Source organism: Nocardia goodfellowii, from assembly GCF_017875645.1.
GTDB classification, from domain to species: domain Bacteria; phylum Actinomycetota; class Actinomycetes; order Mycobacteriales; family Mycobacteriaceae; genus Nocardia; species Nocardia goodfellowii.
Genome location: NZ_JAGGMR010000001.1, coordinates 7,008,701 through 7,470,073 on the forward strand (window position 1 = coordinate 7,008,701; position 461,373 = coordinate 7,470,073).

The following is a 461,373-nucleotide window of genomic DNA, read 5'->3' on the forward strand; positions in this document are numbered from 1 at the left end:
CAGCCGCCCGCGTCGGTGGCGGATCCGGTGGTCGTATAGGTCCACTCGTTCTTGCCGTCTTTGCCGAATTTCCACTTGGCGGCGAGGGTGAAGGTGTTCTCCTCGGCCGACGCGACGTCGAAGGTGACCTCTTTGCCGAGACCCTCGTACAGCTGGGTCAGGGCGGCGGTGGCCTTGGCGGGATCGTCGGTGAGGGCGGCCGCCGCGGCGACGTCGTCCCGGTTCAGGGCGGCGGCGAACTCCCCGGCCACCGTGTCGGGTTGATCCGGCCCGGAGCTACACCCGGCGAGCGCGAGCGCAGCAGCGGCGAACAAGACGCTTGACTTGTAGTGAGTGCGCACCCCCGCGACTGTATCGGCCGAGATCGACATCGCTGGTCAACCGGGACGCGAGAGTTCAGTCCCGCCAAGGAGCCTCGGTGAGTTTCGCCGCGTCGGCCGCCGGGAGATCGATGTCGAACACCTCGGACAACAGCTTCGGCAGCTCGGCGGGTTCGACCTGCCGCACCTCGCCGCCGCCGTCCGGGCGTTCGGTGATGAAGGTGAGGTCGTCCAGGACGAAATGCACCTCGGGATGGAAGCGCTGGACGAACGGACGCGTGGTGAACGGCGAGTTCGGGGAGGTGGAGACGAAGTGGTTGCCCACCCGGAAGTCGATCCGGTACTGCGGGTTCAGGGTAAAGGTGTATCGGTCGACCCAACCGTCGCGGCCGAACTGGTGCAGTATCCACAGCTCGCTGCCGAGTTCTCCGCTGGTGCGCTCGAGCCGGAACCGCCACTCACCCGCGGTGAATTCGCCGGGTGTGGGGGTCAATTCGATCGCCCGCAGCGGTCCGGCCCCGAACCCGACATCGACCAGCCAGACGCGGTCGTCGTCGGAGGTGGTGACGCGGAGCAGGGCATGGGTGGCCGGGCGCAGTCCTTCGGCGCCCATCGTGACCCGCCCGCTGAGACCGGTCACGCCGAAACCCAGCCGCTCCAGCACCGCCGCGAACAAAACGACGTTCTCGTAGCAGTAGCCGCCGCGCCGGCGGCGAATCAGTTTGTCCTGCAAGGTTTCCAGATCCAGCCCGATACCGCGGCCCAGGATGATCTCCAGGTTCTCGAACGGAATCGAGGTGGTGTGCAGGTAGACCAGCGTGTGCAGCGTCTCCGCGGTGGGTTTGCAGGCACCGTCGAAACCGATGCGCGTCAAATAGGCGTCCAGATCCAGGTCCGCGCCGCTCCAGTAGTAGGACGGGTCAGTGGGCTCGGTCATATCTGCGTACCTCGCTTCGTCGGTCCGGGTGTTCGTCGATGACAACTACCGCACGCCCGCGACTTGTTCCTGACGCACCGCGGGCCCTCGGATACCGCTACTCTTTCGCCTATGCGTTCGATCGATACCGCGCAGCGGCGGGCCCGCATCGGCGTGCGGCACCGCCTCGCCTACGAGCACCGGGCGGGCGACGCCGCCGAGATCGCCCGTTCCATGGTCGTCCTGCACGCCACCGACCCGGCGACGGTATACCTCTCCGTCGGCGCGCGCGGATCGGACCTGGTGCCCGCGGATGTCGAGAAAGCGCTCTACGACGACCGCACCCTGCTGCGCATGCTCGCCATGCGGCGCACCATGTTCGTTGTCCCGACGGAACTGGTTCCGGCCCTTCAGGTTTCCTGCGCCGACGCGCTCGCCGAGAAGCAGCGACGGGCCTACAGCAGATACCTCGAACAGTCCGGTCTCATCGAGGGCGACGTCCGGACCTGGCTCGAAGAGGTCGAAGCGGAAACCCACCAGGCGCTGCTGCGTCTGGGCACCGCCACCGGAGCACAGCTCGGCAAAGCCGTGCCGCGGTTGCGCACGCAGGTGAATCCGAGCCCGGAGAAGTCGTATTCGAAGCCCACCAACATCACCACGTGGGTGCTGGTCACCTTGGGCGCGGAGGGTCGCATCGTCCGTGGCCGGCCCAACGGCGGCTGGACCAGCAGCCAATACCTGTGGGCCCCGATCGAAGCCTGGCTGCCCGCCGGTGTGCCCGAGGTCCCGCTCGAAGTGGCTCGCGCCGAATTGGTCCGTAAGTGGTTGTCGGCGTTCGGGCCCGCTCCGGTCGCCGACATCAAGTGGTGGACCGGCTGGGGTCTCGGCGAGGTCCGCAAGACCTTGGCCCGGCTGGATATCGTCGAGGTCGATCTCGACGGTGTCACCGGTGTGGCGCTGGCCGACGACCTCGACCCGGTGCCGACCCCCGCGCCCTGGGCCGCTTTTCTTCCCGCCCTGGACCCGACCCCCATGGGCTGGCAGTCCCGCGAGTGGTACCTCGGCTCGCACGCGCCCGCACTGTTCGACCGTAACGGCAATATCGGGCCCACGGTCTGGCTCGACGGCCGCATCGTCGGCGGCTGGGCGCAGCGTAAAGACGGCGAAATCGTCTGGCGCCTACTGGAAGACGTCGGCGCCGACGCCCTCGCCATGATCGAAGTCGAGGCGGCTCGCACGGCGACCTGGTTCGGCGACGTCCGAGCCATCCCCCGCTTCCGCACCCCGCTGGAGCGTGAGCTCACTGCCTGAGCATCGACTCGAGCGCATCGGCGACTGTACGATTTGCTGTATGACGACTCGCCTCAACATCACGCTTACCGATGTGGTGGCCGAGAAGCTGCGCGCCGCATCCGGCAACAAACCCAGCGAATACATCGAGCGGGCGGTGACCCGGCAGATGCTCGCCGACGATCTCCGGAAGTTGGCGGAGTGGGAGAAATCCAATCCGTCCGACCGGGCGTGGCAGCAGGCCAACGATGCGACCGCCGAGGAGATTCTCTTCGGACGGGCGGGCGAGTGAGCCACGGTCAGGGCCAGATCTGGAAGACCGAAAGCCGGCTGACCGGCATGGTCGGACAGGTCGTCATCGTCGACAGCGACCTCATCGCCGAAGCGCGGTCGCGGGTGGCTGTCGCGCCGGTACGCCCGGCACGTGAGGTGCCCCGGGCGCTGCAGCTCCTCACCGCGGAATTGCCGGACGGTGCCGCGGTGGCGGTCTACGACCTCGCGGTCGTCCCGAAGAACACCCTCACCGAGAACATCGGTGCGATCCCCTCGGCCGCGCTGGATCAGCTGAAGATCGCCCTGCGCGCCCGCTTCGACATCTAGCGGCTACATGTCGAGGCCGAGGTCGAGAACTCGGACGGAGTGGGTGAGCGCGCCGACGGCCAGGTAGTCGACTCCGGTGCGGGCGTAGTCGGCCGCCACGTCGAGGGTGAGGCCGCCGGAGGATTCGAGTGCGGTGGTCGGCGATGTGGCATTGCGACGCTGGACGGCGGTCTGGGTCTGCCAGAGCGGGAAGTTGTCCAGCAGCACCAGATCGACATTTTCCGCCAGCACGGCGTCGAGTTGTTCGAGGCTGTCCACTTCGACTTCGCAGGCGATATCGGGGGCCAGTTCGCGCACGGCACGCAACGCGGCGGTGACCGAGCCCGCCGCGACCACATGGTTGTCCTTGATGAGGGCTTCGTCACCGAGACCCATGCGGTGGTTGACGCCACCGCCGACGCGAACCGCGTACTTCTGCAAGGCGCGCAGGCCGGGCAAGGTTTTGCGGCTGTCCCGGATTTTGCACTCGGTGCCCTCGACCGCGTCGACCCAGGCCGAGGTGGCGGTGGCGATGCCCGAGAGGTGGCAGACCAGATTCAGCATGGTGCGCTCGGCGGTGAGCAGCCCGCGGGTGGGTGCGACCAGGCCCAGAACGGACTGGCCGAGTTGGATGCGGGTGCCGTCGGGAACACGGTCGGTGACCTCGTAGTTGCCGGCGCCGATCACCTCGTCGAGGACGAGCAGGCCGACGTCGAGGCCGGCGACGGTGCCGGGCTGGCGGGTCACGACCGAGGCTTTGACGACTGCGTCGGCGGGGACGGTGGCCATGGTGGTCACGTCGGGGCCGTAGCGCAGGTCCTCGTCGAGGGCGGTGCGGATCAGCGCGAGCACCTCGTCGCGGTCCAGGGTGGGATCGAGAGCCATCAGCTCACTCCTTCTACCGTCCGGCACACCCGAATCGGTGGGCACCGGTACGGATTTCGGGTCATGGGCGGGTCAGGGCCAGGCCGGTGGGGATCATCGGGGCCTGGAGGTCGGGGTGACCGTCGGGGTCCAGGCTGATCGGGATGCTGTGCCGCAGCGCCTCGACCGGCTCGGGATAGTCGGATCTGGTGTGGCAACCGCGGCTTTCGGCGCGGGCCGCGGCGGCCAGCAGCAGCACCCGCGCGGTGAGTGTGAGGGCTCCGTCTTCGAGTTCGGAAATACGCTGTGCGGCGACAGCTTTCGATGTCATCGCGGTGACCGGTTCGACCGGAGGCTTGTCCCCGTTGGCCATTCGGCTCGACATATTGCGCAGAACAGCGCGTTCCAGGCGGGCCGCCGCCTCGGTGAGGCCGGTCTGATCCCGTACCACGGCGGCATGTGTCGTCATCACCTGCTGTAACGCCGATCGGTCCACGCGCGGCATGGTGTACGAATGGATGTCCGCGACACCGCGTTTCGCCTCCAGTCGTTCGACGGCCGCCGATCCGGCGCGTTCACCGACGACCAGGCCTTCCAGCAGACTGTTCGACGCCAAGCGGTTCGCGCCGTGCAGGCCCGTACGCGCCGCCTCGCCCGCGGCGTACAAGCCCGGCACTCCGGTGCGGCCGTGGGTGTCGGTGACGATGCCGCCGCATTGGTAGTGCGCGGCGGGGGCGACCGGGATCAGCTGAGCGCTCGGGTCGATGCCCGCCGCGAGACAGGAGTCGGTGATCGTCGGAAAGCGTTGCGCGAAGCCGTCGATGGCGCGGCCGTCGAGGAAGACGTGGTCGGTGCCGAGTGCCCGCATTCGCGCGGAAATGGCTCGGGACACGACATCACGAGGGGCGAGATCGCCACGTGGGTGCATCCCGGCGGTCACCGAATTACCTTCGGAATCGACCAGAATCGCGCCCTCACCACGCACGGCCTCACTGATCAGCGGACGCCGCCCCAGCCCGCCGGGCGTGTACAGCACGGTCGGATGGAACTGGACGAACTCCAGGTCCGCCACCGAAGCGCCGGCTCGCAACGCGAGCGCGATGCCGTCGGCGGTGGCGCCCGGCGGGTTGGTGCTCAGCGCGTACAGCTGGCCGAGACCACCCGTGGCCAGTAACACCGCCGGGGTGTGCACCACCCCGAATCCGTTGTCCGACACCGCTAATACGCCACGCACCCCGGTCGGTCCGGTGACGATCTCACAGGCCGCCGTGCCGAAGAGGACCGGCAGTCCCGCCGCGTTCAGTGCCCGCTGCACCTCCGCCCCGGTGGCGTCACCGCCGGCGTGGATGATCCGCCGGGTGCTGTGGCCGCCCTCGCGGGTGCGGGAAATCTGGCCGTCGCGGCCCAGATCGAAAACCGCACCGAGATCGGTCAGAGCCGCGACCGCCTCCTGACCGCCTTCGACAATGGATCGGGTCGCGTTCACGTCTACGAGACCGGCTCCGGCTTCGACCGTGTCCAGGACGTGTGATTCCACCGAGTCCTCCAGCGGCGCCACGACGGCGATACCGCCCTGCGCGTATTGCGTGGCGGTATCGGTGGGGCCGCCCTTGCTGAGGATGAGTACCCGCAGTCCGCGCAGCGAAGCTGTGCGCGCCGCGGTCAGACCGGCGACGCCGCCGCCGATCACCACCAGGTCGGCTTCGGCTTCCCAGCCGATGGATACCGAGGTCATAATTTCCGCACCTTCTCGTGCTCGCGCCGACGAAACGGGGTCAGCGAATCCCCTTGGCGCACCGGCACACAGCGCGCCCTACCCGGCACGATCGATGCGGCCGGCCGGACCGGTGATCGGTGCCGCGCCGGTGCGCGTACGCACCGGCGCGATCATCACTCGCCGCCGCCGGGGTTACCGATCTCGATCATCCGCTGCACCGAATTGCGGCCCAGCGCCGCCATTTCCGGATCGACGTGCACCTCGTCGGCGCCCTCGACCAGACAGCGCAGCAGCGCCGCCGGAGTGATCATCTTCATGTAGGGGCAGGAGGCGCGGTCGTTCACGGCCTGGAAGTCGATGTCCGGCGCGGCTTTACGCAGCTGGTGCAGCATGCCGATCTCGGTCGCGACCAGCACCTGGGTCGACTTGGCTCGCTTGGCCGCGTCGATCATGCCGCCGGTGGACAGGATGTGCACCCGGTCGGCCGGGAAGGAGCCCTCCCCCGCCAGATACAACGCCGAAGTGGCGCAACCGCATTCGGGGTGCACGAACAGTTCGGCGTCGGGGTGGGTGCGCGCCTGCTCGGTGAGCTCCTCGCCGTTGATGCCCGCGTGCACGTGGCATTCGCCGGCCCAGATCTGCATGTTCTCGCGGCCGGTCACCCGCTTGACGTGCGCGCCCAGGAACTGGTCCGGCAGGAACAGCACTTCACGGTCGGGATCGATGGAGGCGACGACGTCGACCGCGTTGGACGAGGTGCAGCAGATGTCGGTGAGCGCCTTCACCTCGGCCGTGGTGTTCACGTAGGACACCACCACCGCGTCCGGGAACTCCGCTTTCCAGGCGCGCAGATCCGCGGCGGTGATGGAGTCGGCCAGGGAACAGCCGGCGCGCTGGTCCGGAATCAGCACGGTCTTGGTGGGACTGAGGATCTTCGCCGTCTCGGCCATGAAGTGCACCCCGCAGAACACGATGGTGTCCTCGGGCGCTTCGGCCGCGATGCGCGACAGCGCCAGCGAGTCGCCCACATGGTCGGCGACGTCCTGAATCTCGGGCAGCTGGTAGTTGTGCGCCAGGATCGTGGCGTTGCGCTCGCGGGCGAGGCGCTTCACCTCCTGCACCCACTCCGGCGTCGCCTCGACACCGGTGTATCCCGACGGACCGTCGAACACCTGCCCCATCAGCGGAGGCGCCGTAAACGCACCCATGCTCGCCATGATGGCTCCCTTCCTGCGGCAACCGCGTCACCATCGACGGGCTCACCCTTGTGTCGCGCGTTCGGCCTCCTCGCCGATTCGCACCAAACCAGGTTTTCGACTTACAATCGAAAACGTGGCCCATAGTAGCACCATTCACGAAACGCTGACCGCGGTGTTCCAGGTTCGCCCCGTCGATCCGGCCATCGCCCCAGGTCGAGGCGATAACACCGGCGTACGACGGTGTGCACCCGACCAAAAGCACGAACTTTCGGTCCTACTGTGGGAACGCGCCCTCGACCCCCAGAAGGGCACCTGGTCACTGCCCGGCGGACGGCTGCGCGACGACGAGGATCTCGACGCCTCCGCCGCCCGGCAACTCGCCGAGAAGGTCGACGTGCGCGAACTCGCCCACCTGGAACAGGTGTGGGTGTTCAGCGACCCGCACCGCGTCCCCGGAGCCCGTCGGATCGCCTCCGCCTACCTCGGCCTGGTGCCCCTGACGGCCGACCCCCGGCTGCCGCCGGACACCGCATGGCACCCGGTCTCCGCGCTGCCCGCGATGTCCTTCGACCACGGCACCGTCGTCTCGCATGCCCGCACCCGCCTGGCCGCCAAACTCTCCTACACGAACATCGCCTTCGCCCTGGCCCCGGAGCGCTTCACCATGTCGACACTGCGCGAAATCTATTGCGCCGCCCTAGGTTACGACGTCGACACCACCAACCTGCAACGAGTCCTGACCCGCCGCAAGGTGATCACCCCCACCGGCGCCACCGCCCCACCCGGCCGCGCCGGTGGCCGCCCCGCCGCCCTCTACCGCTACACCGACTCCGAGATCCGGGTGACGGACGAGTTCGCGGCGCTGCGGCCGCCGACGTGACAGTCGACGTCGCGGTTCCATCGGAGACATGCTGGAGATCCAGCCTCCACGGGTTCCCCAGTTCTTGAATTAGATCGGTTATGTGCAGGTCAGCGGCGCACACAGGAGTTCCGGACCGGACGGCGAGGACGACTCAGCCGTCGTTGCGATGGCGGTGCTTGCGAGTACGGCGATATTGCCGGTTACTCGGAATCGGCTGGGCGGCATTGGAACGCCGCACCTCGTGCCGCATCTTCCACGCGGTCAGGTCCGGGCGTTCCGCCTGCTGTGCTGTGCCTGCAGCACTCGCACTGTTCGTTCGCTTCATGTCCGGACCTCCTCTCACACGCTGAAGCCACGGTAGCCGGGCAGGTTCCCATGCTCCACCGAATTTCCGGCGGGCAGCGCTCAAGCCGTCTTCATCTGCGGCTGCGGTGGAGGGGCCGCGGTGCGACGGCTCAACCGCGCGACGGCCCAGAACACCAACTCCACCAACCAGAAGATCCACAGGAACACGCTCACCACGAGCACGGGAACAGCGAGGAACACCACCGAGGGTGTCGCCACCAAGACGAACCGGCCGAGGTCGCCGGGTGTCGCGCCCGCCAGCCGGTTCGCCGAACGCACTGCGGCCCACATCATCCAGCGTCGTGGCACGGAGACTCCCAGTTCCCGCAGCGCGCGCCGGAAGATCCCGTCGGCGTCGGCGGTGCTGACCACGTGGGAGTGCAGCAGGTAGTCGTGCAGGATGGCGGCGCGGGTGTAGGCCCCGTAGCGCGGAATCAGCCACACCAATGCGCGTGGCACGGAAGCGAAGTCGGTGCGGAATCCCGCGGGCACGGTGAAGTCCTGGCTCTCGCCCTGGTAGACCACCGGTTCGGCGAGCTTCCAGAATTTGGCGTCGAGTTCCTCAACAACCGGGCCGCTACCGATGAACGCCACGACTCGTTCCTCCTTGAACGCACAGCGTGTAACCCAATTTTAGGGCGTTCTGGTACGACTGTGCCCACAGCGGAGCAACGGTTCGGCCAACAGTCAGCGGGTAGGCCGTGACTCGCGCACCGAATCGGTGCCGCCACGGTAGGAGGTGCTGCCGTCGGGGTATTCCACGGTGCCGTCGGCGTAGGTCACCGAGCCGTCGGCGCCGTGCGCGACCGGCTCGTCGTAGCGGGTCGGGGGCCAATCCCCGCCGGCCGGGAAATCGAGTTCCGGGCCCTGCGTGCCGAACGGTCCGGCGAAACCGGTGCCCAGATCTTCCGAGGAACTGAACGCGGCGAGAAACATCAGCAGCAGCGACGCGACCAAGGGCTGCACGATCAGCGCGAGCGAACTGCCGACCCCGGGCGCCAGCGCGATGATCTGACCGACCGCCGGGTCCGCGGGCCGCGGAAAACGCCATTCCGCAACGGTTTCGCCGAACCACTTCATGGCGTAGGCGCCGATCAGCGACCCGAGCAGCAGCCCGAGTTGCATGAGCGGGCCGCGCACCGCCCGCCATCGCCACGCGGCCACCGCGGACAGCACGCCGGCGACGAAACCGAGGCAGACGAAGATCGCGAGCGCGTCGAATTGGTGCGTGCTCTCGCCCGTCAGCGGAGCGCCGCGGCCCGGTTGGGTGACGAGCAGATGCTCGGCGGGGGCGAGGAAACTCCATCCGACGCCACCGACAATACCGAGCGTCACCACCGCGGCGCCGATCAGCAGCGCCGCACGCACTTCACGCCGGACGCCGAAAGCGACCGGCCCGTACACCACTCCGCTGCCGGCGGCCGGCACTAGCGGCGTTCCAGACTCGTCGAGTCGAGCACTCCGTGCCGGGAGCATTTGGCCCACCAGCCATCCGGGCTCACCTGCACGATCATGCGACGCCCACAGTGCTCGCAGAAACGCGGCGGCTCGAGCCCGAGCGCGGCGGCGGCCGGAACCGCGTCTTCGAGTCCGGGCACGATCCGCTTCCCGGTGAACGGGTTGTAGCGCTCGTCCGTGTTGTGCGGAAGCTTCATGTTTTGAGGAAGCACAGCCATGACATTACCCACCCTGTTCTACCGGAGGCCGCTGGCTCACAGAGTTTCGTTGAGCGCCTTGATCGGCATCTTCAGCTCGCCGAGCAGATCCAGGTCCGCTTCGGCCGGACGGCCGAGAGTGGTCAGGTAGTTGCCCACGATGACGGCGTTGATGCCGCCGAGGATGCCCTGCTTGGCGCCGAGGTCACCGAGGGTGATCTCGCGGCCGCCGGCGAAGCGCAGCATGGTGCGCGGCAGCGCGAGCCGGAACGCGGCGACGGCGCGCAGCGCGTCGGAGGCGGGCAGCACCTCGAGGTCGCCGAAGGGGGTGCCGGGCCGGGGGTTGAGGAAGTTCAGCGGCACCTCGTCGGGTTCGAGTTCGGCCAGCTGCGCGGCGAATTCGGCGCGCTGCTCCAGACTTTCGCCCATACCCAGGATGCCGCCCGAGCACACCTCCATGCCAGCTTCGCGCACCATCCGCAGGGTGTCCCAGCGCTCCTCGTAGGAGTGCGTGGTGACCACCTTGGGGAAGTGCGATTTGGCGGTCTCGAGGTTGTGGTTGTAGCGATGCACGCCCATGGCGGCGAGCTGATCCACCTGGTCCTGGGTGAGCATGCCCAGCGAGCAGGCGACCTGGATGTCGACCTCGTTGCGAATGGCTTCGACACCGGCGGCGACCTGCGCCATCAGCCGCTCGTCGGGCCCGCGCACGGCGGCGACGATGCAGAACTCGGTGGCGCCGGACTTGGCGGTCTGCTTGGCGGCTTCCACCAGGCTCGGGATGTCGAGCCAGGCGGCGCGCACCGGCGACTGGAACAGGCCCGACTGCGAGCAGAAGTGGCAGTCCTCGGGGCAGCCGCCGGTCTTGAGCGAGATGATGCCCTCGACCTCGACCTCGGGACCGCACCACTTCATGCGGACCTCGTGCGCCAGGGCCAGCAGATCCTCCAGCTGGTCGTCGCCGAGTCGAAGGACCTCGAGCGTCTGCTCCTGGGTCAGGCCGACGCCACGCTCGAGCACCTGCTCGCGGGCGATCGACAGAATCGAGGTATCTACGGGTGCCTGGGTCACTGCGGGAAGTCCCTTCGTCCGGCCGTGCACGAGGTCTCCGTGCAACTTGAACGGTGTTCAGGCTAGGGTAGGTTCGAGAGTGAGTCAAAACACGTGCGGGAGGAATAGGCGTTGCAACTGCATCGGGCGGACGTGGTCGACGGGGCGATCGCCATCCTGGACCAGTACGGCCTCGCCGACCTGACCATGCGGCGGCTGGCGGGCTCGCTGCAGGTGCAGCCTGGTGCCCTGTACTGGCATTTCCTGAACAAGCAGGCGCTGCTCGGCGCGGTCGCCGACAAAATCCTCGCGCCCATGGAGGATCCGATCACCGCCACTGAATGGTCCGGCCAGATCAGCGAATTGGCGCACCGCCTGCGGAACTCGCTGCTCGCCTACCGAGACGGCGCGGAACTGGTATCGGCCACCTACGCTTCCCGGCTGACCACCAGCAAGGGCCGGGAACGCTTCGTCAGCGCCGCGATCCGCGCGGGCATGCCCCGCGACGAAGCCGAACTCACGGCGTTCACGCTGCTGTATTACGTGCTCGGGCACACCGTCGACGAACAGTCGCGCATGCAGATGGACTCGGTCGGCGCACTGCCCGACGGTGCCTCTCCGCTGGACGAGAATGCCGACCCGACAGCGCGTTTCGACTTCGGCCTGCAACTGTTCGTGGCCGGCGTGCGGCATCTGCTCGGCACCGGCGTCCGCTGAGCGGTTGACACCTGCCCGCCGGCTGACTGGAATGACGGCGATTGTGGCCGAGAGTCAGGAGAGCGCGTGCTGGACCGACGCCGGTTCCTCGCCGGGACGACGGCCCTGCTGTTCGCCGCGGGATGCCAAGGGCGCGGCGATGTTCCGGTCGTCCGGCTGGGTTCGGGACGGGTGGGCGGGTTCTTCCACGAGTTCGCCGGACTGCTGGCGAAAGCCGCCGCCGAGACCGGCACCGTGCGGATCGAGCCGATCGCCACGGCGGGATCGCGGCAGAACCTCGAGCTGCTGGCCGCGGGTGCTCTCGATGCCGCACTGGCACTTGCCGATTCGCTGGAATCCGCCCACACCACCCTGCCGGCGATCGGGCGGCTCTACGAGACATACATCCAACTCGCCGTGCGCGCGGACAGCCCGATCCGCGGGCTCCGAGATCTGCGCGGACAGCGCGTCGATCTGGGAGTGCAGGGGTCCGGCGCGGCCATGACCGCCGCACGCCTGCTGCGGGTGGCCGGAATGGATCCGGCGACCGACATCGTGGCCCACTCCCGCCAGCTGTCCGACGGCATCACGGGACTGCGCACCCAGCAGATCGACGCCGTCTTCTGGGGCGGCGGCATTCCCACGCCCGACGTGGGCGTTCCCGACCGGGCCCGGCTCGTCGATATCGGCGACTGGGCGCTGCCGCTGCACGAACGGTTCGGTTACCACTACGACCGCGTGGTGATTCCGGCCGACACCTATCCCGGCGCTCCCGAGGTCTGGACCGTCGGGGTCCCGAATGTGCTGCTGGCAGCACCCGGGCTGGCGGACGCGTCGGTAACCGCCATCACGGCGCTACTGCTGGAAAAGGCGGATTCGCTGATCTCGGAACAGACGCTGGGATTCCACTTCCTGGATCGGCGCTGGCTGGTCGGCACCGGCGGCGTCCCCCTGCATCCGGCCGCCGCGGCCTATTACCGCGACAATCACGGCTGAACCAGCGGCAGCCGGACCGTCACGTGCAGCCCGTTCGGATACGCCGCCGAGACGATGAACTCGCCCTGATGCCGCTGCGTCAGGGCGGCCGCGATCGGCAACCCCAGTCCGGTTCCACCCGCCGCCGCTGTGGCACCCCGGAAGAAACGGGTCGTCAGCTTGCCGAGTTCGTCCGGCGCGACGCCGACGCCGTCGTCGTACACCGAGATGGTCACCCACCGCTGATCGACCGCCAGCCGCACCTCGGTGTGCGCGCCGTTACCCGCGTAGCGCGACGAGTTGCTCAGCAGGACATCGAGAATCTGCACCAGCACCCCCTCCTCGACCGCCACCCGATCGGGCAGGTCCACGGAAACGTCCGCTGCCACAGTCATTCCCGCGTCCGCGAAGGCCGGCCGCCAAGTATCGACCCGATCCTGCACGACGCGCGCGGCCGCACACGAAGTCGGCCATTCCGAATCCAGCTGTCCGGCACCGAAACCGACCGGAGTCTCCGCGACGGCCAGCTTCAGCAGCCCGTCCAGAATCGCCTTCAGTCGTTCGACCTGGGCGCTGGCCCGAGTGAAGGACTGCTGCCCCTGCTCGGGTATCACCCGGCCCAGCGATTCCAGCCGGACAGCCAAGGCGGTCAACGGATTACGGATAGCGTGCGCGGTATCGGCGACCAGCTGACGCTGCGCGTCCGCCGCGTCACCGACCGCCCGGACCATCACCTCGATCGAACGCGCCAGATCCCGCACCTCGGGCGGGCCGCCGTACCGGGGTGGACTGTCGTCCGGTGTGGCGGGCTCGGGCAGGGTGGCGGTGAGTTCGGCCACCGAATCCGACAGTCGCGCCAGCGGATTGAGCACCCAGCGGCTCAGCAGCAGGGCCAGACCGGCGAAAAGCGCCAGCGCGGTCCAGGATCCGACCGTGATGAGCGCGATCCGATCGGTGATATCGCGTTTGGCGCGCACCGTCGACACCTCGAGCAATACCGCGCCCGCGATACGCATTCCGGTCCCCACCGGCCGCGCGATCAGCATCGTGTCCGGATCCCACGGGCGCAGCCGATGCGGCGGCCGCACCGCATGCCGGTTGCTACGGGCGGCCGTCAGCAACGCCGATACTTCCGAATTCCGCGCGTCCACACCGGTATTGGCGATCTCCTCGCCGCCGGGGCCGACCACCAGCACCTTGTCGGTATACAGCTCCCGGTAGCGATCCGCCTCGGTGCGCAAGGCAGCGGAGTTACCGGTCGCGATCGCCTCGTGCGCCAGATCGCCGAACCATTCGGCATCCACATACCGGTCGAACCACAACTGCTGCGTGCGCGCGGTCAACGTCGACGCGCCCAGCGGCCAGGAAAACCCCATACTGGCCACCGCGGCGAACAGTAGGAGAATCGACAACAATCGCCGTCGCACAGCGCACCCTCATCTCACAGGCCCCAGCGGTACCCGAACCCACGGATCGTCGTAATCAGACCCGGCCTGCCGATCTTGGCGCGCAATGTGGAGATGTGCACGTCCAGGGACCGCGATACCGCCGCGAAGGCATCGCCCCACACCCGGTCCATCAGATATTCGCGGCTCATCGCCGCACCCGGTCGTTCCACCAGGGCCTCGACCAGGTCGAACTCCTTCTGTGTCAGCACCACGACCGTCCCACCCGCCTCGACCTGCCGCGCCACCAGATCGACCCGCACATCGCCGGTGACCACTTCGGTCAACTCGGGGCCGGTGGTCGCGACGGCCCGCCTGGTCGCCAGTTCCAGCCGCGCGACCAATTCGCCGATGCGGGGCGGCTTCACGAGATAATCGTCCGCGCCGCCGCGCAGACCGCGCACGATGGTGCGCTCGTCGTCGCGGGCGGTCAGGATGAGCACCGGAATCGCGCTCACCTCACGCAACTGCCGCAGAATTTGCAGTCCATCGGCGTCGGGCAACCCCAGATCGAGAATCACGGCGTCGTAATTGCGATGCGCGAGCAGCAGATCCGCGCCCCGGGATTTGCGTTCCACCTCGAATCCTTGCTCGGTCAACACTTCGACCAGGGCCTCGCCCACATCGTCGTCGTCCTCGACTACCACCACCCGCACGTGCCGATCCTGTCCTGATTGCTGATCGGTCGCAATACTTCCGGCAGCACCGGCGCAGCCACTGTCGTTGCCCACCCGCTATGCATATTCGTGGACAGACGCGTTCACAAGACCCGGCGAAACGTCTTACGATGCTTTGATATTCGGGGCGGTCCCGGATTCCGGGGACCGCGACGTCGCATCACCGCCCACGCTGACCGGCAACTTCGGCCCGCTCGTTCATCCCGGCGAGGTCAACCGACTGTAAAAACCGTTGCCGCGCAGTAACTGTTTTGGGCTGGGCATGGTTGAATCGCGGAGGCCCCGGGGGGCCGTTGTCTGTTGTCAGCACGGATAGGATTCGCAGGACTCGCATGAGCGCACCTCAACCACCCAATCCCTACAATCAGCCCGGCGGGTGGCAGCCCCAGCAGCCCTATGGCGCACAACAGCCTTACGGGGCCCCGCAGCCTTACGGCGGACAGCAGCCCTACGGTGCGCCGCAACCGTACGGACCTGCGGGACAACAGCCTCCGCAGTACGGCCCGCCCGGCCAGCAGCCCTATGGCCAGCAGTTCCCGCCCCCGCCTCGCAACGGCGGCAACAAGACCCTGCCGATCGTTCTCGGTGGCGGCGCCCTTTTGATCGTCATCGTGCTCGTGGGCGCTTTCTTCCTGTTCTCCGGCGAGGACGGCGGCATCGGCGGTTCCTCCAAGAGCCCGCGTGAAGTGGCCGAGGCCTGGGTCAACGGCACCGGCGACAAGAAGAATCTGGTCTGCAAGTCCGATCTGGCGAAGCTCGACAGCGTCAAGACCACCGGCACCGTCCCCACCAACGTGCCGAAGATCGACTCGACGAGCACCTTGAAGAGCGTCGACGTGGCCAGCGGCGCCAGCAGCGGCACCTTCACCACCGAGATCAGCGTGAAGGTCGCCGGCAAGACGAACAAGCAGAGCTTCACCTACAAGCTGGTGCAGGAAAGCGGTGACTGGAAGGTCTGCGGACTGACCGAGGCCCTGCTCAAGTAGCGACTGCTCCAGTACCCCAAAAATTTCCGGCCGCCCGGCATCGACGATGCCGGGCGGTCGTGTTCCCGGTTATTGCCCGATCAGCGTTCCGCGACCGACATCGGTGACATGCAGCGGCAACTGGTTCCCCAGAAACGCCAGCACGGCGGCCCCGTTACCGCCGCGCGCAGCTTCGTACTCCGCCAGAGTCAACCCCACCACCTGCAGGAATTCCACACTGCCGTGCGGTGTTTCGATCGCACCGAGCTCCGGATCCAGCGTGAAAGCCATCGCGCGCAGGGCACTGTCCTCCCCGCCGATCGGACCGGCCGCCTTCATCGTATGCCCGGCTTCGAACCACTTCCCGCTGTCGCACACATACCGCGCCAAGCTCTGCAACAGCACGGCCGCCCACATCGGCGGCTGCGCGTCACCCGCCCGCATCGCGACCCGAACCGTGAATTCGAACCCCCATCCCGAAATCTCCGGGTTCGACGATTCCTTCTCATACAGCTCGGACATCCCGTAACCGATGTAGTGCCAATGCGGAACGGGCTCGGTACGCGTGAAAATGCTGATGCCGTCCAGCGGATCGGGTCCGCCGAGCGCCCACGGCTGCTTCGTACCCAGATGAAACGGTCGCGAATTCCCGTACAACCGCTGCAGGGCGTCGTCGATGGCGGCCCATCCTGATGCGTCACTCACTCGGATCACCGTAATGAGACGGTTTCCGTTGCGCACGGTGTGCGGGGCTCAAATCTCTGTAAAACCGAGAATGCATCGACACCGGCTCCTCAAATGATTGTAAAAACCGTTGCGCAGGCACGAAATCCGGTTCTCCAGCAAGCTCGGAGCTGCTTCACTCGAAGGGTCCAGACGCCGGGCGATTTGTCGCCGGCCCGGCACTGCGGGGTAGATCGAGTGCTGTAGGAGATCAAAAATGGCAGATGGGGACGGCGAGCAGACTGCTGTCGATCTGACCGAGTTACTCACAAGCGGGACGGCGCTCGGGTGGGGTGATTTGTCGACGATCGCCCAAGAGCAGGGGCAGCTACTGGTCGACAACGGCGCCGCGTACTCGGCGGCCACGGCATTCAACGAGGCCATCGGGCAACTGATGGGCATCGATAACGGCGCTCAATGGATGGGGGTGGGGGTCGATCGGGTAGCGGGCCTCAACAGCTGGTTGACCGCGATGGGGAAAGTGAACTTGCGAACGATCGCGCTCACCGACGCCTTGGACGGCATGCGCGGCGTCATGTCGGACATCTACGACACGTTGGTCGCCGCCGGCAAGGCATACGAGGCAGCCGAGGAGGTCTCCGCCGCCGGATTCGACTCCCTCACCGCGCCGACCATGACCATGGATCTGCCCTTCATCAGCAGTAATGAATCGCCTTTCAGCTGGACCGGAGGCGAGAAGCCGGAGGGGCTCTCGGACGGCCTCCGGACCCAAGTACCCGAAAGTGTCCTGCCCGCCAGCCTCGGCCCGCTCTCCGATGACGCGGACAATATGAGCTGGGACCAGCTTTTCGACGTCGGCCAGTCGATCCGAGACAACAACATCGTGTCGAAGTTCGAATCCACAGCCGAGCGCTGGTGGCAGATGGCCAATTTGGTGGAGCAGGCTTTGCTGCGCCCCAGGGAACGACTGGCGGCGATCACCGCCGAGTCGTGGCAAGGAGCTGGAGCTACGGCGGCCGTCGCGGCCGTCGACACCTTCATGGCCGAGTCCGGAAAAACCGTCGACGCGGTGCGGTTGACCGGCGATCTCATCCATTTCATCGCGGAGTGGGCCGGCAAAACCGAGAATGCGATGCCGGCGTTCCAGGACTACTCACGAATCCACACCCTCAGTGACAACGTCACCCAGATCGAAGGTGAATGGATGCGCCCCTACGCGGTCGATGACTTCCTGGTCGAGCTGGATAATTACCGCGAGGCCTTCCGCGCCAATTACGTGGAGAACATCCTGCTGACCGACAAGTCCATACCGGAGATTCCTATTCCGCCCAACCCGACGGTGGGAGACCTCACTATTCCCGACCTCACCCCCAACGAGAATCCGGGAGGCACCGACTACGCCGACCCGGGCGGTGGTGGTGGACTAGACGCGGGCGGCGGTGGGCTCGATCCAGACGCCTTCGAACCGGACGCATGGCCGGGAAATGCTTCTCCGTCCGAACTACCTGCGGACCAGGCACCGACCACGCACCCGGCAGGCTCGGACACAGCGCCGGCGGACCGGACCCCCGATCAAGACTCGACCGGATGGCAGCAGTCGGCCCAGCAAGCCGCGCAGCAGGGTATGAGCGCCCTCGAACAACTCGCACAGCAGGGTTCTCAAACTCTCCAGGAAGCGCTCCAGAACTCAGGCGGGATGCCGCTCGCAACGAATCCCCTTGCGAGCGTGCCGACTTCGCTGGGGCAGAGTACGGCTCCACTGGCAGGTTGGCGGCCCTCGGGTATGAGTAGCGGCGCTGGTGCGGCTTCCGATCCGGGCAATACCCGGTCACTGGCCGATGCGGCGAAGCTGTTTCCGCGCGCGAGCGTGAGCGGGACCGACTTCCAGACCGCCGGCCGGACCGCAGCCGGCGGTGCGCAATACCCCACCGCGGGTTCGCCCGGAGCGACGGGCTCCCCGGGCGCCGCGGCCCGCGGCAAGGACGATGAACGGCACAAGCGCCCCATGTATCTGGAGTCGGCCGAGCACATCGAGGAAGCGATCGGTCAGGCGCTGGAAACCACGCGGCCGGTCGCGGGCGCGACGAATGCCCCGGCAGTGTCCTCGCCCGCACACGCGATCCCGGTCGTGGTGCCGGACCGCACACCCGCTCCCGAGGCCACCGCCCAGCAGGCGCCCACACCGCAGCGGCCCGCGCCGCAGACGGTGCCGGTTCAATGAGTCGCAGGTGGCGCTTCACGGATCTGGAATTCGTTGTCCTCTGGGCGGAATTGCGCGAACATCGGTTACCGGCGCCGTTCGTCTACACCAGCCGCACCAAGTTCCTGCACGAGGCCGAGCGGGCGAAATCACAGACCCGAGAGAACCTTCGGGCGCGTTGGGATCGATCGGTCGAGGACGTTTTGACCGCGGTGGCCCGGCCCGATCTCAGAATTACGGTGAGCGGATGCGCGGCAGCCGATCCGGAGGATCCGCGCGGCCGGATCCGCCTGCACGCCGCCCGCAGCGGCCCGCGATGCTTCGTCCTCACGCAACTTCCCGGCGAAACGATCTGGCACAGCGGCGGATTCACCGTCGCCGAATACAACGCATTGGACATGGCCGACGCGGTCGTGGCCCATCTGCCGAAATGTCCGGGCGGGCGGCGGGCACAGCTGACCTTCCCCACCACACTTCAGAACAGCGATAGCGACTACGGGCAGTCGTGGGTGCGCGAAACCGAGGTCAGCCCGGAAACCGATGCTCTCGGCGAGTTCTCGAACGCGCCTGTGCAGCGCCTCGGCATCATTCGAATCGAACAGGGAAATTCACGTTTCGGTCCGCGCGGCATCGCCCGGCGAGCACTGGCGTGGCGGGATGTGGCCGACGACGGGCGCTACATCATCACCAACGATGACCCGCCCGTCGCCATGGGAGTCGATACCAGGCAGTTGATCTCCCGGCTCAACGGCGAGATCGCCTGGGTCATCCGGGCAATCAAGGACGAGCGCGCAGCGCAGCCACAGCGCACATGACGCAGGAGAAGGTGAACCGATGAGCAGTGAAATCGAAGTCGACCTCGAGGCTATGCGGCTGGCCGGCCGCGACACCGAGCGGGTACGCGACGGATTCCAGCGGGCGGCCGACGCCGGTCAAGCATGTCTGGACCAGTTCAATGCCACCTACAGCGGTGACAGTTTCGATTCTGATTTCGCCAACGGAGGTGACGGTGACCCCGGGTTCCGGGAGTACATGAGCCTGCTGATCGAAGCGGCTGCCAGTTGCGCCACTTCCGGCGCCGATGTCACCGAGGCACAGGACATGACCGTGACAATGCTGAGCGCCACCGACGAATCGTCGGCGTCGAACTTCGGTCGCCGGTAGGAGGGGCCTTGCGAGACAGGCGCGCCGCCAAGGGCGAACTGGCCGGGATGTTGGATGATTTCCAGCGCCGGATGCGGGCGGTCGGTGCTGTCGCGCAGCAGCGCGCGCAGATCACCGCGACCGCCACCACCACCGACGAAACGATCACGGTCACGGTGAACGCCGACGGCCAGGTGATCGACACCCGATTCTCCGGTGACTTCCGCGCGATGACACCGGAACAACTCGGCGCTGCGGTGACCGCGGTCGCGCAGGCTGCCGCCGCCGACGCCGCCCGGCAACTCCAGAACTTGCTGGCGCCGATCGCGGACGAGCGGGCCCGGCAACCGAAACTGTCCGATCTGGTCGCCGGGATGCCCGATCTGCAAGCCGCGACACCACCCATACCGCCGGCCCGAATGACATTGGCGGACAACGAAACCGATGGTTCCGAGCCGGTTGCCGGTGCGCGCTCGGAGGTGGCCGCCGTCCCCGACGAGGCGCCGCCCCAATGGCATTTCGACGCTGCGGAGGAAGCCGCTGACGGCGCGGAATCCGAAGTGTCGGATAGAGGATGGGGATAAGTACCAGTGGGTTTGCCGTTTCCGGAATGGGCGATCGACCACGCGTGGATCGCCGGTGCGGATTGGCCGCACGCCGACGAGGACATGCTCGAGGCACTGGGCGACAGGCTGGCCGAGGTCGCGGAGGTCCTGCTCGGGGAGGAAGTGTCCGACGCCATCTACACCGCCCTCCGATCCAATGCCGCCGCGTACGCGGGCGGAGACGGCGGCTCGGCCATCGAGGATGCGCTGCGCGGGCTGTTGGACGGCGGAATCGCCCTGACGGAAGGCTTTTCCGAGGCCGCCACGGCAACGTATGAGTACAGCGACGATATTTTCAGCGCGAAGGTGCAGGGATACATCGCCCTGGGCTGGCTGGTCGCGGAGATCGCGTGGGCCGTGCTCGCCGGACCGGCCGGGCCCCTCATCCATATCACGGCGCTCACCGTCGCCCGGGAGTTCTTCGAGCGACTGGGCCAGGCGCTGGTGCGAAAGATCGCGAACCAGCTGCTGAGATTGGGTGCCCACAAGGTGCCCACCGTGGTGATCGCGCACGGTGCGGCCGAACTGATCGAAGAAGGAATCACCGAGGCAGCGCAGGGCACGGTCGAGGAACTCGGCGCGCAGACCGTGCTGATCAACTCCGGACGCCAGGACGGCATCGATTGGGCTCGAGTGGCAGTCAACGCCGGGGTTTCGGCGCTCGCCGGCGCGGGCGGCGGACTCGGTGGACACATCGCGCACCGGCAGTTCGCGAAAATTCCAGGACTGTCCGTGAACCGGCTGGGCGGCTTGACGCAGGGGCTCGCGGTCGGCGGGATCGCCGGACTGACCGGCGGCGTCACCGCCGCGCTGGTCACCGGCCAGTGGGATCCGAAAGCCCTTCTGGGCGGGGTCATTTCCGGTGCCGCGCCCAGTGCCGTCTACGGCTGGAAGGGCACCTCCGATCACGCCGGTGTGTCCATCGCGCAGGCCGCCCAGCAGATGCAGACGCAGAAGCCGTGGATGAGTGCGATGGAAGCGCAGGCCCGCGCCGACACGATGGTGGAAAACCAGCACAAGCAGGTAGACAGCCAGCCACTGTCATCGTCGGAACGTGCCGCTGCCCACTCGGCGATCGACCGAACCGATCAGGCTGTGACCGCGTCGGCGACCACCTCGGGCGACGATGCCAATCCGCAGGTGAACCAGCATGCGCGCCTGGCGATGTTGGAACAGGTCGACGGGACGATCCAGGCTCGCCCGGAGGAGTTGTCGCCGTTCCGACTTGCCTCGGACGGGACCGAGCCGGCGGTCCAAGCGTCGGCGCATCCGGTTGGGGACACGTCGAATGCCGCGGGTTCCGGCATGGTGCCGATATCCGGTACGCAGGCCGGGGTACCAGCCACCGCCGCACCGAACGCTGCCGCCGCTTCCGGCACCGCATCGTCCACGCCCGCGAACGCAACCGCGTCGCCGTCCTCCGCGCACCCGTCGGCCAACTCCAGCGCGGACGTCGAAACCGTCAGTGCCGCAGCGGAACCCGCCACAACGATCGTGCATCCCGATTCGATCACCCGTGACCTGGCGACCACCCTCGAGTCTTTCGAGGCCCTGATACCCGGCCTCACCACTCAGCAACTGGATCAGGTTGCGGCCCAGCTGATACCGCCGGTCGTGGCGGCCACACAGCAGTCGACCGGGCCGCTGCGGGTGCGATTCACACCGCAGCCGACAAACACCTCTTCGGCGCCTCGCGTTCGAGTAATGGTCACCGAATCCGGCAAAGTCGGTGTCGGTGGACATTCCACTATGTTCGACCTCACGGTGCCGCAAGCAGCGAAACGTACTGCCGTCCAAGCGAACTACCATCCAACATTCGCCGGAAACGTGTTGGCCGGCGCCGTGCCCCTGAGCGGAATTCCAGTCGGCGTGCAGGCGGCGCACGCATCCGAGCCCGCCGCCCCGTCCGGCAGGCAACCGGTGCCCACCTTCACAGCCTCGGCTACACCCGTTTCCGGCTCCGGCTCCGAAAGTCCGCGTCTACCAGAGCCTTTACCCACCAGCCATCCGCTCGGCCTGAACAGCCCGAAACAGCTTGGACGGCATCCGGATCAACACCCGCAGCGCTTCGATTCCCCGCCGGATCCACCCGCCGGGCCGCGGAGCGGTGGACCCGATCTCCCCGGCAGCGATCCGACGCCCGAGGTGGATCCTCGGACAGCTACTGAATTCCAAGCGGCGATAGCAGATCTCGTCCATCAGAACGAATGGCTGCAAGGCGGCACCGTCCGTACCGGCCTGTTCGAAACCGACGTGTTCGGCTCTGTGCGGACCGAGTTCGGGCCGAACGGTCTCGTGCTGACTATCGTGGTGAACGAACGTCTCCTCACCGACCGGCATTCGCTATCGGAACTAGTTGCAGTGCACGGCTATTCGATAGATCAACCGGGTCGTTTCGCAGCGGCGTATCTGGTCGGACAGGCGATTGCCGATATCGTGGGACCGCGGGTGAACGCGAAGGCCAGGCTGGAACTTTACGAACTGTGCCGCGCCATCCATGGTGACGGGGTCGATCGGTTCGTCTTCGAGGCATGGCTGGACGAGCAGTTCAGCGAGCGCTGCCGGATCGACCCGCGAGCGGGAGCACGACGGTGGATCAAAATGTCTGTGGCGCTCCCGGAGTCGTTCGCGGCCCGAGCCGCCGGTGCCGCGACCCCGGGCGCTGACGTACTAGCCGCCGGGCTGGTTCGGGAAGTCGAAGCCAGGCTTGCCGGTGCCTCCCCGGCGGCACCCGAACTATCGGTCGAGGAGCACACCGCAAAGGCCGGGATGGCCCGGTTGGTGGCGGAACGTTACGGCATCCGGCTGACCGATGAACTGGTGAACTCACCGTTCGTCGGCGTCCCTGTGATGCGCGAGATCGTGCATACCGTCGCGGCGGCACACGCATTCCACCCGGACGTGAAACCGTCGGAGATCAGCCTCGGCGATCTCGACCGGCTTGCCGAAACGCGCCGGTACACCGATGGCGCGTTCGATATCCGCCTGGACGAAGCAACCTTGGGCGATATCGAGCAGGCGCGCCGCCAAGCCGTCATGGAGGCGGCGATGGGCGAAATGCACGGCACCGGTGCAGATCTGCCGAACCGGGCTCTCGCCCACGAATTCGGCCATGTGGCCCTGGAATACCTGCCGGAGTTGAAGGACTACGTCGCCTCCCACGCCGCCGACCGGCTCCGGACGGAATATCAGCGCGCCGAGGCAGCGGACTCCGTCACCTTCGAGACTTGGTTGCACGGACAGTTCATTCCGTACTGTTTCCACCCAGACGGAACGCTGAACCTCGAAGAAGCCTTCGCCGAGGCCTACAGCGCGGTGATGTGGGGTGACCCGAATTCCGGGCAGCAGAGTCTGTACGACCTGTGGCGCGAGCAGCGAGAGACGTTGCGCGGAAACGGTGGTACCGAATCACATACGGACGACACGGCCTTCGATATTCAGCAGCGACTGCGCGATTCGGGCGTCGAGGCGATGCTGATCGGCGGTGCTGCCGCGAATATGTATCGCAGCGAACCGCGCGTGACCGGTGATACGGACTTCGTCGTCACCGGTGATCCGAGCGAGCTCGTCGCCCGGATCACCACGGGTTTCCCGGAGTACGAGGTGCTACCGCAGTCCGAGGGAAGCAACCAGGTGTACGCGATCTATTTGCGCGGGCCGCGGCCCGGGATCGACCTGCTGGTCGCCGAGGACATGGCCGAACAGATCGCGGTGGATCGCGCGGTCGGCGGTGTGATCACCGTCGAGGACATGATTCTCTTCAAGCTCATGGCCCTCGGTCGCGGTGCTCCCCAGGATCTGGACGATCTCGTGTCGATTCTGCGGGCCGGCCACCATCTGGATCTCGACTACCTGACCGCCCGTGTCGCCGACGAAGTGCTCGACGACGAGTGGTCCACGGCGTACGAGGAAGCGGGTCTGCCCGCTCCGGACCTACCGGAGTTGATCGGTCCCGATGTATCCGGCGTGGGCGAAATCGACGATATACCTGCGGGTTTGACGGACTCGATTGTGACCGCGATCAACGCCGGGGGTCATCCGCGAGCAGATTGGTCGGAATTGACCGAGCGGGCGTCAGCACCTCAGGGTGAGATACTCGACGGCTCCACACCGCCGTGGAATGACCTGACGGAAACGCGACTCGACAGCGGCCGGACCGCCGCCGCGACAGCCAACTCCTGTGTGCCCGATTCGCTGAGCCAGGTCGCCGCAGACCAAGGTGACGTGGTGGATGTGCCGGACCGGCAACCGGGCAACCTCTCCGGGGTGACCTGGCGGGACGCTCGGCCGCTGCTGCGCGGCGCTGAGCTCGAAGGGTTCACCGCGGCGAACGGCACCGGTCACGCCGCGCTCGTCCAGGGTCTGATGACCGAAGGTGGTCCGGGCGCGATGGCATGGGTGCTGGACCAGCGAGCGACAGTCGACCAGCACGGTGTGGGCGCACACGCGTTCACGCTGAAGTACTTGGGCGAGAAGCGATTCGAGGTCGATGGGTGCCCCGTGATCTACGAGGAAACCGATGAGTACGGGCGGGAATGGTTCCGGACCGAACAGGGCGACTGGGTATCACTGGCGGATCTGACCGGCGGAAGCCGCGACGAGACGGCGGCAACCTGGGCGACCGTATGGCAGGGCGGCAAGGTGGTCACGGGTGTCGGCGATCCCGGAGCGCGTCTGCCCGATGCGGAGCTGCGTATCGGCCGGACGCCGGATGATGATGCGGCCGAGAGTGGTTCAGGGCCGCCGAGTCCAGCCGCACTCGCTCGCGAGCGGGACCAACTGGCCGCGCGACGCGAACAGGTTCAGCGGGAACGCGATCGAGTCCGCTCGCGGCGAGACCACTTGCCCGCCACTCAACATCTGGCTGCCGAACACGGCCTCGATCGCGCGGCTGTCGAGCGGGCGTTGAGCCCGGACGAGCTGACTTCCACGCTCGAGGCGATGATGGCGCGGGAAGTCGATGATGCCGCGGACCCCGTCTACAGCGATCCCGACAATCCGTTCGGCGTGACGGCGGAATCATCCCGGCCTGGGCCGTGGCATCCGGTGCCCGGTCGCGCGTTGGCCGATTTGCAGTCCGCCGCAGAGCGATTCAATGACCTGGAGGCCGAGGTCCAGAAGCTGAATCGGCGGATCTCCGATCTCGACCGCCGGATCGCCGCCTTCGGACCACCAGACCGGGTTGCCGCCCAAGACCTCCCGGCTACTGCCGGTTCGGCGGCGGAACTGGCCCGGAAGCGCGCGATGGAGGCTCGGCTGGCCGAGGCCGGCGGACGCCAGGTGACCGACTCCGTGCTGTACATATCCGGTGCCGATCCCCGTATCGTCGTGATCGGCTTGCCGGCGGACTCCCCCGCCGACTTCGATCGGGCATTCGCGGCGGCCTTGGAGCTGGATTCCGGTGTCTCACAAGCGATAAAGCAGGACAACCCGAACGGCGAGGCCGCGACCACGGTTGAATATCGGCGGCTTGTCACCGACCTGGACGGCCGGTATCAGCTCGAACGGTTGCCTGGGCCGGCAATCATTGTGCCCCGCAATCTGGCTGTGCTGCGCGGCGAAGCCACCGATATCACCCTGTGGCGTGACAGCGGCGGGGATTGGCGTGCTGTTCCGATCGCGACCGGAAACCTCGAACTGACCGGCGTAGTGCCCCTTGTCGGAGTACCCAGGCCGAACCTGCCGCCGCCCGATCCAGATGCTGAGGAGCCCGCGGATGAGGAGCCTGCGAACGCTGGCGAAGAACCTCCCAGGGAGTATCCGAAGCGGTGGGACGAGTGGGCTCCGCTGCCCACCACCGCCGCCGAGCAGTGGCGACCGTTCAGACCTTCTCCGCTCGAGCGCCGCGAGATCCCCGGCCTCAACAAATATGCCAGCGTGCCCGTCGGAGACGCCATCGAAGCGGGCTTGCTGCAAGGGCTTTCAGCTGACGATCCGCGGCCGGAGATGCTGTTTCCCAAGGGGTTGCCGTTCGCGCCGGGTGGTGACTTCCTCGATCCAGCAGATGCTGAAGTCACGCATCAGGATCTCGGCGAGAACGTGTTCCACGCCTCCATTCTCAGTACGATCTTCGGGCAGAATCAGGCCTTTCGCCATCCCTGGACGCTGGACTTCGTCCAGCACCGCCCATGGCTCGGGCGCTTCGCGGTCTGGGCGACAAGCCGGGTACCGAGCGTCGACCCCGACCTCAATGCGGAAAGCCGGCAGCTGTGGAAGCAGGTGGCTGCTCGCACGATCAGCCAGAACGAACTGCGCGAGCGCATGCGGACGCTGGAAACCCGGCATCAGCGTTATTCAGCCGCCCGCTGGCTACCGTTTTTCCGCTCCGCCGGACAATATCCCTGGTTCCGGCAGGGACAAACGAACCCCCAACCCTTGCACGACGATCCGTTGCTGTTCCAGACACCGGACGGTAGTTTCGTCGACTACCACTACCCGCTGCATCACCAGGGACAGGATCCGATCAGCGACCAGGATTCCGTCGATGTGTTGGCCGGGCGACACGAGTCGCGCGATCGCCGATCCTGGAACCACCGGCATCAGCGCTCGAACATTTCACCGGAAAGCGATATCGATTCACTGCGGGAACAGCAGAAGCTGCTCCAGCAGCGCTGGAATCGTCTGCAAGAGTGGACCGTCGAGCAATACAACTGGATCGATCAGCATCGCGACGCGGTCCTCGACCGCATTGTGGAACACGCGGTGGACGACCCGGATCGGTACTCCGGCGGCGACAAGCGCACCTGGATCTTCTCGACAACCACCGACCGATGGGTGCGCGACCACGACGGTTCGCACATGCCGCGGCGTCCGGACGGCTCCACCTGGTTGCGCGACACAGCGGGCGCTATCCGACCGAAAGCCGAACTGCGGGCAGCCCTCGAACAAGTTCTCGATCATGCGATCAGCAATGAATACCGATTTGCCGCCGATCGGCACCGGCGCGCGCGGCTGGATCCCGTACCGGATTTCGTCGCCGCACTCAACCGCCTGGAGAACGGCGTGCCGCTACGCGCGGACATCCTGATGCTCGAAGATCTCCTGCACGAAGCCGGCTATCTCGCCGCCAAACCCGATAACACCTGGGAGGACGCCAACCGGAACGGGAAGACTCTCGGTTTCGACTGGGACAAGAACCGTCCCGAACTGAACGGAGGCGACAGCTGGGACGTGAGCCGCGAGCCGATGCCTTGGATACTCGATGAATCGACGCGCTGGCGGCCGTGGCAGCACGATGGCCGAGTATGGCGCCACAACGTCGGATTCCGTTCGGCTTGGTCGCTGTTCGGGATGTTCACCGGGCGCCGGCGAGAAGGAATCCAATACCCCGGGCTCACACCGCCGTCAACAGCACCGGTGAACACGTGTGTATCCGATTCACTGGGGCGGATCGAGGCGGATCAGCGGGACGCCGACATTTATGTCCCACCCATCCAGCCACAGAATCCCGCGGGATTCCCATGGCGCGTCGTGCGACAGTTCCTGCGGGGTGCGCGACCGGAAGGGTTCGGCGGGCCAGGCGATCGCGGCCACGCGAAGTTGGTCGACGGCCTGATGCGGAAGGGCAGAGCCGGGGCGATCGCCTGGGTGCTCGACCAGCGCACGACGGTGGACCAGCACGGCGTAGGCGCACATGCCTACACGGTGAAATATCTGGGCGGCAACAGTTTCGAAGTCGACGGCCGGACAGCGTCCTACGACGGGACCGACGAAACCGGCCGGGAGTGGTTCCGCACCGAGAACGGTGACCGGAAGTCGCTGGCCGAGTTGGTCGGCGGCACCCGCGCGGAAACCGTCGCCACCTGGGCGGCAATGTGGAACGACAGTCGAGTCGTCACCGGTGTGGGTGATCTGTCGACGCCCGAGCCCGACGATCGGCTACGCATCGGCCAGGCCGCAGACGAGAACCCGGAGCACCGAGACCACGCGGAACAGGCACGCAGTTCGCCGAGGCCACCCGCCTACGAGGTGGCGAGGCCGGACAGTGCGGCAATACCACCGGCACCCGACCCCGACATCCCGTTCACCCTGGGCGGCGAATCACGCTGATCAGCGGAAGGCGGCCGCGCCATCGGCTTCTCGCGCCTGCTCTTGATAGCGCCGCACAAACGGCAGCACCTGGTCGGTGATCACCTGGTTGTATTCACGCGGCCGCTGAATCGGGTTGGCGTGACCGGTGTTTCGCGGGTTCACCACCAGCAGTGTGCCGTCTACACCGCCGGCCCGCTCGATCAGCACCTGGTGGGAATATTCGACGTCGACGACTCGGTCGCGTTCGGCGTCGCGGGGGCGCAGGTACACGATTGCCGGTCGGGGCTTGCCCTCGAAAGGGCGGGACAGGGCGTCGAGGTCTCTGAGGGCGCCGCCGGCGACGATCGTCAGGAACTGCGATTCGATGAGTCCGTTGCTGGCGGCGTCCTCGGAGAAGATTTTGTCGTGCAGGACGCGTTCGATCACCTCGCGTAGTTCGGGCATCCGGATGCCCGGTGCGCCGTTCAGGCCGCGGTCGACGAATTCGCCGCGGCGAGCGTACATTTCGACGATCAGGCGCAGCGTGCGGCTTTCCCGCGCGCCGGGTAGCCAGCCCATCCAGCGCACCATGTCCTCGCCGCGGCCCCGGCTCTCCTCGCGGACCGCGTTCAAATCCATGGGGGTGCAGTCCAGCAGCACGCCGACCAGGCGGCGGTCGCTGCCGGTGTGGATGTGCCGGGCGACCTCCAGTGCGATGACCCCGCCCATGCTGTGTCCGACCAGCACCACGTTCTTCAGGCCGGACATGAGCGCGGCGCGGACGATCAGATCCGCGATGACTTTGGTGTCGATGCCCCGGTTGTCGTATTTGATCGCCCACACCACGCCGAGTCTGCTCAGCGACGGCAGGGCGGCGGCGGTGTTGCTCGCGTTCAGGTTGCCGAGTCCGACCAGGTCTACGACGACGGAGTCCCAGTTGCGCTGGTCGGCGGGGGTGGCGACGGGCAGGATCGCCGGTTCGGTTCGGGCCAGCCGGGCGCGTTCCGGTGCGATGTCGAAAGTCCAGTACTGGGCGAACACGACCAGCACGGCAACGAGCACGACGCAGAGCCGGACCAGCGTCAGCCGGGTGCGGCGCAGCGTCGTCCAGTCGTGGCCGAGACGGGTGTCCCGCCAGCGGGCCCGGCGTCGCGCGTCGTCGTAGTCGGTGACGGTGGACGGGTGTCGATCGTCCAACAGCGACATCACTCCACTGTGTCTCGGAAACGGGTGGTCCGCCAACGGACTTACCGGTGTCAACGGGGATAAACCCGACGCCGACCGGGAACCAGACCAGCGGTAAGGTTTCACCGTCATTCCCGGCGGGTGCGGGAATCCGGTGCAAATCCGGAACGGTCGCGCCACTGTGATCGTCCTCATCGGGCGAAAGTCAGACCTCCCTCGCCGGGACGAACTCTGGAAAGGCCGCGACTTGCCTAATGAGAAACGCCTCGCGCAGCGATCCGGCGGCAGACGCCGAGCCCGGCTCCAGCCCCGGACATACCGCTGATGGTCCGTATTCGAACCGCGGTGGCCCTGCCGGCCCTCGCGGCAATGCTGCTGTGCGCGATGGTGATCGCCACCGGCTTCGGCGCCGAGACGCTTCCGGTCTCGGCAGTGGTAGACGTGCTGCGGCACCGCATGGTCGGCGGCACCGCGGTCGACCTCAGCCTGGACACCATCGTGTGGCAGCTCCGGGTGCCGCGCACCGTGCTCGCCGCGATCGTCGGCGCGGGCTTGGCGCTGGCCGGGGCGGCCATGCAAACCCTGGTCCGCAACCCACTGGCCGACCCGTACCTGCTGGGGGTGTCCTCCGGGGCGGGTGTCGGCGCGGCTGCGGTCATCACGTCCGGGTTGTTCGCGGGCGCCGGAATCTGGGCGCTGTCGGCCGGTGCCCTGGTCGGCGCGTTCGCCGCGGCGGCGATGGTCTTCGTCATCGCGGTCGCGCAGGGCGGATTGACGCCGCTGCGGCTGGTCCTCACCGGCACTGTTCTCGGCTCGGCGTTCGCCGCGTTCAGCAGCTATCTGATCTTTCGTAGCAAGGATCCGGCCGCTGCGCAGTCGGTGCTGTTCTGGCTGCTCGGCAGCCTCGCCGGCGCGGACTGGACCAAGCTCGCCCTGCCGCTGATCGTCGTCACGCTCAGCGGCCTGACGCTCTATATCGCCAGCGGCTGGCTGGACGCCCTGACCTTCGGCGCCGACACCGCGGCCTCCATCGGCGTCCCGGTCAAGCAGTTGCGGATCGCCCTGTTCGTTCTGCTCGCCATCCTGGTGGGCGTACTCGTCGCGGTCTCCGGCGGTATCGGCTTCGTCGGCCTCGTCATTCCGCACGCCGCCCGTCTCGTCGTCGGTCCTCGCCACCGCGATCTGCTGCCCGCCAGCGCACTCTGCGGCGCGTTGTTCTTGGTGATCGCCGACGCCGCTACCCGCGCACTCGGCCGCCCCACCGAAATCCCGGTCGGCGTCCTGACCGGACTGATCGGCGCACCGGCCTTCCTGCTCCTACTGGGCCGCCGGCGCTACAGCTTCGGGGAATCATGAAGCGCGTCTTCGGTTTCCGCGAACGCCCCGCGACCGCGGGACCGCGGGCGATCCGCGACGGTGCCGGTGTGACCGCGAAAGCATTGGCGTGTGCCGCGGGGAAACGGCCCGTCGTCACCGATGTCGCGTTCGACATCGCACCCGGGGAAGTGGTCGGCATCGTCGGCCCGAACGGCAGCGGCAAGTCGACGCTGCTGCGCGTACTCGCGGGGGTGCAGCGGCCGCTGCACGGCCGGGTCCTCGTGGGCGGTACCGCGCTGCATGACCTTTCACCACGACAGCGAGCGAAGACCGTCGCCATGGTCGCCCAGGACGAGCGCCCGCCCGCGGATCTGCGCGCGGGTGAAGTCGTGGCGCTGGGCCGCACGCCGTATCTTCCACCGTGGGGGGCAGGGTCTCCCCGAGAGCAGCAGGCTATCGACGAAGCCTTGGCCGCAGTCGATTTGGCCGGTTTCGCCGACCGTCCGGTGCATCGCCTCTCCGGCGGCGAACGACAACGGGTGCTGCTGGCTCGCGCACTGGTGCAGGACACCCCGGTGCTCCTGCTCGACGAGCCGACCAATCATCTCGACATCACCCATCAGCTCGAATTGCTCGCGCTGACACGGACTTTGAACCGTACCGTGATCATGGCCCTGCACGAGCTGTCGCTGGCCGATCGTTACTGCGATCGGATCCTGGTGCTGCACAACGGCATCGCCCACCCACTCGCGGCGCCGGAGACCGCGCTGCGTCCCGAGGTCCTCGAGACCGTGTTCGGCGTACGCGCCATTCGCGTCCCGCACCCGGAGACCGGCGAGTCGCACCTCCTGATCACCCCGACCGCGTCCGTGTGACGTACTCGCGAAAGGCAATACCGATGCGGAACTCCCTCCGAGTGCTTGCCGCCACCGCGCTGACCGCCACCCTGGCAGCCTGCGGGAACCCGGCACCCGCCGCCGGAACTCTGACCGTCCGCAACTGCGACGCCGACGTCCAGTTCCCGGCGAAAGCGCAGCGGATGTTCGTCAACGACGGCAATCTGATCTCCATGGCTCTCGCGCTGGGCGCGCAGGAGCAAGTGGTAGCGGTGTCGAGCATCCAGCGGGATGCCGAAACGCTGCGCAAGCACTACGGCGACGTCGTGGACAGCTTGAAATCGGTTGCCCCGCAGTATCCCTCGCGCGAGACCGTGCTCGCGCAGCGGCCCGACGTCATGCTGGCGGGCTGGAACTACGGCTACGACGAGACCAAGAACCTCACGCCCGCGGCGCTGCGGAACGACGGCGTGGCCGCCTACGTCCTCACCGAAAGCTGCCGCCAGCCGGGTGCGGGCGCCCGCGGCATCGTGGAGCCGTGGTCGGCGCTGCGCACCGACCTCGACAATCTCGGCGCGATCACCGGCCGCACCGGCCGTGCCGCCGAACTCATCGCCGATCTGGACCGGCGGCTCGCCGCCCTGCAAGCCGCGCCGCGGCCCGAGCGCGAACCCGCCGTCTTCCTGTTCGACAGCGCCAGCGACACCATCTTCTCCAGCGGCAGATACGGTGCGCCGCAAGCCATCCTGACCGCGGCGGGCGCCCGCAACATTCTCGACGACGTCGACGACACCTGGACCAAGGTCTCCTGGGAGCGGCTCGCGGCTTCGGACCCCGACGCGATCATGTTCGTCGACTACCCCGAGCAGACCTTCGCCCAGAAAGTGGACCTGCTGCGCGGCAAACCCGGCATCAATCAACTCCGCGCCGTCACCGAGGGTCGCTTCCTGAACCTGCCCTACGCCCTGTGGACCAGCGGCCCGCTCAATATCGATGCCGCCGAACAAATCCGCAAACAGCTGGAACGCTGGAACCTGGTCCCGGCCTCCACAGTCACCGCGCGGACCGACGACGCCGTTCGCTGATCATTACTCCGTAGAGTCGGTGCATGGAATTGCAGTTCGACATCCAGCCCGCTCCGCCGTTGCCATTGACGCCGAGCTGCACGATCTATACCGGCACAGTGCGGCTCGCGATCAAGGGCCGGTTCTTCGAGTCCCTGAAAGCACCGGCCGACGAGTTCGGTGTGTTCGTGCCGGACGTCCCACCGCTGCCCGACGGCGCGCCGGAGCCTCGCGTGTGGGCGGAGGCGTATGTCGCGAGTTGCGTGTCCACACCTGGCAGCGGCTTTCCTTCCGGTGTGCAGCGCACGCGGGCTACCTATCTGGCTGATCCACGCGGCGGCGACTCCCGCTGGCTGCATCTCGGCGGTGCCGCCTACATCCGCAAGGGGATCACTCTCGGCTACCGAGTCACCGTCCAGAACCCCTAGCTGACCGGGTGCTCGCCGGAGCTGTCGGTGGCTGACCGTACCGTGCAGGTACCGCACCAACCGATGATGAGGGGGCCGCACATGGGCAAGAAGCCGAATCGTGCGCATCGGGCGGCCAAGCAACAGGCGCGCCGGGCCGGTTCCGATTTCTGGCTGGTACACGGCGGGGCAAGCCCGCGGACGCCGGAGCAAGTCGCCCACGCGCTCACAGCCGCTGCCCGGGAAGCCGCGCGGGGTGACACCGCCGTCGCCACACAGTTCGCCGCCGAACTCGCAGGCCGCGATCCGCTGACACCACAGCTCGAACACGGCGCGCACCTGGCTGGGCAGCACGTCATCACCCAAGTCTTCGCGAACGGCTGGCTCCCCACCGACGTCCTCGAGGCCGCCCGCCGCCGGGTCGACGAATTCGCGACGAGCTATCTCACCGACGTGCTGGCTACCTACGTCGAGCCCTACCCTGCCGCCACGATCGACCAGACCTGGCAGGCTCAACTCGAATCGGCGGGAGCCCACGTCTGGTGGTCCGCGGCGCGACCGCACCTGAGCCAGTGGGCCGGCCAACAGCTCCTCACGCCGGTCGAGGCCTTGACCGCGGTCATCCAGGCACTGGCCTTGCTGCTGCGATTGCCGAAGTTGGAACTCATCCGGCCGCTTCCCGGCACAGCACCTCGCGAATCCCCGGACCACCTCGAGCGTGTCGACGACAAGGCACTGGCGCGCGTCCGCGGGCTGCTCGCCAAAGCCGAATCCACCTCCTTCCCCGAGGAGGCGGAGGCGTTGTCCGCCAAGGCCCAGGAGCTGATGACCAAATACGCCATCGATCGCGTACTGGTGGAAGCGCGCGGCCTCGTCCCCGACCTGCCCGGGGCTCGCCGCATCTGGCTCGACACGCCCTACCTCGACGCCAAAGCCCTCCTGGTCGAAGTGGTCACGCGGGCGAACCGCTGCCGAGCTATTTTCTCGGACTGGGGCTTCACCACGGTTGTCGGCGATGAATCCGACCTGGACGCGGTCGAACTCCTGGTCACCTCCCTGCTCGTCCAGGCCACCCGAGCCATGATCGCCGACGGCGACCCGGATGTCCGCGACGCGCACTCCCGCAGCCGCTCGTTCCGCAAGTCGTTCCTGCTCGCCTACGCCACCCGTATCGGCGAGCGCTTGGCCGAGGCCAACGACGCCACGATCGCGCAGACCACCGAACCGGAACGACTGCTGCCGGTGCTGGCCTCCCATCGCGCCCGCGTCGACAAGGCTTTCGACACGCTGTTCCCCATGGTCGCGCCCAAACGCACGACGATCGGAAGCGCTGCCGGGTGGGAAGCCGGCCGCGCCGCCGCCGAGCGGGCTCACCTCCAGCCCCGCTGAGCAGCGCGGGAACATTCGCGCAGGTCATCCTGTTTCCGTCAGTGGTGCCCGACGCACTCGCGGCGGAGATTCCGCCCGCGCCGAGGTGGAAATCGAGGTGTCATGGCCGTACAGGTCGAGATCTGGACCGATATCAACTGTCCCTTCTGCTATCTGGGTAAGCGGCGGTTCGAGGAAGCCCTGGCGGGTTTCGCGCACCGTGACGCCGTCGAGGTGGTGCACCGGTCCTTCGAATTGGACCCCACCCTCGCCCCGGGACACAGCGACGCCGTGATCCCGCATATCGCCGAGAAATACGGCATCAGCGAGGCGCAGGCCGCCGCCAACGAGCGCGGTATCGGCACGCAAGCCGAGGCCATGGGGCTGGATTACCGAATCGAAGGGCGCGATTTCGGCAGCAGCTTCGATATGCATCGGCTGCTGCATTTCGCCCTCGCCCAGGGGCGGCAGGAAGCGCTGCTCGACGCGCTGTACCAGGCCAACTTCGCCGACGCGCGTCCGTTGTTCGGCGACACCGAGCGTTTGGTCCAGGTCGCGGTCGACGCCGGATTCGAGGACTCCGACGTTCGTGCCGTGCTGGCCGATCCCGATGCTTACGCCGACGCGGTGCGAGCCGATGAAGCCGAGGCCGCCCGGCTCGGTGCGCGCGGTGTGCCGTTCTTCGTCATCGACCGCAAGTACGGTGTCTCCGGCGCCCAGCCACCCGAGGTCTTCACCCAGGCACTCGAACGGGCCTGGAGCGACCACACACCGGAGATCGAAGTGCTCGGCGGCGGCGACGACGCCTGCGGGCCGGAAGGGTGCGCAGTTCCGCAACCCTGATGCGCTTCCCCGTCCATGAACCAGCAAGCCGTGCCACGCGGGGTGACATAGTCTGCGATGGTAGTGATCTCGCTGGAAGGGTATGGATATGTCGGTGGCGGCTGCGGTAAGTGAACAGATTCAGCGTGCCGGAGGAAGCTTCATGTTCTCCCGGGAGGCCAAGGATTTCGCGGCGAGCACCGGTGTGGAGGGTTTCCTCGGCGGGTACGTGCGTGGGCGCGGCGGTGTGCTCGGTGAGGTAGACGCCGATGTGGTGTACTCGGCATTCGGCTTCCTCCCGCTGTCGACCATCCGTTCAGGCTGGGATTCGACCGCGGCCATTCCGGCCGCGAAGGCCGCCGAAGGCTATCTGGGTGCCTGCCAAGATTTCGGGCGGCGCAAGCTGGCGTCCTTCGAGGCCGCGCCCCGGCTGGCGGAGCTACTGGAAGCCGTTGTGCTGGCAGCCGATTCGGCGGGCGCCGCGCTGTTCGCCGGCTGGCGCGCGATGCCGCTGGCCGCGGACGCACCCGCCCGGGTACTCCACCTGGCCCATACCTTGCGCGAACTGCGCGGTGGACTGCATCTGATGGCGATCCGCGCGAGCGGTTTGACACCACTGGAGGCAGTGGTGATCAAGGGGTCGCCCTTCAACGACGGCCCGGGCCAGGCGGCCTGGTTCGGCTGGCAGCCGCCCTTCCCCGAGATCACGCCGGACGTACGGGCACGTTGGGATCGAGCCGAGGCTCTCACCGACGAGATGATCAGCCCGGCATTCGCGGTACTCGACGCGGAGGCGGGTGCGGAACTCGTCGCTCTCGTATCCGCTTGCCACGACACGATATTCGCCCCGCGCTAGGGGACGCGGCCGGTTTCGGCGAGGGCGGCGAGTTTGGCGAGCGAGAGGCGCCAGCCGAGTTCGTTCTGCTCGGGATCGACACCGGCGGGCAGGTTCTCGTGGATGGCGATGATGTCGGTGCCGCCGTCGTCGGCGTCGGCCAGAGAGAGGGCGATTATCATCTCGCCACCCATCGTGGGATCGTCCGTTTCGAACTCGACGATCTGCACCACCTGTTCGTCGGGGACCAAGGTGATGAAGCGGCCGTGATGGGTGTCGGTCTGCGCGGTGGTCTTGCCCGTGCCGGTGGCGTCATCGTAGGTGAGGGAGATACGGAAGCGGCCGCCCTCGCGGGGGTCGAACTCGTGTACCTCACTCGACATTCCGGTCGGAACCTGCCATGTCCGGACTGCTTCCGCGTCGACCAGCAGACGGTAGACAGCCGACCTGGGCGCATTCACATGCTTGCCGATCGTGGTGGTCGCCATACCCGGTCACGCTACATCTTCGCGAACCGCGCCATGACGAAGCTGTACAAGCCGTAGACGATAATCCCGAGGGCGGCCACGACCAGCAGAATCACACCGTAGGGCTGTGCGCCGAGCGTCTTCAGCGCGCCGTCGAGACCGGACACCTCGTCCGGCTTGGAGTGGAAGGTCGCGACGATCAGCAGCACGCCGATCGCGGCGATGGCGAGACCCTTCACGATGTAGGCGGTCATGCCCATCCGGCGCACCAGCTGGCTCACGCCGCCCTGCAAATCCTTCAAGAACTTCTTGCTGGCGCCCTTGTAGAGGTGGTAGCCGCCGACGCCGATGATGACCAGCGCGATCAGCACCAGCAGGACCTTGCCTCCGGTGCTCTCCATCAAACGCGCACTCCAACTACGGCTTTCGCTGCTGCTGGACTTGCCGGCGCCACGCGCGAAGCTCAACGCGGTGAACGCGAAGGCGAGGTACACGATGGTCAGCGCGAAGGCTTTCCCGCGCCGGAACGCCTCGTGCTTCTTGTCGGCGTGGTCGGGTTTGGAGGCACTCCCGAAGAACGCCTCGGCAAGACGCCACAGTGCCAGCAGCACGAAAGCGATTACGGCGACCCACAATACGAAGACACCGCCCGGTTGGGCGGCCACCTCCGCCATCGCACCGGATTGGTCCGCGGTGCCGCCGCCCTCGCCGAAGGCGAGGCGCAGCGCGATGTAGCCGATGATCAGATGAACAACGCCGGTCATCACGTAACCGGCTCGCGCGAAGCGCTCGAAAGTCGGGTGCTGGGCGATCCGCTCCGCCTGGGAGTTCTTGCCTGCCATGGTGCTCATCGAGATCCTCACTCCTGTCGAACTGGTTCGGGCGATACCCGGACAGGAGCTCTCGAAACGAGTTGCGCGGCAACACAGTTGCGCGGCAAACGCAAAAAGGCCCCCAACCGTTTGGTTGGGGGCCTTTCGCAATGATGTTCCGGCGGTGTCCTACTCTCCCACACCCTGTCGAGTGCAGTACCATCGGCGCAGGTGGCCTTAGCTTCCGGGTTCGGAATGGGACCGGGCGTTTCCCCACCGCTATAGCCGCCGTAACTCTATGAAACTATCCACTCCGGAAACCGAACCGGCCCCCGCGCGGGGGTGGTTGGTTTCTGAAACGGTGTGTGTTGTTTCAGATACCGCACAGTGGACGCGTAGCTTCTTTGTTGGTAAGTCCTCGGCCGATTAGTACCAGTCACCTGCACCCGTTACCGGGCTTCCAGTTCTGGCCTATCAACCCCATGGTCTGTGGGGGGCCTTAACCCCTCGAAGGGGGTGAGAAACCTCATCTTGGAACAGGCTTCCCGCTTAGATGCTTTCAGCGGTTATCCCTTCCGAACGTAGCTAACCAGCAGTGCTCCTGGCGGAACAACTGGCACACCAGAGGTTCGTCCGTCCCGGTCCTCTCGTACTAGGGACAGCCTTCCTCAAGTTTCTTAACGCGCGCGGCGGATAGAGACCGAACTGTCTCACGACGTTCTAAACCCAGCTCGCGTGCCGCTTTAATGGGCGAACAGCCCAACCCTTGGGACCTACTCCAGCCCCAGGATGCGACGAGCCGACATCGAGGTGCCAAACCATCCCGTCGATATGGACTCTTGGGGAAGATCAGCCTGTTATCCCCGGGGTACCTTTTATCCGTTGAGCGACACCGCTTCCACTTGCCGGTGCCGGATCACTAGTCCCGACTTTCGTCCCTGCTCGAGCTGTCGCTCTCACAGTCAAGCTCCCTTGTGCACTTGCACTCGACACCTGATTGCCAACCAGGCTGAGGGAACCTTTGGGCGCCTCCGTTACATTTTAGGAGGCAACCGCCCCAGTTAAACTACCCACCAGGCACTGTCCCTGAACCAGATCATGGTCCGAGGTTAGAAGTCCAATACGATCAGAGTGGTATTTCAACGACGACTCCACAAACACTGGCGTGTCCGCTTCACAGTCTCCCACCTATCCTACACAAACCGTACCGAACACCAATACCAAGCTATAGTGAAGGTCCCGGGGTCTTTTCGTCCTGCCGCGCGTAACGAGCATCTTTACTCGTAATGCAATTTCGCCGAGTCTGTGGTTGAGACAGCTGAGAAGTCGTTACGCCATTCGTGCAGGTCGGAACTTACCCGACAAGGAATTTCGCTACCTTAGGATGGTTATAGTTACCACCGCCGTTTACCGGGGCTTAAATTCTCAGCTTCGCCCTTACGGGCTAACCGGTCCTCTTAACCTTCCGGCACCGGGCAGGCGTCAGTCCGTATACATCGTCTTACGACTTCGCACGGACCTGTGTTTTTAGTAAACAGTCGCTTCTCACTGGTCTCTGCGACCCAGCTCAGCTCAGGAAGCAAGTTCCGTCACCAAACCAGGTCCCCCTTCTCCCGAAGTTACGGGGGCATTTTGCCGAGTTCCTTAACCACAGTTCTCTCGATCGCCTTAGTATTCTCTACCTGATCACCTGTGTCGGTTTGGGGTACGGGCCGTGTACCAACTCACTAGAGGCTTTTCTCGGCAGCATAGGATCACTGAATTCGCCTCAATCGGCTACGCATCACCTCTCAGGATATATGTCTGACGGATTTGCCTATCAGACTCCCTACAGGCTTACACCAGTACAACCACTGACTGGCCCAGCTACCTTCCTGCGTCACCCCATCGCTTACCTACTACAGCGAAGGTCCCGTGCAGCAATCCTCCCTCTCACCCGAAGGTGAGATAAGAGAACATTTGGACGGTTAGTACCACTGATTCGGCATTGGGCGCGGATACACGGGTACGGGAATATCAACCCGTTGTCCATCGACTACGCCTGTCGGCCTCGCCTTAGGTCCCGACTCACCCTGGGCGGATTAACCTGGCCCAGGAACCCTTGATCATTCGGCGGACGAGTTTCTCACTCGTCTTTCGCTACTCATGCCTGCATTCTCACTCGCGTAGCCTCCACGGCTGGATCACTCCGCCGCTTCCATGGCTACACGACGCTCCCCTACCCACCCACACCACTGCATAAGTTTCCGCAGAAACAGATGAATGTCTTGTGTGAGTGCCGCGGCTTCGGCGGTGTACTTGAGCCCCGCTACATTGTCGGCGCAAAATCACTTGACCAGTGAGCTATTACGCACTCTTTCAAGGGTGGCTGCTTCTAAGCCAACCTCCTGGTTGTCTTCGCGACTTCACATCCTTTTCCACTTAGTACACGCTTAGGGGCCTTAGCCGGCGATCTGGGCTGTTTCCCTCTCGACTACGAAGCTTATCCCCCGCAGTCTCACTGCCGCGCTCTCACTCACCGGCATTCGGAGTTTGGCTGATTTCGGTAAGCTTGTAGGCCCCCTAGACCATCCAGTAGCTCTACCTCCGGTGAGAAACACGCGACGCTGCACCTAAATGCATTTCGGGGAGAACCAGCTATCACGGAGTTTGATTGGCCTTTCACCCCTACCCACAGCTCATCCCCTCAGTTTTCAACCTAAGTGGGTTCGGGCCTCCACGACGTCTTACCGTCGCTTCACCCTGGCCATGGGTAGATCACTCCGCTTCGGGTCTAGAACATGCGACTGTATCGCCCTATTCGGACTCGCTTTCGCTACGGCTACCCCACACGGGTTAACCTCGCCACATGCCACTAACTCGCAGGCTCATTCTTCAAAAGGCACGCCATCACCCCCAGCCGACCAAACGACTCAAAGGCTTTGACGGATTGTAAGCGCACGGTTTCAGGTACTATTTCACTCCCCTCCCGGGGTACTTTTCACCTTTCCCTCACGGTACTAGTCCGCTATCGGTCACCAGGGAGTATTCAGGCTTACCGGGTGGTCCCGGCAGATTCACAGCAGATTTCACGGGCCCGCTGCTACTCGGGAGACATCCACGAGAGCCTAGGAGTTTTCGTTTACCGGGCTATCACCGTCTACGGCCGGCCGTTCCAGACCACTTCAACTAACACCTAGGTTTCTGACTCTCGCTCCATCCGGCAGAATGAAGAAGAATGTTCCCACTACCCCAACCAGACAACCCCTGCCGGGTATCACATCTGGATGGTTTAGCCTCATCCGCTTTCGCTCGCCACTACTCACGGAATCACTATTGTTTTCTCTTCCTGTGGGTACTGAGATGTTTCACTTCCCCACGTTCCCTCCACACACCCTATATATTCAGGCGCGGGTAACACGACATCACTCGTGCTGGGTTTCCCCATTCGGAAATCCTCGGATCACAGCTCGGTTGACAGCTCCCCGAGGCTTATCGCAGCCTCCTACGTCCTTCATCGGCTCCTGGTGCCAAGGCATCCACCGTACGCTCTTAAACACTTACTAACAAAGATGCTCGCGTCCACTGTGCAGTTCTCAAACAACACACAAGAATGATCCAAAACTCAGCACCAGCCGGAGAAACATCTCCGCGGTATGAACTGAAGAACCAGTCTCGTCGTTTGTTTCGCCTTGAAAGAACGCGTGTTCTTTCAGGACCCAATAGTGTGCCGGTATATTCACCGCCAACCAGTCGTGTGACCGATTGATAGTGCGATGAATGCTGTCAGTGTTCCACCCATGAGCTCCGCCGGACTACATGTGAGTCCGAAACGGCTCTGCCAGTTGCTCATTCACCTACGTGAAGAACTCACTGGAGATGCTCCTTAGAAAGGAGGTGATCCAGCCGCACCTTCCGGTACGGCTACCTTGTTACGACTTCGTCCCAATCGCCGATCCCACCTTCGACGGCTCCCTCCCACAAGGGGTTGGGCCACCGGCTTCGGGTGTTACCGACTTTCATGACGTGACGGGCGGTGTGTACAAGGCCCGGGAACGTATTCACCGCAGCGTTGCTGATCTGCGATTACTAGCGACTCCAACTTCACGGGGTCGAGTTGCAGACCCCGATCCGAACTGAGACCGGCTTTAAGGGATTCGCTCCACCTCACGGTATCGCAGCCCTCTGTACCGGCCATTGTAGCATGTGTGAAGCCCTGGACATAAGGGGCATGATGACTTGACGTCGTCCCCACCTTCCTCCGAGTTGACCCCGGCAGTCTCTCACGAGTCCCCGCCATAACGCGCTGGCAACATAAGATAAGGGTTGCGCTCGTTGCGGGACTTAACCCAACATCTCACGACACGAGCTGACGACAGCCATGCACCACCTGTACACCAACCACAAGGGGGCACCTATCTCTAGGTGTTTCTGGTGTATGTCAAACCCAGGTAAGGTTCTTCGCGTTGCATCGAATTAATCCACATGCTCCGCCGCTTGTGCGGGCCCCCGTCAATTCCTTTGAGTTTTAGCCTTGCGGCCGTACTCCCCAGGCGGGGTACTTAATGCGTTAGCTACGGCACGGATCCCGTGGAAGGAAACCCACACCTAGTACCCACCGTTTACGGCGTGGACTACCAGGGTATCTAATCCTGTTCGCTACCCACGCTTTCGCTTCTCAGCGTCAGTTACTTCCCAGAGACCCGCCTTCGCCACCGGTGTTCCTCCTGATATCTGCGCATTTCACCGCTACACCAGGAATTCCAGTCTCCCCTGAAGTACTCTAGTCTGCCCGTATCGCCTGCAAGCTTGGGGTTGAGCCCCAAGTTTTCACAAACGACGCGACAAACCGCCTACAAGCTCTTTACGCCCAGTAATTCCGGACAACGCTCGCACCCTACGTATTACCGCGGCTGCTGGCACGTAGTTGGCCGGTGCTTCTTCTACAGGTACCGTCACTTGCGCTTCGTCCCTGTCGAAAGAGGTTTACAACCCGAAGGCCGTCATCCCTCACGCGGCGTCGCTGCATCAGGCTTTCGCCCATTGTGCAATATTCCCCACTGCTGCCTCCCGTAGGAGTCTGGGCCGTGTCTCAGTCCCAGTGTGGCCGGTCACCCTCTCAGGTCGGCTACCCGTCGTCGCCTTGGTAGGCCATTACCCCACCAACAAGCTGATAGGCCGCGGGCCCATCCTGTACCGATAAATCTTTCCACCCCAAAGCATGCACTCTGAGGTCATATCCGGTATTAGACCCAGTTTCCCAGGCTTATCCCGAAGTACAGGGCAGATCACCCACGTGTTACTCACCCGTTCGCCGCTCGTGTACCCCGAAGGGCCTTACCGCTCGACTTGCATGTGTTAAGCACGCCGCCAGCGTTCGTCCTGAGCCAGGATCAAACTCTCCGTTGAAGACTCTCGAAAAGCCTCGAAAGGCTAATCAAAAATATCTGAACTAGAGTCCGAAAACCTAGCAAAGCCAAACACCAGCAAAAAGATTTGCTGTTGTTAAATGTCCAACCATCCCAACCGGGGGGTATGAGATGGCTAGAACCAATAAAATATTGGCACTGACATTCATCGACACACTATTGAGTTCTCAAAGAACACACGCACACACATCCACCACTCGATCTCTCGGGGGTTTCAGCGAGGCAACTTCAAACAGCTTAGCCCAGCCGAGGACCCAGAACCAAATCCGGGATCTCAGTCGAGCTAGTGTGATCTGCCAGGCGCTCCTCGTACTACCTCGTTTCCCAGGCCGTTAGGCTCCGGGTCGGTGTCCGTGTCGCTCTGACTCGATAAAAGTTACGTGGCGGTGGACGCGAAGTCAAATCCGCTGGTCAGAGCGCCTGTTCCCGGCGAAGTCCCGACCATGCGCTCCGCGAAGCCGGGCTGGAACCAGCCCGGAGCCGCCGACCGGAACCGTTCGCGGTCCCACTTGCCGGCTCCCGCCGGAATCGCCCCGACCAGATCGATCCCCGTCAAGCGCGGCAGATCGGTCCGGTTGCATTCGGCGGCGAGGTCCGGCTCGTCCGGCCAAGCTCCGATGACCAGTCCGGCGCAGGGAACTCCGGCCGCCGCCAGCATCCGGGTGGTCAGCTCACTGTGATTGAGCGTGCCCAGGCCGGCGGCCGCGATCAGGAGTACCGGTGCGCCGAGCGCGCGGGCCAGGTCGAGCAGCGTGAAGTCGCCGATCCGGACGAGCAGTCCCCCGGCGCCCTCGACCAGGGTGAGATCGGCGTCGTGCAGTGCTTCGACGGCGGCGACCGTCTCCGCCAGCGTCAGCAGCGGCCGGCCGCAGCGACGAGCGGCGGTGTCGGGTGCGAGCGGCTCGGGGTATCGGGCCAATTCGACCGCGCGAGTCGCCCCGCTGAGCCGTTCGACCTCCGCGAGATCGCCGGGTTCGCCTGGCAGGACACCGGTTTGGGCGGGTTTGCAGACGGCGACCGACCGGCCCATGGCCGCAGCGGCGGCGGCGAGAGCAGCGGTGACGACCGTCTTGCCGACATCGGTCGAGGTTCCGGTGATGAGGAGAATCGTCATGCGGGCACCGCTGCCAGGCCGCGAGCCTCGGCCAGCACCGCCCCGAGTACGGAAGCGATGGTGTCGAGTTCGACGGGGGTGAGGTTGGCGCGGGCGGTGAGACGCAGCCGCGAAGTGCCCTCGGGAACCGAAGGCGGGCGGAAGCAGCCGACCTCGAGGCCGCGCGCGCGGCAGGCCTGAGCGGCATCGAAAGCGACCTGCGCCTTACCGAGCACCACCGACACCACCGCCGACGGCGGCGCTGGAACTCCCGCGATTCGTGCGATGTCCGCCGCGCGTTCCAGAACGCGGGACGCCATCTCCGGTTCCCGGCGCAGCAGAGCCAGCGCCGCACGCGCCGCGCCGACGGAGGCCGGTGCGAGACCGGTGTCGAAGATGAAAGTGCGCGCCGCGTCGATCAGGTGCGCGCGGACCCGCTCGCTGGACAGGACCACGCCACCCTGGGCGGCGAACGCTTTGGACAGCGTGGCGGTGACGATCAGGTCGGGTTCGCCGGCGAGACCTACCTCTTGCACGAGTCCGCGGCCGCCGTCACCGCGCACACCGATACCGTGCGCTTCGTCGACGATCAGGACCGCGCCGTTCGCGCGAGTTACGCGGTGCAGGTCGGCGAGTGGGGCCAGGTCGCCATCGGCGCTGAACACCGAGTCGGTGAGGACGAGCGCGCGTTCCTCGGACCGAGCTGCCAGCAGCCGATCGACTGCCTCGACATCACAGTGCGGAGCGATCTCCACGCGGGCGCGGGAGAGACGGCATGCGTCGACAAGAGAGGCGTGGCTCCCGGCGTCGGAAACAACCAGCGCGCCACGCCCGGCCAACGCAGTCACCACACCGAGGTTCGCGGTGTAGCCCGAGGAGAAGGCAAGTCCGGATTCCGCACCGACGAACTCGGCCAATTCGGCCTCGAGCTGTTCATGCTCGACGGTGGTGCCGGTCACCAGCCGGGAGCCGGTGGACCCGGTCCCCCACCGCCGCACGGATTCGACCGAACCCTCGATCACGGCGGGGTGGTGAACAAGTCCCAGATAGTCGTTGGAGGCCAGGTCGATGGACGGCGACTGCGGCTGCCGCGGCCGCAGCGCACGCCGCAACCCCGCGCTCACCCGCGCGTCGGCCCGTTCGTCCAACCAGCTCAGCGGATCGGTAGTCACAGCTAGGCACCTTACTTGAACGGCGTTCAGGTTGGTATCCCCTAAAACAGCGTCGGTGGGTGATGACTCGATCGTCCCGCCCACAGCCGCCTTCGAGGTCTCCGGAGCTGGCAGCGGCTACTCGGCGCGACAACATCACGCCCTGTCGACGGCGGCGTCGAGGCCTCGCCCGGAACGCGGCCCGTGCGTCGGGGGCATGCCATCGGAGGTGCGGAGCGCTTTGGCAAACCGGATGAGGGTTTCCGCAAACTCGGACACGAGGGCGTTTCCGGCGGAGCAGCCCGACGGCGCCGAACGTTTGTCCATGAGCGGCGCGAGTCGTGGGCCGACCTGGTCACCGAGACTTCGACCGGCGCCCCGATCGGCGTCGCACCTCCCCGATAGCGGCATCGGCCTCGCGGTAGTGGCGTCAGATGCTCGCGCTCGCGACATCGGCCTGCCGAGCGCACCGTTGCAGGCCACGACGGCACAGTCATGACCCGCGCGAGGTGGTGATAGCGGCTTGAACATGCCGCCGTCATCGCCTGGCGATGCAGCGGCACGGCACCGCGACGCAGCACCCGAGCCCGCGACGCAGCCCGAGCCCGCGACACAGCACCCGAGCCCGCGACGCAAGCACCAAACCGCTGGAATGCCGCATCAGCAGCCCTGCGGCGCAGCACCAGAGCCTTGCGACGGCACGGGTCAGGCCCTACCGACAGCGGGCGCGGGGCGTCGTTGGGCGGCGGCCGCGGCGAGCATGCCCGTGGTGATGGTGGCAATGTCGGCGGTGGTGCTGATGAATGGGGGCATCGCGTAGATGTTGTTGCGGAACGGGCGCAGCCAGACACCGGCGGAGACGGCCGCGTCGGTGGCGGTGCGCATGTCGACGGGTTGCTCGAGTTCGATGACGCCGATGGCGCCGAGGACGCGGACTTCGCGGACGCCGGGCAAGGCGGCGGCGGGGGCGAGGCCGGTGCGGAGTTCGGATTCGATGCGACGGACTTCGGCGCGCCAATCTCGTTGCAGCAGAAGCTCGATCGAGGCGGTCGCGACCGCGCAGGCCAGCGGGTTGCCCATGAAGGTGGGGCCGTGCATGAGGCCGCCGTGACCGGCGCTGATGGTTTCGGCGATCCGCGCGGTGCACAGGGCGGCGGCCAGGGTGAGGTAGCCGCCGGTGATGGCCTTGCCGACGCACATCACGTCGGGGCTGACGCCGACGTGGTCGGCGGCGAAAAACTCGCCGGTGCGGCCGAAACCGGTGGCGATCTCGTCGAAGATCAGCAGGATGCCGTGGGTATCGCAGAGTCGGCGCAGATCGGTGAGGTAGCGGGGGTCGTGCCAGCGCATCCCGCCCGCGCCCTGCACCACCGGCTCGATGATGACGGCGGCGAGTTCATCGGCGTGCGCGGCGAAGGCGCGTTCGAGTTCGGCGACGTACCCGGGTTGATAGTCGGCGGGCGGCATGGGTACGAAAACCTGCTCGGCCAGTACGTCCGTCCACAGCGAATGCATGCCGCCGTCCGGATCGCAGACGCTCATCGGGCTGAAGGTGTCGCCGTGGTAGCCGCCGCGCCAAGTGAGCAGTCGGCGTTTGCCGGGCTTGCCGAGGGCGCGCCAGTACTGCAGGCACATCTTCACGGCGACCTCGACTGACACCGAACCCGAATCGCAAAGAAACACCTTCTCCAAGCCTGCAGGCGAGAGCTCGACAAGCAGTTCGGCTAAGCGCGCGGCGGGTTCGTGGGTGAGGCCGCCGAACATCACGTGACTCATCCGCTGGGACTGCGCGAGGAGAGCCGCGTCGAGGACGGGGTGCCGGTAGCCGTGGACGGCGGCCCACCATGAGCTCATACCGTCGACGAGTTCGCGGCCGTCGGCCAAGGTGAGACGCGTGCCCGACGCGCCGGCGACTACCAGCGGTTCGGTTGTCGCGGGAAAGCCGCCGTAGGGGTGCCAGACATGTTCGGCGTCGATGGCGGTGATCTCGTCAGGGGTCAGAGCCACAGGAATCCTCGCGGTGCAGTGACCCGCCCCGGCCGGGCCGAGACGGCTTGAACACCGTTCAAGTTACCACTGGAACTTCGCGGACATGAGCTGGCTGAAGGGTGCGCCCGGGCGGCCTCGGCCGGGATTCGGTGATTCCTACCGTTCGCCGGAACGACCGCCTATTCTTTGACTCAGTCAAACATCTGGGCCGAGCATTGGAGTCACCATGACCGCTGTCGTCACCGGAGCGTCCGCCGCCGAAATCGCCGCGGTCCGCGCCTTCAACCGGCGCTACACCGAAGTCATCGGGGTGCTGCGAGAAGGACTGGTGGACACCCAGTACTCGCTGACCGAAGCGCGAATCCTGTTCGAGCTGGCCACATCCGGGTCGACCGAGGCGATCCGGTTGCGCAAGACGCTGGGCCTCGACCCGGGCTATTTGAGCCGCATTCTGACCCGGTTCAAGAATCGGGGACTGATCGAGAGCAGCCGCTCCAGCAGCGACGGCCGACGGCAGGAGGTGCGGCTCACCGATCGCGGCCGGGCCGAGTTCGCGGTGCTGAATCAACGTTCGGGGATCGATGTCCGCAGACTGCTCGAACCACACCCGCCGGCGCAGCGCGCGACATTGCTGCGGGCCATGACCACCATCCAGCAGATCCTGGATCGTGCCGACGAGACCGTCGACGCGCCCCCGGTCACGATCAGGGCGCCGAAGCCGGGCGATTACGGCTGGGTCATCCAGCGCAATGCCGCGCTCTACGCGGCCGAGTACGGCTGGGACGCGAGCTACGAAACCCTGGTCACCAAGATCGTCGCGGAATTCCTCGACTCCCATGACGGCAGCCGGGAACGCGCCTGGATCGCCGAGGCCGGGGGCACCCCGGTGGGCGCGGTGTTCTGTGTCGCGGAGAACGAGACCACCGCGCGGCTGCGCCTGCTGCTGGTCGAACCGTCGGCCCGCGGCTTGGGTGTGGGCTCGGCGTTGGTCGACGAATGCCTGCGGTTCGCCACCGACGCCGGGTACACCGACATGGTGTTGTGGACCAACGATGTCTTGTCCGCCGCCCGCCGCATCTACCAGCGCGCCGGATTCGAACTGGTGGAATCGGCGCCGCATCACAGCTTCGGACACGACCTGATCGGGCAGACGTGGCATCGCGCCCTCGGTCCGCAGTGACGGCAACCACCCCGCACAACGCGGGTTACCGGTGCCGCTAGGGTCGAGATATGCCCCCGTCCGACGCAGCGCCCGGCCCGACTCCACTCGCTGTCTGGCCGGGCACCGCGTACCCGCTCGGCGCGACCTACGACGGTGCGGGCACCAATTTCTCGGTGTTCTCCGAAGTCGCCGACGCTGTGGACCTGTGCCTGATCGCCAAGGACGGTACCGAGACCAGGGTGGCGTTGGACGAGGTCGATACTTATGTCTGGCACGCCTACCTGCCGACCATCGGTCCTGGTCAGCGGTACGGCTTCCGGGTACACGGGCCCTACGATCCGGACCACGGATTCCGCTGTGATCCCAGTAAGTTGCTGCTCGATCCGTACGGCAAGGCATTCGACGGCGAATTCGGCAACGACCCGTCGCTGTACACCTTCGGCCTGGATTCGCTCGGGCACACCATGACCGGCGTGGTGATCAACCCGTTCTTCGACTGGGGCGCCGACCGTCCGCCGAATCGGCCGTATCACGAGACGGTGATCTACGAGGCGCACGTCAAAGGCATGACGATGACGCATCCGGAGATTCCCGAGGAGTTGCGCGGCACCTACGCGGGCATCGCGCATCCGGCGATCGTGGCGCACCTGAAAGCGCTGGGCGTCACCGCGATCGAGCTGATGCCGGTGCACCAATTCCTGCACGATCGGGTTCTGCTCGATCAGGGGTTGCGAAACTACTGGGGCTACAACAGCTTCGGCTATCTGGCACCGCACAACGAGTATGCCGCCAGCCCGCGCGGCGGCGCGGCGGTCACCGAGTTCAAGGCGATGGTGCGCGCGTTGCACGCAGAAGACATCGAGGTGATCCTCGACGTGGTCTACAACCACACCGCCGAGGGCAACCACTTCGGGCCGACCATCGGATTCCGCGGCATCGACAATGCCGCGTACTACCGTCTGGACGAGCAGAACCCCACGCACTACGTGGATTACACCGGCACCGGCAACAGCCTCAACGTGCGGCATCCGCACACGTTGCAGTTGATCATGGATTCGCTGCGCTACTGGGTGCTGGACATGCACGTCGACGGATTCCGCTTCGATCTGGCCGCGACCCTGGCCCGCGAGCTACACGACGTGGACAGGTTGTCCACGTTCTTCGATCTGGTGCAACAGGATCCGGTGGTCAGTCAGGTGAAGCTCATCGCCGAGCCGTGGGATGTCGGGGAGGGCGGTTACCAGGTCGGCAACTTCCCGGGCCTGTGGACCGAATGGAACGGCAAGTACCGCGATACCGTGCGCGACTATTGGCGGGGCGAACCGGCGACGTTGGGCGAGTTCGCTTCCCGGCTCACCGGCTCCTCGGATCTGTACGAGGCGACCGGTCGCCGGCCCAGCGCCAGCATCAACTTCATCACCGCGCACGACGGTTTCACGCTCCGAGACCTGGTGTCCTACAACGAGAAACACAACGCCGCCAACGGTGAGGACAATCGCGACGGCGAAAGCTACAACCGATCCTGGAACTGCGGGGTCGAGGGCCCGACCGACGATCCGGAGATTCTCGCGTTGCGGGCCAGGCAGTCTCGAAACCTACTTGCCACGCTGGTGCTCAGCCAGGGCACGCCGATGCTGGCACACGGCGACGAGATGGGCCGCACCCAGTACGGCAACAACAACGTCTATTGCCAGGACTCCGAGTTGTCCTGGATGGATTGGTCACTGGCGGAGACGAACTCGGAACTCTTGGAGTTCACTCGCCGCGTGATCGCCCTGCGCACCGAGCATCCGGTATTCCGGCGTCGCCGCTTCCTGGCCGGTCGGCCGGTCCGTCCGGCGGGCGACGTCCGCGATATCGCCTGGCTCAGCCCGGCCGGAGCCGAGATGACCGATGCCGACTGGGACAGCGAGTTCGGTAAGGCGCTGGCGGTGTATCTCGACGGCCACGGCATCCCGGAGCCGGGGCCCCGCGGGGAGCGCATTACCGACGACTCGTTCCTGCTGTGCTTCAATGCCCACGACCACGCGGTCGATTTCGTTCTCCCCGGCGCCGACTACGGTGCCGAATGGTCTGTCGTACTGGATTGTTCGGCGCCCGGCGGAAACGCCGAGGCCGGTTATCCGGCGGCCGCCACGCTCGCTGTTCCTGCCCGCTGTCTGCTCGTCCTCCGCTGTTCCGAGTAACCGCCTATGACTCACGACACCGATCCGCTGAAGCGGCCCCGCATCCGGGCCCGCCCGACCCCGGTTCGCAGCACCTACCGGCTACAACTGCGACCGGACGCGCTGACCTTCGCCGACGCCCGCGCCATCGCGGAATACCTGCAGCAACTGGGCATTTCGCACCTATACCTATCGCCGATCCTGACCGCGGCCCCCGGTTCGACACACGGCTACGACGTCACCGACCCGACCACCGTGTCGGCGGCGCTGGGCGGACCGCTCGGATTCAAAGCCCTAGCCGACGAGGTGCGCAGCCGCGGTATGGGTTTGATCGTGGACCTGGTGCCCAACCACGTCGGCGTCGCGGATCCGCGGCAGAATCCGTGGTGGTGGAACGTCCTGCGCAACGGCCGCGAGTCGAAGTTCGCGCACTTCTTCGATATCGACTGGAGCCCCGGCAACGGCGCGGGCGGGCGGCTGGCATTGCCGGTGCTGCAGAGTGAGAACGATCCGGCCAAACTGACGGTGGACCGCTCCGGCCCGGAACCCATGCTGGCCCTGCACGACCTGCGATTCCCGATCGCCCCGGACACCGACGGCGACAACGCGCTGCGCATCCACGACCAGCAGCACTACCGCCTGGTGAGCTGGAAATCGGGACTGTGCACCTACCGCCGGTTCTTCGCGATCAGCAGCCTGGCCGCCCTTCGCCAGGAGGATCCCGAGGTCTTCGAAATCACGCATCGGGAGCTGGCCGCCTGGTGCGACCACGACCTCATCGACGGCGTCCGGGTCGATCATCCGGACGGATTGTCTTATCCCAGCGCCTATCTGGCCAAACTACGACAGCTGATCGGGCCGCACCGGTTGTTGCTGGTGGAGAAGATCCTGGCCAACCGGGAACCGCTGGACCCCACGCTGCCGGTGGACGGCACCACCGGTTACGACGCGCTCGCCGGTCTCGGCGGCGTGCTGATCGACCCCGCGGGCGAGCAGGCGCTGACCGAATTGTCGCGCCGCGTCGCGGGTCACGGCAGCGACCGCGCCTGGTTCGGCGAAACCGAGCACCGCATCAAACGCGCGGTGGCCGAGACGATTCTGGCGCCGGAGATCCGCCGGCTGGTCGAGGCGATCAAACGGGATGCGGGCGTACCGGATTCCGACACCCTGTCGCTGACCAACGCCACCATCGAGGTGCTGGCCTTCATGCCGGTGTACCGGGTGGAGTACGCGCCGCTGGCCGGGATGACGGGCGCGATCATCGCCGAGGTGGAGCGGCGCAACGCCGAACTGACCACCCCGCTTTCGGTGCTGGTGGCGGCGCTGGGTGCGGACGGCGAAGCGGCGGTGCGGTTCGGACAGGTATGCGGTGCGATGACGGCCAAGGCGGTCGAGGACACCATGTTCTACCGGGCGGCCCGTCTGGTGTCGCTGCAGGAGGTGGGCGGCAACCCGGCCCGATTCGGCCACTCGCTCAACGAATTCCATCTCGCCAATATCGATCGTGCTCAACGCTGGCCGGCCACAATGACGACATTGTCCACGCACGACACCAAGCGTGGCGAGGACGTGCGGGCCCGGATCGGGCTGCTCTCGCAGGTGGCGGGTACCTGGTCCCGCGCGGTGGACTCCTGGCTGGGGATGACGCCCGCGCCCGATGGATCGACGGCACTGTTCCTGCTGCAGAACATGTTCGGCGTCTGGCCCGCCGACGGTCGCCCGGCCTCGTCGGTTCCCGGCCTGCGCGAACGACTGCATCTCTTCGCGGAGAAGGCGGTTCGTGAGGCGGGCACCGGATCCTGCTGGGAGGACCCGGATACCGAGTTCGAGACGGCGGTGCACGCCTGGATCGACGCGGTCATCGACGGACCGGTCGGGGCCGAACTGAGCGATCTGACCCACGATCTGGCGCCGCACGCGTGGTCGGATTCGCTGGCGCAGAAGCTGCTTCAGCTGTGCGGCCCCGGCATCCCCGATCTCTACCAGGGCTGCGAATTGTGGGAGGACTCGCTCGTAGACCCGGACAACCGGCGGCCGGTGGACTTCTCGGCGCGCACCGGCATGCTGCAATCGCTCACCGGCACACCGGCATTGGATCCCAGCGGGGCCGCGAAGATGTGGATCGTCGCCTACGCGCTGTGGTTGCGCCGGGAACGGCCCGACTGCTTCGTCGGAGGCACCTATCAGCCGTTGTTCGCCAACGGGGAGCAGGCGCGCCGGCTGGTCGCCTACACCCGCGGGCGAGTGGGCGAGGCCGCGGAGGTGCTGGTGGCGGCCACCAGGCATTCGGTCGGGCTCGCCGACCTCGGCTGGGGCGATACGACGCTGGAGCTACCGCAGGGCACCTGGACCGACCGGCTCACCGGTCACACGTTCGCCGGCCGCACCCGGCTGGAGAAGATGTTCGCCCGGCTGCCGGTAGCTCTGCTCGTACGGTCCTGACAGATCGCAGGTATCCGGCGTGACCGTGCTCGCGTCGGGCGCCGGGATCTTCTCGATCAGTTCCGCCGGGACCGCGCCGCCGAGCTCGGTCTGCCACTGCCGCAGGTTGTACGGCCCGTAGTTGGTGGTTTCGTCCACCGTGGAGGCCAGCAGGACACCGTGATCGTTCTCCACGCGCATGCGCCGCCAGGAGTTCCAGTAGAACCGTGGCGGGATCGTTCCGCGCGGGCCGAGGCGACTGACAGCGCCGCGCAGGGTGCGCAGTGCGTTCAGCACGACGTAGGCCGCGCCGAGCGAGTTGTGCCGCAAGAGATGCTTCTCCTTGCCCGCGCACCGCTCGGACAGCTCGTCCAGGCGTTGCCGGTCGAAAGCCAGACCTTCGGCCTCCGCCTCGCCGACCATCCAGCGCAGGGTGATATCGGACAGACCGCACTCGGCGTACCCGCCGCCGATATCGCTGTGCACTCCCTCGAACCACACCTGCTTGACCCGGTCGTTACCCCGGCGCTTGATGCGGCGGTACTTCCGCCCCAATTCGACCGGCACCTGCCACAGACACGGCTCGAAGTTGCGCCGCCGCTCGTCGATGGCCAGGGCCTGGCGCGCGCACAGCACCCGCTCGGACAGATCCGTGTTGTGGAAGCGGTGCCGCCACGCGGTCAGCCCGGGCACACCGAGCGCGCCCACGGTGTCGAAGACACCGATGAAATCGATGTCGAAACGAGGATGACTGTGTTCGGCGCGGAATTTCTCCCAGTCGGTCTCGACGGGCGGTTTCCGCCACGGCAGCAGCCGGTTCTTGCCGCGCCGCCGGTACATCCGGAAGGCCTGCGGATAGAAGCCGCCGATCATCGATTCGGGGGTCATGATCCCGATCCGATCGATCAGCCCGATCAAACTGCGGGCGGTGTAAGCGCCACGGCTGAACCCGAAGACGAAGATCTCGTCACCAGGCTCCCAATTCACCGCGACCTGCCAGTAGGCCGCCGAGAGATTGGCTTCCAGCCCGAGTCCGAACGCGCCACCGATCAGCCGGTCCGCCGTGAATCCCCTTGCGCCGGGACCGGATACGTAGATGACATGCTGGCGGACCGGCTCCCCGTCCGGACCTGGCGCTTGCGGCTGGACCGTCTGCGCGATCTTGACGATATTCGAGACCGTGTCGCTGTTCTCGGCTTTCCAGGTGCCATCGCAACACACAACCAGACGTTTCATAGGTAAATCGTCCCCTTGGATCCCCGTCGAAACCTGCGTACCCGACTACCCGAATCATCGGAAGCGGCGCACCGTTCGTTAATGAAATACCGAAAAGCTTCGCTGGGGCCACCCAATTTCCGATTTCGGCCGAGTACGGGAGTGCGCTGATTCCCGGTTACGGTGTGGACATGCTCCATGGACGAGAAGCCGAACAAGCGGAAATCGATCGGCTGCTCACCGGGGCGCGCGCGGGGCGCAGCGGCGCGCTGGTCCTGCGCGGCGAACCGGGGATCGGCAAGACCGCGCTGTTGGACTACGCCGCTGCCCAAGGCATTCCCACCGTGCGCAGCGCCGGTATCGAGTCCGAAGCGGAACTGCCATTCGCGGCACTGCATCTGCTGCTGCGGCCGGGGCTCGCCCTGCTGGACACCCTGCCCGTGCGGCAGCGCGCCGCCCTGCAGGCCGCCTTCGGGCTGGGCGACGGCGAACCCGCCGACCGCATGCTGGTCGGACTCGCGGTGCTGTCGCTGCTGGCCGAGGAGTCCACCGACGGGCCGCTGCTGTGCTTGATCGATGACGCGCACTGGCTGGACCGGGCGTCGGCGGAGACACTGCTGTTCGTGGCGCGGCGACTCGAGGCCGAGGGTGTCGTGGTCATCTTCGCTACCCGCGCCGGCGACAGCGACTTTCCGGCCCCCGGCCTGCCGGAACTCGCGCTGACCGGCCTGCGGCAGGATGCGGCGGCGGCGCTGGTGGACAGTCGAGCTCCGGATCTCGCTCCGGCGACGCGCTACCGGCTGCTCACCGAGGCCTACGGAAATCCGCTGGCATTGCTGGAACTGCCGGCCCTGCTGGCGACGGAGGCACCGGGTTCGGGACCGAATCCGCTGCCGCTGACCCAGCGGTTGCAGGTCGCCTTTCACGGCCAGGTGAGCCGGCTGCCCGCCCGGACCCGGGCGCTGCTCGTCGTCGCCGCCGCGGCGGGGACCGATGACCTGGCGACGATTCTGCGGGCCGCCACGCCGCTCGGCGCGGAACTGGCGGACCTGCAGCCGGCGCAAGACGCGGGGTTGGTGCACAGCGACGGCCGGGCGCTCGGGTTCCGGCATCCGCTACTGCGCTCCGCTGTCTATCAGGGGACACCCCTGGCACAGCGCCTGGCCGCCCACGCCGCACTGGCCGACGCGCTCATCGCCCCGGAGGACGCCGATCTGCGCGCCTGGCATCTCGCCTCCGCCGCCACCGGCCCCGACGAAACCACCGCGGCCGCGTTGGAGGACAGCGCCGAGCGGGCCCGGCGGCGCAGTGGGTACTCCGGCGCCGTCGCCGCCTACGAACGGGCGGCCGGATTGAGCACCGACCCGGCCGCGCGGGTCCGCCGTCTGGTGGCGGCGGCCGAAACCGCCGGGGAGGCCGGCCAATTGGACCGCGCGGGCATTCTCGCCGAACGCGCGGCCGCCATGATCGGACCGGAACAGGGCGCGGACGACGGGCGGACAGCCCTGCTGCGGGCCCGGCTCGATCTGGTGCGCGCAACCGCGGAATTCGGTGCAGGCAAACCACTTCCGGCCCACCGCCGGTTGCTCGCCGGCGCCGAGCCGGTGCGCACCCGGGATCCGGCGCGCGCCGCCCGGATGCTCGCCCAGGCCGTGCACGCCGCCTGGTACCTCGGCCCCGGCGAGCTCGCGGAGGTCGCCGACCACCTGACCGCTCTGGCCCTGCCCGACACCGAGCCGCTGGCACACATCACCCGATACACCGTGGCCGCCATCGAGGGCCGCTACACCGTCGACCTGCGGACCGCGGCCGCCGACGCGCGGCGCGCCGGCGCGGACAGCCCGCGCGACCTGGTGCAGATGTGCGGTGCGGGATTGGTTGTGGGACAAGATGATCAGGTCAGCGAGCTGGCGAATGAGCTCATCTCCGAATGCCGGGAACAGGGCCGCCTCGCGCTGCTGCCCGCCCTGCTGTTCTTCCGCGCCGAAGCCGAAACCTATCTCGGCCGCCCCACCGAGGCACGCCTCGCGGCCACCGAGGGTCTGCGGATCGCGACCGACATCGGGCAGGCGCACTGGGTCAGCCAGCAGTGGGCGTGCCTGGGGTATCTCTCCGCGCTGGCGGGCCGGGAACAGGAGTGCCGGGACTCGGCCGATCAGGCGCTGGCCGCGGAGCTCGGTGGACCGGACGCACCCGGCGCCACCTGGGCGCACGCGGCGCTCGGGCTGCTCGAACTCGGACAGGGCAAGGTCGACAGCGCGCTGGCGCGATTCGAACTGCTGGCGGTGGAGCCCGCGGCCCACCATGTCATCGGCTTGCGCACTCTGCCGGATCTGGTGGAAGCCGCGGTGCGCCTGGGCAATTCGGAGCGCGCCGAGCAAGCACTGACGCGCCTGGAAGCCTGGGCCGCGCGGTCCGCGCAGACCTGGGTCGGTGCGCTCGCGCACCGTTGCCGGGCACTGACCGGGCCGGATGACCAGGCGGAGCGGCATTTTCAGACGGCACTCGAACTGGGCGGCCGGCCGTTCGAGCAGGCTCGCACGCAATTGCTGTATGGCGAGTGGCTGCGTCGCATCCGGCGAAAAGTCGACGCCCGCAATCAATTACAGCCCGCACTGGAAACGTTCGACCGCCTCGAGGCCGGGCCCTGGGCGGACCGCGCTCGCACCGAACTCGGCGCGCTCGGTGTCGGGGCTACGGCCCGCCCGGCCGCCGGTGTGCTGGCCGGGCTCACCCCGCAGGAGCTACAGATCGTGCGGCTCGCGGCGCAGGGCATGTCGAACCGGGACATCGCGGCGCAGTTGTTCCTGAGCCCGCGCACGGTGGGACACCACCTTTACAAGGCGTATCCGAAACTGGGAGTGGTATCGCGAGGTGAGTTGGCCGCGCTGCCGCTGGAGTGAGCGCTCAGTGCGCGGCGAGCATCCGGTCGGCGCGACCGGATGTAGCCGCGCGCCGTGTTCCGGTATGCCCGAGGACCCAGCGACCGGCGGCGACCGCGGCGCCTACCAGGACCGCGGCCTGCAACGACCCGGTGACCAGGGCCAAGATCAGCGCTACCAGCAAGCCCGCGGCGAGCGCCTCGAGCTTGAACACCGGCCACGCGGAACCCGCGATATCAACCGTGTGGGGGTAGACCGTCCGCATGTCTTCAGGATATACGCACAGCGAAGTTCGGTCCACCGAACATTCGAGGGTGTGCGCAACCCGACACCGCCGGGAACACCACCGGTCTCGAACGCGTTCTCCCGGTTATGCCACTAACAGGAGAATACGCACCGAGCACCTCCGATTGGGCCCGTGAGCAGGCCGAAACGTATGAGAACTCCGGCGGCACCGAGGGCACGGAACTGCAGGGCAAACCTGTCATCCTGCTGACCACGAAGGGCGCCAAGACCGGCCTGCTGCGCAAGACGCCGCTGATGCGGGTCGAGCACGACGGCGAGTACGCCGTGGTCGCCTCGCTGGGCGGCGCGCCCAAGCACCCGGTCTGGTACTACAACATCAAGGCCCACCCCGAGGTCGAACTGCGCGACGGCACCGTCACCAAGGATTACACCGCGCGCGAGGTCACCGGCGACGAGAAGGCGCTGTGGTGGGATCGGGCGGTGGCGGTCTGGCCGGAATACGCCAATTATCAGAAGAAGACCACGCGCGAGATTCCGGTTTTCGTGCTTACGCCGAAGTAACCCTCGCAACCGGTTCGCCCCCACCCGCCGCGTCCGGCCGATGCGGCGGGTGGCAGCATATTTCGGGTGTCCAATCCGCTTGATGTGATCGACGATCTGTCCAAATCCCGTCCCGTGCTCACCGCGGACGAGATCGACGCCGCCGCCAAGCGAATTTCCGACATTATCGAGCCGACCCCCCTGCAGTTCAGCCCGCGCCTATCCACGTTGTCGGGCGCGCGGGTCTACCTCAAGCGCGAAGACCTGACCGCCGTGCGCTCCTACAAGTTGCGCGGCGCCTACAACTTGATCGTGCAGCTCACCGCCGCCGAGCGGGCCGCCGGTGTGGTGGCGGCCAGCGCCGGCAACCACGCGCAGGGTGTGGCCTTCGCCTGTCAGGCGATGCGGATCAAGGGCCGCATCTACGTCCCGACCACCACCCCGAAGCAGAAGCGCGACCGGATCAAGGTGCACGGCGGCGATTTCGTCGAGCTGATCGCGATCGGTGAGACCTACGACGCCGCTGCCGCCGCCGCGGCCGACGATGTCGCGCGCACCGGCGCGACCATGGTGCCGCCGTTCGACGACCCGCGCACCGCCGCCGGGCAGGGCACCATCGCCGCCGAGGTTCTCGACCAGCTCGGGGCGGCGCCGGATTTGATGGTGGTGCCGGTGGGCGGCGGGGGCTGCCTCGCCGGTATCGGCACCTATCTGCGCGAACGCGCGCCGCAGACCGCGATTCTCGCCGCCGAGCCGGGTGGCGCGGCCTCGATGACCGCGGCGCTGGTCGCGGGCGGACCGGTGACGTTGCCGGAGATCGATCCCTTCGTCGACGGGGCCGCGGTCCGCCGGATCGGCGCGCTGCCGTACGCGGCGGTCACCAGCTTCGGCGGCCGGGCGCGCTCGCATGCTTCGCTACCGCTGTTGACCTCCACCGAATCCCCCAGTGGCGCAGGCTCTTTCCGGGTGATGCAGGTGGACGAGGGCGCGATCTGCACCGCCATGCTGGAGCTGTATCAGAACGAGGGCATCATCGCCGAACCGGCGGGCGCGCTGGCGGTGGCGGCGCTGGCCGAGGTCGAGGTGGAGCCGGGTTCCACGGTGGTGTGCCTGGTGTCGGGCGGCAACAACGACGTGTCCCGCTACGGCGAGATCATCGAGCGATCGCTGGTGCACCGCGGCCTGAAGCACTACTTCCTGGTGGACTTCCCGCAGGAGCCGGGCGCGCTGCGGCGGTTCCTCAACGAGGTGCTCGGTCCGGACGACGACATCACCCTGTTCGAATACGTCAAACGCAACAACCGGGAAACCGGCGCTGCGCTGGTCGGTATCGAGCTCGGCGCACCGGACGGGCTGGTTTCACTGTTGGAGCGGATGCGGGAATCACCGATTCAATGCGAGCGGCTGGAACCCGGCTCGCCGGCGTACCGCTATCTGACGTAGTTCCCCGACTTCCGCCCGGTCCGCTGCCACTCGGACCGGGCGGCCGTCTTACGCCGCTGCCTCGCGCGGTGGCGCTACAGCGACACGCCTGCTCGCGCGCAGGCAGTTCATGGTCAACGGCAGCAGCCACATGGCCGACACCTGGTCGATACCCATCTGCGGCAGGGCCAACCGGTTGTGCACGAAGCCGACCGAGAGCCCCAGTCGCGGTTCCACCCAGCCGAACGAACCGCCCAGGCCGATGTGACCGAACCCGCCGTGGGCTCCCGGCGCGGGCAGCGAGTGGTAGCCGAGGTGCCACATCATGGGGATATAGAACAGGGTGCGGTCGACCTTGTAGCTGCGGATCCGGCGGATCGCCTGGACCGTGTGCGGCGACAGATATTGCCGCCCATCCGGCGTGCGGCCTTCGACCAGTGCGCCGTAGAGGGTGGCCAGGCCGGACGCGGTGCACACGCCGTTGCCCGCGGCGAGTTCGGTGGCCAGGATCGGCGGGAATTCGCCCTTCAGGATGCCCTCCATACCGGGCATGAACAGGGCACGGGCGGCAGCGCCCGCCGCACCGGGGAAGCCGTGGGAGCGCCCGAGCAGGAGCGCGCCGAGCGGTCGGCCGAGCAGTTCGAGCTGATTGCCCGCCAGCGGCGCGTAGGTGGTCGTGGCGTTTACCGGCGGGCGGCCGAGGTGGATGCCGTCGGTACCGAGGGGCTCGGCGACCTCGGTGCGGAACAGGGTCGCCATGTTCTGCCCGGTGACGGCGCGGGCCAAACCGGCCAGCAGCCAGCCGAGGGTGAGTGCGTGATAGGCCGGGAAGCCCAGCAGGTGATCGGGCTTCGCGGCCGCGAGTCGCTGCTCCATCAGCTCGTGATCGAGGACTTCGGTGGGGTCGGCGGCGAGTTTGCTGATCCCGGACAGACCGGCGCTGTGCGTCAGCACCTGGGCGACGGTGATGGATCCCTTGCCGTTGGCCGCGAATTCGGGCCAGTATTCGGCGACCGGGGCGCGGTAATCGATGAGTCCGCGGTCGGCCAGGCGGTGGATGACCGTGGCGGCGATACCTTTGGTGGCGGAGAAGATGATCGAGCCGGTGTCCGCGGTCCACGGTTTCCCCGCGGCGGAGCCGGTGGAGATGTCGACCAGCGTCTCGCCGTGGCGCCGCACCACCAATCCGGCGCCCGCGCCCCGGCGCTGCCCGAAGGTGCGGGCGAACACTTTGACCAGCGGCCCGAACTCGACAGCGGCGCTACCACTCACCCCCCGCGGGAGTGCCAGTAGTTCCCCGGACGAAGCCACGTTGCTCATTACTCCACGGTAATAGCAGAGATCAGGGCGGGCAATGTCCGTCTCGGACAGTTATTGCCTTGAGCGATAACGATTTACGAACATGGCGTGGGGCCGGTGTCGAGAATGGTGAAGGAGTGAGCAGGGAGAACGGTGTGGCCAGAGCGGCGGACCGGCGGTGTCCAGGACAGAACCTCGACGCCGGTCACCGGGATCTCGACCGGATCGGCCGAGAGATTACAGAGCAACCGGAGTGCCCCGCGGTGCACTGTCAGCCAACGCGTCTCCTCGTTGTAGTCGACCGTGACCTGCGCCAGCCAGGGGTCGGTGATCTCGGCGCGGGCGCGGCGCAGCGCGATCAGCGCGCGATAACAGGCCAGCAGCTCGGAGTTCGCGGATTCTTCCCAGTCGAGTGTGGAACGCAGAAAAGTTCGCGGGTCCTGGGGATCCGGCACCTCGTCGGAAGACCAGCCATGCGCCGCGAACTCCGCCTTGCGACCGGCCGCCGTGGCCGCGCCGACCACCGGATCGGTGTGCGAGGTGAAGAACTGGAACGGGGTCCGCGCGCCCCACTCCTCCCCCATGAAAAGCATCGGTGTGTACGGCGAGAACAACACCAGCGCGGCTTTGACGGCGAGCTGACCGGCGGACAGGTAGGCGCTGGGGCGGTCACCGAGGGCACGGTTGCCGATCTGGTCATGAGTGCAGGTGTAAGCCAGTAAAGCGCTGGCGGGCAACAGATTCCGGTCGATGGGACGGCCATGGACGCGACCGCGAAAGCTCGAATAGGTTCCGGCATGGAAGAAACCGTGCGTGTAGGTCCGCGCGAGGGTGGCCAGGGAACCGAAATCGGCGTAGTAGCCCTGCCTTTCACCCGAGACGGCGGCATGGATCGCGTGGTGCAGATCGTCGTTCCACTGACCGGCCAGACCGTAACCGCCGGCGGCGCGCGGGGTCACCAGCCGGGGATCGTTGAGATCGCTCTCGGCGATCAGGGTCAGTGGACGGCGCAGGTGGGCGGCGAAAGTCGCGGTCTCGGTGGCTAATTCGGCGAGCAGGTGGGTGGCGGTGCGGTCGACGAGGGCGTGCACCGCGTCCAGCCGGAGGGCGTCGATGTGGAAGTCCCGAAACCAGCGCAGCGCGTTGTCGATGATGAAGCGGCGCACCGTATCCGAGCCCGGTCCGTCCAGGTTCAGACTCTGACCCCAGGTGTTGCGGCCCTCGGTCAGATATGGCCCGAAGCGCGGCAGGTAGTTGCCGGAGGGGCCGAGGTGGTTGTAGACGACGTCCAGCGCGACAGCCAATCCCTTTGCGTGGCAGGCGTTCACGAACCGCTGCAAACCGTCCGGGCCGCCGTAGGGTTCGTGCACCGCGTACCAGAGCACACCGTCGTAGCCCCAGTTGTGGCTGCCGTCGAATGCGTTCACGGGCATGAGCTCGACCACGGTGATGCCGAGATCCACCAGGTGGTCGAGGCGTTCGATGGCGGCGTCGAAAGTTCCCGCGGGAGTGAAGGTTCCGATGTGCAGTTCATAGAACACCGCACCTGGCAACGGCCGTCCGGTCCACGCGGCGTCGGTCCAGACCGCGAGATCCAGCGCATGCACCGCCGAGCGACCGTGCACGCCCTGGGGCTGGCGGGCCGAACGCGGATCCGGTAATACGGCGGCATCGTCGTCGAGTTGGAAGCCGTACCGGGCACCGGGTGCGGCGGGCCGCTCGATCCACCACCAGCCTCCGGGCCGGGCCGCCATCGGGTATCCCGAGCCCTCCAGCACCAGGCGCACCGTCGAGGCGCTGGGCGCCCAAACCTCGAACAACGTCATCCCGACACCCTGCCACGAACCGCTCGGCAGACGTCGACGCGCCCGATCTCAGGGTTTTCCCTCTGGCACAGGTTCCATCGAACCTGGAACAGTGGGGACGTGGGAATCTACCGTGATCGGATCGTGCCCCGGCTCGTCGATGTCGCCTGCGGGATGGGAATCAACGATCCGCAGCGCACACGGGCCTGCGCCGGACTGCACGGACGCGTGGTGGAGATCGGCTTCGGCTCGGGCTTGAACATCCCGTTCTATCCGGACACGGTCACCGCCATCAGCGCGGTCGAGCCGGCCGACCTCGGCTGGAAGCTGGCCGGGAAGCGGCTACCGCAGGCGACGGTGCCGATCGAACGCGCCGGGCTGGACGGACAATCGCTGCCGTTCGCCGACAACAGCTTCGACTCCGCCCTGTCGACCTGGACCCTGTGCACCATCCCCGACGTCGCTATCGCGCTGCGCGAGCTGCGCCGAGTCCTGGTGCCGGGCGGCACTTTTCATTTCGTCGAGCACGGCCTCGCACCGCACCCGAGCGTCCAGAAATGGCAGCACCGGCTCAACCCGATCCAGAAGGTCTGCGCGGGCGGCTGCCATCTGAACCGCGATATCTGCGGACTGATCGAGACAGCGGGCTTCCAGCTGCGCGAGGTCGAGGAGTTCTACGGCGAGGGGCCCAGACCGGTCGCCGCCCTGACCCTCGGGGTGGCGGTCTCACCGGGCCGGACCACTCCCGTCTAGGACCCCAGGCAGCCGGGGCCGAGTAGCGCCTTCAAGTCACCCATCAGGGCCGAGGACGGCGAGACGCGCAGATTGTCACCCAGTTTCATCAGGGTGGTCTTCTCGCGGGCGCCGACGTGGCGGACGTGGACGTCGGAGGTGCCGGGGTGCCGGGAAAGCACTCGCTTGAGCTCACCGATTTTGTCGGGGGTGCACATGCGGGTGGTGAGGATGACCGACAACGGCTTGGCTACACCGATCGAGGAGAGATCGGGGACGACGAGATCGTTGGCGATCAGCGAGATCCGGTCGTCGCGCACCGAGACTCGGGCCTTCACCAGCACGACCGCGTCCTCGACCACATCCATGCCGTACACCGAGTACGACTGCGGGAAGAACAGCACCTCGACGCCGCCGGTCAGATCCTCCAGCTGCGCCGAGGCCCAGGCCAGGCCGTTCTTGTTGATCCGCCGGTTCACCGAGGCGAGGATGCCGCCGATGGTGACCTGGGCACCGTCGGAGACATCGCCCTCCAGGATCGCCGGGATCGGGGTGTCGACCTGCGCGGCCAGCACATGTTCGACGCCGTTGAGCGGGTGACCGGAAACGTAGAGGCCGAGCATCTCCCGCTCCAAGGCGAGCTTGTGCTTGGTCTCCCATTCGTCGTCGGGGACAGCGACATTGAAGACCGAGGAGATCGAATCGTCGGCGTCCACACCGCCGAACAGGTCGAACTGACCGATCGCCTCGGCCTTCTTGGTCGTCATCACCGCGTCGATGGCGTCGGAGTGGATCAGCAGCAGGCCCTTGCGGGGATGCCCGAGCGAATCGAAAGCCCCTGCCTTGATCAGGGATTCGGTGACCTTCTTGGTGCAGGCCACCGCGTCGATCTTGTTCAGGTAGTCGGAGAAGTCGGTGAACTTCGACTTCTCCTTGCGCGCGGCGATGATCGAGGACACCACGTTGGCGCCGACATTGCGGACCGCGCCCAGACCGAAGCGGATGTCGGTGCCGACCGAGGCGAAGTTCATCTCGGATTCGTTGACGTCCGGCGGCAGCACGGTGATGCCCAGGCGACGGCAGTCCGACAGATAGACCGCGGCCTTGTCCTTGTCGTCACCGACGGAGGTGAGCAGGCCGGCCATGTACTCGGCCGGGTAGTTGGCCTTGAGGTAGGCGGTCCAGAAGGAGACGAGACCGTACCCGGCGGCATGCGATTTGTTGAACGCGTAACCGGCGAACGGAAGGATGGTGTCCCACAGGGCCTTTACCGCGGCCTCGGAGAAACCGTTGTTCATCATGCCCTCGCGGAAGCCCTTGTACTCGGCTTCCAGCACCTCGAGCTTCTTCTTACCCATGGCCTTACGCAGCGCGTCGGCCTTACCCATGGAGTAGGAGGCGACCTTCTGCGCGATGAACATGATCTGTTCCTGATAAACGATCAGACCATAGGTTTCGGCGAGGATGTCGGCGAGCGGTTCCTCCAGCTCCGGATGGATCGGGGTGATGGGCTGGCGGCCGTTCTTGCGATCGGCGTAGTCGTTGTGGGCGTTCATGCCCATCGGGCCGGGGCGGTACAGCGCGAGCACGGCGACGATGTCGTTGAAGCCGGTGGGCTGCATGCGGCGCAGCAGGTCGCGCATGGGACCGCCGTCGAGCTGGAAGACGCCGAGCGTGTCACCGCGGGACAGCAATTCGTAGGTGGCGGGATCGTCCAGCGGCAGGTTGTCCATGTCGAGGTCGATGCCGCGGTTGGCTTTGATGTTTTCCAGGGCGTCACCGATGACGGTGAGGTTGCGCAGGCCGAGGAAGTCCATTTTGAGCAGGCCGATGGCCTCGCAGGACGGGTAGTCCCAGCCGGTGATGATGGCGCCGTCCTGGGCGCGTTTCCACAGTGGGATGGCGTCCATGAGCGGTTCGGAGGACATGATGACCGCGCAGGCGTGCACGCCGGCGTTGCGGATCAGCCCTTCCAGGCCGCGGGCGGTTTCGTAGATCTTGGCGACATCGGGGTTGGCGGCGATGAGTTCGCGGACCTCGGCGGCTTCTTTGTACCGCTCGTGGTCGGGGTCGGTGATGCCCGCGACCGAGATGTCCTTGGCCATGATCGGCGGGGGCAGTGCTTTGGAGATCTGGTCGGCGATGGCGAATCCGGGTTGGCCGAACAGTACGCGTGCGGAGTCTTTGATCGCGGCTTTGGTTTTGATGGTGCCGAAGGTGATGACCTGGGCGACTCGGTCGCTGCCCCATTTCTCGGTGGCGTAGCGGACCATTTCACCGCGGCGGCGATCGTCGAAGTCGATATCGATATCGGGGGCGGACGGTCGTTCCGGATTCAGGAAGCGTTCGAACAGCAGGCCGTGCGGGATCGGGTCGATATTGGTGATGCCGAGCGCGTAGGCCACCAGCGAACCCGCGGCCGAACCACGACCGGGGCCGACGCGGATGCCGACTTCCTTGGCGTGGTTGACGAGGTCACCGACGACGAGGAAGTAGGCGGGGAAGCCCTTCTGCTTGATGACGTCGAGTTCGAAGTAGGCGCGGGAGTAGTACTCCTCGGGCACCGTGCCGCCGGCGAAACGGCGCTCCAGGCCGCGCTCGACTTCCTTGCGCAGCCAGGAATCCTGATCCTCGCCCGCGGGGACGGGGAACACCGGCATGCGGTCCTTGAACGCCCACACGTCGTCGTAGGACTGGATGCGTTCGCCGATGAGCACCGTGTTGTCGCACGCGCCGGGCACCTCGGCATCCCAGATCGCCCGCATCTCCTCGGCGGACTTCAGGTAATAGCCGTCACCGTCGAACTTGAACCGGGTCGGATCCGAAAGGGTCTTGCCGGTCTGAATACACAGCAGCGCCTCATGATTGGTCGACTGATCCTTGGTGACGTAATGACAGTCATTGGTCGCCAACGGCGGAATATCGAGCTGCTTACTGATATTCAGCAACCCCTCCCGCACCCGCCGCTCGATCGACAGACCATGATCCATCACCTCGAGAAAGAAATTCTCCTTACCGAAGATCTCCTGCCACTTCGCCGCCGCCTCCAACGCCTCGCGGTCATGACCCAGCCGCAACCGCGTCTGCACCTCACCCGACGGACACCCCGTGGTCGCGATGATGCCCTCGGCGTACTGGGCGATGATCTCCTCGTCCATACGCGCCCACTTACCGAGCTGACCCTCGATCGAAGCGAGCGAGGACAGTTTGAACAAGTTGCGCAAACCGGTCGCGTTCTCCGCGACCATCGTCATGTGCGTGTAGGCGCCGGAGCCGGAGACGTCGTCGCCCTTCTGGCTCGGATCGCCCCACAGCACACGCTTGGTGTCGAACCGCGACGCCGGCGCGATGTAGGCCTCGATACCGATGATCGGCGTGATGCCGTGCTTCTTCGCGGAGTTGTAGAACTCCGAAGCGCCGTACATGTTTCCGTGGTCGGTCATGCCGACCGCCGTCATCCCGAGCCGTTTCGCCTCCGTGAACAGCGGAGAAATCTTGGCGGCACCGTCGAGCATGGAGTACTCGGTGTGGTTGTGCAGGTGAACGAACGATCCGGACGAGGCAGCCAAGACGGTCCTTCCTCCCTTGTCTCGACGGGGGTTGGCGGTAGGGAGTCTATGCGCCCGCGGGGACAGCTTTTCGCACCGGCGCGCGGGCTCTGCGTGATCATCGGCGCGTCGTGGTGGAGATCACCGGAGTGTCGGCAGACGCGGCGGAAATCCGCTAGGTCCGTGTCCGAAATCCGCCGGGGCAACGCCTCGGCACACGCGCGTTGCGACCATAATCAGCACATGGATTCGCCGCTTTCGCCCCACCCGGGTCCGCACCCGCCCAGCGCGTCCGGCCGCCGGTGACGACCGCGGTTGTCGCGGTGACGGTTTCGGCCGTGCTGCTCGCGGGCGCACTGCTGGTGTGGTCGCGCACCCGGCGGGTGGTGACCACACCCGCGGAGCGCGCGGTGTATTCGGCATTGCACACCGCGTCATTGGCGGCGCGGCCGCTGCGCGGCGGGCTGACCGATCGTTCGGCCCAGGAGGCGGCCCCGCATCTGCGCGAACTCACCGGCGGCGAGGCCTTGGCGGTGGCCGACGCGGACGGGACTCTGCTGGCCTGGGATGGGCCGCACTCGGAGCTCGCCGAGTATTTCACTGACGCCGCCAAACGCGCGGTCGCCACCGAGCGACCGGTGCTGGTGCCGGGGCCGGGGCGGGCCGAGCACGCCGGGCGCACCTTGATCGCGCAGCCGCTGCTGATCGAGAACGCGGGTGTGGCGGGCGCTTTGGGTGTGGTGACGACCGGGCAGCCCGGCCCCGGACGGCTCGGCGCGGTCGCGGAGGTCGCCCGATATGCCTGCGGCCAGCTGGAATTGGCGGAGCTGGACGCATCGCGAGCGCGACTGGACCGCGCCGAGGTGCGGGCGCTGCGAGCCCAGATCAGTCCGCACTTCATCTACAACGCGTTGAACACCATCGCCTCGTTCGTGCGCACCGATCCTGATCGGGCCCGCGAGCTGATCCTGGAGTTCGCCGACTTCACCCGCTATTCCTTCCGCACGGCGGGCGAATTCACGGTGCTGGCCGAGGAGTTGCGCAATATCGAACGGTATCTGGAGTTGGAGCGCGCCCGCTTCGGTGACGCGTTGCAGGTGCGGTTGCAGATCGCGCCCGAGGTGCTGGGCGTGGTGTTGCCGTTCCTGGCGCTGCAACCGCTGGTGGAGAACGCCGTCCGGCACGGGCTCGGCGGGTCGGGCGGACGCGGAACCATCAGCATCGTCGCCGCCGACGCGGGCACCGACTGCGTGATCAGCGTCGAGGACGACGGCGCCGGAATGGATCCTGATCTCCTGCGTTCCGGGGCACTGGACGCGATCGAAACCGGCTCAGGCCCCGCGCGGCCGGCCGAATCCGCGCACGTCGGATTGGCCAATGTCGACGACCGGTTACGGGCCGCGTTCGGCAATGACTACGGACTGGTCGTGGACACCGCACCCGGCGCGGGGACGAAGGTCAGCATGCGCGTCCCCAAGTTCCGCGCCGGGATTCAAGCGTGAGTTGCGGCGCACTCAGTTAGGGTTTGCCTCGTTTTCGGGAATTGATCGACAACTCGACGACCCCTGGCACAAACCGCGCGACGGTGCGGAAATCCTTGTCGTCGTGCAGGATCGTCACACCATGATGTGCGGCTGTCGCGCAGATCATCAGATCCACGGGGCTCACTGAACCCAGCACACCCTGACCCGCAAGCTGATGCTGCACGGTGTCGACCCAACTCCAAATCCGTTTCGGCAGTGGGATCTCTGGAAACAGCTTGACGAGATCGTCCCGCCAACACTCGTATTCCTCCGCGTTGCTCGCCGAGCGCAAGAATTCGACGCGCTGTGGTGGACACGATCCGATCAAACGCAGGGTGATCTCTTCCATCCACACACCGAGCAGGTCGCGATCGCGCCTCAGACGCCAGAGTGCGGATGAGTCGATGATGTAGCGGATCACTCCTCGATCGGCCTGCCCTTCTCCGCTTCGTGAATCCTCTTCCAATGCTGGTAGGACTCCTCCGACATGCTGTCGAAGAACCGGTTGATCTGTTCGACCCGGTCGTGCCGCTCCACGTACTCCCGCAGCGCCATGTTCACTACCTCCTTCTTCGTCGCGCCACCGCTCAAGCGCATGGCCTTCGTCAGCAATTCGTCGTCCAGATCGATCGTCGTCACGGTCATATTGGACCTCCATATATACAAGCCATGCCTTCCATACATAAGGATAGAGGTGGAAGCGCGGGAGGGATGCAGATATGCGGAGCTTCGACGATGGGCGTCGTGCCACTGCCCCGGCCGGAAAACCGGCCGGGCACCGCACGCCCGGGCAGGTCACGGGAATCGGTGCGGTGAACTCTCACGCGATGGAGCCAGCCCGCCCTCTGCATCCGACTGGCATGGATCCCCCAGCGGCATCGGAGCGAAGCTCTACGATGGAGCAATTGTGACAGGCACCACCGACAGCGCGCCAGCGAATTTGCAGATTCTGGCGGTAGACGACGAGAAACCGGCACTGGACGAGCTGGTGTACTTGCTGCACGCCCATCCCGAGGTCGGCACCGTCTATGGCGCGAGCGACGCGACCGAGGCGCTGCGGGTATTGCGCGCGCATCCGGTCGACGCGGTGTTCCTCGACATCAATATGCCGGGACTGGACGGAATGGAGTTGGCGGGCATCCTGTCGGAGTTCGCCCACTCGCCGGCCGTGGTGTTCGTGACGGCACATGACGATCGGGCCGTGGCCGCCTTCGATCTTGGCGCGGTGGACTATCTGCTGAAACCGCTGCGGGAGGCGCGCCTGGCCGAAGCGGTGCGCCGGATCGCCGCGACGCGCGGTGCGGCAGCCGAATCGAGCGCGGCGGCCCCCGAACAACCGCGGACCGATCCGAACGAGGTCATTCCCGTGGAGCTGGGCGGGGTGACCACGTTGGTGCCGCGTTCCAGCGTCAGTTGGGTGGAGGCCGACGGCGACTATGCCCGGCTGCACACCAGCGACGGATCGCATCTGGTGCGGATTCCGCTGTCGGCGCTCGAATCGCGCTGGGAGGACGCGGGTTTCCTGCGCGTGCACCGGTCGTACCTGGTGGCGTTGCGACTGGTGGCGGGGTTGCGCACCGTCGGCACCGGCACGGTGGTGTGCCTGCGCGCCGAGGGCAATGCCGCCGCGGTCGAGCTTCCGGTGAGTCGCCGCCAAGTGCGCGAACTCAAGCAGCGGCTGATCAACGGCCCGCGGCAGAACTGGACTGCTCGGTGACGACCGGACTCGAGTTGCGCCGGAGCACCCGGTGACAGGCCCACAGCGACGCGAGCGGGCCGAAACCGAGATGTCTGACCAGGGTCCGGTCGGGCCAGTTCAGCGCGCACAACGTCCGGTCCGCCAGCGGGTGGTCCTGGCCGAGCGTCGCGGCGCGCGGCGGATCCACACACGCGTCGAGGTGGCCGAGCAAACCGAAATCGGTGAAGCGCTGATCGGTGGCCTGATCCGCGCCCAGCTCGGCCTCGCGCTGCGAATGGCTCTCGTCGCGGTGCTCGTATTGTGCTCGCTGCCTTTACTTTTCCGCGTCGAGTCGATCGGCTCCTTGGTCGTGCTCGGTATCCGCCTGCCGTGGCTGCTGCTGGGTTTCTTGGTTTATCCCGCGCTGTACGCGGTCGGCCGGCTCTACAGCCACCTGGCGGAACGCAACGAACACGATTTCCTCGAACTGGCCGAGGACTGACCATGCCCGTCTCTGTTTCGGCCGAGCTGCACACCAGCCCAGGAGGGGGGCGGTGATGGCGGGCGCACCTGGACGCACCGCCTTCGCAGTGCTGTCCGCGGTCCGCGCTTCGGTCGCGGTCGAAGAGGCAGGCACGCGGATGGCCGACGCTATTTCGGACTTCCGCGAAACCTCGAACGGGCGGCCGTGATGGGAGCCGCGCCGGTCCTCACCGTGTGCGCACTGCTGTTCGCGGCGCTCGCGACGGTGGCGATCGGGGCCTATGGCGTACGGATGGCGCGCACCACCTCCGACTTCCTGGTGGCCTCGCGCAGCGTGGGACCACGATGGAACGCCGCGGCGATTTCCGGTGAATACCTTTCGGCCGCTTCGTTTCTCGGGGTTGCGGGGCTGATCGCCAAATACGGTGCCGATGCGCTGTGGTATCCGGTCGGGTTCACCGCCGGGTATCTCGGATTGCTGTTGTTCGTGGCCGCGCCGCTGCGGCGGTCGGGGGCTTACACGGTGCCGGATTTCGCGGAGTTCCGGTTGGGGTCGGTGCGGTTGCGCCGGTTGGCGGCCGTGGTGGTGGTGCTGGTGTGCGGGGTGTACCTGATTCCCCAATTCCAAGGCGCCGGACTGACTTTGCGCATTCTGCTCGGGGTGCCCAGCTGGGTGGGGGCGCTGGCGGTGGGGGCGATCGTGATCGCCAATGTCGCCGGGGGCGGGATGCGGTCGATCACGTTGGTGCAGGCGTTCCAGTACTGGTTGAAGTTGACAGCGGTGGCGTTGCCCGCGTTGGTGCTGCTCGGGCATTTCCTGGGTGCGGACCGGCCGCTCGGATCACCCGCGCCGCCGGTTGTCACCGTGCGGACCACCGTTGATGTGAGCACCGATGTCGTCGTGCAAGTGGCTGCGCCGCAGCGGGTTTCGATCGACGGGCGGCTGGACGGCCAGCCGTTGGACGCGACGGTGATCCTGGCGGCGGGTGCGCACGAATTGGGTGCCGGGACGAAGCTGGTGCTGGAGGCCGGGTCCGCGGTGCCGGTGGTGAGCGGAGCGCCGACCGACGGGGCGACGTGGTTGACGCCCGGCGGCGGATTCGGCGGGCAGCATCCGACCTATCAGGTGTATTCGCTGATCATCGCGACATTCCTCGGGACGATGGGCTTACCCCATGTGCTGGTGCGGTTCTACACCAATCCGGATGGGCGGGCCGCACGGGCGACGGCGCTGGCGGTGATCGGGCTGGTGGGGGTGTTCTATCTGAGTCCGATTCTGCTGGGTGTCTTCGCGCGCCTTTATGTTCCGCAGCTGCTGATCACGGGGACCTCGGACGCGGCGGTGGTGCTGCTGCCGAGCTCGGTGCTGAGCGGACTACCCGGGCAACTGCTGGCCGCGCTGGCCGCCGCCGGGGCGATCGCGGCGTTTCTGTCCACCTCGTCCGGGCTGCTGGTCAGCGTGGCGGGTGTGCTCAGCACCGATATGTTGCGCGGGCGGGTCCGGGACTTCCGGATCGCGGCGCTGGCGGCGGGCCTGGTGCCGCTGGCGCTTTCGGTCACCGTCACCTCGCTGGACCTCTCGCGCACGGTCGCGCTGGCGTTCTCGGTGGCGGCTTCCACGCTGTGCCCGCTGCTGATTCTCGGCATTTGGTGGCGCGGGCTGACTGCGATCGGCGCGGCGGCGGGGTTGGTCGCGGGCGGGCTGGTGTCCGGTGGCGCCACCGTGGTTTCGGTGACGGGCGGGGTCGCCGGTGCGGTAGCCGGAGGATGGCCCGCGGCGATCCTCGGCTATCCGGCAGCGATCAGCGTGCCGTTGGCGTTCGTGACGATGATCCTGGTCAGCAAGGTGACGCGCGGGCTGCCCCCACGCAGTGTCGGCCGCATCTTCGTGCGCATGCACGCACCCGAGCGGCTCGGTATGGGCGCTGATCGAGAGCGCCGGCTGCACAACCGGTAGCGCCGACCGTTCGTCGCGGCGCGGTGACCGTTCGCCGCAGAAATCCGCACCTTCGCGGAGTGAGCTGGACCACACCCTGAATTCCGCCGGACGCTCCGGTTACCGTTCAGCGCAGTAAGCCACGTCACAGCGAGGACAACCTGATGAGTATCGATCTCGACAAAGGCGGCTCCGAGCCGGCCCGCGTCCCGAGCGCCGAAGAGTTCGCCGAGGTGCAATCGAGTCCGCAGTTCCAGGAGTTGCGAAGCCGCCTGCGGCGCTTCGTGTTCCCGATGACCGCGCTGTTCTTGCTCTGGTACGTGAGCTATGTGCTGCTCGGCGCCTACGCGCACGACTTCATGGCCACCAAGGTGTTCGGCAACATCAACACCGGTCTGCTGCTCGGGCTCGCACAGTTCGTGTCCACCTTCGTGATCACCGGCCTCTACGTCCGGTTCGCCAACAAGGAACTGGACCCGCGCGCCGCCGCCATCCGCAACTACATGGAAGGCGAAAAGGCATGAAGCTCGCCGCTACGCAGTACCTGGCCGCCGAGACCGTCGGCGAGCCGCTGGCGAATATCGGCATCTTCGCCCTGTTCGTCGTCATCACCATGGTCGTGGTGATCCGGGCCAGCCGGAACACCCGCACCGCCGCCGACTATTTCACCGGCGGCCGCGGCTTCTCCGGTCCGCAGAACGGCATCGCCATCGCCGGCGACTACCTGTCCGCCGCAAGCTTTCTCGGCATCGCCGGCGCCATCGCGGTGTACGGCTACGACGGGTTCCTGTACTCCATCGGCTTCCTGGTGGCCTGGCTGGTCGCGCTGCTGCTGGTCGCCGAAATGCTCCGCAACACGGGCAAATTCACCATGGCCGACGTGCTGAGCTTCCGGCTCAAGCAGGGGCCGGTACGTACCGCTGCCGCACTCACCACGCTCACCGTGTCGCTGTTCTACCTGCTGGCCCAGATGGCGGGCGCCGGTGGCCTGGTGGCGCTGCTGCTCGACATCTCCAGCAAGTCCGGCCAGGCCCTCGTGATCGCCGTGGTCGGCATCCTGATGATCGTGTACGTGCTGGTCGGCGGCATGAAGGGCACCACGTGGGTGCAGATCATCAAGGCGGTGCTGCTGATCGCCGGCGCCGCGGCCATGACGATCATGGTGTTCGCCAAGTTCGGCTTCAATCTCTCCGAGATTCTCGGTTCGGCGCAGAACATGGTCTCCGATTCCACGAACAAGGCCGTCGCCTCCCGGGACGTGCTCGCCCCCGGCGCGCAGTACGGCGGCAGCTCGATGTCCAAGTTGAACTTCCTGTCACTGGGTCTGGCGCTGGTGCTCGGCACCGCGGGTCTGCCGCACGTGCTGATGCGCTTCTACACGGTGCCGACCGCGAAAGAGGCTCGGCGCTCGGTGGTGTGGGCGATCGCCCTGATCGGCGCCTTCTACCTGTTCACCCTGGTGCTGGGCTACGGCGCGGCCGCCATCGTCGGACCGGACCGGATTCTGGCCGCCGCGGGCGGGCAGAACTCGGCGGCGCCGCTGCTGGCGTTCGAACTCGGCGGCGTGATCCTGCTCGGCGTGATCTCCGCGGTCGCTTTCGCGACGATCCTCGCGGTGGTCGCCGGTCTGACCATCACCGCCTCGGCGTCCTTCGCCCATGACATCTACGCCGGAGTCATCAAGCGCGGCAACGTCGATGAGCACAAGCAGGTGCGGGTCTCGCGGATCACCGCGGTCGTGATCGGCGTCCTGGCGATCGGTCTCGGCATCCTGGCCAATGGACAGAACATCGCATTCCTGGTGGCGCTGGCCTTCGCGGTGGCGGCGGCGGCGAACCTGCCGACCATCCTGTACTCGCTGTTCTGGAAGCGTTTCAACACCACGGGCGCGCTGTTCAGCATGTATGGCGGTCTGATCTCCACCATCGTGCTGATCGTGTTCTCACCCGCCGTGTCGGGCAACAAGACCGCGATGCTGCCCAATTCCGATTTCGACTACTTCCCGCTGTCGAACCCCGGAATCGTCTCCATCCCACTGGCTTTCGCGCTCGGCGTGATCGGCACCTTCCTCGGTGGCGGCAGGCCGGAGAGCCAGGCCCTGGCCGCGGAGATGGAAGTTCGTTCGCTCACCGGTGTCGGTGCTGAAAAGGCGATCGTGCACTGACCGCCGGTAGCGAATAACCGCCGCAACGGCGCGGCGACCTGGTTGGGCCCCGGCGGAGGCCGGGGCCCAACTTCCGTGCCTCCCCTGTTCTTTCGATAGGAGTTCCCAGTGACCAGCGCAACCGACCACGCCACCGCGGCCTTCGAGCCCACCCCGGAGTTCACTGCGGCCGCCAACGCCGGTGCGGCCCTGTACGACTCGGCCGCGACCGATCGGCTCGAGTTCTGGGCCGAGCAGGCGCGCAGGTTGCACTGGGAGCAACCGTGGTCGCGGGTGCTGGACTGGTCTGGTGCACCGGTGGCGAAGTGGTTCGTCGACGGCAAACTCAACGTCGCCTACAACTGTGTGGACCGGCACGTACTCGCCGGGCACGGCGGCCAAGTCGCCATCCACTGGGAAGGCGAACCCGGCGATTCCCGCGACCTCACCTACAACGAGTTGCTCGCCGAAGTCTCCCGAGCCGCAAACTATCTCACCGAACTCGGGCTCGAAGCCGGAGACCGGGTCGCGATCTACATGCCGATGGTGCCCGAGGCGATCGTCGCCATGCTGGCGTGCGCCCGGCTCGGATTGACGCACTCGGTGGTCTTCGCCGGGTTCTCCCCCACCGCGCTACGCCAACGCGTCGACGACGCCGGTGCGCGACTGATCATCACCACCGACGGCCAATGGCGGCGCGGGACCGCGGCCCCACTGAAAGCCGCCGTGGACGAAGCACTCGGCACTGACCCGACAACCGTCGAACACGTACTCGTAGTGCGGCGCACCGAGATCGAAGTGCCCTGGACCCAAGACCGCGACCTGTGGTGGCACGACACCGTCGGCCAAGCCTCCCCCGAACACCAAGCACAACCCTTCGACGCCGAACACCCGCTGTTCATCCTCTACACCTCCGGCACCACCGGAAAACCCAAAGGCATCCTGCACACCACCGGCGGCTACCTCACCCAAGCCGCCTACACCCACCACAACGTCTTCGACCACAAACCAGGACAAGACATCTACTGGTGCACCGCCGACATCGGCTGGGTCACCGGACACACCTACATCGTCTACGGACCACTGGCCAACCGCACCACCCAAATCGTCTACGAAGGCACCCCCAACCACCCCGACGAACACCGCCACTGGAACATCATCGAAAAATACGGCGTCACCATCTACTACACCGCCCCCACCCTGGTACGCACCTTCATGAAATGGGGCAAAGAGATCCCCGCCGCCCACGACCTGTCCTCCCTGCGCGTCCTCGGCTCGGTCGGCGAACCCATCAACCCCGAAGCCTGGCGCTGGTACCGAGAAAACATCGGCGCCAACCGCACCCCGATCGTCGACACCTGGTGGCAAACCGAAACCGGATCGATCATGATCTCCCCACTGCCCGGCATCACCGCCACCAAACCAGGCGCCGCCATGGCCGCGTTGCCCGGCATCAGCGCCAAGGTCGTCGACGACGACGGCGCGGTCCTGGACCAGGGCTCGGGTCTGCTGGTGCTGGACGAGCCGTGGCCGTCCATGCTGCGCGGCATCTGGGGCGATATGGATCGCTTCCGCGAAACCTACTGGGACCGTTTCGCTTCCGAGGGCTGGTACTTCGCCGGTGACGGCGCGAAGCTGGATGCCGACGGTGACCTGTGGGTGCTCGGGCGCGTGGACGACGTCATGAACGTCTCGGGCCACCGCATCTCCACCGCCGAAGTCGAATCGGCACTCGTCGGGCACTCCGGCGTCGCCGAAGCCGCCGTCGTCGGCGCGACCGACGCGACCACCGGCCAAGCCATCGTGGCCTTCGTCATCCTGACCGCCGAGGCGAAGAACACCGGCGCCGAACTGGTCGCGGAACTGAAAGCCGAAGTCTCGCGCGGAATCAGCCCGATCGCCCGGCCGCGCGAAATCCACGTCGTCCCGGAACTCCCGAAGACCCGCAGCGGCAAGATCATGCGGCGCCTGCTCCGCGACGTGGCGGAGGGGCGCGAACTCGGCGACACCTCGACCTTGGTGGACCCCAAGGTCTTCGAGTCCATCGCCAAGAGCTGACCGGAACACCACAGCAGCCCGCGGGTCGTCGACTCGCGGGCTGCCGCTGTGCGACATTCGGTGGTGACGGACAAGCATCACCCCGCTGGTCAGGGGCGGGCGCCGAGCTACGACAGTCATTGTCGTAGCCGTCCAGGCGGTGATCGGTAGTGCGGTCGCCGCCCGAGTCAGAAAACGAAGCCCTCGGGGAACGGGTCCGAGGGGTCGAGCAGATAGTTCGCGGTCCCCGTCAGCCAGGCGCGGCCGGTAATGGTGGGCACGATGGCGGGACGACCGCCGACCGTGGTGGTTTCGACAGCGCGCGCGTAGAACGTGGTGCCGACGAAGGAGTCGTTGCGTAGTTCCTGGTCCCCGGCGAGCAGCCCGCGCGCGTGCTGGCGCGCCAGCAGTGCGGAAGTGCCGGTGCCGCACGGGGATCGGTCGAACCAGCCCGGATGGATGGCCATCGCGTTGCGGGTGTGCGCGGGTTCGGAGGCGGGGTCCAGGAACAGGACGTGTTTGCATCCGGCGATCCGGTCGTCCTCCAGGTGCACCGGACGGCGGAACTCGTTCACGGCCTTCATGATTCGTAAGCCGGTGTCGAGGATCCGGGCCTGCTGCGCACGATCGAACGGCAGCCCGAGCTGACCGAGATCGACTATGGCGTAGAAGTTTCCGCCAAAGGCCAGGTCGTAGCGCACCGTGCCGACGCCGGGCACTTCCAGTTCGTTGCCGAGGCTGTCGCAGTAGCTGGGCACGTTACGTAGCGTGACCGAATCCGCGTGCCCCGCGGTCACCTGCACCGTCGCCACGACCCGCCCCGCCGGAGTATCGAGCCGAACCTCGGTGACCGGCTCGGTGACCGGAACCATGCCCGCCTCGACCAGCGCGGTCGCGACTCCGATGGTGCCGTGACCGCACATCGGCAGCAGCCCACTGACCTCGATGAACAGCACGCCGTAGTGCCCGTCGCCGGTGGTCGCCGGTTGCAGGATCGCCGCGCTCATCGAGGCGTGACCGCGCGGTTCGTGGACGAGCAGTGTGCGCAGTCCGTCGAGGTGCTCGATGAAGTATTCGCGCCGCTGCCCCATCGTCTCGCCGGGAATGGTGCCGATCCCGCTGGTCACCACCCGGGTCGGCATGCCCTCGGTGTGGGTGTCGATGGCGGAGATGATCATGCTGCTGTGCATCGAGGGTTTCCTTCGGTGTCGAGTGCGCGTGGCCGCTGGGCCGAATCCGAGGGGATCGTCAGGGCCGGAAGATGCGTCAGGGGGACGTGACGGGGCTCACGATTCAAGGCGGTTGTCCGAGAGAACACCAGGTGAACCGGTATTTGTCTGATCATCGGCGGCGGTGGGCGAAGAAAATTCGGTCGAAACCTGTCGGTGTGGCCCGGAATACTTCTGCCCGACCGATGAGTTGTCCGAACTGTTCCCGTCTGATCTCGTGTGGGCTCCGGAACGTGGTTCGCCACTCGGCATCGGTCCGCCCCCTCGTTTTCCGCTCGTAGACATTCTCGGAGGTAGCCCGCATGCGCGCCGACATATCCGCCCCGCCAACGGGCGGAAAAACGCCGACAGTCATTCGGTTGCTGGTGCTCGCGACCTTCGTGGTGATCCTCAACGAAACCATCATGATCAACGCGATCCCCAGCCTGATGCACGACCTGGAGGTCGACGAGCAGGCCGCGCAGTGGGTATCCACCGCGTTCATGCTCACCATGGCGGCGATCATTCCGATCACCGGCTGGTTCCTGCAGCGGGTCACCACGCGTAAGGCCTATGCCATCGCGATGGGCGTCTTCCTGGCGGGCACCGCGCTGTCCGCGGTCGCGCCCACCTTCGCGATTCTGCTGCTGGGCCGGGTCATCCAGGCCGGCGGCACCGCGGTGATGATGCCGCTGCTGATGACCACGCTGATGACGGTGGTCGCCGAAGCGGATCGCGGCAAGGTGATGGGCAATGTCACCCTGGCCATCTCGGTCGCCCCGGCGATGGGTCCGGTCATCTCCGGTGTGGTCCTGAACTGGGCTTCGTGGCGCTGGCTTTTCGTGCTGGTGCTGCCGATCGCCGGTGCGGTCACCTACCTGGGCTACCGCAAGCTGGAAGATGTCGGCGAGCCGCAGACCGGTGATATCGATTGGGCCAGTGTGGCGTTCGCGGCGCTGGGCTTCGGCGGTCTGATCTACGGCTTGAGCAAGTTCTCGCCCGACAATGTCGTCTCGCCCGTGCTGATGGTGGTCGCCGGTATCGCGCTGGTCGCGGTGTTCACGCTCCGCCAGCTCAAGCTGCAGCGTGTCGGATCGCCGCTGATGGATCTGCGGGTCCTGTTGGCCGGCACCTACACCAAGGGCCTGATCCTGATGTCGATCGCCTTCCTGGCGATGCTCGGCTCGATGATGCTGCTCCCGCTGTACCTGCAGAACCTGCGGCATCTCTCGGCCCTGGAAACAGGTCTGCTGGTCATGCCGGGTGGTCTGGCCATGGGTCTGCTCGGGCCCACCGTCGGCAAGATCTTCGACCGCTTCGGCGGCCGCGTCCTGGTGATTCCCGGCTCGATCGGCATCACCGCCGCGCTGGCCGGTTTCACCCAGATCTCCATGTCCATGCCGTACTGGCAGCTGCTGGCGCTGCACATCGTGCTGATGGTGTCGCTCGCCGCGGTATTCACCCCGGTGTTCACCCTGGGTCTGGGTGCGCTGCCGCCGAACCTGTACTCACACGGCAGCTCCATGCTGGGCACCCTGCAGCAGGTCTCCGCGGCCTTCGGCACGGCGCTGGTGATCACGGTCATGGCGACCCGCACCAAGTCGCTCGTCGAGGGCGGCACCGAGCCGGTCGCGGCACAGCTCGACGGCATGCGAGTGGCCTTCGGGATCTCCGCGGCCCTGTCGGTGGTCGTGATCATCATGGCCGTGCTGCTGCCGGCCCGCGCCGCCGGCCACGGTCACGACGCGCCCGAGATCGAGGACGAAACGCGCGCACCGGAATTGGTCAAGGACTGAGCACCCTGCCACCACCCGCGAAGCCCCGCACCCACTTCTTCGGGTGCGGGGCTTTCCCGTTGTTCGAGCACGTGTGCGACGCGCCCCGCGCCGCGGCAACACGCCGGGCCGTCCGCGCCGCGATCCCGGTTTGAACCACCAGCCCCCACTGCCACGTACACAATGCGAAACAGGTGGATTCGGCGCGCCGACGGCCCTCGCGGGCGGGCGAGCCGGATGCAGCTGTCCGGCAACGACAGTGGAGCTCCAATGAAACGTCTCGGACCGTGGCTCACCTTGGCGGCGATAGCCGTACTCGGTCTGGTCCTGCTGGTCGTCAATATGTCCAAGGACACCGAACCTTCCAGCGCGCAGCCGAATTCGGGACCGTCGCCCAGCGCGTCCGCCGCGCCGGAGTCCACCGGACCGAAGGCAACGCCGTTTCCGGCGAACGCCGACTATGTCGCGACGATTCCGCTGGCCGCGGGCGGTGTCATGACCCTGGAGATCACCGTCGAAGGTGACAAGGCCATCGCCTACGCCTGTGACGGCAAGGCCATCGAATCGTGGCTGCAAGGCCCGGCCACCAACGGCTCGCTGAAGCTGACCGGAAAGAACGACGCGACGCTGACCGGCACACACGACGGCACCGCGGTGAACGGCAACCTCTCGATCGGTGGAAAGCAGTGGCAATTCAAGGCCGAACCGGTCACGCCGCCCGCCGGACTGTATGTCTACAACGAGGGCGGGGTGCGGCAGAGTTGGATCGTCGACGAAAACGGCGGCGTCACCGGTGTGCAGCGCGCGGCCAACGGCAGCACCTCCCCGGCAGCGCCGTTGAACTCCGATGCGACCGCGGTCGTGAACGGCAAGCGGATCACCGCGACCAAGGTAAGTGGTGGTGACGATGTCGGCTGATCCGAACGCGACCACCGTCCGGCGGGAGCGGCCCGCACGCCCGGCGGCCATCGTGCTTCCCCTACTCGCCGGTGCGGCGGTCGCCGTGATCCTCGGGGTGTACGGCAAGGTCCACGACCCGCGCTTCTTCTCGGTGAACGTGGCCGGATTCTCCAGCCCGACCGCGGTGAAGACCTGGCTGGCCACGCTGGCATTCGTGCTGGCACTGGCTCAACTGTTCTCGGCGGCGGCGCTGTACGGCAAGATCCGCCCGCTGGCGCAGGCGTCGTGGCCCGGACCCGTGCACGTCTGGTCGGGGCGGCTGGCCGTGCTGACCACCGTCCCGGTTGCGGTGCACTGCCTGTACGCCCTGGGATACCAGGATTCGACCACCCGGGTGCTGCTGCATTCGCTGTTCGGCTGCTTCTTCTACGGCGCGTTCGTGGCGAAGATGCTGTTGCTCACCCGCAAGGGCTTGCCCGGATGGGTCATCCCGATCGCGGGCGGGGTGGTGTTCAGCGGACTAACCTTCGTGTGGCTGACCTCAGCGCTCTGGTTCTTCCTCAACAACGGCCTGACCTTCTAACCGAAAGCTGAGCTATGACCATCCCTGAGCTGAACCGCCGCACGGCAGTGGCCGGAGCGGGTGCGCTGGTCGCCGCCGCGACGTTGACCGCGTGCTCCACCTACGGCAAGGACGATGCACCCGACCCGGCGAAAACCGAGCCCGCGGCACCGGGTACCTCCGGGGCGAACGGGGCCGGCGGCATCGCCAAGACCGCCGACATCCCGGTCGGCGGCGGCAAGATCATCGGCAGCACCGTGCTGACGCAGCCGGCCGCGGGCCAGTTCGTCGGGCTGGACGCCACCTGCACGCACGCCGGGTGCAAGGTCAACGAGATCGCCGGCGGCACCATCAACTGCCCGTGCCACGGCAGCAAGTTCAACCTCGACGGGTCGGTGGCCAACGGCCCGGCGACCCGCCCGCTGAAGACGAAAAGCGTTCGGGTGGAAGGCGATTCGATCGTCGAAGGTTAGCCGTTCTCGAACATTTCGGACATGCGCTTGTCCATCTCCGCCGGCGGCACGTCTTCGACATGGGTGGCCACGGTCCAGCGGTGACCCCACGGGTCCTCGAACGAGCCGCTGCGATCGCCGTAGAACTGGGTGGCCATGGGGGTGAGTTCCCGTGCCCCGGCCTGCAAGGCGGCGGCGAACGCGGCGTCGGAGTCCGGAACGTAGACGTGCAGGTTGACGGGCGTGCCACCGATCGTCTTCGGGTCCAGGAATTCCATTTCCGGCGCGGGATCGCCCAGCATGAGCAGCGAGTTGCCCAGCACGAGTTCGCAATGGGCGATCTTGCCGTCGGGCCGGGGCATGCGCATCCGCTCCGACGCGCCGAACACCTGCTTGTAGAAATCGATCGCGGCGGCGCAGCCGTCGACCGCCAGACCCGGCGAGACCACCGGATATCCGTCGGGGATGGGTTTGACATCAGACATGAGAGACCTCCGGTCGAGTCATTGTGTGATAGTTGCGAGCCTATTCCCGGGTTCAAGAGAAAAGGTCTGTTCGACCGAATGATCTTCTAGGGGCCCGCGACGCCACGCAGGCGGCGCACCTGGGCGGCGGTGACCGCCGTGAGCACGCCGGGGTCGACCGCGTCCGGCGCGGTCACCGCGATCTGAGCGAGCGTGTTGCCCACCTGGACGACGGAGACCAGCGTCATGAGGGTGATGCCGTCACTGACGGTGCGCAATTGATAGGAGGCGGCGGCGTCACCCGCGGCCGGCTGCTCGAGCGCGCCGAGCTGGAATTCGATGGCGGTCTCGTCCGCGTCGGCGCCGGAGTACACGGTGCAGCCGCGCAGGGTCTGCTGGACCGCGGCGAAGGCGGGACCGAGCTGGTCGGACGGATAGCTGGCCGCATCGATATCGATGCTGGAGAAGTTGGGGCCGTTGTAGCCGATGAAGTTCCACGCGCGCGCTTCCGGGCGCTGCTCGCCGATCGGAGTCATCACCTGCTCGCAGCCCGCCGGTTTCGTCGGCGGCGGGTCACCGAGGGGCAGGTCGGCGGAGCGCGAGGCGCCCGAGGGTGTGAAGCCCGAGGGCAGATCGGCCGGGTCGAGCAGCCGCGCGAGCAGGACGTCGGAGTCGGTGATCGGCTCGCCGCCGGCGGGCGCCGCGGCGACGATTGGGCCGAACGCGGGCAGCACGGGTTTGTTCTCGGGGGTATCGGCGGAACATCCGGTCAGCGCGAGGCCGACCCCGGCCAGCAGCAGGCCGAGCCCTCTGATCACTCGGTCCACGACACCTGCGTGGTGATCGTCTGCCGCAGGTTGCTCTGGCTTCGCGGATCGCGGTAGGCCTGATGCCCGCCGAGGTTGATCGTCCCCGACACCGGCAGTGGCAGCCCGAGATCGACGGTGATGGTGCCCTGGCCCTGCATCACATAGTCCTCGATATCGAGGGTGCCCGCGTTGTTGGGCAGCGACCACACCTTCGACTTGGGGACCTGGGTGACGTTCAGATCGATGGTCAGCCGATTGCCCGCCCGGTGCGCGAGCGTCGCGGTGGTCACCTGATCGAGGGTGACGCCACCGTCGACTTCCTGGTGCACCGTCCACACCGCACCCTCCCCGACCGGTTCGTCGGGGAACATGATCGAGCGATACACGGCTTGATAGAAGGCCTGTTCCAGCGCGGCGCGCGCGGCGTTGGAGGTGTCGGGCGAGGGTTCCAGGCGCAGCGCGGTGATCGCGCCGTCGTCGCTGAACTCGAACCCGGCGTGCGAACCGTCCGCGGCGGTGAGCGCCTTGTTCAGCGCCGGGTCCGGGCTGGTCACCGCGCCGAGGGTGAGGTCGCACCCCTCGGCGTTGGTCTGCGCCGTCATCGGAATGGTCAGCGGCGCGGTCGAGAAGTCGCGCACCGGTTGATCATTGATCTGCTGCTGGATGCTGTGCTCGGTGCGCAGCGTGACCTGCTGCGTGGTGCCCGCCGGGTAATCGGGACGCAGCACGGCATGCGGCTCCTCCCCCGCCGAGACCAGGGTGGCGGCCGCTTCGGAGATCGGCACGGTGACTTCCTTACCGATACCGAGAGGTTCGGTGCCGTCGGAGACCGCGGCCGTGTCGGAGTCGTCGGCGCACCCGACGGTGAACGCCGAAAGCCCGAGGGCGAGCACGACTAGCAGCACGCCGGAGCGCACACCGGAGCGCGCGATCCTTGGGGCGTGGGGGGAAGACAACACCGTCACAACCGACAGCGTACGACCGCTTCCTGAGTGGCGGCTTTGAGCGCGGCATTTACGCGCGGCCGGATCCCGCGAACACGCCCGCGCGGAGGCGCGGTGCATCGGCCGCATCGGACTGAGAGATGATGAGTGTCGTGAGTGATGACCGCCCGTCCGAGGACAATCCACTATCGACAGATTCCGACAGCTACTCCGCCGAGTCCCAGGAACGTCGGGACGCGAATTCCGCCGGTGCGCCCAGTGTGGCGCACGAGCCCGTATCCGGCCCGCCGCGGCGGTTGCGCACCGTCTTGCTGATCGCGGCGGTGCTGCTCGGCCTGGACCTGCTCACCAAAACCATCGCCGTCGCGCAGCTCACCCCGGGTGATCCGGTCTACCTGATCGGCGATTGGGCCCGATTCTCACTGGTACGCAACCCGGGCGCGGCGTTCTCCATGGCCACCGGCATGACCTGGCTGCTGACCCTGGTCGCGGCCGGCGTGGTCATCGGCGTCATCCGGATCGGGCGCACCCTGCGTTCGCTGTGGTGGGCGATCGGATTGGGCATGGTGCTCGGCGGCGCGCTCGGCAATCTGATCGACCGGCTGTTCCGGGCCCCGGGGCCGTTGCAGGGCCATGTCGTCGATTTCGTGGCGATCGGCTGGTGGCCGGTGTTCAACGTGGCCGACTCCGCGATCGTGTGCGGTGCGATTCTGCTGGTGGCGTTGACGGTGTTCGGTTTCGAACCGGACGGCACGCGGCACGGGCAGAACGACAACGCTAAGGCTGAGGAGCAGGCGGCATGAGAGAGACACGGTCTATGCCGGTGCCGGACGGGCTCGACGGCATGCGGGTGGACGCGGGGTTGTCCCGGTTGCTCGGGTTGTCCCGGACCGCGGTGGCGACGCTCGCCGAGGACGGCTCGGTGCAGCTCGACGGCGTGGCCGCGGGCAAGTCGGATCGTCTGGTCGGCGGCGCGTGGCTGGAGGTCGAGTTCCCCGAACCCAAGCGGGAACTGACCATCGAGGCGGAGCCGGTGGAGGGGATGCGAATCCTGTACGCCGACGACGACATCGTGGCGGTGGACAAGCCGGTCGGCGTGGCCGCGCACACCGGCGTCGGCTGGACCGGGCCGACCGTGGTGGGCGGGCTGGCTGCGGCCGGATACCGGATCTCCACCTCGGGCGCCCATGAGCGCCAAGGGATTGTGCATCGGCTCGACGTCGGCACCTCCGGGGTGATGGTGGTCGCGCAATCCGAGCACGCGTACACCGTGTTGAAGCGGGCTTTCAAACAGCGCACGGTCGAGAAGCGGTATCACGCTCTGGTGCAGGGGCATCCGGATCCCTCCAGTGGCACCATCGATGCGCCGATCGGCCGGGCGCGGGGCAACGACTGGAAGTTCGCGGTGACCTCGGACGGGCGGCCGAGTGTCACCCATTACGACACGATCGAGGCGTTCCAGGCGGCGAGCCTGCTCGATATTCACCTGGAAACCGGTCGGACACACCAGATTCGGGTGCATTTCTCGGCGATCCGGCATCCCTGCTGTGGTGATCTCACCTATGGCGCGGATCCGCGGCTGGCCGAACGGCTCGGGCTGGAGCGGCAGTGGCTGCACGCGAAGACGCTGGGGTTCCATCATCCGGCGGACGGGCGGTGGCTGGAGATCGAATCCGAGTACCCCGCCGATCTGAAGAACGCGCTGGGCGTCTTGCGTAATGCCTGAAACCCTTCCGCCGGCAGGCACTTCCGCGCTCCGGCGCGGCGTGTTGTCCGGTGTGGTGGCGGTGGGTGCGGCAGCGCTGATGTTCGCGCTCGGCACGTTGCATCCGCCGCGACCGCTGGGGGTGGGTACCGACCGGCTCGGCCCGGAGCGGGGCGAGGCTGTGTCGGATTATCTTGCGCGGGCTCGAGTTTCACTCGACGGCACGGATGCGCAGGAGCACTGGGCACTGGTCTCGTTCACGACGGAACTTCCCCCGGCGGCTATTCCAGCCCATAGTGGCGGCATCCGCATCGGCCAAGTGCTGCACCGGGTTCCGATCCCCCGCGTGCAGACTCCGATCGTCACGGTCGGTGTGCCCGCGGGCGATGCCGTCGCCGTAGCGTCGGCCGACAACGCGGCCTGGCAGTTGCAAGCCCAGCTGGATCGTGACGTGACACTCGGCGTACTCGGCGACCGCGGGTTGCGCGCCACGTCGGTCTCCATCGCGCGCCTGCGCGCGGGTTGTGCCTGCACGGTGGGCCTCGTCGTCCGCGGCACCCTCACCGAACTCCGGAATCTCGCCACCGGCAACGATATTCGCGCCGTCGAGGCCCTCCCGGCCGACGCGGTCGACGGCCACTTCGCCGTCACCCCCCTGCTGCCCGCCCACACCGGCACCGTCGGCCCCGCCCCCGACGACGGCCCGGTCCCCGAGCGATAACAAGATCGCCGGGCGGCGATCGCGCGCATCGCCGCCCGGTGATCTTCGGCATTCGTCAGAGGGGAAGCAGTTCCGGTTCACGGTGGGGTGGGGCCGGGTCGGGTGCGGGAATTCGCGAAGGCCACCAGACTCGGTCGCCCGCCAGCAGGGCCAGGGCGGGGACCAGGACGGAGCGGACCAGGAGCGTGTCCAGGAGGACGCCGAAGGCGACGGTGAAGCCGACCTGTGCGAGGGCCACCAGCGGGAGGGTGACCAGGACCGCGAAGGTGGCGGCGAGGACGACACCCGCGGACGTGATGACCCCACCGGTGACCGCGAGGCTACGCAGCATGCCCGCCCGGGTGCCATGGCGCCGGGCTTCTTCCCGTGCCCGGCTGACCAGGAAGATGTTGTAGTCGACGCCGAGGGCGACCAGGAACAGGAATGCCAGCAGAATCAGGCCGGAGTCCAGGCCCTCGAAGCCGAACAGGTGCTCGAAGAAGAAGACGCCCGCGCCCAGGGCGGAGCCGAAGGACAGCACCACGGTGAGCACGAGGCCGATCGGCGCGGCGATGGAACGCAGCAACAGGCCGAGGATGATCGTCACCACCAACAGCACCAGCGGAATGACCACCCAGCGGTCGCGCTCGGAGGCGGTGGCGATATCGAGATTCGAGGCGCTGGGTCCGCCGACCACGGTGCCGGCGGCGAGGTCGGGCAGTACCGATCGCAGTCGTTCGATGGTCGCGTATTCGGCCGCCGAGTCCGCGGGATCCCGTGGGATCGCGGTGATCTCGGAGAATTCCGGTCCGGTGCGCCCGGTTTCGGCCGCGCCGATGCCCGGATCGGCTTCGGTGGCACGCAGCACCGCGTCCAGAGCGCCGGTGGGGGCCATGATCAGGAGGGGCGTTCCCGCACGGTCGGGGAAATGCGCGGCCAAAGTTGTCGCGCCTTCGACTGATTCGGGGGTCTGCACGAACTGGTCCGCCCGCGACAAGGCGGCGGTGTTGCCGAGCAGGCCGAGACTCAGCAGCCCGAGCACGGCGACCGAAGCCAGCGCCGCGACCACCGGCCGCCGGGCGATAGTCACGCCGATCCGATCCCACAGCGTGGTCCGCGCCGGAATACCGCTGCGCGCGTGCGGGATTCGCGGCCAGAAGATCCAGCGGCCGCACACTACGAGCAGCGCCGGGAACAGCGTCACCAGCACCACGAGGGTGCACACGATCCCGGCCGCGCCGACCGGGCCCATCCCCGCGGCGCTGTTCATGTCGGCGGCCAGTAGGCACAGCAGCCCGAGGCTGACCGTGGCGGCCGACGCCGCGATCGCCGGGACCGAGGTGCGCAGGGCGGACAGCATCGCCCCCGCCACATCCGAACGATGCTGCAGCTCTTCGCGATACCGGGCGACGATGAGCAGTGCGTAGTCGGTGCCGACACCGAAGACGAGAATCGTGAGCACCGCCGCGCTCTGGTCGTTGACGGTGACGTCGAACACCTTCGCCAGCCCGTACACCGCCGCCATCGAGGCGATATTCGCCCCGGCCACCGCGATCAGGGGCACCAGCCACAGCAGCGGGCTGCGATAAGTGAGCAACAGGATCACGGTGACCACCAGTGCGGTGACCAGCAGCAAGCGTTCATCGATGCCCTCGAACGCGCCCTCGAAATCCGCGCTCAACGCTCCGGGACCGGTGACCTGCACGGTGAGTCCCCGCGGATGCTCAGCCACCATCATGCGGAATTGCGCGATGTACTCGGCGGATTCACCGTGCGACTCGTCCACCATCACCGGATACATCAATGCCTGACCGTCATCGGCGATCAACGGCTGAGGCGGCCCGGCCGCGCTGCCGTACTTCGCCCGCAGCGCGGCGTAATGGGCCGCGGCCGTGGCGCGGTCGGCGTCGGTGACGCCGGTGTCCCGCTGATACACCACCAGAAAGACATTCGAGAGGCCGCCGGGCAGCGTCGCCTCCCATTCGGCCGCCATCGTGGACTGCGCGGCGGCGGGCAGATAGTCGGTTTCCTTGTCGGACTTCACGTCATCGAGGCTGCCGGCGAACGGCGTGAGCGCGGCCAGCACCGCGATCCACAACCCGATGAGCAGCCACGCCCTGGACTTCGTCCCCATTACTGTCTCCTTGCTACGGACATAGCAGCAGCCTGGCGGTAGCGCGATCCGAAAGCGTCCGCCCGGGGAAGGCTCTCCCGGATACTCCGCGCGGAGTACGCGTCGAGGCCGATGGCGGCGGACAATGTGGGGAATGGGCACACAGCAGGCAGCGGCGGAACCCGCGCACTCGACGGTCGATCGCCGGATGGGCCGCTGGTGGGCCGACGGTGCGCTGGCCGTCGTGCTGCTGAGCAGTGAGCTGATCGCCGCGGTCCTGATTCCGAACCCCCGCCCCATCGACACGTTCGGTGTCGCGCTGCTGGTCCTCGCCACCGCTCCGCTGGCGGCCCGCACCCGCGCCCCGATACCCGTGCTGGTGGCACACATGGCGATGGCGATTCCCTACCACGCCAACGAGTTTCCGCACGAGGCGATGATTCCGGCCACCATCGTCGCGCTCTACACCGCGGCCCGATACGGCAATCGGCGGCGGACCGCCATCATGATCCACGCGGTGCTCCTCTTCGGTCTCGGCGGCATCCTGATGTCCAGCGAGGGCAACGAGAACATCGCGTTGCAATCCTTCGCCGCGTTCGGCTGGATCGTGCTGGCGTGTGTGGCGGGCGAGGCGGTCCGGCTGCACCGCGCGTATATCGCGGAGGTGCTGGACCGGGCCGAGCGCGCGGAACGCTCCCGCGATGAGGAGGCGCGTCGCCAGGTGGCCGAGGAACGGCTGCGGATCGCCCGTGATCTGCATGATCTGCTCGCCCACACGATCACCGTCATCCAGGTGCAGGCCGGTGTCGCCGCGCATCTGCTCACCGAGCGCCGAGCCGATCCGGAGACCGTGCTCGACGCGCTGGACACCATCACCGGGGCCTGCGCCGACGCGCGCGCCGAACTCTCCGCGACCGTGGGCGTCCTGCGCACCCCGGGCGCCGAAGCGCGCGGACCGCTACCGGCCCTGGCGCAGGTGCACTCGCTGGCCGCCCTCGCCGAAGCCGCCGGTGTCACCGTCGAATTCCAGACCACCGGTCCGGCTCGCCGACTGGCACCGACGGTGGAAATGGTCGGCTACCGGATCGTTCAGGAGGCCCTGACCAATGTGGCCAAGCACGGCTGCGCGGACCACACCGCCGTCCGGCTCGAATATCACCGCGACCGGCTGGTTATTCACGTGTCCGACGACGGCCGTGGGAAGGGTGCCGCGGCACCGGGTTTCGGTATCCGCGGCATGATCGAACGTGCCGAGGCCATCGGGGGGACGGTCCGTGCCGAGGGTTCGGCGCGAGGATTCACCGTCACCGCCGACCTGCCCGTCGCCGCGGGAACCTCCGCTGATTCGGCGGCGACCACCGGCGCCGAGCCGGACGTTGTCGTCGCTGCTCGCGAAATCGAAGGATTGAGCGCGTGATTCGCGTCGTGCTGGCCGACGATCAGGCCTTGGTCCGTGGCGCGTTCGCCATGCTGGTCGCCTCCGCACCGGATATGCAGGTGGTGGGCGAAGCCGGGACCGGCCGCGCGGCAGTGGAATTGGCGCGTAGTGAGCGGGCGGATGTGGTGGTGATGGACATTCGGATGCCGGATCTCGACGGCATCGCCGCGACCGCCCTCATCGCCGCCGATGAGAACCTGGCCGGGGTAAGGGTATTGGTCCTGACCACCTACGACACCGACGACAATGTTCTCGCGGCGTTGCGTGCCGGTGCGAGCGGGTTCCTCATCAAGGACACCAAACCCGCCGCGCTGCTGGACGCCATCCGCACCGTGGCCGCCGGGGAGGCGCTGCTCTCCCCGAGCGCCACCGCCACCGTGATCGCCCGCGTCCGCTCGGTTCCCGACCCGGCCCCACGCCCCAGCCTCGGCGCGCTGACCGAACGCGAACTCGACGTGCTCGTGCTCATCGCCAAGGGCCTGACCAACGCCGAGATCGCGGAAACCCTTGTCGTGAGCCCACTTACCGTGAAGACGCACGTCAGCCGGATCCTCGCCAAGGCTCTGGCGCGCGACCGCGTCCAACTGGTGATCGCCGCCTACGAAGCCGGCCTGGTGACCCCGACCGGCTAGCGCGGCGTCAATCGGGCAGGGTGACGACGCCGTCGAGGTAGCGGCGGCACCGACCGTAGAGATAGACGTGGTCGCCTTCCAGTTCGCCGCGCAGGGAGCCGCCGCGAGGGGAGAGCTGGCGGGCGGTGATCCGGCTGCGACCCAGTTCGCGAGACCACAGGGGGATCAGCTGGGCGTGTGCCGATCCGGTGACCGCGTCCTCGGCGACGCCCAGGGCCGGGCCGAAAACGCGCGAGACGATGTCGGAACTGTCGCCGAGCGCGGTGATGACGGCGTCGAAGCGCAGCGGCGGGAAGGCGGCGAAATCAGGGGTCGCGTCGCGGACTTCCTGTTCGGAACCGAGGACCAGGATCTCGTCGAAACCCGTGTAGGCGCGGACCGGCCGGACGCCGAGGGCGGCCACCAGGGCCGGATCCGGCTCGGTCTCGGTGGATGCCAGGGCGGGCAGGCCCAGCACGTATTCGTCGTCGTCGGTGCGGTCGACGCGCAGCCAGCCGCTGCGGGTGTAGAAATGCACCTGATCGATGCCAGGGTAGACGTCTTCCAGGATCTGGGCGGCACTGGCCATGGTGGCGTGGCCGCACAGTTCGACCTCGACGGTGGGGGTGAACCAGCGCAGGTGGAAGGCAGGTCCGGCACCCGGCGGCGCACCCGCCTCGGGCGGTAATTGCGATGTGTAGAAAGCGGTTTCGGCGAGGTTGTTCTCCTGCGCCAGGTGCAGCAGCAACTGATCGGGCAACCAACCCGGCAAGGGCATGACAGCGGCCGGGTTGCCCGAGAACGGTGCGTCCGCGAACGCGTCGATCTGGTGCAGCAATACCTCCATAGTCGCTGAAGGTACTCCAAGACCCAATCAGCCTTGCGCACAAGGCTTCTCGTGGGCGTGCCGGGTCGGATGTCCAGTAGGCTGTGGTGTTCGGCGGGTCAGGCCGTCGACGGGATCGGATGGGTTTGCCCACCGCGCAGTTTCGCCGTGATCCACCAGGCCGCCTCGACCAGCACGATGCCGACCGCGCCCAGGATCAGCGCGGCGGTGGTCAGCCGTACGTTCGACGGGTCGAGTTTGAAGAACTCGCGGGTGAACGGCATCGTGAACAGGAACACGTAGGCGGCCACCGAGGCGCCGATCAGCACGACCTTCCACCACACGTACGGCCGGGACACGAGGGCCAGCACCCACACCGCGATCATGATCAGCGTGATGAGCGCCGTCGTACTCGCCTGCACGCGTTCGGTTTCGGTGGCGTCGGGGCCCTCGTAGGCGATCAGGTAGGCGATGAACGTGGCCACGCCGATCACCACACCGGACGGGATCGCCAGCCGCATCACCCGCGAGACGAACCCGGTGCGCGCACGCTCGTTGTTCGGCGCCAGCGACAGGATGAACGCCGGGATACCGATGGTGAACCAGGCGGCGATCGTGACATGGCGGGGCAGGAACGGATATCCGAGCGGTTCGTAACCGAAGATCTGCGAACCGACCCCGGCCACGCCGACCAGGAACGCCAGCAGCACCGAGTAGACGGTCTTGGTGAGGAACAGATTCGAGACCCGCTCGATATTGCCGATTACCCGCCGGCCTTCACCGACCACATAGGGCAAGGTGGCGAACTTGTTGTCCAGCAATACGATCTGCGCCACCGCGCGGGTGGCCGGACTGCCCGCGCCCATGGCCACGCCGATATCGGCGTCCTTCAGCGCGAGCACGTCGTTCACACCGTCACCGGTCATCGCGACGGTGTGGCCGCGCGACTGCAAAGCGCCCACCATGGCCCGCTTCTGGTCCGGGCGGACCCGGCCGAAGGTGGTGTGCTCCTCCAGTGCGTCGGCCAGCGGCTCCTGCTCGTCCGGCAGTTCACGGGCATCGATGGCATTGTCGCCGCCGAGCAGATCCAGGGACGACGCGACCGCACCCACCGAGACGGCGTTGTCACCGGAGATCACCTTGACCGAAACATGCTGGGAAGCAAAGTATTCGAGGGTTTCCCGCGCGTCCGGCCGGACCTTCTGCTCCAGCACGACCAGCGCGGCGGGCCGCACGTCGCCCGGCGCGTCCGGGGCGTCCACCGGGCGGTCGCCGCGGCCGAGCAGCAGGATGCGCAGGCCGGAGGAACCGAGTTCCTCGGCGAGCCGGGCATCACCGGAGGACGGGTCGAGCAATACGTCGGGCGCGCCGAGCAGCCAGTCGCCGTGCTCCCCGTAGGACTGACCGCTCCACTTCTTCGCCGAGGAGAACGGCGCGACGGCGGTCTGGGTCCAGCCCGGACCCTCCGGCAGCGCTTCGGCGATCGCCTGCACGCTGGCATTCGGGCGCGGATCGTCAGCGGCCATGGCCGCCAAGGCGTTTCGCACCTCGGCCTCGTCGAGCTGCCCGTCACCGTCGGTGTCGAGCAGCTTGATGTCCGACAGGCGCATTCCGTTCTCGGTGAGCGTGCCGGTCTTGTCCGCGCACACCACGTCCACCCGGGCCAGGCCCTCGATCGCGGGCAGCTCCTGCACCAGGCACTGCCGCCGCCCCAGCCGCACCACGCCCACGGCGAAGGCGATGGAGGTCATCAGCACCAGGCCCTCGGGCACCATCGGCACCAGGGCCGCCACCATGCCGGTGACCGCGGGCCGCCAGGACTCGCCGCTGGAGAACAGCTGGTTGTAGATGATCAGCACACCGGCCGGGATCAGCAGGTAGGTGATGAACTTCAGGATCTTGTCGATACCGCTGCGCAGCTCGGAGTGCACCAGGGTGAATTTGCTGGCCTCCTCGGCGAGCTTGGCCGCGTAGGCGTCCTTGCCGACCTTGGTGGCGCGGTAGGCGCCGCTGCCGGAAACGACGTAACTGCCCGACATGACCGATTCGCCCTGCGGCTTGTCCACCGGGTCCGCTTCGCCGGTGAGCAGCGACTCGTCGACCTCCAGGGACGCGGACTCCTCGACCACACCGTCGACCACGATCTGATCGCCGGGGCCGAGCTCGATCAGGTCGTCGAGCACCACCTCGCGCGGCGGGATCTCGGTGGCCTTCCCGTCGCGGCGCACCGTGGGCTTGGCCTGACTGACGATCGCCAGCTGATCCAGGGTGCGCTTGGCCCGCACCTCCTGGATGATGCCGACCGCGCTGTTGGCCACGATGAGCAGGCCGAACATGCCGTCGATCAGTGAACCGGTGGCCAGCACCAGCAGGAACAGCACCCCGAGAATCGCGTTGATCCGGGTGAACACATTCGCGCGCACGATGTCGCGGACCGAGCGACTGGCCCGGTCCGGCACATCGTTGGTGCGCCCATCACGGCGGCGTTCGGCCACCTCCGCCGCGGTGAGTCCGGTGGCGCCGGGTGCCTGCACGGTGATCGACATGCCAGCCAGCCTAAGGCGTGCCGGACTTCGACCCGCTTCGTGCCGCGCGGAGCAGTCGACGGATTATGGGATGACCGCGTGCCACCTGCACTAGTAGCGTGCATCGGGTGCGGCGAATCGGATCGGCTCCCGGTGTGGTGTTCGGGACAGGCGCGTATCTGCTCTGGGGATTGTTCCCGGCATTCTTCGGGATGCTGGCCTTCGCGGAGCCGGTCGAAGTGGTGGCCCAGCGGATCGTCTGGACGCTGGTCCTGGTGTTGATCGTGCTGGCCTGCACCGGCCGGCTTCGCGAGCTGATCGGGATCGATGCCAAGACCTGGCGGCTGGCGGCGGTCGCGTCCTTCGCGCTGTCGCTCAACTGGGGCGTCTACATCTACGGTGTGCTCACCGAGCACGTGGTCGAATGCGCGCTCGGCTACTTCATCAATCCGCTGGTCACCGTCGCGTTCGGAGTGGTGATCTTCCGGGAGAAACTGACCCGGGCACAGTGGGTGGCGCTGGGGCTCGGCGCACTCGCCGTGGCTGTGCTCACCGTCGACTACGGCAGACCGCCCTATATCGCGCTCATCCTCGCCTGCTCGTTCGCCACCTACGGCCTGGTCAAAAAGGTCATCCGGCTCGACGCCCTGCGCGGAATCGCCGCCGAAGGCATCGTCGCCGCACCCTTCGCCCTGGCCTTCATCGCCTATCTTGTGCTCTCCGACCGCACCGAATTCGCCTCCAGCCCATCCCACACCGGCCTGCTACTCGCCACCGGCCCCGTCACCCTGGTCCCCCTGCTGCTGTTCGCCGTCGCCGCGCAACGCGTCCCGCTCTCCACCATGGGCCTGCTGCAATACCTCACGCCCGCACTGCAAATGGCCTGGGGCGTCGCCGTCATGCACGAACCGATGCCCCCGTCCCGCTGGGCCGGCTTCGCCCTCATCTGGGCCGCACTCGCCATCTTCACCACCGACGCCCTCCGCCGAGCCCGCACCCGCCGCAACACCCACCACGTCACCGCGGAACCCACCTGATCCGGAATCGCTCCTCGAACGCGCGTCGGTTCGCAACATCCACTTTCGGCTTCCTGGTGCAGGATCACCAACCCGGTAGCGGAATGGCTGTGAGATGGCCGGACCGCCATCAAGGTTCCGAACGCGGTGACTAGCATCGCCTTTCGTCAGCTTGTGTGCGGTGGGGGTGGGGCCCGGTCGCATCGTTCGAACTGTTGGTACGGAGGGCCGCGATGCGCGCCGCCGAGGATGTTCAGACCACGTCGACCGCGTCGTTGCCGCCGTTCGCTTGGCGTGAATTGGCGGTGCTGGGCGGGCTTTTCGGCGTGCTGCTGATCGTGCGGTTGGGGCGATATCCGCTGTGGGGCGATGAGCTGTATCTGGTGCCGGTGGGGCGGCGGTCGCCTTGGGGGTTCGCCGATCAGGGGCCGCTGGTGCCGTTGCAGGCTTATCTGTCGGACTTGGTCGCGCCGGGTTCGGCGGTGGCGCTTCGACTTCCGGTGGTCGGTTTGACGGTGGCCACGGTCGTGCTGGCGGCGGTGATCGCGCGCGAGTTAGGGGGTGGGCGGGCAGCTCAGTCGGTGGCCGCGCTGGGTTACCTCTGCACACCGTTCGCGGTGCAGCAGTCGGCGGCGATCAGTACTTTCGCCTATGACGCCGCGCTGATCACGGTGCTGTGCTGGTTGCTCATTCGCTGGGTGCGAACCCGCCGGGACGGGCTGCTGATCGCGGCGGGTGTGGTTGCGGCAGTGGACTTCCAGGTGAAATGGATGGTGCTGGGGGTCTGGGCTGTGCTGGGCGTCAGCATGCTGCTGTGCGGGCCCCGCGAGGTGTTCCGCAGACCGGCGTTGTGGGCGGCCTGCGCCATCCTGGCGTTGTCGACGGTTCCGGCGCTGCTGTGGCAGGCCCGGCACGACTGGCCGCAGATCGCCATGGGCGCGGTGATCCGCGCGGAGCAGACCGCCATGGCCGACGGCCAGCTCGCCTCGGCGATCCGGGAGCTGATCCTGACTACCGGCCCGAGCGGAATTTTGTTGCTGATCGGATTCTGGGCGGCGGGCCGGTCGCCGCGGTTGCGGCCCTACCGATTCTTGCTGCCCCTGGGAGTCATACCGCTGCTCGCGGTTTTCGTGGCCGGGTTGCGCCCCTACTACCTGGGCGACGGGTTCGCGGTCTTCTACGCGGCGGCCGCGGTCTACCTGGTCGGTGACGGCCTGCGCGGCTGGACCAAGAAGGTCCTGTCGGCGTACTTCGCGGTCGGCGTCATCGTCGTCGTGACCGCGGTGTGTGTGCTGCCGCTGCCGCAGTCCTGGCTGCACTCGCCCGCGATCCGCAACGGCGACATGGCCATTCGCGCCCAGTTCTTCGGCCTGCGCGGCTGGCCGCAACTCGTCGACACCGTCGAACGCGCCCTGCGGACGCTCCCGGAGCGAGAACGATCCGCGACGATCATCATGACCCAGAACTACTGGCAGGCCAGCGCGCTGGACGTGCTGTCGAGCGTCGACCTGCCCGAGATCTACAGTCCCAGCCGCGGCTACGGCTACTTCGGCCCGCCACCCGATACCGCGACCCGGGTCCTCTACGTCGGCGGCGACAGTCTCGCAGCCGACCTCCCGGCCCGGTTCGCCTCGGTGACACCGCTGGCCCGCCTGGACGATCTCACCGGCTACCAAGGCGTGAACCACGGAATTCGCGTCTGGCACTGCACCGGCCCGGTCCGCCCCTGGTCCCAGACCTGGCCCGAGCTGATGTCGCTGCGCCTCGAACACGGAGACTGACCGGCCTCCTGCGGATACCGTTGCGGCGCAACACGCCGCTGCGGTGTGGGGTGCGGGCGGTGTGGCGGCTGGCGCGGGGAGAATGCTGGACATGACGTGGATGCGATGGCTATGAGCGACAGGGCCGGTAGCGACCTCGCGGGGGTGGGTTCTGCGGAGTTGCTGGAGCGGGCGTTGGTGGTGGGAGACCCGGAGGACGACCGGTGGTGGCGGACAGTCACCGCCCTGCAACACCGCACCGATCGCGAGACGTTCGATGCTGTTGCGGCACTGGTCGATTCGGCGGACGCGACGACGCGGCTGCTGGCCGTCGACGTGCTGAGCCAGTACGGGTACGCGCACGAGAAGCCGTTCCTGGCGGAGGCGCTGCCGTTGTTCGCGGCGGCGTGCCGGGATCCGGATCCACGCGTGGTCGCGTCGGCGATCGGCGGATTCGGGCATCACTACGATCCGCGCGGTCTGCCGTTCGTGTTGCCGCACGCCACTTCGGCGGACCGCGGAATCCGGTTCGCCGCCGCGGTGGCGCTGGCCACCATCGCCGGGGAGCCGCCCGCGACGGAGGCGGTGGACGCGCTGGTGCGATTGAGCACCGATCCCGAGGACATGGTGCGGGACTGGGCGGTTTTCGGTCTCGGCACCCAACTCGACGTGGATACGCCCGCGGTGCGGGACGCGCTCGCCGCCCGATTGGATGACCATGACCCGGAGACCGCCGCCGAGGCCGCGATGGGGCTGGCCCGGCGTGGTGATGCCCGCGCCGTCGCCGCGCTGCATCGCATGCTGGCCGCCGAGCCCAGCACGCTCGCGCTGGAAGCCGCCACCGTGCTCGGCTCACCGGAATTCCTGCCCGCGCTACGGGCTTTGCGAGAGGACGCCGGCGCGGCCGAACCCTGGTACCTCGCCACTCTCGACGACGCGATCACCGCCTGCACCCCCGAGTACTGACCCGGCGGCTCACACCTGAAGGGCGGCAAGCCGTTCGCGGGTCAACTCCGGATCGATGCCGAGGTGGACGAGCAGTTCCGCGGCCGGGTCGGGCGCGGTCAGCACGAGCAGCGACCGGAGCAGATGACTGGGCGCCAGTGACCGCGTCCGGAGACCGGTGGCATCGACCGCGTCCCGCAGGACGGCGCGGGCATTGCTGGTGGCGTTGTTCCGGCTGAGCGGAAGCGGTTTGTAGGGCTGCGGAGTCGGCGGTTCCAGCCCGCGTAGCTCGAGCCCGAGGGTGGCCAGGGCGGTGCGGTCGAGGTCGTCCAGTCCGGCGCGTGCTTGCTCCAGGGTGATGCCGAGCGCGCGGGCAGGCACGGACGCCTCGTCGTGTAGCAGCGCGAGCAAGAGATGGTCGGTGCCGAGGCGACGGGCGCCGGACCGGCCGGCTTCGTCGAGAGCCGCGGTAAGGACCGCCCCGAACGGGCTGGTCTTGGTGATCCGATCCCACATACCGGCCTCACTTTCCGTGTTTGGCGTGGGCGGACTGGCGCGTCACGCCGAGCGCGTCGCCGATCTGCTCCCACGTCCACCCCTCGGCGCGGGCGTGCCCGACCGCGGCAGCTTCCACCTGCTCGGCCAGCCGATGCAGCGCACGGACCGCCCGCAATCCGACCGCAGGATCAGCCGAATGCAACCGCTGGGTGAGTTCTTCCAGTTCCACAGCGTCAGTTTCGCTTGACAAGCATCGCCTGTCAAATGAAACTGACAGCGAGGGTTCGACGATGTGCAGGAGTGCCCTGATGACTACCGAGGTGATCGTCGTCGGCGCGGGCCCGACCGGGCTGCTGCTGGCCTGCGAGCTGGCGCTCTGCGGTGTGCGGCCGGTCGTGCTGGAACGCCAGCCGCTACCGCGCGAGCTACCCAAGGCCAATGGACTCGGCGGCGAGATCGTGCGCCTGCTCGACTATCGCGGCCTGACCCCACGCTGCCGCGCCCACAGTTCCTATCTGGGCCCCGTTCCCGGATTCCCGTTCGGCGGTACGGAATTGGACTTCACGAAGCTCGAGGAGAGCCCGCTGCACGCGATGCTCATCCCCCAGCCGCGCTTGGAACAGGTGCTGACCGAGCGTGCGCTCGAACTCGGCGCCGAGATCCGGCGCGGGCACGAGCTGCGCCGGTTCCATCAGGATGCCGACGGCGTGTCTGCCGAAGCACGGGGTCCGGCGGGCGAATACCGGCTCGGCGCACGATATCTCGTCGGCTGCGACGGCGGCCGCAGTGCAGTGCGCGCCGCCGCCGGTATCGCCTTTCCCGGCACCACCTATCCGGAAATGACGCGACTGGGGCATGTGGGAATGCCGGACCCGGTGGAATTGCTGAGCAACGGTGACCTGGAGGTGCCCGGCCTCGGGCGGGTGCGGTCGGGCTTCACCCGGACCGAGCGCGGGACGCTCGCTGTCGCGTCGTTCACGCCGGAGGTCCTGCTCGTGTCGGTCACCGACGCCGAGCCCGCGCCCGCCGACCCCGACGCGCCGGTGACCCTGCCGGAGCTGCGAGCCGGCATCCGCCGCGTGCTGGGCGCGGATCTGCCACTGGGCGAACCGATTTGGCTGTCCCGGTTCTCCGCGCAGGCACGGCAGGCCGAACGCTACCGGGCCGGCCGGGTGTTCGTGGCCGGTGATGCCGCGCATCTGTTCCCGGCCGGCGGCGCGGCACTGAACGTCGGGCTACTCGACACCATCAACCTCGGCTGGAAGCTCGCCGCCGCCGTGCACGGCTGGGCGCCGCCCGGTCTCCTGAACACCTACCATTCGGAGCGCCATCCCGCCGGTGCCCGTGCGTTGCTCCAGACTCGCGCCCAGACCGCACTGGCGGCGGCGACCGGCGACGACGAGTCCGCCCTGCGCGATCTGTGCCTCGAGCTTCTGGGTGACGAACAAGCACTGCGCCGGGTGGGCCGGATGCTGGCCGGTTCGGATATCCGCTACCCGATGACCTCGGCTGACCCGGGGACGCACCCGATACCAGGTTCGCAGGACCCAGGGACACACTCGCCACCGGGTTCGCAGGACCCCGGGACGCCCCCGCTCCTTGGTTCGCTCATGCCCGACCTGCTTTTGCAGGGCTGCGAATCCGCGAGCAGCGTCGCCCAACTCATGCCGGCGGCCCGGCCCGTCCTGCTGCAACTGGATGGCGGCCGCGACTGGCACGAGGCCACCCACGGTTGGGCCGACCGGGTCGATTTCCACACGGCCCACTGTGCCGACCGGCCGGCCGACGCGGTGTTGCTTCGCCCGGACGGCCACGTGGCGTGGCTGGACCCGGTCGGCGGAGCCACGGCCGCGGCGGCCGCGCTGCGGACCTCTTTGAACCACTGGTTCGGGGCCGCCTCGGCTACCAGCTGACGTTGATCGGGCCCGGCGACCAAGTGCCCCAGCGGTTCTGCGAGTCGACCCGCACCCGGGCGCGAATCGCGTTGGGGTCCAATGGGATGTACTGCTCCAGCGACCCCCAGTCGCCGGGGCGGTCCCAGTCGTGGTTCAGATAGGCCGGGACGGTGCGGGTGGTGTAGAGCTGCTCGGTCCAGCCGAGCGGGCCGCCGCCGACGTGGTCCTGCCACATATTGGTGATGGAGGCGCCGGTGCGGTCCGGCAGGATCCGGTATTCGGGCAGGTCGGAGACACCGTTGTAGGTCGGCAGGTGGTTCTGGCACGGGAAGTTCAGGCCGACGGCCCAGTCGAGCAGTACCGGCGTGCGCGAACCGAGCAGTGCGTTCAGCGTTTTCGTCAGCGGCACCCGGGGCGGGGTGACGGCGAGCCACTGGTCCTTGCCGAGATCCTTGTCCTCGGCGACCAAGCGAACCACGTCTGCGTCGCCGGGAAGCTGATCGAGCGGGACGCGCACGTTGCGCCACAGCGGCGCGGGGCCGATATCGATCGGCAGAATACGACCACCCGTGGTGACGGCGCCGTCGGATCCCGTTGTCCCGTACTCGAGTTCGAGATGCTGGCCGGGGTGTTCGACCCCGTCGGAGTCGATGGATCGGATCCGGCCCGCCACCGCGACGGCGATGATGTCACCGCGAGTTCCGTTGACCGCGTGCGGCAGTCGGAACCATCCGGTGGTCAACGTGGCGGGAGCCTGTTCGCCTTCGCGGTAACTGCCGAGCACGGGGGTGGTCGCCGAGTCGAGGCCGAAGGGCAGGGCGACGGAGCTCCCGCTCGTGGTATCGGATTCCGACTCCGCGGATTTCGCGGCGTCCTGCAGGTCCTCCGGGTCGCTGGAGACGGTATTGGCGCGACCGGCCTCGGAGTCGACCTCGTCGGAAACCAGCACGGGGGCAACGCCGCTCGCGCTGAAGCCCGCGGATTCGGTCCCGGCCAGCGCGGCGCCGGCGTCACCGGTGAGTGGGGCGAGCATCGACGCGTTCGGATCGGATTCCACCAGAACGTCGTCGGCGAGACCACAGCCACCCGCGAAAGCGGCGGACAGATTGGACTTGCCGAGCGAGTACGCCGGGTACTGCGACACTGTCGCTTTGGCGAACGGCGCCACCTCGAACAGCACCATGAACGCGGCGACCAACGCCAATACCGGTGTCCGGGTGACTTTCTCGGCCCACGGGCGCAGCCGGGTATCCGGCCGGATGTGCCACCACCCCGCGACCAGCAGGGCGAGCACCGACAAACCGGCCGCGATGCTCGACAGCCCCTTGCCCGCGATCTCGGGCGCCTTGTCCCACCACGGGATGCCCCACGAGGACACATACCAGTACCCGTTGGCCGCCACGAATGTCATGGCCAGCGTGAAGAACACCGCCGCCGCGAACAGCGCGCGGTTACGCACCGGCCGTAGCACTCCGTGCCCGACCGCCACCGCGGTGAGCGCCGCGACGCAGCCGGCCAGGCCCGCGAAGACACCGAATTGATGATTCCACTTGGTCGGCGAGAACATCATCAGCACCATCGCGGCGAAGGTGATGCCCACCAGCCGCCGCGTCGGCCCGGCGGCGGTCCCCGGGAGGTGACCGCCGCGGCGCAGCATGCTCACCACACAGACGATGAGACCGAGCAGCAGCATGAACATGCCGAACCGGCGGGTGAGCCAGCCGTCGCCGCTCGGGGTGATCAGGTACTGGTAGCGCAGATACTCGAAGAACCAGGACTCCCCCGGTTTGATCTGGTCGTGCACCCGCAGCATCTCGAGCACCGCGGCCAGGGTCCGGTCGGCGAACACCACGGTCAGCACCAGCAGTCCCGCCGCGCACAGCGGAACGAGCAGGGGCAGGTAACCGGTCGTCTTCGCCCGCCGCACAAGGACTTCCGTCATCCCGCGGGCACCGGCCGCCAGCGCCGCCACACAGATCAAACCGGACGGGGCCGCGGTCAGGGTGAACGCGGCGACGATGATCGCGCACGCATAGGGCAGCAACCGCCGGGTCGCCAGCGCCCGCTCCACCGATACCCAGGTCAGCAGAACGCCGGTGGCCACCACGAATTCGGCTCGCAGACCATTGTTGTAGGGCAGCCAGAACGCCAGGAACATCAGCGCCGACGTCCACACCGCGACCCCGCCGCGCAAGGCCGGGCCGAGCCGGGGCAGCACCTCGCGGCTGATCACCCACCAGCAGATCACCGCGGAGGCCAAGGTGGGCAAGCGAACCCACGGGCTGACCGTGGAAACCTGCGCCAGCCAACCGATCACGTCGGTGTAGGGGGTGTAGAACGGACCCTCGTCGACGCTGAACCAGCGGTAGTAGTTCGACATGTACCCCGAACTCTGCGCGCCGCGCGCCATGCCGAGGATGTAGCCGTCGTCGGAAGTGTTGGCCCCCAGGAAGTGCCAGACGCCCAGCGTCGCGAACACCAGCCAGTCGACCGGCCGCAGCCGCCACCAGCGCGTGGGCAGGAACCGGCGGGTGGCGCGACCGTCCAGGCGGTCGAGGCGGTGCAGGGCCACCAGCGCGACCAGCGTAGCGAGCACGCACAGGATGATGACGGCCAGCTTGAGCGGTGTCGGCGAGGTGGAGAACCGGGAGTCGACGGCGATGTCCACCGCCAAACCCGCGGGCGGCGCGCCCTTTATGTCACTGAACACACCGACCACTTGCGGGCGCAGGTCTTTGGTGGGCAGGTCGCCGGAACTGATCGGCCCTGTGCCGCTCACGGCGACGGAATTCCGGCCGATCCCGACCTCGACCGCCACCGCGCAATTCTGGCCGCGCACAGTATCCAGCGGCGCCGACCACAGCAGGGTGTTCCGGGAGACGATGTCCACCCGCCCGGGTCGCTCGGCGGTGTCCGCCACGACCTTGGCGACGAAGCCGTAGCGCTCCATATCCGGCGATTGCCGCGGAATGGTCGACATCACGACACCGCCGGTCTCGGCGAGCGCGGTCAGCGCGGTACAGGGAATGTTCGCCGTCAACTCGATCGGCGCGTAGGCGGTGAGCGGCGCCTGAATACTGGTGGCCGAACCGGATTGCGGCCACGAGACGGTGGCGGCATCCATACGCACCGGCAGCAAGGGGATCGCGATCGCGCACAGGACGCCGATCAGCGCCGCGATCACCGCGACGGGCCGAGCCCACCCCTGATACTTCGACGATCTCGCTCTGCCGGGTCGGGATTCGTCGACGGAGCGCTCCGCCCACACCATTGTGTCAGCCACGGAGCCTGATAGTAGCGGCGGTTGCCGAAAATGGTACTGCCGCTAAGTTTCCGGCGAACGGTCACAGCCGGTGCCGCGCGCACCGGCCGTGACCGGTGCGACATCAGGCGGTGCAGGCCACCGACTGGACATTGGCCAGCTGCAGCATCTGGCAGGCCCACGCCTTCTGCACCTTCCACTTGCCGTCTTCGGCGACGAACGGCACGTCGGCGATGTTCTCCTGGCCGTTGATGGTGATCTTGGCCTTGGCGTTGATGGTGTCACCGAACGCCGTCACCTCGGTGACCTCGGCCGACGCGCCGGACTGCTGAACGGCCTGGGCGAGGCGGCCCGGCAGTTCCGGATCGGCCTGGGCGCCCTGGACCATTTCCAGCTTCTCGTCGTTCGGCACGTTCGGGTCGAGCGCCTTCTGCAGCTGGGCGTTCAGCTCCGCCACGGTCGGGACCGGCGGCACGTTCGCCGCGCTGGTGGCCGCCGTCGTCATGGCACTGGTCGTCGAGCTCTTCGCCGTCGAAGTGTCCTTCTTGTCATCGCTGCCGCAGGCAGTCATGCTCAGTGCGGCGGCGAGGGCCAAGCCGGCGATCGCGATGCGTCCAGTCTTACGAAGCTTCAACTGCTCGTCCTTTGCGTTCGAGTAGGTTCCGTGGTTTCCCGCAGCAGCTTCCACCCACCGGTCGTTGAAATACCTCAGCGGCTTCACTGCACGGTGCTTCAGGCTAGTGGAGGCTGTCGAGCGGATCGGCACGGGACAGACTGATGTCGTCGGCGCTGAAGGTACGCGCTGGGCCGGGGCCTGTCGAACTGGTCTCGAAACGGACAGTGACCACTCCCAATCCCGCGCCCTGCACCCAGCCGTGCCCGAATTCCGGGTGCGCGACATCCATTCCGGGATACCACAAGGTTGCTCGCTGCTCCGGCGGGTCCGATTCGGCTGCGGGGGCCGGGGTTTCGGGCGCCGAGTCGGCCGGGACGTCCTCGATCGGATCCTGGTCCAGCTCCGGGAACAGCGATTCCTGGCGCACGGTGGACAGCCCGCCGAAACCGACGCCCACCAACCGAATCGGGCCCAGCTCGGCCGGGTCGATCGCGGACCGCTGCGCGGCGGTGGAGAGAGTAACCAGATCCGTTGTCGCGTAGGGCAACGTGAACGAACGGGTGACCACGCTCATATCGGACTTCTTCAATTTCAGCACCACGGTGCGCGCGGCCCGGCCGTCCTTCTCCAGCCTGCGGTGCGCGGACGCGGCCATCGCCTCGATGGCGGGCCGCAACTGCGCGAGGGTGACGATGTCGGTCTCGTAGGTGTTCTCGGCGCTGATCTGTTTGGCTTCGGCCCGTTCCGCCACCGGGCGGTCGTCGATGCCGCGCGCCAGCCGGTGCAGCGCCGACCCGACACTGCCGCCCAGAATGGACGCGGCCTCCGATTCGGGCAGCGCGGCGAACGCACCCACGGTCTCGATGCCCAGGGAGCGCAGCCGGCTTTCGGCGACCGGGCCGATCCCCCACAGTTTGCGGACCGGCAGCGCGGCCAGTAGCCGCTGCTGTTCGGCCGGCGAAACCACCCGGATGCCATCGGGTTTCGCCAGGCCGGACGCGATCTTGGCCAGCTGTTTGCCGGTACCCGCGCCGATCGAGGCGACCAGGCCGGTCCGCGCCCGCACCACCGCCCGCAGTTCGGTGCTGAACCGGTGTACCTCGGCCACCGTCGCACCGGCCAATTCCGCCGGCTCACCGAAGGCCTCGTCGAACGACAGCGTCTCGAGCACGGGGATGCGGCTGCGCAGCGCCTCGAAAACCCGCCCGCTCATCTCGCCGTAGACCACGCCGCGCGGCGGCACGACCACCGCCGACCCACCCACCAGCCGCCGCGCCTGATGCATCGGCATGGCCGAGCGCGCACCGAAGACCCGGGCCTCGTAGCTCGCACCCGCGACCACCCCGCGACCGCCGGTGCCGCCGACGAGCACCGGACGCCCGCGCAGGGTAGGCCGGGTCAGTTGCTCGACGGATGCGAAGAAGGCGTCCATGTCGATGTGCAGCACCCAGCGCCGCGCGGCGCGCTCCGCATCCTCCGGCGGGTACGGCGACCGGGTGCTCACCGCGCCCGCCGCTGCTTCAGGGTCCTCACGGCCAGGAATCTACGCGGCCGCACCGACAGCTTCCGCACCGGCGAGTCGCCGGTTGACTGTGCGATAGCTGCCGCCGCCACGCCGGGGTCTACCCGCCTTGACCTGCCCCGATCGGACTTGGCACCCACGCGGGTGTGTGATGATCGAGGGTATGAAGATCCGCAAGGCCGTCATCCCGGCCGCTGGAATCGGCTCTCGGCTCCTCCCGCTCACCAAGGCCATCCCGAAGGAGATGCTGCCGGTCGGCGACAAGCCGGTCATCGAGCACACGGTGCGCGAACTCGTCGCGTCCGGGATCACCGACATCACCATCGTCGTCAGCGGTGGAAAGTCGTTGATCCAGGACCACTTCCGGCCCAACCCGGCCCTGGTCGCCCAGCTACGCGCGGACGGCAAGACCGCCTACGCCGACGCGGTCGTGGAAGTCGGCGAGCTGTCCCGGCTCGGCCACATCACCTACCTCGACCAGCACGGGCCCTACGGCAACGGGACGCCCGTCCTGAACGCGGCCCGCAACGCCGGGGACGAGCCGATGCTGGTGCTGTGGCCCGACGACGTGTTCGTCGCCGAGGTGCCGCGCGCCCAGCAACTGGTCGACGCCTACGAGTCCACCGGGGCACCGGTACTCGCGCTGATGCCGATGGACCCGGCCGAATCGCAACGCTACGGCGTGCCGGTGGTCGCCGAGGATCAGGGCAACGGCCTGCTGCGCATCACCGGGCTGCGGGAGAAGCCCAAGCCGGTCGACGCGCCGTCGGCCTACGCGGCGATCGGCGGGTACGTGGTGACCCCCGGCATCATCGAGGAACTGCGGCGGCAGACCGATGCCTGGTACGAGCACCGCACCGGCGAGGTCTACCTGACCGACGCGATCAACGTGTTCGCCGCCGAGCACCCGGTGTACGGCCAGGTCATCCGCGGTCGCTGGTACGACACCGGCAACCCGGCCGATTACCTGGTGGCCCAATTCGCTTCCGCGCTGGCGCATCCCGAATACGGGCCGCTGCTGCGCGGGCTGGTCACCGAGGAGAGCTAACCGAGCTCGACGATCGCGAGCTTGTTGTCCGCCATGCCCGGCACCAGCAGGTTCCGGCCGCTGCCGTCGACGGTGAAATCCGCGGGGCCGATCAGGTTTTCGGGGAGTTTCACCGCGGCGGCCGCGGTACCGTCCGGGCGGTAGATCGTGATGGTCCCGGCGGTGGGCGGCTCGACCGAAACCCAGTCCGAGACCGCGAGATTGCCGTCCGGAAGCAGGGCCAGACCGTCGAGGATGCCGTGTACGGTCCCGATCTTCTTGGGCTGTGCGGGGATTCGGGCCAGATCGAGAACGAACAGGTCGCCGCCCTTGAAGTCGGCGCCCAGCGCGGCGACATAGACGGTCTTGCCGGTCTGGTCCGCCACCACACCATTGGCGCCGGGTACGGCGGTGGTCACCGTGCCGAACCGCTTGGACTCCAGGTCGAGTTTGTAGACCGAGCCGCGCAGCGAGTCGGTGACGAGCAGGGTTTTGCCGTCCAGCACCGCGATGTCGTTCAGCAGAGCCGGGGCGTCGCCCTCCAGCTTCGCTTCGAACACCTGGCCGAGCGTATTCGCGTCGTAGCCGACCACCCGGTCGATATCGGCGACGAAGATCTTGTTGCCGGTGTAGGCCATGCCCTTCGGCGCGTTCAGCGGCGCGTCACCCGAGCGCGGGATGGCCTTCAGCTCGGTGAGTGTGCCGGTCTGATCGAGCCGGGACAGAAACCCGTCGCCGTCCTTCGCCGTGGCGTCCTGCACCGGGCCGACATTGGAGACGAACCACGCGTCCCCCGCGACCAGCACGCTCTCCGGATGCGAAAACCCTTGCAGCACCGCCGGTGCGGCGACCGGCACCACGGTCATCTCGTGCCCGGAGTGCTCGTCACCACCACCACAGCCGGTCACGGTGGCGCCCAGCAGCACCACCGCGGCGAGGCCGATCCCGACGCGGGGTATACCGCGAACACCCATCTCGACCATCCGTTCCCACGCCGTGCAGCGACCGCTGCCCTGATCGTGGAAACTTAATCGATCCCGACCGATCCGGCGCGGCGAGCGCGGTTCAGAAGAACCGGCGGATGGCGTAGATCTTGAACTCGCGCAGTGGTGTCATGCCGACCGGGACACCGTAGTCATAGGCGTTGAGGACCTGCCCCATCCCGGCGTAGATGCCGACGTGCGAGCCGTCGCTGTTCAAGACCACCACGTCGCCCGGCGCCAAACCGATGAACGACACCGGGATGCCGACCCGCGCCTGCTCCCAGGTAGTGCGCGGCAACTTGATCCCGACCTGGCGATAGGCCCACTGGACCAAACCGGAGCAATCCCAGGCATGCGGGCCGTTGCCGCCCCACTGGTAAGGCTTGCCGACCTGAGTGGTCGCGATGGCGAGCGCGGCGAGCCCGCGCGGACTGGAAATGGGGATCGGCAGCTCCACCGAGCCAGTGCTACTCCCAACCTCGTTGAGGGTCTCAGCCAAATTGATACCGGCCGTGGCGAGGAACTCGGCCATGCGCACAGTCTGCTCGAGGTAGGTGGTCTCTCGCGCCTCGGCCGCGTTGCTGGGAGCGGATGCGCCGGGTGTGGTGGCGGTTGTGGCCTGGGGTTCGGTGGCGGATGCGGCCAGTGCGCCGGGTGCGGCGGGCGCGGAGCTAGGCGCGGGTACCGCCGGTGCGGCGGGGGCGGCGGCCGATGCGCCAGGGGCAGCCGCTGCCGATCCACCAGGTGCGGCTTGTGTGACCGAAGCACCCGGTACTGCAGCGGGCGCACGGGGCGCAGGCGCTGCGGGTACAGGCGCTGCGGCGGCGGTGCCGGGGGCGAGCAGGCCCGCGCATACTGCGGGCGCGGCTAGGAGTAGGCCGAGAACGGTTCCTTTACGGGGTCTTTTCGATGTATTCAGCACGGCGCGTGTGCCTCCTCGGCTAAGGCACGGCGACCGGCCTCGCGGAGCGCAACGGGAGACAGGCAGCCGTGGAACCACAGCGCGTGTGCCCGCCCGAAAACCGGCTAGCACCGCGCAGTCCAGGTAGAACAGTCATTGTGCGCAGTCACTGAAAGCACAGAGGTATTCCTGCGTCCCAGTGGCAACATCGAATTCTGCGGCAGCGTCGCTTATCGAACAAGCTTCTAGCTAATATTCAGCGTTGCATCTCGGTCACGGTCACGATGCGGGGGCGTAAAGAGAAACGGGGCCGGCTTCCGTGGTGGAAGCCGGCCCCGATGCGCTCCTCGGACGCGCTCAGTGTGACCGCGTGGTCAGGCCTTGCTGAGGGACACCTTCACGCCGCCGACGATCTCGGGAGCGTCCGCGCCCACGTCACCGAAAGTCAGTGCGGTGGCGAGGATTTCGCCCGCGATCAGATCGCGGTGGGTTTCGGCCCAGCCCAGACGCTCGGCGGGCACCTCCAGCACCACCGAGATCCGATCCGAAACGTCCAGCCCTGCGGACTTGCGGCTTTCCTGCAGGTCACGGATGAGATCGCGGGCCCAGCCCTCCGCCTCGAGTTCCTCGGTCACCGCCGAATCGAGCACCACGAGACCGGCGTTGCCGGGCAGCGCGGCGGTGGACTCCGGCTCGGCCGCGACCAGTCGCTGGGTGTATTCCTCTGGCAGCAACTCGATTCCGGCGGCGGCAGTGGAGCCGGCCGGGAAAACCGTGACGACACCGGCGGCGTTCTCCGACCAGTCGCCGGCCTTGACCGCCTTGATCACCGCCTGCACGTCCTTGCCCAGACGCGGACCGGCGGCCCGCGCGTTCACCACCAGCTCGAAGCGCCCGTGCACGGCGACGTCGGTGGTCAGGTCCACCTTCTTGACGTTCACCTCGTCGGCGATGATGTCGGCGTAAGGCCGCATCCGCTCGGCGTCCGCGGCCGCGATGGTGACCTCGGCCAACGGCAGACGCACCCGCAGGTTCTTCGCCTTACGCAAGCTCAGCACCGTCGAGCAGACCGTGCGCACCTCGTCCATGGCCGCGACCAACTCCGGATCGGCGGGCAACTCACCAGCCTCCGGCCAATCGGCCAGGTGCACCGACCGTTCACCCGTAAGCCCACGCCAGATGACCTCGGTGATCAGCGGCAGCAGTGGCGCGGCGAGGCGGGTGACCACCTCGAGCACCGTATGCAGCGTGTCCACCGCATCGCGATCCTCGGACCAGAAGCGCGAACGCGACCGGCGCACATACCAATTGGTGAGCGCGTCGGCGAACTGGCGCAGCTCGTCACAGGCGCCCGCGATGTCGTAGGTCGCCAGCGCCTCGGTCATCACCTCGCGCGTGGCCGCCAGCTTGGCCAGGATGTACCGGTCCAGCACATGCGGCGAATCCGTGCGCCACACACCGGATTCCGAGGCGTAGAGCTGCAGGAAGGTCCACGCGTTCCACAGCGGGCGCAGCGCGTGGCCGACACCCTCGCGGATGCCGCGCTCGGTGACGATGAGGTTGCCGCCGCGCAGGATCGGCGAGCTCATCAGGAACCAGCGCATGGCGTCGGAGCCGTCCCGGTTGAACACCTCGTTCACATCCGGGTAGTTGCCCTTGGACTTGGACATCTTCAGGCCGTCGTCACCCAGCACGATGCCGTGCGCGGCAACGGTTTTGAACGCGGGGCTGTCGAAGAGCGCGGTGGACAGCACGTGCAGGGTGTAGAACCAGCCGCGGGTCTGCCCGTTGTACTCGACGATGAAATCGCCCGGGAAGTGGCTGTCGAACCACTCCTTGTTCTCGAACGGGTAGTGCACCTGCGCGTAGGGCATCGAGCCCGACTCGAACCAGCAGTCCAGCACCTCGGGTACGCGCCGCATCATCGACTTGCCGGTCGGGTCATCGGGATTCGGCCGGACCAGGTCGTCGATCATGGGGCGGTGCAGATCGGTCGGACGCACGCCGAAGTCGCGCTCCAGCTCGTCCAGCGAGCCGTACACGTCCATGCGCGGATAGGCCGGATCGTCGGACACCCACACCGGGATCGGGCTGCCCCAGTAGCGATTACGGCTGATGTTCCAATCCCGCGCGCCTTCGAGCCACTTGCCGAACTGACCGTCGCGGATATGCTCGGGAACCCAGCTGATCTGCTGGTTCAGCTCCACCATGCGGTCGCGGAACTTGGTCACCGCGACGAACCAGGACGGCACCGCCATGTAGATCAGCGGCTGACCGGAACGCCAGCTGTGCGGGTAGGAGTGCTCGATCGTCTCATGCCGCAACAGCTTTCCGGCGGCCTTGAGGTCCTTGATGATCACCGGGTTGGCGGCGAAGACCATCAGGCCCTCGTACGGCGGCACCATCGAGGTGAACTTGCCGCCCGCGTCCAGCGGCTGCACGATCTCGATCCCGTTGGCCGTGGCGACATCCATGTCCTCCTCACCGAAAGCCGGTGCGAGATGCACGATTCCGGTGCCGGAGTCGGTGGTCACATAGTCGGCGGAGAGCACCCGGTGCGCGTTCGGGTGGCCGGCGAAGAAGTCGAACGGCGGCTGATAGTCCAGCCCTACCAGGGCCGCTCCGAGGTGCTCGGAGAGGATGCCGGACGCTGTGCCCTCTGGTCGCTCCACCGGCTCCGCGCCGAGCCCGAACTCCCGCGCGTAATGCGAAACCCGTTCCGCGGCCAGGACATAGCGCTTGCCGTCCGCGGCGCGCAAGTGCACGTACCGCACGTCGGGGTGCACCGCGACCGCGAGGTTGGACGGCAGCGTCCACGGGGTGGTGGTCCAGATCAGCGCGTTCGCGCCGTCCAGTTCGCGCAGTGGATGATCGGCCGGGACGCGGAGCACCATGTCGACGGTGACGGCCGGATCCTGGCGCATCTTGTACGCGTCGTCGAGGCGGGTTTCCTGATTCGACAGCGGCGTCTGCTCGTACCAGCTGTAGGGCAGCACCCGGAAGCCCTGATAGATCAGGCCCTTGTCGAACAACGACTTGAACGCCCACATCACCGACTCCATGAAGTCGAGATCGAGGGTCTTGTAGTCGTTGTCGAAGTCGACCCAGCGTGCCTGACGCGTCACATAGTCGCGCCATTCACCGGTATACCGCAGCACCGAGGATTTGCAGGCGGCATTGAATTCCGCCAAACCCATCGCATCGATCTGTGATTTGTCTGTGATACCGAGCTGCTTTTCCGCTTCGATTTCCGCGGGCAATCCGTGGCAGTCCCAGCCGAATCGGCGGTCGACCCGATTCCCGCGCATCGTCTGAAACCTCGGGATGAGGTCCTTCACATATCCGGTGAGCAGATGTCCGTAATGTGGCAGACCGTTGGCAAACGGCGGCCCGTCGTAGAAGACGAACTCGCCCGCACCCGTACGGTTCTCGATGCTGGCCCGGAAGGTGTCGTCGGCGGCCCACGCGTCGAGGACCTTGCGCTCCAGGTCGGGGAAGGATCCACCGCTGCCCGCGCCGAGATCGACGCGAGGGTATGCGGACTTGCCAGTGTGCTCCGCCATCGCGGCTGGGTCCACCATGAAAAGGGGTCTCCTCGTGCCACCGCGCCGGTGTAGGCGCGTACCTAAGGGCACGGGGACGATGCCGGCGCCGGTGCGCCGAAACCGCGGTACCACCCCGTTTGTCCGGCTCGCAGACGTGCCGGACCTCTCGTTGTGAGCTGTGACGGGCTCACCCGTTCGGTTCTAATAAGCGCTGGACGCGCCGTTCTTCCGAAGGCTCCCCGGTGATGGCCGGATCGACGCCGTGTTCCTTCGATTCTAACCGGGACTGTCCAGCAGGTTTCCGCAGCCCTGAGCTCGGGTACAAGCAAGTAGCTCGAGATCTACGAAGGTGCAAGGTGTTGTCAGGTTCTCATCGTTTCGCGTGCCGCCCCGGTGGCGGGGCCGCCTCGTCGTCCGGCTTGCGCATGGACAGCGCGCTGACGAGCAACAGCACGGCACCTATCACGCAGACGAGGATGCAGCCCCAGGCCCACAGCACCGACCCGGTGGTCAGTGCCGTCACGAGCAGGGCGAACCCGATCGCAGCGAGAACGAGTGTCAAGACGAGCATGGTGACCCCCTGGGGGGATGGCACGAGGCGCAGCCGACGGGGTGGGTGAACTCAGCCATGCCAGGCGGTTCGACAGGGGGCAGGGTCTACTTCGAGCCTTTGGCGAATGACGCGGGCGCGAGGTTGTTTCCGGCGCCGGCATCGGCGAAGGCTTCGCCGCCATCCACCGGAACCGCCGACCCGCGGTTCTCCAATTCCTCCAGCTGCGACTCCAGGTACGACTTGAGCCGCACGCGGTATTCGCGCTCGAAGGTCTTCAGCTGCTCGATCCGGCTCTCCAGCACGCTGCGCTGCTGGGTGATGGTCGCCATGATCTCGGTGTGCTTGCGCTCGGCGTCGGCCTGCAGGGCATCGGCCTTTTCCTTGGCCTGACGCAGCTGGCTGTCCGAGCGGTTCTGCGCGTCGGTCAGCATGGACTCGGACTTCTGGCGCGCATCGGCGATCATCGCCTCGGAGCGGGTTCTGGCATCGCCCACTAGGCGCTCGGAGTTTGCCCGCGCGTTCGAGAGCAGGTTCTCCGCTTCGACTTTCGCGTCGCTGGTCAACCTGTCCGCCATCTCCTGGGCGAGGCTGAGCACCTTGGCTGCCTGCAGATTGGCGTCGGCCCCAGGCGCTTCGGCCTTCGGCGCGGCCGGCATCGGCGCGGGCGGGGCCTGCTGCACCGGGGGTTTGATCGGTTCCGACGGCGGGGGCGCCTGCTGCACCGGGGCTTTCACCGGCGCCGGGGCGGCGGGACGGCTCTTCTTGGCATCGGCCAGTTCGGCATCGAGCTCGGCAACCCGCTGGCGCAGGTCGGCGTTCTCCTCGATCAAACGGGAAAGTTCCTGCTCCACAAGGTCAAGGAAGGCATCGACTTCATCTTCGTTGTAGCCGCGCTTCCCGATCGGCGGTTTGCTGAACGCGACGTTGTGCACATCGGCTGGAGTCAGCGGCATGGAAGGATCCCTTCACGCGTCTTTTGGAGATGTAGCAGATCTAGCAAGGTATCTACGGGGCTGGCAGCCGGCGGAGCTGGCGGGGCGGGAAAAGCCCTGCCCCATTCTGTCACACCGGAGCTACCGGTTGGCTGTGCCTCTGAACGATTGGTCCTCACGACACGCGAGCTTCCGCGAACGACATCGCGATGAACACCGCGAACAGCAGGACCATAATCGACAGATCGAGTCGAATTCCTCCCAATGACACCGTTGGTATCAATCGCCTCAGCAGTTTCACCGGCGGGTCGGTGATCGTGAAGATCACCTCCAGGAGGACGACAACGACACCCGTCGGTCGCCAGTCGCGAGCAAAGCTACGGATGAACTCGACAATCACCCGGCTGATCAACAACAGCCAGAAGATGAACAGTACGAGGTACAGCACCGCAAACAAGGCCACGACCTCACTCTGCCGCAAAATCCGCGCCGCGCAAAATGACCACACCGCCCCCGGCGCAACAGATCTGCTGAAACCCCCTGATCACAACCCTATTTTTGGTTGTAGAAGCCGGTTTCGGCGATCCGGCGCCGCTCCTCGGCGGAGACGTCGACATCGGCCGGGGAGAGCAGGAACACCTTCGTGGCCACCTTGTCGAACGAACCCCGCAGAGCGAAGGCGAGTCCGGCCGCGAAATCGACGAGCCGCTTGGCGTCGGCGTTGCTCAGGTCGACCAGGTCCATGATCACCGGGTTACCTTCACGGAACCGCTCGCCGATGATCCGGGCCTCGCTGTAATCGCGCGGGCGCAGTGTCGTGATCTTGGACAAGGGACCTCCGTCCTCGAAGATCCCGGGCCGGCGCGCGGGGGCCGGTTCGGGGCGCACGCGCTCCTCCAGCCGGCGCTCCTCGGCGTCGGGATCGACAGCGAGCGCGCCACGGGTCGCTCCGCGCATCATCGGCGCACCGCCACCAGCGGTGAAGCGGCGGCCCGACGACGGGGCCGACTCGATCCGGGTGGGGCGCCGGGGCGCCTCGTAGCGATCGTCACCGTAGGACTCGTCGCCGTAGTCGTCGCGGCGAGCGACCGGGTAACCGGCCTTGTACGGCTTGTAGACCGGCGCGGGCTCGGCGTAGTCGGGCTCGTCGTCGAACCGGTCGGCCGGGCTGTACCGCTCGGCGCCGTAAGGGTCTTCGCTGTAGCGGTCAGCGGGGTAACCGCCCGCGTAGGGGATCCGACCACGCGCGCCTCGCGGCTCGCTCCCACCGCGCGGGGCGGGTGCGGCGGTTCCACGCAGATCGTCGGCGACATAGTCGTCTTCGTAATCCTCGAGCGGAACCATGCCGAAGTACGCCTTGAACTTGTGCAGTGTACTCATTACCGCACCTCGTGTTCGCTCATGTGGTCGACCTTCCTTCGGCCCCGGTGGCGGCCGGGTATTGAAGTTTTGCTCAGCCCTCTTCCGTCCCAAGCATATGTGTCGAATGTGACTGATGAGGTTTCTTTGCTACGCCGAGGTTATCGGTCTAGCGCCCATCAGGGCGGTACCGACACGCACGCAAGTCGAACCGTGTTCGACCGCTGCTTCCAAATCCGAGGACATTCCGGCAGAAAGTTCGGTCGCACCGGGGTGTCGCTGCAGCAGCAGGGTGTGCAAGGTCGCAAGTCGTGCAAACGCGCTATCGGTGTCGGCATGCAGTGGTGGAATGGCCATCAGGCCTCCTAGCTGCAGTGCTTCCGATTCCGCGACGAGATCGGCGAGGGCGTCGAGTTCGGCCGGTGCGACACCACCGCGGGCCGGGTCTTCGTCCAGGCTGACCTGCAGAAGTACCCGCACCGGCGTGTCTCGCTGTCCGGCCTCCAGCGCGTCGCGTGCTGCTGTGTCAAGAGCCATTGCCAGCCGTTCGCTGTCGACCGAGTGCACGGTGTGCGCCCAGCGCGCGATAATGCGCGCTTTGTTGCGTTGCAGGCGTCCGATCATGTGCCACCGCACGTCGCTGAGGTCTCGCTCACCCGCCAGCTCGGGCAGCGCCGCTACTTTCGCCGTCGCCTCCTGTTCCCGGGATTCGCCGAACTCGCGACGGCCGAGCCGGTAGAGGATGCCCAGATCCGCGGCCGGGAAGAACTTCGTCACGGGCAGCAGGCGCACCGATCCGGGTTCGCGGCCGGCGGCCCGGCAGGCCGCGTCGATGCGCGCGGTCAGCGCGGCAAGGTTGGTCGCGAGCTCGGAAGTGCGGGCGTCGAGCGGGGTTTCGGTGTTCACGCGGGGGTCTCCATCCAGATCACCCCGGCGATCCGTCCGGTCGGGGCGCCGCGGCGGTGGCTGAACAAGGTCTTGTCCTCGATGGTGCAGCGCGGGTCCACCGCGACCGCGCCGATCCCGGCCTCGGTGAGCTGCCTGCGGATGCCGGCGCGCAGGTCCAGCGATGGCGTGCCGCGCACGGTGGTGGCAGCGCTGCCGGGCAAATGCTTTTCCACGTCGGCGCGCATAGCGGCGGGGACCTCGTACTGACGGCCGGACGCGGCCGGACCGAGAAACGCGCCGATCCGGTCGACGCGCGCGCCGACCGACACCATCGCCTCGAGCACCTTCGGCACGATGCCGATCCGGGCGCCGATGCGCCCGGCGTGCACCGCCGCGATCACACCCGCCTCGTCGTCGGACAACAGGATCGGGACGCAGTCGGCGCTGAGGGTGACCAGCGCGAGATTCGGCACGGTGGTGACCAGAGCGTCGGTGGCGGGCACCGCTTCGGCGCGCGGCCCATCGACGATTTCGACGTTGCGGCCGTGGATCTGCTCCATCCACACCAGCCGATCAGGGGTCAGGCCGATGCCCTCGGCCAGCCGCTCCCGATTACGCCGCACCGCACTCGGTTCGTCGCCGACATGATCGCCGAGATTGAAGGTGTCGTACGGCGGCGCCGAGAAACCACCTGTCCTCGTCGTAGTGACCCGTCGGACAGTCATTGTCGGCGCAGCAGTCATATCCCCGAGCGTAGTGGCCGACCACGGACCACGACGAATGCCGCGCACCGCCGGAGACCACCGTCACCCGGACACAGAACAGCGGACCATCCAAGAGATTTGGACAGTCCGCCGAAGTGATCGAGCCCCGCCGAATACGAGGCCGCCGAGCGCGCGCGGCAGGCTCGCGACAGTGCGGCACCGGGGAAGCGCCGCCGGCGCCCTCCGAGCCCGCTGCTCAGGCGAAAGCCGAGCTAGCGGCGCATGAAGGAGGGCACATCCACGTCGTCATCGTCATCATCGATGTCGGGCGGCTGGATGTGTGCGCGCGGGTTGTGCGTCACCGTGGGTTCGGCGAGGCGGGCACGCTCGCTTTCGGCATAACTCGGTACCGGGCCGCGGGTGGGCGTGCTCGGGGTGGCGGCCGGAGGTTCGGTCCGAGCGGACACCGCGGACTCGCTGCTGGTACGACCGGCGGTGATCTCCCCCGCCCGCCCGGAACCGATGGCGGTGCTGCGGGTGTTCTCGAAACTGCGCCGCGCCGGGCCGCCGCCGTCGAAACCGGCCGCGATCACGGTGACGCGTACCTCGTCGCCGAGCGAATCGTCGATCACCGTGCCGAAGATGATGTTGGCCTCGATGTGCGCGGCCTCCTGCACCAGCGACGCGGCCTCGTTGATCTCGAACAGACCGAGGTCGGAGCCGCCCGCGATCGAGAGCAGCACGCCGTGCGCGCCATCCATGGAAGCCTCGAGCAGCGGCGAATTGATCGCCGACTCGGCGGCTTTCACCGAGCGGCCCTCACCGCGCGCGGAGCCGATGCCCATCAGCGCGCTGCCGGCGCCGGACATCACCGACTTCACGTCCGCGAAGTCGACATTGATCAGGCCGGGGGTGGTGATCAGGTCGGTGATGCCCTGCACACCGTTGAGCAGCACCTCGTCGGCGGAGCGGAACGCGTCCATCAGGCTGACCGCCGCGTCGCCCAGCTGTAGCAGCCGATCGTTCGGGATGACGATGAGCGTGTCGCAGGACTCGCGCAGCAGGTTGATGCCCACCTCGGCCTGGTTGCCGCGGCGCTTGCCCTCGAACGAGAACGGCCGGGTGACAACGCCGATGGTCAGCGCGCCGAGCTTGCGGGCGATGCTGGCCACCACGGGCGCGCCACCGGTGCCGGTGCCGCCGCCCTCACCGGCGGTGACGAAGACCATGTCGGCGCCCTTGAGCACCTCTTCGATCTCGTCCTTGTGGTCTTCGGCGGCCTTGCGGCCGACCTCGGGGTCGGCGCCGGCGCCGAGACCACGGGTGAGCTCGCGGCCGACGTCGAGCTTGACGTCGGCGTCACTCATCAGCAGCGCCTGCGCGTCGGTATTGACCGCGATGAACTCGACTCCCTTGAGTCCCTGTTCGATCATCCGGTTGACGGCATTCACGCCGCCGCCGCCGATACCGACGACCTTGATCACAGCAAGGTAGTTGTGCGGGGGCGTCATGGGCTCTCGCCTTCCTTCGATCTAAAGCCGTCGTTGCGGACGGGCAAACCCTGAACCTCAACCATAGGGTTGGCGTTATGTCAAGTATCCGACTGCTGCGGAACGCTATTCGCAGCCGCCGCGATACGCCCGCAGGCGCGCCGAGGCGAGTACCAGAATCTTGCGTGATCCCGCTCGCCTTGCCGCGCCACACGTCATATCGTGGACAGCTGCCCCCTGAACCCGATCTTGCTGAAAGATCGCTGGGCGCAATGGGTGTCGCTCACTTTACCGTCACCAGATTAGGACTCGAAACGTCGAACACCGTGCCCTCACGGGTCAGCAGTGGCAACACGACCTGCGCCTTTCGTTCGGCGTCGTTCGCTCCACCCCACACTACCGTGCGCCCGTCGGTCAGGTTCAGCGAGATATCCGAAATCGACCGCGCCACAACCTCACCCACCTGAACTGCCAGCGCAGGGGGCAGAACGCGCAGCACACCGACGGCCGCGGCGGTCACCGGATCGCCGCCGCCCGGACGCTCGGTGACCAGCTTGGGCACCCCGATCGGGGTGGGTTCGACAGCGAATTCGATGCCCTCGCCGTCCACCAGGTGCGCGCCGTCGGGGCCGTCGAAATACAGCACCGGAACGCGTTCGGTCACCGTCACCTTGATGGTGGACGGGTACATCCGCTGCACCCGGGCGGTGTGCACCTTGGGAATTCCGGCGACCCGGCGCGCCATGGCGGTGGTGTCCATGCGCAACATGGATCGGCCCGCCGGGATCTGCAGCTGCTCGCGCACCGCCTGCTCGGACACCGCACCGAGTCCCTCGATCCGCACCGTGCGCACCGATAACGTGGGCGTGAACCAGGCCAGCACGAATACAGCGGTAAGCACGCACACTCCGAGCAAACTGAACAGCCACAGCCGGCGATCCAGCCGCCACCGCGAAAGACCGGGCTGTGTCATCGTCACCGCCCGTACGGGTGGCGCGCCCGCAGGCCGTCGAGGATCTGGCTGCCGAGCATCGTCACATCGCCGGCGCCCATGGTGATCACGACGTCGCCGGGCAGTGCCAGTCCGGCGGCCTGCCGGCCCACCCGGGAGATATCCGGTTGATAGTGCACGGGTTTGGTGACCGCCTGGGCGACCAGCGCGCCGTTCACTCCGGGCAGCGGCTTCTCGCGCGCACCGTAGACATCGAGCACAACCACCTCGTCGGCCAAGCTCAGCGCGGCGCCGAACTCGGTCGCGAAGGTCGCGGTGCGGCTGTACAGATGCGGTTGGAAGACCACGATGACCCGGCCCTGGCGGGAACGGGCGCCGTCGCGGGCCTCCTGCTGCACCAGTTCGGCGGCGGCACCGAGCACCGCGCGCACCTCGGTCGGGTGATGGGCGTAGTCGTCGAAGACGCGGACGCCGTTCTCCCGGCCCACGAACTGGAACCGGCGGTGCACGCCGCCGAAACCCTCCAGACCCTGGATGATCTCGTCGATATCGGCGCCGGTGGCCCGGGCGGCCAGCAGCGCGGCCAGCGCGTTGAGGGCCATGTGCCGACCGGGCACGGACAGGCGCAGGGTGCGCGGCGTGGCTTCGTCGGACAACTGGAACTGGGCGACACCACCGACATCGCGCGGCTCCCAGTGGTGCAGGCGCACACCGACGGGGACGGGCGCGTCCTCCAGTTCGCCGGAGCCATAACCCAAGACCCGCACGCCCTTGGCGGCGAGCTTGTCGCCGACTCGCTCGGCCAGCGCCCGCGAACCGGAATCGTCCAGGCAGACCACCAGCAGGCCGTGGTCGGCGATCCGCTCGGTGAAGTCGTCGAACACCTGGGTGTATGCCTCCGGCGTGCCGAAGAAATCCAGGTGATCGGACTCGATATTGGTCACCACCGCGACATCCGGGGAGTACTGCAGCAGCGAACCGTCGCTCTCGTCGGCCTCGGCGACGAAGCTGTCGCCGGTGCCGTGGTGGGCGTTGGTACCGGCCTCGTTGAGCTCGCCGCCGACCGCGAACGACGGGTCGAACCCGCAGTGCTGCAGTGCGACGATGAGCATCGAGGTGGTCGAGGTCTTGCCGTGCGTGCCCGAGACCAGCAGCGTGCGGTGCCCCGCCATCAGCGAGGCCAGCACGGCCGGCCGCAGCAGCACCGGGATCTCGCGCCGGTTGGCTTCCATCAGTTCGGGATTGGTCTTGGGGATGGCCGCGTAGGTGGTGACCACCACGGTCGGGCCGCCGGGCAGCAGGTCCAGGGCACTGGCGTCGTGCCCGATGCGCACCTGCGCGCCGCGCGCCCGCAGCGCGAGCACGCCGCGGCTCTCCTTGGCGTCCGAACCCGAGACCTCACCGCCGCGGGACAGCAGGATCCGGGCGATACCGGACATGCCCGCACCGCCGATGCCGACCATGTGCACCCGCCGCAGCGCGGGTGGCAGTGCGGATCGCTCGTCGCTCACAGCGCCCCTCCTCGTCCGATCCCAGCCACGATCGAAGCCACTTCGTCGGCGGCGTCGCGGTGCCCCGCACCCGCCGCGGCCCGGCCCATCTCGGTCAGCCGCGCGGGATCGCGCAGCAGCGGTATCACCTCGTTGATCACGTAGCTCGGCGTCAGGTCCTGGTCAGCGACGATTCTGCCACCACCCTGGGCCACCACCGGTCGTGCGTTGAGTTCCTGTTCGCCGTTGCCGTGCGGCAGCGGGACATAGACGGCGGGCAGTCCGACCGCCGACACCTCGGCGACGGTCATCGCGCCGGAGCGGCAGACCACCGCGTCGGCGGCGGCGTAGGCCAGGTCCATCCGGGACAGATACGGCACCGCCACATAACGCCCGGCGCCGTCGGTGTCGGCCAGAGTCAAGGTGTTCTTCGGTCCGTGCGCGTGCAGCACCGAGATACCGGCCGCGGTCAGTTCGCGGGCGGCTCCGGAGACGCCCTCGTTCAAGGTGCGCGCACCCTGCGAGCCACCGAACACGAGCAGCACCGGGCCCTCGGCGGGCAGGCCGAAATGCGCGCGGGCCTCGGCGCGCAACGCCGCCCGGTCCAGGGTGGTGATCGCGGCGCGCACCGGAATACCCACGACCTCGGCTCCGGCCAGGCCCGAATCCGGGACGGCGGCAAGCACTCTGGCCGCGATCCGGGCGCCGACCTTGTTCGCGATACCCGCTTTGGCATTGGCCTCGTGCACCACGACCGGCACCCGGCGCCACCGGGCCGCCAGGTAGGCGGGCAACGCGACATAGCCGCCGAATCCGACGATGACGTCGGCGTCCACCTTGTCGATGACCGCGCGGGTCGCGGCCACCGAGGCGACTACTCGGCCGGGCAGGCGCAGTAGATCGGCGGAGATCTTGCGCGGCAACGGCACCGGCGGGATGAGTTCGAGCGGGTACCCGCGGGCGGGCACCAGGTCCTTCTCCAGACCGCGCTCGGTACCGAGGGCGGTTACGCGGATCGACTCGTCGAGTCGTCGCAACGCGTCGGCGACGGCGAGCGCCGGTTCGATATGTCCCGCGGTTCCACCGCCGGCCACGATCACCGAAAGGGCGCTCACCTGTCTCTACCTCGTTCTCTCGCATGGGGCATCGGATAGTTCGGTTCCCAGGCCCGGGTGGAGCGCAGGGAGCTGGTGCCGCGTCTGGGCGCGGGCCCGGGTTGCGGGCGACGCACCGGCGGCACCGGTTTGCCGCGCTGGGCCTGCGGCGGTGGGCGTTTGCGTTGCTGCTGCGCCCTGGCGGCGTTGCGGGCCCGCGCCGAGGATGCTTTGGCGGGCGAGTACACCTCGGGTTTGGGCAGGCGCAGCAACCGGCTGAACCGCCCGTCGGCGCCGGCGTGCAGCGCGGCCACCGCTTCGGGTTCGTGCCGGGCGGCGTTGGCGATGATGCCGAACATGAACAGGGTGATCGCCAGCGACGAACCGCCCGCCGACACCAGCGGCAACTGCAGACCGGTCACCGGCAGCAACCCGACCACATATCCGATATTGATCAGTGCCTGCGCGGTGATCCAGGTGGTGGCGGTGGCGGTGAGCAGCCGCAGGAACGGGTCCGCCGAACGGGCGGCGATGCGCAGCCCGGTGTAGACGAACAACGCGAACAGACCGAGCACCAGGGCGCAGCCGAGGAACCCGAGTTCCTCGCCGATGATGGCGAAGATGAAGTCGTTGTGGGAGTTCGGCAGATAACTCCACTTGGCGCGGCTCTGCCCGAGGCCGCGGCCCCAGATGCCGCCGTCGGCCAGCGAGTAGAGGGCTTGGCGCGCTTGGTATCCGATGCCCTGCGGGTCAGCTTCGGGATTGAAGAAGTTGCGCATGCGGTCGGATCGGTAACCGGCCGACAATGCCAGCACGCCCGCCGCGATCACGCCGGAGACCGAGATGGTGATGAACAGCCGCACCGGCAGTCCGCCGAACCACAGCAGCGCCGCGAGCACCACGCCGAGGGCGATGGTGGTGGACAGGTTCGGCTGCAGCACGACCAGCAGGCAGACCAGCAGACCGGCCGGGACCAGCGGCACCAGAATGTCTTTCAGGCCGGCCCGCTCCGAACGCCGCGAAGCGAGCAGATGCGCGCCCCACACCACCAGCGTCACCTTGACGATCTCCGACGGCTGCACCGAGATCGGCCCGATCACGAACCAGCGCCGCGCGCCCTGCACCTCCGAGCCGATCCCGGGGACCAGCACCAGCGCCAGCGCGAGCACCGACAGCGCGAACATCGGAAACGACCACTGGCGCAACCGCTTCAGCGGCAGCCGCAACGCCAGATAGAACAGGCCGGTGCCGATGGCGGCGAACATGGCCTGCTGGATGAACAGCGCGTAGGCCGAACCGCCGCCGGCATAGGACTCCACCGACGACGCCGAGAGCACCATGACCAGGCCCAGCACGGTGAGCAGGGTGGCGATGGTGACGACCAGGTGGAACGACGCGAGCGGGCGCGCCAGCCAGGCACCTGCCCAGCGGGCGTTGATCCCCCTGGCCGCCCCGCTCTTCGTCGCCGTTGTCGTCATAGTTGCCGCCCGATGTCCCCGTCCTCCAACGCGTGCACGGCCTCCGCGAAGCTACGGCCGCGATGGGTGTAATCGGCGAACATGTCCAGCGACGCGGCCGCGGGGGCGAGCAGCACGGTGTCACCGTGATTGGCCATACCGGCCGCCGCGCGCACGGCACGCGCCATAACAGCGTCGGCCTTCTCCATCCGCACCCCTGGGTCATCTGGTTGCGCCGCGGACTCCGGTCCCGCGTCCATCAGTGCATCGTCTCCCGCCCACACCTCGATGACCGGGACATCGGGCGCGTGTCGCGCCAACGCGGCGGCGATCACCGGTGCGTCGGACCCGATGAGCACGGCGCCGACCAGCCGGTCGGCGACCTCCTCGATCAGATCCTCGACGTGCGCGCCCTTCAACTGCCCACCGGCGACCCAAACCACTTGGGGGTGAGCCAAAATCGAGGACCGCGCCGCATGCGGATTGGTGGCCTTGGAGTCGTCGATGAAGTTGACGCCCGCGACTTCGCGCACGAACGCGGCGCGGTGCGGTCCGACCTTGTGTTCGATCAGGCCCTCGCGCACGAACTGCGGCGCCACATCGATGGCGCGGGTCAGCGCCGCGGCGGCCAGCGCGTCGGCGACACCGGCGGGACCGGGCGGGCTGATATCGCCGATCTCGGCCAGGATCGCGGCCTTGGTGAACGCGCGGTCCAGCAGCTTGCCGTCGACCACGCCGAGTTCCCCGTCGGCGGGCACGCCGATGCGGAATCCGACGGTGCGCCGCGCCTTGGACTTACGCGCCAGTGCGGCCGCGACCGCGTCGTCCAGACCCACCACCCCGACCCGGCCGTACAGCGCGCGGGCCTTCGCGGCGGCGTAGGCGTCCAGGCCGCCGTGCCAATCCAGATGATCCTCGGCCACATTCAGCACCACACCGGCCTCGGGCCGCACCGACGGCGCCCAGTGCAGCTGGAACGAGGACAGTTCCACCGCGAGCACCTGCGGGCCGGGGCTGCGCCGCAGCGCGTCCAGGATGGGCAGGCCGATATTGCCGCAGGCCACGCTGGCGATGCCGGCGGCGCGCAGGATCGCATGGGTCATCTGGGTGGTGGTGGTCTTGCCGTTGGTGCCGGTCACCACCAGCCACTTGCGGGCCGGACCGTAGATCCGAGCCTGATCCACCCACCAGGCGAATTCCACGTCACCCCAGACCGGGATGCCCTCGGTGACCGCCGATACCAGCACCGGCGAGTCCGGGCGCCAGCCGGGGCTGGTGATGACGAGCGCGAACCGGCTCAGGTCCGCGCTTTCCAGCGCCACGCTGCCGGCTACTTCGAGCCCGAGCTCGGCGGCTTCGGCGAGCGCTTTCGCGCCGCCGTCGGTCACCACCGGATGCGCGCCGATATCGCGCAGCGGTTCGATCAGCGAACGGCCGGAAACACCCCAGCCCGCGACGAGAACGTCACGGCCACGCAGGAATTCCAGCATGGGTCCCGGTGAACGCAGGGCCCGCGGAGAATGGTCGACCACGCTTGTTTCACCCGACCTTGGAGAGATATTCGCTGTAGAACAAACCGAGTCCGACCGCGGAAGCCATGGCGGCCAGCAGCCAGAACCGGATGATCACTGTAGTTTCCGCCCATTTACTGAGTTCGAAATGGTGATGGAAGGGCGCCATCTTGAACAATCGATTACGCGTAGTGCGATACACCGCCACCTGCAGCACCACCGAGAGCGCCTCGGCCACGAACAGCGCGCCGATGACGACCATCAGCAGTTCGGTGCGGGTGGTGATGGACAGGCCGGCGAGCATGCCGCCGAGCGCGAGCGAGCCGGTGTCACCCATGAAGATCTTGGCGGGCGCGGCATTCCACCACAGGAAGCCGATACACGCCGCCGCGCCGGAGGCACACACCAGCGCCAGGTCCAGCGGGTCGCGCACGTCGTAGCAGCCGCGCTCCACCTCGAACGAGCAGGAGTGGTAGTACTGCCAGAACGTGATGATCACGTAGCCGCCCAGCACCAGGCTCATCGAGCCGGCGGCCAGGCCGTCCAGGCCGTCGGTCAGGTTCACCGCGTTGGACCAGGCGATGACCAGGATGGACACCCAGACCAGGAAGATGATCGCGCCCATCGAGACGGTGGCGATATCGCGGACGTAGGACAGGTGTCGGCTGGCCGGGGTGATGCCGTGGTCGTTGCGGAATTGCAGTGCGAGAACACCGAATACGACGGCGGCGGTGAGCTGGCCGAGGTATTTGCCCGCCGCGGTGAGGCCCAGATTGCGCTGCTTGCGGATCTTGATGAAGTCGTCGACGAAGCCGACGGCGCCCAGCGCGGTCGCCAGGCCCAGCACCAGCAGCGCCGACGCCGAGGGACCATCGGCGTCGTACATGATGCCGATCAGATGCGAACCGAGGTAGCCAGCCCACATGCCGATCAGGATCGCGACGCCGCCCATGGTCGGTGTGCCGCGCTTGGCCTGATGGCTGGCCGGGCCGTCGACCCGGATCTCCTGGCCGAAGCCCTGTTTCGCGAACATCTTGATCAGCAACGGCGTCAACATGATCGACACCGCTAGCGCGATCGCCGCCGCGAATAGTATCTGCCTCATGAACAAGCCTCGCTGACGCTCGGCTTGTTCGTTCGGCGCGCCGCTGTATTTTTCACCGTGCGCTCGCGCACGACCGCGCCTCGCTGACGCTGCGGCAAAGCAACGGTCCGGCGCCACCCTCCGTCGGCTGGAGCCACATTTCGCTTCCTCACTGCGCTGCCTCCGTGCTGCTGCCCCTGCGTTTTCCGGCACGTTCCGCGCTGGTCAGATGTTCGGCGACAGCCCACAGGCCGACCGACTTCGAAGCCTTGACCAACACCACATCGCCCGCTTCGACCTCGTCGTCGAGCAGCGCGATGGCCGCGCCGATATCGGGCACGAGGATCGACTCCTCGCCCCATGAGCCTTCCATCACCGCTCCCTGATGCATCGCGCGGGACGGTCGTCCGGTGCCGACCACGATGAGCCGATCCACATCCAGGCGCACCGCCAGCCGGCCGATGGCGTCGTGTTCGATGACCGATTCCTCGCCCAGCTCGCCCATTTCACCGAGCACCGCCCAGCTGCGGCGGGGAGTCGCTTCGGCCTTGGACATCGTGACCAGGGCCTTGAGCGCCGCTTTCACCGAATCCGGGTTGGCGTTGTAGGAGTCGTTGATGACGGTGATGCCGCCATCGGTGTGCTGGACATCCATGCGGCGAGCCGAGGCGGCACGGGCGCCGGACAGGGCCGCGGCGACCGTGTCGAGGTCGGCGCCGCAGTGCAGCGCGACGGCGGCGGCCGACAAGGCGTTGCCCACCTGGTGCTCGCCGTGCACCGCCAGGCGGATATCGACGCTGCCCTGCGGGCTGTGCAGCGTGAAGCCCGCGCGCGCCTGGGAATCCATGTGCACGTCGGTCGCGCGGATGTCGGCGCCGGTGGACTGGCCGACGGTCACCACCCGAGCGGCCGTGCGCGTCGCCATGGCGGCGACATTCGGGTCGTCAGCGTTGAGCACCGCGAGACCGGAAGCCGGGAGTGCTTCCACCAGTTCGCCTTTGGTCTTGGCGATGGCTTCGCGACTGCCGAATTCGCCGAGGTGCGCGGTGCCGACATTGAGCACGACGCCGACGGTCGGCGGGGTCACCCGCGCCGCCGCGGCAATATGGCCGGGCCCGCGTGCGGACATCTCCAGCACCAGGAAGCGGGTGTGCTCGTCGGCGCGCAGCGCGGTCCACGGGTGGCCGAGTTCGCTGTTGAACGAGCCGGGCGGAGCGACCACGGTGCCGAGCGGCGCCAGCACCGCGGCGATCAAGTCCTTGGTCGAGGTCTTGCCCGAGGAACCGGTGAGTCCGATCACGGTGAGTCCGGTAGTGGCCGTGAGCTTTTCGACGCTGGCCCGAGCCAGTGCGGCGAGCGCCTCGAGCACCGCGGCGCCGGAGCCGTCGGTGTCCGCGGCCAGCGCGACCGACCTGGACCGGACCTCGCCGGGGGCGGGCGTCACCACGATGGCGGGCACGCCGACCGGCCGGGCCGCCAGCACCGCGACGGCACCCGCCGCGACCGCGGCGGCCGCGAAATCGTGGCCGTCGGCGCGCGCGCCGGGTAAGGCCAGAAACAGGTCACCGGAACCGATTTCGCGCGAGTCGAATTCGACCGAACCCGTCACCCGGGCATCCGGGTCCGGCACGTCGTGCAGCGTCCCGCCCACGACGGCGGCTATCTCCCGCAGTGTCATCTCGATCATCGAACCGTCAAATCCTCCGCGTCAGTGCCGTTCGGAGTGCGGGGGTGCTTGTGGCGCATCGCCGCGGCGAGCACCTCCCGGTCGTCGAACGGATGTTTCCGGCCGTTGATCTCCTGGCCGACCTCGTGTCCTTTGCCCGCGATCAGCACGGCGTCGCCGGGGCGCGCCCACTCGACCGCGGCCGCGATCGCCGCCGCGCGGTCGCCGATTTCGCGCACCTCGCCGCGTTCGTCCGCCGAAACCTGGTGTGCCCCGGCGAGTACGGCCGCGCGGATGGCCGCGGGATCCTCGCTGCGCGGGTTGTCGTCGGTGACGATCAGCAGATCGGCGCCGCGCGCGCCGGCCGCACCCATCAGCGGGCGCTTCCCGGCGTCACGATCGCCGCCCGCACCCACCACAATGGCCAAACGTCCTGCCGTGCCGGTGAATTCGAGATGATCCCGCAGCGTCGCGATGACCGACTCCACCGCGGCGGGCTTGTGCGCGTAGTCCACGACAGCGAGGAAATCCTGGCCCTCGTCCACCCGCTGCATCCGGCCCGGCACATCGACGGTGGCCAGCGCGGCCGCCGCCACCTCGGAGTCGACGCCGGCCGCCGTGCAGACGGCGATGGCGAGCAGTCCGTTGGCGACGTTGTAGCGGCCCGGAAGCCGCAGGCGCACCGGGAAACTGCCGCGCCGGGTGGCCGCGGTGAACTCCTGTTCGCCACCGCGGGCAACCACCGGACCGGCCAAACCCCAATCGGTGGAACCCATTTGGATACCACCGGTGGACACGGTGATCGGCGCGTCGAGCTCGGCGGCCAGCCGCCGACCCCACTCGTCGTCGACACAGATCACCGACGTCTCGGCGGCGACCGGCGAATCCGGTTCGAACAGACGGCGTTTCGCGGCGAAGTAGTCCTCGAAGTCGGCGTGGAAATCCAGGTGGTCCTGCGAAAGATTGGTGAACGCGCCTACCGCGAACCGGACACCGTCGACACGGCCCAGCGCCAACGCGTGACTGGACACCTCCATCACCACCGCGTCCACACCCTGCTCGACCATCAGCGCGAACATGGCGTGCAGCTGCGGCGCCTCCGGGGTGGTCAGCGCGCTCGGCACCCGCTGCCCGCCGATGCGGGTCTCGATGGTGCCGATCAGCGCGGTGGACAACCCGGCCGCCGCCAGTCCCGCCTCCACCAGATAGGCGGTGGTGGTCTTGCCGGAGGTGCCGGTGATCCCGATGACACGCAGGCGATGCGACGGATCGCCGTACAGGGCCGCCGACAACTCGCCCAGCACCGCGCGCGGTTGTTCACGCACCAGCACCGGCACGTCGATCGCACCGATCAGATCGGCGCCCGCGGTATCGGTCAGCACCGCGACCGCACCGCGTTCGACGGCGTCGTGCGCGAATCGCGCGCCGTGCGCTTGCGCGCCGGGCAGCCCCGCGAACAGGTCACCCGGGCGCACCGCGTTCGAGCGCTGTTCGACACCGGTGACCGCCACATGCGCCTGGTCCGGGCCCGACAGCCGGGCCCCGGTCAGTTCCAGCACGGTGGACAGCGGTGTCGACCGGACAACCGCCGGCCGCAACACAGGCGGGCTGGACTGCGCGGGCACCTTGCTCCTCTCGGATTCGGACATCTTCGGGTATTGCACGGATTGCGACGAGTCAGGTTACCGACGGGCGGACACCAGCGAACAACGCGCCTCGGTGTTGCGGCGCGGGATCCGCCGGTTAGGCATCAGCGCGCAGGACGAAACGCTGCGCCGGTGCGGCCGAGGGCGGCACACGATCACGCTGCAGAGCCCAGGAGGCGATGCTGTGGAACAGCGGCGCCGCGGACTGTCCGCCGCTGCCGTCGGAACTGCGCACCGGGTTGTCCAGCATCAGGCCGATGACATAGCGCGGGTTGTCGGCGGGTGCGATGCCGGCGAAGGTGATCCAGTAGCTGGAGCTGGAATAGCAACCGCAGCGCTGATCGATCTTCTGCGCGGTGCCGGTCTTGCCGGCGATCTGGTAGCCCTCGACGGCCGCGGGTGCACCGGTGCCGTTCTGCTCGGCGCTCATCGGGTCTTTCTGTACCACCGCCTGGAACATGGTGCGCAGCGTGGCCGCGGTCTGCGGGCTCACGACACGCACGCCCTCGGGCGCGGGCTCCTCGGTGCGGGCGCCGTCCGGGGCGACGGTGGCCTTGACGATGCGCGGCGGCACCCGCAGCCCGTCGTTGGCGATGGCCTGATACATGCCGGTCATCTGCAGCGTGGACATCGAAAGACCCTGCCCGATAGGCAGATTCGCGAACGTACCGCCGGACCACTGGTCGCGCGAGGGCACCAGGCCCGCCGTCTCGCCGGGCAGACCGACGCCGGTGCGCTGCCCCAGCCCGAACCGGTGCACCATGTCCGCGAAGCGATCCTCGCCCACCCGCTGGGCCAGCATCAGCGTGCCCACGTTGGAGGACTTACCGAAGATGCCGGTGGTCGTGTAGGGCACGGTGCCGTGCTCCCAGGCGTCACCGACGGTGACCCCGGCCATCCGGATCGAACCGGGAACCTGCAAAACCTCATCGGGATCGGTGAGCCCGTACTCGATCGCGGCGGCCGCCGTGATGATCTTGTTCACCGAACCGGGCTCGAACGGGTCGCTCACCGAGGGGTTGCTCTTCTTGGCGGTATCCCAGTTCTCCGGGCGCAGGGCGGGATTGAAGGTGCTGTCGTTGGCCATGGCCAGCACCTGGCCGGTCTTGGCGTCCAGCACCACCGCGGAAGCGCCTTGCGCGCCGGACATCTCGCGCGCCTGCTGCACCTGCTGCTGCACGTAGTACTGCAGATCCTGGTCCAAGGTCAGCTCGACGCTGTTGCCGTTCACCGCGGGCTGCTTGTCCCGCCAGCTGCCGGGGATGACCGCGCCGTCGGAGCCGCGATCGTAGGTGTGCGAACCGTCGGTGCCCGCGAGCACCGCGTCCAGCGACGATTCCAGCCCGATCAGGCCGTGCCCGTCCCAGCCGGTGGCACCGATGACATTGGCCGCCAGTGAACCACCGGGATACTCGCGCAGCGACTGTTGTTCGGCCCCCACCTCGGGGTATTGCGCGGTGATCTCGCTGGCGATGCGGGCGTCGACATTGCGCACGAGATACACGAAAGTCTCGTCGCCACGCAGCTTCTCCAGCAGCGCGGACACCGTGGGCGCCTGCTTGCCGAGCTTGTCGTGGATGGTCTTGGCGATCTCTTCCAGCCGCTTGTCCGGATCGGGCGCCTTCTCGCTCTTGGCCTTCTTCGCTTCCAGATCCTTACGCACCTGCACCGGCTGGAAGGTCAGCGCCTTCGCGGTGATGGTGAAGGCCAGCTTGTTGCCGAAGCGGTCGGTGATGGTGCCGCGGGTGGCGTGGTCGATATCCCGGGCGGTGCGCTGGCTCGCGGCCTGCGCGGACAGACCCGGCGCGGCAATGCTCTGCACCCACAACAGCTGCAGCGCGACGACAGCCAGCGCGATCAGCATGACTATCCGGCCGACGCCGATGCGCAACCGCACCGGGTTGTCCATGCCGCCCGCCGCCGTCTTGCGTGATCCTGGGCCGCCGGGCGGCCGCGGCCCGCGGCGCTGACGCGGCGCGGGCCTGGTGTGAGTCACCGAGTGACCTCCTGCGGTGCTGCGATCGGCGAGGGCACCGGGCTGGGCGTCGGTGCGGCCTGCTGCGCGGCGGGCGCGGGGTTGGGGGTGGTGTGCGCGGTGGCGCCGTTGGCCTGGTCGGTGTTCGCCTGGCCGGCCGAGCGCGGCGGGGCCACCGGAACCACCCGTTCGCCGTGCGCCTGGGCGTGCGGCTGCGGAGCGGGCTGGGCGGGCGGGGTGTTCAGGGGCGGCGCGGGCGCGCCCTGGGCGGGCGTCGGGTCACCCATCACCGAAATGGCGCCGTCCGGCGCGATGATCAGCCGGGCCGGATCCTTGGCCGGGATCATGCCGAGTTCGCGCGCCCGTGCGGCGAGTTCGGGCGCCGAGTCGGCGGCCTCTACCTCGCGCTGCAGGCCGGCGCGTTCCTCGGACAGTTTACGGTTGAGCGAGCGGGCGTCGCTGAGCTGGTAGCTGTCCTCGGCGGCCCGCGTGGTGAGCAGCAGGGTGAGCGCGAGACCGCAGCCGAGCAGCGCGATGATCGCCGCCACGAAGGGAATACGGGTGGCCATGACCGAGCTGCGCCGTCTGGGCAGCTTCGGCGAGGCCTGTTCCTTGGTTTCGGCCCGCAGCTTGCGCCTGGCGTAAGCCTTCTCCGCCGCATCGGGTTTGGCCCGCCCGGCGGCCTGCACTCGCCGGGCGACCCGACCCGGTTGTGCGGCACGTTCCTTGGCCGGCCCACCCGCTGCCCGGCCACCCCCCACGGAGCCGCTGCGCGGCGCTGCGATAGTCATTTCCCCTCCGTCTCTTGGATCCGCTCGGCGGCGCGCATTCGCACGGGCGCCGCACGCGGGTTCTCCTCGATCTCCTGTTCGGTCGCCTTCTCGGCGCCACGGGTGAGCATCCGGAATTCCGGACCCATCCCGGGCAGTTCGACCGGCAGGCCGACCGGCGTGCGCGAGATGATGCGCGGCGCCAGTTCCTGTTTCACGACCCGGTCTTCCAGCGACTGGTACGACATGATCACGATGCGGCCACCCATCCGCAGCGAGTTCAGCGCGGCCGGCAACGCGGCGCGCAGCGAATCGAGTTCGCTGTTCACCTCGACACGTAAGGCCTGGAAGGTCCGCTTGGCGGGATGACCTCCGGTCCGCCGCGTCGCCGCGGGGATGGTGGCGTACAGCAACTCGACCAGCTCGGCGCTGGTTTCGAACGGTTTGCGCTCCCGGCGCTTGAGCACCGCGGAGGCGATCTTGCCCGCGAACCGCTCTTCGCCATAGGTTTTCAGCACCCGGGCCAGATCACCGTGGCTGTAAGTATTGAGGACATCCGCGGCGGTCAGCCCGGCGGTCGGATCCATCCGCATATCCAGCGGCGCGTCGACGGAGTAGGCGAAACCGCGATCGGCTTCGTCGAGTTGCATCGAGGACACACCGAGGTCCATCAGAATCGCGCTGACCGACCCGATCGCGTCCAGCCCGGCCTGCTTCAGCGCCTCGGCGATGCCGTCGTATCGGGTGTGCACCAGGGTGATTCGGTCCTCGAACGGCTGCAGCCGCGCACTCGCGAGTTCCAGCGCGTTGGTGTCGCGGTCGAGCCCGACCAAACGGGACTCCGGATAGGTGCGCAGGAAATGTTCCGCGTGCCCGCCCAATCCGAGCGTGGCATCGAGATAGACGGCGCCGGGTTCGGCCAGCGCCGGGCCGAGTAAATCGTCGGCCCGTCTGAGCAGGACCGGAACATGGCGGGGGCCGGGCTGTTCTGAGTTCACCTCGACCTCCCGGATCTGCCTCGCATCGTCGCGCACCGCCTACGGCTCGGCGGCGTGGGTGGAGAAAGCTGCTTGTCGAAAACGAATGCCGCGTGGTCTCTGACCGAACCGGCACCTGGCGTCGGGGAAGTACGTCAGGGTCCACGTCCGGGCAGAGGCCGCGTGGCACTCGTTGTTTCGGGGCTAGAAGATCCCGCCCAGCGACTCGTCTCTCGCTTGCGCGTAATCCTCCTCGTTCTCGGCGAGGTAGGACTCCCACGCCTGCTTATCCCATATTTCGAGGAAGTCGACCGAGCCGATGACCACGCAATCCTTGTCGAGGTTCGCGTAGCGACGGTGTTCGGCTGACAACACGATCCGGCCCTGCGCATCCAGACGTTGTTCATCCGTTCCGGCGGCGAGTGCCCGGACGAACGCGCGAGCCTGCGGATTGCTTCGAGACGCCGCCGCGGCCCGGCGAGCGAGCGCGGTGAACTCATCTTTGGGATACACGGCAAGGCTGTGGTCCTGGCCTTTCGTGACCATCAACCCTCCCGCCAGATCGTCTCGAAACTTCGCAGGCAACGTGAGTCGCCCCTTGTCGTCCAGCCGAGGTGTGTAGGTACCGAGAAACAACCTCGATACCTCCCTACTGGATCACCTCGTCTGGATGGCCTCTCCTGTAGTGCGCGCTCCACATTACCCCACTTTCCCCCACTTTCAATCGAATACCGGGGTGATCTCCCTCCCCGGTTCAGCGATTCCGCAGGTCATCACAGCTATCACGGCGGTGGAGAGCTTTCGCGTGTTCCGCCGACACGCGGCGCGGACCTGGGTGATCGCCCGGAAACACCCAGCAACCGCAGCCGCGGTGGGTTGGAGTGGGGGATTCGGTGGGGCGTGGTGGTGGAGAACGAGCGGGCGCGGGGCCGGCCGGGGGCAGCGCGGCGCACGCGGACATGAGACGGCGACGTCGCACCGGATCGGTGCGACGTCGCCGCTGCGTTCAGATATCGAGGCTGTGCCCTAGGGCTGGGCCTACTCTTGTTCGAAGCGCCTCCGGAAACGGTCCTCCATACGTTCGGAGAACCCACCGGGCTTCTTGCCTCGGCCGGACCCGCTCGGCCCGCTGCCACCCGAACCGCTCGAGGACGCTTCGGCCGCGGCCGCCCCGCCCTTCGAACTGCCGAGCAACAGCAGAACGCCGGCTCCGAACATGACGATGAAACCGATCAAGCTGATGATCGGGAAGCCGCCGAGCTTCGGCAAAGCGATGCCGGCGACAAGCAGAACCAGGCCGAGGACGAACAAAGCCGCGGCCTGGAGTCTGCGGCGACTCGAGGTCGAACGAAGGCGTCCGCCGCGGACGGACGAGGCGAACTTCGGATCCTCAGCATAGAGCGCGCTCTCGATCTGTTCGAGCATGCGCTGCTCGTGCTCGGAGAGTGGCACGGTACCTCCCCCGGCACTAGACGTGGGCTGCCGCTTCCGGGTAAGCGACAGACAGCCGACCTTGGCGGCTATCTGAAACCAATGATACGAGTTCGATCAGAGGCGTACCACCTACTCGCGCATAACTAACTGGTCATGGCGTGGCGTCGGTCTGTGATTATGCGGTCAAGCCGCCGTTCAGGCCTGGTGCGGGCCGCAAACGCGAGGCCGCGGTCAGCATGTCTTCTACGTCGTGCAGGAATGCTCCTACCCGCGAATAGAACTCGTCGGCCTGGTGATCATCGACATCCCGGTCCAAGCCGGCCTCCAGGGCGGCCCGCAATTCCGAGCGCGCGCTGAAATAGTCCGCCCACATCACGAACTCGGGCGCGGCGCGCTGCAACAGCACCCACGCGTTGCGAGAACGGGCGCGGGGGGCGGCGTCAGCCCCGGTAAACGCGAGCACCGCACCCGCACCGCGCAGGGCGGCCAGATAGGCGGTACGGAAACGTTCGCGCGGATCGTGCTCCCCCGCCGCTTCCATGAGCAATCCGTCCGCCCTTTTCAGCAGCTTGCCCGCCCTGCCGGGCTGCCCCGGCTGCTCCATACGAGACGACATTTCCCCATTCCTCCGCTCCTCGACACCCGGAGTCCTGGAGTGCTCTTCACCCACCGCACGGACCGAACAGGCATTCGAACGTTTGAATTACGCTTGAATATAGGGACACCCACCGACAACTTTTCGTCCGAGAGCCATGACTGCAGTCAAGCCCGAACACAAGTCCGCCGCCGCACCCGTCGTCGTCGACCTCTCGGTCGCCGAATTGCGCTACCGCATGCACGACGCGCTGTCGGTGTATGTCGCCGCGATGGGTTATCCGCACGGCACCGAGAACCATCGGGCCCCGATGTGGACCGAGCACACCACCCGGCCGGGCTGGCAGGCCGTGGCCGCGTTCCGCCCCGATGACGACGGGCGCGTCGATCTGCGTAAGGCGCCGATGCTGGCCATCGGCTACGGATACCGCGGCGCCCCGCATCAGTGGTGGCACCAGCAGGTGCACAGCGGAATGCGGCGCAGCGCCTGGCCGGAGCAGTCGGCTCGTCAACTGCTCTCCGACTACTTCGAATTGACCGAGTTGCACGTGCATCCGGCGGCGCAGGGACAGGGTTTGGGCACCACGCTGCTGACCCGGCTGTTGCGGAACCGCCCCGAGGGGGCGGTGCTCTTGTCGACGCCGGAAGTGCAAGGAGAGGACAATCGAGCTTGGCGGTTGTACCGAAGGGAAGGATTTCTCGACGTGGTCCGCAATTTCGTGTTCGCGGGTGATACCCGGCCGTTCGCGATTCTGGGACGGCGACTTCCGCTGTGACCACCCTCGTGCTGGGTTCGGGACACAATGCGCTGGTCGCGGCGTGCTATCTGGCGCGGACCGGCGAGCGCGTCGAGGTACTGGAGCGAGATGAGGTACTCGGCGGTGCGGTGTCGACCGTGGAACGGTTCCCGGGCCATCAGGTCGATCGCGGGTCCTCGGCGCACGTCATGATCCGGCATACCGGGATCATCGAGGAGCTGAAGCTCGGGAAGTTCGGCCTGCGCTACATCGATTGCGATCCCTGGGGCTTCACGCCCGGGGTGAACGGCGCGCCCCCGATCGTCTTCTCTCGTGCCCTGGACCGCACCTGCGCGTCCATCGCCGCGGCCTGCGGTCCGCACGACGCGATCGCCTATCGGCGTTTCGTCGACGTCTGGGGTGAGCGCAGCGACCGGGTGATGCGCGCGTTCGGCGGACGATCCACGCCGGGCCGGCTGTTGCGATCGTTCTGGGGCTTGGACGCCGGCGACGGCGGCAGCGCCCTGTCCCGCGAGTTCCTGCAGCCCGGAGACGCGTTGCTGGACAGTTACTTTCGCGACGAGCGACTCAAAGCCTCACTGGCCTGGTTCGGTGCGCAATCCGGACCGCCGATGTCGGAACCCGGGACAGCGCCGATGGTCGGGTTCGCGGCGCTCATGCACAAGCTGCCGCCCGGTCGCGCGGTCGGCGGAAGTGGTGCGCTGACACAGGCTTTGGTCGCGCGCCTGCGGTCCGACGGCGGGACGGTGAGCGCCGGGGACGCGGTCACCTCGGTGCGGCGCGCGGGCGCGGGCTGGCGGGTGCGCACGGCCTCGGGCCGAGACCTCCAAGCGGACAATGTGATCGCGGGCACGCACATTCTGACCACGCTGGATCTGCTGCGCGAGGGCGGCTTCGACCCCGAACCGCTGGACGACTGGCAGCGGCGGATCCGAGTGGGCCCGGGTATCGGCATGGTGGTGCGGCTGGCCACCAGCGCACTGCCGCACTATCCGGGGGCTTCGCTCGCGGAATCGGCGCACGGCCTGCAATTCCTGGTGTCGGACCGCGGGCAGCTGCGGCGTGCGCACGGCGCGGCGCTGGCCGGTGATCTGCCGCCGCGGCCGGTGGTGCTGGCGATGAGTTTCAGCGCACTGGACCCGAGCATCGCTCCCGCCGGCGAGCATCAGCTGTCGCTGTGGTCGCAGTGGCATCCGTACGAGCTGGCCGACGGCACCGACTGGGCCGACCACGCGGAGCGGGAGGCCGACCGGATCATCGCCGAAGTCGACTCCTACGCACCGGGTTTCGCCGATTCGGTGCTGCGGCGGTACGTGCAGACGCCGGTGGATCTGGAGCGGGAGATGGGGTTGCGCGGCGGCAACGTGATGCACGTGGAGATGTCGCTGGATCAGATGATGATGTGGCGGCCGATCCCGGAGTTGTCCGGTCAGCGGATCCCGGGTGCGCCGGGGTTCTATCTGACCGGTGCGTCGACCCACCCTGGCGGCGGCGTCTCCGGCGCCAGCGGCCGCAGCGCCGCACAGTTGTTGTTGCGCGACTCCCGGCGCACGCGGTTCACCTTGTCACGCAGGCGATGAGAGCGGGAGAGGTCCGCGCGCCGGAGTCCGCGAAACTGGTGGTGCCTGGCGGGCCGGTGCGCGCGCAGGCGGCGGTCGTCGTGCCGATGGTGTTCGCGCTGCTGCTCGTGGCGGTGCAGATCAGCTATCCGCTGACCAGCGGCGCCGGCCGGGATCGGGTGACGGTCGCCGTTGTCCTGTTGTCGGCCGCTACGGCGCTGGCACACGCGGCCGTGACGCGCGGGTGGCGTTATGCCGCAGGGCTTCTGGTGATCCTGTCCGGAATCGGCCTGCTCGCGGAGGTCGTCGGCATCGCGACCGGGTTTCCGTTCGGGTGCTACGAGTACGCGGTCGATCGGATCGGGCCGGCGGTGGCCGGGGTGCCGCTGATCGTGCCGGTGGCGTGGACGGGCGGGCTCTACCCGGTGTGGGTGGTGGCCGGGCTGCTGGCGCGGACGCCGGCGGCCAGGGTCGGGCTAACGGCGGCCGGCGGGGTCGGGTGGGACCTGTTCTTGGACCCGCAGATGGTGGCCGACGGCCAATGGCGCTGGTGTGACGCCGAGTCCGGGTTGCCGGGGCTGGAGCAGATTCCACTGACCAACTACGCCGGCTGGGTGGCTGCCGGGTTGCTGATGGCTAGTCTGCTGCTGGTGTGGGAGCGCGTTGCCGATCGGCGGCGCGATCCACGACCCGCGTCGGTCGCGGTGCCGGTCGCGGTGTTTTTGTGGACGTGGCTCGGGTCGGCGCTGGCGCACGCGGTGTTTCTCGGGTTGCCCGCCTCCGCGGGGTACGGAGCGGTCGGTATGGGCCTGCTCGGAATCCCGTTGCTGGGGTTGCTCGCCCGCTCTGGCTTGTCGCGTGGCTAATGTGGGGCCCGGCCTGGCACGATGTGAGCCGTGCAACCTAGTCCGATGACCACGAAGCCCGATGCCCCGGTTCTAGCGACGCCGCGCCGCACCGGTGTGCGTATAGCGGGGGCGGTGCTGCTCGCGGCACTGCTGGTGCCGATGCTCGCGGCCTGCCTGCGGGTCCAGGTGTCGATGGGTGTGTCGTCGAACGACCGGGTGTCCGGGCGGGTGGTGGCCGCGGTGGTGCCGGCCGACGCCAACGACAAAGGGCCGCAGTTGAAGGCGCCCGACTCGCTCGCGGCCAAGGTGCGAGTCGAGCCCTACACCCAGGACGGCTATGTGGGCAGCAAGGTCTTCTTCGAGGACCTGTCCTTCGGCGAGGTGTCGCAACTCGGCGCGCTCTCCGAACAGAGCCAGGGCATGTTCCACCTCAACTTCCAGCGCACCGGCGATCTGGTCACCCTGGACGGCCGGGTCGACCTGAAATCGGTGCCGCCGCACGGCTCCGATGTGCAGCTGACGGTGGCGTTCCCGTCGCGGGTGGCCAAGACCAACGGCAGCCGCGAGGACGACTCCACCGTCGCCTGGAAATTGTCGCCGGGCGAGGTTTCCCTGCTGCACGCCGAGGTCAGTTACGCGGACCCGAACACGCGCTCGTTCGCGGGGTGGGCCGGGATCGTCGGTGGCATCACGCTCGCGGTCGCCGCGATCGTGGCGGCGATGGCGTATATGGATCGCAATCCCCCGGCGCCGGGCTCCTCCGGGCGGTTCTCGCTGAGCGAGTGGTGGCGCACGGTGAAGGAAGGGCACTGACCCGTCCCGCCGAGCGGGTCGTGCGCGCGGGCACGGCCATCGCGGTCTTCGGATGTGTTGTCGCGCTGTACAACCGAGTGACGGTGCGGCGGTTACCGGAGTCCGCCACGGTGGTCGAGCCGGTGACGGTGTGCGTCCCGGCCCGGGACGAGGCCCACCGGCTGCCCGCGTTGATCGCCGATCTGCGGGCTCAGACCGGAGTACCGGATCTGCGGGTGCTGATCCTGGACGACGCGTCCTGCGATGGGACCGCCGACGCGGCCGCACGGGCGATCGCGGGCGACGACCGTTTCCTGGTGATCCGTTCCGATGCCGAACCCGCCCCCGGCTGGACCGGTAAGGCGGCGGCCTGCGAGCGGCTCGCCGAACTGACCGACACCGCCGTGCTGGTGTTCCTCGACGCCGATGTGCGGCTGGCTCCGGGCGCGATCGCCGCGGCGGTATCCGAATTGCGCAGACGCGACGTGGCATTGGTGTCTCCGTGGCCCGCGCAGCAGACGGGCTCGGTGGCCGAGGTGCTGGTGCAGCCACTGCTGTGCTGGTCCTGGGCGGCGGCGCTGCCGATCACGCTCGGCAATCGCAGCCGCGCACCGTCGATGGCGGTGGCGTGCGGGCAGTTCCTGGTTTTCGACACCGCGGCCTATCGGACTATCGGCGGGCACGCCGCCGTGGCGGGCAGCCCGACCGAGGATCTGGATATCGCCCGCGCGCTGCGTCGCAGCGGCAGGCACACCGCGCTGGTCGCGGCGGGACGGCAGGCGCGGACCCGAATGTACCGGGGCGCAGCCGAACTCGACGCCGGGTACACCCGTTGGCTGTGGTCCGCTTACGGTGGTTCGCCTTTGGCTGCCGCGGGGGTGGGACTGCTTGTCGCCGTGGGGTATTGGATCCCGCCGTTGGCGGCGATCGGCGGGCGGGGCAAGCTGCGGCGCGCCGGACTTCTCGGATATGCCGCGGCGGTCATCGGGCGTCTGCTTGCCCGGTCCACCGAGACCGCGGCACCGCTGGGACGGATGGATTTCCTCGCGGCGCTGGCGCATCCGCTGTCGGTGGGCGGGTATGCGGTGCTCTCCGTCCGGTCGCACCTTGCCCACCGCGCCGGGACGTCGACGTGGAAGCGGCGTTCGGTCGGCAGCTGAGTCTGCCGTCACCAGGCGCACCGATTCCCAGGGTCTGAGCGGCGAACTCTGCTCGCCGTCACCGACTGTCGACTGAGTGGGGAAGGTAGGCCACGCATGATGTGGCCCGCCGGTCCGGGTCGCGATCAGCAACCGACCCATCGGAAAGATCAGGGCACCGTCGTGATTCCGACCGTCGGTAGGTAGAAACAGGTCCGGGCACCGTCGACCTCGGTGCCGAACACGGCGGCCAGCACCGTGCCGCGACCGGTGTCGACGGGAACCGCGCGAATGCCGCCCGTGGGGACCGCTCCGGCGAAGAAGTCGCGGACGGCCTGCTCGGCGAGCGGGCGAAGTCCGGCGGGGACCTCCGGGGGCACCATCCGGCTGAAGACCTCACTCAGCGGGCCCATCGAGGCGAGCCCCGCGCGACCGCTGTCCACGTTCAGCCATGCCACCCGCATGCCGGAGCCGTCGGCGCCGGTGTTGCCCGACGGGACGAAAGCGAACAAGGTCTGGCCGGGTTTCACGGCGGTCAGATCGAGGCCGGGGATCGCGATGTCGTGCACGGGCCACGGCCCCGGAACAGCGCCCGCCACGGCCGGGCTGCCGAGAGCCGCGCCCGTACCGCTGCACAGCGCCGCGGTGGGATAGAGGAACGGTGTCACACCGAGAGATTGCAGGGCCGTGAGGGTGGACGGTCCGACGCCGGGGGCAGCGGCTGGCGCGGGGGCGGCAGCCACGGCATCGGCGGCAGCCACGGCATCACCGGCTGGCGCGGGATCGGCGGCCACGTAATCGCCGGCAGCCCTGGGATCGCCGGCAGCCCCGGGAACGGCGGCAGCCCCGGGAACGGCGGCAGCCCCGGGAACGGCGGCAGCCCCGGGAACGGCGGCTGGCGCGCGATCGGCGGCAGCCACGGGATCGGCGCCTGGCGCGGGATCGGCGCCTGGCGCGGGGGCGGCTGCCATGTAATCGGCGGTGGCCGCGTGATCGGCTGGCGGGGCGGCTTCGGGTTGTGCCGTGGCTGGGGCCGGGACGCCGAGCGCGAGGGTGCCGAGAGCCAACGCCACTCCCATGGCGCGGGCGCGCTCCCGGGAGCGGCGGGAGCCGGAGTAGACGCGGCGGACAGGCACTGCGAACCTCCTTCGTCGGGACGATCGAGGTGCAACGGTACGCCCGCAAACTCGGGAAATCGGTCATTTCCGGCGCGCCCGGCGGATGGGCCGTAGTCGGGGCCGCGACCATAATCCGCGCTTCAGCGCGCGCTGACCAGGGCTGGGCTCACGGTGATTTCTACTCTTGTCGCCGAGTTCGCTTGCTCCCCATGATGTTCGAGCACCATCCAGAGCGATTGAGAGACCTGGCTCGCCGACGTCGCAGCAACCCCCCGGCATGCCGGGTGCGGGTGCTTCCGCCAGGAACGATGGAGGAACCCCTCGACATGAAGTTTCTGTTGTTCACCCTGGTGACCAGGGTGCCCGATCCGCGCACCGGCGTACTGCCCGAGACGCACGACCGGTTCCGCTCGGTGGTCGGCCAGGCGCGGCTGGCGGAGCAGCTCGGTTACGACGGGTTCGCCGTCGGCGAGCGGCACGAGGATCCATTCCTGTCCGCCGCGCCGCCGGTGCTGCTCAGTCACATCGCCGCCGTCACCTCGCGGATCACACTGTTCACAGCGGTGACGACGCTGAGTCTGCTGGATCCGGTCCGGGCCTTCGAGGACTACTCGACGCTGGACAATCTGGCGGGCGGACGGCTGGAACTGATCATCGGCAAGGGCAACGGCGCCGCGCAGGCGCGACTGTACGGGGTCACCACAGCGGATCAGTGGGACCGCAACCGCGAGGGTTACGAGCTCTTCCGGGCGCTGTGGGCCAGCGACCGGGTGACCTGGTCGGGCCGATTCCGGCCGGACCTGGTCGAGGCCCAGGCGCTGCCACGGCCCTACCAGCCCTCGATCCGGATCTGGCACGGCAGCGCGACCAGCCGCGATTCGGTGGAACTGGCCGCCCGCCACGGCGATCCGCTGTTCTCGGCGAATGTCACCAATCCGATCGAGCCGTATGCCGCGCTGGTCCGGCACTACCGGGAGCGCTGGGCGCACTACGGGCACGACCCCGCCGACGCACTGGTCGGTGCGGGTACCGCCGGGTTCCATGTGGCACCCACCTCGCAGGAGGCGCTCGAGGTGTACGGCCCGATCTTCCGGGCGCGACTGGCGTTGGCGCGCAAGCTCGGCCAGCCGATCGTGTTCGAGACGCTGGAGGACTTCGCGGTGCGCAGTTCGGCGCTGATCGGCAGCCCCGAGCAGGTGATCGACAAGGTCGGCCGCCAGCACGAGCAATTCGGACACGAGGTGATCCACCTGTCCGCCGAACCCGACGGGCGCACCGAAGCGCAGCACCGCGCGAGCCTCGAACTCTTCCAAGCCGCTGTCGCACCCGAGCTGCGCCGGCGTATTCCCAGTCGGCCCTTGGCTTCCGGCCGGACCGTCGATTCCCCGCAATTATCTGGAGTAGCACCGTGATTCGCACCCGTCATCGCCTCGCCGCGTTCGCCGGCGTCCTCGCCGCGGCCGGCACCGTGGTCGCCTGCGGTGGCGACACGGGCAGCACCGGCGCCGACGCCGGGCCGCCGCGGCCGGGCGGAACCTTGCGCTACGGCCTGTCGCAGGCCCCGACCTGCTCCGATCCGGCCCAGGCGGGCAGCAATCAGACGCACTATGTCACCCGGCAGATCGTCGATTCGCTGACCGATCAGGATCCGGAAACCGGCGAGCTGAAGCCGTGGCTGGCGCGGAGCTGGGAGGCCGACGCGGACGCGAAGGTCTTCACCTTCCACCTCGCCGACGGTGTCACCTTCAGCGACGGCAGCCCGCTCACCGCCGAATCGGTGCGCGACACCTTCGATTCCATTCCGAAAATCGGCGCCGCCAAAGCACCGCTGGGCAACGGCTATCTGACCAACTATGTCGGCACCACCGTGCTGGACCGCCTGACCGCCCGGGTGGAATTCAGCAAGCCCAACGCGCAGTTCCTGCAGGCGACGTCGACGACCCAGCTCGGCATTCAAGCGGGGGCGACGACGGCCAAGCCTGCCGAGCAGCGGTGCGACGGCAGCAATATCGGCAGTGGACCTTTCGTCTACGGCGGCTACCGCCAGGATGTCTCGGCCACTCTGGTCAAGCGGCCCGGTTATGCCTGGGGTTCCGCGGTGTTCGGGCATCGCGGCGAGGCCTACCTGGATCGCATCGAGTTCACCGTGGTCCCCGAGTCCGGGGTTCGCACCGGCAGCCTGACCTCCGGACAGCTCGACGCGATCAGTGACGCGCTGCCGCAGGATCTACCGCTGCTGGAAGCCGCGAACGCGCGTCTGCTGACCACGGCGAATCCGGGCGTACCCTTCGGTTTCCAGCCGAACCTGACTCGCGGGCCGCTGCGCGACCCCGCGGTACGCCAGGCGCTGCTGCCCGCCATCGATCGGCAGCAACTGGTGGACACGGTGCTCGGCCCGCAGTTCAAACCCGCGACCAGCGTGCTGGCCAGCACCACACCCGGTTACCAGGATCTTTCCCCGAAGCTGGCCTACGACCCGGGCAAAGCCCGGACCCTGCTGGATCAGGCGGGCTGGGTGCCCGGCGGCGACGGCATCCGGGTGAAAGACGGTGTGCGACTGAGCTTCGGCGTGGTGTTCAGCCAGGTCTTCGCGGGCAACAAGGCGATCATCGAGTTGGTGCAGCAGCAGTTGCGTCAGGTCGGTGTGGACCTGCGCCTGGATCTGGTGTCACTGCCCGAGACCACCGCGCGGCAGAACGCCAAGGACTACGACACCTACTACTACAACACCACCCGCGCCGACGGTGACATCCTGCGGAACGCGTTCACCGTCGAGGGGCGCAACCTCAATGTGCGCGAACGGATTCCGGCGGTCGACGACGTGCTCGAAAGCCAGCTGAGCACTGCCGACGTGGCGGCCCGGCTGGCTCTGATCCGCACCGCGCAGGAGCGCGTTCTCGAGGCGGGACTGTGGATTCCGACGGTCGAGCTGTCGCAGGCCATCGGTGCGGGCGACACCGTGCACGACCTGAAGTTCGAGGCCTCGGCCCGGCTCCAGTTCTTCGACGCCTGGTTGAGCGGGCGCTGACATGGGGCGATATCTGACGCTGCGGGTAGCGCAGGCGATCTGGGTGTTGTGGGCGGCGTTCACCCTCTCCTTCGTGGTGCTCTACCTGTTGCCCGCCGACCCGGTCTCGATCGCGGCCGGCGGTGCGGAGACGGGAGCCCCGGTGAACCCGGCGGCGATCGCCGAACTGCAAGCCCGCTACGGGCTCGATCAGCCACTGTGGCAGCAATATTGGACCGCACTCGGGCACGCGCTGCGCGGTGACCTCGGATACTCCATCGTCACCGGGCAGCCGGTGACGGAGGCGATCGGCGAGACGCTGCCCTCGACGCTGGGATTGGCGGCGCTCACCTTGCTCTTCGCGGCGGTGGGCGGCGTCGGGCTGGCCTTGGCGGCGACGGCCACCCAGCGGCCGTGGCTGCGCAACGCGCTGGGCGCGCTGCCCTCGATCGGGGTGGCGGTGCCCACCTTCTTCACCGGACTGGTTCTGCTGCAGCTGTTCTCGTTCCACTGGCGGCTCACGCCCGCGTTCGGCGGGCAAGGATTCAGTGGCGCGGTGCTGCCCGCACTGACTCTGGGCCTGCCCATCGGCGCGGTCATCGCGCAGGTGCTGACCTCCGGTCTGGAAACCACCTGGCGGCAGCCGTTCGTGGATGTCGCGCTGGCCAAGGGCGGTTCGCGGTGGTGGGTGCGGCGCAAGCACGTCCTGCGCCCGGCGAGCGTGCCGACGTTCACCATCGCGGGTGTGCTGGTGGGTCACATTCTGGCCGGGGCCGTCGTGGTGGAGAGCGTTTTCGCGCGCCCCGGCGTGGGGCGGCTGACCCAGAGCGCGGTACTGGCCCAGGACATTCCGATCGTGCAAGGGATCGTGCTGCTCAGCGCCGCGATCTTCGTCTCGGTCAATCTCGCGGTGGACCTGCTCTACCCGCTGCTCGATCCCCGCATCGCCGCGCGCGAAACCCGTTCTGCCCCAACCACCCGCACAACCGTCGAGGAGGTGGCCGTCCGTGCATGACACCACGCCCACACACCCAGAACTCGGAGGGGCGGCCACAGCCGGCGTGGCGGCACTCCTGGGCCCGCCGCCGAATTCGCCGCTGCGCCCGCACGATCCCAGGCGGTCGGCCTCGATCGGTACCGATTCCGTGCTGCCCCGCTCCCCCAGCGCATTCGCGTCAGGGCCCCTGGCCGCAGACCGCCGTCGCGCCGATCGCTGGCGATGGTGGCGTGAGGCGGTCTCTTCCCCCTGGGCATTCGCGGCCATCGTGGAGGCGGTGCGAACCCATGGTTGACCTGCTCGACGAACGCGGCAGCGCACTGTCGTGGCCGCGCCGGCCCGCGATTCGCTGGCTCTGGTTGCGCGCCAACGCTTTCGCGCTACTGGCGGGCATCGTGGCGTTGCTCGCCCTCGGATGGGCGCTGTTCCCTTCGGTTTTCGCCAGTGGTGACCCGCTGACCGGTGTACCGGCGGAGAAGTTCCGCGCGCCGAGCGCCGAACACTGGTTCGGCACCGACAATCTCGGACGCGATCTGTACACCCGCATGGTGCACGGCGCGGGTCTGTCGCTGACGGCCACGCTCACCGCGGTGGCTATCGCGCTGCTCGCCGGATCGCTGCTGGGCCTGCTCTCCGGCACGCTCGGCGGCATCGTGGACACGGTGATCATGCGGGTGGTCGATGTGCTGCTCGCCATCCCCTCGCTGCTGCTCTCGCTCGCTTTGGTGACCGCGCTCGGTTTCGGTACCCGCAATGTGGCCATCGCCGTGGGTGTTTCGCTGATCGCCAACTTCGCCCGGGTGATGCGGTCGGAAGTATTGCGGGTGCGTGGCGAGGTCTATGTGGAGGCCGCCCAGGCCGCGGGTGTCCGCTGGTACACCGTGCTCGCCCGGCACATCCTGCCGAACTCCGCCCAGCCCGTGCTGGCGCTGGCGGCAGTCGAATTCGGGATGGCGGTGCTGTCGGTGTCGGCGCTCAGTTTTCTCGGGTACGGCGCGAAACCGCCGACGCCGGAGTGGGGTTCGCTCATCTCCGAGGGACGTAACTACCTCGCTATCGCCTGGTGGCTGACGACCCTGCCCGGTCTGGTCATCATCGCGGTCGTGGTCGCCGCCCAGCACCTCGGGCGGGTCGTCGGACGGGGGGCCGACCGATGACCACCGAAACATCCCGGCACACCCAGCCGCTCACGCTGACACCCGGCACTGCACCGGGCGACCGGTCATCCGGGCAATCCACCGACACCGCATTGCTCACGGTGCGGGATCTGCGGGTGCGGTACCGATCCACCCATGGGCCGGTCAACGCGCTGGCAGGGGTGTCGCTGACGCTCGCGCGCGGTGAGGTGGTCGCGTTGGTCGGCGAATCCGGTTCCGGCAAGTCGACGCTCGGGCACGCGGTGCTCGGACTCCTCGGATCAGCCGCCGAAATCACCGGGGGTTCCGTCGCTTTCGACGGTCACGTGGTGCCGCACGGTGATGAGCGCGCCTGGCGGCGGTTGCGTGGGGCACACATCGGATTCGTGCCCCAGGACCCGGGGTTGTCGTTGAATCCGGTCCGGCGCGTGGGTGATCAGGTCGCGGAGACGCTGCTGGTGCACGGTCTGGCCGACCGCCGGACGGCTCGCGAACGCGCGGTGCGCTTGCTCGCGGACGCCGGGCTGGATCGGCCGGAGCTGCGCGCGTCCCAGTACCCGCACGAACTGTCCGGTGGCCAGCGCCAGCGGGTATTGATCGCGGCGGCGCTGATCGCGGAGCCCGACCTGGTCATCGCCGATGAACCGACCAGCGCCCTGGACGCCACGGTGGCGAGGAAGGTGCTGGACCAGCTCACCGCGCAGACCACGGCGCGCGGTACCGCGGTGCTGCTGATCACCCATGACCTGGCGGTGGCGGCCGAGCGAGCCGATCGGCTGATCGTGCTCAACGGTGGGGAGATCGTCGAAACGGGCGCTACCGCAGAGGTATTGGCTCACCCTCGACACCCGTACACCAAGCGGCTGCTGGCCGCCTCACCCAGCCTCGCCCCGTTCGAGGGCTTCCGGCCCACACGGACCGGCGATGCCCCGCCCCTGCTGGAGGTGCACGAGGTCCGTAAACGGTTCCACGCGAAAGCCGGTGGCGCGGTGACCGCTGTGGACGGCGTCGGGTTCGTCCTGCGGCGCGGGGAAACCCTCTCGCTGGTCGGCGAATCCGGCTCCGGGAAGTCGACCACCGCGCGGATCGCGTTGCGGCTCATCGACCCCGACAGCGGTTCGGTCACCTTCGACGGGCAGGACCTGACCGGGTTGCGTGGTTCGCGCCTGCGCGGGCTCCGGCAACGGTTCCAGGTGGTCTACCAGAACCCGTACGCGTCCCTGGATCCGCGCTGGCGGGTCGCCCGGATCGTCGAGGAACCGTTGCGCGCCTTCGGTATCGGTGATCGCACCGCGCGCCGGAGCCGGGTCCGGGAGTTGCTCGATCAAGTGGCGCTACCCGAGCGGTTCGCGCACCGCCGCCCGGCCGAACTGTCCGGCGGACAGCGCCAGCGCGTGGCGATCGCCCGTGCGCTCGCGCTGCACCCCGACCTGCTCGTGCTGGACGAACCGGTCTCCGCCCTCGACGCTTCGATCCAAGCGCAAATTCTCGAGCTACTGGACCGGCTGCAATCCGAGCTGGACCTGAGCTACCTGTTCATCTCCCACGATCTCGCCGTGGTGCGCCGCATCAGCGATCGGGTCGCGGTGATGCGGCACGGGCGCATCGTCGAAACCGGCAGCACCGCCGACATTTTCGACAACCCACAGCACGAGTACACCCGCGAGCTGCTGTCGGCGATACCGACGGCCGAACTGGAAAGGTCTGCCGCACATGGCTGATTCGACACTCTTGCTCGCGCTGGAGCTGCCCGGCACCGGCGTCCATCCGGCGTCGTGGCGGCGACCGGACTCGCGGGCCGAGGATCTGTTCACCGGCGGATACTGGGCGGACGCGGTCACGGCAGCCGAAAAGGCCGGCGTGGACGCGGTTTTCCTCCCGGACTCGTTCGGTTTGCAACCGGGCGGCCCCGGTGTCACCCGCGGCAGGCTCGACGCGGTGGCAATCGCGGCACGGGTCGCCGCGGCCACGCACGGGATCGCTCTGCTGCCGCAGGCCGCGGTCACACACACGGAACCGTTCCATCTGTCCAAGGCGATCGCCAGTCTGGACTTCGCCACGCTGGGCCGAGCGGGCTGGGAGGTTACCGTGTCGGCGACCGAGGCCGAAGCGAAAGCGTTCGGACGCAAGGAGGTTCAGGACGCGCGGGCGCTGTGGCACGAAGCCGACGAGGCCATCGAGGTGGCGACCCGGCTGTGGGACAGCTGGGAAGACGACGCCGAGATCCGCGACGTGCCCACCGGCCGGTTCATCGACCGGGACAAGCTGCACTACATCGACTTCGACGGCGACAACTTCTCGGTGAAGGGGCCCTCGATCACGCCCCGATCACCGCAGGGCCAGCCGATCGTGGCGGTACGAGCCGGGGATGCGGCCAGTACGGCCGTGGCGGTGCGGCGCGCCGACCTCGTCCGGATCACCGCGGCCACACCGGCGGAAGCTCGCATCCGGCGCGATGACCTGCGCGCCGCGCTCCGCGCGGCCGGTCGCGACCCCGAGACGGTACGGATCCTGCTCGATCTCGACGTCCATCTCGCCGATTCGGTCGAAGCCGCCGCCGCCGAGATCATCGAGCTCGATCAGTGGGCGGCCCCGGTCAGCACGCCGGAGGCGGCGACGGCGCCGCTGCGGCACCTCGGGACGACGGCGGGCTTGCGGGTACTGCTCGACGAGATCGCGGCACAGCGGGTCGCCGATGGTGTTGTTCTACGCCCCCTCGCCCTGCGGCCCGTACTGGCACGCCTACCCGGCCTGGAACGTAACCCTTTGGCCCACACCGCTTTTCGGCACCGCCTCGGCCTGCCGCGTCCAGTCAGCCGGTACGCGACCGCGCCGTCGAACTGAGAGAGCCTCATGACCGCGAAATCCCGCAAGCAGATCCACCTCGCCGCACACTTCCCCGGCGTCAACAACACCACCGTCTGGGCCGACCCCGAGTCCAAGAGCCAGATCGAATTCTCCTCGTTCGTACACCTGGCCCGCACGGCCGAACGCGGCCTATTCGATTTCTTCTTCCTCGCCGAGGGGCTGCGGCTCCGCGAACACCGCGACCGCATCCACGACCTGGACGTGGTGGGCCGCCCCGACACCTTCACCGTGCTCAACGCGCTCGCCGGGGTCACCGACAAGCTGGGCCTGGCCGGCACCATCAACACCACCTTCAACGAACCGTTCGAACTGGCCAAACAGTTCGCTTCGCTCGATCACCTCTCGGGCGGCCGGGCGGCATGGAACGCGGTCACCTCGTCGGACGCCTTCACCGGCGAGAACTTTCGCCGCGGCGGCTTTCTGGAGCACAGCCAGCGCTATCAGCGCGCCGCCGAGGTGGTGGCGGCGACCCGGGCACTGTGGGACAGCTGGCCCGACGACGCACCGGTGGTGGATCGCGCGGCGGGCGTGTTCGCACATGATGTCGCCGAAACCGTCTTCCGCAGTTCGCAATTCGACATTTCGGGCCGTTTCGTCCTGCCGCCGAGCCCGCAGGGCTACCCGGTGCAGTTGCAGGCCGGGGATTCCGACGACGGCCGGGAATTCGGGGCGGCCACCGCCGATGCCATCTTCACCGGTCACGGCACCCTCGAAGCCGGACAGCGCTTCTACACCGACATCAAGGGGCGGCTCGCGAAATACGGTCGTACACCGGAGGAATTGAAGATTCTGCCCGCCGCCACCTTCGTGCTCGGCGACACCGAGACCGAGGCGCACGAGCGGGCCCGGCACATCCGCCTGCAACAGGTGGGGCCACAGACCGCCATCGCGTTCCTCGAACAGGTCTGGGGCCGTGACTTTTCCGGCTACGACCCGGACGGCCCGCTGCCCGAGGTCGAACCGGCTGACAATGCCAACATCACCCGCGGGCGGGTGCGGCACGCGAAGGATCCGCGCGCGGTCGCCGAGGCCTGGCGCGCCAAGGCGGCGGCGGAGAAGCTGTCGATCCGCGAACTGATCATCGAGGTCACCGCCCGGCAGCAGTTCATCGGTACGCCCGCTCAGGTGGCCGCGCAGATCGACGAGTACGTGCAGGCCGACGCGGCCGACGGTTTCATCCTCGTCCCGCACCTGACCCCCGGTGGACTCGACGAATTCGTCGACCGCGTCGTCCCGGAGTTGCAGGAGCGCGGCAGTTTCCGCACCGAGTACACCGGGTCGACCCTGCGAGAACACCTCGGCCTGCGCCATCCCCGTCAGTCCCGCCACACCGTCCACGAAGGAGCCCGCGCGTCATGACCACGACCACCAGCACCGCCCCCGCCACCGAATTCGACACCGCCTGGGCGCTGTGGCACCACGCCCGGGAGGAGCAGCTGCGGGACCCGCTGGGCTTCCTGAGCCTCACCGCCCTGCATTGGCTCACCGACCAGCCCGAACGCCTGGACGACCTGCCCGGCACCTGGTGGGTGACCGACAACAAGGTCTTCATCACCGCCCAGCCCGGCGACCGCCTGGAGTTCGACGGCGCGGGCATCGCCGGGGTGCAGATCCTCGCCCCGGCCGAAGGCGCGCCCGGACTCGAAGTGCGGCACGGGGACCGGATCCTCGAGGTGATCCGCCGCACCGGCCACTATGCCGTGCGGGTCCACGATCCGGCGGCACCGGCACTGCTCACCTTCGACGGCATCCCGGCCTACGCACCGGACCCGCGCTGGGTCGTGACCGGCCGCTACCGGCCCTTCGACACGCCGCGCACCCTCACCACCGGCGCGGTCGTCGACGGGCTCGAACATCACCACACCGCCACCGGCACCATCGAATTCACGATCGGCGCGGTCACCGAGCAGGTGGTGGTCTTCGGCCACGGTGACGATCTGCGCGTGCTGTTCACCGACGCGACCAGTGGCGTGACCACCTACCCCGCGGCCCGTGCGCTCTCGATCGGCACGCCGGACCCGGACGGCACGGTCCGGCTGGACTTCAACCGCTCGGCGAACCTCCCGTGCGCCTTCACCGATTTCGCGACCTGCCCGATCGCGCCCGCGCAGAACCGGCTGCGCGTCGCCATCGAGGCGGGCGAGCAGCAGCCGAAGCCGGGGGCGGGTGATCAGCTGTGAGCGTCCCGCTATCGATCCTGGATCTGTCCCCGATCAGTGCCGGCTCCACCCCCCAGCAGGCGCTGCGCAACACCATCGATCTCGCCCAGCACGCCGAACAGTGGGGTTACCACCGGTATTGGCTGGCCGAACACCATTTCGTCTCGGTCGCGAGTTCGTCCTCGATCACCCTGATCGGGCTGGTCGCCGCGGCCACCTCCCGGATCCGGGTCGGGTCGGCGGCGGTTCAGGTGGGTCACCACACCTCGGCGTCGATCGTGGAGGCGTTCGGCACCATCGACGCGCTCTACCCGGGGCGGCTCGATCTCGGGCTGGGACGGTCCGGTCATCGGAGGGCGCAATTCGGTGCGGAGCCGACCCATCCCAAGCGCGAGCGGCCGCTGGTGGACACCGCGACCGGACGCACCGAGGTCCGCGACGGTGTGGTGATACCGCCGCCGTTCGATCCCCGGCGGGTCGCGGATCGCTCGAAGTATCTCGCGGGCCTGCACGCGCTGCATCAGGAGGGCGCGCAACCGCAGGACTTCGCCGAACAGGTAGACGACATCCGCGCGCTACTGGCGGGCACCTACCGGACGCCGGACGGGTTCGCGCTGCACGCGGTCCCGGGCGAAGGCGCGCAGGTCGAGGTGTGGTTGTTCGGCAGTTCGGCGGGGGTGAGCGCGGAAATCGCCGGCCGCCTCGGTCTTCCGTTCGCGGCGGCCTACCACGTCGCGCCGGGGACCGCGCTGGACGCGGTCGAGTCCTACCGCGCGGCTTTCCAGCCCTCGGCGCAGCTGGCCGAGCCGTACGTGGTGGTCTCGGCGGACGTCGTGGTTGCCGAAACAGACACGGCCGCAAAACATTTGGCGTCCACCTACGGCCATTGGGTGCACGGCATCCGGAGCGGGGCGGGCGCGCCGGAATACCCCGATCCCGGCACCGCCGGGCCGCTCACGGCCGATCAGGCTCGCTTGGTGGCGGACCGGACGACGACCCAATTCGTCGGTTCGCCCAACACGGTGAGCGAGCGCCTGGCCGCACTGCAGCGGGTCAGCGGCGCGGACGAACTGCTGGTCACCAGCGTCACCCATGCGCACGCCGACCGGCTGGAGTCGCACCGGTTGCTCGCCGAGGCCTGGAGCGTTCGCGCCGCCCGCGCCGCCTGAGCCCTGCGCGCGATGCCCAGACCCTTTGCGGGGCCTGGGCATTCGTGTGCAGGGCCACTGGGGCGTGGCGCCGAATGACCGGCGCGTTCTGTTCCGGCAGCAACCAGGCGCAGGGGATTCGGAGCCTCAGGCGCTGAGCGGCGCGGCCGTCACGCCGTATCCCAGGTTGGTGAGCACCTCGCTGGTCGCCTTCGCGAAATTCAGGGTGATGAAGTGCAGGCACGGCGCGCCCTCGTCGATCAGACGCTGCCCCATCTCGGTCGCGATCTCGATGCCGACCTCGCGCACCGCCGCCCGGTTCTCCTCCGAACCGTCACCGGCGGCCCGGTGCAACCGCTCCAGGACGTGTCCGGGCAGCGGACGGCCGCACAGCTCCTCGGCGCGCGCGACGGTGCGCAGCGAGGTGACGGGCATCAACTCGGGAATGATCGGCTTCTCCGCCTCGACCGGGTCGAACGCGGCCAGCCGATCCCGCAGGCGCAGATAGTGTTCGACGTCGAAGAACATCTGGGTGATCGAATACTCCGCCCCCGCGCGCAGCTTCGCGGCCAGGAACTCGGTGTCGTGCTCCAGGCTCGGCGACCGGTGATGGCCCTGCGGGAACGAGGCGACCCCGACATGGAAGTCGCCGAGATCGCGCACGATGCGCACCAGTTCCTCGGCGTATGCCACGCCCTGCGGGTGTTTTTCCCACTCGCCCAGCGGATCGCCCGGCGGATCACCGCGCAGCACCAGGATGTTCTTGATTCCCGAGTCGGCGTAAGCACCGACCAGTGAGCGCAACTCGGCGACGCTGTGCCCGACCGCGGTCAGGTGGGCCACCGGCAGCAGAATCGTCTCCTGTGCCAGCTGACCGGTCACCCGCACGGTGCGGTCGCGCGTGGACCCGCCCGCGCCATAGGTCATGGACACGAAGGCGGGATGCATGCGCTCGAATTCGCGCACCGCTCGCCACAGCCGGGCCTCGGCGGCGGCGTCGCGCGGCGGGTTGAATTCCACCGAGAACGGCACGGCACGGCCCCCCTGCGCCCGCAAGCTCTGTACAACCGAAGGGGTTCCAGAGACGTTCGGTGGCCGCCGCAAGTCATCGAAAGTCACCGGTCCAGTGTAGGGGGACCTGCACGTTCGACCTATTTCCTCCCAAATGGCGGGAAAAAGAGGGAACCCGCGCGACGCCGGTCAGCAGGGGCGCGCGTATCATTTTACTGGGCAGTACCCTCGCGGTGACCTGGTTGATATCCCGCCTCGGCCCCGAGCCCAAAACACCGACTTCCGCCGTGCTGGCACCAGTGCGGCCCGTGATCCACCTTGGAGGATGCCCTGTCCGCCGGACCAGGTACCCCGACCAGAACCCTGCCGTCGGCGGCCAACGGATCAGCCGAGGTGCACGGGGCGGCCTCCGCTACTCCCCAACTGGGCACACCCGGTTTCGTCACCGCCGTGGAAAAGGCTCTCACCGAGTTCTTCGCCGCCAAGCGCGCGACCGTCGACCCGCTGGGCGTCCCGTTCATCGAATCCGCCGAAGCGCTCGAGTTGTTCGTGCTGCGCGGCGGCAAACGCACCCGTCCGGCTTTCGCCTGGACCGGGTGGCTCGGCGCGGGCGGGACTTCGGACAGCCCCGAGGCAACCGCGGTACTGAGCGCCTGCGCCGCACTCGAACTGGTGCAGGCCTGCGCGCTGATCCACGACGACATCATCGACTCCTCCCGCACCCGCCGCCGTTTTCCGACCGTGCACGTCGACTTCGAACAGCGGCACCGCGAACGCGGCTGGGCCGGGGACTCCGCGCACTTCGGCAGCAGTGTCGCCATCCTCATCGGGGATCTGGCCCTGGCCTGGGCCGACGACATGGTCCACGCCTCCGGCCTGGACGACGCCGCCATCGGCCGATTCGCCCCGGTGTGGGCGCTGATGCGCACCGAGGTGCTGGGCGGGCAGTTGCTCGACATCAACGGTGAAGCCGGCGGCGACGACTCGGTCGAGGCCGCGCTGCGCATCAACCGGTACAAGACCGCCGCCTATACCGTGGAGCGGCCGTTGCACCTGGGCGCCGCCATCGCCGACGCCGACGCCGGACTGTTCGAGGCCTACCGCGAGTACGGCACCGATATCGGCATCGCCTTCCAGCTGCGCGACGACCTGCTCGGCGTCTTCGGCGACCCGGCCGTCACCGGCAAACCCTCCGGCGACGATCTGCGCGAAGGCAAGCGCACGGTGCTGCTCGCCGAGGCCCTGCGCCGCGCCGACGCCACCGACGTCGCCGCCGCGAAACTGTTGCGCACCAGCATCGGCACCGATTTGAGTGCCGACGACGTGGAGCGCCTGCGCGCCGTGCTCACCGAGCTCGGCGCGGTCGACGAGGTGGAAACCCGCATCGCCGACCTCACCGAACGCGGCCTCGCCGCTATCGACAACTCATCCGCCACCGAATCCGCGAAACAGTCATTGCGCGCGATGGCACTCGCCGCAACCAGGAGGACCGCATGAAAGCCGTTGTGGGACCAGCCGATCGAGTAATCACCGTCGGCACGGGCCCCGCCCCGCGCACGACCGGCAAGCGTCGTGGGAAGAGTTTCGTTCTCACCGAGCGCCGGATCATGATGGGTGCGGCGCTGCCCACTCGCCGTGCCATCCGACTACCGAAGTCCTGCGCCGCGACGGCGACCGCCGACGAACAGACCGGCGAATAATCTGACAGTCCGAATACCTCCGGCCACCCGCGGTGGTCGGAGGTATCGGCATGCGCTGAGGAGATTTCGATGAAAACCGTTGCGGGACCGACTGACCGGGTCGTCGTGGTGGGCGCAGGTCTGTCCGGGCTCGCGGCGGCGCTCTACCTGACCGGTGCCGGGCGCACGGTGACCTTGCTGGAGCGGGCCGATCATGTCGGCGGACGGGTCGGCGTCCATCGCGGGCCCGATTACGAGATCGACTCCGGCGCAACAGTTTTGACTTTGCCCGAATTGGTCACCGATGCGCTGGCCGCGGTAGGACGCACTCCCGAGTCCTGTTCACTGCGGATCCATCGGCTCGCACCGAGCTATCACGCGCGGTTCGCCGACGGCGCCGACATCCGGGTGTTCGCCGACGCCGAAACCATGGCCGCGGAAGTCGCCCGGGTCTGCGGACCGGCCGAGGCGCGACGCTACCGGCGGCTACGCGACTGGCTAGCGCGGATCTACGCCGCCGAGTTCACCGAATTCATGGACACCAACTTCGACTCCCCGCTGGACATGGTGCGGGAGCCGCGCAAACGCGCCGCCTTGCTGGACCTGGTGCGACTCGGCGGTTTCGGCCGCCTCGGCGCTCGGGTCGGACAGATCCTCGGGGACCGGCGACTGGCGCGGTTGTTCACCTTCCAGGCGCTGTACGCGGGCCTGCCGCCCGCCGAAGCGCTCGCGGTATACGGCGCGATCCCGCATATGGACACCTCGCTCGGTGTGTACTTCCCCGAGGGCGGCATGCGGGCGGTCGCCGCCGCGATGGCGGCGGCCTTCACCGACGCGGGCGGCACCCTCGAACTGGACACCGAAGTCGTCGGGATCGACTACGCGGGCCGGCGCGCCCGGCGCGTCTGCACCGCCGACGGGCGGGCCATCGACTGCGACGCCGTCGTGCTGACCGCCGACCTCGGTTCGATCGAACGGTTCGGCGTCCGCCGCCGGCGGTGGCTGCGCGCCTCCCCCTCGGCCGTCGTCGCGCACGGCACCGTTCCGGCCGAGGTCGCCGCGCGGTGGCCGGTGCAGGCGCACCACACCATCGACTTCGGCGCGGCCTGGGACGCCACCTTCGCTGAGCTCACCGCCCGCCGCGGCCGGTTGATGAGCGATCCGTCGCTGTTGCTGACCCGGCCCGCGCTGACCGATCCCGACCTGTTCATCGACCGCCCGGACGGCAGGCACGAACCGTTCTCGCTGCTGGCGCCGTGCCCCAATCTGGTTGCCGCGCCGCTGGATTGGGAGCGAATCGGGCCGTCCTACCTGCGCGAGCTGCTGGCGGTGCTGGAGCAGCGCGGCTACACCGGCATCACCGCGCACTTCACCGTGGACCATCTCGACACGCCGCGCACCTGGCAGGCCAAGGGCATGCTGGCGGGCACGCCGTTCTCGGCCGCGCACGTCTTCCGACAGACCGGTCCGTTCCGTCCGCGCAACTTCCCGGCCTCCAGCGACAACGTGGTTATCGCGGGTTGCGGCACCGTCCCGGGCGTCGGCGTGCCCACGGTGCTGCTGTCCGGAAAACTGGCGGCAACCCGGATTACCGGCGACGTGTCGCCTGCTTCGGGTGAAACCGCACCTACCATGGCGCTAGGGTTCCCAGCGAAGCATTAAACTGATCGCCGACCTATTCGCTCGCGGTTGCGACCGCTGACCTTGCCGGGGGGACCGACACCACATGGCATCCCCGGACATGCGCGTCACCCCCGACACTCCGGCCCTCGGCGACCAGTTGCCAGGTCGCTCGACAGACTCAGCCCCCACGGGCACCGTGCAGCCGCCCCCGGCACCGCGACCCGCGCGGTCCCGGATGCAGGCCTACGCCGACTTCGTCCGCAGTCCCGAAGGCCACGCGGCCCTCATGGGTTTCGTCGGCGCCATCATGATCACCTTCGGCGGCTTCGGCGCGGGCAGCGTGCGCAAGGTCGACCCGCTGCTGGAATCCTGGCACCTGTCGTGGCTACGTTTCGGGCACGGGCTGGTGCTGTCGAGCATGTTCGTCTGGATCGGCGTGCTGCTCATGATCACCGCGTGGGTCCGGCTGGGCCGCACCACCATCGGCATGAGCGAGCGGCCCGGCGCCGAGGTGACCCTGAACGAGTTGCGCGCGATCGTCGGCATCTGGATCTTCCCGCTGCTGTTCGCGGCGCCCATGTTCAGCCGCGACGCCTACTCCTACCTGGCCCAGGGCGCGCTGCTGCGGGACGGCTTCGACCCCTACAGCGTCGGGCCGGTCGCCAATCCGGGTGTGCTGCTGGACAACGTGAGCCCGGTCTGGACCACCACCACCGCGCCCTACGGCCCGATCTTCCTGCTGCTCGCCCGCGGCATCACCGCGATCACCGGTGACAACGTGGTCGCGGGCACCATCGGCCTGCGCCTGGTGATGCTGCCCGGTCTGGCGCTGATGATGTGGGCGGTGCCCTATCTGACCAAGCACCTCGGCGGTAAGCCGACGGTCGCGCTGTGGCTGGCGGTGCTCAATCCGCTGGTGCTGATCCACCTGATCGGCGGCGTGCACAACGAAATGCTCATGGTCGGGCTGATGTGCGCGGGCATCGCGCTGGTGCTGGAGCGTCATCATGTGGCGGGCATCGTGGTGGTCGCCATCGGTGTCGCGATCAAGGCGACCGCGGGTATCGCGTTGCCCTTCCTGGTGTGGATCTGGATGCTGCACGAGAAGGAGAAACGCGCCGCCGAGCGCCTGGGTAAGGCGGCCGACGATCCGGACCTAGTGGATCCGGATGCGGCCCGGCCGTCACCCGACATGCCGCATCCGGCGTTCGTCTTCGCCAAGATCGCGGGCTTGGGCCTGCTCGTCTTCGCGGCCGTGTTCGCGGCGGCCTCGCTGATCGCGGGTGTCGGCATCGGCTGGCTGCAAGCGCTGCAAGGCTCGAACAAGATCATCAACTGGCTCTCGCTGCCGACCGTCCTCGCGCACATGGTCACCTGGGTGACCCCGCTCGGCTTCCCGCCGGTGCTCGACGTGACCCGCCTGATGTGCGAGATCCTGATGGTGCTGTTGCTGGTGCTGACCTGGTGGCGGTTCCGGCACAGCGAACGTGAAGCCGTGCTGGGCATCATGATCGCGTTCGTCGCGATCGTCATCCTCTCCCCGGCCGCGCTGCCCTGGTACTACTCCTGGCCGCTGGCGCTGGCCGCCGGCTTCGCCCTGTCCACCACGACACTGATGGTGCTGGTCGGCCTGTGTACCTGGCTGATGCTGGTGTTCCAGCCGGACGGCTCGATCGGGCTCTACAACTTCCCGCACGTGGCGGCCGCCATCTTCGCCGCCGTGGTGGCGGCGATGTCACTGCGCAAGGTCGACCCGCTGCGATTGCGCGCCACCCCGCCGCCGGTGGAAGCCCCCGCCGCACGGGCATGAGGTCCGCGTCGCTGGAGTCCGCTTATCGGGAATGCGGGCGGATCGCCGCAGCGCACGGGCGCACCTACTTCCTGGCCACCAGATTGCTGGCCGCCTCGCGACGACCCGCCGTACACGCGCTGTACGCGTTCGCCCGGATGGTGGACGACATCGTCGACCACGCGCAGCGGCCCCCGACCGAACCCGCGGGCGCGGTCGACCTGATCGAAAAGCGGCTGCGCACCGCCCTGGAACAGGGACCTGAGACTGTCGCCGACGCCCCCGTGCTGCTCGCCCTGACCGACACCATCACACGGTACGACATTGCGCCCCAGCACTTCTGGACGTTCCTGGACTCCATGCGCATGGACATCCCCGGCTCCGCGCACTACCGCGACCGCTACGCCACCATGGCCGAACTCCGCGAATACATGCGCGGTTCCGCGGCGGCCATCGGCCTGCAACTACTACCGGTCCTCGGTACGGTCGTCCCCCGCGCCGAGGCCGAACCGGCCGCCGCGGCCCTCGGCGAAGCCTTCCAGCTCACCAATTTCCTGCGCGATGTCGGCGAAGACCTGGACCGCGGCCGAATCTACCTACCGCTCGACGAGCTCACCGCCTTCGGCGTAGACCAAGACCTGCTACTGCACTGCCGGCACACCGGCCACACCGACCAGCGACTCCGCCGCGCCCTAGCGCACCTGATCGCCGTCAACCGCGACCTCTACCGCCGCGCCGACCCCGGCATAGACCTGCTCGACCCGCGCGTCCGCCCCGCCATCCGCACCGCCAGCACCCTCTACGCCGCCATCCTCACCGAAATCGAGCACCACGACTACACCGTCTTCAACACCCGCGCCGTAGTCCGCCGCCACCACCGCCTCCGCGTAGCCGCAAACCACTTCATCCTGCGCTGACGCAAACGCCGTCGCCCACACCCCCGATGCCTCCGTCAAAGAAATGAACCCCAACGGAGGGAGCCTTACGACCGACCCGTTCGCGGCCGTCTCGCGTCCGAGCGGTCGAAGCGCATGCGCCGCAGGCGCGAGTCTCGACCGCTCGGACGCGAGACATCAGTGGCCGCGAACCCGCGGCGCCCGCGCCGCCAACTAGAACGGATCGGCGGCCGCGCGGCGGATCACTTCACGGGCCAGCGGGCCGTGCAGGGCCTCGATCGGCTTGCCGGGCAGGCTGTCGTCGTCGGTGAAGATCCACTCCAGGATCTCCTCGTCGGTGTATTTCGCGTCCTTCATCACGGTGATCAACCCGGGCAGATGCTTGGTGACGCCGCCGGCCGGGTCGAAGAAGATCTCGGGGACGCCTGCGACACCGTCGCGGCGCAGCGCGAGCAGTTGGTGGTCGCGCAGCATCTGATGTACTCGGGTCACCGAGATCCCGAGCTTGTCGGCCACTTCTGGCAGTGGCAGCAAGGTCACCGACTCCGGAAGAACATCATCACTGCAGGGAAATGCACTCACCCCGATAACGGTAGACGGTGTCCCCGCGCAGGTCGCGAGACACCCGGGTGTTCCCGAAAAACCGTCGCGGCCGCCCGGGATACCGGCTCGGGCACAGTTACCATCGTGGGGGCCGCACGGAGCGGACGACTTGTTTTGGAGGACATCACGTGATCGGGCAGATCCTGGAGGGGCGCTACCGGATTGACGCGCCGATCGCGCGAGGCGGGATGTCGATGGTCTTCCGCGGGGTCGATACCCGGCTGGACCGCCCGGTCGCGATCAAGGTGATGGATCCCAAGTTCGCCGGTGACCCGCAGTTCCTGTCGCGTTTCGAATTCGAGGCGCGCGCGGTGGCCAAACTCAAGCATCCGTCGCTGGTCGGCGTGTACGACCAGGGCGTGGACGGCGACTATCCGTTTCTGATCATGGAGCTGGTGGAGGGCGGCACGCTGCGGGAGCTGCTGCGCGAGCGGGGCCCGATGCCGCCGCACGCGGTGCGCGCGGTCGCCCAGCCCGTCCTCGAAGCGATCGGTGTCGCGCACGCGGCGGGGCTGGTGCATCGCGATATCAAACCCGAGAACGTGCTGATCTCCGACAACGGTGACGTGAAGATCGCCGACTTCGGCCTGGTCCGGGCGGTGGCGGCGGCCAACACCACCTCGGCGAGCGTGATCCTGGGTACCGCGGCGTATCTGTCGCCGGAGCAGGTGACGTCCGGGTCGGCCGATTCGCGCAGTGACGTCTACTCGTTCGGCGTGCTGATCTTCGAGCTGCTGACGGGGAAGGTGCCGTTCACCGGGGATACCTCGATCTCGGTGGCGTACCAGCGCATCGAGAACGATGTGCCGAGCCCGAGTGAGTTCATCGCGGGCGTACCGCCGGAGTTCGACGATCTCGTCGCTCGCGCCACCGCCCGGGATCCCCTGCATCGGTACGCCGACGCGACCGAAATGGCGGCCGCGCTGCGGACCATCGCCCAGGATCTGCAGTTGCCGCCGTACCGGGTGCCCGCGCCGCAGGAGTCGGCCGAACACCTCAGCGCGGGCTTCACCTCGGTCGCCGATCTGAGCAGTCGCGACGCGACGCCGCAGCCGCAGTACATACCCGAACCCCAGCACACCAAGGTGGTCACCGCGGCGCGTCCGCGAGTGCCCGACTACGGGCCGGACGGCTACGACGACGGCTACGGCTACGCCCCGGACCACGGATACGGCGCCACCGAGGTGCACGAGTATGTGCCGCCGCACCGTCCGGCCGCGGCCCAGCCCTACACCGATCCGGTGAAATCGCGGCGCACCGCGCTGGTGTGGGCCGCGATCGTGGTGGCCTTGACCCTGCTGGTCGGCATCGGCGGCTGGTGGCTCGGCGTCGGGCGCTATTCGCCGGTCCCGCCCGTCGCCGGAATGACCGCCGAGCAGGCGACGGCGGCGTTGCGGGACGCCGGATTCGACAGCGAGACAAGGCAGAAGGCCTCCGACACCATCCCGCTCGGCGGCGTGGTCGGCACCGACCCGTCCGCCGGGTCCAAGGTGACCAAGGGCTCCACCGTCGCGGTGCTGATCTCCAGTGGCAAACCACGCGTGCCCGACGTGCAGCCCGGCGCCGACGTCAAGAAGGTCAATCAGCTGATCCGCGACGCCGGACTCCAGCCCATCGACGCCGGTGAGGTCGGAAGTCAGCTGCCCAAGGGCAGTCTGGCGCGCGTCGAGCCCGGCGTCGGCACGGTGCTGCCGATGGGCGCGCAGGTGAAGGTGTACCGGAGCAACGGCGCGCCGCCGGTGAAACTGCCCGACGTCCGCGGCAAGACCGTCGAAGAGGCGACGACAGCGCTGACCAAGGCCGGTATCAAGGTGAAAGGTCAGCGCACCGAGTTCGACAAGAGCATCGAGGCCGGCCAGGTGGTCAGCACCGATCCCGAGGCCGGAACCACGGTGAACTCCGGTGATTCGGTGACGCTGATCGTGTCCGACGCGGTGAAGATCCCGCTGGTGATCGGCTCCAGCGTCGGTGACGCGCGGCAGAAGCTGGTGGCGCTCGGATTCAAGGTGCAGGTGCAGTCACTGACCAATTCCGATACCTCCGTGGTGATCGGTCAGAGTCCCGGCGCGGGTGGCCGAGCCGAACCGGGCAGCACGATCACGCTGACCGCACTCCCCTGAATCGACGCGCTACCTCGCTGATCGCCTTGCGCACCGCGGGCTCGAGTGGTTGCTCCGCCGCGATCGCGGCGCGCATCGCCGCCATGCCCGCACCGGTGAAGGCGCCTACCAGGATCGCGGCGTGCAGTTCGTCTAATTCATCGGGAAAGATCCTGCGCAACTGCCCCGCCATCCGGTGCTGGACGTCGAACAGCCGCCCCAGCGAAGTGGCGTGCAGCGCGGGCACGGTGACGACCAAACGGGCGCGCTGCTGTTCGAGTCCGTCCGGATCGCGCTGCTGCTCGGCGGCGAGCATGCTTTCGAAGGCGCGCGCCACGGCGTCGGCGGGCGTGTCCTCCGGTCGGCGCCGAGCCAGCTCGGCCATACCCGCTTCGGCGATATGGGATCGATCGCCGAAGACCAGATCCTCTTTCGTGCCGAAGTAGTTGAAGAAGGTGCCGGGCGAGACCTCGGCGGCGCGGGCGATCTCGGTGATCGTGGTGGCGTCGTATCCCTTCTCTTCGAACAGTTCGTACGCGGCCAGCAGCAAGCTGCGGCGCGTGCGTTCCTTCTTGACTTCCCGTAATCCGGTCTCTGCACTGCGCACTGACCCAGACTACTACATCGACTACAAATCTATAGTTGCTTTATTTTTGTAGCCGCTTCATTATTTGGATATGTGCGGAATCACTGGATGGGTGTCATACGAGCAAGATCTGACCGGATCGCGCGCGGTCCTCGCGGCGATGACCGCGACAATGGGTGCGCGAGGTCCCGACGCCGGCGGACTGTGGGTCGAAGGCCCTGCCGCCCTGGGTCACCGGCGCCTCGCGATCATCGATATCGCAGGCGGAACGCAGCCGATGACCGTCGACACCCCCGACGGTCCGATAGTGCTGGTGTATTCGGGCGAGGCCTACAACTTCACCGAACTGCGCGCGGAACTGCGAAACCGTGGCCACCACTTTCGCGGCCGCTCGGACACCGAGGCCGTGCTGCGCGGCTATCTGGAGTGGGGTGACGCCGTCGCCGAACGGCTGATCGGCATGTTCGCCCTGGCGATCTGGGACGCGCGAACGCAGCGGCTGGTGCTGATCCGGGACCAGCTCGGCATCAAACCGCTCGTTCTCCTACCAACCCGCGACGGCGTGCTGTTCGGTTCGGAACCGAAGGCGATCCTGGCGAATCCACTGGCTCGCGCCGCGGTCGGGCTGGACGGCCTGCGCGAGCTGTTCACCCTGATCACCGACCCGGCCACCGCCGTATGGCACGGCATGCGGCAGGTCGAGCCGGGCACCATCGTCACCGTGGACCGGGACGGCCTGCGCGAGACCCGCTACTGGACACTGCGCACCGCCGAACACACCGACGACCTCGGCGCGACGATCGCGACGGTCCGCGAGCTGCTCCATGACAGCGTCCAGCGGCAACTCGTCGCCGACGTGCCGCTGTGCACTTTGCTCTCCGGCGGCTTGGACTCCTCGGCGATCACCGCGCTGGCGGCCCGGCAATTGCGCCGGAGCGGGGAATCGGTGCGCAGCTTCACGGTCGAATTCGCCGGGCAGCGCGAAGATTTCGTAGCCGACGAATGGCGCAGCACCCTCGACGCACCGTTCGCGGACGAGGTCGGCCGGCATGTCGGCGCACACCATCACACCCTGGTGATCGACCCCGCCGAACTGGCCGCGCCCGAGGTTCGCGCGGCGGTGGTCGCGGCGCGGGACCTGCCGCTGGGCCTCGGCGATTCGGACGCGTCGCTGTATCTGCTGTCGCGTGCCGTGCGCGAACGGTCGACGGTCGCGCTGTCCGGGGAATCCGCGGACGAGGTCTTCGCGGGTTACCGCTGGTTCCATGATTCCGCGTTGCGCGACGCCGACACCTTCCCCTGGATGGCCGCGATGCCCCGAGACCTCACCCGGCGCACCACGCTGCTGCGACCGGACTTGGTGCGCGCTTTGGCGCTGGACGACTATGTGCGCGACCAGTATCGGACCGCGCTGGCGCGGGTCGAGCCGCTGCCCGGCGAGGCGCCGCTGGACGCGCGGATGCGCCAGATCTCGCATCTGCACATCACCCGGTTCTTGCGGGCGATGCTCGACCGGAAGGACCGGATGAGCATGGCGGTCGGCCTGGAGGTACGCGTACCGCTCTGCGACCACCGCCTCGTCGAATACCTGTACAACGTCCCCTGGGCATTGAAGTCGCATGACGGCCGGGAGAAGAGCCTGCTGCGTTCGGCCACGGCCGAGTTGCTGCCGCGGTCGGTGATCGAACGGGTGAAATCGCACTATCCGATCACCCAGGACGCGGCGTATGTGCGCGCGCTGCAGCAGCAGGCGGCGCAGGTGCTCGCCGAGGACCACCGGGTGCTGGAAATCATGGACGCGGCCGCGGTCCGCAAGCTCGTCGGCCGTGACGTCGGCGGTGTCGGGTTGCCCGACCGGATCGGGCTGGAACAGTTCCTCGATTTGGCGGTGTGGCTCGACCGGTATCAGCCACAGCTGCTACTGACCTGAGCCCGCACGCGAAGCGGGGCACCGGGTCGAAACCCGGTGCCCCGCTTCGTGAAACCCGTTGTCAGCGCAGCATTTCCGCGACCAAGAAGGCCAGCTCCAGTGACTGCTGGGTGTTCAGGCGCGGATCGCACGCCGTCTCGTAGCGGTCGTTGAGATCCAGATCCGAGATGTCCTGCGCGCCACCGAGGCATTCGGTGACGTCCTCGCCGGTGAGCTCGATGTGCAGGCCGCCCGGGTGGGTGCCCAGCGCGTGATGCACCTCGAAGAAGCCCTGCACCTCGTCGACGATGCGGTCGAAATGCCTGGTCTTGAAACCGGTCGACGCCTCGTGGGTGTTGCCGTGCATCGGGTCGCACTGCCAGATCACCTGGTGGCCGGTGGCCTGTACCTTCTCGATGATCGGCGGCAGTGCGTCCCGAACCTTGCCGTTGCCCATGCGCGAGACGATCGTCAACCGGCCCGGCTCGTTGTTCGGGTCCAGCCGTTCCACATACTCCACCGCCTGTTCCGGGGTGGTGGTGGGCCCGATCTTCAAGCCGATCGGGTTCGCCAGCAATTCCGCGAAAGCGATGTGCGCACCGTCGAGTTGACGGGTGCGCTCCCCGATCCAGAGGAAATGCGCCGACAGGTCGTACAGCGCCGGCTCGCCGGTGGCCGGGTTCTCGCCGAGCCGCAGCATGGCGCGCTCGTAATCGAGCACCAGCGCCTCGTGACTGGCGTAGATGCGCGCGGCCTGCAGGCTCGGATCGTTGACCCGGCAGGCGTTCATGAACGCCAGACCGCGGTCGATCTCCTCGGCCAAGGCTTCGTAGCGGGCGCCGGCGGGTGACTGCGCCACGAAGTCCCGGTTCCAGTCGTGCACCTTGTGCAGGTCGGCCATGCCGGCGCTGGTCAGCGCGCGCACCAGATTCATCGCGGCGCTGGCGTTGGCGTAGGCGCGGACCAGGCGAGACGGATCGTGCGCGCGCAGCTTCTCGTCGGCGACCAGCGAGTTCACCATGTCACCGCGATAGGAGGTCAAACCCAGCGAATCGGTGTCCGACGAGCGCGGCTTGGCGTACTGACCAGCGATCCGCGCGACCTTCACCACCGGCAGGCTGGCGCCGTAGGTCAGCACCACCGCCATCTGCAACAGCGTGCGGATGTTGCCACGGATGTGCGGCTCGGTGTTGTCGGCGAAGGTTTCCGCGCAGTCACCGCCCTGCATGAGGAAGGCCTCGCCGCGCGCCACCTCGGCGAGCCGCTCGCGCAGCTCCTCCACCTCGGCGGGCACACAGATCGGCGGCACACTCTCCAGCACGGTGCGCATCTTCGCCGCCTGCTCGGGATCCCACGACGGCTGCTGCAGCGCGGGACGGGCCAGCGCCGCGTCCAGACGTCTGCGCAGCTCCACGGGCAGCGGCGGCAGTTCCGGCAAGCGGTCGATGGGTACGTCGACGGTCCAGTTCACGAGATTCAGAATACGGACACCCCCAAGTGGCAGATAGCCGGAGGTAGGCGGAAATCGCCACATCCTTGGTGTCGGGAATTTCCACCTCGGAGGGGCTTGCGGCAAACCGTCCGCGTACTCCACATAGGGTTGGCGGAGCGGCACATGCCACCAACAGCACGAGCACGGAGAGAGGCGATCTCGCTGCGGTACTTCTATGACTGCGAATTCGTTGAGGACGGGGTGACGATCGATCTCGTCTCGATCGGCGTCGTCTGCGAGGACGGACGCGAATATTACGCGGTATCAACCGAATTCGATCCGGAGCGGGCCGGGCCGTGGGTTCGCAAGTACGTGCTGCCGCAGCTACCGCCGCGCACGTCACCGCTGTGGCGAAGCCGCGAGCAGATCCGCGACGACCTCTACCGATTCCTGGTCCCCCGCCCCACCGTGCAGCCCGAACTGTGGGCCTGGGTCGCCGCCTACGATCACGTGGCGCTGTGCCAGCTCTGGGGTTCCATGGTCGATCTGCCCAACACCCTCCCCCGCTACACCAACGAACTGCGCCAGCACTGGGAAGCGCACGGCCGTCCCGACCTCCCCCCGGTCCCGCCGGACGCCCACGACGCCCTCGCCGACGCGCGCCACAACCTGGCCAAGTTCGAGGCCATCGAAGCGGCCCGCCGCCGCTGACCACTCCAAAGCGAAGGCCCCGAGTCGATTCGACTCGGGGCCTTCGTGCTACCGGTCTATCAGTGACCGCTCTTGCCTTCGAGGGCCTTCTGCTGGGCCTTCGCGAGGGCGGCGAGTTGCTTGTGCTCTTCGGCCTCTTCCACCTCGAAGTGGGCTTCGCTCTCCTGCCACGGGTCCGGGCGGAGGAACGAACCGGTGCCCGGCTTGCCGGCGGCGCCCAGCTTGTTCATCTTCTTCGGCACGGGCGCGCCCTGGTACTCCAGCGGGACCGGGTGGCCGTGGCTGTCGACCGGGCCCAGCGGCTGGTGCACCTCGATGTACTCACCGTGCGGCAGGCGCTTGATCACGCCGGTCTCGATGCCGTGCTCGAGCACTGTGCGGTCGCTGCGCTGCAGACCCAGGCAGAACCGGTAGGTGAGGTAGTACGCCAGCGGCGGCACCACCAGCAGGCCGATGCGGCCGGCCCAGGTGGTCGCGTTCAGCGAGATGTCGAACTTCAACGCCAGGATGTCGTTGACGCAGGACAGGGTCAGCACCAGGTAGAACGCGATGGCCATCGCGCCGATCGCGGTGCGCACCGGCACGTCACGCGGACGCTGCAACAGGTTGTGCGGGGCGGTGTCGCCGGTGAGCCGCTTCTCGATCCACGGGTAGGCGATCAACAGCGTGAACACCAGGCCCATGATCATCGCGACCCAGAACACCGCCGGCACCGTGTACCGGCCGATGTAGAGCTCCCACGGCGGCATCAAACGCGCCAGACCGTCGGTCCACATCATGTAGAAGTCGGGCTGCGAACCCGCCGACACCTGAGCCGGGTTGTACGGGCCGAGGTTCCAGATCGGGTTGATCTGCAGCACGCCGCCCATGATGCCGATGATGCCGAGCGTGAAGGCGAAGAACGCGCCCTGATCCGCGGCGAACACCGGGATGATGCGCGCGCCGACCACGTTGTTCTCGGTGCGGCCCGGTCCGGGGAACTGCGTGTGCTTCTGGTACCAGACCAGCGCCACGTGGGCGGCGATCAGCGCCAGGATGATGCCCGGGAAGAGCAGCACGTGCGCGATGTACAGACGCGGGATGATGATGGTGCCGGGGAAGTCGCCACCGAAGATCAACCAGTGCATCCAGGTACCCGCGATCGGGATACCCATCGTGATACCGCCGAACGCGGCGCGCAGACCGGTACCCGAGAGCAGATCGTCGGGCAGCGAGTAGCCGAAGAAGCCTTCGAACATCGCCAGGATCAGCAGCAGCGAGCCGATCACCCAGTTCGCCTCACGCGGCTTGCGGAACGCGCCGGTGAAGAAGATGCGGAACAGGTGCACGATGATCGACGCCGCGAACAGCAGCGCCGCCCAGTGATGCACCTGGCGCACGAACAGACCGCCGCGCACCTCGAAGGAGATCTCCAGCGAGGTCTCGTAGGCGCGAGACATCGTGACACCACGCAGCGGCTGGTAGGCGCCGTTGTAGACGACCTCGCTCATCGACGGATCGAAGAACAGGGTCAGGTACACACCCGACAGCAGCAGGATGATGAAGCAGTACAGCGCGATCTCACCGAGCAGGAAGGACCAGTGCGTCGGGAAGACCTTGTTGATCGACCGCTTCGCGAACGCAGCGGCGCGATACCGCTCGTCCATCTCGTTGGCTTGTGCGGCGACACTCATGAACGACGCTCCCAGAAGGCCGGTCCGAGCGGCTCGATGAAGTCGCCGGCGGCGACCAGGTAGCCCTCGGAGTTGACGGTGATCGGCAGCTGCGGCAGCGCGCGAGCGGCGGGACCGAAGACCGGCTTACCCCATTCGGTCGCCAGGAACTGCGACTGGTGGCAGGGGCAGAGGATCCGGTTGGTCTGCTGCTCGAACAGCGAGGTGGGGCAGCCGAGGTGGGTGCAGATCTTCGAGTAGGCGAAGTAGTCGCCGTAGTTGAAGCTCTCCTGGCCCTTGCGCTTGATCGCCTTCTCGGCGTCTTCGGTGCGCAGGCGAATCAGCATGACCGCGTTGCGGATACCGCGCAGCGACTGCAAGGTCGCGTGCTCGTCACCGCGCCAGCTTTCCTTCCACGGGAACACCGTCTCCATCGAGCCCGCGTCCAGATCTTCCGGACGCACCAGGACGATGTCGTCCGGGCGGCCGGTGTCGCGGCGGATGTAGATAGTCTCGCCCGGGTGGTCCGGCGTCCAGCCCGACACCCACAGCGGCGACTTGTCGCCCTTGGCCCACGGGTTCTTGATCAGGCCGCCGGCGAACACCAGCAGCGCGCCGATGCCGAGGATGCCGACACCCGCGCCCGCGGTGCGGGTGATCATCTTGCGGCGGGCCAGCGTCGAGGTGTCCAGCGCGTCGCTGAGCTCGGCGACCAGGGTGCGGCGCTCGACCTCGGGGGACGGACCGTCGTGCCGGTCCTGGATGGACAGCTCGGCGGGAATGAACTTCTTGCGGATCAGCACCACCGCGACGCCGATGACCAGCACCGCGATGCCGAAGGTGAGACCCACCAGCGGCGTGAACAGCGCGTAGGCGGCGTGGCCTTCCTCGTTCTTGCCCTTGAATTGCCAAGGCCAGAACAGGAACACACCCACCAGGGCGGCCGCGGAGAGCGCGGAGACGGCGAACCAGAAGCTCACCTCACGCTCGGCGCGCTTCTCGGCCCGGGTGCCCGGGATCGGGAAACGTTCGCGACGGTAGGCGACGTCGACGCCGTCGCGTGCGGTGCCGAGCTTGACCAGCTCGTCCCGCGACATCGCGTCGAGTTCGGCCTCGGTGTAGTCGCGATTGACGTCGACCTCGTGCGTCACTGTCGACAGCTCGCTGTCGTGGCCCTCATCCGGCCGACCCATGTCGTTTGGCTCCTTGTCCGTCATGGCTGCATCCAATTCGTCATGCGCCCGGCTGCTCCATGGTCGCGCTCGGCGACCGCCGCGGCGGCCGGGCTCATGTCCGGGATCCGATCCACATCGCGGCGCCGACGATCGCGACGATGCCGATCACCCAGGCGGCCAGACCCTCGGTCGCGGGACCGAAGCCACCCAGATCCCAGCCACCCGGCGCGGATTCCTCGTCGGCGTTGCGGACGTAGGCGACGATGTCGCGCTTTTCCTCCGGCGTGAGCTGCCGGTCGGAGAATTTCGGCATGTTCTCGGGGCCGGTGAGCATGGCGGTGTAGATCTGCTGCTCGTTCGCCTCGTTCAACGGCGGCGCGTACTTACCGGAGGACAGCGCGCCGCCCCGGCCGGTGAAGTTGTGGCAGGACGCGCAGTTCATCCGGAACAGCTCCGAACCGCGGGCGACATCGGGGCCGCGCAGCGACTGCTGCGCGATCTCCCCGTTGGCATCGCGCACGACGGTGGGGCCGCCGCCGTTGGCCTGGATGTAGGCCATCAGCGCGTCGGTCTGCGCGGCGTCGAACTTGGCGGGCTTGCGCGGGGCCTGAGCCTGATTGGCGGCCAGCGGCATACGGCCCGTGGACACCTGGAAGTACACCGCCGCGTCGCCGACGCCGACGAGGCTCGGACCGCGGTCGGTGATGCCCTGCAGGTTGGCGCCGTGGCAGGTGACGCAGGAGGTGTCGTAGAGCTGCTTGCCCTCGCGGATCAGTGCGGTCTGATCCTGGTTGGCCGTGGCGACCTGCGGCTCCGGCGTGAGGGCCGTGGCCAGGAAACCGGCTCCGACGAGACCAACCAGCAGCGCGAGTCCGCCAGCGATGCGCCTGCGGAGCCGGCGCTGCTTACGGACCTTGGTGGCGCCGCTCGCGACTGCTTGCAGGTCGCTCGAAACGGCACCGCCATTCCCGTGGCTCGCGGGCTCTGGCGCTGACGGGGGAGATGAACTCATCTGTGTCCCTTTGGAGTAGACGGAACCGACTTGTACAAAGCTTGGGGTTACGTCCGGTTAACGGACGAAGTAGATCGTGGCGAACAGCCCGATCCAGACGATGTCGACGAAGTGCCAGTAGTACGAGACCACGATCGCGGCGGTCGCCTGCGCGGGGGTGAACTTACTGACCTTGGTGCGGAGCAGCAGGAACACGAACGCGATCAGGCCGCCGATCACGTGCAGGCCGTGGAAGCCGGTGGTCATGTAGAACACCGAGCCGTAGGCGCTGCTGGAGATCGAGGTGCCCTCGTGGACCAGGTGGTAGTACTCGTAGCCCTGACCGGCGACGAAGAACGCACCCATGGCCAGGGTGATGACATACCAGCGGCGCAGCCCGAACACATCGCCGCGCTCCGCCGCGAAAACACCCATCTGGCAGGTGAACGAGGAGGCGACAAGCACGGCCGTGACCGGTACGGCGAGCTTGAGATTCAGCTCGGTCGGTTCCGGCGGCCAGTTTCCGTGGGCCTGAGCGCGCGCGACGAAATACATGGCGAAGAGGCCGGCGAAGAACATCAGCTCGCTCGACAGCCAGATGATGGTACCGACGCTGACCATGTTGGGCCGGTTCAGCGAATGCACACGCTGAGTTATGGCCGATCCTGGGGTCCCTACTGCGGTCGTCACGCCGGTAAGTATGACTCGTCGTAGTACGACGCAGGTACCCGGGTGCGAAACTTGTCCGCCCGTGTCGGAAAACGCACGGACAGAGCGGGTCTGGCCCCGATGTCGGCGTGTCCGTGTTTGCGCAGGACGCGTGGGTATTTGCGCAGGACGCCGCGCCTAGCATGACAGGCGGCGCTGAGGAATTGCTGAGATGGAGGTCATGATGGGGCAGCACGTCGGCGATTCGCGGCGAGGCGGCGGTCGGGCGCCGGGGTTGTGGCGGCGACTGTTCGGACGTGGCGCACCGGCCGCGCTGGATCCGGACCGCCCAGATCTCGTGGTGGTCGCCGCGAGTTTCGACGACGCGGAGGCGTGTTCGGCCGCGCTGGCGCGGGCGACCGCGCTGGCTCCGGACGCGCCCGTGGTGCTCCGCCACCACCTCCGGATCCCGGCCGCGCAGATCGGGCGGGTCTGCGAGATCGCCGCCCAGGACGGCTACTCCCCGGCACCGGCTGATCCGGCCGCCGACAGCGAACTCACCACCCTGATCCTGCGACGAGTACAGGTCCTCGACGCCCTGCGCTGTTCCCAGGAGCGGTCCCGGATGGCCGGGCTCGCCCAGCGCCACGACGGATGCGCCGACGGCTGGGATGCCCTGCAACCGAGTCCCGGCGAATAACGTCTGGCCCGATAGGCTGCAGCGCGACAGACTGGTGCGCAACCAGTGACAGGGAGAAGGACACATGAGCGAGCGCAGCGAGCAAGTCGAAAGCGCTGCCGTGACTTGCACGGTCATGACGGAGCCGGGCAGCAGCGAGGCGATGGCATGAGCGAGCGCAGCTGGCCACGGGTATTGGGGACGCTCGCCGACGGCGGCGACCTGGCCGCGGACGACACGACCTGGGCGATGAACGAAATCATGTCCGACAACGCCACCTCCGCGCAGATCGCCGCGTTCGGCGTCGCGATGAAGATCAAGGGCCCGACGCCCGCGGAACTCGGTGGTCTCGCCTCCGGCATGCTGTCCCACGCCCGCCTGGTCCACGTCGCCGGTGACGCCGTCGACATCGTCGGCACCGGTGGCGATCGCTCGGGTTCGGTGAACATCTCCACCATGTCCTCGATCGTGGTCGCCTCCGCCGGAGTGCCCGTGGTCAAGCACGGCAACCGCGCCGCGTCCTCCAAGAGCGGTGGCGCCGATGTCCTCGAAGCACTCGGCGTGAAATTGAATCTCGGCCCGGACGCGGTGGCTCAGTGCGTGCGGGAGGCCGGGATCGGCTTCTGCTTCGCCCCGGTCTTCCATCCGGCACTGCGGTTCGCGGGCGCGGCCCGTAAAGAAATAGGCATTCCTACGGTCTTCAACATCCTGGGCCCGCTCACCAACCCGGCGCAGCCGCGCGCGGGCCTGGTCGGCTGCGCCTTCGCCGACCTGGTGCCGGTGATCGCGGGCGTCTTCGCCGAACGCGGCGCGAGCGCCCTGGTGGTCCGCGGCAACGACGGCCTCGACGAGATCACCACCTCCGACACCACCGCCGCCTGGATCGTCTCCGGCGGCCGGCTCCGCGAAACCGTCATCGACCCGACCCGCCTCGGCATCCCCCGCGTCGACCTGGACGCCCTGCGCGGCGGTGACGCCGACACCAACGCCGGCATCGCCCGCGCCGTCTTCGCCGGCGAACCGGGCCCCGTCCGCGACGCCGTCCTGATCAACTCCGCCGCCGCGATCGTCGCCTACGACTGGTCGCGCGGCGAAGGCGATCCCGACATCGACGTGCACGACGCCCTCGCCGCTGGCATCGAGCGCGCCGCCGCCGCCATCGACGCCGGGAAATCCGTTGCCCTACTGGACAACTGGGCCAAACTCACCAACACCCTGGGCGAGAACTAGCCCGCTCATTTTTCGAGCGAAGGGCGCTCGAGTCGCTCGAGTGCCAGGCGGAAGTCGGCATGCGCCTCGACGAAAGCGAATCGTTCGTCATAGATGGGCCGGTAGGTAACCCGTTGCCTGGACTTGTCGAGCAGAAGCAGAGCCACCACCAAACCGAGCAGCGACCCCGGGAACAGCGCGAGAGCCAAAGGCATGATCAGCCGATCGATATCCGCCACGGCGGCGATCACCAGCGCGACGAGATTGCCGGCCATCAGCCACAACAGGACGCGGGAAAACCAGCGATAGCGTCGCGAACCGCGAACGCAGCGGTCGCAGGCGGGCCACTCGCCGACCACGATCGTGGAAACCGGGGCTTCAGTGTCCTGCACGAGCGTCCGGACAGGCGATTTGACGACGTCCCGAGCCACCGCCTGGCTATGGAACCGGGGATGCAGGTCGGTGTCGTAGAAGCACGTCCGCACCAGAGTGCGAGACGTGGCTGGGCGACCATGGCGGGCACACACCTCAGGCAGGGGCTGCGCGATTTCCAACTCCAGCGGCTCCACCCGTAACGGACGACCCGTTTTTCGCCAGAGACGCGCCGTATCCGGCAAGGGCTCCAGACACCGCCGCAGCCGAACCGTCACATCGTTCTCGTGCGTATACGGCCGCTGATACGCCATCGGAGTCGGTGTCAGCGGTACGGTTTCGAAGTCACCACCACTGTTGGGCCGATAGCAGTCGAAGCCGCGCGGCAATCTCACTGGAGCCACCCGCCTTGGTCCCCCGGCCGCCCACCGGTACTTATTGTCGTCGACCTGATCACACGATCCATTTGGGCCGAATCCCCTCCCACACCCCCCGGCGTGGCCTGCGACGAGCTCTTGCGCGCCGGAGAACTAACTGTGGCACAAGAACTTACCGGAACAACCCTGGCGGTTTCGCCTACTCCCCCAGTGAGAAGCCCGCCTCTACATCGGCGCTCGAGTAGGACTTGAAGGCGATGTGGGTGGTGGTGCGGAGGACGCCGGGGACTTTGTCGATGCCCGCGGTGACTACTTCGGCGATCTTTTCGTGGTCGCGGACTCGGACGATCGCGATCAGGTCGACGTCGCCGGCGCAGGAATAGACCTCGGTGACACCCTCGGTGTCGGCGACGGCCTGGGCGGTTTCGGGGATGCGGCCGTTGTCGGCGTGGATGAGCACGATCGCGTTAATCATGGTGGTCAGCCTAGTTGGCCGAGGTATTCCGCTCCCGCGAGTTCGGTCCGTGCGGCCGCCTCCGCGTGTTCGGCCCAGGTCAGCCAGCGAGCCGCGCCGTACAGCGGTTCCCGGTAGCCCGCGGTGCTGCGGACGATCCGGACGCCGGGGCGGGCCAGCCACCGCACCACCAGGCCGACTTCCTCAGGTGAACCACCGAGCAGGGGTGGGCCGTCGAAATCGGCATCGTCCGCGGGCATATCGCACAGTGCCGACCCAGGCCCGGGATCCTGCTCGAGAACGGGCGACGCTCCGCCGGGCGCTACTGCCACCAAAGTCTCTTGTTTCGCCGCGGGCGGGCTACTCCGCTCGGGCAAGACGGTTTCGGCGGAGGCTACGAGCTGTTCGACGACCGCCATCGGGGGCACACCGCGCCGGGCATTGCCCGCGCCCGCGAGACGCCCGTATCTGATGACGGAGAACTCCCAGCCACCCGCACCGTCGGGGTGCGCCGCGACGAGTTCGGCGATGCGAGCGACCGCGGCGAGGCGCTGCGTCCGCGCCACCGCCCGCACGACCGCGACCGCGCGATCGCGCAGCCGGGCGGCGGCCTCGAAATGCTCGGCACGGGAATAGGTTTCGAGCTGATCGAGCATCGCACGCAACGTCGCGTCCGACCGGCCCGCGAACAAATCCCGCACAGCCGCGGCCAGAGGCGCGTATTCGCTGCTGCTCATGGGCATTTCGGCGACCCGCGCGGCGGGACATCCACCGACCGCCGCGGGCGGGCAGTCGTGCACGCCGGTCCGCGGCAGACGCGTCGTGCAGGTGCGCAGTCCGGCGTGTTCGGCGATGGTCGCGGCGATGTCGGTGGCGTCCAGGCGAGAGTTGAACGGGCCCAGCGAATCCCGGTTCGGTGTGCGGACCACCGCGAAACGCGGGAAGGGCTCGTCGGTGAGTGTGAGCCACCACGCCCTCTTCGGAAACTTCGACCGCCGGTTGTACGGCGGAGCGTGCGCGACGAGCAAACGCAGTTCACGCACCCCGGCTTCGAGCGCGTGCGCGCACACCACATGGTCGACGCGGGTGGCCAGCGAGACCATTTCCTTCATGCGCCCGCGGGTCTCGGACCCGGTGAAGTAATTGCGGACGCGGCGGCGCAGATTCACCGCGGTGCCGATATAGAGGACTTCGTCGGAGGGACCGCGGAACAGGTACACGCCGGGGCTGGCGGGCAGATCGGTGGCGAGCACCCGTTTGGCGCGCTGGCCGTTCGTGACGTCGGGCAGGTAGTCGAGGAGTTCGGTAAGACTGTGCACTCCTTGGTTGCCCACCCTGCCGATGAGCGCGTGCAGCACGTCGACGGTGGCGCGGGCGTCGTCGAGGGCACGGTGTGTCGGCCGGGTGCTCGCACCGAGCACCTGCGCGAGGACACCGAGCCGCACCGACGGCGCTTCGTCGCGCGTCAGCACCCGCCGTGCCAGCTTCACCGTGCACAGCACCGGCGGATTCGGCCACGTCGTATCGCAGCGGGCGGCAGCGGCTTTGAGGAACGCGGTGTCGAAACGCGCGTTGTGCGCGACCAGCACCGCGCCCTTGGCGAATTCGAGAAATCCGGGCAGCACCACTTCGATCCGCGGCGCGTCGTACACCATCGCGTGCGTGATCCCGGTGATATGCACGACCTGCGGCGGGATCTCGCGCCCCGGGTTGACCAGGGTCGCGAACTCGCCGAGCACCTCTCCGCCCCGCACCTTCACCGCGCCGATCTCGGTGATCGCGTCGCCATCCGGGCTGGTACCAGTGGTTTCCAGGTCCACGATGACGAAAGTTGTCTCATACAGCGGGGTATCGAGCTCGTCGAAGGCCAGCTGTCTGGCAGGCGCGAGCCGCCCAGGGGTCCGGGGGCCGCTCCCGGTGGATCTCGGGTCGGGGTCGGGCACGGCGTGCAGCGTAGAGCCAGGCACCGACAAGGTCACCGCTGCGCGAAAACCCCAGGACAGCCAGTTGAGCCCACAACAAAACTCGCGGGCGAACTACCGAATTGCGCGCGAGGATTTCGTTTCGATGCCCGCGATTTGATCTAGTTAACCAAAATGTGATGCAGGTCACATTCATCCGTGATCTAAATAAACGCCCCGGGCGTGTCGGCATCCGGCGAACTCGTATCGCGGCGTGTCCGCAGAGTTTTGGACACATGACCGCCCCGAGGCCTCGCCGACGAGCAATACCATGGCTACGACCTGGGCGAACATCACCATACCGGCTCCCTATCGTGCCCGGTACAGGGCCCGCGACTCGCCGAGTAGCGATCTGAGAAATGCCTGATAACGAGCAGTCTTTATCGTTTCGTGATCCATGTGAGATATCTCGCAGGTAATGCCGCGAGAAATGGCGACGCACCCTCAATTCCGACCGGTACGGCTTTACAAAGCACCGTGATGTGTTCGTAACCTTTTCGAGACCTCACGGAGTCCGCCGCACCAGACCCGTTCTCGAGCCCGGTGCGAACGGCACGCAGTCCGCCGCACCAGACCGGGTGCAGCGTCGTGGGGCAGATTGGAAGAAACCGCATCATGGCGACTAACACCGTCAAGCGAGGGGCGCGGCGTGCCGTTGCCGCCGGAGCCGTCGGCGCTGCCACCATCGGCGCGATCCTCCTGCCCGCGGCTCCCGCGTCGGCACAGCCGGTGACCATCCCCGGCATCGGGACCTTCGAGGTCCCCAACGAAATCCCCATCCCGGCGGGCATTCCCGGCCTCGAGCTACCGAACCCGGCTCCGAGCCCGTTCGTTCCGCCCGCACCGGTCAAGACCGCCGGGGAGATCGCCCTGGAGGCAGCCGAATCCAAGATCGGCGCCCCCTACGTCTACGGCGCCGCCGGCCCGAACGCCTTCGACTGCTCGGGCCTGGTGCAGTGGGCCTACCGCCAGGCGGGCATGGAACTGCCGCGCACCAGCGGCGCTCAGCTCTCGGCTGGCACCCCGGTCTCGATCGACGAGCTGCAGCCCGGCGACGTGGTCTCGTTCTACGGCGGCGGCCACTCCGGCTTGTACGCGGGCGACGGCAACGTGGTGCACGCGTCCACCTCGGGTGTCCCGGTGCAGGTGGCCTCGATGTCGGAGATGCCGTTCGCGGGTGCGCGCCGCTACTGAAGCACCAACTCGGCTGGGCCCCAACACCGTTGATGCCGCCGGTCGCCACAGCGCGGTCCGGCGGCATCGGCAACCTACCCGGCCGGGGTGTGACCAGTTCGTTCCCTACTGGACACAGACCTACGCCGTTCCGTAACCTAATCGAGACCTACCCGGGATGCGCCGCCCTCAAACATCGGCCGCACCGCCCGGGACAACTGCAACGCATCGCTCAATGACAGAGAACGGGGCAAGGCAGGCCGTGGCCGCACACAGAACACATCGCACCAATCGTGTTGTGGGAGGGGTACTCGCGGCGGGAATCCTGGCCGCGACCGTCTGCATCGGACCGGCCACCGCCGACCCGGTGGCGATGCCCGCCACCGCCGGCGAAGCGGTGCAGAAGATGATCGAGCTATCCCGCGAGTCCGAGAAGCTCAACGAGGAAGCGCTCAACGCGCAGTCCGATCTCGACGCCAAACTCGCCATCCAGCGTGATGTCGACGCCACGCTCGCGGCCAAGCGCGCCGCGCTCGACGCCGCCCGCGCGGACGTCCGCAAATTTCAGCCGGTCATCGACCGCACCGCCATCGCCACCTATCAGGGCGCGAAGACCAATCGCATGTTCGCGGTGCTGACCAGCGACTCCCCGCAGCAGCTGCTCGATCAGATGTCGGTGCTCGATGTCATGACCGCGCAAACCACCGATCAGCTCAAGCAGTTCAAGAAGGCCACCGACGCCGCCGCGGCCGCCGAAGCCGCCGCCCGTGCCGCCTCCGACGCCGCGCACGATGCCGCCGCCAAGTCCGACAAGGTGCGCGCCGATCTGCAGAGCAAGCAGAACGAACTCGGCACCGCCACCGCGCAGGTCGTCGAGGCCTGGACGGCACTGTCCACCAAAGACAAAGCGGCGTGGGCGGGTTCGCCGTTCCCGCCCGGCTTCGACCGCGACACACTCCTGAAGGACCTGGTCCCCGGTAGCGGCACCAGCGCGCTCGCCGCCGGGCTCACCCGGGTCGGTGACCCGTATGTCTGGGGCGCGACCGGCCCGAACGCCTTCGACTGCTCGGGCCTGGTGCAGTGGGCGTTCAAGCAGGTCGGCAAGAACGTGCCGCGCACCAGTTCCCAGCAGGCCGCCTACGGCACGCCGGTGTCGAAGGAGAATCTGCAGCCCGGCGACGTGGTGTTCTTCTATCCCGAGATCTCCCACGTGGGCATCTACGCGGGCAACGGACTGATGTTGCACGCCTCCACGTTCGGCGTTCCGGTCGCGGTCGCGCCCGTGTCCTCCACGCCCTACCATTCCGCGCGGCGATACTGATACACCATGCGGGGATTGCGCCGAATGCGGCGCTGGTGTGCGGCGCGCCGACGCGGTCAGTTCGCCCTCACCGTCGGCATGGTGACACTGTTGACCGGCACGTGCGGCGCCTTGCTCGTCGCGCCCAACTGGTTGGTGCCGAAAACCGGCGCGGAACACGTCGGTTCGGCGCAGCAGGCGGCCCTCGACGATCCGCGGCTGGCGGCGGTACGCCCGATCATGGAACCGTTCGGCCAGATCACCGCCCTGCGGGTGCCGACGGGCGACGGTCAGGAATCGCTGGTCGTCGGCCATTCCGGTCAGCGCGTGGAAATGGATGTGCTGGCAAGTGAACTCGCGCCCGCCACCGCCTCGGTCAACGAGCTGTGGGGCACGGCGTGGGCGCAGTCGGCGCTCGTCGTGGTCGCGTCGAATCCCTCGGAATTCACCGCACTGGTGCGCTCCGGCACCCTGCTCGCCCAGGAAGTGGCCGCCGCCTCGGTCGCCGATCCGTTCGTACGCGGCACCCAACCCACCGGGCAGCGCGTGGTTTTCAGCCCGGATGCCGGGCGGCGCCTGACCCCCGACGGACTGCGCGCCGTACTGCGCCACGAACTCACCCACGTCGCCGCCCGCGCCGACACGGTCGACGGCGCACCGCAGTGGCTGCTCGAAGGGTTCGCCGAATACGCCGCGCACCGCGGCCGCGAGCACCGCTTCGCCGATATCGCCCCGACTCTGAGCGCTCGCCTGCGCACCGGCGCGGGCCCGGCCGAGCTGCCCGCCGACACCGCCTTCACCGGGCCCGACGCCGCCGCGGCCTACGAGGCGGCGTGGTCGGCTTGCGCTTTCCTCGCCGAAACCTACGGCGAAGCGCGCTTGGTCCAGCTCTATCGCGGCCTCGCCGCGGGCAAGCAGACCCCGGATACGGAAGATCGCGTCCTGCGCGAGGTTCTGGACACCGGCCGCGCGAGCCTCACCGCGGCGTGGCGCAGTTGGCTCGCGGCGGAATCCGCGTAGCCGGACGACGGGTTTTCGGCCCGGTGAATCGGACACAGTAGGTTGTTCGGTTATGGCCCGAACTCTGCTGGTTACCAATGATTTCCCGCCTCGGCCGGGCGGTATCCAGTCGTATCTGCAGGCACTCGCCGGTCAGCTGCCGCCCGATGACCTGATCGTCTACGCCCCGCGCTGGAAGGGTGACAGTCATCTGAAGTTCGACGCCCAACAGAAGTTCCAGGTGGTCCGCCATCCCACCACGCTGATGCTGCCCACCCCGCTCGTGGCGCGCCGCGCCGCGCGGCTGTTGCGCGGCGAACAGTGCGACACCGTCTGGTTCGGCGCGGCGGCACCGCTGGCGCTGATGTCGCCCATGCTGCGCCGGGCCGGCGCGGAACGCATTCTGGCCAGTACGCACGGGCACGAGGTCGGGTGGTCGATGCTGCCGGGCGCGCGGCAATCGCTGCGCTCCATCGGCGAGCACACCGATGTCGTCACCTATGTCAGCCGCTACACCCGTCGGCGCTTCGCCTCGGCGTTCGGCCCGAACGCGGCGCTCGAGTATCTGCCGCCCGGTGTCGACACCGACGTCTTCCGGCCCGATCCGGCCGCGCGCGCGGAACTGCGCGAACGCTACGGGCTCGGTGCGCGGCCGACCATCCTGTGCCTGTCCCGGCTGGTGCCGCGCAAGGGCCAGGATGCGTTGATCGTGGCTATGCGCGAGATCCGGGAGAAGATCGACGGTGCGGTGCTGGTGATCGCGGGCGGTGGTCCCTACGAGGACAAGCTGCGCGGTCTGGCGACAGCCCTCGGCGTGGCCGAGGACGTGGTGTTCACCGGCCGCGTCGCTTCCGACGAACTCGCCGCGCACCATACCCTCGCCGATGTCTTCGCGATGCCGTGCCGCACCCGCGGCGCGGGCTTGGACGTAGAGGGGCTCGGCATCGTCTTCCTGGAGGCCTCCGCTTCGGGAGTCCCTGTGGTGGCGGGCAATTCCGGTGGCGCGCCGGAGACCGTGATCGAGGGCAAGACCGGCCGCGTCGTCGACGGCCGCAAGACCGACGCCATCGCCGCGGCCATCGTCGGCATCCTCGCCGACCGGGACGCGGCCGCCCGCATGGGCGCCGAGGGCCGGGCCTGGGTGGAACAGCAGTGGCGCTGGGACACCCTCGGCGACCGGCTGAAGCACCTACTGCACTGAACCGGGCTGTGTCCTAATCCACTACGCTCGGGTTTGTGAGGGAGCGAACCATGTGCCAGCGCGCCACGCGCCTGCCGGAGCCGAGCGTCAGCGAGGCACGGGGATGAGCAGTATTCAGGTCGCGGATCAGACGTTCGTCGCCGCTTCGGGCGCCGCGGTCGCCGAGATCCTCGGTGGCCCGACGAACTGGCGCAAGTGGTGGCCCGATCTCAGCCTCGAGGTGCGGGAAGACCGAGGCGACAAAGGCATTCGCTGGACCGTGAGCGGCGCGCTGGAAGGCACCATGGAGGTGTGGTTGCAGGACATGATGGATGGTGTGATCCTGCATTACTTCCTGCACGCCGAGCCGCGGCCCGCGATCCCGGGTAAGCGACTGCTCGCGGCCAACCGAGCGCGCCGGGTGGCGGGCCGGGATATGGCGTTCGAGATCAAATCGCGGCTGGAGGCGGGGCGCCCAGCGGGCGTGGCCCCGGCTTGCTGATGGTCGACCGGACAGAGAGGTCCATCCTCATCGAAGCCCCCGCGCCGCGGGTGATGGCTGTCATCGCGGATCTGGAGTCGTATCCGGAGTGGGTCTCGGCGGCGAAATCGGTGGAGGTGCTGGAGAAGGGGCCCGACGGTCGCGCGCGCACCGCCCGTTTCGTGCTCGACGCCGGCGTCGTCAAGGACACCTATGTGCTCACCTACTCCTGGCGCTCCGACGACCGCGCGGTCAGCTGGCAGCTGATCAGCGGCGAGCTGCAGAAGGCGCAGGACGGTACCTACGAACTCCGTGATACCCCGGACGGCGGCACCGAGGTGATCTACCAGCTCACCGTCGACCTGAACATCCCGATGATCGGCATGTTCAAACGCAAGGCCGAGAAGGTGATCACCGATACCGCGCTCAAGGAGTTGAAGAAGCGGGTGGAAGGCTGACCACCGTGACACCGTCCGACGAGTGCGGCGCCCGGCGGCGAATCACGGCCGCCGTGGTGAGCCAGGCGATATGACGCGGCTCCAGCTGTTCGTCGGCAAAGGCGGGGTCGGTAAGACGACCATGGCGTGCGCCACCGCGGTGTCGTTCGCGCGCGCCGGCCAGCGGGTGCTGATCGCGTCCCTGGATCAGGCGCATTCGCTCGGGGACGCGCTCGGTGTGCGGCTCCCGCACGACCCGGGCACGGTCGCCGGAATCACCAGGGTGACCACGGGTCTCGACGCCATCGAGGTGGATTCCCTTGCGCTGCTGGAGGACAGGTTTCACGACGTGTTGCGGATGCTGTCCACCGGCGGCAAACACGAGCACGGCGTCGACCTGGCCGCGCTGGATCCGGCCGAGCTGACCGGGCTGCCCGGCGTGCAGGAACTGCTGATGCTGGTGGAACTGGCGCAGTTCGCCGACGAGGACGACTGGGATGTGCTGGTCGTGGACTGCCCGCCCTCGGCGGACATGCTGCGCATCGTCACCGCGCCGGGCACCCTGCTCGGCTATCTGGAGCGGATCTGGCCGCCGCACGCGCGCGCCATGAGCGCCGGCGGCATGGATCTGCGGCGCGCGGTGCTCGCCACCACCGTGGAGAAGATCGTCGCCGCGGTCACCGAGGTTCGGGACCTGCTGGCCGACCACGCCCGCACCGGCGCGACCCTGGTGACCGTCGCCGAACGGGTGGCGGTCGCCGAAACCGAGCGGGTGCGCTCCGCCGCCGCGCTGCTGGGGCTGCGCCTGGACGTTGTGCTGGTGAACAAGATCCTGCCCGAGGTGCCGCCCGCGGACTCGGCGCATCCGGCGATCGACTGGTATCTGACCCGCCGCGCGGAGCAACTGAGCGTCGTCGACCAGCTGCGCCGGCGCTTCGACGGCGACCTCCAGGTCCTGATCGCCCAGCACAGCGGCTCCGAACCGGTGGGCGTGGCCGCGCTCGCGGAGCTCGGCTCCGCGGTCGCGGAAGACACCCCCACATACAATCTCCCGGAGGTTCGCACAAGTTCCGGTGAACCGGTGGTTCGATGGGAGTCGGGCACCGGCCTGCATTCGGTCTACACGTTGCGGATGCACCTGCCCGTCGTCGATCCGGCGACGCTGCGACTGGGACGAGTGGAGGACGATGTGATCGTGGGAGCGGACGGAGTCCGGCGCCGGGTGCGCCTGGCGCCGGTGTTGCGGCGGTGCACAGTCGATACCGCCGAACTCGACGGAAATCACCTGGTGCTGCGTTTCGTCCCGGACCCGGAGCTCTGGCCGCGATGACCGAGGACCGCACGCGGGGTACCGCTCATGACGCCCATGCCGACGGATTCGCCGAATTCGCCGAGGAATTGAAATTGCTGGCCGAGGCCGTGCTGGAACGGGTGGAGCCGGTGCTGCGCCGCACCGCCACCGACGGGCAGGCGCAGTGGGCCGGCTGCAGTTGGTGTCCGGTGTGCGCCGCGGCGGCACTGCTGCGCGGGGAACATCATGACGTGGTGGCCGCGATCGCCGATCACGGCACCTCGATCGTCACCGTGCTGCGCGAGGCGCTGGCCGGAATCCCGGTGGAACCGGTCATGCCCGACCCGGAAGACGCTCCCCCGCACGAGGATTCGGTCGCCGAGGAGACGAGCCCGGCCCCGCCCGCCGAAGCGGAGCCGAGCGCCGGGCGCGGGCCGGGACGCAAGCGTTCCCGGTACATCAAGATCCCCGTGACGTTCAAGGGATGACGCGCCCGATCGCCGGTGCCCTCCCCCTGACGGTCGGAATCGACGTCGGCGGCACCAATATTCGCGCCTCCGTCGTCGACGCGGAGGGTCAGGTGCTCGACACCGTCGTGGCGCCGACGCCGCATTCCGCGCGCGCCTTGGAGGACGCGCTGGCCCGCTCGGTCCGCGAGCTGTGCGACCGGCACGCCATCGGGGCCGTCGGTCTGGCCGTGGCCGGGTTCATCACCAGCGACCGCAGCACCGTCCGTTTCGCGCCGCATCTGCCCTGGCAGGACACACCGGTCGCGAAGCGGCTCACCGAACGGCTGGAACTGCCGGTCATCCTGGAACACGACGCCAATGCCGCCGCGTGGGCCGAATATCGCTTCGGCGCGGCGGCGGGCGGGCACAACGTGGTGCTCGTCGCCATCGGCACCGGCATCGGCGCGGCCCTGCTCATCGAAGGCCGGCTGTATCGCGGAACGCACGGCGTCGCACCGGAACTGGGGCATCTGCAGGTGGTACCGCAGGGCCGGGCCTGTCCGTGCGGCAAGCAGGGCTGCTGGGAAAGGTATTGCAGCGGAACGGCATTGGCCGACACCGCGATCGAGCTGCTGGCCACCGATCCGGTCAGTTCCACCGTCCTGGCCCGTGAGGTCTACCGCGATCCCGGCTCGCTCACCGGCCGTCGCGTCGCCGGCGCCGCCCAGGACGGCGACCCGATCGCGGTGGCGGCGATGGCGGACTTCGCCCGCTGGCTCGGCCTGGGCCTCGCCTTCGTCAGCGATATCTTCGACCCGGATCTGGTGGTGATCGCGGGCGGCGTCAGCAGTTCCTCCGGGTTGTTCCTCGACGAAGCCCGGGAGGAGTACGCGCGTGCTGTCACCGGTGCGGGCCATCGCCCGCTCGCCCGGATCCGCACCACCCAGTTGGGCGAGGCGGCGGGCATGATCGGCGCCGCCGAACTGGCGCGCGCCGTCCTCGTCGAGACCGACCACCGGCCGTCCCGGGTCGGCTGATCCGCCCGCGTCCCCGCACGATTCAGCCGGGGCGATGGGAACATACGTTCGAATCGCAACACTCTGCCACTGCCCCGGTAATCCCCTGTTCACAACCACCCCTGCGAATGTGGTGAGATACCTCGCTGGGCTTGGATGTGATCTGCGACCAGCGGTAAAGTCGGCAACTGACGCAGGTGCCCGCAACTTATCCCGCCCGTGGGGGAAGGACGTCATGCTCTACTGGCTGCTGAAGTTCGTGTTTCCTGGACCGTTCATGCATGTTTTCAATAAACCCACGGTCGAGGGTGTCGAGAACATTCCCACGGACGGGCCGGCGATCATGGCGGGCAACCACCTTTCCTTCGCGGACTGGCTGTTCGGACCGTTGATGAGCCCGCGCCGAATCACCTACCTGGCCAAGGCCGAATACTTCACCACCCCGGGACTCAAAGGGCGCCTGCAGAAGTGGTTCTTCAGCGGCGCCGGGCAGTACCCGATCGACCGCACCGGCGCCGACGCCGCCGAGGACGCGCTCAACACCGCGAAGAAGCTGCTCGCCGAGGGTCGCCTCGTCGGCCTCTACCCGGAGGGCACCCGCTCTCCCGACGGTCGTCTGTACAAGGGCAAGACCGGCCTGGCCCGGCTCGCGCTGGACACCGGCGTCCCGGTCATCCCGGTCGCCGTCATCGGCACCGACAAGGTCAGTCCGCCCGGACCGTTCCGCTGGCGTTTCGCCAAGGTCACCGTGAAATTCGGTAAGCCGATCGACTTCTCGCGCTACGAGGGCATGGGCGGCAACCGTTTCGTCGAACGCGCCGTCACCGACGAGGTCATGTACGAGCTCATGCAGCTCACCGGCCAGGAGTACGTCGACGTCTACGCGCACAGCCTCAAGGGTGTGCCGAGCGGATCCCGCCCGGATGCCGCGCGCATCCCGGACACCGCCGCCGGCTGATCGCTGCGCACCACGTCGGCCCGAACAACGCGAAAGGCCCCGAATCCGCCTGGGATTCGGGGCCTTTCGCGATGCAGCGGCGAGCTCGGTTCAGCGGCGAGTTACTCGAACGCGCACTTGGACCACAGCTCGAACGGACCGGACACGTTGTACACGCCGGTCGCGGTCTTGACCGCCTTGGATTCGGCTTCCTCGGCAGTGGAGCCCCAGTCCGAACCCCAGCCACCGTTCTGCCCGAACGCCAGCGCGATGCAGCCGTTACGGGACCAGATCGGATTCGGGCAACCGCCACCACAGTCGGTCTGCACCTGGTTGGTGGCGGAGTCCTGGCTGATGGTGGAACGCACCCAGACGACCTGGTTGGTGTCTTCCTTGTAGGTCGCCGCGATCCAGGTGTCCCGCTTCGCCGACGTGGTCGGGGTCGGCGACTGCGTGGTCGTCGTCTCCGAGGTCGAGGTCGGGCTCGACGAGGTGGCCGCCGTGGTGGTGGATTCCGCGACGACGGTGGGATCGTCCTTGTTGCTGCGGATCACCAGCACGCCGACCACGCCGACGATGGCGACCACGCCGATCAGGATCGCGACGATGATCGCGGCCATCTTCCCGCCGCCGCCACCGCCGCCCGGCGGACCGCCCGGGCCGTACGGCGGCGGCTGGTAGGGCGGACCCGGCGGCGGGTACTGGCCTTGCTGGTACTGCGGACCCGATTGGTACGGGTCGCCCTGATAGGGCTGGCCCTGGTAGGGCTGGGTCGGCTGATAGGGCTGACCCGGTTGCTCGCCGGGATATTGCCCGTGCGGGTATGACATTGCGTCCCCCGGTTCGTTTTTCGACATCAAGAGCGGCACTACACTATCGGTCGCTATATCGACTGGCGAGCTCGCGCCGTATCACCAGTATCCGACGCGACCCCCTGGCGGTGCACGCCGTTGCGGACTGTCGATGACCTCTGTCACACACCAAGCGAACGGTAAGTCCGTTTTATGGTGCGCCAGCCACGATTTGGTCATGTTCAAGAAATTGCTGGCCGCCGCGGGAGTCGGCGGCGCCGAGGTCGAGACCGAACTGTTCACCCCCGGTGTGCAGCCCGGCGGCGTCGCCGAAGGTGTGATCCGATTGCGCGGCGGAAAGGTGGCCCAGGATATCGCCGAGGTGGCGGTGGAATTCGTGACGCGGGTCGAGCACGAGCGCGACGACCACGAGGGCGTGCGGGACATGGGTTTCGGGCGCACCTGGGTGCAGGGCCCGTTCCGGCTCGAGCCCGGCGCGGTCGCCGAATTCCGGTTCGGCGCACGGGCGCCGATGGAAACACCCATCACCTTCTACAACGGTCGCGTGCTGCCCGGGACCTGGGTGGCGCTGCGCACCGTCGTGGACGTACCGGGTGCGGTCGACGCGACCGACACCGATCCGATCGGCGTCGGCGCGCTACCCGCCCAGCACGTGCTGCTGGCGGCGGTGGAGCGCCTGGGCTTCGGATTGCGCGGCGCCGACGTGGAATACGGGCGGATCTACCACAGCACCCAGACCCTGCCGTTCTATCAGGAGATCGAATTCGGCGGCTCACCCCGCTATCCGCAGCTGAACCAGCTGGAGGTCACCTTCATGCCGGACGAGCAGGGCATGAGCGTGGTGCTCGAAGCCGACAAGCGCGGGAACCTGTGGTCGGCGAGCCGCGACGTGCTGGACGCGCTGCGAGTCGATTACGCCACGCTCGAGCAACGAGATTGGGCCGCCGAGCTGCACCACCGCCTCGCGGGCATGGCCTCACGACGCTGATAGCGTGAACCGAACGCCGGGCGGGATTCCTGTAGGGGTGGATTCGGTGCCGGCGCGCGAGTGAGGTGAGCATGGTCCGCCGCGCGGACATTTCCCAGGGCGCCGACGGCCGACTACTGCGGCTGCCCGAGCAGGCCCCGGTAGACGGGGGCGGGGTCCCGCCGACGGGCAAGCTGGTGCGCGGCGCGAAGCTGGCGGGGGTGCCGGTGGCGTACGCGGGCCGGCGGATGGCCGGAGTGGGCAAGCGGGCGCTGGGCCGCTCGGTCGCGGAGGTCGATCGGGAGATCCGGTCGCGCACCGCCCAGCACATGTTCCGGGTGCTCGGCGAACTGAAGGGGTGCGTCGCCAAACTCGGCCAGTTGCTCGCGGTCTACGAGTTCGTGCTCCCCGACGAGGTGGCGGCGCCGTATCGGGAAGCGCTGGGGCGACTCCAGGATTCGGCCCCGGCCATGCTCCCGGCGACCGTGCACGGGGTGCTGACGACGCATATCGGCGCGGACTGGCGGTCGAGATTCCTGGAGTTCGACGATCGCCGGCCCGCGGCGGCCTCGGTGGGCCAGGTGCACCGCGCGGTCTGGCACGACGGCCGGCCGGTCGCGGTCAAGGTGATGTATCCCGGTGCGCGCCAAGCGATCTACGACGATTTGCAAGCGCTGCGCCGGGTAGGGCCGTTGTTCTCGGCGCTGCTGCCCGGCGCCGACACCGCGGCCGTGATCGAAGCGCTGTGCTCCTACATTCGCGAAGAACTCGACTACTCGATCGAAGCCGCCCAGCAGCGCGCCTTCGCCGACGCCTACGCCGACGACCCGGATTTCGTCGTGCCGCGGGTGGTCGCCCAATACGGCGACGTACTGATCACCGAATGGCTCGACGGCATCTCGCTGTCGCGCCTGATCGCACAGAGTTCGGTGGTCGACGGGCCGCTCCGCCACGAACGCGATCGCGTCGGTTTGCTCATTCTGCGGTTCCTGCTCTCCGGCCCGGCACGCGCCGGGCTGCTCTACGGTGACCCGCATCCCGGCAATTTCCGGGTCATGCCCGACGGACGGCTGGGCGTGGTCGACTTCGGGGCCTGCGCTCCTTGGCCACCCGGCTTCCTGGACATGGCCAAGGACTTCTACCCGGCCCTGATCGCCTGTACCCCGGTGGAATTGGAAGCGGCGATCCGCCGCAACGGCTACGTCCAGCCGGGCCGCGAGCTCGACATCGACACGGTGGTCGCCCGTCTCGTCCCGATCCGGGACGCGGTCATCGCGCCGACCCTCGCGCTCACCCCAGACTGGCTGCGCACCCACCTGCGCGCCGCGACCGATCTGCGCGTCACCAATGTCGTTCGCCAGCTGACCATGCCGTCCCAGCACACCCCGGTCGCCCGCACCTCGCTCGCCGGTCTGGGCATCCTCGGCCAGCTTCGCGCCGAGCTTCCCTTGCGCGACGAATTCATCCGCTGGTTCCCGGACATCGTGGGCCTCCCGGGCCCGGACGACCTGCCCAGGGAGTAGCCGCCGAGCGACGGCGTGACGCTGTCCGGCAGGCCGGTATTCCCGCTGGTCAACAGCGGTCCCAACGGTGCCGTTGGCGCACACCGGAGTTCGGGTACGCACAACGGCCCCAGCTGTGGTTAGCTTTCGATTTATGAGCACGCCGCGTACTGTTTCCGCCGCTGAATTTCTTCCTCGCGACACCGCGGATGTGGTTCGCACGGTGCGTGATTCACGAGATCGCGCCGCCCAGCTGATGGTGCGCGGCGGCGAGCAATTCGACGACGGTCTGGCGTTACCGGATCAGCGGACCGTCGTCTCGCTGCGCCGGATGAACTCGGTGCTCGACATCAACCTCGGCAGACGCATGGTGCGAGTACAGGCCGGTGCCAAACTCTCCGATATCGATCGGCGGCTCGGCGCGCACGGGCTCGGCCTGCCGATCGTCGGGGACCACCGCGACATCACCGCGGGAGGGTTCGCCTCGGTCGGCGGCGTGAGCAGCGCCTCGCACAAGTACGGCCTGTTCATCGATCAGATCGTCGATTTGGAGTATGTCGACCCGGATGGGCGGATCGGCACCTGCGGGCGTAACCATCACACCGAGCGGTTCCATCGGATCCTCGGCGCGGGCGGGCGCGCGGGCATCATCACCGCGCTCACCCTGGACGCCGTCGACATCGACAAGGACCGCACCTGGCTCACCACCGACGCGGACCGCTTCCTCGACTTCGACTCGTTCATCGAGCACGCCTACGCCGAGATCAGCAAGCCGGGCAATGCCGCGCTGCAGGTGGGCCGCTGGGTGGACACCGCGCCGCTGAAGGTCTCGCGTCCGGTCGGCGCCGGGCAGGTGCAGCTGGGCACCGTGCGATTCGGGCAGTGGTCCAGCCTCTACCCGACCACCCCGACCCGGTCGCTGCGCGCTCGCCGTGAGGTCGGCACGCGCACCCGGAAGTCGCTGGGCGCCATCGCTTCCGCCGCCAGCGGCAAGGCCGGTATGCCGGTGCGCAACGCGGCGGCGGGCGCACTCATGTTCGCCCCGAAGGTGCTGACGCTGCGCGACGCGGAGTATCTGGCCGATACCGTGATCAGTTCCTCCGAACGCGGGCCCGCCTACCGCGTCGGGATCTTCGCCCCGCTGGCCAACTACACCTCGGTGTTCTACCGGCTGCACGACCTGTTCGACGGGCACCGGGAACGCACCGGCTGCTTCACCGTCATCTCGGCCATGACCTACGGGGTGCGCTCGAAGTACCTGCAGGCCCAGGCCGCGGCGCGGGAGCTGCCGGCCGACGACCACGCACTGATCACCTTCACCTGCCGGTTGCGGCCCTCCGGGCTGCCGTCGGAGTTGTTGCGTGACATCGTTTCCGGCGTCGAGGAGATCTGCGCCTCCGAACACGCCCTGCGATACGAGTCGGCGGACTAGACTCCACTCACACCGCGATCGGTCGCCGAGGGGTTGCTCTTCCGCCCCTCAGGATCGCGGGCAAACTTCGGCACTGTCGCGGGGTGTCGATGCGTTAGATCAGCGCTCCACCTGATGCGAAGGTTGCTGCTCCGATGCTCGAATTCCGCGCTGCCCCCGTTCCGTCGTTCCGCAAGAAGCTCACCGCGGACCTGCTGCGCAAGTCCGCGCCCGACCCGGGCTGCCGCGCCGATTCCCTCGGCGGCCTGCGCGTCCTGATCACCGACGCCTGCTCCGAAATCGGGCGGGCCACCGCGGTCCGGCTCGCGTCGCACGGCGCGCAGGTGGTGCTGGTCGCCGCCCGCGGGGATCACCTCGTATCGGTGTGCGAGGAGATCATCGGCACCGGCGGCTTCGCCCGCTGGTATCGCTGTGACATCTCCGCCCTCGGCGATGTCGACCAGCTCGTCCACTGGGTGCTGACCGAATTCGGCACCATCGACGTGCTGGTCAACAACGCGAGCCGCCCGCCACACCGACCGCTCACGCAGTCAGGCAACCGCTTCCGCGACTATCAGCGCATGATGGCCGCCAACTACTTCGGGCCCCTGCGACTGACCCTCGGTCTGCTCCCGGCCATGCTGCGGTCCGGCACCGGACAGGTGATCAACGTGGCTGCCGGTGCCGGCCCCACCCCGCACCTGGCCGCCTACGCCGCCGCACAGGCGGCCTGGACCACCTTCGGCGCATGCACCGACACCGAACTCGCCCCGCACGGCATCCAGGTCACCGCCGTCCAGACCCCAGCCACGGACGCCGCCGCAGCGGCCCACGCCATCGCGACCGCCATTCGCGCCCACCCCGACCGCGTCGCACCGCGTCTGACCCGGACATTGCGCGGGCTCGCCGGCGTCGCTCCGCGGTCCGCGAACCGGTTCCGGCACGCCCTGGGCATCTGAGCCGGGACAGCGAAGCGCCCCACCGGAATTCCGATGGGGCGCTTCGAAAGAAATATCCGACTCAGTGCTTTTCCGGGCCGAGGTAGTACTCGAACACCAAACCCGCCGCGGCGACGAGCACGCTCACCACGCCGATCGCGATCAGCCAGTACTGCCAGAAGGCCAGGCCCAGGGCCGCCACCGCACCGGCGCCCGCCAGCGAGATGGGCCAGAAGCTACCGGGCGAGAAGAAGCCCAGATCGCCCGCGCCGTCCACGATCTCGGCATCTTCGTAGTCCTCGGGACGCAGGTCCAGACGACGCGCGACGAACCGGAAGTAGGTGCCGATGATCAGCGACAGGCCCGCGGTCAGCACGATCGCGGTGGTACCCGCCCACTCGACGCCGGTGCGGGACTGCGCGGTGAAGAACCCGTAGATCACGCCGGTGATCACGAAGAAAATCGTGAGCAGTTCGAAAATACGCGCTTCGATCTTCATGTCAGCTCAATCCTCACTTGGCTTCGGAGGCGCTCTTGACCGTGCGGTCAGTGTTGAACGGGTGCGTAGACGTCGCGACCGGCGACTCACCGATCGAAGCCAGCGCCTCGGCGTTGGTCTTGCCCGTCTGACGCGCCTCCAGGTACTTGACGAACTTCTCCGGCGAGACCGCGCGGACCTCGAAGTTCATCATCGAGTGGAAGGTGCCGCACATTTCCGCGCAGCGGCCGACGAACGCGCCTTCCTTCTCGATCTTGGTGATCTGGAAGACGTTGTCCGACTGGTTTTCCTTCGGGTTCGGGATCACGTCCCGCTTGAACAGGAACTCCGGCACCCAGAAGGCGTGGATGACATCCGCGGCGGCGAGCTGGAACTCGATGACCCGGTTGGTCGGCAGCACCAGGACCGGGATCTCCTGCGAGGAGCCGATGGTCTCGATCTTGTCGTAGTGCAGGTAGGAGAGGTCGTTGGCCGGCTTGCCGTGCACCGGGCCGGGCTGCGGGTGACCCTTCTCGTTCTTGAGCTCCTTGTAGCCCTCGACCTGCTCCTGCGCACGCGCCTCACGCGCGGCGTCGATGCCGTCGTACTTGAAGCCGTCCTTGAAGTCGACCTCGCGATAGCCGAACTTCCAGTTCCACTGGAACGCCGTCACGTCGACGGTGACGTCGGGATCGGCCACCTTCTCGTGCACGTAGTTCTGCACCACGACGGTGAAGTAGAACAGCACCGCGATGATGACGAACGGGATCGCCGTGTAGGTGAGCTCCAGCGGCACGTTGTAGCCGGTCTGGCGCGGGAACTCCGGGGAGTCCTTCTTCTTGCGGTGGAAGGCGACCGTCCAGAAGGTCAGACCCCAGACCAGCACGCCCATCGCGAGCGCGGCCAGGATCGACCAGGTCCACAGCTCCCGCATCCGGGTGGCCTGCGGCGTGATGCCCGAGGGCCAGCCGAACCGCAGCCAAACATTGTCGATCGAGCAGCCCGAGACGAGCATCGCGGTGATCCCGAGGGACACCGCCAGCCCGGCCCGCCGAAGGACCGGGCCCCGCCGACCCTTCACGGGTCCGGCCCCGATCTCTTCGCTCGCCTTGTGCGCCACGCTCACGCCTTCCTGGTCGCCACACATTCCGACATCTGCGCCGCCGGGGTGCGATCTCCCGGTGACACTTCCTAAGCACGTTTCAGACCCTTGCCGCAGGCACGCACAGTCGCGCACGCCAGCTGAGAAGGACCTGAGTACTACGCAGCGTAGACCAAACCGGCGCGCAGTTCCGCGTCGGGTCGCGTTCGACACTCCGCCGATACCGAACCGGTCACGCCGCACTGCCGGGCCATCCGGCAAAAGCGCTGGACACGGGGTCGATGTGACGCCTCAGCCGCAGGCGGACACAACATTTCGGTTCCGGGTACGGCATACTCGGTGCCAACAATCCCCCGTTACGAAAGAGGTTGCCGACGCCGTGTGTGGACTGCTCGGATTTCTGACAGCTGACGCGGCAAGCGACTCCGGGGGACGACAGTCGCCGGAGGCGGCGGGGCCGGTAAGCCCAGTGGTACAGCGGGTGTACGACGCCCTGCACTGTGTGCGCCATCGCGGCCCCGACGAACGCGGCACCTGGCACGACGACCACGTCATCTTCGGATTCAACCGGCTGTCGATCATCGATATCGAGCACTCGCACCAGCCGTTGCGCTGGGGCCCGCCGGAGAACCGGCAGCGGTACGCGCTCGCCTTCAACGGCGAGATCTACAACTACATCGAGCTGCGCGAGGAACTGAGCAAGGCGCACGGGGCGGAGTTCCCGGACGGTCAGATGTTCCTGACCGAGGGCGACAGCGAGACGATCGTCGCGGCCTTCCACTACTGGGGCCCCGAGGCGGTCCGCAAGCTGCGCGGCATGTTCGCCTTCGCGATCTGGGACACCGAGACTCAGGATCTGTTCCTCGCGCGGGATCCGTTCGGCATCAAGCCGCTGTTCCTGGCGACCGGACCCGCCGGCACCGCGTTCGGCAGCGAGAAGAAGAGCCTGCTGGAGTTGCTGCCCGCGCTCGGTCTTAGCGACGCGCTGGACCCGCGCGCGCTGGAGCACTACACCGTGCTGCAATACGTGCCGGAACCCGAGACCCTGCACAAAGACATTCGCCGGCTCGAATCCGGCAGTTACGCCACCATCCGGCCCGGTCAGGAGCCGAAGATCAGCCGGTACTTCCACCCGGGTTTCAAGGTGCGCCCCTTCGCGGCGGGCTCGGAACAGGCCCGCTACCGCGAAATCGCCGCAGCCCTGGAAGATTCCGTCGCCAAGCACATGCGCGCGGACGTCACCGTCGGCTCGTTCCTGTCCGGCGGCATCGACTCCACCGCCATCGCGGCGCTGGCCATCCGCCACAACCCGAAACTGATCACCTTCACCGCCGCCTTCGAACGCGAGGGCTACTCCGAGGCCGATGTGGCCGCCGAGAGCGCCGAGGCGATCGGCGCCCGCCATATCGTGCGGACCGTCTCCCCCGCCGAATTCGCCGCCGCCATCCCCGAGATCGTCTGGTATCTCGACGATCCGGTGGCCGACCCGGCGCTGGTGCCGCTGTACTTCGTGGCCAAGGAGGCGCGCAAGCACGTCAAGGTGGTGCTCTCCGGCGAGGGCGCCGACGAGCTGTTCGGCGGGTACACGATCTACCGGGAACCGTTGTCGCTCAAGCCCTTCGAATATCTGCCGCGGGGTGTGCGCAAGCTGGCGGGCCGGTTGTCCGACCGCATTCCGGACGGCACCCGCGGCAAGAGCCTGCTGCACCGCGGTTCGCTGACGCTGGAGGAGCGCTACTACGGCAACGCCCGCAGCTTCAACGACGCCCAGTTGCGGTCCGTGCTGCGCGAATTCCGGCCGGAGTGGACCCATCAGGACGTCACCGCCCCGATCTACGCGCAGTCGCGCGGCTGGGACCCGGTGGTGCGGATGCAGCACCTGGACCTGTTCACCTGGCTGCGCGGCGACATCCTGGTCAAGGCCGACAAGATGACCATGGCCAACTCACTGGAGCTGCGCGTACCGTTCCTGGATTCCGCGGTCTTCGAGGTCGCCGAGCGGCTGCCGTTCGAGCAGAAGATCACCAAGGACACCACCAAATACGCACTGCGCCAAGCCCTCGAGGGCATCGTGCCCGCACATGTGCTGCACCGGGCCAAACTCGGTTTCCCGGTCCCGATGCGGCATTGGCTGCGCGGCACCGAACTCTACGACTGGGCCCAGCAGACCATCGCCGACTCGCAGACCGATCACCTGCTGGACAAGGCCGCGATCAAGGGCATGCTGGACGATCACCGCGCCGGCCGCTCCGACCACAGCCGCCGGTTGTGGACGCTGCTGGTGTTCATGGTGTGGCACGGGATCTTCGTCGAGGACCGCATCAAGCCGGATATCCAGGAGCCGGTGTACCCGGTCTCGCTGTAGCCCCCGAGACGCCGAACGGCCGCACCGATTCCGGTGCGGCCGTTCGTGTCTCAGCTCAGAGCAGCGGCTTGAGTTCGTCCGCGGCGGCCGCGCCGTAGGCCTCGGTGAGGCGCTGCAGGGCGTCGTCCTTGTCCAGCGTCCACTCCTGGGTGCCCATGGTCTCCAGCACCAGCACCGCGATCAGCGAACCCAGCTGGGCCGCCCGCTCCAGGCTCAGGCCCGCGGTGTGCGCGGTCAGGAAACCGGCGCGGAAGGCATCGCCGACACCGGTCGGATCGACGCGGCCACGATCCGGCACCACACCGACCCGCACCTCGGTGCCGTCGCGATCGACGATCGTCACGCCCTCGGCGCCCAGCGTGGTCACCCGGATGCCGACCTTCGAGGCGACCTCTTCCTCGCTCAGCCCGGTCTTCTGCAGCAGCAGCGCCCACTCGTACTTGTTGGTGAAAAGGTATGCGGCGCCCTCGATCAGGCGCACCGACTGGTCGCCGTCCAGGCGCGCCAGCTGCTGGGAGGGATCCGCGGCGAAGGGGATGCCGAGCTCACGGCTCTCCTCGGTGTGGCGCAGCATGGCCTCGGGATCGTTGGCGCCGACCAGCACCAGATCCAGCGAATTCGTCTCCGCCAGTTCGGCGATGGAGATGTCGCGGGCCTCGCTCATCGCACCCGGATAGAACGAGGCGATCTGCGCCATGTCCTCGTCGGTGGTGCAGACGAAACGCGCGGTGTGCGCCTTCTCCGAGACGAGCACGGTCGAGCAGTCGACCCCGTTCGATTCCAGCCAGGCCCGGTATTCGGCGAAGTCGGCGCCGACCGCGCCGACCAGCAGCGGACGCTGATTCAGCAGGCCCATGGCGTAAGCGATGTTGCCCGCCACGCCACCGCGGCGCAGCTGCAGGTCATCGACGAGGAAACTCAGCGAGACATGGTCGAGCTGATCGGCCAGCAGCGCATCGGCGAACCGCCCGGGAAAACGCATGAGATGGTCGGTCGCGATGGACGCGGACACGGCGATAGACACGAGCTGAGGCCCTTCGACGGTGGATGGACGGCACAAAGTGAGGACGGGGGAATGTCCCCGTCCTCACCGTATCAATCTCAGCTCAGTTGAAGGAGTCGCCGCAGGCGCAAGAACCCGTGGCGTTCGGGTTGTCGATGGTGAAGCCCTGCTTCTCGATGGTGTCGACGAAGTCGATCGAGGCACCCTGGACGTAGGGCGCGCTCATCCGGTCGATCGCCAGCTTGACGCCGTTGAAGTCGGCGACGAGGTCGCCGTCGAGCGAACGGTCGTCGAAGAAGAGCTGGTAGCGCAGGCCGGCGCACCCGCCCGGCTGCACAGCGATGCGCAGCGCCAGGTCGTCGCGGCCTTCCTGATCCAGCAGGGCCTTCGCCTTGAGGGCGGCGGCCTCGGTCAGGATCGCGCCGTGAGTTTCGGTCTCGTTCTGCACAGTCATGAACTCTCCTAAAGGGACAGCTGTGGTCAACCCGTGAACAGCGCACGGCTCGTGGTCCTCAACACCACTCAGCGGGCTGCTATTCCCTATCTTGCCACCACGGTACCCGGACCGGACATCGGCTCCTGAGGTTTGCGGGACCCGCGCGTTTCCGGTCAGCTCGGACATCGAATAGCCTGGTCGCTGTGAAATTGTTCCGTCGCGGCGAGTCCAGCACCACCGACGCGACCGCCGACACCACGGCGGACGCGAACGGCGGCGTGGCCGCCGACACCCGCAACCCATCCACCGTCACCCTGGGCAAAGGGCGTCCGACACCGAAACGTCGTGACGCGCAAGGCAAACGGCGCGGCCCGGTCGCGCCCGCCCCGCTGACCGCCAAGGAGGCCCGGGCCCGGCGCAAGGCCACTCGCGGCACCAAGGCGGACCGGAAAGCGGCCTCCGCCGAGCGCCGTCTGGCCGCCCAGGACCGCCGCGCGCGCATGCTCGCCGGTGAGGACAAGTACCTGCTGCCCCGCGATCAGGGCCCGGTGCGCGCCTTCGCACGTGACGTAGTCGACGCCCGGCGCAATCTGGTCGGGTTGTTCATGCCGATGGCGCTGGTGCTGATCCTGACCACCTTCGTGCTGCCCGCCTACCAGGGCGTAGTGACCTTGGTCATGCTCGCGATGATGCTCTTCATGATGATCGAGGGCGTCATCCTCGGGCGCATGGTCAACAACCGGGTCCGCGAGCGGTTCCCCGAGACCACCGACGGCGGCGTCAAGCTCGGCTGGTACGCGTTCGTGCGCGCCTCGCAGATCCGCAAGATGCGCGCGCCGAAGCCGCGGGTCAGCCCCGGTGACGCGATCTAGCACCTCCCGGACACCGGACAGGCCCTTCCTGATTCAGGAAGGGCCTGTCTTCGTTCTGGGGGCTCGCCGAAATCCGGCGGCGGCTCAATGGTGATCGGCCGCACGACCGAACATCGCATTCAGTTCGCAGCGCAGGCGCTGGGCGTCGCGGTCCTCCACGTCGGAGGAACCGGCCAGCCCGCGACCGCGGACCGCGATGGCCACCAGGACCGCGAGGATTACCAGGGTGAGGATCAGCGTGATCATGACAAGAGCGCTCCTCCGGAATAGGCGCGGATCGCGGCCAGTTCGTTCTGTACACGCTGTGTGTCGCGGTCGGTGGCCGGCGATCCGGTCCGATTCCGGCCGCTGGCGACGACTCCGAGGGCCACGAGGACTGCTGCGATAACCAGGAAAGTAAGCATGGCAGTAATTTTGCGCTCGTTTAATTACCGCCGAAAGTGGCGGTACTGTCATTGTGCGCAAAGATCCAGCCAGGTAGTCTGAACGCATGCTGTCGAAGGTCGCCGTGGTACTCGCCACGAAGGTCGCCATGTTCGAGTTCGGCGTCATCTGTGAGGTTTTCGGCCTCGACCGCACCGCCGACGGCATCCCCGCCTTCGACTTCAAGGTCTGCGGCGTCGAACCGGGCGTCGGCCTGCCCTCCTCCACTCCGGGGGTCACCATCACGCCCGCCTACGGCCTCGAGCACATCGCGCGAGCCGACCTCGTCGCCCTTCCGGCCTTCCCCGCCGCCGCCATGGACGACATCGATCCGGCCGTCATCGACGCCGTCCGCGCCGCCGACGCCGCGGGCGCGACCATCCTCACCGTTTGCTCGGGCGCCTTCCTGGCCGGTGCCGCGGGCCTGCTCGACGGCCGCAAATGCACCACCCACTGGCGCTACGTCGACGAACTCGCCGCCCGCTTCCCCGAAGCCACCGTCGACCCCGACGTCCTGTTCGTCGACGAAGGCAATCTCATCACCAGCGCGGGCACCGCCGCCGGCATCGATGCCTGCCTGCACCTGGTGCGCCGCGAAATCGGCAGCGCCGCGGCCAACTCCATCGCCCGGCGGATGGTCGTTCCGCCGCAACGCGACGGCGGCCAGCGCCAATTCATCGAGCGCCCCGTCCCCGCCTGCACCACCGACAGCCTGCGCAGCACTCTGCAATGGCTCAACGAGAACCTCGACCACCCGCACACCATCGAGGACCTCGCGGCCCGCTCGATGATGTCCACCCGCACCTTCGCCCGCCGCTTCGCCGCCGAGACCGGCACCACCCCGGTGAAGTGGCTGACCAACCAGCGCGTCCTCTACGCCAAGCATCTCCTCGAGGAGACCGACCACAGCCTCGAATACATCGCCACCCGAGCCGGTTTCGGTTCCGGCGCCCTGCTGCGCCATCACTTCCAGCGCCTGGTCGGCATCGCTCCCACCGAGTATCGCCGCCGCTTCGGCCCGGTCTCCTCGGTCCCGGACTGACCAGCTGTTGATAGCGTTCAGGCGTGTCGAAACCTGTGGCGCGTCCGCCGCGGACGCTGGTGCTCGGTGGGGCCCGCTCGGGTAAGTCGGCGCACGCCGAGGAACTCGCCGGTGCGGCGGGGGCGGTGCGGTACCTGGCGACATCGGTGCCGGATCCGGCCGATCTCGACTTCGCGGAGCGGATCGCCCGGCATCGGGAGCGCCGCCCCGCGGCCTGGCACGTCGTCGAAAGCGCCGATCCCGCAACAGTTTTGACCGAGACGCCGTTCGCGGGAGCGACGCTGATCGATGACATCGGCACCTGGCTGACCGCGCGGATCGATGCGCGCGCGGCATGGGACGCGCCGCGCGGCACCATCGCTCCGGAGGCCGACGACCTGGTCGCCGCGGTCGAGTCCTATCCCTGCCGATTGGTGATCGTCAGCCCGGAGGTCGGCATGGGCGTCATCCCCGCCACCCGATCCGGACGCCTGTTCCGCGACGAGATCGGCACACTCAATCAGCGGCTCGCCGCGGTCTGTGACGAAGCTTTCCTCGTCGTCGCGGGCCTCCCCCTCCGGCTCAAATAGCCGGCAGGCAAGATTGGGCGGCGGAAGCCAGGTGCGGCGACGGCCGCACCCCCCGACCCGAGAGGCTCGACAGTGACACACGGATTCGGACCGGTTGCGCCCCCGGACGCGCAGAGCCGTGCGGCGGCCGAACAGCGGCAGGCGCAACTGACCAAACCCGGTGGGGCGCTGGGCCGATTGGAAGATCTCGGCAACTGGGTGGCCGCCTGCCAGGGCGTGTGCCCGCCGAAACAGTTCGAGCGTGCGCGGGTCGTGGTGTTCGCCGGAGATCACGGAGTGGCGCGGCACGGTGTCTCCGCCTACCCGAGCGAGGTGACGGCGCAAATGGTCGCCAACTTCCTCGGTGGCGGCGCGGCGGTCAACGCGCTCGCGGCAGTCGCCGGGGCGACCGTCCGGGTCGCCGACATCTCCGTCGACGCCGACACCGACCCGTCGATCAGCAAGCACAAGGTGCGCCGCGCCAGCGGCTCCATCGATCGCGAGGACGCGCTCACCCTGGAAGAGGTCGCGGCCGCGTTGGCGGCGGGCAAGGTGATCGCCGACGAGGAGATCGACGCGGGGGCCGACCTGCTCATCGCGGGCGATATGGGCATCGGGAACACCACCCCCGCCACCGTCCTCATCGCCACCCTCACCGACAAGGAACCGGTAGCGGCCGTCGGCCGCGGCACCGGCGTGGACGACGAAGGCTGGGCCCGCAAGGTCGCCGCCATCCGCGACGGCATGCGCCGCGCCCGCCCCTCCGCCAAAGACCCGGTCGACCTGCTGCGCGTCGCCGCGGGCGCCGACCTCGCCGCCATCACCGGCTTCCTCGCCCAGGCCGCCACCCGGCGCACACCCGTCATCCTCGACGGCGTCGTGGTCACCGCCGCCGCGCTGGTCGCCGAGGACCTCGCCGCCGGCGCGTCGGCCTGGTGGCTCGCCGGTCACCGCTCCACCGAACCCGCGCACAAACTCGCCCTCGACCATTTGCGCCTGGATCCCCTGCTCGACCTGAACATGCGCCTGGGCGAAGGTTCCGGCGCCCTCACCGCCCTACCCCTGCTCCGCGCCGCCGTCGCCACCCTGGCCGACATGTCGACCTTCGCCGAAGCCGGGGTCAGCACCGCGGATCCCGAAACCGCCTCCGCCACAGAGCTTCCCGACGCCCCACCGTCCCTGCGCAAGTGACCGGGGTGCGATTGGCGTTCTCCTGGTTGACGGTGTTCCCGGTGCGCGGGCCGGAGCAGGTCGACCGGGCGGCGGCGGGACGGGCTATCGCATCCGCGCCGTTGGTCGGAGTCACGCTCGGTGCGGCGGCGGCCGGAATGCTCTGGGGCTTGGTGACGATCGGGGCGAGCGCGTTGCTGGCCGGGTTCGTGGTGGTGGCGGGGCTGGCGCTGATCACCCGGGGTATGCATCTGGATGGGCTGGCCGACACCTTCGACGGCCTCGGCAGCTATGGACCGCCGGAGCGGGCCAGACAGATCATGAAGAGCGGCGGGGCGGGGCCGTTCGGGGTGGCGGCGATGGTGTTCGCCGTTGCCGTACAGGCGATTTCGTTCGCGGCGCTGGCCGAGGCGAACCGGTGGTTCGCGGTCGCGCTGGCGGTGGCCCTCGGACGAATCGTGGTGGTGACGGCCTGTCGGCGGGGACTCGAGGCCGCGCCGGATACCGGGTTCGGGGCGCTGGTCGCCTCGACGCAGCCGCTGTGGACCGGTGTCGTGTGGACCGGGGTCGCGACGTCGGCCGCGGTGTTCGCGGTGCCGGGCCGGCCGTGGCTCGGTCCGCTGGTGGTGCTGTGTGCGGCCGGGCTGTCGGCGATGCTCGTGCGCCATACCGCACGACGATTCGGTGGGCTCTCCGGAGACGTGCTCGGCGCCGCGCTGGAGGTCTCGGTGGCCTGTGCGGCGGCGGGACTATCGCTGCGCGTCTAGGGTTTGCCAGAAATTCCCGCCGCTGCCGCGCCGACCGTCTGGGTCGGGACCTAAGGTGGACCTCATGTCTTCCGAGCGCCTCTATTTTCGACAGCTGCTGTCCGGACGGGATTACGCCGTCGGCGATCCGATCGCGACGCAGATGCGCAATTTCGCCTATCTGATCGGCGACCGGGAGACCGGTGCGTGTGTGGTGGTCGATCCCGCTTACGCGGCGGGCGATCTGGTCGATATCGCCGAGGGTGACGGGCTGCGATTGACCGGTGTGCTTGCGACACACCATCATCCGGATCATGTCGGGGGCAGCATGATGGGGTTCACGCTGCGCGGGGTCCGGGAGCTGCTCGAAAAGACGAGTGTGCCGGTGCATGTCAACAAGCAGGAATTGAGCTGGGTGGCGAATGTCACCGGGATCGCGGAGAGCGAGTTGTCCGGCCACGAGCACGGAGACAAGATCACCGTCGGCGCATTCGACATCGAGTTATTACACACGCCCGGCCACACCCCCGGTAGCCAGTGCTTCCTGTTCGACAACCGGCTCATCGCCGGCGACACCCTTTTCGTCGACGGCTGCGGCCGCACCGACTTCCCCGGCGGCGACTCCGACGAGATGTTCCGCAGCCTGCGCTACCTCGCGGGTTTGCCGAGCGATCCCGTTGTCTACCCGGGGCATTGGTACTCGCAGGAACCCAGCGCGAACCTGTCCCACATCAAGGACAACAACTACGTCATGCGCCCGCAGACCCTGGAGCAGTGGCAGATGCTGATGCCGGGCTGATCCGGCACCACGAAGAACGGGCCGGGCGCGACGCACCCGGCCCGTTCTTCGTGCATTCAGCTCATCGGGTTCATCCACCCGTGGATATCGGCGAAGGTACCGCGCTGGATGCCGGTCAACGTGTCGCGCAGCGCCATGGTGACCTCACCGGGCTGCCCGCCGCCGATGGTGAATTCGCCATCCGCGGATCGCACCGAACCGACCGGCGTGATGACAGCGGCGGTACCGCAACCGAAAACCTCGGTGATTTCCCCGGAGTCGGCGCCCTTGCGCAATTCCTCGACCGAGACCAGCCGCTCTTCGACCTGGAACCCGGAGTCGGCGGCGAGGGTGAGCAGCGAGTCGCGGGTGATGCCGGGCAGCAGCGACCCGGACAGCGACGGGGTCACCAGGCGGGCCTGCGAACCGGAGCCGTAGACGAAGAACAGGTTGTTGGTACCCATCTCCTCGACGTAGCGGCGCTCGCACGCGTCCAGCCACACCACCTGATCACAGCCCTGCTCCGCGGCCTGCGCCTGCGCGAGCAGCGAGGCCGCGTAATTGCCCGCGACCTTCGCCTCACCGGTACCGCCCGGAGCGGCACGCACGAACTCGCTGGACAGCCACACCTTGACCGGCTTGACGCCACCCTTGAAGTAGGCGCCCGCCGGCGAACCCAGCAGCAGGTACTTGTACGAGTCGGCGGGCTTCACACCCACCCCGACCTCGGTCGCGAACATGAACGGACGCAGGTACAGCGAGTCCTCGCCGCCGGCCGCGGGCACCCAGCGCTCGTCGACCTCCAGTAACTGCCGCACCGATTCGATGAACAGCTCCTCCGGCAGTTCCGCCATCGCCATCCGGCGGGCGGAACGCTGGAAGCGAGCGGCGTTGGCGTCGATGCGGAAGCACGACAGACTGCCGTCGCCCTGCCGGTAGGCCTTCAGCCCTTCGAAGATGGCCTGGCCGTAGTGGAACACCATGGTCGCCGGATCCATGGACAGCGAGCCGTACGGTTCGACGCGGGCGTTGCCCCACTGGCCGTCGGTGTAGTCGATGGACACCATGTGGTCGGTGAAGTAGCGCCCGAAGCCGGGTGCCGCCAGGATCTCCTGTACCCGCTGCGCCGGGGCGGGCGCAGGATGTGGAATACGGGTGAACTGTGCGGCAACGGTCATGACGCTGATCCTAACTCTGTCCGATTTCCGGCGGTGCGCCCTGCTGGGCCGTCCGCTCGAGCCGAGGTTCGCCTACTCGGCATGACTCCCGCAAGCCGTCATCCGGCTCCTGGCATCCCGGCCGGCAACATCCGGTTCGAGCTGGGTTCTGCTGTGCAGATAGCCCAGCTACGCGGTGCGCGCCTCGACGAACGGCGGCTTGACGACCTCGCAGCGCAGCCGGCGGCCACGCACGTCCACCTCGACCTCGTCGCCGGGGATCAGGTTCGCGTCGGTGTCCAGGAGCGCGAGGGCGATACCGACCTTCAACGACGGCGAGAAGGTGCCGGAGGTGGTCACGCCGACGGGCACGCCATCGCGCAGCACGTTCTGCCCTTGCCGGAGCACACCCCGGTCGAGCGCCTTGAGCCCCATCAGCAGGCGGCGCGGCCCCTCGGCCTTCTCCTTCGCCAGCGCTTCCTTGCCCCAGAACTCCGGCTTCTTCCAGCCCACGGCCCAGCCGGCGCGGGCCTGGACCGGCGAAATCTCCAGGGACAGTTCATGTCCGTGCAACGGGTAACCCATTTCGGTGCGCAGGGTGTCGCGCGCACCGAGCCCGGCGGGCTGGCCGCCGGCGGCCCGCACCTGCTCGGTCAGCGCGCGGAACAGGTCCGCGCCGTCGGCCCAGCGCGGCAGCAACTCGTAGCCGTGCTCACCGGTGTAACCGGTACGGCACACCCGAACCGGACGACCGTCCCACACCGCGTCGGCGTAGGCCATGTACTCCAGCTCGGTGGGCAGCCCCAGCGCGGTCAGCACCTCGGCGGACTTCGGCCCCTGCACCGCGAACACCGCGTACTCGCGGTGTTCGTCGGTCACGGTGATCCCCGCGGGCGCCACCTTGCGCAGCTCGGCCACCACGGCCGCGGTGTTCGCGGCATTGGGCACCAGGAAAATCTCGTCATCGCTGACGTAGTAGGCGATCAGGTCATCGATGACGCCGCCGTCGGCCTGACAGCACAGCGTGTACTGCGCCTTGCCCGGCCGGATCCGCCCCAGATCGTTGGTCAGCGCCGAGTTCACGAAATCCTTCGCACCCGCGCCGCGCACAGTCGCCTTACCGAGGTGACTCACATCGAACAACCCGACCGTGCCGCGCACCGCCTGATGCTCGGCCACCGTCCCCGCATACGACACCGGCATCTCCCACCCGCCGAATGGCGCGAAAGTAGCTCCGAGCTCGACGTGGACAGCGTGAATGGGCCCCTGCAACAGGTTCGTATCGGTCACCCCGCGCAGCTTAGTCGCTCCCCCACGCGCCACATCGCCCCTCCGAGAGCCGAGCATTCGGCCCCGTGCACCCGTCCGTAGGGAGCCGCACGACTCACCCATTCACTCCAGCTCAACCCCGGCCGGAGGGAGTCTTACGACCGGCCCGTTCGCGGCCGTCTCGCGCCTGAGCGGTCGAGGCGCATGCGCGGCAGGCGCGAGTCCCGATCGCTCGGACCCGAGACATCAGGGGCCGCGAACCCGCGCCGCCGACAACACAACCGGCCAGTAATCTGAGCCATATGACCGCTGTCGCAGATCGCTCACTCGGACCGGAACTGGCACGCATTCAGACCATCAACCCTGACACCGATGTCCTGGTGATCGGGTTGACGTCGTCGGAGAACGGTCCGGCCATCGTCCCCGAGGACTTGTTCGGCGATGTATTGCCCGAGGGCATCCGTACGGAACTGCTGGATCAGCTGGGCGCGGTCGGCGCGAAGGGCAAGGCGGAGGAGTTGACCCGGGTGCCCGCGCCCGCCGGCCTCGACGATGTGACCAGTGTGCTGGCGGTGGGCCTGGGCCCCGCCGACAAGATCGACGAGGAGCAGGTGCGCAAGTCCGCCGGTGTCGCCGCGCGCTCGCTGGCTGGCACCGAGTTGGTGGCGACCACGCTCGGCGGCGTCGATCTCGGTGCCGCCGCGGAGGGTTTCTACCTCGGCGCCTACACCTTCTCCACGTTCAAGTCCACCAAGTCCGCGCCGAAACCGGACGAGCAACCGGTGGCGCGCGTCGAATTCCTAGTTCCGGAACCGAATTTCGGTGAGAACGCGCTGCTGCGGGCGCAGCTGACGGCCGAAGCCGTCGCCACCGCAAGGGATTTCGTGAACACCCCGCCGAGCCACCTTTACCCCGCCGAGTTCGCCGACCGCACCCGCCAGCTCGCGGAGGCCGCCGGACTGGAGGTCGAGATCCTCGACGAGAACGCTTTGGCCGCAGGTGGTTTCGGTGGCATCCTCGGCGTCGGCAAGGGCTCCTCGCGCCCGCCGCGCCTGGTCCGGCTGACCTATGCGGGCGGCCCGAAGAAGGTCGCGCTGGTCGGCAAGGGCATCACCTTCGACACCGGCGGCATCTCCATCAAGCCCGCGCAGAACATGGAGAACATGACCTCGGACATGGCCGGCGCCGCCGCGGTCGTGGCCACCACGCTGCTCGCCGCTCGCCTGGGGCTCCCGATCACCGTCACCGCGACCGTGCCGATGGCCGAGAACATGCCGTCGTCCACCGCCCAGCGCCCCGGTGATGTCCTCACCCAGTACGGCGGCACCACCGTCGAGGTGCTCAACACCGACGCCGAGGGCCGCCTCATCCTGGCCGACGCCATGGTCCGGGCCTGCGAGGACGACCCGGACTACCTCATCGACGTCGCCACCCTCACCGGCGCGCAGATGGTCGCCCTGGGCACCCGCACTCCGGGCGTCATGGGCACCGACGAGTTCCGGGACCGCGTCGCCTTCATCTCCCGCGCGGTCGGTGAGAACGGCTGGGCCATGCCGCTTCCCGCCGAGCTGCGCGCCGACCTGAACTCCAAGATCGCCGACCTCGCGAACGTCGCACCGCACCGCTGGGGCGGCATGCTCTCGGCCGGTCTGTTCCTCAAGGAGTTCGTGCCCGAGGGCGTGCAGTGGGCGCACGTCGACATCGCCGGCCCGGCCTACAACACCGGCGGCCCGTTCGGCTACATCGGCAAGGGCGGCACCGGCGTGCCGGTCCGCACCCTGATCGCCGTCATCGAGGACATCGCCGCCGCGGAGTAAGCACTGCCACCATGGCGAAACCGTTCGGCCCGACCTGATTCCGGTCGGGCCGTTCGCATTCCGGTGCGCGTCACCGCGTGAAGCCGCCGGTTACAGGTCCCGTAATTCCTGTTCGAACGCGCGCTGCCGTTCGATCTTCTTGCGCGCGTCGTAATCGCGCATGCGCTGCGGGTATCCGGTCTTGCTGACGTCGTAGACGGGAATGTGCAAATCACCGGCAAGCCGCCCCGCACCCCGTTCGCCGACGATCCGGCGCGTCCATTCCCCGTCCGCGGCGATCAACACCACTGTGACATCGGTCACTGTTGTCTTCGGCTCGAGGTAACCCTCCACCCCGACATGCGTGCGGACCCATTCGCGCATGTAGCGCAGGTCCTCCCTGGCCGAGGTACCCGCACGTGGCGCGGTACCTCCACCCCTGCCGGTGCCCTTGAACCGATCAAGAAAACCCATCAGCGCCGACCTCCTAACGACACCGGAGACGCCGTCCCCCATCTTGCCAGCTCGTTAAGATTTCCCTGGTTTAGTAGCTGCCCTGTGCTACACGCCACGCGGACGAGTGCAAGGATGGATCGCGGTACAAGGAACCACCCGGATCTCCGGTGCCACCAGAACGATCGGTGGCTGTCGGGCATTCGTCGCGACCTGCGGCGGCGGCCTGCCGAAGATCAACTGTTGCAAAATCCGTCGAGCAGTCAGAGGAGTCAACGGACATGGCCTTCTCCGTCCAGATGCCGGCTCTTGGTGAGAGCGTCACCGAGGGAACGGTGACCAGGTGGCTGAAGCAGGAAGGAGACACGGTCGAGGTCGACGAGCCACTGCTCGAGGTCTCCACCGACAAGGTCGACACCGAGATCCCGTCCCCGGTAGCCGGTGTGCTGTCGAAGATCGTCGCCAACGAGGACGATGTGGTCGAGGTCGGTGGCGAGCTGGGTGTCATCAGCGATGCCGGTGAAGCGGCCGAATCCGCGCCTGCGCCCGAAGCATCCGCGTCTGAAGCATCCGAGCCCGAGGCCGCAGCGCCCGAGCCGGAACCCGAACCCGAGCCCGAACCCCAGCCCGCCGCCGAGGAAGCCCCCGCGGCCTCCGCCGGAAACGGCGACGCCGGCGGCTCCGGCACCCCCGTGAAGATGCCCGAGCTGGGCGAATCCGTCACCGAGGGCACCGTCACCCGCTGGCTCAAGGCCGTCGGTGACGAGGTCGCCGTCGACGAGCCGCTGCTCGAGGTCTCCACCGACAAGGTCGACACCGAGATCCCGTCGCCCGTCGCGGGCACCCTGCTGGAGATCACCGCGCAGGAAGACGACGTCGTCGCGGTCGGTGGCCAGCTGGGCGTGATCGGCAGCGGCCAGCCCGCCGCCAAGGCGCCGGAACCCAAGCCCGAACCGAAGCCGGAACCCAAGCCCGAGCCCAAGCCGGAACCCAAGCCCGAGCCGGCCCCCGCGGCCAAGGCTCCCGCTCCCGCCCCGAAGGCTCCCGCTCCGCAGCCGCCGGCGCAGGCCCCGGCCGCGTCCGCGTCGTCCACCGGTAATGGCGCGACCCCGTACGTCACTCCGCTGGTCCGCAAGCTGGCCGACGAGAACGGCGTCGACCTGTCCTCGCTCACCGGTTCCGGTGTCGGCGGCCGCATCCGCAAGCAGGATGTGCTGGCCGCGGCCGAGGCCAAGAAGGCGCCGGCCGCCGCCACCGCGACGGCCCCCGCCCCCGCTGCCAAGGCGCCGTCCGCACCCGCGGCCGCCCGCCCGCAGCTGGCACATCTGCGCGGCACCACGCAGAAGGCCAACCGCATCCGCCAGATCACGGCTACCAAGACCCGGGAATCGCTGCAGACCACCGCGCAGCTGACCCAGGTGCACGAGGCCGACGTCACCAAAATCGCGGCCCTGCGGGCGCAGGCCAAGGCGTCGTTCAAGGAGCGCGAGGGCGTCAACCTGACGTTCCTGCCGTTCTTCGCCAAGGCCGTCGTCGAGGCCCTGGGTGTGCATCCGAACGTCAACGCGTCCTACGACGAGTCGTCCAAGGAGATCACCTACCACGCCGCGGTGCACCTCGGCATCGCCGTGGACACCGACAACGGCCTGCTGTCGCCGGTGATCCACAACGCGAGCGACCTGTCGCTGGCCGGCCTGGCCCGCGCCATCGCCGATATCGCCAACCGGGCCCGCAACGGCGGCCTCAAGCCGGACGAGCTGTCCGGTGGCACCTTCACCATCACCAACATCGGTTCGCAGGGCGCGCTCTTCGACACCCCGATCCTGCTTCCGCCGCAGGCGGGCATGCTGGGCACCGGCGCGATCGTCAAGCGCCCGGTGGTGGTGACCGACGAGACCGGCAACGAGTCCATCGGCGTCCGGTCCATGTGCTACCTGCCGCTCACCTACGATCACCGTCTCGTCGACGGCGCCGACGCGGGTCGCTTCCTGACCACGATCCGGCACCGGCTCGAGGAAGCGGCGTTCGAGGCCGATCTGGGTCTGTAAGACGCCATGAAGGTTGTGATCGCCGGGTCCTCCGGGCTGATCGGGACAGCGCTCGTCGCGGCCTTGCGCCGCGACGGGCACGAGGTGGTCCGGCTGGTGCGCCGGGCCACCGGCCGTTTCGGGCGAACTGCGAGCAGTCGCTACGGGTCGGCACCCGACGAATACAGCTGGGACCCGGTCCGCGCCGAACTCGACGCTCGCGCCCTGCGCGGCGCGGACGCGGTCGTCAACCTGTGTGGCGCTTCGATCGGCGGGCGGCGCTGGAACGGCGGCTACAAGCAAGAACTGCGCGACAGCCGCCTCACGCCGACCGACGTGCTGGCTTCCTCGGTCGCCGCCGCGGGAGTGCCGGTGCTGGTCAACGCCAGCGGCGTGCACTACTACGGCGGCGCCACCGGCGACCGGGTGGTCGACGAAACCGCCCCCGCCGGAACAGGTTTCCTCGCGACGCTATGCCGCGATTGGGAAGCGGCCACCCTGCCCGCCGCGACCACCGGCGCGCGGGTGGTCCTGTTGCGCAGCGCCCCGGTTCTCACCCGGCAGGGCGGCCTCCTCGGCCCGCTGAAGCCGCTGTATTCGCTGGGTTTGGGCGGCCGATTGGGTAACGGCCGCCAGTACACCCCCTGGATCTCGATGGACGACGAGATCGGCGCGATTCTGTTCGCGCTGACCCACGACATCGTCTCCGGCCCAATCAACGTCGTCGGCCCAGCGCCGGTGACCAACGCCGAATTCAACCGCGCGCTCGGCAGAGCCCTGCGCCGCCCCGCCCCTTTCGTGGTCCCCGCCTTCGCCTTGCGCGCCATGGTCGGGGAGTTCGCCGACGAGGCCATCCTGCACGGTCCGCGCGCGATCCCCGCCGCGCTGGAGCACGCGGGGTACCAGTTCCGCCACCCCACCATCGGCGCGGCATTGGCGGCCACCATCGGTCGCGAGGGCGACGAGCGCTGAACTGCCCGGGGGGCGGAACCGGCTAGTGACCGCCGAGATCGGGAATGGTCACCGAGCCGTCCTCAGCCAGCGGAAACCCCGGATTGTGCGCGACCTCCCAGGCGTGACCGTCCGGGTCGACGAACGCACTGGAGTAGAAGCCGACAGCGTTGACAGCCGCCGGTTTGGTGATGGTCCCGCCGGCCGCCACCACTGCCGCGAGCAGCGCGTCGACCTCCGCCTCGGACCGCACGTTGTGCGCCAGCGCGATCCCGCCGAACCCCGCCACCTGACCGGGTTCCAATCCGCAGTCGACAGCCAGCTTGTCGCGATCCCACAGCACCAACCCCAGACCACCGGCCTGGAAGAAGACCGTCTCCTCGACTTCTTGCCCCCGCCAGCCCAGCGCCTCGTAGAACCTCTTCGCGCGAGCGAGATCGGAAACCCCCAGGGTGACCAGAGTGATGCGCTGCTCCATAGGGTCACGGTACTTTCGATCCTCGATCCCCAAAGGGACGAACTTGCCGCGGCGGGCGATTCAACGCGCCGCGCACGGGCTGGTTCAAATCTTGTGCAATACGGAGCTCGAGGTCACCGAGACGCGATGGCGCTCGCGGTGATTACCACCCCCGGTTCCTGTGATCTCGGTCGATCACGGGACCGTGGTAGCGAAACACGCGCGAGTATCGGCGACAATCGGGTGGTCCAGCACCTACGACAGAGGCGACCGATGACCGACACCGAGCTACGTCCCCCCACCGTCATCCGCGCTGCGCGAGAAGACGACCTGCCGGCGATCCTGGACATCCACAACGCCAATATCGCCGCGTCCACCGCCATCTGGGATACCGATCTCGTCGGGCTCGACGATCGCCAGGCGTGGTTCCGGGACCGCACCGCCGCGGGTATGCCGATCCTGGTCGCGGAGATCGACGGTGAACTCGCCGGCTACGCCTCCTACGGGCAGTGGCGGCCGAAGTCCGGATATCGCTACTCCGTGGAGAACTCGGTCTACATCGCTGACCGCTTCCACCGCCGTGGCCTCGCCACCGCCCTGCTCACCGAGCTGATCTCCCGCGCCGCCGCCTCCGGCCGCGTGCACACGATGATCGCCGCCATCGAGTCCTCCAACACCGCCTCGATCACCCTGCACGAACGCTTCGGCTTCGTCACCGTCGGCGAATTGCCCGAAGTCGGCCGCAAGTTCGGCCGCTGGATGGACCTCACCCTCATGCAGCTGACGCTCCCGCTCGAACGCGCTGTGTGATCGCACGGCGCCGGCCGGACCCCTCGGCACGCCATTCCCTCGATGGCACAGGCCGTTGGTTAAGCCACCGTTAATCCCGCGATCCGGTGGCCCGAAGCGCGCCGGGGTCCCTGTACCCGGCGTGCACTCTGGGCGTAGCGTCAGAAAGGTGAACGACACGCGCACCACTCGGTCCGCCAGATTCGATCCGACCCCGATCGTGGTCGAGGATCTCGGGCTCATCGATTACCACAGTGCTTGGGACCTGCAGCGCACCATCGCCGCGGAACGAGCCGAGGGACTGGGATCCGATCGGCTGCTGCTGCTCGAGCACCCGTCGGTATACACCGCGGGCCGCCGCACCGAAGCCGAGGATCTGCCCATCGACGGCAGCCCGGTCGTGCAGGTGGATCGCGGCGGCAAGATCACCTGGCACGGCCCCGGACAGCTCGTCGGCTATCCCATCGTGCGGCTCGCCGAACCCGTGGACGTCGTGCACTATGTGCGCCGCCTCGAGGAAGCCCTGATCTCGGTCGTCGCCGGTTTCGGCCTCACCTGTGGCCGCGTCGAGGGCCGCTCCGGCGTGTGGCTGCCCGCCACCGACCTGTTCGCCGAACGCAAGATCGCCGCGATCGGCGTGCGCGTGCAGCGTGGCGTTGCCCTGCACGGCATCTCGCTGAATTGCACCGCCATGGACGGCTTCCAGGCCATCATCCCGTGCGGCATCCGCGACGCCGGCGTCACCACCCTCTCGCGTGAGCTGGGCCGGGCCGTCACCGTCGAGGAAGTGAAGCCCTTGGTCGCCGCCGCCATCGTGCGCGCCCTCGACGGCGAGTTGCCAGTTACCGACCACGATATTCCCCGTGTCGGAAATGCCACAGCCGCCGACACAGCCCGTCCGGCCGATTTGGCCCAGGCGTAAGGTCGATCACGTGACCTCAGCTCAAGCCCCGGCAGGACGCAAACTGCTGCGGATCGAAGCGCGCAACTCGGAGACCCCGATCGAGCGCAAGCCCAAGTGGATTCGTACCCGCGCCACCATGGGCCCCGAGTACTCCGAACTCAAGGGTCTGGTCAAACGCGAAGGCCTGCACACCGTCTGCGAAGAAGCCGGCTGTCCCAACATCTTCGAATGCTGGGAAGACCGCGAAGCCACCTTCCTGATCGGCGGCGAACAGTGCACCCGCCGCTGCGACTTCTGCCAGATCGACACCGGCAAACCCGCCGCACTCGATCGCGACGAGCCCCGCCGCGTCGCCGAGAGCGTCCAGGCCATGGGCCTGCGCTACTCCACCATCACCGGCGTCGCCCGCGACGACCTCGAAGACGGCGGCGCCTGGCTGTACGCGGAAACCGTCCGCGCCATCAAGGCCCTGAACCCCGCGACCGGCGTCGAACTGCTCATCCCCGACTTCAACGCCGTCCCCGAGCAACTCGCCGAGGTCTTCTCCTCACGCCCCGAGGTGCTCGCGCACAACCTGGAGACGGTCCCCCGCATCTTCAAGCGCATCCGCCCGGCCTTCCGCTACGAGCGCTCGCTCGCGGTCCTCACCGCGGCCCGCGAAGCCGGCCTGGTCACCAAGTCCAACCTGATCCTCGGCATGGGCGAAACCCCCGAAGAGGTCACCCAGGCCATGCGCGACCTGCACGAGGCAGGCTGCGACATCCTCACCATCACCCAGTATCTCCGCCCCTCCCCCCGCCACCACCCGGTCGACCGCTGGGTGAAGCCGGAGGAATTCGTGGACCACTCGAAGATGGCCGAGGAGATCGGCTTCGCCGGCGTCATGGCCGGCCCGCTGGTCCGCTCCTCCTACCGCGCGGGCCGGTTGTACGCCCAGGCAATGGCCCACCACGGCCGCGAAATCCCGTCTGACATGGCGCATCTGGCTCAGGAAGGCACCGCCTCCCAGGAAGCCAGCTCGGTCTTGGCGCGGTTCGGCAGCTAGCTCAGGAGCCCCGCACGTCGATGCCGTGCGGGGCTACCCGGTCACCCCGATGAACAGAGACACCCTCCCCAACCCGGTCGCCACCGGCCGCCTCCAATGGCTTTCCGGCTCACGACGCCCCGGCCCACCACCCGGGCCCGTCTTCACGGCGAAAGCCCTCCCTGGCATCACCACGATTCGCCTGCACGACGTGCTGCTCAGCATCCACATCGAGCGCACCGGCCAAATATCAGCAGAGGGCGAACTGGTCCAGGTCGGCTTCCTCATCCCCACCCTCGCCGACCCCCACCTCTACCCCGGCGCGGGCTGGACCATCCTGCGGGGATTGCGGCCGGTCGCGGAACTCTCGATCAAAGCGGTGCTGATCAAGGCTTCGTACTGACCACACACTCACCCGCGCGCCACGCTGATAGCGGGCGTACAGTTCCGGGTCGCCAGGTCCAGCATCGCCACGACGACGCGTTTGAGTAGTGCCACTGTGAGTTCTCGATGTGGCGCGGGATCTCAGTGGCCATCGTGCGGATCCGTTCGAGCACCGACTCGGTAGCGTCGAGGTGCCGCAAGCGTCGCCGGTGATCGGATGCCAGGGCAAGCCGCCACGAGCGTTCCGCGAGTCGCTCGAATTCCGCCGCGCCCGTATGCGATACGGACAGCTCGGGTCGGCGCAGGCTGCACCGTCCAGCCACCCTCCGCCGAGTCGAATCGATCCCGGAACCGGACAATCCCTACGACAGGACCGCGGTTCGGTCCGTTTCGGTGGCTGCACGGAGAGTTACCTCCCCCGTGAAGGCGCACTCCGCTATCACCGTCCGCTGCGCGAGGCCTACGATTCTCCCGGCAAGCCGCAGTTACGATTATTCCGAGTGGTTCGAGAACGGTTGTAGCTTAACCACATCGATACGGAGTTATCCGATGGCGACATGGCACCCGGCTCGCCGGGTATCGGCTGAGGAGATCGCGCGAGCGCGGACAGCAGCAGGCGGTTGGTCTCGCGCACAACTCGCGGAGTGGGGTGTGCCATGGCCACCCCCGACCGGCTGGAAGCAAGCGCTAGCGGACGCTACCGAGGACGCCGACCGCATGGTTGAAGCATGGACCGCGGGTACAAGTCTCGGCGATCCGGGCGTTGGCGGCTGGGGCGCGGTGCTGCGATGGGGCAACAGAACCCGGGATATCGTTGGCGCCGAGTCCCACTCGACCGTCGACCGGATGGAGTTGATGGCCGCAGTTCAGTCACTCGAGTGCCTGAACCGACCGACCCGGATTCGAATTCATTCCGGCAGTTCGTACCTTCGAGCTGGGTGCCTCCGCGAAGCCGGCTGCGGTCGACAGGCCACCAGTAACATCGACCTCTGGCAGCGGCTGGAGACTGCCGCAAATTCGCATCGAGTGACCTGGGACTGGGCACAAAGCACCTTCGAGAACCCCGACGCCGCACACGCATTCGAACTCGCACGAAAGGCAGCAATCGAGGATGCGGCCCCGTCCTTTTGCGTGCATGAGATGAGGATCAACGAGTGCGCATACTGCACACCGCGTCGCCCCGGAGTCCTCTCGCACGGCTGGCGGACCGAGGGCGGAACCGTCTACCACAACGATCGCGACTGCGACTGGCTGCGCAAGGGGCAACGGGACGCCTTGCGGAAAGGACTGAACCTCCATGACATCGTCGCAATTGCCTGGGCCAGCGTAGATTCCACAAAGATGCAGCCCTGCGACTACTGTTGCACACCCTTGTGGGTTCGGCGCCACCGCAGTTGACAGACCGGGTCAAGATCGGCCAAGTCGCGTTCGACCAGACCCCCCGTACCAGCGGGACGCTGTGTGAGCGGAGCTACAAATTCCGGCAAGTCGGTTACGCCGCCGACCCTTGCCTACCGAAGCCGCCAGCCAGCGCCGGTCGACATCGCCTATCAACCGAACAGTTGCGAATTCTTCAGTCCAGGAGCGTGGTATCGACTGGCAGGTCGACACAGACAGCCCCGGACGGGACATCGCCATGCATCGAATCCGTCCGTCAGCGACTCGATCAAACTTCTGTGATCTGGCCAATCCCAGCGGAGCCATCGGGCGACACAGAGGATCGTCACCGATGCCGCACCAGCCAGTTTTGCCGCCACTGCCGCCCCCTGCGCGCTGGATCCGGTGGTCCAGGTGTCATCGACGATGAGCACGTTCTTGCGCTGAACATGCGGCAGCCACCGCTCCTCGATCAAATATCGCTGGTCTGTCATCTCGCGCTTGATTTCGCTCCCCGGGCCTGGTGTCAGCATAAATTTTTGCAGGCTAGGAGCGCCGCTGAGTGGAGGAACTACCGAATTAGCCAGTGCGGCTACAGGATGAGTTCGATCAGGTCTTTCCTTCGAGGGCACGAAAGTCAGTGAATCCCATGGAGCACCCAGCCAGTTCTCGAAACAGCCCCGGTGTAATTCGACCACGGAAGAAACCAGCAATTGAAGATCCTCGGCGCAATCCGCTGCCTGGGGCGTCCCTCGGTAGCCTTTATAGGCATGCATGTGATGGGCTGACTGGTGTCGCTCCCCCGCATGGTTACCGATCGCGTAGGTGAGGAGGATGGTTTTGTCCGCAAGGAGCCCCGGATAGCCCTCGCTGACCACGCGGCACCGTACGCAGGTATCGCCATCGGACGGACCACGACAGACTACACAAATACCGGGCGTGCCCGGAACGCAAGCATTGGAGAAGAATCCGCCAATCCGATCGCGTACCACACCTCTCAGCAGCAAAGCGTCATGCGACGCGTCGTGCAGCCCCTCTTCGGACGCCCTGGCTTGCTCACGGAGGAGAATCTCTGCCAGTTGACGTCTGAGCTGGTCACGCGGGGGACCTTTCACCGGATGCCCAAAAGCCTCGTTATCGTCATTCGCTGAGCGATGATGTTTGTCGCGTATTCGATAGCCGCTGCAGGGGAATCCGCAACGTATACGCCCGGCTCATCCCTGAGAGCACGACCCCACGACGTCGACTGGACCACAGTCTCGTTGAGGATGACAGGTCGCCCGTGCGCGACCGCTTCGCGAGCTTGGATCCTGGTCCCACTCTTCTCGCCCGCTTCGACGATAACCGTCGCAGTCCCGTAGGCACTCATCGTCACGTTCCGCGCAGGAAATGACCACCGGGAGGGTCCATACTCCGGCAGGAAATGGGTCAGGAGCATTCCCCGCCTGGCGATCTCGGCCTGCAGCACGCGATTCTCTCGTGGATAGAAGTGATTCAATCCATTCCCCAGAACAGCCACGGTGCGACCACCAGCATCCAGCGCAGCCTGATGCGCGGCGGTATCTATTCCCTTCGCCAAACCCGCGATCACAGTCACGTCCTGCTCGACAAGACCTCGCGAAATCCGGCGCGCGAAATCCATTCCATGGTCGGACGCGCCACGAGAACCTACAACGCAGACACCGGCATCACGCTCAACGAGGCTGCCCTGAGTGAATATGATCGGTGGCATCTGCCGAACCGATCGCAATCGCTCAGGGTATGTAGGGTCCATAAAGGTATGGAGCTGGAAGGGCGCGCTTTTCCACTCCGCTACATCGGCAACTGCCTCGGCCCACACTTCCGACTCGTCGCCGGCGCCGAAAAGATCCTCCGGATGTTCGTCGGCCCACAGTTGCCAGGCACTGCCCCTATCGCTGATCCGCTCGGTCAACCTCGACCAGTCTGTGTTTTTCGATGTAAGCCGCATCATCGCGACAATTGCCGCCCGATCACGATCATCCCCGGGCAGCGGTTGGTCACCCGCTGAGTCGTCCCAGCCCGGGGAGGCGTGCGCGTGGGTCACCTGCCCTCCTCAACTTGCTTCGAACATTCATTCGAACTATCGCATGGGGGACCGACAGGTCTCGTGGTTTTGCACCGAACCTGTCGAACGACGCAAGCGTAGCTCACCCTTACCGCGGTGCTGGCTCTTTGCGGTCAGCGTTGGGATGTTCTCGCGACATGCAACCGCCCGCCGGCTCACCGAGGTGGCGAACCGACGGGCGGTGGAACTGTCACTCGCCGCGCGCGAAGTCCGCGAGCAGACCTGGCACCGCCGCATCGAACCCGGCGACATCCAACATCCCCGCATCCGACGGATCGGCGATCGTGAAGTTCGTCGCGGTCATACCGACCACCACGAGCTTCGCCTCGGGGTTCACCTGCTCCCGGTACTGCCGGAGCGCCTGGTGCGGATGGATCTGGCCCGCCCAGGTCTCGTTGTCGGTGTACACCGTGAACACGTCGACCTCGAGCTTGCGCTCCAGCGCGTACCGCATCGGCAGCGAGCAGTCGGTCCCGCCGAACGGCAGACCCGCGGTCCGGTTCAGCACATCGTCGAGCCGTTGCCGCGGGCCGATCGGCAGCGGCGTCAGCGCGCTGTCGCGGTAGTTGTTGGTTCCCGCCGAGCTGAATCCGACGATCTCGTAGTCGGTTTCGGTGCTCGCGGTCACCATCGCCAGGGCGGCGGATGCCTCCCGCGCGCTGATCGGCAGTCCGGAAATCCCCATCGTCATCGACCCGGACACGTCCAGCGCCAGCAGGTGCCGCTGTCCGGTCGGTTCAACGGTGTCGAACGCGGCGTAGAAGGCAGCGTCGAGCGCGTCGACGATGGGACGTGCAGGCTGCCAGGTGCTTTCGCCACGCGCGCTGCGACCCGACGCATAGGTGCGCAACGCGACCAGCACCGACACCGGATGCACCCGCGCCTTGCGCAGCCGCACCGGATCGACGAGTTGGGCTGCGACAGCACCGGTCCGAGCGCCGAGCGGCGAAAGCAACCCGAGCCGAGTCAGCCGCGGCAGTTGTCGCAGCAGTGCCGTCTGCGGAATCCCGTTGTCCAGCAGCGCTTCCCATACCGCAGTCTCGTTCAGCGCGGCATCGGGCAGCATCTCCCAGGACAGCCGGTACTCTCGCACCAGCTCCGGCACCTCGCGCACCGGCGCGGCCTGCGCCCGCTGAAATCCTTCGACGAACCGCAGCCCATCCAGGGAACCACCGCGTCCACAGATCCAATCGAACAGCCGCGCGCGGTCGTCCTCCGTCGTCACCGGATGCGACAGTCGCAGCAGGTCGCGATGCGACCAGCCTTCCCGCTGCCGGTACTTCACCACCTGATAGGCCAGGTCATCGATCGACTTCGCGGTGTACCAAGCGCCGACCGCCCGCCGCAGCCCGCGACCCCAGCCGCGGAACTGCTCGATATACCGCGCGAACAGGAACAGATGAGTGCCGGTGCGCGCGACCAGCGGCAGCGCCTCGAGGGCGGTGCGCCGCCCGTCCTCGTCACCGAGCGACGCCGCGGCGGCGAGCGCGAACAGCGCCGGATTCTGCTTCGGCGCCCGGCCGGAAGTGGAGATCTCTACCACCTCACGAACCAGCTCGGCGGTTCGGCTCCGCGCGAAATCGACTACCACTGCAGCGTTTTCCTTCGCCAGCTCCTGCGCTCGCACGTAATAGGTGCCGCCGTCGACCCCCAGAACCAGGAACCTGCGCAGCCGAACCTCGGGCGTCACCTCGAAGGTGAATCCGCCCGCGTTGTTGCGAACCTGCCGCGGATCGGTCTGGGTGCGCTGCGCGGTCGCGCGGGCGTTGATGCCTGCCAGTGCGTCCATGTCGTCCTCGATTCCGTGGCGACAGCCCGCCCCCACTTGTCCAATAACAGTGGGCGAGAAGGACAGTCGTGGATTGCCGACCGGACAAGACACCGACTTGCGTCGATGCCGTCAGGAGTTGAACCTGTGAACCGGGTAACCGATCAGCGCCGGCCCGTCCTTCTCGCCCAGGCAATCCGGGGGTGGGCGGACATGTGATGCCGACCGACGTACCGCTCTGCCAGTTGAGCTACAACGACAACGCCGTTGGCGGGACTCGAACCCGCAACCTGTCCATTAGAAGTGGATAACCGACCGAACTCCGGCCCGCCCACCCCCGTCTTGCCTTACTCGCAGAACTGTAGATCGTTCCGATGCGCGCCCGCCACTGAATTTCCCGGCGATCGCGATTGCCGCCCGCAACCCCCGGCAATCGGGCACAATGACGACGCTTATCTCAATCCGATTGGAGCCCAATGCGTTTCGCCGCAACCCTGGGGGCATCCGCCCTCGTCGCCGCAGGACTGATGCTGTCGATCCCCGCTCAAACGAGCGCTCAACCGCAATCCAACTGCCACGCCTCCTACACTCCCTGCGTACCGATCACCAGCGACGTCGACTGCAAGGGCGGCAGCGGAAACGGCCCGGCCTACACCGGCCGCGTCCAGGTCATCGGCCCCGACGAGTACGACCTCGATCGCGACGGCAACGGGATCGGCTGCGAAACCAGCTGAGCGGCTATCCGAACAACCGCGCGGCAGCACCCGACCGCTTCGCCGCGCGGTCCCGGACCCGGTTCAGCGTGTACCGCCACAGCGCCGTAGCAACATCCACCGGAACCCGTGGTGTCACAGCACGTTTCGTCATCTCCAGCCGAGTCTTGCGCAGCACCTCCGCGGGCGCCTTGTCCGGATGCCCACTATCGAACGGCGGCCGCGGATCGTACTCGATCCCCAGCTGCACCATCTGCGCCGTCTCCACCCCGGCAATCTCCCCCACCAACCACAGCCCGAGGTCGATCCCCGCGGAAACCCCTGCCGCAGTGACGATCTTCCCGCTGCGCACAATCCGATCATGCGGCCGCGACTCGGCCCCGAACGGCGCCAGCGCCGACTGCGCGGACCAGTGCGTCGTAGCCGGATGCCCTCGCAAGATATCCGCCGCCGCCAGCACCAGCGCCCCACTGCACACCGACGTCGTCCACTGCGTCCGCGGATGCACCCGCCGCAACCACTCGATCAACTCCTTATCGGCCATCGCCCGCGGCGTCGACGCCTCCGACCCCGGCACCAGCACCAAATCCGGCGCGGGCGTCTCCGCGAAGGTATGCGTCGCCCCGAGCACCAGCACCCCACTGTCGGCCACGATCGGCCCGACCTCATTCGACACGAACCTGATCTCCCCCTCCGGCAGCCCACGCAACACCTCGTAGGGCCCGATCGCATCCAGCGCGGTCAACCCCGGATACAGAACAATAGCTATCTGAAATGCCATCGTGCACTGCCTCTTCCAGTGATCGTCGAACCGAGCGTGATACTTACCCGGCGATACCCCAAGTGTCGATGAGAGATTCCGAGAGGGCGCGTCCGAACTCCCCAGTCCACAATCGTCGGCACCCGATCCATCGGCTGATCAGTGGTCTCCGGCACCCGCCGAGCCGCCCCCACATACGCTGAGCTGTCGCGAGAATGGACCGTGTAAGGCGGATATAGTTGCGGGCCACTGGCTCTCGCGCGGTCGCCAGGTCTCGCCGCCTCGGCCGCGAAGCCGTGCTCGCGCTGTGAACGGGCAGACAAAACCGACATCGATCTTTGCTCCACCGCGCGTCGCACCGGAAACGTCACCACCAGCGTCTATTTCAAGCAACCGCCAGCGTCCTTCTGCTTGCATCGCGTCGGCTCTTGACAGTTCTGGCCGCCCTCGGCAAGACGTGTCGATGTTCGAGCGGCGCTTGCACTCTCCGGCCCGTTCTTCTCGTCCTGGCAAGCCGAAGGCGGGCGGGCATGGTGATGTCGACCGTCTGTACCGCTCTGCCGGTTGAGCTACATCAGCCTTCGCTGCTGGCGGGACTCGAACCCGCATCTGTCCATTGCGAGTGGATAACCGATCGACTCCGGCCCGCACACCCTCGATTTGCCGTGCTCGAGAAACTGTAGATCGTTCCGAGCTGGACCTGCCACTGAATTTTCACCGCACTGCGGCGGCAGCGCATATGCCTTCGCAGGCGTATCCCCGAACTCGAAAGGAGTCGACCGTCGCAGCGCCGTAGAACACATGGCCTGTCAGCCCACCCAGCACGCCTGCCCCTGGACAGTAGACGTGCTCGCCTGCGGCATGTAGCTGTGAATCTGCCGATGCAGCTTGTGCGACGGCGGCTCCCGCCAGATCGCAGGAGGCTGCGGGGATCTCCGATATCGACCTGTTCAGTCCTTCGCGACAGCCAATGTGCAACGGCCCTCCGCACACTCCCTGCGCAGCCGTCCGCGCGAAAGCGTCTGCGCGAGACCGATCGCCCAGCAGGTCGGGCAGCCGCGAAGTGCCACGAACCCGACCGGTGCCAGTAGGAAGCTAAGTGGTCCGGTCACAGGCAGCAGAGCGAATGCTGCGATGAGGGCACCGAAGCCGAGGACTCCTCTCGCGAGGTGGCGAGGGACTGAGGTGCTGGCGAAGGTTTCGTCCCGCGTCAACATTTCTCGTCCCAGTACGAGTCGTGCAGTGAATGGTGCAGCGCGGTCCGGGCTCTGTGTAGCCGCGATTTCATCGCCGCGGCGCTCAGGCCGAGCAGCTCGGCGACCATTCGCCCGCTATAGCCCTGGATATCGCGCATCATCAGCACCTGCCGCTGATCGGCCGGCAGTGCCGCGATGGCCGCGGCGACCCGTTCGGCCTCGATTCGACGGAGCACATCGTCTTCTGCGGAGGGGGCGTCCGTGTCGGTCACCGGCTCGAAATGCCGTGCCCGCAACCGCAGTTGGCGCAGACATTCGTTGCGGACGATCCGGAACATCCACGACAGCAGAGCACCGGAGGCACGGAGTGTGCCGACTTTGCGATACAGGATGATCAACGCCTCCTGCGCCGCGTCCTCGGCGTCTTCGGGCGTCGCGCACAGCGAGTACGCGAACCGCCGGACGTGCGGATGGGACCCTGAGACCAGGGCGGCGACCGACTCCACGTTGCCCGCGCGGGCCGCTGCCACCAGATCCTCATCCGGCCAGCTCAACTCAGCCACGACGACCACTCCACCGGCGGAAAGCGACGACGCTGCACGTACACACAAGTACAGCACCGACGATGATCGCAGCGATAACCATGGGAACCTCCTGTTCACGTACCGGCGTGGTTGCCGGTACGTACATAAGAGGTGGTGACCGGGTGAAAGGATTCAGATCGATCAGTAGTTGTTCTCTACCACGGGCCACCTTTCGGCCCAGGCCATCGTGTTGAGGTTCCCACCCGTACCTCCGATCCCCACACCATGCGCTAGGAGCGCTTGGTCGAGTAGAAGGGACTCACACTCCTTGCCGCCTCTGCGCTCACATACCATTCGCGCGACTCGCGATCCTTATCTTCCTGCGGCCGAAGGGGTGCTGCCCTATGCTGGACGTTCTCCAAATGACCAGTACCTGCGGAAACGCTACTAACGGACTGGGCAGCGAGCGACCAGCTGGCCGCGGTAGCTGTCCCGACTGCACGACGACGGCTAGGTCGCAGGACGGTGATGTCTATCTTGGACATTCCCGCACCGATGGGGCGGTTCCGGGCAATCACCGTCGACGCGGTAGATTGCCAACCGAGAGTCCCAGTATTGCACGCGGATTTTCCTTTCTCGCAATAGGTTTCACGCTTGGGGGCTACCTGTGACACTTCGACCGTACCGCTCGACCGCCGACGCCATCGCCCGCTTTCCGTCAGAGGAAGAGCTACGGAAGGTTCCCCTCGAGGATCGGCTGTCCGCGATCATCGTTGCCGCAAGAGGGCAAGGGGCCGGCCCATCGGAACGGAAGTCGTGGGACGTGAGCCTGCCGATTCTCGCGAAGCTCTTGGTCGAGGCGAATCTCGGCCAAGTCGAAATGCTGATCGAGTATCCGATGCCGGAAACCGACGCGCGCGCCGATGTCGTACTCGCGGGGATACATCCAGAAACCGGTGCCGACAGCTATCTGGTGGTCGAGCTGAAACAGTGGGACGAAGCGGTGCCGGTGTGGGACACCGATCATCTGGTCCAGGGGCCCAAAACGCACGGGATCAAAGTCCATCCAGTCGCCCAGGTACGCGGCTACTGCACCTACCTACTGCAATACGTGGAGGTCCTGCGGACACCGCCGGCCACGTTGTATGGGATAGCCTATCTGCACAACGCTACCGAAGCTTCCGTTCGCAAGTTGCGTACCGCAGCTCCAGATGACCTGGGCCGGTTGTTCACCGGCGAGGAGCGTGAGGCACTCAAAGAGTACCTGCGCGGAAAACTCTCCACCGAATCGGGTGCCCCAGCAGGAAAACGGTTGCAGGATAGCCCAATTCAACCGAGGCAACAACTCACACAGATCGTAACCGCGGGACTTCGCGGAGAATCTCATTACTCGCTGATCGGCAATCAACTACTCGCCTACGAACATGTCGTCAACCAGGTCAAATTAGCATTCGAGGAAGACCAAAAGAAGGTGATCATCGTCACGGGCGGCCCCGGCACCGGAAAAAGCTTGATCGCCGCCTCGTTGGTCATGGACCTCCACGAAGAGTACAGGGTTCGTTTCTCGAGCGGATCCATTACCATCACCGAGACCATGCGAAGATTCGCCAGCAAGGTGAAACCTGGGCTCAAGAATTTATTTACATACTACCGGGATTTCTCTGGGGCTAAACCGAACTCGGTGGACGTACTGCTTTGCGATGAGGCGCACCGGGTCCGGAAGACGTCGACCTATCGTCGGCAAAAGAAGGAACTCCGGACCGATCGTCCACAGCTGGACGAATTGATGTCTGCAGCGCGGGTCCCGGTGTTCTTCCTCGATGAGCACCAAGTCATCCGCCCTGACGAGGTGGGGACGCTGGCAACGATCATGGCCCAGGCGGCCCGGAAGGGATACTCGGTACAGCACATCGAGCTCGACAAACAGTTCCGCAGCAGAGGAAGCGCGGCGTACCAGGACTGGGTGTTGCGGTTGGTCGGCTTACGAAGCGGTCCACCGGCTCTGTGGCAGGGAGACGACTTCGACGTACGGGTTGCGAGCTCACCACAGGAGATGGAAACTTTCCTTCGCGAAAAGAATCGCCGCGGGTACACAGCGCGAATAGCGGCGGGGTACTGCTGGCCATGGAGCGGAACCCGACCCGACGGTACGCTCGTACACGACGTGAAGATCGATGACTGGTCGATGCCGTGGAACAAGAAAGACCCCAAAGTGGGTGGCGAAGCACCACCTTCCGCACTGTGGGCAACCGATCCTCGTGGCTTCGGCCAAATCGGATGCATCTATACGGCGCAGGGACTCGAGTATGACTGGGCCGGAGTAATTCTAGGAGAAGACATTGTATTCGACGGCCGCTATCTAGCGGTGCGCAGGGAATTCAATCAAGATCCGGCACTCCGAGGAACGAAGAAAGAGCCATATTCCGACGCGCAGATAGAACGGGTCGTGCGCAACATTTACCACGTTCTATTGACTCGAGGAATGTTGGGCGTGGTCATTTATGCAGTCGACCCGGCTACGAGAAAGTTCATTTCGCAGTTGGCGGGCCCGCTCGGTTCGATCGGCCCGGCTACCTTCGACGCTCAGCCGGGAGTCGACATCGCGTGGCGACCGAAGGCTGACTGAGCCCGAACGAAGATCTTCCTACAAGCGACCGAAGTTCCTGATTTAAGTCGAGCGGTCCGGGATCCATCGACCCGGCGTAGATCCTCTCATCGCGTTCGGTTCCGTGGGTGTCGTCGAGGATCACCTCGGCGTACAAAAACCCCACCGCCCCAGCCCTGACCTTCTCCCCTGCCGAGCGGGACGCCTTCACCGCTCAAGTGCGCATTCGCTGAGCCGCTAGTGCCGCCGCCCCGGGCACCCAGGCGTGCACCTGCTCCAGATGGACGTACAAGACGTTCGGGTTGTGGTTATGCGGCCCATAGCCGCTCTGAGCGGTGACCAGCAGGTAAGCCCCCGGGGGTATGTGCCAGTTCCAAAACCAGGCGTCCTGGACCAGTCCGGTTTCGTGCCAACGAATTTCGGCCTTCGAGCCGCGTCGCGCCTGCTGGTAGACCCGGATGACTTGGATCAGATGGCCGCCACTGGTCGCCCGCTGGTGCAGAAGGCTTTCCCATTGGGCAGCCAATCGCGCCGTACGCTTGCCCGCAGATCGCACCCGAAGGGCGATAACGGCGCAGGTCAAGACAATCCCCATCAGTATCGCTCCGAGGGAGCCCACGCTGCCCATGACGGCGCAGATCAAGACGGCGCCTACGAGAATCGCTGCGACGGAGCCCATGCTGTCCATGATCGCGCTTCGGGGCACGCGTCACAATCGGATCGGTTTCCGGAACTTCCCGTCACGGCAGCCGGCCGAGGAACCGGCGGACCTGTGCCGCCTCGCCGCTTCCGGTGGTCGGCAGCCGCAGTAGCTGGAAGTTGTAACGCCGACAGATCTCGTTCTTCAGCTCGTCTCGGGCGCGCTGCTCCGGGACGGCCTCGTGTGCACTGAAGCCGTCGACTTCGATGGCGCCGACGTTCGCGTTGGTGATCCGGTTGAAGAGAACGAAGTCGAACGAGGATCGGTCTCGGACGAACGCGCGCTGCCGCTCGTCGAGCAGGTCCAATTCGGGCGGGAACACATGATGCAAATAGACCTGCCGGTGTACCGCCAGATGACTGAACAGAGGTTCAGCGATCACCCCCTCCAGCATGGCCAAGGCGATGTCTTCCGAGGGCACGTCCGTGCGGCCCCAGCGGATCCGAGGGTGTGCACGCCGACGCTGATTCAGCTCGGTGTACAGCAGGTCGAAGATCGACACGATGTCGCTGTCGATGACCGCGTGGTTCGGGTCGCGGTATCGGATGTAGCCGATCAGGTCGCGCAGGTACCGGCTCATCGGTAACTCGGAGTGATGGGTGACCAGAACGAACATGCGCATCGCCCGGGATACGGCCACATTGATCAGGTTCGGGTCGTCGGCAAACTGCAAGGCCCGCTGACTACTCGGTGAGTCGTCCAAGACCGTGGTCATGACAACCGCGTGCTTCTCCCTGCCCTGGAATTTGTGCACGGTGTCGGATTCGATGGCTTCGATCAGGGCCTCGGTCGCCTTGTCGGCCTGACGGCGGTACGGCGTGGTCACCCCAATTTGGTGCGACGGGATATCGGCGATCCACGGGAGGACCTCGTGCAGGATGATGTCAATCTCGCGCTGGTTGCTGCGCCCGTTCGACCTCGGGTCGTCGTCACCGTAGATGTGGCGCATATGGTTGCCAGGTTGGGTCCGGACCACTGCCATCGGGATGGAGCCCGGTGTACTACGGGTATAGGGAATCAGCTTGCCGCCGTAGAATGTTCGGTTGCAAAACCCGATGATGTCGGGATCGCACCGATAGTGTTCACGCAACATCCTGCGGGGTGCCTGATCGCGGTACAGGTCGATGATCGAGGACAGAACGCTGTGCCGGTAGTCGAAACCCGGATCGGGTGGGGGCGGCGGATCGACGCGGTCATTCGTGACCGGCGGGAGCTGCTCGAGGTCGCCGACCACAATCAGATTGCGGGCACAGGCCAATGCCGGACCTACGGTCACCAGATCCACCTGCGAGGCTTCGTCGATGATCAAGTAATCCAGCAGAGCCGAGGGACCGATGCTTTTCTGGAGCGAATGACAGGTGCTCAGGATCAGTGGGTAGTCGCCGGCGAACTCACTGAACTGCTTGACGTACCGCCAGTCGTAGACTTTGCGCGAGACCGAGCCGTATCGAGTGCACAACGCCTCCTGCAGCAATATCCGTGACAGGTTCGCCTGTTCGGCCAACAGTTCGTCGAACTTCTTACCCTCCAGCATTTTTGTGAGCTGCTGGTCTCGTCGCTCGAGTTCGGCGATTTTCTTCTCGTAGTACAGGCGCTCGATCCGCAGCACGACATCGACGTCGCCGGCATCGACCATGCGGAGCGCCCGGTATTTGAAGTAGCGATTCATCGCGCCGACGATCCGGCCCCAGCCGGTGTCGCGGATCCATTGCGGATCGGTGTCGCGGATGAAATCGAGCAGCTTGCCGGCACTGTAGCGGCGCAGCAGCGGCAAATCTGCGGCGTCCGGGACTTCGTGGCGGTCGAAGAACGACTGGAAATGCCTTTTTTCCAGCTGGAATGCGTGCAGCTGATGTCGCAGTTCGGCCCGCAGGCGATCGTGTTCCAGCAGCGTGGCGAGACGGCTGTTCACCTTGTCCAGTTGGGCGGCGGCGTCCGCGGCAGGTGCGAATCCCGCGCGCAGCATCGCATCGACTGCCGCGTTACGCGGGCCTTGACCGTTGAAGAACTCGTCCCGCTTGGCGGAGCGCCCGAGATTGGCGGCCACGATCCCGAAGCCTTCCTTGGTCAGCTTCTCGAAAACGTTGTCCACTGCCGAGTTGCTGAACGACACCACGCCCACCGTCGCACCGGGGCGGCAGACTATCGAGGCGATGATATTGAGGATCGTCTGCGTCTTCCCCGTTCCCGGCGGGCCGTCGATCACCGAGATCGGATAGCGCAGCGCGTTGAGAACCGCCGCACTCTGGCTGATATTGGTACGGAACGGGTAGAGCGGCAGCGGTATCTGATCAGCCGGTCGCGGTTCGATCGGTGCTTGCTCGAGGATGCGGGCCAGTGCACTCTCGGAATGCACGAACTCCAGGCACTTGTGGTTTCGGAGCAGCACATCGGACAGTTGCGCCGCAACACCGCGCCAGTACGCCAGCACATCCTGGGCGCGGGGGGTCGCGGCGCCATTCGGCAGCACCTCGACCTGATCGGCACGGTAGACCTGCCATCCACCAGCACTTTTCAGCACATGCCACCACGATCCAGCCTGCGGTGGGCCGGTGAACAGGTACGCCTCGGTCGCATCTACCGCGGACCCGTCGGCGAACAATCGTGTGTGCGGTCCCAGGGAGACCGGCGTCGGCCGGTCGAGGATCACCACTCGATCCCAGCCGAAGGGGTAAGTCTTGGACCCACCGAACCGCACAAACGCCCGATCCGGACGCGGGTCGAATACGGAGATCTCCAGGGTCTTGTCCTCGGGGACCCTCTCCCGATGAATGACAATCGCCGTTTTCCGCGGATCAAGCATCGCGCCCCCTCGCTGCCGCTGCTGGAGTAGAAATTCTACCGTTTCCACTCAGTTCCTTTGCGGCACTGGGGCGTCGACCCGGGCGCGGCGTGGCAGCACGGTTCATCCCTTTCGCCTCACCCCGGCAGCAACTCACGCCCATCCCAAGTAAACCGCGCCGTCGTCACCGCATCATCCCCATCCCCCGTCAGGATCTGATGTATCCCGATCCCACTCAACTCCGCGTACGTGCACCATTCATGGTCGGAGGTGAGCATGAGGTCCAGGTCCAAAGCTGACAGCAGCGCGAAAATCTGGCCGCGGTTCACCGTGTCCACACCGACGAAGACCTCGTCGAGCAGGATGGCCCGAGGCGCGGACGGTGCCGCCTGGTAGTGCGCGGCTACAGCGGCGAACAGAGGAAGGTGCAGGGCGATTGCCTTCTCGCCGCCTGAGAGCGCGCCGTGCAGCTTCTTGGTCAGCTCCTTGTAGCCCTCGCCGTTGCCCCGATCGATCTTGACGACGAACCGGTGCCATGCCGTGTAGTCGAAGACCTGGGCCAGTTGTTGTTCCCAACTCGCCGCCGTGTCATCTGCTTTCGCTTCCTCGATGCGGTCGCGCAGGAACCGGTGCAGGGAGTCGCGGTCGGCGTCGCTGAGCCGGATCGGGTCCTTCAACAACAGGTCACGGGCGGCCTTGGTGCCGGGTGGGAGGTCTTGGCGTACTTGCCAAACCAGTTGGACGGCAACGTTGGACGCGGTGCGGACCCGTTCCAGGCGGGCGTTCATACCGTCGACGAGGTCGTTGGCTTGGCGGATGCGGGCGGCGAGGTGGCGGCGGGTGTCGCCGGTGAGGGTTTGGTCGAATAGTTCGCGTTCCCGTTCGGTGATTTCGTTTTTGGACTGGTCGGCTTCGGCGGTCAGGATTTTGAGGAGTTCGGCGCAGCCGACGCGGATGCCATCGACGACGGCGGTGAAAACCTGGATGTCGTTGTCGGTTTCGAGGTCGAGGTCGGCGCGGCTGGACAGCGCGGTGCGGCATTCGTGGACGGAGTCGGTCAGCCTGCGCAGGGCCTCGCCCAGGTGCGCGGGTTCGTGCGGGATGGTCGGCCAGGCCGCGGCGATCAGGCGGGCGGCGTTGCGGGCCGCGCGGACGCCTTCCGAACCGGACAGGGTTTCGCGAAACGTTTCCAGGTCGGGGATCGCGCTGTCGGCGGGGAAGGTGCCGCTGGCCACATGCCGGAAGCGGGCTGTGAGGTGGTCGCGGTTCGTGGCGGCTCGGTCGCGGGCGTCGATGTCGGCGTAATGCTTGGTTTTCAGGCTGCCGAGTTCGCCAGCGAGTTGAATGATGGTGGCGCGGTTGGCCTCGATGCTGTCGGTGAGTTGGTCGATTCTGGTTCGGAGCTGGTCGATTTCGGCGAGCACCTCGCGGTAGTCGCGGCCGACGGAACCTTCGATGGCTTCGAGTTCGGTGGCGAGCGCGCGGTGTTCGTCCGCGGCGGTGGTGGCGGCCTCGGCGGCGGCAACGGCGGCTGCCGCGGATTCTTCGGCGCGGCCGGCGCGGTCGGCGGTGATGCGACGAGCAGCGGCAAGGGCGCGGTGGGCGTCGAGCCAAGTTTCGGATTGGCCGGCGAAATCGTCTATGGCATTGCCGAGCGCGGTGAGCGCGCCGCGCTCGGTGGGCAGCGCGGTTTCGGCCGCCAGCACGGACAGCGCGTGTAGTGCTTGTTTGACCTCGGCTTCCTTGGCGGCCAGACCGGCCACCCGCGCGCGCACCTGACCGTCTGCACTGCGGACAGCGAATTCCGTTCGAGTGACCTCGTTTTCGGCTGCGATGAGCAGATCGCGGGCTGGCAGCGCGGCGCGCTCCAGGCCGATGAGTTCCCGCTGCATCGTCAACTGCTGGTGCTCGTCCCGCAGCGTTGCCAAGGTCTGCTCGTGGACCGTGATCGCTGCGCCGAGTTCGCGGATCCGATGCTGACGCGCCCGCTCCCGGGTGGCTGCGCCGATGTAGGCAGCCTGTCTTTTGGACCAGCTACCGGTGAGATTGCCTACGCGCCATGAGCCATCGGCGCTGACAGCGACAACTGAATCGGCAGGCAGCTTCTCGCCGAAGGCGATTGTGCTGAGCAAGCGGTGCACGGCGTCGGTATCCACCCCGGTGTCCGGAACGGGGACAAGCACTTCGGCCAACGATCGCCCGTATACGGGCGCCAGCGTGGTGTGGTCTGCGAAGAGGTCGTGTCCTTCGATATCGCCGCGTGGACCGACCCAGGCATCCAACAGCCCGGCCGACTCCAGCGCCGCCTCGATCGCCGCGGCGGCGGGCAGGTCCGCGGCGAAGTCGACGAGACGCCACAGTGGAGCGCCTGCTCTTCGGGAGCGGTCCGCGGTCCGCCAAATCGGGGCCGCCGGCGGAATATCCTGCTCGGATTCCAGCCGGGCCCGGTCGGCGACCAGTTCATCACGAGCCCCTTCGGCAGCACCGATCCGCTGCTGACACAGTGCGATTCGTACACTGACAGTCTCGGAAGCGGCCGTGACCGCCGTACTCACCATGTCGATCAGGGCGGGTCCGCGGCTGGCCAGTTCGGCAACTGCCGCCGGATCCGGGAACGAGAGCGCGCGACAGCCGACGGCCCACTCCCGCAGTCGATCACGCAACGCCTCGAGTTCATCCTCGCGTTGCTGCACTGCTTTTCGATTGGCGTCGTTGGCCTCGATGAAAGCTGTTCTTGCGGAGTCGAGTTCATGTTCTGCCTCGGTGCGGGCGTCCACGGCGCGCTCGTGCCGGTCGAAAGCCGAAGCCATGGCCGTCAACTGGTCTCGCCTGCCCCGGACTGCACCGCGCAGCAGGGCACGCGCGCCGTCGGATTCCGGGTCGCCGGCGAGTTCGCCGTAGACGGCAGCCATACCCACTCGATGCGCACTTTGCTGGACATCCACACCACAGGCGATGGCATGGCCTTCGTACTCCCGCTCATCTTCGAGGGCGGCGGCGTGCTGGGCGGAGTCGGTGGCGGCTCTGCCCCTTTCACGCTGCGCGGCAGCCTCGGAGTCGAGCGCCCGCCGGTGCGCGCCGCGGGTCTGTTTACGGAGTTCGTCGAGCCGCAAACCTTGTTTGTAGGCTTCGGATTTCATCAACCCGTCGCGCCTGGATCGCGCACTCGACAGGTCCGAATTCTGCGCGGCCAGCAACTGCTCGGCCTCGGCCTTCCGCGACCCGGTCTGCCCGAGATCGTCAGCGGATTGCTTTGCGGCGGTGGACAGTTTGTCCAGTTCCGAGGTGACCGTCAGCAGTGCGGCCGCCCCGGCGCGCAGTACCCGCTGGGCGTAGGTGCGTTGCTGCCGGGCGAGTGTGCCGGTCGCCTTGACCTCCGCGTCCAACCGAACCAGGCGCTCGCGTTGTGCATCGAGTCGCTCGAACCCTTCTGCCAGATCGGCGATTTCGGTCTGCCCGAGCGGCGGCAACGCCCGCGAAAGCAACGTCGACAGCAGCGCCGGATCCAGTCGCTGCGACAGCTTGGGCGTGCGCAACTGCAGCAGCGCGGTGATCAACGCGTCGTAGCGCTGCTCGGTCAGGTTCGGAAACAACGTCGAACGCACCCGGTCGCGATACTCGGACGCGCTCTCGCACACCTTGCCGTGGGCGCCGATCCGGTCCGCGAGCGCGGCCCGGGTCAGCGGGCGTCCGGCATCGGTCAATTCCAGAGCACCGATCCGCAACTCGGTGGTGAAGTAGTCCGCCTGCACGGTGGTGGTGCGGCTGGTGGCCTGCAGACGCGCACCGCAGGTGAACCACCGATCCGCCAGCCGGAACTCCAGCCACACGTATCCGACGCGCGTCGCTCCGGTTGTGCCCTCCCCCATCATGTTCCAGTGCATGCTGCGCTCGCCGGTGCCGAAGGTCGACAGTCGGTTGGCGCGCAGGCTGGCATCAAAAAGGAACGGCAGCAACAACTCCAGCGCTTTGGATTTGCCGCTGCCGTTCGGGCCGCGCAGCAGCAACCTGCCCTCGTGGAACTCGAAGACCTCGTCGTAGTAGCGCCAGACGTTGAGGATGCCCGCGCGGGTGGGCACCCACCGCGGCTCGGCAATGGTCATTGTGCTTCCTCGCCTTCGACAGACGCGCGGATTTCACCGACGCGATACCGCCACGCCGCCGGCCGCGGGATCACCAGTCCAGCCGATGTCGTGCGGACCAGTCCGAACGCGACCAGCGTGGCCACCGCGTCCGAAGCCAACTCCTGCGCGCCGTTGTCTCCGCGATAGGTGCGCGCCCAGCGTGGAAAGCGTTCCAGGATTTCTGCGGCTGGCCGCGCCAGTTGCTCGACGGTGGTCGGCCCGGGCATCGTGTCCAGCATGAGCAGTGCCGCCACCTTGGCGGTGGCCGCATCGTCGGGGAACTTGTTGTCGGTCGCGATCGCGTCCGGATCGACGAACAGCACGCCCTCCGCCCGCTCCTCGAGCACGAACCCCCCTTGCTCCGCGGCGTTGCGGAGCAGTCGCCGGCCGGTGGGCGAGGCGATATAGGCGTGTTCGTCCGCGCTGAGATCCTCGAAATACACCACCGGGTCGTCGACCAGGCGCCGAAAGACACTGTGCCGCAACCAGAGATTCCGTTGCACTTCGGACACCGCGCTGCTGTCGGCATGCTTGCCCGACAACGAACTCGCCAGCCCGTACCGGCGCTCCCGCGTGAGCTCGCTCAGCACTCCGTCGAACCGCAGCGGCACCTCCGCCGCGGGTACACCGAGCTGGGATGGCCCCACCGGTGTAGCCAGCAGGCGCAGCAGCAAGGTCGTGTCGACCCGGAAAAGCACCTTGGCCGTATCGGATTCGACGTATGCCTCGGCCAAGCCGTCGACGGCGTCGAGCACTCCGAAGGACTCCAGGAGCCGCACGACGTCCACGAAGGCCATGCGTTCGGAGCGGCTGCTGCTATCGAAGTTCGTCAGCATCGGATCTTCTGCGGTGGCCGCGCGGATCTTGGCGGCGAGCAGCCCGATCGTGGTCACCGGCGCCGCGAGAAGTTCGGCGGCAACCACGCAGAGCAGCACGTAGCGTCGGCGATCGAATTCTGCACGGGTGGAGCGAATTCGGCGCGCAGGGCGGGTCGGATCGAGCACCGGCCGCACCTTCGCCAGGCGTGCGTAGCCCAGGCGCGGCTCGACGGTCAACACCCATCCGCAGTAGTAATCGAACCATCTCACGATCGGGTCCCGCCGGCGGCGGATGATGTCGAAGATCTCCGGTGCGGTGCGTTCGGTGACGAGCGGGTCGGCCAGCAGATGCCGTACGCCGCGGGTGATCTCTTCTCGCTCGGCGATCACCAGCTGATTAGCGAGCTCACTCACACGCCACTCCTACCCGGTGCGCTGATCTCCACGATGTAGTCCGGTCCGCGGAACAGCCCGAGCGGCGTCTTCAGTTCGCAGATCCCGCTCGCGGCGGGGCGGAGCAGGATCTCGATCCGGCCGTCGGTGGTGGTCCCACGCCGGGTGCCGGTCGAGTCCGGCGCGTTGCCCAGTGCTCGACCGAGCAACTCCAGCAACCGCTCGAAGACGCCGTGGTCGAGATCGCCGAAGACCGAAAGACGCACAGCGCCCGCAGTGTCCAGCATGTCCCAGGCCGCCTGCAGTTCGGCCCGTTCGACCGCCGCTCGTGCCGCACGCTCCCGTTTGATTGCCGCGACATCCGGTATCGCGCCGGTCCGGCCGATCCGTGCGGTGCGTCCAGCGGCACGCAGCAGCGGCGAAACCTCCACCGCGGGCGCTTCTCCCCACCGGGCGGTCCAGCTCACCGACTCCGGATCGGGATGGGCCAGATGCGCATGCCGCGCTGAACTCAGGCCGAAGGCGGTGGACCACAGCCGATGCAGATCGCGCTGTTCCGGCAGCACCGAAAACCAGCGGGCCAGCTCCCGGAAGTCGGCAACCGCGCTACTGGAACGCCTGCGCGACTCGGTGATTCGATCAAGCACCTGTAGCAGGGTGACGATCGCCTTCCGCCCGACCTGCCGCAGCTGGTCGATGCGCGGGGCGGTGCCGTCCCGGGGAAGGAACCACGCCCGCAGCCCATCCCAGCGCGCCCGCCGAAGACCCAACCACGCCAGGCCGGGATCCACGCCGGTCAACTTCGGGAGCTCGGCGCCTTGCAGAGCACGCTGGTGCAGGCGGGCTACACCGTGGTCCTCGACCGCTTGCACCCGAGCGGCGATAACATGCCCGCGAAGTTCGATATTGGTGAGGAATTCCTCGAGATAGGCCACTGTCGCTGCCTTGACCTCATGGAACACCCCGCGATCGACGCCCTCGGCCCGCATCAACCGCTGCAGTTCGCCGTTGAACTGTTTGGTGTTGGTACGCAACGCCTCCAGGTGGCCTTCGAGCTCCATCAGTACGGTGAATATGCGGCGATTCGTACCGGATTCCAACTCCTGCAGCAGGGTGCCGAGCTTGTCTCCGATCGCGTCGAGCACGGCGGTTTGTAGCGCGCCGGAGGACGCGAGCACCGTTATCGCATGCAGCACACCCGCAAACGCGGCCTCGCCCTGCCTGGTCAACGAGTACTGCAGATTGCGACGTTCGTATTCGGTTGCGGTGCGGTAGTTTTCAGAGTGATTCTGGATGACGTCAACCAGGTTCCAGCTTCGCAACTGGTCCAGCGCCTTACCCAGCTCCTCATCCTCGACGGACTCCAGCCAGCCGACAGTCCGCAGCCGAGCCCGCACCTCGTCGATGCCGAGCGCGGTCTCCAATCGTTCGTTCGCCTCACCGAAGGCGTGCAGGATCGACACGTACAGACCGGCCCGGTCGCCGCTGGTGAAGCGGAACATCTCGGGCGGGACGCGGATCGGATCCATAGCGGCGCTCTCTCGATCGATGTCTCGGCTGCCACGATATCCGGCGCAACCGACAGCTACGGTGCGATATCGGCGAGCAGGAACTCGACGACACGTTCTTCTGGCACCGCTCGGCCGTGGCGTTGCATGTGCCCTGCCAGGTCGTCATCCCACGGCACCGCGGTCACCCGGCCGACCGGCGGGCCCCCACCGGCCGCCTGCAGATAGTCCGCGCTGCTCATCCGCCACGGTGACGCGCCGAGGCGGGCCACCACGTTCGCCGCGATCCGCAATCCTTCACCATCGAAATCGCCGTGATAGCGCAGCTCGGCGCCGGCCTGCGTGAGCATTTCGAGCAGCCGCACGCCCGCACTACTCGGCCACCCGGATATGCACACCAGCGGCGGACAACGAGCACCGAATCGCTTGAGTGCCATGGCTAGGACGCTCGGATTCTCGACCACCCAGACGACGTCCGCGGCGACCTCCACCCGGCCTGCAGCACGCAATTGTTGCAAAGTCAGGACCCCGGCGATCCCAGCGTCGGCACACAATCCGAGCAGCTGGCCAGCCACCGAGCCGGCACCTGTCGGCCGTCCGGCGACCAGCACCGTCGAGGACAATTCATCGTCGGCGACGCCGGCGCGCTCCCACAAGGCTCGTAACTCGGTCGCATCCCGCGGGGCCGGGCAATCGAACAGAGCAGTCAACGCGCGAACCACCATGGAGTGCAGGCGGGTGCCATCGTCCAGGTCGTGCGGGTCGGCCAATAGGTTCTCCGCGAAGATTGGCAAAGGTGTTCCTGCACTGGGCAATACCCGCAGCACCGACAGCGCACGCGCTAGTTCGACTCTGGTCCGCTCAGCGGATCCTCCGATCAAACCGGTGCGCCGCATGGCCTCCGCCCAATCCCGCAAAGCCGGCTGCGAGCGTACAACTTCATGATCGGAGAGCCACTCCCACAATTGATTTCGTTCGCGCTCGGCCCACTGACGTTCGGCCGCCAGGTCTCCGATCGGCCCGATGAGCTTTGTCACGACAGCACGCGAATCCGATCCGGTCGCTGCGCGCAGCACGGTGTCCAGTTCCGCCAGTCCGACGTTCCGATACTCCCCGGGTAATCGAGGCAACCCGAACAGATCTGCGAGCGCCTCCTGCTGACGGAGGTCCAGGGGGCCGACCTTCACCCGCTGCACCGGACGCCCCGTGGACAACCGCCGGTGCAGCACCTCCCACAATGGCGCCAGATGAGGGGACAGCTGGTGGACTGTCCGGCGCATCGAGGAATCCATCGCGCTATTCTCGCGCAGGGTCAGCAGCGCGGGGTCAGCAAATCATCCAGCCTCCGACTACCGCACAGGATCTCGCCCGCGAGTCAGCGTGCAATGCCCGTCGTTGCACGCTCGACGCAACCGTCCGCGCGAGATCGTCTGAACGAGACCGATCGCCCAGCAGGCAGGGCACCCGCGCACCGCGACGAGCCCGAGCGGTGCCACAGCAGGCTCACCGGTCCCCTCACGGGCGTCAGCGCGAACGACGCGATCAACGCGCCGAGTCCGACGAATCCGACGAATCCTCTGACGAGGTGCCGGGGCACGGACGCACTGGCAAAAGTGCGTTCCCCGGTCCTCATTTCAAGTCCGACGGGTCACTCAGCGCGCTCTGCAGTGCGGCTTGATCATGTACCGGCCTGGTTGCCGGTACGCAGACTAGAGGGTCTGGCTCGGTGAAAGGATTCAGCAGTTCGCGGCGAGCAGTTGACGTTCCAGTCTGCGGATGCGAGTTTCGAGGCCGGAGTGCTGGCTCGTGTTGGACTGGCTCAGTTCGCGTTCGGCGCGGTCGAGGGCAAGGCGGAGGGCGAGGCAGCTTTGCGATTGGGTTCCGGTGAGGGCCGGGGCGGCGGTGGCCGCCGGCAGTGCGATGGTGAGGGCAGTTGCGGCGGCAAATGCTCCGGCGAGAATACGGATTGCGGTGACAGACATGGGTCTCCTGACATTTCGAGGGGCTGTCTTCGATGATGTCGTTGGTCCGGATGCCTTACCACCCACCCTGGGGTGCGGGAATGCCAACCTGTCCTCGCGCCGAGGAGGCTGCGTAACATCCGATCTCACTCGGACTTTGCGCCATGCCCTTCCGCTGTCGAGGACCGCTCCTCCAATATCGCGCGGATCTCCCGCAGCTGCGACTTGATCTCCTCCTGCTCCTCGTGTTTGAACGCATCGTTGTCCACGATGAGTTTGCTCGCGAAGTGGGCGGTGATCAGCGGGATGACAAGCAGCACCATGATCGAGATGAGACCGCCTGCCAAGAACCTGCCCGCCGCGGAATTGGGATACAGGTCGCCGTAGCCGACGGTCGACGCGGTGACCACCGCCCACCAGATCGCGTCGCCAAAGGATTTGTTTTCCTCGAACGACCAGAACAGCAGGGCGCTGACGAAGATCAGGGTCAGATAGGTGCCCAGCAATGCTTTGGGTGAGTTGGTGGCCGTCAGCAGGACATGCTTCAACAATTTCATCGCTACATGGTGCACTGCGCGAGCACCATGAGCGATCAGTTGAGCATATTCGCGAGCGACCGGTCACGAGTGGGGACCATACTGTTGCTGTATAGGTAATTACCTGCCGTGCATGGTCCCATCGGGCAAGTCAGCCTCCGAAAAGCCACCGCGTATGAATCGATCTACCCCGTCCTGACTACCCAGTTCGGCCCGGAGCAACGGGTTGCGAAGAGAGCGCACAAGCCGGGCAGCGAGAATAGAAAGAACCGCGAGCCCTGCGGTCCAGTCATCGTCGAGCGATGCCAAGAAGACCCGGGAGACCCGCCCATACCGGTGCCTCACCAGTCACGGTCTCCCAGATCAAGCTCAACGGCATCGGGAGGATGACCAGCCCCATCACGAACGGCGCTACCGCATACCTGGGCGGGCGTGAACATCGCGAGTCCCGCGCACTCCCGAAATCACCTCGCGAGGCCCCACTCTCGCCGCGACGACAAAGGCGGCAAATAGTGGTATCAATCTCCCCGATCGACCGGCACGTCAAGCGCTCGCAGACCTGATCCCGGCCTCGGACGCACCCTGCACAGCCTGAATGACTTTCGGCACCAACCCGACCATGGTCGAAGCCTCTTTCGCCGCCGCGGCCAAGATTGCCGATAGCTTCGTGCCCGCGCCCGAGATACTGAATACGGCACGGGCGACAACTGCGGGGGAAGCCGTCCCCCCAGTGGCGATGATGATGGCAGCGGCCTCGACCAGCACGCCGGCCAGCCAGTTCAGGAGTTCGACCACCACCCCACGAACGCCCTCGACCATATCCCCGAGCGCAGCATTTACTTTGGCGAGTGAGCTGGCCAGCGAGGACTGAGCTTCGATGTCCGCCATAAAAGCGTCAGCCTTGGTCTTGTAGGCCGACCCCGCCGCGCCAGCCCATTCGCTGACATCCTTCTCGAGTTCCGTGTTCCAAGTCTCGGCTGCCTTGGTCAGCGTCTCAGAGATACTTTCCCAGGACTTGGAATAGGCTTTGACCATGTCCGGGTTACCGGTTACCGAGTCGAGCGCTTTACGCAACGGTTCGACGTTATCCAGCATCCAGCCCATCAGCAGGGAACCTACAATATTGAAGGGGTCGAACTTCGCCAGGGGGACCCCCATAGCCATGCGCTGCCGATACTCCAGCACGTCTGTCACAGCGACGGCGACGCCAGAGGCTTTCAGGGCCGCTCCGTACAGGTTCCTGACCGGATCCTCGCCATTCGCAGCTTCTTTGAGCAGACCGATCCCTTCCCATGCGTCGCCCAGTGGCGTCGCTTTGAGGAGACCTGGCTCGGCACCGTCACTGTTGATCCTGGGGAGCAGAGCCTTGTCGTCGTAGCCGTAGGCCTTGTTGTGATCGACATTCTCGTCGATCAGGTCATTACTCTCCGGGGCCGCGGTATCGTTGAACGGCATAGTCCCCTCCCCTATTTGATCTGGTTTTGCTGACTCTCGATCGCCGCCTTGCGGGCAGCGTCGAGGTTTTCGAAGGTATCCGCGCAATGCCGTAGCGTTTTCGGCAATGCCTCAGTCGTTTCGACGATCTTCTGCAGACTGTCGGTTATCCGGTTGTGCAGCGAGCTGACCGTCAGGTCCGCGAACCCACCGACGAACCACCCGTAGCCGTCATCCAACTCGGCCAGATAGTCCGCAGCTTCCTTGGCTTTACTGACGTTTTCGAGCGTCGACTCGACCGCGCCGGCGTGCGTGCGCACCTTCTCTGGATTGACTACGACGTCATCGCTGTTCCACATCTATCTGTCTCACTCCAGCCATGACTTCTTGTTGAAGTACTCGTCATCCTCATCCGGCTCGTCGGGCGTGACGATCCGGTCCCGATCCGGCTTCCGGCTGAACGTTTGCGGTGCAGACGATTCCCATGGCGCCTGCGTGGACGCGGCACTGACCGACGGCGGGGTGTACGTGGGCTGCGGATGGACGTGCTCAGTGGCGGCGTCCGGCTCCACGTCCGGGAATCGGTCGTCGAGAATCGCAATGATCGACTCTCCTGCCGAGTCATTGCCGACGGTGGCGTGCACGACATCGGCAACCTCGCTTCGGAGCTTGATTTGCGCCTTGCGCATACACGACAGGATTTCCGACGACAGCGCGGCGGGGTCCATGCCCCGCACTCCCGACCCCAGGTCGATCGCCGTCGGCACGCCGGTGCTGTCCACCGTGACGCCAACTCGCCCGCCAGCGCTGGACGCGGAAGCTGACACTGTGGCCATCCGCCCCTGCAGTTCTTCGTACCGCTTGGCCTTCTGCTCGAGGTTTGCGGCGAACTGCGCCAAATCCTCCGCGGCACGGCTCGGATCGAAGCCGACCATCGATACCTCCCACTCCCAAAGCAACCTTCTGGTCCGACCGAACCCTGTCAACGAAACCCACATCGCGCAAATCCCAGAGCGATCCTTCGGTTTCGTCTTCTGGTTCAGACGCGCCGGAGATCCCATCGGTTCCATCGAATTCCCCCTGCCCAACCGGCTCAGGGGACTCCTGGATGCGCCACCCATCAAGATCGCACAGACTCGACTACATGCGACTCCTCCGATTTCTCGCTGCCGCAGCGATTCTCATTACCGCACTCGCCGCCGCCGGCCCGGCCTCCGCCGCCACCCGGCACCCGCTGCCCGCCCCCACCGGCCCGTTCGCCGTCGGCATCCGAGAGTTCCACCTGATCGACGACCGCCCGGACCTGTGGGTCCCCGAACGCAACCGCGAGCTGATGGTCTCCGCCTGGTACCCGGCCCTCGCGCCGGTCGGCAAGCAGGACCCGTATGCGACCCCGCAGGAGTCCGCCCTGATCCTCGCTTCGCAGAAAGTCGACGGCCTCGCGCCCGAGGCGCTGAGCGAGGTGGCGACCCATGCTTACGTCGACGCACCCCAGCTGGGCATCCCGCTGCCCACTGTCGTGCTCTCCCCCGGCTTCAGCATGCCGCGATTTTCTCTCACCGCTCTCGCCGAGGAGCTGGCCAGTCGCGGCTATCTCGTCCTGGGCATCGATCACACCCATGAGGCGGCGGCGATCACCTTTCCGGACGGACGCATCACCGAATGTCTTGCCTGCCAAGGGCGTCCGGATGCGGCGAAGTTCTCTGCGAACCGTGCGCAGGACGTGTCGTTCGTGCTGGACCAGCTGATCCCCCGCCTGCCCGTCGACCGGTCCCGCATCGCCATGGGCGGCCATTCCGCCGGCGGATTCACCGCGCCGTACGCACTCGCGGAAGACGTCCGCATCCGCGCCGGGTTCAATCTGGACGGCGGCTTCCCGGCACTCCCCTACGGTCGGGCGGTGAACCTTCCGTTTCTCATGATGGGTGCGCCCCACCACGCTCCGAGCGGTGCGTACGGCTCGCGGTGGGCTGCGGTCTACGAGGCGTTCAACGGCTGGAAGCGGTGGCTGATCGTCGACGGCGCGACGCACGGATCGTTCACCGATTACGCCCCGATCGCTGACCACCTGGGCGTCGAGTTGCCAGGCAACACGTTGCACGGCGCCCGCGCGATCGAGCTGACCCGCAAGTACGTGTCCGCCTTCCTCGATCACCACCTGAGCGGTGTGCCCACGCCGATTTTGGACGCCGCCGCCGACCCGGAAATCCGGATCGCCTGACCTCGCTGCACGAACCACCATGGGGCGGACGTGCGGCGCTACTCCGGGGTTGAGTCGTATCCACCGCAGCGGAACCGTTCCACGCCCGCCTGGGTGCCGAGTTCGTACCGCAACGCAGGATTACGCAAGTAGAAGCGGAGAAGGTGAAAGACGCGGGTGGGATCGGTCGCGAGTTGTTTATGGGTGAGTTCATAGGCGAGATAGCCCGATCCCTGAAAACGCGGATCCTCGGTGGTCGTGGTGTTGCCGGCACCGAGGAGAACAGCGATGGTGTTGACGCGGGGCGTCCAGACGATCCCACCGGCCCGCTTGTGACTGCCGGCACGGATAGCCGCGATATCTTGCCACGCAACAGTTATCGGTCCGGAACCGAACTCGGTGATGATGCGATCCGGGGTGAGGAAGATGCCGGTGTTATTTGCGGCTACCCCTGGCTCGTGACTGATATAGGCAAGGTAGATCGCCAGCGCGCCGACGCCCGCGAGAACCACGAAGATCAGGAAGCCGGTTTGAGGGTTCGCTCTGACCATGGCGATCAGCACGAACACACCGAGCGCGAGGCAGTAGAGACCACCAGCAACAGCGGCAATCAAACCAAGTCTCGACTGCTGACGAATCGGAAGCTGCACCGCAGAGCCATCGAGGCGGGCGGCGGCGACGGCGGTTCGTGGCCACAGTGACCAGCCGTTGACCAGGTAACCGAGCGTCATCGCGGTGAGAACCGGGAGGAAGCCCACAGTAACGACGAGTGGGGGACGTTCGTCATCGAACAGGATGCCGAACAATGAGCCCGCAAGTACCAGCAGCAGCACCAGAAAACCGCACAGCGTGACCAGTGCATACCTATATGCGTAGAACGCCTTTCGGTCCCATTCCGCCGGCAGCGGCAATTCGGATGAAGTCCGATACCCGATCATTCGAGCCAACCCCGGCTCCGCCGTTCCTGGAAATACAGATCGTCGTCATCCGGCTCGTCAGGTGTCACTATCAGATCACGATTCGGCTTCCGGGTGCCCTGCACGGTGAGTCCGACATCGGCTGGCGGGGGCGGATCGGACCGCACCGATGAGGCCGCTTCCGAATCCAGATTTCGGAGCCGCTCGAGTTCCGCTTCTCCTTGCGCAGCTAAGCGACTGCGCTCCTCCTCCGACATCGATGCGGCCTGTTCGAAGGCGTGCTTCGGGACCCCGTCGAGCAATTTCGCGAAGGCATCGGACAATCCGAACTCTCGCATACTTGCTCGCCCCGCCAGGACATCTTCCAGCCGCCTGCGCACTTCCGGATCCGGCGTGGCAGATTTGAGGATCTCCAGGGACCTGCGCAGGCCCCGAGATACTCCGAGATCGCCTCCTGCCACATCGAAGACGACCTCTGGTTGGTTCGACATCATGCTCCCGGATGGTCGTAGTTCTTATCGCCCAGCGTCGGAAACTCCCCCAAGTCCCCGCTCGACAGCTGCAGCGCGGCCGCGCCGAGCCCGACCACGGCCTGGAAAACCATCGCGACCTTGCCGACCGCCACCTCGAACTTCATGAAGATCGCGACCGCTTGCGCAGCAGCGAGGGCGTACATGGCCGGAGCGGCACCAGAAGCGACGAGGGAGGACGCGGCAATATTCGCCGCCGCGATCTGCGCCAGCCAGAGAATAACCATGTCGACGAGCGTCTGCAGAATATCGCCGAGCACGCGGGCCAGGTTCACCATCGAATTACTGATGTTGTTCAAGGTCCGCTCGATCTCGTCGAGCGCACTCACCTGCCACTTGACCGCACCCGAAAGACTCTTGAAAAAGGCATCGGCCTGCTCGGCCGCGTTGCCGCGCCAGGATTGCTCCAGCATGCCCTGCCAGTCATTCGTGATCGTGGCGCTGTATGCGGTGTTGAAGTCAGCGAGTTTACCTGCGGCTTCCGCTGCCTTCTTCACCGCTTCCCAATCCCCGGCCACCTGCTGGGAAGCCCAGCCGAAGGCATCGACCCCGGTGAGGGATTTGATCCCTGCGTTGATGTAGTACGCGGGCGATATGAAGTTCCCGCCTACAAAGAAAGGGATCCAGCTGGCCAATGGGTCTTCGGCTTGCGGCTCTTGCAGCGATTCGGATGGCTTGGTCACTTGATCGCCTGAGTGTATTTGGTGTCCATGTGCTTTGCCGTTTCGAAATCGGTCGTCCGATACATCTCGGCGGTCTTGCCCAACTCGGTAGCCGAATTCTCACTGAGGGTCTTCAACTTCTCGTAATTGGCTTCCAGGTTCTGGCGAATCGCATCGAGCTTGTCCTTGACTCCCATATAGATCCGCCCGTCGTTGTCGTCGAACGCGAACCACTTGGTCGCATAGTCTTTGGCGGAACCAGCTTGGGTTGACAGCTCTCGCATCGATGTAGCGAACTTGTCCACCTCTTCCGGTGTCACCTTCAACTCTTCCGCCATGTGGGCCCTCCGCTCCCTTCGCTGTGCACTGCCCGAGACACTCTCGCTGCACGGATGCCGTGACGCAAGTCGCGTTACATGGTTCGACGCTGCCTGGGCAGATTCGGTTCCATCGGGTCCCCAGTCGTCGGCGCCGCACCCCGCCTTTCCCCGAACCATGGACGTGACCCACACCACAGTGGGAAGCTCGAAGGTACGTGTCGACGCGAGGGATCAAGACCATGGCGGACAAGACGGGTGGCTCTGCGGGGGGCAACGGCAGAGTATTCACGGTGGACCGGCCGGAGCGGATCCGGAATGTGGTGCTGGTCGGGCACAGTGGGTCGGGGAAGACGACGTTGGTGGAGGCGATGGCGCTGACCGCGGGGGCGGTGAATCGGGCGGGGCGGGTGGAGGACGGGACGTCGCTGTCGGATTATGACGAGATCGAGCATCGGCAGCACCGGTCTGTGCAGTTGTCGGTGGTGCCGATGGCGTGGGCGGACATGAAGGTCAACCTGGTGGATACACCGGGGTACGCGGATTTCGTCGGGGAACTGCGGGCGGGACTCAGGGCGGCGGATGCCGCCCTGTTCGTTGTGTCGGCGGCGGAGGGGCCGGAGGGGGTGAGCGGTACGACGCGGGCGCTGTGGGAGGAGTGCGCCGCGGTCGGGATGCCGCGGGCCATCGTGATCACGCATTTGGACACCGCGCGTGGGGATTTCGACGAGATGGTGGCGACCTGTCAGGCGGTGCTCGGCGGTGGGTCCTCGGAAAGTATTCTGCCGCTGCATCTTCCGGTGTACGGACCGAAGAGCCCGGACGGTCATCGCCCGGTGACCGGGTTGGTGGAATTGTTGCCGAATTGCGTGGTCGACTACTCCTCCGGGGAAGGCGTGCGGCACGAACCCACCGGGGAGCAGCGGGAATTGCTGGAGGAGGCGCGGAACCGCCTCATCGAGGGCATTATCGCCGAGAGCGAAGACGAATCGCTGATGGACCGCTATCTCGGCGGTGAAGACATCGAATTGTCCACTCTTGTCATTGATTTGGAGCGCGCGGTGGCGCGTGGCAGCTTTCATCCGGTGTTGTTCGGCGCGCCCGCACCCGAAGGCGCCCGGCAAGGACTCGGCACGATCGAGCTGCTGGACTTGATCACCGGCGGCTTCCCCACGCCCGCCGAGCACGTCGTCTCGGCCGCACCGCTGGGGACCGGCGCGAAAACCCGTCCACTGCCCTGCGATCCGGAGGCCGAACTCGCCGCCGAGGTGATCCGCACCGCTTCCGATCCTTACGTCGGGCGGGTCTCGCTGGTCCGCGTCTTCTCCGGCACGCTGCGCGCGGATGACACGGTGCACGTCTGCGGGCACGGTCTGGCCGCGCGCGGCCGCCCGGATCACGACGCCGACGAACGAGTCGGCGGAGTGACGGCGCCGTTCGGCAAACAGCAACGCCCGCAGGGCCTTGTCATCGCGGGCGACATCGCCTACGTCACCAAACTGAGTCACGCGGAGACCGGTGACACTCTCTCCGGCACCGGCACTCCCCTGATCATCGATCCATGGCCGATGCCGGAGCCTTTGCTGCCCATCGCGATTCGCGCACACAGCAAGGCCGATGAGGACAAGCTCTCGCAGGGTCTGAGCCGGTTGGCCGCCGAGGACCCGGCCGTCCGGGTCGAGCACAACGCGCAGACTCATCAGCTGGTGCTGTGGTGCCTGGGTGAAGCGCACCGCGATGTGGCCCTGGAGCGACTGCGCACCCGATTCGGCGTGCAGGTCGATGTGACCGAGCACAAGGTGGCACTGCGGGAAACCTTCGCGGGTACAGCGAAAGCGCGTGGGCGGCATGTGAAACAGTCCGGCGGCCACGGCCAGTACGCGGTCTGCGAGATCGAGGTGGAACCGCTGCCGGGCGGGTCCGGCATCGAGTTCGTCGACAAGGTGGTGGGCGGTGTCGTTCCGCGGCAATTCATTCCGTCCGTCGAGAAAGGCGTGCGGGCACAGGCATCGAAAGGCGTGGCCGCCGGTTATCCCCTGGTCGATATTCGAGTCACGCTCTTCGACGGCAAAGCGCACTCCGTCGACTCCTCCGACGCCGCCTTCCAGACCGCGGGCGCGCTCGCGCTACGGGAAGCCGCGAGCAGCGCGGGCATCGATCTCCTGGAACCGATCGCCGATGTCTGGGTGGTTGTCACCGACGACTATGTCGGTCCGGTGCTCAGCGACCTGTCCAGTCGACGCGGCCGTGTCCTCGGCACGGAACCGCACGGCAGCGGACGCACGCGCGTCCATGCCGAAGTCCCCGAACTGGAACTCAGCCGCTACGCCATCGACCTGCGCTCGGTCTCGCACGGCACCGGCGACTTCAGCCGCACCTACACCCGGCACGAACCCATGCCGTCCCAGCTCGCGGCGGCTGTCCGAGCGCAGGCGAAAGACTGAGACACGGAATTGATCCGCTGCCCAGTCGGACATACCCAGCCACTATCCTGAGACGCATGGCACCAGGTAAGGGCGGCACGCCGTCGAAGGAAGCGAAGGCCGCGGCGAAAGCGGCCCGCAAGCAGGCCTCGAAAGAGCGTCGCCAGCAGCTGTGGCAGGCGTTCCAGATGCAGCGCAAGGAAGACAAGTGGCTGTTGCCGCTGATGATCGGCGCGCTGCTCGGCCTGACCGCGATCGCCCTGGTGATCGGCCTGCTCACCGGCCTGCAGTGGTTCCTGCTGCCGCTGGGCATTCTGCTCGGCGTGCTGGCGGCGTTCATCATCTTCGGCCGCCGGGTGCAGAAGAACGTGTTCGCCAAGGCGGAGGGACAGGCCGGGGCGGGTGCCTGGGTGCTGGACAATTTGCAGGGCAAGTGGCGGGTCAAGCAGGGTGTCGCCGCCACCACGCAGCTGGACGCGGTGCATCGTGTGATCGGCCTGCCGGGCGTCATCCTGGTCGGTGAGGGCAATCCGCAGCGGTTGAAGAGTCTGATCGCGCAGGAGAAGAAGCGCACCGCCCGCCTCATCGGCGACACCCCGATCTACGACGTCACCATCGGTAACGAGGAAGGGCAGATCGCGCTCAAGGATCTGCAGCGCTGGCTGACCAAGCTCCCGCGCAATATCGACACCAAGCGGATGGACAATATCGAGGGCCGGCTGGCCGCGCTCAGCGCGCGCACCGGTCCGGCGCTGCCGAAGGGTCCGATGCCCGCCGGGGCCAAGATGCGCGGCGTGCAGCGCACGATTCGCCGCCGCTGATTCTGTTCCACCGAAGGCCCGCGTCCCACTGATCGGGACGCGGGCCTTCGTGTATCCGCGATAGCCACAAGACATATCGCCAGCTCCGCGCGTTCGCGGTCAGGCAGGCTGAAAAAAGTTCGGCCGCTTGGGAACAACGCGTCGCAATATAACCCTTAAAGACATATGAGCGGTTATACCGCTCTATCGTTCGAGCAAGGAGAACCCATGACCGCAGTGCAGCACCACACCGTGCAGATCCAGGGCCACAACGTCTTCTATCGCGAAGCGGGCGACCCGGCGAACCCGACCATCGTCCTGCTGCACGGCTTTCCGAGCAGCTCGGCGATGTTCCGCAACCTGCTGCGCGACCTGAGCGACAGCTACCACCTGATCGCGCCGGACCACCTCGGCTTCGGACAGTCCGCGATGCCGCCGGTGCACGAATTCGACTACAGCTTCGACAAACTCACCGAGATCACCGCCGAACTGCTCGACACCCTCGGCATCGACGAATTCGCCCTCTACCTTCAGGACTACGGTGCTCCCATCGGACTGCGCATCGCCAGCAGAAATCCGGAGCGGGTCACCGCGATCATCACTCAGAGCGGCAACGCCTACCTCGAGGGCTTCACCCCCTTCTGGGACCTGCTGTTCGCACACGCCAAGGACCGCGCGGCCAACGAAGCCGAAGTCCGCGAACTGCTCGAACTCGACGCCACCATCTGGCAGTACCGGCACGGCGTCCCGGCGGATCGGCTCGCGCTGATCAGCCCCGACACCTGGACGCTGGATCAGGCCTACCTGGATCGGCCCGGCAACAAGGAGATCCAGCTCCAACTGTTCTGGGACTACCAGTTCAACCTCGACGGCTACCCCGAATTCCAGAAGTACTTCGCCGAACACCGGCCTCCCGTACTGATCACCTGGGGTGCGCACGACGAGATCTTCGGCGCGGACGGCGCCCGCGCCTACCTGCGCGACCTGCCCGACGCGGAACTGCATCTGCTCGACGCGGGCCACTTCGCGCTGGAGACCCATGGTCCCGAGATCGCGGGGCTCATCCGGGACTTTCTGGGTCGCGCACTGCGCTGAGCATGTGAAAAGGCCCGCACCCCATGCCGGTACTGCGGGCCTTCTCTAAATGAACAACCTACCGAGCGCGCGCCAAACCTGTTCCGGTCGCGCGATCGTGCATACCGCGGCCATCGGCGTCGGTGAACAGCGCCGGAACCACGAACACCAGCAGCACTTGCCGGCCCAGCGCCCGCAGGAATCCGACCGGCGCGGGCGCGTCCACACGGATCACCCGGATCTTCAAGAAGTACTGCCCCGGCGTGAACCCGAACAGCGTCACCGCGAGCACCCCGATCACGAACCAGACCCCCCAGGTCGGGGTGCTCAGCGCGTTGATCACCGCTTCCATTTCCGACGGCGGCGTCTGACCGGCCGGGACATTGAGGTCCGACACGATCTGCGCACCGTTCGGCCGGACGATCATCGCGGCGATACCGATCGACAGAATCCAGTCCACGAACAACGCCGCGATCCGGCGCCCCATGCCCACCAGTGACCCGACACCGTCGCGCGGCAGACCCAAATGCTCGCCCGGAAACTCCGGGGTTGCCGGGTCGCCCGGCTCGGGAGAAGGTCCGGACAGCCAGGAGCCGGTCATGCGTGCCATGCACCCACAATAAGGGGCTGTCGAGCCCCCTCCTACGCCGGAGCCAGCAGGGCAGATGGCAGGATTACGGTGCTGGTCTAGCCCGGGTGGCGATCCTCACCCGTTCAGCCGCACGTGTAACACTGGCGAAACACAGCCTTGACTGCCGGGAAACTTCGCATCCATAGCGTCTGGCGCGACGAACCCATGCAATCGACACAGGCTGGGAACCGATCCGTAAGGAGAACAAGTGACGTTCAGCACGGCCGACGAGGTCATCAAGCACATCAAGGAAGAGGATGTCGAATACGTCGACATCCGCTTCACCGATCTTCCCGGTGTGCAGCAGCACTTCTCCATCCCGGCCAAGGCGTTCACCGCCGACCTCGCCGAGGAAGGACTCGCGTTCGACGGCTCCTCCGTCCGCGGCTTCCAGTCCATCGACGAGTCGGACATGCTGCTGCTCCCCGACTTCAGCACCGCGCGGATCGACCCGTTCCGCGCCGCCAAGACGCTGAACCTGAACTTCTTCGTGCACGACCCGTTCACCCGCGAGGCCTACTCCCGCGACCCGCGCAACATCGCGCGGAAGGCGGAGGAGTACCTGCGCTCGACCGGTATCGCCGACACCTGCTACTTCGGTGCCGAGGCGGAGTTCTACATCTTCGACTCCATCCGGTACGACTCGGGCATGAACGGCGCCTTCTACGAGATCGAATCGATCTCGGGCTCCTGGAACACCGGTGCGGAGTTCAACCCGGACGGCACCCCGAACCGTGGCTACAAGGTTCGCAACAAGGGTGGTTACTTCCCGGTCGCCCCGTACGACCACTACGTCGACCTGCGCGACAAGATCTCGACCAACCTGCAGAACGCGGGCTTCGAGTTGGAGCGCGGCCATCACGAGGTCGGCACCGCCGGTCAGGCCGAGATCAACTACCGCTTCAACACCCTGCTGGGCGCCGCTGACGACCTGCAGCTGTTCAAGTACATCGTGAAGAACACCGCGTGGCAGGAAGGCAAGACTGTCACCTTCATGCCGAAGCCGCTCTTCGGCGACAACGGCTCGGGCATGCACGCCCACCAGTCGCTGTGGAAGGACGGCAAGCCGCTGTTCCACGACGAGTCCGGCTACGCGGGCCTGTCGGATCTGGCGCGGCACTACATCGGCGGCATCCTGCACCACGCGCCGTCGCTGCTGGCGTTCACCAACCCGACCATCAACTCCTACCACCGCCTGGTGCCGGGCTACGAAGCCCCCATCAACCTGGTGTACTCGCAGCGCAACCGCTCGGCTGCCGTGCGTATCCCGGTGACCGGTTCCAACCCGAAGGCCAAGCGCATCGAGTTCCGCGCGCCGGACTCCTCGGGCAACCCGTACCTGGCGTTCTCCGCCATGCTGATGGCCGGCATCGACGGCATCAAGAAGAAGATCGAGCCGCTGGCCCCCGTCGACAAGGACCTCTACGAGCTCCCGCCGGAGGAAGCCAAGAACATCCCGCAGGCCCCCACCTCCCTGGCTTCGGTCATCGACCGGCTCGAGGAAGACCACGACTACCTCACCGAGGGCGGCGTGTTCACCGAGGACCTGATCGAGACCTGGATCGACATCAAGCGCACCCAGGAGATCGCTCCGGTCAACCTGCGTCCGCACCCGTACGAGTTCGAGCTCTACTTCGACGTGTAAAGGCCCGGCGCGGGTTTCGCTCCTGCGTTCGTGCTCGTGAAGCCCCAGCTGTCTGGCAGCTGGGGCTTTGCCCATTTCGGACAGCTGTGGAGACATCGACCCGAATTGGGGGCGTTCGAGTAAGATGAGGGCGTCACGCAAGTGATGCCGAGCGGTGGGGACCGCCCCGTATAGACGATCCCCACCTGGTGAGCTCAGCTAGCCCGCACTCGGCGGACCGCTACGAGTACCCCGGCGGCTACGGCAGCTACCAGCAGCAGCAGGCCGTAGTCGACCGGGGCTTCTCGTTTTCTCCGGCGATGTTTCGCCATGCTCACCACCTCCAATCTGGGCGCAGTGTCTGGACCATGTCCACCGCCCCTCGATTGGAGGTGGCACCACCCTACCTTTCATAGCTGACAGGAATGACCGGATTCGTAGCCAACGGTTGACTGTCGGCTCACTCGAAACCCCTTGGGTTGCTGGAGCTCCCGGTGCGGGTTTCCGGATCTATGCCGAAAAGGCAGTAATCAGTGCCGAATCGGCATATTTCGATAGGGTGCACTCGAGATCACACGGCTCGGTTCAGTCTGCTAAACGGCCCAATCTCGTTGAGCGGCAAGGAGATCCCAATGACCGGCTGGTCGGTTCCGGTGAGCGGGGCTACGGCGGCGTAATCGCGAGAACCCTTGGCAGCCCGCTGGTTCGGCTCCTAACGTCCCGCGCCATGAAGATTTCCCTAATTTCTCTGCTAGCCGCGCCGCTCACCGCTTTAGCGCTGCTCTCGGCGCCGACCGCTACCGCTGACGAGGAGGTGACGACGCTCGCCAAGATCGAGCTGCAAGGCGCGGTCAATGTCCGTGACATCGGCGGCTACCGGACCTATGACGGCGCGAGAGTGAAGTCCAAGAAGGCTATTCGGGCGGATTCGCTGGAAAAGCTGACGGACTCCGATATTCAGGTGCTGGCCGGATACAACCTGAAGCAGGTCATCGATCTGCGGACGCAGCCCGAGATCCAGTTCAGCGGGCCGGACAAGTTGCCGAGCGGGGTGCCGCTGGTGGCGCGCCCGATCGATGACACCGGGTTGTTCACCACGATGCTGCAAGTCATCCAGTCGCGAGACCCGGTGAAGCAGGAGCAGATGCTCGGCGGCGGCAAGGCCGAGCAGTTCATGGGCGGGGTGTACAAGAGTTTCCTCACCGATGCCTCGCGCGCCGCGTTCGGCCAGACGATCAAGGATCTCGCCGCCACCGACCGCCCGACGCTGTACCACTGCACCGCGGGCAAGGACCGCACCGGTTGGCTCAGCTACGTACTGCTGCGCGCGGTCGGTGTCCCGGAACGCACTGCGCGCCAGGATTACCTGCTGTCCAACCAGTACCGCGCCGCCGCCGACGCGAAACTCCGCGAACAGGTGAAGCAGGCGGGATACATGCAGAACCCGGATCTGCTCATCCCGCTGCAGGAAGTCCGCGACGCCTACCTCGACACCGCCATCCGCGAAATGGAGACCAAGTACGGCGACTTCGGCAAGTTCCTCACCCAGGGGCTGGGTCTGGACCCCGGCACCATCCTCCAACTGCGACGCAACCTCGTCAGCTGAACTGTCCCGCAAAACAACTCGACCCCCTCAGAGCCACTCTCGAGGGGTCGAGTTTTGTATTGACGGCCTCACGGGCGAGCGTCTATCCGAAGATGGAGATGAGAACGATCAGGAGCGCGGCGAGGATGATCGCGATGTAGCCCCATCGCGACCTATAAGCGGCCGTTGTCCGTTGCCGCGACGGCGGCCGGGATACCGCAGGCGAGCGAATCTCTTCGGCGGAGACCACGCGGGGAACTACTTTCATCCGCGGCACTCCAGTACCCAAAGGCCTTGATTCCTTCGGCAGTAACGCCTCCGAACCGAGAGGCGTACTGGCGGACAGCTGGGCCGATGCCGGAATCAGATGAGGTCGCTTCTCCGGTGACAGCTCTTCATCGGAAGACTCGAACGCGACTGAAAACGCCAATTCTTCTGCAGCGAGTCCTATCCTGGCGGTTGGCGACTCGAATTCGTCCGTGGTTTGGAATTCATCCAGCGACCACCGCATGTCCGACCGACCGATCGAATTCGACTCGTCGCTGGACGCACCCGCCTCAGTCGATGACGTCACAATGCTTGGCGGCAAACCGCCTGCGGCAGAGACCGTTTCATCGAATAACGGAACCCGCAGCGCACCGAACTCTTCCCTTGGTTGACTCGCGCCGACCCACACCGGCACGCTCGACTCCCCCGGCGACCGTCGCTCCGCAGACACTGCCGGAAACGTTGCGGCGGCGGACAGTTCCGCGGTAATCGGGATTCTGGTAGTGGGTGATTCGTCGTCTAAGCGCTGATTGCCTACTGGTAGAGCTCGCTGTGATGAGGGGGCAGGCAAATCTGAAGCAGCATTGCTGGGGTGCGAATCGGTGGCGGAGGGTCGCCATTCGCTGACCGGCGGAGCGACATCGGGTGCAGGGAATTCCGCGAGGGTGCGCGGGTGTTTAGTGCCGGTGAAGGCTTGGCGGATCGCGGCGATGAAATCTGTGCAGGTGGGATAACGGTCGGTGGGTTGTTTGGCCAAGGCGCGGGTCATGACCTTGTCCAAGGTGGTGGGGAGGTCGGGGCGGAGGGTCGCGACGGGGTGCGGCGGGTCGTGGAGGTGGCCTTTGATCATGGCGGCGGGGTTGGTGGCGGCGTGCGGGAGGGTGCCGGTGAGCATGCGGAAGAGGGTGCAGGCCAGGGAGTATTGGTCGGAGCGGTGGTCGAGGGGGAGGCCGCGGAGTTGTTCGGGGGCGGCGTAGGCGAGGGTGGCAAGGACGGTCCCGGTGGGAGTGGGGCAGCCGGGTTCGTCGCGGAGGCGGGCGATACCGAAGTCGGTGAGCAGGGCGGCTTCGGGGCTGGTGCGGGTGGGGCGAGCCAGGAGGATGTTCGCGGGTTTCACGTCGCGGTGCAGGACGCCGGCGTGGTGGGCGTAGTCGAGGGCGGCGGCGGTGCTGCCGGCGAGGGCGATGACGCGCTCCGGTGGCAGGCTGTGCGGGGACACGACGGTGGCGTCGCGGCCGTCGACGTACTGCATCGCCATCCAGAGTCTGGCGTCGTCGATGCCGCTGTCGTATACCGCGACGATGCCCGGATGGTGCAGGCGGGCAACGACTTCCGCTTCATCTTCGAAGCGGGCGCGGATCTCCGGGTCGGCGGAGACATCGGGGTTGAGCAGTTTGAGGGCGACGGCCCGGGGCATGCCGGGGCGGCGGGCGAGGTAGACGGCCCCCATGCCGCCGCGCCCGAGTGCGCCTTCGATGCGGTAGCCGGCGAAGACATCTCCCCTGTCCAGCATCAGACCTCCCGATCGTCTGCCGAATGATAGCTACGACGGGCGGGATACGGGCCGGTTCAGTTGCTGTTGCGGCGGGCGATGGAGCCGAGGACGGTGAGATCCAGATCACCGGAGGCTTCGGTCCAGCCCATGGCGCGCAGATCCTGCGGTGTGTCGACACCGAGCGCGTCGTGCAGGCCGAAGGCGACGGAACGAGCGAATTCGACCAGCCCGTTCCAGGACAGCGGCCAGAACAGGATGCGATGCCAGTTGTCGATTTCGCGCCGCATGATGGGCTCTTCCCAACCCATATCCCGCAGTGAGTCGGCGGCGTCGAGCGAAATGGGCTGGGCGAGGAATTGATTGCCCGCCAGCTCGGCGGAGAGTTTGATGTCGTATTGCACGAACTGGACGTATCGGTTGCCGGGGGCGGCGATGATCAGGGTGGCCCGCGACGGCAGCTTCGAGAGGCATTGTGCCAGTTCCTGCACGAATTCTTCCCAATTCGTGGTCACCGGCTCGCTCATTCTTCCCCCGGGTGTCCGCACTGGCCCGATCATACGCCGCCGTGCCTGCGACACCAGCCCCAATCTCATTGGGAGACGGGTCGGTTCGGGCCGGTTATACCTGATCGCAATCACTCCGAGTGGCACGGCTCGAGCGGCGGCCACACGACCGGTCTCGACAAGCCGACGTACGGCAGAGTGTGCTCGAGGGGGCACGAGTGTTGAAGAATGCAGGGATGTTCGTGACACCGCTCGAAATGAATGCCCGATGAGCAGCAGGACCGAGCCGGTATCGGTGCCCGTTGATGACGTGGTCGCCGAGCGGCTGGCCGTGGCGATTCGGTGTGTCACCATCTCCGGCGACGTCATGGGATCCGCATCGGAAAGCTTCGGAGCGCGCGGGGGCGGTGCACATCTCGATGCCGGAGGCGACATGGAATCGGCCGACACATCGGACGCCGAGTTCGCGAAACTCGCCGCACACCTGGAGCACTCCTTCCCGCGCGTGCACGCCGAACTGGAGTTGCAGACCTTCGGGCGCAGCAGGCTCTATCGCTGGGCGGGCACGGAACCCGAGAAGGTAGCCGCGGTGCTGCTCGCCCACCAGGACGTGGTGCCGGTGGACGACGCGGAACGCTGGACTCATCCCCCGTTCGCGGGGGTCGTCGACGACGAGTTCATCTGGGGGCGGGGGGCGATCGACGACAAGAGTCGCGTGCTCGCGATCCTGGAAGCACTGGAGATGGCGCTGACCGCGGGGGTGCGGCCCACGCGCACCATCTACCTGGCCTTCGGACACGACGAGGAGGTGTTCGGCGACCACGGCGCGGTGCTGATGGCGCGGCATCTGCGTGATCGGAACGTGCGGGCCGACCTGCTGCTCGACGAGGGCGGCGTGATCACCCAGGGGGTCGCGGACGGGGTGGACATCCCGGTGGCCACGATCATGGTCGGCGAGAAAGGCTATGTCACCGTGCGCCTTTCGGTGTGGGAGGCCGGCGGGCATTCCTCGATGCCCGGCCGTCAGACCGCGGTCGGCCGGTTGGCTCGCGCGGTCGCCCGGCTGCAAGACAATCCGATGCCGATGCGACTGATCCCGGTGATCGCCGACATGCTGGAACGGTTGCGGCACACCATGGCGGAGCCGCGGCGCAGCTTGCTCAAGTTGTCCGGGAAAAGCGTGGTCGCGCCGTTGATCACCCGCATCATGGCCGCCGGCCCGACTACCGAGGCGCTGGTGCGCACCACCACCGCGCCGACTGTCATCCGGGGCGGCGTCAAGGCCAATGTGCTGCCGCAGCGAGCCGAGGCGCTGGTGAATTTTCGTATCCTGCCGGGTGATTCGGTCGCGAAGGTGCTGGAGCACTGCCGGAAGGTGGTGCGCGACGACGGCGTCCATATCGAGATCATCGGCACCGCCTCCGAACCTTCCCTCGACCCTCGTGTCGGCCCCAGCTTCGACCTCGTCGCCCGCCTCGCCCAAGCCGTCGTCCCGGGCATCGCGGTGACCACCGGCCTCGTCCCCGGCGCCACCGATTCCCGCCACTACGACGACCTGGCCGTCACCCGCTGCAATTTCGCGCCGATCATGCTCACCCAAGCCGACATCGGGTCGATCCACGGCACCGACGAGCGCATATCCCGCCTGAACTATGCCCGGCTCATCGAGTTCAACCGGCTGCTCCTCACCGAACTCGCCCGAGACACCGGCCCGGCCCTCCACGTGCAGCAACCGCGCTCGATCCAGCCCGATAAGCCTGAGCAGTGATCTGACGCAGCGCCGACTCGTCGGACCGGCCAGCGAGCGCTGATCGACCGCCTCCGATCGGAACCTATCGTGACCGATCCCCACAGCGAAGTCGTCTCCCCGTAGACCAGCAACTTCACTCACGCCGAAGTTGGGCACAATCTCGATTGCTCTTCCAGTGCCGTGTGACCTCGCTGATCGAATCTCGAGTGCCGAACATCCCGTTCAGCGTTCGCAGGGCAGGGGTGCTGCTCACGGCGCGGCACGCTGGTGCGACGCAGTCGCGGCGGGGGTTATAGCAGCCGTCGCCGATCTGCTGGTGGGCCGCAAGGACCGGCACGACCGCGCACCGGCGAACAGCGAGCAAGGTTCCCGTCCAGCGCCGGTTCTCCGCCGGTGACCGATGCCGAGCCGCTAGTTTGATGACACGGGTGCGGCGTCGGCACCCACCGAGGACCTTCTGTAAGGAGTGCACGTGACCCGCACCGAGGATGGCAATTTCGAGGGCGTCGGTAGCCGGATCGCTTGGCGCGCTTGGCTTCCCGATGGGCCGACGCGGGCGGTGGTGGTGCTGGTGCACGGAATCGCCGAGCATTCGGGGCGGTACGCGCACGTCGGTGCGCGGTTGGCGGATGCCGGTTTCGCGGTGTACGCGCTCGACCATGTGGGGCATGGAAAGTCCGAGGGCGGCAAGGCGAATATCGGGTCGATGTCGGGGTCGGCCGACAATGTCGAGGGCATGCTCGACCTCGCCGGCCGGGAACAGCCGGGTGTGCCGCGGTTTCTGCTGGGGCATTCGATGGGCAGCCTGATCGTGCTGTATCTGGCTACTCGCGCGCCGTTGCAGGTGGACGGCATCGTGGTGTCCGCGCCGCCGCTGGACATCCCGGTCGGCAATCCGGTGCAGAAAATGCTTGCTCCGGTACTGAGCCGATTGACCCCGAATCTCGGTGTGCTGAAACTGGACTCGTCGATGATCAGCCGTGACCCGGCGGTTGTGGCGGCCTACGACGCCGACCCGCTGGTGTATCGCGGCAAGGTTCCCGCCCGCACCGGCACCGAAATCCTGCAGGCCACCGAGATCGTCAAGGGCCGTCTGGACAAACTGACCGTGCCGACGCTGGTGCTGCACGGCACCGCCGACTCGCTGGCCGCGCCGTCGAGTTCCGATCTGATCGAACGCGGCGCGGGCGCGGAGGATCTGACGGTGTTGCGCTACGAGGGCCTCTACCACGAGGTTTTCAACGAGCCGGAGCAGGACAAGGTGCTCGGCGATGTCGTGGACTGGCTGCAAGCCCATGTTACTCAGCAGTAGACTCCGGTCATGAACAACAAGGTCGCCTTCATCCGCGCCATGTGGCACAGCTCCATCGTCGGAAAGGCTCTCGAGGGCTTCACCGCGGAATACCGCGATCTCGGCTTCGACCCGGCCGCGATCGACGTGTTCGAGGTGCCGGGGGCCTTCGAGATCCCGCTGCACGCCAAGCGCCTCGCCCAGTCCGGCCGCTACTCGGCGATCGTGGCTTCGGCGCTGGTCGTCGACGGCGGCATCTACCGGCACGATTTCGTCGCGTCCGCGGTGATCGACGGCCTGATGCGGGTGCAACTCGACTCCGACGTGCCGGTGTTCTCGGTGGTGCTGACTCCGCATCATTTCCACGAGCACAGCGAGCACGTGAACTACTACACCGAACATTTCGTGACGAAGGGCGCGGAGGCGGCCCGCGCGCTGGCGACCACACTGAACTCCTTGCGCGCCTTGCCCGTTGACTGAGGCGGAGTCCGGCCGGCATCGGATCGCGGTCCTCGCGGTGCTGGCCGTTTTCTGCGCGGTGATGTGGGCGGCCTGGCTCGGCTGGGACAACGACTACTACTACGCCGATGGCGTCGAGCAGGGGCCGTATCGTCCGGTGCAGGTAATCGGTTGCGGCGCTTGCGTTGTCCTCGCGAGCATCGCCGCGTTCCTGTATCTGCGCCGCCCGACCGCGATCCCGGCGGTTGCCGCCGCCGCGGTGCTCGGCTTCGCGGTGCCGTGGGCGGGCAACGCCGCACAGGATTCCACCGGCCTGTGGGCGGTGGGCCTGATGTTCCTGCTCATCGGCGGCGGGCTGGGCCTGGTTTCGGTACTGGCTGTGGTCCAGTTGATTCGAACCATGGTGCGCTCGGTCCGAAACAAGCGCTAGCGGAACCTATTCGAACTTGGTCAGGCAGGCCCGCTCACCATCGAGCACGCCGTGGCGGAAGGCCTCCAGCCGCTGATAGCCGCTCTTGACGATCTTGCCGTCCACATCGGCGGCGGCGAGTCCGTCGGCCAGCAAGCCGGAGACCGCTTCGTCGAGGTCCTTGGCGGACAGACGCGGATCGCTGTTGGGCGCACTGAGTTTCGTGGTGAAGGCCCCGCTCAAGCAGACGGTGCGCAGCCCGGCGGTTTCCGCGCCGGTAAGCCCTAGTCGGCGATCATGCTGCACCGCGAGCATGTAGCGGGAGATGAAGACGATGAAAGCGTTGTAGTCGCCGTCCACGTCGGCGGACAGAACGTCCTCCGCGTTCTGCTTCTCGCCTCGTTCGGCCAGTGCGACGACGTCGGTACCTATGGTATTCGAACTGGGACAGTACGAAACCGGCTCGGTGGGACTGACTTTCGCGCAATCGCGCACCACGCCCCGGTAGTCGAACACCGGCGGCTTCGACACCGGGAAGGCCTTGGACAGGGCTTGCGCGACGCTGGCCAGCGACTCCCGGTCGATCGGGAGCTGTCTCTGCTCCTCGTCCTCGAACTCGAAGGAGGTGGGCAGGCTGCCGCGCCGCTTGTTCAGCTCGGACCGGTTGATCTGCTTGCACGCACTCGCACCGTCGGTATAGCCGAGCTGTACCGCGGTCACGCGTTCGAACGCGGAGCCGTGCATGTTCTGCTTGCTGCCAGGGTCGGTGTCGCGCACCGCGATGGTGGCCCCGAGCACACCGTCGAGGCCGTCGGTCAGGTTCATGGTGAAATGCGGCGAATCGCCCTCGGCCACATGGCGGAGGAAGACACCGGCAAGGCAGTCGGCCTGCTGCTCCTGCACCAGGGTGTTGGTGAAGAATCCCGCGATTTTGGCTTGGCCCTGGATGGCGTGCCCGTATTCGTGAGCCAGCACCATGACGATGGCCAGCGAGTTGTATTTCTGCTCCAGGAGGGGGAACAAGATTCCTCGGTCCCAGCCGATGGTGTGGTCGAGGCCGCAGTAGGCCGCGTTCACCAGTTGGTAAGTCGAAGATCTACAGAAGGTGGGCGAACTTTGCTTGGCGGCCTTGGCATCCCAGGAAACGTATGCGGTGACCGGCTGGAAGATTCCGGGGAAGGTCTTGGCGTACTCGGATTTCCAGAACGCTTCGATATCGGCGATGGCGTTGAGTGCGAGTTTGTCGACCGCTCCCCCGTCGCTGTTCTCCGCCCGCAGCGCGGTGTCCGGGACGCCTTCGCGTGGGCCACTCGGACCCTCCGCTTTCGCGGCGCCCGCCAGCACCCACGGATTCCCGGAGTCCGAAACCCCTTTTCCCGTAGCGTTATTCACTACCTCCGCGCATCCGGACAGTGCGGCCCCCACCGCCAGCACCACCGCGACCACGCCGAAACGCCAGAGTCTCATGTGACGTACCTCCCGGTTACACCGCAGAGCTGTTCCCGGGCCACCCGCCGAGCGTTCTCATCGTAATCGCCGGAACCCGAAGCAGGGCGGTGAACCGGTCAGGCGTTCATGCGCAGATGGGCCAGCAGCGCGCGGTGGTCCGAACCGGGGATGGACAGGGATCGGAGGTCCTCGGCGGTGCCGTCGGCGACCAGGATGTGGTCGATGCCCAGAACCGGACCCCAGCGCTCGCTGTCCGGCCAGGTGAGCATGGGCCCGGCGCCGACGAGATCGGCGGCCGAATCGTAGCGCCCGGCCACCAGGGCGCGGAAGGCGGCGTGGTCGCGGGTGGCGTTGAAGTCCGCGCCGACGATCGCGGGTCCGGTTCGGGCATCGAGGATTTCGCGGATCCGCGGCATTTCCCAGCTCCACGCCGCGAAGTTCAGGTTCGGCGGGATCGGGTGCAGGGCGAACACCGCGATATCGCCGCGCTCGGGATGCTCCATGGTCGCGCCGAGGTTGTTGATCTGGAAGCCGTCGAACCGCTGGGTGTCGCGCAACGGATACCGGCTGTAGATGCCGGTACCGCCGCCGCCGGGGCCGGGAATCAGGAACTGGTGCGGCAGCTCGTCGCTGATTCCCGCCGCCGCGAAGCGATCGACCGCCTCCTGCGTCAGCTCGTCCACCGTCAGCAGGTCGACCCGCTCGTCGCGCACTGTGCGCACCACAGCGCCGATGTCGGCACCGCCGAAGAGGATATTCGATTGCAGCACAGTTATTCTCGGCCCCGAGGCGGCGTGTCCGTTCGGCACGAAGATCGGCAGCTGCGTCCACAACGCCACCGCCACCACAACTCCCGCGAACGCCGCGCTCCGCCAGCCCCGTGCGATCAATACCAGCACCAAACCCAGCAGCGCACCGACCATCAGATATGACGCCCCCGAGGCCCCCAGTACGAACAGCTCCCAGCGCCACGATCCCAAGTGCAGCACTACCCCGGCGATTCCCGCGAGCACGGCGGCCCACCCCACCCCGAGCAGCGCCCGGTCCAACCATTTACGCATCCCTGCACCCTATGCGGCCGAGATGGACCAGCCGCGCGGCCCTTGTGCGGATTCGGTGTAGAACCGCTCAGGACGCCGTCGTGCGCGGTCCCGGCACCACGGCATAGCCCGAGGGCTGTTGCAGCACAAGGAGATCCGCGTGCGGCCGGGACGGATCCTCCGCGAAGTGCGCGCGCTCCTCCGCGGTCCACTCGTCCCAGAACGCCGCCAGCGCGTCCCCGTCCCGCTGCCGCCCGCGCGCCCAGGCCTCCTCGGCCGCGCACTCCATCCACAACAGCCGCGCCAGCTGCGGCCGCAAGCTTCGCCGCCCGGCTCCGACCCCCTCGACCAGCACCACCGGCTCCGCCAGCAACGCCCGCTCGCCGCCGAATTCGCACCGCTCCCAGTCATAGGCCCGATAGAAGGCCGTGTGTCCCCACTTGAACGGCGTCAGCACCTGTTCCCGCAACCGATCGGTCCATTGGAAGAACTCGCTGTGCGTAGCCAGGTCGTCCAAGTGCAGCACCGGAGCACCGCCGAGCGCCTCGGCCAGCCGTGCGGCGAATGTGCTCTTACCGGCCCCCGCGTGCCCGTCCACCCCCACCAAGCGGACCCGCCCACACGACGGCGGCAACGCCCGCAATGTCTGCGCGAGCTCACTCAGCTCAGAGTTTTCCTTGGGTAGGAGGGGATCCATACCGGCCACTCTAGGTGTGCGACTCCGATTGGCCGAACCGCGACGCGGCCCCAATCCCGTCGCGCCACGCGGGCCCCGCGCGTCGCTTCGCGGCCTGACCGGCTACTCGCCGCCGAAGACGCGTTCCACCACCGCTTTCGCGCGGCGGGTGACGCGCATGTAGTTGTCGAGGAACTCGCTGCCGTCATCGTTCGGCCAGCCCGCGACGCGCGCGACCGCGGAGAGCAGCCGGCCCGGGGCCGGAAGCTGATCGGCGGGTTTGCCGCGGACCAGGACCAGGGCATTGCGCGCCTTGGTAGCGGTCAGCCAGGCGTCGCGCAGCAGGGCCACGTCGGCGGGCTCCAGCAGTTCGGCTTCCTCGATGACCTCGAGGCAGTCCAGCGTGGACGTGTTGTGCAAGCCCGGGATCTGGTGGGCGTGCCGGAGCTGGAGCAGCTGAACGGTCCACTCGATGTCGGCGAGACCGCCGCGGCCGAGTTTGGTGTGCGTGGCCGGGTTGGCGCCGCGCGGCAGCCGTTCGGCATCGATGCGGGCCTTGATCCGGCGGATTTCGCGGACCGCTTCCGCCGAGACGCCGCCCACCGGGTAGCGGACCTTGTCGATGGTGCGCAGGAATCGAACGCCGAGCGCGTCGTCGCCGGCGACCTGGTGCGCACGCAGCAGGGCCTGCATCTCCCAGGGCTGAGCCCACTGCTCGTAGTAGGCGGCATAGGCGGCGAGCGTGCGGACCAGAGCACCGTTGCGGCCCTCCGGGCGCAGCCCCGCGTCCACGTGCAGCGGCGGGTCGGTGCTCGGCGCGCCCAACAGCCGCTGCACCTTCTCGGCGACCGAGATGGACCACTTCACGGCTTTGGTCTCGTCGACGCCGGGCCGCGGATCGCAGACGAACAGGACGTCGGCGTCGGAACCGTAGCCGAGTTCCATGCCGCCGAGGCGGCCCATGCCGATCACCGCGAAGTCGGCGGGCGCGGGTTCGCCGAGTTCGGCTTCGCTGGCCCGGATCACCGCCAGCAGCGCGGCTTCCAGCGTGGCGACCCATACCGCGGACAACGCCCGGCACACCTGCCGCACATCGAGCATGCCGAGCAGGTCGGCCGAAGCGACGCGGGCCAATTCGTGGCGACGCAGCGAACGGGCCGCCGCGACAGCGCGTTTGGAGTCGTCGTAGCGAGCGGCGGCGGTGAGAATGCCGCGCGCGACATCTTCGGGCTGCTGACTCAACAGCAGCGGACCGCTGGGCCCGTCGGCGTACATGCGGATCGTGTCGGGCGCGTTGATCAGCAGGTCGGGCAGGTACTCCGAGGACCCGAGCACGATCATCAGGCGCTGCGCGATCGCGCCTTCGTCGCGCAGTTCCCGCAGGAACCAGATCTGGTCGTCGAGCCCTTCCGACACCCGCCGGTAGGCGAGCAGGCCGGCGTCGGGATTCGGTGTCTCCCCGAGCCATTCGAGCAATGTCGGCAGTAGCAGCGCCTGGATCCGGCCCTTGCGCGACACCCCGCCGGTGAGCGCTTTCAGATGTCCGAGCGCGTGCTCCGGGGAGGTGTAACCGAGCGCCTTCAACTGGCGGACCGCGGCGCTCGGACTCAGTCGCAGCGCGTCCGAATCCAGCCGGGCCACCGAGTCCAGCAGCGGCCGGTAGAAGAGCTTGGCGTGTAATCGCCTGACCCGCACGGCATTCCGCCGGATCTCGGCGCCGAGCACGCCGACCGCGTCCTGGCGGCCGTCGGGCCGGATATGCGCGGCGCGCGCCAGCCAGCGCATGCCTTCCTCGTCGTCGGCGGCGGGCAGCGTATGCGTGCGCTTCAAGCGCTGCAACTGCAAGCGGTGCTCGAGCAGCCGCAGGAACTCATAGGACGCGGTGAGGTTCGCGGCGTCGTCGCGACCGACGTACCCACCGGCCGCCAGCGCCGTCAACGCCTCGACGGTGCCCTGCACGTGCAGCGTGTCGTCGACCCGCCCGTGCACCAATTGCAGGAGCTGGACCGCGAATTCGACGTCACGCAGGCTGCCGTGCCCGAGCTTCAGTTCCCGTTCCCGCAGGTCGGCGGGCACCAGATCTTCCACTCGCCGCCGCATCGCCTGCACGTCGGCGACGAAATCCGCACGCTCGGAGGCATTCCAGACCATCGGCATCAACGCGTCGCGATAGGCCAGGCCGAGATCCAGGTCGCCGGTCATCGGCCGGTTCTTCAGCAGCGCCTGGAATTCCCAGGTCCGCGCCCACCGCTTGTAGTACGCGACATGCGATTCCAGCGTCCGGACCAGCGCGCCCGCTTTGCCTTCGGGCCGCAGCGCCGCGTCGACCTCGAAGAAGGCCTGGCTGCCCACGCTCATCATCTCCGCGGCCAGCCGGGTAGCGGTGGCGTCGGCGGGTTCGGCGACGAACACCACGTCGACATCGCTGACATAATTCAGTTCGCACGCGCCGCTCTTGCCCATGGCGATCACCGCCAGGCGCACCGGGCACGGGCCGTCCTTGCAGACGCGCGCCACCGCGACCGACAGCGCCGCCGTCAACGCCGCGTCGGCCAGGGCCGTGAGGTGTTTGCCCACCACCTGATACGGCAGCACCGGCTCGTTCTCCACGGTGGCCGCCAAGTCCAGCGCTGCCAGGAACATCAACTGATCGCGGTAGCGCCGGCGCAGCAACGACACCGTCTCCGGCCCGGTGATCCCGGCGCGGTACAGCATCGGGCCCGCGTGCGGCCCCTCCTCCGGCACCGCCTCGACCGCGGCGAGCAGATCGGCGATCAACTCGTCCCGGTCCGGCAAGTTCTTGCGCCGCAGCAACTTCCACGCCGACGGCTCCGCCACCAGATGATCGGCGAACGCGCTCGACGAGCCGATCAGCGCGAACAGCCTGCCGCGCAACGAGGTATCGGTGCGCAGCAGCGAATCGAGTTCGGCCCAGTCACCATCCAGCGCCTCACGCAACCGGATCAGTGTGCACAGCGCCAGGTCGGCGTCGGGCGCCCGCGACAGCGCCCACAGCACCGGGATGCTGTCGACATTGTCCCAAGCCAGCTCACGCAACGACTCGGCGGCGTTCGGCTCGAGCAACCCGAGCCGGCCGACACCGGGGACAGCTGAGCGCGCAGTCGGGGGCCGAACCATAGTTCCCAACTTAGTTGTCTCGACAACGCTTTCCAGCGCGGGGCACGGAAAGACACGCAAACGGTACTTTGCGGGCCAGGACTACAAACCGAGGTATTCCTTGAGCTCGTACGGCGTGACCTGGCTGCGGTAATCGGCCCATTCCCGGCGCTTGTTGCGCAGGAAGAAGTCGAACACATGCTCGCCCAACGTCTCCGCCACCAGCTCGGAACGCTCCATCGCCTGCAGCGCCTCGTCCAGGGTGCCCGGCAGTTCCCGGAAGCCCATCGCGCGGCGCTCCGCCGTGGTCAGCGACCAGACGTCGTCCTCGGCCTCCGGCGGGAGCGTGTACCCCTTCTCGATACCGCGCAGACCGGCCGCGAGCAGCACCGCGAAGGTCAGGTACGGGTTGCAGGCCGAATCGGGGCTGCGGATCTCGACGCGGCGCGAGGAGGACTTGTTCGGCGTGTACATCGGCACGCGCACCAGCGCGGAACGGTTCGACCGGCCCCACGAGGCGGCGGTCGGGGCCTCGCCACCGTGGATCAGGCGCTTGTAGGAGTTCACCCACTGGTTGGTGATCGCCGAGATCTCCGGGGCGTGCTCCAGGATGCCCGCGATGAACGCGCGGGCGGTGCCGGAGAGGTTGTCCGGATCGTCGGGATCGGCGAAGGCGTTGGCCTCACCCTCGAACAGGCTCATGTGGGTGTGCATCGCCGAGCCGGGGTACTCCGCGAACGGCTTGGGCATGAAGGTGGCCCGCACGCCCTCGTCGATGGCCACTTCCTTGATCAGGTAGCGGAAGGTCATCACGTTGTCGGCCATGGACAGCGCGTCGGCGTAGCGCAGGTCGATCTCCTGCTGGCCCGGGGCGCCCTCGTGGTGGCTGAACTCCACCGAGATACCCATGGACTCCAGCGCGTCGATCGCGTGCCGGCGGAAGTTCGGCGCGGAATCGTGTACGGCCTGATCGAAGAAGCCGCCGCGGTCGGCCGGGACGGGCTTGGAGCCGTCCTGCGGGCTGTTCTCCAGCAGGAAGAATTCGATCTCCGGGTGCACGTAGCAGCTGAACCCGACATCGCCGGCCTTGTTGAGCTGACGGCGCAGCACGTGGCGCGGGTCGGCCCAGGACGGCGAGCCGTCGGGCATGGTGATGTCGCAGAACATGCGCGCCGAGTGCTGATGGCCCTTGGAAGTCGCCCACGGCAGCACCTGGAACGTCGACGGATCCGGCCGCGCGACCATGTCGGCCTCCGACACGCGGGCGAAGCCCTCGATGGCCGAGCCATCGAACCCGATGCCCTCCTCGAACGCCCCCTCGAGCTCGGCCGGAGCGATCGCGACGGACTTCAGATAACCCAAGACGTCGGTGAACCAGAGCCGCACGAAGCGGATGTCCCGTTCTTCGAGCGTCCGCAGCACGAATTCCTTCTGGCGATCCATGTCCGCGAGCGTAGGCACCTGGCGTTAAATCCGTGTTACGTCAGCGCTGAAGATTGCGAACGGCGTGGTTTTGCCGGAAAGGCGAGATCCCACCGGCGTGTCCGCGACGGTGGGATCTCGGGTCAGATCAGGCGATGTCAGGGCCGTGGATAGGCCTGGAACAACTGCCACATACGGTTCATCATCTCGGTGCGTCGCGCGCCGGTCGGCCACTGATGGCTACCGCCGTTGTAGACCCGCCACAGCGTCTGGGTTCCGGCATCGCAGCTCCAGCGGTTGGAGTCCTTGACGTCGGTGCCGCCGTCGTTCTGCTCGTTACCGCACGGGCGGTTCTCCCAGTTCCAGTACATGAGGTGGCCGTAGGCGACGGGCTCGAGCACCGTGGTGTCGCCGGCCGAGGCGAAGACGCCCCAGGAGATCGCGCGCGACGGATTGCAGCCGGTCGGCGGCGGCGCGGGCGCGTACACCGCGCCCGAGGCGAAGAAGCCCGCCTGGACACACCCGGCGCGCGAAGCCATCTGGCCGCCGTTGGAGTGCCCGGAGAGGTGAATGCGCCGTGGGTCCACGCAGTACTTGGCGCGGACGTTCGCCACCACCTTCATGATGTGCGCGACGTCGGTGTCATCGGCGTGCCAGCCCCAGCCCGGTTGCCCGTTGTCCTGGGTCTCACCGTCTTTGCTGCCGCGCGGGTAGACGACGATCGCCTTCTTCTGGTCGACGAACCCGTTCCAGCCCGTCTCCGAGGCGTGGCGCTCGGGGCTGGAGTGGCCGCCGTGGATCGCGACCAGCAGCGGCGCGCCGGCCGCGGAGATCCCGGCGGGCACGTGGATGCGGTAGTACCGGCCGTCGAGAGTGACCTTGTCGTCGTTGACCGGCGTCGTCGAGCACGCGGCGGCCATCCCTTCCGGATCTTCGAAGGTCTCTTCGTCGGCCGCGGCGGGGCCGGCGGTTATCGCGAGTGCGAGGGCCGCGCCGGTCGCGGCCAGTAGCGCGGATAGTCGAGTGGTGAAGGAGGACGTCACAGAAACTCCTTGTGTGCGAACAGGTTTGCGCTCCGAACGCTACTCAGACAGCGCCGTCCGCCGAGGCGGATTTCGGCATCGTTAGGCGACTGAACAGTGCGTCTCGGCCGACCCGTGAGGGGTTCGCACGCCGGCTTGTGACTTCGTAACGGGATCGGCTTACCCTCTGGTATGCCACAGCATAATCAGCTATGCGATAGTTTCAGCTCGACTGACCACAGGTGAGTTGACTGCCCGGTTCCGTCAAGTCCGTCAGATAGGCGATGACCGCGCTGTCCAGGCATTCGTCCCCGGCGACCAGGGCCGCAGTGTGACGGGTGCCCTGAAAGGTGATCAGCGACGCCCCCAGCTGCTGAGCCAGTTCGACACCGGCCTGATAAGGGGTGGCCGGGTCCTCGGTGGTGGACACGACGACCACCTTCGGCAGGCCCCGCACCGAGATCCGGTGCGGTTCGGAGCTGTTCGGCACCGGCCAGAACGCGCACAGTTCCAGGGCGGCCGCGCCGGTGCCCTTGCCGTCGTCGAGAAACGGTGCGGCCTTGCGGTATTCGGCGTCCTGGCGGGAGGCGACGGCCGGATCGGTGATGCGCGGATCGTCGACGCAGCGGATGGCGTTGAAGGCGTCCTGGGTGTTCACGTAGGAACCGTCGTCCTTGCGGCCGTCGTACATATCGGCCAACTGCAACAGAGTGTCGCCGCGACCCGCTCGCAGTTCGGCCAGGCCCGTAAACAGCACGCGCCACAGCGAGTCGGAGTACAGCGCCTGCTGGACGCCGGTGATGGCGTCGCCGTAGGAGAGTCCGCGCGCGTCGGTGGTGGCGGCGGGCTTGTCGCGCAACGGTTCCACCAGGTCGCGGAAACGGGCGACGGCCTGCGCGGGGTCGGCGCCGAGGGGGCAGTCGGGCTGTTTCGCGCAGTCGGCGCTGAAGGCGTCGAAGGCTTTCTGGAAACCGGCGGCCTGCCGCAGCGATTCCTCGACCGGGTCCTGGGAGGAATCGATGGCGCCGTCCAGAACTAGCGCGCGCACGCGGTCGGGGTATTTCTCGGCATAGGCCGAACCAAGTTTGGTGCCGTACGAGTAACCGAGATAGTTGAGCTTCGGGTCGCCGAGCACCGCGCGGATGATATCCATGTCCTGCACCACTTCCCGGGTGCCGACATGCGAAAGCACTTCCGCCCCGGTCCGTTCCACGCACTTGCCGACGTATTCCCTGTTCTCCGCCTCTTGTTCGGCGATACCCTCCGGCGTGTTGTCCACCGGCGGCTCGGCGCGCTCGGCGTCCGCTTCCCTGGGGTTCAGGCAGGCGATCGACGGTGTCGAAGAACCCACACCCCGCGGATCGAACCCGACCCGATCGAACCGTTCCGCCAGCGGCGACCCGCCCGCCAAGCTCACGATCGAGAGCCCGGACACGCCGGGACCACCCGGATTCAGCAGCAGCGACCCGATCTTTTTGCCGGAAGCCGGGATTCGAGACAACGCGATCTGGGCGGTCGCCCCCTCGGGTTTCGCGTAGTCCACGGGCACGGTGACCTTCGCGCATTCGGCGGCGGGCGGCAGCCGTTCGCCGCTGATGTCGGCGCACGACCCCCACCGCACCGTTTGCGCGTAAAACTTCTCCAGCGCCACCGGAGTCGCCGGCATCGGCGCACTGGGCTTCGCGTCCTCCTGTGCCGAGCACCCGCTCGCGATCGATGCCAGCACCGCCATACCCAGCACGCCCCGTCGCAAGCCCATGGGCACGATCCTGCCAGTACCACCGGACTCAGCCGTCCCCGGGCAAACCGGGGTACCCGGGCGGTGTGATCGATCGCACCGGAGAGGACTCTTATTCACCGTTGGACGACGGTGGCAGACTGGAGGAGTCAGAAGACCCGGGGACCCGGCATGGGCCTCGAGGCGACACCCAACGAAGGGACGATGATGTCCGTATCCGATTCGGAAACCCCTGCCTACGGCGCGGCTCCGGCCGAACCGAAGAAGCGGCGCAAGACCCGCGTCACCCATCTACAGCAGATGAAGGCCGACGGCGAGAAGTGGGCCATGCTCACCGCCTACGACTACTCCTCGGCTCGTCTCTTCGAAGAAGCCGGCATTCCCGTGCTGCTGGTCGGCGACTCGGCGGCCAACGTGGTCTATGGCTACGACACCACCGTGCCGATCACCGTCGACGAGCTGATCCCGCTGGTCCGCGGCGTGGTCCGGGGCGCGCCGAACGCACTGGTGGTGGCCGATCTGCCGTTCGGCACCTACGAGGCCTCCCCCGCGCAGGCGCTGGCCACCGCGACCCGGTTCATGAAAGAGGGCCAGGCGCACGCGGTGAAGCTGGAGGGTGGCGAGCGCGTGGCCGAGCAGATCGCGCTGATCACCGCGGCCGGCATCCCGGTCATGGCGCACGTCGGATTCACTCCGCAGAGCGTGAACACGCTCGGTGGTTTCCGGGTGCAGGGCCGGGGCGACGCCGCCGAACAGCTCATCCACGACGCGATGGCCGTCCAGGAGGCGGGCGCGTTCGCCGTGGTGATGGAGATGGTGCCCGCCGAGATCGCCGGTCAGGTCACGCACAAGCTGACCATTCCGACCGTCGGCATCGGCGCCGGCCCGGATTGCGACGCCCAGGTGCTGGTCTGGCAGGACATGGCCGGTTACACCAGCGGTAAGACGGCGAAGTTCGTCAAGCGGTTCGCCAGCATCGGCCTGGATCTGCGGACGGCCGCCGCCAACTACGCCGACGAGGTCCGCCGCGGGACCTTCCCCGGCCCGGAGCACAGCTTCTGAGCCCAGTCGGCCAGGGGGACATGACCGTGCCGTCTATCACGGTCATGTCCCTTTTCTCATCGATACCCACCGGGTTCCACCGGAGCGGCCGCAGCGAGCAGTGGCAGACTCGTGGGCGATAAACCGACACGAGTTACGAGGTATCGAATGCCGCAGAGCCGTTGGATTTCACGCAGCACCCTGCTGGTGGCGGGATTGTGCACCGCCGCTGCGCTGACCGCCTGCACCACCACGGGCGACCCGCAGTCAGCCGGGACCTCCGCGCCCACCACCTCCTCGGCGCAGGGATCGAAGACGACGGCCGCGCCGACCACCACGCTGGAGATCTCCGATGCGAGCGCCACGCAGTTGTGTGAGCTGATCAAGCCGGAGTTGTCCAACTGGCGGGTGCAGGGGCCGACGCTCGGCAAGATCGGGTTGAACGCGCTGGTGCACCAGTGGGGCCTGCAGCAGGGCGGCATCAACGGCCATATCCTGCACGACAAGTCGATCCTCGACACGGTCACCACGAAGTCCTGTCCCGATGTCCGCCAGCAGGCCATCGAGGCTTTGGAACTGCCGAATCTCGCCGCGGGGATCGCCTTCTGATGACGCGGCGCACCCTCTACCCCGCGATCGAGCCTTTCGACACCGGCATGCTCGATGTCGACGACGGGCAGTCCATCTACTGGGAGGTCAGCGGCAACCCCGCGGGAAAGCCGGTGGTGTTCCTGCACGGCGGCCCCGGCGGCGGCACCGAACCCAACTACCGCCGCTTCTTCGACCCGGCCGCCTACCGCATCGTGCTGTTCGATCAGCGCGGATGCGGCCGCAGCACACCGCATATCGCCGACGGCGCGGGCTTGGAGAACAACACCACGCCGCACCTGATCGCCGATATCGAGGCGCTGCGAACGCATTTGGGAATCGACCGCTGGCAGGTGTTCGGCGGATCGTGGGGTTCCACCCTCGCCCTCGCCTACGCGCAACAGCATTCCGAGCGGGTCACCGAACTGGTGCTGCGTGGCATATTCCTGTTGCGGCGCAAGGAGATCGACTGGTACTACAACGGGGCCGCGGGCAATCTGTACCCGGACCTGTGGGAGAAGTTTCTCGCTCCGGTGCCCGCCGAGGAACGCGCCGGCGATCTGGTCGAGGTCTACCACCGGCTGCTGCACTCCCCCGACCCCGAGGTCGCGACCGCCGCCGCCATCGCCTGGACCACTTGGGAAGGTGCGACCGCGTCCCTGCTGCCGAACCCGGATCGGGTCGCCGAGTTCGGTGACCCCCGGTTCGCGCTCGCCTTCGCGCGTATCGAGAACCACTATTTCCGGCACGGCGGTTTCCTCGACGAGGGCCAACTACTGCGCGACATCGCTAAGATCACGCATATCCCAGTGGTGATCGTGCAGGGCCGCTACGACGTCGTCTGCCCGGCGGTCAGTGCGTGGGACCTGCACCGCGCCTGGCCCGGTTCGGTACTGCACATCGTCGACGACGCGGGGCACGCCTCGAACGAACCCGGCATCGTCGACCGATTGGTCGAGGCGACAGACGGCTTCGCGAAAGTGAGTTGAGCGCATGGAGGTCAGCGCCGGTACGGCATTCATCGCGGCCCTGTCCAGCGATATCGACCGGCTGCTGGCCGCCGAACCCGAAGTCCGTTCCGACGCGGACGATTCGGTGCACCAGATGCGGGTGGCCACTCGCCGCCTGCGCAGCGTGCTGCGCTCCTACCGCATGCTGCTGCCCCGCGATCAGGCCGACGAGATCCGGCAAGAACTCAAGTGGCTCGCGAGCCTGCTCGGCGTGGCCCGCGACGCCGAGGTCCGGGCCGACCGCTTCGCGAAGCTGCTGGCCGAGCATGCCGAGGCGTTCACCGGCACCGCCGAAATCGACACTGTCACAGGGAAAACGGTGGACGCTCCGGCTGAGTCCGCCAGCGATGACAGCACCCGCGTCGCCGCGCCCATCGCCACCGCCGACGACCTCGCGGAGATCACCGCGCGCCTGGTGACCGCCGAACACGCCCGCTACGACGGCGCCCACGCCCAAATCCTCGCCGCCCTCGACAGCGACCGCTACCGCACCTTGCGAAACACGTTGTCCAGCTGGAAATCCGAGCTTCCGCTGCGCCCCTCCCGCGCCGCCGTCCCCGCCGCCGACTTCTTCCGCGTGGTCCTGCGACGCGACCACGAACGCATCGAAGCCTTCCTCCGCGCCGAACCCAGCACGGCCCCGGACGACCGCATCGAAATGCTGCACGACATCCGTAAAAGCGCCAAACGCCTGCGCTACTCCTGCGAAGCCGCCGCCGAGGTGCTGGGCGAGGAAGCCACCGGCCTGGGACACCACGCCAAGCACCTGCAATCTGTCCTCGGCGATCACCGCGACGCCATCGAATCGCATGCGGCGATCGTCGCCCGCGCCGCCGAAGCCGAAGCGGCAGGCGAGAACTCGGCGCTCTATCACCTACTGGCGGCAGCCGAAGACCGGGCGGCGCACGATGAACTCGAGCGGTACCCGGCGGCCGCCGAGGCTTTGATCACCCGAACGTCACAACCGGCCTCTTAGCGCGCCCAACAGCCGTCTGCGCAGCCGCTTAGGTATCCGGTGTGTCGTCTCTGGCGTTCGAGACCAACGGGTTGCCGCGACCTTCCGCCACGGTGTCGCAGCTAGCCGATGCCGAGGATGCGTGTGGTCAACGCCAGGACGCCGTCCCGATGGCGTTGCCGAGAGATCATGTCGGTGAATTCCGGACGCATGCCGGCAAAGATCGCCATGGTGAGAAATTCCGCGTCGGCGTCCGGGTCGACCTGCGAGATCAACTCCGTGAGCAGTGCACGCCAGGGCGCCCAGGTTTCCGCTTGACAGCCATCGGGCAGGATGCGCACCAGCGGTTGCAATTCGACGACGGTGAGGTCGAACACCGCGCTCACGAACGCCAGTATCCGCTCACCCACCGGCACGGACGCATTCCCGGCCAGTTCGCGCACGGTTGCCCAGGCCCGGCTGGTCCGGTCGTCGAACAGCGCGCGGACGAGTCCTTCGCGATCGGTGAATCGGCGGAACAGGGTGCCTTTGCCGACGCCGGCGGCTGCCGCGATGTCGTCCATGGAGACGTTGTCGAGCTTGTCCTCGCAGATCAGGCGCCCGGCGACGGCGAGGATGGTGGCCCGATTGCGTTCGGCGTCGGCGCGCATGCCGGGAATCCTCCTCTTGACAAAGACGGACTGTCGGTCCGTATCATATCGCCTATTAATCGGACCGTTAGTCCGTTTTGAGAGGTGGAGTCCCATGCGTGCAGTCCGCTACCACGAGTACGGTGCCCCGGAGGTCCTGCGGGCCGAGGAAGTCGACGATCCCACGCCGGGCGCGGACGAGGTCCTCGTCCAGACGACGGCGACCGGAGTCAACTACTTCGAGGTGCAGGTACGTGCCGGAGTGGTTCCCGACCCGCTCGGCCAACCATTGCCGCACACACCGGGTATCGAAGTAGCCGGGACAGTGGTCGCGGTCGGCCCCGGTGTCGACTCCGGCCGGATCGGCGAGCGGGTCGTCGGCACCGTCGCTTCCGGCAGCTACGCCGAGCTGGTGGTCGTCCCGGCAGCGGCCGCCATCCCGCTCGACGAGCGCCTGGGCGAGCATCAGGCGCTCGCGTTGCTCGGGCAGGGCGCGACAGCGGTAGGAGTAATCGAAGCGGCGGACATCGCACCCGGGGATACGGTTCTGGTCGAGGCGGCGGGCGGCGGAATCGGAACCCTGCTGGTCCAGTTGGCCAAACGGGCAGGCGCCCGGGTCGTAGCCGGTGCGAGCGGAACCGCGAAGCGGCAGTTGGCCGCCGACCTCGGCGCCGACGTGACCGTGGATTACACCCGACCGGGCTGGACCGAGGCGGTGGGTCCGGTGTCGGTTGTGCTCGAGACAGTGGGCGGGCAGACGGCCCGCGAGGCTTACAGCCTGCTCGCCGGGTCCCGGGCGCGGATGGTGATTTTCGGCTCGGCCAGTGGTGTGCCGGTCGAGATCACCTCGCAGCAGCTGCTTCCGGTCGGTGCCGCACTGATTCCGTTCAGCCTCGGCTATCGCCCGGAACGCTGGTCCGAGTTCGCTCGCCGAGCCGAGGAGTTGACCGTGCGGGGTGAACTCACGCCGGTCATCGGGACGGTCCTGCCGCTGGCCGAGGCGGCAGCCGCGCATCGCGCGTTCGAGACCCGCACGGCGATCGGCAAGACCATCCTCACTGCCTGACCCGCGAAACGACATCCGTTGCCCGCCAAGCGATCTGTGGTGCGACAGCCCGCGATCGACCGTTCAGGCCGGGTAGGTGAAGGCGATCTTGCGGGTAGTGGGGTCGGCGGAGGTCAGGAGGACGCGCACCGTGCTGCCCTCTGGGGGTTGGCCGGCGCAGGGGCCGAGGACGGGTGGGTCGGCGATGAAGATCTCGGCGGGACGGTTGCCGTTGGCTTCGCGGATCACCACCGCCTCGAAGGCCTGGCCTACGCGCTCGGACAGGAGGGTCGACTCGGTGAGGTCGATGCAGGCGCGTTCAATCTTGTTCGCCATGGCGTCGGTCCGGCGGAGTGTGCTCACCACGTCGGCGAGACCGTCGCGAACCCACTGCGGCACTTCGGTTCTCGCGGAGCGGGCGAGGCAGATCTCGGTCGCGAATCGGTCACCGAGGCGACGCAGCGGGGCGGTGACATGCGCGTATGGGGCACCGATAGCGCTGTGCTGCAACAGGTCTGGTCGTCGGGTATCCGCATCGGCGGACTCGGAGCTCACCTGTCCGTTCGCACGGGCCGTCTCCTGCGTCGTGCCGGTGTCGCCGTTCAGCACCGTGTAGCCCGCGCCGCGCAACAAGCCGGTGGCCTCGGACATGAGTACCAGTGCCGCAGGCGTATTCGGATCCAGCATGGCCAGCATCCGCCCGACCGACTGGTCCGCGGGCCAGTCCACACCCACCGCGGCCGCGGTGCGGCGCATTGCCGCGATGGCGGATTCCGCCGGTGGCGGCATGGTCCGGAGCAGGGCGATCACCTCACCGGATTCCTTGCCCGCCAGCATGATCCGAGCGGCGATCATCCCGGTCAGCAGCGATATCTGTTCATTCCAGTCGTCGGCGGCGGTGCGGGGTTCCACGATGAGTTGCCAATGCCCGTCGGTCCCCTCGTGCCGGATGATGCTCTGCGACGGCAAGCGCAGGCCGATCGCCCCGCGCGCCAGACCGGCTTCGATGCGCCGCCGACCGAATTCCGGCAGGGCCGCGATCGACGGGTGCAGGCGGCCCGCGTCGGCGTCGGCTTGGACGCCCGCGTAGTCCAGGCGGGCGCGGGAGCGGATCAGCGCCCGCTCGACCGCGTATGTCAAAGGCTCCCCGGCGCCGTCACATTCGATGGTCCACAGCACGGCGGGGCGGGTCTGGTCGGGCAGCAGGCTGGCCGAGCCCTCGGACAGCTCCGGCGGATGCAGCGGCACGGTGCCGTCGGGTAGGTAGAAGGTTTGCCCCCGCGCACCCGATTCGCGCGCGAGAGCGCCGGCGGGGTCGATCACCGCGGCTACGTCGGCGATCGCATAGTGCACGATGAAGCCGGTGCCGGTGCGTTCCAGATGAACCGCTTGATCGAGGTCCATGGCGCCGGGCGGGTCGATCGTCACGAATTCGAGATCGGTGCGATCGATCCGAAAGCCCGCGAACGCGTCGGACGCGTCGCGGGCTTCCGCGGTGGCCTCGGCGGGATACGCCGAGGCCAAACCGAATTCGGATCTGATGGCTCCGAAATCAACCGGAGCCGAGACAATCCGCTGGTGCAGTTCCACAGTGTGAGAGCCGCTCGCTACTACTGCAGCGCCAGCATGGTGCCGTTCAGCTCATTGAGCGGACCGAACACGGTGAAGGTGACCCGGCCGTTCGGTACCGCGGCGGACACCTCGGCCGCGGCGTCGAGCGCCTGGCCGAAGGACGCCGCCGACGGATGCGGCAGACCGGCGAGGGCCAGTCCGACGTTGGACTGACTGACCCACTGGGTATCCGCAGGGCTGAGGTCGACCCGCAACCCACCCGGCAGCGGGGTCACCGCGACCGCGTTGGCGGACCCGGCGCCCAGCACTGCGAAAACCGATGCGGCCCCGGCGATAAGCGCGCCGGCGACCAGTGAACGAACTACCCGCATATGTTTTGAGACCTGCTTCCTGCACTCGGAGAATGAAAAGCACCCGTCAGACCACCCCGCAAACGGGTCTTACCAACGGCGACCACTCTATGACGTCGATCACTCGAATGGCCAGCCACCGCCGAAACGCCGTGCCGGACCGGCCAAACGGGCCCCGACTGTTAGGGTTCCCCGGCAATGCGCGCGTTACTCGGCGCGCAGTGCTCGCAAAGTGTCCGTGTACGTCGACAATTGGGAGAAAACGCAGTCATGTCAACGATCCTCTTCGATTACCTGATGCCGGTGCTCGGTCCGGACCAGGCCGCGTACTGGGCCTCGGTCTTCATGAGCAACCCGACCTGACCTCACGGTTTCCGTCCATGCGGTGGCCGCCTCCCGTTAACCGCACGGGAGGCGGCTTTCGCCGGATGCCGCTAGCATCCCGCAGCGTGACCAGAACTACCGCCGCCATCGCGGCCAGCACCACCGTTTTCGCCGCTCTGCTGCTCGCGGGCTGTGGCGGCGAGGACAAGGCGGCCGAGCCCGCCGCGTCGGCCTCCAGTGCCGCCGGGGCCTCCGCCGCTCAGATCATCGACAGTGCCCGCGCCGGTACCTTCGTGGTCAGTTACAAGTCCGCTTTCCCGAAGCTCGCGACGGGCCGCACCGATGCCCAAATCGCCGAAATCCTCACCGAGACGTGCAAAGACGTAAAGGCCGCCAAGTCCGAGGACGCGATCGTGGGCCATATCGTCGAGCTGGCCAAGAATGGTTCGGTCGAGGCTTCGAAGGAAGAGGCGCAGTCGGTCTATCAAATGGCCAAGATCATGTGCGGCTGATTTCGGCCGCAGCGCGAAAACGCCGGTGCTGTTCGGACAGCGCCGGCGTTTCTCGTACTGCTGGCGGGCGAGTTGGCCTGTAAGCCGGATCCTGTCCCCGGCTGACGCCGGGTGACGACCATCCATCTGGACACACCGTTGCCGGGTGCCTCGAGCGGTCCACCCGCAGGCTCGGGCGAGCAGCCCTCGAACACCTGCGCAGCCGCACCGCGAGCGATGCGACCTTCGACCTTGCTCCGGGCGGGGTTTACCTAGCCGCCCCGGTCACCCGGGGCGCTGGTGCGCTCTTACCGCACCGTTTCACCCTTACCGGCTGTTGGGCCGGCGGTCTGTTTTCTGTGGCACTGTCCCGCGGGTCACCCCGGGTTGCCGTTAGCAACCGCCCTGCTCTGTGGAGTCCGGACTTTCCTCGGCGACGGGCGGCGGCACAGCGGTGCCCGTTCCCTTCGCCGCGGTCGCCCGGCCAACTCGTCCGCGTGCCCAGCGTAGCCGGTGTGTAGCGGCCGACCCAACCACGCCGCGTGAGCGGCGGCCGAGCACAGTACGGTAATGGCCCATGGAACGTCTCGAGGTCAGTTTCCCGTCGGGTAACGAGCATTGCGCCGGCTGGCTGTATCCTCCCGCAGGCGTCCCCAAGCCCCGCCCGCTCGTGGTGATGGGGCACGGTCTGGGGGGCACACGGGATATGGGGCTGGACCGCTACGCCCGGCGTTTCGCCGCCGCGGGCATGGCGGTGCTGGTCTTCGACTACCGGCACTTCGGCGCCAGCGCCGGTACACCGCGGCAGGTGATCAGCATTGCCAAGCAGCGCGAGGACTGGCGTAACGCCATCGCCTACGCGCGCACCCTGCGCGGCATCGACAAGACGCGAATCGCGTTGTGGGGCACGTCATTCGGTGGGGGGCACGTACTCTCGGTGGCGCCCGAGGACGACTATCTGGCCGCTGTCGTCGCCCAGGTGCCGTTCACCAGCGGACTGGCCTCCGGGCTGGCGAAGGGACCGATCAGCCTGACCAAAGTCGCCACTCTCGCGACCACCGACCTGCTGCTCGGCCCGATCCGCAGAAAGCCGATTCGGGTGAAGCTGGCGGGGCGCAAGCGCTCGGCCGCGCTGATGTCGGCGTCGGACGTGCCGGAGGGACACGGCCGGCTGGCCGAGGAGAGCCTGACTTATGAACCGAAAGTCGCGGCGCGGTTCGCGTTTTCGGCATTGTTCGACTCGCCGGGCCGGCGCACCAAGGGTTTGAAGGTGCCGGTGTTCTACGCCGTCGCCGACCACGATTCGATCGCTCCGGCCAAGCCGACCTTGAAGGCGGCCGAGCGCACGAAACACGCGGTGGTGAAACGATATCCGGTGGGGCACTTCGACGTGTATTTCGACGATGTCTTCGAACAGGCGGTATACGACCAGACGGAATTCCTGGTTTCGGTGCTGCGGCCCTGATCGCGGGTCAGCGGCGTGCGGTATCGTTGATCGACAATCTCTGCCGGGTGTGCACGCACCCCTGTCGATGGCTCGATGCGCCGCGAAGCATCATTGATATGAATTGTGTTCTCTCCCTGGGGAAGGGCTTTCCCACTCCGCTGTGACGGCCGCGCGGGTCCGTACCCGCCCCGAACTACGCCGCCAGCGCCGCCAACGCGCGCACGGCTGCTGGAACCACATCCTCGCCGCACCGCTGTGGCCCAAGCACGGCGTCAATCTGGGCACTCTGCTGCGCACCTGCGACGCGGTCGGGGCCTGCCTGGTGGTGCCGCGCAAACCGTGGGTGCCCGATGCGCTCGAGCACGGCAACACCCTGCGTAAGCGCCAGTGCGTGCATTGGGTCGACGGACGGGTGGACCGCTGGCTGCAACGTCAGCGATCCGGCGGCTCGGCGATCGTCGGGGTCGAGCTCACCGACGAATCCATCCGGCTCGCCGACCTGCCACCCGCCCGGAAACGCACCATCATGGTGCTGGGTCACGAGTCCGACGGGATTCCGCCGGAGGGGCTCGAATATCTCGATGTGGCAGTGGAGATCCCGATGGTCGGCACCGGGCACAGTCTCAATGTCGCGGTGGCCGGGTCGCTCGTCCTCTACAAACTCGCGGGGCTGTGTTAGATACGCTTGTGGCCGGAACCCGGCTGGTCCCGGCCACAAGCGAAGAGACTAGTCCGGCCAGGTGCCGGTGACGGATTTGTATCCGGTCGCACCAGCCCGGTTCAGGGCGGCCCGGACCAGCCCGAAAATGGCGCCCTGCAACGCCGCGGCAGCCAGAACCTCTTGCCAGCCATGGTCTTTCGCGGTGGCGTCCGGCGCTTCGTCTTCTCCGGTCAGTAGTCCCCACACTTTGCTGAACACCGCGCCCGCGAGTAACCCGCCCAGCACACTGATCAGCATTTCCAGGGGCTTGTACAAAGTACGCATCATCGCCTCCGCAGTCGACGCCAAAGAACTACGCCCGCAAGAACTCCCGCGAGTCCGAGTGCCGGAACGGCTTTGCTCTTCCGGCCGGCCGGCGCGTTCGCCTCCGCGCGCTGCACCAGATCCCGGGCCTTGGTGCGCACGCGATCCACCGCGTCCGTCGCCGTGTAGGCGGCCTGTACCGCCCCGTCATCCGCACGGTGCTTCACCTCGGCCGCTTTATCCCGGGTGGCTCCGGCGAACCCGGGTAGCCGATCGATGTCGGCTGTCGATTTTCGTGGGCTCATACGCCTCTCCTCTTCGTCATGGATTCTTTTGGGCGGTCGGAACCTCTTGGCTCGTCCAAGGATTCTCTCGATGCGTCGGAATCGTCGGTCGCCTCCTGCCGCGGCGGCAGGAACGGCTCCTCATCGGGCGGCATACCTTCCTCGATCCGCCGCCCCCGCGCCAGTTCCGCGTCGAACTCCGCACCGAGCAGCACCGCGATATTCGAGATCCACAGCCAGACCAGGAACACCGCGACACCACCGAGGGAGCCGTAGGTTTTGTTGTATGACCCGAAATTAGCGACGTAGACGGCGAATCCGGCCGAGGCCGCGATCCACACCACGACCGCGAGCACGCTGCCCGGACTGAGCCAGCGGAACCCGGGTTGCTTCGCGTTCGGTGCCACCCAATACAGCATGGCGAACGCCAGACTGATCAAAATCGCCAGCACCGGCCATTTGACAATGTCCCAGGCCATCACACCGGCCGACCCGACACCGAGCCACTGACCCACCCGATCCGCGATACCGCCGGTGGCGACCACCCCCACAGCGCAGACCGCGAGCAACACCACCATGAGCGCGGTCAGGCCCACGCGGACCGGCACCGTCTTCCAGATCGGCCGTCCTTCGTCGACGTCGTAGACCGCGTTCGCGGCCCGCATGAACGCGCCGATGTAGCCGGAGGCCGTCCACAGTGCGGTCAGGAGACCGATGATGGCGAGCGGGCCCGCGATCTGTTGCGAGCCCTGCAGTTCCTTGATGGCGTCGACCAGCAGCGCGGTGGCACTGCCCGCACCCATATCCTCGACGGTCTGGATCAGCGTCTGGGTCTGCGAATCACCCAGCAAACCGAGCAGGGCGGTACAGACGATGATCGCGGGGAAGATCGACAGCATCGAGTAATAGGTGAGCGCCGCTGCCCAGTCCATCAGATTGTCGTCTTGGAATTCGGCGACGGTGCGTCGCAATACGCCCCACCAGGACCGCCACTTCAACTGGGTCGGGCCCACCGACCAATCTGTCGTGGGCCTCTGTTTGTGAGCCAAGCCGCGCATCACGTCACCTCCCGATCGAAGGCCGCAATACCCGTCGCTACCTGCCCCAAACTCTCACGCAGATCACCCCTTTGGCCGCGGCCCGGAAGGCCTCGCCGACAGCAGTACGGTCGCGGCGAGTGCCAGCAGTAGCGACGCCGCGAGGATCTGCACGATCGGCAGGTCGTAATCCGGAGTCAGCACCGCGGTCACGTTGAGCATGGCGTGAAACAAGATCGCCGCGAACACACCGCGTCCGGTGTTGTTGTGCAGCCACACGATGAGCACACGGGCAGCTACCGTCCCGGTGAACCAGCCTGCGATCCAAGCGAATCCGTGGCCTACCTGCATGAGCGGCACCAGATGCCAGAGCGCCCAATAGATCCCGAGCCCGATGCCGGTCCAAGTCGTTCCCCAGCGTTGCCGCAAGGGATCGGTGGCATAGGCGGTCCAGCCCAATTCCTCACAGGCCGCGGCGAACAACGTCGCGACGACCACGAGCGGTACCGCCACCAGCGAGATCGGGATCCGCGTGCCGACCTCGCCCAGCCCCCACGCGATTCCGTATGCACCTGCCGCCACCAGGACCGGCAAGCCCGCCGCGGCGAGATACCACACCTTGCGAGGTGCGGCCGAATAGTCGAATGCCCGACTCAACAACCCGAGAACGCCACCCCGGCCTGCTTCCTGATAGACCAGGATGGCCGCGGCAACCACCGGCACCAGGAACATCACCGCACTGGCGGGCAGGCGCAACGCGCCGATCCGCACACTGTCGACCACAGCGCCCACTACGAAGAACGGCAGCGAAATCGCGGTGACCACAACCAGGAACAGCAGCGGGCGCCGCTCCGGATAGAGCTGAGATTTCATCACGCCAGCTTGCCGCAACCATTCGCGCGAGACTGTGGTGCCAGGACCGCTACACAAGTCACCGCCGCACACGATCTTGGATGCGGCGGTGACCTGGGTGCGGTTACACCGGGCGGAAACCGGCTCCCGGGCCGCCCATTTCGTCCACGGCCGCCAGGATCTGATCGATCGGCGCGAAGTACGCCGGCGAGTGGATCGGGTTGGCGGCGGTGGCACACGGGATGTCGAAGCCGATGCCCGCGAGGCCGGTAAGGCGGCCGAGGTTCATGCCGACCAAACGGTCGCCCACGGTGACCGGGCCGCCGGAATCGCCCGGCTTGGAGCAGGCCTGGTTGAGTGTGGTGATCGGGTCGAGGCTGCCCCAGACCAGACCGCAACCCGGGCCGCTGCTGCGGCCGTTCGAGCAGACGGTGCTGCCCGGCGCCGGACGCGCCCCGATGCCGCTGATGGTGGTCGCGCCGACCGTGCGCACGGGAGTGACGCGCTCCTTGTCGAAGACCAGGACCGCGAAATCCAGACCCGCCCCGTTGTCGGAGTAGGCGACGAGGCCGACCGCACCCGCCCGCAACTGCGTCTCCGAGCCGACCAGCGAACCGGTGGGCGCGCAATGGCCGGCGGTCAGACCGACCAGCCGTCCGGCGTTGTCGTAGCCGATGGCGGCCAGCGAACACGCGCGATTGTTTTCGAAGACCAGCCCCGAGCTCCCGCCCAGCACCACACTCCCCGGATCGGCTTGCGCGGCACCGGCCAGAGCAGCGCCCACACCCGCGATGACGGCAGCAACGGCCGCCGCGCCTCTGAACTTCACGTAGAACTCTTTCTCTAGAAACACCGGCAGGCGTCCGATTTCTCGATCCGCCTGCCACACCCACACATCATGGAGCACCACTCCGACAGGGGTTCGCTCCGCACTGCCTCTCGGTCACGCGCGACCCCGGACAGCGACCGTCAGGCGAGATAGGAAGTGTCGTTGACCAAGCGGACGGAGGCGCCGCCGTCGGGGTAGAACTCGGCGATGGACAGCGAGGCCAAATCCAGATGCAGGCGATAGAGCAGCGACGGTCCGACACCGAGCGCCAATTGCAGCAGCGTCTTGATCGGGGTGACGTGGCTGACGACCACGATGTTCTGTCCGGGGTACGCCGCCACCAAGTCCCGGCGGACGGCTTCGACACGCTCGCGGACCAAGTCGAAGCTCTCCCCGCCCGGTGGGGTCACCGAGGTATCACCGAGCCAGCGGGCATGCCGTTCCGGATCCTGTTGCGACGCTTCGGAAAACGTGAGCCCTTCCCAGTCACCGAAATCGGTTTCGATCAGTCCGTCCAGGACGCGCACCGGGACATCCAACGCGGCCGCGGCCGCCTCGGCGGTTTCGCGGGCCCGCCCGAGCGGCGAGCTGACCACGGCGGCGATACCACCTTTGGCCGCAAGCATTTTCGCGGCTCGCGCGGCCTGCTCCCGGCCCAACGCGGTCAGCGGCGGATTGCCGCGACCCGAATACCTGCGCTGCACCGAGAGTTCCGTCTGCCCGTGCCGCAACAGCAGCATCCGGGTGGGGCGGCCGACGGCTCCGGTCCAACCGGGGCTGGCAGTCGCCGGTTCGGGTGGGTTCACGGCCATTTCGAGTTCGTCGGGATCGGGTGCGTTCACGCCCGTGTCGAGTTCGTCCGGTACAGATGGCGAAACACGGTCGGCCACTGCCGGTTTCGACTCGACCGCCTCGACTGGGCTCGGCGCTGCGGCCGGTGTGCGTCCGGACACCCGGTACTCGTCAGCTGAACCGCTGTGCCCGGCAGCGCGTGCCGCGTGCACCTCATCGATCAGTGGCGCGTCATCCATAGCCTGGTTGGCCAGCCGGTCGGCATACGAATTCTCGGCCCGCGGAATCCATTGAAAGCTCACCCGCTCGAAACCGGCCACCAACCGCCGAGCCCGATCAGCCAGCGGAATCATGGCCGCGTGCTTGACCTTCCAACGCCCGGCCATCTGCTCCACGACCAGCTTGGAGTCCATCCGCACCTCCACGGTGCGCGCCCCCAATTCGGCCGCGGCTTCCAAACCCGCGATCAGCCCGCGATACTCGGCGACATTGTTCGTTGCGACGCCCAGGCTTTCGCGCCGCTCGGCCAGCACAGTCACATGATCGGCGGCGAAAACAACAGCCCCGTAACCCGCCGGCCCAGGATTGCCGCGCGACCCGCCGTCGGCCTCCACGATCACATGCGCGTTGTTCACCAAGCCTCCTCGCCGTCCCATACACCTACCGATGTCGACCCCAGTAGAGCCAACCACAGTCGCCACCACCGACCCGGCACCCACTCCTCGGCCGCGTATCGGACGCTCTCCAGGGCCCGCAGTCACCGGCCGAGCGGCCGCATGAAAAGCCGCACTACCCACCGCAGGTCTGCTGCTTGCGCGCGCTCGGCCCAAGGTTTCGTTGGGCGCGGATCGGGTCAGGGCCGGATTCCTCGGTACACACCGTAATCGCGCCGCACTCCCGGCAATCGGACGCAGGCTAGAGGCCGGATCTCTCGGTCGGCACCATAATCACGCCGCACGTTACTCGCCGGGCAATCGGCCAAGGCACGGGTCAGACTCGAATGCATCTGTCTGCACCACAATCGCAGCGTGCTCCGGCAGTCGGCCCGAAGCGCGGGTCAGATCAGGGGCTGGATTCGTTACGTTCGTACGCCCCATGATCACGCCGCACTCCCGGCAATCCAGCGGAGGCCCGGGTCAGGTCAGAGGCCGGATTCCTTCGTACGCACCATGATCGCGCCGCACTCCGGGCAGCGAACCACCGATTCGGGGGCGGCCTTGGCGATGCGGGCGATCTCGCCGCGGTCCAGTTCGATGCGGCAGGCGCCGCATTTGCGGGCCTGCAAGAGGGCCGCGCCGACGCCGTTCTGGATGCGCTGCTTGTCGTAGACGGTCAGGAGTTCGGCCGGGAACAGCTGCACCAGTGCGGTTCGGTCCTGGTCGCAACGGGCTTGCGCCACATCGAGGTCCGCGAGCGCCTCGTCACGCAGGCGCTGGGCGTCGGACAGTTCCTGTTCGGTCTTGCTGAGGCGCGCGCCGGCGTGGTCATGGTCCGACGCCGAGGCTTCACGGCGCTCCATCACCTCGAGCAGTTCGTCCTCCAGCACCGAACGACGCCGCTCGAGGCTGCCCAGCTCGTGCTGGATCTCCGAAAGCTGCTTAGCGGCAACGTTTCCCGAGCTCAGCATGGCCCGGTCGCGTTCCTCCCGCTTACGGACGGCGTCGACCTCGCCTTCCAGCTTGCGGATATCCCGGTCGAGATCGTCGATCTGGATTTCCACCGCCACCGCGGCGTCCTTGTGCTTGTTCCGCTCCGCCTCCAGCCGCGCCACCTCCTGCTGCTCGGGCAGAACGGTGCGCCGATGCGCGATCCGCGTCAGCTCGGCGTCGACAGCGGCGAGCTGGAGGAGCTTGGCCTGGACCGGTGGTTCGACATTCAACGCGGGGAAACTCCTGAACGCTATGGACGGGTGGGCGGCATCCGGACGCCGCAGGCGGCGAATGCCAAGGCTCCACGGTACCCCGGTGCGAACGGGTTGACGGCCATTGCCCGTGCCCAGCCCGGCCACCCCCGCCCCCGACCAAGCGGCGATCAGCTGCGGGAATGCGTCCGATGCCGGTCAGCGGCCGGATTTCGGTTTACGATCAGCACTGGATCGACTTCTAGGGGGTTAACCGTGGCCTGGTCGCACTGCGCTGACCACAGCGCCCGCAACAGCTGACGTTACGCACCCGCTTCGGCCGAAATACTGGAACCGGGTGCGGGGCGGGTGCGTCATATAGTTACGGAGGGGAACAATCAACGCCTACGCCAGGAGAGACATGCGTATCGCCTACGTCCTACGGACCGTACTGGCTGGAGCCGCTGTGGTGGGGCTGGCTGTTGGGTGCGGGTCGGGGAAGTCTGTGGAGGGGACGGCCCAGCCGACCACCCGGGACATCGACAAGATCGAAGTGTGGAACCCGTGCACACAGCTGACTGACGAAGCTCTGCGGTCCGCGCGGGTAGATCCGACCACAAAGAGCGTTATCACCGACGCTGCGCAGGGGCCGACTTCATGGCGCGCCTGCCAATGGCAGGCGACCGAGCTCCCGTATTTCGTGTCAGTGTTGTCGACCAGTCACACCCAGGATGAGTCCCGCGCGAATCCGAAACTGAAGAATTTCCGTGACGTCACAATCGGACCTCGGAAAGCCCTGATCTACCAGGAGAAATCCGAACCAAGTGCCGATGGATGTTACGTCAGCCTTCCTGCCGAGCAGGGCATGGTCGAGGTAAGAACCGGCAAGCGGCAGACGAAGCCGATAGCGGCGGATCCGTGTGACCTCGCGGTCGGCCATGCAAAGAATCTCGAACCATATCTACCGAAGTAACTAGTTGTGAGCCTACGCTGCCTTGGCTCAACCCAATGGGAGGGAAACCAGTGGGAGATACAGATCTCCAGAGCCAGAAGAACAACTGGCAGACACTAAAGACACAGGGCCTCGCGGGCGAATTCAAAATGGACAGCGATATAGGGGAGGCATTGAGAAAACGCTGTGAAACCTTTGCGACCGCGCTCGAGCAGCTCAAGGACAAGGCTAAGGCACTCGATCACCTTTCGGGTTACGGCACCCTCCCCTCTGCCATCGCATTGCAGGGAAAGTTCGAGCAGAAAGCTGCCGGACAAGACTCCGCCGTGAAGCGGATCGAGCAGCACATCGAAGTCGTCGCGTTGATGCACGACGCGTACGCTGCCGCGATCGGCAAGATCACTCAGGCAGATCAATCCGCCGCGTTGGCCACAAAGCAGCAGACCGAAGAGGTGAAGTAATGATTCCCTTCATCGCCGCTGGCGCCGCGATTGCGGGGATCACCGGCATCGGTGTCGGTATAGACGGCCACCAACAGTCGGACAGCCAGAACGACGGCGAACGAGGCGAACGTTCCAAAGCCAACCAGGAGTGGAGTGGCGACCGGAGCATCATCAATAACGAGTACAGCAAGCTGACGGGCACCTACAACGTTCCGGACAACATCAAGGTGCTCGTCGGCGATGCGAACGAGGCGTTCAAGACCTGGGATCATCAAAAAATTTGGGATGCACTCAACAATGAGAAGGGTGTTAAGTCATCCGACATCAATGCTGGTGCTGACGGCTGGCGCAACCTTGTAACTGGCACCAACGAGGCGGTCGCGGCATTCAAGCAAGGCGTCGAAAAGGACATCAACGAGAAGTGGGCGGGTAAGGCGGCGAATGCCGCCATGGAAAGCACCAAGACCTACATCACCGAAACCGAAAAGCTGTCAACCGCGTTCCAACAGGTCGCCAATAGTATCGATCTCTTCCAGGGCTATATCGTCCAAGCTCAGCAGTCCGTCACACAGCCGAAAGAAGTCTCTACTGTCGGCGAGATCGTCGGCCACATTCCCGGCAACGGCGTGCTGAAGCTAGAAAAGCACCGCGCGAACGAGGCCGCCGCCAACGCCCAGGACATCATGGAGTCCATTTACAAGCCGGGCGCGCAGAAGGTCGATGGACAGACTCCGAAGCTCCCGGAGCCGTACAGCACGGTCACCCAAAACCCTAACCAGGGCCCCTCAGGCGGTCCCACGGGTGGCCCAACCGCAGGTCCCACAGGCGGCCCAACCGGCGGCCCCACGGGCAGCCCGACCGGCACCCCGACCGGTTCGCCTGTCGGCACCCCCACCACCCCGGCGAACACCGAGTCCCCGACAAGCCCGCAGTCGACAGGCGTCCCGACCACCGGCGTCCCGACCACCGGTGTCCCGACGACCGGCGTCCCCACCACTCCGGCCACGACCAACGTGCCGAGTTCGAACGTCCCCACTACCGCCGTCCCCAGGACCGGCACCCCTGGCTCGGGTGTCCCGAGGAGCGGGACCGGTACTCCATCGACCACCGCGACACCGGGCACTCCCAGAACGGTGTCCGCTGTCCCTGGCACCAATACGGGCGCCGGGTCCGGCGCCAATAGCAAGGGCACCGGGTCCGCTGCTGGGCGCAATGGCATGCCGGGCATGGGTGGCATGGGTAATCGGGGCGGGCAAGGGCAGGACGACGACGAGCACAAGATCCCGGACTATCTGATTCAGGACCGCGAGACCGAGTTGCTCGGCATACAGCCGCGCGTGCTCCCGCCCGGCGGCGTTATCGGCGGCTGAGTCAGATCACTGCGAAGGTTCGAGAACTACACATGAGTGAACTACGTTGGCAGCTGGACGGACTCGCGTTCGACGTGCTGCTGGAGTCGGTGGGCCGCGACCGCTGGCCGTACCCGTTGAGTTTCCAGCCACCGTTCATGGAATGCCACGACGATTGGGAGTACGCCCGCAAACTGGCGGCCGGGCGGGTGCAGGCGGTGTTCGGCGAACGGCTGTATCAGGCGATGGTTGTGCTGCTGGAGCCGCAGGTTCGCATCGAGATCCACGGCTTCTACGGTCCGGAGCTGTCGCAGGTGGTGCGGCTGCACGCGGGCATCGTGGGCCGGGACGCGGTGCTGGCCGTGCAGCAACCGGGGCCCGATCCCCAGCACGGCCGTGATGTCGTGCTGACGATGGGTAGCGCGCACCTGCTGACCTCGGAGATCGTCGCGAAATTGCCGCGCTGCCAAGCGGGTTCGCATCCGCCGTTCGGCGCGCGCCGTTCCGATCTGGCGGAGACGGACTACACCGGCTATTCGATGCGCCCCTCTCCCGGCCAGCAACTGAACCGGTTCTTCCGGCGCCCGCGCACGAGTCTCGGCGAGATCACCGTCTACCCGAGCATCGCCTACGACGCCCGCCCGACCCGGGACGGTCACGCTTTCCACTGGCTGGATTATCCGGACGACGGCCGCTATCTGCTGGTCAACCACAACGACAACGATCTCAGCGTCACGCCGGGCCCGACCGAGGAGTTGCTGCGCCAATTGCAGTACCGCATCGAAGCCTGTCAGCGCTCCCGCACCAACGCCTGGTAGCGCCGATCAGTCGGGCTTGCGGACCTTGATGGCGTCGCGGGAGATGTAGACATCCCACTCCCCGGGCACCGCGATGACGGCATTGGCGTAGGCCGAACGCACGAACGGATCTGTCCACCAGTCACCTTCGCGCATATCGTCGAAGAAGTCCTGGTCGCTGCCGTTGAGGAAGATGTGGCGCTGGGTGGTCGGCTCGCCGTCGGTGCGCTGACCGTAGAGTCGGCTCACTTTGTACCCGGAGTGGAAGCCGAGGGCGTTGACCCAGGGTTCCAGTTCCACGATATTGGCCTGCATCGCCCACTGGTCGCCTTGGACGAGGTACTTCTCCCGCCGGTCCGGTTCGTCGTCCTGACCGTAGAGGGTGAGGTCGACTTCGAGCTGATGCTCTTGTCCGGGAACTTCGTTCACCACCACATGCGCGGCTTTGATCTCTCCGCTCAATCCGAGGTAGGTCTGCATGAGCGTGGCGAACCACAGCAGCACCACCGCGACCACGAGCAGCACCAGGCCGACCGACCCGCGGCCGAGCAGCATCCGCATGCCGCCGACCCGGCGCACCTTGACCAGCGCGGACACCAGTAGCGCCAGGCCCAGCACGATGAGCAGGATCATCGTGATCTGCACGACCCCGAAGTCCACAGAGAAGTTCATGCGCTGGTTATACCCCCATCCGAGCGGTCAATTCCCCCGATCGCGGTAAGGCGAACTCGCCAGCGCCACTTGATACTTCATGCGACTGACGTTCGGGGGTTTCAACCGGGGCCAACGGGACATTCGAAGATCGTGTTCGACAGATTCACGCTGGAACGCGTCACGGTCGGCGAGGTCACCCTACGCGTGCGGCACGGTGGCCACGGCTCGCCGCTGTTGCTCTTACACGGTCACCCGCGGACACACACCACCTGGCACCGCGTCGCCCCGCTGCTCGCGCGGCACCGCACCGTCATCTGTCCCGATCTGCGCGGCTATGGCGAATCCACCGTCGTCCCTACGACGCCCGACCACGCGCCCTACTCGAAACGCGCGATGGCCGCCGACATGCTCGCCCTCATGCGGCACTTCGGACACGAACGTTTCGCTGTCGCGGGGCACGATCGCGGCAGCTACGTCGCACTCCGCCTGGCCCTGGACCATTCGGACGCGGTCACCGCGCTGACCGTGATGGACTCGGTCCCGATCGCCGAGGCTCTTGCCCGCTGCGACGCCAGATTCGCACAGGCTTGGTACCACTGGTTCTTCTTCGCCCAGCCCGAAACCCCCGAACGCGTCATCAACGCCGATCCGGACGCTTGGTACGCCTCACCGCACAACACCCCGGAAGCGATGGGTGACAAGAACTACGCCGACTTCCATCGCGCCATCCACGACCCATCGACGGTGCGCGCCATGCTCGAGGACTATCGCGCCGGTCTCGGCATAGACCGCGCCCACGATGACGCCGATCGAGCCGCGGGTCGTCGCGTCACCTGCCCCGCCCAGGTCCTGTGGAGTACCAAGGACGACCTGGAGTACCTCTACGGCGACGTCCTCGACGTCTGGCGTCCCTGGGCCACTTCCTTGGTCGGCACCCCTATCCCCTCCGCTCATCACATGGCCGAGGAAGCGCCTAGCGAAGTGGCGGAAGCTATTTCAGGATTTCTGAATTCCATCGCATCGGTACCGCGGAGCACCTAGCGCGGTGGACTTTCGCGTACACCAGGCGCGGCTACACTTTTCAGCGCGACACGCTGACGCATGCCGCTCCCTCCGATAGCGCCTGCGGGCTCAGACGGTCATCGCAACACCTCATCGAGCGCTTCCGATGCGTCGGGCAGCGGACGGACCCGGACACGATGGTGGCTGTCCGCGCCTTTGCCCGCTACTTCCCTCAGTCGCCCGCGCTGACCGTCCACGGATCGGTGCGCAGCGTACTGACCCGGGTTTCCAACCCCGGTAACGCATTCCGCACGATCGCCTCGGCCTGACCGCACCAGGGGAACTCGGTGGCCCAGTGGGCGGCATCGACGAGGGCCGGTCCGCCCGCGCGCAGGTGTTCGTCGGCGGGGTGATGACGCAGATCGGAGGTGACGTACGCGTCGACACCGAGTGCTGCGACCTTGCCCAGGTAGGAGTCTCCCGCACCACCGCACACGGCGACGGTCTGGATCATTCGCTCCGGGTCACCGGCCGCACGGACGCCCCACACGGTCTGCGGCAGTGCGGCGCCAACCCGAGCGGTGAAGTCCCGCAACGTCTCCGGTTGCGGGAGTGTGCCGACGCGGCCGATACCGAGCCCCGAGGGCAGGGCCGCCCGTTCGGTGACGTGATAAGCGGGCTCCTCGTATGGATGCGCGGCACGCAGGGCGGCCAGCACGGCGGCGCGAGCCGAGGGTGACGCGATGACCTCTATTCGATCTTCTTCCACGTGCTCCAGGTCGCCGACCGATCCGATCGCCGGGTTCGCCCCCGCGAGTGGCCGGAACTGTCCGAGACTTGCTGTCCGCGAAGCACATTCGCGGTAGTCACCTTGGCCGCCGGCACCGGCGTCGAACAGCGCCGACAGCACCTGATCGGTATGCGTGCGGGGCACTTGGATGACCCAACTGTCCACGGCGGCGGTCGGTTTCGGATCCAACGGACCGGTCACAGTGAGTCCGAGGGCTGCCGCGAGGGCATCCGATACGCCCGGATCGGCGGAGTCGGCGTTGGTGTGTGCCGAGAACAGTCCGCATCCCGAGCGGATAAGCCGGTGCAGCAGTGCGCCTTTCGTCGTGTTCGCGGCCACCGAGTCCACACCGCGCAACAACAGCGGGTGGTGCACCACCAACGCCTGGGCTCGCCAGCCGATCGCCTCGTCGACCACGTCGGCGGTGGCGTCCACCGCGAACAGCACCCGGGTCACCTCGTCCTCGGGGTCCCCGCACACCAACCCGACCGAATCCCACGCCTCCGCCAGCTTCGGCGGATACGCCGCATCCAGTACCTCGATGAGTTCCGCCAGCGTCGTCACCGTTCACCTTTCGTCGATTCGCTTACACCCCGACAGCTCCGAGCCGTTCCACCGGTAGCTACTAGCGCAACATCAGCCAGTCGGCACCGAACTCGAACCCTGCCATATCAGCCGCGCTACCCAACCGGTCAACCCTCGCTCAGGTGCCGATCGGCACGACCGGCTGCGCAGCACCCCGGGTGCAGCGAAACCGCATCGCGTTCCGCTGTTCACAGACCCGCCGTCCGAATCGCCATGATTAGCCGATCCACCTCGGCACTGCCTCGCACGGCAACCCGGAGATGATCCGAGCCGAGTCCGGGAAAGGTGTCGGCGCGGCGGACAGCGATCCCTTGGGCTGCCAGATGCTTTCTCAGCAGCTCGCCATCGGTGACACGCAGCAGCAGGAACGGGCCGTGGGCCGGGGTGTGCACCGCTATCCCGGCCTCGGTCAGCCGATCGATCATGGAAGCACGCTCCACCGCGATTACCGCCGCCCGGCGCTGCGCTTCGTCCACCGCACCGGGTTCGGCGGTGGCGACGATCGCCTCCAATTGCAGTGTCCCGAGCGGCCAATGCGCGCGACCATGATTCAACCGTGCCAAAACCTCGGGCGCGCCGAGGAAATACCCGCAGCGCAACCCCGCCAGTGCCCACGTCTTGGTCAGGCTGCGCAGCACCAGGACGTCGGGAGCTCGCAGGCTCGCCAGCGATTCCGGTTCCCCGACAATCGCATCGGTGAACGCTTCGTCGACGACCACGATGCGGCCCGGGCGGCGCAGTGCGTGAATCGCCGCCGCGGGATGCAGCACCGAGGTCGGATTGGTGGGGTTGCCGAGCACAACGAGATCGGCGTCGTCGAGAACCACCGCCGACTCCAGCCGGTACGGCGGAGCCAGCAGCACCCGATGCACCGGCACCCCCGCCTCGCGCAACGCCAGCTCCGGCTCGGTGAACGACGGATGCACCACGGCCGCCGAGCGCGACGCCAGCTTCGGCAGCATCGCGAATCCCTCGGCGGCGCCGGCCAGCAGCAGCACCTCGTCCGGATCGCGACCGTGCCGAGCCGCCACGGCGATCCGCGCGGCGGCGTCCTCGGCGGCGCTCGGATACCGGCCCAGCGCGTCCAGCCGGGCGGCCAACCGCTCCCGCAACCAGGGTGGCGGGGCGCTGCCCTGCACGTTTACGGCGAAATCGAGCATGCCCGGCATGGCGTCCACGTCACCGTGGTGACGCAACCGCAGGTGATCGACGCTCTCTTCGGGCACGGATTCACCGTAGTAGGTCACTCCTCGGGGAGCGGAATCAATTCGAGGTGCTCGGGGGCGGTGGCGCAGCCGCGACCGGCCATCAAGGTCACCGCGTCACCGCGCGCGATCAGCCATTCACCGCACACACAGCGGAGATAGCGAACGGAACGGTGCGAGGACACGTGCATCGGTGAGGGCCAGGAGCAGGACGGGCACGTGGGGGACATGGGTGCCAAGCCTGAGTAACGACCGCTCGGAATGCAATCATCGCGGCGGCGTGGCGCGGCACCGATGCATCCGCAGCCGCGACACGCGGTGACACACCGGAGAAGTGGCGCGATGGCCGGCCGCGATCGCTCAGCGGGAGCGCTCGGTGGTGGCCGGAGGCACAACGAGGCACCCCGGGGTGGGCGCGGCAGGCGCCGACCCGACACAATGGCTGTCGTGGGTGAGCTGCACATATCGTTCGTCTGTACCGGCAACATCTGTCGTTCGCCGATGGCGGAGAAGATGTTCGCGCACCATCTGCGCCGGGCCGGGCTGGACGACCGGGTGCGGGTGAGCAGCGCGGGCACCGGTTCCTGGCACGTCGGTGACGACGCCGACCCGCGCACCACCGCCACCCTGCGTCGCCACGGCTACCCGGTCGGCCATGTCGCCGCCGTACTCGGTCCCGATCATCTGTCGGCCGACCTGCTCGTCGCGCTCGATCGCACCCATGAACGCGCGCTCGCGCACCTCGGCGTCCCGTCCGAGCAGCGGGCGCTGCTGCGCGGTTTCGATCCCGACGCCGACAGCCCCGACGTGGCCGACCCCTACTACGGCGACACCACCGATTTCGAAATGGTTCGTACCCAAATCGAAGCGGCCGTCCCGGGTCTGCTCGACTGGGTGCGCGCCGAACTTCCCGACGGGCCCCGCTGATGCGCAAACTCACCTTCCTACTGCGCCCCAGCTGGGTCATCCTGGGCGTGATCGTCGCCGCCTTCGCCTACCTGTGCTTCACCGTGCTCGCCCCGTGGCAGCTCGGCAAGAACACCGCCACCGAACACCGCAACCAGTTGATCGCCGACTCGGTGCGCGCCGATCCGGTCGACATCACCACCGTCCTGACCCAGCAGGACGGCCACACCGAATGGCGGCGCGTCACCGCCGAGGGCAGTTACGTCCCCGACTCCACGGTCTTGGTGCGCTTGCGTCATCTCGACGGCGCGCCCGCCTACGCCGTCCTCGCCGCCTTCAAACTGACCGACGGCCACATCCTGCTCGTCGACCGCGGGATGATCGCCGGTCTGAACGGCACCTCCGCCCCGCCCCCGATCCCCGCCGCACCCTCGGGACCGCAGCGCCTCGAGGGCCGCGTGCGCACGTCCGAGGGCGTAACCCCGGGCAGAGATCCACTTACCCAAGACGGCTACCGCCAGGTCTATTCGATCGACGTCACCCAGGAAGCCACCGTCCTCGCCCAGCCCATCACGCCCATCCCCACCGGCGAAGACCGCGGCGGTTACCTCCAGCTCTCCGAGAACCAGCCCGGCGCATTCACCCCCACCCCGCTCCCCCAACTCGATGCGGGCCCCTACCTCTCCTACGGCCTGCAATGGCTCGCCTTCGGCCTGATGGCTCCCCTCGGCCTCGGCTACTTCGTCTACGCCGAACTGCGCGAACGCCGCAGGGAACGCGCCCCCTCACCTGAGCCGACGACAAGCCCCACTGATCCTGCGGAATCCGAAACTTCGCCCCGCGCAAGCGATCCCGGCCCAGCGAAGCCTACGACCGAAGCTCGCCTAGCCGACCGCTACGGCCGTCGCTGATCAATTCGCGAAGACTGATCTGCCGCCCCGGCCCTCGCCGGGTGGAGTTGCAGCGGCAGTTAGCCGGCCGAAAATTCGGACCGGCAGCTCGAGTCCGATACCTCCGCTGTCAGCCGGTGCGAAGCAGCGCCGCTGCGGCCGCGCTGAGGGCGGCGGCGAGTTGGACGGCTTCCGAGAGGCGGACGGCGCGGCGGAGGTCGGGGACATGTGGGGGTGGGCCTGCGCCGAGGGTGGGGCGGAGTTCGGTGCCGTAGCGGTATTGGGTGCGGCCGCCGAGTTGGATGCCGAGGGCGCCGGCCATGGTGGCTTCGGCGACGCCGGCGTTGGGGCTGGGGTGTTTGGCGGCGTCGCGTTGCCAGGCGCGGATGGCGTCGCGGGGGCTGCCGCCGACGATCGGAGCCAGCGCCGCGGTGAGGACTCCGGCGACGCGGGCGGGCAGCAGGTTGGCGACGTCGTCGGTGCGGGCGGCGGCCCAGCCGAAGGCGCGGTAGCGGTCGTTGCGGTAGCCGATCATCGCGTCGAGGGTGTTGACGGCGCGATAGCCGAGCAGGCCGGGGACACCGGCGAGCGCGCCCCAGACCAGCGGGGCGACGGTCGCGTCCGAGGTGTTCTCGGCGATGGATTCCAGTGCGGCGCGGGCTAATCCGTCGGCGTCGAGCACCGCGGGGTCGCGGCCGCACAGGGAGGGCAGCAGCGCGCGGGCACCGTCGATATCGCCGGATTCGAGCCGATCGGCCATGTCCCGACCGGTGCGCGCGAGGCTCCGCCCGCCCAGTACCGTCCACGTCGCGAGCGCCGTCGCCACTATCCCGCCGCGCCGCAGCGCATACCCGAGCCCGACGATCGTCCCCACCGCGACAGCCTCGTGCACCACCCCATTGAGCCGCCGATCGGCATAGGTCACCGACTCCAAAGCGCTTGCCGCCGAACCGAACCCGGCCACCGGATGCCAGCGTTGCGGATCCCCCAGCGCACGATCCAACGCGAATCCGAGCACCAGCCCGGCCGCGGTCACAGTTCCCCTACGCACCTGCCGAGGGTAACGACCACCGCTCCCCTGGCCCCTCCCAACCCCCGAAGCTCTCGCCGACTATTCCTGTCGGCCCCCGACCCGATCGCACCTGCTCCATCGGCATAGTGCCGCCGATGACGATCGCGGCGAAGTTGCCAAAGACCGACCGGTTGGTTGAGATGAAAGGTAGCTACGGCCGCCAGAAGACGGGATGTCACACTTCCGGGCCGTGCGTCGTCATCTCGATGACGATGAACACGACAGGCCCGCCGGGGCCGACCGACCGAACGGCGAGGAACCAGTGAGTACCGAGGCACCGACTCCCGAACCGATCGACGCCGCCCAGTTGGCGCGGCAGTTCGAGGAGCATCGCCCTTATCTGCGGCGGCTGGCCTACAGCACGCTGGGCAGCCTCACCGACGCCGACGACGTGGTGCAGGAGGCGTGGTTGCGGCTGCACCGCCAGCACGAGGCGGGCAAGGCGGGCGAGATCGACAGCCTGCGGGCCTGGCTCACCACCGTCACCGGACGGCTCGCCCTCGACTACCTGGGGTCGGCCCGGGTCCGCCGCGAGCAGTACGTCGGTGAGTGGCTGCCGGAGCCCGAGGTCACCACCTGGGACGACCCGGTCGACCGGCTCTCGCAGGACGAGCGGGTCACCACCGCGCTGCTGGTGGTGCTGGAATCGCTCTCTCCCGCCGAGCGCACCGCGTTCGTGCTGCAGGACGTGTTCGGCATGAGCGGCCCGGAGGTCGCCGAAGTGGTGGGCCGCACCCCGGCCGCGGTGCGGCAGTTGGCATCTCGTGCTCGCAAGCACGTAGAGAACGGCACCCCGCGCTTCCCCGCCTCACCGGATGAGCAGGAGAAGGTGGTGTCGGCGTTCGCGCTGGCCTGGCGCTCCGGCGATCTGAGTGCCTTACTCGGAGTATTGGATTCGAAGGTCAGCCTCACCGCCGACGGCGGCGGCAAGGTGCCCGCCATCCGCAAGCCGGTGCAGGGCGCGGAACTGGTGGCGAAGCTGCTGCTCGGCTGGTATCACGCACCGTCCGCGCACGGTGCGTGGGGCCGCGCGGTGCTGGTCAACGGCCACCCCGGTCTGGTCGTCTTCGACGGGAACCACACCGGCGTCTTCTCTTTCACCGTCGATGCCGGGCGCATCGTGGCCATCGACGTCGTCCGCAACCCCGACAAGTTGCACGATCTCCCCACCGAAGGCGATCCCAACTTCTTCCTGCGCGGCGAGTAGGTCTCGAAACCCCCTGGCCCAGGGAACAATTCGGGCTTCCCGCGGGATCAGCGGGCGCTGCCGCCGGCGGCGCCCGCTGATTCTGTTGATTCGACAGGTAGCGGCGGTTTGTCTACCATCGCGGCGAATCATCAACCAACGATCGGGGATTCATGCAACAGCAGCAGCCGGTGGGACAGCAGAGTTATCCGGAGCAGTCTGCACCGCGACCCGACACCGCGCTGCTGATCGAGACGACCTTCCGCTGCGACAGCGCCACCGCCACCCGCCTGAGCCGCGCCGCCGCGCTGATCGCCTGGCGTCTGCCGGTTCGCTGGGGCCTGCTGCTCGTGCTCCCCGTCTTCCTGTTGACCCGCAACACCATCCACTGGCTCGCTCGAGGCGGCAGTACCACACCCGGTGAAATCGCCGGCGCGGCCTTTGCCGTGCTGGCGGTCGAACTGGTCGCCGTCGGCGTCCTCACCGCGGTCCGGATGAACCGGCCGACGGCGAATATCAAGGCATACAGCTTCTCCGGCGCCCGCATGTCCGCGCAATACACCCGGGACGCGATGGAGCTGAACCTGGTCACCCAATCGCTCACGCACCGTTACCGCGATATCCGCAAGGTCATCACCGCCGACGACGTGGTGTACCTCCAGCCGGTCAACACCAACGGCTACGTCTTGCCGCGCGAACTGGTTCCCGACACCGCGCTCACCCTGCTCCGGAGCGCCCAGAACTGGTCACCCGCCGATCCCTTCCCGTCCGGTAGCTGAACTCAGGCCTGCCCGAACTCGAAGTCCGCCACGTCAGCCAGATCCGACAGCGTCATCAACCGGTGCAATGGCCGCACACCCGCGCCGCAATTCCTCACCCGCCGGACCGCCTCGGCTGCCAGCAGGGCGGTAGCACGCGACTGATTGCGGCCGCGCGCCCACCGAGCGGGCCCGGATCCGGGACGTGCCAGCACCAACCACTGATCGGTGCCCGGGAAGTGCAGGCCTCGCGGCATGTGGGCCGCACCTGGTAACCAGGTCAATGCCGCCAGTCCGGTCGTGGCGAGGCGGGAGTCGACGGCGAAGTAGGTGTGTACCGGCACGCCGAGTTCGCGGGTCAGTGTGTGCTGATCGGAGAAGTCGGCCCGGTACATCCGCCGCCGCCCGTGGCCCGGTAGCCGGAATGTCTTGGGACGGCTGAAGTTTCGGATGTTCCCGTCGTCGGCGTGGAATTCGCGACCGAGCAGGCCGTAGGTCCATGCCGTCGCGGCCGCGCCGTGCCGTTCACCGGCGCCGAGCAGTACCGCCAGGTCGATCGGCCCGCTCGTTTGCGCGTGCACCGCCACGGCCAGCAGATTCGTCAGCCCGGGAGCGAGCCCCACATCGACGATCACGGGGCCCGCTCGTTCGGTATCACGTAGTCGCGCAACATATTCCGCATTCGCGGTGATATCGATGAAAGCAGCGCCCGCAGCACCCGCCAACCGCGCCGGCTGGATGTCCTCGGTTCCGGCGGCATTGACGACAACGTCGACCTTCCCGAGCGCGGATCGGTAGGACTGCGGGTCATTCAGATCCAGCACGAGATCGGCGCGTTCCGGATCACGCCCGGCCACCACGACGGTGTCCCCGGCGGCCCGTAAACGAGGGACCAGGTGCCGACCCACCGCCCCGTACCCGCCCAGCACCAGCACCCTCATCGATTCACCCTTCGCTAGAGCAGCACTCCAGTGAGAGTTTCACTGAAGTGCCACTCCAGTCAAGTAGCATCTGCGCCATGACAGGGAAAGGAACCGGCGTCCGCGCGGCCCGGACGACGGCCAATCGCGCCCGAATGCTCACGGCGGCACGCGACCTGTTCGCCCGCCGCGGCTACACGGCCACAACCATGAAGGCCATCGCCGAGGAAGCGGGCATGGCGGTGCAAACGCTCTACTTCACCTTCGCTACGAAGCGCGCCATCCTGTCCGAACTGCTGGACATCGAAATCGCCGGCGACACCGAACCGATCGCCACCATGGAGCGTCCCTGGTTCGCCGCCGCCGTCGCGGCCACACCGGCCGAGCAGATCAAGCTCCAAGTCGAGGCGGCGGCAACGATTCTCGGGCGCGTCAGCCCGCTGCTGGAGGTCATCCGTTCGGCCGCCGCGACCGACCACGAACTCGCCGAGCTCTGGCAGACCAACCTCGCGCAGCGGCACCTCGTGCAGCAACGTCTCGCCGAGGCCTTGGCCGCGAAAACCCCATTGCGTACCGATGTCGAGACCGCCGCCGACATCGGCTCGGCCGTGCTCGCCCCCGAGACCTATCACCTGCTTGTCCACGAACGCGGATGGTCGCCCGCGAAATGGACCTCCTGGGCTATCGACGCCCTTACCCGGCAACTGCTGCCGTGAGTGTTCAGCCGGCGTCGAGCACGCTGGCGGGCACCCCATAGGGCAGGAAACGGACGCGCCGCCGATCATCGGTGTTGTCGCGATGGGCACGCAGTGCTTCCAGCTCGCTCGGGAAGACCTGGTCGACCCGCGCCGCGCCGTCATCGTCGAGGGTGTAGATCACCCAGGCCCCGCTGCCGGTCTCCCCGGTGGTCGGCCCCTCCGGTTTCGGCGCGCTCGGGCGCTCCGGCTGGACGAACTGGCCGAGCAGCGAGGCCAGCGTGTTGAAGCTGGTGCGGTCGATGTACTGACTGGCCTGTTCGAGCTTGTCCCGGAATTCTCCGCCTACCTCGCGCAGCGCGCGTTCGAAGTCTTCCGGATCGATCCCGAACGGTCCATTGTTTGCCATGCCCTCAGTGTCCTCGCGCATCGCGGATTTCGCCACGTCGCTCGATCCCGGCGGTCCGACAGGCCGCGAAATGGGGGAATTCGGGTGCGGCACGCCTCAGATCTCGACCTCGCGTCCGAGCGGCGGAATCCGCAACTGCGCTGCGCGGCCCGCGTATCCGAAGGTGCGGGCCAAGTAGTCGAGGGTTTCGCTGAAGTGCGCCCAGCCCTCGGCGTGCACCGGCACGATCACGGCATCGCCCAGCTTCGCCGCGGCCTGTACCGCGGTGCGCGCGTTCAAGGTGAGGTCGGTATCACCGAAGCGGCCCGGATTAGCCGCACCGACGAACAGAATCGCGATATCGATCCGGCCGATCCGCTCGGCGATCTCGCCGACCAGCTCGACCGAGGCGTTGTCTCCGGACACGTATACCGTCGGCTCCCCGTCCGCCCGCAGCACGAAACCGGTGACGATACCGGTGACCGGTTCGCAGCCTTCGGGGCCGTGCAGCGCCGGTACCGCCGTCACGGTCACCGGACCGATCGTCGCGGTCTCCCATTTGGTCATGCCGCGCACACCGTCGATCCGCTCGGCGGCATCCGGCGTGGACAGGACGGTCCCCGCCGAACGCAGCAGTTCCCGGCCGGAATTGTCGAGGTTGTCCGCGTGCTGGTCATGCGACAGCAGCACCACGTCGATGGGGCCGAGCTGCTGCACCGGCACCGCGGGACCGGTGAGTTTGTGCAAGGTGACCGGGCCGGGGTAGTCGCCCGGCTCGTCGAAAGTGGGGTCGGTGAGCCAGGTCAGCCCGCCGTACCGGAAGCGCAGCGTGGGGCCGCCGATGTGCAGGGCTTGCAGGCTGGTGCGTTCGATCGTCTCGGTCATGAGAACGATCCTGCGCGGCGGCGCGGCCACGGAACAGTGGCCCGCGAGTCACGCTACGCTAAGATCGGGCCATGCATTCCGTGGCCGTTCTCGCCTTCGACGGCATCAGCCCGTTCCACCTGTCCGTGCCCACCTTGGTGTTCGGTCGCGTCGGCGCCGGTGATCCGAGCGGCCCCTACGAAGTTCAGGTGTGCGCCGAGAACCCCGGAAATCTCAGCACCCCAGCCGGTTTCGATATCCACGTGCAACACGGCCTGGAGATCTTCGAGCACGCGGACACTATTGTCATCCCGAGCTGGATCCCCGGCGCGGGCATCTCCCCCGGCTTGCACACCGCGCTCAATCGGGCCCACGCCAACGGTGCCCGCGTCGTCGGCCTGTGCCTCGGCGCCTGGGCCGTGGCGGCCAGCGGCTTGGCCGACGGACGCGAGATCACCACCCACTGGGCCTCCGCGGACGAGCTGGCCCGCGCCTACCCCGCGATCGAGGTCCGCGCCGACACACTCTGGTCCGATCTGGGCGACCTCATCACCTCCGCGGGCGTCGCCGCCGCCCTGGACTGCTGCCTGCACCTGGTCCGGCACGACCTGGGCAGCCGCGCCGCCACCGAACTCGCGCGCGCCCTGGTCACCGCACCGCACCGCAGCGGCTCGCAGGCCCAGTACATCCCCGTCGCCGTCCCCGACGCCGCCGACGACGATCCCATCGAACACGCGATGCTCTGGGCCCGAACGCATCTCGGCGATCCGATCGATCTGGACAGCTGGGCCGCCGTCGCCGTGCTGTCGCGCCGCACCTTCACTCGCCACTTTCGCGATCGCACCGGCACCAGCCCACAACAGTGGCTGCTGCTACAGCGCACCGACCGCGCCCGCCTGTTGCTGGAGACCACCGACGACACCGTAGACCGCATCGCCGCCGATACCGGTTTCGGCACCGCCGTCAGCCTGCGGCACCACTTCCACCGCATCCTCGGCACCAGCCCCGCCGCCCATCGCGCCCTGTTCCGCCGCACCTCGGTGGCCTGACCGCAGTCCGCGGCACGATAGGTTGCCAAGCATGATGATCGAGATCGGCGGAGTGGCGCCGGAGATTGACGACCAGGCGTGGCTGGCCCCGACCGCGACCGTGATCGGGCGGGTGCGCCTGGCCGCCGAGGTGAGCATTTGGTACAACGCGGTGTTGCGCGGCGATCTGGAGGACATCAGCGTCGGAGCCAAGACCAACATTCAGGACGGCTGCGTGCTGCACGCCGATCCCGGGATGCCGCTGACCGTCGGCGCGGGAGTTTCGGTGGGGCACAACGCGATTCTGCACGGGTGCACGATCGGTGACGACGTGCTGGTCGGCATGGGCGCGACGGTGCTGAACGGCGCGGTGATCGGGGCGGGCAGCCTGATCGCGGCCAACGCCCTGATCCCGGAGGGCGCGCAGATTCCGCCGGGCTCGCTGGTGGCCGGCGTTCCCGGCAAAGTTCGCCGCGAGTTGACCGAACCCGAGCTCGATCGCATCCGGCTCAACTGCGCGGTCTACCTGCACAACATGGCGAGCCACCGGGACGCAAAGGTCTTGTGAAGATTGGTGTGAGACAGCCCACACTGATCAATCGTCCAGTAAGAACCACTGATAACATTTTGCCTGCGTGCCCGGCGTCCCGGGGGCTCTTGCCGAGACGTTGAACCGTCCGCCCCGGGGACATATCTGGGCGAGGCGTGTATGGCAGGAGGTATCACGGTGGCGTACGGGGAACCGGTCGTTATGCACCGATCGAAGACGCGGTCCACGGGGGCGGCGGTCGCCGCGAGTGGCGGGCTGCGCAAACTCAGCGTGGCCGATATCGCGGCGCAGCCCGGAGGAATCGAAGCTCTCCAGCGCCGTGTGCACGAATTGCGTTCCAGCGGCATCGATTTCGCGGCCAACGCGATCGAGCAGGAGATGGCCGCCTTCGATTTACCGCGCGGTTAGGGCGATAGCGGACGCACGATCGACGGTGCCGGTGAAATAATGAATGCCCCGCACCAGCACCGTCGCTGCGGCACACCATCCGGCCACTGACTGGAGCCCCATGCCGAACGTCCCGTCCATCCTGCAGCGCATCCTCGAAAAGCCCGTGACCGACGGCGAGAAGCTGCTGGAAAGCGCCCTGTCGGCATTCCTGGACTTCGGGATCAAGCGCACCAGCATGGGCGAGGTCGCGCGCCGGGCCGGCATCAGCCCCGCCACGCTGTACCGGCGCTTCGAATCGAAGAACGATCTGGTCGAAGCGGTCGGCGTGCGCGAAGCGCAACGCTTCGTCGCCGAGATCGACAAGCGCGTCCAGGGCATCGAGGGCGGTCCCGACGAGCAACTGGTGGAGATCTTCGTCGCGTTCATCGCGGCCATCGCGGGCAACAAACTCCTGCGCCGCCTGGTAACCACCGAACCCGATCTGATCCTGCCCCGCCTCACCACCGACGCCGGCCCCATCCTCGCCGTCGGCCGCACCTACCTGGCCACGAAACTGCGCGAATTGCGCCCCGCGGACGGGGATTTCGACGCCGACCTGGTCGCCGAGGTGATGGCCCGGCTCGCGCACTCCCTGGCGCTGACGCCCGACGGCCTCATCCCCCTGTCCGACCCCGCGGCCGGGCGCGAATTCGCGCGCCGCACTCTGCTTCCCATGGTCGGCGTGCACGTCACCGCCTGACGCCCGTCAGCCCGCGAAGGCGAAGTCGACCCGTTCGTCGAGCGTGCGCTGCGCCTCCGCGTCCAGCGGGCGGCCGTCCACGAATTCGCCTACCAGGCCGATGATGTCGGACGACGCCCGCGAGCCGGGATCCGGCACCGGCAACCGCGAGACATACTGGGTGATCCAGCGCCGCCGCCCCGAGTACAACCGGTTGCCGCACACCGCATCGTAGAACCGCAGACCCAATCCCGAATTGGCCACGCCCATCAGCAGATACGCGATTCGCTCGGCACCGATATCGGCAAGGGACATCCAGTAGCAGTCCCCGTTCACCACAGCCCCGGACCGATCGAACGCGAAACGGGGCCGCACACTGATATCCGGAAACACCAGCTTCGGCACTTGCCACAAATGCGGCCGCTGCGGCACCCAGATCTCGAACCACTCCCGGCCGCCCTCGATCACATACTTCCGACCCGCCAGCAAGGCCCGATGTCTTCGCAAATACGTCGCAGCCCTGGGGAATTCGCGCAAATCCACTGGAATGCGGCGTGACTGGGTGGTGTCGTACGGATACAGCACCCGGGTATCGCGCGCCCGAGCGATCCGCCACGGCTCCAGATCATGATGCGTGATCAAATCGAACAGCAACTCCGGCTCCGGACACGGATCCACCTGCCGCCACCGATCAGAAATGAACACCCGATCCGCCGTCGTCTTGATCCCCACCCGAATTCGCGCCACCTCCCCGAACGTCTTCCACGTCCCCGCCTCAACTCCTACCAGCCATTCCTCCAACGCGGGCCGCGACATCCGCCACACCCCAGCACCCTGCGCCGCCGACGGGATCTCCGCGACAGCCGAATCACCCAGCCCGCCGCCGGAATTCAGATGCCGACGGTCGGTCGAAATCTGAACGGCAGCGGCAGCACCATTAGCCGGTTTACATAGGTGAGGACACGAGGCTGGTTCGCCATGAGCCGGGACAAGAGCAGCAGGCGGCACCACCGGAACTAGAGATTCCGGAGTGGATGTGTCGGGAGGCACGGCCGGAATTGCAGGCCCAGGGGTGGACGTGCCGGAAGGCACCGCCGAAACTACAGGCCCCGCGGTGAATGAGCCGGAAGGCACCATCGGAACTACAGAACCCGGAGTGATTGTGCCGGGAAGCAACGCCGGAAGGTGACAGGGCACGGCGGCGCGGCAGGAAGTTCCGGCAGGAGAACCATGTGGTGACCGGTCGGTGGATGGTTGGTCCGCTGAGGGTTTCGCGACAGCGGAGAACGAGTCGCCTGTCGACAACGTCCCTACCTCGACGACGAAAGTTCGCCCGTTGTGTCCGACCAGGCTGCCATAGTTCTGTGCGAGCGCTTCGAAAAGGTCGTGCCCGCCAGCGCTTTCGGGGACGTCGACCTGGTACGCCGACGCGTATCGGCATTCATCCACCACCACATCACGTCTGGCGATGGTGATCGCCGGTAGTACCGCTGCCTCGAAAAGTTTGGTGTCACCCAGGTCGTAGAGCTCTACCGGGGCCAGTTCGCGGCGCAGTATCGCGCGAATGTTGGCACCTGCCCTGGTCGTGAGAAAGCGGTTCGCGCAAAGTAATCCGAGCACTCCACCGGAGGTGAGCAGGCGCGGCGCGACCGCCACGAAGGGGTGAGTGAGGTCGATTCGGCCCGCCAGTCCGAACTTTTTGCTGAGCAGCCGCGCGGTGGCGCCGCCCAGCTGCTGCGTCCGCACGTACGGCGGGTTGGTGATGATCGCGTCGAAGGCCCCGTCCGGTAGGTGCGCTTCGGCGACGAGGAAATCGCCGCTGTGCCAGTCGATTTCGTCGTCGGCTCGGGAACGGGCCAGTTCGACCGCTGCGGGGTCGAGGTCGTACCCGGTCAGCTCCAGCCGCACGCCGGGTAACCGCTCGGCCGCTTCCCGGCGCACCGCCAGGAGCAACTCCCCGTCCCCGCATGCCGGATCCAGTACCCGCAGCACGTCACCGGGCGGCACATGCGCCAGCAACCGAGTCGCCAGAAAACGCGCCAGCGCGGGCGGCGTGTAATGCCGCCCATGCCGTTTGCGCTCCCGCGCCGCGCTCATGGGTGGGATTGTGCCCCAGGGACGCGGGTGCGCACTTCCGATATCAATCATCCGGAGACACGATCCGCGGGATATCCGACGGCGAGCGATACGCACGCACGATCCGCGGCGCGAGTTCGTGGCGGATGCAGTCGGCGTCTCCGCGGACCGAAAGTGTTCTGCCCGTTGCTATTCACGACTGCCGTCCCTCCTCGCGGTCCCGGAACAAGCGTCGGCGCGCCCGTTGAACCGGGCGCGCCGAAGCCGTCGACAGTGATCAGCGGGTGTGCGTACCGGTACCGCGGCCACGGGTGACCATCGCACCGACCGCGGTCACGATCGCGCCGACCACACCACCACCGGCGACTTGACCGAGCACCTGGCCGAAGTCCAGGCCGCTGCTGGTCGCCGCTTGGATGATGGCGCCGGTGATGCCACCGCCGACGGCGCCGAGAGCGCTGTTGCCGGCCATACCGAGGTTGCTCCTGGCGCCGGCGAGGTTACCGCCGATCAGTCCAGCGAGAAGTCCAAGAATCCATTCCATTGCTGTGCCCTCCTACTCAGTGGGTGAAGCGGCTAGTGCTTCGGATCGGAGTCGCTCTTGTCTTCCCGGCTGCGCTGATTCGCGCCGACGGCGTTGTTCTCGTAGGTGACGGACATCCCGACATCGGCGGCCTTGTCGTCGACGAACCCGTGCCGTCCGGTGGTCATCGGCGCGTCCTGCTCGCGTTCCACCATGCGCGGCGGAGTCGGCGGCTTGGGCGCTTCGTAGGCCGGACGCGTCGTGGTCCACGGCTGGGTCCTGGGCACATTGGGCGCGTTCGGGCCCTTGAACTCCGTCCTCGGGGCGGTGTACCGGGGCGGCTCCGGCGCCCGCGTCGTGGTGGTGGTCCGGGGAGCCACCGGCCGCGTCGCCACCGGGTGATCCACCCGGGTGTTGGTCGCCGGACGGCGACCCATCAGACCGAGCAGCGCACCGACGACCGCGGTGATGGCCAGACCGATCGGGACACCCCACCACCGGTTGATGCCCGAAGACGACGACGTGTCCGTGTCGACGGTCGGAGCGGCCACGTCGGGCGCCGGGTTGGGCATGTTGGGTGCGGGCGGAGCCGGCGGCACGGCCGGGGCCTGCATATTCGGCGCCTCGGCCTTGAACCCGGGCAGGGTCGCGGCCAGATCGGCCGGCACGGTGGTGGTGCCGTTCGCCTCGGACCACTGGATCTCGGTACCAGCGGGACCGGCGAACATGCCGGTCATCACGCCGTTGACATCGGTCATGTCCGCGGTCGGATAACCGAACGGGCCCGCCACCCCACCGCTCGCACGCCAGGCATCGAGGACCCTGCCCTCCACTACGTGCGAACCGTTCTGCGGGCTCCAATAGATCGCCGCGCCGCCTTCTTTGGCGAAGTTGTTGAACCGGCCGACACTGTCGCCGGTGCCGCTCTCGTCATTGGTCGGGAAGCCCAGCGAACCCTCCGGACCGCCCATCGCCTGATACTTCGCCAGGATGTCGCCGTACATCACCTTCGCGCCGGTGTCGGCCGAGTAGTAGATGTTGCAGCCCTGGTAGGCCCGCATGGCGCCACCGGCTACCTCGCTGGCCGCGCCGGTGGGCTGGCCACAGAAGGACCCGGCGCCGCCGAAATCGGAGTAGCGGGCGTCGATCTGCTGGTTGATCTCCTCCGACACCTGGGCGTGGGCGAACGGCGCCGCACCGAGCATCGCGCCCGAACTGAGCAGCACCATGCTGCCGAGCGCGAACCCGCGGGCACGCCAATCCTTCCGAGCACCGAGAACCATTGTCGCGGGGGCGAACTGAGTGAAATCTGACATCACCAAACTCCTTTGTCAGGGTTACGGATGTGCCTTCTGGTCGGTCTTGCCGCGGGCGGTGGCCTTCCGGAATCCGGTGGATGGGCGCCACCCGCAGGGATCGTCAGTGACGCCGGCGATGATCCCGATCGGCGTCGTCACGACCGCGTTCCTGCTGCTCCGAACGCGGATCCTGGACGAGTTCCTCACTCGGCAGGACATCGGACGCCTTGCCGAGGATGCCGCCGCTGGGATGCTCGCCGGTGCGACGCTCGATGAACTCCACGTCGCCCGGTTCACCGGTTTCGCGAACCACCGGCCGCACATCCCTCGCCGGGCCCTGGTCCTCGTGCACCACCGTGGTGACCCGTTCGGCCGACTTCTCCACGTATTTGTGCACCAGCACCGGCTTTTCGACGACAACCTCAACGATCTTTTCCACCGGCTTTTCGACGATCCGCTCGGCCAGCACGTCGACCGGCTTCTCGACGACTTTCTCGACGAGACGCGGGACCTGGACGGTCTTCTCGAGTACCTTCTCGACCGGCTTCTCGATGGTCTTTTCCACGATCTTGGGCCGCTCGACCACCTTTTCGACGACCTTGTCGACGGGGCGGTCGATGGTGCGCTCGATGATGTTCGGCTTCTCCACCATCCGCTCCACCACCTTGTCCACCGGACGGTCAACGGTCTTCTCGATGATGTTCGGCTGTTCCACAACCTTTTCCACCACCTGATCGACCTGACGGTTCACCGTCTTCTCGACCACGTTGGGATTGGTGACGACCTTCTCCACGACGTGGTCGACCTTCTTGTCGACCGTCTTCTCCACGACATTGGGATTGGTGACCACCTTCTCCACGATTTGGTCGACATCGCGGTTCACCGTCTTCTCGACGACGTTCGGGCTCGTGACAACGGTTTCCACCACCTGGTCGACGTCGCGGTTCACCGTCTTCTCGACGATGTTCGGGTTGGTGACCACCTTCTCGACCACCTGATCGACATCGCGGTTCACCGTCTTCTCCACCACGTTCGGGTTGGTGACCACCTTCTCCACCACCTGATCGACCTGACGATTCACCGTCTTCTCGACGATGTTGGGCTTCTCCACCATGCGCTCGACGACCTTGTCGACGGGACGCTCGACAGTGCGCTCGATGATGTTCGGCTTCTCCACCATCCGCTCCACCACCTTGTCCACCGGACGATCGATGGTCTTCTCGATGATGTTGGGCTTCTCCACCACCTTCTCGACCACCTTGTCCACCGGCCGCTCGACCGTCTTCTCGACAATGTTCGGCTTTTCCATCACCCGCTCGACCACCTTGTCCACCGGACGATCGACGGTGCGTTCGATGATGTTCGGCTTCTCCACCACCTTCTCGACCACCTTGTCCACCGGACGCTCGACCGTCTTCTCGACAATGTTCGGCTTCTCGACGACGCGCTCCACCACCTTGTCCACCGGACGGTCAACGGTCTTCTCGATGATGTTCGGCTTCTCGACTACTCGCTCCACCACCTGATCGACGTCGCGGTTCACCGTCTTCTCGATCACGTTCGGGTTGGTGACAACCTTCTCCACCACTTGATCGACCTGACGATTCACCGTCTTCTCGACGATGTTCGGGTGCGTGACGACCTTCTCCACGACGTGGTCGACCGGACGGTCGATGGTCTTCTCGATGATGTTGGGCTTGTCCACCATGCGCTCGACAACCTTGTCGACCGGGCGGTCAACGGTCCGCTCGACAATGTTGGGCTTCTCCACCACCTTCTCGACCACCTTGTCCACCGGACGGTCGATCGTCTTCTCGATGATGTTGGGCTTCTCCACCACCCGTTCGACAATGCGGTCGACGACCTTGTCGATGGTGCGCTCGATGATGTTCGGCTTCTCCACCACCTTCTCGACCACCTTGTCCACGGGACGGTCGACGACCTTCTCCACCACGTTCAGCTTCTCGACGACCTTCTGCACCATGCGCTCGACGGGCCGATCGATCACCTTCTCGATGATGTTCGGCTTCTCGACGAAACGTTCCACCACCTTGTCGACCGGGCGCTCGACCACCTTCTCGATAATGTGCGGCTTCTCCACAACGCGCTCGACGACCTTGTCCACCGGGCGCTCGACGGTCTTCTCGACGATGTTCGGCTTCTCGATCACGCTCTCCACGACACGGTCGACGACCTTCTCGACCGGCCGCTGCACGATGTTCTCGACCACGACCTCGCGCGGCACTTCGACGTTCTTGATCACCGGCTTCTCGACCATGAGCTCGACGGTCTTGGTCACCGGCTTCTCCACCGTCTTGTAGACGATGCGCTCCACCGGGACCTCGATGATCTTTTCGACTACCTTCTCGACCGGCTTCTCCACCACTCGCTCGATGATCTTCTCGACCGGCTTCTCGACGACCCGCTCCACGAACTTCTGCACGGGCACCTCGACGACCTGGTCGACCACGTTGACAACGGGCTTCTCCACCCGGCGCTCGATGGTGACCGGTTTGTCGACCACGTTGTCCTTGATGTCGACCATCAGCTTCTCCACCAGTCGCTGCACCTCGACCGGGCGGTTCTGCACGTTGTCGACGACGTTGACCACCAGCTTCTCGACCAGGCGCTGCACCTCGACGGGCTTATTCGAAATCTTGTCGACGATGCTGACCACCGGCTGTTCGATGTGCCGCTCCAGCCGGATCGGCTTGTCGGTGACCTGGTCGGTCATCGTGACGGTCGGCTTCTCGATGTGGCGGGTGATGCTGACCGGCTTGTCGATGACCTTGTCGGTCACCGTCACCACCGGCTTCTCGATCCGGCGACCCACCGTCACCGGCTTGTCGATGACCTGGTCCTGCACGGTGACCACGGGCTTCTCGATCCGGCGACCCACGGTCGTCGGCTTGTCGACCACCTGATCGGTCACCGTCACGTTCGGCTTCTCGATCCGCCGTGGCACCGAAACCGGCTTGTTCACCACCTGATCGGTGACGGTGACGACCGGCTTCTCGATCCGGCGGGTGGCGGTCATCGGCTTGTCGACAACCTGGTCCTGTACCGAAACGCGCGGCTGCTCGGTCGTGCGGGTCACCTTGACCGGCTTCTCGATCACCTGATCGGTCACGGTGACGATCGGCTTCTCGATCCGGCGCGTCAGCGAAACCGGCTTGTCCACAACTTGATCGGTCACGGTGACGACCGGCTTCTCGATCCGGCGGCCGACCGTCATCGGCTTGTCCACGACCTGGTCCTGCACGGAAACGCGCGGCTTCTCGATATTGCGGAGCACGTTGACCGGCTTGTCCACCACCTGATCGGTGACCGTCACGACCGGCTTCTCGATCCGGCGGCCGACCGTCATCGGCTTGTCCACCACCTGATCGGTCACCGTCACGACCGGCTTCTCGATCCGGCGCGACAGCGAAACCGGTTTGTCCACCACCTGATCGGTGACCGTCACGATCGGCTTCTCGATCCGCCGACCGACCGTCATCGGCTTGTCCACCACCTGGTCGGTCACCGTCACGATCGGCTTCTCGATCCGGCGCGACAGCGAAATCGGTTTGTCCACCACCTGATCGGTGACGGTCACCCGCGGGCGCTCGGTCGTGCGAGTCACCTTGACCGGCTTGTCGATGACCTCATCGGTCACCGTGACGCGCGGCCGCTCAGTGGTGCGCGTGACCCGCACGGGCTTGTCGATCACCTGGTCGGTGACGGTCACCCGCGGCTTCTCGATGGTGCGCGTCAGGTTCACCGGGCGGTCGATCACCTTGTCCGTCACCGTCACGACCGGCTTCTCGGTCGTCCGGGTCACGTTGACCGGCTTGTCGATCACCTTGTCCGTCACCGTGACCACGGGCTTCTCGGTCGTGCGCGTCACGGTGACCGGCTTGTCGACGACCCGATCGGTCACCTTCACCACGGGCTTCTCGACCCGGCGGGTAACCGAGACCGGCTTGTCCACCACCTGATCGGTCACGGTGACGTTCGGCTTCTCCACCACCCGGCTGACCTTGACCGGCTTGTCGCGGACCTCATCGGTCACGGTGACCACGGGGCGCTCCACCATGCGGGATACACGGGCCGGCTTGTCCACGATCTGATCGACGGTGTCGACGACCAACCGTTCGATCACCCGCTCCATCTGCACCGGCTTGTCGATGACCTGCTCCACCGGGTGCTCGACCAATCGCTCCACGGTGTAGGGACGGTCCACCACCTTGTCGGCTACATGCACGGGTTCCTCGAGCGGCTTACGGTCTTGTCTGTTGGCCATGATGCCTCCATTGATCAGTGTGTCCCGGCCTCTACCCGTAGCTCCCCTGGCGGGCATTCGAGAAAATAGCGAAATACTGGCTACGCACTTGGCCATTCAAACACAGACATGATCTTTGTCTAGGAAACGTTTTGGCCACCATTACGCAACCGAATGTTGTGTCGTGCTTCTCGAATCACACATAGTGCTCTCGAATTCGGTGGGAGCAGACCATTTCCGGAAAACAGGGCGTACACCATTCAGTGTCTACACAAACGAAAAAGCGAGGTCGACCGGGCTAAATTCCGAAAAGTCCGATTCTGCAGGACGATCGCGAATTACAGAGATGCAATTACCGGTGGCGGAGTTTAGCGCGACCCAGACGATTAGTCGACGGAATTACACCTACGCAATTCCAGCCGTTTCTAGGACAGAGAGCACAAGGAAAAGGACCGTCACCCAAGCCAACTCAGGGTTCCCGAAGCCGACCACAGCTGCTAGCGTTCGGTCTCGAAATGAGACTGTCCGGGCGCTGCCCCGGAATGAGCAGAGGGGTGGGCCCATGACCGGCCACGACCAGCCCGCGACGCCGAGCGACTACACCGCGCTGGCCCGGATTCTCGACAATCGCTGGACCTGCCGGCAGTTCCGGCCCGACCCGGTGCCGCGCGCCACGATCGAACAACTGCTGCGCCTGGCCCAGCGCTCCCCGTCCTGGTGCAATACCCAGCCCTGGCAGGTGGTGGTGACCGAGGGCGAAAGCACCGACCGATTCCGCAAGGAACTGCTCGAGCACATCCGGACCGCCGGTGCCGAACCGGACTTCGAGTTCCCCGCGCAGTACACCGGCGTGTACCGGGACCGCCGGAAAGCCTGCGGGCTACAGCTGTACGAGAGCGTCGGTGTGGTCAAGGGCGACCAAGCGGGGACGATGCGACAGATGGTGCGCAACTTCGAACTCTTCGACGCACCGCACGTCGCGATCATCACCACCGCCGACGACCTCGGCGTCTACGGCGCGGTCGACTGCGGGCTCTACCTCGGCAACTTCCTGCTCGCCGCGCAGGCGCTGGGGCTCGGGGCCGCCCCGCAAGCCGCCCTCGCGACCTACGCACCGTTCCTGCGCGACCACTTCGACCTTCCGGCGGGGCGCAAAGTGGTCGCGGGCATCTCCTTCGGCTATCCCGACCCCGAGCATCCGGTCAACGGATTCCGCACTGCCCGTGCCGAACTGGCGGAAGTCGTCACCTGGCGATGAGACCCGGGCCCGGCTCGGGGCTGACATCGCGTGCGGCGAGTTCGTCTCCGCAACAATCACATTCGAGACGAGTCCGCGCTTCGCCAGTGCAGTCGCGATGCCGGTAGCGCACCGGCGGCCCCTCGGGCGCCAGGTAGGTGTCGCCCCAATCCCGGATGGCCATCAGGATCGGGTAGATGTCGTGGCCCTTCGGCGTCAGCCGGTACTCCTCGTAGGCGCCGACGGCCGCCTTCTGCTTCACCAGGATGCCGTGCTCGAGCAGCCGATCCAGCCGATCCTGCAGCCGGCCCCGGGAAATGCCGAGCGCGCTGTGAAAAGCGTTGAAGCGCCGGACACCGGCGAAGGCGTACTTCAGGATCAGCAACGTCCAACGGTCGCCCAAGATCACCAGCGGCCGTGTGATCGAGCACGGCTCGTCGGCAAGTTCTTCGTAGCGCACGCAGACGATGCTACCCAGCGCGACGAGGCGTGTTGACCGCGCGAAACAAAGGGGCCCCTGGCAATGCCAGGGGCCCAGCCGTGCACGCGGTGCTACAGCGGGATGTTCTTGTGGTGGCTCTTGCGCGCGGGCGCGGCGGCCAGCGCGGCGGCGATGACACTGCGGGTCCGGGCCGGGTCGATGACCTCGTCCACCACCCCGATCGCGATGGCGCGGTCGACGCCGCCGGCGATCTGTTCGTGCTCGGCGGTCAGGCGCTCGTGCAGTGCCTCGCGCTCGTCCTCCGGCGCGGCGGCCAGCGCCTTCTTGTGCAGGATGCCGACCGCGGCCTTGGCGCCCATGACGGCGACCTCGGATCCGGGCCAGGCATACACCGCGGTCGCGCCCAGCGAACGGGCGTTCATCGCGATGTAGGCGCCGCCGTAGATCTTGCGGGTCACCAAGGTGACGCGCGGGACCCGGGCTTCGGCGAAAGCGTGCAGCAGCTTCGCGCCGCGGCGCACCACGCCCTCCCATTCCTGGCCGACACCGGGCAGGTAACCCGGAACGTCGGTGACGACGACCAGCGGAATACCGAAGGCATCGCACAGACGCACGAAACGCGCTGCCTTCTCGGCACTTTCGGAATTCAGGCAGCCGCCGAGCCGGATCGGATTGTTGGCCAGGACACCGACGGTGCGGCCACCGAGGCGACCGAGACCGGTGACCATGCTGCGCGCGTAACCGCCCTGCAGTTCCTCGAAGGAGCTCTCACCATCGACGTTGTCGAGCAGTTCGTGAATGATCGGCTTCACGTCGTAGGCGCGCTTGGCCGACTCCGGCATCATCGCCTTGAGGTCGATGTCGCCGTGCGCGGCCGCGGTCAGGTCGAATTCGCCCTGCTCGGCGAACATCGACACCAGGCGGCGGGCGCGATGCATGGCATCGGACTCGTCGTCGGCCACGATGTGGGTGACGCCGGACTTCTTGCCGTGCGTCTCCGGACCACCGAGGGTGACCATGTCGACGTTCTCGCCGGTCACCGAACGCACCACGTCGGGCCCGGTGACGAAGATCCGGCCCTCGGGCGCCATGATCACGATGTCGGTCAGCGCGGGGCCGTAGGCGGCGCCGCCGGCGGCGAAGCCGACCACGACGGAAATCTGCGGTACCAGGCCGGACGCGCGAACCATGGCCTCGAAGACCAGGCCGACCGCGTGCAGGGCCTCGACGCCCTCGGCCAGGCGAGCCCCGCCGGAATGCCAGATGCCGACCACGGGAACGCCGGAATCGATGGCGGTGTCGATCGCGTCGACGATGTGCTTGCAGCCCTCCACACCCATCGCGCCACCCATCACGGTCGCGTCCGAGCAGTAGGCCACGGTGCGGACACCGTCGACCTCACCGATCGCCGCGAGCACGCCGGACTTGTCGCGCGGATGGAGCGGAAGGACCGTGCCAGGATCGAAGAACCGCTGCAGCCGGCCCAGCGGATCGCGCGGGTCGGCGGCGGTGTCCGGTTGCAACGCGGGCGCCATGATCGTCATCGCGTTTTCTCCTAAGTGATGAATGCGCCGCTACCGCGGCTGCGTATGGCGATCCCCGGTGGGTTCGAGCAGTTTCGTGCTCGGCCCCACCGGGGATCGTTGTATATGCAGTCGTGGCTAGGCGCGACCGAAGGCGAGCGCGACATTGTGCCCACCGAAACCGAAGGAGTTGTTGATCGCGTATTCGATTTCCTGGCGCCGGGCTTCCCCGTGCACCACATCGAGATCGATCTCCGGATCCTGGTTCTCCAGGTTCAGGGTCGGCGGAACGATGCCGTCCCGGATCGCGAGCACGGTGAGCACGGACTCGAGTGCGCCGACGGCGCCGATCGAGTGGCCCAGTGCCGACTTCGGCGCGTAAACCGACGCGTGGTTGCCCACGGCCTTGTTGATCGCGTTCGCCTCGGCGGTATCGCCGATCGGCGTCGCGGTCGCGTGCGCGTTGACGTGGGTGATGTCCTTCTTGGTCAGACCAGCGGTCTGCATCGCCCGGGTCATCGCGCGCGCTGCTCCGTCGCCCGACGGATCGGGAGCGACGAGATGGAAACCATCGGAAGTGATACCCGCACCGAGCAAGCGCGCGTGGATGGTGGCTCCACGGGCCTTGGCGCTTTCCTCGGTCTCGACGACCATGAGCGCACCGGCCTCACCGAACACGAACCCGTCGCGATCCCGGTCGAACGGACGCGAGGCGCCCTTCGGGTCGTCGTTGCGGGTGCTCATCGCGCGCATCATGCTGAACGCCGCGATCGGAATCGAGTCGATGTAACCCTCGACGCCGCCGGTGACAACCATGTCCGCGTCACCCATGACGATCATGCGCCATGCGTTGGCGATGGCCTCGGAGCCGGACGAGCATGCCGAGACCGGAGTGACCACTCCTGCCCGGGCCTTCAGTTCGAGACCGACCACGGCCGACGGGCCGTTCGGCATGACCATCTGAACAGCCAGCGGCGAAATCTTGCGGTAGCCACCGGTTTTCAGCTTGTCGACCGAATCGATGAGGGCATCGCCGCCACCGAGTCCGGTACCGATAGCCACACCCAGCCGCTCCGGATCGACCTCCGGGGAGCCCGCGTTGCGCCAGACCTCACGGCCGAGCACCAGCGCGAGCCGCTCGACATACGCCATGCGACGGATCTCGACTCGTTCGAGCAGGGTGTCCGGGTTGACCTTCAGGTGTCCGCCGATGCGGACCGGAAGGCCGTATTCCTCGACGAAGGAATCCTCGAGAACGTCGATGCCGCTCTCGCCGTTGAGGAGTCCCTTCCACGTCGCATCGACGTCACCCGCGATCGACGTGGTCGCCGCCAGGCTGGTGACGACGACGTTGGGGAAATTCCCGTTCAAGGTGGAAGGAGTGGTCACTGTTTCGGCCCTACTCGGCGTCGAACTTGGCCTTGAGCTCCGCGGCGGCTTCGCTGTTCTCCGCCTCGAGCTTCTGGATGTAGTTGACGGCGTCGCCGACGGTCTTCAGGCTGGCCAGATCCTCGTCCGGGATCTTGACGCCGTACTTGTCCTCGGTCTGCACGGCGATCTCCACCATGGACAGCGAATCGATGTCCAGGTCATCGACGAAGGACTTCTCGATGGTCACCTCGGAGGGTTCGATACCCGTAACCTCTTCGATGATCTTGCCGAGTTCCTCGACGATTTGTTCCTGGGTCAGAGCGGCCACTTGGTGGCTCCCTTCTTGTTTTCTCTTGCAGGGCTCTTGGAGTGTTTCGTATCGAGTGCGGCATTGGTTAGCACCGACTCGGTCACAACTGTGTGCGAACACAGCCGCGGGAGGAAAGCTAACCGGAAGTGGTGAACCCGGCCAACGCGGGGAGGTCTTCGGGGGTTTTCAGGGCCAGCGTGGGCGTGCCCTTCAGTTCCCGCTTCGCGATGCCGACCAGCGTGCCCGCCGGCGGCAATTCCCACACCGCGGATACTCCTGCGGCGCGGACGGTTTGAGTGCACAGATCCCACCGGACGGGCCGGGTGACCTGCGCCGCGAGCTTATCGACCGCATCGCGGCCGGACGCGACCGGCTTGCCGTCGAAGTTCGACAGCAGCACCCGGACCGGCTCGTTGGGCACGATCTTGGCGATCGCCTCGGCCACCGCGTCCTGGGCCGGAGCCATGAACTCGGTGTGGAAAGCCCCCGCGACGGGCAGGGCGCGCACGCGCGCCTTCTCCGGCGGGTTGGCGGCCAGTTCGGCCAGGGCCTCGAGCTTGCCCGCCGCCACGATCTGGCCGGCCGCGTTGCGGTTGGCCGGGATCAGGTCGAGTTCGGCGAGCCGCTGGAGCACGGTGGCCTCGTCGCCACCGAGCACCGCCGACATGCCGGTCGGTTCGAGCGCGCACGCCTTGGCCATCGCCGCACCACGGATGGCGGCCAAGGTCACCGCTTCGTCGGCGGAGATGACTCCGGCGACCGCGGCGGCGGCGAGCTCGCCGACCGAATGTCCGGCGATGATGCTGTCGGCCGGAATCACGTCCGGCTCGATTCGGGAGAACGCCAGCAGCGCGGCGGCGACCACCAGCGGCTGGGTGACGGCGGTGTCGGTGATCTCCTCGGCCGTCGCGGTAGTGCCGAGACGGACCAGATCCAGGCCGGAGGCCATGGACCAGAGCGCGAGACGGTCGTTCGCGCCAGGAAGGTCGAGCCAAGGCGCGAGCATGCCGGGTGTCTGGGACCCCTGTCCAGGGGCGAACAAAGCGATCACGCCTCTAAGAAAACACTGTGTGGTGCCTCGCAAGAGATGTCGACGCGAATGAAGGTTTGAGAAGGCTTTTGTGGGGGTCCCACAAAAGCCCACGTGGGATGTCCCGATCGACCGGTCCCCCAATTGCGTTACAGGCCGTCTGGACCCACTGGTAGATGTGGGGCTTCCGGTGCGGAAGTTGACGGTTCGTTACGAGTTCGTGTCAATCGACCCACTGTTGCCGCGATCCGGAGCACGTAGGCATCACGGGGATTCATCGGATCGCGACCCGTGATCTCAGCGATCCGTTTGAGTCGGTAGCGAACCGTATTTGGATGGACGTACAGCTGACGGGCACACGTCTCGACCGCGCCACCACAATCCAGATAGGCATCGAGGGTGTCCGCGAGCGACGATCCTGCTGCGGCCAACGGGAGCACAAGATACTCGTTCAACGCGTCGATCGCAGCTCGATCGCCCAACAAGGCGCGTTCGGGCAACAATTCCGTCGCGTACACCGGACGAGGAGCGCCGCGCCAGCCGACAACAGCTTCCATTCCGGCCAGCGCCTCGACCGCCGAGGCATGCGCGGCGCCGAGCGTGCGCATCGTCGGGCCGATCACGACCGGCCCATCGGAGAACACCTCGGCCAGTAGATCGGCGAGGAAGGGCGAGGCGTAACCGTTCTCGCCGAGATGGCCGCTCACCACCATCACCAGGCGCGCGCCCTGCACCACGGCCAGCGCCGAGCGGCCGTGCCGGGCGGCGATGGTGTGCACCGAACCGACCATGCCGACGCCCTGATCCCCGGGCGGAGTGCCGACCAGCACCGTGGCGAACGCGGTGGCGTCCCAGTTCAACGTGGCGGCCCGCGACAGCATGTCGGGGCCCGTGTCGCCGCGCACCACCGCGTCGACGACGAGCGCTTCCAGACGGGTATCCCACGCGCCGCGCGATTCCGCGGCGCTGGCATACACCGAGGCGGCCGCGAAACCGAGCTCACGCCCGTATCGCAACACCGCCTCGGTCAACGCCACCAGCTGGCGGTCGTTACGCGCCAGCGCGGGCAGCCACTGCTCGAAGAACTCCATGGCCACCCGGACCATGTCCACGGTCTGGCGCAGCGTCAGCCGCCGCGCCAGATCCTGCGGAATCACCTGGAACGCATCCAGACTGAAGCGGATATCGCTCTCCGGATCCTGCAACCACTCCAGGAAGTTCACCACCGCGGTCTGCACCAGCATCTGGACGCCGGCCCGCTGGGCGGCGTCCAGATCGGCGAAGAACGGCAACCGATCCTGCATCGACCCGACCGCCTCGGTGGAGAGGCGCCCGGAGAACTGCTTCACGCGTTTGAGCAGCGTGTCCGGGAGCGGGTCGCGGTTTTGCCGGTTCGGGGAGAGCGCGCCCGTGGGCAGATACACCTCGTGCTCGGAAGAGCCTTCGGAGATCCTTCTCGGCCGCGGCGGTTTACGGTCCACGGTGTAATAGTCCGCTACGCCAGATCTTCCGCGGAATCCACGGCCGGTTTCGGCGCGGCGTCCACGTCGTGGATGCGGTACTTCTTGGCTGCCTCGACCACCTTGGCGGGATCGAACCGGCCCGTACGCGCCAAACCGTCCAGCGCCGCGACCACGATCGACTGGGCGTCGACGTTGAACACGCGCCGAGCGGCGGGCCGGGTATCGGAGAAACCGAACCCGTCGGTGCCGAGCGTGGTGAAGTCACCGGGCACCCACTTGCGCACCTGATCGGGCACCGCGCGCATCCAGTCGGTCGCGGCGATATACGGGCCCTGCACACGCGAGAGCGCTTCGGTCACGTACGGCTGCGGGATATCGGCACCCGGGTCACGCAACTGGGCGATCTCCTTGGCCAGCGCCTCCTTGCGCAGCTCGCCCCACGAGGTCACCGACCAGACATCGGCCTGCACACCCCAGTCCGCGGCGAGGATGTCCTGTGCGCGCAATCCGTCGGGCACCGTGACGCCCGAGACCATGATCTGAGCGCGCACGTCCCCCTCACCACCACGCTTGTAGAGGTAGAGGCCCTTGAGCAGACCCTCGATATCGAGGCCCTCCGGCTCGGCCGGCTGCTGGTACGGCTCGTTGTAGAGGGTGATGTAGTAGAAGACGTCCTCGCCGCCGAAGGTGTCCGAGGGACGCTCCCGGGGCTCGGTGCCCGGCACCGCGTAAGGCAGCGCCGGTGGCTTGCCGCCGCCGTACATCCGGCGCAGGCCGTCGCGCACGATATGGGCAAGCTCGAAGGAGAAGGCCGGATCGTAGGTGACGACCGCCGGATTGGTGGACGCCAGCAACAGCGAGTGGCCGTCGTTGTGCTGCAGGCCCTCACCGGTCAGCGTGGTTCGCCCGGCGGTAGCTCCGAGGACGAAACCGCGCGCAAGCTGATCGGTGGCGGCCCACAGACCGTCGCCGGTGCGCTGGAACCCGAACATCGAATAGAAGATGTAGAGCGGGATCATCGGCTCGCCGTGCGTGGCGTACGAGGTGCCCGCCGCGGTGAACGACGCCGTCGAACCGGCCTCGTTGATGCCCTCGTGCAGGATCTGCCCGACGGTGCTCTCTTTGTAGGCAAGCATCAATTCCGCGTCCACGGACGTATACAACTGACCGTTGCGGTTGTAGATCTTCAACGAAGGGAACCACGAGTCCATACCGAAGGTCCGGGCCTCGTCGGGGATGATCGGCACGATCCGCTTGCCGATCTCCTTGTCCCGCAACAGCTCCTTCATCAGGCGCACCAGCGCCATCGTGGTGGCCACCTGCTGCTTGCCCGAGCCCTTGCGCACCGACTTGTAGGCCTCGTCACCCGGAAGTTGCAGAGGCTTTGCCGCAGTGCGTCGTTCGGGCAGGAAACCGCCCAGGGTCTTGCGCCGGTCCAGCATGTACTGGATCTCGCGGGCCTCCATACCGGGGTGGTAGTACGGGGGCAGGTACGGATCCTTCTCCAGCTCGGCATCGGAGATCGGGATGCGCTGCAGATCGCGGAAGTCCTTGAGGTCCTGCAGCGTCAGCTTCTTCATCTGATGCGTGGCGTTGCGGCCCTCGAAGTGCTTGCCGAGGGTGTAGCCCTTGATGGTCTTGGCCAGGATCACCGTCGGCTGACCCTTGTGCGCCATCGCCGCCGCGTAGGCCGCGTACACCTTGCGGTAGTCGTGGCCGCCGCGCTTGAGGTTCCAGATGCCCTCGTCGGACAGATCCTGCACCAGCGCCTTGGTGCGCGGGTCACGACCGAAGAAGTGGTCGCGGACGTAGGCGCCGTCATTGGCCTTGTAGGTCTGGAAATCGCCGTCGGGCGTGGTGTTCATCAGGTTCACCAGCGCGCCGTCGCGATCCGCGCCGAGCAGCGCGTCCCACTCCCGGCCCCAGATCACCTTGATGACGTTCCAGCCGGCGCCGCGGAAGAACGACTCCAGCTCCTGAATGATCTTGCCGTTACCGCGAACCGGGCCGTCCAGGCGCTGCAGGTTGCAGTTGATGACGAAGGTCAGGTTGTCCAAGCCCTCGTTGGCCGCCACCTGGATCAGGCCGCGCGACTCCGGCTCGTCCATCTCACCGTCACCGAGGAAGGCCCACACGTGCTGATCGGTGGTGTCCTTGATGCCGCGGTCGTTCAGGTAGTGGTTGAACCGGGCCTGATAGATGGCGTTCATCGGGCCGAGGCCCATGGACACCGTGGGGAACTCCCAGAAGTTGTTCAGCAGCCGCGGGTGCGGGTACGACGGCAGGCCGCGCCCGGGGCCGCCGTGGCTGTATTCCTGACGGAAGCCGTCCATCTGATCGGTGGACAGGCGGCCCTCCAGGAAGGCGCGGGCATAGATGCCGGGCGAGGCGTGGCCCTGGATGAAGATGGAATCGCCGCCGCCGGAGTGATCCTTGCCGCGGAAGAAATGGTTGAAACCCACCTCGTACAGCGCCGCCGAGGACGCGTAGGTCGAGATATGGCCGCCCACACCGATACCCGGGCGCTGCGCGCGATGCACCATGATCGCGGCGTTCCAGCGGATCCAGGCGCGGAAGCGCCGTTCCACCTCCTCGTCGCCGGGGAACCACGGCTCGTTCTCGGTGGGGATGGTGTTGACATAGTCGGTGGAAGTCAGCGACGGGATGGCGACACGGCGTTCGCCGGCCCGCTCCAGCATGCGCAGCATGAGGTAGCGCGCGCGACCCGGGCCTTCCCGGTCGAGCATCTCATCGAACGACTCGAGCCATTCGCTGGTTTCCTCCGGGTCGATGTCAGGTAGGTAGGACGCCACCCCTTCGCGGATCACCCGAACCCGGGCGGCCGCCGCATGCGACGGCTTGGCGTCACGATCGGCGGCGGGGTCGGCGTTCGGGGCAGCGGATTTCGCTGCAGCGGAAGAGTGGATCAGGTCGGTCAAATCTGCTCCTCGTACAGGGGGTGGACAAGCTGTTGGCGTCTGTATCCCCGGGCGGGCCGCTGTGGTTGTGCGAACCACCCGTCTACGTAAGGTCCGGGCGCACCCTCCATCCTTGCCGAAGGTGCGTCCCAGGTCATCATGTCAGCAGGAAATCCAGTACGGTTTCCTCCGCAGCGGGTTACCCGATAGTTTTCCGGCGCGAGCCCGAACTGCGTGATGTCCGCACACACCCCAGACAAACCCAAGAGCGGGGAGAGAGATGAAGCTGCTGGATCCACGCCGATTCGGACTGGCGTGCGCGGCCATTGCCGTCGCCGCCGGTCTGACCGTCGCGGGCTGCGCGAATCGGGTTGATGGAGTCGCCAATCCGAACGCCGCCGATCTGGCCGCGTACAAGACCGAAGCCGCCGCCTCCTCGGCCGCGGCGACCTCCTCCCGGAAGGCCGCCGCACAGGCTCAGGCCATCAGTGAGAACTGCGCGCAGTTTCCCACTACCACCGGTGTCGGCGTCAAGGCCTACAACGATTTCGTGGACGCGCACGACTCGAACGCGCCGGACTACGCGGCCAAGCGGGACGGTGCCGCGCAGACCCTCGACGATGCCGCGAACAAAGTCGAAGCGGGCATGAACAGTGTCGCCGGGGGCGCGCTGCCGGAAGATCTCGCCGGAAAATTTTCCGCCTACATTTCCGCGGCTCGTTTGCTCGCCGAAGAGACCCGGAAAATGACGTATACCGCGCCCGTCGGTGGCCTCAACGAGGCAAGCAAGCAGGTCAACGACGCGCGCACCGCCGTGAAGGACGCTTGCCCGAAACGCTGAAAACCGACCGAAAACCCGAGATGCACCCGCGACATTCGGTGGTAATTCCACCGATCGGCTTGCGCTCGGGGCGATAACCATGTTCGCTTGCAACTACCTATTGTCTCGGGAGTTGAGGAGGACACCACCGTGGTCGCCGCGGCGGACGCGCAGAACTACGCTCAGAAGCTTGGCATTACACACGGCATGGTTGTCCAGGAACTGGGATGGGACGAGGACACCGACGACGACCTGCGGGCCGATGTCGAGGAAGCCATCGGCAGTGAAATGGTCGACGACGACACCGATGAGGTGGTCGATACCGTTTTGCTCTGGTGGCGCGAAGGAGACGGCGATTTGGCCGACGAGCTGATGGAAGTCATCAGCCCGCTGGCCGATGACGGCGTCATCTGGGTCCTCACCCCCAAGACCGGTAAACCTGGCCATGTCGATCCGAGCGAGATCGCCGAAGCCGCGCCCACGGCGGGCCTGACGCAGACATCTGCGATCAGCCTGGGTGCGTGGACCGGAAGCCGCCTTGTTCAGCCCAAGGCGCCTATCAAGCAGCGCTGAGTACAGACAACGCTGATCCATTCGCTATGGTTTTCGCCGGGCGGTGCGACACCGCCCGGCGAAACCCGACACGATGGAGGACTCGCGGATGGCCCTGGATGGACCCTTGGAAATCGGTGCTGTGGCACCGGATTTCACGCTGAAGGACCAAAACAACCAGGACGTCACGCTCTCGTCTTTCCGCGGCAAGAAGAACGTGCTGATCGTCTTCTACCCGCTCGCCTTCACCGGCATCTGCCAGGGCGAGCTGTGCAAGGTGCGCGACGAGCTACCCAAGTTCCAGAACGAGGACCACGAGATCCTGGCGATCTCCGTGGGCCCGCCGCCCACCCACAAGATCTGGGCTTCCGAGCAGGGGTACGTCTTCCCCCTGCTCTCCGATTTCTGGCCACACGGCGCCGTCGCCCAGGCCTACGGCGTCTTCAACGAGAAGTCCGGCTGTCCGAACCGCGGCACCTTCGTCGTCGACAAGACCGGCCACATCCGCTTCTCCGAAATGAACGGCCCCGGAGAGCCCCGTGACCAGGCGGCTTGGGAGAAAGCGCTCGCCGCGCTAGATTCATAAACCGCGCCGTCGGTTCCGACCGAAGGCACGGGCGTATAGCTCAGCGGTAGAGCACTGGTTTTACACACCAGCGGTCCGCGGTTCGATCCCGCGTGCGCCCACCCTTACCGGCCAGGTACCGCCTGGCCTTGATCATCGGGATGCTTCCCACGGTCCTGCCAGCCCGTCCCAAGAGCAAGCTCTGAACTCGCACTGCGGTGCGCAACGGTTTGCCTTCAACTGGGGACTCGCGATGGTGAAGGCCAATCTCGCGCAGCGTGAAGCGGAGCGAACGTACGGGATTCGCGAGTCGGATCTGACACCGAGCTCGGACTGGTCGGCCTTCGGATTGCGGAGAGCTTGGAACCAAGCCAAACCGAGCGTCGCTGCGTGGTGGCCGGAAAACTCCAAGGAGGCCTACGCCAGCGGGCTCGCGAATCTGGCTGCTGGACTTCGACATTGGTCAGCAGCGAGGACCGCCACGAGCAACAGGCGGCCACGGTTTCCCAGATTCCGGCCCAAGCGCGGGCGGCGCTCCTGTCGGTTCACCACTGGCGCGTTGGGGCTCGCCAGCGCAGATCGCCGACATATAAGACTGCCGCGCATCGGCATCGTGCGAACCATGGAATCCACCCGGAAACTGGCTCGCCATATCGAGCGCGGCACCGCTCGGATCCGCTCAGCAACTGTGAGCTTCCGGCGAGGGCGTTGGTATGTGTCGTTTTCGGTGGAAGTCGATCACCACATCCCGGCCCCGACTCGGCATCGGCTTCCAGTCGTCGGCGTCGATCTCGGCATCACGCACTTGGCCGTGCTGTCCCAGCCCGTGGCGGGTTTATCCGACGAACAAGGCATGGTGCCGAACCCGAGGCGGCTCGAACATGCTCAGCGAAAACTTCGCCGGCTACAGCGTCAGGCAGCCCGCCGACGCGCGCCCGACAAGCGAACCCGAGAGACCCCGTCCAGACGCTGGTCCGTCACTCGCGCCGAGATAGCCCGATTGCATACCCGCGTGGCCAGTTCACGTGCCGACATGCTGCACAAGCTCACCACGGGCTTGGTCGCCTCCTTCGCTGCGATCGTCGTCGAAGACCTGCATGTCGCAGGCCTCCTACGCAATCGCAGACTGTCACGGCAAATCGCCGGAGTCGGGTGGGGCGAGTTGCGACGCCAACTCGAGTACAAGGCGGCCTGGAGCGGCACCCAGCTGCTCGTCGCTGATCGGTTCTACGCGAGCTCCAAAACCTGTAGTTCCTGCGGTGCAGTGAAAGCCAAACTGCGTCTGTGTGAACGCGTCTACCGATGCGGACAGTGTCCGCTGGTACTGGATCGAGATCTCAACGCAGCCCAAAACCTGGCCGGTCTGACCGTGCCGACAGACGGCACGTCCACGGCGAGTTGCGCCGCGACGGAAAACGAGCCCGCTGGAAACCCTCGTAAGACCGGCACGGAGTCGGCAACGGGTATCGCCACGGGAAGGCCCCCGAGGTCAACGCTGGGTAGCGATACCGCAGCTGCTGAACAAGCAACGGTTCGATCCCCTCTGCGTTCTTTCAGCTGATACGCAGGTATTTACCTTCACTCGTTTTCGGTGACGGTGGTGTCCGGGTGGCGGCGGCTGGTGTCGGGCTTGACGAAGTGGCCGGTGATGGCGGAGCGGTCGCGGCGGTTGGTGCCGTCGTGGGGTTCGTTCTCGCTGAGGGTTGTCTTGGGGTTTTCGGCGGCTGTCTGTTCGGTGACGTATTCACCGGTTTCGGCGGAACGGTGGCTCTTCTCGGCCATGACATCTCCTGTGGCTCGTGCACGGCTGCTGGACGGGCCGTGCGGTTGCTTTTCGGATACCGCGGGACACGGCGGTGAAACGTCGGAAGTGGACCTGGCCTCGATGCTGGGCGATACATTGGAAGCCGGTCCCGCCGGGGATGGAGGCTCGTATGCGGCGTTCGTTCGGCAAGAAATTGGTGGCGGTCTGGGCAGCGGTGATCATGCTCGCGGCCCTGGGTTGCGGGTCGGAGGGCGGCGCGCAAGCCTTCCGGTTCCAGATGGTGGAGGGGCAGAACCTCAACTATCTGCTGCGCGAGGGGAATACCGCCGCGCATCTGCTGTTGCGGTCGGGCACGCAGCCGCGGATCGTGGTGGCGTTTCCGGCCGGGAACAGTGGGACCGGGGCCTGGTTCGAGCCGTTGGCCGCGCCGGCGGAGTGGGAGCTGGACGCGGCGCCGGATGCGAAGGCGGACAAGGATTCCCGCGGGCGGCCACGAACCGGGATCGAGTTCACCGCCTCGGTGCGGACGCCGACGCTCACGGTGCGCGAGGCTGTGCTGTCGAATGTGCGGGTGCTGCGGGACTACAACCAGAAGGGTGTTGTGCCCGCGGAAGTGCTTGTGGCACCCACTGTTTCGGGCAACACGATCACCTGGGAACGGGATCGGCTGGACGGCGGCCCAGGCTATCGGCTCGGCTTGGAGGTGGTCGACGGCACAGTCTCGGGCGGCACCATCACCGCGGACGCCGACGGCCGGATCCGGCTGCGGGTCACCGCGTCCACCGGTGACACTCCCCTGACTCCGCTGGCCGGCCCCGAGTTGCTGAACGGCGCGGAGGCGACACTCGAGAGCGCGAAGAACACGCTGACGTTCCTCAGCTACCGGGAAAAGTTCGTGGGTGGGTCGTGGCAGTACCTCACCTACTTCGGCCGGGACACGTTGATCTCGACGATGCTGCTGATGCCGGTGCTGGCACCGGAGGCGACCGAAGCCGCGATCGGCTCGGTGCTGGAACGGCTGGGGCCGGACGGGGCGGTGGCGCACGAGGAATCGCTGTCGGAGTTCGCGTTGTTGACGCGGCAGCAGGAGAACGGCCCGGCGAGCGACGCGCCGATTCTCGACTACACCATGGTCGACGAGAACTATCTGCTCGCACCGGTCGCCGCCGCCTATCTGCTCGACCACGCGGCGGCCGCCGAGCGCGCGACCGGCTATCTCCGTGGCGACGCGGGTTCAGCGCTGCTGCGCAATCTGCGGCTGGTGGTGTCGAGTGCGGCGGCGTTCGCCGGTGAACCGCGGTATCAAAATCTGATCGGGCTGCAAGCGGGCCGCGATTCCGGGCAGTGGCGCGACAGCGATATCGGGATCGGCGGCGGTCGCTATCCCTACGACGTCAACGCCATTCTGGTGCCCGCCGCGCTCGAGGCGACCGCCCGGTTGCTGGACAGTGGTGTGCTCGACCCCTATCTCACCGAGAGTGATCGGCTGGAGCTCTCGTTCGCCGCCGCGCACGCGAAGGTGTGGCGGGCCGAGGCGCCGCGCCTGTTCACCGTGACGCTGGACCAGCGGCAGGCACAGGAGGCGGTCACCGGGTATGCCGGGCGAATCGGGGTTCCGGCGGCGACGCTCGGCCCGGAACCGGTTGTCTTCCCGGCGATTTCGCTCGGCGCGGACGGCGCCCCGATTCCGATCGTGCATTCCGACGATGTCTTCGAGCTGTTGTTCGGGCGGCCCGCCCCCGAGGACTTGGACAAACGGGTCGCCACCTTGATCCGGCCGTTCCCGGTCGGTCTGATGACCGGGGCCGGGATGGTGGTCGCGAACCCGGTGTTCGCCGACCCGGAATTGCAGGCGCAGTTCACCACGCACGACTATCACGGCACCGTGGTGTGGTCTTGGGTGCAGGCCGCGTTCGCCGCCGGGCTCGAACGGCAGCTGACCCGCACCGACCTCCCCCACCCGGTCCGGGACCGCCTGGGCGCCGCGCAGCGAACACTGTGGGACGCGATCGAGCGAGCACAAACGATGCGGAATTCCGAACTGTGGAGCTGGGGTCTCCAAGACGGCGCGTTCCGTGTCGTGCCCTTCGGCTCCCGCACCGCCGATGTCACCGAATCCAATGTCGCGCAACTGTGGAGCAGCGTCTATCTCGCGGTGCGGCCACCACGCTGAACTACCGCGCTGTGCTGGTGCGCAGGCCGGAGTCGCCGCCCTGGCCGGCTGCCCGATGTCCTGGTCGCCGGGGCGACGGGGTAGAAAAGGGGTCGGGCGCGGTTCGCGCGGCCACGCAACGACACCCTGAGAAGGAGAGAGGCTCTTCATGGCGACCTCTGAAGCGCGCGCACAGATCGGTGTGACCGGCCTGGCGGTCATGGGTAGCAATATCGCCCGCAACTTCGCCCGCAACGGCTACACCGTCGCGCTGCACAACCGCAGCATCGGCAAGACCGACGCCCTGCTCGAGGCGCACGGCGGCGACGGCGATTTCGTGCGCACCGAGACCATCGAAGAGTTCGTCGCCGCCCTGGAAAAGCCGCGCCGGGTGCTGATCATGGTCAAAGCGGGTGACCCCACCGACGCGGTGATCGAGGAACTGGCCGCGGCGATGGAACCCGGCGACATCATCATCGACGGCGGCAACGCCCTCTACACCGACACCATCCGCCGCGAGAAGGCCATGTCCGAGCGTGGCCTGAACTTCGTCGGCGCCGGTATCTCCGGCGGCGAGGAAGGCGCGCTGAACGGTCCGGCGATCATGCCGGGCGGCCCGAAGGAGTCCTACGAGTCGCTGGGACCGCTGCTGGAATCGGTCGCCGCCAAGGTCGACGGCGTACCCTGCTGCACCCATATCGGCCCCGACGGTTCCGGGCACTTCGTGAAAATGGTGCACAACGGCATCGAATACGCCGACATGCAGCTCATCGGCGAGGCCTACCACCTGTTCCGTGACGCACTCGGTTTCGATGCCAAGCAGATCGCCGATGTGTTCACCGACTGGAACTCCGGCGATCTGGAGTCCTACCTGATCGAGATCACCGCCGAGGTGCTCAACCAGGTCGACGCCAAGACCGGCAAGCCGCTGGTCGATGTGATCGTCGACGCCGCCGAGCAGAAGGGCACCGGCCGCTGGACGGTCAAGTCGGCACTGGATCTGGGTGTGCCGGTGACCGGTATCGCCGAGGCGGTGTTCGCGCGCGCCCTGTCCGGTTCGCGCGCCCAGCGCAAGGCCGCGGTCGGTCTGGCCTCGGGCACCCTCGCCGCTAAGCCCACCGATGTCGCGCAGTTCACCGAGGACATCCGCCAGGCGCTCTACGCCTCGAAGATCGTGGCCTACGCCCAGGGTTTCGACCAGATCGCCGCGGGCAGCGCCGAATACGACTGGAACCTGCGCCCCGGCGACCTGGCCACCATCTGGCGCGGCGGCTGCATCATCCGCGCCCGCTTCCTCAACCGCATCAAGGACGCCTACGCGGAGAACCCGGAACTGCCCAGCCTGATCCTGGCCCCGTACTTCCGCGAGGCCATCGAAACCGCCATCGACAGCTGGCGGCGCGTGGTCTCCGCCGCCACCCTGCTCGGCATCCCCGTCCCCGCCTTCGCGTCCTCGCTGTCCTACTACGACGCCCTGCGGGCCGAACGCCTCCCCGCGGCCCTGACCCAGGGCCAGCGGGATTTCTTCGGCGCCCACACCTACGAACGCGTCGACGCCGAGGGCAAATACCACACCCTGTGGAGCGGTGACCGCTCCGAAGTTCAGGCGTAGCGGTTCGATCCGGTAGCGGGACCGCGTTGCCCCGCTACCGGACCGTCCGCCGCTGTGCGTCGCGGATTCATCCGGTGTTACCTGCCGTGGTTACCCTCACGGGTACGCGGAAGGAGGCGGCATGGAATTCCGGCATCTCGTTTCGTTCCTGGCGCTCGCCGAAGAGTTGCATTTCGGCCGGGCGGCGCAACGATTGCACCTGAGCCAGCCGAGTCTGAGCGCGCAGCTGCGCAAGCTGGAAGCCACGCTCGATGTGCTGCTGGTAGAACGCAATTCGCACGAGGTGCGGCTGACGCCGGCCGGGCGGGAATTCGAACTGCAAGCCCGGCAGATCGTCGCTCAGCTGGAGCGCGCGGCGCTGGCGGCGAAGGCCACCGCCGAAGGCCGGGCCGGCACGCTGAGCGTCGGTTACAACCTGCCGGCGAGCCGGCATGTGCTGCCGGGCGCGTTGGCGCGGATGACCGATCGGCACCCGGACATCGCGGTCTCGCTGTGGGAGAAGCGCACCGGACCGCAGCTGGCGGCGCTGGCGGCGGGCTCGCTCGATATCGCGCTGGTATACGGGCATCCCAGCACCTCCGAGTTCCGGTACCGGCGGCTGCTGCATCGTGTGCCGCTGGTAGCGGTGGTGGGGCGGCGGCATCGCTGGGCGGATCGGCCCAGTGTGCCGTTCGCTGAGTTGCAGGGGCAGGAGTGTGTGCTGTTCGCCCGCGAGCAGTGTCCGGCGATGTACGACTCCATTTTCCGCGCCGCGGCGTTGAATCGGATCTCGCTGACGGTTGCTCGCCATGCCGACGATCCCGGCGCGACCGCGCATATGGTGTCGGTGCGCCCGCTGGTCGGGTTCGCCTCCGTGACGCGCGCGATGTCGATGGGGCTGGGCGCGCCCGGTGCCGGCCCGGTCGCGGTGAAGCTGTCGAATCCGGTGCCCACGCTGGACCTGTACGCGGTGTGGCGGGCCGAGGAGTCCAATCCCGCGACCGCGCTGTTCCTGGACTGTATGGAATCACTTCAGCCCCGAACGGACGAAGGCGTTGACGATGTGGCGTTGCAACACCAGATAGAGCAGTAACACCGGCAGGCAGGCCAGGCCGGCCAGCGCCATCAACGGCCCCCATTGGTCGCCCTCGGTCCCCATGAAACTGCGCAGGCCCAATTGCAGGACGCTGTTGGATTGCCGCAAAACCACCGCGGGCCAGAAGTATTCGTTCCAGGCATTGATGAACAGCAGAATGCCGAGTGCCGCGAGCGCGGGTCGCAGGTTCGGCACCACCACGGTCCACAGGATCGACCACGAGGAACGCCCGTCGATCTTGGCCGCGGCGATCAGTTCCTTGGGAAAAGCCGACATGTGCTGGCGCAGCAGCAGCACGGCCAGGGCGGAGCAGAGCGTCGGAAGTACCACGCCGATCAGGGAATTGATCAGGCCCAGTCGAGTGAGCAGGATGTAGTTGGGCAGCATGGTCACCTGGAACGGGACCAGCCAGGTGCCGACGAAAGCCAGATACAGCACTCGCCGCAGCGGGAAGGTGTACATGGCGAACGCGTAGGACGCCAGCAGCGCGATGAGAAGTTGCCCGGCGGCCGAGAGCACCGCTACGAAGAAGGTGTTCGCGATCAGCCCGGTGATGTCCACCTTGTGCGCCGCGTCGGCATAGTTGGCGACCGACAGCGGCCACGGGATCGGCGCGAGCGAGGTGACATCCTCGGGGCGGCGCAGCGCGGTCGCGAACAGCCAATAGATCGGAAAGGCGCAGAGCAGCGCGGTGGCCGCGAGCAGCAGATGTCCACCGATGACACGGATCCGGTCAATCATCATGGAAGGCGACCTTTTCCGAGATCCAGACCAGAATTCCGGCGATCACTCCGAAACCGAGGAACAGCAGCACCCCCGCCGCCGCACTGAGCCCCGCGTCGAAGCTGTGGAAGGCGTAATCCCAGAGCAGGTAGTAGACATTGGTGGTGGCCTGCGCCGGGCCGCCCTGGGTCATCGAGTCGATCAGCGGGAAAGTGACCGTGGGGCTGAGCAATACGGTGGTCAGCACCAGGAACATCAGCGTCGGCCGGAGTAAGGGCAGCGTGATCCAGCGGCGGATCTGCGCCGAGTCGGCGCCGTCGACCCGCGCCGCCTCCTCGTAATCCGTGCTGATACCGGCCAATCCGGCCCACACCACCAGCACCGCGAAACCCAGCAGCTGCCAGCCGGTGATCCCGATGATCACGCCGTGCGCGGTGGCCGCGTCGAAGACCCAGTTGCGGTGCGTGCCGAGAACTCGGTCGACGAACCCGCTGCCCGGGTGCAGCAGCCAGCGCCACACGGCCGCCGCCGCGACCGGAGCCACCAGGAAAGGCGCGAAAATGAGTGCGTGATAGACGGTTCGGGCACGGCCGTGCACGCGGCGGCTCGCCAGCGCGATGAGCACTGGCAGCAGTACCGTGAACGGCAGCAGACCTGCGATCAGCACCGCGGTCCGGCCCAGCGACGCGCGGAAAGCCGGGAGTTCGAGCAGCCGTTCGTAATTCGCGGTTCCCACCGGGACCATAGGTGCGCTCGGAAGCAGGTTCCACGAGTAGGTCGACAGTTGAAATGCCTGGGCCAGTGGTTGATACGTCCACACGACGAGCAGAAACACAGCGGGCGACAGATACAGATACGGTACGCAGGCACCTATCCGGCGCGACCAGGACCGGCGCGCGGGTGCCGCGGCCGGCGCGCTGCCCGGCACCGCTTCCGGCCGCTCAGCGACGACGAACATCGAACGGCCTCCGCACTACGAGCGCCGCGTTCCCCGCGCGGAACCGCCGGCTCACCGCGCCTCGGCTCGGTCGATGGCGCGCAGATGGGCCAGCATCTCGTTCTCGTCTCGCTCATAGACCTCCGGCGCGGGCGTGGCCTCCACCGCGCTCACCACGAAATCCAGGCCGAGCACATCGATTCGGCTGTAACCGAATCCGCGCAGCGCGCGCATCCGGCCGGGCGGCGGCATGGCGTCGAAACGGTAGGCCAGCGCCGGACCGACCCACACCGGAATCCCGGCCAGCGCCCCGGCCGCGGTCATGTGGTTGTGCCCGCACAGGATCAGCCGCACGTCGGTATTCGCCACCACCGCCGCGAGGCGGACTGCCTGGTCGAGATTCAACAGTTCGGCGGCCGCCATCCCGGACGGCAACGGCGGATGATGCAGGACGAGCAGGGTGCCACGCGGTGCGGGGCGGCGCAGCTTCCGGCCCAACCAGGTCAGCTGGCTGTCCTCGAGTGCGCCCCCGTGCCGGCCGGGCGTGGTGCTGTCCAGCGCGATGATCCGCAGGCCCGCGACCTCGACGGCCTGGTCGTGCGGCTCGAGCACCGATCCCGGCGCGTGGCCGAGGAGTTCGACGCCGAAGCTGACGCGTTCGTCGTGGTTTCCCATGACGTAGACCACCCGCGCTCCGAGTTCGGCCGCTACCGGCTCGACCGCCGCACGCAGGCGGCGGTACCCCTCCGGCGCACCGTTGTCGGTGAGATCACCGGAAAGGACCAGGGCGTCGACCGGGCCGGAAGCCCGCAATCGATCCAGCACGAGGGTGAGATTGGCGTAGGTGTCGACCGTGTCGTAGAGCAGTTCACCGGCGGGCCGGATATGGGTGTCGGTGAGCTGCACGATCCGCAGATCTCGCAGGTGCGCGAACATCATGTGGCCGGAAGGAGTTTCGCGCCCTCGGCGCGAGCGGCGGACAGTGTGGACTGCGGATCCCGGCCCTGGAACACGATGGCCTCGACCGCCTCCATCATGCCGTCCCGGATCTGCAGATAGTTGTTGCCCGGCAGGGCCACCCACGGCTCCATCGCGTCCAGCTGGGAAACATTGGGCGCGAGCAATGGATTCGCCGCCGCCCACGCGCCGAGCGAACCCGGCTCGTTCAGCAATCCGGTCCGCAGCGGCAGGTAGCCGATGTTCTGCGCGATCTTCATATAGGACTCCTCGCTGGTCAGGAACTTGATCAATTCCCAGGCGGCGCGCTGCCGGGCCGGGTCCGCGGACAGGATGTGCAGGCCGGCGCCGGAATTGGTGGGGATGGCGGGTTTGTCACCGAATCGCGGCATGACAGTCGAGCGCAGGTCCCACTTGTCCTTGGCACCGACGACGAAAGTGCCTTGCACAGCGCTGGTTTCGAGAATCATGCCGATCTCGCCGCGGGCGAACGACTCGTAGCCCTGCTTCTGCGCGAGTTCGGGCATCCGGCCGCTGTCGACGAGATCCTGGGCCATGCGCGTGACCTCCACGACGGGCGCCTCGGCATAGGTGAGCGTGCGGCGGTCCTCCGCCAGCACCCGCCCGCCGTTCGAGCGCACCAATGACTGGAAGCACCAGTCCTTCGCGGCCTTGGTCAGGCAGTCGAGATAGACGCCGCCCTTGCCGGTCTTGCTGGTGATGGCCTGGGCCGCGTCGGCGACCTGCTGCCAGGTGACCGGTGGCCGGTTCGGATCCAGACCGGCCGCGGTGAACAAGCTCGCGTTGTAATACAGCACCGGCGTGGAGAAGACGAACGGGACGCCGTAGGTGTGGCCCGCCCAGTCGTCGAGCGTGCGGGCACGCGGATGATAGGGCAGGCGACCGTCGAAGTTGCGCTGCACCGCGTCCGCACCGAACAGGACGTCCAACGGCTTCGCCCGCAATTGGTTGATCGTGAAATCCAGGTCGCTGAAGCCTAATTGGGCGACATCGGGGGGACTGCCCGCGATCATCTGGTTCTGAATGCTGGAGATGGTGTCGGTGGCCGGGTTCGGGCTGTTGCCCTGTGGCTTCTGCGCGGTGACCTTGATCTGCGGGTACTTCTTGCCGAACTCGGCGATCAAGGCATTGAAGGTATCGGTCCACGCACCGGCCAGGCCGTAGTTGTAGGACTCGAACACGATCGAAACCTGCTGTCCCGGCGCCAATTCCGGGACCTGGGCGGTAGATCCCGGGTCTGTGGCGGTGGTGCCGCCGAGCCCGCAGCCGCTCACGGCGACGACGGCGGCGAACACCAGGCAAAGGAAGGGGGTAACGCGTTTCACGGAATCTCCTGATCGGGTCGTGCAGCACGGTTCAAGCGACGGGCACGGCCGCCACAGCCGCCATCGGCGAAATCGCCTGCGGCTCTTGCCAGGACAGGCGCAGGCCGGACTCGGGATGAAAGAGATGGATGTGCGCGGGGTCGACCCGGAAGCCGACGTCGTCACCGGCGCGCACGCCCGCCGGTCGAGACATGCGAGCGCACAGCGTGAGTTTTCCGGCCTCGATGTGGACCAGTTCCTCGCTGCCGAGGTTCTCGACCATGGCCACACGCCCGCGCACCGCGGCATCGGCGTGCTCGAGGCGGAGCTGTTCGGGGCGGATTCCGGCGAGGACGGCGGTGTCGTCGCCGGAATCCGCCGTGATGCCCAGCGCGGCGTCGATGCCGTCGGACAACACCCGCAACCCGCCGTCCCGCCGGGAGACGACGGCGGGAAACAGGTTCATGGGCGGTGAGCCGAGAAACCCCGCGACGAACGCCGTGCGCGGCCGGTCGTAGAGCTCCTCGGGGGTGCCGACCTGTTCGAGACGACCCGCGTCGAGCAGCGCGATGCGGCTGGCCATGGTCATGGCCTCCACTTGATCGTGGGTCACATACAGGAACGTCGCGCCGAGGCGGCGGTGCAGCGCGATGAGTTCGGCGCGGGTGGCACTGCGCAGCTTGGCGTCCAGGTTGGACAGCGGTTCGTCCATGAGGAAGGCGCCGGGATCACGAACCATGGCGCGCGCCAACGCGACTCGCTGCCGTTGGCCGCCGGACAGGGCACCGGGACGGCGGTCGAGCAACGCCGAGAGTTCCAGCGTCTTCGCCACCTCGGCGACCCGTTCGGCGATGTGGGCACGCGGGCGGCGGCGCGCCCGCAGCGGGAAACCGATGTTCTTCGCCACCGTCAGGTGCGGGTACAGCGCGTAGCTCTGGAACACCATGGCCAGGTCCCGCCGCTGCGGAGCGGAACCCGTGATGTCGATGCCGTCCAGCAGGATGCGGCCCGAGGACGGCTCCTCCAGGCCCGCGATCATGCGCAGCAGGGTGGATTTGCCGCAGCCGCTGGGGCCGAGCAGCACCATGAATTCGCCGTCGGCGATATCGAGACTCACCTCGCGAACGGCGTAGTCCGCGCCATAGGTTTTCGATATCGCGTCGATGTGTAGCCGGGCCACCAGGGCTCCTCCGGTCGGGCTGAGCTCGTACACCGGAAGTCTGGAGCCGTGACCGCCCGGGGGTGCGGGCGATAGGCGATTTCGATCGGGCGATCAGCGCGCCCGGCTAGACAGCGCTTCTTCCTCTCCTGAGCAGCAGTCGGCTCCACGTCGCTACGCGCCCGCCGAGACCGGCGAGGCCGCTGGGCGCGAGATACATGACCGCGATGATGAGCAGTCCGAAGACCGCGCCCGGTGCGGCTTGGTTGATGTCTTGGGCGAGGCTGGGGACGAACAGGACGAACAGGCCGCCGAACAGCGGACCCCACAGCGACCCGAGGCCGCCCACCACCAGACCCGCGAGCAGCGTGATGGACAGTCCGACCGCGAAGGAGTCCGGGGAGACGTAGGCGATCACCCAGGTGTAGACACAGCCGGCGACACCGGCGAGCATGGCGCTCCAGGCGAAGGCCAATGTCTTGTAGTAGGCCGGGCGCACGCCCATGATCTCGGCGGCGGTCTCGTTGTCGCGAATCGCGTTGAGCGCCCGCCCGACTCGCGAGCGCTGTATTCCGGCGACCACCAGCACGCAGAGCACCGCGGTGGCCAGACAGAGGAAGTACAGCCACTGGTCCTCGGCGAGCCCGGTCCACAGCGGCGGGGCCGGCTTCTCGAGCGTGAGGCCCATCGAGCCGCCGGTGACCGATTCGAAGCGTTTGAGCAGCGGCACCACGAAGATGGCGATGGCGAGGGTGACCAGCGCCAGATACAGGCCGCGTAGTCGCAGCGCGGGCACGCCGAGTGCCAGACCGAGCAGGAAGCAGACCGCCGCGGCGACCGGGAGGGTCGCCAGATGCGGTACGTCCCAGCGGTCCAGCAGGACCGCGGTGGTATAGGCCCCGACGGCGAGGAAGGCCCCGTGCCCGAGCGAGATCTGACCGGCCTGACCCACCAGCAGATTCAAGCCGAGCAGGGCGATCGTGTAGACCAGCGCCATGCTGAGCTGGAAGGTGTGGAACGGCATCAGCTGGAAGGGGGCATAGCAAGCGATCGCGAAGAGTACCGCGACGATGATTGCCCGCCGGTGCGTGGAAATTCGACCCAGCAGCGATGGTGACTGTGCCGCCGGCACTTCCGGTGTGTCCACTACGGCCGGTGCGGGGGTGTCCTTGATGCTCATACGCGTTCCACCGCCGCTTTCCCGAAGAGACCCTGCGGCCGCAACAGCAGCACGCCGAGGATGATCGCCAGTGGCACACCGATTTTGAGTTCCGTGCCGATGAAATCGACATACGCGCCGGTGAGGGTTTCGGCGACGCCGACGATCACGCCACCGGCCACCGCCCCACCGGGACTGTCGAATCCGCCGAGGGTCGCCGCGGCGAAGGCGTAGATCAGGACACCGCCCATCATGTTCGGCTCCAGGAACAACAGCGGCGCGGAGAGCACGCCCGAGACCGCGCCGACCAGCGCGGCCAGGCCCCAGCCGAGCGAGAGCACCACGCCCACCCGGATGCCGACCAGCCGCGCCGAGGCCGGGTTGCACGCGACCGCGCGCATCGCCAGCCCGATCCGGGTGTACCGGAACATCAGGTAGAGCAGTCCCATGACCACCGCGACCACGGCGATCACGCCGAGGCTGCCGTAACCGGCGCTCACCCCGCCGGCGCGTAAAGCGCCGTCCGGGAACGGGTTCGGGAAGGACTTGACCTGAAACGACCAGATCCACCCGGCCGCGGCGTTGATGAAGAAGAACAGGCCGACGGTGACGATGACCAGGGTCAGTTCCGCGCCGCCTTCCACCGGCCGGATGACCACGCGCTCGATCAGCATGCCGCCCGCGAAGGACACCGCGAGTGTCAACGGCAGCGCCAGCCAGAACGGCATCCCGCTCTCGATGCACTGCCAGGCCAGGAACGCGGAGAACATGGCGAGCTCACCCTGCGCGAAATTCACGATCCCGGTGAACCGGTAGATCAGTACCAGCGCCAGCGCGAGACCCGCGTAAATCGCTCCGGCACTGAGCCCTTCGATGAGTTGCTGTAGGAATCCGATCACGGCTACACCCGGTATCCGAGATAGGACTGGACGACCTTCTCGTCCTTGCGCACCTCGGCGGCCGTGCCGGACAACACGATCCGCCCGGTCTCCAGCACGTGGGCGTGACTGGATATGCCCAGCGCGAGATGCGCGTTCTGTTCGACGACGAGCACGGTGATCCGCTCCTGTTCGTTGATGGTGGCGATGATGTGGAACAGCTCCTGGGTGACCAGTGGCGAAAGGCCCAGCGACGGTTCGTCGAGCAGCAGCAGTTGCGGGCTCAGCATCAGCGCGCGGCCGATCGCCAGCATCTGCTGCTGTCCACCGGACAGGCCGCCGGCGGCGTCGCGGCGCTTGTCCTTCAGCACCGGGAAGAAGGTGAAGATGCGCGCCAGGTCGGCTTCCACGCCGAGGCGATCACGGCGCGGATACGCACCCAGGCGCAGGTTCTCCTCGACGGTCAGCGGCGCGAACGTGCCCCGGCCCTCGGGGACGTGGGCCACGCCGCGACGGGCGATGGTTTCGGGTTTGCGGCCCGCGATGTCGGCGCCGTCCAGGCGGACCGTGCCGGTGGTGCGCACCATGCCGGAGACGGCGCGCAACAGCGTGGTCTTTCCGGCGCCGTTGGGTCCGAGGATGGCGCAGATCTCACCGCGGTCCACCGAGAAGCTCAGACCCTGGAGCACGCGCGCTTCCCCGTAACCGGCGTGCAGGTCGGTGATGGTGAGAAATGGTTCGGTCATGCGGCGGTCCCCAGGTAGGCGGCGATGACATCCGGATGTTGTTGCACCTGTTCGGGATTGCCCTCGGCGATGACGCGGCCGAAGTCCAGGCAGACCACCCGGTCACAGAGACCCATCACGAAGCCCATGTGGTGTTCGACGACGACCACGGTGAGGTCGAGATCGGCGCGCAGCGTGCGTACCAGGTCGGCGAATTCGTCGACCTCGCCGTGACTGAGCCCGTTGACCGGCTCGTCCAGCAGCAGCAGCTTCGGGTGGATCGCGAGTGCGCGCGCCAGCTCGATCCGCTTCAACGTGCCGAACGGGAGACCGGCGGCGGGATGGTCGGCGACCCGCGCCAAGTCGAGGCGCTCCAGCAGCTCGCCGGCTTCGGCGCGCAGCTTCTTCTCCTCCCGGCGCACCCGGGGCAGGTGCAGGCCGGAGGTGCCGAATCCGGCCCGGGCGCGATGGTGCGCGCCGACCAGGACGTTGTCCCGCACGGACATCCGGCTGAACAAGCCGAGATTCTGGAAGGTGCGCGCGATGCCCAGACCGGCCAGCGTGTGCGGTTGCGCCGTCAGCAGATCGGTGCCCTCGTAGCTGATCGCGCCGCTGCCGGGGGTGTAGCGCCGGGTGAGGCAGTTGAACAAGCTGGTCTTGCCCGCCCCGTTCGGGCCGATCAGCCCCACCAGTTCCCCCGGTGCGACATGGAATCCGACGTCCATCAGGGCGGTGATGCCGCCGAAACGGAGCGTCAGCTGGGAAATTTCGAGCATATGTCCTCCAGCCCGCGTCTCGGAACGTGGACAGCGGGCGAGCAGTGAAGCCGGCGGCGTCGGCGCGGCCGATTAGGTCTTGCAAAGCGTAAAACCGCTGGTGAAAGCGCACATCGGGCGCGGAGGACCAACTTCGTGCCGATAGTTTGTCTCCTGTGGACAGTCCTTTTCGGCTAACGTTCGGCATCCGATCGCCCGAGGGCTGCGGCGGGGCTCGCGTTCGGACCATCGCCGCCACACAAACGCCACTACGCGAGGCGCTCGGAAGCGCCTCGCGTGCACGATGAACCGGCGGAGCACCCTGCGCTCCGCTTCAGATAGCTAACGGACAGCGATCTAGCGCCAGCGCGGCGCTTCGATCAAGAGAGCTGTTTCCGCAATTCCCGTTTGAGGACTTTGTGGCTCGGGCCCAGCGGCAGTTCGGTGACGAACTCGACGCGGCGCGGGTACTTGTGCTTGCCGAGACGTTCCCGGCCGTAGGCGATCACCTCGTCGGCGGTGAGCGGGGTCTCCGGGACGATGACCGCGCAGATCTCCTCGCCGTAGGTGTCGTCGGGCAGGCCGATCACGGCGACCCGGCCGATACCGGGATGGCCGATCAAAACCGATTCGACCTCGCTCGGGTAGACGTTGAAGCCGCCCCGGATGATCACGTCCTTGATGCGGTCGACGATCGTCAGATAGCCGTCGGGATCCTTGACCCCGAGGTCACCGGTGCGGAACCAGCCGTCGACCATCACTTCGGCGGTGGCGTCGGGCCGCCCCAGGTAGCCGCTGAACAGGTTGTGGCCACGGATGACCACTTCACCGGACTCGCCGTCGAGTAGCAACATGATCCGATCCTGGTGGGACGGGTCGGCGATACCGACTTCGATACCCCACACCGGGTGTCCGACGGTGCCTGGCTTGGGGCCCAGTTGCGGCTGGTTCACCGTCACGGTAGGTGAGGTCTCCGACAGCCCGTAGCCCTCCAGGATCTGCGCGCCGAACAGGTCCTCGAAGGCTTCCAGCACCGGTTGCGGAAGCGAGGCGGCTCCCGAGATACACAGTTTCAACCTGGGCAACTCGACGGCCGCCCGGGCGGCTTCGATCAGACCGAGGTACATGGTGGGTACACCGTGAAAGGTGTTCACGCCTTCGGCCACCATCAGCCGGATCGCTTCGGCGGCATCGAATCTCGGTTGCAGCACCAGCCGTGCGCCGGCCCGCCAGGTCGAGTTCATCGAGACCGTCTGCCCGAAGACGTGGAACAGCGGCAGCGCGCCCAGCGCGACGTCGGCCGAGCTGACGTCGTTGGCGTCGAAGGCGTTCACCGTCGCGCTCATCACCAGGTTGAAATGGCTGAGCTCGGCGCCTTTCGGACTGCCGGTGGTGCCACTGGTGTAGAACACCACCGCCGGATCGAGCGGTCCACGCGAGACGAACGTCGGAATCGGTTCACCGGCAAGCGAATTCGGATCAACACAGTCGATGCCGACACCCGCGGCCGCGGACTTGCCCACCTCCGCGAACTGGGCGTGGCACAGCAGCAGCCGCGACTGGGTATCGCGCAGCACGTATTCCGCTTCGGTGGCGGTGAGCAGCAGATGCACCGGCACCACTACCGCTCCGGCGGCCAGGATGGCGTAGTAGGCGCGCGGGAATTCGGCGGTGTTCGGGCACAGCAGTGCCACCCGGTCGCCCGGCCGCACCCCGAGTTCGATCAGCGCGGCCGCCTGCGACCGCGCCTGCTCCCACAGGGTGGCGAAGGTGATCCGCTGCTCGCCTTCCACCAGGGCGATGTGATCCGGTCGGCGCCAGGCTTGTTCGGCGAGAACGCTCGCCAGCGACAGTGTCGCGTTCATGGTGATTCCTATCGTTCGAGCAGGACGACCCGGCCGGCGCACGGGGTGGCGACGGCACGACGAGGACCGCGTTCGTACGCGGTATTGCGGACCGGGCGGATGACTGGGCAGACGCAGCCACCCATTTACAGGCCCATGTTCTTGGCGATGATCGTCTTCATGACTTCGCTGGTGCCGCCATAGATCCGGTTGACCCGGCTGTCGGCGTACAGCCGGGCGATCGGGTACTCGGTGATGTACCCGTAGCCGCCGTGCAGTTGCAGGCAGCGGTCGATGACGCGCGAGGCGGTTTCGGTGCAGAACAGCTTGGCGGAGGCGGCGTCCGCGGCCGTCAGCTCGCCGAGGTCGTGGGCTTCCAGCGCTCGGTCGACCACCGCTTCGGCGGCGTCGACCTCGGCCTGGCAGGCCGCGAGTTCGAATTTCGTGTTCTGGAATCCGGACACCGGCTGACCGAAAACCTCGCGCGCGCCGGTGTATTGCTGAGCGAACCGAATCGCCGCCTTGGCCTGGGCATAGCCGCCGACCGCGATGCTGAGCCGTTCCCGCGGCAGGTTCTGGCCGAGGTAGGCGAAGCCTTCGTGCGCGTCGCCGAGCCGATCTTCGACCGGCACACGAACATCCGTGAACGACAGTTCCGCGGTATCGGATACCTTGAGCCCGAGCTTGTCCAGCTTGCGGCCGACCCGATAGCCCGGCGACTTCGTGTCCACCACGAACAGGGAGATGCCGTAGCGGCGATCGTCGTCTTTGGGCGGTGCGGTGCGCGCGCAGACGATGACGCGATCCGCGTGCACGCCACCGGTGATGAAGGTCTTCGCGCCATTGAGCAGATAGTGCGATCCATCCGCGGAAATCGCCGCGGTGGTGCGCATTCCGGCCAGATCCGAGCCGGTCCCCGGCTCGGTCATGGCGATCGCGAACATGGTCGCACCGGTCACGAAGCCCGGCAGCCAGCGCTGTTTCTGCGCCGCGGTGGCGTAGGCCCGCAAATACGGAAGACACAGCGCCACATGCACACTCGACCCGCCGAAGGAGACCGCGGCGCGGGCGACTTCCTCGGTGATGACGGCCTGGAATTTGAACGACTCGACACCCGCGCCGCCGTATTCCGGTGCGACCTCGATGCCGAAGAGACCGAGTTCGCCGAGCTTGTAATAGAAGTCGCGGGGCACGATGCCCGCCTCGTACCACTTGTCGTAGACCGGGACGACCTCCGCCTCGATGAAGGCCCGGACGGTCGCCCGGAAGGCTTCGTGGTCGGCGTCGAACACTGTTCTGCGCATGGGCATTTCCTCGAGCTAAAGGCGGCGGCCGCCATCGACGTACAGGGTTTGGCCGGTGACGAACGCGCTGTCATCGGAGGTGAGAAACGAGATGACCCCGGCGATGTCCCGCGGCTGACCCACCCGGCGCAGCGGTGTGATGTCGGCCGTCTTCGCCTGCAATTCCGCGGCCGTGACACCGATCCGGGCTGCCGTCTGCGCGGTCATCTCGGTGGCGATGAACCCGGGGGCGACCGCGTTGACGGTGATGCCGAACGGACCGAGCTCCATCGCCAAGGTGCGGGTGAAGCCCTGAATGCCCGCCTTGGCGGCGGCGTAGTTCGCCTGCCCCCGGTTGCCGAGCGCGGACACACTGGAGGTGTTCACGATGCGGCCGTACCGCTGCTCGACCATGTACTTCTGCGCGGTCTTGCAGCACAGGAACGCGCCGCGCAGATGGACGCCCATGACGGTGTCCCAGTCCTCGACCGACATCTTGAACAGCATGTTGTCGCGCAGCACGCCCGCGTTGTTCACCAGGATGTTCGGCATCCCGAGCTCGGCGGCGGTCCGCGCGAACGCGGCCTGAACCTGGTCGTCCGCGGTGATGTCGCACCCGATTCCGATCGCGGTGCCCCCGGCGGAGGCGATCTGCTCGACCGTGGCCGCGCACGCGGCTTCGTCCAGATCGAGCACCGCGACGGCGGCGCCGTCGGCGGCGAGCCGCGCCGCGGTGGCGGCCCCGATCCCGCGGGCGGCGCCCGTCACCACTGCGACCTTCTGCATCTGGGACTCCTTGTCAGACAATGGCGTTCACGCCGGTCAGGGCGCGGCCGATGAGCAGTTTCTGAATCTGGCTGGTGCCCTCGTAGAGGGTGAGCACGCGGGCATCGCGCAGGTACTTCGACACCGGGTATTCGTCGATGTAGCCGTAGCCGCCGAAAACTTGAATCGCGTTGTTGGCCGCGCGCACCGCGGTTTCGCTGGCGTAGAGCTTGGCCATGGACGCCTCGGTGCCGAACGGCTGCCCCCGGTCGATGAGATCGGCCACCCGCCAGGTGAGCAGTCGCGCCGCATCCGTTTCCACCGCGATGTCGGCGAGCATTTGCTGCACCAGCTGGTAGGCGGCGATGGGCTTGCCGAACTGCTCGCGTTCCCCCGCGTAGCGCACGGACGCCTCCAGGCAGGCCCGCGCGACGCCGACACAGCCCGCCGCCACCCCCATGCGGCCTTTGTCCAAGGCGGACATGGCGATTCGGAAACCCGCTCCTTCGGCGCCGAGCCGCAGTGCGTCGGGCACCCGGACCTGATCGAAGCTCAGCTCGGCCGTGGCCTGGCCGCGCAGACCCAGCTTGCCCTTGATCTCCGTGCGCGAAAAGCCCGCGGAGCCGGTCGGTACCAGAAACGCGGTAATGCCTTTCGGGCCGGGACCGCCGGTGCGGGCGAAGATCAAGGCGATATCGGCGCGAGTTCCGTTGGTGATGAACATCTTCGAGCCCGACAGCACCCAGTCCTCGCCCGCGCGCTCCGCTTTGGTGACCAGACTCGCCGCGTCGGAGCCGGTCCCCGGCTCGGTCAGCCCGAAGCAGCCCAGCGTCCGTCCGGCGCACAGGTCGGGCAGGAACCGCCGCTTCTGCTCCTCGGTCCCGTAGCCCGCGATGCTCTTGGCCACCAATCCCAGTGACACCGAGACGATTCCGCGCACCGCGCTGTCGCCGCGGCCGAGTTCCTCCAGCAGCAGGCAGTAGTCGAGGGCGTCCCCGCCGGAGCCGCCGTACTCCTCCGGCACCCCGATTCCGAGGAAGCCCATCGCGCCGAGCTTGCCGACTATGGCCGGATCGACCGCCTCGGCCCGATCCCATGCGGTGGCGTAGGGGACGACTTCCCGGTCCACCCAGGTGCGAGCCAGATCGCGCAGATCGCGATGGGTCTCGCTCAATTCCAGATTCATGCGGTGCCCAGTCCTGAACCAAACGGCGTTAGGTTTACTGGCGGCAGGTTATCCTAACGTTGTTAGGTAGACAAGGGTCACGCCGGCCGATGCTAGGTTCGACGGATTGCCGAGGAGGTGAAGAGCCGTGGCGCGACCCCGCGTACCGCTGTTGAGTCGCGAACGCATCCGCGAATCCGCGCTCACCCTGATCGACCGCGACGGCCTCGGCGAGCTGTCCATGCGCAAACTGGCCGCCGAACTGGGCGTGCAAGCCGCCTCCCTCTACGGCCACTACCCCACCAAGGACGACCTGCTCGACGACATCGCGCACCTGATCATGAGCCGCGTCGACGCCTCGGCCTTCGAGCGCGAAAGCTGGCGCGACGCACTGGTGTCCTGGGCCCGCTCGTTCCGCGCCGCCCTCGCCGCCCACCCCAACTTCGTGCCCTATCTGGCGGTCTCGGGTCCGGGCCGACGCGATGAAGCGCTGCGCGCCGCCAATGCCGTGCACGGCGGGCTGGTCGCGGCCGGCTGGCCGCCGCGCCAAGCCACGATGATCGGGGCGGCCACCCGCTATCTGGTCCTCGGCTCGACGGTCGGCTCGTTCTCCCGTGGCTTCGTCGACGACATCCAGATCTACCGAGACCGCTACCCCCACCTCGAACAGGCGCACCTACTGCGCGACAAAGCCGAGGAAATCGATTCGGACAGCTTCGAATTGGCGCTCGGCGCGTTCCTGGACGGGCTCGAGCCGAAGTTCGAGAAGCTCAGCCGACGTCGCGGCGCAGCCAGGTGATTTCGGCGCCGACCCCGTCCACCCCGATCCGGTAGACCTCGAGGTCGTCGTCCCAGGGCGTGCCCAGGGCGCGATCGATTTCGGCGGCGAGGTCGTAACTGTTGTACTTGCCCAGTTCATGGGCGGCTTGCAGCATGGCTCTCAGTCGCATCTCACCCAGGGCCACGTCACCGTTGGCGCTGGTGGAGCCGTGCCAGAGACCCAGGTTGGGTACGAAGCTGTAGCGTTCGCCGTCGACGCCCTCGCTCGGTTCCTCGGTCACCTCGAAACGCAGGACGGGCCACGAGCGCAAGGACTGGGCGATGCGCGCGGCCGTGCCGACCGGGCCGACCCAATCGCTGGTCGCACGCAGCGAACCGTCGGCGGGCTGGGCAGTCCAGCGGAGTTTCGCCGGAGTCCCCAGCGCCGAGGTGAGTGCCCACTCGATGTGCGGACATAACGCGGCGGGCGACGAGTGGATCCAGACCACACCCGCCGTCGCGTCCGCGAACTGACTTGATGCACGCACCACTAAAACCTCCAGCGTCGACGAGGACCGTCTTCCCCAACGACCCGTTTCGGCTGGCGTGGCCTGAGTGTACTGGAGTGTCCGATGTTACGGGTGTTACTTCGCGGCCGTGTTGCCGGACCCTATCGGTAGCACTGGACAGTGCTGCGTGGATTACCCGCGCGACAGTTCTTCAATCACTCCGTCGCTGAAAACCGGCCATGCGGCACGGGCCCAGTCACCGAAATTCTCGTCGGCGAGCGCTACGCAAGCCACGTCGATTTCCGGGTCGACCCACAAGAATGTGCCCGATTGGCCGAAATGTCCATATGTACGAGGTGAATTCGCGCTGCCGGTCCAATGCGGGGATTTATTGTCCCGAATCTCGAAACCGAGACCCCAGTCGTTGGGCCGCTGCGAGCCGTAACCCGGGAGGACACCATTGCTTCCGGCAAATTGCACGGTGCATGCTTCGGTATGTGTCGCCGCGGAGATCAATTCCGGATTCAGCAACTCCGCGGCGAAAAGCAGCAGATCGCCGACTGTTGATCGTGCGCCGTGCCCCGCGGAACCGGTGAGCGCCGAGTCCTTCATACCCAGCGGCTCGAAGACGGCAGCACGCAGATATTCCTCGAAAGCGATCCCGGTCTGGTCGGTGACGAACTGCGCGAGCACCTCGAAACCGGCGCTGGAGTAGATCCTTTTGGCTCCCGGCTTCGCCAATACATCGGTGGTGTCGAAGGCGATGCCGGAGGTATGCGCGAGCAGGTGACGCACGGTGCTGCCGACGGGAGCGGAGGGGCTGTCGACCGGTTGGTCCAGTTCGATCGCGCCCTCTTCGACGGCGACCAGCACCGCGTAGGCGACCAGCGGCTTGGTCACCGACGCCAGCGGGAACACCCGGTCGGTATCACCCGCGGAAGTCGCGCCCGCACGGGTGACGACGCCCGCGCCCGCATGCCGAACCGGCCAGTCCTTGATCTGTTCGAGTGCTCGCACCCGATCGAGCCTACGAGACCACCGACCGGGCGGAGCACACCTAGGCGGAAATCCGCGGCATCGGCACGCGGTACCGCCGGTACCATCGACCTCACTATGAGTGCGCGACCCACGATCCACGGCGAAGTGGAGGCCGGATTCGGCCCCGTCGCCGACGCTTTCCGCCGGAACTTCGCCCAGCACGGCGAAATCGGTGCGGCTGTGGCCGTTTACGCGGGCGACCGGCCGGTGGTGGACCTGTGGGCGGGATACCGCGACCGTAACCGGGTACGACCCTGGGAGCGGGACACCATCGTCCCGGTCTTCTCCTCGACCAAGGGCATCGCCGCGTTCGTGCTGGCGGCCGCGGTATCGAAGGGACTGCTCGACTACGAGGAGCGGGTCGCGGCGTACTGGCCCGAGTTCGCCGCCCACGGCAAGGGTGACATCACGGTGCGCCAGCTGATCGACCACCAGGCCGGGCTCTCCGGCTTGGACACCGTCGTGACGTTGAACCAGCTCGCGGATTTCGACAGTCTGGCCCAGATCCTGGCCGCGCAGAAACCGGCCTGGCGGCCGGGCACCCGGCACGGCTATCACGCCATCACCCTGGGCCTGTATCAGGGCGAACTGATTCGCCGCGTCGATCCGGAGCACCGCAGCCTCGGACGGGTTTTCGCCGAGGACTTCGCGAGACCGCTCGGCCTGGATTTCTTCATCGGCCTGCCCGAGCACGAACCGATCGAGCGCATCGCCGTGCTGTCGGCCACCAAGGGGCTGGACATCTTGCGCTACGAGCGCGACCTGCCGGTGCGCATCGGCTTGGACGTCTACTCCAAACGCGGGCCTGCCTATGCCTCGCTGACCAATCCGCGCTGCGGGGCACCCGCGCGGGCTACGCGGCGCGAGTTCCTCGGGGTGGAGCTACCCGCGTCCAACGGCGTCGGCAACGCCCGCTCGCTGGCCAGGGTGTACGGGGCCGCCGCCGGTCGCACCGGCGCGCTGCCGGTGGCCGACGCGGTGCTGTCGCGACTGGCCGCGGCGAACACCGCCGACGATGTGCCCGCCGAGGATCTGGTGCTCTACACCAAGAGCCGATACCACCTCGGCTTCCGCAAGTCGCGCGGTTCATTCCGGTTCGGTTCCGACAAACGCGCTTACGGCACAACGGGTTTGGGTGGCTCGTTCGGATTCGCCGACCCCGCGACGGGTCTCGGCTTCGGCTACACCATGAACCGGCTCGGCATGGCCGTCCTGGACGACGTGCGCAGCCGCAATCTGCGCGAGGCGATGCTGCGCTGCACCGTCTGAGGAAAACCCGAAAGTCCCTGCGCTCGCGCAGGGACCTTCGATTGCCGGGCTCAGCTCACCAGTCGTTCTCGGTGTAGCGGATGATGCCGCGAATGTTCTTGCCGTCCAGCATGTCCTGGTAACCCTGGTTGATCTCCTCCAGCGAGTACTGGCGGGTCACCATGTCGTCCAGGTTGAGCTGACCGGACTTGTACAGCGACAGCAGGCGCGGGGCGTCCTGGCGGGCGTTGCCGCCGCCGAAGATGCAGCCCTTGATGGTCTTCTGCAGCATGGACAGCAGGAAGCTGTTCATCTTGACGTCGCCGTCTTCCATCCGGCCCATGGAGGTGATCACCATGGTGCCGGCCTTACCGGTGAGGATCAGGCCCTCTTCGACGTACTGGCCCTGCATCTCGCCCATGGTGAGGATGACCTTCTCCGCCATCCGGCCCTCGGTGATCTCCATGATCGGCATGATCGCCTCGGCCATGCTGGGATAGGTGTGCGTGGCGCCGAACTTCTGCGCCTGCTCCCGCTTCCACGGATTCGGGTCGATGGCGATGACCTTGGACGCGCCGGCCAGCACCGCGCCCTGCAACGCGCTCATACCGACACCGCCGATGCCGGCGATCACCGCCGTCTCCCCCGGCTCGATCTTCGCCACGTGGGTGGAGGAACCGAAACCCGTGGGTACGCCACAACCGACGAGGCAGGCCACCTCGAACGGGATGCTCGGATCGATCTTCACCACCGAGGTGTGGTGCACCGTCATGTACGGCGCGAAGGTGCCGAGCAGGCACATCGGGATGACGTTCTCACCGCGGGCCTGAATACGGTAGGTGCCGTCGCTGATCGCCTGGCCCATCAGCAGCCCCGCGCCCAGGTCGCACAGCGCCATATTGCCCGAGACACAGGACGGACAGCGGCCACAGGCGGGGATGAACGACAGGATGACGTGGTCGCCGACCTGCAGGTCCGACGGGCAGTTCGGGCCCAGCTTGGTGATCACGCCCGCGCCCTCGTGACCGCCCATGACCGGGTAGGCGGGCATCGGCGTCGCGCCGGTGACGATGTGATGATCCGAATGGCACATGCCGGCGGTTTCCATCCGGATCTGCACCTCACCGGAGACCGGGTCACCGACCTCGATCTCCTCGACCGACCACTCCTGGTCGATCCCCCACAGGATCGCGCCCTTCGTCTTCATTCCTGCCGACCTCTCGCGTGCACGTGTGCTTATGTGACTGCACACACACTACGAGAAAAGTAGAACTCGTTCTAGTCCCGGGACGGAATTTCCTGAGCAGCGGCTGGTCGGAAGACTTTCAGGCCCGGACGTCGTGCACATGGTGGGCGACATCGTGCAGGAAGTAGATCGCCAGTGACTCTACGGTGAAACCCGAGCCGTCGCTGCGCCTGACTTCGGATCCGCGATCGGCCACAGGCACGGATTCGATTGCGCGGGCGATGGTTTCGGCCGCCCGGGTGAGTTCACCGGCGACCACGGCCGGATCCTGGGCGCCGTAGTTGTCGGCGACCGCGGTCACGTCCTGATCCCAGTTGGAGAACAGGGGCAATCCGTCGGACACGCCGGTGGTGGCATCGAAGCCGGGGACGCGCGGATCGGCGGCCGCGCGACGGGCGGCGATATCGGTGCGATAGGCGAAGATCCGGCACACATCGCGGACGTGGGCGGCGTATTCCAGTGTCGACCAGGTGCTCTCGTCCGGCCGCACGGCGGCGTCGTCCCTGCTCAGCGCGTCGGCCAGCCGGGCCGCGTAGTCGCGCGCCAGGCCGGGCACCGTGTCGTACGACGTCGCGGGTGCGTCGAAACCGCATTCCGGACAGGCCTTTTCCAGCACCCAGGTCCAGTTCTTCTCATCGGGGACGATAGCCATGCGGAACACCTTATGGGTGGCGGAATATCTTTGACCAGAGATATTCCGCCACCTGCCCGCAAGATTCAGCCGACCAGCCGCCAGCCCTGGGCACGCTCACGTTCGCGCCAGAAGTCCTGGTAGCGGCCGGGCCGTTCGATCAAGTCAGCGTGCGTGCCGCGCTGTGCGATGCCGCCCTCGTCGAGAACCAGAATCTGGTCGGCGGCCGCGACCGTGTGCAGGCGATGCGCGACGACGAGCAGGGTGCGCTGCTCGGCGAGGGTGCGCACGGCCGCGCCGACCGCGGCCTCGTTGTCCGGGTCCAGGGCCGCGGTGGCTTCGTCCAAGAGCACGATCGGCGCCTGCTTGATCAGCGCCCGCGCGATCGAAACACGTTGGCGCTCACCGCCGGACAAACTCACTCCGCCCTCGCCGACGCGGGTGGACCAGCCGTCGGGCAGCCGGTCGACGATCTCGTCGACCCGGGCGAGCCGGGCCGCTTCGCGGATCTCCGCGCCGGTGGCGTCGGGCCGGCCGATGCGGATGTTGGCTTCGATGGTGTCGTCGAAGAGGTAGACATCCTGGAACACCATGGCCAGCTGGCTCATCAGCGCCTCGGTGGACAGGTCGCGGACATCGACGCCGCCGACGCGGACGGTGCCGGTGTTCACCTCCCAGAATCGCGCGACCAACCGCAGCAGCGTGGTCTTGCCCGCGCCCGAGGGGCCGACGATCGCGGTCAGTGTCCCCGGCTCGGCCTCGAACGTGATGTCCCGCAATACCGTTCGATCGTCGTAGCCGAAACCGACCTGCTCGAAGCTGACCTGGCCGGGCGCGACGGCGCTGGTCCGATCCCCTTCGGGCAGTGGCTGGACATCCAGGACCTCGTCGATGCGATCGAGATTCTCCGCGGCCATGCGCAGGGCGGCGGAGTGATCGACCAGCTCGAGCAGCGGCCCGGCGAAGCGGGTGATGAGCACCAGCAACGCGATCAGTTCGGCGGCATCGAGTGAGCCGCCCAGTGCCAGTGCTACTCCCGCGGTCATCAAGCCGAGGAAGGCGGCTTGCACGGCGACCGAGAAGGTGAGCAGGGCGGTCACCGCGTTGCGGTTCATCTCGCCGTAGGCGCGGCGCTGGCCGGTCAGTGCGTCGTCGAGCAGGCGGTTGCTCTCGCCGCGCCGGCCGAACGCGCGCAAGATCGGCTGGTTCTGGGCAAATTCGACGATGCGACCTGCGGCTTCGACCGCGGTGGCGTCGATCGCGCCGAAACTGCGCGCGATCGCGTTCTGCGACCACCGGTGCGTCACCAGCAGGACCCCGCCCGCGACGAGCAGCGCGACGCCCAGCCGCCAGTCGAACACGAACATGCCCACGGCGACGACCACGGGTGTCACCGCGCCGCTGATCACCGGCTGCATCAGGTGGGCGGGCACGGCGCCGATGCTCATCGTCCCCTGCGACACCGAATGGGTCAGGCGGCCGGTGCGATCGGTGCCGAACCAGCCCAGTGGCAGCCGCGTGAGATGGTCGCCGATGCGGTGGTGCATGCCGAGCAGCAGGTCGTTGGCGATCTGCTGGCCGTCCATCGCCTGTGCGTAGAAGACGATCGCCGCCGCGGCCGTGGTCACCGCCAGCACGGTCAGCCAGGCGATCGCGGCGTCCCGGTCGCCGTCCAGCAGCGAGCGCAGCACCGGGACCACGAGCAGCACGCAGAGGCCCTGCAGGACCGAGAAGGCGATGATCAAGCCGATCCAGCGCACGAAGCGCGGGCGGTCGGGGGCGTCGACGAGTCGGAAGAGCTTGCGAATCATCAGGATTCCTTTACCGCGAGGGGCTGTGCCTGGGTGCGCCACATGTGCGCGTAGGCACCGTCGGCGGCCAGCAGGTCGTCGTGTTTGCCGGATTCGAGCACCTTGCCGCCGGACAGCACCACGATGCGGTCCGCGCCGCGGATGGTGTGCAGCCGGTGCGCGATCACGAGCAGGGTGCGGCCGTCGACCAGGTGCGAGAGCGCGTCCTGCACGGCCGCTTCGGATTCCGGGTCGGCGAAGGCGGTGGCCTCGTCGAGCACCAGCACCGGGGTGTCGGCCAGCAGGGCGCGGGCGATCGAAACACGCTGCGCCTCACCACCAGACAGGTGTGCGTCGGTGCCGATCACACTGTCGTAGCCCCGGGGCAACGCCATGACACGGTCGTGGATCTGCGCGGTCCGGGCCGCGGCTTCGATGTCCGCGAGCGCGGCATCGGGACGTCCGAGGGCGATATTGTCTCGAATGGTGGTGCGCAGCAACGAGGTTTCCTGGAAGACGAAGCCCACGCGCCGATACAGATCGCGCTCGGCCATGTCCCGGACGTCCACGCCGCCGATGCGCACCGCGCCCGCCGTGACATCCCAGAAGCGGGGCAGCAACCGCGCGAGCGTCGACTTGCCGGAACCGGACGCGCCGACCAGCGCCGTGACGGTGCCCGGCGCCAGACGCAGATCGACACCGTCGAGGACATCGGTGCGACCGTCGTAAGAGAAACGCACACTGTCGAATTCGACGCTCGACCCGCGCGGCGTCTCCGGGGCGTCGATGCGGCGCAGCTCCGGGGTGGCCAGCAGCTCACCGATCCGGCCCGCCGCCTCGGCCGCGGCCTGCATCGCCATGGCGCCGAACCCGAGCGCCATGATCGGCGCGCCCAGCCCCACGGCCAGCATCACGAACGCGATGACCTCGACCGGATCCGCCCGCAGCCAGATACCTCCGGCCAGTGCCACCAGCAGCAGCGTCGGCGGCGCGATCACGGTGTTCGCGATCGACTCCACCCGGCGCATCGGGCCCTGCCACTCGCCGAAGAAGCGCGCCAGATCGTCACCCGCGCGCCGGTAGCGGTCCTGCGCCCGGCCGGCCTGACCGAAGGCCTTCACCACCGCGATCCCGTCGACGAATTCCACGGCGGCCGCGTTGACCTTGTCGAATTCCGAACTCAGCCGCTTCATGCCCTCCCCGCCGTCACGCAGCTCGAAGGCGGTCGCGGCGAACCAGAGCAGTAGCGGCACAAGGCAGATCAGCGCCAGACGCCAGTCCAGGTAGAACAGGTAGCCGATCGCCACCAGCGGGGTGACCAGCGCGGCCACCAGGTCGTTGAGCGCGTGCGCCACCGCATGGTGGATCGCGCCCACGTCATCGGAGAGCACCCGCTTCACCCGGCCGGAGCTGCGATCGGTGAACCAGCCCAGCGCCACACCGCCGAGCCGGTCGGCCATCCGTCGCCGGATCTGCAAGCCGAGATCGGCGTCGGCGATGTGGCTGATCGTGTAAGCGCCTGCGGCACAGAATGTTCGGACGACGAACCCGCCCACGGCGATGGCCACCCAGAACCACACCGCACCGCGGTCCGCGCCACCGAGCAGTTCGCGCGCGATCTCGACCACCGCGATATAGGGCGCGAGCCCCGCCAGCGCGCCCACCAGTTGCAGCACCGCCGCGCCGGCGAGCCGCCCGCGCACCGGCGCCAGCAACTGCTTCAGCCCGCCGGGTTTCTCCTTCGGCTGCTCTTCCTCGACCGTTACCGGATCCAAAACCGCAGTACTCATCGGGCTCCCATGGACAAATTAGATCACTGTTCCAATTTGCAGTGTAGCGAGCACCCCGCCTGCGGTACAGAGCGTTTCCCGGCGACGCCGCTACAGCGGCGCTGCCTTGATCACTTCGAGCCGGGCGGCCATGCCGTCGAGCATCCGCGCGAGCGCGTAGCGGCACTGCTCGCGGTGCGCGGCATCCCGGTCCCGCGGACTCCCCACGTACTGCCGCACCATCCGCAGCATCTCCTGCGCACCCGGCCCGGCATCCGGATGCGCTTCCAACAGTCCTTGCAGCCCCGCCATTCCCTGCTCCCCCGCCTCGCTCGCCCGCTGATCACCGAGCGCGATCAGCCCGAGACAGGTGTTGAACGCGACGGAGAACGCGATCGCCGCCTCCGAACCCCACCCGGCCTCGAGCATCCGGGTCATCCCCGCGTCCAGCGACGGCAACAACCGCTCGGTCTGCGGTCCATTGCGCAACAACCACGTCGCCGTGCCGGGATAGCCGGACAGATGATCGATGACCTGCGACAGAATTCCGTGCAGCAACTGCCGCCAATCGGGTTCGTCGAGCCGCATATCGATCGCGCCGAAGATCCGATCGATCACCGCCGCGCACACCCGCTGCCGGTCACCCACATGGTGATAGATCACCGACAGCGAGGTATCCAAGCGCCCGGTGAGATCGCGCATGCTCCAGCCGTCGAGCCCCCGCTCGGCCGTCAGCGCCAGCGCGGCGTCGACGATCACCCCCGGTGCGAGACCGGTCCGATAAGCCCGCCGGGAACCCTTCGTCACGGTTCGACCCTAACGACCCGGGCCCTCACTCGACGCTGGACGCCTCGTGCTCTCCCCCGCACCACTGCTCCGCCGGGACCATGGCGCGCACGTCGTCGACGTGCTCGCCGCAGCCGTCCCACGTCGTCTTGCCGCAGCTAGGGCAGGTGACCGGGTAACACATGTGCCGTCCTCCAGAGGTTCGCCGATGATCGCCTGGTCAGCGTACCGGCGGACGCTCAGGCGTCCGGATTCGCGCCGGTGTCCTCCCGCAGGAGGGTGCCGAGCATGTCGATGAGGGGATCCACCGTTTCCGCCGACCAGCTGTTTTCCGCCTAGCCGCCGACCCTGGGATGCACCCGGCAGTTGGTGTGGAGGTAGCGAGCAGGACCGGCGCGGAAGTCGTAGATCGCGACGGTTCGCGGGTCTTCGAGGGGGTCGGCCGGGGGCATCAGGAAATGGGTTTCGCTGAGCGGAAGCAGTTCATACCGGAGGTGCTCGGGCTTGCCCATGATGTGGGCCTGCATCGGGTCCAAGGCCAGGGTGAGGTGCAGGCGGCCCGCTTCGGCGTGGACGACGTATCGAGTGCCTGGCACTTCGTAGACGCCCTCGTAGCGGGACAGGTCGAGCCGCAGCGCCGGGCTCGGTCTCGGTAGCGCGGGCGGCGCGGGAAGGCCCAGATCGGTCACGATTTCCTCGAATACCTTCTGGCAGAATGCTTCTCGCGGTCCGCCGTTGGTGAGCAGCGCGATCGCGGTGTCAGCGTCGGGGAAGATGCGCAGCCGAGCGTTCTGCCCGATGGTGCTGCCGTCGGTGACATAGACCGGGTGGCCGGACCAGTCGGCGACGATCAGGCCGAGCGCCCAGTCCGGGCCGAGCAGGTAGGGGTCGGGGATCGGGACGCGGGAGGAGACCATTTCCCGGAGGGCCGCCGGCGAGATGATCGGGACGCCGCCGGGGGTCTTGCCTTTATTCAAGAACAGGTGGGCGACGGCGAGGAGGTCGCGGGCGGTACAGGTGATATTGCCCGCGGGGCCGTAGGACCGGGGCAGGTGGGCGGTCAGGGTGACGATCGGACCTTCGGCCAGGGAGCGGAGCAGGTGGCCGGTGGCGGCGCGGGCGGGGTCGACCTGCTCGGGACGAGTGCTGCTGTCGGACAAGCCCATCGGCGTCAGCAGACGTGCACGCACGATGTCGTCCCAGTCGCGTCCGTCGAGCACCTCCATGAGGCGAGCCAGCACGGCGTAGCCCAAAGCCGCGCTGTAGCCGTGGGTTTCGCCCAGCGGAAAGACCTGTGGCGCGTCGGCGATGCCCTCGACCATGCGGGCGTAGACGTCACGGTCTTCGCCGGGATCGCCGAAGGCTTCCTCAATACCGTGGGTGTGGTTGAGAAGATGGCGTGCGGTGAGCCGGGCGGTGACCAGCGGGTCGGCTACCCGGAATCCGGGCAGGTAGTCGCGCACCGGGTCGTCCAGGCCGATCTTGCCTTCGTCGACCAGCTGCATGAAGGCCAGGGCGGTCCAGGTTTTGCTGATGGACCCGATTTGGTAAAGGGTGTCGGTGGTCGCCGGCGCACCGGTCGACACGTCTCGGACGCCGACCGCGAATTCGGTGTGGTGACCGTCGCGCAGGACGCCGATCGTCGCGCCGGGAATCCCGTACTCGGACAACAATTCCCGAATTCGCTCCGGATCGAATGGCATCGCGGCCGCCTATCCGGGTAGTCCGACGGCATTGGCGGCATCGACTTCGAAGAACTCCGTCGTAGCGAACGGCCCCGCGTGGGTTTCGAAGAAGGTGCGCACACCCTCGGCGGAGTCGCCCACGATCAGATTGACCGCCTTGGCCCCATCTTTACTCGCGACCGCCAAAGTCCACTCCACACCCTGGGGAATTCGCGTGTATGCCACCTTCAGCGCTCGCCAGAATCCATCGTTGTCGGCGACCGCCGACACAGCCATGACATGCACTGTGTGCTCCGTTCATTCTTCGGCGCGGAAATCGCTTATCCGCGTGATTAATTCGGCCCGGTCGACGCCCGCGAGCGCGAGCGCCCGCGGCACCGTGCCGACCTCGGCGAGCAGGATCGCGAGCAGCAGATTCGCCGGGTGCAGTTCACGTTTGGCGTAGGTGCGCGCCATTCGTTCCAGCGCGAGTTTGCTGCTCGCACCCAGGACCGGCTCTTTCGCCGAATAAGGGCTTGCTTCAGGCAGATTCGAAATCGTCACCCCGGCGACCGCCAGACTTCGCTCGAATTCGCGGTTCAGCGCCGCCCGTATCGTCTGCGCATCCAGCCCCGCCGCGATGAGCAGGCTTTGCGGGGCGGTGCCCTCGAGTTCGGCGATCGCCAGCAGCAGGTGCTGGGCCTCGATCGTCGCCGAGCCGTCTTGCCGCGCTTCCTGCCCGGCCCGCAGCACGACCGCGTGGAAATATTTGTCGAATCCGTTGTTGCCGAACATAATTCAGCGCCTCCTCAAGCGGACACCGGCGGCGATGAGCCGCTTGGCATGTTTCTTGTGCACCGCCTGGCGCGTGACCCCGAGCGCCTCCGCCACCTGCGGCCAGCCCCAGCCCGCCCGCATCGCCTCCTCGACCGCGAGATCTTCCAGCCGGTCGGCCAACCGGCGCAGGGCCACCACCGCGGCGAGGCGACCAGCGGGATCGGTGGCGTCGGGGACTTCCAGGTCGGACATGCAAGCAACCGTAGTTGACAATCTCCGAAATAGTCAACCGAAGTTGCTCCGGATGGCGCGAAAAAACGGCCGCGGCGACTGCTAATGCAGCCGCCGCGGCCGGAACCGTTCAGCAAAGCGCTGAGTACTACTGCATGACGCGGTGTGCCCGTTCGAAGAGTTCGAGGGTGCACGCGTGCAGGAAGTCGCCGATCTGCTTCGGGGCCTTGCCCGCGAAGGCGCGGGCGTAGGTGCCCTCCAGGACGATGCCGAGCTTGAAACAGGCCAGCACGGTATACCAATCGACGGCCGTCAGATCGCGGTCGGAGAATTCGCCGTAGTGCGCGACCATCTCCGCCGGCGTCGGCAGATCACCGACCGAGCCGAGCTTGCCGGTCAACGAGCCGATGGTGGTACCGGGTTCGGGGCGGGTGGCGATCTGCCAGCCGAGGTCCAGCAGCGGATCACCGATGGTGGACATCTCCCAGTCGACCATGGCCGCGACCTGCGGGCTGTCGAACTCGAACATCATGTTGGCGAGATGGCAGTCGCCGTGCAGAATGCCCGGCCGCCATTCGGACGGGCGATTGCGCTCCAGCCAGTCGCCGACTTCCCGCACGCCGGGGATCTGCGGGCCGGGGTAGCCCTCGTTGGCGGAATACGAATCGAGCTCGGCCAGCCAGCGCGGCACCTGGCGTTCCAGAAAGCCGGCGGGCTTGCCGTAATCGGCCAAGCCCAGCTTCTCGTAGTCGAGCATGCCGAGCCGGGCGATGGCCTCGACCGCGGACAGGCCCATCTGCCGCCGGATCTCGGGGTCACCGGCGTGCAGTTCGGGCAGTTCGTTCTGCGGGTTGAAGCCGGTGATCGGCTCCATCAGATAGAAGACGGCGCCGAGCACCGCCTCATCGGGGCAGGCGGCGATGACGCGGGGCGCGCGAATGCCGGTGCCGTCGAGCGCGCCGAGCAGCCGGGCCTCCCGGCGGATCACCTCATTGCTCTTGGCGCGCAAATGCTTCGGCCCGCGCCGCAGCACGTAGTCGCGGCCGCCCCGGGTGAAGCGCAGCATGATGTTCTGGGTGCCGCCGCCCAGCGCGCGCACTTCCTCGAACGTCCCGCCGGGCAGCCCCTGCTCATCCATCCACTTCCCGACGACGGCGAAATCGACGACGTCAGGATCTACTCCGACCGGTTGCGCATCAGACATCCCCACATTGTGCACCACGGGCGGAAAGTAACTGAAGGCAGCCGACAACAGTTTGCTCGGCCGGGCCCGGCGTAGGGTTTTGCACACCATGCGCACGCTGCTCATCGACAACTACGACTCGTTCACCTACAACCTGTATCAGCTGATCAGTGAGGTGAACGGCGTCGAACCGACGGTCGTGCGCAACGACGACGCGACGACGGTAGCGGAGCTGGGTCTTTCCGATTTCGACAATGTGGTCGTCTCGCCCGGCCCGGGGCGTCCCGACGTGGCGCGGGACATCGGCATCTCGGCGGCGGTGATCCAGGAGACGGAATTACCCTTGCTCGGGGTTTGCCTCGGGCACCAGGGGATCGTGGTCGCGGCGGGCGGGAAGGTCGGCCGGGCGCCGGCCGCGCGGCACGGGTATCTGGATCGGGTCGGCCACGATCAGCGCGAACTGTTCGCGGGGCTGCCGCAGGACTTCACGGTGGTGCGGTATCACTCGCTGTGCGCGCTGAGTCCCCTGCCGGACAGTCTGGAGGTCACCGCCACAACGCCTGACGGGGTCATCATGGGGGTACGGCACCGGACTCGGCCGCACTGGGGCGTGCAGTTCCACCCGGAATCGGTTGCCGGAGAGTACGGGACGGCGCTGCTCCGCAATTTCGCTGAACTGACCGCGGCGCATCGGGTTTCGCGCAGTCGACTACCGGACGCCATGTCCGGCGCGGCGCGGCGATCCGGCCGTCCCGGGGTGGTCTCGGCTGGGCCATGGACCCCAGCCCCGCCGACTCCCGGCCGCCCGGAGGAGGTCCGCCGGCTCGCGAACGCGGCTACTCGGACCCACGCCGCGCAACCAGCGACCGTCGCCCCTGTACGCGGTGAGCAAGCCGAAAGCCGGTCCACCGCAGAGCTTTTCCACCGGCATCCCGGTACCGCCGCCCCGGCCGTCGGACCGGGCACGGTCCCCGAGCTGCGACCGCCGACACCGTCCGACACCCCTTACCGCTTGGGCGAACTCGGCCGCCCCTGGCAGATACGGCATCAGGTGATCGAGCGGGCGGTCGATACCGAGGCGGCGTTCCTGCGGCTCTATCGCGAATCACCCACCGCGTTCTGGCTCGACAGTGAACATGTCGAGCCGGGGCTGGACCGGTTCTCTTTCCTCGGCGATGCCAGCGGACCGTACGCGGAGGTGGTGCGGTACCGGGTGGGTGACGGATCGGTCGTGGTGGAGACCGCGGACGGCGAACGGCACACCGATCGCGGGGACATCCTGAGCTACCTGGCCGGACAGCTCCGCCGGCGCGCGGCCGAAATCCCGGATCTGCCATTCGATTTCGCGGGCGGCTACGTCGGGTATCTCGGATACGAGGTGAAAGCCGACTGCGGAGCGAGCCCGGCGCATCGTTCCGCGGTGCCGGACGCCCAGTGGATCTTCGCCGACCGGCTCGTCGTCGTCGACCATGTGACCGGGCAGACGCATCTGCTCGCCCTCACCGACCCGGGGTCCGAGATCGCGCGCGTCGCTACCGAGGATTGGCTGCGCGATACCCGTGCGGCGCTGGCAGAGCTACCCACCTGGGCGAATCCGCCGGAGCTCGAGATGGATTCGGACCTCGGCGCGGTCGAGGGTCTGCTCACGCGCGGGCACGAACGGTATCTCGCGGATATCGCGGCGTGCCTGGCGAAGCTGCGGGCCGGCGAATCGTACGAGATCTGCCTGACCGACGGCGTCACCGTACCCGCGGGTGACTCCGACGGCCTCGACTTCTACCGCACCCTGCGGCGCTGCAATCCCGCACCGTATGCCGCTTACCTGCGCTTCGACGATCTCGATATCGCCTGCTCCTCACCGGAGCGCTTCCTCAAGATCGACAAGGCGCGCACCGTGGAGAGCAAGCCGATCAAAGGCACCGCGCCGCGCGGCGCGACCCCGGCCGAGGACGAGCGCCTGCGCCGGGAACTGGCCGCCGATCCCAAGACTCGCGCCGAGAATCTGATGATCGTCGACCTGCTGCGCAACGACCTGGGCCGGGTCTGCCAGATCGGCAGCGTGCACGTGCCGAACCTGATGGCCACCGAGACCTATACGACCCTGCACCAACTGGTTTCGACCGTGCGCGGCACCCTGCGCGCCGACGTCGATGTGATCGACTGCGTGCGTGCGTGTTTCCCCGGCGGCTCGATGACCGGTGCGCCCAAGCTGCGCACCATGGAGATCATCGACGAACTGGAAACCGAAGCGCGCGGAGTCTATTCGGGCACCATCGGATTCCTCGGGCTCGGCGGCACCGCGGATCTGAACATCGTCATCCGGACCGCTGTCCGGCACGACGGCCACTGGCGCATCGGCGCCGGCGGCGCGATCGTCCTGGATTCCGATCCGGAAGCCGAATACCACGAGGTCCTGCTCAAAGCCGCCGCGACGTATCGCGCGCTGCGCCGCCGATCCGGCCCGGCATGATCATGGAACCAGGGCGGCGAGCGCCGAGAGCGGGCCCGGGAGGTCTGCCAGATGGTTCTTGATGCCGGTGGCCACCGGGCGGGGAGTTTCGGCGCGCAGGCGATCGAGTTCGGTCTGCATCACCTCGACCGTTCGGGCGTAGTAACTCTCGACCAGGTCGGTGTCCGCCGGGTCGCCGGGCTGGGTGGACCAATCCAGGGCGGGCAGGAAACTCACGTCCACCGTGGCGGGCAGCGGAACCTGCGGTACGACCGGCGCGACTCCGAACGGCACGCCCAGGGTGTAGGGAAAAACCTTGGCGCGGAACAGTTTATCCAATTGCAGTAGCCTGGCGGACCGCTCGCCGCGGCTGAGCACGAAGATGGAATCGTGGCCGCCGTTGGCGACGGCGGGAATCACCGGCACCCCCATCTCCAACGCCAGCCGGATAAAGCCCTTGCGGCCCGCGAGGTCGATCTTGGCGCGATCGGTCCAGGGGCGGCAGGCTTCCCAGTCACCGCCCGGGTAGACCAGGACCGCGCCGCCGTCCTTGAGGCCCGCGGCGGCCGCGTCTCGATTCGCCGGGATGACACCGAATCGCCGGATGGCGTCGCCGATGTAGGGAACGCCCAGCACGACATCGTGCGCCACACCGAAGGATGGCTCGTCCGGGCGGCGCTCCAGCATGGCCATGTAGGTGATCCACACCTCCGGCATCCAGTAGATCGAGGAATGGTTCCCGATCACCAGCGCCGGGCCGGACGTGGGCAGATTTTCCACACCGGTCACAGTGGGCGTGAAGTAGTTCGTATAGGCCCGAGCCGCTTTGAACAGCGGGTGGTCGAGGTCTCGAATGTGCTCGGTTTCGCGCATAGTGCCGTCCTTGATGTCACGATGCCGGAGACACGGCGGCGGCACGCGACGACACAAAGCTGAATTGTCCCCGGTCACATCCCCATTGATTGCTCCGACGGTCACGCCAACGCGGACCGGCACGACGTGCGAGTCGCGGCCATCTCGACCGTTGCCCGGCACCTCCTCCTGCCCTTCCGACGTTACCAAGCCAAGCAATTGCTTGGTAGCGAATGTGCGATAGTCGACAATTCCGCACCAATCGCGAAGCGGCCCAGCGGTTCCGCCGCGGCGGTCGCGATCTGGGCCGCCACCTGGGCCGGGCAGGCGGCGAGGCCGTCCGCAGCGCCGAGCGATCGGGTCGGGGAATTCGGCGTGTCGGTGGGGCGTGGCAGTATTTCGAGCACGATGAAACTCAGCAAAGGCGCCAACACGGCGGTACCGACATCCCTACTGGCCGTGGTCGTTTCATGGCGGTCGGCCCATGTCGTGGACGCGCACGCGCTGTTGCTCACCGGCGCGGGCACGGTGCGCACGGACCGGGACCTGGTCTTCTACAACGCGCCGCGCCACGTGTCCCAGGCCGTCACGCTCGATCAGGAGCCCGAACCGGGGACAGCACGGCTGAGTGTCTCGTTGCCGCGCACCGAACCCGAGATCGAGCGCATCGTGCTCAGCGGGTCGCTCGACGACGGAACCTTCGGCGCTGTCGCGGAGCTGACCGTCACCGTGTTCGACGCTGACGGGCCGGTCGCGGAATACGAGATCACCGATGCCGACGCGGTGTCGGCCATGATGTTCGGCGAGTTCTATCGGCGCGACGGTCGCTGGAAGTTCCGCGCCATCGGCCAGGGCTGGGCCGAGGGGCTGGCCGGACTGATCACCGAATTCGGTGTGCAAGTCGACGAACCCGCCGCCACGGACGTACCGCACCACGCCCCGACCGGCGTAGCGGCCGCACCCGATGTCCGTACCCACGCGACCAGGCAGCCCGCCGGCGCCACCGCACTGGCCGGCCCGCCCGAATCCGCACCGGCCGAGCAAGCCACGCCCGCACGCCACCTGCCCGACGAAATGCCGCACCCGGGTCAGCGGGCACCCGAAAACAGGTTGCCCGCATCGCATTACGATTCGACCGCCCGTATCGACGAGCATCCCACCGCGCCCATCCCGACCTACCCGGCAGGCACCCCGCGCGAGCAGGGTGTCCGTCCCGTGGATCTCAGCCGGCGCACCGTCACGGCCCCGGAACCGCCACCCCCTCCGCCGCCGAATCCCGAACGAGCGGATTGGCATCCGGATCCGGAGAACCCCGCCCGACTACGGTGGTGGGACGGAACGGAATGGACCTCGGCCCGGCGTGAGCCGCTGCCGCCGAACCCACGAAACTGCGATCGCTGCGGAAATCCGCGGCGGCGCAAGCTGTTCGGGCGGCTCGCGCCCTGCGTGCACTGTGCCACCGAGATCGAGGAATACCTCACCCACTGGCACACCCAGGTCTGGCGGGTGCTCACCACCTCCGGGCCGAGCGGACCGGAGTGGGACGCGCTGTGGGCGTCGCTGCGTTATCAGCGCATCGACGAGGCCGCCGGTCGCCTCGCGCTGCGCGACGCCGCGCTCAGCTACGTCGAACGCCTGGTGACCTTCGCGTTCGCCGACGGGGAGATCGCGCAAGCCGAGTTCGAGGCCTTCGAGGAGGCCATCGTGGAGCTGGACCTCACCGGCCCGCTCATCGACGACCTGCACCGGCGCATGGCTCGGGGCCGCATGCTGTCCCGGTTGCGCGAAGGCGAACTGCCCGCGATCCGCACACCGGGCCTGCACCTGGATCCCGAAGAGCGAGTACATCTCGACCTTCCCGCCACCCACGTCCGTCAGCTGGCCCGCGGCCCCAAGCTCAGCGAGGGGCGGCTGATCGCCAGCAACAAGAAGTTGCGTTTCGTCGGCACCGGCGCGGGCACCGAACTCCCCTGGAGCCGGGTGGTTTCGGTCGCCATCGAGGACGACCTGGTGGTGCTCGCCGCCACGTCGGCCCGGGGCGGCGCCAGCTTCGAGGTCGACGATCCCGATTACGTCGCGGCCGCGCTGGAAGGTGCCCTGCGCGTCGCCAAACGGCTGGTCCTCACTCCCGGCCAGCGCGATTCACGCAGCATTCCGCAAGAGGTGAAAGCCGAAGTGTGGCAACGCGACGGCGGCCGATGCGTGGAGTGCGGCAGCAGCCACTATCTCGAATTCGACCACGTCATCCCGCTTTCGCGCGGCGGCGCGACCAGTGCGTCCAACCTGCAAATCCTGTGCCGCTCCTGTAACCGCGTCAAAGGCGCGCGCATTTGACCTGATGTTCCCGTGGCCGAGCGCTGCCGATCAGCTGGGAATCAGCCCCGCGTTGCGGCCCAGATCCGTCAGCATGGCGTCGAACAGGATCTCCGGATGCGACAGCGGTATCGGATAGTTGCCGAACACCTCGAGCGTGACATGCCCGTACAGCCGGGCCCAGATCTGGATCATCAGGTAGGTGACGCCGAGATCGAGCTTCTCCGCCGGGAACTTCTGCCCCGACTCGGACAGCGTTGTCAGCAGCTCGGTTTGGAACAGCACGAGGTCTTCGCGCAACTCCTCCGGGATGACGTCCGTCGGCGGCGTGATGACGTCGTAGGTCGCCAGCAGCCGCCCGGCCGCGGCCAGGAAGATCCGGCCGAAGGGTTCGTCGAAGCGGCGCATCATCGGCGCGGCCCCGATGCCGGGCGAGGCGAACACCAGCGTGAATTCCCTGGGATGCGCCAGCGCCCAGCGCCGGAAACCCTTGCAGATGGCGAAGAACTGCTCCGCGCCGTCCTCGGGCAGCGGCGCGATCTGGTCGGCCAGTTCCGCGGCCAGTTCGGCGCAGTAGTCCAGCCGCATCCGTTCCAGCAGATCGTCGCGCGAGTTGTAGTGCCGATACAGCGCCGGTGCGGTGATCCCGAGTTCCCGGGCGATCGCCCGCAACGTCACCGCGTCGACACCCTCGGAGGTGAGCAACATCCGGGCGACCCGCCGGATATCGGCGTCGCGCACCACCGGCGCGCGCCCTCGCGACTTGGCCTCACTCATTCCGCCACCTCACCACGGGTGCGTAAACCACGCCAGAGCGTGATCGATTCCGGCCGCGTGGGATTCGCGGCCGGAATCGGTGCGTCAGTTGTACTCGACCTGCCAGCTCTTGATGGCGTTCAGCCAGCCCGAGCGCAGCCGGACCGGCTCGGAGACCTGCTTGATATTGGGCATCACGTCGGCGAGAACGTTGAACATCAGGTCGATTTCGAGGCGGGCCAGGTTGGCGCCGACACAGAAGTGCGTGCCGGTGCCACCGAAGCCGACGTGCGGATTCGGGTTGCGCAGCACGTTGAACTGGTAGGGATTCTCGAAGTGCCGCTCGTCGAAGTTGGCCGCGCTGTAGAACATGCCGACCCGCTGGCCCTTCTTCATCTCCTGGCCGCTGAGCACGGTGTCCTGCATGACGGTGCGCTGGAAGGCGATGACGGGGGTGGCCCAGCGGACGATCTCGTCCGGTGCGGTGCGCGGACGCTCGGCCCGGTACAGCTCCCACTGCTCGGGGAAGTCGACGAAGGCCTTCATACCGTGGGTGATGGCGTTGCGGGTGGTCTCGTTGCCCGCGACCGCGAGCAGGATGACGAACCAGGCGAATTCGTCCGAGGCCAGCGATTCGCCCTCGACGTCGGCGTTGAGCAGCGTGGACATGATGTCCTCGGCGCCGTTGAGGTCGACCGGGCACTTGCGCTTCTCTTCGGCGAGGTTCCACGAATAGCCCATGACCTCCGCGGTGGCGACCTTGTGGTCACCCTCGAAGGACGGGTCGTCGTAGGAGATCATCTCGTTGGTCCACTTGAAGATCTTGCCGCGATCCTCCTGCGGGATACCGATCAGTTCGGCGATGGCCTGCAGCGGCAGTTCGCAGGCGATCTGCTCGACGAAATCGCCGCCGCCGGTTTTCTTGGCCTCGTGCACGATTCGCTCGGCGCGCTCGCGCAGGGCCTCGCGCAGCGACTCCACCGCGCGCGGCGTGAAGCCCTTGGAGATGATGCGACGCAGTTTGGTGTGCCGCGGCGGATCCTGGTTCAGCAGCAGGAAGCGCTGGACCTCGATCTCCTCGCGCAGGATGTCACCGTAGAAGCGGATGACGGCGGTGTTCTCCTCGGAGGAGTAGACCTCGGGCGTCTTCGAGATCTCCTTGATGTCCTCGAGCCGGGTGACCGCCCAGTAGCCCTCGTCCTGGAAGCCGCTGCCGGCCTGCGGAACCCAGTGCACCGGCGCGGTGGTGCGGGCTTCGGCGAATTCCTCGACCGGCAGGCGCTGGGCGAGCAGGTCGGGGTCGGTGAAGTCGAATCCTGCGGGGATGGATGCGGTCACGGCTATCTCCTACCGGTCCGGGCTGCGGACCTCACAACGTTGTGTAGAACACGTTCCAGTGGAGAGTATGTAACCACAATCACTGTCGGTTGTGAACAGTGTTTAGTAAAACCTGTTTACTTTGCTGGCTCAGGCACCCACGAGCGCGTTCATGATGGTGCCCGCACTGGTCGCCACGACACCACCGACCATCGCTCCAGCCACCATCTTCGGCGACTGCGGTGCGCTGCCGGACCATTTCTCCCAGGCGAACTTGCCACCGGCGAAGACGATCGCCAGGATGCCCGACAGGATGGCGAACCAGGTCATCCAGCGGACCATCGTCATGATCTTGTCCGCCAGCGGTGGCGTCTCCGGGGTCGGATTTCCGATCTGCGCCAGCACCATCTCGCCGATCGCCGTCAGCATGTTCACCACCTACTCCTCAGCACAGCGCGTCCGTCCATCTTCCCCAGGCATACCCATTGCGGCCAAGAGATCACGGCACCCCCATTGACAGATCGCTTGCGGCACAGGCGTCGTGCGCGGATTCGTTACCGAGGAGGACCTGCGTCGCGCCCGCGAACCCGATACCATCGTCGTGAAACCCCGTCGGCCCGAGTGGAATGAGCAGCACAGGCGATGATTCTGGTCACCGCGTTCGACACCCTGGCCCAGGTCGGCAATCCGGAACCGCTGGCTCCGCCGATCGCTGACAAATTTCAGCAGATGGTCAGCTACTTCACCTGGTTCGTCCTGCTGGCGGGCATCGCCGCCATCATCTTCGCGGGCGGCAAGTTCGCCTGGGAGAAATGGACCGGCGGCGGTCTGGATTCCCCGAAGATGGTGGCCGGAGCCATGATCGGCGGCGTGGTCGCGACCAGCGCCGGCACCATCATGAACGCGCTGATCGGCTAGGCGCTCGACGCTTTCTGGTAACCGGATTCGATCTGCTGGCGCAGGTGTTTCTCGGTGTGCCGGATGGCGGGCCCGATGAACGCCTGGATCACCCGGTCCAGCGCGCGCCCGGTCAAGCCGCCCGGAACCTGGTAGTCGCACACCACGCTGATCTTGGCGGTGTCCGCGCCGAGTGTTTCGAAGTGCCAGCGCATCCGGCCCTCGATGCCTTTGACCGCCCGCAGCGCGATCACCGAATTCTCTTCCCACTCGATGACATCGCCGCGCACATGCAGCGTCATCGGGCCGAGGTTGATCGCGGTGTCGAACACCGCGCCGACACCGCTGGTCTGCTCCCCCACCGGCGTGAAGTGCTTGACGCCGAACATCCAGCGCGGCACATTGCGATAGTCGTCGACGTACTCGAAGGCGTACTCCCGCGGCGCGTTCGCGACGGCGGCGTGCTCGACATGACCCATTGCTGATCCCCTTCCCGGCGGCATTCCGAGACTATTGCTTCTCCGGTAATAGCGCCGGGCGGGAGATCGAAACGGATCAGTGATCGGCGAGCCAGCTGCCGTGGAAGCCGAACGGCACCCGTCGCGGCAGGTGAATCGCGGCCACCTGGGTGCCGAGATCGTCCGCGTCCAAGATCACCAGATCGCTGCGGTCGGTGCTTTCGTCGTAGACGTAGGTCATCAGATAGCCCGCGCCGCCGGGTTTTTCGTCGGCCGGCGCGAACGCGGCCTCGGCCGGGGTGCGGCCCGGACCGAACTCGTGCGCGGTGGCGGATCCTGTCCGCAGGTCGTAGCGCACCAGCGCGCCGCCGCTACCGTCACCGGTGACCGTGACATGGCCGAAGTCGGCCCGAAGACCGGTCAGCCGGTCGTCGATGCGCGGGAATTCGCCCGCGCGATCATCGATCTGGCGTTCCTCGACGGCGCCGGTGCCGAGATCGATGGTCCAGCGCCACAGGCTGGCATCGGCGATCTCGGTGGAGTCGGTGCGCCACATATCCGGATATCGCATGACCTCCAGCACGATTCGGCCCGGCTCGTCGTAGGCGTTGAGGCTGTGGAAGACATAACAGGAATCGATGGCGAACCAGCGAATCTCGCCATGGGGATCGTCGCGGCGCAGCACGCCGAGCCGAGCCTGGTGGTCGTCGCGCCAGCGAAATGGCATGCCGGCACCCGTCATCGCGATCTGGAGATCGAAAACGACTGGGAGATCCATGAATACGACGTGCTCGGCGGTCAGATTGAAATCGTGCTGCATGGTCGGAGCCGGCACGTCGACCGGCCGGCTCACCACGAGATTCCCCGCGGCGTCGGCCCGGTGATAGGTCAGATACGGAGCCTCGATCACCTCGTAGCCGAAGAAGTGCAGTTCGCCGGTGACGGGGCAGGTCTTCGGATGGGCGGTCATCGCCGTGGTGAGTTTGCCGTCGAAGTCATGCGGTCCCACGGTGTCCAGCTCGCAGGTGATCTCGTACGGGTACGACGATTCCACCAGCGCCAGCGTGCGGCCCGCGTGCCGGATGACATGCGTATTGGCTACCCCTGCGGCGAGATCCCGCCCCCGGGGGCCGTAGGCGCCGGCACCGTCGGTGAATGTCGTGGTGCGGACCCAGCGGTTGCGATAGGACACCGCCTTGCCGTTCTCGATGCGCACGCCGTGCACCATGCCGTCGCCGGCGAACCAGTGGATGGAGTCGGCGGCGGGCGGGTTCGGGCCGTTGCGCAGATACCAGCCGGACAACTCGGCGGGAATCCGGCCGGTGACCGGGAGATCGAAAGCGGTGACCTCTTCCGTGACCGGGGCATAGTTGCCGGTGAGATGAGGAACAGCCATGGGCCACAACCAATCTTCGACGTTCCAGTTTTGACATGTCAAAACTAGAGGCTGTCTTCGCGACATGTCAATACTGGAAGGTACGATCCGGGCATGAGCCTTCGATACGCCGTACTCGGCATGCTGGCCGCCGAGGGCCCCGCCAGCGGGTACGACCTGCTGCAGATCTTCAAGGACTCACTGGCCAATATCTGGCCCGCGACCCAGAGCCAGATCTATACCGAGCTCACCAAACTCGCCGAGTCCGGGTTGATCGCCGTCTCCGAAGCGGGCGCGCGCGGACGCAAGGAATACACCATCGCCCCCGAGGGACTCACCGAACTGCGACGCTGGCTCACCGAAACCAAGCCGAAGCAGGCCCCGCGCAACGATCTGCTCCTGCGGGTGTTCTTCCTCGGCGTGCTCGAACACGACCAGGCCCGCGACTACCTCAGCGCCATCGAAACCCGGATGACCAAGGCGGGAGCGGCACTGTCGGAGCTGGAAGCGTCCATCGAATGGGAGGACGACGCCTTCTCCGTCTACGGGCACATCGCCCTGGAGTGGGGCAAGCGGTTCTACGCGATGAACGAGGAGTGGGCACGGTGGGCCCTGACCCAAATGCCCCCGCCTGAGCGCTGAAGGTTTGCCCCCGCCCCCGGCGGGTAGCTCCGGATTGGTGGTGCAGAACCAGCCGCCACCACCCCGCAACCTTCGAACGGAGGATGTAATGGCTGCTACGCCACGAGGTTTCGCGGCAATGGACCCGGAGCGGCAACGAAAAATCGCCAGCCAGGGCGGCAAAGCCAGCAGCGGCAGCTTCGACAACGATCCGAAGCGCGCCAGCGAAGCGGGCAAGAAAGGCGCCGCAGCGCAGCCCGTCGAGGCCAAACGCCTAGGCGGCACGCACAGCCACCAAAACCGCTGACCGAAGGACGTACCGGAAGAGCGAGGCCCCGGCCCCGCTCTTCTCGTGCGTGGAGGAGGAAACCCGCTGGTCAGCGGGTGTTTGTGGGGCGGGTGGGGCTCGAACCCACGACCAATGGATTATGAGTCCACGGCTCTAACCGACTGAGCTACCGCCCCTGGTTGTGCGGGCGACCCGCAGCGTGGGGCATGTTACCGGGCGAGGCGGGCGGAGCACCACTTGGATCCTGGCATGTCGTTAGGGTGGGCGGAGAGCGCTGCCGAGGTGGAGGTCGGGATGGCCAATTTGTTCACGAAAGTGTTGAAGGTGCACCAGTGGGTGTACGAGAACAGTGGTGGGGTGCTGGGGCATCGGCTGTTGTTCGGGAATCCGACGCTGCTGCTGCGGACGACGGGGCGGCAGACGGGGCAGGTGCGGACTTCGGCGCTGACCTACGGGCGGGATGGGGACGACTATCTGGTGACGGCGTCCAATGGTGGGTCGCCGCGCCCACCGGGGTGGCTGGCGAATGTGAAAGCCAAGGCGGAGTGCGAGATTCAGGTGGGGCGTAAGCGGGTGCCGGTGGTGGCGCGGGCGACCTATCCCGATGATGCCGACTACGCACGACGGTGGGCGATAGTCGACACGGTCAATCAGGGTCGGTACAGCGATTATCAGAAGATGACGAAGCGGCCTATTGCGGTGGTGGTGCTCACCCCGGTGAGCTGAGGTCTAGTCGTCGTCCACCCAGTCCCTGCCGGTGGCGGGTTCCTTACTGTCCCAATAGCTTCGGACCTTCGGCGGCCGGCTGGCGAACTGGACTACAGCGAATACGAGCACGAGGACGATGACGACGACCCCCACGACGATCAGAGTTTGCACGCAGGCACCCTAGCGTTCAACGCGGGTGCCTGCCCAGTGTGAAACACGAATCGGATCAGATGGTCAACAGTGTGCGTCCCACCGCCGCGCGGGCATCGATGGCCGCATGCGCGTCGGCCGCCCGATCGAGCGGAAATGTTTGTCCGATAACGACTTCCACTTCGCCGTCGGCCACGGCGGCGTGTGCGCGCCGAGACAGCGCGCTCCAGTCCGTCTGGGGCCCGGTGATATCGAACAGCCCGATCACCTCGATATCGCGGCCCGCCAGCGCCGCACGGTCCAATTCCGGGAAATCGCCTGCGGCGGAGCCGTATCCGAGGAAGCGGCCGCCGTCGATCAGTGCGGCGGTGGCAACTGTGCCCAATTCCCCGCCCGCGCCGTCCAATACGGCGTTCGCCCCGGCACCGCCGGTCGCGGCGCGCGCCTTGTCGGCCCAGTCGGGTTCGGAATAGTCCACGACGGCGTCGGCGCCGAGACGGGAGGCGAGTTCCAGTTTGGCGCGCCCGCGGGCCGCGGCGACGACGTGCGCCCCTGCGGCACGGGCGAATTGGGTGAGCAGGGTGCCGAGACCACCCCCGGCCGCGGTGATCAGTACCCACTCCCCCGGCCGCAGTGCGACGCGGTCCAGGACCGCGAGAGCGGTCTTTCCGTCGTGGATCAGCGCGGCGGCCTGGGTCAGCGTCACCGCGTCGGGCACCTCGGTCAGGGTTTCCGCTTTCGCCAGCGCCTTTTCGGCATAGCCCCCGATCGGGAGCCCGCCGCCGATGCCGCTGGCGGCGGTCTGGGTGGCGACACGCTTGCCGATCCAGGATTGGTCTACCTCGGGTCCGACCCCGGCGACCACTCCGGCGACCGCTCCGCCGGGCACGTACGGCGGCTCGACCTTGAAGTAGTCTGTGCCCCAACCGCTTCGGAGCCGAGTATCGAGGAACATCACGTCCGCCGCGGCCACCTCGACGAGCACCTCACCGGGCCCGGGTACCGGATCGGCCACCTCCCGTACTTCGAGCACCTCGGGTCCGCCGAATTTTGTCGCCTGCACTACCCGCATTGTCTTCTCCTGCCACATCTTGTGTCTTGGACAGGACTCACTGTTCAACCTCAACTATGGTTGAGGTCAAATGCGGCGTCATACGCTCACAGCGAACTCACCGCTGTGCTATCGGTCAGGAACCCCCGCCACAGCTACTGCTGCTTCCTCCGCCACAGCTGCTACCGCTGCCGCCGGAACAACTGCTGCTGCCCCCTGAGCAACCACTGTTGCCCCCACCCGAACAGCCGCTACCGCCGGAACAGCCTGGACCGCCGCTGCACCCGCTGCCAGAGGTCCAATCGTAGGAAGCTGCGCCACCCGCCATCCACGGTGAACCGGGCCGGCGGCGCGGATCGTAGGGCGGCCTCCGACTCGATCGGTTCGCCGCCTTGACGACAGCGACGACCACCACGATCACAGTCACTATCATCGCGAGAAATAGCAGTAAAGCGATTACCAACAGCACGCTTGTCATACGAAATGCTAACGCTCCACCCCTCGGACGCTGGGCCTTCTTCCAGGATGCCGGAAACCGCTTACAGTGAACCGTGGTGATTCTTCGTTACCGAAACCGCTCCCCCCGTATCGATCTACGCGAGGTCGATCGAGCCGTCGCCGCGCTGGAACTGCCCGAGGCGATCTTCAAGACCTGCCCGTGGCAGCCGCGAGAGCTGGTGGAAACCGGGCTGCGGCAATGGTTGCGGTGCTGCGGTGCGGCGATGCGCGACGATCAGGTGATCGGGATGCCCTCGCACGCGGTGGACGAGGCCTGGCACGGGCTGATCCTGTGCACGCAGCGGTACGCGGCATTCTGCGAGGCCGCCTACGGGCGGTTCCTGCACCACTTTCCCGATGGCGACAATTTCTCCGCAAAGCCCGCGCCGCAGGGTATTTCGCACGGGTCGATGGACGACCAGCTGGGGCGCACGGTCGTGGCGTGGTCGATGGTGGCCGGACCGGGTGAGACCTGCGTGCTGTGGGACCTGGACACCGAGGTGGGCGTCGAGCATCCGTGGGGCATCGGCGCCCGGCGAGTCGCGGCTATCGAAGCCGAACTCGCCCGGTCGCCGAAGTCCTAGGTGAGCTTCACCCGTGCGGCGAAGAATCGCACCGCCGCGGGCGCGAACCGATTGAACTGCAACTGCAGTCGCGCCTCCGGGGTGACGGGCACGATGTCACGGTCGTCCTGGACCGCTCGCACGATCTGCTCGGCCACCTTGTCGGGTGTGTAGCGGCGCGCCCGGTAGAGCTTGTCGTACTGCTCCTGTTTGCGCTTCTCCTCCTCGGCGCTCACACCGGAGAACTTGGTGGTGGCAACGATATTGGTGTGCACGATGCCGGGACAGACGGTATGCACGGAGATGCCGCGACCGGTCAGTTCGGCGCGCAGGCAGTCGGAGAACATGTACACCGCCGACTTGCTCGTGGAGTACGCGCTGAACCCCTGCTGCGGACTGTAGGCCGCCATGCTGGACAGGTTGACGATGTGCCCGCCGAGCCCGCGCTCGGCCATCGCGGCGCCGAATGCCCGGCAGCCGTTGACCACTCCGCCGAGGTTGATTCGCATGACCCGGTCGAATTCCACCGAGGGGGTGTCGAAGAACCCGCCCGCCTGACCGATGCCCGCGTTGTTGATCAGGATGTCGGGCACGCCGTGCGCGTCGATGACCTCCCGCGCGTGCGCCTGGACCGCGGATTCGTCGGCCACATCGAGCTGATAAGCGTGCGCCACACCGTGTTCCGCGGCGATCAGCTCGGCGGTCTCCTTCGCGGCGTCCAAGTTGATGTCCGACAGCACGATTTCGGCGCCACGACGGGCGAAGGCCAGCGCGGTTTCGCGCCCGATTCCGCTGCCGCCGCCGGTGATGACCAGTAGCTGATCTTCGAAAGGCTTTCTGGTGCGGCCGATTTCGGCTCGGCGCAGGCCGCGCGGAATCGTACCGCCGCCGAGGCTGTCGATCAGCTCCGTGGTGGCGGTGGCGAGCAGTTCGGGGTGTGAGAACGGCATCCAGTGTCCGGCGGGCACATCGCGACGCCAGAGGCGCTGGGTCCACTTCCGTTCGTCGTCGTATCCGGCGGGTCGCACCGCCACATCACGACCGGCGACGATCAGCTGCACCGGCACCTCGGTGTGCCGTTCGCGCGGAGCGAGCAGGCGCTGCACGATATTGGCGCGGTAGATGAGCAATCCGTCCACGCTGTCGCGCCGGAAGGTGGGGCCCAGCTTCACATTCGACGGCGAGGTCTCGTTCATCAACGACACCAGCCGCTGCCACCGCTCCTCGGTGCCGAGCAGGTTGAACGCCGCCCGCGGCAGGCCCGGGGTCATGAAGAAGAACGTGTACGCCGAGGACATCAGCTGTGTGAACGGCTGCCACACATTGCGCGGCGTGGGCCGGGACAGCCGGTCCCGCATCCACTTGCCGATGTGATCGAGATTCGGGCCGGACACCGAGGTGAACGAGGCGATCCGGGCCTTGGCCCGCGGCTCGCAAACCGCCTCCCAGACCTGCACCGAACCCCAGTCGTGGGCGAGCACGTGCACCGGCCGCTCCGGGCTGACCGCGTCGGCGACGGCGTAGAAGTCGGCGGCCAGCGCGTCCAGGCGGTAGTCGGCGGTGCGCTGGGTGCGGGTGGACCGGCCGTGCCCGCGAGTGTCATAGGCGACCACGTGGAAACGCCCGGCCAGCAAGGGGACCACGGAGTCCCAGAGGTGGTGCGTGTCGGGCCAGCCGTGCACCAGCACGATGGTCTCGGCGGCCGGGTCGCCGTATTCGTAGACGGCAAGCTCGAACTCGCCGCTGCGGACGATCCGTTCCGTGGCGATCGAGTCGATATCGGTCGTCGTCATCGACAGTTCTCCTATTTCGTGGTCAGAGGTCGAGCACCAAACGGCCGCCGTCGCAGCGTGATACGCAGATCAGCATGGCTCCGGCGTCGTGTTCGGCGGGGGTCAGCACGGTTTCGCGATGGTCGGGTTCGCCGGCCAGCACCCGGACTTTGCAGGTGCGGCAGAAGCCTTGACGACACGAGTACGGACGATCCGGGCGGCGCTCCAGGACGGCGTCCAGCGCGGACTTGTCCGCCGGCACCTCGACCACCTCTCCGGTGGCGGCGAATTCGATCTCGAACGCCTTGCCGTTCACGATCGGCGGGGGCGAGAAACGCTCGGAATGTAGTTCCACGCCGGGCATTTCGCGGACCGCGGCGGCGATGGAGCCGATCATCGGCACCGGGCCGCAGCAGTAGACGGCGGTATCGGTGGTGACGCCGGGCAGCAGTGCGGAGGCGTCCGGCAGGCCGTGCTCGTCGTCGGTGCGCACGGTGACCCGGGCACCGAAGCTCTCGATCTCGTCGAGGAACGGGATGGTGTCGCGGCTACGTCCCGTATAGACCATCGACCAGTCCAGCCCCAGCCGCACCGCCAGCCGCACCATGGGCAGGATGGGCGTGATGCCGATTCCGCCCGCCACGAAATGCAAACGGGCAGCGGGTGATCCGTGGCCCGGAACGGCGAACGGGAAGGCATTGCGCGGTCCGCGCACCACAAGTGTTGTGCCGACCGTCAATTCGTCGTGCACCTCGTTGGACCCGCCGCCACCATCGGGGATCCGGCGTACCGCGATCCGATAGGTGCGCGAGTCGGCGGGGTCGCCGCACAGCGAATACTGCCGTAGCCGACCCGAGGGCAACTCCAGATCCAGGTGCGCACCGGGCCGCCACGGCGGCAGTTCACGCCGATCGGGGGCTCGCAACAGCAGACTGACCACGTCTTGGTCGTGTGCTTCGATCCGGCGTTCGGTCACCACCAGCGCCAGCCGATGATCGTCGGCACGCGGGGCGAGGTCCTTGCGATTGACGATCGCGGTCCAGCGCATCCGGGTGGAGGCGACCACATCGACGAACTTGATCGCCCGGTCCTGGGTGGGCTTGCCGAACAGGTCCGCGGGCAACTGTTCCGGGACGGGTCGTAGCGTCACGACGCGACAGCCTGCGCGGCAGGAGATTTCGCGAGGTAGGCGACGGCCTGCGCGGTCGATCCGACCGAGCCGGGGTCGTAGCCGGGCTTGAAGGTCGACAGCGCGCTGAGCAGCAGGGAGGGCATGCCGGGCAGCGCGCCGCGCCACATGGAGCCGAAGACCCGGGTGAGCAGGCGCGGGTAGCCGTAATCGGGTAGTTCCGGATCCTGATGCACCATGAACTTGGTGCCGCGCACCACCAGGGTGAGGAAGATCGGGAACGTCAGCGTCATCAGCGCCGCGCGCCGCACATAACCCGCACCGAAGTAAACCGCCACATCATGGGCGACGTGCCGGTGCTCGACTTCTTCGGCGCCGTGCCAGCGGAACAGGTCGGCCATGCGCGGTTCGGCGCCGAACTTCTCCAGGTCCGCGTTGAGGATCCAGTCGCCCAGGTAGGCGAAGAAATGCTCCAGGCAGGCGATGAACGCCAGCCGCTCGACCAGGACCTGCCGCTGGGCGACCTCGTCACCGCCCCGCGGGCCGAGGGTCTTGCGGAACAGGTATTCGGCTTGGCGCACATACGGTTCCGGGTCGATGCCGTTGGCGGCGAGCACTTCGTGCAGTACCCGGTCGTGGGTTTCGGCGTGCATGGATTCCTGGCCGATGAAGCCGAGCATGGCCTCGCGCAGCTTCTCGTCCTTGACGAAGGGCAATGCCTCGGCGTAGGCGGCGCAGAACATCCGCTCCCCCTCCGGCAGCAGCAGGTTCAGCGCATTGATCAGATGCGAGGCGATGGGCTCGGCGGGCATCCAGTGCAGCGGCGTATCGGCCCAGTCGAATTGCACATTGCGGGCGTGCAGGGCGACCTCCCCCGGATCGACTTCCGGTCGCCGTTCCCACCAGCGAAGTAGCTTCATCGATACTCCCTCGGTCCTGACGATCCACACCACGGCCCGGACCCGACCGCGACGCTGCGCACCTCTCCCGTTCAAGGCTGTGGTCCCGATCATACACATATGTAGGACTGCGAGTAACACACATAGCGGCGACCACTACCGGCCACCATCACGGATCACCCGAACGTATGGACGACCACAACCACACTCCATCGAATTGCCGTGGTCACCTTGACATTTCCCGCCAGCATTGTTGCGATCCCACCGCCAAGCGCCGAAGAATTAGAACCCGTTTCAGTAGGCTTCGGCTATGGAGCGACTAACCGGATTGGATGCCAGCTTCCTGTACCTCGAGACCGGGACCCAGCACCTGCACGTCTGTGCCCTCTTGATCCTGGACCCGTCGACAGGCGACTACTCATTCGAAGAATTCAAGGCCGAACTCGGCCGTCGGCTACCCCTGATCCCGCAGATGCGGCGGCGGATCCACGAGGTGCCGTTCAACCTCGACCACCCGGTCTGGGCCGAGGATCCGGACTTCGACCTCGACTATCACGTGCGCCGCATCGGCATACCCCACCCCGGCGGACGCCGCGAGCTGGCCGAACTGATCGGCGACATCGCCAGCCGTCCGATGGACCGCGATCGCCCGCTGTGGGAGATGACCGTCGTCGAGGGCTTCGACGGTGACAAAGTCGCGGTGATCTCGAAATACCATCACGCCGCGGTCGACGGCATCACCGGCACGAACATGATGATGCACCTGTGCGATATGGAACCCGGGCAGCGGCATCGAGTCGACCCGGCCGAAGAGCGCAAGGCGGGCTCCGCGCCCAACGACCTGCGACTGCTCGCCGAGGCCATCGTCCGATTCCCCGGGAAAGCGGGGATAGTGGGCATGGTGCCGAAAACCCTTGGGCTGCTCGCCGGTTTCGCGCAACGGCGGCGAAATGACCAGGCGGGCATGGCATTACCGCTGACCGCGCCGCGCACCCCGTTCAACATGGCCATCACGCCGCACCGTTCCGTCGCGTTCACCGAGGCGGACCTGGGCGCGATCAAGGAGATCAAAGCCGCGTTCGGCGCGAAGGTCAACGACGTGGTGCTCACCATCGTCGGCGGTGTGCTCCGGGCCTACCTGGACAAACACGGTGAGCTGCCGGATCGTTCGCTGATCGCCTCGGTGCCGGTCTCGGTGCACGAGCAGTCCCGGCACACCGAGGGCATCAACAAGGTGTCGTCACTGTTCTGCGAGCTCGGCACCGATATCGCCGACCCGGTCGAGCGGCTGCGCAAGGTGGCCGCAGCGAATCAGAGCGCCAAGGAGGAACACGATCTGGTCGGTGCGGACTTCCTCCAGGATTGGTCGAAGTACGCGCCGCCGAATACATTCCAGCTGGCGGCGCGGGTCTACTCGGCACTGAAACTGGCCGAGCACCATCCGGTCGTGCACAACCTGGTCGTCTCCAACGTGCCCGGACCGCCCATGCCGCTGTATTTCCTCGGCATCAAGGTCGACGGCATGTATCCGTTCGGACCGGTCTTCCACGGTGCGGGCCTGACCATCACCGTGCTGTCCAACAACGGCGACCTCGACTTCGGATTCATCGCCTGCAAGGAACTGGTACCCGACATCGCGGCACTCGCCGACGCCGTCCCGGGCGCGATCGACGAATTGCTGAGTGCGGCACGAACTCTGGGCTGACGCACCGCCGCGTTCACCGGCACCGGACCGCGCTACCGATTCGCCGCGCGTGACTCCTTCTCCGCCCGGTCGGCCACCGCCTCGCATGCCTCGAGCAGTACCGGCACGAATTTGTCGGCCGCGAACGCGCAGGCCGTGTGCCCCGCCTTCACCAGATGGATACTGGCGCCGGGGATCAGCGTCGCCAGCTCCAGCTGCCGGTATACCGGGATCGCCTTGTCCTTGGTGGTGATCACCACCGCGGTGGGCGCGTCGATCCCGGAAAGCCAAGCGCTGCTGTCGAATCGGCCCACCGCCGCGATGACCTGCGCGACCGCCCAGCCACTGGTGCTGCGCAGCTCCGTCATCGCCCAGCGCTGCATCCCGCCCCGGGTCCAGGTGTGTTCCGGCAGTTCCGGCAAGCGCCGCAACAGTTCCCGGGCCCGCCGCAGCGAATACGGGCCGACCGCGTCGGCGAACGCGCCCCAGGCAAGATGGAAGGCGCGCTCCCGCCACTTCTCCTGGAAGCGGTAGGGCGTGGCGCACAGGACGAGTCCGAGCACACGATCCGGATGCCGATGTGCGGCAAGCTGGGCCACGACACCGCCGAGGGAGTAGCCGACACAGATCGGGTCGGGCACGCCGAGCGCGTCGGCGACCGCGATCACGTCATCGGCGCAGTCCTGCACAGTGAACCGCTCGGATTGGATACCGCGGCCGTGCCAGCGCTGATCGAACAGCACCACCCGGAACTCGCGCGCGAGGACCTGGAGCGCCGGAAACCAGGTGAGGTAGGCCGTGGACGCGGTGCCGTGCAACAGGAACAGGGTGGGCGCGCCCGCGGGACCGGGGATGTCGACCACGTAGGTGCGTCCGCGTCCCGGCAGTTCCAGGAGTTTCCCACCGGGCACCTCGGCGATATCGGGGACACCGGCCCTGCCGAACTTTCGCATCGGCACGGCCGCCGCATTTCGGTCGGGGTCCATCGTCGGCCTCCTAGAACGCGTTCTACTCGATGATGCCACAGCCGAGGACCGGGCGTATCGGCCCTCAGCGCAGCCTGTCCCGCTGAGCGGTAACCGATCTCGGCGGAATTACACCAAGCTTCTGTAACGTGTGCCACTGAATCAGCTGCGATAGACGGAGGTATCCCGCATGGGTCGGTTGACCGGCAAGGTGGCATTGATCAGTGGTGGCGCCCGCGGCATGGGCGCCGCGCACGCCCGGGCCATGGTGGCCGAGGACGCGCGGGTGGTGCTCGGCGACATCCTGGACGACGAAGGCGCCGCGCTGGCAAAGGAACTCGGCGACCACGCCGCCTACGTGCCGCTCGACGTGCGCGAGAAGCAGCCGTGGGTGGACGCGGTCACCGAAGCGGTGCAGCGGTTCGGCGCGCTGAACGTGCTGGTCAACAATGCGGGCATCGTCAACGGGAACCTGCTGGTCGACTTCGAGTTGTCCGAGTGGCAGCGCATCATCGACATCAACCTCACCGGCACGTTCCTCGGTATGCAAGCCGCGGTCCCGGCCATGATCGAGGCGGGCGGCGGCTCGATCGTCAATATCTCCTCGGTGGAGGGCATGCGCGGCAGTCCGGGTCTGCACGGCTATACCGCCACCAAGTTCGCGGTCCGCGGGCTGACCAAGTCGACGGCACTCGAGTTGGCGCAGTACAACATTCGGGTGAATTCGGTGCATCCGGGCTTGATCACCACGCCGATGACCGAAGGCATCCCCGCCGATTTCCTGCAGATCCCGCTGAAGCGCGCGGCCGACCCAGCGGAGGTGTCGAACCTGGTCACCTACCTGGCCAGTGACGAGTCCTCCTATTCCACCGGAGCGGAATTCGTCATCGACGGCGGCCTCACCGCCGGAATCCCGCACAAGACCTTCTAGCCGGGCATCGACTGCACGAACAACACCAGCAACGCGGGTAGTGCGGCGCACGCCAGGCAGGCCAGGGCGTGCGCCCACTTGTTCTCGTAGACAACGGCGGCGAATTCGCGCAGCACCGCGCTGGGCAGGTAGTAGAACGCCGTCCTCGAGCCGACCACTTCGGCATCGAGGCCGAGCTGCCGGGCCAGGACAGCGGTACGCAAGATATGGAAATTGCTGGTGACGAGCACCATCGGTCCGGCCACGCCGCGGGCATCCAGCAGTTGCTTGGAATACCGCAGGTTTTCGCGAGTGGTTTCCGAACGATCCTCCAGCAGTACGGCTTCGGCGGGAACTCCCTGATCGACCAGGTAGCGCGCCATGGCAGCGGCCTCGGACACGGCTTCGTCGGAGCCCTTGCCACCACTGGTCACCAGCAGTGGATGCCGACCGGCGGCGACTTCGGTGCGATACACCTCCATCGCCCGGTCCAGCCGGCCGGCCAGCAACGGGGGCACCTGATCACCGAGCAGGCCCGAGCCGTGCACCACGATCGCCGTCATGCCCGGCCGATAGGGTGCCCGGCCGTAGACGAACGAGTACAGCAAGAACGCGAGCAACAGGAAGCCGACGTAGCTCGCTGCCGTCAACACCGAGGCGAGCGCGAACACGAACCACAGATTCTCGGTGGCCAGGGCTACGAACAACAGCGCGTACGGCACGAGCAGGACGATGCCCAGCCCGAACGACAGCAGGTTCGCGACGTGTAACCCCTCCCGCCGCAACAACTGCACCCCGTTGACGATCAGGAGCGCGGCCAGCGCCACCATGAGCAACGGGGACAGCACAATCAGCAAACCCGCGAGCAAGCCGACGACGCCGTCCCGGTCGTCCGCTGCCGCCCCCACCCCCACGCAGATCGAGCCGAGCAATAGGAATACCCCATTACCCAGCCGCCGCCGATCCGTCCGGAACCGCAACGCGAAAACACCCAGCAGGACCAGGCCGACCACCATCAGCAGCACTACGTCACGGTATCCGGAAACGGCGGTAGCAAACGCGCGGCACGCGCCGTGCGACCACCATCACGTCCGGCACTCGGAATGGCCTGGTAAGCACCGCATCCAGACTCGGCCTCGCCAGCGCGTCGGGCGAATCACCAAGTCTCCGAATCACTTCGAGACGGTCCATCGTCCGGCGGGGCCGACCGCGGCGCAGTCGGCGAGTTCCACGGACCGGCCGGAAAGGCAGCCGGTGGTCTGGATACCGGTTCACCCTCCGACGTCCACACGACATCGGGTGACCGGAGCTCAGGCGGAGGTGATCAAGCCGATGGCCAGAGCCAGCATGACGACCGCGATCACGGAATCCAGCACACGCCAGGCGGCGGGGCGGGCGAAAAGGGGGCCGAGGCGGCGAGCGCCATAGCCGAGCGCGGTGAACCAGATGACACTGGCGAGCATGGCCCCCGCACCAAGGAACCACTTGTCCGGCGAGGTGTAGGTGTTGGCGAAGGAGCCGAGCAGCAGCACGGTGTCCAGGTAGACGTGCGGGTTCAACCAGGTCAGCGCCAGACAGGTGAGCACGGTGGCACCGAGCGCCATGGAGGCGCCCGCCGATTCCGTGATCAGCGCCGAGGACGCGAACACGCGCTTGGCGGCGAGTACGGCGTAGCCGAACAGGAAGGCCGCGCCGAGGTAGCGCACCACGGTCAGCAGGCCGGGCAAGGATTCGACCAGCACACCGAACCCGCCCACGCCCGCGGCGATCAGGACCGCGTCCGAGATCGCGCACACCGCGATCACCGGGAAGATGTGCTGTCCGCGCACTCCTTGGCGCAGCACGAAGGCGTTCTGCGCGCCGATCGCGATGATCAACGACAGACCGAAACCCAATCCTGAGATGGCGGCGGTGGCCGCGGAAGAAACCGTCACAGCGATCCACGCTAAGGCGGTGCCTACCCCCAGGCCAGCTAAAGTTTTTGAAGCATCATTAGAATTACTTAATGGATCTCCAGCTGGATCAGCTCCGCGCGCTCGACGCCGCGATCACCGAGGGCACCTTCGAAGCCGCCGCGCGTCGCCTGCTCATCACGCCCTCGGCGATCAGTCAGCGAATCAAGGCACTGGAGGATGCCGCGGGCCGCATCCTGGTTCAGCGCACCAAGCCGGTGCGCCCCACCGAATCGGGGATGGCCGTGCTTCGGCTGGCCCGTCAGATCGCGCTGCTGGCCGGCGACACGGCGCGCGAACTCGGCGATCCCGAGCAACCCGCCAGCCGCCTCGTTCCGGTGCCGATCGCCGTCAACGCCGATTCACTGGAGACGTGGGTGATGCCCGCGCTGAGCCGGGTCGCGCCGGGCATCAGCTTCGACATCCATCGCGAGGACGAAGATCACACCACCGAGCTGCTGCGCGACGGCACCGTAATGGCGGCGATCACCACGACCGCCCAGCCGGTGCAGGGTTGCAAGGTGACCAGACTCGGGGATATGCGCTACCGGGCGATGGCGACGCCGGATTTCGCGCGGGCCTGGTTCGGTGCCGGCGCCGAGGGCTACGCGCACGCCCCGGTGGTCATGTTCGACCGCAAGGACGATCTACAGGATCGCCAAATCCGCCGCCGCACAAAGAAGCCCGTCGACCCGCCACGGCACTATGTGCCGTCCTCGGCGGGGTTCGGCGCGGCGGTCCGGCTCGGTCTCGGCTGGGGCATGCTGCCCGACCTGCAAACCGAGCAGGACCGCGACACCGGCCGGCTGGTGTCGATCGACGGTGACGCCTACATCGATCGGCCGCTGTACTGGCAGCAGTGGCGCCTGGACTCCCCCGCGCTGAGCGGCGTCGCGGCCGCCATCGCCACCGCGGCGGCCGAAGCGCTGCGCTGAATTGCGATCATGGTGCGATGGCATCCGCGGTTTATCTGATCACCGGTATCCAGGCGTCCGGAAAGTCCACCGTCGCACAGGCGTTGGCGGAACGGCTGCCGCGTTCGGCGCATGTGCGCGGCGACGCGTTCCGCCGATTCGTCGTCAACGGCCGGGTGGAGATGAGCCCCGAGCCCGCGCCGGAAGCCCTCGATCAGCTGCGTCTGCGGCACCGGCTGGCGGCACACGCCGCCGACGAGTACGCGGCAGCGGGTTTCACCGCGGTATTGCAGGACAACATCTTCGGCGACCTGCTGCCGTGGACCATCGCGCAGATCCGCACGCGCCCACTGTATGTCGTGGTATTGGCGCCGCAACCGGCCGCCGTGGCCGCCCGTGAGGCCGCCCGCGGCAAATCCGCCTACGGGACGTTCACCGTCGAGGATCTCGACACCGGGCTGCGCGAAACCACGCCCCGCCTGGGTCTGTGGCTGGACAGCACGGACCTGACCGTCGAGCAGACCGTCGACGCGATCCTTACCCGCGCGCAACCGCACCACTGACGCGGTTCGGTCCGGCGCCCAGGGGAACCGGACCGAATCGCGGTGGCGCTCAGGCTGTCCTGGGCAGCTCCGAGGTCGGGGTGAACCGGGCCCAGGGGCGCAGTTCTTCCTGGCTGGCCCGGTGCTCGTCGCACAGGCGCAGGTATCCGGGGCGGATGTAGGCGGGATCCAGTCGCTGTTTGAAGGTCAGGTTGTCGCGGCGCCAGCAGTCACCGCACGCGAACTCTTTCATCTCGGCCTCCTTGCACCTGAGGTGGTTGCCCAGGAGTTCCCGATCATCCGGGAATCGAAGCGCGCGTACCCGAATATCGGCCGAATCGTTACCCTGCCTCACCGGTTGGGACCCAAAGTCGTTCGCCGCGGCGTGAATTCATTCCTCGGCGGATGACGCGGCCCGGGGCACTGTCAGGCCGTCTCGACCGGCGAGGAATGCGGCGCACCCCGAGTTCCGGTGCGGAATCGCGGAACTCGGGGTGCTCGGCTGTCGATCTGGAACGCGGCGCTGAATGTCGGCGCATCGCATCTACCTCCGTTTCTGGTCGGTTTTCAGTTCAGTGCGGAACTAGGCGTACAGCCTGGAGATGAACGCGGCCATGTTCTCCCGGACCCGCTCGATCTTCTCCTCTTCGGACAGGTCCTCGCGGTACCGGCGGCCCGCGCCGGGACTCCGCTTGTTGCGCGCGTACAGCGAACAGGCCAGGTCGGTGCACATGTAGGTGCCGACCGTGTTGCCCTTGCGCCCGGATTCGCCCGCCTTGGCCGCGGTCAGCAGCGATACGCCGCTGCCGGTGTGCGTGGTCTTGCAGATCGAGCACATCTGGGCCCGGCCGGATCCGCCGGTCTCGTGGCGCAGTGCGACGCCGACGAGGCGGTCGTCCTGCGGGAAGACGAGATAGCAGCGGCCGGGGTAGGACGGGTCGGTCCAGCCGAAGAAGTCCAGGTCGTCCCAGGGTGGGGCGTCCAGGTCCTTCGGGACGGGCAGGCGTTTGGCGTCGCCCTTGGAACAGTTGACGAACGACGACCTGATGTCGCGTTCGGTGACGGCTTGCATGGCTGACTCTCCTCGGTTGGGTGTGGACAAAACGGAAGCGACGGTACGGGCTGACCGTTAGCTGGGCAAACTATTTTTTGGCCCCTGCCGACGCGACAAGCATCGGTAGGGTTGAAGCCACCATCAGTCAAGGGGGTTCGATGCTCGAAGTCGCTGATTTGGTACGGCGGTTCGGCGCCGACGTGGCCGTGGACGGCGTCACATTCACGGTGCCCGCCGGCGCGTTGACCGGATTCGTCGGTGGCAACGGTGCGGGCAAGACCACCACCATGCGCATGATCATGGGCGTGCTCGCCATTCACGGCGGCGCCGTCCGCTGGGACGGGCGGCCGGTGACGACCGCCGATCGCCGGGCATTCGGGTACATGCCCGAGGAGCGCGGGCTCTATCCGAAGCAGCCGGTGCTCGATCAGCTGGTGTATCTGGCGCGCCTGCGCGGACTATCCGCGGCGGCCGCGCGGCAACGGTCCGCGGAGTTGCTGGAACGTTTCCAGCTCGGTGCACGCGGCAAGGACAAACTGGAGTCGCTGTCACTGGGCAATCAGCAGCGCGTGCAGATCGCGGCCGCGGTGATCGCCGAACCGAAGGCGCTGATCCTCGACGAACCGTTCTCCGGACTGGACCCGCTCGCGGTCGACTCCATGGCGGAATTGTTGCGGGAGTACACCTCTCGCGGTGTGCCGGTGCTGTTCTCCTCACATCAGCTCGATCTGGTGGAGCGGTTGTGCGATCAGCTGGTCATCCTGTCCCGCGGCAAGGTCGTCGGGGCCGGGTCCGCCGATGAACTGCGCGCCGGTGGCCACACCCGGTACCGGCTGGTGCTCGGCGGCGACCCCGGGTGGCTGCGCGGTTTCGGGGGCGTGCGCGTCATCGAGGAGGACGGGCCGGGCACCCTGCTGGAACTCGACGGCATCAGCACCGACGACCTGCTCGCCGAGGCTCTGCGACGCGGTTCGGTACGCGAACTGGCCGCGGTCCGGCCGACGGTGTCCGAAATCTATCGAGAGGTGACAGCGTGAGCATCCCGGAAACCGCGCCGCGCGGGCTGTGGCGCATCGTCGCACAGCGCGAGATCACCGTGAAGCTGCGCGACCGCAACTTCCTGGTGTCCACGGTCATCACCATCGCGGTGATCGTCGCCACCCTGGCCCTCAGTGGATTCTTGAACAACCGCACCGACGAACTCGATGTCGCGATCAGCGGCCAGGGCGCCGGGGAGGTCATCGAGGTCGCCAACACCCTGGCCGAGGGGAAGAAGGTCGAGTTCACCGCGCACCCCGAAACCGATGTCGCCGCGGTCGAACGGCGAGTGCGCGACGACGAGGTGGACGTCGGGCTGGTGCCGGGCGATTCCGGCTGGCGGCTGATCGGCCGGGCCGCCGAGGACGACGACGCGAAAACCTATCTCACCGCGGCCGCACAGCAGATCGCCTTGCAACGCAACGCGGCCGCGGCCGGAACATCGATGACCGAACTCACCCGCGGCGCGACCGTCGGCTACGACTTGCTCGACCCCACCGGCGTCGACCCGGGTTTGGCGAAGATCGTGTCGTTCGTCTTCGCGTTTCTGTTCTATATGGCCTCGACCATGTTCGGCATGACCATCGCGCAGAGCGTGCTGGAGGAGAAGCAGAACCGCATCGTGGAGATCCTCGCCAGCGCTATTCCGTTGCGGCAATTGCTGATCGGCAAGGTCGTGGGCAATGCCGTCATGGCTTTCGCGCAGCTCGCGCTGTTCGTGGCCGCCGGGCTGATCGGCTTGTCGGCGATCGGTAAAGGCGATCAGATCACCCAGATCGGCAGCGCGGCAGGCTGGTTCATCGTCTTCTTCCTGGTGGGCTTCCTCGCCCTGGCCAGCCTGTGGGCGGTCGCGGGCGCGCTGGCGACCCGTTCCGAGGACCTGCAATCCACCGCGATGCCGGTGTCGATGTTCATCATGCTGGTGCTGTTCGCCGGAATCTTCCTGTCCGGCACCGCATTGACCTATGCCTCCTACGTCCCGATCGTCTCCATCGTGGGCATGCCCGGACGGCTGGCCGCCGGCACCGCAGCCTGGTGGGAACCGTTCATCGCGCTCGCTCTGATGGCCGCCGCGACTTACGGCATCGTGCTGGCCGCCGAAAAGATCTACCGGCGCGGACTCATGCAGACGCAGGGGCGCTTGACGATTCGGCAGGCACTGGAGGTCGAGGACTGAACCGCCCGGCCCCCTGACCAGCAAGCCGGTCAGGGGACGACGGATGGATCAGGAAAGCGCGCCGGCCATTTCGCCGCGCAAAATGGATTCACTGGTGCGCTCCGGCCATTCGAGACCGGCGTCGAGCTTGGCCAGCGTGTCCGCGGCGGGCTCCTCGCTCAGGCAGCGTTCGATCTGGCTTACGGTGCCGGCCGACGGTCCGCCGTTGCGAGCGACATCGGCTTGGGTCCAGCCCTTTTCGCGGCGACGGGCTTTGACTCGCTCGGCGAGGGCCGTGACGTCCAGGCGTTCCGGGGCGCTGGTGGTGGAGTCCGACGCGACTGCCTGGGTTGTGTGCGCAGCAGCCTCGGTCGCCGGAGCCTGCGCTTTGGGCGCGGCTGTCTGGGTCTTGGGCGCGACAGCCTGGGACTTGGGCGCGACAGCCTGGGACTCGGGTGCGGGAACCTGCGACTTGGGCCCGGCAACCTGAGCCGCGGACCTGGACGGCGTGGTTAGCGGCGGCTGCGTGGGTGCTCCGGCGGGTGTCGGACCCGCCTTCGGATGCGTCTTGTCCGGAGCCAGAAGACCCGCCGTGATGAGCCGCGAGCGCTTCCGCCTACCCATTTTCGCCATACACACACCCCTCCTGTGGACTGGCTCCGTTTGGAGCACAGGGAAGATTGCCATGCGTTCGCCGATATTTCCGACAGGCGCCCTGCCTCGGCGTGCCGCGCTCGCCGCCGTCACTGCCCGGTATCGCGAAAGTGGCTGGCCCGCAGAGCGTTCCGGTGCCGCGATCACCGGACCGTACAGCGCCCAGAGCGCGGGCCCGGCCCCCTGGCATCTCTATCGCTGCACCATCCATACAGCGGTCGGCGTCGGTACCGCCGAGCCGTACGGGGCGACTCGCTGGAGGTTTGCTTAGGCCCCTATGCGGACGGCGTGTCATCGATGTCGGCGGTGCCCGGACTTGAATAATCCGACGCGTGACCGCGCGAACGCCGGTCCACCACGCCACCGTCCTCCCAGAAGGGATCGCCAGCCGATGAGGGGAACCCACGCGCCCGGCACGGTGCTCCGCCGGACCGAGCTGCCCCGGGAACACTGGCCCGCCAACGCGGCCGCCGGATACCGGGTCTCCTATCGGGGCACCGATTACGCCGGCCGGCCGCAGATCGTCACCGCCTCGGTGTTCGTGCCGTCGGGCACACCACCCGCGGACGGGTGGCCGGTCATCGGTTACGCGCACGGGACCACCGGGCTGGGCACCGCCGCCGCGCCGTCGCGCACCGGGTTCCTGCCGTTGGAACGCGACCATATCGGCGGCTGGCTGGCCGGCGGCAATATCGTGGCCGCCACCGACTACGAGGGCTTGGCCGCACCCGGGCCGCACCCGTATTTCAACGGCGAAGCGGTCGCCGACGATGTGGTCGACGCGGTGCGGGCGGCACACGGGATCGACCATCCGGTCAGTCCACGCTGGATGGTGGTCGGCTTCTCCCAGGGCGGGCACGCCGCCTTGCATGTCGCGCTGATGGCCACCGGATACGCACCGGAGCTGGACTTCCGCGGCGGAGTGGCGCTGTGCCCGCCGGTGTATCTGTCGGACTTGGTAGTTCAGCTGACCCAGGATCCGGCGGCGCCGCTGAGCCCGATCGTGCCCATCCTGCTCGCCGGATTGACCACCACCCATCCGCTTTTCGACCCCACCGCGCTGCTGTCCGGCACCGGCCGCGGCCTGCTCGACCGCGCCAAGGAAGCGACCTTCGTCGACATGATGCGGGCCTGCGCGGGCGTGACCAACGCCGCCGCCGGGGTCGTCGACATCACCGCCGAGCCCACCGTCCAGGCTGTACTCACGGCCGCGACCGTCCCAGTCGCACGCCTGGACCGGCCGATGTTCCTCGCGGGCGCCGATCTCGACGTGATCGTCCCGGAAACTTTGGTCGATCGTTACGCGACCGCCTCGGCCGGTTCCGGCACCCCGGTGCACTACGTGCGCTGCGCCGACGCCGGCCACGCCCAGATCCTGGACCACAAGCGGCACGGCGCGGTCGACTGGGCCCGGACCCGGCTCGAGGAAGACACCAGCGTCGAGCCCGCCTACCGCGGCTTCCACGCCATGGACGCCTCCCACGACGGCTACCTCCGCCGCGACGATTTCGAAGCCTTCGCCCTGCGCCTGGTCCAAGCCCTGCGCCACTCCCCCGGCACCCCCACCGCCCGCGCTGTCCGCGCCGGTTACCTGCGTCTGTGGCTCGGTATCTCGGCCGCGGACACCAACGGCGACAACCGGATCAGCGCCGCCGAGTACCGCCGCTGGGTCCACGACCGCACCGCCGCCGACTTCGACACCCTCCTGCGCCCCCTCGCCGAAGCCGTTCTGGCCCTGGTCGATACCAACGGCGACGGCGTCCTCAGCCGCGAAGAATTCGACACCCTCTGCTCCGCCTGCCGCATGCCCCGTCAACTCGCCGACCGCGAATTCCAATTGCTGGACACCGATCACAGCGGCACCATCGACGTCGACGAGATCATCGTCGGTCTGCGCGAGTTCTGCCGTGGGGCGGACGCACCGGGACAGTGGCTGTTCGGACACTTCTGATCGCTGATTGCCTGTACGCCTTTCCAGGACGACAAATCCCGCACCGCGGTAATCCCAGCGTCCGGGACCAGTCACGGGTGAAAGGGGTTGGGCTGCTCTCCGGTTGGTGGACAATGCGGGGTAGCGATGCGAGTCGATCAGCGGAAGCGGGTGTTCGGGCAGTGCGAACGGATCAGGATCGAACCAGGGGCGGCGTGCTGGGGGCGGCGGCGGTCGGGGTGGCGGCGTTGGGGGTGGGGGAAGCGATCGCCGCGGTGCGGGGCGGGTCGCTGATCGACACGGTCGGGCGGGTGCTGATCGATACGGTGCCGATCGGCGTGGTGGAGGCGACTGTCGCGCTGTCCGGGCGGCATGACAAGGCGGCTACCCGAGCGGGAGTCGGCGCAGGGGTGGTGGCGGCTACCGCCGGGATCGGCGCGCTGCCGGAGCGCACGCGGGTGCCCGCGGCCGTGGCGGTCGGGGCGGTGGCGGGAGCGCTGGCCACCAGGCAGCCGACGCGGTCGGTGTCGACCATGGCGGGAGCGGTGGCCGCGTCCGGGATGCTGGCGGCCGGATTGCGCAGGCGACCGCGAGGTGCGCTCGGCGCGTTGCGGTGGTCACTGGCCGGGGCCGGGCTGCTGGCGGTCGCGCAAACCTTGCAGAAGGACCATGATCGCAAGCAGGACAAAGCGATTCGACGTCTGGGCGCGCTGGGTAAGGCCGGTGTGGCGCCGGAGGACGGGTTGGAGGGTGAGGCCGGGCTGTCGGCGCTGATGACGCCCGCGCACAAGATGTACGTGGCCGATGTGAGCCTGCGCGCGCCGCGCATCGATCCGAGCCGGTGGCGGTTGTCCGTGAAAGGCATGGTGGCGCACACGCTTCGGTTGTCACTGGCCGATTTGATCGCGGACGCGGTGGAATTCGACGCGGTGCTGGTCTGCGTGCACAATCGGGCCGGGGAAGGCCGCGCGGGGAACGCGCGCTGGCTGGGCGTGCCGCTGACGGATCTGCTGAAGCACGCCATCCCGGATTCCGGAGCTACCCGGCTGGTGACCCGGGCGATCGACGGCTACACGATTTCGCTTCCGCTGGACGAACTGCGCTCCGGTGCGTTGCCCGGCTATCTGGTGGTGGGTATGAACGGCGAACCCCTCACCGCCGCACACGGTTTCCCCGCTCGCGTCTTCGTACCCGGCCTCTACGGTCAGTACACCGGCGCGAAGTGGCTGACCGAACTCGAACTCACCGACGACAGTCACTCCGACTACTGGGTGCGCCGCGGCTGGACACCCGAACTGCTGCGGGTCCATCCGCATGCGCGCATCGACAGCACACTGCCCGGTCGCGAAATCGCCGGCACCACTTCGATCGCGGGCGTCGCGTGGGCTCCTCCGCACGGCGTCGAGTCCGTGGAACTCCGTGTGGGCCAGGAGGATTGGCAGCCCGTCGAGCTCGGCGCGGAACTGTCACCATCGTCGTGGCGACGCTGGCGCACTACCCTCAAACTGCCCGCGGGCGCACACACCCTCCAGGTGCGGGCGATCAGCCGCTCCGGCCGAACCCAGGACGGTGTCGACCGCCCACCGTTCCCGGTGGGCCCCACCGGATTCCACACAGTCACGGTTGACGTGTGAACGACCGTGAGGTGTTCACCCTTGCGTCTGCTCGGTAAGAGGTTGCACGATGCGAGACGACGCAGTCGCCGTCACAGCTAGAAGCGCCCCCCACGACTGATGCGCCGCGAACCGGAAGATCCGCCATAGGAACCCGCGCTCCAGCCGCCCGATCCACCGGAGCGGCCACCGGCGGCACCGCGCAGCAGGTCTTGGAGGAGAATGCCGCCGAGTACCGCTCCGCTGCCACCGAATCCGCCGCCGTAGCCGAACGGGCCGCGGCCGTAGGAGCCGCTGTATCGGGATTGGCTCGATTCCCAAGCCTGCACACTGGCTTGCGCTTCGTGTAGCGCGCGGCCCGCCATATCGGCGGCGGATCGGGCGTTGCGCAGGGCCTCGACGGGGTCGGTGGCGCTGAGTTGTTGCGCCGCATCGAGATTGCGTTGTGCTTCCGACAGCCGGGTGCGCGCGTTCGCGTCGACGCCGCCGCGTCGGGTGCTGATGTAGTCGCCGGCCTGCTGCACGCGGGAGCGGGCATTGGCAAGCGCTTGGTCGAGTCGGCGAGCCAGGTCTTCGGCGGCCAGTTTGCGGTCGGTGGCGGCGGCGATGGCCTTGTCCAGGTCGCCATCGGCCGCGACGGCGGCGTGGAAGGAGCCGAGTGGATCTGTGCCGCCGCTGGTTTCGGCTTTGCGGAGTGCCTGCTGTGCCGCGTCGACGGCGGCGGTCAGGTCGGGCCCGCCATGGGTGGTGAGCCCGGACGCGTCGTCGAGGTCTTTGCGCAATTCGGCCAGGGCGGCGGGCAATCCGGCGCGCGCCTGCTCGATGTCGACGGACGCGTTGTCGACCGCGTCGAGCAGCACGCGGGCCTGTCCGACCGCCGCCTCCGCCGACCGGATCGCGGGGACCGCCGCGCCCTGTTTGCCGACCGGCTGAGCGAGTGCGTCCCGGCCGATGTCGATGTTGTGCTCGGCGAAGGTGATTCGTTCCCGCGCCATGCCGACGTTGTCCCGGATGGGGGTGAGCACCTCGGGCGGGTGAGCCGCGGCGAGCCGGGCCAGTTCGGCTTCGGAGGCGGGGATTCGGCCCGTCAGGTCGACGATGGCCTGGGTGAGCGCGTCCAGTCGGCCGGGCGCGTTGATCAGCAGGCTGCGCATCTCGTCGAATTCGGTGACGCGAGCGTCGAGTTCTTTGTCCGCCCGGCCGATGGTGCTCAATAGTTCCACGAGCAAGCTGCGCTGCTCATCGGGCGTCTCAGGGATTTCGTCGTCCAGTTGCTGTCGGATCGAAAAGGCTTTGGAGGCAGCTACTTTCGCGTTCTCCAGCGCGTTGACGAACGGGCTGACGGCGGTGGCGCCGAATTCTCCGGCGGCGATCTCGAGTTCCTCGGCGCTGGTGCGGATCGCATTGTCGATGTCCACCAGCGCATCCCGGGACAGCTGGTGCAGAGTCTCCAGCGGCAGGGCGGCGAGGGCCGCGGTGTTGCCGAGGTCGAGTGCGCGAGCGGCGTCGAGTTGTGCGCGCCGCTGTTCGTTGCGTTGCCTGCGACGGAACAGCCAGTACAGGCCGAAGCCGAGGACACCGAGCACGATCAGCCCCCAGAGCGCCAGAACCGTGCGACCGCCACCGGCGCGGTCGCTGCTCGCCATCGCCGAATCCAGCCCGTCGGCCATGGCGATACCCGCCTCGGCCCACTGGCTGTTGTGCAGATCCGGCTCGACCTCGCGGGTCAGCAAGTCCTCCAGTTCGGCGTCGGAGACACCCTCGGGCAGGTCCCCGGCGAACCAGTAGTCCCGGGATTCGGTGGCGACGGCGAGCAGCAGATCCCTTCGCCCGAAACCGGATTCGCGCGCGGTGCGCTCGGCCCAGGATTGCGCGCCGAGTCCGCTGAAATCGGGGACGTAGTTGATCCACAGACGCACCTGCCGGTCGGTGTACAGCTGCTCGACCGCGCCGCCCACCCGGCCGAGTTCCGCTTGATCGAGCGCCTTCGCGTCGTCGACGACATAGGACCCCATCCGGCCCGGCGGCGCGGCCGACACCGGCGCGCTCAGCAGCGCCACGCAGGCCAGCACAATGCTGACGAGGAGTGAAGCAGACCAGCGGGCGAGGCGGCTCCATGGCAACTGCATGTACTGAATCTAACTGGCTAGGCTGCGGGAATGACGACGATCGACCGTCCTTACACCGGCCACGTGTCGCCGGGAGGCAATCCGCAGCAGCGCGACCTGCCCGACGCCCGGATCATCAAGATGTCCGTCGGCGGCATGGACAACAACTGCTATCTGGTGCAGTGCGTGACCGGCCCCGCGCTGCTCATCGACGCCGCCAACGAACCCGAACGCATTCTCGACCTGATCGAGCGGGAAGCGCCCGGCAAGATCGCGCTCATCGTCACCACGCACCAGCACCCCGACCACTGGTGGGGGTTGAAGGACGTGGCCACCGCCCTGGACGTGCCGACGGCAGCGCACGAACTCGACGCGGATCCGCTGCCGGTGCGGCCGGATCGCCTGCTCGCCGACGGCGACAGCATCGAGATCGGCGACCTGCGTTTCGAGGTCGCGCACCTGCGTGGTCACACCCCCGGCTCGATCGCCCTCGCCCTGACCGACGGGTCCGGCCGCACCCACCTCTTCACCGGCGACTCGTTGTTCCCCGGCGGCCTGGGCAAAACCCGGAATCCGGCCGATTTCGACTCCCTCTACGCCGATGTCACCTCGAAACTGTTCGACCGCTATCCCGATGACACCGTCGTCTATCCCGGCCACGGCGACGACACCACCCTGGGCACCGAACGCCCCCAACTCGCCGACTGGCGCGCCCGCGGCTGGTGATAACCGGGACCTGACGGGGCGGCTCCCGCGATGTTTGCCACGGTCATGTCCCGCGGTCGGCGGACCCTGGCAGACTTGAACGCGTGAGTTCGCCAACCTTGCATCCCGGAGCCGACGTGGCTCCCGCCCCCGGCGTGCCACGAGGGTTCGGGGCCGGGCTGGCTCGCTGGCTGCGGCGACTGATTCTCGGCACGGTGCTGATCGGTTTGGTTCTGGTGGGCGGCACCGCTTTCCGGGTGTGGCAGGTCGCGCGGATCGAGGATTACAGCAAGGCCGACGCGATCGTGGTGCTGGGCGCGGCGCAGTACTCGGGGACACCGTCGTCGGTGTTCGAGGCGCGGCTGGATCAAGCGGCCAAGCTGTACAAGCTCGGCGTCGCACCACGGGTGATCACCGTCGGCGGCAAACAGGAGGGTGACCTCTACACCGAAGCCGCGTCGGGGAAGAACTACCTCGTGTCCCTGGGCGTGCCCGGCGACAATATCCTCGCGGTGGAAACCGGTTCGGACACGCTGCGCAGCGTCGAAGCCGTCGCGGAGGCGATGCACGCGCGCGAGTTGTCCTCGGCGGTGCTGGTCAGCGATCCCTGGCATTCGCTGCGCACCCGCACGATGGCGCGCGACGCCGGTTTGCACGCCTGGACCGCGCCCACCCGCACCGGCCCCGCTGTCTACACCCGCGAATCGCAAGCGCACGGCATCGCCCGGGAGACCGGCGCGCTGCTCTGGTACCAGTTGACGCACTTCTCTGCCGACTTCAAATACACAGCGGGGCAGTGATATTCGATGACCTACACCGCACACGACCGGGAGCGGATGGTCGCCGGAACCCCCAAGACCGCCGCACTGTGGCCTTCGGAAAGCGAGGGCGGGCACCGCACGGAGTTCGCTCGCGACCGCGCGCGCGTCCTGCACTCCGCCGCGCTCCGCAGGCTCGCCGACAAAACCCAGGTAATGGGCCCGCGTGACGGCGACACCCCGCGCACCCGGCTGACCCACTCGCTCGAGGTCGCCCAGATCGGGCGCAGTATCGCCGAGGGTCTGGGCTGCGACCCCGACCTGGTCGACCTGGCGGGGCTCGCGCACGACATCGGCCACCCGCCCTACGGCCACAACGGGGAGAAGGCTCTCGACCGATTCGCCGACCGGCACGGCGGTTTCGAGGGAAACGCGCAGAATCTCCGTATCCTCACCCGGCTCGAACCGAAGGTTCTCGCTCCAGACGGCACCAGCGCCGGCCTCAACCTGACCCGCGCGGCGCTCGATTCGGCGATCAAATATCCCTGGGGCAGAACCGGTTCCGGCACCAAGTTCGGCGCCTACGACATCGACACCGATCGTCTGGCCTGGATCCGCGCCGGCGCCCCCGAGCGCAAACAGAGCCTGGAATGCCAGGTCATGGACTGGTCCGATGATGTCGCCTACTCGGTGCACGATGTCGAAGACGGTGTGATCGCGGGCCGCATCGACCTACGCGGACTGGCCGATCCCGTGGTGCGGGCCGAACTCGCCCGTGTCGGGCACGAACGGCATCCCTCGCTATCGGCCGACGAGCTGATCGCCGCCGCGCAGCGGCTCTCCGATCTCCCGGTCGTCGCCGCGGCCGCCGAATACGACGCCGGTTTCGCCAGCTCCGTCGCGCTGAAACAACTCACCAGCGAACTCGTCGGCCGCTTCGCCACCGCCGCGATCACCGCCACCCGCGCCGTCGCCGGACCCGGCCCGCTGACCCGCTACGCCGCCGACCTCGAGGTCCCGGCCGTCGTGGCCGCCGAGGTCGCGATGTTGAAGACCGTCGCCCTGCACTACGTCATGTCCGACATCGCCCACCGCCGTCGGCAGGACCTGCAACGCGAACGCATCCTCCTGGTCGCCGAGCATCTTCTCGACTCCGCTCCCGACAGCCTCGACCCAGTGCTGCTGCCGTGGTGGAAGGCCGCCGACGACGACACCGCCCGTGTCCGCGTGGTCGTCGACCAGATCGCCTCGTACACCGAAAGCCGGCTGGAACGGATCGCCGCCGGACTCGGCGGGTAATCGTCCGATTACCGCGGCCGCGGACGGGACAGCGCGCCATTCGCGACCGGAATCCTTGCCGCGCAACGTGGCTGGTCCGCTCCCCGCCGCCATGGCTCGCAGACCTGCCCACCGGCCGGGCCGTGCGCCGTCCAGGGGACGTGCCAGCGGCTCGCGCGGGTGTGGCTTCGGGCGCAGCCGATGGGCGTGTCGATGATCGATTGGCCTAGACTCTTGCCGTGACCGGACGAATCCCAGATCGCGATATCGCGGCTATACGCGAACGGGTTCGGATCGAGGAGGTCGTCGGAGAGTACGTCGCCCTGAAGCGCGCGGGCGCCGACTCGGAGAAGGGGCTGTGTCCCTTCCACGACGAGAAGTCGCCCTCCTTTCATGTGCGCCCGCACATCGGCGTTTTCCACTGCTTCGGCTGTGGTGAGGGCGGCGATGTGTACAAGTTCCTGCAGAAGATCGAGCACATCGGGTTCGTCGAAGCCGTCGAGCAGATGGCCGATCGGGTCGGCTACCAGATCAACTACGAGGGTGGCGGCACTTCCGTGCAGCGCGACCGGGGCACCCGCGCCCGGCTGGTCGCCGCCAACGCCGCCGCACACGAGTTCTACATGGCCAAACTGCGCGAACCCGAGGCCGAAGCCGCGCGGAAGTTCCTGACCGACCGCAACTTCGACGGCAACGCCGCCCAGCAGTTCGGCTGCGGCTACGCCCCCGACGGCTGGGACACCCTCACCAAGCATCTGCTGCGCAAAGGTTTCGAGTTCAAGGAACTGGAAGCGGCCGGCCTGTCCAAACAGGGTAAGCGCGGCCCCATCGACCGGTTCCACCGCCGCCTGCTCTGGCCGATCCGCAATCTCGGCGGTGAGGTCATCGGCTTCGGCGCGCGCAAGCTGTTCGACGACGACACCATGCCCGGCAAATACATCAACACCCCGGAAACGGTGTTGTACAAGAAGTCTCAGGTGCTCTTCGGCCTGGACCACGCCAAACGCGATATCGCCAAGGGGCACCAGGCCGTCGTCGTCGAGGGCTACACCGACGTCATGGCCATGCACCTGGCCGGTGTGAAAACCGCTGTCGCCTCCTGCGGCACCGCGTTCGGCGACGAACACATGGCGATCCTGCGCCGCCTGCTCATGGACGACAACTTCTGGCGCGGCGAGATCATCTACACCTTCGACGGTGACGCCGCCGGCCAAGCCGCCGCACTGAAAGCCTTCAGCGGCGACCAGCGCCTGGCCGGGCAGACCTACATCGCCATCGCCCCCGACGGCCAGGACCCGTGTGAACTGCGCCAGCATTCCGGCGACAGCGCCCTGCGCGACCTGATCGCCCGCCGAACCCCGTTGTACGAGTTCGTAATCCGCGGCCTGCTCGCCGACCACAACCTCGACCAGGTCGAGGGCCAGGTGGAAGCGCTGCGCCGCGCGGTCCCCGTGGTCGCGCAGATCAAGGACAACGCCACCCGCAAGGCCTACGCCACCCGCCTGGCCGGCTGGGTCGGCTGGGACGACATCCAGTCGGTGGTCCGTCGCGTCGGCGAGGAAGCCAAGCGCGGCCGCGGCGGCGCGCCCGCCCGCACCCCGTTCCGCGGCACCGCCGCCCCCTCCCCCACGGTCACCGAACACCCCGCGGCACGCCCGAATCCGAACGACCCGGTCCTGCTACCGCAACGCCAAGTTCTGTGCGCCGCTTTGCAATACCCGGCGATCGCCGGGCCCGTCTTCGATTCACTCGAAGCCGAAGCCTTCACCCACCCCGCCTACGTCGCGGTCCGCGGCATGATCGCCGAAGCCGGCGGCGCGTCCTGCGGCCTCGGCGGCGCGGAGTGGGTCAACGCCGTCACCGACTGCACCGACGACCTCACCCTCCAGGCGTTCGTCTCCGAGCTGTCCAACGAACCGCTCCCGGTGAAGTCCGCCGCCGACATTCCCCGCTTCATCACCGGCGTCCTCGCTCGCGCCCAGGAAGCCTGGGTCGGTCGTCAGGTCGCCGAACTCAAATCCCGCCTGCAACGGCTGTCGTCCACCGAGCAGACCGAAACCTATATGGCCCTGTTCGGGGATCTCGTCGCCTTGGAGCAGTACCGCAAGAGCCTGCTCACGCAGGCAATGGGTAACTCGGACGACTTCGCGACGGGGTAGGTCGGGCGCTGCGATCAGCCCACTAACCGCACAGGCCGCGTCAGCGCCTCTCACAGCGGTGGAGCGCCGACGCGGCCCGTGTCGAATTGCCTTGTGGCCTAGCAGAACCGGCGTTCAGCGCCGCAACTGATCGTGCGGAATCAACACGGTGGTCCGCTCATCGAGCGGCTCCATCGGCTCCAACTGCGGCCGCGTGCTGAGCTTGTCCGACAACTTCTGCCGCCCGACCTGCACGAGCTTGCGCGTGACCGGGCTACCCGTCACCGCGCGCGTGGCCGCGCTGATCTGCTCATACCGAACCCGGCCGGCCTTGGTCCCGAGCACGTACCCGGCAGCGACGCCGATGATCAACCGCAGCATCTCGTAGAGCTCCTCCCAATTCGCCTGTGCGCGCGTCCCATCCTGCCCGAAGCCACCGACAACTGTCGATCCGCCCAGGGCGAGTCGACCACCTTTCCCCGGCGCGGCGCTCCACCCACCGAACCCCGCCGTAATATTGCTCACACCCGCGCCCACCCCGCCGTCATCACACGACTCGCACTCGAATCCGACACCCCGCCCCCGCGCCCCGTTCCGCCACGTTCCCGCAGGTAGAACCACGATTTGGGAACCAACCCAACCGTACGCTAAAGTTTCTTCTCGGCCCGCCAAGCACAGACGAGCCACCGGATAGTCCCCTATAGCTCAATTGGCAGAGCAGCCGACTGTTAATCGGCAGGTTTCTGGTTCGAGTCCAGATGGGGGAGCAGTAAGAGCCCCTGACCAGGCAATACCGGTCAGGGGTTTTTTCATTTCACCCCTCGAATTCAGCCGAGACCTTCCGCCTGGCCGCCCGGGACGATAAGTCCGCATGCGTGGCGGGATGACGCAGGCCCTGGAGCAGAACTTGCCAGCATTGCGCCGCGATCGCCGGGCGCAACGGGCTGGCGGTTTTGGTGAGTAGAGCGGCTACCAGCGCGATCGCCAGAAAGACCTGCTCGGGGGTGGTTTCCGGATGGATGGTTCCGCGGGTGCGTGGCGAAGCGAGTTTGGCGGCCAGCAGTGCCGAAAGGCGATCGCCGATCGCGGACAGGCCCGGATCGGCGGTGTCGGAGGCGAAGATCGGGGCCGGGGTGAGGGTGGAGACCAGCGCGGCCGAGACCGGAAGTTGATCGATGATCAGGTCGAGGATTTCGTCGATGGTGGACTGCGGGTTGGCTCCGAGTTCCTCGAGGTCGCTGATCTGTTCACCGAACACGGCGAGGACGAGACTTTCGCGGGTGGGGAAGTGACGGTAGAGACTGCCGGATCCGACTTCGGCGGTTCGAGCGATTTTCGCCAACGAGGCATCGATACCTTCCTCGCTCAAGACGATTCGGGCGGCAGCGAGGATTGCCGCGCGATTGTGGGCAGCGGCGGCTGGCCCCCTATTGACACGTGGTTGTGACGGCACGCACACTACCCTAGCAACCGGAGAGACCTCTCCGGTTGGGGCTGCTCCGAGCGTGCTCGGCCGCGCTCCGGCTCGTAAGCGGCAGTGTTCGCCGCTATGGCCGTACACGCCAGGAGAATTCGTGATCCGTTATCCATTCAACGACGACTGGTACCTCACCGGCGGCCACCAGGGCGGGCCCGTCATCCTCCCCCACGACGCCATGTTCTACGAGAGGCGAGACCCGCACTGCCGCAACAGCTGGAACACGGGCTATTACCCGGGCGGGGTCTACCGATACACCAAAACCTTTGTAGCGGCCGAGGATTGGCGCAGCGGGCATGTCGTGATGGAGTTCGAGGGTGTCTATCAGAATGCCGAAGTGCGCATCAACGGCCGGGCGGCGGGCGGATACCCCAACGGATATACCGTGTTCCGCGTCGACGCCGATTCGTTCCTCGATTACGGCTCGAACAACACTGTGGAAGTCGTCGCCCGCAACGATGGGCCGCCCAACAGTCGCTGGTACAGCGGCAGCGGGATTTATCGTCCGGTCAACCTGCTCGTCGGCGGCCCCGTGCACATCGCCCCCGACGGCCTGCGCATCCACATCACCGAACTCGATTCCGCCCGCGCCCGCATCGCGGTGGAAGCGACGATCACCAACGTCGGATGCACTGAACGCACCGTGACCCTCGCCCACACCGTGACCGATCCACACGGCCGCGAAGTCGGCCACCATCAGGAGAAGGTGTGCTTGGCGGCACGTACCAGCCGCACCCTCCGGCAGACCCTCGCCGTCCCGGCCGCCCGGCCGTGGCACCCCGACCACCCCGATCTCTACCACTGCCTGACCCGCCTGCTCGACGACGACCAGACCATCGACCGCTGCCGCGAGCGATTCGGCATCCGGACGCTACAGCTCGACGCGCGAAACGGACTGCGGCTCAACGGCCTACCGATCAAACTACGCGGCGGCTGCATCCACCACGACCACGGCGTGATCGGCGCGCACGGCCTGCCCGCCGCCGAGGACCGCCGTATCCGCATCCTCAAAGCCGCCGGTTACAACGCTATTCGCAGCGCCCACAACCCGGCCTCGCACGCACTACTGGAGGCATGCGATCGCCACGGCATGCTGGTGCTGGACGAGCTCACCGACGTCTGGTTCCGCCCGAAGCTGTCCGGTGACTACTCCCAGTATTTCGAACGGTGGTGGCAACGCGATCTGGAAGCGATGATCGCCAAGGACTACAACCACCCGTCGGTGATCATGTACAGCATCGGCAACGAGATAGCCGAAACCGCTACCCCACGGGGAATCGAACTGTCGCAGCGGATAGCCACCACAGCTCGCGGCCTGGATTCCACCCGCTACGTCACCAACTGCGTCAACGGCCTGCTCAACCTGATCGCCGCCGAGGACGATCCGGCACGCGACGAGCGCAAACGACAAGACGCCGATGCCGAACCGCACAAAAACCTCATCGCCGTCATGAACTTCCTGATGAGCCTGCTGATGGACAAGCTGGGGCACTTGGTCAAACTGCCTCGCATCGACCGCCGCACCCGCGAGGTATTCGCGACCGTCGACATCGCGGGCTACAACTACATGCACGGCCGCTACCGTAAAGACGCACGTAAGTACCCCACCCGCGTCATCGTCGGCAGCGAAACGCCGCCACCGCACACCGCCCGGATCTGGCGCGAGATCGAACAGCTACCCAACGTCATCGGCGACTTCACCTGGACCGCATGGGATTACCTCGGCGAAGCCGGGATCGCGACTCGCGTCTACGGCGCTTCGACCGCACTGTATCGACCGTACCCGGCACTGCTCGCCGGGACACCGGTCATCGACATCACCGGCCACCGACAGACCCAGTCCTACCTCAACGAGATCATCTGGCACCGGCGTCGCGGCCCGCATATCGCCGTGCAGCCGGTCGACCAGGCGGGACGCAAGCTGTCGCGATCCGGATTTCGCTCCACCACCTCGCTGGCGAGCTGGAGCTGGGAGGGCTGCGAAGGCCGAACCGCCGTCGTCGAGGTCTATGCCGACGCCGCTCGAATCGATTTGCTACTCAACGGGAAACACATCGGCTCCCGCGCGGCGGGCATCGAGCGCGGCTACCTCGCCGAATTTCGACTCCCGTATCAGCCCGGCGTACTCACTGCCGTCGCCTACCAGCACGACGGCACCGAAATCGGGCGGTGCAGCCTGCGCAGCGCCGATGCGCGATTACAGCTCACCGTGCGCAGCGATCGAACCCGATTGATCAGCGACGGCTCCGATCTGGCGCATCTGGACATCACCCTCACCGATCACAACGGAATCGTAAAACCCCTCGCCGATCGCGAAATCACGGTCACCGTCGAGGGCGCCGCCACCTTGCTCGGACTGGGCAGCGCCGCACCCACGACCGACGAAGACTTCACCGACAACGTCCACACCACCTACTACGGCCGGGCACTCGCGGTCATCCGCGCCGGAAAACAGCCGGGCCCGATCACCCTCACCGTCAGCGCGGCAGACTGCACACCCCAGCAGTTGCGGCTCGCGGCGGAACCGCCCGCCGACACCGAGTTCGATCCAGCTCGCCAGTGACAGTCAACTCCATCCTGTAACGCACTGTCGCACAACATCTTCAACGATCCACACACGACCTCCACTGCTCGAAGGACTCGACCCTGATGCCCCGAATCAGCTTGCCCCGCTACCCGTTAGCTCTCGCCGCCATCGGCCTGCTGGCGCTCACTCCGACCACAGGTGCCGCACAGGCTCAACCCCAACCGGTCTACGTTGCCCTCGGCGATTCGTTCGCCGCCGGATTCGCCATCGCACCCCTATCCGCGGACACAGCGGGCATATGCGGCCGCTCCGCCGTCAACTACCCCAGCCTGCTCGCCAAAGCACTGGGCGTCGCCCGTTTCCGTGATGTGACCTGCGGCGGGGCCACCACCGCCGACCTCGCCGCTCCCCAGCCCGATCCGACAGGAGCGGTTCACGCGCCCCAGTACGACGCGCTCACCGCCGACACCACCCTGGTCACTATAGGTATCGGCGGCAACGACATCGGGCTGGTCCAGCTGGGCGTCTCCTGCATCAACCTGCTCCCGGAATCGATGGGCACCTCCTGCGCCACCGCCAACACCGTCGACGGACAGGATCGCATCGGTGCGAACATCACCGCCTTCGCTCCCACCTACGGGACCGTGATCGAGGAGATCCGCCGCCGCGCCCCGCACGCGCACATCGTCCTGGTCGGCTACCCCACGGGTATCCGCCCGGGCGGATGCCCGCATATCCAGCCGACCTGGGCCGACGACGCGACATACCTGCAGTCCAAACTGGACCAGCTCAACGCCGTCATGGCGGCCGAAGCCGCCGAACACGAGGCGACCTTCGTCAACCTCGCCGCCTCCACCCAGGACCACGACGCCTGTGCCGCGCCGGAGCAACGGTGGATGGTCGGAGTGCTTCCCACAGGTCTCGATGCACCCGCCTCCCTACATCCCAACGCCGCCGGACACGCCAACACCGCCCGGCAGGTCCTTGCCGCCCTGCACCGGTGACCAACCGCCCCACCGCAATCCCCGTAGCTACGTCGTCCGTCCCGAGTCGGGTACCAGCTTGCCTTCAGCCTTCAGCTTGTAGAACGCCGCCGACTTGGCCGGGCACTCGTCTACCAGGCAGTCGAGGTGGACCTGCATTGCCTTGTGTGCGGCCGCGACGCTCGAGCAGGCCCAGTCGCGGTTACGGCAGTCGACCTCGGCCAAGATCTCCTCGTGCCATCCCATGTTCCGACCTCTGGTTGTAGACGACTTCGGCGGTGTTGCTCGCACCCGCACAGCGGTGCCGGTTGGACCTGACATCAACCCGGCGACGGGGCTTGACAAAAGTTTGTTCTCCGAGCGTGTTCCTGTGAACGGCATTACCGTTTGCTTGTGTTTGCAGAACCGGGGGTGACCGGCGAACTGCTGCGCGAACTGCGCACGCTGGCCGAGGTCGGTCTGCGCCGTATGGCGGAGCGGACATCTTTCACCCCCGGATATCTGTCGCAGATCGAGACCGGGCAGCGGCCCGTGACGCCTGCCGTGCTCGACGCCTACCGATCTGTACTCGCCGACCCGGTACTCGGTTTGAGCGAAGTGGATATGGCGCGGTTGCAGGCCGCGCTGGAGGACCCCGCGGGCGCAGGCAGCGGAAGTCTGGCCGACCTCTCGGTAATCCTCGACCGGACAAGGCATCTCGAAGACACCGTGGGCGCGGCGCTGGTGGTACAGATGGTTCGGGGAATGGATGGGGCCGCTCGCGCTTTGGCTCGGCACCGGGCCGGTGGGGCGGCCTCGGCGAGTCTCGCGTCCGAGGTCGCGCGATACCGGGGCTGGCTGGAGCACGCCACGAATCGACCTCATCTTGCCGACCGAGTGCTCAGCGACGCCGCCGGGCTGGCCGAGGAAGCCGAGGACTATTCGCAACTGGCACACGCCCGCAGCTTTCGCGCGTACACCGCCCGACACACCGGCCACCTCGAGCGCGCTGTCGATCTGACCGAGGCAGCGATATCGGTGACCAAGGCCCACCCGATACTGGGCGTCTACGACCGCTACCAGCGTGCGGAATTGCTTGCCCTCAAAGGTGACAACTACCGCGCCGGGCGCGCACTGCGCCGCGCCGACATCGCCGCCGAGGCGACCGAGGGCATCGAGTTGCCCGCATTCGGCTACTGGTACACGCCCGGATTCTGGGGTCTGGAACGTGCTTTGGTCCTCACCGCGATGGGCCGTCCCACCGAGGCGGCCCGGGAAGCGGAGATGGGCCTTGCCGCACTGCCTGCCGATCATCGGGATACGGATTGGGCACGCTCGATGCTGGTGAAGATCGATCCGCAACTGGGCCCGTAATCGAGGGCGCTTCGGTCATGACGCGGCCGATCTGTCGGCCGATCCTGATCAGCAGCTGTCTGGTCAGTTCCGGGTCATCGGCGGTGTCCCGGTCGGTGTAGTCGCCCAGCGAATAGATGTCGGCGAACCCTGCCCCGCGCCATTGGTCTGGCGGCAGCGTGGTTCGGCCCGCGACGGCGACTACTGGCACGGGGTGGGCACGGCGGGCCAGCACCGCGGGGAGTTTGCCGTTCGCCGTCTGGTCGTCGATGCTGCCCTCTCCGGTGAGCACCAAGTCGGAACCGGGCAGGTGCCGGTCGAATTGGAGCAGGTCGAGGAAGAACTCGGCGCCGGAGGTGATCGTGCCGCCGAGCAGTAAGGAGGCGAAGCCGATTCCGCCCGCGCTGCCGGCTCCGGGGACGGACGCGACAGCCGCCGCGTTCGGGTAGCCGCTGCGGGCGAACGCTCGGACGAGGTTGCCCAGGCCCGCGTCGAGAAACCGCACTTCGGCTTCGGTGGCCCCCTTCTGCGGCCCATAGACCGCCGCGGCACCGGTCGGGCCGAGCAAGGGGTTGGTGACATCACCGGCTACGACGATGTCGATTCCGGTCAGCCGCTGCGCCCGCGACGAGTCGACGGTGTGGACCCGGGCCAAACTTCGGCCGCATGCGCGCAGTGGGATTCCCCTGGCGTCGGCGAAGGTGAAGCCGAGGGCGGCGAGCATTCCCATGCCGCCGTCGGTGCTGGCACTGCCACCGAGAGCGAGGACCAGCCGGCGCGGACGGTGCCGCAGTGCTTGCGAGATGGCTTGGCCCAGACCGAGACTGCTCGCGTCCAAGGGCAGCGGGCGGCCGTTCGGCAAGGTGGTGAGGCCGCAGGTATTGGCGACCTCGACCACGATGCCGCCGTCGCCGCGAGCGATTCGCCCGTAGCTCGGGGTTCCCGCCGCCCCCGCCACCGTCACCGGGTGCGGAGCGAAACCGGCCGCGATCGCGGCGTCGACGCTTCCGTCACCGCCGTCGGCCAGCGGGATCCGATGACTGTCGATGCCCGCCGACGCCAAGCCCTCGGCCAGCCGGTCGGCCACCTCGGACGCGGTCAGGCTTCCTTTGAATTTATCCGGGGCGACGAGAACCCTCACGCGGTCGGCTTTCTCTCGGTGCGTCGAATCTCAGTCGGCTTGCGCTACCGAGCCGAGTAGATCCCGGACCCGGTTGGCGACGGTGATGAATTCCGGCGTCTCCATCGTGGTGGCGTAATCACGGTGTGCGGGCAGGTCGACGTCGAGCAATTCGATGATCTTGCCCGGCCGCGGACTCATGACGACCACCCGGTTGGCGAGATATACGGCCTCGGCCACCGAATGGGTGACCAGCAATACCGTGGTGCCCGTTTCGCGCCAGATCCGATGCAGTTCGACGTTCATCCGTTCCCGGGTGAGCGCGTCGAGTGCGCCGAAGGGCTCGTCCATCAGCAGCACTTCTGGTTCGTGCAGCAGTGCCCGGCACAGCGAGACTCGTTGCTGCATACCGCCGGAGAGTTCGTGCGGCAGGGCGTTCTCGAATCCGCTGAGTCCGGTCATCTCGATGAGACGAGCGCATTCGGCCTCCGCGGTCCGTTTGTTCATGCCGCGCATTTCGGCTTGCAGCAGGATGTTCTTGCGTACGGTCCGCCATTCCAGCAGCGCGGCGCGCTGGAACACATAGCCGATATTGCGCTGCGGCCCGCGCACGGGGGCTCCGCCGAGTTCGACGCTGCCCCCGCTCGGCTCGGTGAGACCGGCGACGACTTTCAGCAGGGTCGATTTTCCGCAGCCGGACGGACCGACGATCGAAACGAATTCACCGCGGCCGACCTGGAGATCGACATTGTGCAGTGCGGTGACCTCGCCGCGTTTGGACGAGAACCGTACGGACAGATCCGCGACCGCGACCGCGGTATCGGTGCGGGCGATGGTGTCGGTGGGTGTGCTCATGGTGTCACCTGCTCCGGTCACGGCTTGCTGGTGGGCGTGAACTTCGAATCCCAGTACTTGGCCGGGTCCTCGGCTTTTTCGAGGAGTTTGGCACTGCTGAGAATCTCGACGGTGGCGCGCCAGTTCGCTTCGGCATTGGTTCCCGGGGCCTTACCGGCGGTTTCCGGTGTGCTGAGCAGCGGGATGGTCTGCTGCCACTGCTGGAGCAGCACCTGCTGCGGCGGCAGTTGCGGGTCTTTGCCCTCCATCGCGGCGACCGCTGCTTCCGGCTTCGCGACCGCGGCGGCGAACGCCTCACTCGTCGCGTCCAGCATGGCCTGAACCAGCTTGGGCGAGGACTCGATGGTGGCCTGGTTCGCGATCAGGCCATTGCTGAAGAAATTCAGGCCCTGGTCCGAATACCGCAGGTAGCGAACCTCTTTGCCACTCTTGTTCGCGATGGTGGGGCCCTGATCGTGGGCGAATCCGATCAGTCCGTCGACACGGCCGGAGAGCATCGCCGACATCTTGCCCGCCGAGTCGAGGCTCTGCTGGGTTACCTGATTCGCGGCAACGCCCGCTTTGTCGAGAAAGATCGGGAAGGTCGTGGTCGGCGCGTCGCCGGCGGAGACGGCAATGGTCTTACCCACCAGATCGGCCGGGGTCCGGATATTGGAATCCGCGAATACCTGCACCGCGGAGGGCGTGGTCTGGAGGAAGACGCCGACGCTCTTGATTTTGACGCCCTTGTCGATATTGCTCAGCACGGCCGGGGTATCGGCCCAGCCGAAGTCGGTCTGTTTCGACCCGGTGGCCTGCGCCGTTTTGGTCGAGCCCTGGCCGGCCGAGATCTTCAGATCGATGCCGTGCTTGGCGAATATGCCTTCCTGCACCCCGTAATAGAACGGGGCGTGTTCGCCGTAGGGGTACCAGTTGAGCATCAGCGACACCGCGGTGGTCTTCCCGTCGGCGCCGGGTTCTTTCGCGTCGTTGCCGCCGCCTCCGCAGCCGGTCAATGCCAGGACCGATGCCAGCGCCGCGGCGCCGAGGGTCGTGCGGGTACGAGTTCCGAATTTCATGCGAGTTCTCCAGCTGTGGCGCGAATACGGTTGTGCGACATGCTCATGCCCCACCGACGACCGAGGCGGTGGATCGACGGGAGGCGTGCCATGGAATGAGGAACTGTTCGGCGATTTCGATGATCGCGAACAGGATGATGCCCAGCATGGACATGATGATCAGGGCGGCGAACAGCATCGCGGTGTCGATGTTTCCGTTGGCTTGCAGGATCACGTAGCCGAGACCCTCGTTGGCGCCGACGAATTCGCCGACAACGGCGCCGGTGACCGCGAGGGTGGCGGCGATCTTGAGGCCGGACATCAACTGCGGCAGCGAGGCGGGAAAACGCACTTTGACGAACGTCTTCCAATTGCTCGCGCCCATGGTGGAGGTGAGTTCGAGGATCTCGGGATCCACCGAGCGCAGCCCGGCCATACCGGAGATGACGATCGGGAAGAAGGCCATCAGCACGGCGACGAGGATCTTGGGGCTGGTGCCGAACCCGAGCCAGACGATGAACAGCGGTGCGATCGCGATTTTCGGGATGACCTGCGCGAAGAGAATGAGTGGATACATCGTTCGCTCGACGCCGCGGGAGTAGATCATCAGCAGGGCGACGGCCTCGCCGATCAGTGCGGCGATGATGAAGCCGACCACCGTTTCGTAGGTGGTGACCCACGTGTTCTCGAGCAGGTACGTCGAGTTGTCCACCGTGGTGCGCCAGGTATCCCCCGGCGACGGCAGGATGTACGGCTCGACGAGCTCGAACTTCGTGACGCCCCACCAGGCGACGACGAGCGCCGCCACCAGGGCGAGCGGCCGCCACACGGTGGACCACACCGTGGCTGGGGAGGGGAGCTTCCGGCGCCGGGTGCGCACGGGGCGAGTCGCTTTCGGTGCGGAGGAACCGGCCTCGACGGACGTGACTACCGCCATCTGGAGTCCTAAAGCTAGTAGTGGAGCGGGGTTTCGAACTACACCCGCGCAGGGAATGCGCTTTCCGAAGCTGTCACCGAGGCTAGTGTGACCGGACCCACAGTGTCAAGGGTCTCGAATTGCCGCAGCTCAGCCGCAGCGCAAAGCGCTGCTGTCGCGCAGGATCACGCGGCCGGGCACGAATTCGTGGGCATGCGCGTCGGTGGCCGAGTCGTCCAGCGCGAGCCGCACGGCGCGCTCGCCGATCTCGACCAGCGGCAGCGCCACCGTGGAAAGCCCAGGCACATGGTCACGCAGGGTCGGGATATCGTCGAATCCCGCGACGCAGACGTCATCGGGGACCACCAGGCCCAGCTCACGCCAGGCCGCGATCGCACCGATCGCCATCACGTCGGTCACCGCGAACACGCAGGGCGCGACATTACCGACCTGCCCCGGATGCAGGTCCAACGCGGCGGCCAGGCGGCGAGCGGCGCTGAAACCCCCGTCCCGGGAGAAGTCGCCCGCGATCTCCACCAGCGGGGTCACGCCTCGGGTAGCGAGAGCTTCGACGAAGCCGTTGCGCCGGTCGACGGCGGTTCGGATGTTGCCCGGCCCGCCGATGACGGCGAAATCGCGATGCCCGTGCTCGAGCAGGGCATACGCCAATTGCGCTGCCGCGGAGTGGTTTTCCGGCTCGACGGCGGCACCGAAGGACAGCGGCTGACCGATCACGACCACCTTGCCGCTGTTGTCAAGATACCGCGCGCATTCCTGCTCGAGGTCGCGGTCGAGATCCCCGCTCTGGCGTGAACCCGCGAGGATGATCGCGTCGGCGCGGTGCGAGATGAAGGTGCTCACCGATTCGCGTTCGATATCGAAATCACGTTCCGTACTGGCCAGCAGGACGATCTTGCCCGCCCGGCGCGCGGCCGTCTGGACGCCCTGCACGATCGAGGAGAAGTAGGGATCGGCGATATCGTGCACGACAAGGCCGATGAGTCCGGTCGAAGACCTCGCCAGGGCCTGGGCCTGGGCGTTCGGCACATAGCCCAATTCGGCGGCGGCGGCGCGTACTCGGTCGGCGACGCCTTCGCCGGGTACCCGCGACGATCCGTTGAGCACGCGTGACGCGGTCGCCTGGGAGACCCCTGCCCGGATCGCGACGTCTTGCAATCTCACAGCCGCCATGGCTTCGTGCCTCGTTCTCTCGGTACTCGTGGGGGTTGACCGAACTTCGGGACTAGCATAGCTTGGAAAGCGCATTCCGACGCTGACTTGTCCACTCGCCGCGTGCGGGTCTGTCCGCACCGTCCACGACCCATTCTGCGGTCGTCGGTCACGCACATCAGAAGAGGCACAAACCAATGCCCGATTCCACCACTCCCCCGCGCACGCTCCGCATCGCCATGAACGGCGTCACCGGCCGCATGGGCTACCGCCAGCACCTGATGCGATCGATCCTCCCGATCCGCGCCGCCGGCGGGCTGCTGCTCCCGGACGGCACCCGCGTTCAGGTGGAGCCGATCCTGGTCGGCCGCAATGCCGCCAAGCTCGCCGAACTCGCCGAGCAGCACGACATCGCCGAATGGAGCACCGACGCCGCCGCCGTCATCGCCGATCCGTCCATCGATATCTACTTCGACGCCCAGGTCACCTCGCGCCGCGCCGAGGCACTCGCCGCGGCGATGAAGGCGGGCAAGCACGTCTTCACCGAGAAGCCGACCGCCGAAACACTCACGGAGGCTGTGGAACTCGCCCGGGTCGCGGCGAACGCCGGCGTCACCGCGGGCGTCGTGCACGACAAGCTCTACCTGCCCGGCCTGGTGAAACTGCGCAGACTCGTCGACGAAGGCTTCTTCGGCCGAATCCTCTCGCTGCGTGGCGAATTCGGCTACTGGGTGTTCGAAGGTGACGGTCAACCCGCCCAGCGGCCCAGCTGGAACTATCGCGCCGAAGACGGCGGCGGCATCGTCGTCGACATGTTCTGTCACTGGAACTATGTCCTCGAGGGTTTGCTCGGCAAGGTCGAGGCGGTCACCGCGAAGGCGACTACCCACATTCCCACTCGATGGGACGAACAGGGTAAGCCCTATCCGGCCACCGCCGACGACGCCGCCTACGGGATCTTCGAAATGGCCAACGGTGTTGTAGCTCAAATCAACTCATCCTGGGCAGTGCGCGTGTATCGAGACGAGCTGGTCGAATTCCAGATCGACGGAACGCACGGCTCCGCCGTCGCGGGTCTGCGCAAGTGCGTCGCGCAGCACCGCTCACACACGCCCAAACCGGTCTGGAACCCGGACCTCCCGGTCACCGAGCCGTTCCGGGAGCAATGGCTGGAGGTGCCCGCGAACGCGGAGCTGGACAACGGCTTCAAGTTGCAGTGGGAGGAGTTCCTCGCCGACGTGGTACACGAACGGCCGCACCGCTACGGACTGCTCTCGGCCGCACGCGGTGTTCAACTGGCCGAGCTCGGACTGCGCAGCTCCGCCGAAGGCCGTCGGATCGAGATCCCGGAGGTCACGCTGTGACCGCGACATCCACGAGTCTGTCGGTGGTGCTACCGGTCGACGGCCGGCTCGAACCGTATGTCCTCGGTGCGCCGGGAGTGTGGACCCGGCCGAGGCAGCCGATCACCTCGCGCGTGGCTTTCGCTGCGGCACACGTGATTCCGCGTACGACAGCGGACAACACACCCGGCGCGCCCGCCGCGATCGACTGGGACGCGACGCTGGCCTACCGGCACGAATTGTGGTCCTACGGGCTCGGGGTGGCCGATGCCATGGACACCGCGCAGCGCGGCATGGGCCTGGACTGGCGAGCGACAGCGGAATTGATCCGCCGGTCGGGCAGCGAAGCGGCGTCGGTAGGTGGCCGGCTCGCCTGCGGTGCGGGAACCGATCAACTCGACCTCGCCGAACTCCCCTCCGGGACGGCCGGGCTCGCCAGGATCGTCGATGCCTATCGCGAGCAGATCGACGTGGTGACGGAGGCCGGTGCGCAGGTGATCCTGATGGCCTCGCGGGCACTGGTGCAGGTCGCGCGATCGGCCGCCGATTACCGGTATGTCTACGAGACACTGCTGGCCGGTGTGGATCGGCCGGTGATTCTGCACTGGCTCGGCACCATGTTCGATCCCGCGCTGCACGGGTATTGGGGCAGTGCCGACATCGATACCGCCACCGCGACGTTCCGCGCGCTCATCGAGGACAACAGGTCGAAGGTCGACGGGGTCAAGGTCTCGCTACTGGACGCGGCGCACGAGATCGCCCTGCGGCGTGCGCTGCCCGACGGGGTACGGCTGTACACCGGTGACGACTTCAACTATCCCGAGCTGATTATCGGTGACGCACAAGGGCATTCGGATGCGCTGCTCGGCATCTTCGCCGCCATCTATCCCGCCGCGTCCACCGCGTTACAGGCACTCGACAATGGCGATGCGGCACGAGCGTCCGAGATCCTCAGCGCCACACAGGAACTCGGGCGTCATATCTTCGCCGCACCTACGTACTACTACAAGACGGGTATCGCCTTCTTGGCATGGCTCAACGGTAGGCAGCCCGGCTTCGCGATGGTGGCGGGGCTGGCCACGGGTCGATCCGTACCGCATCTGGCCGAATTGTTCCGCCTGGCGGACAAGGCCGGACTGCTGTCGGACCCGGAACTCGCCGCGCACCGCATGCGGGTCTACCTCGAACTGAACGGAGTGCGCTCATGACATCGGTTGCGGCACAGCACCTGCCCTACGACCTGGCTGATCCCTACCGGTCGCTGTCGCTGAATACCGCGACAACGAAGCGGTGGACGCTCACCGAGGCGGTGGACGGCGCCGCCCGCGCGGGGCTCGGCGCGGTCGGACTGTGGCGTGATCGAGTCGACGAGATCGGGGCCGCCGCCGCGGCGAAGATCGTCGCCGACGCGGGATTGCGGGTCTCCAGTCTGTGCCGCGGCGGCTTTCTGACCGAGCCGGGCGACGGACAGGCGGCACTCGACGACAATCGCCGTGCCATCGATGACGCCGCCACCCTGGCCACCCGGGAACTCGTCATGGTGATGGGCGGCATTCCGGACCGCGACCTCGCCGGCGCACGGGCGCGCGTCGAAGAGCGGCTCGCACTACTGGCCCCCTACGCCGCCGAACGCGGCGTCCGCCTCGCGCTGGAACCGCTGCACCCGATGTTCTGCGCCGACCGCGCGGTGATATCGACACTGGCACAAGCGTTGTCGATGGCCCAGCCGTATCCCGCCGACACCGTGGGTGTCGTAGTCGACACCTTCCATCTCTGGTGGGACCCGAGCCTGGAGGAACAGATCGCCCACGCCGGTGCGTCCGGACGAATCAGCTCCTATCAAGTGTGTGACTGGCTGAACCCGATGACCGCCGACCCACTGCTGTCCCGAGGCATGATGGGCGACGGCGTCATCGACTTCACCACCATCGGCAGATGGGTCCGCACCGCCGGCTACCGCGGCGACGTCGAGGTCGAAATCTTCAACGCCACTATATGGTCCAGCGACGGCCACGAAGTCATCGAGACAATGAAACAGCGCTACCGCGACCTGGTCCTACCGTCCCTGATCTGACCGAACCGCACACACAACCGATTCGGGTCATCCGCGCTTCCGCGACGTCAGCTTCGGTTCCACGTAGCTGAATGGCTTGAACAGGTGCTTCAGGGTGCCGTTTTCGAAGGGGGTGGGGTGGTCGAGGATGGAGTGGCGGAAATCGTGGTCGTGGAAGAGGGCTTCGGTGAGGTCGTCGAGGTTGTAGTCGAATTCGGACTTCGGGAGGTCGTTGATCGAGGGGGAGGTGAAGGCTTCGAAGCCGGCTCGTTCTTCTTCGATTTGTTCGGTGGCGCGTTCGAGCATGATCCAGAGGGCGATTTCCTCACCGGTGCAACGGGGTTCGGGCCAGGTGCCGGAGTCGAGGCATTCGAGGAGGTGGTCGAAGCAGGCGGCGAATTGTTTGAGGAAAGGGGTTTTCTGGCGTTGCAAGGCGGTCGGTAGTTCGTGGCGGAAGACTTCGGCGTCACCGGCGATGAGGGCGTTGAGTTCTTCGACATAGATTTCGCCGTGGTAGCGCAGGGTTTCGGCGGTGCGGGGGGTGATGATGTGGTCGTCGTCGCGGTCGGGAATGAGGGGGAAGCGCATGACGCCGCAGATGGAGGGGCGGGACAGGGCGTCGAGGTATTCGCCGTGCGCGGCGTCGGCGGCGACCTCGGCTTCGATTTTGCGAGCGATGCGCTCCACTTGGGCGCGGACGGGGCGGGGGGCGCCTTCGAGGGCTTCGGCGACGAACTCCGGCGCCAGCTCGGCCCCGGAGAGGAGTTCGTTGAGGGCGTCGGCGAGGCGGACGGCGGAGGCGCGGTCGTCGAAGGTGGCGACGGCTTTCAATTCATCCCAGCCCTGGTCCTGGTAGATCGCGAAGACGCGATGCATGGAGGGCGTCGACTGCGGTAGGAAAAGCTTGTAGGGCAGATTGGAACTCATAGCACGCGGGTCATTCTGTGTGGGTAGATCTTGGGGCATGACCCTACGGGCTCGCGGCGGAATGTGTGCGACTAGATCGACTCGGCGTACAGGCCGGCCAGCTCGCGCCGCACCGCGTCGGGCAGCCGGTCCGCCGCCGCACCACCACCGAGCACGCCGATCGTCAAGCGCCCTCGGAAGGTATAGAGCAGGAAGGTGACGGCGGCCGACGCGCCCGCCGACGGTTTGGGGTGTGCTGAGAGATAGACGATTTCGTAGTCGGCGAGGGTGAGCTCGGGCGGGGTGCGGAAGGCCGGGACCCGGCCGGTGTTGGTGACGGCGATGTGTCCGGCCAGCGAGTGGATCCTGCTGGGGCCGTAGTAATCCGGGAAGTGCAGAACTGACTGCTGAACGATGCCTTCGGCGAGATCGTGGTGCAGCCGCGACGAGATCTGGTGTGCCAGTACGGAAATATCGGCGGTCAGGTCGACTTCGGCGGCGAAGGACGCGAGCCCGGCCATATTGGTGCCCGCGGCGCGCGGCACCGGCGGATCGAAGCGGGTGCGCAGGTCCACCGGGTACAGGCAGCCAACGGAAGCTGTTTCTACCGAAGCGGTTTCGGTGACATAGGCGCGCAACAGCGCGGCGGTGACGAGTCCGTTGACGGTCAATCCGTCCCGGTGACCGCGTTCGACGATGCGGGCGGTCGCGACCGGTTCCAGCACCGCGCGCAGCGGCCGGGCCAGCGCGGGCGGCGCGGGAGTCGCTGGATCGGCGGGGGTGATCCGTGCTTCGGGCGGAAGCGGACGAGTCACGTCCTCGAATCCGGACACCGTGCCGCGGGTGATCCCCCGGTCCGCCGCATACTCCTCCAGTGATCGCGGAAGGCCTTGCGGCACAACGGTTTCAGGTTCCAGTCGATCGGTGTAGAAGCTCCACAGTCGTGACACCAGTTCCACGCAGTGGCCCGCATCCGCGACACTGTGGTGCGCGAACAGGGTGACCCGAGCGGCCGAAGCCCCGATAACCACGTCCAAATACGCGAGCTGCACACCGGGATCCACCGGATGGACCGGAAGCCGCACCTGATCGATGTCACCGTCACGCACCCAGGCGCCGACCGTGGCCGCGCCCGGCCGGAGCAGATAGCCGATCCCCTCGGCGTCCACACCGATCCGGCAAGTCAGCACGGGATGGGCGCGTTGCAGCGTCGAGAAGGCGGTGCGCAGCGCGGCGATATCGAGTGCCCCATCGACCCGCACCGACCGCCCGGTGTAGGTCCCATGCCGTACGAACCGCTGTTCCGATGGCGCCAGCACCCGCACCACATCGCCCTCATCGCGCCACACAACGCACAGCGTGAGGCAACGCCGCCCGCAAAGCAATTCGGCGAATAAGAGAGACTTCTCGCATGAGTCTCGCAGCACATCTGGAGCAGCTCGGCCGCCCCTCGGTCGAGCAGCAACTGGCGCACCCCACCGTGGCCGGCATCGCGAAGGGTGATCTCGACGAGCCGGTTTTCCGCTCCTGGCTGGAGCAGGATTACCTGTTCCTGCTCGACTACGTGCGTGTCTTCTCCCGCCTCGCCTGGCAGGCTCCCGCCGCACACCTGGGCGACCTGGTCGACCTCGCGCACGCCACCTTCCACGACGAACTCACGCTGCACCGTGCGCTGGCCGCGGAGTTCGGGGCGGATCTCGAGGGCGCGGTCAAGGGCGAACCGTGCGTGAATTACACGGCCTTCCTGCTGGAGTCGGCCGCAACCTATGCAGACGGCTTGGCGGCGCTCTACCCGTGCATGTGGGGTTACTCGACGCTCGGCACGATCCTGGCCGAGAATCCGCCCGCCGATCCCCGCTACCGGCGCTGGGTCGACACCTACGCCGACCCGGGTTTCGCCACGCTCACCGCCCGCTGCGCCGAGATGCTCGACGAGTCGAGCGTCGACCCCGCCCGCGCGGAACGGCTGTTCCTCGAAGGCATGCGGCACGAGGTCTTGTTCTGGGACGTGCCGCGCTGACACCACAGCCCGGTGCACCGCGACAGCTACGGCGCGGCCGAAACGCACTGCCACTGAACCGGATCCAGCCTAAGCTGACGACGTGGGCAAGGAAGAGCTGCGCGCATCCGATGCGGACCGCCAGCAGATCGCCGATCAGTTACGCAACGCGATGGATCACGGCCGATTGTCGTTGCACGAGTACGACGACCGGCTGCAACAGGCCTATGCGGCGAAAACCTATGGGGAACTGACGCCGCTGGTGTCCGACCTGCCCGCGGAGCGCGGCAAGCCGGGCCGGCCCGATACCGGGCGGCGGGTACCGCAGTGGGTCGTCATCATGTGGATTCCGTGGGCGGCGGTCAACCTGCTGATGGTGGTGATCTGGGCGGCCACCGGCGCCGGCTATTTCTGGCCGTTCTGGGTGGCGGTGCCCTGGGGCATCGCGCTGATGATTCCGACGGGGATCGGGATCATCACCGAGACGCCGCCCAAGAAACACCCATAACGCGAAACGACCCACAGCCCGAGGCCGTGGGTCGTTTTCGGTTCGGTAGATCAGGCGCCGATCAGGTGCTGGGCCAGGTAGCCCTCCACCTTGTCCAGCGCGATGCGTTCCTGCCGCATCGAATCACGCTCGCGAATGGTGACCGCCTGATCCTCGAGGGTGTCGAAGTCGACGGTGATGCAGAACGGCGTACCGATCTCGTCCTGGCGACGGTAGCGGCGGCCGATCGCGCCGGCGTCGTCGAACTCGACGTTCCAGTGCTTACGCAGTTGCGCCGCGAGATCTTTCGCCTTCGGCGTCAGATCGGCGTTGCGCGAGAGCGGCAGCACCGCGGCCTTGACCGGCGCGAGGCGGCGGTCAAGGCGCAGGCTGATCCGCTCCTCCATGCCGCCCTTGGCGTTCGGCGCCTGATCGACGGTGTAGGCGTCGACCAGGAACGCCATCAGCGAGCGGGTCAGACCGGCCGCGGGCTCGATGACGTACGGGATGTACTTCTCACCGGTGTTGGCGTCGGAGTAGCTCAGGTCGGTGCCGGAATGCTCGGAGTGCGTCTTCAGGTCATAGTCGGTGCGGTTGGCGATGCCTTCCAGCTCGCCCCACTCACTGCCCTGGAAGCGGAAGCGGTACTCGATGTCGGTGGTGCCGGCCGAGTAGTGCGACAGCTTTTCCTTCGGGTGCTCGAACAGGCGCAGGTTCTCCGGGTCGATGCCGAGGTCGGTGTACCAGGCCAGGCGGGTGTCGATCCAGTACTTGTGCCACTCGGCGTCTTCGCCCGGCTTGACGAAGAACTCCATCTCCATCTGCTCGAACTCCCGGGTGCGGAAGATGAAGTTGCCCGGGGTGATCTCGTTGCGGAAGCTCTTGCCGATCTGCGCGATACCGAACGGCGGCTTCTTACGCGCGGTTTCCTTCACGTTCTTGAAGTTGACGAAGATGCCCTGCGCGGTTTCCGGGCGCAGGTAATGCAGGCCCTCTTCGTCGTCGACCGGGCCGAGGTAGGTCTTGAGCAGGCCGGAGAAGTTCCGCGGCTCGGTCCAGGAGCCGGGCTGGCCGGTTTCCGGATCCTTGATGTCGGCCAGGCCGTTGGCCGGCGGATGGCCGTGCTTCTCCTCGTAGGCCTCGATCAAGTGGTCGGCACGGTAGCGCTTGTGCGTGTGCAGCGATTCGACCAGCGGATCGGAGAACGTCGCGACGTGGCCGGAGGCCTCCCAGACCTGGCGCGGCAGGATCACCGACGAATCGAGGCCCACCACATCGTCGCGGCTGGTGACCATGGTGCGCCACCACTGCTTCTTGATGTTCTCCTTGAGTTCGACCCCGAGCGGACCGTAATCCCAGGCCGACTTGGTGCCTCCGTAGATCTCACCGCACGGGTACACCAGACCCCGGCGCTTGGCGAGGTTGGCAACGGTGTCCACCTTCGACTTGGGTGCCACGCGAGAATTCTCCATCCACTGCGAGTTCGGATTTGTCCTTCAGACTATCGGCACCGGCCAATCGGTTTTTCACCGGCGCGCCACATTTGACATGCGCACCTTTGCATATGCAAAATGGGAATGCTTTCCATTAAGGAGAAGATCCCATGGCCGCCGAGACCGCCACCCACACGCACAACCCGTACCGCTCCCCCGGGCCCGCGCCGGTTCCCTCGCGCACCGTGCTGGAGGACGCGGGCGAACTGCTGCGCGCCCTGGCCGCACCGGTCCGCATCGCCATCGTGCTGCAACTGCGGGAATCGCCGCGCTGCGTGCACGAACTCGTCGACGCGCTGGGCGTCACCCAGCCGCTGGTCAGTCAGCATCTGCGCATCCTGAAGTCCGCCGGTGTCGTGCACGGCGAACGATCGGGCCGCGAGGTGCTCTACGAATTGGTCGACGATCACCTCGCGCATATCGTGGTCGATGCCGTCGCGCACGCCGAGGAGGGGTGATCCGTGCCTGAGAAGACGCAGCAGGAATCGTCGAAATCGGTCGGCATCCGCAGCACCCGCCAGCGCAGTGCGATCGCGGCACTGCTCGGGGACATCGAAGAGTTCCGCTCCGCGCAGGAACTGCACGACGAACTCCGCAAACGCGGTGAGGGCATCGGCCTCACCACGGTCTACCGCACCCTGCAGTCACTGGCCGACGCCGGAATGGTGGACGTGCTGCGCACCGACACCGGGGAATCGGTCTACCGCCAGTGCTCCACCGGCCACCACCATCACCTGGTCTGCCGGCACTGCGGCCACACCGTCGAGGTGGAGGGCCCGACCGTCGAGGCCTGGGCCGACGCCATCGCCGGCGACCACGGCTTCACCGAGGTCAGCCACACTTTGGAAATCTTCGGCACCTGCCGCACCTGCGCCGAATCCGGCCGCGGCGCAAGCTGACCGAGCGCGGAGCTCCGGGTCCGAGACGAATGGCCGCGACGGCCCACCATCGACCGCCGCGTCCGGCGTCGTGGTGTCGGGTGGGCGTGGGAGGATGACGGCGTGCGTTTGTATCGGGACGAAGCGGTGGTGGTCCGCCAGCACAAGCTGGGCGAGGCCGACCGGATCGTCACCTTGCTGACCCGCCAGCACGGGTTGGTGCGGGCGGTGGCGAAGGGGGTGCGACGCACCAAGTCCCGGTTCGGCGCGCGGCTGGAGCCGTTCGCGTATGTCGACGTGCAGTTGCATCCGGGGCGGACGCTGGATGTCATCACGCAGGTGCACACCATGGAGGCCTTCGCCTCCGACATCGTCGACGACTACGGGCGCTACACCACCGCGTGCGCCGTACTGGAGACCGCCGAACGGCTGGCCGGTGAGGAACGCGCGCCCGCGCCCCGGCTGCACGCGCTGACCGCGAGCGCGTTGCGCGCCATCGCCGCCAAACAGCGCCCGCACGAATTGATCCTGGACGCATACCTGTTGCGCGCCATGGGTTTCGCGGGCTGGGCCCCCGCCCTCGACGAATGCGCCAAGTGCGCGACCCCGGGCCCGCACCGGGCCTTCCACGTCGCCGCCGGTGGCGCGGTGTGCGTGCACTGTCGCCCGCCCGGCTCGGCCACCCCGCAGCAAGGGGTGCTAGACATGCTCGTCGCGCTGCTCAAAGGTGAGTGGGCGTACGTCGAGTCCACGCCGGAGGGGGTGCGCCGCCAGGCCAGCGGCCTCGTCGCCGCGCATCTGCAATGGCACCTCGAACGCCAGCTCCGCACCCTGCCCCTCATCGAGCGTTCGACCACCTCCGTCTGACCTGCCGCATGGGCGAAGCCGCCTTCCTCGGCCGCAGGACCGGCCTGCCGTTCAGATCCGGCAGCGCGTCCCGGCGACCGAGCGGCGGTCCGCACCGGACCGGCGCAAAGTCTCCACAACCATCAGGCAGGATGGACGCCGTGATCCTCCGCCGTGACTCCGCACCGACCACTGCGCGCTCGAATGGTCAGCGCACCGTCCGTCCGCCGTCGCCGCATCCGTCCGGGGCGACGCCGCCGGAAATTCCCGCGGAACTGGTACCCAACCACGTCGCGCTGGTGATGGACGGCAACGGCCGCTGGGCGCAGGAGCGCGGTCTGCCGCGCACCGCCGGGCACGAACGCGGCGAGGCCGTGCTGATGGACGCCGTCGAGGGCTGCATCGAGATCGGCGTGAAGTGGCTGTCGGCGTACGCGTTCTCCACCGAGAACTGGCGGCGCAGCCCCGACGAAGTGCGCTTCCTCATGGGCTTCAATCGCGACGTCATCCGCCGCCGCCGCGACGAGATGAACGAGATGGGCGTGCGGGTGCGCTGGGCGGGGCGGCGACCGCGGCTGTGGCGCAGCGTGATCAAGGAACTCGAAGTCGCCGAGGAACTCACCAAGGACAACACCGTGATGACGCTGACGATGTGCGTCAACTACGGTGGCCGGGCCGAAATCGCCGATGCGGCAAGGGAAATCGCACGCCGGGTAGCGGCGGGCGAGCTCGATCCGGAGCGGGTCACCGAAGCCACTGTAGCCAAATACCTGGACGAACCGGATATGCCGGATGTGGACCTGTTCCTGCGCCCGTCCGGTGAGTTCCGCAGCTCGAACTTCCTGCTCTGGCAGTCGGCGTACGCGGAGTTCGTCTATCAGTCCACGCTGTTCCCCGACTTCGACCGGCGCAACCTGTGGGACGCCTGCCTCGAGTACGCTAAGCGCGACCGGCGCTTCGGCGGCACCAAATGAACGGCGGCACCGAGATGGACGCACCAGCTACTTCCGAAGAGGAACTGCAAGCACGGGCTGGCGCCTGTCTGTCGCTCTACGACGTGGATGTCCGGGTGGACCCGGAAGGCTCGCTCGGGTTCGAGTACGAGGGCGCGCTCTGCTCGCTGCGCGCGGTCAGCCTCGCGCCGGGCCTCGACGTACTCACCCTCACCTGCGTACTGGCCTGGGACCGACCGCTGAAGCCCCAGCTGCACAAGCGAGTCGCCGAGCGCAACAGCGCTTTACAGTTCGGCTCGGTCACCCTGATCAGCCACGACAAGCTGGCCGATGTCATGCTGCGCTACACCTTCCCGGCGGCCGGTCTCGACGACCAGGCGCTTGCCACCATGCTGCTGCTGGTTCTTTCCGGAGCGGGGCGTGCTCGCCAAGGATTGCTCCTGCCCTGAAGTCCGACCGAGGTCACGAAGGCACGCCGAAAAGGCCGCGCCACGCCCCCAGTTCGTAGCCCCTTCCCGCAGGGCCGGCCATCATCCGGCCTCGGGTTCGGTCTCGCCGTAGGGCATCAAAGTGCGGATGCCTCGCATGAGGGTTTCGGCCGAGACGTCGCCGATGAGCAAGTGCTGCAAGATGAACCCGGGCAGCACGCCGATGATCGCGGCGGCGACGGCTGCCGTGTCGGCGTCTGCCGGGATCCAGCCCGCATCCCGCATCCGCACGGCGTACTCCTGCCAGCAACCGCGGATCCCGGTCATCGCTTCTCTGACGTACCTGCCGGCGTCCGGGTCGACCAGGGCCAGTGCCCAGGCCTGCGGGGCCAGGCGGACCATCCCTTCGGGGCCGCTGTGCGCGATCACATGTTCGGCGATCGCGCCGACCAGGTCGGCTGGAGTGGGCAGCGGTTCGGCGCGCACCTGCTCGGTGATCAAGGCCCGCAACGGCACTGTCGTCTGAGTTGCCAGCGCCGCCACGATGTCGTTCTTCGACTTGAAATACCGATAGACAGCGCCGGCAGACATCCCGGATTCGGCGAATACGTCCTGCATGGAGGTGTCGTAGAACCCCTTGCGGGCAAAGCAGGTGCGGGCCGCGCCCAAGATTTGCTGACGGCGGCGTTCCAGGTGTTCTTCGCTGACTCGGGGCATGCGCTCCAAAATAAAACGAATACTCGTTCTTGACAAGGCGCGGGGGCCGCGCGACGATAAGCCCATCGAAAGAGAACGACCATTCGATTTACGGGAGAACCCCCATGAATACCCTGCAGCGGGCCATCGCCCTCGGCTTCGGCGCAGCCCTCATCCAAGCCCTCATGTTGATCGCCTTCGCCTGGCCCGCGGCGAATGTCGCGCCGCGTGACCTGCCGCTGGCCGTCACCGGGCCGCAAGCCCCGATGGTCGCCGAGAAGCTGAATCAGTTCAGCCCAGGCGGTTTCGAGATCAGCAACCCCGCCGACGAGAACGCGGCCCGTCAGGCCATCAAGGACCGCGAGGTCTACGGGGCCATCGTCACCGGCGGCGGCGCACCGCGGGTGCTCATCGCCTCCGGCGCGAGTCCAGCTGTCGCCCAGCAACTCTCGGCCATGGCACAACAGCTGGCCGGGACTCCGGCCGCCGCGGTCGAAGACGTGGTCGCCGCCGATCCCGACGATCCGCGGGGTGGGGCGTTCGGCGCCATGGCGCTGCCCCTGGTGATGTCCGGCATCGCCGGTGGCGTCCTGCTCAGCCTGCTCGTCCCGACCGTCGCGGGCCGCCTGACCGGGCTGGTTACCTTCGGCATTGTCGGCGGCCTGCTGAGCATGACGATCATCCAGGGCTGGATGTCCATCGTTCCTGGCCCCTACCTCGGCCTGTCCGCGGTAGCCGGCCTGGTCTCCTTCGCGGTCGCCGGCACCATCGTCGGCTTGGCCACCGTCATCGGCCAACCCGGTATCGGTCTCGGCGCGCTCCTCATGCTCCTGATCGGCAACCCCTTCTCCGCCGCCACCTCCGCCCCGGAGATGCTGCCCCAGCCCTGGGGCGCTATCGGCCAACTGCTCCCGCCGGGGGCCGCCGCCAACCTGTTCCGCTCGGTCGCCTTCTTCGACGGAGCGGGCGCCATGAAACCCCTTGTGGTGCTGCTGGTCTGGGCCGCCTTCGCGGTAGCCCTGCTCGGCGCGGGCTTCCTGAAGTCCCGCGGCGCCACACCCACCTCCGCTACCGCCCCGAAGTCGGATCCGGTGCCCGCCTAACCCACCCCACCCCAGCCAGCAGGCCGCCATCACCCGATGGCGGCCTGCACCCCTCCCTCGGGCAGGGCCGGCGCCGCGACGCAGTCGAATTGCGGTCGACACGACGGAAGCCGCCGCAATATCGCTACGTCGGAACGGGATGTCGTTACCGCGGCAGCAGTAGCCCGCCGACCAGGAGCATCAGGGATTGCTGGGCCTCGAGGCGGGCGGCGTCCTGGTCTGCGGCGTGGGCGACGAGGTGGCCTGCTTCGGTGATCGCGGCCAGCAAGAGGTGGGCGACGGTGTGAATGGGGACGGCGGGGACCAGGCCCGCGTCGCGGGCCGCTTCGAGTTGGCGGATGATGAGGCCGAGACCGTGGCGGACCTCGAGTTCGCGCCAGGCCTGCCAGCCGAGCACAGCCGGGGCGTCGTGCAGGGCGATGCGGATCATCTCCGGGCGCTGGCAGATTTCCAGGAAAGTGTTGAGCCCCACGGCCATCGCGGCGAGCAGGTCGTCGGTGCCGGAGGCGGCGATGGCGGTCTGGACTTCGTCCATGTTGCCCGCTTCGAGCTGTTCGAGCACCGCGATGAACAGGCCGCGTTTGTCACCGTAGTGGTGGTGCAGGGCGCCACGGGTGACGCCGGCCGCCGCGACGAGTTGCTCCGCCGAGGTGCCCGCGAAGCCGCGCTCGGCGAACAGGCGGCGACCTGCCTGCTCGAGCGCGGCTCGGGTACTGCGGGAGCGGTCCTCCTGGCTACGGCGTGGCATGCAGCCGAGTGAACTCCAGGATCAGTGCCGTGAGCAACTCGGGCTGGTCTTCGGCAAGGAAGGCATAGGAGTCGTCGATGTACTTCAAGGTGGCGTTCGGCAACTCGCGGGCCAGACGCTCGGCGTGCGACGTCGGGAACAGTTTGTCCTCGCGCGCCCAGGCCAGCAAAACCGGCTGCCGCACCTCGGCGAAATGGGCGGCGGCCGCCAGGGTGTAGCGGGGACGCATATCTTTCAGCAACCGCCGCAGGTCTTTCCGGATGGCGGCCGAGTTCCGGCTGGGCAGTAGATACGAATCGGCGATCTCGGGCGGGACCGGACGTTTGGTGACCCAGCCGAAGACGATCGGCAGCCGGTGCAACGCCCGGATGCGGATCAACTCGGTCACCGGCCGCATCGAACCGGGGATCCGGGCCAGCGGCGGCAACAGGCTGAACGGCCACGGTGGCAGGTTCTCGTAGGCGTCGCACGAGGTGAGCACGACCCGCCCGACGCGCTCCGGGTGCCGCGTCAGCACGATCTGGGTGATGCCGCCGCCGGTGTCGTTGGCGACGAGGGTGACATCCGTGAGGTCCAAGCGCACCAGGAAGTCGGCGATCAGTCCGGCGATCCCGTCGGGCGTGAGATCAGCCTCGGGCATGGGGATGGAGTGCGCGCCGAGCGGCCAGTCCGGCGTCAAGCAGCGGTAGCCCGCCGCGGCGATCCCGGGCACCACCTTGCGCCACAGGTCCGCGTTGACCAGCGCGCCGTGCACGAACACGACTGTGGGTCCCGCGCCCGTCTCGTGGTATCGAACGCGTCCTCCGGACAGCGCGACTTCCTTGACCGGGCCGAGTTCGGCGCTGATTCCCATGGTCGTTCCCCTCTGCTGAATGCTGTTGACATGCGCCGAATTCTAAACATACATACGGTATGTATGTCTATAGCGCAGCGGCGCTCGACCCACGACAGCAGATGTGGACGGTTGACCAGGAAGGGGGTTACCGTTCAGTATCATCGGGAGGAAAGAGAGGGAGCTCACATGACTGCGCCGAGCCGTCGCCGACTTTCGGCGGTCCCCGACCGGGCCCCCGAACCCGCCGAACTCGGGCTGGCCGGCACCGCGGCGGCCCTCGCACACGGTGCGCGGAGCTCCCTCGACGCGGTGACCGCGGCACTGGACCGCATCGATGCCAGTCAGCCGAGCCTCAACGCTTTCCGTCTGCTGCGCCGCGAACGCGCACTCGCCGAAGCCGCGGCCGCCGACAAGCGGCTCGCGGCGGGCGAGCGACTTCCGCTGCTCGGCGTACCGATCGCGGTCAAGGACGACACCGATATCGCCGGTGAGCCAACGGCTTTCGGCTGCGGCGGTGAGTTCGAGCCGAAGATCGAGGATGCCGAGGTGGTGCGCCGGCTGCGCGCGGCGGGCGCGGTCATCGTCGGTAAGACCAACACCTGTGAACTCGGCCAACTGCCGTTCACCAGCGGCGCCGCCTTCGGCCACACCCGTAACCCGTGGGCCGCCGAGCGCACCCCCGGCGGCTCCTCGGGCGGCTCGGCCGCGGCCGTCGCCGCCGGATTGGTGCCTGCCGCACTGGGTTCCGACGGCGCGGGCTCGGTGCGCATTCCCGCCGCCTGGACCAACCTGGTCGGCATCAAGCCGCAGCGCGGCCGGATCTCGACCTGGCCGGAAGCCGAAGCTTTCCAAGGGCTCACCGTGCACGGACCGCTCGCCCGCACCGTGGCCGACGCCGCGCTGCTGCTGGACGCGGCCGCCGGTCCGCACGCCGGCGACCGGCACACCCCCGAACCGATCAGCGCCACCGACGCGGTCGGGCGCGATCCCGGGCGCTTGCGCATCGCGTTGTCGCTGCGAATCCCGTTCACCGCCACCAAGACCGCGCTCGACCCGGAAGTCGAAGCCGCCACCCGGCGACTGGCCGCGGCCCTGCGCAAGCTCGGTCACTCGGTCACCATCGCCGACCTGCATTACGGTCTGCTGATCGGCGCGTCCTTCCTCCCGCGGTCGATGAGCGGTATCCGCTCGATGTACAGCCGAATGCCCGGGGCCGCGGTCGATCCCCGCACCCGCACCAACGTGCTGCTCGGGCGGCTCCTCGACGGTCCCGCACTGTTCGCGGCCCGGCAGGCGGAACCCTTGCTGCACAAGCGAATCGGCGGCTTCTTCGACGACTACGATCTGGTCCTCGCGCCGACCACCGCCACACCGCCGCCCCGGGCGGAGGACATCGACGGCATCGGCTTCAACGCCACCAACAACCTCATCACCGCCGCGTGTCCGTACACCTGGCCGTGGAACGTCCTGGGCTGGCCGAGCGTGAACGTGCCGGCCGGATTCACCGAAGCGGGCCTGCCGGTGGGCGCTCAGCTCATGGGTACCGCGAGCGCCGAACCGCTCCTGATTTCCGTTGCGGCACAGCTGGAATCAGAACTGCGCTGGGACCGTCACCGCCCCGAACCCTGGTGGTGAGACCTCACCGCCCCGGCGGCGTCCAGGTCTCGAGCGGGCTCTTGGTGCCCTTCGGGCAGCCGTCCGGTCCACGGCCCGCCACGTGCGGGTACATCAACAGGCATTGTTGCTGCTGACCGGCCTTCCGGACGCCGGTGGCGACCAGGACACCGATGGTGGACCCGTCGGCGACCCGGCTGGTGGAGAAGTGCAGTACGCCGGTGACACCGTTGTAGTCCGCGCCGCGCAGTTGCAGCGCGATCGCGGCGCGATTGAGGCCGTCCCCGGTGCGCTCCGGCCGGGCGCGATTGGTCCGGACCGCCTGCAACAGCACCCCGGCGACGTCGTAGGCCAGTCCGGTCCGGTCGCCGGGCCAGGCCGGCTGGTAGGCCGCCAAGTCCGGGTACCCGGCGAGATCCTCGATGAGCCTTGCCAATTCGCCGCAGAGCTCCTGAAAGTCCAGGCTGCCGGATTCTTCGCCGTAGTTGCCGTTGCCGCGCACGCATTCCGCGCCGCCGAGGATCACCGGGACGGCCTTGGCGACATAGCGCACGGTGAGGCTGGCCGGTAGCGCCGCCATCGCCTTCGGGTCGGCGATGAGCCGGGTGACGGTGTCGGCGCCGAGGATGGCGGGCGCCTCCGTGCAGCCCCGGGTGACGGCGTTGCCGAAGGTGGCGAAATCGTCGTTGCGCCCGGCGAAGAACAGCAGGGTCTCGGGGTCGAATCCCGGCGTCTCGCACGGCGCGGGGAAACCGTACAGCTCACGCTGCGCTGCCCAGCTCCGGCTGTCCTTGGGCACGCCCCGCCGGTCGAGCTCCTGGTTCAGATCGTCCACCAGCGTGGTGACGTAGACGTCGTCGGTGGCCTTCGGGTAGTAGATCAGCACTCGGTTGTACCGCCGCTGACCGGCTTTCGGGGTGCCGTCCGGATAGCGGGTGCCCTCGACATAGTCCGCGACCAGCCGGGCCTGGGTGCGGTTGCTCGGCACCACCTGGAAGTACATCGGCGAGGTGGCCTCGAGGCCGTCCGCCGACAGGGTGGTGGCGACGACGGGCACGCCCAGATCACCGAGTTTGCCGATCGCCTTGGCGGTTTCGGCCGTGCTGCGGTCCATGCCGACCACACCCAGGATGCTGGAATCCTTGCCGACCAGGTCGGCCAGCATGGTGTCGACCACCCAGGACGCATGGCGCATCTCCGACCCGCCGTTGGCGATGATGATGCGCAGCAACGGCTCCGACTCATCGGGTGCGAGGATCGCGCGCCGCTGCCGCACCGCCAAGCCCGCCAGCTCCTGCATCTGGGCATGCGGATACCGGATATTGCTGTCCGCGTAGCTGATTCCGGCGAAGTAGACGAGCGAGACCAACGGCCTGCGCGGGTTGTCGCGGCGGACGTCGGCCGCGACCTTGTTCTGCCGGAACACCTCGTGCTGCATCGCCGCCAGTTCCTTGTCGTCGGCGAAGAGCTGCCGGTCGTTGTCGCTGTAACCGACGCACTCATCGTCGCGCTCGGCCACCGCGATGCCGGAGGTCCACGGCCAATGCGAACACGGCGCGCCCCGCAGCGGGGGCACATAGACCAGCGCGGCCGCCACCAGCACCGCCACCGGCACCAGTACACAACTGGCGACGAACCATTTGCGGGCCGCCAAGGGCGGTGCGGGCGGCACCGCGAGATGCGTCCGGTGCGCATCACCGATCCGGCCTTCCACCGGATCCGGCAGTTCCAGCAGCAGGAACCAGGCATCGGCGGAACGGTTGGTCCGGTTGTTGTCGATACCCCGTACCCACTGCCGCAGCGGATCGGTCTCCGAACCAGAAGCCGTGCTCAGTGCGAGGCTTTCCAGATCGTCACCCCTGCGCGGTTCGCCGACGCCGCTCAGCGGGTGAACCGGCAGCGCCGGCGTCAGATCGCGGGGGTCGTAATCGAGCACCGCGACCACCACCAGCGGATCGAAGATCCCGGTCTCGTTGCGGATGTCGTTGATGCGGCGCAGCAGTTCCGCGCCGTTGCTGCCCACGCTGACAGTGTCCAGCAGTGCCACCGGAAAGGCCGTGCGCCGCCAGCTCGACGGACGCCAGATCCGCTTGGTGTAGGCGTCGCGCAGGTCTTCCAGGAAGGCGTGCACCAGGAGTTTGGCCACCTGGTCCGCGTTCTCGTCGTTGCGCAGCGGCACGGTCAGCCGGGTCGCGAATCCCAGGAAGCTGTCCGACAATTCGGGCGCCATGTACCGCTGGTGCATGAACCAGCGCGTTTCCTTGGACAATCCGGGCACGCGCCCGCTGATCCACATCCACAGGCGCAGGATCGGCCACAGCGCCAGGACGCCGAAGACCAGGCGGGTGATCCAATCGCCGCCCTCGTTGCCGGCGTCGAAATCGCGCGAACCCAGCCGCAGCAACCGTGGCAGCCGAGTCCGGAGCTCGACCGCGGCCTCGGTCTCCTCGGTGGTGATGCGCTGGCGGGTCAGCCAATCCGCGGTGCGGTAGCGCGGAAAAGCGATCGGGCCCATGGCGGTGTCGTCGCGCGAGAAGCTTTCCACCAGCCGCTGCAGAATCGGCAGACAGTGCTCGGCCATTTCGGGACCGGTCGCTTCCGTGCTGGTCGCGGCGGGCCCAGCGGCCCGCCCGGGGATGATCGAATCCTCGCCGAGCAGGTGCAATTCGGCGCGGGCTCGCGGAACGGCGCGGCGGCCGCCCGACTCACCCAGCCACTGGTGGAGCTCCCGCATGAGATCGCTGTTCGCCGCGGGGCCGACCAGGCACACCAGCGGGCGGGGCAACCGCCGCCGGCCGCTCAGCAGAGTCCGCAGTACCCGGGGCTTCTCCGCGGGCACGTACAGCGTCCGCAAGAGCGTCTGGAGCTTGCCGATATCGTTCGGACCCGGCACCATGGCCTCCTCCCCTGGGCAGAGCGTCGAGAACCCCTTACGTTACAAGAACATTCGAGGCCGGACAGCCCGTCCGCGGAGAGCGCGGAACTCGCCCGTTGTGCACCGCACCTGCGCGAACACCGCAGCCGGGCGCACAACGAGACGTCAGAAGCCGAGCTTGCGCAACTGCTTCGGGTCGCGCTGCCAATCCTTGGCGACCTTCACGTGCAGGTGCAGATAGATACGCGTGCCGAAAATGCTCTCGATCTGCTTGCGCGCGTTGGTGCCGACCTCTTTGAGCCGCGCACCGCCCTTGCCGATCACGATGGCCTTCTGACTGGGACGTTCCACATAGAGATTGGCGTGCACGTCGAGCAGTTCCTTGAGCGGCTTCTCGCGCCCGGGGGCCGGCTCCTCGTCCTCACGCTCACGCGGGACGATCTCCTCGATGACCACGGCCAGCGAGTGCGGCAGTTCATCGCGCACGCCCTCCAGCGCGGCCTCGCGGATGAGCTCGGCCATGAGGGTTTCCTCCGGCTCGTCGGTGAGCTCGCCGTCAGGGTAGAAAGCCGGGCCCTCCGGCATTTTCGACGCGATGACATCGGCCAGGATATCGACCTGCGCACCCTGCACCGCCGACACCGGAACCACGTCGGCGTTCTCGCCGAGCAACCGGGAAACCGCCATCAACTGTCCGGCGACCTCGTCGCGGGACACCTTGTCGATCTTGGTGACCACGCCCAGCAGCGTCGTCTTCGGCGCCACCTGCCGGATCTGCTCCACGATCCAGCGATCGCCCGGGCCGATCTTCTCGTCCGCCGGAATGCACAGCGCGACCACGTCGACTTCCGAATAGGTATCGCGCACAAGATCGTTCAGGTGCTGACCGAGCAGTGTCCGGGGACGGTGCAGGCCCGGGGTGTCCACCAGGATCAGCTGATAGTTCGCGCGGTGCACGATGCCGCGGATAGTGTGCCGGGTGGTCTGCGGACGCGAGGAGGTGATCGCGATCTTCGCGCCGACCATGGCATTGGTCAGCGTCGACTTGCCGGTGTTCGGACGACCCACGAAACAGACGAAGCCGGAACGGAATTCGGGCCCGGGGGCGTCAGCCATGGGACACCTCGGCACCGTCGTCGACGATCTCGAAGACGGCGCCGTCCTTGTCGGTGAACACGATCCTGGCCTCCGCGGAAACCTCACGCACCGCGGTGACGCCGCTGTCGGACAACCGTCCGCCGACCACCACGGCGGCCTCGAAACCCTCCGCGCCACTGGAGATCGCGGCCGCGACCGCGGCCTGCAGAGCGGTCAGCCGCAGCGCCCGCAGCCCGACCTCACCGGCGGCGTAGGTGCGGCCGTCGGTGTCGCGGACCGCGGCACCGCTCGCACCGCCGGTACGGGCGAGCGCACCACGGGCCAGCACCAGCAGTTTGCTGTCCTCGTCGTCCAATTCAGTCATCAGTGTCTCCATCCTCGTCGTATTCCGGCGCCTCGCCATTCGGCTCCGCGCCGTCGGTTTTCCGCGGGACCTGGCGCACCTCGACCGTGTGCACCCGCATCCGTCCTCGCCCGTCCGCATGGCCCTCGCCGCGCAGCACCAGACCGTGCACCTCGACCTGGGAACCCGGCAGCGGCACCCGGCCCAGGGCGTGCGCGAGCAGGCCGCCGACGGTGTCGACGTCCTCCTCCTCGATCTCCAGCCCGTACAGCTCGGCCAGATCGTCCACCGAGAGCCGGGCCGAAACGCGAAAACGGCCGTCGCCCAGGTCTTCTACCGGCGGGGTCTCATCGGTGTCGTACTCGTCGGCGATCTCTCCGACGATCTCCTCGAGCACGTCCTCGATGGTTACCAGCCCGGCGATGCCGCCGTATTCGTCGACCAGCAGCGCCATATGGTTGCGGCGGCGCTGCATTTCGTCGAGCAGATCGTCCAGCGGTTTCGAGTCGGGCATGAACACCGCCGGGCGCATCACCTCCCCGACACGCACCTGCCGGCTTCGATCCGCATAGGGCACAAGGTCTTTCAGGTAGACCACGCCCTGGATGTCGTCCACGTTCTCGCCGATCACCGGGATCCGGGAGTGGCCGCTGCGCACCGCGAGCGACATCGCCTGCGCGGCGGTCTTGTCCTGCTCGATCCAGACCATCTCCGTGCGGGGCACCATCACCTCACGCGCGGAGGTGTCGCCCAGTTCGAAGACCGACTGGATCATGCGGCGTTCGTCGTCGGCGACCACGCCGCGCTCGCTGGCCATCTCCACCACCTCGCGCAATTCGATCTCCGAGGCGAAGGGCCCGTTGCGGAAGCCCTTACCCGGAGTGAGCGCGTTACCGATGAGGATCAGCAAGCGGCTCACCGGGCCCAGGATCATGCCGATGAACTGCAACGCCAGCGCCGAGGCCAGCGCCAGGGTGTAGGCGTGCTGACGGCCGAGCGTACGCGGGCCGACACCGATCACGACATAGTCCACCAGCACCATCACCGTGGCGGTGATCAGCAGCGCCCAGCCCTGACTGATCATGCCGATCAGCGCCGCGGCGAGCAGCACGGTGGCGCCGATCTCGCACAGGATGCGCAGCAGCACCATGAGATTCACGTACCGGGCGCGATCGTCCACGATGCGGCGCAACCTGATCGCGCCGGGGCGTTCGGCGCGCACCATATCGTCCAGGCGGGCCGGGGAGATCGTGTTCAGCGCCGCGTCGACACCGGCGAACAGCCCACCCAACGGGACGAGTAGAACCGCCAGAACGATCTGGGTCAGTGAACTCACGGAGCGCCTAGATCGTCACCCGGTGCGGTGAAGCCGGCCTTGCCGAGCAACTGCGCGTCCCGTTCGGCGAGTTCGGCCCGCACCCGCGCCTCCCGCAGACTCTCGTACCACTCTTCGAGCAGTCGCGCCTGCAGCGCGAACATCTCCTTCTCCTCCTCAGGTTCGGCATGGTCGTACCCGAGCAGATGCAGCACACCGTGCACGGTCAGCAGCGCCAGCTCGTGATCGAGCGAATGCCCCGCCTTGCGCGCCTGCGCGGCCGCGAACTCCGGGCACAACACGATGTCGCCGAGCATCGACGGCCCCGGCTCCGGACTGTCCGGGCGCCCGCCCGGCTCCAGCTCGTCCATCGGGAACGACATCACATCGGTCGGTCCCGGCAGATCCATCCACCGCATATGCAGATCCGCCATGGTGTCGAGATCGACCAGCACCATCGACAGCTCCGCCGCAGGATGCACATCCATCCGCCCGATCACAAACCGCGCGACACTGACCAGCTCTTCTTCGGGAACGTCGACACCCGACTCGTTGGCGATCTCAATGCTCACCTGAACAGGGTATTCGCTCCCCACCCGGGCAGCTCCCCCGGCTCGCGGCACACCCCGCCGTCCATGTCGAGAACGCCGCGTATACAGCGATGGCGCCCGGCTCGCGGGCGCCCTCATGCTGGGTAGCCGCTGGCTACCGGCGGTCGGTGCGGCCGGCGGCGCGCCGCTGCGCGCGATTGCCGGGATAGTGCTGACCGACGGCAGGGCGGGTTTCGGCTTCGTGACGGTCGTAGGCGTCGACGATGTCGGACACCAGACGGTGCCGCACGACATCGCTCGAGGTGAGTTCGGCGAAGGCGATGTCGTCGATATCGGTGAGGATCTCGCTGGCGGCACGGAGGCCGGAGCGAGCGCCACCGGGCAGATCGACCTGGCTGATATCGCCGGTCACAACCATTTTGGAGCCGAAGCCGAGGCGGGTGAGGAACATCTTCATCTGCTCGGCGGTGGTGTTCTGCGCTTCGTCGAGGATGATGAACGCGTCGTTGAGGCTGCGGCCGCGCATATAGGCGAGGGGGGCCACCTCGATGACGCCCGCGGCCATCAGCTTCGGGATGGCTTCCGGGTCCATCATGTCGTGCAGCGCGTCGTAGAGCGGGCGCAGGTAGGGATCGATCTTCTCGTTGAGCGTGCCGGGCAGAAAGCCCAGCCGCTCGCCGGCCTCCACCGCGGGGCGGGTGAGGATGATCCGGGTGACCTGCTTGGCCTGCAGCGCCTGCACCGCCTTGGCCATCGCCAGGTAGGTCTTACCGGTGCCGGCCGGACCGATGCCGAAGACGATGGTGTTGGCGTCGATCATGTCGACATAGCGCTTCTGGTTCAGCGTCTTGGGCCGGATGGTCTTGCCGCGCCGGGACAGGATGTCCAGGCTCAGCACCTCGGCCGGAGAATCCGAGGAGCCCTCGGTGAGCATGGAAACCGTGTGCCGCACCGCTTCCGGCGTCACCACCCGGTTGCGACCGGTGAGCGCGACGAGCTGCTCGATGACCCGTTCGGCCAGCGCCACATCGGCCGCCCGGCCGGTGAGGGTGACCGCGTTGCCGCGGACATGGATGTCGGCATCGAGCAACTGCTCGAGCTCACGCAAATTCTGGTCGGCCGAGCCAAGGAATGGGAACACCGATTCCGGCGCGAGATCGATGCTGGAGCGCACGGTACGCGGCGCGGGGGCCGAACCGTTGTCGCCGGCACCACGGGGGATGGCAGGAGGCGCAGCCGACGGGGCGGGTGAGCGCGAGCCTGCGGTGGGGTTGGTTGGGTCGCCGATCTCGCCTTGTGTTCGCAAAAGTCGCTACAGCCTGCTTTCCGGTCTCGACAGCTGTTTCGTGTGAGGAAATTCTAACGCGGGCCACTGACACGGCCCAGTGAATAAACCGCAATCTCCCCGCAGTATTCCCCGCCCTCCGCGGCGCAACCCTCCGGGGCAAGCACGGAACAGCGGCGGTCCGAAACCGAATGGCAGGGCCGGACGACAGCCAGTAGGGTGACCGCATCAGGATCGAATTCACGGGGGTTTTCCATGCTTATCTGGGGTTGGACGCGAAAAATTCACCAGCTGGCGATGCTCACGCTGGTGTGCGCCAATTGCCATAACCCGTCCGCGCACGCGCTGCGCAAGGCGGTCACGATGTTCACGCTGTTCTTCATCCCGCTCATCCCGCTGAAGACCAGGCACTTCCTGGAGTGCACGTTCTGCGGTGCGTCCTACGAGGTGCCGAAGGAGAACGTGCACGCTCTGATCGGCCAGGCCTACGGGGTGGATCAGCAGGGAGCCGGGCAGCCGACGCCTCATCCCGAGCGGCGCTGAGCGCCCGCGAGGAGTTCGCTGCCGCGTAATTCTGTGAGAACTTCCAATGCCGGCAGGCGGGTCACCAGCGCGGGGTGAGTGCGCCCAGCGCGCCCAGCGCGACGGCCGCGGCGGTCGACGTGCGCAGCACGGTAGGGCCGAGCAGAACCGCCTGGGCGCCCGCCTCGGTCAGCGCCGCCAATTCTGAATCGTCCAGGCCCCCTTCGGGTCCGACGATCAGAATCACCTCCGGCACTCCGTCGAACGGCAACTCGCTGAAGCGACCGGCACCGGATTCGTGCAGCGCGGCCACTGTCGCGCCGTCGGCCGTCGCCTGACGCACCAGGTCCACCAGATCGCGGGTGCGGTGCAGGTCGGCGACTTCGGGAATATAGGGGCGGCGTGATTGCCGCGCGGCCGACCGGGCCGCGGCCCGCCACTTCTCGACAGCCTTGGCGGCCTTGCCTTCCCACCTGCTGACGCACCGGACCGCCTGCCACGGGACGATCGCGTCCGCCCCGGCCTCGGTCATCAACTCGACCGCCAGCTCGGAGCGTTCGGACTTCGGCAGCGCCTGGACGACGGTCACCCGCGGCGACGCGGGCTCGGCCACCCGCCGCGTCAGCACCTTCAGATCCAGCCGATCCTTCTGCGCCGCGACCACTTCCGATTCGGCGACCAGACCCCGCCCATCGGACAGGGTGATCGGCTCACCGGCCCGGATCCGGCGCACGGTCGCCGCGTGCCGGCCTTCCGGGCCGTCGAGCACCGCGATCGCGCCCGGCTCCGGGATGTCGTCCAGATAGAAGACGGTGGCGGCCAAGGCCTCAGCGTCCGCTGAACGACGCGCGCAGCCGGGCGAACAAGCCGCTGTTGTGCTCGGACTGCGCCGACATCACCTCGGCGCGATCCCGCTCCCGCATGCCCTTGTACTTGCGCAGCAGATCGGTCTGCTTGCCGTCGAGTTTGGTCGGCACCACGATGTCCAGGTGCGCCATCAGGTCACCGCGCGTACCGGACCGCAGACGCGGCATGCCGTGGCCGCGCAGCACCGACACCTCGCCGGGCTGGGTGCCCGCGGCGATGGTCAATTCGACCGGGCCGTCGAGGATGGTGTCGATGACGACCGTGGTGCCCAGCGCCGCGTCGACCATCGGCACACGCACGGTGCAGTGCAGATCGTCGCCGTCGCGGACGAACACGTCGTGCGGCTGCTCGACGACCTCGACGTAGAGGTCGCCCGCGTGGCCGCCACCCGGGCCGACCTCGCCCTGCGCGGCCAGACGTACCCGCATGCCGTTGGCGACACCGGCGGGGATCGGCGCGGCGATCTCGCGGCGCGCGCGCACCCGGCCGTCGCCGCCACACTTGTGGCAGGGATCGGGGATGGTCTCACCGGCGCCGCGGCAGGTCGGGCACGGACGCGAAGTCAGCACCTGGCCGAGGAACGACCGCTGCACCGACTGGACTTCGCCCGCGCCGCCACAGGTTTCGCAGCGCACCGGCTTGGAGTTGCCGTTGGTGCCGGAACCGGTGCAGACGTCACACAGGATCGCGGTATCGACGGTCAGGTGCTTGGTCACGCCGACGGCGCATTCGGCCAGGCTGAGCCTGGTCCGGATGAGCGAGTCGGCGCCCGGCTGCACCCGGCCGCGCGGTTTGCGCGATCCGCCGGAGGCGTTCATGCCGCCGAAGAACGCCTCGAAGACATCGCCGAGCCCGCCGAAGCCGGCGCCCGCGAAGCCGCCACCGCCGCCGCCGGATTCCAGCGGATCCCCACCCAGGTCGACGATGCGGCGCTTCTCCGGATCCGACAGCACCTCATAGGCTGTCGAGACCTCTTTGAACCTGGCCTGCGCCGTTTCGTCGGGGTTGACGTCGGGATGCAGTTCACGTGCCAGCTTGCGGTAGGCGCGTTTGATCTCCTGGTCGGTCGCGTTCTTCGCGACGCCGAGCAGTCCGTAGTAATCCCGTGCCACTTGAGTCTCTAGTCCTTGGTTGCTCTCCACAGTCCGGCCGATCAGCCGGATGCGTGGCTCATCCTGTGCCTGTCCCGCTCCAACCGAACGCCGATGCCACCGGACATTAGTCGGATGCGCTCAACTTTATCCGGCCGCGGGTTCGAAGGTGGAAGCGGCTGCGGCAAGTGCAGCGTCCACCGAGGGTAGCAGCGGCCCGCCCGGCGCTATCGGTCAGCGTTCGGCGAGGACTTCGCCGATGTAGCGGGCGACCGCGGCGACCGAGGCGATGGTGCCGGGATAGTCCATCCGGGTCGGCCCGAGCACGCCCATGCCGCCCAGCACGGCCCCGGAGGTGCCGTAGGCGGTGGACACCACCGAGGTGGTGCGCATCTGCTCGACCTGCGTCTCCTCGCCGATCCGCACGGTCACGGTGCCCGGCTGCTGGGTAGCGGCCAGCAGCTTGAGCACGACCACCTGCTCCTCCAGCGCTTCGAGGACCTGCCGCAGCGAACCGGGCAGCCCGAAGTCGGCGGCGTTGCGGGTGAGATTGGCGGTGCCGCCCAGGACCAGCCGTTCCTCGGGATGTTCCACCAGGGTCTCCACCAGCACGGTCGACACCCGGATCAGCACATCGCGCAACTTCGGCGGGGCGGTCTCGGGCAGTTCGGCCACGGCCGCGGAAGCAATCGCGAGGCGTTTGCCGTCCATCGCGTTGCCGAGCAGGCCACGCAGCGCGGCCAGATCTTCGTCGTCGACGAGCTCGCCGAGTTCGACCAGGCGCTGATCGACGCGGCCGGTGTCGGTGATCACCACGAGCAGCAGCCGCGCCGGGTTCAAGGCGACGACCTCGATGTGCCGGACCGTCGACGCGGATACCGTCGGGTACTGGACGACGGCGACCTGCCTGGTCAGCTGGGCCAGCAGCCGGACACCGCGACGCAGCACGTCATCGAGATCGACGCCGGACTCCAGGAATTCCATGATGGCGCGGCGTTCGGCGCCGGAGAGCGGCTTGACCTCGGAGATCCGGTCGACGAACTGGCGGTAGCCCTTGTCGGTCGGGATCCGGCCGGAGCTGGTGTGCGGCTGAGTGATGTATCCCTCGGCCTCCAGCACCGCCATGTCATTGCGCACGGTCGCGCTGGAAACACCCAGATTGTGCCGTTCCACCAGGGTTTTCGACCCGATGGGCTCCTTCGTCGAGACATAGTCCGCGACGATGGCCCGCAGGACTTCGAAGCGCCTGTCCTCGGTGCTCGACATCGCCCCACCTCCTCGCTGGTCTTCTCATCGCAGGCCGGCGTCGTGAGCGCGATCGACCTGACTCGTGCGCCGTGCGCCGGGCCCGGCGGCTCGTTGTCCAGTCTAATGACTCGTGTGCCGCCCAAGAATGGGCGGCACACGAGCATTTACAGCGTTCTACCGGCGCGAGCGCGCGCTAACGGGGCTCGAGGCTCTTGGCGTGCTTGCCCGCGAGGGCGTCCAGACCGAGCATGGCCAGCAAGGACTGGCAGTCGTCGGCGTTCTGGGAATGACTGGCCACCGTGCGCGCCGCGACGGCGTTCTGGCGGGCGGTTTCGAGCTTCTCGGCGGCCCGCGCGTCGGCGAATTCGTTCGCCTCGTGGACCAGCGTGATGTGTCGTGCCTGGGGCATAGGACTCCTTGGGGTTGAAAGGGAGCCTACGCGTATGCGCGCTACGGCGATAGTAGAACCGGGGCCTATCAGGCAAGACCGCGCAAACATGGGCGTCGGGCGGTTGTGAGATCACACAGCGGGGCGGGTCGAGAGCGACGCCGGAAAACGCACGCGCGCCGAGCAATTCACCAGCAGCGAGCGGACACGATGCGGCGGAGATCCTTGCCGTCGTTCGAGCGGCAACGGTGCAACGGTGGCCGACACGCGCGAGCGGGCCGGGCGCACCGCGTCCCTGGATGCCCCGCGGCACAAGGCACCCGTGCCACCAGGCTGGCGGGCCACCGGGCTGGCCACGGGAGCCCGCCGACTACAGGCGGAGCGGGTCGGCATCGGGTCGAGTACCGGCGTGCGGACTCAGGTCAGCAAGTCGCGGACTACTCCGTCGGCGAGGAGGCGGCCACGGGGAGTGAGGACGAGCCTGCCGTGCTCGAGTACGGCGAGGCCGTCCGCGATGACGCGGTCGGCGGCGGCGAGCCCGGCGGGGTTCAGATCCGTCAACGGGAGGCCGGTCCGCAGGCGGACGGTCAGCATGACGCGCTCGGTGTAGCGCTCCTCCGCGGAGAGGGCTTCCCACCCGGCGGCGGGCAGGCCGCCGCCGGCGACGCGGTCGGCGTAGCGGGCGGGGTGTTTGACGTTCCACCAGCGGACACCGCCGACATGGCTGTGCGCGCCGGGGCCCGCGCCGAGCCAGTCGCCGCCGTCCCAGTAGCCGAGGTTGTGCCGGCAGCGGGCGGAATCGTTCGCGGCCCAGTTGGACACCTCGTACCAGGTGAGACCGGCCGCGCCGAGACGGGCATCGATGCGTTCGTAGCGCGCGGCGAGGACGTCGTCGTCGGGGGCGGGCAGGTCGCCGCGGCGGACCTTGCGGGCCAGGGCGGTGCCGTCCTCCACGATCAGCGAATAGGCGGAGACGTGGTCGACACCGGCGTCCAGCACCGCGTCCAGACTCGCGTCCAGGTCGGCATCGCGTTCACCCGGGGTGCCGTAGATGAGATCCAGGTTGACGTGCTCGAATCCCGCCGCGCGCGCCTCCTTGGCGGCGGCGACGGCGCGACCCGGAGTGTGCGTGCGGTCGAGCACCTTCAGGACGTGCTGGGCCGCGGACTGCATGCCCAGCGACACCCTGGTGAACCCGCCCGCGAGCAACTGTTCGAAAAATTCCGGCGCGGTCGATTCCGGATTCGACTCGGTGGTGACCTCCGCGCCGGGGGCCAGGGCGAACTCCGCGCGCACCGCGTCCATGACGTTTGCGAGACCGCCGCCGCCGAGCAGTGACGGGGTGCCGCCGCCGACGAAGATCGTGGCGACCTCCGGTGTTCCGGACGGCAGTGCGTCGAAGGCCGCGGCGGCCGTGGCGAGTTCACCGCGCAGCGCCGCCAGCCAGGATTGCGGTGAGGCCGAAGTGCCCAGCTCACCGGCGGTGTAGGTGTTGAAGTCGCAGTAGCCGCAGCGGGTCGCGCAGAACGGCACATGGATGTAGATGCCGAAGGGTCCGCCCCCGAAGTCGTGCAGCACGGGCGCGGTCGCTTCGGTTCCCGTGGGGGCGGAAGAACTCACCCCACCAGTGTGACCGCCCGCGCCCGCGCCGCCCGCACCCACCTGGGTGTTCCAGTTCACGCCGGCCGGGACCACTCAGCCCGTGACGATGGGGGTGTTCTGGTTGGCGGTGAGCAGCCACCGGCCGTTTTCCTTGGCCATGACGTAGAGCGGAGCGCCCTCGCCGATCAGGCCGCCGTCGGCGTCGAAGTAACGCTGGTGGATCTTGACCGCGGCGACATCGGGGCGAATGAACATCGCGTATTCGAAGTCGTAGGTCGCGTGGCCGCCGTCCTTGGTGGCGCCGGGCAGGACCTGGGCGGTGAATTCGGCGATGGCGGCGCGTCCGAAGAGCCGTTTACCGTGGCCGGTGGTCCAGATCGCGTCCTCACGGAACAACGCGATGAACTCGTCGACGAGCTCGTTGCGCTGGGCGTGGTCGACCGCGGCGATGACCTCCCGGATCGCGGCGAGTTCGGCTTCGGCCTCGGCTGGGGCGTAGGTCTGATCGGTGCTCATGGGCCGAGCTTCCAACCTCGAGGTCGCTCAAGGTCAACCCTCGGCGCGATCTATGACGGTTGTCACATCGACCCCCGGGCAAGCTGGGGATTTCCCGCGAATTCGGGGGAAATATCGAGCAGCGGTCGGAACGACCCATTTGACGTGGCACAATAGTCCCCATGCGCGGATCTGGAGTACGACTGGTGGCACGACGCCACGTCGACTTCAAGCGCGTCTGCAGCGCCTGCTGTCTGCCCGGTTCACTCCGGTAGTTCAGCGGCGCGCATTCCCGGGTCTCCCCGACTCTCTTCGAAATTCGCATCGGTCCGCTGCTACCGCGGGCGCGAGTCAGCCCCTCGCACCCTCCAGCCGATGTATCCCCACCCCAGCAGGAGTGACCCCCATGACGTCGACTACCGACGCCGGTCCCAGCGATCAGCCCAAGCCCGTCGCCCGGCGTGAGCGCACCGGCAAACCGGTGCGCCGCAAGTCCGAGGGCCAGTGGGCGCTCGGATACCGCGAGCCGCTGAACGCCAACGAGCAGTCCAAGAAGGACGACAACCCGCTCAACGTGCGCGCGCGCATCGAGAACATCTACTCGAAGCAGGGCTTCGAGTCGATCGACAAGGCCGATCTGCGGGGCCGGATGCGCTGGTGGGGTCTCTACACCCAGCGTGAGCAGGGCTATGACGGCACCTTCACCGGCGACGAGAACATCGACCTGCTCGAGGCGCCCTACTTCATGATGCGGGTGCGCTGCGACGGCGGCGCGCTCAATGTGCGGCAGCTGCGGACCCTCGGTGAGATCTCCACGGAGTTCGGCCGGGACACCGCCGATCTGTCCGACCGCGAGAACGTCCAGTACCACTGGATCGAGATCGAGAACGTGCCGGAGATCTGGCGACGGCTCGAAGAGGTCGGCCTGCACACCACCGAGGCGTGCGGCGACTGCCCGCGCGTGGTGCTCGGCTCCCCGCTCGCCGGTGAGTCGTTCGACGAGGTGCTCGATCCGACGCCGGCCATCAACGAGATCGTCGAGCGCTTCATCGGCGACAAGCGGTACTCGAACCTGCCGCGCAAGTTCAAGACCGCCATCTCCGGTCAGCAGGACGTGGTGCACGAGATCAACGACGTCGCCTTCATCGGCGTCGAGCACCCCGAGCACGGTCCCGGCCTCGACGTGTGGGTCGGCGGCGGCCTGTCCACCAACCCGATGCTGGCCCAGCGCCTCGGCGCGTGGGTGCCGCTGGACGAGGTGCCGGATGTCTGGGAGGCGATCGTCGCGCTCTACCGCGACTACGGCTACCGGCGGCTGCGCACCAAGGCGCGGATCAAGTTCCTGGTCAAGGACTGGGGCATCGAGAAGTTCCGCGAGGTCCTGGAGACGGAGTACCTGAAGCGCAAGCTGATCGACGGGCCCGCGCCCGAAAAGCCTTCCCGGCCTATCGATCACATCGGCGTGCAGAAGCTGCGCAACGGCCTGAACGCGGTCGGCTTCTCCCCCATCGCCGGACGCGTTTCGGGCACCATCCTGCAGCAGGTAGCCGACGCGGTGGCCCGGGTCGGCTCCGACCGGATCCGCTTCACGCCGTACCAGAAGCTCATCGTCCTCGATGTCGCCGACGACAAGGTGGAGCAGCTGATCGACGAACTGCAGCCGCTGGGTCTGCAGGCGCGGCCGTCGCACTGGCGGCGGAACCTGCTGGCCTGCAGTGGGATTGAGTTCTGCAAGCTGTCGTTCGTGGAGACGCGTAAGCGCTCCCAGGTGCTCGCCCCCGAGTTGGAGCAGCGGCTCGCGGACATCAACGCCGACCTCGATGTACCGATCACCGTGAACATCAACGGCTGCCCTAATTCCTGCGGCCGGTCCCAGATCGCCGACATCGGCTTCAAGGGTCAGCTGGTGGACGACGGCGACGGGAATCAGGTGGAGGGCTTCCAGGTTCACCTGGGTGGCAGCCTCGGCCTCGACAGCGCCTTCGGCCGCAAATTGCGCCAGCACAAGGTGACCAGCGAGGAGCTCGGTGACTACATCGAGCGGGTGGTGCGCAACTTCCTCAAGCACCGCGAAAACGGAGAGCGGTTCGCGCAGTGGGCCGTGCGCGCCGATGAGGCTGACCTTCGGTGATTCGGTCGACGGGAGATCAACTATGACAACGAAACTCGTGGAGAAGCTGTCCGAGGACGAGCTGCGTGCCATCGCCGAACAGGGCGCGGCCGAGCTGGGCCCGGATGCCTCGGCGGTGCAGCTGCTGGAGTGGACCGATAAAACGTTCGGCGGCAACTACATCGTCGCCTCGAACATGCAGGACGGCGTGCTGGTGCACCTGGCCGCGGAAATCCGTTCCGGGGTGGACGTGCTGTTCCTGGACACCGGCTATCACTTCGCCGAGACCATCGGCACCCGGGACGCGGTGGAGGCCGTGTACGGGGTGAACGTGGTCAACGTCCGCCCGGAACACAGTGTGGCCGAACAGGATCAGTTGCTCGGCAAGGATCTGTTCGCCCGGGATGCCGCGGAATGCTGCCGCTTGCGCAAGGTGGTGCCGCTGAAGAAGTCGTTGAGCGGCTACAACGCCTGGGTGACCGGGATCCGGCGGGTGGAGGCTCCCACACGGGCCAACGCCCCACTGATCTCCTACGACGAAGCTTTCGGCCTGGTGAAGATCAACCCGATCGCGCCGTGGTCCGACGACGAGATGCAGGACTACATCAACACCCACGGCATTCTCGTCAATCCCCTGGTGGAAGAGGGATATCCGTCCATCGGCTGCGCTCCGTGCACACGGAAGCCGGAGCCGGGATCCGATCCGCGAAGCGGCCGCTGGGCCGGCCTCGCCAAGACCGAATGCGGGTTGCATCAATCATGACCGAAACCATCAGTGCACGAGCCTTGGGTATCAGCGAATTCGACACGCTCGCCGCGTTGGAGTCGGAGTCCATCCACATCTTCCGTGAGGTGGCAGGAGAGTTCGAGCGGCCGGTGATCCTGTTCTCCGGCGGCAAGGACTCCACCGTGCTGCTGCACCTGGCGTTGAAGGCATTCTGGCCCGCGCCGCTGCCGTTCGCGCTGCTGCACGTCGATACCGGGCACAATCTGCCCGAGGTGCTGGAATTCCGCGACAAGATCGTCGAAAAGTACGGCCTGCGACTGCATGTCGCGAAGGTCGAGGACTACCTCGCCGACGGTCGTCTGACCGAACGCCCCGACGGCATCCGCAACCCGCTGCAGACCGTTCCGCTGCTGGACGCCATCACCGAGCATCGCTTCGACGCGGTGTTCGGCGGCGGGCGCCGCGACGAGGAGCGCTCGCGCGCCAAAGAGCGAATCTTCTCGCTGCGCAACGCCTTCGGGCAGTGGGACCCGAAGCGGCAGCGGCCCGAGCTGTGGAACCTGTACAACGGCAAGCACGCTCCGGGCGAGCATGTCCGGGTGTTCCCGCTGTCGAACTGGACCGAACTCGACATTTGGCGCTACATCGCCCGCGAGGACATCGACCTGGCCAGCATCTACTACGCGCATCAGCGGCCGGTGTACCAGCGCGACGGCATGTGGATGACGCCGGGCGTGTGGGGCGGTCCGGCCGAAGGCGAAGCGCTGCAAACCCTTTCGGTGCGCTACCGCACCGTCGGCGACGGCTCGTCCACCGGCGCCATCCTGTCCGACGCCGCCGACAACGCGGCGATCCTCGCCGAGGTCGCGGCGTCCCGCTTGACCGAACGTGGCGCGACCCGTGGTGACGACCGGGTGTCCGAGGCCGCCATGGAAGACCGTAAGAGAGAGGGCTACTTCTGATGGCCGACCTATTGAGACTGGCCACCGCCGGGTCTGTCGACGACGGCAAGTCAACGCTGGTCGGGCGGTTGCTCTACGACACCAAATCGGTGCTGGCGGACCAGATCGACGCGGTCACCAGGGCTTCGGTCGACAAAGGCCTTGCCACACCGGATCTTTCGCTGCTCGTCGACGGCCTGCGGGCGGAGCGGGAGCAGGGCATCACCATCGATGTCGCCTACCGCTACTTCGCCACGCCGAAGCGGTCTTTCGTGCTCGCGGATACGCCGGGCCACGTGCAGTACACCCGCAACACCGTGTCCGGCGCGTCCACCGCGCAGCTGGTGATCTTGCTCGTGGATGCCCGCAAGGGTGTCATCGAGCAGACCCGCCGCCACGCGGCGGTCTTGGCGCTGCTGGGTGTGCCCAAGCTGGTGCTGGCGGTCAACAAGATCGACCTGGTCGATGATCCGGAGACGGTGTTCGCCGAGATCTCCGCCGAATTCAACACGCTGACAAAGACACTCGGCTGGTCGCCGGAGGATGTGCTGGAGATTCCGGTGTCGGCCCTGCACGGCGACAACATCGCTTCCCGCTCGGACAACACCCCGTACTACTCGGGCCCGTCGCTGATCGAGCACCTGGAATCGGTGCCGGTCGATGCCGACAGCACCACCCTCGGGCTGCGTTTCCCGGTGCAGTACGTGATCCGTCCGCGCACCGCCGACTACCCCGACTACCGGGGCTACGCGGGCCAGATCGCGGCCGGTTCGGTCTCACCCGGCGACGAGATCGTGGTGCTGCCCAGCGGGATTCGTACCACCGTCGAGCGCATCGACACCCCGGACGGTGAACTCGCGATCGCGCAGACCGGTCGCAGCGTCACCCTGATCCTGGCCGACGAGGTCGATATCTCGCGCGGTGACATCATCGCCTCGGTCGCCGACGCGCCGGAACCGCTCGAGACGTTCGACGCCACCGTCTGCTGGCTCGGTGACAAGCCGCTGCGCCCCGGCGCCCGGCTGCTGCTCAAGCACGGCACCCGTACCACCCAGGCCATCGTCGGCGCACTGGTGGAGCGCTTCGACGAGCAGAATCTGACCGCGGTGCCGACTCCGGAATCCCTGGAGCTCAACGAGATCGGGCGCATCTCGGTGCGCGTCGCCGAGCCGATCGCGGCCGACGACTACCGCGCCAACCGGCGCACCGGCAGCTTCCTGCTCATCGATCCCGCCGGCGGCAACACCCTCGCCGCGGGTCTGGTCGGTGACGTGCTGACCGCCGTCGAGGTCGGCGCGCCGGCCTGATGTTCGGTACCCCGCCCGCGCGGCGCGCACCCGCCCCGGCGGCCGCGGTTCCGTTGATCGCGGTTGCCCACGGCAGCCGCGATCCGCGCTCGGCGGCCACCATGGCGGCGGTGGTCGCCGAGACCGCCGCCGCCCGGCCGGATCTCGACGTCCGCCTGGCCTTCCTCGACCTCAGCGCGCCCGCAGTGGAGCAGGTCGTGGACGGCATTGCGGCACAGGGGCATACGCATGCCGTGGTGGTGCCGCTCTTGCTGGGCAGCGCCTTCCATGCCCGGGTGGATCTACCCGAACTGCTGGATACGGCGCGGGCACGCCACCCGCAATTGCGGCTCACCCAAGCCGATGTCCTCGGTCCGGATCCGCGGCTGATCGGCGCTCTGCGCGACCGCGTGCTGGACGCCGTGCCGGGTGCCCGGCCCCGCACACTCGGCCGCCGACTCGGCGTCGCGGTAGCCGCCGTCGGCTCGTCATCCGCCGCCGCCAACGCCCACACCGCCGATGTCGCCCGGCGGCTCGCGTTACTGACCGGCTGGCACACCGAGATCTGCTTCGCCACCACCGAACCTACGGTGAACCAGGCGATTACCCGCCTTCGCGACCGTGGCGCCGAGCAGGTTCTGGTAGCTCCCTGGTTCCTCGCCCCCGGCCTGCTCACCGATCGTCTGGTCGGCACCGCCCCAGAACTGATGCACGCCAACGTGATCGGTCCCCACCGCGCACTTGCCGACATCATCTGGGATCGCTACGACGCCGCCCGCATCACCACCCTCGCCCTCTCGGCCTGACGTCTCGCCGTCAATCTCTTCTTCGAGCACGACATGCAACCGGTCGTCGGCGGGGCCGACGTACCGCCCCGTGGCGATGCCCGCGGAATAGTCATGAGCACCGGACTTACTCGACGCGGGATCGTCCAGCCAAGACTGGCACGCCGCGGCGCGATCTACTGCTCATAAGCCCAGAATTCGCGGCATCCACGGGCGACCCCACGCGACTGCTCGCGGCATCGATGGGATTGCCGGCGGCGTCGGTGACGCGCCAGCCGCCGAGCGAGACAACCGGGACGTCGCCGCGACGGCGGGCAAGGGCCAGTTCGGAGAGCGTGCCCCAGGACCCGCCGATCATGGCACTGCGGATCAATTCGCCAGCAGGCGATCGACGATGGCTCGCGCCATCGCGACCTTGGCGTCCTCGCCGAGCTGGCGGGCGATGTTGGCGGCGCTGACGACGGCATCCAGTTCGAAGGCGAGGGCTTCGGAATCCAGGCCCGTGAGTGCGTCCTGGTCCTGGGCTTTGCGAATCTCCTTGGCCAGGAAGGTCAGCCAGGCGTCGTGGTCGGCGGCGAGGGCGTCGCGGACCGGGCCGGGTTTGCTGTCGAATTCGGTGAGGGCGGCGGTGCGGAAGCAGCCGCCGGGGAAGACCGGCTCGGTGACGTGGGCGAACCAGCGGTCGACGAGGGCTCGCACGCGGGGCAGGCCGCGCGGCTCCGCCAGGCTCGGGGTGATGATCTGGGCGATGAACACCTCGCGGCCCGCCTTGACGGCCGCCAGTTGCAGTGCTTCCTTGCTGCCGAACAGGGTGGCGATACCGCTCTTGCTGATGCCGAGGTCGGTGGCGAGCCGGCCGATGGACACCCCGTTCAAACCCTCCACAGAGGCCACATCGGCGGCATGGCGGGCGATCGAGGCTCTGGATCGCGCGCCTTTGGCCAGTCGCTGATCGGAGCTCGCGGGTGCTACGGCGCTGGTGAGGTCGGGCATGTCCACCATTCTCGCACCGAAGCCTTGCCAAGACGAACGGTCGGTCGTACTTTTATTGGACGAACGATCGTGCGTTTTGTTCGCAACCTCCTCGAAGGACCTCCTCATGACCGAAGTGTCCGCGCGGCCCGGCAGTCCGCCGACCGCGAAAGCCGCCGGAATCACCCTCTTGATCGCCTGCGGCGCCGCCTTCATCGCCTTTCTCGACCTTTCCGTCGTCAATATCGCCTTCCCCGCCATCGCCCGCACTTACCCGGACACCGCCGCCACCACGCTCACCTGGGTGGTCAGTGGCTACGCGGTCGCGTTCGCCGCGTTCCTCACGCCCGCGGGCCGATTCGCCGACACGCTGGGCCGGCGGCGGATGTTCTTGCTCGCCCTCGCCGGGTTCGCCCTCACCTCGCTGCTGTGCGGGCTGGCGCCGACCGCGGGCTGGCTGATCGCCGGGCGCCTGCTGCAAGGCGTGACGGCCGCGCTCATGGTGCCCGCCGCGCTCGGTCTGGTCCTGAGCGTCACGCCACGCGAGAAGATCGGCGCCGCGATCGGCGCGTGGTCCGCCGCGGGCGGTTTCGCCGCCGTGGTCGGTCCGGCGCTCGGCGGCGGCCTGGTCGAGGCATTCAGCTGGCGGGCGGTCTTCGTCATCAATGTGCCCGTGGCCCTGGCGCTTATCGTCGCCGTACTGCGAACCTCGGTGCCCGACAGCAGAACTCCGGGCAGCGCGTTGCCGGATCCGCTCGGCACCGCCGCGGTGGCGATCGGGCTCGGCGGACTGGTCGCCGGGGTGACCGAGGGCCAACGCTGGGGTTGGACCGATCCGGTCACCCTCGGCTGCCTGATCGCCGGCGTGCTGCTGTTGCTCTTCGCGCTGATTCGCGCACGCGGACACCACAATCCGGCGATCGCGGTCGATCTGTGGCGCAGCCGTCCCTACGCGCTGGCCAACGCGGGATCCTTCGTGTTCGGCGCGGCGATGTTCGCCTGGCTGCTGGCGGGCCCGCTGTTCCTGGACGCGATCTGGGGCTATTCAGTGCTGGCTTCGGCGGGCGCGATGACCGTCGGCGCGGTGGCGGCGATGATCACCGCGACGCTCGTGGGCCGGCTCACCACGGCGGGCGCACGACGGTGGGCCGGGGTTCTCGGCGCGGTACTGTTCACGGCTTCGGTGGCCTGGATGAGCACCGGCATGTTCGGCTCGGAGCCCGCACTGTGGTCGGCCTGGATTCCGGCGGGCATCCTCGGCGGCGGTGGGCTCGGGATCGTGGTCACGGTGCTGGGCACGGCGTCCGCCAGTTCCCTTCCGCCACAACAATTCGCGGCCGGTGTCGGCATGAACCTGACCGCGCGGCAGGTCGGTGGCGCGCTCGGCGTGGCGCTGCTGGCGGCGATCTTCGCCGCCAACCCCGACCAGCCGCTCACCGCGTTCCACACCCTGTTCGCCGTCTGCGCGGGCATCACCGTGCTGGCGGTTGCCGTGCTGGCCATTCCGAGCACCGACCCGATAGCCGCCCCTGTCCCCTCCAGTAAGGAAACATACTGATGCCGAACATAATTCGCACCGAGGCCGACGATCCGCTGGTGCTCTCCGCCGGGGAAGCCCGCCGGCTGCTGGCCGGCGCACCGTGGCAACGCTTCGCGGTCCTCGGCGATTCGATCGCCCAGGGCGTCGGTGACCCGAGCCCCGGCTACGAGCCGAAAGGGTGGGCCGATCGCCTGGCCGCCGTGCTCACCGCGGTGAATCCGAGTCTGGCGTACCTGAATACCGGCAGGATCGGCGCGACCAGCGGACAGGTCCTGGCCGAGCAACTGCAGCGCGTTGTGGACTTCCGCCCCGATTTGGTCCATCTGACCTGCGGCGGCAATGATCTGTTCCTGCCCGGCGGGAGCAGCACGGAGCTACGCGCCAATCTCGAGACCCTGTTCGCCGCGCTGGCCGAAACAGGCGCGCAGGTAACCACTTTCACCGTCTCGGACGTGTGGGAGGTGGAGCGCTTGGCGCCGATGCGTCCCATGCGCGAACGGATGGCGCAGCTGAACGAGATTCTCCGGGACATCGCGGCGCGCTATGACGTGCTGCTGGTGGAATTCTGGGAACATCCGCTGCGGTTGCGCGAAGACCTGATGAGCGCCGACCTGATTCACTTCAGCACCAGCGGGCACGCGGTCGTCGCCACCGAGATGGTGCGCGCGCTGAGCGAGCGGATACCGGCGAAGAACGCGACACACTAAGACCACGCAGCCCCTGCCCCGCCGCCGGGATTCCCGACCGGGTTGCGGGCCAGGCCGTTTCGGCGATCGTGCAGGGTCACCGGAACGGAGTCGGGGCTGTGCCCGGGGAACCCGCCCGGGCACAGCCCCAGCGTGTGCCGCACGTCACTGTGGAAGTGCCGCACCATACTGCCGCACGAGCGCACTGCCGAGGGCAGCCAGTTCGGCGCGGACCGAGGGTGGGCCCAGCACTTCGACGTCCGAGCCCCATCCGGCGAGTTGCCGGGCCACCATGTTCGGGGTGGGCGCGGTAACCCGAACCTGAACGCGGCCGTCGGGTACCGGACCGTCCACTTCGCAGTGCCTGCCCTGCTGATCGCGTAGCACCGGCAGGAGTTGGGCGGAGATGAGCGCGGTGGCCGACACCGCCGCGCGGCGCTGTTCCATCTCCCCCACCACGTCGTCCCAGGCGGCGGTCAGATCGAAATCCGCGGGGCGGTCGGCGGGCTCGTCGGTCAGTTCGGCATCGAGGATGCGGTCCACCCGGAAGGTTCGTTTGCCCTTTTCCGTACCCGCGACGAGGTACCAGACAGCGTCCTTGTCGACCAGACCCCAGGGATCGACCAGACGCCGCGAACGTTTGCCCGCGCGTTCGTAATCCATTCGAACTCTGCGTCTTTCGACCACCGCACGTTGTAGCAGCGTCACCGTGCCCGGGCGGGTCTTGTCCCGCTGACCCCAGCGGGCCGGATCGATCACCACCGCGTCGGCGGCCGCCTGCGCCTCGGCCCGGAACGTGGGCGGCAGGGCGCGCACCAGCTTGCGCAGGGCGGACTTCACCTCGGGCTCCCCGCCGGTCGACGAGCCCGCCAGCAAGAACAGCGCCCGGGCCTCGGGAGCGTTCAGACCGCTCAGGTCGGTGCGGGCGCCGCCGACCAGTTGCCAGCCGCCGCCGCGGCCCGGCTGCGGGTACACGGGCACACCGGCGGCGGACAGCGCCTCGAGGTCGCGCCGCGCGGTGGCGACCGAGACTTCCAATTCGGCGGCGATCTCCGCGGCCGTCACCCGGCCCCGGGTCTGCATCAACAACAGGGTCGCCACCAAACGGTCCGCTCGCATAGGAAAATTCTCTCTCTAAAAGTGCTCATTCGGTGCGCACTTTGAGCGCGATCCTTGTTATACAACCTGATCGAAACACTCGCCAAGGAGACAGACATGCTGCGCGGAATGGCCACCACCACCTACTTCGCCGACGACCTGGAAGCCGCGAAGGACTGGTACGCCGAATTTCTCGGCGTCCAGCCGTACTTCCACGTGCCCAACGGCTACTACGAGTTCCGTATCGGCGACTACCAGCACGAACTCGGCATCATCAACCGCGCCTACGCACCGGCCGGGGCGCGCAACGAACCGGGCGCGGGCGGAGTCGCGCACTGGCACGTCGACGACCTCGAAGCCACCTTCGAGCGCCTGCTCGCGCTGGGCGCCAAGGAATACGAGCCGATCACCCCGCGCGGCAACGCGGACTCGGGGTTCGTCACCGCCTCGGTGATCGACCCGTTCGGCAATCTCCTGACCATCATGACCAACCCGCACTACCTGGAAGTGCTGGCGAAGACCGGCGGGTTCTAGACCCGGAACCAGCGCTCGAGCACTTTCGCGACCCCATCGCCGGCGACGTCATCGGTGACTTCGTCGGCGAGGTCGCGGATCTCGTCCACGGCATTGCCCATCGCGACCGAGTACCCCGCCCAGGCCAGCATTTCCCGATCGTTATGGCCGTCGCCGATGGCCAGGGTGCGGTGGTGCGGAATACCCAGCGCGGACCGAAGCCGTTCCAGCGCCCAGCCTTTCGTGACACCCCGGCGCGACACCGTCAACCACGGGCCGAATTCCCCGTGCACCCAGCTGGCGTCGGGCACGTGCAACTTCCGCAGCAGTCGCAGCATCTCCTCCTGCGTACCCGTCGGCCACCAGCCGTTCAGGCGCGGAGTCGGCTCGCTGCTGAGTGCACCGTGATCGACGAGCAGATATTCACCGATGGAGAATTCGCCCGGACTCGAACCGGTGGCCCAGGTCCCGATGCCGACTTTCTCCACGGCGAAGATCATCTCGGGGAACAGCGCGCGCAAGGCCCGCACCGCCGGCCCGGGATCGAAGGTCTGCACCGCCACCGGCTCGGCCCTTGCCACATCGATGTGCACAGCGCCGTTGGAGCACAGGGCGTGCCCGTCGACCAGGCCGAGTTCGGTCAGCACCGGCCGGGTGGTCAACAGCGTGCGGCCCGTCGTCACGACCACGTGCACACCCGCGATCACCGCCGCGCGCACGGCATCGACCACCCGCTCACTGATCGCCGACCCGGTTTCCAGCAATGTGCCGTCCACATCCAGCGCAACCAGCTGCGGACCACCCCCTAGAGCTACCACCAGCCCATTGTGCATCGGCGCATGCCACGGCGTCATCCATCCGGATTCCACGCCGACGAACAAGCGCTACTTGTCGTAGCCGTCTCCGCCGCCGGAGCCGCCCGAATCGCCGGAGGACGAAGTTCCGCTAAATGAATCGCCGGAAGAGGAGGTACCCGACGACGTTCCGTTGCTGGACGTGCCCGAGGAGGACGTGCCGCTGGAGGAGGTGCCGGAAGAGGTGTCGCTCGTCGAGGTGCCCGAGGAGGAAGTTCCGTTCGATGAGGTTCCGGTGGAAGTGCCCATGCCCGAGGACGAGTCGGAGTTGGTGCCGCCGGAGTTCGCGCCACCGCCGGAGGTGTCGCCGGAAGACGTTCCGCTGGAGGACGTTCCGTTCGAGGCGCCGGTTCCGCCGGAGGAGGGGGTACTGGCTCCGGTGCCTGCGCTCGGGGTACTTGCCCCTGTGCCAGCGCTCGGGGTACTCGCACCTGTGCCAGCGCTCGGGGTACTCGCTCCCGTGCCAGCGCTCGGCGTACTGGCACCCGTGCCTGCGCTCGGGATGGACGCGCCGGTGTCTGTTGTGGGTGCGGACGGCAGCGAAACCGCTGGCACCGCAGAGGAACTGGCTGCTTGATCCGCGGGCAAGCTGACGCTGGGGATCGGGTTGGCGGCCGGTGGGACCGCAGGGCCCGGAGCCGGGTTCGGGGCCGGCGCGGGGTTCGGGGCCGGCGCGACAGGCACGGGCTTGGAACGCCCGAAGGGGAGCGGATTGGTGAATCTGGCGGGGTTCGCGTACAGCGTGCCCGTGGAACGCGCTGTGCCACAACAGTCCTGCTGCCGTTCAACCCTCGAGCGGGTCGATTCGGACATGGTGGGGCCCTGGGGTCTCTCCGCTTGCGGACCCGCCTGGGTGACGGCCGACCCGGCAGGGAGTCCGCTGGCGTAGCCGACCAGGGTCGCCTCGACCGCTCGACGGGGTACGCCTGCCGCGAGACTCAGGTCGAGCATCACATCGCCGCTGGGCTCGTACAGTAGGACGTCGCTGGACGGCCCGAGGTTCGGAAAGTGCTCCAGCAAGGGCGACAGGTCCGGATCGACGCCGCCCCCGAACACCGTGGCCGCCGACAGGGCCAACGCGGAAGCGACTGCGGCGCTGGAGAATACGGCAACCCGGGGTGGATGCTGCGGGCCCTCGGTGGGCGCGAAGATCCGCACGGCGAACTGCGCGGCGCCGGCGGCGACAACTTGCCCGGGATCGGCCGACACCACCACCGGTCGGCCCAGTTCGGCCAGGGTCCGCGCGACCTCTCGCGGCCGGGCGGCGCCGCCCACCACCAGGATCCGATCGATGTCGGACAGCGTGCGCCCACTGCCGCGCACACACTGCCGCACGAGATCGAAGGACTTGCGGATATGCGCCGTCCGTAACGCGTCGACATCGCTGATCGACATCGACGACACCAGCCCGTCCGGGGTACTGCCACGGGCGCAGCGGGCGATCCGCGCTCCGAGCGGTCGACCGCCGAATTCGTAGGAGCGCAACGGCTTTCCGATGATCGGATGGTTGTCCCAATCCGGCCCGACCCGGACGACAGCCACATCGAGACTGTTGCCGCCGAGGTCGTAGACCAGGACGAAGCCCGGCTCGAACGGCCCGTACTCGGTTTCCAGCCACTCCGCGGCTGCGACAGGCTCGGGCACCAGCATCACGTCGCGGGCACCCGCGAGGTCTAATGCCTGGCGTAATAGGCGCACCTGTTTGTCCGAGTAGATTGCGGGATAGGTGGAGACGGCCCCCGCGATGGGCTCCTCCGTACCGGCCACCAGCCCGTCGACCACCGCCGCGACCATATTCGCGGGCGAGAACAGCCGGCCGCCGACGACCACCGATTCCGGATCGCGGGCAAGATCCGCGAAATCGCTGATAGCCGTGCTGAATTGGGGCGCACCACCGACCTGGGCGACGCCCACCCCGTCGAAGGTCACCGCCGTGCGCCGGGTGCGCACCGATGGGCGCGGACGCCCACCGGTCACCATGGCGGATACGGAGTTCACTGAACCGATGCTCAAACCCAGCACTGTAGTCATTTCGCTATCCCGTCAACGCACCGTGACCACGTCCAGCACACAGTCGAACCATGTGGCCGCGGTCGTCTTCCAAACAGCTCCCACAGGTTAACTGGTAAGGCGTCGTTTTCGAATTCGAATTGATATGAAACGTTTGGGTTCCGACCGTTCTGAACCATACGTCCAGGTAGATCGGCTGTCGAAAAACAGTCCAGCCCCCTGTACAGATAGGGATTCACCCGTACCGCCCTGGATTCCGCAATCATCCAGCGACCCAAAACAATACGGCCGGTCGGCTTGAAACGCGGCCCCGGTCGGCACCTGGACAAGCCGGGCATCACACACCGACTAGTCGGTAACCAAGGTATTGCCGCTCCATCCAACGGGGTCCAGCGGGGAGGCCGCACCCAATGCATGACGCGTCAAACGCGAGGACTGATTTCCGCCAGCTTCAGTACGGCCACTGCGATTGACTGACTTCGGCGACGAGCTCAACCGAGCTGGATTCGCAAGCAACAGAAGGGATATCGACAATGTCGACACGGTTCGCGAACAAGGTCGTGCTCATCACCGGCGCCAGCTCGGGCGTCGGGAAGGCCCTGGCCATCCGGGTGGCGGCCGAAGGAGCGGCGGTGGTCCTGGGTGCGCGGGGCAAGGACGCCGGCGAGCGGGTGGCAGCCGATATCCGCGCCGGGGGCGGCCGGGCGCTGTTCGTCCCCACCGATGTGACCGTCGAGGCGGACGTGGCTCGCCTCACGCAGGCGGCGCTCACCGAATACGGCCGCCTGGACGCGGCGTTCAACAACGCGGGCGCCGTGCTGGCCTATGGCCCCGTCTCGGCGGCCGAGGCGGGCGGCGTCGCGGAACAGGACTGGCGCGCCGACCTGGAACTCAACCTGACCAGCGTGTTCTTCGGTATGCGGCACCAGGTTCCGGCGATCCTCGGTTCCGGCGGCGGCGCCATCCTGAACAACGCTTCGAATCTGGGTGTGGTCGGCATGGGTTCGGTGGCACCGTATGTCGCCGCCAAGCACGGCGTCGTGGGTCTGACCCGCGCGGTCGCGCTGGAGACCGCCGAGCAGGGCGTGCGGGTCAACGCGATCGCCTCGGGTGCGATCGATACTCCGGCGTTCCGCGCCTCGATGGGGGCGACGCCGGAGGGCGAAGCCGCTGTGGCGGCCATGCACCCGATGGGCCGGATCAGCCGGCCGGAGGAGATCGCGTCGTTCTGCGCCTACCTGCTCAGCGACGAAGCCAGCTTCGTCACGGGCGCGGCATTGTCGATCGACGGTGGCTTCACCGCACGCTGACCGTCGTACCCGGAAATAAGTCGTCCCGGCATGGACTCAGCATGCCGGGACGACGGTACTGCTCAGGCGCGAGCGAGCAAGCGCCGCAACGGATTTCGACGTTGCACCGTGCCGGTCGCCTGGACGGCGGGTTGACGCGCCCGAACGAGGCGATCGAATTCCATCGCGCTGCCTTCGGGCCGGCGCAGGCGTCCGGCGTTGAAATCATCGGCCAGCTGCTGCACCGTCTGCTGTGCGCAGGATTTGTTGGTGCCGATGAAGCCGGTCGGGCCACGCTTGATCCAGCCGGTGACATAGGCGCCGGGGAACACCGCGCCACCGGGCTGCTCCAGCACCCGGCCATCCAGATTCGGAATCACGTTGGCGCGCTCGTCGAAAGGCAGACCCGGCAGCGGGACACCGCGGTAGCCCACGGAGGCGAGCACCAGACCCGCCTCGAGTTTCTCGGTCTCGCCGGTGGCCACCGCGCGAAGCACTCCGTCGGCGTCCGCGACGAGTTCGTTGCGGCTCACGCGCACACCGGTCACGCGTTCGGAACCGAGAATCTCGGTGGGAGAAGCCAAGTACCGGAACACGATTCGCTTGCGTTTGCCCGACGGGCGCGCGGCCACCCCGTGCAGCAACTTGAGCTTCTGCGTCACGTGGAAGGGCAGTTCTCCGCCGAGTTCCGGCAGTGCTCCCTCGATCGCGATGTCGACCTCCGAACCCAGCAGACCGACGAATTCCGGGACGGTGAAAGCGGATTCGGCCGGACCGCGACGACCGAGGATGACGACTTCCTCGACTTTGCTGTCCCGCAACGCCCGCAGCGCGTACGGCGCGATATCGGTGCCCGCCAGCGCTTCCGGATCACTGGTCAGGATTCGGGCCACATCGAGGGCCACGTTGCCGTTGCCGACGATGATCGCGCGCCGCTGCGACAGGTCGATGCTGTCGTCCGCGTGGTCGGGATGCCCGTTGTACCAGGCCACGAAGTCGGTGGCGGAGGTACTGCCCGGCAGGCCCTCTCCGGGTATCCCCAGCTTACGGTCCGACGACGCGCCGACCGCGTAGATCACCGCGTGGAAGTGCCCCAGCAGTTCCTCGTGCGAAACATGCTTGCCCACTTCGACATTGAGGTACGAGGTGAATCCGGGCTGTTCGGAGATCACGTCGAAGAGCCCGCTCACCTGCCGGGTCCGGCCGTGATCCGGGGCAACGCCGTGGCGGGCCAGGCCGTAGGGCACCGGCAACCGATCGAACACCGACACCGACACGTCGGGCTGGGTCAGCAGCTCGTCGGCGGCATACATGGCCGACGGACCGGAACCGACGATGGCGACCCGGAGGGGCTCGTGGTCGGTCTGGATCTCGGGCGCGGGCACCGGGCGGGCCAGCAGCGGCCGCGGGCGCGACTCCCGATAGAAGTCCGCGTTGATCTCGATGAACGGCAACTGCGCGTCGGTCAGCTTCTTCGACGAGGAGATCGCGTCGACCGGGCAGGCCGAAGCGCACGCGCCGCAGTCGACGCAGGCCTTCGGGTCGACGTACAGCATCTCCGCCGTCCGGAAATCCGGCTCGTCGGGCGTGGGATGGATGCAGTTGACCGGGCAGGCGTAGACGCAGGACGCGTCGCTGCAGCAGCTCTGGGTGACGACGTACGGCATGAACTCAGCCGGCCTTGACCGAACGCAGCGGCTCGGAGCGGTAGCGGGTGGTGTGACCGTCGATGCCGAGGGCCTTCCAGACGCGCTTGGCGAGCGGGTTCATCAGGCCGATGTCCTTGGCCAGCGTGCGCACATCGCCGAAGAAGTCGCTGAACTCCTGCTTGGCTTCCTTGGTCCCGTAGAACAGTTCCTTGCGGACGTAATCCGGGATGTCGAACTCGCGCCAGAACGAGCGCGGCGGGGTGTAGATCGAGCGGCCCAGGATGAACATGACGATCGGCATGGCGATCGAGAGCACGAACCGGTTGGCCGCGTTCGTCTCGGGCACGTGGTTCTTCAGGAACTCGTGCGCGAAGGAGATATGGCGTGCCTCTTCGGCGACATGGATCGCCATGACGCCGCGCATGATCGGATGCACTTCCTCGCCGGAACGCAGGATCGCCTTCTGGATGTGATCGATCGGCTCCTCACCGGCCAGCACGGCCATGAAGAACAGGTTCGGGAACAGCGCGGCCACGGGAGCGCCGATGTACTTGAACTTGCGCACCAGCGGGCCCATACCGGGCACGTCGATGCCGATCCGGTTCACCATCTCCTGGAACATCAGGGTGTGGTTGTGCTCCTCGATCATCTCGTGGGAGCAGTAGCGGAATTCGGGATCGCCGTTGGGTAGGCCGAAGCTGTGCGTCACCATGCCGCTGATCAGGATGGACTCGAATTGCAAGCCGACCTTGGCCACATTGGCCTGGCGGTACTTGCCGATGGCGATCTTCACCTCGTCCGGCAGCGCCTGATACCAGGGATGGCGACCGAGGGAGTCACCGGACTTGGGCAGGATCCAGCGTTCCTCGCCGGCGTCGGCCGCGAAATCGGGGTTGTCCCAATCGATATCCTCGAACGGGTCGAAGTGCTTGTTGACCGAACCTTCGGACAGCAACAGCAGTTTCGCGGCGTATTCCTGCGCCTTCTCCAGATCTGGATCGACGGCGGGGGTCACGGATGCGGACATCGTCGTCACTGCCTTCCTCATGGGACCGATTTACGTGTTTCCCATAGTTACACCTATGGCCGGTGACGTCAACCTGAGGCTCTTAGGACAGGTGGGAGATTTCCGGTCAGTGCACCCCCAAACCCGCGATGACGGCGTCCGCGGGCAGGGCGAAGGCGAGGGCGACACCGCCCGCGGACATACCCACGGCGGTCGCGGCCCTGGTCAGCCTGCGCCGGGTAAGCCGGGAGAACAGCAGCGCCCGGGTCGGGCGGGAACGCCGGCCGGACCGCGGGGTCGACCGCAACCACGCGGGGACCACCTCGGAGTCGGGACCCCTGCGGTGCGCGCCGGTCCGCCTGCGAACCTGCGACGGATCTTCCCGCGCGGCGGCCGTGCGGCGGGCGAGGATCGCGGCGCCATCGGCGATGGTGCGCTCGGGATCGGGGGCGATGACGACCGGCCGGGCCAGTTCCTCGGAGAGCACCTGCGGGACCTCGTCGGGTCTGGCCGCTCCCCCGACGACCAGCACGCAGTCCACGTCGGCCATCGTCACATCCGCCGCGCGCAGGCAGCGATAGACCAATTCCAGCGAGGCGCGCACGTGATCGGCGCGCAATTCATCCGCGGTCGCGCCGCGCACCGCCTCGGATAGATGGGCGGCCCGGCCGTTGGCGCCCGCTCGCGCGGCGACGAGCGAGCCGAAGGCCCGGCCGCCGAAGTCGGCCGAGCGCACCGGCATCCCGACGATCGGATTCTCCGGACAGCCCGCACCCACCCGGAGCAATGTGACGTCGAGACCCGACCCGCCCAGGTCGTAGATCAGCGCCAGCCCCGGCATGAGCGGGCCGTGCTCGGCCTCCAACCAGGCCGCGGCCGCGATCGGTTCGGCGACCAGCGCGACGCGATCCAGGCCGATCGCGTCCAAAGCCGCGCGCAGTTCACCCACTTGATGCTCGGTGTAGCCGACCGGATGGGTCAGTGTGATGCCCGCCGCGACCGCGCGTGGATCGCGCCGCGCCTCGACGATCAGGCAATCCGCCACGGTGGCAACGAGATCCGCGGGCGACAGCGCGCGGTGCCCCACCCGGGCGGAGGCGGCAGTGCGCTGGCTGAGATCGGCGAACTCGGTGATCGCGCGCCCGTGCTTGGGAATCATGCCGACTCGGGCCAGGCCGGTGCTGTCGAAGGTGAGGGTGGTGCGCCGGGTGACGGCGGGCGCGCGCTCGGCGGTGCGGCGCCTACCCGGCGGAGCTTTGGCCGTTCGATCGTCGGCCAGCGCGGAAACCGTGTTGACCGTACCGATGCTCAAACCGAGACCAACCGCCATCGCAACCACCTGATCGCCGAGCCGAGGTGCTTCGAACCTCACTCACGCAACCACTCCGCGACCCGCCTGCCAACCACCGGACATCCGGTTGTCCGCAATGCCACCGCACTGATACCTGTTGCATACCAGCCGCACCCACCGCGCTGACCTGCCCGAATCCCCAAGCCGACCGATCGGTCGCTGGATCTTGCTCTGGCGCGCCGGATTTCGGCGGCCGCCGGGCCAGGGTTGCCGACCGGCCGCGCGGATTCACAGCAACCGGGCGATACACGTTCTCGCACACCTAACCGCTCCCCCCGCCGCTCCCGAGGGTCGTCCGCACGACCGGACCGGAAGCGGCGGGGCGAGCGGCTATTCCACGAGCAGCTTCAGCGTCAGATGCGCGGCCTGCTCCTGCCACTTGGCGTACGCGGTCGGGTATGCCGAGACCTGCGTTGCCTGTGCCGCCTCCCAGAGCGGGACCGACGAGTAATTCGGTGCGCTGTCCTCCAGCGCGTCCAGGAATGCGCCCGTGGCGTATTCGGGATCGGTCAATTGTTCCGGCGTGCCCCAGCCGGCCGAAGGGCGCTGTTGAAACAGTCCGAGCGAGTCGTAATCCACGGCTACGGTGAGATTTCGCAACGTCGATTCCTGCAACGCGGTGGCCAGCGCCACCACCGCCGCATAGGGCGGCATACCGCGGCGGGCCACGACCTCGACGATGCGGCGGGCATTGTGCAATTGCTCGGCATTCGGATCGAAACGCTCTTGCTCGCCCTCGATTCCGGTGGGCAGCAGGTGCGCCAGGGTGAGCCCGGCATAGGGATCGGGGCAGGTGATCTCATGGCTCTTAACGGCCAATTCGACGGGCGGATCCGGAAGCCGCAGCCCCGCGGCACGGGCCGTGGTGACGGTGGCCGAATTGGCCGCGAAAACAACGATGACACAGCAGAGAGCAGTAGAAACAAACACGGGTAGTCGTGTCGTCATGGTCTCCATGCATTCTTTGCCGGCGCCTGGAGCAGAATTCCGCATACAACTTCCCCCGCGCACGCGAAAAGGCTACGGCGAACGAATTGGAAGGTATTCAATTAGTGGCAGTATTCGACCACAACATTTACCGGGAATGGTTATTTCACCCGGCGTGTCGGCACTGTCGAAAGGACGTGCGGCAGCGACAAATTACCCGCGGCAGCCGAAAACCATTGCGGCCGAACTAACCAGCGGGCAGCTCCGGGATACGGGTGGCGCGGGCATAGACGGTCTCACCGTCGGAAAGCCGCAGCGCTTCCGCGTCACCGCGAGTGACCTGCGCGGCGAACAGATCTCCGGTCGCGGCGTTACGCAACTCCACGCGCACTTCGAAACCCAGATGCACCACACGCTCCACCGTTGCCCGCGTGACGCCCGCCGATTCCGCGGTGCCCTCGTGCGCGGCCAGCGCCATACTCGGATCCCGGCCCACGCGAATATCGTGTGGCCGCACCAGATGTCCGTTGAGCCGGGCCACATCGCCGAGGAAGGACATGACGAATTCATTGGCGGGCCGGTCGTATACGTCCTCCGGGCTGCCGACCTGCTCGATGCGCCCGGCGTTCATCACCGCGATGCGATCGGCTACGTCCAGCGCCTCTTCCTGGTCGTGGGTGACCAGCACGGTGGTCACGTGGACCTCCTCGTGCAGGCGGCGCAGCCACTTGCGCAGGTCGGCGCGCACTTTCGCGTCGAGCGCGCCGAACGGCTCGTCGAGCAGCAGCACCTGCGGATCCACCGCGAGCGCGCGAGCCAGGGCCATACGCTGGCGCTGTCCGCCGGACAACTGGGCGGGATAGCGGTGCTGGAAACCGTCGAGTCCGACGATCTCGAGCAGTTCGTCGACCTTCTTCTTGATCTCGGCCTTGGGGCGCTTGCGAATCTTCAGGCCGAACGCCACATTGTCGCGCACCGTCATGTGTTTGAACGCGGCGTAATGCTGGAAGACGAAACCGATATCGCGCTTCTGCGGCGGCACATGGGTGACGTCGTTACCGGCGATGCTGACGATGCCGCCGTCCAGGGATTCCAGGCCCGCGATGGAACGCAGCAGGGTCGACTTGCCCGAACCGGACGGCCCGAGCAGAGCGGTGAGCTCCCCGGCGGGAATGTCGATGCTGACGTCGTTGAGGGCGGCGAAGGAACCGTAGTTCTTCCGCGCATTGGTCACGGTGATCACTTGGCGCCACGCTTACGTTCGAGGAGGGTCATCAACAGCAGGGTCACGAGGGCGATGCCCATCAGCAGGGTCGCGGCGGAGTAGGCGCCGAAGGTGTTGTGGTCGTTGATGTATCGGCCGTGCACCAGCAGGGTGAGGGTCTGGGATTTGCCGGGCAACGCGGAGGACACCATGATGACCGCGCCGAATTCGCCGAGCGCGCGGGCCACGGTGAGCACCACGCCGTAGGTCAGGCCCCAGCGGATCGCGGGCAGGGTGATCCGCCAGAAGGTCTGCCAGCGGGACGCGCCCAAGGTGGCGGCGGCTTGTTCCTGGTCGTCACCGATCTCGTGCAGCACGGGTTCCACTTCGCGCACCACAAACGGCAGCGTCACGAAGATCGTCGCGATCACCATGCCGGGCAAGCCGAAAATGACCTTGAATCCGGCTGATTCGAGACCGCCGAACCAGCCGTTGGCGCCCCACAACAGGATCAGCGCGACGCCGACCACCACCGGGGAGACCGCGAACGGCAGATCGACGATGCCCTGCACCAAGGTGCGGCCCGGGAACCGGCCTCGCACCAGCGCCAGCGCGGTCACGATGCCGAAGACGACGTTCACCGGGACCACGATGGCGACGATGATCATCGACAGCTGGAACGCGGAGATCGCCGCCGGTGTGGTGATGGAGTCGATGAAGCCGCCGATGCCGGACCCGAAGGTGCGCCACAGAATGATGATCAGCGGCAGCACCAGCAGCACGAACAGGTAGGCAAGCGCGACCGTGCGCAATGTGATCCGGGTAGGCCAGGAAAGATTCATCGCGACGCCTGCTCTTTCCGGGCGCTGCGCTCGGCCCACAGCCGCAACAGCAGCAACGCGACGAAGGAGATGAGCAGCAACGCCACCGACACCGCGGCCGCGTTCACCGGGCGGTCGATCTCGATCTGCTTCTGGATGTACTGCGAGGCCATTTCGGTCTTGCGCGGAATCGCGCCGCCGATCAGCACCACCGAGCCGTACTCGCCGATGGCGCGGGCGAAAGCCAGCCCGCCGCCGCTGATGACGGCCGGGGCCAGCGTGGGCAGCACGATCCGGCGGAACGTGGTCCAGTTGTCCGCGCCGAGGGACAGCGCGGCCTGTTCCACCTCCCGGTCGGCCTCGATCAGTACCGGCTGCACCGAGCGCACCACGAACGGCAGCGTGACGAAGGCCAGCGCCACGATCAGACCGGGCTGGGTGGCATTGAGCTGGATATCGATCGGGCTCTGCGGCCCGTACAGCGACAGCAGCACAATGCTCGCCACGATGGTGGGCAGCGCGAACGGCAGATCGATCAGCGCGTTCACGATGCCCTTGCCGGGGAACTCGTCGCGCACCAGCACCCAGGCGATCAGGGTGCCCATGAAGACATTGACAATCGCGACGATCACCGACACGAAGACGGTGATGCGCAGCGAATCCAGCGCGGCCGGAGCGGTCACCGCGTCCCAGAAGCCGGACCAGCCGTCCTCGAACGAGGTGACGGTGAGCGCCGCCAGCGGCAGCAGAACGATGATGCTGAGCCACAGCACCGCGGTGGCGATGCCGAGCGGGCCGACCGAACCGGTCACCCGCAGCCAGGACAGGCGCGGACGCCGAGCCGGGCCGGGCGCGGGGGCCGGCTTGTCGAGCGCTACCGCGCCACCCGGGCCGGAGTCGTCCTCCGGCTCGGTGGTCTTGCTGTCTGTCACAGTCGATCAGTATCCCGTGTTCTGGAAGCGGCGAAACGGCGGCGCTGCGCGGGTGTGGGCAGGGCCACCCGCACGTTTCGCTACTTGGTGGCCTTGTCGTAGATGACCGCGACCGAACCGGTGTTCGCGGCGAAGAGCTCCTTGTCGATCTTCTTCCAGCCGCCGAGATCCTCGATGGTCCACAGCTTGCCCGGGGTCGGGAAGTCCTTGGCGAACTCGCCGGCGACCTGCGGGTCGACCGGACGGAAGCCGGCCTCGGCCCAGGCCTTCTGACCGGCCGGGGTGTACAGGAAGTCGCGGAAGGCGACGGCCTTCTCCTGGTTCTTGCTGGTCTTCAGCACCGCGACCGGGTTCTCGATCTTGAAGGTGGTCGGCGGGATGACGTGCTCGATCGGGTCACCGTTGCGCTCGGAGAAGATGGCCTCGTTCTCGTAACTCAGCAGCACGTCGCCGGTGCCCTGCAGGAAGGTTTCGGTGGCTTCGCGGCCGGACTTCGGCTGCACCTTGACGTGCTCCTTGGAGACGAGCTGGCTCAGGTAGTCGAGACCGGCCTGCGGGTTCTTGCCGCCGTCGGACTTGGCCGCATAGGGCGCGAGCAGGTTCCACTTGGCCGAACCGGAGCTGAACGGGTTCGGGGTGACCACCTCGACGCCGGGCTTGAGCAGGTCGTCCCAGTCCTTGATGCCCTTCGGGTTGCCCTTGCGGACGACGATGGCGACCACCGAACCGAACGGAATGCCCTTGGTGGCGCCGGCGTTCCAGTCGGCGTCGACCAGACCGGCGTCGACCAGGCGGGTGATGTCGGGTTCGACCGAGAAGTTCACCACGTCGGCCTCGGCGCCGTCCTTGACCTTGCGGGACTGGTCGCCCGAAGCGCCGTAGGAGGGAAGGATGGAGACGCCCTTGCCCTGTTCGGTCTTGTTGAACTCGGGCACGACCTTGTCGAAGCCCGGCTTCGGTACCGCGTAGGCGTAGAGATTCAGCGTGCCGCCGCTGCCGTCGGCGGCATCGCCGCCCACCGTGTCGCTGGCCCCGCCGCCGCACGCGGACAGGGTCACGGCCGCGAGCGTGGTGAGAGCGACAGCCGCGAAACGGCGACGCGACGAGAGCCGAGAATTGCGAGACATCTCCGGTGGACCTTTCTGAGACCGCCATTTCCTCTGGGAATCATGGCGGAGAGAAGACTGTGAAATCGGTAGACCTGCCGCGCGGATACGCGGACAGTGGCGCGACTTCGGCCGGTGGGCCGTCGGGGTTCGGATGGGCCGCGAAGGAGCGCGCCAGTCTGGGAGGCAGGGACGCGCGGCGAATCCGGTCGCCGATCAGCGACAGAGAATATCCGCGACCGCGAGATTGCCGACCGCGATCAACGCCAGTTCATGGCGGACCCGCGGGACGACACTCGAAGACACAGGCAGACTGTAGCAGAGGCGCACGTAGCGTCTCGAATCCGATCTAGCACGGGGGTACAACTCAATGACCACAAGTCCGGACCGCATCCGTACCCGGTTGCCCGGCATCAGCACCCGCGCCTGGGAGCATCCCGCGGACCGCACCGCCTTGGTGACGCTGCGGTCCCTGGCCGGTTTCGACACCGTCCTGCGCACCCTGTCCGGGTTGCTGCAGGAACGCCAGCACCGGCTGCTCTATCTGGCCACCGCGGTCCGGGTGGACGAACGCCAGTTCCGCGCGCTGCACCAACTGCGCGAGGACTGCGTGGAAATCCTGGACGCACGTACCACACCAGAGATGTTCGTGCTGCAGAGTCCGCACGTGAACGCGCTGACCATCGGCATGGACCGGCCGTTCATCGTGCTCACCACCGGACTCATCGATCTGATGGACACCGAGGAACTGCGTTTCGTGATCGGCCACGAACTCGGGCACGCGCTGTCCGGGCACGCGGTCTACCGCACCATGCTCATGCACCTGCTGCGCATCTCGGCCAATATCGGCTGGATGCCGGTGGGCGGCTGGGCTTTACGCGCGATCGTCGCGGCGCTGATGGAGTGGAGCCGCAAGTCCGAACTGTCCGGCGACCGCGCCGGGCTGCTGTGCGGGCAAGACGTGGACGCCTCGGTGCGCGTGCACATGAAGACCGCGGGCGGCACCTGGGTGAAGGAGATGAACCACGGCGCCTTCCTCGCCCAGGCCGACGATTACGAGCGCTCCGGCGATCTGCGCGACGGGGTGCTGAAACTGCTCAACCTGGAGTTGCAGTCGCATCCGTTCTCGGTCCTGCGGGCCGCCGAATTGCGGCGCTGGATCCAGTCCGGGGAGTACGACCGCATCATCCACG

Annotated in this window: 417 protein-coding genes, 3 tRNA genes, 3 rRNA genes, 1 other RNA gene, 2 pseudogenes and 2 riboswitches (2 of these 428 only partly in view); of the genes and pseudogenes, 194 read left to right on the forward strand and 232 right to left on the reverse strand. The window is 67.3% G+C overall.

Features of this window, described 5'->3' with window-relative positions:
* A protein-coding gene (locus BJ987_RS32525) for a penicillin-binding transpeptidase domain-containing protein (RefSeq protein ID WP_209896873.1) crosses the window boundary here: on the reverse strand, positions 1-371 show its start. Its footprint begins 1,408 nt before the window's first position; only the first 371 of its 1,779 coding nucleotides appear in the window; the start codon lies at positions 369-371; the stop codon falls past the left edge of the window.
* A 25-nt stretch (positions 372-396) separates the two neighbouring features.
* Positions 397-1,257, reverse strand: a complete 861-nt coding sequence (locus tag BJ987_RS32530) for an arylamine N-acetyltransferase family protein (RefSeq protein WP_209896874.1) — start codon at positions 1,255-1,257, stop codon at positions 397-399.
* 111 nt (positions 1,258-1,368) lie between these two features.
* Between BJ987_RS32530 and BJ987_RS32535 the strand changes: the two genes are divergently transcribed.
* From BJ987_RS32535 to BJ987_RS32545, 3 genes are read left to right on the forward strand one after another with little or no spacing between them, the layout of a single operon-like run.
* Positions 1,369-2,547 (forward strand): winged helix DNA-binding domain-containing protein, encoded by a 1,179-nt coding sequence (locus BJ987_RS32535; protein ID WP_209896875.1) that lies wholly within the window; start codon positions 1,369-1,371, stop codon positions 2,545-2,547.
* 40 nt (positions 2,548-2,587) lie between these two features.
* A complete protein-coding gene (locus BJ987_RS32540) occupies positions 2,588-2,818 on the forward strand; it encodes a hypothetical protein (protein WP_209896876.1) in 231 nt (76 codons plus the stop codon).
* Entirely contained in the window at positions 2,815-3,126 is a 312-nt protein-coding gene (locus BJ987_RS32545; RefSeq protein WP_209896877.1) for a hypothetical protein, read from the forward strand. The genes BJ987_RS32540 and BJ987_RS32545 overlap by 4 nt, the downstream gene beginning before the upstream one ends.
* Before the next feature lie 3 nt (positions 3,127-3,129).
* On the opposite strand, the gene nadC is transcribed toward BJ987_RS32545, so the two are convergent.
* The 3 genes from nadC to nadA form a co-directional block, all read right to left on the reverse strand.
* Complete coding sequence (gene nadC, locus BJ987_RS32550; protein ID WP_209896878.1) at positions 3,130-3,990, reverse strand: carboxylating nicotinate-nucleotide diphosphorylase; 861 nt, start codon at positions 3,988-3,990, stop codon at positions 3,130-3,132.
* Between the two features lie 61 nt (positions 3,991-4,051).
* Entirely contained in the window at positions 4,052-5,704 is a 1,653-nt protein-coding gene (locus BJ987_RS32555; RefSeq protein WP_209896879.1) for an L-aspartate oxidase, read from the reverse strand.
* 155 nt (positions 5,705-5,859) lie between these two features.
* The gene (gene nadA, locus BJ987_RS32560; protein ID WP_209896880.1) at positions 5,860-6,903 is read right to left on the reverse strand and encodes a quinolinate synthase NadA; all 1,044 of its coding nucleotides are present in this window, start codon (positions 6,901-6,903) and stop codon (positions 5,860-5,862) included.
* A 184-nt stretch (positions 6,904-7,087) separates the two neighbouring features.
* Between nadA and BJ987_RS32565 the strand changes: the two genes are divergently transcribed.
* The gene (locus BJ987_RS32565; RefSeq protein ID WP_372446960.1) at positions 7,088-7,765 is read left to right on the forward strand and encodes an NUDIX hydrolase; all 678 of its coding nucleotides are present in this window, start codon (positions 7,088-7,090) and stop codon (positions 7,763-7,765) included.
* 133 nt (positions 7,766-7,898) lie between these two features.
* Here BJ987_RS32565 and BJ987_RS32570 read toward each other — a convergent pair whose 3' ends face one another.
* The 5 genes from BJ987_RS32570 to bioB form a co-directional block, all read right to left on the reverse strand.
* Positions 7,899-8,072: a hypothetical protein gene (locus BJ987_RS32570; RefSeq protein WP_209896882.1), complete on the reverse strand. Its 174-nt coding sequence runs from the start codon at positions 8,070-8,072 to the stop codon at positions 7,899-7,901.
* Positions 8,073-8,152: 80 nt separating this feature from the next.
* Positions 8,153-8,686, reverse strand: coding sequence for a DUF1353 domain-containing protein (locus tag BJ987_RS32575; protein ID WP_209896883.1), 534 nt, complete (start codon positions 8,684-8,686; stop codon positions 8,153-8,155).
* 93 nt (positions 8,687-8,779) lie between these two features.
* Positions 8,780-9,520, reverse strand: a complete 741-nt coding sequence (locus BJ987_RS32580; RefSeq protein ID WP_307869829.1) for a DUF2567 domain-containing protein — start codon at positions 9,518-9,520, stop codon at positions 8,780-8,782.
* Positions 9,520-9,747, reverse strand: a complete 228-nt coding sequence (gene bsaP, locus BJ987_RS32585; protein WP_209896885.1) for a biotin synthase auxiliary protein BsaP — start codon at positions 9,745-9,747, stop codon at positions 9,520-9,522. The genes BJ987_RS32580 and bsaP overlap by 1 nt, the downstream gene beginning before the upstream one ends.
* Before the next feature lie 57 nt (positions 9,748-9,804).
* Positions 9,805-10,818, reverse strand: a complete 1,014-nt coding sequence (bioB, locus tag BJ987_RS32590) for a biotin synthase BioB (RefSeq protein WP_209896886.1) — start codon at positions 10,816-10,818, stop codon at positions 9,805-9,807.
* Positions 10,819-10,929: 111 nt separating this feature from the next.
* Between bioB and BJ987_RS32595 the strand changes: the two genes are divergently transcribed.
* Positions 10,930-11,514: a TetR/AcrR family transcriptional regulator C-terminal domain-containing protein gene (locus BJ987_RS32595; protein WP_209896887.1), complete on the forward strand. Its 585-nt coding sequence runs from the start codon at positions 10,930-10,932 to the stop codon at positions 11,512-11,514.
* A 66-nt stretch (positions 11,515-11,580) separates the two neighbouring features.
* Complete coding sequence (locus BJ987_RS32600; RefSeq protein WP_209896888.1) at positions 11,581-12,489, forward strand: TAXI family TRAP transporter solute-binding subunit; 909 nt, start codon at positions 11,581-11,583, stop codon at positions 12,487-12,489.
* On the opposite strand, the gene BJ987_RS32605 is transcribed toward BJ987_RS32600, so the two are convergent.
* Positions 12,480-13,844: a sensor histidine kinase gene (locus tag BJ987_RS32605; protein ID WP_245366238.1), complete on the reverse strand. Its 1,365-nt coding sequence runs from the start codon at positions 13,842-13,844 to the stop codon at positions 12,480-12,482. The genes BJ987_RS32600 and BJ987_RS32605 overlap by 10 nt on opposite strands.
* A 65-nt stretch (positions 13,845-13,909) precedes the next feature.
* A complete protein-coding gene (locus BJ987_RS32610) occupies positions 13,910-14,569 on the reverse strand; it encodes a response regulator transcription factor (protein ID WP_209896890.1) in 660 nt (219 codons plus the stop codon).
* Positions 14,570-14,922: 353 nt separating this feature from the next.
* Between BJ987_RS32610 and BJ987_RS32615 the strand changes: the two genes are divergently transcribed.
* Complete coding sequence (locus BJ987_RS32615; RefSeq protein ID WP_209896891.1) at positions 14,923-15,576, forward strand: DUF3824 domain-containing protein; 654 nt, start codon at positions 14,923-14,925, stop codon at positions 15,574-15,576.
* A 69-nt stretch (positions 15,577-15,645) separates the two neighbouring features.
* On the opposite strand, the gene BJ987_RS32620 is transcribed toward BJ987_RS32615, so the two are convergent.
* Positions 15,646-16,260: a suppressor of fused domain protein gene (locus BJ987_RS32620; protein WP_209896892.1), complete on the reverse strand. Its 615-nt coding sequence runs from the start codon at positions 16,258-16,260 to the stop codon at positions 15,646-15,648.
* A gap of 235 nt (positions 16,261-16,495) precedes the next feature.
* Between BJ987_RS32620 and BJ987_RS32625 the strand changes: the two genes are divergently transcribed.
* The 5 genes from BJ987_RS32625 to BJ987_RS32645 are packed head-to-tail and all read left to right on the forward strand — an operon-like array spanning position 16,496 to position 28,236.
* Positions 16,496-18,460, forward strand: a complete 1,965-nt coding sequence (locus tag BJ987_RS32625; RefSeq protein WP_209896893.1) for a hypothetical protein — start codon at positions 16,496-16,498, stop codon at positions 18,458-18,460.
* Positions 18,457-19,254, forward strand: coding sequence for an ESX secretion-associated protein EspG (locus tag BJ987_RS32630; RefSeq protein WP_209896894.1), 798 nt, complete (start codon positions 18,457-18,459; stop codon positions 19,252-19,254). The genes BJ987_RS32625 and BJ987_RS32630 overlap by 4 nt, the downstream gene beginning before the upstream one ends.
* Positions 19,255-19,273: 19 nt before the next feature.
* Positions 19,274-19,603 carry a hypothetical protein gene (locus BJ987_RS32635; protein ID WP_209896895.1) on the forward strand — a complete coding sequence of 110 codons (330 nt, stop codon included), beginning with the start codon at positions 19,274-19,276 and terminating at the stop codon, positions 19,601-19,603.
* 8 nt (positions 19,604-19,611) lie between these two features.
* Positions 19,612-20,166, forward strand: a complete 555-nt coding sequence (locus tag BJ987_RS32640; RefSeq protein WP_209896896.1) for a YbaB/EbfC family nucleoid-associated protein — start codon at positions 19,612-19,614, stop codon at positions 20,164-20,166.
* A gap of 6 nt (positions 20,167-20,172) precedes the next feature.
* Positions 20,173-28,236, forward strand: coding sequence for a WXG100-like domain-containing protein (locus tag BJ987_RS32645; protein ID WP_209896897.1), 8,064 nt, complete (start codon positions 20,173-20,175; stop codon positions 28,234-28,236).
* On the opposite strand, the gene BJ987_RS32650 is transcribed toward BJ987_RS32645, so the two are convergent.
* Positions 28,237-29,403 carry an alpha/beta fold hydrolase gene (locus tag BJ987_RS32650; RefSeq protein ID WP_209896898.1) on the reverse strand — a complete coding sequence of 389 codons (1,167 nt, stop codon included), beginning with the start codon at positions 29,401-29,403 and terminating at the stop codon, positions 28,237-28,239.
* A 98-nt stretch (positions 29,404-29,501) separates the two neighbouring features.
* A riboswitch (adenosylcobalamin (AdoCbl) riboswitch) is annotated at positions 29,502-29,631 on the forward strand.
* A gap of 75 nt (positions 29,632-29,706) precedes the next feature.
* Here BJ987_RS32650 and BJ987_RS32655 point away from each other — a divergent pair.
* The 7 genes from BJ987_RS32655 to BJ987_RS32685 all read left to right on the forward strand — a co-directional run bounded on the left by BJ987_RS32655 (position 29,707) and on the right by BJ987_RS32685 (position 36,052).
* Positions 29,707-30,738, forward strand: a complete 1,032-nt coding sequence (locus BJ987_RS32655) for a FecCD family ABC transporter permease (RefSeq protein WP_209896899.1) — start codon at positions 29,707-29,709, stop codon at positions 30,736-30,738.
* Positions 30,735-31,574 (forward strand): ABC transporter ATP-binding protein, encoded by an 840-nt coding sequence (locus tag BJ987_RS32660; RefSeq protein WP_209896900.1) that lies wholly within the window; start codon positions 30,735-30,737, stop codon positions 31,572-31,574. Before BJ987_RS32655 ends, BJ987_RS32660 begins: the two co-directional genes overlap by 4 nt.
* Before the next feature lie 23 nt (positions 31,575-31,597).
* A complete protein-coding gene (locus tag BJ987_RS32665) occupies positions 31,598-32,620 on the forward strand; it encodes an ABC transporter substrate-binding protein (RefSeq protein ID WP_209896901.1) in 1,023 nt (340 codons plus the stop codon).
* Between the two features lie 23 nt (positions 32,621-32,643).
* Positions 32,644-33,027 carry a hypothetical protein gene (locus BJ987_RS32670; RefSeq protein WP_209896902.1) on the forward strand — a complete coding sequence of 128 codons (384 nt, stop codon included), beginning with the start codon at positions 32,644-32,646 and terminating at the stop codon, positions 33,025-33,027.
* Positions 33,028-33,108: 81 nt separating this feature from the next.
* On the forward strand, positions 33,109-34,395 hold the full coding sequence (locus BJ987_RS32675; protein WP_209896903.1) for a DUF2786 domain-containing protein: 1,287 nt from the start codon (positions 33,109-33,111) through the stop codon (positions 34,393-34,395).
* Between the two features lie 102 nt (positions 34,396-34,497).
* Complete coding sequence (locus BJ987_RS32680; protein WP_209896904.1) at positions 34,498-35,217, forward strand: DsbA family oxidoreductase; 720 nt, start codon at positions 34,498-34,500, stop codon at positions 35,215-35,217.
* Between the two features lie 88 nt (positions 35,218-35,305).
* Positions 35,306-36,052 (forward strand): SCO6745 family protein, encoded by a 747-nt coding sequence (locus tag BJ987_RS32685; protein ID WP_209896905.1) that lies wholly within the window; start codon positions 35,306-35,308, stop codon positions 36,050-36,052.
* Here BJ987_RS32685 and BJ987_RS32690 read toward each other — a convergent pair.
* The 8 genes from BJ987_RS32690 to BJ987_RS32725 form a co-directional block, all read right to left on the reverse strand.
* A complete protein-coding gene (locus BJ987_RS32690; RefSeq protein ID WP_209896906.1) occupies positions 36,049-36,519 on the reverse strand; it encodes an SRPBCC domain-containing protein in 471 nt (156 codons plus the stop codon). The two genes, BJ987_RS32685 and BJ987_RS32690, sit on opposite strands and share 4 nt — an antisense overlap.
* An 11-nt stretch (positions 36,520-36,530) precedes the next feature.
* Positions 36,531-37,349 (reverse strand): DUF1206 domain-containing protein, encoded by an 819-nt coding sequence (locus BJ987_RS32695; RefSeq protein ID WP_209896907.1) that lies wholly within the window; start codon positions 37,347-37,349, stop codon positions 36,531-36,533.
* 137 nt (positions 37,350-37,486) lie between these two features.
* Positions 37,487-37,603, reverse strand: a 5S ribosomal RNA gene (gene rrf / locus BJ987_RS32700).
* Between the two features lie 113 nt (positions 37,604-37,716).
* Positions 37,717-40,855, reverse strand: a 23S ribosomal RNA gene (locus BJ987_RS32705).
* A 324-nt stretch (positions 40,856-41,179) separates the two neighbouring features.
* A 16S ribosomal RNA gene (locus BJ987_RS32710) occupies positions 41,180-42,698 on the reverse strand.
* The 16S, 23S and 5S rRNA genes sit together here, the layout of an rRNA operon.
* Before the next feature lie 396 nt (positions 42,699-43,094).
* On the reverse strand, positions 43,095-43,832 hold the full coding sequence (gene bioD / locus BJ987_RS32715) for a dethiobiotin synthase (protein ID WP_209896908.1): 738 nt from the start codon (positions 43,830-43,832) through the stop codon (positions 43,095-43,097).
* The gene (locus BJ987_RS32720) at positions 43,829-44,983 is read right to left on the reverse strand and encodes an 8-amino-7-oxononanoate synthase (RefSeq protein WP_209896909.1); all 1,155 of its coding nucleotides are present in this window, start codon (positions 44,981-44,983) and stop codon (positions 43,829-43,831) included. Before BJ987_RS32720 ends, bioD begins: the two co-directional genes overlap by 4 nt.
* 684 nt (positions 44,984-45,667) lie before the next feature.
* Positions 45,668-46,969 (reverse strand): adenosylmethionine--8-amino-7-oxononanoate transaminase, encoded by a 1,302-nt coding sequence (locus BJ987_RS32725; protein WP_209896910.1) that lies wholly within the window; start codon positions 46,967-46,969, stop codon positions 45,668-45,670.
* Positions 46,970-47,177: 208 nt separating this feature from the next.
* On the opposite strand from BJ987_RS32725, the gene BJ987_RS32730 reads away from it, so the two are divergent.
* Genes BJ987_RS32730 through treY form a run of 3 tightly spaced genes read left to right on the forward strand, consistent with a single transcriptional unit; the run spans position 47,178 to position 52,720 of the window.
* A complete protein-coding gene (locus BJ987_RS32730) occupies positions 47,178-48,131 on the forward strand; it encodes a bifunctional helix-turn-helix transcriptional regulator/GNAT family N-acetyltransferase (RefSeq protein WP_209896911.1) in 954 nt (317 codons plus the stop codon).
* Between the two features lie 50 nt (positions 48,132-48,181).
* Positions 48,182-50,299, forward strand: a complete 2,118-nt coding sequence (gene glgX / locus BJ987_RS32735; protein ID WP_209896912.1) for a glycogen debranching protein GlgX — start codon at positions 48,182-48,184, stop codon at positions 50,297-50,299.
* A 6-nt stretch (positions 50,300-50,305) separates the two neighbouring features.
* Positions 50,306-52,720, forward strand: coding sequence for a malto-oligosyltrehalose synthase (gene treY, locus BJ987_RS32740; protein WP_209896913.1), 2,415 nt, complete (start codon positions 50,306-50,308; stop codon positions 52,718-52,720).
* Here treY and BJ987_RS32745 read toward each other — a convergent pair.
* Positions 52,610-53,935, reverse strand: a complete 1,326-nt coding sequence (locus BJ987_RS32745; RefSeq protein WP_209896914.1) for a T6SS phospholipase effector Tle1-like catalytic domain-containing protein — start codon at positions 53,933-53,935, stop codon at positions 52,610-52,612. The genes treY and BJ987_RS32745 overlap by 111 nt on opposite strands.
* 170 nt (positions 53,936-54,105) lie before the next feature.
* On the opposite strand from BJ987_RS32745, the gene BJ987_RS32750 reads away from it, so the two are divergent.
* On the forward strand, positions 54,106-56,817 hold the full coding sequence (locus tag BJ987_RS32750) for an AAA family ATPase (protein WP_209896915.1): 2,712 nt from the start codon (positions 54,106-54,108) through the stop codon (positions 56,815-56,817).
* Positions 56,818-56,821: 4 nt separating this feature from the next.
* On the opposite strand, the gene BJ987_RS32755 is transcribed toward BJ987_RS32750, so the two are convergent.
* On the reverse strand, positions 56,822-57,061 hold the full coding sequence (locus tag BJ987_RS32755) for a hypothetical protein (protein WP_209896916.1): 240 nt from the start codon (positions 57,059-57,061) through the stop codon (positions 56,822-56,824).
* 107 nt (positions 57,062-57,168) lie between these two features.
* Here BJ987_RS32755 and BJ987_RS32760 point away from each other — a divergent pair, with 107 nt between their 5' ends.
* Together BJ987_RS32760 and ilvA are read left to right on the forward strand one after the other, a co-directional pair.
* Positions 57,169-57,603: a nitroreductase family deazaflavin-dependent oxidoreductase gene (locus BJ987_RS32760; RefSeq protein WP_209896917.1), complete on the forward strand. Its 435-nt coding sequence runs from the start codon at positions 57,169-57,171 to the stop codon at positions 57,601-57,603.
* Between the two features lie 66 nt (positions 57,604-57,669).
* A complete protein-coding gene (gene ilvA, locus BJ987_RS32765) occupies positions 57,670-59,025 on the forward strand; it encodes a threonine ammonia-lyase IlvA (protein WP_209896918.1) in 1,356 nt (451 codons plus the stop codon).
* A gap of 48 nt (positions 59,026-59,073) precedes the next feature.
* Here the strand turns inward: ilvA and BJ987_RS32770 are convergent, their stop codons facing one another.
* Together BJ987_RS32770 and treZ are read right to left on the reverse strand one after the other, a co-directional pair.
* Positions 59,074-60,324, reverse strand: a complete 1,251-nt coding sequence (locus BJ987_RS32770; RefSeq protein WP_209896919.1) for a serine hydrolase domain-containing protein — start codon at positions 60,322-60,324, stop codon at positions 59,074-59,076.
* A 74-nt stretch (positions 60,325-60,398) separates the two neighbouring features.
* On the reverse strand, positions 60,399-62,129 hold the full coding sequence (gene treZ, locus BJ987_RS32775; protein ID WP_209896920.1) for a malto-oligosyltrehalose trehalohydrolase: 1,731 nt from the start codon (positions 62,127-62,129) through the stop codon (positions 60,399-60,401).
* A 45-nt stretch (positions 62,130-62,174) separates the two neighbouring features.
* Here treZ and BJ987_RS32780 point away from each other — a divergent pair, with 45 nt between their 5' ends.
* Positions 62,175-62,861: a class I SAM-dependent methyltransferase gene (locus BJ987_RS32780; RefSeq protein WP_209899481.1), complete on the forward strand. Its 687-nt coding sequence runs from the start codon at positions 62,175-62,177 to the stop codon at positions 62,859-62,861.
* Here the strand turns inward: BJ987_RS32780 and dnaE are convergent.
* The gene (gene dnaE / locus BJ987_RS32785) at positions 62,858-66,409 is read right to left on the reverse strand and encodes a DNA polymerase III subunit alpha (protein WP_209896921.1); all 3,552 of its coding nucleotides are present in this window, start codon (positions 66,407-66,409) and stop codon (positions 62,858-62,860) included. The two genes, BJ987_RS32780 and dnaE, sit on opposite strands and share 4 nt — an antisense overlap.
* Before the next feature lie 281 nt (positions 66,410-66,690).
* Here dnaE and BJ987_RS32790 point away from each other — a divergent pair, with 281 nt between their 5' ends.
* Positions 66,691-67,890 (forward strand): sensor histidine kinase, encoded by a 1,200-nt coding sequence (locus BJ987_RS32790; RefSeq protein ID WP_209896922.1) that lies wholly within the window; start codon positions 66,691-66,693, stop codon positions 67,888-67,890.
* A gap of 16 nt (positions 67,891-67,906) precedes the next feature.
* Here the strand turns inward: BJ987_RS32790 and BJ987_RS32795 are convergent, their stop codons facing one another.
* Positions 67,907-68,332: a PIN domain-containing protein gene (locus BJ987_RS32795; RefSeq protein WP_209896923.1), complete on the reverse strand. Its 426-nt coding sequence runs from the start codon at positions 68,330-68,332 to the stop codon at positions 67,907-67,909.
* A complete protein-coding gene (locus BJ987_RS32800) occupies positions 68,329-68,556 on the reverse strand; it encodes a type II toxin-antitoxin system VapB family antitoxin (protein WP_209896924.1) in 228 nt (75 codons plus the stop codon). The genes BJ987_RS32795 and BJ987_RS32800 overlap by 4 nt, the downstream gene beginning before the upstream one ends.
* Before the next feature lie 262 nt (positions 68,557-68,818).
* Between BJ987_RS32800 and BJ987_RS32805 the strand changes: the two genes are divergently transcribed.
* The 7 genes from BJ987_RS32805 to acs all read left to right on the forward strand — a co-directional run bounded on the left by BJ987_RS32805 (position 68,819) and on the right by acs (position 76,209).
* Positions 68,819-69,628: a LytR/AlgR family response regulator transcription factor gene (locus tag BJ987_RS32805; protein WP_209896925.1), complete on the forward strand. Its 810-nt coding sequence runs from the start codon at positions 68,819-68,821 to the stop codon at positions 69,626-69,628.
* 70 nt (positions 69,629-69,698) lie between these two features.
* A complete protein-coding gene (locus BJ987_RS32810) occupies positions 69,699-70,091 on the forward strand; it encodes a hypothetical protein (RefSeq protein WP_209896926.1) in 393 nt (130 codons plus the stop codon).
* Between the two features lie 55 nt (positions 70,092-70,146).
* Positions 70,147-70,281, forward strand: coding sequence for a hypothetical protein (locus tag BJ987_RS37920; RefSeq protein ID WP_281070403.1), 135 nt, complete (start codon positions 70,147-70,149; stop codon positions 70,279-70,281).
* Complete coding sequence (locus BJ987_RS32815) at positions 70,281-72,029, forward strand: sodium/solute symporter (RefSeq protein ID WP_209896927.1); 1,749 nt, start codon at positions 70,281-70,283, stop codon at positions 72,027-72,029. The genes BJ987_RS37920 and BJ987_RS32815 overlap by 1 nt, the downstream gene beginning before the upstream one ends.
* Before the next feature lie 143 nt (positions 72,030-72,172).
* Entirely contained in the window at positions 72,173-72,532 is a 360-nt protein-coding gene (locus BJ987_RS32820; protein ID WP_209896928.1) for a DUF485 domain-containing protein, read from the forward strand.
* Entirely contained in the window at positions 72,529-74,172 is a 1,644-nt protein-coding gene (locus BJ987_RS32825; protein ID WP_209896929.1) for a monocarboxylic acid transporter, read from the forward strand. The genes BJ987_RS32820 and BJ987_RS32825 overlap by 4 nt, the downstream gene beginning before the upstream one ends.
* 108 nt (positions 74,173-74,280) lie before the next feature.
* Entirely contained in the window at positions 74,281-76,209 is a 1,929-nt protein-coding gene (gene acs / locus BJ987_RS32830) for an acetate--CoA ligase (protein WP_209896930.1), read from the forward strand.
* 167 nt (positions 76,210-76,376) lie between these two features.
* On the opposite strand, the gene BJ987_RS32835 is transcribed toward acs, so the two are convergent.
* Entirely contained in the window at positions 76,377-77,378 is a 1,002-nt protein-coding gene (locus tag BJ987_RS32835; protein WP_209896931.1) for a proline racemase family protein, read from the reverse strand.
* A gap of 341 nt (positions 77,379-77,719) precedes the next feature.
* On the opposite strand from BJ987_RS32835, the gene BJ987_RS32840 reads away from it, so the two are divergent.
* The 4 genes from BJ987_RS32840 to BJ987_RS32855 all read left to right on the forward strand — a co-directional run bounded on the left by BJ987_RS32840 (position 77,720) and on the right by BJ987_RS32855 (position 81,106).
* The gene (locus BJ987_RS32840; RefSeq protein WP_209896932.1) at positions 77,720-79,192 is read left to right on the forward strand and encodes an MDR family MFS transporter; all 1,473 of its coding nucleotides are present in this window, start codon (positions 77,720-77,722) and stop codon (positions 79,190-79,192) included.
* Positions 79,193-79,441: 249 nt separating this feature from the next.
* Entirely contained in the window at positions 79,442-80,089 is a 648-nt protein-coding gene (locus tag BJ987_RS32845) for a hypothetical protein (RefSeq protein WP_209896933.1), read from the forward strand.
* A complete protein-coding gene (locus BJ987_RS32850) occupies positions 80,079-80,654 on the forward strand; it encodes a DUF6529 family protein (protein WP_209896934.1) in 576 nt (191 codons plus the stop codon). The genes BJ987_RS32845 and BJ987_RS32850 overlap by 11 nt, the downstream gene beginning before the upstream one ends.
* A 14-nt stretch (positions 80,655-80,668) precedes the next feature.
* Positions 80,669-81,106, forward strand: a complete 438-nt coding sequence (locus BJ987_RS32855) for a Rieske (2Fe-2S) protein (RefSeq protein WP_209896935.1) — start codon at positions 80,669-80,671, stop codon at positions 81,104-81,106.
* Here BJ987_RS32855 and BJ987_RS32860 read toward each other — a convergent pair.
* The 3 genes from BJ987_RS32860 to BJ987_RS32870 all read right to left on the reverse strand — a co-directional run bounded on the left by BJ987_RS32860 (position 81,103) and on the right by BJ987_RS32870 (position 83,317).
* On the reverse strand, positions 81,103-81,570 hold the full coding sequence (locus tag BJ987_RS32860) for a VOC family protein (RefSeq protein WP_209896936.1): 468 nt from the start codon (positions 81,568-81,570) through the stop codon (positions 81,103-81,105). The genes BJ987_RS32855 and BJ987_RS32860 overlap by 4 nt on opposite strands.
* An 86-nt stretch (positions 81,571-81,656) precedes the next feature.
* A complete protein-coding gene (locus BJ987_RS32865) occupies positions 81,657-82,367 on the reverse strand; it encodes a hypothetical protein (RefSeq protein WP_209896937.1) in 711 nt (236 codons plus the stop codon).
* On the reverse strand, positions 82,364-83,317 hold the full coding sequence (locus tag BJ987_RS32870) for a hypothetical protein (RefSeq protein WP_209899484.1): 954 nt from the start codon (positions 83,315-83,317) through the stop codon (positions 82,364-82,366). The genes BJ987_RS32865 and BJ987_RS32870 overlap by 4 nt, the downstream gene beginning before the upstream one ends.
* Positions 83,318-83,454: 137 nt before the next feature.
* Here BJ987_RS32870 and lspA point away from each other — a divergent pair, with 137 nt between their 5' ends.
* Genes lspA through BJ987_RS32885 form a run of 3 tightly spaced genes read left to right on the forward strand, consistent with a single transcriptional unit; the run spans position 83,455 to position 85,728 of the window.
* On the forward strand, positions 83,455-84,105 hold the full coding sequence (gene lspA / locus BJ987_RS32875) for a signal peptidase II (protein WP_372446913.1): 651 nt from the start codon (positions 83,455-83,457) through the stop codon (positions 84,103-84,105).
* Entirely contained in the window at positions 84,102-85,028 is a 927-nt protein-coding gene (locus tag BJ987_RS32880) for an RluA family pseudouridine synthase (protein WP_209896939.1), read from the forward strand. The genes lspA and BJ987_RS32880 overlap by 4 nt, the downstream gene beginning before the upstream one ends.
* Complete coding sequence (locus BJ987_RS32885; RefSeq protein WP_245366242.1) at positions 85,021-85,728, forward strand: hypothetical protein; 708 nt, start codon at positions 85,021-85,023, stop codon at positions 85,726-85,728. Before BJ987_RS32880 ends, BJ987_RS32885 begins: the two co-directional genes overlap by 8 nt.
* Before the next feature lie 55 nt (positions 85,729-85,783).
* Here the strand turns inward: BJ987_RS32885 and BJ987_RS32890 are convergent, their stop codons facing one another.
* Entirely contained in the window at positions 85,784-87,841 is a 2,058-nt protein-coding gene (locus tag BJ987_RS32890; protein WP_209896940.1) for an MMPL family transporter, read from the reverse strand.
* A gap of 133 nt (positions 87,842-87,974) precedes the next feature.
* On the opposite strand from BJ987_RS32890, the gene BJ987_RS32895 reads away from it, so the two are divergent.
* Complete coding sequence (locus BJ987_RS32895) at positions 87,975-89,237, forward strand: sensor histidine kinase (protein ID WP_209896941.1); 1,263 nt, start codon at positions 87,975-87,977, stop codon at positions 89,235-89,237.
* On the forward strand, positions 89,234-89,890 hold the full coding sequence (locus tag BJ987_RS32900) for a response regulator (protein ID WP_307869830.1): 657 nt from the start codon (positions 89,234-89,236) through the stop codon (positions 89,888-89,890). The genes BJ987_RS32895 and BJ987_RS32900 overlap by 4 nt, the downstream gene beginning before the upstream one ends.
* Positions 89,891-89,897: 7 nt before the next feature.
* Here BJ987_RS32900 and BJ987_RS32905 read toward each other — a convergent pair whose 3' ends face one another.
* Both BJ987_RS32905 and BJ987_RS32910 read right to left on the reverse strand, forming a co-directional pair.
* A complete protein-coding gene (locus tag BJ987_RS32905; RefSeq protein ID WP_209896942.1) occupies positions 89,898-90,716 on the reverse strand; it encodes a PhzF family phenazine biosynthesis protein in 819 nt (272 codons plus the stop codon).
* Between the two features lie 98 nt (positions 90,717-90,814).
* Positions 90,815-93,241 (reverse strand): cation-translocating P-type ATPase, encoded by a 2,427-nt coding sequence (locus BJ987_RS32910; protein ID WP_209896943.1) that lies wholly within the window; start codon positions 93,239-93,241, stop codon positions 90,815-90,817.
* Positions 93,242-93,348: 107 nt separating this feature from the next.
* Here BJ987_RS32910 and rarD point away from each other — a divergent pair, with 107 nt between their 5' ends.
* The 3 genes from rarD to BJ987_RS32925 all read left to right on the forward strand — a co-directional run bounded on the left by rarD (position 93,349) and on the right by BJ987_RS32925 (position 96,962).
* Positions 93,349-94,257: an EamA family transporter RarD gene (gene rarD, locus BJ987_RS32915; protein WP_209896944.1), complete on the forward strand. Its 909-nt coding sequence runs from the start codon at positions 93,349-93,351 to the stop codon at positions 94,255-94,257.
* A 212-nt stretch (positions 94,258-94,469) separates the two neighbouring features.
* Positions 94,470-96,017 (forward strand): glycosyltransferase family 39 protein, encoded by a 1,548-nt coding sequence (locus tag BJ987_RS32920; protein WP_209896945.1) that lies wholly within the window; start codon positions 94,470-94,472, stop codon positions 96,015-96,017.
* A gap of 111 nt (positions 96,018-96,128) precedes the next feature.
* Positions 96,129-96,962 (forward strand): HEAT repeat domain-containing protein, encoded by an 834-nt coding sequence (locus tag BJ987_RS32925; RefSeq protein WP_209896946.1) that lies wholly within the window; start codon positions 96,129-96,131, stop codon positions 96,960-96,962.
* Positions 96,963-96,971: 9 nt separating this feature from the next.
* On the opposite strand, the gene BJ987_RS32930 is transcribed toward BJ987_RS32925, so the two are convergent.
* Together BJ987_RS32930 and BJ987_RS32935 are read right to left on the reverse strand one after the other, a co-directional pair.
* Positions 96,972-97,457 (reverse strand): Clp protease N-terminal domain-containing protein, encoded by a 486-nt coding sequence (locus tag BJ987_RS32930; protein WP_209896947.1) that lies wholly within the window; start codon positions 97,455-97,457, stop codon positions 96,972-96,974.
* Between the two features lie 7 nt (positions 97,458-97,464).
* Positions 97,465-97,668 carry a helix-turn-helix domain-containing protein gene (locus BJ987_RS32935; RefSeq protein WP_209896948.1) on the reverse strand — a complete coding sequence of 68 codons (204 nt, stop codon included), beginning with the start codon at positions 97,666-97,668 and terminating at the stop codon, positions 97,465-97,467.
* 79 nt (positions 97,669-97,747) lie between these two features.
* Here BJ987_RS32935 and BJ987_RS32940 point away from each other — a divergent pair, with 79 nt between their 5' ends.
* Positions 97,748-99,352: an FAD-dependent monooxygenase gene (locus BJ987_RS32940; protein ID WP_245366243.1), complete on the forward strand. Its 1,605-nt coding sequence runs from the start codon at positions 97,748-97,750 to the stop codon at positions 99,350-99,352.
* On the opposite strand, the gene BJ987_RS32945 is transcribed toward BJ987_RS32940, so the two are convergent.
* The 3 genes from BJ987_RS32945 to BJ987_RS32955 form a co-directional block, all read right to left on the reverse strand.
* Positions 99,342-102,605: an arabinosyltransferase domain-containing protein gene (locus BJ987_RS32945; protein WP_209899495.1), complete on the reverse strand. Its 3,264-nt coding sequence runs from the start codon at positions 102,603-102,605 to the stop codon at positions 99,342-99,344. The genes BJ987_RS32940 and BJ987_RS32945 overlap by 11 nt on opposite strands.
* Positions 102,606-102,720: 115 nt before the next feature.
* On the reverse strand, positions 102,721-103,230 hold the full coding sequence (locus BJ987_RS32950) for a WKL family lipoprotein (RefSeq protein ID WP_209896949.1): 510 nt from the start codon (positions 103,228-103,230) through the stop codon (positions 102,721-102,723).
* 103 nt (positions 103,231-103,333) lie between these two features.
* A complete protein-coding gene (locus BJ987_RS32955) occupies positions 103,334-104,644 on the reverse strand; it encodes a DNA polymerase IV (protein WP_209899499.1) in 1,311 nt (436 codons plus the stop codon).
* A gap of 253 nt (positions 104,645-104,897) precedes the next feature.
* On the opposite strand from BJ987_RS32955, the gene BJ987_RS32960 reads away from it, so the two are divergent.
* Positions 104,898-105,782, forward strand: coding sequence for a UTP--glucose-1-phosphate uridylyltransferase (locus tag BJ987_RS32960; RefSeq protein ID WP_209896950.1), 885 nt, complete (start codon positions 104,898-104,900; stop codon positions 105,780-105,782).
* On the opposite strand, the gene BJ987_RS32965 is transcribed toward BJ987_RS32960, so the two are convergent.
* The 24 genes from BJ987_RS32965 to BJ987_RS33080 form a co-directional block, all read right to left on the reverse strand.
* Entirely contained in the window at positions 105,779-106,735 is a 957-nt protein-coding gene (locus BJ987_RS32965) for an SMP-30/gluconolactonase/LRE family protein (RefSeq protein ID WP_209896951.1), read from the reverse strand. The two genes, BJ987_RS32960 and BJ987_RS32965, sit on opposite strands and share 4 nt — an antisense overlap.
* A gap of 91 nt (positions 106,736-106,826) precedes the next feature.
* Positions 106,827-107,276, reverse strand: a complete 450-nt coding sequence (locus tag BJ987_RS32970) for an NlpC/P60 family protein (RefSeq protein ID WP_209896952.1) — start codon at positions 107,274-107,276, stop codon at positions 106,827-106,829.
* A 743-nt stretch (positions 107,277-108,019) separates the two neighbouring features.
* The gene (ileS, locus tag BJ987_RS32975) at positions 108,020-111,226 is read right to left on the reverse strand and encodes an isoleucine--tRNA ligase (protein ID WP_372446914.1); all 3,207 of its coding nucleotides are present in this window, start codon (positions 111,224-111,226) and stop codon (positions 108,020-108,022) included.
* 334 nt (positions 111,227-111,560) lie between these two features.
* Entirely contained in the window at positions 111,561-111,761 is a 201-nt protein-coding gene (locus BJ987_RS32980; protein ID WP_209896953.1) for a hypothetical protein, read from the reverse strand.
* Between the two features lie 86 nt (positions 111,762-111,847).
* Positions 111,848-112,696, reverse strand: coding sequence for a DivIVA-like cell division protein Wag31 (wag31, locus tag BJ987_RS32985; protein ID WP_209896954.1), 849 nt, complete (start codon positions 112,694-112,696; stop codon positions 111,848-111,850).
* 154 nt (positions 112,697-112,850) lie between these two features.
* On the reverse strand, positions 112,851-113,138 hold the full coding sequence (locus tag BJ987_RS32990; protein ID WP_209896955.1) for a YggT family protein: 288 nt from the start codon (positions 113,136-113,138) through the stop codon (positions 112,851-112,853).
* A gap of 89 nt (positions 113,139-113,227) precedes the next feature.
* On the reverse strand, positions 113,228-114,055 hold the full coding sequence (locus BJ987_RS32995) for a cell division protein SepF (protein WP_209896956.1): 828 nt from the start codon (positions 114,053-114,055) through the stop codon (positions 113,228-113,230).
* A gap of 129 nt (positions 114,056-114,184) precedes the next feature.
* A complete protein-coding gene (locus tag BJ987_RS33000) occupies positions 114,185-114,940 on the reverse strand; it encodes a YggS family pyridoxal phosphate-dependent enzyme (RefSeq protein ID WP_209896957.1) in 756 nt (251 codons plus the stop codon).
* Positions 114,937-115,665 (reverse strand): peptidoglycan editing factor PgeF, encoded by a 729-nt coding sequence (pgeF, locus tag BJ987_RS33005; RefSeq protein ID WP_209896958.1) that lies wholly within the window; start codon positions 115,663-115,665, stop codon positions 114,937-114,939. The genes BJ987_RS33000 and pgeF overlap by 4 nt, the downstream gene beginning before the upstream one ends.
* A gap of 233 nt (positions 115,666-115,898) precedes the next feature.
* Positions 115,899-117,137 carry a cell division protein FtsZ gene (ftsZ, locus tag BJ987_RS33010; protein WP_209896959.1) on the reverse strand — a complete coding sequence of 413 codons (1,239 nt, stop codon included), beginning with the start codon at positions 117,135-117,137 and terminating at the stop codon, positions 115,899-115,901.
* 262 nt (positions 117,138-117,399) lie between these two features.
* Positions 117,400-118,089 carry a cell division protein FtsQ/DivIB gene (locus BJ987_RS33015; protein ID WP_209896960.1) on the reverse strand — a complete coding sequence of 230 codons (690 nt, stop codon included), beginning with the start codon at positions 118,087-118,089 and terminating at the stop codon, positions 117,400-117,402.
* A 2-nt stretch (positions 118,090-118,091) separates the two neighbouring features.
* Positions 118,092-119,531, reverse strand: a complete 1,440-nt coding sequence (gene murC, locus BJ987_RS33020; RefSeq protein ID WP_245367716.1) for a UDP-N-acetylmuramate--L-alanine ligase — start codon at positions 119,529-119,531, stop codon at positions 118,092-118,094.
* A 44-nt stretch (positions 119,532-119,575) separates the two neighbouring features.
* Positions 119,576-120,673, reverse strand: a complete 1,098-nt coding sequence (gene murG / locus BJ987_RS33025) for an undecaprenyldiphospho-muramoylpentapeptide beta-N-acetylglucosaminyltransferase (RefSeq protein ID WP_209896962.1) — start codon at positions 120,671-120,673, stop codon at positions 119,576-119,578.
* Positions 120,670-122,130 (reverse strand): putative lipid II flippase FtsW, encoded by a 1,461-nt coding sequence (ftsW, locus tag BJ987_RS33030; protein ID WP_209896963.1) that lies wholly within the window; start codon positions 122,128-122,130, stop codon positions 120,670-120,672. Before ftsW ends, murG begins: the two co-directional genes overlap by 4 nt.
* On the reverse strand, positions 122,127-123,599 hold the full coding sequence (gene murD, locus BJ987_RS33035; RefSeq protein ID WP_209899505.1) for a UDP-N-acetylmuramoyl-L-alanine--D-glutamate ligase: 1,473 nt from the start codon (positions 123,597-123,599) through the stop codon (positions 122,127-122,129). Before murD ends, ftsW begins: the two co-directional genes overlap by 4 nt.
* A 49-nt stretch (positions 123,600-123,648) precedes the next feature.
* Positions 123,649-124,725, reverse strand: a complete 1,077-nt coding sequence (gene mraY, locus BJ987_RS33040; protein ID WP_209896964.1) for a phospho-N-acetylmuramoyl-pentapeptide-transferase — start codon at positions 124,723-124,725, stop codon at positions 123,649-123,651.
* 148 nt (positions 124,726-124,873) lie between these two features.
* Positions 124,874-126,391, reverse strand: a complete 1,518-nt coding sequence (locus BJ987_RS33045; RefSeq protein ID WP_209896965.1) for a UDP-N-acetylmuramoyl-tripeptide--D-alanyl-D-alanine ligase — start codon at positions 126,389-126,391, stop codon at positions 124,874-124,876.
* Positions 126,388-128,019, reverse strand: a complete 1,632-nt coding sequence (locus tag BJ987_RS33050; protein ID WP_209896966.1) for a UDP-N-acetylmuramoyl-L-alanyl-D-glutamate--2,6-diaminopimelate ligase — start codon at positions 128,017-128,019, stop codon at positions 126,388-126,390. Before BJ987_RS33050 ends, BJ987_RS33045 begins: the two co-directional genes overlap by 4 nt.
* Before the next feature lie 94 nt (positions 128,020-128,113).
* Positions 128,114-129,925, reverse strand: a complete 1,812-nt coding sequence (locus BJ987_RS33055; RefSeq protein WP_209899508.1) for a peptidoglycan D,D-transpeptidase FtsI family protein — start codon at positions 129,923-129,925, stop codon at positions 128,114-128,116.
* An 83-nt stretch (positions 129,926-130,008) separates the two neighbouring features.
* On the reverse strand, positions 130,009-130,782 hold the full coding sequence (gene ftsL, locus BJ987_RS33060) for a cell division protein FtsL (RefSeq protein ID WP_209896967.1): 774 nt from the start codon (positions 130,780-130,782) through the stop codon (positions 130,009-130,011).
* A complete protein-coding gene (rsmH, locus tag BJ987_RS33065) occupies positions 130,779-131,759 on the reverse strand; it encodes a 16S rRNA (cytosine(1402)-N(4))-methyltransferase RsmH (RefSeq protein WP_209896968.1) in 981 nt (326 codons plus the stop codon). Before rsmH ends, ftsL begins: the two co-directional genes overlap by 4 nt.
* Positions 131,760-131,942: 183 nt before the next feature.
* On the reverse strand, positions 131,943-132,374 hold the full coding sequence (gene mraZ / locus BJ987_RS33070) for a division/cell wall cluster transcriptional repressor MraZ (protein ID WP_194819414.1): 432 nt from the start codon (positions 132,372-132,374) through the stop codon (positions 131,943-131,945).
* Positions 132,375-132,776: 402 nt separating this feature from the next.
* The gene (locus BJ987_RS33075) at positions 132,777-133,190 is read right to left on the reverse strand and encodes an SCO2097 family morphological protein (RefSeq protein ID WP_209896969.1); all 414 of its coding nucleotides are present in this window, start codon (positions 133,188-133,190) and stop codon (positions 132,777-132,779) included.
* A 157-nt stretch (positions 133,191-133,347) separates the two neighbouring features.
* Positions 133,348-133,788 carry an SAV_6107 family HEPN domain-containing protein gene (locus tag BJ987_RS33080; protein WP_245366244.1) on the reverse strand — a complete coding sequence of 147 codons (441 nt, stop codon included), beginning with the start codon at positions 133,786-133,788 and terminating at the stop codon, positions 133,348-133,350.
* Positions 133,789-133,924: 136 nt separating this feature from the next.
* On the opposite strand from BJ987_RS33080, the gene BJ987_RS33085 reads away from it, so the two are divergent.
* The 5 genes from BJ987_RS33085 (at position 133,925) to BJ987_RS33105 (ending at position 138,883) form a co-directional block, all read left to right on the forward strand.
* A complete protein-coding gene (locus BJ987_RS33085; RefSeq protein WP_209896970.1) occupies positions 133,925-134,542 on the forward strand; it encodes a GNAT family N-acetyltransferase in 618 nt (205 codons plus the stop codon).
* Entirely contained in the window at positions 134,539-136,104 is a 1,566-nt protein-coding gene (locus BJ987_RS33090) for a phytoene desaturase family protein (protein ID WP_209896971.1), read from the forward strand. The genes BJ987_RS33085 and BJ987_RS33090 overlap by 4 nt, the downstream gene beginning before the upstream one ends.
* 86 nt (positions 136,105-136,190) lie before the next feature.
* A complete protein-coding gene (locus BJ987_RS33095; protein WP_245367720.1) occupies positions 136,191-136,949 on the forward strand; it encodes a carotenoid biosynthesis protein in 759 nt (252 codons plus the stop codon).
* 45 nt (positions 136,950-136,994) lie between these two features.
* A complete protein-coding gene (locus tag BJ987_RS33100; RefSeq protein WP_245366246.1) occupies positions 136,995-137,744 on the forward strand; it encodes an LppM family (lipo)protein in 750 nt (249 codons plus the stop codon).
* Complete coding sequence (locus tag BJ987_RS33105) at positions 137,717-138,883, forward strand: glycosyltransferase family 2 protein (RefSeq protein ID WP_307869833.1); 1,167 nt, start codon at positions 137,717-137,719, stop codon at positions 138,881-138,883. The genes BJ987_RS33100 and BJ987_RS33105 overlap by 28 nt, the downstream gene beginning before the upstream one ends.
* Positions 138,884-139,032: 149 nt before the next feature.
* On the opposite strand, the gene BJ987_RS33110 is transcribed toward BJ987_RS33105, so the two are convergent.
* The gene (locus BJ987_RS33110; RefSeq protein ID WP_209896974.1) at positions 139,033-139,998 is read right to left on the reverse strand and encodes a hypothetical protein; all 966 of its coding nucleotides are present in this window, start codon (positions 139,996-139,998) and stop codon (positions 139,033-139,035) included.
* A 202-nt stretch (positions 139,999-140,200) separates the two neighbouring features.
* Positions 140,201-140,295, forward strand: a riboswitch (SAM riboswitch).
* 11 nt (positions 140,296-140,306) lie between these two features.
* Between BJ987_RS33110 and BJ987_RS33115 the strand changes: the two genes are divergently transcribed.
* The 9 genes from BJ987_RS33115 to BJ987_RS33155 all read left to right on the forward strand — a co-directional run bounded on the left by BJ987_RS33115 (position 140,307) and on the right by BJ987_RS33155 (position 151,316).
* Positions 140,307-141,392, forward strand: a complete 1,086-nt coding sequence (locus BJ987_RS33115; protein ID WP_209896975.1) for an LLM class flavin-dependent oxidoreductase — start codon at positions 140,307-140,309, stop codon at positions 141,390-141,392.
* Complete coding sequence (locus BJ987_RS33120) at positions 141,389-143,008, forward strand: ABC transporter substrate-binding protein (RefSeq protein ID WP_209896976.1); 1,620 nt, start codon at positions 141,389-141,391, stop codon at positions 143,006-143,008. Before BJ987_RS33115 ends, BJ987_RS33120 begins: the two co-directional genes overlap by 4 nt.
* A gap of 1 nt (position 143,009) precedes the next feature.
* A complete protein-coding gene (locus BJ987_RS33125; protein WP_209896977.1) occupies positions 143,010-144,002 on the forward strand; it encodes an ABC transporter permease in 993 nt (330 codons plus the stop codon).
* A 269-nt stretch (positions 144,003-144,271) separates the two neighbouring features.
* Positions 144,272-145,141, forward strand: a complete 870-nt coding sequence (locus BJ987_RS33130) for an ABC transporter permease (RefSeq protein ID WP_209896978.1) — start codon at positions 144,272-144,274, stop codon at positions 145,139-145,141.
* Entirely contained in the window at positions 145,138-146,841 is a 1,704-nt protein-coding gene (locus tag BJ987_RS33135; RefSeq protein ID WP_209896979.1) for a dipeptide ABC transporter ATP-binding protein, read from the forward strand. Before BJ987_RS33130 ends, BJ987_RS33135 begins: the two co-directional genes overlap by 4 nt.
* Entirely contained in the window at positions 146,834-147,964 is a 1,131-nt protein-coding gene (locus BJ987_RS33140; RefSeq protein WP_209896980.1) for an LLM class flavin-dependent oxidoreductase, read from the forward strand. The genes BJ987_RS33135 and BJ987_RS33140 overlap by 8 nt, the downstream gene beginning before the upstream one ends.
* A 9-nt stretch (positions 147,965-147,973) precedes the next feature.
* Complete coding sequence (locus BJ987_RS33145; protein WP_209896981.1) at positions 147,974-149,347, forward strand: NtaA/DmoA family FMN-dependent monooxygenase; 1,374 nt, start codon at positions 147,974-147,976, stop codon at positions 149,345-149,347.
* Positions 149,344-150,168: a DUF1684 domain-containing protein gene (locus BJ987_RS33150; RefSeq protein ID WP_209896982.1), complete on the forward strand. Its 825-nt coding sequence runs from the start codon at positions 149,344-149,346 to the stop codon at positions 150,166-150,168. The genes BJ987_RS33145 and BJ987_RS33150 overlap by 4 nt, the downstream gene beginning before the upstream one ends.
* Positions 150,165-151,316, forward strand: coding sequence for an LLM class flavin-dependent oxidoreductase (locus BJ987_RS33155; protein ID WP_209896983.1), 1,152 nt, complete (start codon positions 150,165-150,167; stop codon positions 151,314-151,316). The genes BJ987_RS33150 and BJ987_RS33155 overlap by 4 nt, the downstream gene beginning before the upstream one ends.
* A 126-nt stretch (positions 151,317-151,442) precedes the next feature.
* Here BJ987_RS33155 and BJ987_RS33160 read toward each other — a convergent pair whose 3' ends face one another.
* Complete coding sequence (locus BJ987_RS33160; RefSeq protein ID WP_209896984.1) at positions 151,443-152,414, reverse strand: methylenetetrahydrofolate reductase; 972 nt, start codon at positions 152,412-152,414, stop codon at positions 151,443-151,445.
* Positions 152,415-152,624: 210 nt separating this feature from the next.
* Here BJ987_RS33160 and BJ987_RS33165 point away from each other — a divergent pair, with 210 nt between their 5' ends.
* The 5 genes from BJ987_RS33165 (at position 152,625) to BJ987_RS33185 (ending at position 158,314) form a co-directional block, all read left to right on the forward strand.
* Positions 152,625-153,803 (forward strand): polyprenyl synthetase family protein, encoded by a 1,179-nt coding sequence (locus BJ987_RS33165; RefSeq protein WP_209896985.1) that lies wholly within the window; start codon positions 152,625-152,627, stop codon positions 153,801-153,803.
* Positions 153,800-154,006 carry a hypothetical protein gene (locus BJ987_RS33170; protein ID WP_209896986.1) on the forward strand — a complete coding sequence of 69 codons (207 nt, stop codon included), beginning with the start codon at positions 153,800-153,802 and terminating at the stop codon, positions 154,004-154,006. The genes BJ987_RS33165 and BJ987_RS33170 overlap by 4 nt, the downstream gene beginning before the upstream one ends.
* 69 nt (positions 154,007-154,075) lie before the next feature.
* Complete coding sequence (gene crtI / locus BJ987_RS33175) at positions 154,076-155,647, forward strand: phytoene desaturase family protein (protein WP_209896987.1); 1,572 nt, start codon at positions 154,076-154,078, stop codon at positions 155,645-155,647.
* A 79-nt stretch (positions 155,648-155,726) separates the two neighbouring features.
* The gene (locus tag BJ987_RS33180; protein ID WP_209899517.1) at positions 155,727-157,418 is read left to right on the forward strand and encodes an alpha-(1->6)-mannopyranosyltransferase A; all 1,692 of its coding nucleotides are present in this window, start codon (positions 155,727-155,729) and stop codon (positions 157,416-157,418) included.
* Positions 157,415-158,314, forward strand: a complete 900-nt coding sequence (locus BJ987_RS33185; RefSeq protein ID WP_209896988.1) for a phytoene/squalene synthase family protein — start codon at positions 157,415-157,417, stop codon at positions 158,312-158,314. The genes BJ987_RS33180 and BJ987_RS33185 overlap by 4 nt, the downstream gene beginning before the upstream one ends.
* Positions 158,315-158,506: 192 nt before the next feature.
* On the opposite strand, the gene BJ987_RS33190 is transcribed toward BJ987_RS33185, so the two are convergent.
* The gene (locus tag BJ987_RS33190) at positions 158,507-158,875 is read right to left on the reverse strand and encodes an Rv2175c family DNA-binding protein (protein WP_209896989.1); all 369 of its coding nucleotides are present in this window, start codon (positions 158,873-158,875) and stop codon (positions 158,507-158,509) included.
* A gap of 149 nt (positions 158,876-159,024) precedes the next feature.
* Here BJ987_RS33190 and pknB point away from each other — a divergent pair, with 149 nt between their 5' ends.
* The gene (pknB, locus tag BJ987_RS33195) at positions 159,025-161,016 is read left to right on the forward strand and encodes a Stk1 family PASTA domain-containing Ser/Thr kinase (protein WP_209896990.1); all 1,992 of its coding nucleotides are present in this window, start codon (positions 159,025-159,027) and stop codon (positions 161,014-161,016) included.
* Here pknB and BJ987_RS33200 read toward each other — a convergent pair.
* The gene (locus BJ987_RS33200) at positions 160,994-161,602 is read right to left on the reverse strand and encodes a TetR/AcrR family transcriptional regulator (RefSeq protein ID WP_209896991.1); all 609 of its coding nucleotides are present in this window, start codon (positions 161,600-161,602) and stop codon (positions 160,994-160,996) included. The two genes, pknB and BJ987_RS33200, sit on opposite strands and share 23 nt — an antisense overlap.
* Positions 161,603-161,672: 70 nt before the next feature.
* Here BJ987_RS33200 and asnB (BJ987_RS33205) point away from each other — a divergent pair, with 70 nt between their 5' ends.
* A complete protein-coding gene (gene asnB, locus BJ987_RS33205; RefSeq protein ID WP_209896992.1) occupies positions 161,673-163,511 on the forward strand; it encodes an asparagine synthase (glutamine-hydrolyzing) in 1,839 nt (612 codons plus the stop codon).
* 61 nt (positions 163,512-163,572) lie between these two features.
* On the opposite strand, the gene BJ987_RS33210 is transcribed toward asnB (BJ987_RS33205), so the two are convergent.
* On the reverse strand, positions 163,573-164,961 hold the full coding sequence (locus tag BJ987_RS33210; RefSeq protein WP_209896993.1) for a class II 3-deoxy-7-phosphoheptulonate synthase: 1,389 nt from the start codon (positions 164,959-164,961) through the stop codon (positions 163,573-163,575).
* Positions 164,962-165,144: 183 nt separating this feature from the next.
* Between BJ987_RS33210 and BJ987_RS33215 the strand changes: the two genes are divergently transcribed.
* A complete protein-coding gene (locus tag BJ987_RS33215; RefSeq protein ID WP_209899520.1) occupies positions 165,145-165,633 on the forward strand; it encodes a polyadenylate-specific 3'-exoribonuclease AS in 489 nt (162 codons plus the stop codon).
* A gap of 59 nt (positions 165,634-165,692) precedes the next feature.
* Here BJ987_RS33215 and qcrB read toward each other — a convergent pair whose 3' ends face one another.
* The 4 genes from qcrB to ctaE form a co-directional block, all read right to left on the reverse strand.
* Positions 165,693-167,306, reverse strand: a complete 1,614-nt coding sequence (gene qcrB, locus BJ987_RS33220; RefSeq protein WP_209896994.1) for a cytochrome bc1 complex cytochrome b subunit — start codon at positions 167,304-167,306, stop codon at positions 165,693-165,695.
* Positions 167,303-168,478, reverse strand: a complete 1,176-nt coding sequence (gene qcrA, locus BJ987_RS33225; RefSeq protein WP_281070404.1) for a cytochrome bc1 complex Rieske iron-sulfur subunit — start codon at positions 168,476-168,478, stop codon at positions 167,303-167,305. Before qcrA ends, qcrB begins: the two co-directional genes overlap by 4 nt.
* A gap of 94 nt (positions 168,479-168,572) precedes the next feature.
* Positions 168,573-169,472, reverse strand: a complete 900-nt coding sequence (gene qcrC / locus BJ987_RS33230) for a cytochrome bc1 complex diheme cytochrome c subunit (protein WP_209896995.1) — start codon at positions 169,470-169,472, stop codon at positions 168,573-168,575.
* A gap of 57 nt (positions 169,473-169,529) precedes the next feature.
* Positions 169,530-170,141 carry an aa3-type cytochrome oxidase subunit III gene (ctaE, locus tag BJ987_RS33235; protein ID WP_209896996.1) on the reverse strand — a complete coding sequence of 204 codons (612 nt, stop codon included), beginning with the start codon at positions 170,139-170,141 and terminating at the stop codon, positions 169,530-169,532.
* A 199-nt stretch (positions 170,142-170,340) separates the two neighbouring features.
* On the opposite strand from ctaE, the gene BJ987_RS33240 reads away from it, so the two are divergent.
* Together BJ987_RS33240 and trpD are read left to right on the forward strand one after the other, a co-directional pair.
* Positions 170,341-170,799, forward strand: coding sequence for a hypothetical protein (locus tag BJ987_RS33240; protein WP_209899525.1), 459 nt, complete (start codon positions 170,341-170,343; stop codon positions 170,797-170,799).
* A 147-nt stretch (positions 170,800-170,946) separates the two neighbouring features.
* Complete coding sequence (gene trpD / locus BJ987_RS33245) at positions 170,947-172,008, forward strand: anthranilate phosphoribosyltransferase (RefSeq protein WP_209896997.1); 1,062 nt, start codon at positions 170,947-170,949, stop codon at positions 172,006-172,008.
* Positions 172,009-172,013: 5 nt separating this feature from the next.
* Here the strand turns inward: trpD and BJ987_RS33250 are convergent, their stop codons facing one another.
* The 3 genes from BJ987_RS33250 to BJ987_RS33260 form a co-directional block, all read right to left on the reverse strand.
* Entirely contained in the window at positions 172,014-172,673 is a 660-nt protein-coding gene (locus tag BJ987_RS33250) for a hypothetical protein (RefSeq protein WP_209896998.1), read from the reverse strand.
* Positions 172,674-172,935: 262 nt separating this feature from the next.
* Positions 172,936-173,211 carry an Lrp/AsnC family transcriptional regulator gene (locus BJ987_RS33255; protein ID WP_209896999.1) on the reverse strand — a complete coding sequence of 92 codons (276 nt, stop codon included), beginning with the start codon at positions 173,209-173,211 and terminating at the stop codon, positions 172,936-172,938.
* Between the two features lie 5 nt (positions 173,212-173,216).
* A complete protein-coding gene (locus tag BJ987_RS33260; RefSeq protein ID WP_209897000.1) occupies positions 173,217-175,133 on the reverse strand; it encodes a DEDD exonuclease domain-containing protein in 1,917 nt (638 codons plus the stop codon).
* Between the two features lie 633 nt (positions 175,134-175,766).
* Here BJ987_RS33260 and BJ987_RS33265 point away from each other — a divergent pair.
* From BJ987_RS33265 to BJ987_RS33310, 10 genes are all read left to right on the forward strand, one after another.
* Positions 175,767-176,345, forward strand: a complete 579-nt coding sequence (locus BJ987_RS33265; RefSeq protein WP_209897001.1) for a C40 family peptidase — start codon at positions 175,767-175,769, stop codon at positions 176,343-176,345.
* A gap of 214 nt (positions 176,346-176,559) precedes the next feature.
* Positions 176,560-177,645 (forward strand): NlpC/P60 family protein, encoded by a 1,086-nt coding sequence (locus tag BJ987_RS33270; protein ID WP_209897002.1) that lies wholly within the window; start codon positions 176,560-176,562, stop codon positions 177,643-177,645.
* A 6-nt stretch (positions 177,646-177,651) separates the two neighbouring features.
* Positions 177,652-178,644 carry a hypothetical protein gene (locus BJ987_RS33275; protein WP_209897003.1) on the forward strand — a complete coding sequence of 331 codons (993 nt, stop codon included), beginning with the start codon at positions 177,652-177,654 and terminating at the stop codon, positions 178,642-178,644.
* A 52-nt stretch (positions 178,645-178,696) separates the two neighbouring features.
* Positions 178,697-179,824 carry a glycosyltransferase family 4 protein gene (locus tag BJ987_RS33280; RefSeq protein ID WP_209897004.1) on the forward strand — a complete coding sequence of 376 codons (1,128 nt, stop codon included), beginning with the start codon at positions 178,697-178,699 and terminating at the stop codon, positions 179,822-179,824.
* 103 nt (positions 179,825-179,927) lie between these two features.
* A complete protein-coding gene (locus tag BJ987_RS33285) occupies positions 179,928-180,305 on the forward strand; it encodes a polyketide cyclase / dehydrase and lipid transport (RefSeq protein ID WP_209897005.1) in 378 nt (125 codons plus the stop codon).
* Positions 180,305-180,742 carry an SRPBCC family protein gene (locus BJ987_RS33290; RefSeq protein ID WP_209897006.1) on the forward strand — a complete coding sequence of 146 codons (438 nt, stop codon included), beginning with the start codon at positions 180,305-180,307 and terminating at the stop codon, positions 180,740-180,742. Before BJ987_RS33285 ends, BJ987_RS33290 begins: the two co-directional genes overlap by 1 nt.
* A gap of 70 nt (positions 180,743-180,812) precedes the next feature.
* Positions 180,813-182,051 carry an ArsA family ATPase gene (locus BJ987_RS33295; protein ID WP_245366250.1) on the forward strand — a complete coding sequence of 413 codons (1,239 nt, stop codon included), beginning with the start codon at positions 180,813-180,815 and terminating at the stop codon, positions 182,049-182,051.
* Positions 182,048-182,500 carry a hypothetical protein gene (locus BJ987_RS33300; RefSeq protein ID WP_209897007.1) on the forward strand — a complete coding sequence of 151 codons (453 nt, stop codon included), beginning with the start codon at positions 182,048-182,050 and terminating at the stop codon, positions 182,498-182,500. The genes BJ987_RS33295 and BJ987_RS33300 overlap by 4 nt, the downstream gene beginning before the upstream one ends.
* On the forward strand, positions 182,497-183,498 hold the full coding sequence (locus BJ987_RS33305) for an ROK family glucokinase (protein ID WP_209897008.1): 1,002 nt from the start codon (positions 182,497-182,499) through the stop codon (positions 183,496-183,498). Before BJ987_RS33300 ends, BJ987_RS33305 begins: the two co-directional genes overlap by 4 nt.
* Positions 183,499-183,712: 214 nt before the next feature.
* On the forward strand, positions 183,713-184,435 hold the full coding sequence (locus tag BJ987_RS33310) for a lysophospholipid acyltransferase family protein (RefSeq protein WP_209897009.1): 723 nt from the start codon (positions 183,713-183,715) through the stop codon (positions 184,433-184,435).
* Positions 184,436-184,536: 101 nt separating this feature from the next.
* Here BJ987_RS33310 and BJ987_RS33315 read toward each other — a convergent pair whose 3' ends face one another.
* The gene (locus tag BJ987_RS33315) at positions 184,537-185,244 is read right to left on the reverse strand and encodes a DUF4189 domain-containing protein (protein ID WP_209897010.1); all 708 of its coding nucleotides are present in this window, start codon (positions 185,242-185,244) and stop codon (positions 184,537-184,539) included.
* A gap of 199 nt (positions 185,245-185,443) precedes the next feature.
* Between BJ987_RS33315 and BJ987_RS33320 the strand changes: the two genes are divergently transcribed.
* The 4 genes from BJ987_RS33320 to BJ987_RS33335 all read left to right on the forward strand — a co-directional run bounded on the left by BJ987_RS33320 (position 185,444) and on the right by BJ987_RS33335 (position 190,065).
* On the forward strand, positions 185,444-186,214 hold the full coding sequence (locus BJ987_RS33320) for a sporulation protein (protein ID WP_209897011.1): 771 nt from the start codon (positions 185,444-185,446) through the stop codon (positions 186,212-186,214).
* A gap of 71 nt (positions 186,215-186,285) precedes the next feature.
* Complete coding sequence (locus BJ987_RS33325) at positions 186,286-187,716, forward strand: ABC1 kinase family protein (protein ID WP_209897012.1); 1,431 nt, start codon at positions 186,286-186,288, stop codon at positions 187,714-187,716.
* Between the two features lie 133 nt (positions 187,717-187,849).
* Positions 187,850-189,127 carry an FAD-binding oxidoreductase gene (locus BJ987_RS33330; RefSeq protein WP_209897013.1) on the forward strand — a complete coding sequence of 426 codons (1,278 nt, stop codon included), beginning with the start codon at positions 187,850-187,852 and terminating at the stop codon, positions 189,125-189,127.
* A 134-nt stretch (positions 189,128-189,261) separates the two neighbouring features.
* Positions 189,262-190,065: an SDR family NAD(P)-dependent oxidoreductase gene (locus BJ987_RS33335; protein WP_209897014.1), complete on the forward strand. Its 804-nt coding sequence runs from the start codon at positions 189,262-189,264 to the stop codon at positions 190,063-190,065.
* 61 nt (positions 190,066-190,126) lie between these two features.
* Here the strand turns inward: BJ987_RS33335 and BJ987_RS33340 are convergent, their stop codons facing one another.
* A complete protein-coding gene (locus BJ987_RS33340; protein ID WP_209897015.1) occupies positions 190,127-190,543 on the reverse strand; it encodes a cytochrome c oxidase subunit 4 in 417 nt (138 codons plus the stop codon).
* Positions 190,544-190,556: 13 nt separating this feature from the next.
* The gene (ctaC, locus tag BJ987_RS33345) at positions 190,557-191,642 is read right to left on the reverse strand and encodes an aa3-type cytochrome oxidase subunit II (RefSeq protein WP_443677966.1); all 1,086 of its coding nucleotides are present in this window, start codon (positions 191,640-191,642) and stop codon (positions 190,557-190,559) included.
* A gap of 361 nt (positions 191,643-192,003) precedes the next feature.
* On the opposite strand from ctaC, the gene asnB (BJ987_RS33350) reads away from it, so the two are divergent.
* Positions 192,004-193,989 carry an asparagine synthase (glutamine-hydrolyzing) gene (asnB, locus tag BJ987_RS33350; RefSeq protein WP_209897016.1) on the forward strand — a complete coding sequence of 662 codons (1,986 nt, stop codon included), beginning with the start codon at positions 192,004-192,006 and terminating at the stop codon, positions 193,987-193,989.
* 55 nt (positions 193,990-194,044) lie between these two features.
* Here the strand turns inward: asnB (BJ987_RS33350) and BJ987_RS33355 are convergent, their stop codons facing one another.
* Together BJ987_RS33355 and BJ987_RS33360 are read right to left on the reverse strand one after the other, a co-directional pair.
* Entirely contained in the window at positions 194,045-195,013 is a 969-nt protein-coding gene (locus BJ987_RS33355) for a carbohydrate kinase family protein (protein ID WP_209897017.1), read from the reverse strand.
* A gap of 82 nt (positions 195,014-195,095) precedes the next feature.
* Positions 195,096-195,446 (reverse strand): HesB/IscA family protein, encoded by a 351-nt coding sequence (locus BJ987_RS33360; protein ID WP_209897018.1) that lies wholly within the window; start codon positions 195,444-195,446, stop codon positions 195,096-195,098.
* 260 nt (positions 195,447-195,706) lie between these two features.
* Here BJ987_RS33360 and BJ987_RS33365 point away from each other — a divergent pair, with 260 nt between their 5' ends.
* Positions 195,707-196,300: a DUF3043 domain-containing protein gene (locus BJ987_RS33365; protein ID WP_307869920.1), complete on the forward strand. Its 594-nt coding sequence runs from the start codon at positions 195,707-195,709 to the stop codon at positions 196,298-196,300.
* 84 nt (positions 196,301-196,384) lie between these two features.
* Here the strand turns inward: BJ987_RS33365 and BJ987_RS33370 are convergent, their stop codons facing one another.
* Entirely contained in the window at positions 196,385-196,546 is a 162-nt protein-coding gene (locus BJ987_RS33370) for a hypothetical protein (protein ID WP_209897020.1), read from the reverse strand.
* A 244-nt stretch (positions 196,547-196,790) separates the two neighbouring features.
* On the opposite strand from BJ987_RS33370, the gene BJ987_RS33375 reads away from it, so the two are divergent.
* From BJ987_RS33375 to BJ987_RS33395, 5 genes are all read left to right on the forward strand, one after another.
* Complete coding sequence (locus BJ987_RS33375; RefSeq protein ID WP_209897021.1) at positions 196,791-197,765, forward strand: helix-turn-helix domain-containing protein; 975 nt, start codon at positions 196,791-196,793, stop codon at positions 197,763-197,765.
* 23 nt (positions 197,766-197,788) lie between these two features.
* Entirely contained in the window at positions 197,789-198,334 is a 546-nt protein-coding gene (cobU, locus tag BJ987_RS33380) for a bifunctional adenosylcobinamide kinase/adenosylcobinamide-phosphate guanylyltransferase (protein WP_307869834.1), read from the forward strand.
* Positions 198,335-198,406: 72 nt separating this feature from the next.
* The gene (cobT, locus tag BJ987_RS33385; RefSeq protein ID WP_209897022.1) at positions 198,407-199,504 is read left to right on the forward strand and encodes a nicotinate-nucleotide--dimethylbenzimidazole phosphoribosyltransferase; all 1,098 of its coding nucleotides are present in this window, start codon (positions 198,407-198,409) and stop codon (positions 199,502-199,504) included.
* Complete coding sequence (locus tag BJ987_RS33390; protein WP_209897023.1) at positions 199,501-200,250, forward strand: adenosylcobinamide-GDP ribazoletransferase; 750 nt, start codon at positions 199,501-199,503, stop codon at positions 200,248-200,250. The genes cobT and BJ987_RS33390 overlap by 4 nt, the downstream gene beginning before the upstream one ends.
* 64 nt (positions 200,251-200,314) lie before the next feature.
* Positions 200,315-201,028, forward strand: a complete 714-nt coding sequence (locus tag BJ987_RS33395; protein ID WP_209897024.1) for an MBL fold metallo-hydrolase — start codon at positions 200,315-200,317, stop codon at positions 201,026-201,028.
* A 56-nt stretch (positions 201,029-201,084) separates the two neighbouring features.
* Here BJ987_RS33395 and BJ987_RS33400 read toward each other — a convergent pair whose 3' ends face one another.
* Both BJ987_RS33400 and gcvT read right to left on the reverse strand, forming a co-directional pair.
* The gene (locus BJ987_RS33400; protein WP_209897025.1) at positions 201,085-202,185 is read right to left on the reverse strand and encodes a branched-chain amino acid aminotransferase; all 1,101 of its coding nucleotides are present in this window, start codon (positions 202,183-202,185) and stop codon (positions 201,085-201,087) included.
* 168 nt (positions 202,186-202,353) lie between these two features.
* On the reverse strand, positions 202,354-203,454 hold the full coding sequence (gene gcvT, locus BJ987_RS33405) for a glycine cleavage system aminomethyltransferase GcvT (protein ID WP_209897026.1): 1,101 nt from the start codon (positions 203,452-203,454) through the stop codon (positions 202,354-202,356).
* A gap of 281 nt (positions 203,455-203,735) precedes the next feature.
* Between gcvT and BJ987_RS33410 the strand changes: the two genes are divergently transcribed.
* Positions 203,736-205,250, forward strand: coding sequence for a leucyl aminopeptidase (locus tag BJ987_RS33410; RefSeq protein ID WP_209897027.1), 1,515 nt, complete (start codon positions 203,736-203,738; stop codon positions 205,248-205,250).
* Positions 205,251-205,340: 90 nt separating this feature from the next.
* Here BJ987_RS33410 and BJ987_RS33415 read toward each other — a convergent pair whose 3' ends face one another.
* Positions 205,341-205,703, reverse strand: a complete 363-nt coding sequence (locus BJ987_RS33415) for an oxidoreductase (RefSeq protein WP_209897028.1) — start codon at positions 205,701-205,703, stop codon at positions 205,341-205,343.
* 260 nt (positions 205,704-205,963) lie between these two features.
* Here BJ987_RS33415 and sucB point away from each other — a divergent pair, with 260 nt between their 5' ends.
* Together sucB and BJ987_RS33425 are read left to right on the forward strand one after the other, a co-directional pair.
* Complete coding sequence (sucB, locus tag BJ987_RS33420; RefSeq protein ID WP_209897029.1) at positions 205,964-207,730, forward strand: 2-oxoglutarate dehydrogenase, E2 component, dihydrolipoamide succinyltransferase; 1,767 nt, start codon at positions 205,964-205,966, stop codon at positions 207,728-207,730.
* A gap of 6 nt (positions 207,731-207,736) precedes the next feature.
* The gene (locus BJ987_RS33425) at positions 207,737-208,681 is read left to right on the forward strand and encodes a TIGR01777 family oxidoreductase (RefSeq protein WP_209897030.1); all 945 of its coding nucleotides are present in this window, start codon (positions 207,737-207,739) and stop codon (positions 208,679-208,681) included.
* Positions 208,682-208,703: 22 nt separating this feature from the next.
* Here BJ987_RS33425 and BJ987_RS33430 read toward each other — a convergent pair whose 3' ends face one another.
* The gene (locus BJ987_RS33430; protein WP_209897031.1) at positions 208,704-209,138 is read right to left on the reverse strand and encodes a VOC family protein; all 435 of its coding nucleotides are present in this window, start codon (positions 209,136-209,138) and stop codon (positions 208,704-208,706) included.
* A 252-nt stretch (positions 209,139-209,390) separates the two neighbouring features.
* On the opposite strand from BJ987_RS33430, the gene BJ987_RS33435 reads away from it, so the two are divergent.
* The 5 genes from BJ987_RS33435 (at position 209,391) to BJ987_RS38310 (ending at position 213,616) form a co-directional block, all read left to right on the forward strand.
* Positions 209,391-209,927 (forward strand): GNAT family N-acetyltransferase, encoded by a 537-nt coding sequence (locus BJ987_RS33435; RefSeq protein ID WP_209897032.1) that lies wholly within the window; start codon positions 209,391-209,393, stop codon positions 209,925-209,927.
* Positions 209,928-210,075: 148 nt separating this feature from the next.
* Complete coding sequence (gene lipB / locus BJ987_RS33440; protein ID WP_209897033.1) at positions 210,076-210,828, forward strand: lipoyl(octanoyl) transferase LipB; 753 nt, start codon at positions 210,076-210,078, stop codon at positions 210,826-210,828.
* A 10-nt stretch (positions 210,829-210,838) separates the two neighbouring features.
* Positions 210,839-211,855, forward strand: coding sequence for a lipoyl synthase (gene lipA / locus BJ987_RS33445; RefSeq protein WP_209897034.1), 1,017 nt, complete (start codon positions 210,839-210,841; stop codon positions 211,853-211,855).
* A gap of 49 nt (positions 211,856-211,904) precedes the next feature.
* The gene (locus BJ987_RS33450; protein ID WP_209897035.1) at positions 211,905-212,237 is read left to right on the forward strand and encodes a hypothetical protein; all 333 of its coding nucleotides are present in this window, start codon (positions 211,905-211,907) and stop codon (positions 212,235-212,237) included.
* A gap of 698 nt (positions 212,238-212,935) precedes the next feature.
* Positions 212,936-213,616 carry an RNase H family protein gene (locus tag BJ987_RS38310; RefSeq protein ID WP_209897036.1) on the forward strand — a complete coding sequence of 227 codons (681 nt, stop codon included), beginning with the start codon at positions 212,936-212,938 and terminating at the stop codon, positions 213,614-213,616.
* 152 nt (positions 213,617-213,768) lie between these two features.
* On the opposite strand, the gene BJ987_RS33460 is transcribed toward BJ987_RS38310, so the two are convergent.
* The 3 genes from BJ987_RS33460 to BJ987_RS33470 form a co-directional block, all read right to left on the reverse strand.
* Positions 213,769-214,473, reverse strand: coding sequence for an amidophosphoribosyltransferase (locus BJ987_RS33460; RefSeq protein WP_209897037.1), 705 nt, complete (start codon positions 214,471-214,473; stop codon positions 213,769-213,771).
* 233 nt (positions 214,474-214,706) lie between these two features.
* Positions 214,707-215,660 carry a DNA-processing protein DprA gene (locus tag BJ987_RS33465; RefSeq protein ID WP_209897038.1) on the reverse strand — a complete coding sequence of 318 codons (954 nt, stop codon included), beginning with the start codon at positions 215,658-215,660 and terminating at the stop codon, positions 214,707-214,709.
* Positions 215,661-215,871: 211 nt separating this feature from the next.
* A complete protein-coding gene (locus tag BJ987_RS33470; RefSeq protein WP_209897039.1) occupies positions 215,872-217,470 on the reverse strand; it encodes a TROVE domain-containing protein in 1,599 nt (532 codons plus the stop codon).
* Positions 217,471-217,925: 455 nt separating this feature from the next.
* On the opposite strand from BJ987_RS33470, the gene BJ987_RS33475 reads away from it, so the two are divergent.
* The gene (locus BJ987_RS33475) at positions 217,926-218,183 is read left to right on the forward strand and encodes a hypothetical protein (RefSeq protein WP_209897040.1); all 258 of its coding nucleotides are present in this window, start codon (positions 217,926-217,928) and stop codon (positions 218,181-218,183) included.
* Positions 218,184-218,187: 4 nt separating this feature from the next.
* On the opposite strand, the gene BJ987_RS33480 is transcribed toward BJ987_RS33475, so the two are convergent.
* Together BJ987_RS33480 and BJ987_RS33485 are read right to left on the reverse strand one after the other, a co-directional pair.
* Positions 218,188-218,943, reverse strand: a complete 756-nt coding sequence (locus tag BJ987_RS33480; protein ID WP_209897041.1) for a DJ-1/PfpI family protein — start codon at positions 218,941-218,943, stop codon at positions 218,188-218,190.
* Between the two features lie 1,189 nt (positions 218,944-220,132).
* Positions 220,133-220,681, reverse strand: a complete 549-nt coding sequence (locus BJ987_RS33485; RefSeq protein WP_209897042.1) for an RNA polymerase sigma factor — start codon at positions 220,679-220,681, stop codon at positions 220,133-220,135.
* A 628-nt stretch (positions 220,682-221,309) separates the two neighbouring features.
* On the opposite strand from BJ987_RS33485, the gene BJ987_RS33490 reads away from it, so the two are divergent.
* On the forward strand, positions 221,310-223,268 hold the full coding sequence (locus tag BJ987_RS33490) for a DNA/RNA helicase domain-containing protein (protein ID WP_307869835.1): 1,959 nt from the start codon (positions 221,310-221,312) through the stop codon (positions 223,266-223,268).
* A 193-nt stretch (positions 223,269-223,461) separates the two neighbouring features.
* Here BJ987_RS33490 and BJ987_RS33500 read toward each other — a convergent pair whose 3' ends face one another.
* The 11 genes from BJ987_RS33500 to BJ987_RS33550 form a co-directional block, all read right to left on the reverse strand.
* Positions 223,462-223,926, reverse strand: a complete 465-nt coding sequence (locus tag BJ987_RS33500; RefSeq protein WP_209897044.1) for a hypothetical protein — start codon at positions 223,924-223,926, stop codon at positions 223,462-223,464.
* A gap of 61 nt (positions 223,927-223,987) precedes the next feature.
* Positions 223,988-226,750, reverse strand: a complete 2,763-nt coding sequence (locus BJ987_RS33505; protein WP_209897045.1) for an AAA domain-containing protein — start codon at positions 226,748-226,750, stop codon at positions 223,988-223,990.
* 116 nt (positions 226,751-226,866) lie between these two features.
* Positions 226,867-230,832: a TIGR02680 family protein gene (locus BJ987_RS33510; protein ID WP_209897046.1), complete on the reverse strand. Its 3,966-nt coding sequence runs from the start codon at positions 230,830-230,832 to the stop codon at positions 226,867-226,869.
* Positions 230,829-232,085 (reverse strand): TIGR02678 family protein, encoded by a 1,257-nt coding sequence (locus BJ987_RS33515; RefSeq protein WP_209897047.1) that lies wholly within the window; start codon positions 232,083-232,085, stop codon positions 230,829-230,831. The genes BJ987_RS33510 and BJ987_RS33515 overlap by 4 nt, the downstream gene beginning before the upstream one ends.
* Complete coding sequence (locus tag BJ987_RS33520; RefSeq protein ID WP_209897048.1) at positions 232,082-233,593, reverse strand: TIGR02677 family protein; 1,512 nt, start codon at positions 233,591-233,593, stop codon at positions 232,082-232,084. Before BJ987_RS33520 ends, BJ987_RS33515 begins: the two co-directional genes overlap by 4 nt.
* 56 nt (positions 233,594-233,649) lie before the next feature.
* A complete protein-coding gene (locus BJ987_RS33525; protein WP_209897049.1) occupies positions 233,650-234,864 on the reverse strand; it encodes a TIGR02679 family protein in 1,215 nt (404 codons plus the stop codon).
* Positions 234,865-235,308: 444 nt separating this feature from the next.
* Positions 235,309-235,554, reverse strand: coding sequence for a hypothetical protein (locus BJ987_RS33530; protein ID WP_209897050.1), 246 nt, complete (start codon positions 235,552-235,554; stop codon positions 235,309-235,311).
* A 125-nt stretch (positions 235,555-235,679) separates the two neighbouring features.
* Positions 235,680-236,090 (reverse strand): potassium channel family protein, encoded by a 411-nt coding sequence (locus BJ987_RS33535; RefSeq protein ID WP_209897051.1) that lies wholly within the window; start codon positions 236,088-236,090, stop codon positions 235,680-235,682.
* 522 nt (positions 236,091-236,612) lie between these two features.
* Positions 236,613-237,524: a WXG100-like domain-containing protein gene (locus tag BJ987_RS33540; RefSeq protein WP_209897052.1), complete on the reverse strand. Its 912-nt coding sequence runs from the start codon at positions 237,522-237,524 to the stop codon at positions 236,613-236,615.
* 11 nt (positions 237,525-237,535) lie between these two features.
* Positions 237,536-237,862 (reverse strand): type VII secretion target, encoded by a 327-nt coding sequence (locus BJ987_RS33545; RefSeq protein ID WP_209897053.1) that lies wholly within the window; start codon positions 237,860-237,862, stop codon positions 237,536-237,538.
* A gap of 9 nt (positions 237,863-237,871) precedes the next feature.
* Positions 237,872-238,438, reverse strand: coding sequence for a YbaB/EbfC family nucleoid-associated protein (locus tag BJ987_RS33550; protein WP_209897054.1), 567 nt, complete (start codon positions 238,436-238,438; stop codon positions 237,872-237,874).
* Between the two features lie 209 nt (positions 238,439-238,647).
* Here BJ987_RS33550 and BJ987_RS33555 point away from each other — a divergent pair, with 209 nt between their 5' ends.
* Entirely contained in the window at positions 238,648-239,724 is a 1,077-nt protein-coding gene (locus BJ987_RS33555; protein WP_209897055.1) for an alpha/beta hydrolase family protein, read from the forward strand.
* 38 nt (positions 239,725-239,762) lie between these two features.
* Here the strand turns inward: BJ987_RS33555 and BJ987_RS33560 are convergent, their stop codons facing one another.
* Genes BJ987_RS33560 through BJ987_RS33575 form a run of 4 tightly spaced genes read right to left on the reverse strand, consistent with a single transcriptional unit; the run spans position 239,763 to position 242,150 of the window.
* Positions 239,763-240,641, reverse strand: a complete 879-nt coding sequence (locus BJ987_RS33560; RefSeq protein WP_209897056.1) for a hypothetical protein — start codon at positions 240,639-240,641, stop codon at positions 239,763-239,765.
* The gene (locus BJ987_RS33565; RefSeq protein WP_209897057.1) at positions 240,638-241,111 is read right to left on the reverse strand and encodes a hypothetical protein; all 474 of its coding nucleotides are present in this window, start codon (positions 241,109-241,111) and stop codon (positions 240,638-240,640) included. Before BJ987_RS33565 ends, BJ987_RS33560 begins: the two co-directional genes overlap by 4 nt.
* Positions 241,111-241,833 (reverse strand): WXG100 family type VII secretion target, encoded by a 723-nt coding sequence (locus BJ987_RS33570; protein ID WP_209897058.1) that lies wholly within the window; start codon positions 241,831-241,833, stop codon positions 241,111-241,113. Before BJ987_RS33570 ends, BJ987_RS33565 begins: the two co-directional genes overlap by 1 nt.
* A complete protein-coding gene (locus BJ987_RS33575; protein ID WP_209897059.1) occupies positions 241,830-242,150 on the reverse strand; it encodes a type VII secretion target in 321 nt (106 codons plus the stop codon). The genes BJ987_RS33570 and BJ987_RS33575 overlap by 4 nt, the downstream gene beginning before the upstream one ends.
* A 221-nt stretch (positions 242,151-242,371) precedes the next feature.
* Here BJ987_RS33575 and BJ987_RS33580 point away from each other — a divergent pair, with 221 nt between their 5' ends.
* The 3 genes from BJ987_RS33580 (at position 242,372) to BJ987_RS33590 (ending at position 246,447) form a co-directional block, all read left to right on the forward strand.
* On the forward strand, positions 242,372-244,573 hold the full coding sequence (locus BJ987_RS33580; protein ID WP_209897060.1) for an elongation factor G-like protein EF-G2: 2,202 nt from the start codon (positions 242,372-242,374) through the stop codon (positions 244,571-244,573).
* 56 nt (positions 244,574-244,629) lie between these two features.
* Positions 244,630-245,373 (forward strand): DUF4191 domain-containing protein, encoded by a 744-nt coding sequence (locus BJ987_RS33585; protein ID WP_209897061.1) that lies wholly within the window; start codon positions 244,630-244,632, stop codon positions 245,371-245,373.
* Positions 245,374-245,580: 207 nt separating this feature from the next.
* The gene (locus tag BJ987_RS33590; protein ID WP_209897062.1) at positions 245,581-246,447 is read left to right on the forward strand and encodes an alpha/beta fold hydrolase; all 867 of its coding nucleotides are present in this window, start codon (positions 245,581-245,583) and stop codon (positions 246,445-246,447) included.
* Positions 246,448-246,505: 58 nt separating this feature from the next.
* Here BJ987_RS33590 and BJ987_RS33595 read toward each other — a convergent pair whose 3' ends face one another.
* Entirely contained in the window at positions 246,506-247,036 is a 531-nt protein-coding gene (locus BJ987_RS33595; RefSeq protein WP_209897063.1) for an RDD family protein, read from the reverse strand.
* A gap of 229 nt (positions 247,037-247,265) precedes the next feature.
* Here BJ987_RS33595 and glnA (BJ987_RS33600) point away from each other — a divergent pair, with 229 nt between their 5' ends.
* Together glnA (BJ987_RS33600) and BJ987_RS33605 are read left to right on the forward strand one after the other, a co-directional pair.
* Complete coding sequence (gene glnA / locus BJ987_RS33600; RefSeq protein WP_209897064.1) at positions 247,266-248,702, forward strand: type I glutamate--ammonia ligase; 1,437 nt, start codon at positions 247,266-247,268, stop codon at positions 248,700-248,702.
* A gap of 706 nt (positions 248,703-249,408) precedes the next feature.
* A complete protein-coding gene (locus BJ987_RS33605) occupies positions 249,409-250,287 on the forward strand; it encodes a tyrosine-protein phosphatase (RefSeq protein ID WP_209897065.1) in 879 nt (292 codons plus the stop codon).
* 82 nt (positions 250,288-250,369) lie between these two features.
* Here the strand turns inward: BJ987_RS33605 and BJ987_RS33610 are convergent, their stop codons facing one another.
* The gene (locus tag BJ987_RS33610; RefSeq protein ID WP_209897066.1) at positions 250,370-252,046 is read right to left on the reverse strand and encodes a serine/threonine-protein kinase; all 1,677 of its coding nucleotides are present in this window, start codon (positions 252,044-252,046) and stop codon (positions 250,370-250,372) included.
* 56 nt (positions 252,047-252,102) lie between these two features.
* Positions 252,103-252,540 carry a TY-Chap domain-containing protein gene (locus BJ987_RS33615; RefSeq protein ID WP_209897067.1) on the reverse strand — a complete coding sequence of 146 codons (438 nt, stop codon included), beginning with the start codon at positions 252,538-252,540 and terminating at the stop codon, positions 252,103-252,105.
* Between the two features lie 259 nt (positions 252,541-252,799).
* Between BJ987_RS33615 and BJ987_RS33620 the strand changes: the two genes are divergently transcribed.
* From BJ987_RS33620 to BJ987_RS33635, 4 genes are all read left to right on the forward strand, one after another.
* Entirely contained in the window at positions 252,800-254,299 is a 1,500-nt protein-coding gene (locus BJ987_RS33620) for a M20/M25/M40 family metallo-hydrolase (protein ID WP_209897068.1), read from the forward strand.
* A gap of 454 nt (positions 254,300-254,753) precedes the next feature.
* Positions 254,754-255,593 (forward strand): alpha/beta hydrolase, encoded by an 840-nt coding sequence (locus BJ987_RS33625; protein WP_209897069.1) that lies wholly within the window; start codon positions 254,754-254,756, stop codon positions 255,591-255,593.
* 9 nt (positions 255,594-255,602) lie between these two features.
* Complete coding sequence (locus BJ987_RS33630; RefSeq protein WP_209897070.1) at positions 255,603-256,052, forward strand: 6,7-dimethyl-8-ribityllumazine synthase; 450 nt, start codon at positions 255,603-255,605, stop codon at positions 256,050-256,052.
* Complete coding sequence (locus BJ987_RS33635; protein ID WP_209897071.1) at positions 256,045-256,461, forward strand: hypothetical protein; 417 nt, start codon at positions 256,045-256,047, stop codon at positions 256,459-256,461. Before BJ987_RS33630 ends, BJ987_RS33635 begins: the two co-directional genes overlap by 8 nt.
* 6 nt (positions 256,462-256,467) lie before the next feature.
* Here the strand turns inward: BJ987_RS33635 and BJ987_RS33640 are convergent, their stop codons facing one another.
* The 7 genes from BJ987_RS33640 to BJ987_RS33670 all read right to left on the reverse strand — a co-directional run bounded on the left by BJ987_RS33640 (position 256,468) and on the right by BJ987_RS33670 (position 266,925).
* On the reverse strand, positions 256,468-257,907 hold the full coding sequence (locus tag BJ987_RS33640) for a neutral zinc metallopeptidase (protein WP_209897072.1): 1,440 nt from the start codon (positions 257,905-257,907) through the stop codon (positions 256,468-256,470).
* Positions 257,908-258,005: 98 nt separating this feature from the next.
* Entirely contained in the window at positions 258,006-258,950 is a 945-nt protein-coding gene (locus BJ987_RS33645; RefSeq protein WP_209897073.1) for an endonuclease/exonuclease/phosphatase family protein, read from the reverse strand.
* A gap of 67 nt (positions 258,951-259,017) precedes the next feature.
* Positions 259,018-259,626 carry a uridine kinase family protein gene (locus BJ987_RS33650; RefSeq protein WP_209897074.1) on the reverse strand — a complete coding sequence of 203 codons (609 nt, stop codon included), beginning with the start codon at positions 259,624-259,626 and terminating at the stop codon, positions 259,018-259,020.
* A gap of 102 nt (positions 259,627-259,728) precedes the next feature.
* Positions 259,729-262,743, reverse strand: coding sequence for a bifunctional [glutamine synthetase] adenylyltransferase/[glutamine synthetase]-adenylyl-L-tyrosine phosphorylase (locus BJ987_RS33655; RefSeq protein ID WP_209897075.1), 3,015 nt, complete (start codon positions 262,741-262,743; stop codon positions 259,729-259,731).
* 81 nt (positions 262,744-262,824) lie between these two features.
* The gene (glnA, locus tag BJ987_RS33660) at positions 262,825-264,165 is read right to left on the reverse strand and encodes a type I glutamate--ammonia ligase (RefSeq protein WP_209897076.1); all 1,341 of its coding nucleotides are present in this window, start codon (positions 264,163-264,165) and stop codon (positions 262,825-262,827) included.
* 137 nt (positions 264,166-264,302) lie between these two features.
* Positions 264,303-265,187 carry a CE1 family esterase gene (locus BJ987_RS33665; RefSeq protein WP_209897077.1) on the reverse strand — a complete coding sequence of 295 codons (885 nt, stop codon included), beginning with the start codon at positions 265,185-265,187 and terminating at the stop codon, positions 264,303-264,305.
* A gap of 202 nt (positions 265,188-265,389) precedes the next feature.
* Positions 265,390-266,925, reverse strand: a complete 1,536-nt coding sequence (locus BJ987_RS33670) for an alpha/beta hydrolase (RefSeq protein WP_209897078.1) — start codon at positions 266,923-266,925, stop codon at positions 265,390-265,392.
* A 186-nt stretch (positions 266,926-267,111) separates the two neighbouring features.
* On the opposite strand from BJ987_RS33670, the gene panB reads away from it, so the two are divergent.
* The 4 genes from panB (at position 267,112) to BJ987_RS33690 (ending at position 270,519) form a co-directional block, all read left to right on the forward strand.
* Positions 267,112-267,966, forward strand: coding sequence for a 3-methyl-2-oxobutanoate hydroxymethyltransferase (gene panB, locus BJ987_RS33675; protein ID WP_209899540.1), 855 nt, complete (start codon positions 267,112-267,114; stop codon positions 267,964-267,966).
* A 147-nt stretch (positions 267,967-268,113) separates the two neighbouring features.
* Positions 268,114-268,554: a hypothetical protein gene (locus tag BJ987_RS33680; protein WP_209897079.1), complete on the forward strand. Its 441-nt coding sequence runs from the start codon at positions 268,114-268,116 to the stop codon at positions 268,552-268,554.
* Positions 268,554-269,522 carry a prolyl aminopeptidase gene (gene pip / locus BJ987_RS33685; RefSeq protein ID WP_209897080.1) on the forward strand — a complete coding sequence of 323 codons (969 nt, stop codon included), beginning with the start codon at positions 268,554-268,556 and terminating at the stop codon, positions 269,520-269,522. The genes BJ987_RS33680 and pip overlap by 1 nt, the downstream gene beginning before the upstream one ends.
* A gap of 4 nt (positions 269,523-269,526) precedes the next feature.
* Entirely contained in the window at positions 269,527-270,519 is a 993-nt protein-coding gene (locus tag BJ987_RS33690; RefSeq protein WP_209897081.1) for a CHAD domain-containing protein, read from the forward strand.
* 101 nt (positions 270,520-270,620) lie between these two features.
* Here the strand turns inward: BJ987_RS33690 and BJ987_RS33695 are convergent, their stop codons facing one another.
* Positions 270,621-271,148, reverse strand: a complete 528-nt coding sequence (locus BJ987_RS33695) for a TetR/AcrR family transcriptional regulator (protein WP_245366252.1) — start codon at positions 271,146-271,148, stop codon at positions 270,621-270,623.
* A gap of 94 nt (positions 271,149-271,242) precedes the next feature.
* On the opposite strand from BJ987_RS33695, the gene BJ987_RS33700 reads away from it, so the two are divergent.
* The gene (locus BJ987_RS33700) at positions 271,243-272,193 is read left to right on the forward strand and encodes a quinone oxidoreductase family protein (protein ID WP_209897083.1); all 951 of its coding nucleotides are present in this window, start codon (positions 271,243-271,245) and stop codon (positions 272,191-272,193) included.
* 63 nt (positions 272,194-272,256) lie between these two features.
* Here the strand turns inward: BJ987_RS33700 and BJ987_RS33705 are convergent, their stop codons facing one another.
* Both BJ987_RS33705 and BJ987_RS33710 read right to left on the reverse strand, forming a co-directional pair.
* The gene (locus BJ987_RS33705) at positions 272,257-273,762 is read right to left on the reverse strand and encodes an RNB domain-containing ribonuclease (protein ID WP_209897084.1); all 1,506 of its coding nucleotides are present in this window, start codon (positions 273,760-273,762) and stop codon (positions 272,257-272,259) included.
* A gap of 20 nt (positions 273,763-273,782) precedes the next feature.
* Positions 273,783-274,115 carry a hypothetical protein gene (locus tag BJ987_RS33710; RefSeq protein ID WP_209897085.1) on the reverse strand — a complete coding sequence of 111 codons (333 nt, stop codon included), beginning with the start codon at positions 274,113-274,115 and terminating at the stop codon, positions 273,783-273,785.
* Positions 274,116-274,543: 428 nt separating this feature from the next.
* Between BJ987_RS33710 and BJ987_RS33715 the strand changes: the two genes are divergently transcribed.
* Positions 274,544-274,930 (forward strand): hypothetical protein, encoded by a 387-nt coding sequence (locus tag BJ987_RS33715; RefSeq protein WP_209897086.1) that lies wholly within the window; start codon positions 274,544-274,546, stop codon positions 274,928-274,930.
* 64 nt (positions 274,931-274,994) lie between these two features.
* Here BJ987_RS33715 and rnpB read toward each other — a convergent pair.
* Positions 274,995-275,401: RNase P RNA component class A (gene rnpB, locus BJ987_RS33720), an RNA gene on the reverse strand.
* 85 nt (positions 275,402-275,486) lie between these two features.
* Here rnpB and BJ987_RS33725 point away from each other — a divergent pair.
* Complete coding sequence (locus BJ987_RS33725; protein ID WP_209897087.1) at positions 275,487-276,374, forward strand: alpha/beta hydrolase; 888 nt, start codon at positions 275,487-275,489, stop codon at positions 276,372-276,374.
* Positions 276,375-276,516: 142 nt separating this feature from the next.
* A complete protein-coding gene (locus BJ987_RS33730) occupies positions 276,517-277,035 on the forward strand; it encodes a TrmH family RNA methyltransferase (protein WP_209897088.1) in 519 nt (172 codons plus the stop codon).
* 48 nt (positions 277,036-277,083) lie between these two features.
* On the opposite strand, the gene BJ987_RS33735 is transcribed toward BJ987_RS33730, so the two are convergent.
* From BJ987_RS33735 to BJ987_RS33765, 7 genes are all read right to left on the reverse strand, one after another.
* The gene (locus tag BJ987_RS33735) at positions 277,084-277,341 is read right to left on the reverse strand and encodes a DUF4235 domain-containing protein (protein ID WP_209897089.1); all 258 of its coding nucleotides are present in this window, start codon (positions 277,339-277,341) and stop codon (positions 277,084-277,086) included.
* Positions 277,341-277,625, reverse strand: coding sequence for a hypothetical protein (locus tag BJ987_RS33740; RefSeq protein ID WP_209897090.1), 285 nt, complete (start codon positions 277,623-277,625; stop codon positions 277,341-277,343). The genes BJ987_RS33735 and BJ987_RS33740 overlap by 1 nt, the downstream gene beginning before the upstream one ends.
* On the reverse strand, positions 277,622-278,617 hold the full coding sequence (locus tag BJ987_RS33745; RefSeq protein WP_307869836.1) for a YihY/virulence factor BrkB family protein: 996 nt from the start codon (positions 278,615-278,617) through the stop codon (positions 277,622-277,624). Before BJ987_RS33745 ends, BJ987_RS33740 begins: the two co-directional genes overlap by 4 nt.
* 108 nt (positions 278,618-278,725) lie before the next feature.
* Positions 278,726-279,514: a CPBP family intramembrane glutamic endopeptidase gene (locus BJ987_RS33750; RefSeq protein ID WP_209897092.1), complete on the reverse strand. Its 789-nt coding sequence runs from the start codon at positions 279,512-279,514 to the stop codon at positions 278,726-278,728.
* Between the two features lie 103 nt (positions 279,515-279,617).
* Positions 279,618-280,322 carry a chymotrypsin family serine protease gene (locus BJ987_RS33755; protein ID WP_209897093.1) on the reverse strand — a complete coding sequence of 235 codons (705 nt, stop codon included), beginning with the start codon at positions 280,320-280,322 and terminating at the stop codon, positions 279,618-279,620.
* Positions 280,323-280,462: 140 nt separating this feature from the next.
* The gene (locus BJ987_RS33760; protein WP_209897094.1) at positions 280,463-281,770 is read right to left on the reverse strand and encodes a bifunctional RNase H/acid phosphatase; all 1,308 of its coding nucleotides are present in this window, start codon (positions 281,768-281,770) and stop codon (positions 280,463-280,465) included.
* Positions 281,771-282,255: 485 nt separating this feature from the next.
* Positions 282,256-282,993 (reverse strand): zinc ribbon domain-containing protein, encoded by a 738-nt coding sequence (locus BJ987_RS33765; protein WP_209899543.1) that lies wholly within the window; start codon positions 282,991-282,993, stop codon positions 282,256-282,258.
* Between the two features lie 382 nt (positions 282,994-283,375).
* Here BJ987_RS33765 and BJ987_RS33770 point away from each other — a divergent pair, with 382 nt between their 5' ends.
* Genes BJ987_RS33770 through BJ987_RS33785 form a run of 4 tightly spaced genes read left to right on the forward strand, consistent with a single transcriptional unit; the run spans position 283,376 to position 286,516 of the window.
* Complete coding sequence (locus tag BJ987_RS33770; RefSeq protein WP_209897095.1) at positions 283,376-283,927, forward strand: DUF3558 domain-containing protein; 552 nt, start codon at positions 283,376-283,378, stop codon at positions 283,925-283,927.
* Positions 283,928-283,977: 50 nt separating this feature from the next.
* Complete coding sequence (locus tag BJ987_RS33775; RefSeq protein WP_245366254.1) at positions 283,978-284,367, forward strand: hypothetical protein; 390 nt, start codon at positions 283,978-283,980, stop codon at positions 284,365-284,367.
* Complete coding sequence (locus tag BJ987_RS33780; protein WP_209897097.1) at positions 284,367-285,719, forward strand: PPE domain-containing protein; 1,353 nt, start codon at positions 284,367-284,369, stop codon at positions 285,717-285,719. The genes BJ987_RS33775 and BJ987_RS33780 overlap by 1 nt, the downstream gene beginning before the upstream one ends.
* Before the next feature lie 32 nt (positions 285,720-285,751).
* Positions 285,752-286,516: an ESX secretion-associated protein EspG gene (locus BJ987_RS33785; RefSeq protein WP_209897098.1), complete on the forward strand. Its 765-nt coding sequence runs from the start codon at positions 285,752-285,754 to the stop codon at positions 286,514-286,516.
* Between the two features lie 6 nt (positions 286,517-286,522).
* Here the strand turns inward: BJ987_RS33785 and BJ987_RS33790 are convergent, their stop codons facing one another.
* A complete protein-coding gene (locus tag BJ987_RS33790) occupies positions 286,523-287,167 on the reverse strand; it encodes a hypothetical protein (protein WP_209897099.1) in 645 nt (214 codons plus the stop codon).
* A gap of 132 nt (positions 287,168-287,299) precedes the next feature.
* Here BJ987_RS33790 and BJ987_RS33795 point away from each other — a divergent pair, with 132 nt between their 5' ends.
* Positions 287,300-288,190, forward strand: a complete 891-nt coding sequence (locus tag BJ987_RS33795) for an alpha/beta fold hydrolase (protein WP_209897100.1) — start codon at positions 287,300-287,302, stop codon at positions 288,188-288,190.
* A 193-nt stretch (positions 288,191-288,383) separates the two neighbouring features.
* Here BJ987_RS33795 and BJ987_RS33800 read toward each other — a convergent pair whose 3' ends face one another.
* From BJ987_RS33800 to BJ987_RS33810, 3 genes are all read right to left on the reverse strand, one after another.
* A complete protein-coding gene (locus BJ987_RS33800; protein WP_209897101.1) occupies positions 288,384-289,505 on the reverse strand; it encodes a Nif3-like dinuclear metal center hexameric protein in 1,122 nt (373 codons plus the stop codon).
* 209 nt (positions 289,506-289,714) lie between these two features.
* Positions 289,715-290,752 carry an Rv2231c family histidinol phosphate aminotransferase CobC gene (gene cobC, locus BJ987_RS33805; RefSeq protein WP_209897102.1) on the reverse strand — a complete coding sequence of 346 codons (1,038 nt, stop codon included), beginning with the start codon at positions 290,750-290,752 and terminating at the stop codon, positions 289,715-289,717.
* Positions 290,753-290,769: 17 nt separating this feature from the next.
* Positions 290,770-290,961, reverse strand: coding sequence for a hypothetical protein (locus tag BJ987_RS33810; protein ID WP_209897103.1), 192 nt, complete (start codon positions 290,959-290,961; stop codon positions 290,770-290,772).
* Between the two features lie 208 nt (positions 290,962-291,169).
* Here BJ987_RS33810 and BJ987_RS33815 point away from each other — a divergent pair, with 208 nt between their 5' ends.
* Complete coding sequence (locus BJ987_RS33815) at positions 291,170-291,658, forward strand: low molecular weight protein-tyrosine-phosphatase (protein WP_209897104.1); 489 nt, start codon at positions 291,170-291,172, stop codon at positions 291,656-291,658.
* A complete protein-coding gene (locus tag BJ987_RS33820; protein ID WP_209897105.1) occupies positions 291,658-292,548 on the forward strand; it encodes an SURF1 family cytochrome oxidase biogenesis protein in 891 nt (296 codons plus the stop codon). The genes BJ987_RS33815 and BJ987_RS33820 overlap by 1 nt, the downstream gene beginning before the upstream one ends.
* A 109-nt stretch (positions 292,549-292,657) precedes the next feature.
* Here BJ987_RS33820 and BJ987_RS33825 read toward each other — a convergent pair whose 3' ends face one another.
* A complete protein-coding gene (locus BJ987_RS33825; RefSeq protein WP_209897106.1) occupies positions 292,658-293,578 on the reverse strand; it encodes a cobalamin biosynthesis protein in 921 nt (306 codons plus the stop codon).
* Positions 293,579-293,861: 283 nt separating this feature from the next.
* On the opposite strand from BJ987_RS33825, the gene sigJ reads away from it, so the two are divergent.
* Both sigJ and BJ987_RS33835 read left to right on the forward strand, forming a co-directional pair.
* The gene (sigJ, locus tag BJ987_RS33830; RefSeq protein WP_307869837.1) at positions 293,862-294,806 is read left to right on the forward strand and encodes an RNA polymerase sigma factor SigJ; all 945 of its coding nucleotides are present in this window, start codon (positions 293,862-293,864) and stop codon (positions 294,804-294,806) included.
* Between the two features lie 152 nt (positions 294,807-294,958).
* Positions 294,959-295,564 (forward strand): hypothetical protein, encoded by a 606-nt coding sequence (locus BJ987_RS33835; RefSeq protein ID WP_209897108.1) that lies wholly within the window; start codon positions 294,959-294,961, stop codon positions 295,562-295,564.
* A gap of 2 nt (positions 295,565-295,566) precedes the next feature.
* Here BJ987_RS33835 and BJ987_RS33840 read toward each other — a convergent pair whose 3' ends face one another.
* On the reverse strand, positions 295,567-296,484 hold the full coding sequence (locus BJ987_RS33840) for an NAD-dependent epimerase/dehydratase family protein (protein WP_209897109.1): 918 nt from the start codon (positions 296,482-296,484) through the stop codon (positions 295,567-295,569).
* 77 nt (positions 296,485-296,561) lie between these two features.
* Between BJ987_RS33840 and BJ987_RS33845 the strand changes: the two genes are divergently transcribed.
* A complete protein-coding gene (locus BJ987_RS33845; RefSeq protein WP_209897110.1) occupies positions 296,562-297,179 on the forward strand; it encodes a TetR/AcrR family transcriptional regulator in 618 nt (205 codons plus the stop codon).
* Positions 297,180-297,183: 4 nt separating this feature from the next.
* Here BJ987_RS33845 and BJ987_RS33850 read toward each other — a convergent pair whose 3' ends face one another.
* The gene (locus BJ987_RS33850; protein WP_209897111.1) at positions 297,184-297,567 is read right to left on the reverse strand and encodes an Rv0313 family protein; all 384 of its coding nucleotides are present in this window, start codon (positions 297,565-297,567) and stop codon (positions 297,184-297,186) included.
* A 96-nt stretch (positions 297,568-297,663) separates the two neighbouring features.
* Positions 297,664-298,431 (reverse strand): MBL fold metallo-hydrolase, encoded by a 768-nt coding sequence (locus BJ987_RS33855; protein ID WP_209897112.1) that lies wholly within the window; start codon positions 298,429-298,431, stop codon positions 297,664-297,666.
* A 71-nt stretch (positions 298,432-298,502) separates the two neighbouring features.
* On the opposite strand from BJ987_RS33855, the gene BJ987_RS33860 reads away from it, so the two are divergent.
* From BJ987_RS33860 to BJ987_RS33875, 4 genes are all read left to right on the forward strand, one after another.
* Positions 298,503-299,459, forward strand: a complete 957-nt coding sequence (locus BJ987_RS33860; protein ID WP_209897113.1) for a GlxA family transcriptional regulator — start codon at positions 298,503-298,505, stop codon at positions 299,457-299,459.
* A 31-nt stretch (positions 299,460-299,490) separates the two neighbouring features.
* A complete protein-coding gene (locus tag BJ987_RS33865) occupies positions 299,491-300,006 on the forward strand; it encodes a gamma carbonic anhydrase family protein (protein WP_209897114.1) in 516 nt (171 codons plus the stop codon).
* Positions 300,007-300,147: 141 nt separating this feature from the next.
* The gene (locus tag BJ987_RS33870; RefSeq protein ID WP_245366255.1) at positions 300,148-300,396 is read left to right on the forward strand and encodes a hypothetical protein; all 249 of its coding nucleotides are present in this window, start codon (positions 300,148-300,150) and stop codon (positions 300,394-300,396) included.
* A gap of 100 nt (positions 300,397-300,496) precedes the next feature.
* Entirely contained in the window at positions 300,497-301,117 is a 621-nt protein-coding gene (locus tag BJ987_RS33875) for a TetR/AcrR family transcriptional regulator (protein ID WP_209897115.1), read from the forward strand.
* Between the two features lie 6 nt (positions 301,118-301,123).
* Here the strand turns inward: BJ987_RS33875 and BJ987_RS37615 are convergent, their stop codons facing one another.
* The 4 genes from BJ987_RS37615 to BJ987_RS33900 form a co-directional block, all read right to left on the reverse strand.
* A complete protein-coding gene (locus BJ987_RS37615) occupies positions 301,124-303,193 on the reverse strand; it encodes an N-6 DNA methylase family protein (protein WP_245366256.1) in 2,070 nt (689 codons plus the stop codon).
* A gap of 256 nt (positions 303,194-303,449) precedes the next feature.
* Positions 303,450-303,716: a hypothetical protein gene (locus tag BJ987_RS33890; protein WP_209897116.1), complete on the reverse strand. Its 267-nt coding sequence runs from the start codon at positions 303,714-303,716 to the stop codon at positions 303,450-303,452.
* Positions 303,717-303,748: 32 nt separating this feature from the next.
* Positions 303,749-305,011 carry an LGFP repeat-containing protein gene (locus BJ987_RS33895; protein WP_209897117.1) on the reverse strand — a complete coding sequence of 421 codons (1,263 nt, stop codon included), beginning with the start codon at positions 305,009-305,011 and terminating at the stop codon, positions 303,749-303,751.
* A 103-nt stretch (positions 305,012-305,114) separates the two neighbouring features.
* A complete protein-coding gene (locus tag BJ987_RS33900) occupies positions 305,115-309,278 on the reverse strand; it encodes a ring-infected erythrocyte surface antigen domain-containing protein (protein ID WP_209897118.1) in 4,164 nt (1,387 codons plus the stop codon).
* Positions 309,279-309,819: 541 nt separating this feature from the next.
* Between BJ987_RS33900 and BJ987_RS33905 the strand changes: the two genes are divergently transcribed.
* Positions 309,820-310,515, forward strand: coding sequence for a nitroreductase (locus BJ987_RS33905; RefSeq protein WP_209897119.1), 696 nt, complete (start codon positions 309,820-309,822; stop codon positions 310,513-310,515).
* On the opposite strand, the gene BJ987_RS33910 is transcribed toward BJ987_RS33905, so the two are convergent.
* From BJ987_RS33910 to aceE, 7 genes are all read right to left on the reverse strand, one after another.
* On the reverse strand, positions 310,502-310,954 hold the full coding sequence (locus tag BJ987_RS33910; RefSeq protein ID WP_209897120.1) for a winged helix-turn-helix transcriptional regulator: 453 nt from the start codon (positions 310,952-310,954) through the stop codon (positions 310,502-310,504). The two genes, BJ987_RS33905 and BJ987_RS33910, sit on opposite strands and share 14 nt — an antisense overlap.
* Before the next feature lie 92 nt (positions 310,955-311,046).
* Positions 311,047-312,480: an acyl-CoA carboxylase subunit beta gene (locus BJ987_RS33915; RefSeq protein WP_209897121.1), complete on the reverse strand. Its 1,434-nt coding sequence runs from the start codon at positions 312,478-312,480 to the stop codon at positions 311,047-311,049.
* A 117-nt stretch (positions 312,481-312,597) separates the two neighbouring features.
* Positions 312,598-313,848, reverse strand: coding sequence for a KasA/KasB family beta-ketoacyl-ACP synthase (locus tag BJ987_RS33920; RefSeq protein ID WP_209897122.1), 1,251 nt, complete (start codon positions 313,846-313,848; stop codon positions 312,598-312,600).
* 10 nt (positions 313,849-313,858) lie between these two features.
* Positions 313,859-314,158 (reverse strand): meromycolate extension acyl carrier protein AcpM, encoded by a 300-nt coding sequence (gene acpM / locus BJ987_RS33925; RefSeq protein ID WP_209897123.1) that lies wholly within the window; start codon positions 314,156-314,158, stop codon positions 313,859-313,861.
* Between the two features lie 118 nt (positions 314,159-314,276).
* Positions 314,277-315,191: an ACP S-malonyltransferase gene (locus tag BJ987_RS33930; protein ID WP_209897124.1), complete on the reverse strand. Its 915-nt coding sequence runs from the start codon at positions 315,189-315,191 to the stop codon at positions 314,277-314,279.
* A 128-nt stretch (positions 315,192-315,319) separates the two neighbouring features.
* Positions 315,320-316,621, reverse strand: a complete 1,302-nt coding sequence (locus BJ987_RS33935) for a PucR family transcriptional regulator (RefSeq protein ID WP_443677980.1) — start codon at positions 316,619-316,621, stop codon at positions 315,320-315,322.
* Between the two features lie 44 nt (positions 316,622-316,665).
* A complete protein-coding gene (aceE, locus tag BJ987_RS33940) occupies positions 316,666-319,572 on the reverse strand; it encodes a pyruvate dehydrogenase (acetyl-transferring), homodimeric type (RefSeq protein ID WP_209897125.1) in 2,907 nt (968 codons plus the stop codon).
* Between the two features lie 259 nt (positions 319,573-319,831).
* Here aceE and BJ987_RS33945 point away from each other — a divergent pair, with 259 nt between their 5' ends.
* The 5 genes from BJ987_RS33945 (at position 319,832) to tnpB (ending at position 323,049) form a co-directional block, all read left to right on the forward strand.
* On the forward strand, positions 319,832-320,392 hold the full coding sequence (locus BJ987_RS33945; RefSeq protein WP_209897126.1) for an Rv2240c family protein: 561 nt from the start codon (positions 319,832-319,834) through the stop codon (positions 320,390-320,392).
* A 129-nt stretch (positions 320,393-320,521) separates the two neighbouring features.
* Entirely contained in the window at positions 320,522-320,944 is a 423-nt protein-coding gene (locus BJ987_RS33950) for a DUF3052 domain-containing protein (protein WP_209897127.1), read from the forward strand.
* An 88-nt stretch (positions 320,945-321,032) separates the two neighbouring features.
* Positions 321,033-321,509, forward strand: a complete 477-nt coding sequence (locus BJ987_RS33955; protein WP_209897128.1) for a peroxiredoxin — start codon at positions 321,033-321,035, stop codon at positions 321,507-321,509.
* 29 nt (positions 321,510-321,538) lie between these two features.
* Positions 321,539-321,610, forward strand: a tRNA-Val gene (locus BJ987_RS33960).
* Positions 321,595-323,049, forward strand: a complete 1,455-nt coding sequence (tnpB, locus tag BJ987_RS33965) for an IS607 family element RNA-guided endonuclease TnpB (protein WP_209899555.1) — start codon at positions 321,595-321,597, stop codon at positions 323,047-323,049. Before BJ987_RS33960 ends, tnpB begins: the two co-directional genes overlap by 16 nt.
* A gap of 17 nt (positions 323,050-323,066) precedes the next feature.
* Here the strand turns inward: tnpB and BJ987_RS33970 are convergent, their stop codons facing one another.
* Positions 323,067-323,270 carry a hypothetical protein gene (locus tag BJ987_RS33970; protein WP_209897129.1) on the reverse strand — a complete coding sequence of 68 codons (204 nt, stop codon included), beginning with the start codon at positions 323,268-323,270 and terminating at the stop codon, positions 323,067-323,069.
* A gap of 152 nt (positions 323,271-323,422) precedes the next feature.
* On the opposite strand from BJ987_RS33970, the gene BJ987_RS33975 reads away from it, so the two are divergent.
* The 3 genes from BJ987_RS33975 (at position 323,423) to BJ987_RS33985 (ending at position 328,089) form a co-directional block, all read left to right on the forward strand.
* Positions 323,423-325,426, forward strand: a complete 2,004-nt coding sequence (locus BJ987_RS33975; protein WP_245366260.1) for a hypothetical protein — start codon at positions 323,423-323,425, stop codon at positions 325,424-325,426.
* 148 nt (positions 325,427-325,574) lie between these two features.
* Positions 325,575-327,017: an NADP-dependent phosphogluconate dehydrogenase gene (gene gnd, locus BJ987_RS33980; RefSeq protein WP_209897130.1), complete on the forward strand. Its 1,443-nt coding sequence runs from the start codon at positions 325,575-325,577 to the stop codon at positions 327,015-327,017.
* A 121-nt stretch (positions 327,018-327,138) separates the two neighbouring features.
* The gene (locus tag BJ987_RS33985; RefSeq protein ID WP_209897131.1) at positions 327,139-328,089 is read left to right on the forward strand and encodes a LysR family transcriptional regulator; all 951 of its coding nucleotides are present in this window, start codon (positions 327,139-327,141) and stop codon (positions 328,087-328,089) included.
* Here the strand turns inward: BJ987_RS33985 and BJ987_RS33990 are convergent.
* The 13 genes from BJ987_RS33990 to BJ987_RS34050 all read right to left on the reverse strand — a co-directional run bounded on the left by BJ987_RS33990 (position 328,024) and on the right by BJ987_RS34050 (position 341,788).
* The gene (locus tag BJ987_RS33990) at positions 328,024-328,836 is read right to left on the reverse strand and encodes a carbohydrate ABC transporter permease (RefSeq protein WP_209897132.1); all 813 of its coding nucleotides are present in this window, start codon (positions 328,834-328,836) and stop codon (positions 328,024-328,026) included. The two genes, BJ987_RS33985 and BJ987_RS33990, sit on opposite strands and share 66 nt — an antisense overlap.
* Positions 328,826-329,773 (reverse strand): carbohydrate ABC transporter permease, encoded by a 948-nt coding sequence (locus BJ987_RS33995; RefSeq protein WP_209897133.1) that lies wholly within the window; start codon positions 329,771-329,773, stop codon positions 328,826-328,828. Before BJ987_RS33995 ends, BJ987_RS33990 begins: the two co-directional genes overlap by 11 nt.
* Before the next feature lie 51 nt (positions 329,774-329,824).
* Entirely contained in the window at positions 329,825-330,691 is an 867-nt protein-coding gene (locus tag BJ987_RS34000) for a metallophosphoesterase (protein WP_245366261.1), read from the reverse strand.
* Entirely contained in the window at positions 330,688-332,055 is a 1,368-nt protein-coding gene (locus tag BJ987_RS34005) for an ABC transporter substrate-binding protein (protein WP_209897134.1), read from the reverse strand. Before BJ987_RS34005 ends, BJ987_RS34000 begins: the two co-directional genes overlap by 4 nt.
* A gap of 31 nt (positions 332,056-332,086) precedes the next feature.
* On the reverse strand, positions 332,087-333,214 hold the full coding sequence (locus BJ987_RS34010; RefSeq protein ID WP_209897135.1) for an ABC transporter ATP-binding protein: 1,128 nt from the start codon (positions 333,212-333,214) through the stop codon (positions 332,087-332,089).
* A gap of 106 nt (positions 333,215-333,320) precedes the next feature.
* Positions 333,321-334,373, reverse strand: coding sequence for a branched-chain amino acid ABC transporter permease (locus tag BJ987_RS34015; RefSeq protein WP_209897136.1), 1,053 nt, complete (start codon positions 334,371-334,373; stop codon positions 333,321-333,323).
* On the reverse strand, positions 334,370-335,251 hold the full coding sequence (locus BJ987_RS34020) for a branched-chain amino acid ABC transporter permease (protein ID WP_209897137.1): 882 nt from the start codon (positions 335,249-335,251) through the stop codon (positions 334,370-334,372). Before BJ987_RS34020 ends, BJ987_RS34015 begins: the two co-directional genes overlap by 4 nt.
* A gap of 2 nt (positions 335,252-335,253) precedes the next feature.
* On the reverse strand, positions 335,254-335,976 hold the full coding sequence (locus BJ987_RS34025; protein ID WP_209897138.1) for an ABC transporter ATP-binding protein: 723 nt from the start codon (positions 335,974-335,976) through the stop codon (positions 335,254-335,256).
* Positions 335,973-336,731 (reverse strand): ABC transporter ATP-binding protein, encoded by a 759-nt coding sequence (locus tag BJ987_RS34030; RefSeq protein ID WP_209897139.1) that lies wholly within the window; start codon positions 336,729-336,731, stop codon positions 335,973-335,975. Before BJ987_RS34030 ends, BJ987_RS34025 begins: the two co-directional genes overlap by 4 nt.
* 359 nt (positions 336,732-337,090) lie before the next feature.
* Positions 337,091-338,575 (reverse strand): long-chain-fatty-acid--CoA ligase, encoded by a 1,485-nt coding sequence (locus BJ987_RS34035; protein ID WP_209897140.1) that lies wholly within the window; start codon positions 338,573-338,575, stop codon positions 337,091-337,093.
* A 125-nt stretch (positions 338,576-338,700) separates the two neighbouring features.
* On the reverse strand, positions 338,701-339,858 hold the full coding sequence (locus tag BJ987_RS34040) for an acyl-CoA dehydrogenase family protein (RefSeq protein ID WP_209897141.1): 1,158 nt from the start codon (positions 339,856-339,858) through the stop codon (positions 338,701-338,703).
* 15 nt (positions 339,859-339,873) lie between these two features.
* A complete protein-coding gene (fabG, locus tag BJ987_RS34045; RefSeq protein ID WP_209897142.1) occupies positions 339,874-340,623 on the reverse strand; it encodes a 3-oxoacyl-ACP reductase FabG in 750 nt (249 codons plus the stop codon).
* Between the two features lie 13 nt (positions 340,624-340,636).
* A complete protein-coding gene (locus BJ987_RS34050; RefSeq protein WP_209897143.1) occupies positions 340,637-341,788 on the reverse strand; it encodes an acyl-CoA dehydrogenase family protein in 1,152 nt (383 codons plus the stop codon).
* A 127-nt stretch (positions 341,789-341,915) separates the two neighbouring features.
* On the opposite strand from BJ987_RS34050, the gene BJ987_RS34055 reads away from it, so the two are divergent.
* The gene (locus tag BJ987_RS34055) at positions 341,916-342,566 is read left to right on the forward strand and encodes a TetR family transcriptional regulator (protein WP_209897144.1); all 651 of its coding nucleotides are present in this window, start codon (positions 341,916-341,918) and stop codon (positions 342,564-342,566) included.
* Here the strand turns inward: BJ987_RS34055 and BJ987_RS34060 are convergent.
* A complete protein-coding gene (locus BJ987_RS34060) occupies positions 342,538-343,074 on the reverse strand; it encodes a DUF3145 domain-containing protein (protein WP_209897145.1) in 537 nt (178 codons plus the stop codon). The genes BJ987_RS34055 and BJ987_RS34060 overlap by 29 nt on opposite strands.
* A 153-nt stretch (positions 343,075-343,227) precedes the next feature.
* Positions 343,228-344,052 (reverse strand): serine hydrolase domain-containing protein, encoded by an 825-nt coding sequence (locus BJ987_RS34065; protein WP_209897146.1) that lies wholly within the window; start codon positions 344,050-344,052, stop codon positions 343,228-343,230.
* Positions 344,053-344,148: 96 nt separating this feature from the next.
* Between BJ987_RS34065 and BJ987_RS34070 the strand changes: the two genes are divergently transcribed.
* Positions 344,149-345,342: a serine hydrolase domain-containing protein gene (locus BJ987_RS34070; protein WP_209897147.1), complete on the forward strand. Its 1,194-nt coding sequence runs from the start codon at positions 344,149-344,151 to the stop codon at positions 345,340-345,342.
* Positions 345,343-345,397: 55 nt separating this feature from the next.
* Here the strand turns inward: BJ987_RS34070 and BJ987_RS34075 are convergent, their stop codons facing one another.
* From BJ987_RS34075 to BJ987_RS34125, 11 genes are all read right to left on the reverse strand, one after another.
* A complete protein-coding gene (locus BJ987_RS34075; protein WP_209897148.1) occupies positions 345,398-346,528 on the reverse strand; it encodes an NDMA-dependent alcohol dehydrogenase in 1,131 nt (376 codons plus the stop codon).
* Positions 346,529-346,646: 118 nt separating this feature from the next.
* Positions 346,647-347,219 carry a DinB family protein gene (locus BJ987_RS34080; protein WP_209897149.1) on the reverse strand — a complete coding sequence of 191 codons (573 nt, stop codon included), beginning with the start codon at positions 347,217-347,219 and terminating at the stop codon, positions 346,647-346,649.
* Positions 347,220-347,284: 65 nt separating this feature from the next.
* Complete coding sequence (locus tag BJ987_RS34085) at positions 347,285-349,009, reverse strand: ABC transporter ATP-binding protein (protein ID WP_209897150.1); 1,725 nt, start codon at positions 349,007-349,009, stop codon at positions 347,285-347,287.
* Positions 349,009-350,778, reverse strand: a complete 1,770-nt coding sequence (locus tag BJ987_RS34090; protein ID WP_209897151.1) for an ABC transporter ATP-binding protein — start codon at positions 350,776-350,778, stop codon at positions 349,009-349,011. The genes BJ987_RS34085 and BJ987_RS34090 overlap by 1 nt, the downstream gene beginning before the upstream one ends.
* A gap of 90 nt (positions 350,779-350,868) precedes the next feature.
* Entirely contained in the window at positions 350,869-351,564 is a 696-nt protein-coding gene (locus tag BJ987_RS34095) for a TetR/AcrR family transcriptional regulator (protein WP_209897152.1), read from the reverse strand.
* Between the two features lie 25 nt (positions 351,565-351,589).
* Positions 351,590-351,727: a DUF8730 family Cys-rich protein gene (locus tag BJ987_RS34100; protein WP_209897153.1), complete on the reverse strand. Its 138-nt coding sequence runs from the start codon at positions 351,725-351,727 to the stop codon at positions 351,590-351,592.
* A 151-nt stretch (positions 351,728-351,878) separates the two neighbouring features.
* On the reverse strand, positions 351,879-353,246 hold the full coding sequence (locus tag BJ987_RS34105; RefSeq protein ID WP_209897154.1) for a serine hydrolase domain-containing protein: 1,368 nt from the start codon (positions 353,244-353,246) through the stop codon (positions 351,879-351,881).
* 9 nt (positions 353,247-353,255) lie between these two features.
* Entirely contained in the window at positions 353,256-353,504 is a 249-nt protein-coding gene (locus BJ987_RS34110) for a hypothetical protein (protein WP_209897155.1), read from the reverse strand.
* 21 nt (positions 353,505-353,525) lie between these two features.
* Positions 353,526-354,002 (reverse strand): Clp protease N-terminal domain-containing protein, encoded by a 477-nt coding sequence (locus BJ987_RS34115; RefSeq protein WP_209897156.1) that lies wholly within the window; start codon positions 354,000-354,002, stop codon positions 353,526-353,528.
* Between the two features lie 3 nt (positions 354,003-354,005).
* Positions 354,006-354,236 (reverse strand): hypothetical protein, encoded by a 231-nt coding sequence (locus tag BJ987_RS34120; protein WP_209897157.1) that lies wholly within the window; start codon positions 354,234-354,236, stop codon positions 354,006-354,008.
* A 127-nt stretch (positions 354,237-354,363) separates the two neighbouring features.
* Positions 354,364-355,419, reverse strand: a complete 1,056-nt coding sequence (locus tag BJ987_RS34125) for a phosphotransferase family protein (RefSeq protein ID WP_209897158.1) — start codon at positions 355,417-355,419, stop codon at positions 354,364-354,366.
* Positions 355,420-355,507: 88 nt separating this feature from the next.
* Between BJ987_RS34125 and pabB the strand changes: the two genes are divergently transcribed.
* A complete protein-coding gene (gene pabB / locus BJ987_RS34130; RefSeq protein ID WP_209897159.1) occupies positions 355,508-357,868 on the forward strand; it encodes an aminodeoxychorismate synthase component I in 2,361 nt (786 codons plus the stop codon).
* Here pabB and BJ987_RS34135 read toward each other — a convergent pair whose 3' ends face one another.
* Complete coding sequence (locus BJ987_RS34135) at positions 357,869-358,720, reverse strand: lysophospholipid acyltransferase family protein (RefSeq protein WP_209897160.1); 852 nt, start codon at positions 358,718-358,720, stop codon at positions 357,869-357,871. It lies immediately after the preceding gene.
* A gap of 387 nt (positions 358,721-359,107) precedes the next feature.
* Here BJ987_RS34135 and BJ987_RS34140 point away from each other — a divergent pair, with 387 nt between their 5' ends.
* A complete protein-coding gene (locus BJ987_RS34140; RefSeq protein WP_209897161.1) occupies positions 359,108-361,033 on the forward strand; it encodes a TerD family protein in 1,926 nt (641 codons plus the stop codon).
* A 30-nt stretch (positions 361,034-361,063) separates the two neighbouring features.
* Here BJ987_RS34140 and BJ987_RS34145 read toward each other — a convergent pair whose 3' ends face one another.
* The 3 genes from BJ987_RS34145 to BJ987_RS34155 all read right to left on the reverse strand — a co-directional run bounded on the left by BJ987_RS34145 (position 361,064) and on the right by BJ987_RS34155 (position 363,514).
* Positions 361,064-361,789 carry a TetR/AcrR family transcriptional regulator gene (locus tag BJ987_RS34145; protein WP_209897162.1) on the reverse strand — a complete coding sequence of 242 codons (726 nt, stop codon included), beginning with the start codon at positions 361,787-361,789 and terminating at the stop codon, positions 361,064-361,066.
* A gap of 84 nt (positions 361,790-361,873) precedes the next feature.
* Complete coding sequence (locus BJ987_RS34150; RefSeq protein ID WP_209897163.1) at positions 361,874-363,106, reverse strand: cytochrome P450; 1,233 nt, start codon at positions 363,104-363,106, stop codon at positions 361,874-361,876.
* Positions 363,107-363,235: 129 nt separating this feature from the next.
* Positions 363,236-363,514, reverse strand: coding sequence for a hypothetical protein (locus BJ987_RS34155; RefSeq protein ID WP_209899564.1), 279 nt, complete (start codon positions 363,512-363,514; stop codon positions 363,236-363,238).
* A gap of 213 nt (positions 363,515-363,727) precedes the next feature.
* Here BJ987_RS34155 and BJ987_RS34160 point away from each other — a divergent pair, with 213 nt between their 5' ends.
* Positions 363,728-364,003 carry a hypothetical protein gene (locus tag BJ987_RS34160; RefSeq protein ID WP_209897164.1) on the forward strand — a complete coding sequence of 92 codons (276 nt, stop codon included), beginning with the start codon at positions 363,728-363,730 and terminating at the stop codon, positions 364,001-364,003.
* On the opposite strand, the gene BJ987_RS34165 is transcribed toward BJ987_RS34160, so the two are convergent.
* Together BJ987_RS34165 and BJ987_RS34170 are read right to left on the reverse strand one after the other, a co-directional pair.
* A complete protein-coding gene (locus tag BJ987_RS34165) occupies positions 364,000-364,461 on the reverse strand; it encodes an SRPBCC family protein (RefSeq protein WP_209897165.1) in 462 nt (153 codons plus the stop codon). The genes BJ987_RS34160 and BJ987_RS34165 overlap by 4 nt on opposite strands.
* 76 nt (positions 364,462-364,537) lie before the next feature.
* Complete coding sequence (locus BJ987_RS34170; RefSeq protein WP_209897166.1) at positions 364,538-365,836, reverse strand: carotenoid oxygenase family protein; 1,299 nt, start codon at positions 365,834-365,836, stop codon at positions 364,538-364,540.
* 93 nt (positions 365,837-365,929) lie between these two features.
* Between BJ987_RS34170 and BJ987_RS34175 the strand changes: the two genes are divergently transcribed.
* Together BJ987_RS34175 and BJ987_RS34180 are read left to right on the forward strand one after the other, a co-directional pair.
* Positions 365,930-366,457 (forward strand): PadR family transcriptional regulator, encoded by a 528-nt coding sequence (locus BJ987_RS34175; RefSeq protein WP_209897167.1) that lies wholly within the window; start codon positions 365,930-365,932, stop codon positions 366,455-366,457.
* 88 nt (positions 366,458-366,545) lie between these two features.
* A complete protein-coding gene (locus BJ987_RS34180) occupies positions 366,546-366,743 on the forward strand; it encodes a con-10 family general stress protein (RefSeq protein WP_209897168.1) in 198 nt (65 codons plus the stop codon).
* A gap of 84 nt (positions 366,744-366,827) precedes the next feature.
* Here the strand turns inward: BJ987_RS34180 and BJ987_RS34185 are convergent.
* Positions 366,828-366,901, reverse strand: a tRNA-Ile gene (locus BJ987_RS34185).
* Between the two features lie 118 nt (positions 366,902-367,019).
* Between BJ987_RS34185 and BJ987_RS34190 the strand changes: the two genes are divergently transcribed.
* Complete coding sequence (locus tag BJ987_RS34190; RefSeq protein ID WP_209899567.1) at positions 367,020-367,451, forward strand: nitroreductase family deazaflavin-dependent oxidoreductase; 432 nt, start codon at positions 367,020-367,022, stop codon at positions 367,449-367,451.
* A 3-nt stretch (positions 367,452-367,454) separates the two neighbouring features.
* Here the strand turns inward: BJ987_RS34190 and BJ987_RS34195 are convergent, their stop codons facing one another.
* Both BJ987_RS34195 and BJ987_RS34200 read right to left on the reverse strand, forming a co-directional pair.
* Complete coding sequence (locus BJ987_RS34195; protein ID WP_209897169.1) at positions 367,455-367,604, reverse strand: hypothetical protein; 150 nt, start codon at positions 367,602-367,604, stop codon at positions 367,455-367,457.
* Positions 367,605-367,659: 55 nt separating this feature from the next.
* A complete protein-coding gene (locus tag BJ987_RS34200; RefSeq protein ID WP_209897170.1) occupies positions 367,660-368,655 on the reverse strand; it encodes a zinc-binding dehydrogenase in 996 nt (331 codons plus the stop codon).
* A gap of 530 nt (positions 368,656-369,185) precedes the next feature.
* Between BJ987_RS34200 and BJ987_RS34205 the strand changes: the two genes are divergently transcribed.
* A complete protein-coding gene (locus tag BJ987_RS34205) occupies positions 369,186-369,716 on the forward strand; it encodes a UCP032817 domain-containing protein (RefSeq protein ID WP_209897171.1) in 531 nt (176 codons plus the stop codon).
* Here BJ987_RS34205 and BJ987_RS34210 read toward each other — a convergent pair.
* Genes BJ987_RS34210 through BJ987_RS34220 form a run of 3 tightly spaced genes read right to left on the reverse strand, consistent with a single transcriptional unit; the run spans position 369,713 to position 373,516 of the window.
* Positions 369,713-371,488, reverse strand: a complete 1,776-nt coding sequence (locus BJ987_RS34210) for an SDR family oxidoreductase (protein WP_209897172.1) — start codon at positions 371,486-371,488, stop codon at positions 369,713-369,715. The genes BJ987_RS34205 and BJ987_RS34210 overlap by 4 nt on opposite strands.
* A 22-nt stretch (positions 371,489-371,510) precedes the next feature.
* On the reverse strand, positions 371,511-372,617 hold the full coding sequence (locus BJ987_RS34215; RefSeq protein ID WP_209897173.1) for a PDR/VanB family oxidoreductase: 1,107 nt from the start codon (positions 372,615-372,617) through the stop codon (positions 371,511-371,513).
* A complete protein-coding gene (locus BJ987_RS34220) occupies positions 372,614-373,516 on the reverse strand; it encodes a metal-dependent hydrolase (protein WP_209897174.1) in 903 nt (300 codons plus the stop codon). The genes BJ987_RS34215 and BJ987_RS34220 overlap by 4 nt, the downstream gene beginning before the upstream one ends.
* A gap of 289 nt (positions 373,517-373,805) precedes the next feature.
* Between BJ987_RS34220 and BJ987_RS34225 the strand changes: the two genes are divergently transcribed.
* The gene (locus BJ987_RS34225; protein WP_209897175.1) at positions 373,806-375,200 is read left to right on the forward strand and encodes a WS/DGAT/MGAT family O-acyltransferase; all 1,395 of its coding nucleotides are present in this window, start codon (positions 373,806-373,808) and stop codon (positions 375,198-375,200) included.
* 32 nt (positions 375,201-375,232) lie between these two features.
* Here the strand turns inward: BJ987_RS34225 and BJ987_RS34230 are convergent, their stop codons facing one another.
* Positions 375,233-376,165 carry an alpha/beta fold hydrolase gene (locus tag BJ987_RS34230; protein ID WP_209897176.1) on the reverse strand — a complete coding sequence of 311 codons (933 nt, stop codon included), beginning with the start codon at positions 376,163-376,165 and terminating at the stop codon, positions 375,233-375,235.
* A gap of 169 nt (positions 376,166-376,334) precedes the next feature.
* Here BJ987_RS34230 and BJ987_RS34235 point away from each other — a divergent pair, with 169 nt between their 5' ends.
* The gene (locus BJ987_RS34235) at positions 376,335-377,075 is read left to right on the forward strand and encodes a glucose 1-dehydrogenase (protein WP_209897177.1); all 741 of its coding nucleotides are present in this window, start codon (positions 376,335-376,337) and stop codon (positions 377,073-377,075) included.
* Here BJ987_RS34235 and BJ987_RS34240 read toward each other — a convergent pair.
* Entirely contained in the window at positions 377,072-378,070 is a 999-nt protein-coding gene (locus tag BJ987_RS34240; RefSeq protein WP_245367765.1) for a YdcF family protein, read from the reverse strand. The genes BJ987_RS34235 and BJ987_RS34240 overlap by 4 nt on opposite strands.
* Before the next feature lie 294 nt (positions 378,071-378,364).
* Positions 378,365-378,988 (reverse strand): LysE/ArgO family amino acid transporter, encoded by a 624-nt coding sequence (locus BJ987_RS34245; protein ID WP_307869839.1) that lies wholly within the window; start codon positions 378,986-378,988, stop codon positions 378,365-378,367.
* Positions 378,989-379,059: 71 nt separating this feature from the next.
* On the opposite strand from BJ987_RS34245, the gene BJ987_RS34250 reads away from it, so the two are divergent.
* Both BJ987_RS34250 and BJ987_RS34255 read left to right on the forward strand, forming a co-directional pair.
* Positions 379,060-379,941, forward strand: coding sequence for a LysR family transcriptional regulator ArgP (locus tag BJ987_RS34250; protein ID WP_209897179.1), 882 nt, complete (start codon positions 379,060-379,062; stop codon positions 379,939-379,941).
* A 17-nt stretch (positions 379,942-379,958) separates the two neighbouring features.
* Positions 379,959-380,483 (forward strand): AAA family ATPase, encoded by a 525-nt coding sequence (locus tag BJ987_RS34255; protein ID WP_209897180.1) that lies wholly within the window; start codon positions 379,959-379,961, stop codon positions 380,481-380,483.
* Between the two features lie 49 nt (positions 380,484-380,532).
* Here the strand turns inward: BJ987_RS34255 and BJ987_RS34260 are convergent, their stop codons facing one another.
* Both BJ987_RS34260 and BJ987_RS34265 read right to left on the reverse strand, forming a co-directional pair.
* Complete coding sequence (locus BJ987_RS34260; protein ID WP_209897181.1) at positions 380,533-380,715, reverse strand: hypothetical protein; 183 nt, start codon at positions 380,713-380,715, stop codon at positions 380,533-380,535.
* Between the two features lie 330 nt (positions 380,716-381,045).
* A complete protein-coding gene (locus tag BJ987_RS34265; protein WP_209897182.1) occupies positions 381,046-381,534 on the reverse strand; it encodes an FBP domain-containing protein in 489 nt (162 codons plus the stop codon).
* A 140-nt stretch (positions 381,535-381,674) separates the two neighbouring features.
* Between BJ987_RS34265 and BJ987_RS34270 the strand changes: the two genes are divergently transcribed.
* Positions 381,675-382,553: an ABC transporter ATP-binding protein gene (locus BJ987_RS34270; protein WP_209897183.1), complete on the forward strand. Its 879-nt coding sequence runs from the start codon at positions 381,675-381,677 to the stop codon at positions 382,551-382,553.
* Positions 382,550-383,731, forward strand: a complete 1,182-nt coding sequence (locus BJ987_RS34275) for an ABC transporter permease (RefSeq protein WP_307869840.1) — start codon at positions 382,550-382,552, stop codon at positions 383,729-383,731. The genes BJ987_RS34270 and BJ987_RS34275 overlap by 4 nt, the downstream gene beginning before the upstream one ends.
* 48 nt (positions 383,732-383,779) lie before the next feature.
* On the opposite strand, the gene BJ987_RS34280 is transcribed toward BJ987_RS34275, so the two are convergent.
* Positions 383,780-384,343, reverse strand: coding sequence for a helix-turn-helix domain-containing protein (locus BJ987_RS34280; protein WP_209897184.1), 564 nt, complete (start codon positions 384,341-384,343; stop codon positions 383,780-383,782).
* Between the two features lie 100 nt (positions 384,344-384,443).
* Between BJ987_RS34280 and BJ987_RS38145 the strand changes: the two are divergent.
* From BJ987_RS38145 to BJ987_RS38150, 3 genes and pseudogenes are all read left to right on the forward strand, one after another.
* A pseudogene (locus BJ987_RS38145) lies at positions 384,444-384,635 on the forward strand (pyridoxamine 5'-phosphate oxidase family protein); the annotation flags it as partial.
* 120 nt (positions 384,636-384,755) lie between these two features.
* On the forward strand, positions 384,756-386,315 hold the full coding sequence (locus BJ987_RS34285; RefSeq protein WP_209897185.1) for a lipase family protein: 1,560 nt from the start codon (positions 384,756-384,758) through the stop codon (positions 386,313-386,315).
* Between the two features lie 161 nt (positions 386,316-386,476).
* Entirely contained in the window at positions 386,477-387,928 is a 1,452-nt protein-coding gene (locus tag BJ987_RS38150) for a molybdopterin-dependent oxidoreductase (protein ID WP_209897186.1), read from the forward strand.
* A gap of 77 nt (positions 387,929-388,005) precedes the next feature.
* Here BJ987_RS38150 and BJ987_RS34295 read toward each other — a convergent pair whose 3' ends face one another.
* Positions 388,006-390,036, reverse strand: a complete 2,031-nt coding sequence (locus BJ987_RS34295; protein ID WP_209897187.1) for a TPM domain-containing protein — start codon at positions 390,034-390,036, stop codon at positions 388,006-388,008.
* A 30-nt stretch (positions 390,037-390,066) separates the two neighbouring features.
* On the opposite strand from BJ987_RS34295, the gene BJ987_RS34300 reads away from it, so the two are divergent.
* From BJ987_RS34300 to dnaG, 4 genes are all read left to right on the forward strand, one after another.
* Positions 390,067-390,741, forward strand: coding sequence for an MBL fold metallo-hydrolase (locus BJ987_RS34300; RefSeq protein ID WP_209897188.1), 675 nt, complete (start codon positions 390,067-390,069; stop codon positions 390,739-390,741).
* Positions 390,742-390,824: 83 nt separating this feature from the next.
* Positions 390,825-391,520 carry a YdcF family protein gene (locus tag BJ987_RS34305; protein WP_372446916.1) on the forward strand — a complete coding sequence of 232 codons (696 nt, stop codon included), beginning with the start codon at positions 390,825-390,827 and terminating at the stop codon, positions 391,518-391,520.
* A gap of 6 nt (positions 391,521-391,526) precedes the next feature.
* Positions 391,527-392,777, forward strand: a complete 1,251-nt coding sequence (locus BJ987_RS34310; protein WP_209897189.1) for a deoxyguanosinetriphosphate triphosphohydrolase — start codon at positions 391,527-391,529, stop codon at positions 392,775-392,777.
* A gap of 218 nt (positions 392,778-392,995) precedes the next feature.
* Positions 392,996-394,915 (forward strand): DNA primase, encoded by a 1,920-nt coding sequence (gene dnaG / locus BJ987_RS34315; RefSeq protein WP_209897190.1) that lies wholly within the window; start codon positions 392,996-392,998, stop codon positions 394,913-394,915.
* A gap of 114 nt (positions 394,916-395,029) precedes the next feature.
* Here dnaG and BJ987_RS34320 read toward each other — a convergent pair whose 3' ends face one another.
* The gene (locus tag BJ987_RS34320) at positions 395,030-395,275 is read right to left on the reverse strand and encodes a hypothetical protein (protein WP_209899577.1); all 246 of its coding nucleotides are present in this window, start codon (positions 395,273-395,275) and stop codon (positions 395,030-395,032) included.
* 313 nt (positions 395,276-395,588) lie between these two features.
* Here BJ987_RS34320 and BJ987_RS34325 point away from each other — a divergent pair.
* Positions 395,589-395,661: transfer RNA gene (locus BJ987_RS34325), tRNA-Asn, on the forward strand.
* A gap of 47 nt (positions 395,662-395,708) precedes the next feature.
* Here BJ987_RS34325 and BJ987_RS34330 read toward each other — a convergent pair.
* Complete coding sequence (locus tag BJ987_RS34330; protein ID WP_307869841.1) at positions 395,709-396,353, reverse strand: TetR/AcrR family transcriptional regulator; 645 nt, start codon at positions 396,351-396,353, stop codon at positions 395,709-395,711.
* Positions 396,354-396,468: 115 nt separating this feature from the next.
* Here BJ987_RS34330 and BJ987_RS34335 point away from each other — a divergent pair, with 115 nt between their 5' ends.
* Positions 396,469-398,934 carry a glycoside hydrolase family 2 TIM barrel-domain containing protein gene (locus BJ987_RS34335; RefSeq protein ID WP_209897192.1) on the forward strand — a complete coding sequence of 822 codons (2,466 nt, stop codon included), beginning with the start codon at positions 396,469-396,471 and terminating at the stop codon, positions 398,932-398,934.
* A gap of 86 nt (positions 398,935-399,020) precedes the next feature.
* Positions 399,021-399,902, forward strand: a complete 882-nt coding sequence (locus BJ987_RS34340; RefSeq protein WP_209897193.1) for an SGNH/GDSL hydrolase family protein — start codon at positions 399,021-399,023, stop codon at positions 399,900-399,902.
* Between the two features lie 27 nt (positions 399,903-399,929).
* On the opposite strand, the gene BJ987_RS34345 is transcribed toward BJ987_RS34340, so the two are convergent.
* On the reverse strand, positions 399,930-400,127 hold the full coding sequence (locus BJ987_RS34345) for a hypothetical protein (RefSeq protein ID WP_245366264.1): 198 nt from the start codon (positions 400,125-400,127) through the stop codon (positions 399,930-399,932).
* Between the two features lie 165 nt (positions 400,128-400,292).
* Between BJ987_RS34345 and BJ987_RS38375 the strand changes: the two are divergent.
* Positions 400,293-401,120 (forward strand): annotated as a pseudogene (locus BJ987_RS38375) (helix-turn-helix domain-containing protein); the annotation flags it as partial.
* On the opposite strand, the gene BJ987_RS34355 reads toward BJ987_RS38375, so the two are convergent.
* The 5 genes from BJ987_RS34355 to BJ987_RS34375 all read right to left on the reverse strand — a co-directional run bounded on the left by BJ987_RS34355 (position 401,101) and on the right by BJ987_RS34375 (position 406,332).
* On the reverse strand, positions 401,101-402,354 hold the full coding sequence (locus tag BJ987_RS34355; protein ID WP_307869842.1) for a glycerate kinase: 1,254 nt from the start codon (positions 402,352-402,354) through the stop codon (positions 401,101-401,103). The pseudogene BJ987_RS38375 and the gene BJ987_RS34355 overlap by 20 nt on opposite strands.
* Positions 402,355-402,384: 30 nt before the next feature.
* Complete coding sequence (locus BJ987_RS34360) at positions 402,385-403,188, reverse strand: ABC transporter ATP-binding protein (RefSeq protein WP_209897194.1); 804 nt, start codon at positions 403,186-403,188, stop codon at positions 402,385-402,387.
* A 17-nt stretch (positions 403,189-403,205) separates the two neighbouring features.
* Entirely contained in the window at positions 403,206-404,246 is a 1,041-nt protein-coding gene (locus BJ987_RS34365) for an ABC transporter substrate-binding protein (protein ID WP_209897195.1), read from the reverse strand.
* Between the two features lie 43 nt (positions 404,247-404,289).
* Positions 404,290-405,162, reverse strand: coding sequence for an ABC transporter permease (locus tag BJ987_RS34370; protein WP_209897196.1), 873 nt, complete (start codon positions 405,160-405,162; stop codon positions 404,290-404,292).
* A gap of 129 nt (positions 405,163-405,291) precedes the next feature.
* The gene (locus tag BJ987_RS34375; protein WP_209897197.1) at positions 405,292-406,332 is read right to left on the reverse strand and encodes a LacI family DNA-binding transcriptional regulator; all 1,041 of its coding nucleotides are present in this window, start codon (positions 406,330-406,332) and stop codon (positions 405,292-405,294) included.
* Between the two features lie 176 nt (positions 406,333-406,508).
* On the opposite strand from BJ987_RS34375, the gene BJ987_RS34380 reads away from it, so the two are divergent.
* From BJ987_RS34380 to BJ987_RS34390, 3 genes are read left to right on the forward strand one after another with little or no spacing between them, the layout of a single operon-like run.
* Positions 406,509-407,675 carry a Gfo/Idh/MocA family protein gene (locus BJ987_RS34380; protein WP_209897198.1) on the forward strand — a complete coding sequence of 389 codons (1,167 nt, stop codon included), beginning with the start codon at positions 406,509-406,511 and terminating at the stop codon, positions 407,673-407,675.
* Positions 407,672-408,862, forward strand: coding sequence for a dihydrodipicolinate synthase family protein (locus BJ987_RS34385; protein WP_209897199.1), 1,191 nt, complete (start codon positions 407,672-407,674; stop codon positions 408,860-408,862). Before BJ987_RS34380 ends, BJ987_RS34385 begins: the two co-directional genes overlap by 4 nt.
* Positions 408,859-409,728, forward strand: coding sequence for a sugar phosphate isomerase/epimerase family protein (locus BJ987_RS34390; RefSeq protein ID WP_209897200.1), 870 nt, complete (start codon positions 408,859-408,861; stop codon positions 409,726-409,728). The genes BJ987_RS34385 and BJ987_RS34390 overlap by 4 nt, the downstream gene beginning before the upstream one ends.
* A gap of 27 nt (positions 409,729-409,755) precedes the next feature.
* Here the strand turns inward: BJ987_RS34390 and BJ987_RS34395 are convergent, their stop codons facing one another.
* Both BJ987_RS34395 and BJ987_RS34400 read right to left on the reverse strand, forming a co-directional pair.
* Positions 409,756-410,634 (reverse strand): hypothetical protein, encoded by an 879-nt coding sequence (locus BJ987_RS34395; RefSeq protein WP_209897201.1) that lies wholly within the window; start codon positions 410,632-410,634, stop codon positions 409,756-409,758.
* 71 nt (positions 410,635-410,705) lie between these two features.
* Entirely contained in the window at positions 410,706-411,962 is a 1,257-nt protein-coding gene (locus BJ987_RS34400) for a phthiocerol/phthiodiolone dimycocerosyl transferase family protein (RefSeq protein ID WP_307869843.1), read from the reverse strand.
* Between the two features lie 62 nt (positions 411,963-412,024).
* Here BJ987_RS34400 and BJ987_RS34405 point away from each other — a divergent pair, with 62 nt between their 5' ends.
* Positions 412,025-412,633, forward strand: a complete 609-nt coding sequence (locus BJ987_RS34405; protein ID WP_209897202.1) for a TenA family protein — start codon at positions 412,025-412,027, stop codon at positions 412,631-412,633.
* Positions 412,634-412,715: 82 nt separating this feature from the next.
* Positions 412,716-413,120 (forward strand): DUF1707 domain-containing protein, encoded by a 405-nt coding sequence (locus tag BJ987_RS34410; protein ID WP_209897203.1) that lies wholly within the window; start codon positions 412,716-412,718, stop codon positions 413,118-413,120.
* 50 nt (positions 413,121-413,170) lie between these two features.
* Here the strand turns inward: BJ987_RS34410 and BJ987_RS34415 are convergent, their stop codons facing one another.
* Positions 413,171-414,571, reverse strand: a complete 1,401-nt coding sequence (locus tag BJ987_RS34415; RefSeq protein ID WP_209897204.1) for a glycine--tRNA ligase — start codon at positions 414,569-414,571, stop codon at positions 413,171-413,173.
* A gap of 131 nt (positions 414,572-414,702) precedes the next feature.
* Here BJ987_RS34415 and BJ987_RS34420 point away from each other — a divergent pair, with 131 nt between their 5' ends.
* The 5 genes from BJ987_RS34420 (at position 414,703) to BJ987_RS34440 (ending at position 417,718) form a co-directional block, all read left to right on the forward strand.
* Positions 414,703-415,050, forward strand: a complete 348-nt coding sequence (locus tag BJ987_RS34420; RefSeq protein ID WP_209897205.1) for an ArsR/SmtB family transcription factor — start codon at positions 414,703-414,705, stop codon at positions 415,048-415,050.
* Positions 415,051-415,053: 3 nt separating this feature from the next.
* Positions 415,054-415,491, forward strand: a complete 438-nt coding sequence (locus BJ987_RS34425; protein ID WP_209897206.1) for a Fur family transcriptional regulator — start codon at positions 415,054-415,056, stop codon at positions 415,489-415,491.
* Between the two features lie 102 nt (positions 415,492-415,593).
* Positions 415,594-416,337 carry a DNA repair protein RecO gene (gene recO, locus BJ987_RS34430; protein WP_209897207.1) on the forward strand — a complete coding sequence of 248 codons (744 nt, stop codon included), beginning with the start codon at positions 415,594-415,596 and terminating at the stop codon, positions 416,335-416,337.
* Between the two features lie 131 nt (positions 416,338-416,468).
* Positions 416,469-417,290, forward strand: coding sequence for an isoprenyl transferase (locus BJ987_RS34435; RefSeq protein ID WP_209897208.1), 822 nt, complete (start codon positions 416,469-416,471; stop codon positions 417,288-417,290).
* Positions 417,287-417,718: a YbjN domain-containing protein gene (locus BJ987_RS34440; RefSeq protein ID WP_209897209.1), complete on the forward strand. Its 432-nt coding sequence runs from the start codon at positions 417,287-417,289 to the stop codon at positions 417,716-417,718. The genes BJ987_RS34435 and BJ987_RS34440 overlap by 4 nt, the downstream gene beginning before the upstream one ends.
* 81 nt (positions 417,719-417,799) lie before the next feature.
* Here the strand turns inward: BJ987_RS34440 and BJ987_RS34445 are convergent, their stop codons facing one another.
* Positions 417,800-418,414 carry a TetR/AcrR family transcriptional regulator gene (locus tag BJ987_RS34445; protein ID WP_209897210.1) on the reverse strand — a complete coding sequence of 205 codons (615 nt, stop codon included), beginning with the start codon at positions 418,412-418,414 and terminating at the stop codon, positions 417,800-417,802.
* 104 nt (positions 418,415-418,518) lie between these two features.
* On the opposite strand from BJ987_RS34445, the gene BJ987_RS34450 reads away from it, so the two are divergent.
* Positions 418,519-419,496, forward strand: a complete 978-nt coding sequence (locus BJ987_RS34450) for an ABC transporter permease (RefSeq protein WP_209897211.1) — start codon at positions 418,519-418,521, stop codon at positions 419,494-419,496.
* 145 nt (positions 419,497-419,641) lie between these two features.
* Here the strand turns inward: BJ987_RS34450 and BJ987_RS34455 are convergent, their stop codons facing one another.
* Together BJ987_RS34455 and BJ987_RS34460 are read right to left on the reverse strand one after the other, a co-directional pair.
* Positions 419,642-420,244 carry a TetR/AcrR family transcriptional regulator gene (locus BJ987_RS34455; RefSeq protein ID WP_209897212.1) on the reverse strand — a complete coding sequence of 201 codons (603 nt, stop codon included), beginning with the start codon at positions 420,242-420,244 and terminating at the stop codon, positions 419,642-419,644.
* Positions 420,231-421,097 (reverse strand): alpha/beta fold hydrolase, encoded by an 867-nt coding sequence (locus BJ987_RS34460; protein ID WP_209897213.1) that lies wholly within the window; start codon positions 421,095-421,097, stop codon positions 420,231-420,233. The genes BJ987_RS34455 and BJ987_RS34460 overlap by 14 nt, the downstream gene beginning before the upstream one ends.
* A 168-nt stretch (positions 421,098-421,265) precedes the next feature.
* On the opposite strand from BJ987_RS34460, the gene BJ987_RS34465 reads away from it, so the two are divergent.
* Positions 421,266-422,714, forward strand: coding sequence for an amidase (locus tag BJ987_RS34465; protein WP_209897214.1), 1,449 nt, complete (start codon positions 421,266-421,268; stop codon positions 422,712-422,714).
* 4 nt (positions 422,715-422,718) lie between these two features.
* On the opposite strand, the gene BJ987_RS34470 is transcribed toward BJ987_RS34465, so the two are convergent.
* The 6 genes from BJ987_RS34470 to BJ987_RS34495 form a co-directional block, all read right to left on the reverse strand.
* Positions 422,719-425,586 (reverse strand): ABC transporter substrate-binding protein, encoded by a 2,868-nt coding sequence (locus BJ987_RS34470; RefSeq protein WP_443677967.1) that lies wholly within the window; start codon positions 425,584-425,586, stop codon positions 422,719-422,721.
* Between the two features lie 147 nt (positions 425,587-425,733).
* Complete coding sequence (gene era, locus BJ987_RS34475) at positions 425,734-426,684, reverse strand: GTPase Era (RefSeq protein WP_209897216.1); 951 nt, start codon at positions 426,682-426,684, stop codon at positions 425,734-425,736.
* Complete coding sequence (locus BJ987_RS34480) at positions 426,677-427,030, reverse strand: cytidine deaminase-like protein (protein ID WP_209897217.1); 354 nt, start codon at positions 427,028-427,030, stop codon at positions 426,677-426,679. The genes era and BJ987_RS34480 overlap by 8 nt, the downstream gene beginning before the upstream one ends.
* Positions 427,023-428,345: a hemolysin family protein gene (locus tag BJ987_RS34485; RefSeq protein WP_209897218.1), complete on the reverse strand. Its 1,323-nt coding sequence runs from the start codon at positions 428,343-428,345 to the stop codon at positions 427,023-427,025. The genes BJ987_RS34480 and BJ987_RS34485 overlap by 8 nt, the downstream gene beginning before the upstream one ends.
* Positions 428,342-428,896 (reverse strand): rRNA maturation RNase YbeY, encoded by a 555-nt coding sequence (ybeY, locus tag BJ987_RS34490; protein WP_209897219.1) that lies wholly within the window; start codon positions 428,894-428,896, stop codon positions 428,342-428,344. The genes BJ987_RS34485 and ybeY overlap by 4 nt, the downstream gene beginning before the upstream one ends.
* Before the next feature lie 133 nt (positions 428,897-429,029).
* Positions 429,030-430,097, reverse strand: a complete 1,068-nt coding sequence (locus BJ987_RS34495) for a PhoH family protein (RefSeq protein ID WP_209899589.1) — start codon at positions 430,095-430,097, stop codon at positions 429,030-429,032.
* Positions 430,098-430,415: 318 nt separating this feature from the next.
* Between BJ987_RS34495 and BJ987_RS34500 the strand changes: the two genes are divergently transcribed.
* Positions 430,416-430,703: a zinc-ribbon domain-containing protein gene (locus BJ987_RS34500; RefSeq protein ID WP_209897220.1), complete on the forward strand. Its 288-nt coding sequence runs from the start codon at positions 430,416-430,418 to the stop codon at positions 430,701-430,703.
* Between the two features lie 61 nt (positions 430,704-430,764).
* On the opposite strand, the gene BJ987_RS34505 is transcribed toward BJ987_RS34500, so the two are convergent.
* The 6 genes from BJ987_RS34505 to BJ987_RS34530 form a co-directional block, all read right to left on the reverse strand.
* Positions 430,765-431,505 (reverse strand): 16S rRNA (uracil(1498)-N(3))-methyltransferase, encoded by a 741-nt coding sequence (locus BJ987_RS34505; protein ID WP_209897221.1) that lies wholly within the window; start codon positions 431,503-431,505, stop codon positions 430,765-430,767.
* Positions 431,506-431,509: 4 nt separating this feature from the next.
* Entirely contained in the window at positions 431,510-432,661 is a 1,152-nt protein-coding gene (gene dnaJ, locus BJ987_RS34510) for a molecular chaperone DnaJ (RefSeq protein ID WP_209897222.1), read from the reverse strand.
* 213 nt (positions 432,662-432,874) lie between these two features.
* Positions 432,875-433,906, reverse strand: a complete 1,032-nt coding sequence (gene hrcA, locus BJ987_RS34515; protein WP_209897223.1) for a heat-inducible transcriptional repressor HrcA — start codon at positions 433,904-433,906, stop codon at positions 432,875-432,877.
* A gap of 175 nt (positions 433,907-434,081) precedes the next feature.
* Positions 434,082-434,297 (reverse strand): hypothetical protein, encoded by a 216-nt coding sequence (locus tag BJ987_RS34520; RefSeq protein WP_209897224.1) that lies wholly within the window; start codon positions 434,295-434,297, stop codon positions 434,082-434,084.
* Between the two features lie 396 nt (positions 434,298-434,693).
* On the reverse strand, positions 434,694-435,896 hold the full coding sequence (gene hemW, locus BJ987_RS34525; protein ID WP_209897225.1) for a radical SAM family heme chaperone HemW: 1,203 nt from the start codon (positions 435,894-435,896) through the stop codon (positions 434,694-434,696).
* Between the two features lie 75 nt (positions 435,897-435,971).
* Positions 435,972-436,394, reverse strand: coding sequence for an SgcJ/EcaC family oxidoreductase (locus BJ987_RS34530; RefSeq protein ID WP_209897226.1), 423 nt, complete (start codon positions 436,392-436,394; stop codon positions 435,972-435,974).
* 161 nt (positions 436,395-436,555) lie between these two features.
* Here BJ987_RS34530 and BJ987_RS38315 point away from each other — a divergent pair, with 161 nt between their 5' ends.
* The 6 genes from BJ987_RS38315 to BJ987_RS34555 all read left to right on the forward strand — a co-directional run bounded on the left by BJ987_RS38315 (position 436,556) and on the right by BJ987_RS34555 (position 442,243).
* On the forward strand, positions 436,556-436,648 hold the full coding sequence (locus tag BJ987_RS38315; protein WP_364989628.1) for an Ms4527A family Cys-rich leader peptide: 93 nt from the start codon (positions 436,556-436,558) through the stop codon (positions 436,646-436,648).
* A gap of 131 nt (positions 436,649-436,779) precedes the next feature.
* A complete protein-coding gene (locus tag BJ987_RS34535; protein ID WP_245366266.1) occupies positions 436,780-438,504 on the forward strand; it encodes a nitrite/sulfite reductase in 1,725 nt (574 codons plus the stop codon).
* Positions 438,505-438,526: 22 nt separating this feature from the next.
* Positions 438,527-439,246: a phosphoadenylyl-sulfate reductase gene (locus BJ987_RS34540; RefSeq protein ID WP_209897227.1), complete on the forward strand. Its 720-nt coding sequence runs from the start codon at positions 438,527-438,529 to the stop codon at positions 439,244-439,246.
* Complete coding sequence (cysD, locus tag BJ987_RS34545; protein ID WP_372446917.1) at positions 439,243-440,172, forward strand: sulfate adenylyltransferase subunit CysD; 930 nt, start codon at positions 439,243-439,245, stop codon at positions 440,170-440,172. The genes BJ987_RS34540 and cysD overlap by 4 nt, the downstream gene beginning before the upstream one ends.
* Entirely contained in the window at positions 440,172-441,458 is a 1,287-nt protein-coding gene (locus BJ987_RS34550) for a sulfate adenylyltransferase subunit 1 (protein WP_209897229.1), read from the forward strand. The genes cysD and BJ987_RS34550 overlap by 1 nt, the downstream gene beginning before the upstream one ends.
* On the forward strand, positions 441,458-442,243 hold the full coding sequence (locus BJ987_RS34555) for a sirohydrochlorin chelatase (RefSeq protein WP_209897230.1): 786 nt from the start codon (positions 441,458-441,460) through the stop codon (positions 442,241-442,243). The genes BJ987_RS34550 and BJ987_RS34555 overlap by 1 nt, the downstream gene beginning before the upstream one ends.
* A 348-nt stretch (positions 442,244-442,591) precedes the next feature.
* Here the strand turns inward: BJ987_RS34555 and BJ987_RS34560 are convergent, their stop codons facing one another.
* On the reverse strand, positions 442,592-443,215 hold the full coding sequence (locus BJ987_RS34560) for a TetR/AcrR family transcriptional regulator (RefSeq protein WP_209897231.1): 624 nt from the start codon (positions 443,213-443,215) through the stop codon (positions 442,592-442,594).
* Positions 443,216-443,321: 106 nt separating this feature from the next.
* Here BJ987_RS34560 and BJ987_RS34565 point away from each other — a divergent pair, with 106 nt between their 5' ends.
* On the forward strand, positions 443,322-444,752 hold the full coding sequence (locus tag BJ987_RS34565) for an MFS transporter (RefSeq protein ID WP_209897232.1): 1,431 nt from the start codon (positions 443,322-443,324) through the stop codon (positions 444,750-444,752).
* Positions 444,752-445,441, forward strand: a complete 690-nt coding sequence (locus BJ987_RS34570) for an SGNH/GDSL hydrolase family protein (protein WP_209897233.1) — start codon at positions 444,752-444,754, stop codon at positions 445,439-445,441. The genes BJ987_RS34565 and BJ987_RS34570 overlap by 1 nt, the downstream gene beginning before the upstream one ends.
* A gap of 144 nt (positions 445,442-445,585) precedes the next feature.
* On the opposite strand, the gene BJ987_RS34575 is transcribed toward BJ987_RS34570, so the two are convergent.
* The gene (locus BJ987_RS34575; RefSeq protein ID WP_209897234.1) at positions 445,586-446,539 is read right to left on the reverse strand and encodes a helix-turn-helix transcriptional regulator; all 954 of its coding nucleotides are present in this window, start codon (positions 446,537-446,539) and stop codon (positions 445,586-445,588) included.
* 96 nt (positions 446,540-446,635) lie between these two features.
* Between BJ987_RS34575 and BJ987_RS34580 the strand changes: the two genes are divergently transcribed.
* Positions 446,636-447,052: a VOC family protein gene (locus tag BJ987_RS34580; RefSeq protein ID WP_209897235.1), complete on the forward strand. Its 417-nt coding sequence runs from the start codon at positions 446,636-446,638 to the stop codon at positions 447,050-447,052.
* Here the strand turns inward: BJ987_RS34580 and BJ987_RS34585 are convergent.
* Both BJ987_RS34585 and BJ987_RS34590 read right to left on the reverse strand, forming a co-directional pair.
* Positions 447,049-447,849, reverse strand: coding sequence for an HAD family hydrolase (locus BJ987_RS34585; RefSeq protein ID WP_307869845.1), 801 nt, complete (start codon positions 447,847-447,849; stop codon positions 447,049-447,051). The genes BJ987_RS34580 and BJ987_RS34585 overlap by 4 nt on opposite strands.
* A gap of 66 nt (positions 447,850-447,915) precedes the next feature.
* A complete protein-coding gene (locus tag BJ987_RS34590) occupies positions 447,916-449,883 on the reverse strand; it encodes an Hsp70 family protein (protein WP_209897236.1) in 1,968 nt (655 codons plus the stop codon).
* A 545-nt stretch (positions 449,884-450,428) separates the two neighbouring features.
* Here BJ987_RS34590 and BJ987_RS34595 point away from each other — a divergent pair.
* A complete protein-coding gene (locus BJ987_RS34595) occupies positions 450,429-451,205 on the forward strand; it encodes an SDR family NAD(P)-dependent oxidoreductase (RefSeq protein WP_209897237.1) in 777 nt (258 codons plus the stop codon).
* Between the two features lie 62 nt (positions 451,206-451,267).
* Here BJ987_RS34595 and BJ987_RS34600 read toward each other — a convergent pair whose 3' ends face one another.
* The 9 genes from BJ987_RS34600 to BJ987_RS38320 form a co-directional block, all read right to left on the reverse strand.
* The gene (locus tag BJ987_RS34600; protein ID WP_209897238.1) at positions 451,268-452,851 is read right to left on the reverse strand and encodes an FAD-dependent oxidoreductase; all 1,584 of its coding nucleotides are present in this window, start codon (positions 452,849-452,851) and stop codon (positions 451,268-451,270) included.
* Positions 452,852-452,855: 4 nt separating this feature from the next.
* A complete protein-coding gene (locus BJ987_RS34605; RefSeq protein ID WP_245366267.1) occupies positions 452,856-453,860 on the reverse strand; it encodes an AurF N-oxygenase family protein in 1,005 nt (334 codons plus the stop codon).
* 106 nt (positions 453,861-453,966) lie between these two features.
* Positions 453,967-455,169, reverse strand: coding sequence for an Hsp70 family protein (locus tag BJ987_RS34610; protein ID WP_209897240.1), 1,203 nt, complete (start codon positions 455,167-455,169; stop codon positions 453,967-453,969).
* A gap of 351 nt (positions 455,170-455,520) precedes the next feature.
* Positions 455,521-456,138 carry a hypothetical protein gene (locus tag BJ987_RS34615; RefSeq protein ID WP_209897241.1) on the reverse strand — a complete coding sequence of 206 codons (618 nt, stop codon included), beginning with the start codon at positions 456,136-456,138 and terminating at the stop codon, positions 455,521-455,523.
* Between the two features lie 226 nt (positions 456,139-456,364).
* Positions 456,365-457,360, reverse strand: coding sequence for a sulfate/molybdate ABC transporter ATP-binding protein (locus BJ987_RS34620; protein WP_209897242.1), 996 nt, complete (start codon positions 457,358-457,360; stop codon positions 456,365-456,367).
* Positions 457,357-458,163, reverse strand: a complete 807-nt coding sequence (gene cysW, locus BJ987_RS34625) for a sulfate ABC transporter permease subunit CysW (protein WP_209897243.1) — start codon at positions 458,161-458,163, stop codon at positions 457,357-457,359. The genes BJ987_RS34620 and cysW overlap by 4 nt, the downstream gene beginning before the upstream one ends.
* Positions 458,160-458,969: a sulfate ABC transporter permease subunit CysT gene (cysT, locus tag BJ987_RS34630; protein WP_209899597.1), complete on the reverse strand. Its 810-nt coding sequence runs from the start codon at positions 458,967-458,969 to the stop codon at positions 458,160-458,162. The genes cysW and cysT overlap by 4 nt, the downstream gene beginning before the upstream one ends.
* 185 nt (positions 458,970-459,154) lie before the next feature.
* Positions 459,155-460,201 (reverse strand): sulfate ABC transporter substrate-binding protein, encoded by a 1,047-nt coding sequence (locus BJ987_RS34635; protein WP_209897244.1) that lies wholly within the window; start codon positions 460,199-460,201, stop codon positions 459,155-459,157.
* A 195-nt stretch (positions 460,202-460,396) separates the two neighbouring features.
* On the reverse strand, positions 460,397-460,486 hold the full coding sequence (locus tag BJ987_RS38320; protein ID WP_372446918.1) for an Ms4533A family Cys-rich leader peptide: 90 nt from the start codon (positions 460,484-460,486) through the stop codon (positions 460,397-460,399).
* Positions 460,487-460,550: 64 nt separating this feature from the next.
* Between BJ987_RS38320 and BJ987_RS34640 the strand changes: the two genes are divergently transcribed.
* On the forward strand, positions 460,551-461,373 hold the 5' portion of the coding sequence (locus tag BJ987_RS34640) for a M48 family metallopeptidase (protein WP_209897245.1). The gene runs 239 nt beyond the window's last position; only the first 823 of its 1,062 coding nucleotides appear in the window; it begins with the start codon at positions 460,551-460,553; its stop codon lies beyond the right edge, outside the window.

Excerpts from the sequence above, each read along its gene's own strand:
- BJ987_RS32530 (WP_209896874.1), bottom strand. The coding sequence starts at position 1,257 with ATGACCGAGCCCACTGACCCGTCCTACTACTGGAGCGGCGCGGACCTG.
- BJ987_RS32535 (WP_209896875.1), top strand. The coding sequence starts at position 1,369 with ATGCGTTCGATCGATACCGCGCAGCGGCGGGCCCGCATCGGCGTGCGG.
- BJ987_RS32540 (WP_209896876.1), top strand. The coding sequence starts at position 2,588 with ATGACGACTCGCCTCAACATCACGCTTACCGATGTGGTGGCCGAGAAG.
- nadC (WP_209896878.1), bottom strand. The coding sequence starts at position 3,990 with ATGGCTCTCGATCCCACCCTGGACCGCGACGAGGTGCTCGCGCTGATC.
- BJ987_RS32555 (WP_209896879.1), bottom strand. The coding sequence starts at position 5,704 with ATGACCTCGGTATCCATCGGCTGGGAAGCCGAAGCCGACCTGGTGGTG.
- nadA (WP_209896880.1), bottom strand. The coding sequence starts at position 6,903 with ATGGCGAGCATGGGTGCGTTTACGGCGCCTCCGCTGATGGGGCAGGTG.
- BJ987_RS32570 (WP_209896882.1), bottom strand. The coding sequence starts at position 8,072 with ATGAAGCGAACGAACAGTGCGAGTGCTGCAGGCACAGCACAGCAGGCG.
- bsaP (WP_209896885.1), bottom strand. The coding sequence starts at position 9,747 with ATGAAGCTTCCGCACAACACGGACGAGCGCTACAACCCGTTCACCGGG.
- BJ987_RS32605 (WP_245366238.1), bottom strand. The coding sequence starts at position 13,844 with ATGGGGTTTTCCTGGCCGCTGGGCGCGTCGACGTTGACCGCGCGCACG.
- BJ987_RS32615 (WP_209896891.1), top strand. The coding sequence starts at position 14,923 with ATGAGCGCACCTCAACCACCCAATCCCTACAATCAGCCCGGCGGGTGG.
- BJ987_RS32625 (WP_209896893.1), top strand. The coding sequence starts at position 16,496 with ATGGCAGATGGGGACGGCGAGCAGACTGCTGTCGATCTGACCGAGTTA.
- BJ987_RS32630 (WP_209896894.1), top strand. The coding sequence starts at position 18,457 with ATGAGTCGCAGGTGGCGCTTCACGGATCTGGAATTCGTTGTCCTCTGG.
- BJ987_RS32635 (WP_209896895.1), top strand. The coding sequence starts at position 19,274 with ATGAGCAGTGAAATCGAAGTCGACCTCGAGGCTATGCGGCTGGCCGGC.
- BJ987_RS32650 (WP_209896898.1), bottom strand. The coding sequence starts at position 29,403 with ATGTCGCTGTTGGACGATCGACACCCGTCCACCGTCACCGACTACGAC.
- BJ987_RS32655 (WP_209896899.1), top strand. The coding sequence starts at position 29,707 with ATGGTCCGTATTCGAACCGCGGTGGCCCTGCCGGCCCTCGCGGCAATG.
- BJ987_RS32660 (WP_209896900.1), top strand. The coding sequence starts at position 30,735 with ATGAAGCGCGTCTTCGGTTTCCGCGAACGCCCCGCGACCGCGGGACCG.
- BJ987_RS32665 (WP_209896901.1), top strand. The coding sequence starts at position 31,598 with ATGCGGAACTCCCTCCGAGTGCTTGCCGCCACCGCGCTGACCGCCACC.
- BJ987_RS32670 (WP_209896902.1), top strand. The coding sequence starts at position 32,644 with ATGGAATTGCAGTTCGACATCCAGCCCGCTCCGCCGTTGCCATTGACG.
- BJ987_RS32675 (WP_209896903.1), top strand. The coding sequence starts at position 33,109 with ATGGGCAAGAAGCCGAATCGTGCGCATCGGGCGGCCAAGCAACAGGCG.
- BJ987_RS32680 (WP_209896904.1), top strand. The coding sequence starts at position 34,498 with ATGGCCGTACAGGTCGAGATCTGGACCGATATCAACTGTCCCTTCTGC.
- BJ987_RS32685 (WP_209896905.1), top strand. The coding sequence starts at position 35,306 with ATGTCGGTGGCGGCTGCGGTAAGTGAACAGATTCAGCGTGCCGGAGGA.
- BJ987_RS32690 (WP_209896906.1), bottom strand. The coding sequence starts at position 36,519 with ATGGCGACCACCACGATCGGCAAGCATGTGAATGCGCCCAGGTCGGCT.
- BJ987_RS32695 (WP_209896907.1), bottom strand. The coding sequence starts at position 37,349 with ATGAGCACCATGGCAGGCAAGAACTCCCAGGCGGAGCGGATCGCCCAG.
- bioD (WP_209896908.1), bottom strand. The coding sequence starts at position 43,832 with ATGACGATTCTCCTCATCACCGGAACCTCGACCGATGTCGGCAAGACG.
- BJ987_RS32730 (WP_209896911.1), top strand. The coding sequence starts at position 47,178 with ATGACCGCTGTCGTCACCGGAGCGTCCGCCGCCGAAATCGCCGCGGTC.
- glgX (WP_209896912.1), top strand. The coding sequence starts at position 48,182 with ATGCCCCCGTCCGACGCAGCGCCCGGCCCGACTCCACTCGCTGTCTGG.
- treY (WP_209896913.1), top strand. The coding sequence starts at position 50,306 with ATGACTCACGACACCGATCCGCTGAAGCGGCCCCGCATCCGGGCCCGC.
- BJ987_RS32745 (WP_209896914.1), bottom strand. The coding sequence starts at position 53,935 with ATGAAACGTCTGGTTGTGTGTTGCGATGGCACCTGGAAAGCCGAGAAC.
- BJ987_RS32750 (WP_209896915.1), top strand. The coding sequence starts at position 54,106 with ATGCTCCATGGACGAGAAGCCGAACAAGCGGAAATCGATCGGCTGCTC.
- BJ987_RS32755 (WP_209896916.1), bottom strand. The coding sequence starts at position 57,061 with ATGCGGACGGTCTACCCCCACACGGTTGATATCGCGGGTTCCGCGTGG.
- BJ987_RS32760 (WP_209896917.1), top strand. The coding sequence starts at position 57,169 with ATGCCACTAACAGGAGAATACGCACCGAGCACCTCCGATTGGGCCCGT.
- BJ987_RS32770 (WP_209896919.1), bottom strand. The coding sequence starts at position 60,324 with ATGAGCAACGTGGCTTCGTCCGGGGAACTACTGGCACTCCCGCGGGGG.
- treZ (WP_209896920.1), bottom strand. The coding sequence starts at position 62,129 with ATGACGTTGTTCGAGGTTTGGGCGCCCAGCGCCTCGACGGTGCGCCTG.
- BJ987_RS32800 (WP_209896924.1), bottom strand. The coding sequence starts at position 68,556 with ATGACCGTGACGACGATCGATCTGGACGACGAATTGCTGACGAAGGCC.
- BJ987_RS32810 (WP_209896926.1), top strand. The coding sequence starts at position 69,699 with ATGTCTGACCAGGGTCCGGTCGGGCCAGTTCAGCGCGCACAACGTCCG.
- BJ987_RS37920 (WP_281070403.1), top strand. The coding sequence starts at position 70,147 with ATGGCGGGCGCACCTGGACGCACCGCCTTCGCAGTGCTGTCCGCGGTC.
- BJ987_RS32815 (WP_209896927.1), top strand. The coding sequence starts at position 70,281 with ATGGGAGCCGCGCCGGTCCTCACCGTGTGCGCACTGCTGTTCGCGGCG.
- BJ987_RS32820 (WP_209896928.1), top strand. The coding sequence starts at position 72,173 with ATGAGTATCGATCTCGACAAAGGCGGCTCCGAGCCGGCCCGCGTCCCG.
- BJ987_RS32825 (WP_209896929.1), top strand. The coding sequence starts at position 72,529 with ATGAAGCTCGCCGCTACGCAGTACCTGGCCGCCGAGACCGTCGGCGAG.
- BJ987_RS32835 (WP_209896931.1), bottom strand. The coding sequence starts at position 77,378 with ATGCACAGCAGCATGATCATCTCCGCCATCGACACCCACACCGAGGGC.
- BJ987_RS32840 (WP_209896932.1), top strand. The coding sequence starts at position 77,720 with ATGCGCGCCGACATATCCGCCCCGCCAACGGGCGGAAAAACGCCGACA.
- BJ987_RS32845 (WP_209896933.1), top strand. The coding sequence starts at position 79,442 with ATGAAACGTCTCGGACCGTGGCTCACCTTGGCGGCGATAGCCGTACTC.
- BJ987_RS32850 (WP_209896934.1), top strand. The coding sequence starts at position 80,079 with ATGTCGGCTGATCCGAACGCGACCACCGTCCGGCGGGAGCGGCCCGCA.
- BJ987_RS32855 (WP_209896935.1), top strand. The coding sequence starts at position 80,669 with ATGACCATCCCTGAGCTGAACCGCCGCACGGCAGTGGCCGGAGCGGGT.
- BJ987_RS32860 (WP_209896936.1), bottom strand. The coding sequence starts at position 81,570 with ATGTCTGATGTCAAACCCATCCCCGACGGATATCCGGTGGTCTCGCCG.
- BJ987_RS32880 (WP_209896939.1), top strand. The coding sequence starts at position 84,102 with ATGAGAGAGACACGGTCTATGCCGGTGCCGGACGGGCTCGACGGCATG.
- BJ987_RS32885 (WP_245366242.1), top strand. The coding sequence starts at position 85,021 with ATGCCTGAAACCCTTCCGCCGGCAGGCACTTCCGCGCTCCGGCGCGGC.
- BJ987_RS32890 (WP_209896940.1), bottom strand. The coding sequence starts at position 87,841 with ATGGGGACGAAGTCCAGGGCGTGGCTGCTCATCGGGTTGTGGATCGCG.
- BJ987_RS32895 (WP_209896941.1), top strand. The coding sequence starts at position 87,975 with ATGGGCACACAGCAGGCAGCGGCGGAACCCGCGCACTCGACGGTCGAT.
- BJ987_RS32905 (WP_209896942.1), bottom strand. The coding sequence starts at position 90,716 with ATGGAGGTATTGCTGCACCAGATCGACGCGTTCGCGGACGCACCGTTC.
- BJ987_RS32910 (WP_209896943.1), bottom strand. The coding sequence starts at position 93,241 with ATGTCGATCACCGTGCAGGCACCCGGCGCCACCGGACTCACCGCGGCG.
- BJ987_RS32920 (WP_209896945.1), top strand. The coding sequence starts at position 94,470 with ATGCGCGCCGCCGAGGATGTTCAGACCACGTCGACCGCGTCGTTGCCG.
- BJ987_RS32925 (WP_209896946.1), top strand. The coding sequence starts at position 96,129 with ATGAGCGACAGGGCCGGTAGCGACCTCGCGGGGGTGGGTTCTGCGGAG.
- BJ987_RS32930 (WP_209896947.1), bottom strand. The coding sequence starts at position 97,457 with ATGTGGGATCGGATCACCAAGACCAGCCCGTTCGGGGCGGTCCTTACC.
- BJ987_RS32940 (WP_245366243.1), top strand. The coding sequence starts at position 97,748 with ATGACTACCGAGGTGATCGTCGTCGGCGCGGGCCCGACCGGGCTGCTG.
- BJ987_RS32945 (WP_209899495.1), bottom strand. The coding sequence starts at position 102,605 with ATGGTGTGGGCGGAGCGCTCCGTCGACGAATCCCGACCCGGCAGAGCG.
- BJ987_RS32955 (WP_209899499.1), bottom strand. The coding sequence starts at position 104,644 with ATGGACGCCTTCTTCGCATCCGTCGAGCAACTGACCCGGCCTACCCTG.
- BJ987_RS32960 (WP_209896950.1), top strand. The coding sequence starts at position 104,898 with ATGAAGATCCGCAAGGCCGTCATCCCGGCCGCTGGAATCGGCTCTCGG.
- BJ987_RS32965 (WP_209896951.1), bottom strand. The coding sequence starts at position 106,735 with ATGGGTGTTCGCGGTATACCCCGCGTCGGGATCGGCCTCGCCGCGGTG.
- BJ987_RS32970 (WP_209896952.1), bottom strand. The coding sequence starts at position 107,276 with ATGGCCGAGTTCCTCGCCACGGCCGGTATCAATTTGGCTGAGACCCTC.
- ileS (WP_372446914.1), bottom strand. The coding sequence starts at position 111,226 with ATGGTGGACCCAGCCGCGATGGCGGAGCACACTGGCAAGTCCGCATAC.
- BJ987_RS32980 (WP_209896953.1), bottom strand. The coding sequence starts at position 111,761 with ATGCTCGTCTTGACACTCGTTCTCGCTGCGATCGGGTTCGCCCTGCTC.
- wag31 (WP_209896954.1), bottom strand. The coding sequence starts at position 112,696 with ATGCCGCTGACTCCAGCCGATGTGCACAACGTCGCGTTCAGCAAACCG.
- BJ987_RS32995 (WP_209896956.1), bottom strand. The coding sequence starts at position 114,055 with ATGAGTACACTGCACAAGTTCAAGGCGTACTTCGGCATGGTTCCGCTC.
- pgeF (WP_209896958.1), bottom strand. The coding sequence starts at position 115,665 with ATGACTGCTGCGCCGACAATGACTGTCCGACGGGTCACTACGACGAGG.
- ftsZ (WP_209896959.1), bottom strand. The coding sequence starts at position 117,137 with ATGACGCCCCCGCACAACTACCTTGCTGTGATCAAGGTCGTCGGTATC.
- BJ987_RS33015 (WP_209896960.1), bottom strand. The coding sequence starts at position 118,089 with ATGACACAGCCCGGTCTTTCGCGGTGGCGGCTGGATCGCCGGCTGTGG.
- murC (WP_245367716.1), bottom strand. The coding sequence starts at position 119,531 with ATGGTCGGCATCGGCGGTGCGGGCATGTCCGGTATCGCCCGGATCCTG.
- ftsW (WP_209896963.1), bottom strand. The coding sequence starts at position 122,130 with ATGACGACAACGGCGACGAAGAGCGGGGCGGCCAGGGGGATCAACGCC.
- murD (WP_209899505.1), bottom strand. The coding sequence starts at position 123,599 with ATGCTGGAATTCCTGCGTGGCCGTGACGTTCTCGTCGCGGGCTGGGGT.
- mraY (WP_209896964.1), bottom strand. The coding sequence starts at position 124,725 with ATGAGGCAGATACTATTCGCGGCGGCGATCGCGCTAGCGGTGTCGATC.
- BJ987_RS33045 (WP_209896965.1), bottom strand. The coding sequence starts at position 126,391 with ATGATCGAGATGACACTGCGGGAGATAGCCGCCGTCGTGGGCGGGACG.
- BJ987_RS33050 (WP_209896966.1), bottom strand. The coding sequence starts at position 128,019 with ATGTCCGAATCCGAGAGGAGCAAGGTGCCCGCGCAGTCCAGCCCGCCT.
- BJ987_RS33055 (WP_209899508.1), bottom strand. The coding sequence starts at position 129,925 with ATGGACAACCCGGTGCGGTTGCGCATCGGCGTCGGCCGGATAGTCATG.
- ftsL (WP_209896967.1), bottom strand. The coding sequence starts at position 130,782 with ATGACTATCGCAGCGCCGCGCAGCGGCTCCGTGGGGGGTGGCCGGGCA.
- BJ987_RS33080 (WP_245366244.1), bottom strand. The coding sequence starts at position 133,788 with ATGTCGTCTCGTATGGAGCAGCCGGGGCAGCCCGGCAGGGCGGGCAAG.
- BJ987_RS33085 (WP_209896970.1), top strand. The coding sequence starts at position 133,925 with ATGACTGCAGTCAAGCCCGAACACAAGTCCGCCGCCGCACCCGTCGTC.
- BJ987_RS33095 (WP_245367720.1), top strand. The coding sequence starts at position 136,191 with ATGGTGTTCGCGCTGCTGCTCGTGGCGGTGCAGATCAGCTATCCGCTG.
- BJ987_RS33100 (WP_245366246.1), top strand. The coding sequence starts at position 136,995 with ATGACCACGAAGCCCGATGCCCCGGTTCTAGCGACGCCGCGCCGCACC.
- BJ987_RS33115 (WP_209896975.1), top strand. The coding sequence starts at position 140,307 with ATGAAGTTTCTGTTGTTCACCCTGGTGACCAGGGTGCCCGATCCGCGC.
- BJ987_RS33125 (WP_209896977.1), top strand. The coding sequence starts at position 143,010 with ATGGGGCGATATCTGACGCTGCGGGTAGCGCAGGCGATCTGGGTGTTG.
- BJ987_RS33130 (WP_209896978.1), top strand. The coding sequence starts at position 144,272 with ATGGTTGACCTGCTCGACGAACGCGGCAGCGCACTGTCGTGGCCGCGC.
- BJ987_RS33135 (WP_209896979.1), top strand. The coding sequence starts at position 145,138 with ATGACCACCGAAACATCCCGGCACACCCAGCCGCTCACGCTGACACCC.
- BJ987_RS33140 (WP_209896980.1), top strand. The coding sequence starts at position 146,834 with ATGGCTGATTCGACACTCTTGCTCGCGCTGGAGCTGCCCGGCACCGGC.
- BJ987_RS33145 (WP_209896981.1), top strand. The coding sequence starts at position 147,974 with ATGACCGCGAAATCCCGCAAGCAGATCCACCTCGCCGCACACTTCCCC.
- BJ987_RS33150 (WP_209896982.1), top strand. The coding sequence starts at position 149,344 with ATGACCACGACCACCAGCACCGCCCCCGCCACCGAATTCGACACCGCC.
- BJ987_RS33170 (WP_209896986.1), top strand. The coding sequence starts at position 153,800 with ATGAAAGCCGTTGTGGGACCAGCCGATCGAGTAATCACCGTCGGCACG.
- crtI (WP_209896987.1), top strand. The coding sequence starts at position 154,076 with ATGAAAACCGTTGCGGGACCGACTGACCGGGTCGTCGTGGTGGGCGCA.
- BJ987_RS33180 (WP_209899517.1), top strand. The coding sequence starts at position 155,727 with ATGCGCGTCACCCCCGACACTCCGGCCCTCGGCGACCAGTTGCCAGGT.
- BJ987_RS33185 (WP_209896988.1), top strand. The coding sequence starts at position 157,415 with ATGAGGTCCGCGTCGCTGGAGTCCGCTTATCGGGAATGCGGGCGGATC.
- asnB (WP_209896992.1), top strand. The coding sequence starts at position 161,673 with ATGTGCGGAATCACTGGATGGGTGTCATACGAGCAAGATCTGACCGGA.
- qcrB (WP_209896994.1), bottom strand. The coding sequence starts at position 167,306 with ATGAGTGTCGCCGCACAAGCCAACGAGATGGACGAGCGGTATCGCGCC.
- qcrA (WP_281070404.1), bottom strand. The coding sequence starts at position 168,478 with ATGGGTCGGCCGGATGAGGGCCACGACAGCGAGCTGTCGACAGTGACG.
- qcrC (WP_209896995.1), bottom strand. The coding sequence starts at position 169,472 with ATGAGTTCATCTCCCCCGTCAGCGCCAGAGCCCGCGAGCCACGGGAAT.
- BJ987_RS33240 (WP_209899525.1), top strand. The coding sequence starts at position 170,341 with ATGATGGGGCAGCACGTCGGCGATTCGCGGCGAGGCGGCGGTCGGGCG.
- trpD (WP_209896997.1), top strand. The coding sequence starts at position 170,947 with ATGAGCGAGCGCAGCTGGCCACGGGTATTGGGGACGCTCGCCGACGGC.
- BJ987_RS33250 (WP_209896998.1), bottom strand. The coding sequence starts at position 172,673 with ATGGCGTATCAGCGGCCGTATACGCACGAGAACGATGTGACGGTTCGG.
- BJ987_RS33255 (WP_209896999.1), bottom strand. The coding sequence starts at position 173,211 with ATGATTAACGCGATCGTGCTCATCCACGCCGACAACGGCCGCATCCCC.
- BJ987_RS33265 (WP_209897001.1), top strand. The coding sequence starts at position 175,767 with ATGGCGACTAACACCGTCAAGCGAGGGGCGCGGCGTGCCGTTGCCGCC.
- BJ987_RS33270 (WP_209897002.1), top strand. The coding sequence starts at position 176,560 with ATGACAGAGAACGGGGCAAGGCAGGCCGTGGCCGCACACAGAACACAT.
- BJ987_RS33275 (WP_209897003.1), top strand. The coding sequence starts at position 177,652 with ATGCGGGGATTGCGCCGAATGCGGCGCTGGTGTGCGGCGCGCCGACGC.
- BJ987_RS33280 (WP_209897004.1), top strand. The coding sequence starts at position 178,697 with ATGGCCCGAACTCTGCTGGTTACCAATGATTTCCCGCCTCGGCCGGGC.
- BJ987_RS33285 (WP_209897005.1), top strand. The coding sequence starts at position 179,928 with ATGAGCAGTATTCAGGTCGCGGATCAGACGTTCGTCGCCGCTTCGGGC.
- BJ987_RS33290 (WP_209897006.1), top strand. The coding sequence starts at position 180,305 with ATGGTCGACCGGACAGAGAGGTCCATCCTCATCGAAGCCCCCGCGCCG.
- BJ987_RS33295 (WP_245366250.1), top strand. The coding sequence starts at position 180,813 with ATGACGCGGCTCCAGCTGTTCGTCGGCAAAGGCGGGGTCGGTAAGACG.
- BJ987_RS33300 (WP_209897007.1), top strand. The coding sequence starts at position 182,048 with ATGACCGAGGACCGCACGCGGGGTACCGCTCATGACGCCCATGCCGAC.
- BJ987_RS33305 (WP_209897008.1), top strand. The coding sequence starts at position 182,497 with ATGACGCGCCCGATCGCCGGTGCCCTCCCCCTGACGGTCGGAATCGAC.
- BJ987_RS33310 (WP_209897009.1), top strand. The coding sequence starts at position 183,713 with ATGCTCTACTGGCTGCTGAAGTTCGTGTTTCCTGGACCGTTCATGCAT.
- BJ987_RS33315 (WP_209897010.1), bottom strand. The coding sequence starts at position 185,244 with ATGTCATACCCGCACGGGCAATATCCCGGCGAGCAACCGGGTCAGCCC.
- BJ987_RS33320 (WP_209897011.1), top strand. The coding sequence starts at position 185,444 with ATGTTCAAGAAATTGCTGGCCGCCGCGGGAGTCGGCGGCGCCGAGGTC.
- BJ987_RS33325 (WP_209897012.1), top strand. The coding sequence starts at position 186,286 with ATGGTCCGCCGCGCGGACATTTCCCAGGGCGCCGACGGCCGACTACTG.
- BJ987_RS33330 (WP_209897013.1), top strand. The coding sequence starts at position 187,850 with ATGAGCACGCCGCGTACTGTTTCCGCCGCTGAATTTCTTCCTCGCGAC.
- BJ987_RS33335 (WP_209897014.1), top strand. The coding sequence starts at position 189,262 with ATGCTCGAATTCCGCGCTGCCCCCGTTCCGTCGTTCCGCAAGAAGCTC.
- BJ987_RS33340 (WP_209897015.1), bottom strand. The coding sequence starts at position 190,543 with ATGAAGATCGAAGCGCGTATTTTCGAACTGCTCACGATTTTCTTCGTG.
- BJ987_RS33360 (WP_209897018.1), bottom strand. The coding sequence starts at position 195,446 with ATGACTGTGCAGAACGAGACCGAAACTCACGGCGCGATCCTGACCGAG.
- BJ987_RS33370 (WP_209897020.1), bottom strand. The coding sequence starts at position 196,546 with ATGATCACGCTGATCCTCACCCTGGTAATCCTCGCGGTCCTGGTGGCC.
- BJ987_RS33375 (WP_209897021.1), top strand. The coding sequence starts at position 196,791 with ATGCTGTCGAAGGTCGCCGTGGTACTCGCCACGAAGGTCGCCATGTTC.
- BJ987_RS33395 (WP_209897024.1), top strand. The coding sequence starts at position 200,315 with ATGTCTTCCGAGCGCCTCTATTTTCGACAGCTGCTGTCCGGACGGGAT.
- BJ987_RS33400 (WP_209897025.1), bottom strand. The coding sequence starts at position 202,185 with ATGACCGTTGCCGCACAGTTCACCCGTATTCCACATCCTGCGCCCGCC.
- BJ987_RS33410 (WP_209897027.1), top strand. The coding sequence starts at position 203,736 with ATGACCGCTGTCGCAGATCGCTCACTCGGACCGGAACTGGCACGCATT.
- BJ987_RS33415 (WP_209897028.1), bottom strand. The coding sequence starts at position 205,703 with ATGGGTTTTCTTGATCGGTTCAAGGGCACCGGCAGGGGTGGAGGTACC.
- sucB (WP_209897029.1), top strand. The coding sequence starts at position 205,964 with ATGGCCTTCTCCGTCCAGATGCCGGCTCTTGGTGAGAGCGTCACCGAG.
- BJ987_RS33425 (WP_209897030.1), top strand. The coding sequence starts at position 207,737 with ATGAAGGTTGTGATCGCCGGGTCCTCCGGGCTGATCGGGACAGCGCTC.
- BJ987_RS33430 (WP_209897031.1), bottom strand. The coding sequence starts at position 209,138 with ATGGAGCAGCGCATCACTCTGGTCACCCTGGGGGTTTCCGATCTCGCT.
- BJ987_RS33435 (WP_209897032.1), top strand. The coding sequence starts at position 209,391 with ATGACCGACACCGAGCTACGTCCCCCCACCGTCATCCGCGCTGCGCGA.
- BJ987_RS33450 (WP_209897035.1), top strand. The coding sequence starts at position 211,905 with ATGAACAGAGACACCCTCCCCAACCCGGTCGCCACCGGCCGCCTCCAA.
- BJ987_RS38310 (WP_209897036.1), top strand. The coding sequence starts at position 212,936 with ATGGTTGAAGCATGGACCGCGGGTACAAGTCTCGGCGATCCGGGCGTT.
- BJ987_RS33470 (WP_209897039.1), bottom strand. The coding sequence starts at position 217,470 with ATGGACGCACTGGCAGGCATCAACGCCCGCGCGACCGCGCAGCGCACC.
- BJ987_RS33475 (WP_209897040.1), top strand. The coding sequence starts at position 217,926 with ATGCGTTTCGCCGCAACCCTGGGGGCATCCGCCCTCGTCGCCGCAGGA.
- BJ987_RS33480 (WP_209897041.1), bottom strand. The coding sequence starts at position 218,943 with ATGGCATTTCAGATAGCTATTGTTCTGTATCCGGGGTTGACCGCGCTG.
- BJ987_RS33500 (WP_209897044.1), bottom strand. The coding sequence starts at position 223,926 with ATGGGCTCCGTCGCAGCGATTCTCGTAGGCGCCGTCTTGATCTGCGCC.
- BJ987_RS33505 (WP_209897045.1), bottom strand. The coding sequence starts at position 226,750 with ATGCTTGATCCGCGGAAAACGGCGATTGTCATTCATCGGGAGAGGGTC.
- BJ987_RS33510 (WP_209897046.1), bottom strand. The coding sequence starts at position 230,832 with ATGACCATTGCCGAGCCGCGGTGGGTGCCCACCCGCGCGGGCATCCTC.
- BJ987_RS33520 (WP_209897048.1), bottom strand. The coding sequence starts at position 233,593 with ATGGATCCGATCCGCGTCCCGCCCGAGATGTTCCGCTTCACCAGCGGC.
- BJ987_RS33525 (WP_209897049.1), bottom strand. The coding sequence starts at position 234,864 with ATGGATTCCTCGATGCGCCGGACAGTCCACCAGCTGTCCCCTCATCTG.
- BJ987_RS33530 (WP_209897050.1), bottom strand. The coding sequence starts at position 235,554 with ATGTCTGTCACCGCAATCCGTATTCTCGCCGGAGCATTTGCCGCCGCA.
- BJ987_RS33535 (WP_209897051.1), bottom strand. The coding sequence starts at position 236,090 with ATGAAATTGTTGAAGCATGTCCTGCTGACGGCCACCAACTCACCCAAA.
- BJ987_RS33540 (WP_209897052.1), bottom strand. The coding sequence starts at position 237,524 with ATGCCGTTCAACGATACCGCGGCCCCGGAGAGTAATGACCTGATCGAC.
- BJ987_RS33545 (WP_209897053.1), bottom strand. The coding sequence starts at position 237,862 with ATGTGGAACAGCGATGACGTCGTAGTCAATCCAGAGAAGGTGCGCACG.
- BJ987_RS33550 (WP_209897054.1), bottom strand. The coding sequence starts at position 238,438 with ATGGTCGGCTTCGATCCGAGCCGTGCCGCGGAGGATTTGGCGCAGTTC.
- BJ987_RS33555 (WP_209897055.1), top strand. The coding sequence starts at position 238,648 with ATGCGACTCCTCCGATTTCTCGCTGCCGCAGCGATTCTCATTACCGCA.
- BJ987_RS33560 (WP_209897056.1), bottom strand. The coding sequence starts at position 240,641 with ATGATCGGGTATCGGACTTCATCCGAATTGCCGCTGCCGGCGGAATGG.
- BJ987_RS33565 (WP_209897057.1), bottom strand. The coding sequence starts at position 241,111 with ATGTCGAACCAACCAGAGGTCGTCTTCGATGTGGCAGGAGGCGATCTC.
- BJ987_RS33575 (WP_209897059.1), bottom strand. The coding sequence starts at position 242,150 with ATGGCGGAAGAGTTGAAGGTGACACCGGAAGAGGTGGACAAGTTCGCT.
- BJ987_RS33580 (WP_209897060.1), top strand. The coding sequence starts at position 242,372 with ATGGCGGACAAGACGGGTGGCTCTGCGGGGGGCAACGGCAGAGTATTC.
- BJ987_RS33585 (WP_209897061.1), top strand. The coding sequence starts at position 244,630 with ATGGCACCAGGTAAGGGCGGCACGCCGTCGAAGGAAGCGAAGGCCGCG.
- BJ987_RS33590 (WP_209897062.1), top strand. The coding sequence starts at position 245,581 with ATGACCGCAGTGCAGCACCACACCGTGCAGATCCAGGGCCACAACGTC.
- BJ987_RS33595 (WP_209897063.1), bottom strand. The coding sequence starts at position 247,036 with ATGGCACGCATGACCGGCTCCTGGCTGTCCGGACCTTCTCCCGAGCCG.
- BJ987_RS33605 (WP_209897065.1), top strand. The coding sequence starts at position 249,409 with ATGAAGATTTCCCTAATTTCTCTGCTAGCCGCGCCGCTCACCGCTTTA.
- BJ987_RS33610 (WP_209897066.1), bottom strand. The coding sequence starts at position 252,046 with ATGCTGGACAGGGGAGATGTCTTCGCCGGCTACCGCATCGAAGGCGCA.
- BJ987_RS33620 (WP_209897068.1), top strand. The coding sequence starts at position 252,800 with ATGAGCAGCAGGACCGAGCCGGTATCGGTGCCCGTTGATGACGTGGTC.
- BJ987_RS33630 (WP_209897070.1), top strand. The coding sequence starts at position 255,603 with ATGAACAACAAGGTCGCCTTCATCCGCGCCATGTGGCACAGCTCCATC.
- BJ987_RS33640 (WP_209897072.1), bottom strand. The coding sequence starts at position 257,907 with ATGAGACTCTGGCGTTTCGGCGTGGTCGCGGTGGTGCTGGCGGTGGGG.
- BJ987_RS33645 (WP_209897073.1), bottom strand. The coding sequence starts at position 258,950 with ATGCGTAAATGGTTGGACCGGGCGCTGCTCGGGGTGGGGTGGGCCGCC.
- BJ987_RS33650 (WP_209897074.1), bottom strand. The coding sequence starts at position 259,626 with ATGGATCCCCTCCTACCCAAGGAAAACTCTGAGCTGAGTGAGCTCGCG.
- BJ987_RS33655 (WP_209897075.1), bottom strand. The coding sequence starts at position 262,743 with ATGGTTCGGCCCCCGACTGCGCGCTCAGCTGTCCCCGGTGTCGGCCGG.
- glnA (WP_209897076.1), bottom strand. The coding sequence starts at position 264,165 with ATGGATCGCCAGAAGGAATTCGTGCTGCGGACGCTCGAAGAACGGGAC.
- BJ987_RS33670 (WP_209897078.1), bottom strand. The coding sequence starts at position 266,925 with ATGGGCTTGCGACGGGGCGTGCTGGGTATGGCGGTGCTGGCATCGATC.
- panB (WP_209899540.1), top strand. The coding sequence starts at position 267,112 with ATGTCCGTATCCGATTCGGAAACCCCTGCCTACGGCGCGGCTCCGGCC.
- BJ987_RS33680 (WP_209897079.1), top strand. The coding sequence starts at position 268,114 with ATGCCGCAGAGCCGTTGGATTTCACGCAGCACCCTGCTGGTGGCGGGA.
- pip (WP_209897080.1), top strand. The coding sequence starts at position 268,554 with ATGACGCGGCGCACCCTCTACCCCGCGATCGAGCCTTTCGACACCGGC.
- BJ987_RS33690 (WP_209897081.1), top strand. The coding sequence starts at position 269,527 with ATGGAGGTCAGCGCCGGTACGGCATTCATCGCGGCCCTGTCCAGCGAT.
- BJ987_RS33695 (WP_245366252.1), bottom strand. The coding sequence starts at position 271,148 with ATGCGCGCCGACGCCGAACGCAATCGGGCCACCATCCTCGCCGTCGCC.
- BJ987_RS33700 (WP_209897083.1), top strand. The coding sequence starts at position 271,243 with ATGCGTGCAGTCCGCTACCACGAGTACGGTGCCCCGGAGGTCCTGCGG.
- BJ987_RS33710 (WP_209897085.1), bottom strand. The coding sequence starts at position 274,115 with ATGCGGGTAGTTCGTTCACTGGTCGCCGGCGCGCTTATCGCCGGGGCC.
- BJ987_RS33725 (WP_209897087.1), top strand. The coding sequence starts at position 275,487 with ATGGAACGTCTCGAGGTCAGTTTCCCGTCGGGTAACGAGCATTGCGCC.
- BJ987_RS33735 (WP_209897089.1), bottom strand. The coding sequence starts at position 277,341 with ATGCGTACTTTGTACAAGCCCCTGGAAATGCTGATCAGTGTGCTGGGC.
- BJ987_RS33740 (WP_209897090.1), bottom strand. The coding sequence starts at position 277,625 with ATGAGCCCACGAAAATCGACAGCCGACATCGATCGGCTACCCGGGTTC.
- BJ987_RS33750 (WP_209897092.1), bottom strand. The coding sequence starts at position 279,514 with ATGAAATCTCAGCTCTATCCGGAGCGGCGCCCGCTGCTGTTCCTGGTT.
- BJ987_RS33760 (WP_209897094.1), bottom strand. The coding sequence starts at position 281,770 with ATGGGACGGCGAGGAGGCTTGGTGAACAACGCGCATGTGATCGTGGAG.
- BJ987_RS33770 (WP_209897095.1), top strand. The coding sequence starts at position 283,376 with ATGCGTATCGCCTACGTCCTACGGACCGTACTGGCTGGAGCCGCTGTG.
- BJ987_RS33780 (WP_209897097.1), top strand. The coding sequence starts at position 284,367 with ATGATTCCCTTCATCGCCGCTGGCGCCGCGATTGCGGGGATCACCGGC.
- BJ987_RS33785 (WP_209897098.1), top strand. The coding sequence starts at position 285,752 with ATGAGTGAACTACGTTGGCAGCTGGACGGACTCGCGTTCGACGTGCTG.
- BJ987_RS33790 (WP_209897099.1), bottom strand. The coding sequence starts at position 287,167 with ATGAACTTCTCTGTGGACTTCGGGGTCGTGCAGATCACGATGATCCTG.
- BJ987_RS33810 (WP_209897103.1), bottom strand. The coding sequence starts at position 290,961 with ATGTCCCCCACGTGCCCGTCCTGCTCCTGGCCCTCACCGATGCACGTG.
- BJ987_RS33815 (WP_209897104.1), top strand. The coding sequence starts at position 291,170 with ATGGCTGTCGTGGGTGAGCTGCACATATCGTTCGTCTGTACCGGCAAC.
- BJ987_RS33820 (WP_209897105.1), top strand. The coding sequence starts at position 291,658 with ATGCGCAAACTCACCTTCCTACTGCGCCCCAGCTGGGTCATCCTGGGC.
- BJ987_RS33835 (WP_209897108.1), top strand. The coding sequence starts at position 294,959 with ATGCAACAGCAGCAGCCGGTGGGACAGCAGAGTTATCCGGAGCAGTCT.
- BJ987_RS33840 (WP_209897109.1), bottom strand. The coding sequence starts at position 296,484 with ATGAGGGTGCTGGTGCTGGGCGGGTACGGGGCGGTGGGTCGGCACCTG.
- BJ987_RS33845 (WP_209897110.1), top strand. The coding sequence starts at position 296,562 with ATGACAGGGAAAGGAACCGGCGTCCGCGCGGCCCGGACGACGGCCAAT.
- BJ987_RS33850 (WP_209897111.1), bottom strand. The coding sequence starts at position 297,567 with ATGGCAAACAATGGACCGTTCGGGATCGATCCGGAAGACTTCGAACGC.
- BJ987_RS33855 (WP_209897112.1), bottom strand. The coding sequence starts at position 298,431 with ATGACCGAGACGATCGAACGCACCAGCCTGCAAGCCCTGCACATCGGC.
- BJ987_RS33860 (WP_209897113.1), top strand. The coding sequence starts at position 298,503 with ATGCATTCCGTGGCCGTTCTCGCCTTCGACGGCATCAGCCCGTTCCAC.
- BJ987_RS33865 (WP_209897114.1), top strand. The coding sequence starts at position 299,491 with ATGATGATCGAGATCGGCGGAGTGGCGCCGGAGATTGACGACCAGGCG.
- BJ987_RS33870 (WP_245366255.1), top strand. The coding sequence starts at position 300,148 with ATGGCAGGAGGTATCACGGTGGCGTACGGGGAACCGGTCGTTATGCAC.
- BJ987_RS33875 (WP_209897115.1), top strand. The coding sequence starts at position 300,497 with ATGCCGAACGTCCCGTCCATCCTGCAGCGCATCCTCGAAAAGCCCGTG.
- BJ987_RS37615 (WP_245366256.1), bottom strand. The coding sequence starts at position 303,193 with ATGAGCGCGGCGCGGGAGCGCAAACGGCATGGGCGGCATTACACGCCG.
- BJ987_RS33890 (WP_209897116.1), bottom strand. The coding sequence starts at position 303,716 with ATGGAATGGATTCTTGGACTTCTCGCTGGACTGATCGGCGGTAACCTC.
- BJ987_RS33895 (WP_209897117.1), bottom strand. The coding sequence starts at position 305,011 with ATGTCAGATTTCACTCAGTTCGCCCCCGCGACAATGGTTCTCGGTGCT.
- BJ987_RS33900 (WP_209897118.1), bottom strand. The coding sequence starts at position 309,278 with ATGGCCAACAGACAAGACCGTAAGCCGCTCGAGGAACCCGTGCATGTA.
- BJ987_RS33905 (WP_209897119.1), top strand. The coding sequence starts at position 309,820 with ATGACCGGCCACGACCAGCCCGCGACGCCGAGCGACTACACCGCGCTG.
- BJ987_RS33915 (WP_209897121.1), bottom strand. The coding sequence starts at position 312,480 with ATGACGATCATGGCGCCCGCGTTGCAACCGGACACCGCCGCCGACCCG.
- BJ987_RS33945 (WP_209897126.1), top strand. The coding sequence starts at position 319,832 with ATGAAGCTGCTGGATCCACGCCGATTCGGACTGGCGTGCGCGGCCATT.
- BJ987_RS33955 (WP_209897128.1), top strand. The coding sequence starts at position 321,033 with ATGGCCCTGGATGGACCCTTGGAAATCGGTGCTGTGGCACCGGATTTC.
- BJ987_RS33970 (WP_209897129.1), bottom strand. The coding sequence starts at position 323,270 with ATGGCCGAGAAGAGCCACCGTTCCGCCGAAACCGGTGAATACGTCACC.
- BJ987_RS33975 (WP_245366260.1), top strand. The coding sequence starts at position 323,423 with ATGCGGCGTTCGTTCGGCAAGAAATTGGTGGCGGTCTGGGCAGCGGTG.
- gnd (WP_209897130.1), top strand. The coding sequence starts at position 325,575 with ATGGCGACCTCTGAAGCGCGCGCACAGATCGGTGTGACCGGCCTGGCG.
- BJ987_RS33985 (WP_209897131.1), top strand. The coding sequence starts at position 327,139 with ATGGAATTCCGGCATCTCGTTTCGTTCCTGGCGCTCGCCGAAGAGTTG.
- BJ987_RS33990 (WP_209897132.1), bottom strand. The coding sequence starts at position 328,836 with ATGATGATTGACCGGATCCGTGTCATCGGTGGACATCTGCTGCTCGCG.
- BJ987_RS33995 (WP_209897133.1), bottom strand. The coding sequence starts at position 329,773 with ATGTTCGTCGTCGCTGAGCGGCCGGAAGCGGTGCCGGGCAGCGCGCCG.
- BJ987_RS34000 (WP_245366261.1), bottom strand. The coding sequence starts at position 330,691 with ATGATGTTCGCGCACCTGCGAGATCTGCGGATCGTGCAGCTCACCGAC.
- BJ987_RS34015 (WP_209897136.1), bottom strand. The coding sequence starts at position 334,373 with ATGAGCATCAAGGACACCCCCGCACCGGCCGTAGTGGACACACCGGAA.
- BJ987_RS34025 (WP_209897138.1), bottom strand. The coding sequence starts at position 335,976 with ATGACCGAACCATTTCTCACCATCACCGACCTGCACGCCGGTTACGGG.
- BJ987_RS34030 (WP_209897139.1), bottom strand. The coding sequence starts at position 336,731 with ATGCTCGAAATTTCCCAGCTGACGCTCCGTTTCGGCGGCATCACCGCC.
- BJ987_RS34035 (WP_209897140.1), bottom strand. The coding sequence starts at position 338,575 with ATGAACGCGACACTGTCGCTGGCGAGCGTTCTCGCCGAACAAGCCTGG.
- BJ987_RS34040 (WP_209897141.1), bottom strand. The coding sequence starts at position 339,858 with ATGCGCAGAACAGTGTTCGACGCCGACCACGAAGCCTTCCGGGCGACC.
- fabG (WP_209897142.1), bottom strand. The coding sequence starts at position 340,623 with ATGCAGAAGGTCGCAGTGGTGACGGGCGCCGCCCGCGGGATCGGGGCC.
- BJ987_RS34050 (WP_209897143.1), bottom strand. The coding sequence starts at position 341,788 with ATGAATCTGGAATTGAGCGAGACCCATCGCGATCTGCGCGATCTGGCT.
- BJ987_RS34070 (WP_209897147.1), top strand. The coding sequence starts at position 344,149 with ATGAGTGCGCGACCCACGATCCACGGCGAAGTGGAGGCCGGATTCGGC.
- BJ987_RS34075 (WP_209897148.1), bottom strand. The coding sequence starts at position 346,528 with ATGAAGACGAAGGGCGCGATCCTGTGGGGGATCGACCAGGAGTGGTCG.
- BJ987_RS34080 (WP_209897149.1), bottom strand. The coding sequence starts at position 347,219 with ATGGCTATCGTCCCCGATGAGAAGAACTGGACCTGGGTGCTGGAAAAG.
- BJ987_RS34085 (WP_209897150.1), bottom strand. The coding sequence starts at position 349,009 with ATGATTCGCAAGCTCTTCCGACTCGTCGACGCCCCCGACCGCCCGCGC.
- BJ987_RS34090 (WP_209897151.1), bottom strand. The coding sequence starts at position 350,778 with ATGAGTACTGCGGTTTTGGATCCGGTAACGGTCGAGGAAGAGCAGCCG.
- BJ987_RS34100 (WP_209897153.1), bottom strand. The coding sequence starts at position 351,727 with ATGTGTTACCCGGTCACCTGCCCTAGCTGCGGCAAGACGACGTGGGAC.
- BJ987_RS34105 (WP_209897154.1), bottom strand. The coding sequence starts at position 353,246 with ATGCCATTCGATCCGGAGCGAATTCGGGAATTGTTGTCCGAGTACGGG.
- BJ987_RS34110 (WP_209897155.1), bottom strand. The coding sequence starts at position 353,504 with ATGGCTGTGTCGGCGGTCGCCGACAACGATGGATTCTGGCGAGCGCTG.
- BJ987_RS34115 (WP_209897156.1), bottom strand. The coding sequence starts at position 354,002 with ATGTTCGGCAACAACGGATTCGACAAATATTTCCACGCGGTCGTGCTG.
- BJ987_RS34120 (WP_209897157.1), bottom strand. The coding sequence starts at position 354,236 with ATGTCCGACCTGGAAGTCCCCGACGCCACCGATCCCGCTGGTCGCCTC.
- BJ987_RS34125 (WP_209897158.1), bottom strand. The coding sequence starts at position 355,419 with ATGTCTGATGCGCAACCGGTCGGAGTAGATCCTGACGTCGTCGATTTC.
- pabB (WP_209897159.1), top strand. The coding sequence starts at position 355,508 with ATGCGCACGCTGCTCATCGACAACTACGACTCGTTCACCTACAACCTG.
- BJ987_RS34135 (WP_209897160.1), bottom strand. The coding sequence starts at position 358,720 with ATGCGCGAAACCGAGCACATTCGAGACCTCGACCACCCGCTGTTCAAA.
- BJ987_RS34140 (WP_209897161.1), top strand. The coding sequence starts at position 359,108 with ATGAAACTCAGCAAAGGCGCCAACACGGCGGTACCGACATCCCTACTG.
- BJ987_RS34145 (WP_209897162.1), bottom strand. The coding sequence starts at position 361,789 with ATGAGTGAGGCCAAGTCGCGAGGGCGCGCGCCGGTGGTGCGCGACGCC.
- BJ987_RS34155 (WP_209899564.1), bottom strand. The coding sequence starts at position 363,514 with ATGCTGACGGCGATCGGCGAGATGGTGCTGGCGCAGATCGGAAATCCG.
- BJ987_RS34160 (WP_209897164.1), top strand. The coding sequence starts at position 363,728 with ATGATTCTGGTCACCGCGTTCGACACCCTGGCCCAGGTCGGCAATCCG.
- BJ987_RS34165 (WP_209897165.1), bottom strand. The coding sequence starts at position 364,461 with ATGGGTCATGTCGAGCACGCCGCCGTCGCGAACGCGCCGCGGGAGTAC.
- BJ987_RS34170 (WP_209897166.1), bottom strand. The coding sequence starts at position 365,836 with ATGGCTGTTCCTCATCTCACCGGCAACTATGCCCCGGTCACGGAAGAG.
- BJ987_RS34175 (WP_209897167.1), top strand. The coding sequence starts at position 365,930 with ATGAGCCTTCGATACGCCGTACTCGGCATGCTGGCCGCCGAGGGCCCC.
- BJ987_RS34180 (WP_209897168.1), top strand. The coding sequence starts at position 366,546 with ATGGCTGCTACGCCACGAGGTTTCGCGGCAATGGACCCGGAGCGGCAA.
- BJ987_RS34190 (WP_209899567.1), top strand. The coding sequence starts at position 367,020 with ATGGCCAATTTGTTCACGAAAGTGTTGAAGGTGCACCAGTGGGTGTAC.
- BJ987_RS34200 (WP_209897170.1), bottom strand. The coding sequence starts at position 368,655 with ATGCGGGTAGTGCAGGCGACAAAATTCGGCGGACCCGAGGTGCTCGAA.
- BJ987_RS34210 (WP_209897172.1), bottom strand. The coding sequence starts at position 371,488 with ATGACGACGACCGATATCGACTCGATCGCCACGGAACGGATCGTCCGC.
- BJ987_RS34220 (WP_209897174.1), bottom strand. The coding sequence starts at position 373,516 with ATGAAGCTACTTCGCTGGTGGGAACGGCGACCGGAAGTCGATCCGGGG.
- BJ987_RS34225 (WP_209897175.1), top strand. The coding sequence starts at position 373,806 with ATGGAGCGACTAACCGGATTGGATGCCAGCTTCCTGTACCTCGAGACC.
- BJ987_RS34230 (WP_209897176.1), bottom strand. The coding sequence starts at position 376,165 with ATGGACCCCGACCGAAATGCGGCGGCCGTGCCGATGCGAAAGTTCGGC.
- BJ987_RS34235 (WP_209897177.1), top strand. The coding sequence starts at position 376,335 with ATGGGTCGGTTGACCGGCAAGGTGGCATTGATCAGTGGTGGCGCCCGC.
- BJ987_RS34240 (WP_245367765.1), bottom strand. The coding sequence starts at position 378,070 with ATGGTGGTCGGCCTGGTCCTGCTGGGTGTTTTCGCGTTGCGGTTCCGG.
- BJ987_RS34250 (WP_209897179.1), top strand. The coding sequence starts at position 379,060 with ATGGATCTCCAGCTGGATCAGCTCCGCGCGCTCGACGCCGCGATCACC.
- BJ987_RS34255 (WP_209897180.1), top strand. The coding sequence starts at position 379,959 with ATGGCATCCGCGGTTTATCTGATCACCGGTATCCAGGCGTCCGGAAAG.
- BJ987_RS34260 (WP_209897181.1), bottom strand. The coding sequence starts at position 380,715 with ATGAAAGAGTTCGCGTGCGGTGACTGCTGGCGCCGCGACAACCTGACC.
- BJ987_RS34265 (WP_209897182.1), bottom strand. The coding sequence starts at position 381,534 with ATGCAAGCCGTCACCGAACGCGACATCAGGTCGTCGTTCGTCAACTGT.
- BJ987_RS34270 (WP_209897183.1), top strand. The coding sequence starts at position 381,675 with ATGCTCGAAGTCGCTGATTTGGTACGGCGGTTCGGCGCCGACGTGGCC.
- BJ987_RS34280 (WP_209897184.1), bottom strand. The coding sequence starts at position 384,343 with ATGGCGAAAATGGGTAGGCGGAAGCGCTCGCGGCTCATCACGGCGGGT.
- BJ987_RS34285 (WP_209897185.1), top strand. The coding sequence starts at position 384,756 with ATGAGGGGAACCCACGCGCCCGGCACGGTGCTCCGCCGGACCGAGCTG.
- BJ987_RS34295 (WP_209897187.1), bottom strand. The coding sequence starts at position 390,036 with ATGCAGTTGCCATGGAGCCGCCTCGCCCGCTGGTCTGCTTCACTCCTC.
- BJ987_RS34300 (WP_209897188.1), top strand. The coding sequence starts at position 390,067 with ATGACGACGATCGACCGTCCTTACACCGGCCACGTGTCGCCGGGAGGC.
- BJ987_RS34310 (WP_209897189.1), top strand. The coding sequence starts at position 391,527 with ATGACCTACACCGCACACGACCGGGAGCGGATGGTCGCCGGAACCCCC.
- BJ987_RS34320 (WP_209899577.1), bottom strand. The coding sequence starts at position 395,275 with ATGCTGCGGTTGATCATCGGCGTCGCTGCCGGGTACGTGCTCGGGACC.
- BJ987_RS34340 (WP_209897193.1), top strand. The coding sequence starts at position 399,021 with ATGCCCCGAATCAGCTTGCCCCGCTACCCGTTAGCTCTCGCCGCCATC.
- BJ987_RS34345 (WP_245366264.1), bottom strand. The coding sequence starts at position 400,127 with ATGGGATGGCACGAGGAGATCTTGGCCGAGGTCGACTGCCGTAACCGC.
- BJ987_RS34360 (WP_209897194.1), bottom strand. The coding sequence starts at position 403,188 with ATGAGCACACCCACCGACACCATCGCCCGCACCGATACCGCGGTCGCG.
- BJ987_RS34365 (WP_209897195.1), bottom strand. The coding sequence starts at position 404,246 with ATGAAATTCGGAACTCGTACCCGCACGACCCTCGGCGCCGCGGCGCTG.
- BJ987_RS34370 (WP_209897196.1), bottom strand. The coding sequence starts at position 405,162 with ATGGCGGTAGTCACGTCCGTCGAGGCCGGTTCCTCCGCACCGAAAGCG.
- BJ987_RS34375 (WP_209897197.1), bottom strand. The coding sequence starts at position 406,332 with ATGGCGGCTGTGAGATTGCAAGACGTCGCGATCCGGGCAGGGGTCTCC.
- BJ987_RS34380 (WP_209897198.1), top strand. The coding sequence starts at position 406,509 with ATGCCCGATTCCACCACTCCCCCGCGCACGCTCCGCATCGCCATGAAC.
- BJ987_RS34390 (WP_209897200.1), top strand. The coding sequence starts at position 408,859 with ATGACATCGGTTGCGGCACAGCACCTGCCCTACGACCTGGCTGATCCC.
- BJ987_RS34395 (WP_209897201.1), bottom strand. The coding sequence starts at position 410,634 with ATGAGTTCCAATCTGCCCTACAAGCTTTTCCTACCGCAGTCGACGCCC.
- BJ987_RS34405 (WP_209897202.1), top strand. The coding sequence starts at position 412,025 with ATGAGTCTCGCAGCACATCTGGAGCAGCTCGGCCGCCCCTCGGTCGAG.
- BJ987_RS34415 (WP_209897204.1), bottom strand. The coding sequence starts at position 414,571 with ATGGAGAATTCTCGCGTGGCACCCAAGTCGAAGGTGGACACCGTTGCC.
- BJ987_RS34420 (WP_209897205.1), top strand. The coding sequence starts at position 414,703 with ATGGCCGCCGAGACCGCCACCCACACGCACAACCCGTACCGCTCCCCC.
- BJ987_RS34435 (WP_209897208.1), top strand. The coding sequence starts at position 416,469 with ATGGACGCCGTGATCCTCCGCCGTGACTCCGCACCGACCACTGCGCGC.
- BJ987_RS34440 (WP_209897209.1), top strand. The coding sequence starts at position 417,287 with ATGAACGGCGGCACCGAGATGGACGCACCAGCTACTTCCGAAGAGGAA.
- BJ987_RS34445 (WP_209897210.1), bottom strand. The coding sequence starts at position 418,414 with ATGCCCCGAGTCAGCGAAGAACACCTGGAACGCCGCCGTCAGCAAATC.
- BJ987_RS34450 (WP_209897211.1), top strand. The coding sequence starts at position 418,519 with ATGAATACCCTGCAGCGGGCCATCGCCCTCGGCTTCGGCGCAGCCCTC.
- BJ987_RS34455 (WP_209897212.1), bottom strand. The coding sequence starts at position 420,244 with ATGCCACGCCGTAGCCAGGAGGACCGCTCCCGCAGTACCCGAGCCGCG.
- BJ987_RS34460 (WP_209897213.1), bottom strand. The coding sequence starts at position 421,097 with ATGGGAATCAGCGCCGAACTCGGCCCGGTCAAGGAAGTCGCGCTGTCC.
- BJ987_RS34465 (WP_209897214.1), top strand. The coding sequence starts at position 421,266 with ATGACTGCGCCGAGCCGTCGCCGACTTTCGGCGGTCCCCGACCGGGCC.
- era (WP_209897216.1), bottom strand. The coding sequence starts at position 426,684 with ATGGCTGACGCCCCCGGGCCCGAATTCCGTTCCGGCTTCGTCTGTTTC.
- BJ987_RS34480 (WP_209897217.1), bottom strand. The coding sequence starts at position 427,030 with ATGACTGAATTGGACGACGAGGACAGCAAACTGCTGGTGCTGGCCCGT.
- BJ987_RS34500 (WP_209897220.1), top strand. The coding sequence starts at position 430,416 with ATGCTTATCTGGGGTTGGACGCGAAAAATTCACCAGCTGGCGATGCTC.
- hrcA (WP_209897223.1), bottom strand. The coding sequence starts at position 433,906 with ATGTCGAGCACCGAGGACAGGCGCTTCGAAGTCCTGCGGGCCATCGTC.
- BJ987_RS34520 (WP_209897224.1), bottom strand. The coding sequence starts at position 434,297 with ATGCCCCAGGCACGACACATCACGCTGGTCCACGAGGCGAACGAATTC.
- BJ987_RS34530 (WP_209897226.1), bottom strand. The coding sequence starts at position 436,394 with ATGAGCACCGATCAGACCTACGCCCCAGCCGAGGCCGAAGCCGAACTC.
- BJ987_RS38315 (WP_364989628.1), top strand. The coding sequence starts at position 436,556 with ATGCGCGGATCTGGAGTACGACTGGTGGCACGACGCCACGTCGACTTC.
- BJ987_RS34535 (WP_245366266.1), top strand. The coding sequence starts at position 436,780 with ATGACGTCGACTACCGACGCCGGTCCCAGCGATCAGCCCAAGCCCGTC.
- BJ987_RS34540 (WP_209897227.1), top strand. The coding sequence starts at position 438,527 with ATGACAACGAAACTCGTGGAGAAGCTGTCCGAGGACGAGCTGCGTGCC.
- cysD (WP_372446917.1), top strand. The coding sequence starts at position 439,243 with ATGACCGAAACCATCAGTGCACGAGCCTTGGGTATCAGCGAATTCGAC.
- BJ987_RS34550 (WP_209897229.1), top strand. The coding sequence starts at position 440,172 with ATGGCCGACCTATTGAGACTGGCCACCGCCGGGTCTGTCGACGACGGC.
- BJ987_RS34555 (WP_209897230.1), top strand. The coding sequence starts at position 441,458 with ATGTTCGGTACCCCGCCCGCGCGGCGCGCACCCGCCCCGGCGGCCGCG.
- BJ987_RS34560 (WP_209897231.1), bottom strand. The coding sequence starts at position 443,215 with ATGCCCGACCTCACCAGCGCCGTAGCACCCGCGAGCTCCGATCAGCGA.
- BJ987_RS34565 (WP_209897232.1), top strand. The coding sequence starts at position 443,322 with ATGACCGAAGTGTCCGCGCGGCCCGGCAGTCCGCCGACCGCGAAAGCC.
- BJ987_RS34570 (WP_209897233.1), top strand. The coding sequence starts at position 444,752 with ATGCCGAACATAATTCGCACCGAGGCCGACGATCCGCTGGTGCTCTCC.
- BJ987_RS34575 (WP_209897234.1), bottom strand. The coding sequence starts at position 446,539 with ATGCGAGCGGACCGTTTGGTGGCGACCCTGTTGTTGATGCAGACCCGG.
- BJ987_RS34580 (WP_209897235.1), top strand. The coding sequence starts at position 446,636 with ATGCTGCGCGGAATGGCCACCACCACCTACTTCGCCGACGACCTGGAA.
- BJ987_RS34595 (WP_209897237.1), top strand. The coding sequence starts at position 450,429 with ATGTCGACACGGTTCGCGAACAAGGTCGTGCTCATCACCGGCGCCAGC.
- BJ987_RS34600 (WP_209897238.1), bottom strand. The coding sequence starts at position 452,851 with ATGCCGTACGTCGTCACCCAGAGCTGCTGCAGCGACGCGTCCTGCGTC.
- BJ987_RS34605 (WP_245366267.1), bottom strand. The coding sequence starts at position 453,860 with ATGTCCGCATCCGTGACCCCCGCCGTCGATCCAGATCTGGAGAAGGCG.
- BJ987_RS34610 (WP_209897240.1), bottom strand. The coding sequence starts at position 455,169 with ATGGCGGTTGGTCTCGGTTTGAGCATCGGTACGGTCAACACGGTTTCC.
- BJ987_RS34615 (WP_209897241.1), bottom strand. The coding sequence starts at position 456,138 with ATGACGACACGACTACCCGTGTTTGTTTCTACTGCTCTCTGCTGTGTC.
- cysW (WP_209897243.1), bottom strand. The coding sequence starts at position 458,163 with ATGAATCTTTCCTGGCCTACCCGGATCACATTGCGCACGGTCGCGCTT.
- BJ987_RS34635 (WP_209897244.1), bottom strand. The coding sequence starts at position 460,201 with ATGTCTCGCAATTCTCGGCTCTCGTCGCGTCGCCGTTTCGCGGCTGTC.